The 461373-nt window shown below is 46.4% G+C and carries 372 protein-coding genes, 9 tRNA genes, 3 rRNA genes and 4 pseudogenes (2 of these 388 running past the window's edge); 145 read left to right on the top strand and 243 right to left on the bottom strand.

All coding sequences use genetic code 11. The features are described 5' to 3' along the window. The 5 genes from CA267_RS12685 to CA267_RS12665 all read left to right on the top strand — a co-directional run. A protein-coding gene (locus CA267_RS12685) for a type 2 periplasmic-binding domain-containing protein (RefSeq protein ID WP_232367545.1) crosses the window boundary here: on the top strand, positions 1–420 show its 3' portion. Its footprint begins 447 nt before the window's first position; only the last 420 of its 867 coding nucleotides appear in the window; its start codon lies beyond the left edge, outside the window; it ends in the stop codon at positions 418–420. Then, positions 404–1366, top strand: a complete 963-nt coding sequence (locus tag CA267_RS12680; RefSeq protein ID WP_075610396.1) for a hypothetical protein — start codon at positions 404–406, stop codon at positions 1364–1366. The genes CA267_RS12685 and CA267_RS12680 overlap by 17 nt, the downstream gene beginning before the upstream one ends. Before the next feature lie 112 nt (positions 1367–1478). Further along, positions 1479–2102, top strand: coding sequence for a uridine kinase (gene udk, locus CA267_RS12675; protein ID WP_075610395.1), 624 nt, complete (start codon positions 1479–1481; stop codon positions 2100–2102). A 12-nt stretch (positions 2103–2114) separates the two neighbouring features. Continuing rightward, positions 2115–3326 (top strand): NupC/NupG family nucleoside CNT transporter, encoded by a 1212-nt coding sequence (locus tag CA267_RS12670; RefSeq protein WP_075610394.1) that lies wholly within the window; start codon positions 2115–2117, stop codon positions 3324–3326. A gap of 146 nt (positions 3327–3472) precedes the next feature. Beyond that, the gene (locus tag CA267_RS12665; RefSeq protein ID WP_075610393.1) at positions 3473–4312 is read left to right on the top strand and encodes an isopenicillin N synthase family dioxygenase; all 840 of its coding nucleotides are present in this window, start codon (positions 3473–3475) and stop codon (positions 4310–4312) included. Between the two features lie 102 nt (positions 4313–4414). On the opposite strand, the gene CA267_RS12660 is transcribed toward CA267_RS12665, so the two are convergent. Then, a complete protein-coding gene (locus tag CA267_RS12660; RefSeq protein WP_075610392.1) occupies positions 4415–5572 on the bottom strand; it encodes a tetratricopeptide repeat protein in 1158 nt (385 codons plus the stop codon). Positions 5573–5804: 232 nt separating this feature from the next. Between CA267_RS12660 and CA267_RS12655 the strand changes: the two genes are divergently transcribed. The 3 genes from CA267_RS12655 (at position 5805) to CA267_RS12645 (ending at position 8199) form a co-directional block, all read left to right on the top strand. Beyond that, on the top strand, positions 5805–6629 hold the full coding sequence (locus CA267_RS12655; RefSeq protein ID WP_075610391.1) for a ParA family protein: 825 nt from the start codon (positions 5805–5807) through the stop codon (positions 6627–6629). A gap of 238 nt (positions 6630–6867) precedes the next feature. After that, positions 6868–7524, top strand: coding sequence for a glutaredoxin 2 (grxB, locus tag CA267_RS12650; RefSeq protein ID WP_075610390.1), 657 nt, complete (start codon positions 6868–6870; stop codon positions 7522–7524). A gap of 258 nt (positions 7525–7782) precedes the next feature. Further along, complete coding sequence (locus CA267_RS12645; RefSeq protein ID WP_075610389.1) at positions 7783–8199, top strand: MAPEG family protein; 417 nt, start codon at positions 7783–7785, stop codon at positions 8197–8199. Positions 8200–8256: 57 nt separating this feature from the next. On the opposite strand, the gene CA267_RS12640 is transcribed toward CA267_RS12645, so the two are convergent. From CA267_RS12640 to CA267_RS12615, 6 genes are all read right to left on the bottom strand, one after another. Next, the gene (locus CA267_RS12640; protein WP_075610388.1) at positions 8257–8994 is read right to left on the bottom strand and encodes a hypothetical protein; all 738 of its coding nucleotides are present in this window, start codon (positions 8992–8994) and stop codon (positions 8257–8259) included. A 280-nt stretch (positions 8995–9274) separates the two neighbouring features. Further along, positions 9275–9361, bottom strand: a tRNA-Leu gene (locus tag CA267_RS12635). Between the two features lie 79 nt (positions 9362–9440). Beyond that, on the bottom strand, positions 9441–10145 hold the full coding sequence (locus tag CA267_RS12630) for a 3'-5' exonuclease (RefSeq protein WP_083638576.1): 705 nt from the start codon (positions 10143–10145) through the stop codon (positions 9441–9443). Then, a complete protein-coding gene (locus CA267_RS12625; protein ID WP_075610386.1) occupies positions 10142–11974 on the bottom strand; it encodes a DUF294 nucleotidyltransferase-like domain-containing protein in 1833 nt (610 codons plus the stop codon). Before CA267_RS12625 ends, CA267_RS12630 begins: the two co-directional genes overlap by 4 nt. A 75-nt stretch (positions 11975–12049) precedes the next feature. After that, the gene (locus CA267_RS12620) at positions 12050–13756 is read right to left on the bottom strand and encodes a sodium:solute symporter family protein (RefSeq protein ID WP_075610385.1); all 1707 of its coding nucleotides are present in this window, start codon (positions 13754–13756) and stop codon (positions 12050–12052) included. 4 nt (positions 13757–13760) lie between these two features. Further along, the gene (locus CA267_RS12615) at positions 13761–14027 is read right to left on the bottom strand and encodes a DUF4212 domain-containing protein (protein WP_075610384.1); all 267 of its coding nucleotides are present in this window, start codon (positions 14025–14027) and stop codon (positions 13761–13763) included. Positions 14028–14280: 253 nt separating this feature from the next. Here CA267_RS12615 and CA267_RS12610 point away from each other — a divergent pair, with 253 nt between their 5' ends. Next, positions 14281–17733 (top strand): PAS domain-containing hybrid sensor histidine kinase/response regulator, encoded by a 3453-nt coding sequence (locus CA267_RS12610; protein WP_075610383.1) that lies wholly within the window; start codon positions 14281–14283, stop codon positions 17731–17733. A 19-nt stretch (positions 17734–17752) separates the two neighbouring features. Here CA267_RS12610 and CA267_RS12605 read toward each other — a convergent pair whose 3' ends face one another. Next, the gene (locus CA267_RS12605; RefSeq protein ID WP_075610382.1) at positions 17753–18343 is read right to left on the bottom strand and encodes a mechanosensitive ion channel family protein; all 591 of its coding nucleotides are present in this window, start codon (positions 18341–18343) and stop codon (positions 17753–17755) included. A 198-nt stretch (positions 18344–18541) separates the two neighbouring features. Between CA267_RS12605 and rimK the strand changes: the two genes are divergently transcribed. The 4 genes from rimK to CA267_RS12585 are packed head-to-tail and all read left to right on the top strand — an operon-like array spanning position 18542 to position 21959. After that, positions 18542–19447, top strand: a complete 906-nt coding sequence (gene rimK / locus CA267_RS12600) for a 30S ribosomal protein S6--L-glutamate ligase (protein WP_075610381.1) — start codon at positions 18542–18544, stop codon at positions 19445–19447. After that, positions 19447–20481, top strand: a complete 1035-nt coding sequence (locus CA267_RS12595) for a succinylglutamate desuccinylase/aspartoacylase family protein (RefSeq protein ID WP_075610380.1) — start codon at positions 19447–19449, stop codon at positions 20479–20481. The genes rimK and CA267_RS12595 overlap by 1 nt, the downstream gene beginning before the upstream one ends. 13 nt (positions 20482–20494) lie before the next feature. Then, complete coding sequence (locus CA267_RS12590; protein WP_075610379.1) at positions 20495–20947, top strand: ATP-dependent zinc protease family protein; 453 nt, start codon at positions 20495–20497, stop codon at positions 20945–20947. Positions 20948–20996: 49 nt separating this feature from the next. Next, positions 20997–21959: a type 2 periplasmic-binding domain-containing protein gene (locus CA267_RS12585; protein WP_075610378.1), complete on the top strand. Its 963-nt coding sequence runs from the start codon at positions 20997–20999 to the stop codon at positions 21957–21959. On the opposite strand, the gene CA267_RS12580 is transcribed toward CA267_RS12585, so the two are convergent. Continuing rightward, entirely contained in the window at positions 21913–22563 is a 651-nt protein-coding gene (locus CA267_RS12580) for a response regulator transcription factor (RefSeq protein ID WP_075610377.1), read from the bottom strand. The two genes, CA267_RS12585 and CA267_RS12580, sit on opposite strands and share 47 nt — an antisense overlap. Positions 22564–22576: 13 nt before the next feature. Then, complete coding sequence (gene acs, locus CA267_RS12575; protein WP_075610376.1) at positions 22577–24523, bottom strand: acetate--CoA ligase; 1947 nt, start codon at positions 24521–24523, stop codon at positions 22577–22579. 222 nt (positions 24524–24745) lie between these two features. Here acs and CA267_RS12570 point away from each other — a divergent pair, with 222 nt between their 5' ends. Both CA267_RS12570 and CA267_RS12565 read left to right on the top strand, forming a co-directional pair. Then, on the top strand, positions 24746–25933 hold the full coding sequence (locus tag CA267_RS12570; protein WP_321174041.1) for a DcaP family trimeric outer membrane transporter: 1188 nt from the start codon (positions 24746–24748) through the stop codon (positions 25931–25933). Positions 25934–26172: 239 nt separating this feature from the next. Beyond that, a complete protein-coding gene (locus tag CA267_RS12565; protein ID WP_075610374.1) occupies positions 26173–28173 on the top strand; it encodes an alpha-amylase in 2001 nt (666 codons plus the stop codon). A 67-nt stretch (positions 28174–28240) separates the two neighbouring features. Here the strand turns inward: CA267_RS12565 and CA267_RS12560 are convergent, their stop codons facing one another. From CA267_RS12560 to CA267_RS12500, 13 genes are all read right to left on the bottom strand, one after another. Further along, positions 28241–29293, bottom strand: coding sequence for an aldo/keto reductase (locus CA267_RS12560; protein WP_075610373.1), 1053 nt, complete (start codon positions 29291–29293; stop codon positions 28241–28243). Positions 29294–29445: 152 nt separating this feature from the next. Further along, the gene (locus tag CA267_RS12555) at positions 29446–30567 is read right to left on the bottom strand and encodes an ISAs1 family transposase (RefSeq protein ID WP_170669057.1); all 1122 of its coding nucleotides are present in this window, start codon (positions 30565–30567) and stop codon (positions 29446–29448) included. Between the two features lie 126 nt (positions 30568–30693). Further along, positions 30694–31770, bottom strand: coding sequence for a chemotaxis protein (locus CA267_RS12550; RefSeq protein WP_075610372.1), 1077 nt, complete (start codon positions 31768–31770; stop codon positions 30694–30696). A gap of 224 nt (positions 31771–31994) precedes the next feature. Continuing rightward, on the bottom strand, positions 31995–33179 hold the full coding sequence (gene tuf / locus CA267_RS12545) for an elongation factor Tu (protein WP_075610371.1): 1185 nt from the start codon (positions 33177–33179) through the stop codon (positions 31995–31997). Between the two features lie 69 nt (positions 33180–33248). Next, positions 33249–33324: transfer RNA gene (locus CA267_RS12540), tRNA-Thr, on the bottom strand. Between the two features lie 6 nt (positions 33325–33330). After that, positions 33331–33405 (bottom strand) — tRNA-Gly (locus tag CA267_RS12535). 31 nt (positions 33406–33436) lie between these two features. Continuing rightward, a tRNA-Tyr gene (locus CA267_RS12530) sits at positions 33437–33521 on the bottom strand. Between the two features lie 9 nt (positions 33522–33530). Next, positions 33531–33606, bottom strand: a tRNA-Thr gene (locus CA267_RS12525). Positions 33607–33718: 112 nt separating this feature from the next. Next, positions 33719–34459 carry a type III pantothenate kinase gene (locus tag CA267_RS12520; protein WP_075610370.1) on the bottom strand — a complete coding sequence of 247 codons (741 nt, stop codon included), beginning with the start codon at positions 34457–34459 and terminating at the stop codon, positions 33719–33721. After that, on the bottom strand, positions 34449–35435 hold the full coding sequence (gene birA / locus CA267_RS12515; protein WP_075610369.1) for a bifunctional biotin--[acetyl-CoA-carboxylase] ligase/biotin operon repressor BirA: 987 nt from the start codon (positions 35433–35435) through the stop codon (positions 34449–34451). Before birA ends, CA267_RS12520 begins: the two co-directional genes overlap by 11 nt. After that, on the bottom strand, positions 35432–36424 hold the full coding sequence (murB, locus tag CA267_RS12510) for a UDP-N-acetylmuramate dehydrogenase (RefSeq protein WP_075610368.1): 993 nt from the start codon (positions 36422–36424) through the stop codon (positions 35432–35434). Before murB ends, birA begins: the two co-directional genes overlap by 4 nt. Positions 36425–36558: 134 nt before the next feature. Next, complete coding sequence (locus tag CA267_RS12505; protein WP_075610367.1) at positions 36559–37167, bottom strand: sugar transferase; 609 nt, start codon at positions 37165–37167, stop codon at positions 36559–36561. Positions 37168–37210: 43 nt separating this feature from the next. Further along, positions 37211–38380, bottom strand: a complete 1170-nt coding sequence (locus CA267_RS12500; RefSeq protein ID WP_075610452.1) for a glycosyltransferase family 4 protein — start codon at positions 38378–38380, stop codon at positions 37211–37213. Between the two features lie 229 nt (positions 38381–38609). Between CA267_RS12500 and CA267_RS12495 the strand changes: the two are divergent. After that, positions 38610–39639 (top strand): annotated as a pseudogene (locus CA267_RS12495) (IS630 family transposase). A 140-nt stretch (positions 39640–39779) separates the two neighbouring features. On the opposite strand, the gene rrf reads toward CA267_RS12495, so the two are convergent. The 5 genes from rrf to CA267_RS12470 all read right to left on the bottom strand — a co-directional run bounded on the left by rrf (position 39780) and on the right by CA267_RS12470 (position 45829). Further along, positions 39780–39895, bottom strand: a 5S ribosomal RNA gene (gene rrf, locus CA267_RS12490). Between the two features lie 221 nt (positions 39896–40116). Next, a 23S ribosomal RNA gene (locus tag CA267_RS12485) occupies positions 40117–43001 on the bottom strand. A 796-nt stretch (positions 43002–43797) separates the two neighbouring features. After that, positions 43798–43874, bottom strand: a tRNA-Ile gene (locus CA267_RS12480). 235 nt (positions 43875–44109) lie between these two features. Continuing rightward, a tRNA-Ala gene (locus tag CA267_RS12475) sits at positions 44110–44185 on the bottom strand. A gap of 81 nt (positions 44186–44266) precedes the next feature. Then, positions 44267–45829, bottom strand: a 16S ribosomal RNA gene (locus CA267_RS12470). Together the 16S, 23S and 5S rRNA genes with 2 tRNA genes alongside form the textbook arrangement of a ribosomal RNA operon. 718 nt (positions 45830–46547) lie before the next feature. On the opposite strand from CA267_RS12470, the gene CA267_RS12465 reads away from it, so the two are divergent. Further along, a complete protein-coding gene (locus CA267_RS12465) occupies positions 46548–47309 on the top strand; it encodes a hypothetical protein (RefSeq protein ID WP_075607282.1) in 762 nt (253 codons plus the stop codon). Positions 47310–47371: 62 nt separating this feature from the next. Here the strand turns inward: CA267_RS12465 and CA267_RS12460 are convergent, their stop codons facing one another. From CA267_RS12460 to CA267_RS12440, 5 genes are all read right to left on the bottom strand, one after another. Beyond that, on the bottom strand, positions 47372–49078 hold the full coding sequence (locus CA267_RS12460; protein WP_075607281.1) for a glycosyltransferase family 2 protein: 1707 nt from the start codon (positions 49076–49078) through the stop codon (positions 47372–47374). 15 nt (positions 49079–49093) lie between these two features. Then, complete coding sequence (locus CA267_RS12455; RefSeq protein ID WP_075607280.1) at positions 49094–50167, bottom strand: hypothetical protein; 1074 nt, start codon at positions 50165–50167, stop codon at positions 49094–49096. Positions 50168–50203: 36 nt separating this feature from the next. Next, the gene (locus CA267_RS12450) at positions 50204–53230 is read right to left on the bottom strand and encodes a glycosyltransferase (RefSeq protein WP_075607279.1); all 3027 of its coding nucleotides are present in this window, start codon (positions 53228–53230) and stop codon (positions 50204–50206) included. 25 nt (positions 53231–53255) lie between these two features. Further along, on the bottom strand, positions 53256–55256 hold the full coding sequence (locus CA267_RS12445; RefSeq protein ID WP_075607278.1) for a glycosyltransferase family 2 protein: 2001 nt from the start codon (positions 55254–55256) through the stop codon (positions 53256–53258). A gap of 91 nt (positions 55257–55347) precedes the next feature. Further along, on the bottom strand, positions 55348–56253 hold the full coding sequence (locus CA267_RS12440; protein ID WP_075607277.1) for a glycosyltransferase: 906 nt from the start codon (positions 56251–56253) through the stop codon (positions 55348–55350). A 288-nt stretch (positions 56254–56541) separates the two neighbouring features. On the opposite strand from CA267_RS12440, the gene CA267_RS12435 reads away from it, so the two are divergent. Beyond that, positions 56542–58032 carry an adenine nucleotide alpha hydrolase family protein gene (locus CA267_RS12435; RefSeq protein WP_075607276.1) on the top strand — a complete coding sequence of 497 codons (1491 nt, stop codon included), beginning with the start codon at positions 56542–56544 and terminating at the stop codon, positions 58030–58032. Positions 58033–58184: 152 nt separating this feature from the next. Further along, a pseudogene (locus CA267_RS12430) lies at positions 58185–58379 on the top strand (IS3 family transposase); the annotation flags it as partial. Between the two features lie 220 nt (positions 58380–58599). On the opposite strand, the gene CA267_RS12425 reads toward CA267_RS12430, so the two are convergent. The 30 genes and pseudogenes from CA267_RS12425 to CA267_RS12280 all read right to left on the bottom strand — a co-directional run bounded on the left by CA267_RS12425 (position 58600) and on the right by CA267_RS12280 (position 83810). Continuing rightward, positions 58600–59886, bottom strand: coding sequence for a hypothetical protein (locus tag CA267_RS12425; RefSeq protein ID WP_075607275.1), 1287 nt, complete (start codon positions 59884–59886; stop codon positions 58600–58602). A gap of 322 nt (positions 59887–60208) precedes the next feature. Beyond that, positions 60209–61150 (bottom strand): annotated as a pseudogene (locus CA267_RS12420) (IS30 family transposase). 88 nt (positions 61151–61238) lie between these two features. Then, positions 61239–62030 carry a class I SAM-dependent methyltransferase gene (locus tag CA267_RS12415; RefSeq protein ID WP_083638177.1) on the bottom strand — a complete coding sequence of 264 codons (792 nt, stop codon included), beginning with the start codon at positions 62028–62030 and terminating at the stop codon, positions 61239–61241. Continuing rightward, on the bottom strand, positions 62031–63947 hold the full coding sequence (locus CA267_RS12410; RefSeq protein ID WP_075607274.1) for a glycosyltransferase: 1917 nt from the start codon (positions 63945–63947) through the stop codon (positions 62031–62033). Between the two features lie 24 nt (positions 63948–63971). Continuing rightward, complete coding sequence (locus tag CA267_RS12405; RefSeq protein WP_075607273.1) at positions 63972–65240, bottom strand: nucleotide sugar dehydrogenase; 1269 nt, start codon at positions 65238–65240, stop codon at positions 63972–63974. A 2-nt stretch (positions 65241–65242) separates the two neighbouring features. Next, positions 65243–65824 carry a hypothetical protein gene (locus tag CA267_RS12400; RefSeq protein ID WP_075607272.1) on the bottom strand — a complete coding sequence of 194 codons (582 nt, stop codon included), beginning with the start codon at positions 65822–65824 and terminating at the stop codon, positions 65243–65245. Positions 65825–65940: 116 nt separating this feature from the next. Next, positions 65941–66339, bottom strand: coding sequence for a 50S ribosomal protein L17 (gene rplQ, locus CA267_RS12395; protein ID WP_075607271.1), 399 nt, complete (start codon positions 66337–66339; stop codon positions 65941–65943). Positions 66340–66380: 41 nt separating this feature from the next. After that, a complete protein-coding gene (locus CA267_RS12390; RefSeq protein WP_075607270.1) occupies positions 66381–67370 on the bottom strand; it encodes a DNA-directed RNA polymerase subunit alpha in 990 nt (329 codons plus the stop codon). A gap of 19 nt (positions 67371–67389) precedes the next feature. Continuing rightward, positions 67390–68010 carry a 30S ribosomal protein S4 gene (gene rpsD / locus CA267_RS12385; protein ID WP_075607269.1) on the bottom strand — a complete coding sequence of 207 codons (621 nt, stop codon included), beginning with the start codon at positions 68008–68010 and terminating at the stop codon, positions 67390–67392. A gap of 24 nt (positions 68011–68034) precedes the next feature. Continuing rightward, positions 68035–68427 (bottom strand): 30S ribosomal protein S11, encoded by a 393-nt coding sequence (gene rpsK, locus CA267_RS12380; RefSeq protein WP_075607268.1) that lies wholly within the window; start codon positions 68425–68427, stop codon positions 68035–68037. Positions 68428–68443: 16 nt separating this feature from the next. After that, a complete protein-coding gene (gene rpsM, locus CA267_RS12375; protein ID WP_075607267.1) occupies positions 68444–68800 on the bottom strand; it encodes a 30S ribosomal protein S13 in 357 nt (118 codons plus the stop codon). A gap of 162 nt (positions 68801–68962) precedes the next feature. Further along, positions 68963–69076, bottom strand: coding sequence for a 50S ribosomal protein L36 (rpmJ, locus tag CA267_RS12370; RefSeq protein WP_075607266.1), 114 nt, complete (start codon positions 69074–69076; stop codon positions 68963–68965). Between the two features lie 25 nt (positions 69077–69101). After that, the gene (secY, locus tag CA267_RS12365) at positions 69102–70421 is read right to left on the bottom strand and encodes a preprotein translocase subunit SecY (RefSeq protein ID WP_075607265.1); all 1320 of its coding nucleotides are present in this window, start codon (positions 70419–70421) and stop codon (positions 69102–69104) included. A gap of 5 nt (positions 70422–70426) precedes the next feature. Beyond that, positions 70427–70861, bottom strand: a complete 435-nt coding sequence (rplO, locus tag CA267_RS12360; RefSeq protein ID WP_075607264.1) for a 50S ribosomal protein L15 — start codon at positions 70859–70861, stop codon at positions 70427–70429. A gap of 3 nt (positions 70862–70864) precedes the next feature. After that, positions 70865–71044 (bottom strand): 50S ribosomal protein L30, encoded by a 180-nt coding sequence (gene rpmD / locus CA267_RS12355; protein ID WP_075607263.1) that lies wholly within the window; start codon positions 71042–71044, stop codon positions 70865–70867. A gap of 6 nt (positions 71045–71050) precedes the next feature. Beyond that, the gene (gene rpsE, locus CA267_RS12350; RefSeq protein ID WP_075607262.1) at positions 71051–71551 is read right to left on the bottom strand and encodes a 30S ribosomal protein S5; all 501 of its coding nucleotides are present in this window, start codon (positions 71549–71551) and stop codon (positions 71051–71053) included. A 9-nt stretch (positions 71552–71560) separates the two neighbouring features. Continuing rightward, positions 71561–71914, bottom strand: coding sequence for a 50S ribosomal protein L18 (gene rplR / locus CA267_RS12345; RefSeq protein WP_075607289.1), 354 nt, complete (start codon positions 71912–71914; stop codon positions 71561–71563). Between the two features lie 12 nt (positions 71915–71926). Further along, a complete protein-coding gene (rplF, locus tag CA267_RS12340) occupies positions 71927–72460 on the bottom strand; it encodes a 50S ribosomal protein L6 (protein WP_075607261.1) in 534 nt (177 codons plus the stop codon). Positions 72461–72473: 13 nt separating this feature from the next. Continuing rightward, positions 72474–72866 (bottom strand): 30S ribosomal protein S8, encoded by a 393-nt coding sequence (gene rpsH / locus CA267_RS12335; protein ID WP_075607260.1) that lies wholly within the window; start codon positions 72864–72866, stop codon positions 72474–72476. Positions 72867–72878: 12 nt separating this feature from the next. Further along, positions 72879–73184: a 30S ribosomal protein S14 gene (rpsN, locus tag CA267_RS12330; protein WP_075607259.1), complete on the bottom strand. Its 306-nt coding sequence runs from the start codon at positions 73182–73184 to the stop codon at positions 72879–72881. Between the two features lie 10 nt (positions 73185–73194). After that, positions 73195–73734 carry a 50S ribosomal protein L5 gene (rplE, locus tag CA267_RS12325; protein ID WP_075607258.1) on the bottom strand — a complete coding sequence of 180 codons (540 nt, stop codon included), beginning with the start codon at positions 73732–73734 and terminating at the stop codon, positions 73195–73197. A 16-nt stretch (positions 73735–73750) separates the two neighbouring features. Next, positions 73751–74065 (bottom strand): 50S ribosomal protein L24, encoded by a 315-nt coding sequence (gene rplX / locus CA267_RS12320; RefSeq protein WP_075607257.1) that lies wholly within the window; start codon positions 74063–74065, stop codon positions 73751–73753. A 12-nt stretch (positions 74066–74077) separates the two neighbouring features. Further along, positions 74078–74446: a 50S ribosomal protein L14 gene (rplN, locus tag CA267_RS12315; RefSeq protein ID WP_075607256.1), complete on the bottom strand. Its 369-nt coding sequence runs from the start codon at positions 74444–74446 to the stop codon at positions 74078–74080. 336 nt (positions 74447–74782) lie between these two features. Further along, positions 74783–76165 (bottom strand): DUF4397 domain-containing protein, encoded by a 1383-nt coding sequence (locus CA267_RS12310; RefSeq protein ID WP_097349094.1) that lies wholly within the window; start codon positions 76163–76165, stop codon positions 74783–74785. Positions 76166–76391: 226 nt separating this feature from the next. Beyond that, entirely contained in the window at positions 76392–78035 is a 1644-nt protein-coding gene (locus tag CA267_RS12305) for a S8 family serine peptidase (protein ID WP_075607254.1), read from the bottom strand. Positions 78036–78614: 579 nt separating this feature from the next. Continuing rightward, positions 78615–79355: a 23S rRNA (guanosine(2251)-2'-O)-methyltransferase RlmB gene (rlmB, locus tag CA267_RS12300; protein ID WP_075607253.1), complete on the bottom strand. Its 741-nt coding sequence runs from the start codon at positions 79353–79355 to the stop codon at positions 78615–78617. Continuing rightward, positions 79356–81713 carry a ribonuclease R gene (rnr, locus tag CA267_RS12295; RefSeq protein ID WP_075607252.1) on the bottom strand — a complete coding sequence of 786 codons (2358 nt, stop codon included), beginning with the start codon at positions 81711–81713 and terminating at the stop codon, positions 79356–79358. It lies immediately after the preceding gene. A gap of 266 nt (positions 81714–81979) precedes the next feature. Then, entirely contained in the window at positions 81980–82600 is a 621-nt protein-coding gene (locus CA267_RS12290) for an FMN-binding negative transcriptional regulator (RefSeq protein ID WP_075607251.1), read from the bottom strand. Positions 82601–82791: 191 nt separating this feature from the next. After that, complete coding sequence (locus tag CA267_RS12285; RefSeq protein ID WP_075607288.1) at positions 82792–83379, bottom strand: tetratricopeptide repeat protein; 588 nt, start codon at positions 83377–83379, stop codon at positions 82792–82794. 185 nt (positions 83380–83564) lie between these two features. After that, positions 83565–83810: a TIGR02647 family protein gene (locus CA267_RS12280; RefSeq protein ID WP_075607250.1), complete on the bottom strand. Its 246-nt coding sequence runs from the start codon at positions 83808–83810 to the stop codon at positions 83565–83567. A gap of 273 nt (positions 83811–84083) precedes the next feature. On the opposite strand from CA267_RS12280, the gene ubiD reads away from it, so the two are divergent. The 7 genes from ubiD (at position 84084) to CA267_RS12245 (ending at position 91978) form a co-directional block, all read left to right on the top strand. Continuing rightward, a complete protein-coding gene (ubiD, locus tag CA267_RS12275) occupies positions 84084–85565 on the top strand; it encodes a 4-hydroxy-3-polyprenylbenzoate decarboxylase (protein ID WP_075607249.1) in 1482 nt (493 codons plus the stop codon). A gap of 26 nt (positions 85566–85591) precedes the next feature. Then, on the top strand, positions 85592–86287 hold the full coding sequence (fre, locus tag CA267_RS12270; RefSeq protein WP_075607248.1) for an NAD(P)H-flavin reductase: 696 nt from the start codon (positions 85592–85594) through the stop codon (positions 86285–86287). Positions 86288–86358: 71 nt separating this feature from the next. Next, a complete protein-coding gene (locus CA267_RS12265) occupies positions 86359–87723 on the top strand; it encodes a M28 family metallopeptidase (protein ID WP_075607247.1) in 1365 nt (454 codons plus the stop codon). Positions 87724–87863: 140 nt separating this feature from the next. Next, on the top strand, positions 87864–88859 hold the full coding sequence (locus CA267_RS12260) for a substrate-binding periplasmic protein (protein WP_075607246.1): 996 nt from the start codon (positions 87864–87866) through the stop codon (positions 88857–88859). Positions 88860–89033: 174 nt separating this feature from the next. Continuing rightward, positions 89034–89591, top strand: a complete 558-nt coding sequence (locus tag CA267_RS12255) for a GbsR/MarR family transcriptional regulator (RefSeq protein WP_075607287.1) — start codon at positions 89034–89036, stop codon at positions 89589–89591. A 9-nt stretch (positions 89592–89600) separates the two neighbouring features. After that, positions 89601–90968 carry a cytochrome ubiquinol oxidase subunit I gene (locus CA267_RS12250; RefSeq protein ID WP_075607245.1) on the top strand — a complete coding sequence of 456 codons (1368 nt, stop codon included), beginning with the start codon at positions 89601–89603 and terminating at the stop codon, positions 90966–90968. Next, a complete protein-coding gene (locus CA267_RS12245) occupies positions 90968–91978 on the top strand; it encodes a cytochrome d ubiquinol oxidase subunit II (RefSeq protein ID WP_075607244.1) in 1011 nt (336 codons plus the stop codon). Before CA267_RS12250 ends, CA267_RS12245 begins: the two co-directional genes overlap by 1 nt. Before the next feature lie 40 nt (positions 91979–92018). On the opposite strand, the gene CA267_RS12240 is transcribed toward CA267_RS12245, so the two are convergent. Together CA267_RS12240 and CA267_RS12235 are read right to left on the bottom strand one after the other, a co-directional pair. Further along, a complete protein-coding gene (locus CA267_RS12240) occupies positions 92019–93203 on the bottom strand; it encodes an acyl-CoA dehydrogenase (protein ID WP_075607243.1) in 1185 nt (394 codons plus the stop codon). A gap of 136 nt (positions 93204–93339) precedes the next feature. Continuing rightward, entirely contained in the window at positions 93340–93813 is a 474-nt protein-coding gene (locus CA267_RS12235; protein WP_170669056.1) for an Lrp/AsnC family transcriptional regulator, read from the bottom strand. Positions 93814–93942: 129 nt separating this feature from the next. On the opposite strand from CA267_RS12235, the gene CA267_RS12230 reads away from it, so the two are divergent. Beyond that, positions 93943–94920 carry a PLP-dependent cysteine synthase family protein gene (locus CA267_RS12230; protein WP_075607242.1) on the top strand — a complete coding sequence of 326 codons (978 nt, stop codon included), beginning with the start codon at positions 93943–93945 and terminating at the stop codon, positions 94918–94920. Between the two features lie 361 nt (positions 94921–95281). Here the strand turns inward: CA267_RS12230 and CA267_RS12225 are convergent, their stop codons facing one another. The 7 genes from CA267_RS12225 to prlC all read right to left on the bottom strand — a co-directional run bounded on the left by CA267_RS12225 (position 95282) and on the right by prlC (position 103106). Continuing rightward, positions 95282–95944: a hypothetical protein gene (locus tag CA267_RS12225; protein WP_075607241.1), complete on the bottom strand. Its 663-nt coding sequence runs from the start codon at positions 95942–95944 to the stop codon at positions 95282–95284. 555 nt (positions 95945–96499) lie between these two features. Beyond that, positions 96500–96709: a transcription antiterminator/RNA stability regulator CspE gene (gene cspE, locus CA267_RS12220; RefSeq protein WP_075607240.1), complete on the bottom strand. Its 210-nt coding sequence runs from the start codon at positions 96707–96709 to the stop codon at positions 96500–96502. 453 nt (positions 96710–97162) lie between these two features. Beyond that, the gene (ubiB, locus tag CA267_RS12215) at positions 97163–98818 is read right to left on the bottom strand and encodes a ubiquinone biosynthesis regulatory protein kinase UbiB (protein WP_075607239.1); all 1656 of its coding nucleotides are present in this window, start codon (positions 98816–98818) and stop codon (positions 97163–97165) included. Positions 98819–98820: 2 nt separating this feature from the next. Further along, positions 98821–99462 (bottom strand): ubiquinone biosynthesis accessory factor UbiJ, encoded by a 642-nt coding sequence (locus CA267_RS12210; RefSeq protein WP_075607238.1) that lies wholly within the window; start codon positions 99460–99462, stop codon positions 98821–98823. Further along, positions 99462–100271: a bifunctional demethylmenaquinone methyltransferase/2-methoxy-6-polyprenyl-1,4-benzoquinol methylase UbiE gene (gene ubiE, locus CA267_RS12205; RefSeq protein ID WP_075607237.1), complete on the bottom strand. Its 810-nt coding sequence runs from the start codon at positions 100269–100271 to the stop codon at positions 99462–99464. The genes CA267_RS12210 and ubiE overlap by 1 nt, the downstream gene beginning before the upstream one ends. Before the next feature lie 112 nt (positions 100272–100383). Then, a complete protein-coding gene (locus CA267_RS12200; RefSeq protein ID WP_075607236.1) occupies positions 100384–101070 on the bottom strand; it encodes a DNA-3-methyladenine glycosylase I in 687 nt (228 codons plus the stop codon). After that, positions 101070–103106, bottom strand: a complete 2037-nt coding sequence (gene prlC, locus CA267_RS12195; RefSeq protein ID WP_075607235.1) for an oligopeptidase A — start codon at positions 103104–103106, stop codon at positions 101070–101072. The genes CA267_RS12200 and prlC overlap by 1 nt, the downstream gene beginning before the upstream one ends. A 207-nt stretch (positions 103107–103313) precedes the next feature. Here prlC and CA267_RS19155 point away from each other — a divergent pair, with 207 nt between their 5' ends. Continuing rightward, complete coding sequence (locus CA267_RS19155; RefSeq protein WP_269748471.1) at positions 103314–103442, top strand: hypothetical protein; 129 nt, start codon at positions 103314–103316, stop codon at positions 103440–103442. 151 nt (positions 103443–103593) lie between these two features. Then, positions 103594–104946: a glutathione-disulfide reductase gene (gorA, locus tag CA267_RS12190; RefSeq protein WP_075607233.1), complete on the top strand. Its 1353-nt coding sequence runs from the start codon at positions 103594–103596 to the stop codon at positions 104944–104946. Between the two features lie 346 nt (positions 104947–105292). On the opposite strand, the gene CA267_RS12185 is transcribed toward gorA, so the two are convergent. After that, positions 105293–106714 (bottom strand): sensor histidine kinase, encoded by a 1422-nt coding sequence (locus CA267_RS12185; protein WP_075607232.1) that lies wholly within the window; start codon positions 106712–106714, stop codon positions 105293–105295. Next, entirely contained in the window at positions 106698–107387 is a 690-nt protein-coding gene (locus tag CA267_RS12180; protein ID WP_075607231.1) for a response regulator transcription factor, read from the bottom strand. Before CA267_RS12180 ends, CA267_RS12185 begins: the two co-directional genes overlap by 17 nt. A 182-nt stretch (positions 107388–107569) precedes the next feature. On the opposite strand from CA267_RS12180, the gene CA267_RS12175 reads away from it, so the two are divergent. From CA267_RS12175 to CA267_RS12155, 5 genes are all read left to right on the top strand, one after another. Further along, complete coding sequence (locus tag CA267_RS12175) at positions 107570–108304, top strand: glycosyltransferase family 2 protein (RefSeq protein ID WP_075607230.1); 735 nt, start codon at positions 107570–107572, stop codon at positions 108302–108304. Continuing rightward, positions 108305–109018 carry a TVP38/TMEM64 family protein gene (locus tag CA267_RS12170; protein WP_075607229.1) on the top strand — a complete coding sequence of 238 codons (714 nt, stop codon included), beginning with the start codon at positions 108305–108307 and terminating at the stop codon, positions 109016–109018. Then, entirely contained in the window at positions 109002–110720 is a 1719-nt protein-coding gene (locus CA267_RS12165; protein WP_075607228.1) for an ArnT family glycosyltransferase, read from the top strand. The genes CA267_RS12170 and CA267_RS12165 overlap by 17 nt, the downstream gene beginning before the upstream one ends. A gap of 136 nt (positions 110721–110856) precedes the next feature. Further along, positions 110857–112464, top strand: coding sequence for a phosphoethanolamine transferase (locus CA267_RS12160; protein WP_075607227.1), 1608 nt, complete (start codon positions 110857–110859; stop codon positions 112462–112464). Beyond that, positions 112452–112916, top strand: coding sequence for a diacylglycerol kinase (locus tag CA267_RS12155; protein ID WP_075607226.1), 465 nt, complete (start codon positions 112452–112454; stop codon positions 112914–112916). Before CA267_RS12160 ends, CA267_RS12155 begins: the two co-directional genes overlap by 13 nt. A 649-nt stretch (positions 112917–113565) precedes the next feature. Here the strand turns inward: CA267_RS12155 and CA267_RS12150 are convergent. Together CA267_RS12150 and CA267_RS12145 are read right to left on the bottom strand one after the other, a co-directional pair. Further along, entirely contained in the window at positions 113566–114018 is a 453-nt protein-coding gene (locus CA267_RS12150; protein WP_075607225.1) for a CBS domain-containing protein, read from the bottom strand. A 183-nt stretch (positions 114019–114201) separates the two neighbouring features. Beyond that, positions 114202–115107: an NAD(P)/FAD-dependent oxidoreductase gene (locus tag CA267_RS12145; RefSeq protein WP_075607224.1), complete on the bottom strand. Its 906-nt coding sequence runs from the start codon at positions 115105–115107 to the stop codon at positions 114202–114204. Between the two features lie 491 nt (positions 115108–115598). Between CA267_RS12145 and CA267_RS12140 the strand changes: the two genes are divergently transcribed. From CA267_RS12140 to CA267_RS12110, 7 genes are all read left to right on the top strand, one after another. Continuing rightward, positions 115599–117155, top strand: coding sequence for a DUF3369 domain-containing protein (locus CA267_RS12140; RefSeq protein ID WP_075607223.1), 1557 nt, complete (start codon positions 115599–115601; stop codon positions 117153–117155). 562 nt (positions 117156–117717) lie between these two features. Then, positions 117718–118581 (top strand): STAS domain-containing protein, encoded by an 864-nt coding sequence (locus tag CA267_RS12135; protein ID WP_075607222.1) that lies wholly within the window; start codon positions 117718–117720, stop codon positions 118579–118581. A gap of 11 nt (positions 118582–118592) precedes the next feature. Beyond that, entirely contained in the window at positions 118593–118952 is a 360-nt protein-coding gene (locus tag CA267_RS12130) for an STAS domain-containing protein (RefSeq protein WP_075607221.1), read from the top strand. A 1-nt stretch (position 118953) separates the two neighbouring features. Beyond that, positions 118954–119364 carry an anti-sigma regulatory factor gene (locus tag CA267_RS12125; protein WP_075607220.1) on the top strand — a complete coding sequence of 137 codons (411 nt, stop codon included), beginning with the start codon at positions 118954–118956 and terminating at the stop codon, positions 119362–119364. Further along, on the top strand, positions 119355–120413 hold the full coding sequence (locus tag CA267_RS12120; protein WP_075607219.1) for an ATP-binding protein: 1059 nt from the start codon (positions 119355–119357) through the stop codon (positions 120411–120413). The genes CA267_RS12125 and CA267_RS12120 overlap by 10 nt, the downstream gene beginning before the upstream one ends. Next, positions 120410–121720, top strand: a complete 1311-nt coding sequence (locus CA267_RS12115) for an ATP-binding protein (RefSeq protein WP_075607218.1) — start codon at positions 120410–120412, stop codon at positions 121718–121720. The genes CA267_RS12120 and CA267_RS12115 overlap by 4 nt, the downstream gene beginning before the upstream one ends. 343 nt (positions 121721–122063) lie before the next feature. Next, on the top strand, positions 122064–125405 hold the full coding sequence (locus tag CA267_RS12110) for an amidohydrolase family protein (protein ID WP_075607217.1): 3342 nt from the start codon (positions 122064–122066) through the stop codon (positions 125403–125405). A gap of 387 nt (positions 125406–125792) precedes the next feature. On the opposite strand, the gene CA267_RS12105 is transcribed toward CA267_RS12110, so the two are convergent. Continuing rightward, positions 125793–125972, bottom strand: coding sequence for a hypothetical protein (locus CA267_RS12105; RefSeq protein ID WP_139316200.1), 180 nt, complete (start codon positions 125970–125972; stop codon positions 125793–125795). A gap of 126 nt (positions 125973–126098) precedes the next feature. Between CA267_RS12105 and CA267_RS12100 the strand changes: the two genes are divergently transcribed. The 6 genes from CA267_RS12100 (at position 126099) to CA267_RS12075 (ending at position 131404) form a co-directional block, all read left to right on the top strand. Continuing rightward, on the top strand, positions 126099–127352 hold the full coding sequence (locus tag CA267_RS12100; RefSeq protein WP_075607216.1) for an HlyD family secretion protein: 1254 nt from the start codon (positions 126099–126101) through the stop codon (positions 127350–127352). After that, positions 127352–129553 (top strand): peptidase domain-containing ABC transporter, encoded by a 2202-nt coding sequence (locus tag CA267_RS12095; RefSeq protein WP_075607215.1) that lies wholly within the window; start codon positions 127352–127354, stop codon positions 129551–129553. The genes CA267_RS12100 and CA267_RS12095 overlap by 1 nt, the downstream gene beginning before the upstream one ends. Next, a complete protein-coding gene (locus CA267_RS12090; RefSeq protein ID WP_075607214.1) occupies positions 129546–129794 on the top strand; it encodes a helix-turn-helix domain-containing protein in 249 nt (82 codons plus the stop codon). The genes CA267_RS12095 and CA267_RS12090 overlap by 8 nt, the downstream gene beginning before the upstream one ends. A gap of 62 nt (positions 129795–129856) precedes the next feature. Continuing rightward, the gene (locus CA267_RS12085) at positions 129857–130162 is read left to right on the top strand and encodes a hypothetical protein (RefSeq protein WP_075607213.1); all 306 of its coding nucleotides are present in this window, start codon (positions 129857–129859) and stop codon (positions 130160–130162) included. 55 nt (positions 130163–130217) lie between these two features. Then, the gene (locus tag CA267_RS12080) at positions 130218–130412 is read left to right on the top strand and encodes a hypothetical protein (RefSeq protein WP_075607212.1); all 195 of its coding nucleotides are present in this window, start codon (positions 130218–130220) and stop codon (positions 130410–130412) included. Positions 130413–130489: 77 nt separating this feature from the next. Continuing rightward, positions 130490–131404: an ATP-grasp domain-containing protein gene (locus tag CA267_RS12075; RefSeq protein WP_075607211.1), complete on the top strand. Its 915-nt coding sequence runs from the start codon at positions 130490–130492 to the stop codon at positions 131402–131404. A 146-nt stretch (positions 131405–131550) separates the two neighbouring features. On the opposite strand, the gene hslU is transcribed toward CA267_RS12075, so the two are convergent. The 4 genes from hslU to priA form a co-directional block, all read right to left on the bottom strand. Beyond that, positions 131551–132879 carry an HslU--HslV peptidase ATPase subunit gene (hslU, locus tag CA267_RS12070; RefSeq protein ID WP_075607210.1) on the bottom strand — a complete coding sequence of 443 codons (1329 nt, stop codon included), beginning with the start codon at positions 132877–132879 and terminating at the stop codon, positions 131551–131553. A 58-nt stretch (positions 132880–132937) separates the two neighbouring features. Beyond that, positions 132938–133462: an ATP-dependent protease subunit HslV gene (gene hslV, locus CA267_RS12065; RefSeq protein ID WP_075607209.1), complete on the bottom strand. Its 525-nt coding sequence runs from the start codon at positions 133460–133462 to the stop codon at positions 132938–132940. A 171-nt stretch (positions 133463–133633) separates the two neighbouring features. Then, the gene (locus CA267_RS12060; protein WP_075607208.1) at positions 133634–134200 is read right to left on the bottom strand and encodes an SPOR domain-containing protein; all 567 of its coding nucleotides are present in this window, start codon (positions 134198–134200) and stop codon (positions 133634–133636) included. 195 nt (positions 134201–134395) lie between these two features. After that, entirely contained in the window at positions 134396–136570 is a 2175-nt protein-coding gene (gene priA / locus CA267_RS12055) for a primosomal protein N' (RefSeq protein ID WP_075607207.1), read from the bottom strand. Positions 136571–136822: 252 nt separating this feature from the next. Here priA and rpmE point away from each other — a divergent pair, with 252 nt between their 5' ends. Both rpmE and CA267_RS12045 read left to right on the top strand, forming a co-directional pair. Continuing rightward, positions 136823–137035, top strand: a complete 213-nt coding sequence (gene rpmE, locus CA267_RS12050) for a 50S ribosomal protein L31 (RefSeq protein ID WP_075607206.1) — start codon at positions 136823–136825, stop codon at positions 137033–137035. A 386-nt stretch (positions 137036–137421) separates the two neighbouring features. Then, a complete protein-coding gene (locus CA267_RS12045; protein WP_075607205.1) occupies positions 137422–138666 on the top strand; it encodes a malic enzyme-like NAD(P)-binding protein in 1245 nt (414 codons plus the stop codon). A gap of 151 nt (positions 138667–138817) precedes the next feature. On the opposite strand, the gene metJ is transcribed toward CA267_RS12045, so the two are convergent. Next, positions 138818–139138: a met regulon transcriptional regulator MetJ gene (metJ, locus tag CA267_RS12040; RefSeq protein ID WP_075607204.1), complete on the bottom strand. Its 321-nt coding sequence runs from the start codon at positions 139136–139138 to the stop codon at positions 138818–138820. Positions 139139–139286: 148 nt separating this feature from the next. Between metJ and metF the strand changes: the two genes are divergently transcribed. Both metF and CA267_RS12030 read left to right on the top strand, forming a co-directional pair. Then, positions 139287–140177: a methylenetetrahydrofolate reductase gene (gene metF / locus CA267_RS12035; protein WP_075607203.1), complete on the top strand. Its 891-nt coding sequence runs from the start codon at positions 139287–139289 to the stop codon at positions 140175–140177. A 104-nt stretch (positions 140178–140281) separates the two neighbouring features. After that, positions 140282–141151 carry a virulence factor BrkB family protein gene (locus tag CA267_RS12030; RefSeq protein WP_097349107.1) on the top strand — a complete coding sequence of 290 codons (870 nt, stop codon included), beginning with the start codon at positions 140282–140284 and terminating at the stop codon, positions 141149–141151. Positions 141152–141350: 199 nt separating this feature from the next. On the opposite strand, the gene CA267_RS12025 is transcribed toward CA267_RS12030, so the two are convergent. Both CA267_RS12025 and CA267_RS12020 read right to left on the bottom strand, forming a co-directional pair. Beyond that, the gene (locus CA267_RS12025) at positions 141351–142001 is read right to left on the bottom strand and encodes a DUF2959 domain-containing protein (protein WP_075607201.1); all 651 of its coding nucleotides are present in this window, start codon (positions 141999–142001) and stop codon (positions 141351–141353) included. Continuing rightward, entirely contained in the window at positions 141998–142243 is a 246-nt protein-coding gene (locus CA267_RS12020; protein ID WP_075607200.1) for a hypothetical protein, read from the bottom strand. The genes CA267_RS12025 and CA267_RS12020 overlap by 4 nt, the downstream gene beginning before the upstream one ends. Before the next feature lie 86 nt (positions 142244–142329). Between CA267_RS12020 and pip the strand changes: the two genes are divergently transcribed. From pip to purT, 4 genes are all read left to right on the top strand, one after another. Beyond that, the gene (gene pip, locus CA267_RS12015) at positions 142330–143307 is read left to right on the top strand and encodes a prolyl aminopeptidase (RefSeq protein ID WP_075607199.1); all 978 of its coding nucleotides are present in this window, start codon (positions 142330–142332) and stop codon (positions 143305–143307) included. Beyond that, a complete protein-coding gene (gene dtd, locus CA267_RS12010; protein WP_075607198.1) occupies positions 143304–143741 on the top strand; it encodes a D-aminoacyl-tRNA deacylase in 438 nt (145 codons plus the stop codon). Before pip ends, dtd begins: the two co-directional genes overlap by 4 nt. Before the next feature lie 106 nt (positions 143742–143847). After that, the gene (locus tag CA267_RS12005; RefSeq protein WP_075607197.1) at positions 143848–144762 is read left to right on the top strand and encodes a bifunctional GNAT family N-acetyltransferase/hotdog fold thioesterase; all 915 of its coding nucleotides are present in this window, start codon (positions 143848–143850) and stop codon (positions 144760–144762) included. Further along, entirely contained in the window at positions 144762–145949 is a 1188-nt protein-coding gene (purT, locus tag CA267_RS12000; protein ID WP_075607196.1) for a formate-dependent phosphoribosylglycinamide formyltransferase, read from the top strand. Before CA267_RS12005 ends, purT begins: the two co-directional genes overlap by 1 nt. A 135-nt stretch (positions 145950–146084) precedes the next feature. On the opposite strand, the gene rpoH is transcribed toward purT, so the two are convergent. Beyond that, positions 146085–146936 carry an RNA polymerase sigma factor RpoH gene (rpoH, locus tag CA267_RS11995; RefSeq protein ID WP_075607195.1) on the bottom strand — a complete coding sequence of 284 codons (852 nt, stop codon included), beginning with the start codon at positions 146934–146936 and terminating at the stop codon, positions 146085–146087. A gap of 399 nt (positions 146937–147335) precedes the next feature. Between rpoH and CA267_RS11990 the strand changes: the two genes are divergently transcribed. Both CA267_RS11990 and CA267_RS11985 read left to right on the top strand, forming a co-directional pair. Next, positions 147336–148562, top strand: coding sequence for an EAL and HDOD domain-containing protein (locus CA267_RS11990; protein ID WP_075607194.1), 1227 nt, complete (start codon positions 147336–147338; stop codon positions 148560–148562). Between the two features lie 168 nt (positions 148563–148730). Next, positions 148731–149969 (top strand): EAL and HDOD domain-containing protein, encoded by a 1239-nt coding sequence (locus tag CA267_RS11985; RefSeq protein WP_075607193.1) that lies wholly within the window; start codon positions 148731–148733, stop codon positions 149967–149969. A 35-nt stretch (positions 149970–150004) separates the two neighbouring features. On the opposite strand, the gene ftsX is transcribed toward CA267_RS11985, so the two are convergent. From ftsX to ftsY, 3 genes are read right to left on the bottom strand one after another with little or no spacing between them, the layout of a single operon-like run. After that, on the bottom strand, positions 150005–150985 hold the full coding sequence (ftsX, locus tag CA267_RS11980) for a permease-like cell division protein FtsX (protein WP_075607192.1): 981 nt from the start codon (positions 150983–150985) through the stop codon (positions 150005–150007). Next, entirely contained in the window at positions 150982–151671 is a 690-nt protein-coding gene (gene ftsE, locus CA267_RS11975; protein ID WP_075607191.1) for a cell division ATP-binding protein FtsE, read from the bottom strand. Before ftsE ends, ftsX begins: the two co-directional genes overlap by 4 nt. 40 nt (positions 151672–151711) lie before the next feature. Then, complete coding sequence (gene ftsY, locus CA267_RS11970) at positions 151712–153130, bottom strand: signal recognition particle-docking protein FtsY (protein ID WP_075607190.1); 1419 nt, start codon at positions 153128–153130, stop codon at positions 151712–151714. Between the two features lie 66 nt (positions 153131–153196). Between ftsY and rsmD the strand changes: the two genes are divergently transcribed. Further along, positions 153197–153847 (top strand): 16S rRNA (guanine(966)-N(2))-methyltransferase RsmD, encoded by a 651-nt coding sequence (gene rsmD / locus CA267_RS11965; protein WP_083638174.1) that lies wholly within the window; start codon positions 153197–153199, stop codon positions 153845–153847. Here rsmD and CA267_RS11960 read toward each other — a convergent pair. Together CA267_RS11960 and CA267_RS11955 are read right to left on the bottom strand one after the other, a co-directional pair. After that, a complete protein-coding gene (locus tag CA267_RS11960) occupies positions 153844–154434 on the bottom strand; it encodes a YjaG family protein (protein WP_075607188.1) in 591 nt (196 codons plus the stop codon). The genes rsmD and CA267_RS11960 overlap by 4 nt on opposite strands. Continuing rightward, on the bottom strand, positions 154435–155037 hold the full coding sequence (locus tag CA267_RS11955) for a YhgN family NAAT transporter (RefSeq protein WP_075607187.1): 603 nt from the start codon (positions 155035–155037) through the stop codon (positions 154435–154437). Positions 155038–155381: 344 nt separating this feature from the next. Here CA267_RS11955 and CA267_RS11950 point away from each other — a divergent pair, with 344 nt between their 5' ends. Then, complete coding sequence (locus tag CA267_RS11950) at positions 155382–155564, top strand: helix-turn-helix domain-containing protein (protein ID WP_075607186.1); 183 nt, start codon at positions 155382–155384, stop codon at positions 155562–155564. Between the two features lie 45 nt (positions 155565–155609). On the opposite strand, the gene pepB is transcribed toward CA267_RS11950, so the two are convergent. Further along, on the bottom strand, positions 155610–156896 hold the full coding sequence (gene pepB, locus CA267_RS11945; RefSeq protein WP_075607185.1) for an aminopeptidase PepB: 1287 nt from the start codon (positions 156894–156896) through the stop codon (positions 155610–155612). Between the two features lie 57 nt (positions 156897–156953). Here pepB and sfsA point away from each other — a divergent pair, with 57 nt between their 5' ends. The 7 genes from sfsA (at position 156954) to panC (ending at position 162926) form a co-directional block, all read left to right on the top strand. Further along, positions 156954–157655 (top strand): DNA/RNA nuclease SfsA, encoded by a 702-nt coding sequence (sfsA, locus tag CA267_RS11940; protein ID WP_075607184.1) that lies wholly within the window; start codon positions 156954–156956, stop codon positions 157653–157655. 212 nt (positions 157656–157867) lie between these two features. Next, positions 157868–158317 (top strand): RNA polymerase-binding protein DksA, encoded by a 450-nt coding sequence (gene dksA, locus CA267_RS11935; RefSeq protein ID WP_075607285.1) that lies wholly within the window; start codon positions 157868–157870, stop codon positions 158315–158317. Between the two features lie 84 nt (positions 158318–158401). Beyond that, positions 158402–159325: a tRNA glutamyl-Q(34) synthetase GluQRS gene (gene gluQRS, locus CA267_RS11930; protein WP_075607183.1), complete on the top strand. Its 924-nt coding sequence runs from the start codon at positions 158402–158404 to the stop codon at positions 159323–159325. Between the two features lie 49 nt (positions 159326–159374). Further along, complete coding sequence (gene pcnB, locus CA267_RS11925) at positions 159375–160727, top strand: polynucleotide adenylyltransferase PcnB (RefSeq protein WP_232367647.1); 1353 nt, start codon at positions 159375–159377, stop codon at positions 160725–160727. Then, positions 160724–161230, top strand: a complete 507-nt coding sequence (gene folK / locus CA267_RS11920) for a 2-amino-4-hydroxy-6-hydroxymethyldihydropteridine diphosphokinase (RefSeq protein ID WP_075607182.1) — start codon at positions 160724–160726, stop codon at positions 161228–161230. The genes pcnB and folK overlap by 4 nt, the downstream gene beginning before the upstream one ends. A 46-nt stretch (positions 161231–161276) precedes the next feature. Then, positions 161277–162071, top strand: a complete 795-nt coding sequence (panB, locus tag CA267_RS11915) for a 3-methyl-2-oxobutanoate hydroxymethyltransferase (protein ID WP_075607181.1) — start codon at positions 161277–161279, stop codon at positions 162069–162071. Between the two features lie 3 nt (positions 162072–162074). After that, the gene (panC, locus tag CA267_RS11910) at positions 162075–162926 is read left to right on the top strand and encodes a pantoate--beta-alanine ligase (RefSeq protein WP_075607180.1); all 852 of its coding nucleotides are present in this window, start codon (positions 162075–162077) and stop codon (positions 162924–162926) included. Between the two features lie 28 nt (positions 162927–162954). Here panC and panP read toward each other — a convergent pair whose 3' ends face one another. Continuing rightward, positions 162955–164580: a pyridoxal-dependent aspartate 1-decarboxylase PanP gene (gene panP / locus CA267_RS11905; RefSeq protein WP_075607179.1), complete on the bottom strand. Its 1626-nt coding sequence runs from the start codon at positions 164578–164580 to the stop codon at positions 162955–162957. A gap of 324 nt (positions 164581–164904) precedes the next feature. Here panP and CA267_RS11900 point away from each other — a divergent pair, with 324 nt between their 5' ends. Continuing rightward, positions 164905–165624 carry an EAL domain-containing protein gene (locus CA267_RS11900; RefSeq protein ID WP_075607178.1) on the top strand — a complete coding sequence of 240 codons (720 nt, stop codon included), beginning with the start codon at positions 164905–164907 and terminating at the stop codon, positions 165622–165624. 13 nt (positions 165625–165637) lie between these two features. Here CA267_RS11900 and trmB (CA267_RS11895) read toward each other — a convergent pair whose 3' ends face one another. The 4 genes from trmB (CA267_RS11895) to pdsO all read right to left on the bottom strand — a co-directional run bounded on the left by trmB (CA267_RS11895) (position 165638) and on the right by pdsO (position 169091). Continuing rightward, positions 165638–166318 (bottom strand): tRNA (guanine(46)-N(7))-methyltransferase TrmB, encoded by a 681-nt coding sequence (gene trmB, locus CA267_RS11895; RefSeq protein WP_075607177.1) that lies wholly within the window; start codon positions 166316–166318, stop codon positions 165638–165640. A gap of 1 nt (position 166319) precedes the next feature. Beyond that, on the bottom strand, positions 166320–167093 hold the full coding sequence (locus CA267_RS11890) for an ABC transporter permease (protein WP_075607176.1): 774 nt from the start codon (positions 167091–167093) through the stop codon (positions 166320–166322). A 3-nt stretch (positions 167094–167096) separates the two neighbouring features. Continuing rightward, positions 167097–168026 carry an ABC transporter ATP-binding protein gene (locus CA267_RS11885; RefSeq protein ID WP_075607175.1) on the bottom strand — a complete coding sequence of 310 codons (930 nt, stop codon included), beginning with the start codon at positions 168024–168026 and terminating at the stop codon, positions 167097–167099. Between the two features lie 330 nt (positions 168027–168356). Further along, entirely contained in the window at positions 168357–169091 is a 735-nt protein-coding gene (gene pdsO / locus CA267_RS11880) for a sortase-associated OmpA-like protein PdsO (RefSeq protein WP_075607174.1), read from the bottom strand. 359 nt (positions 169092–169450) lie between these two features. Here pdsO and pdsR point away from each other — a divergent pair, with 359 nt between their 5' ends. Next, positions 169451–170140, top strand: a complete 690-nt coding sequence (gene pdsR / locus CA267_RS11875) for a proteobacterial dedicated sortase system response regulator (RefSeq protein WP_075607173.1) — start codon at positions 169451–169453, stop codon at positions 170138–170140. A gap of 2 nt (positions 170141–170142) precedes the next feature. Then, a complete protein-coding gene (pdsS, locus tag CA267_RS11870) occupies positions 170143–172326 on the top strand; it encodes a proteobacterial dedicated sortase system histidine kinase (RefSeq protein WP_075607172.1) in 2184 nt (727 codons plus the stop codon). A gap of 126 nt (positions 172327–172452) precedes the next feature. On the opposite strand, the gene CA267_RS11865 is transcribed toward pdsS, so the two are convergent. Both CA267_RS11865 and CA267_RS11860 read right to left on the bottom strand, forming a co-directional pair. After that, positions 172453–173538 carry a CNNM domain-containing protein gene (locus CA267_RS11865; RefSeq protein ID WP_075607171.1) on the bottom strand — a complete coding sequence of 362 codons (1086 nt, stop codon included), beginning with the start codon at positions 173536–173538 and terminating at the stop codon, positions 172453–172455. A gap of 277 nt (positions 173539–173815) precedes the next feature. Further along, positions 173816–175492 (bottom strand): carbon starvation CstA family protein, encoded by a 1677-nt coding sequence (locus tag CA267_RS11860; RefSeq protein ID WP_075607170.1) that lies wholly within the window; start codon positions 175490–175492, stop codon positions 173816–173818. A 370-nt stretch (positions 175493–175862) separates the two neighbouring features. Here CA267_RS11860 and CA267_RS11855 point away from each other — a divergent pair, with 370 nt between their 5' ends. Continuing rightward, on the top strand, positions 175863–176165 hold the full coding sequence (locus CA267_RS11855; RefSeq protein ID WP_075607169.1) for a rhamnogalacturonan endolyase family protein: 303 nt from the start codon (positions 175863–175865) through the stop codon (positions 176163–176165). Positions 176166–176591: 426 nt separating this feature from the next. Then, the gene (locus CA267_RS11850) at positions 176592–176870 is read left to right on the top strand and encodes a hypothetical protein (protein ID WP_075607168.1); all 279 of its coding nucleotides are present in this window, start codon (positions 176592–176594) and stop codon (positions 176868–176870) included. A gap of 702 nt (positions 176871–177572) precedes the next feature. On the opposite strand, the gene tuf (CA267_RS11845) is transcribed toward CA267_RS11850, so the two are convergent. The 14 genes from tuf (CA267_RS11845) to CA267_RS11780 all read right to left on the bottom strand — a co-directional run bounded on the left by tuf (CA267_RS11845) (position 177573) and on the right by CA267_RS11780 (position 196563). Then, entirely contained in the window at positions 177573–178757 is a 1185-nt protein-coding gene (gene tuf / locus CA267_RS11845) for an elongation factor Tu (RefSeq protein WP_075610371.1), read from the bottom strand. Between the two features lie 63 nt (positions 178758–178820). Continuing rightward, positions 178821–180923, bottom strand: a complete 2103-nt coding sequence (gene fusA / locus CA267_RS11840) for an elongation factor G (RefSeq protein ID WP_075607291.1) — start codon at positions 180921–180923, stop codon at positions 178821–178823. A gap of 37 nt (positions 180924–180960) precedes the next feature. Beyond that, positions 180961–181431: a 30S ribosomal protein S7 gene (gene rpsG / locus CA267_RS11835; RefSeq protein WP_075607292.1), complete on the bottom strand. Its 471-nt coding sequence runs from the start codon at positions 181429–181431 to the stop codon at positions 180961–180963. A gap of 73 nt (positions 181432–181504) precedes the next feature. Next, complete coding sequence (rpsL, locus tag CA267_RS11830) at positions 181505–181879, bottom strand: 30S ribosomal protein S12 (RefSeq protein WP_032097755.1); 375 nt, start codon at positions 181877–181879, stop codon at positions 181505–181507. Between the two features lie 296 nt (positions 181880–182175). Then, positions 182176–186354, bottom strand: a complete 4179-nt coding sequence (gene rpoC, locus CA267_RS11825; protein WP_075607293.1) for a DNA-directed RNA polymerase subunit beta' — start codon at positions 186352–186354, stop codon at positions 182176–182178. An 81-nt stretch (positions 186355–186435) separates the two neighbouring features. Next, positions 186436–190464: a DNA-directed RNA polymerase subunit beta gene (gene rpoB, locus CA267_RS11820; RefSeq protein WP_075609872.1), complete on the bottom strand. Its 4029-nt coding sequence runs from the start codon at positions 190462–190464 to the stop codon at positions 186436–186438. A 282-nt stretch (positions 190465–190746) separates the two neighbouring features. Continuing rightward, a complete protein-coding gene (gene rplL, locus CA267_RS11815) occupies positions 190747–191124 on the bottom strand; it encodes a 50S ribosomal protein L7/L12 (RefSeq protein WP_075607294.1) in 378 nt (125 codons plus the stop codon). Positions 191125–191180: 56 nt separating this feature from the next. Continuing rightward, positions 191181–191699, bottom strand: coding sequence for a 50S ribosomal protein L10 (rplJ, locus tag CA267_RS11810; RefSeq protein WP_075609873.1), 519 nt, complete (start codon positions 191697–191699; stop codon positions 191181–191183). Between the two features lie 311 nt (positions 191700–192010). After that, positions 192011–192706, bottom strand: a complete 696-nt coding sequence (gene rplA / locus CA267_RS11805; RefSeq protein WP_075607295.1) for a 50S ribosomal protein L1 — start codon at positions 192704–192706, stop codon at positions 192011–192013. Positions 192707–192710: 4 nt separating this feature from the next. After that, positions 192711–193139, bottom strand: coding sequence for a 50S ribosomal protein L11 (rplK, locus tag CA267_RS11800; protein WP_075607296.1), 429 nt, complete (start codon positions 193137–193139; stop codon positions 192711–192713). A 267-nt stretch (positions 193140–193406) separates the two neighbouring features. Beyond that, positions 193407–193952, bottom strand: coding sequence for a transcription termination/antitermination protein NusG (nusG, locus tag CA267_RS11795; RefSeq protein ID WP_075607297.1), 546 nt, complete (start codon positions 193950–193952; stop codon positions 193407–193409). 3 nt (positions 193953–193955) lie between these two features. Then, a complete protein-coding gene (secE, locus tag CA267_RS11790; protein WP_075607298.1) occupies positions 193956–194333 on the bottom strand; it encodes a preprotein translocase subunit SecE in 378 nt (125 codons plus the stop codon). A gap of 60 nt (positions 194334–194393) precedes the next feature. Continuing rightward, positions 194394–194470, bottom strand: a tRNA-Trp gene (locus tag CA267_RS11785). A gap of 251 nt (positions 194471–194721) precedes the next feature. After that, positions 194722–196563 (bottom strand): ABC transporter ATP-binding protein, encoded by a 1842-nt coding sequence (locus CA267_RS11780; RefSeq protein WP_075607299.1) that lies wholly within the window; start codon positions 196561–196563, stop codon positions 194722–194724. A gap of 421 nt (positions 196564–196984) precedes the next feature. On the opposite strand from CA267_RS11780, the gene CA267_RS11775 reads away from it, so the two are divergent. Continuing rightward, positions 196985–199057 (top strand): M13 family metallopeptidase, encoded by a 2073-nt coding sequence (locus CA267_RS11775; RefSeq protein ID WP_075607300.1) that lies wholly within the window; start codon positions 196985–196987, stop codon positions 199055–199057. A 99-nt stretch (positions 199058–199156) separates the two neighbouring features. On the opposite strand, the gene CA267_RS11770 is transcribed toward CA267_RS11775, so the two are convergent. From CA267_RS11770 to CA267_RS11745, 6 genes are all read right to left on the bottom strand, one after another. Beyond that, positions 199157–199564 carry an ACT domain-containing protein gene (locus tag CA267_RS11770; protein WP_075609874.1) on the bottom strand — a complete coding sequence of 136 codons (408 nt, stop codon included), beginning with the start codon at positions 199562–199564 and terminating at the stop codon, positions 199157–199159. 37 nt (positions 199565–199601) lie between these two features. Beyond that, on the bottom strand, positions 199602–200981 hold the full coding sequence (dbpA, locus tag CA267_RS11765; RefSeq protein ID WP_075607301.1) for an ATP-dependent RNA helicase DbpA: 1380 nt from the start codon (positions 200979–200981) through the stop codon (positions 199602–199604). A gap of 3 nt (positions 200982–200984) precedes the next feature. Next, a complete protein-coding gene (locus CA267_RS11760) occupies positions 200985–202508 on the bottom strand; it encodes a substrate-binding periplasmic protein (protein ID WP_170669055.1) in 1524 nt (507 codons plus the stop codon). A 32-nt stretch (positions 202509–202540) separates the two neighbouring features. Beyond that, positions 202541–203584: a dihydroorotase gene (gene pyrC / locus CA267_RS11755; protein WP_075607303.1), complete on the bottom strand. Its 1044-nt coding sequence runs from the start codon at positions 203582–203584 to the stop codon at positions 202541–202543. 119 nt (positions 203585–203703) lie between these two features. After that, complete coding sequence (locus tag CA267_RS11750) at positions 203704–204267, bottom strand: PhnA domain-containing protein (RefSeq protein ID WP_217358030.1); 564 nt, start codon at positions 204265–204267, stop codon at positions 203704–203706. Positions 204268–204315: 48 nt separating this feature from the next. After that, the gene (locus CA267_RS11745) at positions 204316–204882 is read right to left on the bottom strand and encodes a lipocalin family protein (RefSeq protein WP_321174003.1); all 567 of its coding nucleotides are present in this window, start codon (positions 204880–204882) and stop codon (positions 204316–204318) included. Positions 204883–205079: 197 nt separating this feature from the next. Here CA267_RS11745 and CA267_RS11740 point away from each other — a divergent pair, with 197 nt between their 5' ends. Further along, positions 205080–206033 carry an aldo/keto reductase gene (locus tag CA267_RS11740; protein ID WP_075607304.1) on the top strand — a complete coding sequence of 318 codons (954 nt, stop codon included), beginning with the start codon at positions 205080–205082 and terminating at the stop codon, positions 206031–206033. Between the two features lie 9 nt (positions 206034–206042). Further along, positions 206043–206444: an SMU1112c/YaeR family gloxylase I-like metalloprotein gene (gene gloA2 / locus CA267_RS11735; RefSeq protein ID WP_075607305.1), complete on the top strand. Its 402-nt coding sequence runs from the start codon at positions 206043–206045 to the stop codon at positions 206442–206444. Between the two features lie 31 nt (positions 206445–206475). Here gloA2 and CA267_RS11730 read toward each other — a convergent pair whose 3' ends face one another. Continuing rightward, a complete protein-coding gene (locus tag CA267_RS11730; RefSeq protein ID WP_075607306.1) occupies positions 206476–207369 on the bottom strand; it encodes an ROK family protein in 894 nt (297 codons plus the stop codon). A gap of 640 nt (positions 207370–208009) precedes the next feature. On the opposite strand from CA267_RS11730, the gene CA267_RS11725 reads away from it, so the two are divergent. Next, positions 208010–208219 carry a hypothetical protein gene (locus CA267_RS11725; protein ID WP_075607308.1) on the top strand — a complete coding sequence of 70 codons (210 nt, stop codon included), beginning with the start codon at positions 208010–208012 and terminating at the stop codon, positions 208217–208219. Positions 208220–208283: 64 nt separating this feature from the next. Here CA267_RS11725 and folE read toward each other — a convergent pair whose 3' ends face one another. After that, positions 208284–208970 (bottom strand): GTP cyclohydrolase I FolE, encoded by a 687-nt coding sequence (gene folE / locus CA267_RS11720; RefSeq protein ID WP_075607309.1) that lies wholly within the window; start codon positions 208968–208970, stop codon positions 208284–208286. A gap of 561 nt (positions 208971–209531) precedes the next feature. On the opposite strand from folE, the gene CA267_RS11715 reads away from it, so the two are divergent. Both CA267_RS11715 and CA267_RS11710 read left to right on the top strand, forming a co-directional pair. Next, positions 209532–210611, top strand: coding sequence for an agmatine deiminase family protein (locus CA267_RS11715; protein ID WP_075609877.1), 1080 nt, complete (start codon positions 209532–209534; stop codon positions 210609–210611). Beyond that, entirely contained in the window at positions 210592–211485 is an 894-nt protein-coding gene (locus CA267_RS11710) for a carbon-nitrogen hydrolase (RefSeq protein WP_075607310.1), read from the top strand. Before CA267_RS11715 ends, CA267_RS11710 begins: the two co-directional genes overlap by 20 nt. A gap of 599 nt (positions 211486–212084) precedes the next feature. Here the strand turns inward: CA267_RS11710 and pdeM are convergent. After that, complete coding sequence (pdeM, locus tag CA267_RS11705) at positions 212085–212798, bottom strand: ligase-associated DNA damage response endonuclease PdeM (protein WP_075607312.1); 714 nt, start codon at positions 212796–212798, stop codon at positions 212085–212087. A gap of 21 nt (positions 212799–212819) precedes the next feature. Beyond that, on the bottom strand, positions 212820–215258 hold the full coding sequence (locus CA267_RS11700; RefSeq protein ID WP_269748483.1) for a ligase-associated DNA damage response DEXH box helicase: 2439 nt from the start codon (positions 215256–215258) through the stop codon (positions 212820–212822). A gap of 366 nt (positions 215259–215624) precedes the next feature. Between CA267_RS11700 and CA267_RS11695 the strand changes: the two genes are divergently transcribed. From CA267_RS11695 to CA267_RS11685, 3 genes are read left to right on the top strand one after another with little or no spacing between them, the layout of a single operon-like run. After that, positions 215625–216632, top strand: coding sequence for a ligase-associated DNA damage response exonuclease (locus tag CA267_RS11695; protein WP_083638180.1), 1008 nt, complete (start codon positions 215625–215627; stop codon positions 216630–216632). Then, a complete protein-coding gene (locus CA267_RS11690) occupies positions 216632–218224 on the top strand; it encodes a cisplatin damage response ATP-dependent DNA ligase (protein ID WP_075607315.1) in 1593 nt (530 codons plus the stop codon). Before CA267_RS11695 ends, CA267_RS11690 begins: the two co-directional genes overlap by 1 nt. Positions 218225–218264: 40 nt before the next feature. Then, positions 218265–218621, top strand: coding sequence for a DUF2237 family protein (locus CA267_RS11685; protein WP_075607316.1), 357 nt, complete (start codon positions 218265–218267; stop codon positions 218619–218621). A 9-nt stretch (positions 218622–218630) separates the two neighbouring features. On the opposite strand, the gene CA267_RS11680 is transcribed toward CA267_RS11685, so the two are convergent. The 14 genes from CA267_RS11680 to CA267_RS11615 form a co-directional block, all read right to left on the bottom strand. Further along, positions 218631–220058, bottom strand: a complete 1428-nt coding sequence (locus CA267_RS11680) for an aldehyde dehydrogenase family protein (RefSeq protein ID WP_075607317.1) — start codon at positions 220056–220058, stop codon at positions 218631–218633. Between the two features lie 9 nt (positions 220059–220067). Next, positions 220068–221708, bottom strand: a complete 1641-nt coding sequence (locus tag CA267_RS11675) for an acetolactate synthase large subunit (protein ID WP_075607318.1) — start codon at positions 221706–221708, stop codon at positions 220068–220070. A 174-nt stretch (positions 221709–221882) separates the two neighbouring features. Beyond that, positions 221883–222311, bottom strand: a complete 429-nt coding sequence (locus CA267_RS11670) for a DUF4112 domain-containing protein (protein WP_075607319.1) — start codon at positions 222309–222311, stop codon at positions 221883–221885. Continuing rightward, on the bottom strand, positions 222308–223387 hold the full coding sequence (hemH, locus tag CA267_RS11665; protein WP_075607320.1) for a ferrochelatase: 1080 nt from the start codon (positions 223385–223387) through the stop codon (positions 222308–222310). The genes CA267_RS11670 and hemH overlap by 4 nt, the downstream gene beginning before the upstream one ends. Positions 223388–223566: 179 nt before the next feature. Then, on the bottom strand, positions 223567–225159 hold the full coding sequence (locus CA267_RS11660) for an AbgT family transporter (protein ID WP_075607321.1): 1593 nt from the start codon (positions 225157–225159) through the stop codon (positions 223567–223569). 805 nt (positions 225160–225964) lie between these two features. Beyond that, on the bottom strand, positions 225965–226852 hold the full coding sequence (gene hflC / locus CA267_RS11655) for a protease modulator HflC (protein ID WP_075607322.1): 888 nt from the start codon (positions 226850–226852) through the stop codon (positions 225965–225967). A gap of 3 nt (positions 226853–226855) precedes the next feature. Continuing rightward, the gene (gene hflK, locus CA267_RS11650; protein ID WP_075607323.1) at positions 226856–228004 is read right to left on the bottom strand and encodes an FtsH protease activity modulator HflK; all 1149 of its coding nucleotides are present in this window, start codon (positions 228002–228004) and stop codon (positions 226856–226858) included. Between the two features lie 66 nt (positions 228005–228070). Further along, positions 228071–229360, bottom strand: a complete 1290-nt coding sequence (hflX, locus tag CA267_RS11645; protein WP_075607324.1) for a ribosome rescue GTPase HflX — start codon at positions 229358–229360, stop codon at positions 228071–228073. 17 nt (positions 229361–229377) lie between these two features. Next, positions 229378–229629, bottom strand: coding sequence for an RNA chaperone Hfq (gene hfq, locus CA267_RS11640; RefSeq protein ID WP_075607325.1), 252 nt, complete (start codon positions 229627–229629; stop codon positions 229378–229380). 84 nt (positions 229630–229713) lie between these two features. Next, positions 229714–230649, bottom strand: a complete 936-nt coding sequence (miaA, locus tag CA267_RS11635) for a tRNA (adenosine(37)-N6)-dimethylallyltransferase MiaA (protein ID WP_075607326.1) — start codon at positions 230647–230649, stop codon at positions 229714–229716. Positions 230650–230653: 4 nt separating this feature from the next. Next, a complete protein-coding gene (gene mutL, locus CA267_RS11630) occupies positions 230654–232369 on the bottom strand; it encodes a DNA mismatch repair endonuclease MutL (RefSeq protein WP_075607327.1) in 1716 nt (571 codons plus the stop codon). 41 nt (positions 232370–232410) lie between these two features. Continuing rightward, positions 232411–233745, bottom strand: a complete 1335-nt coding sequence (locus CA267_RS11625) for an N-acetylmuramoyl-L-alanine amidase (RefSeq protein WP_075607328.1) — start codon at positions 233743–233745, stop codon at positions 232411–232413. Positions 233746–233807: 62 nt separating this feature from the next. Beyond that, entirely contained in the window at positions 233808–234290 is a 483-nt protein-coding gene (gene tsaE, locus CA267_RS11620; protein WP_075607329.1) for a tRNA (adenosine(37)-N6)-threonylcarbamoyltransferase complex ATPase subunit type 1 TsaE, read from the bottom strand. 37 nt (positions 234291–234327) lie between these two features. Next, positions 234328–235827: a bifunctional ADP-dependent NAD(P)H-hydrate dehydratase/NAD(P)H-hydrate epimerase gene (locus tag CA267_RS11615; protein WP_075607330.1), complete on the bottom strand. Its 1500-nt coding sequence runs from the start codon at positions 235825–235827 to the stop codon at positions 234328–234330. 6 nt (positions 235828–235833) lie between these two features. Between CA267_RS11615 and queG the strand changes: the two genes are divergently transcribed. Then, positions 235834–236979 (top strand): tRNA epoxyqueuosine(34) reductase QueG, encoded by a 1146-nt coding sequence (queG, locus tag CA267_RS11610; protein WP_075607331.1) that lies wholly within the window; start codon positions 235834–235836, stop codon positions 236977–236979. On the opposite strand, the gene CA267_RS11605 is transcribed toward queG, so the two are convergent. The 3 genes from CA267_RS11605 to nudC form a co-directional block, all read right to left on the bottom strand. After that, positions 236962–237657 carry a hypothetical protein gene (locus CA267_RS11605; RefSeq protein ID WP_075607332.1) on the bottom strand — a complete coding sequence of 232 codons (696 nt, stop codon included), beginning with the start codon at positions 237655–237657 and terminating at the stop codon, positions 236962–236964. The genes queG and CA267_RS11605 overlap by 18 nt on opposite strands. 16 nt (positions 237658–237673) lie before the next feature. After that, complete coding sequence (gene hemE / locus CA267_RS11600) at positions 237674–238765, bottom strand: uroporphyrinogen decarboxylase (protein WP_075607333.1); 1092 nt, start codon at positions 238763–238765, stop codon at positions 237674–237676. A 244-nt stretch (positions 238766–239009) separates the two neighbouring features. Continuing rightward, positions 239010–239837: an NAD(+) diphosphatase gene (gene nudC, locus CA267_RS11595; protein WP_075607334.1), complete on the bottom strand. Its 828-nt coding sequence runs from the start codon at positions 239835–239837 to the stop codon at positions 239010–239012. 235 nt (positions 239838–240072) lie between these two features. On the opposite strand from nudC, the gene CA267_RS11590 reads away from it, so the two are divergent. From CA267_RS11590 to CA267_RS11570, 5 genes are all read left to right on the top strand, one after another. Then, positions 240073–240552, top strand: coding sequence for an Rsd/AlgQ family anti-sigma factor (locus CA267_RS11590; protein ID WP_075607335.1), 480 nt, complete (start codon positions 240073–240075; stop codon positions 240550–240552). 64 nt (positions 240553–240616) lie between these two features. Further along, a complete protein-coding gene (locus tag CA267_RS11585) occupies positions 240617–241090 on the top strand; it encodes a transcriptional repressor (RefSeq protein ID WP_075607336.1) in 474 nt (157 codons plus the stop codon). Next, on the top strand, positions 241080–241544 hold the full coding sequence (locus CA267_RS11580; RefSeq protein WP_075607337.1) for a chemotaxis protein CheX: 465 nt from the start codon (positions 241080–241082) through the stop codon (positions 241542–241544). The genes CA267_RS11585 and CA267_RS11580 overlap by 11 nt, the downstream gene beginning before the upstream one ends. Beyond that, on the top strand, positions 241534–241980 hold the full coding sequence (locus tag CA267_RS11575; protein ID WP_232367543.1) for a secondary thiamine-phosphate synthase enzyme YjbQ: 447 nt from the start codon (positions 241534–241536) through the stop codon (positions 241978–241980). The genes CA267_RS11580 and CA267_RS11575 overlap by 11 nt, the downstream gene beginning before the upstream one ends. Positions 241981–242070: 90 nt before the next feature. After that, positions 242071–243264, top strand: coding sequence for an OmpA family protein (locus CA267_RS11570; protein ID WP_075607338.1), 1194 nt, complete (start codon positions 242071–242073; stop codon positions 243262–243264). A gap of 142 nt (positions 243265–243406) precedes the next feature. Here CA267_RS11570 and dnaB read toward each other — a convergent pair whose 3' ends face one another. Beyond that, on the bottom strand, positions 243407–244801 hold the full coding sequence (gene dnaB / locus CA267_RS11565; protein ID WP_170669054.1) for a replicative DNA helicase: 1395 nt from the start codon (positions 244799–244801) through the stop codon (positions 243407–243409). A 224-nt stretch (positions 244802–245025) separates the two neighbouring features. Here dnaB and CA267_RS11560 point away from each other — a divergent pair, with 224 nt between their 5' ends. Further along, a complete protein-coding gene (locus CA267_RS11560; protein WP_075607339.1) occupies positions 245026–246867 on the top strand; it encodes a tetratricopeptide repeat-containing diguanylate cyclase in 1842 nt (613 codons plus the stop codon). 21 nt (positions 246868–246888) lie between these two features. Here CA267_RS11560 and CA267_RS11555 read toward each other — a convergent pair whose 3' ends face one another. Beyond that, positions 246889–247371 carry a hypothetical protein gene (locus CA267_RS11555; RefSeq protein ID WP_075607340.1) on the bottom strand — a complete coding sequence of 161 codons (483 nt, stop codon included), beginning with the start codon at positions 247369–247371 and terminating at the stop codon, positions 246889–246891. Positions 247372–247871: 500 nt separating this feature from the next. After that, entirely contained in the window at positions 247872–249020 is a 1149-nt protein-coding gene (locus CA267_RS11550; protein WP_075607341.1) for an AraC family transcriptional regulator, read from the bottom strand. Between the two features lie 322 nt (positions 249021–249342). Here CA267_RS11550 and CA267_RS11545 point away from each other — a divergent pair, with 322 nt between their 5' ends. From CA267_RS11545 to CA267_RS11515, 7 genes are all read left to right on the top strand, one after another. Continuing rightward, positions 249343–251907, top strand: a complete 2565-nt coding sequence (locus CA267_RS11545; RefSeq protein ID WP_075607342.1) for a glycoside hydrolase family 3 protein — start codon at positions 249343–249345, stop codon at positions 251905–251907. 662 nt (positions 251908–252569) lie between these two features. Next, complete coding sequence (locus CA267_RS11540; protein ID WP_075607343.1) at positions 252570–255551, top strand: TonB-dependent receptor; 2982 nt, start codon at positions 252570–252572, stop codon at positions 255549–255551. Positions 255552–255628: 77 nt separating this feature from the next. After that, positions 255629–256360 carry a SapC family protein gene (locus CA267_RS11535; protein WP_075607344.1) on the top strand — a complete coding sequence of 244 codons (732 nt, stop codon included), beginning with the start codon at positions 255629–255631 and terminating at the stop codon, positions 256358–256360. Continuing rightward, entirely contained in the window at positions 256361–257374 is a 1014-nt protein-coding gene (locus CA267_RS11530) for a cupin-like domain-containing protein (RefSeq protein ID WP_075607345.1), read from the top strand. Between the two features lie 219 nt (positions 257375–257593). Next, the gene (locus tag CA267_RS11525) at positions 257594–260149 is read left to right on the top strand and encodes a carbohydrate-binding protein (RefSeq protein WP_097349095.1); all 2556 of its coding nucleotides are present in this window, start codon (positions 257594–257596) and stop codon (positions 260147–260149) included. A 76-nt stretch (positions 260150–260225) separates the two neighbouring features. Continuing rightward, complete coding sequence (locus tag CA267_RS11520; protein ID WP_075607346.1) at positions 260226–261767, top strand: glycoside hydrolase family 30 protein; 1542 nt, start codon at positions 260226–260228, stop codon at positions 261765–261767. Then, positions 261767–262504, top strand: coding sequence for a DUF6445 family protein (locus CA267_RS11515; RefSeq protein ID WP_075607347.1), 738 nt, complete (start codon positions 261767–261769; stop codon positions 262502–262504). Before CA267_RS11520 ends, CA267_RS11515 begins: the two co-directional genes overlap by 1 nt. A 48-nt stretch (positions 262505–262552) precedes the next feature. On the opposite strand, the gene CA267_RS11510 is transcribed toward CA267_RS11515, so the two are convergent. Genes CA267_RS11510 through CA267_RS11500 form a run of 3 tightly spaced genes read right to left on the bottom strand, consistent with a single transcriptional unit; the run spans position 262553 to position 264633 of the window. Beyond that, on the bottom strand, positions 262553–263542 hold the full coding sequence (locus tag CA267_RS11510) for a DUF4097 family beta strand repeat-containing protein (protein WP_075607348.1): 990 nt from the start codon (positions 263540–263542) through the stop codon (positions 262553–262555). A gap of 16 nt (positions 263543–263558) precedes the next feature. Continuing rightward, entirely contained in the window at positions 263559–264071 is a 513-nt protein-coding gene (locus CA267_RS11505; protein ID WP_075607349.1) for a hypothetical protein, read from the bottom strand. Continuing rightward, positions 264058–264633 (bottom strand): RNA polymerase sigma factor, encoded by a 576-nt coding sequence (locus CA267_RS11500; RefSeq protein ID WP_075607350.1) that lies wholly within the window; start codon positions 264631–264633, stop codon positions 264058–264060. The genes CA267_RS11505 and CA267_RS11500 overlap by 14 nt, the downstream gene beginning before the upstream one ends. A gap of 148 nt (positions 264634–264781) precedes the next feature. On the opposite strand from CA267_RS11500, the gene CA267_RS11495 reads away from it, so the two are divergent. Further along, positions 264782–265414, top strand: coding sequence for an MOSC domain-containing protein (locus CA267_RS11495; protein ID WP_075607351.1), 633 nt, complete (start codon positions 264782–264784; stop codon positions 265412–265414). An 82-nt stretch (positions 265415–265496) separates the two neighbouring features. Here the strand turns inward: CA267_RS11495 and rplI are convergent, their stop codons facing one another. The 11 genes from rplI to CA267_RS11440 form a co-directional block, all read right to left on the bottom strand. Continuing rightward, complete coding sequence (gene rplI, locus CA267_RS11490) at positions 265497–265949, bottom strand: 50S ribosomal protein L9 (protein WP_075607352.1); 453 nt, start codon at positions 265947–265949, stop codon at positions 265497–265499. Between the two features lie 26 nt (positions 265950–265975). Beyond that, the gene (gene rpsR, locus CA267_RS11485; RefSeq protein WP_073316739.1) at positions 265976–266203 is read right to left on the bottom strand and encodes a 30S ribosomal protein S18; all 228 of its coding nucleotides are present in this window, start codon (positions 266201–266203) and stop codon (positions 265976–265978) included. An 11-nt stretch (positions 266204–266214) separates the two neighbouring features. Continuing rightward, on the bottom strand, positions 266215–266631 hold the full coding sequence (gene rpsF / locus CA267_RS11480) for a 30S ribosomal protein S6 (RefSeq protein ID WP_075607353.1): 417 nt from the start codon (positions 266629–266631) through the stop codon (positions 266215–266217). 193 nt (positions 266632–266824) lie between these two features. Continuing rightward, entirely contained in the window at positions 266825–267718 is an 894-nt protein-coding gene (locus tag CA267_RS11475; protein ID WP_075607354.1) for a DMT family transporter, read from the bottom strand. 113 nt (positions 267719–267831) lie between these two features. Further along, positions 267832–268602 (bottom strand): 3-keto-disaccharide hydrolase, encoded by a 771-nt coding sequence (locus tag CA267_RS11470; RefSeq protein WP_075609881.1) that lies wholly within the window; start codon positions 268600–268602, stop codon positions 267832–267834. Between the two features lie 48 nt (positions 268603–268650). After that, the gene (locus tag CA267_RS11465) at positions 268651–269268 is read right to left on the bottom strand and encodes a gluconate 2-dehydrogenase subunit 3 family protein (RefSeq protein ID WP_075607355.1); all 618 of its coding nucleotides are present in this window, start codon (positions 269266–269268) and stop codon (positions 268651–268653) included. A gap of 2 nt (positions 269269–269270) precedes the next feature. Continuing rightward, a complete protein-coding gene (locus CA267_RS11460) occupies positions 269271–270953 on the bottom strand; it encodes a GMC oxidoreductase (protein WP_075607356.1) in 1683 nt (560 codons plus the stop codon). A 52-nt stretch (positions 270954–271005) separates the two neighbouring features. Then, a complete protein-coding gene (locus CA267_RS11455) occupies positions 271006–271893 on the bottom strand; it encodes a hydroxypyruvate isomerase family protein (RefSeq protein ID WP_075607357.1) in 888 nt (295 codons plus the stop codon). After that, entirely contained in the window at positions 271886–273106 is a 1221-nt protein-coding gene (locus tag CA267_RS11450) for a nucleoside permease (RefSeq protein WP_075607358.1), read from the bottom strand. Before CA267_RS11450 ends, CA267_RS11455 begins: the two co-directional genes overlap by 8 nt. Positions 273107–273157: 51 nt before the next feature. Next, positions 273158–274216: a sugar phosphate isomerase/epimerase family protein gene (locus CA267_RS11445; RefSeq protein ID WP_075607359.1), complete on the bottom strand. Its 1059-nt coding sequence runs from the start codon at positions 274214–274216 to the stop codon at positions 273158–273160. A 54-nt stretch (positions 274217–274270) separates the two neighbouring features. After that, positions 274271–275419, bottom strand: a complete 1149-nt coding sequence (locus CA267_RS11440) for a Gfo/Idh/MocA family protein (RefSeq protein ID WP_170669101.1) — start codon at positions 275417–275419, stop codon at positions 274271–274273. Between the two features lie 286 nt (positions 275420–275705). Here CA267_RS11440 and CA267_RS11435 point away from each other — a divergent pair, with 286 nt between their 5' ends. The 3 genes from CA267_RS11435 to CA267_RS11425 all read left to right on the top strand — a co-directional run bounded on the left by CA267_RS11435 (position 275706) and on the right by CA267_RS11425 (position 278214). Further along, positions 275706–276716, top strand: a complete 1011-nt coding sequence (locus CA267_RS11435; RefSeq protein ID WP_075607361.1) for a LacI family DNA-binding transcriptional regulator — start codon at positions 275706–275708, stop codon at positions 276714–276716. Between the two features lie 68 nt (positions 276717–276784). Next, a complete protein-coding gene (locus CA267_RS11430; protein WP_075607362.1) occupies positions 276785–277666 on the top strand; it encodes a sugar phosphate isomerase/epimerase family protein in 882 nt (293 codons plus the stop codon). Positions 277667–277890: 224 nt separating this feature from the next. After that, positions 277891–278214: a DUF3392 family protein gene (locus CA267_RS11425; RefSeq protein ID WP_075607363.1), complete on the top strand. Its 324-nt coding sequence runs from the start codon at positions 277891–277893 to the stop codon at positions 278212–278214. Positions 278215–278463: 249 nt separating this feature from the next. Here CA267_RS11425 and acnA read toward each other — a convergent pair whose 3' ends face one another. From acnA to CA267_RS11405, 4 genes are all read right to left on the bottom strand, one after another. Further along, entirely contained in the window at positions 278464–281181 is a 2718-nt protein-coding gene (acnA, locus tag CA267_RS11420) for an aconitate hydratase AcnA (RefSeq protein WP_075607364.1), read from the bottom strand. A gap of 509 nt (positions 281182–281690) precedes the next feature. Next, on the bottom strand, positions 281691–283220 hold the full coding sequence (treF, locus tag CA267_RS11415; RefSeq protein WP_075607365.1) for an alpha,alpha-trehalase TreF: 1530 nt from the start codon (positions 283218–283220) through the stop codon (positions 281691–281693). 9 nt (positions 283221–283229) lie between these two features. Next, positions 283230–284468, bottom strand: coding sequence for an MFS transporter (locus CA267_RS11410; protein ID WP_075607366.1), 1239 nt, complete (start codon positions 284466–284468; stop codon positions 283230–283232). A gap of 74 nt (positions 284469–284542) precedes the next feature. Beyond that, complete coding sequence (locus tag CA267_RS11405; protein ID WP_075607367.1) at positions 284543–285568, bottom strand: LacI family DNA-binding transcriptional regulator; 1026 nt, start codon at positions 285566–285568, stop codon at positions 284543–284545. A gap of 288 nt (positions 285569–285856) precedes the next feature. On the opposite strand from CA267_RS11405, the gene CA267_RS11400 reads away from it, so the two are divergent. The 3 genes from CA267_RS11400 to CA267_RS11390 all read left to right on the top strand — a co-directional run bounded on the left by CA267_RS11400 (position 285857) and on the right by CA267_RS11390 (position 289657). Then, on the top strand, positions 285857–288121 hold the full coding sequence (locus CA267_RS11400) for a TonB-dependent receptor (RefSeq protein ID WP_075607368.1): 2265 nt from the start codon (positions 285857–285859) through the stop codon (positions 288119–288121). A 171-nt stretch (positions 288122–288292) separates the two neighbouring features. Continuing rightward, positions 288293–288844, top strand: a complete 552-nt coding sequence (locus CA267_RS11395; protein ID WP_075607369.1) for an outer membrane protein — start codon at positions 288293–288295, stop codon at positions 288842–288844. Positions 288845–288970: 126 nt separating this feature from the next. Further along, entirely contained in the window at positions 288971–289657 is a 687-nt protein-coding gene (locus CA267_RS11390) for a haloacid dehalogenase type II (RefSeq protein WP_075607370.1), read from the top strand. Between the two features lie 17 nt (positions 289658–289674). Here CA267_RS11390 and manD read toward each other — a convergent pair whose 3' ends face one another. The 6 genes from manD to CA267_RS11360 form a co-directional block, all read right to left on the bottom strand. After that, on the bottom strand, positions 289675–290883 hold the full coding sequence (gene manD, locus CA267_RS11385; protein ID WP_075607371.1) for a D-mannonate dehydratase ManD: 1209 nt from the start codon (positions 290881–290883) through the stop codon (positions 289675–289677). A 23-nt stretch (positions 290884–290906) separates the two neighbouring features. After that, entirely contained in the window at positions 290907–292184 is a 1278-nt protein-coding gene (locus tag CA267_RS11380; RefSeq protein WP_075607372.1) for a TRAP transporter large permease, read from the bottom strand. After that, positions 292181–292648 carry a TRAP transporter small permease gene (locus CA267_RS11375; RefSeq protein ID WP_075607373.1) on the bottom strand — a complete coding sequence of 156 codons (468 nt, stop codon included), beginning with the start codon at positions 292646–292648 and terminating at the stop codon, positions 292181–292183. The genes CA267_RS11380 and CA267_RS11375 overlap by 4 nt, the downstream gene beginning before the upstream one ends. Then, positions 292645–293601 (bottom strand): C4-dicarboxylate TRAP transporter substrate-binding protein, encoded by a 957-nt coding sequence (locus tag CA267_RS11370; protein WP_075607374.1) that lies wholly within the window; start codon positions 293599–293601, stop codon positions 292645–292647. The genes CA267_RS11375 and CA267_RS11370 overlap by 4 nt, the downstream gene beginning before the upstream one ends. Before the next feature lie 84 nt (positions 293602–293685). Then, entirely contained in the window at positions 293686–295845 is a 2160-nt protein-coding gene (locus tag CA267_RS11365) for an alpha-glucuronidase family glycosyl hydrolase (protein WP_075607375.1), read from the bottom strand. Positions 295846–295904: 59 nt separating this feature from the next. Continuing rightward, a complete protein-coding gene (locus tag CA267_RS11360) occupies positions 295905–298817 on the bottom strand; it encodes a TonB-dependent receptor (RefSeq protein WP_232367542.1) in 2913 nt (970 codons plus the stop codon). A 475-nt stretch (positions 298818–299292) separates the two neighbouring features. Here CA267_RS11360 and CA267_RS11355 point away from each other — a divergent pair, with 475 nt between their 5' ends. Beyond that, positions 299293–299988, top strand: a complete 696-nt coding sequence (locus tag CA267_RS11355) for a GntR family transcriptional regulator (RefSeq protein WP_075607376.1) — start codon at positions 299293–299295, stop codon at positions 299986–299988. Positions 299989–300056: 68 nt separating this feature from the next. On the opposite strand, the gene CA267_RS11350 is transcribed toward CA267_RS11355, so the two are convergent. The 9 genes from CA267_RS11350 to CA267_RS11310 form a co-directional block, all read right to left on the bottom strand. Beyond that, a complete protein-coding gene (locus tag CA267_RS11350; RefSeq protein ID WP_075607377.1) occupies positions 300057–301193 on the bottom strand; it encodes an RNA polymerase sigma factor in 1137 nt (378 codons plus the stop codon). Positions 301194–301198: 5 nt separating this feature from the next. Next, on the bottom strand, positions 301199–302098 hold the full coding sequence (locus CA267_RS11345) for an alpha/beta fold hydrolase (protein WP_075607378.1): 900 nt from the start codon (positions 302096–302098) through the stop codon (positions 301199–301201). A 106-nt stretch (positions 302099–302204) separates the two neighbouring features. Further along, positions 302205–302672 carry a hypothetical protein gene (locus CA267_RS11340; protein ID WP_075607379.1) on the bottom strand — a complete coding sequence of 156 codons (468 nt, stop codon included), beginning with the start codon at positions 302670–302672 and terminating at the stop codon, positions 302205–302207. 171 nt (positions 302673–302843) lie between these two features. Further along, positions 302844–305615: a beta-galactosidase GalB gene (gene galB / locus CA267_RS11335; RefSeq protein ID WP_232367541.1), complete on the bottom strand. Its 2772-nt coding sequence runs from the start codon at positions 305613–305615 to the stop codon at positions 302844–302846. A gap of 157 nt (positions 305616–305772) precedes the next feature. After that, positions 305773–307206, bottom strand: a complete 1434-nt coding sequence (locus tag CA267_RS11330; protein WP_075607380.1) for a sugar porter family MFS transporter — start codon at positions 307204–307206, stop codon at positions 305773–305775. Positions 307207–307209: 3 nt separating this feature from the next. After that, positions 307210–308217: a glycoside hydrolase family 43 protein gene (locus CA267_RS11325; protein ID WP_232367645.1), complete on the bottom strand. Its 1008-nt coding sequence runs from the start codon at positions 308215–308217 to the stop codon at positions 307210–307212. A gap of 340 nt (positions 308218–308557) precedes the next feature. Next, positions 308558–311434 (bottom strand): glycosyl hydrolase 115 family protein, encoded by a 2877-nt coding sequence (locus CA267_RS11320; RefSeq protein WP_232367540.1) that lies wholly within the window; start codon positions 311432–311434, stop codon positions 308558–308560. After that, positions 311431–313089 (bottom strand): glycoside hydrolase family 43 protein, encoded by a 1659-nt coding sequence (locus CA267_RS11315; protein WP_075607381.1) that lies wholly within the window; start codon positions 313087–313089, stop codon positions 311431–311433. The genes CA267_RS11320 and CA267_RS11315 overlap by 4 nt, the downstream gene beginning before the upstream one ends. 233 nt (positions 313090–313322) lie before the next feature. After that, on the bottom strand, positions 313323–314531 hold the full coding sequence (locus tag CA267_RS11310; RefSeq protein WP_075607382.1) for a XylR family transcriptional regulator: 1209 nt from the start codon (positions 314529–314531) through the stop codon (positions 313323–313325). Positions 314532–314711: 180 nt separating this feature from the next. Here CA267_RS11310 and xylB point away from each other — a divergent pair, with 180 nt between their 5' ends. The 4 genes from xylB (at position 314712) to CA267_RS11290 (ending at position 321416) form a co-directional block, all read left to right on the top strand. Beyond that, complete coding sequence (gene xylB, locus CA267_RS11305; RefSeq protein ID WP_075607383.1) at positions 314712–316172, top strand: xylulokinase; 1461 nt, start codon at positions 314712–314714, stop codon at positions 316170–316172. A gap of 114 nt (positions 316173–316286) precedes the next feature. Further along, entirely contained in the window at positions 316287–317606 is a 1320-nt protein-coding gene (gene xylA, locus CA267_RS11300; protein ID WP_075607384.1) for a xylose isomerase, read from the top strand. A gap of 68 nt (positions 317607–317674) precedes the next feature. After that, positions 317675–319597, top strand: coding sequence for a sialate O-acetylesterase (locus CA267_RS11295; protein ID WP_075607385.1), 1923 nt, complete (start codon positions 317675–317677; stop codon positions 319595–319597). Positions 319598–319706: 109 nt separating this feature from the next. After that, positions 319707–321416, top strand: a complete 1710-nt coding sequence (locus CA267_RS11290; RefSeq protein WP_075607386.1) for a glycoside hydrolase family 9 protein — start codon at positions 319707–319709, stop codon at positions 321414–321416. Between the two features lie 693 nt (positions 321417–322109). Here CA267_RS11290 and CA267_RS11285 read toward each other — a convergent pair. The 13 genes from CA267_RS11285 to CA267_RS11225 all read right to left on the bottom strand — a co-directional run bounded on the left by CA267_RS11285 (position 322110) and on the right by CA267_RS11225 (position 343618). Further along, complete coding sequence (locus tag CA267_RS11285) at positions 322110–322823, bottom strand: DUF6445 family protein (RefSeq protein WP_083638184.1); 714 nt, start codon at positions 322821–322823, stop codon at positions 322110–322112. Positions 322824–322826: 3 nt separating this feature from the next. Further along, positions 322827–324314, bottom strand: a complete 1488-nt coding sequence (locus CA267_RS11280) for a tryptophan halogenase family protein (RefSeq protein ID WP_217358066.1) — start codon at positions 324312–324314, stop codon at positions 322827–322829. A gap of 38 nt (positions 324315–324352) precedes the next feature. Next, positions 324353–325387: a cupin-like domain-containing protein gene (locus CA267_RS11275; RefSeq protein ID WP_075607387.1), complete on the bottom strand. Its 1035-nt coding sequence runs from the start codon at positions 325385–325387 to the stop codon at positions 324353–324355. 22 nt (positions 325388–325409) lie between these two features. Next, complete coding sequence (locus tag CA267_RS11270) at positions 325410–326147, bottom strand: SapC family protein (protein WP_075607388.1); 738 nt, start codon at positions 326145–326147, stop codon at positions 325410–325412. A 180-nt stretch (positions 326148–326327) separates the two neighbouring features. After that, complete coding sequence (locus tag CA267_RS11265; RefSeq protein WP_075607389.1) at positions 326328–329372, bottom strand: TonB-dependent receptor; 3045 nt, start codon at positions 329370–329372, stop codon at positions 326328–326330. A gap of 881 nt (positions 329373–330253) precedes the next feature. Beyond that, the gene (locus tag CA267_RS11260) at positions 330254–331249 is read right to left on the bottom strand and encodes an aldo/keto reductase (protein WP_075607390.1); all 996 of its coding nucleotides are present in this window, start codon (positions 331247–331249) and stop codon (positions 330254–330256) included. Positions 331250–331434: 185 nt separating this feature from the next. After that, entirely contained in the window at positions 331435–334602 is a 3168-nt protein-coding gene (locus CA267_RS11255) for an endo-1,4-beta-xylanase (protein WP_075607391.1), read from the bottom strand. Position 334603: 1 nt separating this feature from the next. Further along, complete coding sequence (locus CA267_RS11250; protein ID WP_075609887.1) at positions 334604–335302, bottom strand: hypothetical protein; 699 nt, start codon at positions 335300–335302, stop codon at positions 334604–334606. A gap of 161 nt (positions 335303–335463) precedes the next feature. Next, entirely contained in the window at positions 335464–338625 is a 3162-nt protein-coding gene (locus CA267_RS11245; RefSeq protein ID WP_075607392.1) for an efflux RND transporter permease subunit, read from the bottom strand. Beyond that, positions 338622–340397, bottom strand: coding sequence for an efflux RND transporter periplasmic adaptor subunit (locus CA267_RS11240; RefSeq protein ID WP_075607393.1), 1776 nt, complete (start codon positions 340395–340397; stop codon positions 338622–338624). Before CA267_RS11240 ends, CA267_RS11245 begins: the two co-directional genes overlap by 4 nt. Beyond that, the gene (locus tag CA267_RS11235) at positions 340397–341755 is read right to left on the bottom strand and encodes a TolC family protein (protein WP_075607394.1); all 1359 of its coding nucleotides are present in this window, start codon (positions 341753–341755) and stop codon (positions 340397–340399) included. Before CA267_RS11235 ends, CA267_RS11240 begins: the two co-directional genes overlap by 1 nt. A gap of 89 nt (positions 341756–341844) precedes the next feature. Then, positions 341845–342222 carry a hypothetical protein gene (locus CA267_RS11230; RefSeq protein ID WP_075607395.1) on the bottom strand — a complete coding sequence of 126 codons (378 nt, stop codon included), beginning with the start codon at positions 342220–342222 and terminating at the stop codon, positions 341845–341847. A 118-nt stretch (positions 342223–342340) separates the two neighbouring features. Next, entirely contained in the window at positions 342341–343618 is a 1278-nt protein-coding gene (locus CA267_RS11225) for a PQQ-dependent sugar dehydrogenase (RefSeq protein ID WP_075607396.1), read from the bottom strand. 337 nt (positions 343619–343955) lie between these two features. Between CA267_RS11225 and CA267_RS11220 the strand changes: the two genes are divergently transcribed. Continuing rightward, complete coding sequence (locus CA267_RS11220) at positions 343956–345455, top strand: Hsp70 family protein (RefSeq protein ID WP_075607397.1); 1500 nt, start codon at positions 343956–343958, stop codon at positions 345453–345455. A gap of 146 nt (positions 345456–345601) precedes the next feature. On the opposite strand, the gene CA267_RS19150 is transcribed toward CA267_RS11220, so the two are convergent. Both CA267_RS19150 and CA267_RS11215 read right to left on the bottom strand, forming a co-directional pair. Continuing rightward, the gene (locus tag CA267_RS19150) at positions 345602–345727 is read right to left on the bottom strand and encodes a hypothetical protein (RefSeq protein WP_269748470.1); all 126 of its coding nucleotides are present in this window, start codon (positions 345725–345727) and stop codon (positions 345602–345604) included. Between the two features lie 181 nt (positions 345728–345908). After that, positions 345909–346655, bottom strand: a complete 747-nt coding sequence (locus CA267_RS11215) for a CPBP family intramembrane glutamic endopeptidase (RefSeq protein WP_139316203.1) — start codon at positions 346653–346655, stop codon at positions 345909–345911. 1066 nt (positions 346656–347721) lie between these two features. Between CA267_RS11215 and CA267_RS11205 the strand changes: the two genes are divergently transcribed. The 3 genes from CA267_RS11205 to CA267_RS11195 all read left to right on the top strand — a co-directional run bounded on the left by CA267_RS11205 (position 347722) and on the right by CA267_RS11195 (position 348526). Then, positions 347722–347901: a hypothetical protein gene (locus CA267_RS11205; RefSeq protein ID WP_083638187.1), complete on the top strand. Its 180-nt coding sequence runs from the start codon at positions 347722–347724 to the stop codon at positions 347899–347901. Then, complete coding sequence (gene tnpB / locus CA267_RS19240) at positions 347898–348122, top strand: IS66 family insertion sequence element accessory protein TnpB (protein ID WP_408609392.1); 225 nt, start codon at positions 347898–347900, stop codon at positions 348120–348122. Before CA267_RS11205 ends, tnpB begins: the two co-directional genes overlap by 4 nt. A gap of 185 nt (positions 348123–348307) precedes the next feature. After that, positions 348308–348526, top strand: a complete 219-nt coding sequence (locus tag CA267_RS11195) for a hypothetical protein (protein ID WP_075607399.1) — start codon at positions 348308–348310, stop codon at positions 348524–348526. A gap of 89 nt (positions 348527–348615) precedes the next feature. On the opposite strand, the gene CA267_RS11190 is transcribed toward CA267_RS11195, so the two are convergent. The 3 genes from CA267_RS11190 to mutY all read right to left on the bottom strand — a co-directional run bounded on the left by CA267_RS11190 (position 348616) and on the right by mutY (position 350176). Continuing rightward, positions 348616–348691: transfer RNA gene (locus CA267_RS11190), tRNA-Phe, on the bottom strand. A 141-nt stretch (positions 348692–348832) separates the two neighbouring features. After that, positions 348833–349105 carry an oxidative damage protection protein gene (locus CA267_RS11185; protein ID WP_075607400.1) on the bottom strand — a complete coding sequence of 91 codons (273 nt, stop codon included), beginning with the start codon at positions 349103–349105 and terminating at the stop codon, positions 348833–348835. A gap of 30 nt (positions 349106–349135) precedes the next feature. Continuing rightward, complete coding sequence (gene mutY / locus CA267_RS11180; RefSeq protein WP_170669053.1) at positions 349136–350176, bottom strand: A/G-specific adenine glycosylase; 1041 nt, start codon at positions 350174–350176, stop codon at positions 349136–349138. Between the two features lie 93 nt (positions 350177–350269). Between mutY and CA267_RS11175 the strand changes: the two genes are divergently transcribed. The 6 genes from CA267_RS11175 to arcA all read left to right on the top strand — a co-directional run bounded on the left by CA267_RS11175 (position 350270) and on the right by arcA (position 357066). Then, entirely contained in the window at positions 350270–350968 is a 699-nt protein-coding gene (locus CA267_RS11175; RefSeq protein WP_075607402.1) for an alpha/beta fold hydrolase, read from the top strand. 96 nt (positions 350969–351064) lie between these two features. Then, positions 351065–351784, top strand: coding sequence for a tRNA (guanosine(46)-N7)-methyltransferase TrmB (gene trmB / locus CA267_RS11170; protein ID WP_075607403.1), 720 nt, complete (start codon positions 351065–351067; stop codon positions 351782–351784). Beyond that, entirely contained in the window at positions 351781–352869 is a 1089-nt protein-coding gene (locus CA267_RS11165) for a methyltransferase (RefSeq protein WP_083638188.1), read from the top strand. Before trmB (CA267_RS11170) ends, CA267_RS11165 begins: the two co-directional genes overlap by 4 nt. A gap of 112 nt (positions 352870–352981) precedes the next feature. Beyond that, positions 352982–354412 (top strand): glycogen synthase GlgA, encoded by a 1431-nt coding sequence (gene glgA, locus CA267_RS11160; protein ID WP_075609889.1) that lies wholly within the window; start codon positions 352982–352984, stop codon positions 354410–354412. A gap of 164 nt (positions 354413–354576) precedes the next feature. After that, on the top strand, positions 354577–356208 hold the full coding sequence (locus tag CA267_RS11155) for an ATP-binding protein (RefSeq protein ID WP_075607404.1): 1632 nt from the start codon (positions 354577–354579) through the stop codon (positions 356206–356208). A gap of 150 nt (positions 356209–356358) precedes the next feature. Beyond that, a complete protein-coding gene (gene arcA, locus CA267_RS11150) occupies positions 356359–357066 on the top strand; it encodes a two-component system response regulator ArcA (protein WP_075607405.1) in 708 nt (235 codons plus the stop codon). Between the two features lie 182 nt (positions 357067–357248). On the opposite strand, the gene pmbA is transcribed toward arcA, so the two are convergent. After that, positions 357249–358580 (bottom strand): metalloprotease PmbA, encoded by a 1332-nt coding sequence (pmbA, locus tag CA267_RS11145; protein WP_075607406.1) that lies wholly within the window; start codon positions 358578–358580, stop codon positions 357249–357251. A gap of 71 nt (positions 358581–358651) precedes the next feature. Here pmbA and yjgA point away from each other — a divergent pair, with 71 nt between their 5' ends. Further along, positions 358652–359212 carry a ribosome biogenesis factor YjgA gene (yjgA, locus tag CA267_RS11140; protein ID WP_075607407.1) on the top strand — a complete coding sequence of 187 codons (561 nt, stop codon included), beginning with the start codon at positions 358652–358654 and terminating at the stop codon, positions 359210–359212. 78 nt (positions 359213–359290) lie between these two features. On the opposite strand, the gene tldD is transcribed toward yjgA, so the two are convergent. The 11 genes from tldD to CA267_RS11085 all read right to left on the bottom strand — a co-directional run bounded on the left by tldD (position 359291) and on the right by CA267_RS11085 (position 372178). Next, positions 359291–360733 (bottom strand): metalloprotease TldD, encoded by a 1443-nt coding sequence (gene tldD, locus CA267_RS11135; RefSeq protein WP_075607408.1) that lies wholly within the window; start codon positions 360731–360733, stop codon positions 359291–359293. Next, the gene (locus tag CA267_RS11130; protein WP_075607409.1) at positions 360723–361544 is read right to left on the bottom strand and encodes a carbon-nitrogen hydrolase family protein; all 822 of its coding nucleotides are present in this window, start codon (positions 361542–361544) and stop codon (positions 360723–360725) included. The genes tldD and CA267_RS11130 overlap by 11 nt, the downstream gene beginning before the upstream one ends. Next, on the bottom strand, positions 361537–365406 hold the full coding sequence (locus CA267_RS11125; RefSeq protein WP_083638190.1) for a YhdP family protein: 3870 nt from the start codon (positions 365404–365406) through the stop codon (positions 361537–361539). Before CA267_RS11125 ends, CA267_RS11130 begins: the two co-directional genes overlap by 8 nt. 78 nt (positions 365407–365484) lie before the next feature. After that, a complete protein-coding gene (gene rng, locus CA267_RS11120; protein WP_075607411.1) occupies positions 365485–366951 on the bottom strand; it encodes a ribonuclease G in 1467 nt (488 codons plus the stop codon). Further along, positions 366948–367532: a Maf family protein gene (locus CA267_RS11115; protein ID WP_075607412.1), complete on the bottom strand. Its 585-nt coding sequence runs from the start codon at positions 367530–367532 to the stop codon at positions 366948–366950. The genes rng and CA267_RS11115 overlap by 4 nt, the downstream gene beginning before the upstream one ends. A gap of 22 nt (positions 367533–367554) precedes the next feature. Beyond that, positions 367555–368037 (bottom strand): rod shape-determining protein MreD, encoded by a 483-nt coding sequence (mreD, locus tag CA267_RS11110; protein ID WP_075607413.1) that lies wholly within the window; start codon positions 368035–368037, stop codon positions 367555–367557. Then, positions 368037–368918, bottom strand: coding sequence for a rod shape-determining protein MreC (mreC, locus tag CA267_RS11105; protein WP_075607414.1), 882 nt, complete (start codon positions 368916–368918; stop codon positions 368037–368039). The genes mreD and mreC overlap by 1 nt, the downstream gene beginning before the upstream one ends. Before the next feature lie 38 nt (positions 368919–368956). Then, entirely contained in the window at positions 368957–370000 is a 1044-nt protein-coding gene (locus tag CA267_RS11100) for a rod shape-determining protein (protein ID WP_075607415.1), read from the bottom strand. A gap of 246 nt (positions 370001–370246) precedes the next feature. After that, positions 370247–370525 carry a hypothetical protein gene (locus CA267_RS19280; RefSeq protein WP_075607416.1) on the bottom strand — a complete coding sequence of 93 codons (279 nt, stop codon included), beginning with the start codon at positions 370523–370525 and terminating at the stop codon, positions 370247–370249. Positions 370526–370660: 135 nt separating this feature from the next. Next, positions 370661–371170 carry a hypothetical protein gene (locus CA267_RS11090; protein ID WP_075607417.1) on the bottom strand — a complete coding sequence of 170 codons (510 nt, stop codon included), beginning with the start codon at positions 371168–371170 and terminating at the stop codon, positions 370661–370663. A 441-nt stretch (positions 371171–371611) separates the two neighbouring features. After that, a complete protein-coding gene (locus CA267_RS11085; protein WP_075607418.1) occupies positions 371612–372178 on the bottom strand; it encodes a histidine phosphatase family protein in 567 nt (188 codons plus the stop codon). A 70-nt stretch (positions 372179–372248) separates the two neighbouring features. Between CA267_RS11085 and CA267_RS11080 the strand changes: the two genes are divergently transcribed. Further along, positions 372249–372797, top strand: a complete 549-nt coding sequence (locus tag CA267_RS11080; protein WP_075607419.1) for a DapH/DapD/GlmU-related protein — start codon at positions 372249–372251, stop codon at positions 372795–372797. Between the two features lie 22 nt (positions 372798–372819). Here CA267_RS11080 and CA267_RS11075 read toward each other — a convergent pair whose 3' ends face one another. Both CA267_RS11075 and CA267_RS11070 read right to left on the bottom strand, forming a co-directional pair. Next, positions 372820–374328, bottom strand: a complete 1509-nt coding sequence (locus tag CA267_RS11075; protein WP_083638192.1) for a glycoside hydrolase family 43 protein — start codon at positions 374326–374328, stop codon at positions 372820–372822. A 273-nt stretch (positions 374329–374601) separates the two neighbouring features. Then, on the bottom strand, positions 374602–376524 hold the full coding sequence (locus CA267_RS11070) for an acyltransferase family protein (RefSeq protein WP_075607421.1): 1923 nt from the start codon (positions 376522–376524) through the stop codon (positions 374602–374604). Positions 376525–376766: 242 nt separating this feature from the next. Between CA267_RS11070 and CA267_RS11065 the strand changes: the two genes are divergently transcribed. From CA267_RS11065 to CA267_RS11050, 4 genes are all read left to right on the top strand, one after another. Beyond that, positions 376767–377576, top strand: coding sequence for a helix-turn-helix transcriptional regulator (locus tag CA267_RS11065; protein ID WP_075607422.1), 810 nt, complete (start codon positions 376767–376769; stop codon positions 377574–377576). Between the two features lie 42 nt (positions 377577–377618). Next, on the top strand, positions 377619–378086 hold the full coding sequence (locus CA267_RS11060) for a carboxymuconolactone decarboxylase family protein (RefSeq protein ID WP_321174005.1): 468 nt from the start codon (positions 377619–377621) through the stop codon (positions 378084–378086). Positions 378087–378102: 16 nt separating this feature from the next. Beyond that, positions 378103–378318 carry a YrhK family protein gene (locus CA267_RS11055; protein WP_075607424.1) on the top strand — a complete coding sequence of 72 codons (216 nt, stop codon included), beginning with the start codon at positions 378103–378105 and terminating at the stop codon, positions 378316–378318. A 310-nt stretch (positions 378319–378628) separates the two neighbouring features. Beyond that, positions 378629–379888 (top strand): cytochrome P450, encoded by a 1260-nt coding sequence (locus CA267_RS11050; protein WP_075607425.1) that lies wholly within the window; start codon positions 378629–378631, stop codon positions 379886–379888. Positions 379889–379959: 71 nt separating this feature from the next. Here the strand turns inward: CA267_RS11050 and CA267_RS11045 are convergent, their stop codons facing one another. The 10 genes from CA267_RS11045 to CA267_RS11000 all read right to left on the bottom strand — a co-directional run bounded on the left by CA267_RS11045 (position 379960) and on the right by CA267_RS11000 (position 400913). Further along, on the bottom strand, positions 379960–380520 hold the full coding sequence (locus tag CA267_RS11045; protein ID WP_075607426.1) for a single-stranded DNA-binding protein: 561 nt from the start codon (positions 380518–380520) through the stop codon (positions 379960–379962). A 284-nt stretch (positions 380521–380804) separates the two neighbouring features. After that, positions 380805–383930 (bottom strand): glycoside hydrolase family 2 TIM barrel-domain containing protein, encoded by a 3126-nt coding sequence (locus tag CA267_RS11040; RefSeq protein WP_083638195.1) that lies wholly within the window; start codon positions 383928–383930, stop codon positions 380805–380807. Positions 383931–384017: 87 nt separating this feature from the next. Further along, positions 384018–386810: a TonB-dependent receptor gene (locus tag CA267_RS11035; protein ID WP_075607427.1), complete on the bottom strand. Its 2793-nt coding sequence runs from the start codon at positions 386808–386810 to the stop codon at positions 384018–384020. Between the two features lie 718 nt (positions 386811–387528). Further along, positions 387529–390318, bottom strand: coding sequence for a glycoside hydrolase family 2 (locus CA267_RS11030; RefSeq protein WP_075607429.1), 2790 nt, complete (start codon positions 390316–390318; stop codon positions 387529–387531). 75 nt (positions 390319–390393) lie between these two features. After that, positions 390394–392400 carry a hypothetical protein gene (locus tag CA267_RS11025; protein ID WP_075607430.1) on the bottom strand — a complete coding sequence of 669 codons (2007 nt, stop codon included), beginning with the start codon at positions 392398–392400 and terminating at the stop codon, positions 390394–390396. 75 nt (positions 392401–392475) lie between these two features. Continuing rightward, entirely contained in the window at positions 392476–395121 is a 2646-nt protein-coding gene (locus CA267_RS11020) for a TonB-dependent receptor (RefSeq protein ID WP_139316205.1), read from the bottom strand. Positions 395122–395785: 664 nt separating this feature from the next. Further along, on the bottom strand, positions 395786–397348 hold the full coding sequence (locus CA267_RS11015) for a sodium/sugar symporter (protein ID WP_075607433.1): 1563 nt from the start codon (positions 397346–397348) through the stop codon (positions 395786–395788). Between the two features lie 52 nt (positions 397349–397400). Further along, the gene (gene galK, locus CA267_RS11010; RefSeq protein ID WP_075609891.1) at positions 397401–398543 is read right to left on the bottom strand and encodes a galactokinase; all 1143 of its coding nucleotides are present in this window, start codon (positions 398541–398543) and stop codon (positions 397401–397403) included. Then, positions 398536–399588, bottom strand: coding sequence for a UDP-glucose--hexose-1-phosphate uridylyltransferase (locus CA267_RS11005; protein ID WP_075607434.1), 1053 nt, complete (start codon positions 399586–399588; stop codon positions 398536–398538). The genes galK and CA267_RS11005 overlap by 8 nt, the downstream gene beginning before the upstream one ends. Before the next feature lie 155 nt (positions 399589–399743). Next, positions 399744–400913: an aldose epimerase family protein gene (locus tag CA267_RS11000; RefSeq protein WP_083638199.1), complete on the bottom strand. Its 1170-nt coding sequence runs from the start codon at positions 400911–400913 to the stop codon at positions 399744–399746. A 263-nt stretch (positions 400914–401176) separates the two neighbouring features. On the opposite strand from CA267_RS11000, the gene CA267_RS10995 reads away from it, so the two are divergent. Beyond that, positions 401177–402178: a LacI family DNA-binding transcriptional regulator gene (locus CA267_RS10995; RefSeq protein ID WP_075607435.1), complete on the top strand. Its 1002-nt coding sequence runs from the start codon at positions 401177–401179 to the stop codon at positions 402176–402178. Here CA267_RS10995 and CA267_RS10990 read toward each other — a convergent pair. The 4 genes from CA267_RS10990 to CA267_RS10975 all read right to left on the bottom strand — a co-directional run bounded on the left by CA267_RS10990 (position 402173) and on the right by CA267_RS10975 (position 405629). Further along, entirely contained in the window at positions 402173–403045 is an 873-nt protein-coding gene (locus CA267_RS10990; protein WP_075607436.1) for an SMP-30/gluconolactonase/LRE family protein, read from the bottom strand. The two genes, CA267_RS10995 and CA267_RS10990, sit on opposite strands and share 6 nt — an antisense overlap. Positions 403046–403199: 154 nt before the next feature. Further along, entirely contained in the window at positions 403200–403907 is a 708-nt protein-coding gene (locus CA267_RS10985; RefSeq protein WP_075609893.1) for a sulfite exporter TauE/SafE family protein, read from the bottom strand. Positions 403908–404064: 157 nt separating this feature from the next. Further along, the gene (locus tag CA267_RS10980) at positions 404065–404844 is read right to left on the bottom strand and encodes an SDR family NAD(P)-dependent oxidoreductase (protein WP_075607437.1); all 780 of its coding nucleotides are present in this window, start codon (positions 404842–404844) and stop codon (positions 404065–404067) included. 53 nt (positions 404845–404897) lie between these two features. Continuing rightward, positions 404898–405629: a FadR/GntR family transcriptional regulator gene (locus tag CA267_RS10975; protein ID WP_075607438.1), complete on the bottom strand. Its 732-nt coding sequence runs from the start codon at positions 405627–405629 to the stop codon at positions 404898–404900. 277 nt (positions 405630–405906) lie between these two features. On the opposite strand from CA267_RS10975, the gene CA267_RS10970 reads away from it, so the two are divergent. Further along, positions 405907–407535 carry a sodium:solute symporter gene (locus CA267_RS10970; RefSeq protein WP_075607439.1) on the top strand — a complete coding sequence of 543 codons (1629 nt, stop codon included), beginning with the start codon at positions 405907–405909 and terminating at the stop codon, positions 407533–407535. 806 nt (positions 407536–408341) lie between these two features. On the opposite strand, the gene CA267_RS10965 is transcribed toward CA267_RS10970, so the two are convergent. After that, positions 408342–409376, bottom strand: coding sequence for a glycoside hydrolase family 43 protein (locus tag CA267_RS10965; RefSeq protein ID WP_232367539.1), 1035 nt, complete (start codon positions 409374–409376; stop codon positions 408342–408344). A gap of 112 nt (positions 409377–409488) precedes the next feature. Here CA267_RS10965 and CA267_RS10960 point away from each other — a divergent pair, with 112 nt between their 5' ends. After that, positions 409489–410538 (top strand): arabinan endo-1,5-alpha-L-arabinosidase, encoded by a 1050-nt coding sequence (locus CA267_RS10960; protein WP_075607440.1) that lies wholly within the window; start codon positions 409489–409491, stop codon positions 410536–410538. 40 nt (positions 410539–410578) lie between these two features. On the opposite strand, the gene CA267_RS10955 is transcribed toward CA267_RS10960, so the two are convergent. Beyond that, positions 410579–410947, bottom strand: a complete 369-nt coding sequence (locus CA267_RS10955; RefSeq protein ID WP_075607441.1) for a DUF805 domain-containing protein — start codon at positions 410945–410947, stop codon at positions 410579–410581. 189 nt (positions 410948–411136) lie between these two features. On the opposite strand from CA267_RS10955, the gene CA267_RS10950 reads away from it, so the two are divergent. After that, a complete protein-coding gene (locus tag CA267_RS10950) occupies positions 411137–412537 on the top strand; it encodes a M28 family peptidase (protein WP_075607442.1) in 1401 nt (466 codons plus the stop codon). Positions 412538–412664: 127 nt separating this feature from the next. Here CA267_RS10950 and CA267_RS10945 read toward each other — a convergent pair whose 3' ends face one another. The 7 genes from CA267_RS10945 to CA267_RS10915 all read right to left on the bottom strand — a co-directional run bounded on the left by CA267_RS10945 (position 412665) and on the right by CA267_RS10915 (position 427980). Next, positions 412665–413105 carry an FKBP-type peptidyl-prolyl cis-trans isomerase gene (locus CA267_RS10945; protein ID WP_075607443.1) on the bottom strand — a complete coding sequence of 147 codons (441 nt, stop codon included), beginning with the start codon at positions 413103–413105 and terminating at the stop codon, positions 412665–412667. A gap of 69 nt (positions 413106–413174) precedes the next feature. Continuing rightward, the gene (locus CA267_RS10940; RefSeq protein ID WP_075607444.1) at positions 413175–415649 is read right to left on the bottom strand and encodes a glycoside hydrolase family 127 protein; all 2475 of its coding nucleotides are present in this window, start codon (positions 415647–415649) and stop codon (positions 413175–413177) included. A gap of 17 nt (positions 415650–415666) precedes the next feature. Continuing rightward, positions 415667–416608: a glycoside hydrolase family 43 protein gene (locus tag CA267_RS10935; RefSeq protein WP_097349110.1), complete on the bottom strand. Its 942-nt coding sequence runs from the start codon at positions 416606–416608 to the stop codon at positions 415667–415669. A 5-nt stretch (positions 416609–416613) separates the two neighbouring features. Next, positions 416614–418017: an MFS transporter gene (locus CA267_RS10930; protein ID WP_075607446.1), complete on the bottom strand. Its 1404-nt coding sequence runs from the start codon at positions 418015–418017 to the stop codon at positions 416614–416616. Between the two features lie 344 nt (positions 418018–418361). Further along, positions 418362–421181, bottom strand: a complete 2820-nt coding sequence (locus tag CA267_RS10925) for a TonB-dependent receptor (RefSeq protein ID WP_075607447.1) — start codon at positions 421179–421181, stop codon at positions 418362–418364. 346 nt (positions 421182–421527) lie between these two features. Continuing rightward, on the bottom strand, positions 421528–424443 hold the full coding sequence (locus tag CA267_RS10920; protein WP_075607448.1) for a TonB-dependent receptor: 2916 nt from the start codon (positions 424441–424443) through the stop codon (positions 421528–421530). A gap of 102 nt (positions 424444–424545) precedes the next feature. Further along, the gene (locus CA267_RS10915; protein ID WP_075607449.1) at positions 424546–427980 is read right to left on the bottom strand and encodes a LamG-like jellyroll fold domain-containing protein; all 3435 of its coding nucleotides are present in this window, start codon (positions 427978–427980) and stop codon (positions 424546–424548) included. A gap of 288 nt (positions 427981–428268) precedes the next feature. Between CA267_RS10915 and CA267_RS10910 the strand changes: the two genes are divergently transcribed. The 4 genes from CA267_RS10910 (at position 428269) to CA267_RS10895 (ending at position 431704) form a co-directional block, all read left to right on the top strand. Then, positions 428269–429225 (top strand): glycoside hydrolase family 43 protein, encoded by a 957-nt coding sequence (locus CA267_RS10910; RefSeq protein ID WP_075607450.1) that lies wholly within the window; start codon positions 428269–428271, stop codon positions 429223–429225. A gap of 9 nt (positions 429226–429234) precedes the next feature. Beyond that, complete coding sequence (locus tag CA267_RS10905; RefSeq protein WP_075607451.1) at positions 429235–430773, top strand: alpha-N-arabinofuranosidase; 1539 nt, start codon at positions 429235–429237, stop codon at positions 430771–430773. A gap of 126 nt (positions 430774–430899) precedes the next feature. Continuing rightward, positions 430900–431136 carry a hypothetical protein gene (locus CA267_RS10900; RefSeq protein ID WP_075607452.1) on the top strand — a complete coding sequence of 79 codons (237 nt, stop codon included), beginning with the start codon at positions 430900–430902 and terminating at the stop codon, positions 431134–431136. A gap of 70 nt (positions 431137–431206) precedes the next feature. Further along, a complete protein-coding gene (locus tag CA267_RS10895; protein WP_075607453.1) occupies positions 431207–431704 on the top strand; it encodes a GNAT family N-acetyltransferase in 498 nt (165 codons plus the stop codon). Positions 431705–431813: 109 nt separating this feature from the next. On the opposite strand, the gene CA267_RS10890 is transcribed toward CA267_RS10895, so the two are convergent. Continuing rightward, positions 431814–432671, bottom strand: coding sequence for an alpha/beta hydrolase (locus tag CA267_RS10890; RefSeq protein ID WP_075607454.1), 858 nt, complete (start codon positions 432669–432671; stop codon positions 431814–431816). Positions 432672–433364: 693 nt separating this feature from the next. On the opposite strand from CA267_RS10890, the gene CA267_RS10885 reads away from it, so the two are divergent. The 6 genes from CA267_RS10885 (at position 433365) to CA267_RS10860 (ending at position 437160) form a co-directional block, all read left to right on the top strand. Continuing rightward, positions 433365–433886: a hypothetical protein gene (locus tag CA267_RS10885; RefSeq protein ID WP_075607456.1), complete on the top strand. Its 522-nt coding sequence runs from the start codon at positions 433365–433367 to the stop codon at positions 433884–433886. Between the two features lie 216 nt (positions 433887–434102). Next, on the top strand, positions 434103–434471 hold the full coding sequence (locus CA267_RS10880) for a hypothetical protein (RefSeq protein ID WP_075607457.1): 369 nt from the start codon (positions 434103–434105) through the stop codon (positions 434469–434471). A gap of 168 nt (positions 434472–434639) precedes the next feature. Next, positions 434640–435047, top strand: a complete 408-nt coding sequence (locus CA267_RS10875) for a hypothetical protein (protein WP_139316206.1) — start codon at positions 434640–434642, stop codon at positions 435045–435047. Position 435048: 1 nt separating this feature from the next. Next, on the top strand, positions 435049–435564 hold the full coding sequence (locus tag CA267_RS10870) for a hypothetical protein (RefSeq protein ID WP_075607459.1): 516 nt from the start codon (positions 435049–435051) through the stop codon (positions 435562–435564). 158 nt (positions 435565–435722) lie between these two features. After that, entirely contained in the window at positions 435723–436172 is a 450-nt protein-coding gene (locus CA267_RS10865; RefSeq protein WP_139316207.1) for a hypothetical protein, read from the top strand. 469 nt (positions 436173–436641) lie between these two features. Next, positions 436642–437160, top strand: a complete 519-nt coding sequence (locus CA267_RS10860; protein WP_075607461.1) for a hypothetical protein — start codon at positions 436642–436644, stop codon at positions 437158–437160. A 71-nt stretch (positions 437161–437231) separates the two neighbouring features. Here CA267_RS10860 and CA267_RS10855 read toward each other — a convergent pair. Then, positions 437232–438434, bottom strand: a pseudogene (locus CA267_RS10855) (IS3 family transposase). Positions 438435–438638: 204 nt separating this feature from the next. Between CA267_RS10855 and CA267_RS10850 the strand changes: the two are divergent. Beyond that, the gene (locus CA267_RS10850; protein ID WP_075607463.1) at positions 438639–439211 is read left to right on the top strand and encodes a hypothetical protein; all 573 of its coding nucleotides are present in this window, start codon (positions 438639–438641) and stop codon (positions 439209–439211) included. 138 nt (positions 439212–439349) lie between these two features. Here CA267_RS10850 and CA267_RS10845 read toward each other — a convergent pair whose 3' ends face one another. The 6 genes from CA267_RS10845 to CA267_RS10820 form a co-directional block, all read right to left on the bottom strand. Further along, the gene (locus CA267_RS10845) at positions 439350–441314 is read right to left on the bottom strand and encodes an RICIN domain-containing protein (protein WP_075607464.1); all 1965 of its coding nucleotides are present in this window, start codon (positions 441312–441314) and stop codon (positions 439350–439352) included. 139 nt (positions 441315–441453) lie between these two features. After that, positions 441454–442662 (bottom strand): aldose epimerase family protein, encoded by a 1209-nt coding sequence (locus tag CA267_RS10840; RefSeq protein WP_097349096.1) that lies wholly within the window; start codon positions 442660–442662, stop codon positions 441454–441456. Between the two features lie 78 nt (positions 442663–442740). Then, positions 442741–443325: an HAD family hydrolase gene (locus CA267_RS10835; protein ID WP_075607465.1), complete on the bottom strand. Its 585-nt coding sequence runs from the start codon at positions 443323–443325 to the stop codon at positions 442741–442743. A gap of 112 nt (positions 443326–443437) precedes the next feature. Further along, positions 443438–444937: an L-arabinose isomerase gene (gene araA / locus CA267_RS10830; RefSeq protein WP_075607466.1), complete on the bottom strand. Its 1500-nt coding sequence runs from the start codon at positions 444935–444937 to the stop codon at positions 443438–443440. 33 nt (positions 444938–444970) lie between these two features. Further along, positions 444971–445666, bottom strand: coding sequence for an L-ribulose-5-phosphate 4-epimerase (locus CA267_RS10825; RefSeq protein WP_075607467.1), 696 nt, complete (start codon positions 445664–445666; stop codon positions 444971–444973). After that, complete coding sequence (locus tag CA267_RS10820; protein WP_075607468.1) at positions 445663–447321, bottom strand: ribulokinase; 1659 nt, start codon at positions 447319–447321, stop codon at positions 445663–445665. Before CA267_RS10820 ends, CA267_RS10825 begins: the two co-directional genes overlap by 4 nt. 228 nt (positions 447322–447549) lie before the next feature. On the opposite strand from CA267_RS10820, the gene tal reads away from it, so the two are divergent. Continuing rightward, positions 447550–448500: a transaldolase gene (gene tal / locus CA267_RS10815; RefSeq protein WP_075607469.1), complete on the top strand. Its 951-nt coding sequence runs from the start codon at positions 447550–447552 to the stop codon at positions 448498–448500. A 149-nt stretch (positions 448501–448649) separates the two neighbouring features. Here tal and tkt read toward each other — a convergent pair whose 3' ends face one another. Both tkt and CA267_RS10805 read right to left on the bottom strand, forming a co-directional pair. Further along, positions 448650–450647 (bottom strand): transketolase, encoded by a 1998-nt coding sequence (tkt, locus tag CA267_RS10810; protein WP_075607470.1) that lies wholly within the window; start codon positions 450645–450647, stop codon positions 448650–448652. A 91-nt stretch (positions 450648–450738) separates the two neighbouring features. Continuing rightward, a complete protein-coding gene (locus CA267_RS10805) occupies positions 450739–452097 on the bottom strand; it encodes an MFS transporter (RefSeq protein WP_075607471.1) in 1359 nt (452 codons plus the stop codon). 174 nt (positions 452098–452271) lie between these two features. On the opposite strand from CA267_RS10805, the gene uvrA reads away from it, so the two are divergent. From uvrA to CA267_RS10775, 6 genes are all read left to right on the top strand, one after another. Further along, a complete protein-coding gene (uvrA, locus tag CA267_RS10800; RefSeq protein WP_075607472.1) occupies positions 452272–455100 on the top strand; it encodes an excinuclease ABC subunit UvrA in 2829 nt (942 codons plus the stop codon). Between the two features lie 110 nt (positions 455101–455210). After that, a complete protein-coding gene (locus tag CA267_RS10795) occupies positions 455211–455630 on the top strand; it encodes an acyl-CoA thioesterase (RefSeq protein ID WP_075607473.1) in 420 nt (139 codons plus the stop codon). After that, complete coding sequence (locus CA267_RS10790) at positions 455623–456336, top strand: 2OG-Fe(II) oxygenase (protein ID WP_075607474.1); 714 nt, start codon at positions 455623–455625, stop codon at positions 456334–456336. The genes CA267_RS10795 and CA267_RS10790 overlap by 8 nt, the downstream gene beginning before the upstream one ends. 284 nt (positions 456337–456620) lie before the next feature. Then, positions 456621–456830 (top strand): cold-shock protein, encoded by a 210-nt coding sequence (locus tag CA267_RS10785; protein WP_075607475.1) that lies wholly within the window; start codon positions 456621–456623, stop codon positions 456828–456830. 174 nt (positions 456831–457004) lie between these two features. Beyond that, positions 457005–457430, top strand: coding sequence for a GNAT family N-acetyltransferase (locus CA267_RS10780; protein WP_075607476.1), 426 nt, complete (start codon positions 457005–457007; stop codon positions 457428–457430). Between the two features lie 64 nt (positions 457431–457494). Then, complete coding sequence (locus CA267_RS10775; protein ID WP_075607477.1) at positions 457495–457713, top strand: VF530 family protein; 219 nt, start codon at positions 457495–457497, stop codon at positions 457711–457713. Positions 457714–457724: 11 nt separating this feature from the next. Here the strand turns inward: CA267_RS10775 and CA267_RS10770 are convergent, their stop codons facing one another. From CA267_RS10770 to CA267_RS10760, 3 genes are all read right to left on the bottom strand, one after another. Then, positions 457725–458204, bottom strand: coding sequence for a DUF3299 domain-containing protein (locus CA267_RS10770; RefSeq protein ID WP_075607478.1), 480 nt, complete (start codon positions 458202–458204; stop codon positions 457725–457727). Between the two features lie 73 nt (positions 458205–458277). Beyond that, positions 458278–458811, bottom strand: coding sequence for an inorganic diphosphatase (gene ppa / locus CA267_RS10765; RefSeq protein WP_075607479.1), 534 nt, complete (start codon positions 458809–458811; stop codon positions 458278–458280). A gap of 171 nt (positions 458812–458982) precedes the next feature. Then, a complete protein-coding gene (locus tag CA267_RS10760; RefSeq protein WP_075607480.1) occupies positions 458983–459960 on the bottom strand; it encodes a class 1 fructose-bisphosphatase in 978 nt (325 codons plus the stop codon). 337 nt (positions 459961–460297) lie between these two features. Between CA267_RS10760 and mpl the strand changes: the two genes are divergently transcribed. Next, a protein-coding gene (gene mpl, locus CA267_RS10755) for a UDP-N-acetylmuramate:L-alanyl-gamma-D-glutamyl-meso-diaminopimelate ligase (protein ID WP_075607481.1) crosses the window boundary here: on the top strand, positions 460298–461373 show its 5' portion. The gene runs 274 nt beyond the window's last position; 1076 of the gene's 1350 nt are visible here — the first part of the coding sequence; its start codon is at positions 460298–460300; its stop codon lies beyond the right edge, outside the window.

Below are 461373 nucleotides of genomic sequence, written 5' to 3'. Positions count from 1 at the left end.
GAACTGACGAAGGAATATCTGTTTGGCAAACGGATTGGCATTTTAGCGTATCCTAGCAGCCGTTCAGGACACATTGTCCCGAAGACAGTATTGAAATCTCTCGGGTTACAGGAAGATAACGTTGCCCTTCAATATTACAACTCTCACAAGGAGCTTCGGCGTGCGCTTTTGGCGGGGGAAGTGGATATTATTTCTTCCTATTGGGGCAAAGGTGACGATAATGTGCTTTCAAGAAATTATATTACTGCGATAGAAAATCCGGTTAGTGGCATGCGCTGGTATTTAAAAATGCAAACGCGCAACACCGACTTACGCTGCGAAATGCAAAAGTTGATTCAGGAGATCGCTGATAATCATCCCAAAAACTACTATCAGAACGTTGTAATTATTGATAGGTGTGAAAATGCAACAATTGAGTGAAATTTCGCCTCGCGAGTGGATTAAAGGCGCTCTCGTCGTCGTCGCGCTTTTTTTACTTTTACAGTTCGCCACCAGCGTAGGGCAAATTTCTTCTGCTTTATGGGTTAATCATCAAACCTTAGATGAAATTGAAAGTCGGGTCAGTTTGGACACGGCGTACCTGGATGTAGGCAATCAAACGCTGAACACGTTCGTAAACGAATCTGCAGTTCATCGATATATTAAAAGAATCAACAGCAAGCTTTCCAGCCTTTCACTTCCGGCGCGAATTCTTTCTATACAGGATGTGGCTCTAGCCGATGATGTTCCCTCAGGCTTTACTTCAAAGCATGAAATTCACCTAACCACCTCTGAGCAGTCAATTAAATTAGTACTTGCCGTTGAGCCTTGGTGGGCGGGGTTTTCGCTAAGTCCAGTTTCCATTCTTGGTGCTTTAATTATTGCGCCGCTACTGATTCGATTTCGTCTGAAAAAGAAAAAGCGACTTCTGGCCACAGCGGAGCCTGAACTGCCGCCTGTACCAAAACTTATTATTAATTTGGTGCATAAAACGCTGGGGAACGGCGTGAACACTAAAACAGCAACCATGCAGAACAAGCCATTCTGTTTTTACGTAGCACTAGTGCAATATGGCATTGAAAATCCAACTATTCCGCTATTACACAACAAAGATGCTCCCCCCGAACTTACTGCAATTGCCAATAAAATATTCTCCCGATTGATTGAGTTAGGTCATACGAAGCGTAAACGACCTGACTTCAACGCCAATCTGGACAAGACCCTTAGTGAGGTACGCGCGACTCTGGACGATGTATTTGAAGGTTACCCGGTGGAAAAAGAGCGTTACTACCCTCCCCGGGCGCAAGGTGAAGGCTCCCGCTCCAAACAACATTCGTTTGCGCTGACCAGTTTGACCGCAGAAGATGTAGAAATTATAGGCAGCTAATCGTCTATCTTAATGGCGAGAAAGCATCTTGGGCGATTTTAGCCTAACTTAAGATTGATTCATCAGAGTCAATTGCGTATCTTTGCAAGAGGAAAAATAGCCCTCAGAAGATATGCAGTCGCCATTAATTATTGCCATATCCGGAGCATCAGGCTCTGGAAAATCATCATTTACCGAAAATTTGTTCAGCGCATTTTGTGCCCAAGGGCGCCCTGTGCAGGTGTTGCGTGAAGATCATTATTATCGCGCGCAAGACCATCTACCAATGGAAGCCAGAGAAAAAAATAATTACGATCATCCCAACGCATTTGAACACGAACTCCTAAAGGCGCACCTACAGGCGCTACGCAACGGTGAGCCTATTGATTACCCTCATTATTGCTTTAAAACGCACACGCGGCTGCCAGAGACTGAACGTTTAAACCCTGCGCCGGTAATTATTCTTGAAGGCATTATGTTGCTCGCCCGTCCGGAACTGTTACCGCACTACGATGTGAAAATTTTTATTGATACGCCGTTAGACATTTGTCTTATGCGCCGTATGATACGTGATGTTAAAGAACGCGGAAGAACTCTAGAATCTGTTGCTAAGCAATATGAATCCACCGTAAAGCCGATGTATCACCAATTTATCGAACCCAGCCGCTTTACTGCTGACGTTGTTGTTACGCAAGGCGGTCATAATCAAATTGCTCTGGATGTTATTAAGTCGCACATTCAGCAAGCATTACAATAAGGGACTAGTTCTATGGTAAGTTTACTGGGCATTTTGCTTTTGCTCGGCATCGCATTTGCGTTGTCTTCCGCTAGAAGTGCAATAAACTGGCGTACCGTCGGCGGAGCGTTTGCTATTCAAGCGCTCATCGGCGCGTTTGTCCTCTACTTCGAACCGGGCATAAAATTATTGCTCAGTATGACTAAGTTCGTAGGCAATATTATCGATTACAGCCAGCAAGGGATTGATTTTGTTTTTGGTCCCTTAGGCAACAAATCAATGGGGTTTATTTTTGCGTTCAATGTTCTTCCCGTTATTATTTTCTTTTCCTCATTAATAGCAGTTCTTTACCATCTTGGTGTCATGAACTGGATTATTCGCCTAATTGGGGGATTCCTTCAAAAGGTGCTTAAAACCAGCCGGCCGGAATCTATGTCGGCCGCTGCGAATATTTTTGTCGGGCAGACCGAAGCACCGTTGGTCGTGCGTCCATTTATTCCACATATGACCCGTTCCGAACTTTTTGCCATTATGGTAGGCGGTCTGGCATCCATTGCCGGTTCAGTGATGGCGGGTTATGCCGGGTTAGGCGTAGAGCTAAAATATTTACTTGCCGCCAGTTTCATGGCTGCGCCAGGTGGTTTACTTATGGCGAAGATCATTTTGCCGGAAACCGAAACAGCTAAAGACGAACTCAAAGAGCTGGATGCTGAAGACAGCAGCTATGCTAATGTTTTTGATGCCGCAGCGAGTGGTGCTGCTTCTGGCTTACAGCTTGCTTTAAATGTTGGCGCCATGTTGTTAGCATTTGTGGCTTTAATCGCCATGCTCAATGGTATCATCGGTTGGGCTGGCGGCTTAGCGGGATATGAAAATGTAACCTTTCAAGGCATTCTGGGTTACCTTCTTCAGCCCTTGGCTTGGGCCATTGGCGTGCCCTGGAGTGAAGCGCAGTTAGCTGGCAGCTTTATCGGCCAGAAAATCGTGGTAAATGAATTTGTTGCCTACCTGGATTTTCTCAAGCATATGCCTGAACTGTCGCCTCTGTCTCAGGCCATTGTTACCTTCTCTTTGTGCGGCTTTGCTAATTTTTCCTCCATCGCTATTCTTATGGGAGGCATCGGCGCTATGGCACCTACCCGGCGTAAAGAAATAGCCACATTGGGTTTAAAGGCTGTGTTTGCTGCTACGCTGTCAAATCTTTTAAGCGCCGCGCTTGCAGGCTTTTATTTGTCTTTGGGGTGAGGGAGACAATATAAAAGTGGACTATCCGGTCAAGCTTATATAAATTAACGCCCAAAATAGCGGTTATTGATTCTTCAATAACCGTTTCGTTTTAAGGCCCAGCTACGCGTCAGAACGCTGTGGTGAACAAGATACAGGATACCTTTATGCAACTAGTCGCTGTCGATTATCAAGCTGAAAATGCTGAGCAGGAATTTGTAGAGTCACTTCGCGAGACAGGCTTTGGCGTACTTAAAAATCATCCTATTCAACAGTCGATGGTAACAGGCATTTATGAAGCCTGGCAGACATTTTTTAATAGTCAGGAAAAGCATAAATATTTGTATAATAAAGGCTCCCAGGACGGCTTCTTTCCACAAAGTGTATCTGAAGTGGCTAAAGGTTTTACCAAAAAAGATATTAAAGAGTATTATCATTTTTATCCGTGGGGCCAGTGTCCAGTCGAGCTGCGGCCGCAGTTAGCAGCTTATTATCAAAAAGCCAGTGAATTGGCGATGGAATTACTGGCGTGGGTGGAAAAGCATTCCCCTGCCGAGGTAAGCGTGAAATACAGTCAGCCCCTTTCCAGTATGATTAAAGACAGTGATCAAACACTACTACGCGTTTTGCACTACCCTCCTTTGAAGGGTGATGAAGAGCCTGATGCGATCCGTGCCGCCGCCCATGAGGACATAAATCTTCTCACCATACTGCCAGCATCCAACGAGCCTGGCCTCCAAGTGAAGGCAAAAGATGGGAGCTGGCTGGATGTTCCCTGCGACTTTGGTAACTTGATTGTTAATATCGGCGATATGTTACAAGAGGCGTCGGGTGGTTATTTTCCTTCAACCACGCACAGGGTTGTAAATCCGCAAAACGCTGACATGACCAGATCACGTATTTCTCTCCCGTTATTTTTACACCCCCGCCCAGATGTGGTGTTATCAGAGCGGCACACGGCGAAATCTTATTTGCAGGAGCGGTTGAGAGAACTTGGAGTTATATAGCGGCAAACATGCTTAGCCAAAGAGTATGGCGGATTAGGATAAGGTAAGGCGCGGGTAAATGATTAACGCGCCTCTTTCGGTTTCCCGGTCCCGTTAGCTTTTTTATCTGGCAGATTGAAGTGCTGACAGTTTCCCGCGATAGCGGTTTTCATCCTGCAAATTAGGCGCATACCTGGCAGCCAGTTCCAGATATTTTTTTGCTAGCGTGACATCCCCAAGTTCGTAATAAGTTTTTCCTAAGCCAAATAACACCTCATGCTGACTTCTGTTTAGCTGCATGGCTCTGCGATAGTGAGTCAAGGCTTGTTCATATTTTTCCTCCTCCAGCGCCTGCTCACCTAAAATATAATGATAAAAAGGATTACTCTCGCGCTTTTTCTCTACACTGGCAGTGATGGCTTCAGCTTCGTCTATTTGCCCGGTGTGCCTGTATAGAATCGCAAGATTTTCCCACGCCGTAAGATTATCGGCCTCCAGCGCAAGCGCTTGGCGGTAGCTTTTTTCAGCCGCATCGGGAGCATCATTCATTCGGTAGAGCACACCAAGATTTACCCATACCTGACCGAAGTCCGGCTGCAACAGAGCCGCTTGGCGAAAATAGGCGTAGGCTTTTGTGTAGCTGTGATCCAGCAGTGCGTCGGCACCTTTGTTGTTGTAAAACATTGCGACTACCTCGCGCTTGCTGATAGCCTGGCGAGGAAAATGGCTCCGTAATGCCTGAGGATCAAAATCAACATCCACATAGTTATCCGCAGAGATTATATTAACGGCAGGATCGTTAGCGGAAATTCTCATGTTTATGTGCCCGTTAAGCAAATTATAGCCTTCCCTTCGCGTCCAATATTCAGGAATTTCCACCTGATAAAACTGGGCATCCAGCCCCGCATACTCAGCCATGGCATAAGTCATAATGGATAACGACAAGCAGTTTGCTGCTTGCTCTTCAAACGTCTTCCAGGCTACCGAATTGGCATTGCCTCTGTAGAGCAAGCCTTTTTCGGAGTGGTCAAAAATCTGCTTGACCAACGTCCGCATGTTTTCTCTGTCTCCGTCTTTGGGTTTTATTACACTGTTAACAAACTGCTGCGCATTTTCGTCTAAATAAAAAATATCAGCTTCAGACTCCACGGCGAATATCGTGTAACTGGGAAACAATGAATCTTGCAGAACGGGATGAGCGACGACAGCAGGTTGTTGGGAGGATGCACAAGCAGCTAGCTGCAATAGCAGTATACTGAGAAAAACCAAACGGACAGCCATACAATAGCCTCGGCAATAATAAGCCCTTGCCTAACTATAGCACAATTTACATTTTATTCACATTCATTCCCACTTAGGGGGTATTTCGTGAAGCAGACGATATAGCGTCAGGCAAACAACATCACTGTTACCAATCGATGAAATTTCTCTATATCCCTTTACATTTCTTGCTGGTTCTGTGCATATTTTATACTGCAAATTATCGATAGCATTCCACCAGCTAAGGACAACTATGAAACGTGTTGTTTTCAATCAAAAAGGGGGCGTGGGAAAATCGACAATTAGCGCAAATCTGGCAGCTCAAAGCGCAAAACAGGGTTACAGAACTCTTCTGGTCGATTTAGACGCGCAAGGCAACAGCACTCATTACGTGGGCGTAGATATTGTTGAAGATACGCTTACGGTAGCCGATATGTTCAAGCAGATCGTGGGTTGGTTTTCCAAACCCATGCCACCGGAGGCTTTCGTTCAACCCACGGCTATAGAAAATCTCTCTGTGCTCCCGGCGCACCCCAGTCTGGCTGATATTGAACGAGAACTGGAATCACGCTACAAAATGTTTAAACTGAAAGAGACGCTGGGCGCAATGGAAGGACGTTTTGATCGGGTTTACATTGATACGCCTCCCAATTTTAATTTTTATTCCAAGGCTGCTTTAATAGCGGCAGATTCTTTTATCATTCCCTTTGATTGCGACGGCTTTTCAGTGCAGGCAATAGAGCGTTTATTGGAAAATGTGATGGAACTTAAAACCGATCACAATCCCGAACTCGCGCTGGAAGGTATTGTCATTAATCAGTTTAATCCGCAGGCAAACTTACCCTTCCAACTTATTGCTGAATTAGAGGCGAAAAGCCTGCCCGTGTTTACCAACCGTCTTAGCGCTACAGTAAAAGTGAAAGAATCTCACTCTCACCGTCTGCCACTGCCTTATTACGCGCCAAGTCATAAAATCAGCAAGCAGTTTGCCGCACTTTTAAATGAAATAGAAAAATTGCCGCAGCACAATTCTGAGGCTACAGATACCGCTTCTGAAATTACCGCCAGCTGGCAATGAGGAACGCTAGTAGTCGTTGAAGCGAAAGTTAAGCGATAATCGATTACGTTACTTTCTATCCCATAGCCCATGTTGAGCGGAACTTCGGTTTTGGGCGTACCAAGGGTTGACATCACTGCCAAAATGGCTTTAAAGGCTGTCTTCGCCCCAACGGCAGTGTTATATCAGTCTACGATGATAAATCGTCAACAGGGATTGATATTAATTGGAAAATCTAACAGAGAATAAGGAGAGCGTAATGCTTACACTTTATCAATATCTTCATTGCCCTTACTGCGTACGTGCCGACATGGTGGCCAATTATATGGATGTAGAACACAAAAAGGTTTATCTGCTAAATGATGATGAGGAAACCTGCTTCCGCTTGATAGACGCCAAAATGGTTCCAATTCTTGAATTCGACGATGGTTCAGCAATGGGCGAAAGCCTGGATATCGCGAAGAAATTTGAGGAGCTTGGGGCTGCCGGAAAGAAGATGTTGCCGGCTAACGAGTATGAAAGATATACGTCAGCGTTAGATGCTGTGTACGATGATATAAGCGCACTACTTTATCCTCGCAATATCATGATTGAGCAGCCCGAATTTAATACGCAAAGTGCTAAGGATTATTTCCAGAAGAAAAAGGAAAAATCGTTAGGTATGAGCTTTGAAGACGCGATGAACAACACAGACAAGCATCGGAAGGCGGTCGAAGAAGCCTTGGGGTCCATGCCGGTGCCACCGCTGCCAAGACAGCAAATGAATCAACTAGGCTGGAACGATGTGCATTTGTTTCCCACGCTTCGAAACCTGACAATGGTAAAAGATTTAGCGATTCCCTCAGAGCTTGAACAATACATTGGGAATGTGGCCTCTCTTACCAAGGTAAAACTGTATACCGATGTAGCGGTTTAATATTTGCCGCATTTTCGCCGGCGCTAAAGCATCTAACGGCGTAGTAACCTGACCTGAATTTTAGGATAACAACTGCTGAGTAAATGTGAGTAGTTAGGCGCCATAGCGGGTAAGCATTACCGAAGCCAGGCGCATGGATTGCGTTATAAAAGCGGCTGCTTCTGCCCGATACTGCCTTCATGATTAAAGTTTAATGAAAGCTGATCTTTCCTGGATTTAATCACGAAATGATTAGGACTATAATTTGAGGAAAGCTCTATGTTTCTGACCTACAACTTATCTATCTGGGGCCTGTGGCTGATATTACTTACGGTATTTGCTCAGGGTTTTGTTGCAGCTCTTGCACATCGTAAGCAGGCAAACCCGGTGCCAGGGAAAATGGATGAAAGTCTAGGCCACGAATCTTTTATTTTCAGAAGTTATCGTACCCAGCAAAATTCGCTGGAAAATCTTGCGGTGTTCGTTATTCCAGCACTATTGGCAATGTTTATCGGCGTAGCGCCTGATACACTGGCAATAGTCGTATGGGTCTATGCTATTGCACGCTTATTTCACATGGCCCTTTATTATGCTATTGCAACCAATAAGAACCCAAGCGCCCGCAGCTATTTTTACCTTATCGGCTGGTTAGCCAATCTGGCATTGTTTGTTATTGTGGCGCTGCAGTTACTTTAAACGCAGAAGCCTCACCCTACTGCTTGCGGTGAGGCACTATTAGCAAGATTCTATCTTTTATAGTTGTTCTATCAGCGTAAGTGAAGAGGCCTTTTCTGCAGTTTTTGGTTCGATATTAAACACGATAAAAAGCAGGAATGTGCTGTACATCCCACCGAAAAGTACAATCAAGGCAGTTAAGTCGACAGAAAATACAACAGCGATAGGTACCAGTTGCGCAATGGGTACAAATGCCGCGAAGGTGCGTAAGTTTGTAATCAATGCCCACCAGATATTTTCGCCTTGTCCTTTTGATATATCAAGACCATGGCAAAACAGTGCCAAAACAAAGGGCATCACTTGTGCTACGCAGATTAACGCGGCAGCAATAACAGCCGCTAATAGTGTGGTACTGTATAAAGGCTCAGCTTGCGAGGCTTGGATAGCACTTTGCGCTGCAACGGTATTTTCGTTTAAAAGGCTAACAATGAACTCAGCAACCATAAAGCCCAACCAACTCAAGCTAGCGACAGCAACGATCGCAGGCAAGTAAATGCGCTGCTGGAATTGCAGCTCTTGTATTAAGGTTTCCAACGAACCGGTACGGTAGTGAGTCGTTACCAAACAGACCATCAGCGCAACCAAAGCAGCGAATCCGGCCATTTTCACTGGAAACATGGCAAAGGGAATAGTGGTTACCAGGAAACAGGACATCAACGCAAAAGCCATAATTACTGGCCGCTTTACCACGAAAGCAAACATATTCTTGTAGGCGTTGATATAGTCCTGCTTTTCAAGCTTTGTATTAATGTGCATGGGACTACCTCATTGGAAGAGCTGCACACTATATAGTCAACACACAAAAAATGAAGCGCTTAGCGCCCAGCTTCGGTATGCAAATTATTTGCACGGTATTTCATTTAATACTAAAGGGGAAAAAATGGTACTACAACACCGACAGCAACCTTCTTTACAAGCACTGCTTCGTGCGCAGGCGAACGACGAAAATCTGCGATTTTCGGCTGAATTAGCCCGCCAAGTTTATCAAGCTTAAAATATATGGAATAAATGCAGACTGGATTCAGCCTTATAAGAATGGTGCCCAGGGGCGGACTTGAACCGCCACGCCCTTGCGAGCACTAGCACCTGAAGCTAGCGTGTCTACCAATTTCACCACCTGGGCATTACAACGCAAAAAAATTCAGCTTAAAGCCCATTGCGTTGTGGGAGCGCAATTTACGCTGAGCACAAAGATTTGTCAATTACCCATCGGGAATTTTTCCCAAATTTTCTGTCGACAATCCCCCCGTATGGACTAAATCCTTCATTTTCGTGTTTTGACCGCTACTTAGCTGGTGAAGTTGCGCAAACCACAGTTGTAATGTAGCCATTGCGTCGTCCAGTGCATTGTGAGCTGGCGCGTCTGGTAAACCTAAGCGCTCTCGGCAAACGGGTAATGTGGCACTTTGCAATGGCAGCACTTCGTGATGCTTTTTAAGCTGATATATAGCAAATTTCATTGTATCCAGAATCACCACGTCAGCAGCAAAACAGTTCTGCTTTTGCATCAACCTGTGCAGCACTGCCATATCCAGTTTCGCGTTATGGCAAACTATTATGTGGGAATTAAGCAGCGGCACCAGGACGTCAAGTACTTGTTTCACTGGCACACCGTTCGAGATATCGGCTTGAATAAGCCCATGAATTACCGGACTTTGCGCCAGGCCGCCGTCGCTACGTACAACTTCATAATACGCAGAATCCAACGCTATACTTCCCCCCTTACCTGCAACCCATCCCACTGAAGTAATATTGGCTTCATTGACATCTAGCGACGTCAGTTCAAAATCAAGCGCCAACAGGGGAACCTCTGCCATTGCCCGTTGCTGCCATGAAGCAGGCAACAGAAATGCTGCAGGTGAAATTGTCCACAATAGCTTTTGCCACAATACCCGCGGATTTCTCACTGGCTCATACCACCAGCGAAATTCATAACAGCAGCCTGTTGAGCGCGATCTATTGCTTTGAACGCCGCCTTTAACTGGTGTCTTTCAATTGAAGATAGTTCGCTCACGGCAACAAGATTGTCGGTGACATTCTTGGCTAATTGGTGCCGCCAGCGTAAACGGTTCAAAAAGAGCCAAATATCTCTTAGATTCTCGCCATCTCTGGTAGAAAGTCCTGAACCGGCGGGTAAACTAGCCAGCCTCGCGAGGGTTGAAGGCAACGAGACGCCGTTAGCCAGTGCGTAAATTCTGACTACATTATTAATTAATGCAATTGCGCGAACTTTCAGGTCGATAACCTCTTCCCTGCTCCCCTTTTCATAAACAAATTTTTGGAACATAGATAGCGGAACTGATATTTCGTTATTGTGCCTGGCGAGGGCGGCCAGAAACATTTTCTGTTGCAACAAAGGCGCGCGGGCTTGCTGTAATGAACGAAACAGATCGGCATCGCCAGCGGCACAACGGGCATCTAAAAATATATTAAAGTGTAAAATCGCCGCTCTGGTAGGCTGGTTTATCCAGCGTTGCGCTTCTTGGATCGCCTGAGTAAGCGACAGTCGAAGTTCAGGATTAGACGCCATAATGTTACCGGCGCACAACTTTATGCCACACTTGGCCAGCCCATTACATACATACTCTGCCATTGCGGCAAAATAGGTTGCTTCTTCGGCATCCGGTTCTCGGGCAAGGAGTAACCCGTTGTCTTGATCTGACCCCATGGTTTGATCTTCCCGAGCTTGCGAGCCATACACGACCCAGGCATACGCCATGGGCGCTCTGCCCTGCTCACGCTGAAAAAAGTCGATCAGCTTGCGAGTCATAATGTCCGTAGCCTGAGACAGCACCTTACCGGCGATGTCAAAATCCCCCGGTCTTTTAGCGTGAGTCGCTAAATAGTGTGGAATTTGCCAGGAAAGGCGTGTCAGCTCATATAAATTGCCTGCTTTGGCCAATTCTCCAATAATGAACAACACATTGCCGCGCTGATGGCGAATGACATCGGAGGTGGTGATCATTCCCACGGGCTGGCGGGTAGAGCGGTCAATTACCGGGAGATGATGAATATTACGTTCGCTCATTAGCGCTATTGCGTCAAACAGCGTTCGGCCTTGGCTAATCATCGCCGGCTTTTCTGTCATGATGTCACTTACCGGACATTCCGAACCCACCCCTGCTGCCAATACGCGGCTACGCAAATCGCGGTCTGTCACAATCCCCACAACTTTTTCTGCGGCAGTTATCAGCAACGAAGACACGTTTTTCTCGGTCATTAATAAGGCGGCGTCACGAATACTTGTGGCTTTGTCAGCCCAAACGGGCGCTGACGCCATCACTTCGTTTAGCGGCTTGTACAGCCACATGGAGTTTGACTCGACGACAGCCTGATTTTGTAGCATATCAGCACGGGTGCCGCGGAAAAAGTCAGCCACAAACCCATAATGCAAAGTGCGTTTAAATGCTTCAGGTGGAAAACAATAGACTAGCCCGGGCTTGTCAACATTAACCTCCAGCGGATAGCTCACGTTATCCAGAGTAGCGGCGTAATTAAAATAATCGCCTTCGCTAACGTGCCTGACAGGCCGATCAGAATCTTTAACTGAGAACTGGCCGCTTTGAATCAGGAACAGGCACTGCCGGTTGTCTTTTAGCAGTTGCTGTTTTTGCTCACCAGCCAGATATATTAAATTGGCGTGGCTGGCTAATGCTTTTAAGCCATCAATATCCATTTGATCAAAGGGCGCCGACGATTTTAGAAAATCGGTGACCTGCTGTGGAATTGCGCTCATGCGTTTTCTTTACCTCAAAAGAAAAGGCCCACTGCCATAGTGAGCCTTGCTCATGATTTTAATTATTCACAGTGCCTAATGAGAGGATGCTTCTCCTGCCCCTTTAGGAAAACGAATACTTTCAACCAGTTCCTGAATATCTTGTGGCGCTTCGTCTGTCATCTTGAATACTGCGTAGGCGACAACAAAATTAACTATCATGCCCATAGTACCAATACCTTCTGGCGAGACACCTAACAACCAGTTTTCCGGCACGTTGGCCGCAGGATTAATAAACTTAAAGTAGATAATGTACACCGCAGTGAACGCAATACCGCATATCATTCCAGCCACTGCACCTTTGTCATTCATGCGTTTGCTGAAGATACCCATGATGATAGCAGGAAAGAAGCTGGACGCCGCAAGGCCGAAGGCAAAGGCGACCACCTGCGCCACAAAGCCCGGCGGATTAATACCGAAATAACCTGCGATGACAATGGCGACACCCGCCGCTAGTCGAGCATAAAATAATTCTGCCTTATCCGTGATATTCGGCGCAAAATTCCGTTTTAACAAATCATGTGAGACTGACGTAGAAATAACCAGCAGCAGTCCTGCAGAAGTCGATAACGCCGCCGCAACACCCCCGGCAGCAACTAACGCAATCACCCAGGCTGGCAAGTTAGCAATTTCAGGATTGGCCAGAACCATAATATCCCGGTCAACCTGCATCTCATTACGTTCGTCTCCGGAATAAAACATTTTGCCATCGTTATTCTTGTCTTCCCACGCTATCAAACCGGTTTTTTCCCAGTTTTTTATCCATGAAGGCGCCTGCGCATAACTGGTTCCTGTCATTTCTGAACCGTTGATGGTTTCAATCATATTGGTGCGGGCGAATGCAGCTAACGACGGTGCAGTAGTATATAAAATAGCAATAAATGCCAATGCCCACCCTGCACTTTTACGCGCATCGTGCACTTTGGGAACGGTGAAAAACCGAACAATAACATGAGGTAACCCGGCAGTACCTACCATTAGGGCGCAGGTAATAAAAAATACATCTATGGTACTTTTTGTGCCCGATGTGTATTCATTAAAGCCTAGGTCCGTCGAGAGCGCATCAAGCTTTTCGAGCATGTAGACCCCGGAGCCATCGGCAATGGTAGCACCAAAACCGGTTTGCGGAAGGATGTGCCCGGTAACCATAATTGAGATGAACACGGCTGGAACGATATAAGCGAAAATCATTACGCAAAACTGTGCAACTTGTGTGTAGGTAATGCCCTTCATTCCGCCCAGTACAGTATAGAAGAACACAATTGCCATGCCGATGAGAACACCGGTTACAATATCCACTTCGAGAAAGCGGCTAAATACCACGCCGACACCGCGCATCTGCCCTGCTACATAAGTAAAACAGACGAAAATGGCACACACCACCGCCACCGTTCGTGCAGTCTGTGAATAGTAGCGGTCGCCGATGAAATCCGGTACAGTGAACTTGCCGAATTTACGCAGGTAAGGAGCAAGACACAAGGCTAACAGTACATAGCCGCCCGTCCAGCCCATAAGGTAAACGGCACCATCGTATCCCATAAAAGAAATTAAACCGGCCATGGAAATAAATGAGGCCGCCGACATCCAGTCTGCAGCGGTTGCCATACCGTTCATTACCGGATGTACGCCACCGCCAGCAACATAAAAGTCGTTAGTGGTGCCTGCGCGAGCCCATACTGCGATGGCGATATATAGAACAAATGTTGCACCTACTATGAGAAACGTTAGTGTTTGAATATCCATATAATTACTCCTCGTCTACGCCATATTTTTTATCTAATGTTTTCATTCTTGCCACATAGACAAAAATGAGAATAACAAAGACATAAATGGAACCTTGTTGTGCAAACCAGAAGCCAAGCTTGAAGCCAAAAAACTGGATTTGATCAAGAGCATCTACAAATAAAATGCCGGCCCCGAAAGACACGACAAACCAAACGACTAACAGCTTGAAAAGGAGCGCGAGGTTTTCTTTCCAATATGCAATTTTGTCGTCATCATTTTTAAAAGCCATCTTTCCATCCTTCTATCAGGTTAAGCAGATGTTTTATTTTTACATTTCCCTAACGGCACAGTTTTCACTCTTACTTCATCGATTTTCGCTTTCGATTGCTTTCTGTAATTTATTTAAAAACCGCAGCCACTTTAGCACTGGCTATACTCTAGACCTGCCATGGCGTTCAAGAAATGCGACGATGGTCGTAGGTGCAATAAATATCTAGTGCGTATAATGCCACCATTATTGTTAAGGGATTGTTGCATATAATATGACTTTCGGATGGGTTTTATTAGCGTTACTGTATTTGCTGCTGCTTTTTTATATCGCCAGCTGGGGAGACAAAAATTCCCCCGCGGCCAGACGACTTACTTCCCATCCCATAGTTTATTCCATGGCGTTAGCTATTTACTGTACTGCCTGGACATTTTTTGGGGCAGTAGGGCAAGCCAGTCGGGATACCTGGATTTATTTGCCCATCATGCTTGGGCCAATACTGGTTTACCTGTTGGGCTATAAGTTTATTTACAAGCTCACACTGGTAAGTAAAAAGCAGCATATCAATACCATTTCTGACTTCATTGCTTCGCGCTATGGCAAACGTCAGGCGGTGGCACTGCTGGTTACCGTAATTGCACTACTGGCGACAATTCCTTACATCGCTCTGCAACTAAAAGCCATTGGTGCCACATTTCAACTGCTTACCCAGCAACCCGACAGCAATGCTATTGTCATTGTCGCTACCGCTTTTATCGCCATATTCGCCATCTTTTTCGGCACCAAGCAAACCGACGTTACTGAATATCGCCGGGGTTTAATGCTGGCGATTGCGTTTGAATCCAGCATTAAACTGCTGGCATTGGTGCTGGTTGCCGTGGTGGGTTACAGTGCCTGGTATAAGGCTGAGAGTACGCCAATTTTTACCACGTTTTTTAATGAACAATCGCTGTCGCAATTCGGTTCGTTCAGCTTTATTGCCCAAACCATCATGGCTGCTGCCGCAGTGGTATGTCTGCCTCGCCAGTTTCATGTCGCCATTATTGATAATCTTAGTCTGGGCCATCTGAAAACGGCGCGCTGGCTTTTTCCTGCCTACCTTGCGGTTATTGCCACGGTAATCCCCGTCATTGCTATTGCCGGGAACAATATTTTTGCCGGCGGTGATGTTGAGCCAGACACCTACGTGCTGTCCATGGCAATATATTCTGAATCGTTGCTGTTGCAGATAATTGTGTTCATTGGCGGGTTATCCGCTGCCACAGCAATGATCATTGTTGCGACACTGACGTTAAGCACGATGCTCACAAATGATGTTATTTTACCCCGCCTGTTTGCCATCGGGAACCACAGCCCCCGCCAGCGGGATTACGGCAAGCGCATTCGCTTAATTCGACGCTTAGTCATCGGTTTCATCCTGCTATTGTCATTTTTGTACCACCAGCAAATGACCAATAGTCGCTCCTTACATTCCATCGGGCTGATCGCTTTTTCGCTGGTTATTCAGTTGCTGCCTGCGGTGGTGGGAGGGCTTTACTGGAAACGTGCGCATGCTCATGGCGTCTACGCCGGACTACTGGTGGGGCTTATAACCTGGCTGTTATGGCTGGTGCTTCCGCTAGTCAACAATGGCGCCACTCATGTTGAACAGAACGAGATGTTAAGCGTCGGTGCCTTGCTGAGTCTGGTGACAAACATTGCCGCATATATTGGCTTTTCCTGGTTCGCTCCCGCGCGGTTGATAGACAGGATTCAGGCTGAAGCGTTCGTCTCGCCAGCCGATGTCCGAAACGGACCGGGGAAAAAGCATCATACTGATGTCACCATATCCGATTTGATCACTCTACTTTCTACCTTCATGGGTAGCGGTCGCTGCGAACAGCTGGTGGAAGAATATCAGCAGCTCAACCGTCGCAATATCGACCGCAAAGATCATCCCGATCAGGCATTTTTGGCGTTTTGCGAAAGAGCGCTTGGCGGAGTGATAGGTGCTTCAAGTGCAAAAGCATTGATAGACAGCATTTTGCGCGGCAAAAAGCTCGATTTTACGGAAGTGATTAACTTTTTTGATGATACGACGCAGGCGATGCAATTTAACATGACCGCCCTGCTCACGTCGTTAGAGAATATGGATCAAGGTATCAGCGTTATTGATAAACACTTAAACCTTGTGGCGTGGAATAAGCGCTACGCCACCCTGTACCATTACCCTGATGATTTGCTCACGGTGGGCACGCCGGTAGAAAAACTGATGCGGTACAACGCGCAAAAAGGAGAGTTTGGCGGTGGCGCTGTAGAAGATCATGTGGAAAAACGACTGGAGCATTTACGTACCGGTACGCCCCACCGATTTACGCGTTTACGCAGTGATGGCCGGGTAATAGAAATGGTTGGGAATCCTCTTCCCGGCGGCGGCTTTGTTACCAGCTTTAACGATATAACCGGTCATATCGAAATTCAGCAGGCACTGGAGGAATCCAATACCACACTTGAAGCCAGAGTTAAAAAGCGCACTGAGGAAGTACATTCCATTAATGCAGAACTGCGTCTTGAAATTGAACGTCGCTCAGAAGCAGAAAAGGAGCTGATCCGAGCACGCAAAGCCGCCGAAGATGCTAACGCCAGCAAAACCCGGTTTTTAGCATTGGCAAGCCACGACGTGCTTCAACCTTTGAACGCCGCCAAGCTTTATGTCACAGCGCTTCAGGAAGCTAATCTGCCGGAGAACGTAAAGGATATCATCAATAAGCTCAATCACAGCGTCACCTCAAGTGAAGCACTGATTGGGACACTGCTGGATATTGCCCGACTTGATCAGGGCGAATTGAAGCCGACAATTGAAGCGGTCAATTTACGAACGCTGCTCACGCCGCTACTTGAAGAAATGACCATGAGCGCCGATGAAAAGGGATTACAGTTAAAAGAGCGCATGCATGATTGCTGGGCACTGGCAGATAAAACCTTTTTGTATCGGATAGTGCAGAATCTGCTATCCAATGCGGTGAAATATACTGTAAGTGGAAAAGTGCTGTTAACCGTAAGGCCTCAGGGAACCGCGGTATATGTTGAGGTGCGGGACACAGGGATCGGAATATCCGAAGCTCAGTTAGGCATGATATTCTCAGATTTTTATCGCACCCATGATAGCCTGGAACACGGTGTCGGCCTTGGGCTGGGGGTTGTTCGCAGACTAAGCAATCAAATGCAAAGCAAAATTAAAGTTGACTCTGTTCCCGGTAAAGGCAGCTGCTTTTCGCTGGCGCTATCGAAAACCACACCGTGCAAACATGCGACAAGCGTTGCCTCCCCCTCTGCCACTACCTTTAAGGGCCTGCGAGTGCTGTGTGTAGATGATCAGCAGGAAAACTTAGATGCCATGCAAACGTTATTAGAAAAGTGGGGCGTGACTGTGGTCCTGGCGAATAGCTGGCATGACGCTATCCGCCAGGCCGATATTTTTTCACCCCAAATTCTGCTGATGGATTATCAATTGAGCGCCGGCCCGGAAAACCAGCAACACAATGGGCTGGAATTAATTGATGCCATTCGTCAACATCTAAATATCGCGTTACCCGCTTCGCTCATTACCGCAACCCAAGAAGATGCGTTAGTAGCCAAATGCAAAGAGCAAGGCGTGAACTATCTTACCAAACCTATTAAACCCGCCAGACTACGGGCGTTATTACAAAGTATGACCCGTTCTATTAAAGAGGCGCATAGCAGCTAGCGTCTATAAACTTTTAACGCTAAGCCTTCTCGTCATTTTTGGTCACTTGTGGCGGAGGGGTGACTTTACCCATCGACCCCCACTGCGCCTTCGGATTTACCATGATAGGGCGGGTGAGAATAAGATTGTTAGGGTACAACACCGTTTCCCGATCCTGCGTAACCAAACGCGTATTAAAAAGATTGATATCGGCGATGTAACCTTCGATAAAATTATCGCCATCGAGAACACGTAGATAATTCCCGCGCCGATAAGCTACGTTCGTCAGCAGGATAAAATAAGCGGTTATATTGCTGATTAACGACCAGCTGGCAAATAAGGCCACGCCGGTAAGGGTAAGAATAGAGGTAGAAAGTACCAACAAACCAGAGAAATCGAAGCCCCAGGCAGCAAAAATGAATGCCAGCGTCACCGTAGCAGCAAGAATGCGCGCAGCATACAGCCCTTTAATCGCACTGGAAGACTTAAGTTTGCTACTCTCGATATTTCTTTCTAATCGGGGAATGACAAAACGGGTAACCGCGACGTAGAATAACAGCATTACGCCGGTCCAGATTAAATTGCTCTGATAGGACGTGATCCACTGTGATATCTCCTCTAACCACAACATGTTAGGTATTTCCTCAAAAACATTAAATCAAGCTAACTACCGATAGCGTAAGAAAATTTTAACAACATAGCCATAATATCATCTATAGTTAGATGACGTATATTTTAAATTTTTAGTCTGTTCAGGCGATCGAATTCACTGTGCAGCCGTAAATTTGCGAATGACATAAAAATAACCCCGACAGGAAACCGTATTTCCATGCGTATTGCCATACTTTCTCGCAATTCAAATCTTTATTCTACAAAACGTCTGATTGAAGCAGGTGTAAACCGCGGCCATGATGTCGATGTGATAGACACCATGCATTGTTACATGGACATTACCAGTAGCAGGCCGTCAGTACGTTATAAGGGAAGAAAGTTACCTTATTATGATGCCATTATTCCGCGAATCGGCGCATCAGTGAGTTTTTACGGTACTTCGGTGGTCAGGCAATTCGAGATGATGGGAACCTATAGCATCAATGAATCTGTCGCCATCAGTCGCTCGCGGGATAAATTACGCTCGTTACAGTTGCTCTCGCGTAAAGGTATTGGCATGCCGCGAACGGGCTTTGCCCATCATCCCGACCGTATTGATGATCTTATAAAGAATGTAGGCGGTGCGCCGGTAGTTATCAAGTTACTTGAAGGGACGCAAGGTATCGGCGTGGTACTGGCTGATACACAAAAGGCCGCTGAATCCATTATCGAAGCATTTATGGGACTAAATGCCAGCATTTTGGTGCAGGAATACATAAAAGAAGCAGGTGGTGCGGATATCCGGTGCTTTGTAGTGGGCGGCAAAGTGGTAGCGGCTATGAAACGCCAGGCCGCGCCAGGCGAATTTCGGTCTAATCTGCACCGCGGTGGCTCTGCCAGTCTGGTAAGATTATCGCCGGATGAACGTAAAACCGCAGTGGACGCCGCAAAAACCATGGGCTTGAACTGTTGTGGTGTGGATATTTTGCGTTCTAATCACGGCCCTGTTGTTATGGAAGTTAACTCATCTCCCGGGCTGGAAGGTATTGAAAAAGCCACCAGCAAAGATGTAGCTGGAATGATAATCGAATTTATTGAAAGATCAGCGAAGCCTAACAGTACAAAAACCAAAGGGAAGGGATAGTGAGTTTTACCGAACTGGAGATTGGTGGGGTAGTAGTACAGCCGGGAGAAACGGCAAAAATCGAACTGGAAATGCCTCCTTTGTATACAGCAACGAACATGAGTATTCCCATTTATGTAAAACGGGGAAAGCGCCCGGGCCCTACGCTGTTTGTATCAGCAGCCTTGCACGGCGATGAGCTCAACGGTATTGAAATTGTGGGACGGCTAATAAAGTCTAAAGCCATTGCTAAACTTCGTGGTACGTTGATAGCCGTGCCTATGGTGAATGTTTACGGCGTATTAAACCAGTCCCGTTATCTGCCCGACAGACGGGATTTAAACCGAAGTTTCCCTGGCAGTAAAAAAGGTTCAATGGCTGGACGTTTAGCTAATCTTTTCTTTAAAGAAGTGGTAAGCAAATGCGATGCTGGCATCGATCTCCATACCGGCGCTATCCATCGTAGCAATCTGCCCCAGATCCGCGCCGATCTGGATGATCCGGAAGTGCTGGAAATGGCCAAAGCTTTTGGCGTGCCGGTTTTACTTAACGCAGATATTCGGGACGGTTCCTTACGACAAGCGGCTAGCGAGTCAGGTGTTAAAATATTACTTTACGAAGCTGGCCAGGCTTTACGGTACGATGAGTTTTCCATTAGAGCTGGCGTCCGTGGCATAATTAATACGATGCGTCATTTAAACATGCTTAACAAAAGCCACAGTAAAGGCCATGATATCCAGCGGTTTATCGCCAGAGAAAGCGGCTGGGTACGTGCACCTGAAAGCGGTTTTGTGACTCATCTGGCTCAGTTAGGTGATCATGTTAACAAAGGTGATAAACTGGCTTCAGTTGCAGATCCGTACGGTGCGTATCTGGCGGCCATTACCAGTCCGGCTGAAGGGGTAATAATAGGTAAGCAGAATATTCCATTGGCACAGGAAGGCGAAGCCATTTACCACATTGCCTATTTTAAACAACCCGACTCGGTGGCTGAGCACGTTGAGCTGTTGCAGGATAATCTTGTGCTGGGCGATCAACCTCTTGTCGAAGAATAAGCGAGAGTAACTGATGAAAACAACCAAAAGAGTAATCGGCGCATTGGAGCTATGTGACCTGCCCGACCTGGCGATTTCCGGTTTAAACGTGAGAGTAGACACCGGAGCCACCACATCATCTTTACATGTCGACAATCTGGAAGAGTTCGAAAAAGATGACGAACTGTGGGTTAGCTTCGATATTCACCCCGACATTCACAACGTAGATAGAATTGTACGCAGACAGGCAAAAGTTCTGGGGAAAAAAAGAGTAAAAAGCTCTACCGCTACTCGTGAAAAACGTTACGTTATCAGCACCCCCATTGTTATGGCAGGCGAAGAATGGATCATTCAGATCACGTTGACAGACCGCTCAGAAATGACGTATTTAATGTTATTTGGTCGTGAAGCCATGAACGGCCGTTTTATTGTCGATCCTGAATATGATTATGTTCTTACTGAAAAGCCAGATGCAGTAGAAGCCTAGCTGTACTGCCATTCCTGAAATTGAGGAAACATGGAGCGATGCGAAAACCATGAAGTGTTATCGCTGTTGTATCATAGCGTTTTTCAGTTTTTTGACTGTTGCGGCTCCAAAAGCTCAAGCTGATGTTATTGCCGTAAACGACAAGGTTTCTGTTCAGCCACTTCACATCCCTCGCGTACATGCCGGCACTAGCCCGTTCTACAACTATGTGGTTGAGTTGCTACAAATGACGATGGATGTTACCAGCGACCAATATGGCAAGGCTGTTCTGGTTGCCAATGCAGAACCCACCGTTCAGGAGCGTCAACTACGTAATCTGCAAGATAAGTACTTGGACGTTACCTGGAGTGTCACCAGCTTCGAAAGAGAACGATACTCTCAGGCTGTGTATGTGCCCATCGCGGCTGGTCTCTTCGGCAAACGACTCGCTATTATTCGTAAAAATGATCTTCGATTTAACTCCCCTCTCCCATTAAATAAGCTTCAGAAGCTAATAGCTGTTCAGGAAGAAAGCTGGCCCGATACGACAATTTTGAGAAGCAGCGGATTCAATGTCATTGGTGCTCCTTATCTGCCTGCATTTAAGATGCTTAAAAAGAAATTTGTAGATTATTATCCGCGCGGCGTACTGGAAATAGGTTATGAGTTAGAAAATCCTCTTCATACAGCGTTAACTCTGGAACCTCATTTAGTTATTGTCTACCCCAGTGCCATGTTTTTCTTTGTATCTAAAAACAACATATTGCTTGCTGAACGACTAGAAAAGGGGCTAAATCTTCTAATAGAAAACGGAAAATTACAGCACTTGTTGCATAGCCAGGAATTTTATCAGCATGCTCAGGAGCAGTTAAAAAGCAGAGTGCAGTACATAATCCCGAACCCTTTACTTAGCGATGCTGCGCAACAAGCTTATCAACATTATATTCCGCTTATTTCAAAGCAAAATTACTTAAAAAGGGAGCCAATTAATGATGACTTACAGGAGGCTCCAGCTCTAGTTGGGAAGCAATAAGTACCGCTTGGGTTCGGTTATTGATATTAAGTTTTTTAAAAATAGCGGTAACATGCGCTTTAACTGTGGCCTCAGCTATCTCTAGATTATAGCCTATTTGCTTATTCAGCAATCCGTCTCGCATATAGCAAAGCACTTTGTACTGTGATGGTGTTAAGCTAGCGACTTTATCAGCAAGCGCCGAAAACACTTCATCAACCTGTTCAATTTTTTCACTCACCGAAGCCGGTAACCATATATCACCGTTTAAAATAACCTGAACAGCACTGGCAATATCATCCGACCCAGCGGTTTTGGGAATAAAACCAAGTGCGCCAACCCCTACAATTTTTGAAATAATAGACGCATCTTCAGTGCCGGATACCACCGCAACCGGAAGACCAGGATAGAGCTTTCGTATATGTAAAAGCCCAAATAAGTCATTGCTACCAGGCATATGAAGATCCAGTAGCAACAGGTCAATATCTTCTTTTTCAAGTATATCGACTGTTGCTGTCAGATCCCCCGCTTCCAGCAGCTGAAGGTCGGGAAGAGACAAAGATAACGCCCCTCGTAGTGCATCACGATATAACGGGTGATCATCAGCAATTAGCAGCGTTATCATTTTCTTTCCGTGATTATTTGTTTAAGCGCTCCTCAACGAGTGTATCAACAACCGAGGGATCCGCCAATGTTGATGTATCGCCAAGTTGATCATGCTCGTTAGCTGCGATCTTCCTTAAAATACGGCGCATTATTTTACCAGAGCGTGTTTTCGGAAGCCCCCTTGACCACTGGATTTTGTCCGGCGTGGCAATTGGGCTGAGTTCAGCTCGCACCCATGCCTTCAGCTCTTTCGCCAGCTCTTCATCCGGAGACACACCTTCGATAGGCGTAACATAAACATAAATACCTTGCCCTTTAATATCGTGCGGGTATCCAACCACCGCCGCCTCCGCCACTTTAGGATGCGCTACCAGTGCACTCTCAATTTCTGCGGTTCCTAAACGGTGACCCGATACGTTTAACACATCATCTACACGACCTGTAATCCAGTAGTAGCCGTCTTCGTCACGACGAGCGCCATCGCCGGTAAAATACGCCCCTTTGTACGCGCTGAAATAGGTACTTTTAAAACGCTCATGATCGCCATACACTGTGCGAGCCTGACCTGGCCAGCTATCTTTGATAACAAGGTTACCTTCAGCAGCACCATCAAGCTCCTTCCCTTCAGGATCAAATAAAGCCGGCTGTATTCCGAAAAAAGGCCTCGATGCTGAGCCGGGTTTTAACTCCGTAGCGCCGGGTAGCGGTGTGATCATTATGCCACCTGTCTCTGTTTGCCACCATGTATCCACAATCGGACAACGCCCTTCTCCAAGTACACGGTGATACCATTCCCATGCCTCTGGATTAATAGGCTCTCCGACTGAGCCGAGTATCCGCAAAGACGATAAGTTACACCCTTCTGCTGGCTTATCGCCATGGGCCATTAAGGCGCGAATAGCAGTGGGTGCAGTGTACAGGCTGTTCACCTTATACTTTTCAACCACCTGCGCTATCCTACGGACATCTGGATAGGTGGGGACGCCTTCAAAAAATACCTGCGACGCACCATTTACAAGTGGCCCGTAAACCATGTAGCTATGTCCGGTCACCCAGCCGACATCAGCCGTACACCAGTAGATATCGTCCTGACGATAATCAAAGGTATATTTAAATGTCATGGAAGCATACAACAAATAGCCTCCTGTGGTATGCACCACACCCTTAGGTGTGCCAGTCGATCCAGATGTGTATAAAATAAACAGAGGATCTTCGGCGTTCATGACCTCAGGTTCACACTGCCCCGAACAATCTTCTACCAAATCTTCCCACGTTACGTCGACTTCCTCGTTCCAGGTAACGTCACCGCCAGTTAACTTATGTACAATGACATTGGTAATCGACGGACAAGCGCCATTGGAAAGCGCTTTATCCACATTTTTCTTCAGCGGAACGGCACGTCCGGCACGGCGTCCTTCATCACAGGTAATGATAACTTTGGTCGCGCTGTCATTAACACGATCGGCAATGGCATTAGGCGAAAACCCGCCAAAAATAACAGAATGCACGGCTCCAATCCTGGCACAAGCGAGCATAGCGTACGCAGCTTGCGGAACCATAGGCATGTATATCGCTACACGATCACCTTTACCAACACCGAGATTTTTCAATCCATTAGCCAGTTTGCACACTTCATAATGAAGTTGCTGGTAAGTAATTTCTTCGCTATTTTCAGGAGAGTCGCCCTCCCAATATAAGGCGGTTTTTTTTGCTTTTGTTGCAAGATGCCGATCGATGCAATTGTAGCTGGCATTGAGTTCGCCATCTTCAAACCATTTAATGGAAACTGTATCCGGACCAAAATCTGTATTCTTTATTTTTGTTGGTTTGGCATACCATTCCAGTGTCGCCGCACTCTCTTGCCAAAAAGCAGCGGGATTTTCTACCGACTGCTTATACATCTGACTATACTGCGCGTCGGTCAAATGCGTGTTTCGTTTTATTTCCTCTGGGACAGGATACGTTTTACTGGCAGTCATAAACTAATGCCTCCGATTATAAAATTCAAATGCTACAATTAACTAAAACAATGTAGCTTTTCTTGTTTAAAGCAAAATGAGACTTTGGTCTTAGCAGAATTGCCATCTTCAACAACCCGGTAAGACTTTCGTCTAATAGACCATCTGCTTATTTGCAAATTCGCGAATGTCGGCCAAATTATTCAGGGTTAACTCTATTTTTACACATTTTTACCTGGAAACATGAGACGGAATATAAATATGAAAAACACACTCCAAAAAACCACCCTCGCCGTTGCGCTTTCTGTTGCGGGCTGGTCCGGCGTTTCTATGGCTCAAACTGACATGCTGGCAGGCACCAACGTTAGTTTCTCCGGTTATATTAAAGCAGATGCAATGGTGAGTAACTACTCGGACGGCACCATTGCTTCGGGCAGCGTTGGGCGCGACTTTTATATTCCATCACTCACGCCAGTGGGAGGAAACGATGAGGGGTCGCAGTTTGATGCGCACACCCGTCAATCCCGCTTCCGATTCGCCACCACCACACCTACTGAAGAAGGTGACACTATCACCGGCGTTCTGGAGTTAGACTTTATTGTTACTAATGACGGGGATGAACGGGTCAGTAACTCCTACAATCCTCGTATTCGTCACGCATATTTGCAGTATAAAAACTGGCTGATTGGGCAAACCTGGACCACGTTTATGGATGTGGCCACGCTACCCGAGTCGCTGGATTTCATTGGCGTAACAGACGGTACCATTTTTGGACGCCAGACGCTGGTAAGATACACAAATGGCGGTCTGCAACTCGCTTTGGAAAACCCTGAGACCACAGTCACCCCCTTTCAAGGCGGAAGTCGCATAGTGGCAGACGATAATGCAGTTCCGGATGTTGTTGCGGCGTATACATTTAAACAAAACTGGGGACACGTAAAAATAGCAGGATTAGTTCGTCAGTTGTCCTATGATGACGGCGTAGATGTTGATGCAGATGAAACCAGTTACGGGCTGGCAATTTCCAGCAAATACAATCTAGCTAACGGTGACGATATTCGCGTACTCTTTAATGCAGGTTCAGGTATAGGCCGATATACTGCTTTAAATGCGATCAATAGCGCTGTGATTACCGCGGACGGGGATCTGGAAGCGATTGATTCTTACGGTTATACGCTGGCGTATCGTCATCTGTGGAACGAAAAGATGCGCAGTAACTTTATGTTTGCCGCCTTAGAAGCTGATAACGATACTGAACTGACAGGTTTAACGGCGACTGAGAGCACCCTTAGTGCACGAGCTAATTTGCTCTATTCCCCTACAAAATCGCTTACTTTTGGAGGCGAGTACGCGTTTGCAAAACGAGAAATTGAAGCTGGCATAGAAGGCGATATGAACCGCTTTCAGTTCTCCGCTACATATGTATTTTAAAAACACTTAGAAGCCGCCTACCAAAGCCCTGTTGATAGACGGGGCTTTTTTCTGCAATTAGTAAAATTTCTTACATACGTATTCATTTTGTTAATTTTACGTTAACCACCTAGTGTTACCTCCAGTCGGGTTCTTTCCATTTTCAGTTCGCGTTTACACCCTGAGATGAATGAACAACAGTTGCTGGCGATGGTGAAATCTGAGCCTGACATTTCAGTTACCACTCACGGAGAGACACTATGCTTTTTCGACACCACCTTACTGTTGCTTCTGCTGTTGCTTTGGCGGCCGTTAACCTCAACTCTGCTGCCGTTGCTGCGCCCACTACCTTCGTTCATTTATTTGAATGGAACTGGCAAGATGTAGCAACAGAATGTGAAACTTACTTAGGACCAAAGGGTTACGCTGCCGTTCAGGTATCGCCTCCTAATGAACACCTGAATGTTCCCCAATGGTGGGCTCGCTATCAGCCGGTCAGCTATGTATTAAATAGCCGCGGCGGCAATCGGGCTCAATTCGTTGATATGGTTGAGCGTTGCGACGCTGCCGGCGTCGATATCTATGTTGATGCCGTAGTTAATCACATGGCGGCTGGCAGCGGCACCGGTACGTCAGGCAATACTTTTGCCAATAAACAGTATCCTATTTATTCGCCCCAGGACTTTCATTCTACCTGCGAGGTTGTAGATTATACAAATCGTTGGGAGGTACAAAATTGCGAGCTGGTGGGTCTGGCTGATTTAAATACGGCGAGCGAATATGTTCAAAGCACTATAGCAAACTATCTGAACGATCTCGTGAATATCGGGGTGGCGGGATTCCGCTTAGATGCCTCTAAACACATGGCTGCATCTGACATCGCTGGCATTTTAGATAAAGTGAACGGCGATCCGCTTGTTTTTCAGGAAGTCATTGATCAAGGCGGTGAAGCCATCGGCGCCGCAGAATATTTCGGCAATGGCTTAGTAACTGAATTTAAATATTCTGTAGAGCTGGGAAACACTTTTCGGAATGGTTCCTTAGCGTGGCTAAGCAACTTTGGTGAGGCCTGGGGATTTATGCCCAGCTATCAGGCTGTGGTCTTTGTAGACAATCACGACAACCAACGGGGTCACGGTGGCGCGGGTAACGTAATTACCTTTGAAGATGGTCGGCTGTACGATTTAGCTAATGTCTTTATGCTGGCATATCCGTATGGGTATCCCAAGGTAATGTCGAGCTATGACTTTTACGGTGATACCGATGCGGGCGCGCCTTCTGTTCCGGTCCATAACAATGGCGTATTGGAATGCTTTGCTGAAAACTGGAAGTGCGAACACCGCTGGTCTTATATTGCTGGCGCAATGGATTTTCGCAACCAGACTGCAGATGTATTCTCAGTCACCAACTGGTGGTCCAATGGGGGGAATCAAATTGCTTTTGGCCGCGGTGACAGAGGTTTCGTCGCTATTAACAAAGAAGATTATGCCCTCTCTGCGGCGCTGGACAGTGATATGGCACCCGGTGTGTACTGTAACGTGTTAAGCGGTGAATTGAGTAGTGACGGCAATTCTTGTTCTGGCAGCACTGTTACGGTTGACCAGAACGGCTCGGTAAATGTCAGTATTGGCGCCTGGGAAGCAGTCGCGATTCATCATAATGCCCGAATCGGCAGCCAGCCCAGCACCGATGGCGACTGGCAACGTACGGTAGTCTTTGTGCAGGCGCAAACACAGTCAGGTCAGAATATGTTTGTACGTGGCGGCATTGACCATGCTTATGCGGCCGCGAACCTGGGGCGCACCTGCACACAGAGCAATATGAGCTGCGCGATTCCAATTCGTCACAATAATTTTAAAAATACTACCACATCTCCCTGGAAAGCTAACGACACTTTTTTAGACTGGTACGGTGTTGAAGCTAATCAAAGCGGTGATGCTGAAGGTAGCGCGCTTGATTGGACTACCGACGTATGGCCAGCAGATTGGGGCGGCGAAAAAACGGTGGCCGCCGACGGTTATGGTGTTACCCCATTAAATACCTGGGGAGCGCATTACTGGATGCTGGATGTAGACATGGACTGCAGCAAAACGGCCAACGGCTGGTTTGAAATAAAAGCGTACATTCAAAACGGCCAAGGCTGGGAAGCTGATGTAAGTCAATCAGATACTCCCTATCAAACTGCCAACCATTTTGCCCATTGTGGCAAAGTTAACACCTTTGTTTTCGGGCAAGGAGCAGCCCAAATAGCCGATTTATAGTAGTAGCCAACCATTTGCGCCTGTTAGTACTGCGGGCGCAAATGGCTCTATATGCAAAGCGAGGGATTTAAAAGCCCAGCGGGTAGAGCTGTAGCACTTCTTCAATCTGACGTAATACAGGTTCATCAAGGGTAATTTCAAAACCCGCAATATTTTCTTTTAGCTGATCCAGCGTTGTTGCTCCAATAATTGTTGATGTCACACCCGGTACTTGCTGACACCATGCCAGCGCGAGTTGCGAAGGTGTTATTCCTGCGCGTTTGGCGATTTCCATATAACGTCGTGTTGCTTCGTGTCCCTGAGGTTTGTTGCGAAACAAGCCCTGACGTTGAACATATGTCCAGCGGGACTCTTTGGGGCGCGCGTCATTCAGATATTTTCCGGAAAGCATGCCTGTGGCCAGCGGCGACCACGGCAGATAGGCGATATCTTCGAAATGGCACATTTCAATAAGATAAGGCCAGTCTTTTGCGTGCAGTAAACTGAATTCGTTCTGAATAGATACGGGCTTTGGCACTCCCAATTCCTTACATAACGAAAGGAATGTATGAATTCCCCAAGGCGTATCGTCGGAAAGTCCCCAGTGGCGAATTTTCCCGTCTTTAATAGCTTTTCCCAGCGCTGAGGCAATATCGCGCATTCCCTCAACTTCCTCGGCAACATTGACTTTTGTGGGATCAGTTTTACCTGGCCAGTGTTTGCCAAAATGAGGAGAGGTACGGTTAGGCCAATGCAATTGGTACACATCAAGATAATCCGTCTGCAATCGCTCAAGAGAGGCATCCAAAGCAACATCAATTGTGGCAGCAGAAATAGCACTGCCGTTGCGAATATGTTGAATACCGCCGCCAGCAATCTTACTCATCAGCACAATATCCTGACGTTTTTCAGGATACCGGCCCAGCCAGTTGCCAATAAAACGTTCGGTATCTGCATAAGTTTGCGCATTCGGGGGAATCGGATACATTTCCGCGGTGTCAATAAAGTTAACGCCGACATCCAGTGCGTAAGCAAGCTGCTCATCGGCATCCTGTTGGGTATTTTGAATTCCCCATGTCATGGTTCCCAGACAAACCTGCGACACCTGTAAACCACTACTACCTAACGTGGTAAATTGCATATTTTTCACCTGTATAAGCGTTTGAGCCTTGTGCATATTTTGCACGAAGAGACATAAATTTTTTTGTTATACCAATTCATATTGATGTGTGATCAGCTCAGAGATAGAGGAATCCATCTCTCTACGGCGAATCAGGGCAAGAGCATGAATGCTTAAATATCACCCAATGTGGTCAAGCCCGCTGCTAACACCTGTTCCAGATAATCAGTGCTGCCATGCGCCCGCTTTTGCTTACGCGGAATACTAACTTTTCTGCTCGTTTCTGCGCGCAGCATGTTCAATGCAATCTTCCTCGCCCCAGACAATACCTCAGCGGCATTTCCTCGATATATCCGGCATTGGTCTTCCTTCATTGACACATCAAGAACCCAGTGGAGGCTATTTTCAACAGCCCAGTGACTGCGTACCTCCTTGGCAAAGCGGGCTTTCGTTAACGTGGCTGAGCTGATGTAGTATCGATACTCAAGCGACTCTTTACCACTTTTCGTCTGCCGATAGCCCAGCGCAACGCCAATACTTTTCAGACCTTTCCATTCAGGGAAAGTATCCGCTAACGTAGCGGCTTCCATAACATGATAAGCTCTGGCTTCTTTGCGGCCGTGACTCTTTTCTAAGCAAATCACTTCCTCATTAACAACACCGGTAAGTGCATAGCGTACGGCATCATGAAGCTCTTTTTGATTCCCTTTTAGCGCCAGCAAATAATCACCACCGCTATCGATAATCTGTCCTGCAATGTCGGTTTGACAGCCCATTGCATCAATCGATATCAAACAACCTCCTATGTCCAGCAGGCTAAGTAAAGCCGGAATAGCTGTTATTTCATTCGATTTACTCTGCGTTTTTATCTGTCCCAACACCATGTTATTTTCTGATGCAAAGGCATTCACCATGTGAATCGCTGATTGCCTCTCGTCACGGTTGTAAGACCCGCAAAGACGTTTACCATCAATAGCAATTAGCTGTCCCTCGGATAGCTCTGCCACTGACGGCATCCAGCCAATAAAGCAACGCTGGAACTGCTCACTATCTATTCGCGATACCACACGAGCGATGGTGTCATGGACTGGCAAGCCATTCTTGAATAATCCTTTGCCTGTGAACCAATTAAAATGCAAGTCACCAAAGTCTTCGATATCTTCCCATCCCTTGGCTCCGGCAATGGATGCGCATACCACCAGGAATAAAATATCAGTAAATAAATGCGCTACCTTGGCCGACTGGCGAGGGTCTTCTAATTCCCCAAAAAACTGCTCAAATGCACCTGTTTCCATGACTCTCTCCGCAAAAGAGAGTATAAGATCACAGACACTATAACTCGTCCAGTTATAATTTTATCTGCTAAATCAGCTGGTTAATTTATGTTCGTGATCTTGCCCTGTACGGCGAATTAGTATTAATCACTGTGTAGGATTAACGTGAGTAGATTCTTCCAGCCTGGCTTCCGCGGTGGCTAATTTTCTTTCGATATCCCGGCGGGATTCCACCATGTCATTAGCCAGCTCTGCCAGCGATTTAAACTCCGCGAACCCCAGTTGTCGAGGATCGATTTTTTGATACTGCCGTTTACAACGGTAAAAGAACATTACAAAGTTAGCAAATGCACGATGAAAGGTCGCGAAACTTTTGATTAAAAGCAGGATTAGCGTGACAGATGTCAGTCCTGCAATAGAGATACTGTAAGTCCTGACCTGGTTTTCCTGTAACTCAATCATCGGCTGAAGATCTTGATCCAACTGGTTAAGTTGCGCCTCAACTAGATGGGCCTGGCGGCGAAAATCGCCGGTCAGCCCTTGCTGGTGCGTGATACCCATTGCAGTAGTCGCATCCGCCAGTTTTGCAAAGGTTTGCCGGTAATTTTCTAATGCCTTTGCTGCCGAAGAGGACGTATCACTCAGCGGCATTTTTGCTTGATTAACGGCATCATCAAATTGTTGCTGATAATAAGCATCTTTGGTTAGCAGAAAGTTGCGGATGGATAACTGCGCTATCACAAACTGCTGATACAGTTGTGTTCCATAAGCAAAGGCAGATTCACGACTCAGCATGGCTTCAACCGAAGCAAGTTCCCCCTGTAACCCATGAGCGGTATTAAGGCCAATTTGTAACTGTAAATGCACGACTTTCTGAAACAGCTTCTGATAATCGTGCACGCCTTGCGCTAACTCCCCGGCTCGTTTATCTGGTAAGGAAAATTCCTTAAATAATGGCACCAGCGCTTTTAGGTGGTTGTTAAAAATATCTGCACGCTCATTAAACCGATTGAAATAGTCGATTTGATGGCGTAGTAAAAAATCTTTCTCGTGCCTGCGCATTTGCAGTAAATCTTGTCCCAGCCTCAGGAGAAGATCACGTTGCTCGTGCAAGCTCACCAATCGTTGGGTGAAAAAGTGCTGACTGGCTACCAGCAGGCTCATGCCCAAAACACAAATGAGGGTCATTAATAATAAACGCGACTTTATCGAATTGAATTTCATAGCTTTTACACGTTTTTGTGACGTAGGTACTTCTACAATAAACGGTGAATATGAATTTGATGTGTCAACAGAAGCCGGTGGGCCTGGCGATGCACTAAATCGATCCGCAGTGATGATCGGTCATTGAGGATTTGTATAATACTAAGAGGGACTTCAAAGATTAAGACATTAAAAAAGGCCGCTTACGCGACCTTTTTTTTCGATACTTGAGTTAAGCGAGTTGATTACTCAACGATTTTCGCTACAACACCAGCACCTACAGTACGACCACCTTCACGGATTGCAAAGCGCAGACCTTCGTCCATCGCGATAGGTGCAATCAGTTCGACAACGAACTTCAGGTTGTCACCAGGCATTACCATTTCTACGCCTTCAGGCAATTCTACAGCACCGGTTACGTCAGTAGTACGGAAGTAAAACTGAGGACGGTAGCCTTTAAAGAATGGTGTATGACGGCCACCTTCGTCTTTAGACAGAACATAAACTTCTGCTTCAAACTTAGTGTGCGGCTTGATAGAGCCAGGTTTACAAAGAACCTGTCCACGCTCTACGTCATCACGCTTAGTACCACGTAACAACACACCTACGTTCTCGCCTGCACGACCTTCGTCAAGCAGCTTACGGAACATTTCAACGCCGGTACAGGTAGTAGTTTGTGTTTCGCGGATACCGACGATTTCTACTGTCTCACCAACTTTCACAATACCTTGCTCAACACGACCGGTTACAACAGTACCACGGCCAGAAATTGAGAATACGTCTTCAATTGGCAAAATGAACGGCTTGTCGATTGCACGCTCTGGCTCAGGAATATAAGAATCCAGTGCTTCACCTAATTCGATGATTTTGGCTTCCCACTTCTCTTCGCCTTCCAGTGCTTTTAACGCAGAACCTTGAATAACTGGTAAGTCGTCGCCTGGGAATTCATATTCGCTTAACAGTTCGCGAACTTCCATTTCTACCAGCTCAAGCAGTTCTTCATCATCTACCATGTCGCATTTGTTCATGAATACGATGATAAAAGGAACACCTACCTGACGACCTAACAAGATGTGCTCACGTGTCTGTGGCATAGGACCATCAGTCGCAGCAACCACAAGAATCGCACCATCCATCTGTGCCGCACCGGTAATCATGTTTTTAACATAATCAGCGTGTCCAGGGCAGTCAACGTGGGCATAGTGACGAGTGGGAGTATCGTATTCTACGTGTGACGTAGAAATCGTGATACCACGGGCTTTTTCTTCAGGCGCGTTATCGATTTGGTCAAATGCGCGTGCAGAACCACCATAAGTCTTTGAAAGGACAGTAGTGATTGCTGCAGTCAGAGTGGTTTTACCGTGGTCAACGTGGCCGATTGTACCCACGTTCACATGGGGCTTTTTACGTTCAAACTTTTCTTTTGCCATTTCTATTATCCCAGCAAAGTTACTTTAAAAATTTAAATGATTCTAAACAAACATGAGCTGGGGAGAAAGTGGTGCTGATAGGCAGATTCGAACTGCCGACCTCACCCTTACCAAGGGTGCGCTCTACCAACTGAGCCATATCAGCACGAAATGGAGCGGACAGCGGGAATCGAACCCGCATCATCAGCTTGGAAGGCTGAGGTAATAGCCTTTATACGATGTCCGCATTCCTAATTCTCTGGCCACCTCATAGAAAGTGGTGGAGGGGGCAGGATTCGAACCTGCGAAGGCTGAGCCGGCAGATTTACAGTCTGCTCCCGTTGACCGCTTGGGTACCCCTCCTGAGATTGATGGTGCCGACTGCCGGAGTCGAACTGGCGACCTACTGATTACAAGTCAGTTGCTCTACCAACTGAGCTAAGTCGGCACTACATCAAGTGGGTGCGCATTCTAGAGCAATGTTCCGCTCTGTGCAATAGTCTTTTTCGCTTTTTTCAATTTTTTCCAAAGGGTTAAACATTCACCACCTGGAAGATATCTTACGCAAAAAGTTCACTTCTTGCGTAGCGGGCTAGACCATGCACCACCAAATTCGCGACGTGGATGCTACCAGCGTGCTGGCTAAATGCAAGCATATTTTTGTCCCCGCCCCCAATAATTATAGAAAAATCGGTTCGTTTGCTCGACAAATAATCAATTGCGCTAAAATAGACGCCCTGAACTGCAGCAAGACAGCCGAAAGCGACGCAAGCTTCGGTATCTTGACCCACCATAATTTGTTCAGGTTTTGTGTTGTTTGCTGTCACTTTTACCGTATTTGTAATAAGCGCATCTCGCATTATAGTAAATCCGGGCGCAATCCATCCGCCTAAATGTTGACCACCATCAACAAAATCACAGGTTATTGCCGTACCAATATCAATAACGGCAAATGGCTTATCGGTCATTTCTTGAGCAGCAATCATGGCTAGCCACCGATCGACTCCCATTTTTTTTTCATTAGCGTAACTATTAATAAGACCAAACTGCGTTTTTTCTGTTTCAATAACTCGCAGGTCGATACTTTGCGCGGTGCAGAAATTGCTCAAAGCGTCGTTTAAATTAGAGTTTCCGACATTTGCTAAATAGATATAGCGAATTTCTCTCTTCTTTATAAGCTGGCTTATCAGATCCTCAACGCTTGACACAGTTGCGAGTTCGGCCGCAACTGTGTCAAGGCGGCAATATTTTATGCGCGTGTTTCCTCCATCTATCAAAAGAACCTGCTTCTCATCCACCACGTAAACTCACCTCACCACCATGGAATCGGGTAATGCCTTCTTGAGTTTCCACTAACAATGCTCCACTCTCGTCAATTCCTCGCTCAATACCACTAAAGCGCTTATCCCCCATTTGCAGTACCACGGTCTTATCGGCAAAGAGATCCAGAGACTGCCAGGTGCCGACAAAACGGCCAAACCCTTCCATGGTAAAGATGGGTAGCAGTTCGCGAAGTGAGTCTATCATTGATGCTGCCAATGCGTTGCGATCCGGCACCTGACCGAGAAAGGAAGTAAGATCTGTATGCGGCTGTCCAACGTTATACTGCTCATCCGGTACGCACACATTAAGACCGATACCTATAACGCTGTGTGCTGTCGCTCCTATTTGTCCTTCAACTTCAATCAAAACCCCGGCCAGCTTTTTTCCATGCAGATAAACGTCGTTTGGCCATTTCAACTGCACGTCCTCTACGCCAAATTTCTGCAGTGCATTACAAACGGCCACGCCAACAAGTAGCGATAAGCCGGCCATACTTTGATATCCATCAGGAAACGACCAATACATAGAAAACGTTAAGCTTCCACCTACAGGCGCCAGCCATTGCTTACCATGGCGGCCGCGCCCCGCGGTTTGAATTTCTGCCAACATGACATCGCCGTCAGCCAGATTATGACGGGCATTTACAATGCGTTTTTTTAACTCGGTGTTGGTAGATGCAAGGACTGGCTCAACCTGTACCAACGATAAGCTGGGGCATTTTAGCTGTCTATTTATCAGATCGGCGTTAAGCAGAGCAAATTGTCGGTTTAGCTTGTAACCTTTACCTTTTACTTTAAAGACATCCAGCCCCCATTCCGTTAACTGGGCAATGTGTCCAGCCACCGCTGTACGAGACAAACCGACTTCTTGCGCGATAGTTTCACCGGAATGAAACTGCCCGTCAGCCAGTAAAGCCAGGATGTGCTGCCGAATCATCTTTGACGCGTGCCTCATAGCGTGACCAATCCTGTTTTTCCCACTAGCCTGACTTCAGGCTCTAAAGGAATTCCAAACGTTTGGTGTACTGCGGTAATAATATCTGATGCAAGAGTAACGACATCTTCACCTTTAGCTGATCCCAGGTTCGTAAGGACAAGCGGCTGTGTGGGGTGACAACGCACCCCCTGCCACTGCTTTCCCTTATAACCGAGTGTGTCTATTAGCCAGGCCGCTGGAATTTTTTTATGCTCTGCATCAATATCGTACGCAGGTACGTTAGGATATTGCGCTTGAATTCGTTGGTATAATGCTATCTCGACCACCGGATTTTTAAAAAAGCTGCCAGCGTTGCCAAGTATCGCCGGATCCGGCAGCTTTGCCTTGCGGATGGTGATAACAGCATCAAAAATATCTTTCGCGGTGGGATTTTCCAGCGCAGCCAGTTCGCCGTACGTGGTAATTCGCTCACTGTTTTTAGGAAGCGTAAAGTTAACGTAAGTAATCAGTACCTTTCCCGCTAGTGCGTGTTTGAATACGCTATCCCGATAGCCAAACAAACAATCTTTTGCATCAATGACTGCTTTTTCCCCGCTTTGAATATAAATCACCTCTACCGAGGAGATAAACTGACCGACTTCAATACCGTAAGCACCAATATTTTGGATGGGACACGCCCCAACAGAACCTGGAATTAACGCGAGATTTTCCATCCCCCACCAACCGTTTTCCATGGTTTTTACCACTAGCTGGTGCCAATTTTCTCCACCACCGACGCGTAAGTGATGAGCATCCGTCGTTTCATGATGAGTGATACCAGCAATGCGATTAACTAGTACCTGCCCATCAAAATCCTCCAGAAACAGCGTATTACTGCCTTCCCCAAGCAAATAGTTATGCGAGGCTGATGACAGAGCGTCGAGAAACTCGTCTGCGGTATTAAAGAAGGTTAACTGCTGGCATTGCGAGGGCAAGCCGAACGTGTGATAAGACTGCAATGATGGCACTGGGTATGTCGTCTATATTTCAGATGGTCGGGCAATGGTAGGCTAAGGTGAAGAAGAATAAAAGTATCTATGCCGCAATGGCTGTAAACAGATGGCTTTCCTTTGTTGATAAATGATTTAACAGCAACAGCTTTTTAGTTTTTCTTATTTACGGTCGCTTGCGTTTCAGAGGATGCCTTACTGTTATTGTGCTTACGCACATTCTCTCGCCGCACAACCTTTAGTATGGTCAGCAGCAAAATCTTGCAGTCCAGCCAAAAGCTCTGATTTGCCACATACCACTTATCCAATTCAAATTTCTTATCTTCAGTTATATTGTCGCGTCCGTTTATCTGCGCCCAACCCGTCATGCCGGGACGCACTTGCTGACGGACCTTCTCTAAGTAATCCTTTTGATCCCCATCTTCCTCTAATAAAGGTCTTGGCCCCACGAGGCTCATTTCACCACGCAATACGTTCCACAGTTCAGGTAGCTCGTCCAGACTTGTACGGCGAAGAAATCGGCCAAATTTTGTCTGCCTTTGATCATCGGTAAGCGGTTCTCCGGCATCCGTACGAGCGTTAATCTGCGTACGAAACTTTATCAGCTCGAAGGGTTTACCGTTTAGGCCCGGACGCCACTGCCTAAACAGGATTGGCGAACCAAGTTTGATCCACACCAGTATTGCCAGTCCCCCCAGCAGCCAAGACAACAAAAATAAAGCAACTCCACTTCCCACTATGTCCATCACACGCTTCACCATAATAAGGCGCTTCCTTTGATAAAAATCACCATACCGCTAATACTCATCTGGCATTGCGTAGCTGTGCAAACATGGCTAAACGCCGCGCTTGAAGAAGATCGTAATGAAAATCCTGCGCTCTCTGGAAGTTTTGCTTTGCTTCGTCGAGGCGCTGTTTTTCAGACATTCTTAGGCATGTCTGAATAGCTTCACTGAGCGCTTGGGCACTGCCGCGCTCAACAATCCGCTCTTCGTTAAGCAGTTCATTGACTCCTGCCACACTACTGGCTATGCAGATAACGCTACGGGCCATCGCTCCCAAAAGTGCATGGGGTAACTTCTCTTTCTTTGAAGGCATTATAAAAATATCGGCAGCATCCATCGCATCACGGATCTTTTTCTCGCAAGAAACATTTCCAACGAAGTCGGCTACAGTATGAAGGCCTAAAGTCACTGCGGCGCCTTGCATCCGATTTACCTGTTGTCCTCCTCCAATCCATGTGAGATGACACGTTACTCCCGCGTCAATGAGTTGACGTAGCGCAGCCAGCATGACGTCACAGCCTTTATAGGAATGGGACAGGCTGCTGATACACAGCACCCGTACTGGCTTATGAAGCGGATACTGAGTGCGCTGATGGTACTCATCGTTGTTAAGGAAAATGGAAGAGTAGTGAGTATGAAACGCTTCTGCCGCAGGGGGATAGCGTTCTTGTAGCGCATGCTCAGTGGCATAAGAAATGGCACAGACCTGACGGCATTGCTGACGCAGCAACCCTTCATGCAGCTTTCGCAGAAACGGATGCCACACGCCCACACTGTTATCTTTTGCATAAACATCGACGGGATCATGAGTAACTTCTGCACCACATTGATGCAGGGCAGGCTTTACCATTTCCTGGTACAACCACGATAGAAAACCCGGCAAGCGGAAAATAACTTTGTCAGCGATCCCTTTGCGTTGACGTAGTATCTTACATGTCTTTACCAGTCTCATAGCGAAGGCTTCCAGTCCCTCACCTGCGGGGACAGCTGTGATAGATACTTTTTCGCCCGTTACCTCAAGCCAGCCTGGTCTAGTGCACTTAACGTTGTATACAGGGGCGACAATATTGACCTGGTTGAAGACGCTCAAATAGCCACACCAAAAGCCGTAAGGAAAAGCTTCATCAGTCCAGATCGATCCTTCTGCGCAACGATAAAAGTGCTTGTCTGTAACCACATCTAACAGCATATCAAATCCTAAAATCGCCATAGTCTTTTTAATAATGCAGTAGCGTTTCTGCAACAGGCGTGAAAAAGTCTCTTTATCCTTCCATTGTATTCAAATGGTGTCGAAAGGCCATGTGACACAGAAAAAAATGAGCAATACCGATTAAGCAAATAGTCCGGATAACGGCAATAATACCATTCGTCATAAATATGTGATCTAATGGTGTGTCACTTAAATTCATTCAATGCCTATGCTTCACGATGCAGATTTTGTACAACTTGCACGACGCGAATCGCGCGCGAGAAAAAGGATCCGGCTTTTAGCGCTTGCCCACTTTAAAGAGGGTAAAAGTAGGACTGCCATTGCCAATACATTAAAAGTCAGTCGAGGCAGCGTGAACAAGTGGGTCGCCACTTTTCTGCAACACGGTATTGAAGGTCCCAATGACAAATATTCTCCCGGCCGACCTCCCACCCTTTCACAGGCCCAACATCGACAATTATCAGATTTCGTTGAAGCTCACAGCCTGTCTGAACAGGGAGGTCGTTTGACCGGCGCTGATATCAATCGCTACATCCAGTGTGAATTTGGCGTCGTTTATGAACCGTCTCATATTTATCGGATTTTGAAGCAGCTGGGGTTGTCGTGGATCTCTAGCCGTTCCCGCCATCCACAACAATCACAAGCTGTTCAAAACGAGTTTAAAAAAACTACAGATTGAAACGAGCAAACGGATCCCAGACCATATTCCGTTAGAAAAGGTTGATATCTAGTTTCAGGATGAAGCACGTTTCGGTCAGCAAAATACCACCAAACGAGTTTGGGCAAAGAAAGGCAGCCGACCAAGAGCCGTTAAGCAACAACAATTCGAGTACGCCTATTTGTTCGGTGCAGTATTCCCGGCAACAGGAGATACCAAAGCACTGATCGCCCCGTGGGTTAATAAAGACATCGTGAAGCAACATCTGAGATTAATAGCGGCTCGCACGTTGCCCGGGCATCATGCGGTGGTGATTATGGATGGCGCGGGTTGGCATACAGTTGACATTGCAAATGATATCGACAACCTAAGTATCATCAAGCTTCCTCCCTATTCACCTGAACTCAATCCCGTCGAACAAGTATGGAGTTGGCTTCGTCAACATCACTTAGCCAATCGCTGTTTTAAAGGCTACACAGATATTGTTGATGCCTGCACAAACGCATGGAACTACTTTATTGTATATACACAAAGACTGAGCGCTATGTGCAAAAGGGACTGGATTAATATGGTCAAATAATTATGCCGATTGGTATTAGTGTGGCTGTTGCGCAAGCAGGACACACAGTACGTCCGGTGGTTGCCGATGGCGCGCCTGCCGAGAACTTATCAACATAAAAAAAGGGCTACCCTTGCGGATAGCCCTTTCTTCGAATGGGAGCCTGGCGATGTGCTACTCTCACATGGGGAGACCCCACACTACCATCGCCGCTAACGTGTTTCACTTCTGAGTTCGAAATGGATTCAGGTGGTGCCACGTCGCTATTGTCGCCAGGCAAAAACTCGTTGCAATAAGGCGTTGTCTTATTGCGTAAGGAAGATTTCACTACTCTTTCAAGTATGAGCATCACCCTTACATAAATTCTTAATTGGTCTTAACAATGCTGGAAAGCATAATATTAGTGTCTAAGTCAGAGTCTTCGCTACTCTTTTGACTTGATTAGGTTTGTCATTCACACACAACACCGGTCTTCTCTCGAAGCCATTTAGGCGTTGTATGGTTAAGCCTCTCGGGCAATTAGTACAGGTTAGCTTAATGCCTTACAACACTTCCACATCCTGCCTATCAACGTCATAGTCTATAACAACCCTTCCAGACCTTAAAGGTCAGGGATGACTCATCTTGGGGCTCGCTTCCCGCTTAGATGCTTTCAGCGGTTATCGATTCCGAACGTAGCTACCGGGCAATGCCATTGGCATGACAACCCGAACACCAGCGGTTCGTCCACTCCGGTCCTCTCGTACTAGGAGCAGCTCCCCTCAATCATCCAACGCCCACACCAGATAGGGACCGAACTGTCTCACGACGTTCTAAACCCAGCTCGCGTACCACTTTAAATGGCGAACAGCCATACCCTTGGGACCGACTTCAGCCCCAGGATGTGATGAGCCGACATCGAGGTGCCAAACACCGCCGTCGATATGAACTCTTGGGCGGTATCAGCCTGTTATCCCCGGAGTACCTTTTATCCGTTGAGCGATGGCCCTTCCATACAGAACCACCGGATCACTATGACCTACTTTCGTACCTGCTCGACGTGTCTGTCTCGCAGTTAAGCTAGCTTATGCCATTGCACTAACCTCACGATGTCCGACCGTGATTAGCTAACCTTCGTGCTCCTCCGTTACGATTTGGGAGGAGACCGCCCCAGTCAAACTACCCACCAGACACTGTCCATAATCCCGATTAGGGACCTATGTTAGAACATCAAACATACAAGGGTGGTATTTCAAGGATGGCTCCACATCATCTGGCGACAATGCTTCAAAGCCTCCCACCTATCCTACACATGTAGGTTCAATGTTCAGTGCCAAGCTATAGTAAAGGTTCACGGGGTCTTTCCGTCTAGGTGCGGGTACACAGCATCTTCACTGCGATTTCAATTTCACTGAGTCTCGGGTGGAGACAGCGTGGCCATGGTTACACCATTCGTGCAGGTCGGAACTTACCCGACAAGGAATTTCGCTACCTTAGGACCGTTATAGTTACGGCCGCCGTTTACCGGGGCTTCGATCAAGAGCTTCTCTAAAAGATAACCCCATCAATTAACCTTCCGGCACCGGGCAGGTGTCACACCGTATACGTCATCTTTCGATTTTGCACAGTGCTGTGTTTTTAATAAACAGTCCCAGCCACCTGGTCACTGCGGCCTCCATTCGCTTAAGGAGCAAGTCCTATCACCAACAGAGGCGTACCTTCTCCCGAAGTTACGGTACAATTTTGCCGAGTTCCTTCACCCGAGTTCTCTCAAGCGCCTTAGTATTCTCTACCTGACCACCTGTGTCGGTTTGGGGTACGGTTCGCATAATCATAAGCTTAGAGACTTTTCCTGGAAGCAGGGCATCAACAACTTCACCACCGTAGTGGCTCGTCTCGTGTCTCGGCCTTAAGTGTCCGGATTTACCTAAACACTCAGCCTACGCACTTTCACCTGGACTACCAACGCCAGGCTTGCCTAGCCTTCTCCGTCCTCCCATCACTGATTATACAAGTACGGAAATATTAATCCGTTTCCCATCGACTACGCATTTCTGCCTCGCCTTAGGGGCCGACTTACCCTGCCCTGATTAGCATGGGACAGGAAACCTTGGTCTTCCGGCGTGGGGGTTTTTCACCCCCATTATCGTTACTCATGTCAGCATTCGCACTTGTGATATGTCCACCCAACTTCTCAATTGAGCTTCAACCACTTACACAACGCTCCCCTACCACTTGAACCTAAGTTCAAATCCGCAGCTTCGGTATATTGCTTAGCCCCGTTACATCTTCCGCGCAGGCCGACTCGACTAGTGAGCTATTACGCTTTCTTTAAAGGGTGGCTGCTTCTAAGCCAACCTCCTAGCTGTCTTAGCCTTCCCACATCGTTTCCCACTTAGCAATATTTTGGGACCTTAGCTGGCGGTCTGGGTTGTTTCCCTCTTCACGACGGACGTTAGCACCCGCCGTGTGTCTCCCGGATAGCACTCATCGGTATTCGGAGTTTGCAAAGGGTTGGTAAGTCGGGATGACCCCCTAGCCTTAACAGTGCTCTACCCCCAATGGTGTTCGTCCGAGGCTCTACCTAAATAGATTTCGGGGAGAACCAGCTATCTCCCGGTTTGATTGGCCTTTCACCCCCAGCCACAAGTCATCCCCTAACTTTTCAACGTTAGTGGGTTCGGTCCTCCAGTTGATGTTACTCAACCTTCAACCTGCCCATGGCTAGATCACCGGGTTTCGGGTCTATACCTAGCAACTCAACGCGCAGTTAACACTCGCTTTCGCTACGGCTCCGTTATTCACTTAACCTTGCTACTAAATATAAGTCGCTGACCCATTATACAAAAGGTACGCAGTCACCCCCCATAAAGAGAGGCTCCCACTGCTTGTACGTATACGGTTTCAGGTTCTGTTTCACTCCCCTCACAGGGGTTCTTTTCGCCTTTCCCTCACGGTACTGGTTCACTATCGGTCAGTTAGGAGTATTTAGCCTTGGAGGATGGTCCCCCCATATTCAGTCAGGATAACACGTGTCCCGACCTACTCGTTTTCACTATAATGGCATTGTCATGTACGGGACTATCACCCAGTATCGTGGCACTTTCCAGAGCCTTCCACTAACACCAATATAGCTTAAGGGCTACTCCCCGTTCGCTCGCCGCTACTAAGGGAATCTCGGTTGATTTCTTTTCCTATAGGTACTTAGATGTTTCAGTTCCCTACGTTCGCCTCATTAACCTATGTATTCAGTTAATGATACACATAAATGTGTGGGTTTCCCCATTCGGACATCTGTGGCTCAAATGCTTTTTGTCAGCTCACCACAGCTTTTCGCAGACTTACACGTCCTTCATCGCCTCTAACTGCCAAGGCATCCACCGTATACGCTTTGTCACTTAACCATACAACCCTAAATAGCTTCGTCAATACTTCCCATACTTCACCTCTACTCCTCACTCACTCAGTCATGTACTAAATGTACACTCCTTCGCTCCTTCGTCGCTCGGTTCGTCTGAAAACTATTGACTCGCCATTTTCGTTTATCAGCCCCTCAATAATAAAATATTGAAGCGTGATATGAAAATGACACTTTACTGTTACCACTTTTGAACAGCTAATGTTCGTGAAAGGGTGGCAACAGCGGCCTTGACCCGCCTTTTTATCCGGGCTCAGGTGAGAATTGAATCTCTGTTGTATGCATGACAAGTCTAATCAATTTCGTGCCAAATAAGGATGCAAAGCATCGTTACTTTTGCGCAAGGAGGACCATCATTACACTCAGTTGTGTAAAATGACCCACTTGCTGCACGTTTTCAGTCAGATAGAGTAGCTTGAGTGCAAAATCATCCAGAGGATGACTTTTGCGCAAGGAGGACTCACAGTACGCTCAGTTGCATACTATTTATCTCTCTTAGTTACTCTTTCTTAGATTGATTACTAATATCAGCTTTCCAAATTGTTAAAGAACGTTTCTTGCAATCGAACTTGCCGATTGCAACACAAGGTAGATATTTGCAAAGCAAACACCTTCTTGCCTTAGAGTAAAAAACCCTAATCAATACTCGCTTTACCCGCGGTTATTCATTAGGATTCTGCTTTGCCGACCATATTAGCGTATTTCTTTCGTAGATAAGGAAGAGGAAATCGTGGTGTGCGCGTAGCACATGAGATTTTCTCTGACGCCGTATACGGAAGAAATGGTAGGCTTGGGCAGACTTGAACTGCCGACCTCACCCTTATCAGGGGTGCGCTCTAACCAGCTGAGCTACAAGCCTGTTCTTGCTTCTGTCTGGGCTCGTATTGCTGCTCTTTATTTCCTCGCTCCTCAGTCACATACTATATGTATGCTCCTTCGTCGCTCGTCAAGTCGAACACCACTACAAACCAAGCCATCGCAATAACTTTCTACCCGACCTGCTTTCTTTAGTAAGCAGACATTAGGTCAGCAGGGTTTCCCTGCGATTAAACCGCGTGTCGCGCTCACTTGCGAAGCAAGTGCCTGTAGGCAGATGGTGGAGCTAAGCAGGATCGAACTGCTGACCTCCTGCGTGCAAGGCAGGCGCTCTCCCAGCTGAGCTATAGCCCCATAGGTCTATCTCGTTCTTTATCTTCTATAACAAAACAATCTGTGTAGGCACTGCATCAAAAATGTCGCGTCGACTTTTGGTAAGGAGGTGATCCAACCCCAGGTTCCCCTAGGGTTACCTTGTTACGACTTCACCCCAGTCATGAAACACAAAGTGGTAATCGTCCTCCCTCATCGTGAAACGACGAAGGTTAGACTAACTACTTCTTTTGCATCCCACTCCCATGGTGTGACGGGCGGTGTGTACAAGGCCCGGGAACGTATTCACCGCAACATTCTGATTTGCGATTACTAGCGATTCCGACTTCATGGAGTCGAGTTGCAGACTCCAATCCGGACTACGACAAGCTTTAAGGGGTCCGCTCCACATCACTGTCTCGCTTCCCTCTGTACTTGCCATTGTAGCACGTGTGTAGCCCTACACGTAAGGGCCATGATGACTTGACGTCGTCCCCACCTTCCTCCGGTTTGTCACCGGCAGTCTCCTTAGAGTGCCCAACCAAATGCTGGCAACTAAGGACAAGGGTTGCGCTCGTTGCGGGACTTAACCCAACATCTCACGACACGAGCTGACGACAGCCATGCAGCACCTGTGTCTGAGTTCCCGAAGGCACCAATCCATCTCTGGAAAGTTCTCAGCATGTCAAGTGTAGGTAAGGTTCTTCGCGTTGCATCGAATTAAACCACATGCTCCACCGCTTGTGCGGGCCCCCGTCAATTCATTTGAGTTTTAACCTTGCGGCCGTACTCCCCAGGCGGTCTACTTATCGCGTTAGCTTCGCTACTTACAAATTAAATTCACAAACAGCTAGTAGACAGCGTTTACGGTGTGGACTACCAGGGTATCTAATCCTGTTCGCTACCCACACTTTCGCACATGAGCGTCAGTCTTTGGCCAGGGAGTCGCCTTCGCCACTGATGTTCCTCCAGATATCTACGCATTTCACCGCTACACCTGGAATTCCACTCCCCTCTCCAAGACTCTAGTCTGCCAGTTCTAAATGACCGTCCCAGGTTGAGCCCGGGGCTTTCACATCTAGCTTAACAAACCGCCTGCGTGCGCTTTACGCCCAGTAATTCCGATTAACGCTCGCACCCTCCGTATTACCGCGGCTGCTGGCACGGAGTTAGCCGGTGCTTCTTCTGTTGCTAACGTCAATGCTGATGGGTATTAACCATCAACCCTTCCTCACAACTGAAAGTGCTTTACAACCCGAAGGCCTTCTTCACACACGCGGCATGGCTGCATCAGGGTTGCCCCCATTGTGCAATATTCCCCACTGCTGCCTCCCGTAGGAGTCTGGGCCGTGTCTCAGTCCCAGTGTGGCTGATCTTCCTCTCAGAACAGCTAGAGATCGTCGCCTAGGTGAGCTCTTACCTCACCTACTAGCTAATCTCACTTGGGCCTCTCTTTTGGTAAGAGCGCAAGCGCCCCCTTTGGTCCCTTCTTTTTACAGATGGACATTATGCGGTATTAGCAGTCGTTTCCAACTGTTATCCCCCTCCAAAAGGCAAGTTCCCAAGCATTACTCACCCGTCCGCCACTCGTCAGCGATGTGCAAGCACATCCTGCTACCGTTCGACTTGCATGTGTTAGGCCTGCCGCCAGCGTTCAATCTGAGCCATGATCAAACTCTTCAATTAAATATATCGAAATATGAATTGTCGTTGTGACACTCTTAACGAGTGCCCACACAGATTGTCTTGTTATAAATTGTTAAAGAACATTTCTACTGCGCCTTTGCTTCGTATTGATGCGCTTGGCTTCTTCGCTTCTCAGTCACATGCATCAGCATACTCCTTCGTCACTCATCAAGTCGCACAACACTACGAATCAAATGCTGTGTAGAAAGCAGTTAATGACTAATCATTTCAACCGCTTGCTTCAGGTTATTCCCTGAAGCGGGAGGCGCATTCTACGCCTTTCGTTTTCCGTGTCAACACATTTTGAAATTTTTTATTTCCAAGAGCGTGTCACTCAAAACGGCTTCAGCGGTGTGTCTTACAACCCCCTGAAGCGAGGCGCGTATTCTACGCTTTTCGTTTCTGGCGTCAACCTTTTTTTGAAATTTCTTTCATCAGTGGTTGCAGCTGAAACCCGCATCAGCACTGGCTTTACCAGCTACCAGGGCCGTCGGTGTTTTGACTTTCCTGCCGAAGCGGATGCGCATTCTAGAGATTTCTAAATAAAGGTCAACAGCAATTGCGAAAAAAGTTGAGAAATTAATACTAAATGGTTAGTTTTCACGCTAAGCTGACAAAATATAGACAATTTGAACTATTTATGCGTAGTATCGTTTTAATTGTAGGTTAAGTTATAGTCATGCTAAATGGCTTTTGAGTTACCACAGAGGGTTTAATGATGCGGAAGTTTGGTCTATTTGTTGTTACGGCCACATTGAGTTGTTCAGTACTTGCCAATGCTTATCCCGAATTAGATAGAGAGCCGGTTGATCCGTTTCATACTGCATTTTTGAAACGACAGGTCGATCAGAATATGTCAGTGGGTCGTGCAATCCGTTCTATCGGGAGTCATTATCCTCAGGAAATGGTAGCTATAGTAGATGTGGCGCTTGATACCTATCCGGAAAGTTATAGAGAAATCATTCATGCAGCCATTTCCTCGCAACCTGCTTCAACAGAAGATATTGTAAAGTTAGCAATTGATAAAGGTGTAGCGTCGTGCACGGCCATTGTTGAAATGGCAATTAATGCCGAGCCCAGCTATGTGGACTTTGTTGTGCAAGCGGCTGCAAATAGTACGCCTGAAGATTTGGATGAAATTGTACGTATTGCGGTACTGACCGAACCGGATTCCGCTGACAGCATTGTGCAAACGCTATCAAGAGGTCATCCCAACAAAATTATAGAGATTCTGACAACTGCACTTAACGCCGTCCCTTATGTTGGGGAGTATGTGGTTGATTCTTTGTTAGCGGTGTTTCCAGAGCAAGCCGATGAAGTAGTAGGTACTGCTGTTATGCAATCTTCCGGACAAAGGGAGCAAGTGCTGCGCATTTTAGAGACGGCGCAAAACGCAGGTATGAGCGAAGATAAATTACGAGAGTATGCAGCTCAAGCTGGCGTTACCAGCGAAGAGATAGCTGCTGTTATAAGCGATTAAAAACTATAGTGAATGAAATACCATGGAAAAGACGCGCTCTACTTCAACTCACACGTCTTTTCTTATCTATATTCTCTGGGTCCTTTAATAGCGAAATTTTCTCGCTTTAGCGTCAGGTTAGGATTATAAGCAGGATCGTGGTCAATATACTTTTTCCACTTGCTCTGCAGGTAGGTAAGCTCCCGATTGAAACGCGCAGCTTTCTCCACTGTTATATCTAATCCGCGGCTAACCGATTCGTGGTGGTACAATTCAGCTTCGGCGCAATATAAGTTCCTCACTCCCGTTTCCAACACCCTCAGACAAAAATCCACGTCATTAAACGCGACTTCCAGATTTTCTTCGTCAAGGCCGCCAACGCCTTCATATATTGATTTCTTTACCAATAAACAAGCTGCAGTTACTGCACTATAATTTTGTGTTGCAATAAGACGGTTCATGTACCCGGGGTGGTAACGAGGAAAGTACTTATGTGCGTGCCCTGCTCCGCCGCCGTATCCAAGAACAACGCCAGCGTGTTGAATGCGGTCATCCGGGTATAAAAGCTTGGCACCTACACAACCGATATCTTCGCGTATAGCGTGCCCTACCATATACTCAAGCCACTCAGGCGTAATTACTTCAATATCGTTGTTGATCAGGCCTATTACTTCGCCTTGTGCATGTTTAACGGCAAAGTTGTTAATTGCTGAATAGTTGAATGGGTGAGGATAGCGAAGCAGTCGTATCTTTGGGTGAAGCTCTAGCTCGCTAAAATACGCCAAGGCTTCGGGATCATCGGAATTATTATCAATCAACAAGATTTCGTAGTTTAGGTAGGTCGTCTTTTGCAAAATAGACTCTATACACATCTTTACCAAATCTTTGCCATTGAAGGTAGGAATAATTAAAGACACCAGAGGTTGATTTTTAATTGGCCACTGAACTTTCAACAAACCTGGTGTGACATTCACTATCGTAGTGTTCCCGGATAACTCTTGGGATAAGCGATTCATATCACTTAGTGCTAAGGATTTTCTAACTGAAAGAACGAATGGCTGATGCGTTATGTTTAATTGAGTGGAATGAAGATAAATATAAGCCATCGTTGCTGCAATGCCATGGGTAACAAACCTATCTATGAACTGTAAGCTCATGGGCGTGTTTAGCAAAACAGCCTCATTTATATAAGCAGACGAAATTTGCAAATCAGGATTCCAATCAGGTAAAAAGCGGTATTCGCTTAGCCTCTCCTTATCATTCACACTAATACTGTCGAAGTAACAGAGATCACCACGAGCTGGGAGCATTAAGATCGGCAATGCTAACTGCTGGTGCAATTGAATGCCCGCCTCAATAACCAAAGTCTTTGTGGTGAACCTAGCGTCATCTTCGTAGTACGCCCGCACCACAAAATCGTCTCGTGAATCGCAATCGCCTGGCACACAATGTTTATCGACCCACACGGTATTAATAACTGGGTCTATACACTGTAGCGACTTTAAAGTGGCAGCAACATTTCCGTCTCCAACAATTAACACATTAATTTTTGCACTATATTGATCAAGTACTGCTTCTTTTCGACAAAGAAATTCCTTTTGGTTTAGGAGATTATCTGTAAGAAGCTTTCGGATTTTTCGTAAGCTCGGGACTTCATAGGCCAAACTGGAACGACGGAGACGTTCCCCGTACCATGCTTTAAGGCCATACTGTTTTCTTAGTTGATTCTTCAGCCTTTCTGGTAGAAGGCTAAAAGATGCTTTTAGAACCCTTACTGGGAAGTTTTTCATAGCGGCATAACAATCTTAAACTTCATTTGATGAAAAGCACCTACGTCGCAATTTTTCAACTATCACTACCCATATTGGCAGTATTTTCTTTAAAACTGCTACGCGTTCTGGTTGCTCCAGTTGTTCCTTTCTTTCTAATGCAATCTGATACGTCTTGTATAGCGTTAACAAAGAAATTTTCTTTTGTCGGACAAGTGTACGCAATATCTTTTCAAACTGTGAAAGTGACAACTCTTGTTCACGGCTAGGTAAGTTTTGCAACGTTCTACACTCAGCGTAAAATTCCTCACTCTTCGCTACTGTATGTGCATTAAGAAAGCGCTTTAGCTGGTTAAGGTACATCGATTTAAACGCTTCAAACTTGTCGTCCGAAAATAATGAAATTTTTTCCCGTTTCCCGTAGCTTTGTAAAGCAAGATCAAGCTGAACTTGTAATGCTTCTGATTCCAATTGGTTAAACCAGCGTTTAACTTCAATACTTTCGAGAGAATAAGAGGAATTTACATTCCCAACAGTTGTATTAACGTGGGCATTGTCAATATGTAACGCTTCAAGAAAATCAGCTATCAAACTGTTGTTTTTAAATATGGCCGTGGAATAGGGTCGCAAAATGAAACGACTTTCACCGACAGCTTGAATTTTTATGCTAAGAGTATTAAGCGTAGAATTGCTACCCGAGTTTGGTGAGAATTTGGTTGTCTTACCATGACGCTTCACTGCTTGATTGTAAGAAGACTGAAGGATCTCTAGTCCGAATCGGATATAACCGATGAACGTAGCTTCAGGAACCGTATCTGCAATCATTTCAATATTTTTAAAAAAAAATTCTGAAGAAAATAACAATGTATGGCAGTCTGCTTTGCGCGCTCGCGCGACTTCTGATTCGTACAGCGCTTTTGAAAAATGGAAGCTTCCTTTTTCTCCTTCAAAAACTTTTCGTAAGTTCCCAGAGCTAACGCCATTTACATCAACTGCGTGCTGAGGATAATAGACCCCTTGGTTTTTTAACCATTCGTGATTTAATGAGCACCACTTTTGTATAGCAGAGGTACCGGTCTTTGGAGGACCAAAGTGGAAAATAATTTTCATGTAATTAACATCTAATCTCAGAAATTGATTTTTCAGCTAATGCTGAAGCACAGCTTGATACAGGCACCTAATATTCTCACTGCCACTCAGATAAGAAAACTTCTGTTCAGCAGACCTTCTTGCAGCCTCACTTACTGTAGCCACGATGGAAGGATTCAGTGCCAACTGTTTAAGACTCTCAACGATGGATTGATAATCCTGAAAAGGAACTAAATAGCCATTTTTTCCTGACTCAATGAGTTCGTTTAAAGCGCCGCGATTGTACCCGATTGCAACACGGCCAGCAGCCTGTGCTTCGGCAACTGTTCTGCCAAATGATTCGTTGAAATGCGAAAGACTTAGTACCACATCTAAGTGCTGAAGTGCATCACAAGGATCGGCAACATAACCCTGGTATGCCAAATTCGTTAGTTTAAACGTTGAGAGACAGGTGGAAAGTTCACTGGTAAGCGGGCCGTAAACGTTAAAACGAATATTTTTTGATTCTAATGAACGCTTTGCCACTTCAAAGAAATCGTAAATTCCTTTTTTCCCCACATTGCTACTGATAATGCCCACTTCGAGCTGTTGATGCTGGTTTAAAGGGATCTGCTTTAGTTTTTCTACATCAATAGCGTTGTAAATCACCGTAATGTCCGCCGTGCAATCGTGGGGCAAAGCGCTGTTGAAACTCTGTTTAAGATAATGGGAATTGCAGATAATTTTACCACCGCTATTTGCAATTCTTGTATGCACAGCCGCAGGAGTGGAAAGTAAGGCATTTTGTAGCGCAGGATCGGTAGGCAGGTCCTCCCGAACATGCACAATAAATGGGAGCCCAGCTTCTTGTGCCGCAATGACGGGCTCATCAACAACTAGCGTGTTAATGTGAAACGCAGCTATATCTCGATACTTCGCATAAGCTTTAATTGCATCTACAGTGATTCTGCACGGAGATTTACTCTCGAACCACCACCCGTAAGGGATAAATTTTACTTCTACACACTGCACTGCAAGATCGTTGACATAATCCTGATTGTACGCCTCTGGCATCAGTGCATAAACATTGTAACCAGCAAGGTTAAGCATCGTAGCAAGATCGATAAAACTGCGTTCCGCGCCGTACACAGTATGTGCAGCCTGGTGAGCCACAAGCAATATATTCGCTGCGCGTTCAACTGCTCGCTGCCCTGGGATTACAGGATGAATTGGTGCTGAAGTACCTTGTAATTGCGAAAATATGGAAATGTCGTCGCCCTTTTTACCTGACAGGCGGTATCCAGTCAGGCTGAATTCAGGGCCTGGATCTTTGCCCTCATCAAACCCTTTTACTAAGTAATGTTCAAGAGGATCGATGCCGCCGGCGTGTAGTTCAGCATACCGCTGTACGTACCAGGCAGCATCCCAGAAGCCACTTGCCAGAAACGCACTTTTTACGTCGACCACCTCCTGCTCTTGCTCATGAGACAACAGCGTTGCTGGGCAGAAGAACGGGCGCTTTTTCATGGCCGCAGGTATAAATAAATCAGGAGAGAATTGTTCATGCCATGCAAACGCCGCATCAAGATACCACTTTCGTGGCCCTTCAAATTGTGTAAGCATATGAGTATGTGTGGACTGAGTTAGCGAGCCTTCCCTTACCAGCTGCAGCGATAATGGAACGTCTGGCAGTGCATGAGCAATAGATTGCTTTCCAAAAACTTTTAATACACGATAAAAATACTCTGTATCGGCTCCAGCCTTTATTTCATCCCAAAAGCCAAGCTTCTCAAAGGCAGGCCGGTGGAGCATCAATGAACTTACATTGCGAAAAATCCACCTTTCTTCTATTCGCCAACAGTAAAAAGACAGATCTGGCAATGTTCTTATCATTGAACTGACACTGCCTGCGGCGCTCTCTTTTACTATTGCGTGTACTTGCTTCTCGATTTTCTGCGAATGCGCCCAGTCATCAGCATCATTAACCGTAAGAAATTCACCCTTAGCCGCCGCCATTCCTTTATTTCTCGCAGCGTAAGCTCCGCCGTTTTGATCAGCCTTCAGCAGTATCCACTTTCTCCCTTTCCTACCGCTATGCTGCTCTATCCACTGCTGTACCAAGTGAGTGGAATTATCAGTGCTTCTGTCATCACTAATGATAATTTCCAGATTGGGCCAGGTTTGCTGGTTCAGGCAGTTAAGTACATATCCGATTGTCTCGCTAGCGTTGTACATGGGTACGATTACTGAGACTAACGCCGTTTCCCCAGCCAAAACAGTTGATTGGCATTGTAATGATGCCATGCTCAACACTGTATCTGTCATTGTAACTGGATCAAGTTGCTGTAAAGCGAGTACTGCATTAAATTCATCAAGCCACTGCTGAGAAGTTAATTTGCCTTGCACCTGCAACAAATTTACTTTAGCGCAATTTTTTTCGGGTAGCGATGGAGTGAGTTCTGAAATTATGGCTAACACTGCCTCAGCTTCGGCAATTTTTGAAGCCTTTATGGCACAGTCGATAATAAGAAGTAAAAAGCGCGGATAGTACGCACGCTCCCACTTTTCTTTTTCTTTAACAAGAGCAGACGCAAACTGATACGCTTCTTCAACGTCGCCTACGTAGTTATACCAGCGGGCGAGGTACCACAACGCAAGATGCCTTTCCCGTAAGCTGGTTTCCGGCTCGCTAAGAAGCAGTGTTAGTTTGCGCAATGCAAGATTATCCGCCCCCATCCACAAAATTTCGTCTAACCGTGCGGCTCTATTAGGCGCTGGAAGCCTTCCTTCAAGCCGGCCACTCTTTAGATAATGTAGAAACGGATGAACATTTGAATTGGCTACATCCTGATAGTAGCTTTTATACCAGGCAGCATCGAAGTCTGGACCGGGTGAAACTAAATAGTTCTCACGCAAAAACAGATACTTTGATATCTTCCAGTAGCTGAAAACTTTCCAGCTTGAAGCAGAGGCAGGCGACACCTCCGTTTCTGGAGAAAACATTTCCGATTGATAAACTAACCGTACTTCGCTTTTATTCGGTGTAGTAAAGGCCTGAGCAAACTTCGTCAGTACCTTAAGCCAATCTCGCAAGGTCTCTTTCATCGAATTTTTATACTTCGTTTACTCATCACAGGGTTTTCAGCGTTATTCGTAGGTTTTCCTGCTCAGACTCAATCAAAGGTTCCCCTTCTAACATCCGCACTAACTTAGCGATAATGACCGGGCGCATTTCAAGCATCGGTGCCATTAAATCTCGGGACTGCACTACTGCTTCTTCACATTCAACCTGCATACCGAAAACAACCACATCGCAGTTGTCGTTTAACAGTAACTGGAAAAAATCTGCTGCCAGCTCTTCTTTTTCAGAGCCGTAAGCGGGCCAATGTAACAGGCCCACACGTAGCCCCTCATCTAGCGCTTGTCGCGCGGCTAAAATCGCATTTTCTGAATCCTGGGATACACCAAACTCTGCGATAATGAGTTTGTCGCACCTTAAATTGACATCGCCACGTTTAAGCATTGCTTTGGGTGCAGGGAAACGTCGTTGATTGACTGATACCGACAAATCGGATGCGTGAGTATGCCACCATTGAGCAGCGCTTCTGTAAATATGTCGAAGCCCATTATGAATGGTTTTAACATGAGTGGCTTTTGTGCGGGTAAGCGAGCCTTCATCATCCAAAGCAAATGAGAAAGGAATATTGGGTTTATACTTTACCACCGAACCGTTGCCATAGTGCGCCTGAACCCGCCAAATAAACTCGGTATCGCCCCCCACTATGACTGAATCCCACGGTCCCAAATCATCTATAACGCGTTTACGAAATAAAAATGACGAGTGATTCCAATGAACAAGTCTGGCGTTCAAATTCCAGTTATGTGTAAATGTGAGATTATCTAGAGCGCGAGTCCAGTGCAAACAGACTCCCATTACCGTTTCTTTACGCTGTAACAGTTCAACCTGGGTTGCAATTTTATCCGGATGCGACCAGTCGTCAGCATCATGAGTAGTAATATAATCGCCCGAGGCTTCTTTCAACCCACGGTTGCGGGCCAAGTACGCGCCACCATTTTTTTCTTGTTGGAAGGCTTTAACTCTTGGTTGCGCCTCTGCTATTTTTTTAACAACGGTAAATGTGTTATCGGTACTTCTATCGTCCACAACGATAATTTCAAGATTCTTATAGGATTGCTCCAGTAAGCTTCTAATGGCAGCCTCAATTTTGTCTTCTGCATTGAAGATAGGCATAATGACAGAAACTCTCTCATCACCATTGATCGGCGCAGCGGCAGCAGTGATGTTATCGAATGACAACGGCAGGGTTTTATCACGTTTTTCTACTATGGCTAAGTCCCGAGGCGCATATACGCGATTGGTGATGGCTAACTTATCCTCATCGTTACCAACTGTGTTGGCCAGGGTAAGCAGCATATCCGTATCGCCAGGAACTCTCAGTAGAAAATTTTCAGCCACTTCTTTTGCTTTGCTTGTCTCACCGAGCGCTAACCATGAATGGGCAAACATCATTGCTGTGGCTTTATCGTCGCGATAGTGTGGGTCTAAGTTCACAATCAATTCAGCAAGCTCAAGCGTCTTTTTATAATTGCCGACATAAAAATACCAGCGGCCAGCATGCCACGCGGCAAAAAATCTTACATCACTGGGTTCATCTTTGTTCCCGTAGATAGCTGCAAGATCTGCCAAAGCAGGTTTTGAATACCCTCCCCACAAGTGATTCACTACCGTGTGACGCAGAAGTTCTCTGCGGTCACGCGTTGCATGATCATAACGGTTTCCGTTCGGTCTCCGCCCTTCCTGGCGGCCATGTAACGCGTAATGAAGTAGCGGGTTCATTCCAGATTCCGCTACGTCTTCATTGTTTTCAATGTACCACTGAGTATCGAAGTCTTTGGAGGGCTTGCGATTTTCTTGAGTGCCAAAGGTAAGGTAGTGCAACACAGGGTTTTTTGACCAAAAAGCATCTGCGCGAACATCCATATACATGCTGATATAGAATCTTTGGTCAAACAATTCACTGGCAGTAATAATTTGAATATCTCGCGCATGTTTTCTACGCAAACGTAAGCGTTTCAGTTGAAGCGCCGTTCCCAGTTTTTTTAGTAGCATTTTACACCTAACACTCGCGATTATCGGTGCGGGATAATACCAACACAAAACCTAAAACGCGACTGATGGTCAACTTTATTTGATATAAATCTTATTGAGAATTATGCGGCTTTACAAGGTTGTGGAGTTCTGGAAACCGGTTGAATATTTCATCTGCTTCCACAATGGCACAATCCCTTCGCTTGATTCTGGCAAATATGCCTTTAGCGCCTGTATCCTGTTCGTTATAGCTCATTCGTAAAAACATAGCCCTTGAGTGATCTATTATTAACGTAAAGTTTTCGTGAACAAGGGTATGATCTCCTGCGCCATACACGTTTCCGATCTTCCCCATTAATTTATTATCCGCTTTATTATAAAAATTGATGTGGCTTAGTCCTAGCGCTATCTTAGGTGAACTAATTTTGATGTTCGGCGACAGCTGCAGTGTTTCAATATCAAGATAAGATTCGTAGCCACGGGAAAAACTAATGATATGATCACAAAATCCCGGATGGATGTATTTCTTTATCTTTGGAATAAATTGCTCTGCTAATAAATCATCGTCATCTAATCTGGTGGTGGCAAAAGCAACATTCGACGAAGCTTTATCTAAGTGGCTTCTGATTAAGCTGTCTATAGATGGTGTTATGGCTGCGCTCTCATCAATGTAACTTATAGAAATAAAAGAACAACCATTCACAATTTCATTCAACTGCGCTTTGTAGGAATCTGGTAAGTGCGTAGAAGACAAAACTATAACCTGTAAATCAACATCTTCTGCGAGCGCATTTATTCTTCTCAAATTGGGAACAACCAGCTCTCGAAATAAAAGCAATTTCGCTTCCATTCGTTCCTTCGCAAACAAAGCTTCTTTGTAAATATCAAAATTGTCTTTGCGGGATATAGCCCAGTTTTTTGAAGAGGTCAATACCGAAAAACGGATTGGAATAAAAAGCTTTTGCAGATACGAGTCTGGGTTACAATTAGTGGAATTTCTCCCCCACCATTTAAGCATTCTTTAGCGCCTTCATATATGAGTTTCCCTTTCACCCACTTGTGATACCTGAAACCGTTTGTCATCAATCGCTCTATTATGCACAAAACCCTCTCCAGGTTCACTTGTATCTTAATGAGAATATTATTACAAAGTGACTTCGCACTCGGCTCTACAGAACATGACAATATCCGATGACTCAGGTAAAAATGTTACTTTGGCTTCAGATTTCGTTACACTGCAGCATTAGCCAGTGTGTGCTGGAAAACATGCACCAGCGGCAACAACTTGAATCTGATGGGAATATCTATGAAGCATAAACTTGCTGATTATCCGTTTGCGCAGGAAAGTGACGATGTAGACATTGTGAAACGACAGTACCGTTTTGGCTATATCGCCAATATCGGCATGCGACCTAAGTTTAGCGGGTCACTTAGCTCAAGCCTTGGCCACTGGGTAGAACTTCAAGTAAACACCCTTTCCCTCCTGGTGCATCCTGAAAGCCCTGTTTACAAAGTGAAGAGCTCTCCCACTCATGTTGTTCTGGTAGGCCATATCTTCGATGCCCTGAATAAAGAGTTCGACAGTCAGAAGATTGCCGAAAAGCTAGCTGCTTACAACTCAGCGACCAAAGAATTTCTCGGTAGTTTAGATAGCCTTGCAGGTCGCTATGTCATATTTATAAATTTTGGTCGCGGCTGGGAAGTATATCCAGACGCTTTCGGTTCGAAAATGCGCTACTTTTCACCTTCCCATCCCGGTTTAGTTGCTTCTCACAGCAGTTTACTAGCGAACGCCTGCGGCGCCCAGTTAGATTTCGATATGTTTGCTTTTATATCCAGCGAGTCATACAGAAAGCGAGATGTAAAAAATCTTCCAGGTCTGGCGACTGAATATGAAGACGTTTATGTAGCGCCCGCTAACCATATGTTGGAATTAACCCAGATGAATCTCGAACGCTTTTGGCCCCGTCATAACGTTCGCCATAACGATATGGAACTAGCAGCCGCTACGTTTATCCAGTATTTAGATGGCTATTCAGATTACATCGCTAAGACATTTGACAAAGAAATTTTTGGCCTTACAGGAGGTATGGATAGCCGCACTATGCTTGCTCCGTTATTAGCGAAAGGAGTAGAGGTAGAATCTTTTACGTTACTACGTGGTGGAGCGGATAATCGTCAAGATTTGGAAACTGCAAAGCAACTTGCCATTTCATTCGGCTTTGCACATACCGTAGTAAATGTTTCCACAGAAGCTTCAAGAATCCAGGGGTATTTTGCAGATGTGAGAAAAGCGCTCAGAATGACGGGAGGGCCACAACGGCTTAATACTATTCATTCTAACGACACCTTCTATCGAGCGTTTAAAGACAAAGCAAGTGTAAACAGCAATTTCTCTCGAGGTTTTGGCGGTGAAATAATTCGCGGCTTTTTTCAGAAGCAAGGCAAACCGTTAAAAAAAGCCACCGCAGAGAAGTTTGCCGGAATAATGGGAATTAACGGCCAGGAAGAAATCACTAAGCACTACTTCCAACATTTTATAGATAACCTTAGCTACGACAAATGCTACGACGCGGATCTATTTGATATCTACTATATGGAGCATCGAATGAGCAAGTGGGGCGCAAACGCATTAACAGAAAGTGACCTTACCGCGCATAGTATGGTAGGAATGTCGTGTCGTAAGTTATATGAAGTAAACATGGGGCTACCGCTGGACGTGCGAGGTACTCGCGAAGTTTTTAAGAGAACGGTGCAATATTTTGCGCCGGAACTGCTAAACATTGAGGTATGCTAATCAGCACCTATTTTATAGCGGGTGACCTCTCCCCCAAATTTAACACAGCAATGATCTGTGATTCGGTAAAGCTGGATTTTATCATTGTCATCTCCAGCGTTTGTCATTGCAGAAAACTCCAATTAAGTCTGTCTCAGTTTAGGGGAAGTGGACATCAGGTTACGTTCCGCAAGAAACTCTATGATTCACTGGAAATGTTGCAGGAAGATCTGGACGAATGGTTAAATTACTACAACAATGAACGGACTCATCAGGGAAAAATGTGCTGTGGCAGAATGCCAGTGGAAACATTAACTGATGGAAAACGGATCTGGGCTGAAAAAAAATTCAGCTCAAATCTAATCTGACCCTGGCACCAGAATACTGGGTAACTGTCAGATCAGGTCTGAGCTAGTACAGTTTAAGCCATTCGAGAGAATATGCGGTAGCATACTTTCTGGTATTTCTATGTCATCCAAAACTCGTTACTTTTAGCTTGAAAAATCAATGCTTATCCTAAATATTATTGCGGATAATAACGGCTATGACATCTCACTTTCATTTTCGTTAATTACGGATAAACATTGCCTATGATTCAATGAAAGAGATAATTTCCTCAATGGTATCTTGTTTGTTCAAAGGAACGTGTCCCCCCTTCGTAAGGTGCCACCGTGAATAAGTATGAAGGGTTAACTCACCCACTTGACTCTGCTCTAACTTATGTGCGATTTCAGACCATCTATGAATGAAGTAGTTGAACTGTAAAACATGTGCGCTATCCTTCGTATTATGAAGGTATTTTATCTTTGGAACAAAACTCTGTTTTTCAAACCGCTTTGTGACATCAACTCTATAGCACATATCATCATCGACTACAGTATCATTAATATCAAATGCAGCGTTAAATAGCTTTAGAACTTCAGTGCGAGCGTGGTATGTCTGAAGATCTATCTGTGGAATATCAACAATGGCTTGAGCGTCTTTGCCATAACATGCTGCAAGCATGAGTGACGCAAAACCACCAGCAGAAGCTCCAAAAAAAGTAACTCGGGTGTCTAGCTTGAACCAATGAACAATTTTCTTAATGATATCTACCTGAGTTTGAGCATAATCTTCAGTTTCATTTCCCACGAACCAGCCACCGTTAAGCTCCTCGTTAACATAAAGCGTTGGGTCGTTTAGTATAATTACAGAGTATGGTAAGTCGGCCGCCCAGCTCCATCGAAAGAAAACCGGTAAATCTATCTTACTCCGATTAATGGCATCTTGACCGAATATTAATAACTTATTGGATTTAGATTTCAATGCCATAAACATTTGGAAATGAGTATCCACATTTAAGATATAGCTTTCATCAAATTTGATATCCACTTTTTCCAAATTATCTGTATTAACTATTTTTTTAGGATACACCGCTTTACTAGGTTTTAAGGTCGAACCTTTCGGTTGATTAGACAAAAGTATTTCCATATGTCGTGCAACTTTTTTAGAAAATTCTAGCTCTGTATTACATGGAACATGTTGAACAGTAGTTGTTGCGCTGCTAGGAACCCCGGCATTGTTAGAAAAAATAACCAAATGGTGGAATTTGCTGCTGAAACTCCTGTCAGCCCATTCAGCTGTAGTTTTAATCTCAGCAACATCACGATCATAAGCATTCAACAATATAAGTAATCTTTTCTCGCTAATATCCGACATTTCATTATCAATAAAACTAAAAAAACTGATTATCGACTTATTAATATCCGATGAAGCCTTAAATTGCCCACTAACGTCGAAACCCTCAATATCAACTGTTTGAAACACCTTGAACAAGCAGTCGCTACTATCAACACGCGCAAATAAATCCCAAACTTGTTCTTTAAAACTAAACATATAACTAGCTACCGATACAATTGAAAATTAAAAGGACCAAAATCTTTAGGCGTTATAGCTCATATTCATTGTTATAGAATATTAACAACCACAATGAGCGAAAACTCAGGTTAATTAAAAAGATTTTAAATTTAGCGATAGTTCTGTGAGCTCGGGTGGTAAGCTCAACTCAATTTCTTTAAAGCAACACTCCAACGACATTAGCGGAAAATGAGGTTTCAGGTCGTCAAAATTAGTATGGATGATTTAAGACGTCAAGCGTCATTAACTTTGCTAACTTTAAAAGGCGCGAATTCAACTCCGAAGTACACCACTCGCTAAATTAAGCCGCTCCTCGTAACTGCTCGAACACGACGGCAGGCTGTGTAAACCCTAACCACTCCCTTGATCTTGCATTTACGGCACGCTCAACATCAGCAATTTACTTATCGGTAACTTCCGTAAGTCTGTGCCTTTACGGATGTATTGGCGCAGTAACCCGTAAAAGCTCTCGTTTAGCCCACCCTCCCAGGACGAATATGAGTTAGCGAAATTAACGGCCGTTTTCAGCTTATCCGCAACCACCTCGTGAGCGCAGAACTCTGCGCCGTTGGCCGCGGTAATCGTGCGGACATGGCAAAGGTACGCCACAACATACCAACCATTGTTCGCCCTACATCACCGGCGGTTTTCGCTGGCACTTTGCGTATCAGGTACAGTTTACTTTTTTGCTCAACCAGACTTACGATACCACCTGTGCCGTTCTTGCCTAATACGGTGTCGGCTTCCCAGTCACCAAACCGTTTTTTCTTATCAACGATGGCAGGAAGGCGTCCAGTGCCAACCATATTCGGTATAATAATTCGCTTCGCGCGGCTGCCTTTGCGGTATTTCCGGTGGCCATGTCGCAACTGCTTGTACAGCATGCCGCCACGCAGTTTATCGCGTAGAACGTAGCCGTAAATCCACTCATGGCTTACCAAATGACAAATAATTTTGCCTACCCCTGCAATCTACTCAGGAATCCACTTTTTGCTTCAACCCGAATTCAACAAACGTGATGGTCAGTTCAAGTACACAATATTTGGTTGCCTGACATCGTCGTTTTACCGTCTTGGCTTGCGCCACTTCAGGCAGGTTGTGGTTATCCCTAATTCCATTTCGTCGGACTTCGCGACTAATGGTGCTGTGAAAAACAATTCTCAATCACCCGCTGGCTGAGAACCTCGCGTAAGCCGGCTTCGATCTGGTATCGTTGCTCTTCAATCAACTGCTTATAACTCATGGTAATACTCGTTTTGTTTGGCGACTAAAGAGTATCATCAACAGGTACTTGATCTCTTCTCACCGTTTAACCATGAGTGGTGCAGTTATTATCTGAATTCGGGGCTCTCTCGTCTTCTGAAGATAGCTAAACCTTTTTCCAATTTTAATTGTTCGCAATTAAGACTGTATTTGTCTGTCCAACTTTCAATAATAGCTTGCTCATCGCTTCTATCTGAATCGTCGAGCCAAACTTGAAAATTTAAAGAAAGTTTGTCATTTGAAAATACCATAGCAGGATATCGACTAAACTTACATTTAATTCCCGGAGGACCGTCAATAAAAAGAAAATCTATATCATCAGGAACTAAATCTTTTCGCAAAGAATACCAAAAATTAGTATTTTCGACATCCAGATGTTCTCCATTCCATTCCTCTAGAGGAGAAACGATAAAATCTACGTACTGACCTAATCCGACTGATTCGATATTGCTTTTACATTCATCAGAATACTTTTTAAGATGATCGACGGATGTAAGTTTCCCAAATCCATTCTTTTTCATCGCCTCAGCGATGATAAAAGAAGATGCGCCACTACCGAATTCCAAAACGTTTTTGGGTTTACTCTGTAAAACGAAATTATATAATCTCAAAGCTACATCGGGCGATATCGCCCACCCTCTAAGCGGGGGTAATTTTTGGAAATTTGAAAGTAGAGAACTCAATTTTGTAAAAGCTTCTATTTGCCTGTAACATATATAATCGTGTCTTTTTATGAGAGAAGTTAAATCGTTCCTTACCTTATTGGTATGATAAACCGCACTACCGCCAGGAGTTTTCACAGAGTTTTCTATTCTTTCTAAACGCTTTATCAATTCTTCTAATTGTGTTGAGATATTCATTTAGTTTCCTGAGCGATTCAAGCATTTCCTAATAGATAAGTCTAGCGCAGCAGTTATATTCTCAATCCTAAAAAATTCATAAGATCCTGAACCAGCTTTACTTAACCTATTCCAGATGTTTTCATTTTCATAGATTCTCTGGCAGACCTCTCCTAATTCTTTTGGAGAATTGATTTCAATAGAAACAGGTGAAAGATACTCGCTTAAAGATTGAGGCATTCTCCTGTGCAGTACAGGCGTACCAGACAATAAAGCTTCTAAAGGAACCATTTCAAAGGTAGCTCCAGGAGTAAGATTTATACAAAGGCGATAATTGCCTAATACATTTTCTATATTCTTCGTGTAAGGAATGACTTTGATATTTTTGGGATAGTCGAGATCAGTATGATAATGTTTAATAGCATAGAGGTTTACATGAGGCAGTCGCTTACTCAACTCCTCAATCCACGGAAGAAGGTTTCCGTGAGTCAACTTTTCGTCCAATAGTTTAGCCAAATCCCCTAAAAATATTCCTTCGCGTTCACTATACCTTAATCTTTCTTTACCTTTTAAGTTTAGAGATATTGTTTTCGGAAAAGGAACGATCATAGAACTAATATCTTCGCTAAACAAAGCTGAAGTGCTATTCGAAAAACTAGCGAAAAAACATCGTGGATAACTAAATGGCGAATTAAGTTCAGTAAGCTTACGTTCGATCCATCTTGTTCTATTTTCATTCAGATTAAATGAGAAATTCACAGCACATACCACACCCAACCTGATCATTAATTGAACTTTGTCGATACAATTTGAAAAGTCTGGCCTCTCGGGGTCCGGTGCATAGATGATAGAGAAATCAAATTTTTTTGAGGAGAAATCAAACTCATCGATTTGAGACAAGCAACATGTACTAACACGATGCCCAAGCTGTGTTAATCCTTCAACCAACAACCGTGAGCTTTTGAAAATCCCACCCTTTTCATTTATCAGAAATCGTCCGACAATGAGAATATCTAAAGAATTCTTTAAATAATTGACGTTCCAATCAATAGATGAAACCACTTCGTTTTGTGTCGTTTTAGTGTTATGTTCAGTATCCTTGTTCGAATGACTATGCTGATAAATTGAAACCTCTCTGGTATCGGGTACTTCTTGAATTTCTTCTTTTTCATGTTTAATTACTATAAAGGGGACTTTCTGCTCTTGACCAAGCTTCGCAAAATATACATCAGCCATGTTGGGAGTTGGAAAATCGCAAAAATTAACATTGAAAGAACTCGTATGAAAGCCAACACATCCAGTTCCCAATATATGTACAGGTGTGTCCTCTGGACGAGCAGAGCCAAATGTAAATACTCTTCTTGAATTCTTATTATAGTAATTCTTAAAGGGACATAAAATTAAGCTTCCATGCCAACCAACCACTACAGGTTCACGTTTGCTGATAATCTTTTGTTTAATTCTTGCTACATAATCATTAGGATAAATTAAATCATCATCACAAGTAAAATAAAAACCTTTATGTTCATCTACCCAGAAAAATTTACCTGCATCGCCAACTTTTCTATCGAAGTCTTGGGACCTTTTGATCAAAATCTTCTTATTGTCTTTTAGGAAATCCGGAATCTCAGAATATCCATCTAGAAAAATTCCTATTTTATCAACTTGTTTTACTAATGATTTTACTGTCTCAAGTAACGCATACTCTCTAGACGGTATAGAAGCTATTCCGACAAAAGTCGGTTCTTCAAAAGATAAGTGAACAGAGAATGATTTGTGGTTACCATTATTAAGTAACTTTTTATTTATTAGCTTAAGATTGAACTCTATTTGCTCGCGTATAGTTGGACTAGAACTTTTATAAATCTTATTATATATTTTTTTTGCTTCTAATAACTTATCTTGACGAACTAACGAATTTGCTTCTTTTAAACTCACGGAAAAACCTCTTTTTTCTTAAACTTACAGTCTTACCTGACCTAGCCCGCGCTCTTCAATTATATTTTTCATATCGTACAATGTGCCACCATCAACAAGATATTTCATTATATTCTTATAATTGTCACGATACTTTTTATGAGCAACTGCTATTATCACAGCATCATAAGATCTATTTTCAATAGTATTTTCATTAATTAAACAAAAATTTCCCTGAATTATCCTTGGATCGACCCAGTAGTCGCATGCATCGACTTTCATACCGTATGAAGATAAGTTATCAATTAGAGCAAAAACTTTAGAGTTTCTAATATCAGGACAGTTCTCTTTAAAGCTAAGACCCATGACTAGAACTCTAGCGTTTTTTATCCTTTGCTCTCTATTGATCATATTTTTAACTAACTGCGAAGATATATATTCAGACATTCCATTATTTATTTCCCTTGCAGTTCTTATCATGTCAGGCACATAGCCTACACTTACTGATTTATGCAAAAGGTAATATGGATCAACGCCGATGCAATGCCCCCCTACGAGGCCAGGTTGAAGCTTAATAAAATTCCACTTAGTAGCAGCTGCATCTATTACATCCGCCGTATCTATCCCAAGGTGAGAAAAAATAATTGCTAATTCGTTTATGAGGGCGATATTGACATCTCTTTGAGTATTTTCTATTACTTTTGCAGCTTCAGCTACTTTTATACTAGCTGCTTTAAACGTTCCTGCTTCGATAACACTATCGTATAGCTTATCTATATAGTCAGCAATCTCTGGAGTTGAGCCCGATGTGACCTTTAAAATTTTGTGAATCGGACGCTCTTTGTCTCCCGGATTGATACGCTCAGGACTATAACCGACAAAAAAATCTCTATTAAATGTAAGAGAAGAACCCTGCTCTAAAATAGGAACGCATACCTCTTCTGTAGCTCCAGGATAAACTGTCGATTCATAAATTATAATATCACCTTTATCTATAACCTGAGCTATAGCTGATGAAGAACTTATAAGTGGGTTAAGGTCGGGCTGGTGATTTTCATCAATAGGTGTAGGCACAGTCACAATGTAAATATTTGCTTCTTTTAATTCAGACAAATCAGAAGTAAATTTTACATTTTTAGTTTTCAGATCTTTTTCAGTTACCTCTAAAGTCGTATCTACTCCGTCATTAAGTTCATAAACTCTATTCTCATTTATATCGTAGCCGATAACAGAGTATTTCCCAGCAAAAGCTAACGCTAACGGTAGACCAACATAACCTAAACCTATAACGGCAATGTATACTTTTTCCTGCAATTTTAGTCGCCTTTCTTGTTGATTCTACGCTCTTCAGCTTCACCGAATTTAAGAAAATGGATTATCGGCTGAACACCAGACTGAGCTATGTCGGCATGAGCATGTATATAATAAAGAGTTTCAAATTTATCCGATGGCTTTCTCCCCTCATAGGCACCGTGTAATAAATAGTGTTCTTCCGGCGATAACTTCGAAAACTTTATATCAGGATAAGAGGAGATATAAAACTCACGGTCAAAAGTTTTTCTTTCAGAAATTAATTGTACATCTTTTTTAATTTTTCTCCTAAAGCTCCAGCTTCTTTTCCAAAGAAGTTCGTGAGCAAATCGAACAACAGTTCTAAGCCATGTTAATTCATTTAGAAGACATTTTTCTTTCTGCTTATATTTCGTTAGCCTACGTTCAAGATCTGTAATCTTATAGACGGTATCATTTTCCTTTTTTACTCGATATTCTAATTCTTCCTGCGCCGAATGTAGCTGAGATAATAGAAGAGTATTTAGCTCCCTTTCTCGCTGAATATTTTCTTGAGCTTCACTATACTTTTCCTCTAGTTCAGCAAAATTAAATTTTTTGCTATCCATAAAATCTACTCGGGTTACTTGCAAATAATTTTCTACTTAGAGCAACGATTATTGTCTAGTTTAACTTAACACAAAAAACCCCGCCTTAGCGGGGTTTTCCTTCAAGCTAAACAAGCTTACTCTTCAGTTGCTTCAGCTTCTTCAGAAACTTCAACTTCTGGACGGTCTACCAATTCAACGAATGCCATAGGGGCGTTGTCGCCGGCGCGGAAGCCGCACTTCATAATGCGAGTGTAACCACCTGGGCGGGCTTCGTAACGAGGCCCTAATTCATTAAACAGTTTACCTACAACTTCTTTATCACCTGTGCGGGCGAAAGCTAAACGGCGGTTTGATACGCTGTCTTGCTTAGCCATAGTGATAAGAGGCTCGATCACGCGACGTAATTCTTTCGCTTTTGGTAACGTCGTTTTGATCACTTCGTGCTTGACCAATGAGCCAGCCATGTTACGAAACATAGCTTGACGATGGCTGCTGTTGCGATTCAACTGACGACCACTCTTACGATGGCGCATAGTTTTATCCTTCTCTACAAATCAGTTTGATATAAACCTGATTAATCTTTTTCAGCGATGCTCTCTGGAGGCCAGTTTTCTAGGCGCATGCCCAGAGAAAGACCGCGAGAGGCTAACACGTCTTTGATTTCAGTTAGCGATTTCTTACCTAGGTTAGGCGTTTTAAGAAGCTCAACCTCTGTACGCTGAACCAGGTCACCAATGTACTGGATAGCTTCGGCTTTCAAACAGTTTGCAGAACGTACTGTTAACTCTAAATCATCAACTGGACGTAACAGAATGGGATCAAATTCCGGCTTCTCTTCTTTCTGAACAGGTTCAGAAACGTCGCGCAGGTCAACAAAGGCTTCAAGCTGTTCAGCCAAAATTGTGGCTGCACGGCGGATCGCTTCTTCAGGATCTAAAGTGCCATTGGTTTCCATATCGATGATCAGTTTGTCTAAGTCTGTGCGTTGTTCAACACGAGCAGATTCGACGCTATAAGCAATACGTTCAACTGGACTATATGAAGCATCAACTAACAAACGACCAATTGGGCGATCATCTTCTTCTGAGGAGCGACGTGTAGCAGCAGGAACATAACCACGGCCCATTTCTACCTTAACGCGCATGCTGATTTCAGCGTCGCCAGTCAAAGTACAAATAACATGATCCGGGTTAACGATTTCTACGTCACCGTCATGCTGAATATCACCAGCAACAACAGGGCCAGCGCCAGATTTCACTAGAGTCAGGGTTGCCTCATCTTTACCTTCAAGGCGAACCGCTAAACCTTTTAGATTGAGCAGGATCTCGATTACATCTTCCTGCACACCTTCTTTGGTGCTGTACTCGTGTAACACGCCGTCAATTTCAACCTCAGTTACCGCACATCCAGGCATGGATGACAGTAAAATACGGCGCAGGGCGTTACCCAGAGTGTGGCCAAAGCCGCGCTCCAGGGGTTCCAAAGTTACTTTGGCACGAGTAGGAGAAACGTTTTCGATCTCAACTAATCTCGGTTTTAGGAATTCAGTCACAGAACCCACAATGCTTCCTCTTTAGTTAGCTTTACTTAGAGTAAAGTTCGACGATCAACTGTTCGTTAATTTCAGCAGACAAATCAGTTCTTTCTGGAACACGTTTGAACGTGCCTTCCATTTTTGTGCTGTCTACTTCAATCCACGTTGGCTTTTCACGTTGGTCAGCCAATTCTAAAGCAGCCACGATGCGTGATTGCTTTTTAGCTTTTTCACGAACAGAAACCACGTCTTCGGCAGAAACGTTAAAAGATGGAATGTTCACAACACGACCGTTTACAACAATCGCCTTGTGGCTAACCAGCTGGCGTGCTTCAGCACGAGTACTGGCAAATCCCATCCGGTAAACTACGTTATCCAGACGCTGTTCGAGAAGCTGCAACAGGTTTTCACCGGTATTGCCCTTCAGACGTGCAGCTTCTTTATAGTAGTTGCGGAATTGCTTTTCCAATACGCCATACATACGACGTACTTTTTGTTTTTCACGCAGCTGAACACCGTAATCAGACAAACGACCACGACGGGCCCCATGTTGACCAGGCGCCGTATCGATTTTACATTTAGAATCGATTGCGCGAACGCCGCTTTTCAGGAACAGGTCAGTCCCTTCGCGACGGCTAAGTTTGAGTTTTGGACCCAAATATCTTGCCATGTTCTTTCTCCAACTGTCCGTCGATTAAACGCGACGTTTTTTCGGTGGACGACAACCGTTGTGAGGAATAGGAGTCACATCGGTAATGTTTGTGATCTTATACCCAGTAGCGTTAAGTGCACGAATCGCAGATTCACGACCTGGACCTGGACCTTTAACGAAAACTTCTAGGTTTTTCAGACCGTAATCTTGTGCGGCTACGCCAGCACGCTCAGCAGCAACCTGTGCAGCAAAAGGGGTAGATTTACGTGAACCACGGAAACCAGAACCACCTGAAGTTGCCCAAGCAAGTGCATTGCCTTGACGGTCAGTGATAGTCACAATTGTGTTGTTGAAAGACGCATGGATATGAGCCATTCCGTCTGCGACCTGACGTTTTGCGCGTTTACGCGTACTACGAGTAGGTGCTTTAGCCATAACTTATACTCCCCGCTTACTTTTTAATTGGCTTACGAGGACCTTTACGGGTACGCGCATTAGTTTTAGTGCGCTGACCACGTAGAGGCAAGCTACGACGGTGGCGAATACCACGGAAGCAACCCAGGTCCATCAAACGTTTGATGCTCATTGATACTTCACGGCGTAAGTCACCTTCAACGGTAACCTTAGCCACTTCTTCACGAAGTTTCTCTACAGTCGCTTCGTCTAGCTCTTTAATTTTTGTAGATTCTGCAACACCAGCGCCTGCACAGATGCTTTTCGCACGTGAAGGACCAACACCATAGATTGCTTGAAGCGCAATCACGGCGTGCTTGTGTTCAGGAATGTTAATGCCAGCGATACGGGCCATTAACAGCACTCCTCTAATTTATTGTCGACGACCTAAAAAGCCCGATAGGATACTTATCCGCCGACTAAATTGCAAATTTAGCTTCATAATACTGCAACATATAGAGCAGAACCTGATGTCAGGTTCTGCTTACATATTACTCTGCATTAATCGCCGCTATGATTAACCTTGCCTTTGCTTATGCTTCGGCTCAACACAAATCACTCGCACAACACCGTTGCGCTTGATGATTTTGCAGTTACGGCAAATCTTTTTAACTGATGCACGAACTTTCATTACATCACTCCGTAGTGCACTAATCTTAGCGACCGTAGCCTTTTAGATTAGCTTTCTTCAGAACAGACTCATACTGAGTTGACATCAGATGTGTCTGCACCTGTGCCATAAAGTCCATGATGACTACCACGATAATCAGAAGCGACGTACCACCGAAGTAGAACGGCACATTCCAGGCAATCAGCATAAATTCAGGCACTAAACAAATAAAGGTTATGTAAAGTGCGCCAGCCAGAGTCAGACGAGTCATTACCTTATCGATATAACGTGACGTTTGCTCACCTGGGCGAATACCCGGAATGAACGCACCAGATTTCTTCAAATTATCAGCTGTATCACGCGGATTGAAAACCAGCGCAGTATAGAAGAAGCAGAAGAAGATAATCGCTGCTGCATATAACATCACGTACAGCGGTTGTCCAGGAGAAAGCATTAAAGCGACATCCTGTAACCACGCTGTGGATTCATTCTGACCAAACCATCCTGCGATGGTTCCGGGGAACAGAATAATGCTGGAAGCAAAGATTGGCGGTATAACACCAGCCATATTTACTTTAAGCGGTAAATGCGTGCTCTGCGCTGCAAAAACCTTACGGCCTTGCTGACGCTTCGCGTAGTTTACCACAATTCGGCGTTGTGCGCGTTCAACGAACACTACCAGGTAAATAAGACCAATTACGATCACACCAATTAATAACAGGAACAACAGATTAATATCACCCTGTCTCGCTTGTTCCGCAGTCTGACCTATCGCTGTTGGCAGACCGGCAACAATACCAGCAAATATCAATATAGAAATACCGTTACCGATACCTCTTTCGGTAATTTGCTCACCCAACCACATCAGGAACATGGTTCCTGTGACTAAGCTTACCACCGCTGTAAAGTAGAATCCGAAGCCAGGACTTATCACCAATCCATTAATCAGGTTTGGCAGATTCGTCGCGATACCAATAGATTGGAAAGTTGCCAGCACCAACGTCAAATAGCGCGTGTACTGACTGATCTTACGACGACCTGCTTCCCCTTCTTTTTTAAGCTCCATCATCGGCGGATGAACCACCGTGAGCAACTGCATAATAATGGATGCAGTAATGTATGGCATAATGCCCAAAGCCAGAACGGACGCACGCTCAAGCGCACCACCGGAGAACATGTTGAACATTTCTACGATAGTACCTTTTTGTTGCTCAAATAAGTCTGCAAGTACCGCAGCGTCAATGCCAGGAAGAGGCACATAGGAGCCTAGTCTGAATACTACAATAGCACCAAATACGAACAACAATCTTGCCTTGAGCTCACTCAAGCCACTTTTAGCGCCTGAATCCAATCCTGGTTTAGCCATCTAGCTTATTCCTCTACTTTACCGCCGGCAGCTTCAATCGCTTCGCGCGCGCCTTTTGTCACCTTTAACCCGCTAACAGTTACAGCGCGTGAAACTTCACCGCTCTTAACCACTTTAACGAACTGGATATCTTTTTTGATAAGACCAGCTGCTTTCAGGGTTTCAAGTGATGCTGTATCACCGGCTACCTTTGCGATTTCAGCCAAGGTAACTTCGTCAGTAACAAAGCTCTTGCGTGATGTGAAACCGAACTTAGGCAGACGACGCTGAATTGGCATCTGACCACCTTCAAATCCTGGCTTAACAGTACCGCCAGAACGTGAAGTTTGACCTTTGTGACCACGGCCGCCTGTTTTACCAAGACCTGAACCGATACCACGGCCAACGCGCTTAGCACTATTTTTAGCTCCGGGTGCAGGAGCAATCGTATTTAATCGCATATCTTACTCCTCCACTACTTCAACCATGTAGTGAACACGGTTGATCATGCCACGTACAGATGGGGTGTCTTCCAACTCACGGACATGGTTGATTTTACGAAGACCTAAGCCTTTAAGCGTTGCTTTGTGCTTTGGCAATCTGCCAATCGCACTTTTCGTTTGCTTTACTTTAATCGTTGCCATGTCTGATTACCCCAAAATCTCTTCTACAGACAATCCACGCTTCGCTGCAACACCCGCTGGAGAGTTCATCTCAGTCAGCGCGTTAATTGTTGCACGAACAACGTTGATTGGGTTTGTAGAGCCGTAACATTTTGAAAGTACGTTCTGCACACCAGCTACTTCAAGTACTGCACGCATCGCACCGCCGGCAATAATACCGGTACCTTCAGATGCTTGTTGCATGTAAACTTTTGAACCGGAATGACGACCCTTAATTGGGTGCTGTAACGTATGGCCATTTAAGTCGACGCTAACCATGTTGCGACGCGCTTTTTCCATTGCTTTTTGAATAGCAGCTGGCACTTCACGTGCTTTACCGTAACCAAAACCAACACGACCGTTACCATCACCCACTACTGTCAATGCAGTGAAACTGAAGATACGACCACCTTTAACCACTTTAGATACGCGGTTAACGGCAATCAATTTCTCTAACAGTTCACCGTTTTGAGTTTCTTGTTTAGCCATTATTAACTCCTAGAACTGAAGACCAGCTTCACGAGCTGCATCAGCTAATGCTTTAACGCGGCCGTGGTATTTAAAACCGCTGCGATCAAAAGCGACATTCTTGATGCCTTTTTCGATTGCACGTTCCGCGATAGCTTTACCAACTGCTGCCGCCGCTTCAACATTACCAGTCGACTTCAGATCTTTAGACAGATCTTTTTCAACGGTAGAAGCTGCCGCCAATACTTCAGAACCGCTAGGCGCGATTAACTGAGCGTAAATATGGCGAGGTGTACGGTTTATCACCAAGCGATGCGCGGCCAGTTCACGAATTTTTGCGCGTGCGCGGGTAGCGCGACGCAAGCGAGCTGTTTTCTTATCCATCGTATCACCCACCTACTTTTTCTTAGCTTCTTTACGACGTACAACTTCATCTGAATAACGTACACCTTTACCTTTGTAAGGCTCTGGTGGACGGTAACCACGGATGTTAGCTGCGACCTGTCCAACTACCTGCTTATCCGCGCCTTTGACGAGAATTTCAGTTTGAGTTGGAGTTTCTACCGTAATGCCTTCAGGCATTTCGTATACGACGGGATGTGAAAAACCTAAAGTCAGGTTAAGCTTGCTACCTTGTGCTTGCGCACGGTAACCAACACCATTCAACTGAAGCTTTTTCTGGAAACCATCGGTTACACCAACGATCATTGCATTTAACAGCGCGCGTGCAGTACCAGCCTGAGCCCAACCGTCTGCAAAACCTTCACGAGGAAGGGCTTTCAGTTGATTCTCTTCCTGGACAACTTCAACAGCGTCATTAAATACACGTGTCAGTGTGCCATTTTTGCCTTTTACGCTAACTTCTTGACCAGAAATAGAAATTTCTACGCCTGATGCGATGTTAACTGGGGCCTTTGCTACTCGTGACATTTCAACTCCTCCGTTACGCTACATAACCGATGATTTCACCACCCATGCCCGCTCTACGCGCTGCACGGTCAGTCATAACACCTTTAGAAGTCGACACGATAGCGATGCCCAGACCACCCATAACCTTTGGAAGCTCATCTTTTTTCTTATAGATGCGCAGACCAGGGCGGCTAACCCGTTCAATTGTGTCAATTACGTGCTTACCTTCGAAGTACTTAAGAGTAACTTCAAGGGCAGGCTTAACGTCACCAGAAACAGCGAATTCAGAAATATAACCTTCTGCTTTCAACACTTCTGCGATAGCTACACGCAGTTTTGAAGAAGGCATGGTTACAGTTACTTTCTGCGCCATTTGGCCGTTACGGATGCGGGTAAACATATCCGCGATAGGATCTTGCATGCTCATTTACGCTACTCCTTACCAGCTGGCTTTTTTAAGGCCAGGGACTTCACCGCGCATCGCAGCTTCACGAAGCTTGATACGGCTAAGACCGAATTTGCGAAGGAAACCATGTGGACGGCCAGTAATACGGCAGCGGTTTTGCTGACGAGATTTACTTGAGTCACGTGGCAATTGTTGTAGCTTCAAAACAGCATCCCAACGCTCTTCTTCAGAAGCGTTAACATCGCTGACAGTTGCTTTAAGTGCGGCACGTTTTTCAGCATATTTAGCAACTAGCTTTGCACGCTTGACTTCACGAGCCTTCATTGATTCTTTTGCCATAACCCTACCCTTATTTTCTGAATGGGAAGTTGAACGCGGTCAACAGAGCACGCGCTTCATCATCAGAGCCCGCTGAGGTAGTGATAGTAATATCCATACCACGAACTTTATCCACTTTATCGAAATCGATTTCAGGGAAGATGATTTGCTCACGAACACCCATGCTGTAGTTACCACGACCATCAAATGACTTCGGGTTTAAACCGCGAAAGTCACGAACACGTGGAATCGCAATTGAAATTAAGCGTTCCAGGAATTCCCACATACGCTCACCGCGTAGGGTTACTTTACAGCCAATCGGATAACCGTCACGGATTTTAAAGCCCGCAACTGATTTTCTTGCAACTGTGACAATCGGTTTCTGACCAGCGATAGCCGCCATGTCAGCTTGAGCATGCTCAAGGATCTTTTTGTCAGCAACTGCTTCACCTAAACCCATGTTTAGAGTGATTTTTTCAATCCGAGGGACTTGCATGACGCTTTTGTATCCGAACTGCTTAGCAAGTTCAGCTACTACTGTTTCTTTATAGAAATCATGCAGTTTCGCCATCGTACTCTCCAATTAATTAAACAAGTTCGCCGTTAGATTTGAAGAAACGAACTTTCTTCTCATCTTCAATACGGAAACCAACGCGATCCGCTTTGCCCGTTGCCGGGTTAACAATCGCAACATTAGAAACGTGAATAGAAGCTTCTTTCTCAATAATCCCACCTGGCTCACCCAACTGTGGGTTAGGCTTGGTGTGCTTCTTGATAAGGTTAATACCTTCTACAACTAAACGGTCATCAGCTACCAGCACTTTCAGCACTTTGCCTGTTTTGCCTTTGTCTTTACCCGCTAATACGACTACTTCATCATCACGACGAATTTTTCTAGCCATTATCGTGACTCCTTATAGTACCTCTGGGGCCAATGAGATGATCTTCATGAAGTTATCACTTCGAAGCTCACGTGTGACCGGGCCAAAGATACGCGTACCAATTGGTTGCTTGTTGTTGTTTAACAACACAGCCGCGTTGCTGTCAAAACGGATGGTAGAACCATCTGCACGACGCACGCCTTTTCTAGTACGCACCACCACTGCGTTCAGAACGTCACCTTTTTTTACCTTACCGCGAGGAATTGCTTCCTTGACGGTAACTTTGATGATGTCACCGATACCTGCATAACGGCGATGCGAGCCACCAAGAACCTTAATACACTGAACCCTGCGAGCGCCGCTGTTATCGGCTACATCCAGGTTAGTTTGCATTTGGATCATGTTAGTGCTCCGCTATTAATGTAAGACTCTCTCGAGTCGTTTCAGCTGTAAAAAACAACAAATGCGTTATTTTTTAACCATACCCCGTTAAAAAGGGCGCGAAATAATAACAGATAAGATTAGGAAGCGATAGGTTAAAAGTGAATTATTTTTAAGCGATACTTGGGCGGGAGATACACCTTCTGATAAGAGTATCACAGTGCTTAAAAAGTCGGTAATAGTAATTAAAATGGTGCGAAAGACACATAGCAGATCGCGATGCCATTTCCGCTGAAAGCGTAACGAAAAACGGCGGAGCGTGCCGCCGTTTTTTTTTAAAAGTGACTACTACAATGACTAATAAAGGACATTTACCTCATAGCCTGTGGCATTGTCGGCAGGCTCAACCGTGATAATGTAATTTTCGTCCTCGGTAAGACCGGTTAACGCAGTGCGGTCAAGCAGAACCTGCTCTTCGTTATCATCTTCATATACTGCGATGACTTCGTAATAATCCGCTGGCAATACTACCACACTGTTTTCGCCAAACTCCATGTTGAGTGCATAATAGAGAGCTGTATCGATAGTTTCATCTTTACGCACCAGATAGAAATCAATGTTATCGAAATCACTGACTAAATTGATAAAGTTTACTGTTTTATCGTAGGCCTGAGGAAGACCACTTTCAATAAAGGACGCGGCGCCTAAGGCATTATTGTTGTTGTAAATCATAATGGCTTTGCTTTCGCCCTGATTTAGCGTCATAAGCTTGTTACTCAAAGGTGTGACGCTACCGTCTCCCGCACTCACAGAAACACGGTAATCACCATAGCGGATCTCAGTAAAGTCACTCATCTCGCCGCTGGACAAGGTGTAAGTAATATCTTCTTCCCCATCATTTCCGCCGAAGGTAACGGTGAGTGGCTGATCCAGCTCGGTGCTGTTATATATGCGATATTGCGATTCAGCGTCCACATCAGTGATATTGGTAACATAGGACGAGTTTAAGATGGCATCGACACTAAGACCTGTCTGAATGGCGCCGCTCACATCACGCAACGTCAACACATATTCGGTATCGTAAGCGAAATCTATAGTTTGCGATTCAAACACAACCTCGGTTTCACCGGGTTTTGTGAGGTAAATAGTATATTTTCCAGAGTCGAAATCGTCGCTGTCGCTATCGCCGGCCCAGAACGTCATTTCAGATAGTGTTTGATAGGAAATGGTGCCCAAGAAATTTGCCGCTTCGAAAGGGTCACCTTCTTCGCTGAGATAAAAATCATACTCACTGCCATCCACCAGCAGACCGGCTACAAATAAACGAAAGTGATCTTCAAGGGTTTCACGCTCAAACTGATACTCAAGGAGCTCAGGCGCAGAAAAATCACCGCTTAATACGATAAGCTTTTTTTGGCCTTGTTCCATGTTTACTGTCATTGTATCTATTAATACTTCCTGATCATCAGAATCAGTGCGGATAAACTCTAATTCCAACTCACCGGTGTCGGTAGAAATTAAAGACGTAGAATCGCCAAATTGCGCTGATCCCAGCGCGTCTCCGTCGACTTCGCGCATAATAACGGTAGCGCCATTAGGTGAAGCATTATAAAACTGCAAATAGGCGTAGGTATAAGTGGAGTCGCTATCGCCACTTGAGCCGCCGCAAGCAGTCAGTCCAGTGACAAGAGCGAGCAGACTTAACAATTTAAACATTGAAGCCAGAATACGAGGTTGCATAAAAACGTACATCCTTAAAAAGTGTATTGTGTTGCGTTTTGAGGGAGCTTTTGAGTAAGCTTATTTTGTCGTTATATTACGCAGCTATGGCCTCAGAATCCGCTGGCTGTTCCCGTCTTTACAAAACCTTTGCATTATTGACATTTTGCTGAAGAAAAAATGAATACTTTTCTGTTGCGGAAAAAAAAGGCCAACATCAGTCGGCCTTGTTCTATCTTACGATCTATTACTCATAAGAGTAACTTAGGGTAACACCGTTATAGGCACTATAAGCGCGTAAGCCGATGTGCCAGGTTCCCGAGGCTGGATTGTTAAAGGTACATACTTCGCCATTACCTTCCAGGTAAGGCCTGCAGTCGTAACTGTTGGTTTCGGGTTGCGAACCGAGTTTGACATACAAGTCGACATCGCCGGTGCCACCGGATGTTTGAATTGTCATAGAAGATACACCGGCAGGAATATCCCATGTATAGCGTTTCCATGAACTACGCGCACCAGACAAATCCGTCACTTGACCAGACACAGGTTCGACATCAGGATCGGTAGGATTTTCGCCACCACTACCACCGCCATCACAGCCGTTTGTATTCAGATAATCCACCGCATTTGATGCTTTGACAATACCGAATCCGTACTGATTATCACGCCCTGCCGCTCCGCGATCCTTTGCAGTCGCCGTTAATGCAGAGCGAATTTCAGTGTTGGTACACTGCGGGAAGAAACTCCATACCAGAGCTGCTGCACCAACGACATGAGGTGTCGCCATAGAGGTACCGCTGAGCGATGCATAGGTATTGGTAGGATAGGTAGAGTAAACCGACGATCCAGGCGCGGCAATTTCTACTTTAGAATTGTACTGAGAGTAACTCGCATGATTTTCGTTGGAATCCACGGCTGCTACTGACATGACAGCATCATAGGAAGCAGGGTAAGACATAGTGCTGTTACCGTCGTTGCCGGCAGCAGCAACTAATAAAATGCCATCATCTTCAAAATTTTCCATAGCCGTTTGCTCAGCAGAAGATGAACTGCCTCCACCCAAACTCATATTTACCACGTTTGCACCGGCATCCTGACACTGGTTGATTGCAGCTATTAGGTCAGAGGCATAAGTCCAGTCGCCGTTATCATCGAATATTTTAACAATATGCAGATTAACGCCAGGGTAGACGCCTATTACACCTTCATTGTTATCATAGGCACTGATGGTGCCGGCCACGTGGGTACCGTGACCATTGCCGTCGTTATACCAGTTTCCAACTCCGCTGTTATTGCCAATGCCGGTTACGCCGTTGTTGCTGTCGGGTAAATCGGGATGACCAAGGTTATAGCCAGTGTCAATGACACACACTTTCCGGGCAGAGGTATCGCTTTGCGCAAGCTGATTGGCCTGAACCATATTGTATCCATAGGGTGTGGTTTGTGCCATTAGCGAGCGTTTTGGATCCGGCGATATACTTTCGATATTGCTGTTTTTACGCAGCTTGTTCAGCTGCCCTTTCGTCATTGATGCCGCGACCATTCCTTGTTTGTTCAACACCTTGTGGGTTTTGCCGCCTACACGTTCAATTAATGCTTTTGCGGCAGCTTTATCAAACCGCTGCTTGCCGTCATCAGCTTGGGTAACAGTTGCCTTGCCTTTCGCTACAGAGGTAGCCGTGTTTTTAAACTTTACAATATAACGCTGCTCTTCTGCGGCAGGTGCAATACGATTATTTAAGCGCTCTTGAAGCAGTGTACGCAAGTCTACTTTCTCACCTGGAACTTCTACAGGCGCATTCTGAGTTACTGCGGCATTTACAGACGCGCTAAGCAGAGTCAATGTTGTTGCAATAAGAAGTTTTCTGTTCAATGTGTGTTGTTTTAACATTTTAATTTCCTGTCCTATTTACCCCCCCGTTTTCTCTTTGAAACGTTTGCCTGGGGTTGGTATCGAGCTTATATACCGGCACCCTGTTGAGCTGAACCCGAAAAAGAACGCTTTCCCGCGCACTTTCGCAGCAACAAAAAAAGGCGGCGATGTATAAACGTGGCTATCGCGGCTTGAGCAGCGACATTCTTGCTCCATAGTAGTAACACAGGCGTAGAATGCTTAGGCTACGCCGGTTACAGCTTAAGTTCGCATACGCACAGGCATGCCTGCTTTAAAAAAGCTATTCGAAAGAAGAGGACATTGGGGAAATTGGATTTCGCATTCCCTTGCGGCATGTCGTTCCTTGGCATAATCCTGTTTATTTAACTACTGAGATAATACTGTTGTGACAATTGCCGTCCGAGAATCTTTAGTTGGAATCCTCAACTACAACGGCAATGACAGCGATCAGCATTGTGCGAACTACCTGATAACTCTAGTGCAGCTTTTACAAAAATGCCGAATTGGAAGAAAAACTTGGGGAGGAAAAAGCGTCAACTTATGTTAACAGCATGTAAATGACGCTTTGGAAAGCTACTAGGCTTGGCGCTGTCGAACGATTTCGTAAAGACAAATACCGGTTGCTACCGAGACGTTTAAGCTAGATACAGACCCGGCCATCGGCAATTTCACCAGTTGATCGCAATGTTCACGGGTAAGCCGGCGCATGCCCTTACCTTCTGCACCCATGACCAACGCTGTCGGCCCAGTGAGTTTGCATTGATAAAGAGTTAGTTCAGCTTCACCGGCGGTACCGGTAATCCAAAGGCCCTGCTGTTGTAGATGCTTAAGCGTACGGGCCAGGTTGGTGACTTGTATCAACGGAATTACTTCCGCGGCACCGCATGCCACTTTACGTACCGTGGAGGTCAATCCAGCTGAGTTGTCTTTCGGCACCACCACTGCATGTACACCCGCAGCATCCGCGGTGCGCAAGCAGGCGCCAAGATTGTGTGGATCGGTCACGCCATCCAACACCAACAGGAAGGGTTCTGCGTTGGCTGCCAGAAGTTTATCCAAGTCAGCCTCATCCAACATTCTGGCTGGTTTGGCTTTGGCAACCACACCCTGGTGCTGCTCTCCTTGCACCTTTTCGTCCAGCACCTTGCGGTGACAAAACTGTACACTAATACCAAAACGGCGCGCCAGATTGATGACGTGGGACAGTCGGTCGTCATCCCTGCCTTTCAGCACCATAACTTCAATTACACGCTCAGGTTCCTTTTCAAGTACCGAAGCGACAGCGTGCAAACCATATAACCACTCTTGCTGAGCCATTTAATCCTTTCTGCCTTTTACTGTTTTATTTTTTGATGTTTTTCGCGCAGTCGACGTAGACTTTCCTTTTGCGCTGCCTTTGTCCGAGCGGCCGTCGCGCTCTTTCTTCGCCCTGCCTTTTCCACTTCCGCTTTTTTTACTCGCACTGCGAACCGACACTTTTTTGCCGCTGGGCGTACGCAACATTGCCTGATCAAGGGTAAGATCTATCTTTCTCTCATCCAGATTTACCGCAGCAACCTTCACGACTAACGCATCGCCAAGGCGAAATTGGTTAGCACCGCTGTCTCCAACCAAGGTTTGCTTCACATCGTCGTAACGATAGTAATCATTATCCAGAGAGGTGATATGTACCAAACCGTCGATATGGTACTCAGTTAAACGCACAAATAAGCCAAAATTGGTTACCGAGGCCACCACGCCTTCGAAACTTTCGCCGACATGATCCAGCATGAACTCACACTTGAGCCAGTCTGCTACATCGCGCGTGGCGTCGTCTGCCCTGCGCTCAGTGGTGGAACATTGTTCTCCCAACTGTTCAATTTCTTCATGGGTATAGGCTTTCGCGCCACTGACCGCCTGTTTGCCCTTTTGTTTGGCAATAATGCTTTTCAATGCACGATGCACCACAAGATCGGGATACCGACGAATGGGGGAAGTAAAATGCGCGTAGGCATCCAGGGCCAGACCAAAGTGGCCAATGTTCTCGCCGTCATATACTGCCTGCTTCATTGACCGCAGCAGCATTGTCTGGATGAGTTCCTGATCCGGTCGGTGCTTGGTTTTATCTACCACATCAGTAAAATCAGCTGGAGTCGCATCTTCGTTGATTCGGTGAGACACGCCAATTTCGCTTAAATAAGCAGTAAAAGCCGTTAAGCGATCGGCATCAGGTTTATCGTGGACGCGGTACAACGCAGGCGCTTTATGCTTTTCAAGCCATTTGGCTGCGCTGACGTTCGCCATAATCATGCATTCTTCAATTAGCTTGTGCGCGTCATTTCTGATTAAAGGCACGATATTTTCGATTTTGCGCTGAGCGTTGAAAACGAATTTAACCTCCTGGGTTTCAAATTCGATGGCACCCCGCTGCAGACGCGATTTTTTCAACGCGCGGTATAACGCGTAAAGGTTCTTTAGATGCGGCACATGCGCTTCGTAACGCTGGTGAAGATCCTTATCGCCTTGCAAAATCTGCCATACTTTGGAGTATGTGAGGCGAGCGTGAGAATTCATTACGGCTTCGTAAAACTGGTATCCTTCAAGCTTACCTTGATCGGAGATTGTCATCTCGCACACCATACACAACCGATCCACTTCCGGGTTTAACGAACAGAGTCCGTTTGACAGCACTTCAGGTAACATCGGGATTACCTGCTCAGGAAAATACACTGAATTTCCGCGATTCTGCGCTTCATCATCAAGAGCCGTTCCAGTGCGTACGTAATAGCTCACATCGGCAATTGCCACCCAAAGCTGCCAGCCACCATCGTCCAATGGTTCGCAGAATACCGCATCGTCGAAATCCCGGGCGTCTTCACCATCAATAGTAACCAAGGGTAACTGGCGTAAATCGATTCGCCCTGCTTTGGCGTCTTCCGGCACTTCGGTGCCTAGATTCTCTGTTTGCTTTGTTACGCCATTTGGCCATACGTGGGGAATATCAAACGTGCGCAGCGCCATTTCGATTTCCATGCCCGGTGCCATATGCTCACCCAACACTTCAATTATTTTTCCCACCGGACTAACCCGACGACGGGGCCGCTGGGTGATTTCTACCACGACGACCTGCCCCATTCGAGCGCCGTTTACATGCTCCTGAGGAATCAGAATTTCGTAGTTAAGACGGCTGTCATCCGGGATCACTACAGCCATTCCATGCTCGGTAAAAAAACGGCCGACGATAGGTTCAGCACGAGGAGTGATGACTTGCGTGATAAAGGCTTCTTTGCGGCCACGTCGATCGGTGCCGTTTTCTCTGGCCTCGACGATGTCATCGTGCATAAACAACTGCATTTGCCCGGGGCTGATAAATAAGTCGCCGCTTTTATCTGTCGGCCGTAAAAAGCCAAAACCGTCGCGGTGGCCAATAACCCGGCCCTGAATCAGCTCTTCCTGCTTTTGCAGAACGTATTTTTTTTGCTTGGTGAACTGAACCTGCCCTTCACGCTCCATGGCTCTCAACCGGCGCTGAATGCCAATTCGACTTTCCTCACTCGACGCGTTGACTGCTGCACAGATATCCAGGAAAGACAGAGGCTTGTCCTCTTCCTTCATTAGCGCCATGAGGTGTTCTCTGCTGGCTACTGGATTTTCGTATTTTGCTTTTTCGCGCTGGAAATGGGGATCATCACTCATGAATTCGTCTTTTCAAAGGTTCAGCCTGTGCTGTTGTTAGTTAATTGCCGCAAGTATAACAGTTATGCATAAAAAGGTGGTGATTCTCTATTGCTTAAGTGTTTTTTTACTTGCAAATTCTTCGTCATGGGTTTTCGCCCTTTGTACAAATGGATAGTGCGAGAAGGCGGCTCTGGATCGGTAAAATGTAGACATTACTGTGAAATTAAATGAAATTCATGTTGCCAACATTGTGGCGAATGAATCTGTTGCTCAAACCTTTAACCTTACTTCAGGACGTACTTTTTTATAGCCTGCACAATATTCCCATGTCCGTGTACAGGAGACTGCGCGGCAAGAGTTTCTACCAGATGCTGTAACTCCTCTTTGCTGCCTTGTTGCGCCAAACGTAACTGCGCTTCGCAACGGGTAACCTTAAGATGAAAGCCCTTGATCCCGCTTACCAGCTTTTGTTTGTAATCTTCTACCTGATCGATATCCCAGCCGCTGGTTTGAGGTTCCAGATGACGACTGAGAGTAGTGACAACATCGCTTGCGCCTTCCGGTTCATCCAGAAACGTCACCTTTCCTTCAATATGCAAGGTGGTAAAAATCCAGGTGGGAACCCGGGGGCTGGTTAAATATTGCGAAGGCGAAATATAACTGTTTGGCCCCCAGAAAATGACCTTCACGTCAGAATGTTTTCGCAACACCTCTCCCAACGGGTTACGCCGGTCAAAATGGCTTTCCAGAATAAACTGGCCGTTGTCTCGTTTCAGAACCTGAAAAGGCAGAGGGCTTGCTGTCATTTCTTTATCGCGAGCAACCAGCGTGCCCATGACAATATCGTTAATCAGCTCGACGGCAATATTTTCATCGTTAGTATAGTAGGGAACTGGTGCGTACATAATTTCCTTTCCAGGTGGATCGATAAGCATATTAATGACAATGACCCGTGTTCAGTGTCGGGCTCATCTGATGAATACTGTTAAGGCAGGTTAATTGGTTTAGTCGATTATGTACGCCGCGGACGAATGAAATTAACCCAATGCAAAGCAAGGCTTCCACCCCATGATCAGCAGCGCTGTCTGTGGTTACCTTAAGAGCGTTGTGCTTGCCGAATAGCTTTTGGACTCATTAACTTTTCCAATTGGGTGAGGTAACCGGCAATTTCCTTACGGACCATCTTATCTTCCGTTACTGCGTTATACAGCCACCGATAAGCATTTTCATAATCATAAGGGCTTCCGTACCCTTCCACAAACAGGTTCGCTAGCTGCAACTGGGCTTTCAGATTTCCCAGTGCCGACGCCTCACGCAGATAGATAATAGCTTGCTCTATGTCAGTCTGCACCAACGTACCTTTAGCATAGTAGCGGCCTAGCTGCTCCAAAGCGCCAGGCAATCCTTGTTCCGCCGCTGCCTGCATGAATTTAATACCACGTTCCGGTTCAGCATCCACACAGATGCCCCACGCCAGCATGTCGCCCCATAAAAATTGATAAGCCGGTTCTTTTAACACCTGAGCATGAGCCTGAATGTCCTGTACCAACTGACAGCGATCGGCTACCACTCTGTCGAGATGGGTATTTTTATCAATCAGACGGAGGAGTTCGTCCTGGCTGTAAATTTGCACAGCTTTTAGTTCCTGAGCCGCTGCCATCGGAATGAATCCAGTTGCTACCATAGCCACGCTTAGAATAATGTTGACCGCTTTGCGCACCGGCATAAAAAAACGTAATAGTTTGTGCTTGTTCATAGCGTTTACTAAAGTTATTGAATTAGAAATACAGTCACAGTATCGGCCATACTTCCTATTTCTGTAATGGCGCCAATCTATTTAAAACCTGACGGCGTGACGCCTGCGATCTTCTAATTGAAAGTTAAAGACAACGCTGCTTGAATGCGCCTTGCCTGATCAGCAATATCAATACCTAGATCGGTGAGATAACCGCCATCAGGTTGCGTAATAATGCCTTTGGCATACAGCCTTTCAGCGGCATTTACTACTGTTTGGCTGGCGTCATGATGAATTTTAAGCCCCTGCATTAAACTTTCGGTGGGAAACTTAAGCAGTAAATTCAGTTCTGCGGTCATATCCTGATCAAATTCTGTCATGTAAAACTCTCCCCGAGGCAATATAGATTAAGTCTTTGCACCTGTGTGCTTGCACAGTGTGATTATAAGCGTTTGTACACAGATTATGCATTGTATAACACTACCATTTTGCCACCCTGTCCAGTTCTTTTCTGCGTAGATATAATGAATCCACCAGATAAAGCCGGCTGAGTTTTTCGCCCCACCGTTTGGCTTATTAAGTGACTGCTCAGTCGCCAATATAAAATGATATACTCATGACAAGAGCGTAGACAGCAAGGCAAATCTATTCAAATGAAGTACAAAGATTTACGTGATTTCATACAGCAACTGGAAGCTAAAGGCGAGCTTAAGCGTATTCGTCAGCCCATTGATACCGACTTAGAAATGACGGAAATAGCTGATCGCACACTACGTGCGAAAGGTCCGGCACTGTTGTTTGAAAATCCGAAAAACAGTGATATTCCTGTGTTGGCGAACCTTTTTGGTACGCCAGAGCGTGTTGCCATGGGAATGGGTCAGCCTTCTGTTGAAGCCTTGCGGGAAGTAGGAAAGTTACTTGCTTACCTGAAAGAACCTGAACCACCTAAAGGCCTTAGAGACCTGTGGGATAAATTACCGGTATTTAAACAGGTTCTAAATATGCCGGTTAAAGAAGTGAAAAAGGCACCTTGTCAGGAAGTGGTAATAACCGCTGAAGAAGTTGACCTGTCCATGTTGCCTGTACAACGCTGCTGGCCGGGGGATGTTGCTCCGCTTATTACCTGGGGCCTGACAGTTACCAAAGGTCCACACAAAAAGCGTCAGAATCTGGGTATTTATCGTCAGCAGGTCATCGGCAAAAATAAGCTGATAATGCGCTGGCTTTCGCACCGCGGTGGCGCACTGGACTTTAGAGAATGGTGCCAGGCTCACCCTGGTGAACCCTACCCGGTCTCCGTGGCTTTAGGCGCAGATCCCGCCACCATTTTAGGTGCTGTCACACCGGTACCAGATTCTTTGTCGGAATACGCTTTTGCGGGTTTGTTACGCGGCGATAAAACCGAAGTGGTGAAATCAATCAGTAACGATTTACAAGTGCCGGCCACCGCTGAAATTGTGCTGGAAGGTTATATTGCGCAAGATGAAACCGCGCCGGAAGGCCCTTATGGCGATCACACCGGGTACTATAATGAAGTCGATACTTTTCCGGTATTTACCGTTACCCACATCACCCATCGTAAAAATCCGATTTATCATTCAACTTACACCGGCCGTCCGCCGGATGAGCCCGCCATTTTGGGCGTGGCGCTGAACGAAGTGTTTGTGCCTATTTTGCAAAAGCAATTTCCGGAAATCGTTGATTTTTATTTACCGCCAGAAGGTTGCTCGTATCGCATGGCGGTAGTGACAATGAAAAAGCAATATCCCGGCCACGCCAAGCGTGTCATGATGGGTGTGTGGTCGTTTCTGCGTCAGTTCATGTATACCAAGTTTATTATTGTCTGTGATGATGATGTGAATGCGCGGGACTGGAACGATGTTATCTGGGCCATTACCACCCGCATGGACCCGTCCCGCGATACCGTGCTCATTGATAACACCCCCATCGATTATCTTGATTTCGCCTCGCCAGTGTCCGGGCTCGGATCCAAAATGGGTATGGATGCTACCAACAAGATGCCCGGCGAAACAGACCGTGAGTGGGGTACGCCTATTATTATGGACGAAGCCGTTAAACGTCGGGTGGATGACATCTGGAATGAGCTTGGTATCATGGAAGCGCCTGCGGGCTAACATTCAGTATTTAAAGAAGAGAATTCATGTCGCAAATTCAGTGTCGGGTGGGGGAAATTTCTCCCTTGACCCAAGTGGTATATAAAGTCGAGCTAATTCCTGCAGAACCAATGTCGTTTCGGGCGGGCCAGTACATTCTTGTACACATGGGTGAGAACGACAAACGTCCGTTTTCCATTGCCAATGCCGGGTTTGATGACCAGCGCATAGAGCTGCATATCGGCGCCGACGAAAAAAATGCCTACGCAACAGAAGTCTTAACGCGCATGCGGGAGACAGGCGAAATTTCTATTAGTGGCGGCCACGGCGAAGCTTTTTTACAATCGAATGGCTTACCCATAATTCTGATTGCAGGTGGCACTGGCTTTTCGTATACCTACTCTATTTTACAACAAGCATTGCATGACCACCCGCATACCCCGGTCGCGTTATACTGGGGAGGACGACATCAGGACGATCTCTATTTATTCGACGAATTAACGGCATTAGCGGCCAGGCACCAGAATTTTTCGTTTATTCCGGTTGTAGAATTTGCTCACGACGACTGGACCGGTCGCACAGGCTGGGTGCATCACGCAGTATTAGCAGATTATCCGACGCTGGCTGACAATCAGGTTTATATAGCAGGTCGATTTGAAATGGCAAAAGCTGCGCGGGATGATTTTAACGCTCGCGGCATTGCACCGGAGAATCTTTTCGGTGATGCCTACGCATTTATTTAACCTTATGGTTATTCGAATCGCGCCGCCATTATATTGATAACAAGGCGTGGTCAACACACAAAGGAAACTCTATGTTACTACGCCTTAGTTTAAGCACCACCTTATTGTTTCCCACCCTTGTCTTTGCTGCCCCGGATTATCAGGACCAGGCAAAGCTTCATGATATTGCCGGTGCAGTATCTGCCGAGCACATTAAACAAGATATCACCACGCTGGTAAATTTTGGTACACGGCATACTCTGTCGGAAACAAAATCAGATACCAGAGGGATCGGTGCCGCCCGCCGCTGGATTAAAAAAGAATTTGAAGAAATCTCCAGCGATTGTGGTGGTTGTCTGGAGGTTTATTTTTTAGGCGATACCATTAGTGGCGAGAAACGCATTCCCAATGCCACGGAAGTGGTCAATGTTATAGCTATACAACGTGGTCAAACTGACCCAGATCGCTATGTGCTGATGTCGGGTGATATTGATTCCCGCGTATCTGATGTTATGGATGCTACCTCGGATTCCCCCGGCGCAAATGACAATGCATCCGGCATAGCCGGAACACTGGAAGCGGCTCGGGTACTTTCCAGATATAAGTTTAATGGAAGTATTGTTTACGCGGCCCTTTCTGGCGAAGAGCAAGGCTTGTTCGGCGGTAAAATTCTGGCAGCGAAAGCAAAAGAGGAAGGTTGGCGCCTCAAAGCGGTATTAAATAACGACATGATCGGCAACATTGAAGGCGTCAATGGTGTTATCGATAATGGTACTGCACGATTGTTTGCTGAAGGCACACGCGTTACAGAAACTGAAGAAGAAGCCCGCGCACGCCGTTTCACAGGCGGCGAAGTAGATTCACCCAGCCGTAATCTGGCGCGGTATATTGATTTGTTGGCAGACCGATATATTGAAAACCTCGATACCATGGTGGTATATCGGCTCGATAGATTTGGCCGCGGCGGCCACCACCGGCCCTTTAATGATTTGGGATACCCCGGTATTCGCATTATGGAAACTAACGAGAACTACACCCGCCAGCATCAGGATTTACGCACCGAAAATGGAATTGAATACGGCGATGTGCTGGAAGGCGTTAATTTTGATTACGCGGCTAAGCTAACCGCATTAAATGCTGTAAGCCTGGCGAGTATGGCATGGGCGCCAAGTCCACCAGCGCAAGTAGAAATTGAAGGTGCCGTTCAACCCTCGACAACGTTACGCTGGAAAGCGTTAGATCCTAAGCAGAACCCGCAACTGGCTGGTTATAAAATTTACTGGCGACTAACTGATGCACCGCAATGGGAACACAGCCGCTTTGTCGGCAATGTTACTGAAGCAACTTTAGAAAATATCGTTATTGATAACTATTTCTTCGGTGTTGCCAGTGTGAGTAAAGACGGGTTTGAAAGCCCGGTAGAGTATCCGGGCCCTGCCGGTAGCTTTGGAAATTAGTTACAAGTCTTGCCAGGGCGCACCAGCCGGTGCGCTTATTTGTTGCTTTTATTCGGCTCGGCTTTGCATTTACGCTACACTCACAGAATAAAAGATGATGTACATGTCGCCATTCATCTATTTGTATAAAAGGATATCGAGTGAAAGTTGTTGTAAGCCGCACAGTATTAACCCTGTTTACCTGTCTAAGCGTTGCCTTTCCCGCTATTGCAGAACTCACTTTCGGGGCTGCACCCTTTCCTACTTACATTGATGATGAAGGTGAACCAGCTCGGTTAAACGCCATTGTAATGGAAGCTTTTAAAAGAGCCGACATTGACGTGACATTGCAGGTTCTGCGTCCGGCTTTTCTTGGCAGCGGTTTACGTTCAGGTAGATTAGATGGTGAATATGGTTTTATCGGGCTCGACGATAAAAAGGATGATCGACTTTATTCCACAGGCTATTTGCCGGTAAATTTGTATGTGGCGGGTAAACGACGACATGTTTTGGACATCCAGTTGCTCCCGCATTTACAAAATGAGCGTGTCGCCATAGAAAATCGCTTCGCCAATTCATCTGCTTTACGCTTAATAAAAGACGTCAAATGGGCGCGGAATCCTTCTACTTTTGACGCCTTTCGACAGTTGGCTGATGATAGAGCTCCCTATTTAATGACTACTGGTTTGTTAATTGACGAGTTTAACAGGCTTCTGCGAGCGGACGACGAGGAACTGCTCTTTTTGTCCCCCACTCCACTGTTTAAAAGCCACTTTTATCTATCACTGAGTAAGACAACCGCCGAGGCAGATGCAAAGGTAAACGCCTTTAATACCGCTATCGCAGGCATGCAAAAAGACGGTAGCTTTAATAAATTATTAGGCTTAAGCTGGCTCTCAAAAGACATTGATCAGGATGGAGTTGGCGACTTTATTTCTTCAGCATCGGTTGCTCATGCTCGAATAGCACCTGAATTACTAAAGCTCGCCTTCGCACTGGATGATGTGCCCACAGGCGAAAAATCAGCGTTTTATATTGATGATAATCGCTACTCAACCTGGGAAGAGGCGGCGAAAGCTTTGGCAAACGCTCCTATTGCGTTGCGTCCAAGCTTTTTAGATGAAGAAGTATACTCGCAGATAATACGTCGTTGGTAAGTATCCGGTAAGTTATATCACTCAAGCCCCGCAAAAAAGCAGTTTAAAAGTCATCCCGCAACGTCGTTCTTCCGTAGCAACTCAAGAAGTTGACTTCTCTATTTGGTTATTTATTGATCTAGCGCAAAGAGAGGTATAAACTTTCAGTAATTTCTGAAAGTTTAATTATTGATTATGAAAATGACTCCCCTAATTACTTCTGCTGTCATGCATTTCGGCGAAATGGGCAGCCGATGGGGCTTTAATCGCACGGTAGGACAAATTCTAGCGCTGATTGTTTTAAGCGATAAACCTCTTGCAGCGCAAGAAATAGCGGATGCACTTAGCATTTCCCGAGGCAACACAAGCATGGGGCTGAAAGAGTTGCAGTCGTGGCAACTCATCAAACAGCATTTGATTCCGGGGGAGCGTAAAGAGTTTTTTGTTCCCGCAGGTACGATCTGGGTTTTGGCTAACCGCGTTTTTGAAGAACGCCGTAAGCGCGAAATTGATCCCACGTTAAGCTTATTACGGGATTTACTACTGGATAAACCGGCCAACGATGTTGAAGTTAATGCCCAGGAAAAACTGAACGAAATTCATGATTTACTTGAATCTGTGACGGCGTGGTCTGCTGAGTTGCAGCATTTAGGGCCGGATAAGCTGAACACGCTAATGAAGTTAGGTTCTGGCGTAGGCCGAATACTGGATTTAAAAGATAAACTTTTGCCCGGCAAAGGCACCGTTAACTAAGGAGCTGTTTTGGACGCGCTTATACTCTCTCGGTTTCAGTTCGCACTGAACATGAGCTTTCACATTCTTTTTCCTACCATCACCATTGCGCTGGGCTGGTTTTTATTTTATTTCAAACTCCGTTCTAACATCAGCAAACATCCCGTATGGATGCGAATTTACCGCTTCTGGGTTCGGGTCTATGCCCTGTCCTTTGCTCTTGGCGTGGTGAGCGGCGTCACCATGTCTTTCCAGTTTGGTACCAACTGGCCGGGCTTTATGGAGAAAGCGGGAAATGTGGCCGGTCCGCTGCTGGGGTATGAAGTATTAACCGCGTTTTTCCTTGAGGCCACCTTCTTAGGCATTATGCTGTTTGGGATCCGTAAAGTACCTAACTGGCTGCACACTACGGCAACGCTTATAGTGGCAATTGGCACCACTGTCTCTGCTTTCTGGATACTGGCGCTCGACAGCTGGATGCAAACCCCTCAGGGGCATGAGGTTGTTGATGGCATTGTATACGCCAGGAATTGGTTTGAAATTATTTTCAGTCCCTCCTTTCCCTATCGATTTACGCACATGCTTTTGGCTTCAGGGCTAACCGCGAGCTTCCTGATAGCGGGCTTGTCTGCTTATCGAATTTACAAGGGTGATTCAAAAATGGCACCCAAAATTGCTCTTAAGACTGCCACTTACACTGCAGCAGTGCTTATTCCGCTACAAATTTTAGCCGGAGATATGCACGGGCTTAACACGTTGGAGCATCAACCGCAGAAGATAGCAGCAATGGAAGGACTCTGGGAAACCAGCAACCGTGTACCCTTGTTGTTCTTTGCTTATCCTAATGAGAATGATCGCGAGAATCGCTACGAAATATCTATTCCTCTTGCTGCCAGCCTCATTCTGACGCACAGCGCAGAGGGCGAGATAAAGGGTCTGAATGAATTTGAGGAACATCCGCCAGTGGCGCCTGTGTTCTACAGCTTCAGGGTAATGGTTAGTGTTGGCTTGCTCATGTTGTTTACCGCATGGCAAGGTGCGTATTTCCTGATGCGTTACGGCAAGCTACCGCCGTGGCTACTTAAGGTTTTCATGGGAATGAGTTTTAGCGGCTGGGTTGCCACACTGGCTGGATGGTATGTTACTGAAATAGGTCGCCAGCCTTACATTGTCACCGGCGTTCTGCGAACAGAGGACGCAGTAACCGGTCTTCCCGCTGGTAATGTGGTTCTTTCTTTCACCCTATATGCACTACTGTATGCAGTGCTGTTAGTCGCTTACATGAGAACGCTAACCTTAATGTGTCGCCGGTCTATCGAAATTGAAGAAATTACTACTGAAGAGCGTGAAATGGCTAAAGCCAGTAAAATGTCCCGCGCCAATATAAGGAGTAACTGATGCCCTTTGAAAGTTTATCTGCCCAAACGCTCGGTGATATCTATATCGGTTTACTCGGTTTAGCGGTCTTACTTTATGCCATTCTTGATGGGTACGATCTCGGTGTAGGTGTGTTGCTTCCGCCCAGAGAGGAAAAATTTCGTGACGACATGATAGCTTCAATTGGCCCTTATTGGGACGCCAATGAAACTTGGTTGGTGTTGGCTGTTGGGTTATTACTTTTTGCATTTCCTCAAGCGCACAGTCAGGTTTTACAGACGTTATATATACCTGCCACCTTTATGTTGCTCGGCCTTATTTTACGCGGCGTCTCTTTTGATTTCAGAGCCAAAGTAGCGCAGGTGAAAAAACGCCGATGGGACTTATCGTTCAAGTATGGCTCTTTGCTTACGTGCCTGGCCCAAGGTTACATGCTTGGCATTTACGTTACCGGGCTGCGAACTGATTTGTGGGCTCAATGTTTTGCGCTTCTTGCAGCGCTAGGAGTAACCGCAGCGTACGTATTTATCGGATCCTGCTGGCTAATTCTTAAAGCAGAAAATCAACTGCAGGAAAAGGCGTTTTACTGGGCGCGCCGCGGTCTCATCGCACTAGCGGTGGGTATTATTGCGGTAAGCATTGCTAATCTGACGTTGCACGATACGGTTCGGGCGTTATGGCTAAGCCAGCCGTGGGGATATTTCCTGATGGCAATTCCCATCGCAAGTTTTACACTACTTATATTATGCGGCATAGCCCTAAAACGTTTGCCGGAGGCCGGCGGAAAATGGGAATGGCTACCTTTTACCATCGCAATAATGGTCTTCGTGCTGAGCTTTAGCGCGTTGGGCATCAGCTACTATCCCTTCGTTATTCCAGGAAAGTTAACCATAATGGCGGCACTTAGCGACGGGAATTCGCTACGTTTCTTACTGGTAGGCACGGCAGTAGTGGTGCCGTTGATCCTCGCCTACACCTTTATGGTGTACCGCATCTTTGCCGGGAAGTCTGAAAAGCTTAGCTATTACTAATGAAGACAAAGGGCCTGCACAGGCCCTTTCTTCTGCTTCATCAAAAGAATGCCTGCAGCCCGGTTTGCGCTCTCCCCAAAATTAACCCATGCACATCATACGTTCCTTCGTAGGTATTCACCGTTTCCAGGTTAATCATATGCCGCATTATGTGAAACTCGTCTGAGATACCGTTACCGCCATGCATATCTCTGGACATGCGGGCAATATCCAGTGCTTTTCCACAGTTGTTACGCTTTACCAGCGAAATCATCATGGGATCTAATTTGCCAGCGTCAATAAGCCTACCCACCCTTAGGGAACCCTGTAAGCCTAATGCAATTTCCGTTTGCATATTGGCAAGTTTGGTCTGAAATAACTGGGTTTGCGCCAGAGGCCGGCCAAACTGCTTCCGATCTAATCCGTATTGCCGAGCCGCATGCCAGCAAAATTCAGCGGCCCCCATAGCGCCCCATGAGATACCGTAGCGAGCCATATTCAAACAGCTAAATGGTCCCTTTAATCCTCGAATTTGTGGAAACATATTAGTTTCAGGCACTATCACACCATCCATGACGATTTCGCCGGTTATCGATGCCTTCAAAGAAAGTTTCCCATCAATAGGCGGTGCGCTTAACCCAGCCATACCTTTTTCTAGCACAAAGCCACATATCTCACCGTCTTCTGCCATGTTTTTTGCCCAAACCACAAATACATCAGCAATGGGTGAATTGGTGATCCACATTTTGCTACCAGTTAGCCGATATCCGTCTGCTACTTTTTCAGCTCGGGTTTTCATTCCTGCGGGATCAGACCCGGCGTCAGGCTCAGTTAAGCCGAAGCATCCTATCCACTCTCCGCTCGCCAGGCGCGGCAGATACTTTTCTTTCTGTTCTGGTGTACCAAAGGTATTTATCGGATGCATAACCAAAGACGACTGCACGCTCATTGCGCTTCTGTAACCACTGTCCACCCGCTCCACCTCTCGGGCAACCAGGCCATAGGTAACATAGTTGACTCCGGCACATCCATAACCCTCAATGGTAGCGCCTAATAACCCCATTTCGCCGAACTGACACATTATTGATGGATCAAAATATTCCTTCCGATTAGCGTTCAGAATGTTCGGCATCAGCGCTTCCTGACAAAACTCATAAGCAGCATCACGAACCATGCGCTCGTCTTCAGACAATTGGTCATTCAGCAACAAAATGTCGTCCCAGTTATTGGCAGCACGTGCAGTCACAGGTATTTCCTCAATGTTGGCGTTCTACTTCCGAGCCTATCATAAGCTTGCCGTCTCGCCACCGTACTTATTAAAGGCAAAAATCATATGACTATTTGTGTGCAGAAGTAGGGTTAATATAAAGATACTACCGTTTTTACAGATGATTTAACGGTAACGCGGTGGCATATTTAATTTGCTCCATTGCAAAGCTTGAGGTGACATCCTTTACATCAATGCCATTAACAAACCGCTTGTAAAAGTAGTCAAAGCTAGCCATGTCAGTTACCAGCACTTTTAGCAAATAATCGTACTCCCCTGACATACGATAAAATTCCACTACTTCATCAAACGCCGATGCATATTGTGCGAATTTATCCAGCCATTTCCCATCGTGTCTCCCCGCTTTTATTTGTACAAAAACGGTCATTGTCAGTCCTAACTTTTGTGCACTCAATAAGGCAACTTTTTTGGAGATTACACCTTGCTTCTGCAAGCGCTGAATACGCCTCCAACAAGGTGTGGTGGTAAGGCCGACCTGCTCCGCGATATCGGCCACTGGGATTTCGACATTTTCCTGCAAAAAGGACAAAATTGCTTTATCGGTAGAATCAATAGAAATATTTTTCATATCAGTATGAGTGTTAGCATTTATCTTGCGTTAAATTGTAAAACATCAAAGATATTTAGCAATTTTATTCAGTTCGAACTGGCAAACTGATACTTCATAGAAAATTTATTATGTTGGAGGGAAGCGAATATGTTTGATGCGCCAATAAGCAACGCAGGTAATTCATCCTTTAGTAGAGGGATAATTGACGATATTACCTGCACGATTGGGAATACCCCTTTGGTCAGGCTGAAGCGGTTAAAGGCGGCGAAAGGTTTTCATGCGGACATACTTGCCAAAGTGGAGTTCTTTAACCCTGCAGGTTCGATAAAGGATCGTCCTGCACTGGCGATGATGAAAGCGTTGATGGCATCAGAAACATTTTCGCCCACTACCGAAATTATTGAAGCGTCGTCTGGAAACAATGGTGTTGCCTGCGCGTGGTTGGGTGCTATTTTTAGGATTCCCGTCACTATTGTTATTCCAGAACATATGTCAGTGGAGCGACAGCAGTTAATTCGTCATTATGGCGGCAAGGTAATTACCACACCAAAGCAAAAAGGCACAAAAGGCGCCATTGATGAAGCCAGTCGTTTGGTAGCCGCAAATCCTGATGCGGTCTCGCTGGATCAGTTTGCTAATCAGGCGAATCCTGACGCACATGCCGCAACAACAGCTGAAGAAATTTGGCGCGACACCGGCGGAGAAGTGGATGTTATAGTCGCTGGTGTGGGTACGGGAGGAACCATTACAGGACTGGCGAAAACGCTGCGAGCGTATCAACCGTCGCTAGAAATTATTGCAGTGGAGCCGGCACGTTGCCCCGTGCTAAGTAAGGGTCATGGCGGAGTTCATAATATTCAGGGTTTAAGTTCTGGTCATGTGCCCGATGTGCTTGATACCGCATGCTACAACAGGGTAATGGCTATCGATGATGACATAGCAGTAGCGCATGCAAGAGAACTGGCGCGGTGTGAAGGATTAGCGGTAGGTATTTCGTCAGGCGCAGCCATGGCTGGAGCAACGGAATTGGCATTAAGACCAGAATATGCAGGGAAAAATATTGTGGTTATTCTGGCTGACGGCGCAGAACGATATTTTTCTACCGCGTTGTTTGAAAACGTATAACCCTTGGAATAGCAGCGCTCAACTAACAATAGCGGGCGCGGTGTAGTGCTTAACCAGTTATCCTTAACGGAAATGGGCCGCAGCACACCTAAATGCTCAGCTACGGGCTAGCGACCGCAGAGCTTAATAATAATCTGCATTAGTGCGTGCTCGCTCAGCGCGAGAATTTTCGACTTCTGATAAGCCAATTTCGTGAAGGTTTAGTGGGGCTAAATCGAATGCAATTGGCGCAGCTCAAAAGCGGAAAAAAACCGCGCCTTGCTGGCCGCACCTTGCTGGCCGCGCCTAGCCGGCCGCGCCCAAAGGGAGATAGCGGAAGGTGTAGCCTACCCGCACTTATCCTCAGAATTAGGCCGAACCATCATTCAGTCAGCCACCAAGGGTCTGAAAAATCGACTTGATCTGCACTCAGTTGAAAGGAAAATGGCGGTTCGAAAGCTTCCCAAAACACAGCACTGTATCGGTCATTAAGAATTTCGAATTTGCCTTCCTTCTGATAGCGCTTTAATAAGGTTTCATAGGCTTGTACGGGAAATTGAGGGTCGCTTTGTTGGAAAATAACGGTGCCGCCGAAGTTTTCGTATAATGCTTTATTTACCTGCCAGTGACGAACCTGCTCTGTGGCAATGTCATCAATAGATTTTTGCGGAACCTTTTCCCCAACATTCTCCTTTCTCTCGTCAGACTCTTTTCGGGACGCTGCTAACTCCGGTCCAAACTTCTCTTTAAACTTTTCTACTAATTCACTATCTATCTCTAAATTCTGTTTACTCGCGTAGTCTTCAGTTATCTTTTTAAGAATGGTTTCAGCTAAGCGGCCGTGACGAAACTGGGCAAGTGCCATATCTTTACTGGCTGAATTCATCTTAGCCATTTCGTTAAGCTGGGCATCGCTGGGGCTGATATCCGATAATCGAATGTCCTCGCCGAAAAGCGTAGCAACAAGCGTATCTTGTGCGTGTGTAGGCATTGACAATAACAGAATAAAAAACGCCACCATAAAACGTGATAAATATCGGATCATAAACCTGCTCCTATTGTTGGGGAGTTTGACCTGCTAGCTTTCCCACATACAGGTATCATACCTTCCCCAAGTGTAGAAAAATACCGCTCTATGAAGACGTTACATTTTGTAACTACCTGCCCTATTACTAAAAGCTTTATTTATAATGAGGCAGATAACAAGCCTGAACTGGTCCTGCAAAATAATACCTGTCCGCATTAAGGTAAGATCAGGAATAGGTATTGAATAACAAGTGGATATTTATTTCTACGTCGATGGGTTTTACTCACTCATGCTCTCGCTCTGCGCTCCGCATGATTAAAATTTTTCTAACTGCGGATTCATGGCAAGAACAACTTATACCGATCTGCGAAGATAAGTGATCAGAGAAATCATTACTTAAACTAACGTGCACTTAGCGCGGGAATTTATCAACTTTTGACATGCCAGGTTTGTGAAGGGGTAGTGGGGCTAAATCGAAAGCAATTGCCGCAGCTCAAAAGTTGAAAAGCCGCGCCCGGCGCACGAAATAAAAAAGGCAACCACATGGTTGCCTTTTTCGACTTTAATACGTTATTAAAGTGCGTGTACGTTTGCCGCTTGCAGACCTTTCTGACCTTGCTCAACTTCAAATTCAACACGTTGACCTTCGTTCAACGATTTGTAGCCCTCAGAAACGATTGCGCGAAAATGTACAAATACATCTTTGTCGCCGCTATCCTGAGTCAGAAAACCATAACCTTTATCAGCGTTAAACCATTTAACGGTGCCTGTAACTTTAGACATGTAGACCTCAAATATCACATAAAAATTGCGCAATCAGCGCCTTGCTTTGGCTTTAAGTAGAACGATCTTGGATCTTACTTGGAATGGGCAAACGACTTACAGCAAATCACGGGAGTAACTTGAGCAGTTTAACATCAAGGTAGAAACACAAAAATCACGTCTATTTAAAGACCTGTTGGCTCGAAAGCCTCACCCACTATAACAGTAATTAAAAAAATAGAAACTAAAATGAAGCAGATCTGACCAAAAATAATAAAAACTTCATCTTTGGATTATACTAATCCGTCTTAATGTGTGCTCGCTCAGCGCAAGAATTTTCAACTTTTGCCACGCCACTTTAGTAAAGGTTTAGCGGGGCTAAATCGAACGCAACTGGCGCAGACCAAAAGCTGAAAAAGCCGCGCCTTGCTGGCCGCGCCCCAAGGCAGACAGAGGCGGATTAGTATTAGAGGGTTAGAACACTTTTTCCTGCAATCCTGAACTGTGACTTTTTCGCCACGATGAAATCCAGCATCCTAAACCGATAATGCCGCTTGTTGCGGGAAAAGCCCAATGCATCTGATAAAGCGGCAGAATCGCAGCTAAAAGAATAAATGTAGCGCCCACAATACCGTAATGCGTGGCTTTCATACCCTGACTTTGCAGCTCTACCATCTGCTGATGTGCGACCAAATGCTGTAAAGGCATGCGTTTTACCTGCTGCAAGCCATCGTGCAACAAGTCAGGCATATCCGGAAGCTTCTCTGACCAAAATGGTAGATTTTGGCGAATTTTTCCAACCATCGCGCGTACGCCAATTTGCTCATCCATCCATTTTTCAAGGAAGGGTTTAGCGGTTTGCCATAAATCAAGCTGAGGATAAAGAAGACGTCCGAGCCCTTCAATGTAAAGTAAGGTTTTTTGCAGCAATACTAATTGTGGCTGCACTACCATATTGAATCGACGCGCAGTGTTAAACAGCTGAAGCAAAACGTTTCCAAAAGAGATTTCTGCCAGTGGCTTTTGAAATATGGGTTCGCAAACAGTTCGAATAGCCATTTCAAAATCGTCTATATTGGTATCGCCGGGCACCCATCCGGAATCGGCGTGAAGCTGAGCCACTTTGCGATAATCGCGATTGAAAAAAGCAATAAAATTTTCTGCCAAATAGCGCTTATCTTCTTTGTTTAATGTGCCGACAATACCAAAGTCAATGGCAATATACTGCGGATTGTCAGGGTGTTCAGTGGAAACGAAAATATTGCCAGGATGCATATCAGCATGAAAAAAGCTGTCGCGGAAAACTTGAGTAAAGAAAACTTCAACCCCTCTTTCCGCCAACGTTTTCATGTTGGTATTTTGGGCCATTAGTGCATCAATGTTACTAATAGGAATGCCATATATGCGTTCCATAATCATGACATTGTGGCGGCAATAATCGCTATAAATCTGTGGAATATACAGCGCTTCAGAGCCTTCGAAATTTCGTTTTAACTGCATCCCATTGGCGGACTCCCGCATTAGATCCAGTTCGTCGACGAGGGTTCGCTGATATTCGATAACGACTTCAACGGGTCGTAAGCGTTTACCATCCGGCAACCATTTGTGCAGTAAGGTAGCCAGTGTAAAGAGCAATTCCATATCTGCATCAATGGTTTTGCGAATATCCGGCCGCAGAACTTTTACCACAACATCCTGATCGCCTTGATGAAGGCGAGCCGCATGAACCTGCGCAATAGAAGCGCTGGCTAAAGGTTCAGGATGAAACTCGCTGAACAGTTCGCTAAGCTCAGTTAACCCCAAGGATTGTTTGATAATCTGCTGAGCCTGCTCACTGGGAAACGGGGCGACTTTATCCTGAAGTTTCGCCAGTTCATTGGCAATTTCAGGCGGAAGCAAGTCGCGGCGGGTCGACAGCATCTGTCCGAATTTGATAAATACCGGCCCAAGTGACTGTAGCGCCAGTGTAATCCGCTCACCCGCAGCTTTATTTTTGTGTTTGTTCTGGATCCAGAAAATTGTTTTACGCATAAAACGCGCGGACCAGGGTAGCCACCGGTCGGGAACGAGCTCATCCAACCCGTGCTGTAGCAACACTTTATTTATCTGATACAGCCTGACAATGCGCATGATTAACTCTGTTTATATTGCTCTTCTAAGCGGCGTATCCTGGCTTCCGCCCGCTCTACGTCATCTCTCAGAGCGTCGACTTCATCAGAAAAATGCACTACCGCCAAACGATGTGCAGCCAGATTCTTTTCTTCCACAATGGCATTTCCCACTGTGTCTTGAGCACGACTCAGCCACTGCGTAACGGAAGATTTAAAATGATTGATAGTTGCGAATGCTTGATTGGCAAAAACATCGCCGGTGTAAGCAGCCAGTTGCTCTTCCCAGTCAATGTCCAGTTGCTGAAATAAAGCACTAACGTGCTGCGCAATAGATAAGTCGCCTTCCACAGACAACTTACCTTGCTGAATCAGCCCCGTCAGTTTAGCGGGTTGAGTCAGTTCATTCAGGGCCTCAAGACGCGTTTGAATACAGCATTGTGCAGGTGACAAGTTAGCAACACAACTTTCGTAGCTGCGGGTTTCTACCAGTACATCGACCTTACGGGAAAACGCTAACGTAAGCGCCCAGGGTAATACATCAACAAATACGGTAAGCTGTTTTCCGTTTAACGCAGCCAAACGAGGTTTGCTATCAGGATCAAAAGATAGAAGCTGATTTATGCTGAACTCGATAGCAGCGGTAATAAGCGCCGATGCAGGCATTAAAATTTGAATCCGCGATGCAGTGCCACAATACCGCCGGTCATATTGTGGTAAGTGCATTGTTCAAACCCTGCTTGTTCAAACATCTCTTTGAGGGTTTCCTGATCGGGATGCATGCGAATACTTTCCGCTAAATATTTATAGCTTTGCGCATCATTTGCCACCAGTTGTCCCATTCGCGGCAAAATGTGAAAAGAATATAAATCATAGGCTTTACTTAAGTGCTCAGACTGCGGCTTGGAAAATTCTAAGACTAAAAGACGCCCGCCTGGCTTGAGCACTCGATAAATGGAATTCAATGCATTTTGTTTTTCAGTGACATTCCGTAATCCAAACGCCATGGTGACAACATCAAAATGATTATCAGGGAAAGGGAGTGCTTCAGCATCAGCCTGCACATAATCAATGTTTTCTACCAATCCTTTGTCGCGCAACTTATCGCGCCCCACTTTCAGCATAGAAAGATTGATATCGGCTAGGGTCACTGAGCCAGTGGGTCCGACCAAACGAGAAAATTTAGCTGTCAGATCGCCGGTACCGCCCGCCAGATCCAATACTTTATGGCCCGCTCGCACGCCCGAACTATCGATAGTGTAGCGTTTCCAGAGTCGGTGGACGCCCATCGACATCAGGTCATTCATCACATCATATTTAGCCGCCACAGAATCAAAAACGTTAGCAACCAGCGAAGCCTTCTGCGATTTTTGCACTTGGGAAAAGCCGAAATGGGTTTGTTCACTCTCTGCCAGTTCAGGCGTAGCTGTCTTAGCATGGTCTGCGGCTTGATTAGGAACCAGATTGTCGCTCATGACTGTCCTGCCATTTATTTGCTATCTCAATATCAGAAGTGTAACGAAATAAGGCGGCTAGCAACAGTGCTTTACCGCCTGAACCTGGAATTATAAACCTGTCGCTGCTGAATCAGCGGCGCCGGTTGGCTCCCCAGCTATAGGAAATAATCTGGCCAATTTGCGTCAGCGATCTGCCGCTTTCCTGTTGCCACGAAACGAACTGAGCATTTATTGCTGCTAAACTACGCTTGCTGGACACGCCCCCGTCAAAAACGTCATGCTTACGCAGATAATCTTCCACATCTGCCGTAAGCAAAAAAGTATCAACACCTAATGCACGCAACATATATGGGCCGGAGTTGCCACCTAGTCTGGCGCCATGGCGTTTTAAATATTGCCAGAGTTCAGTAACACGCTCTGCTTCAAACTGCGCCACAAACGCGCCGAAGCTGCCATACTTCATTGCAACATCTTTTATCATGAGCGCATTTTCGCGCACCGTCATCACTTTTTTATAGTTACGGACAATACGTTTATCGGAGGCTTTTTGCTCAAGCATTTCGTCCGGCATCAACAGCACTTTTTCAATATCAAAATTGAAAAAAGCGGCCTCGAAGTTAGGCCACTTTTGTTCTATAACTCGCCAAACAAAGCCTGACTGAAATACCTGTTTAGTCATAGCAGCTAAAAACCGGTCGTTAGGAATATTGGCGACCGCTTCGTCAGGCAACGGTGTGGAAAGCATCGCTTCCAGTGCCTCGCTTCCCCCCTTACGCTCGCAAGCACGCTGATAAATCGTGCTGAAAGCTTCTGCCATTATTGATGGATCCCGCTATGGCGAAGCAACGCATCCACCTGTGGCTCGCGTCCCCGAAATGCGATAAATAATTCCATAGGGTCGCGGCTACCGCCCATTTCCAGAATATTCTCCATAAACGCGGTACCGGTTTCACGATTAAAGATGCCGTCTTCTTCGAATTTACTAAACGCATCGGCAGACAACACTTCTGCCCACTTATAGCTATAGTAACCGGCAGCGTAGCCGCCAGCGAAAATATGACCAAAACTATTCTGGAAACGATTGAATTCCGGCGGAATGATCACCGCTACCTCTTCCCGCACGTTATCCAGAACCTTCTGTACGTCAACATTTTCGCCGTCTTGCTGATGCAACAGAAAATCAAATAAACTAAATTCCAGTTGCCTTACCATCTGCATGGCGGCCTGAAAATCTCTTGCGGCCAGCATCTTATCCAACAATTCATCGGGTAGCGTATCTTCGGTTTTATAATGGCCGGAAATAAAACTTAAAGCTTCTTCTTCCCAGCACCAGTTTTCTAAAAACTGGCTTGGCAGTTCTACCGCATCCCATGGCACGCCATTGATCCCCGATACGCCAGCCACAGACATTTTTGTTAACATGTGATGGATACCGTGGCCAAATTCATGGAACAGCGTTAATACTTCGTCGTGAGTAAACAACGCCGGCTTGTCGCCGACTGGCGCGTTAAAGTTGCACGTCAGGTAAGCTACCGGTAATTGAAGTCCGCCATCAGGTAACTGCCGACGAACACGACATTCGTCCATCCATGCCCCACCACGCTTTTTGGCACGCGCATATAGATCAAGATAAAAACTCCCGCGCAACTCATCAGCGGCATCGGTGATAGTGAAATAGCGTACATCTTTATGCCAGCTATCAATACCCGGCTGCTCTATAATTTTTAATCCGTACAAACGGTGCACTACTTCAAAAAGTCCGGACAATACCTTATTTTCTGGAAAATAGGGGCGCAACATTTCATCGGAAATCGTGAATCTTTCCTGCTTTAACTTTTCACTGTAGTAAGGAATATCCCACGCTTCCATAGCGGTGACGTTGTGACGCTCACTGGCGTAAATTTTCAGCTCTTCCAGTTCTTTTTGAGCCTGCGGGCGTGAGCGTTCGGCCAGATCTTTTAAGAAGCTCACCACTTGCTCAGTGGAACCGGCCATTTTCGTGGCAATAGAACGTTCAGCATAATTATTAAAGCCGAGTAATTTCGCCAGCTCGCCGCGTAGCGCCAGCGTTTCCTGGATTACCGCTGTGTTATCCCATTTCCCAGCGTTTGGCCCCTGTTCCGACGCGCGTGTCGCGTAGGCGCGGTACATTTCCTCTCGCAATTCGCGATTATCAGCGTAGAGCATTACGGGCAGATAGGACGGAATATCCAGCGTAAAAAGCCAGCCTTGTAAGTCTTGCTGATGTGCAGCCTGGGCCGCTGCATCTAAGGCAGATTCAGGCATACCGCTGAGCATTTCCTTGTCGGTGATGTGTTTGCTCCAGCCCATGGTAGCGTCCATTACGTTATTGCTGAAGGTGGAAGAGAGCTCGCTCAGCCGCGCCTGAATTTCAGCGTAACGCTTTTTCTTTTCTGCAGATAAAGCCACACCCGAGAGGGTAAAGTCGCGAATAGTGTTTTCCACCAGCTTCTGGTGCTGCTCTTCCACATGTGCAAATTCATCGCTCTGACTGAGCTGAAGATAAGCATTATAAAGCCCTTCGTGCTGCCCGACCCAAGTGCCATATTCTGATAACAAAGGCAGACACTCATCATGTGCTTCCCGTAAAGCATCACTGCTGACCACTGAATTCATATGGGAGACCGGAGACCACATCTTCCCCAGTCTATCGTCAGCATCTTCTATACGCGCAACCACATTAGCGAAACTATGATCTTTTGATACCACAACATCTTCAATAGTATCTTTGCAATGAGCTATTGCTTTCTCTATCGCCGGTTTAATTTGGTCAGGCGTGATACCGGAAAAAATAGGGAGTCCGTCTACAATCTCAATTGCTGGTGTGGTCATTCGTTTCTCACTTTAACTGTGTACTTGAAGTTGAATGTAAGGATAAGCTTACCCAAAAACAAGAGTGGTGGTTTAGTATAAGTACGTTTATTGACGTCCTTTACGGATAAAATTACCGTTTGATAACAATGAAAGCGGCGAGTTATTACTGAGGTCGAAAGCTTGAGTGAGTAAAAAATCACCGACAGTAGAAATAAGGGAAAATCTATGGCCCGAAGCGCCGTAAAATCATCCATGATGGCTCTGCTGGAGCATTTCTGCCCCAGAAGTTCTGGCAAAGAAGTATTCACCTATTGTTCAATAATTATGGGGGAACTTACCTTGGGTATTTTCTAACGCCCACGGTAACGACGTGATATGGTCGAGGTAATTAGCGACTTGTAAAAATTTATCAAAAGGGAGGGTAAAACAGGCTCTGCCTGTTCACTTTTGAAAGCGCTTCTTATTCATGTAAAAATGATGACCTTCAAAGGAAACCGAATTTAATATGAAAAAATTTGATTATATTTGCATCGGCGGCGGTAGTGGCGGCATTGCCTCAGCAAATCGTGCTGCAAAACACGGTAAAAAAGTCGCCCTTATTGAAGGTGGCGAAATTGGTGGCACATGCGTAAATGTGGGTTGTGTACCTAAAAAGGCAATGTGGTTTGGCGCTACAGTAGCCGAAGCGATCCACAAATATAGCCCCGAGTACGGTTTCGATGTCACGGTTAATCATTTTAGCTGGGAAATACTTGTAGCTAATCGCCAAGCCTACATTGAACGGGTACATGCCTCCTACGATCGAATTCTGGCCACCAATGACATCACTTGGGTGAAAGGCTTTGCCAGGTTTGTTGATAATCATACCGTTGAAGTCAATGGTGACACCTACACTGCTGAACATATTACCATTGCTACTGGCGGCCGGCCTCGTCTCCCTGATGTACCTGGAGCTGAATATGGAATTGATTCCGATGGTTTCTTTGCTCTGCGAACTCAGCCCAAACGGGCTTTAGTGGTCGGCGCGGGTTATATTGCTGTAGAACTGGCTGGCCTTTTACACAGCCTAGGCACCGACACGCACCTTGCGGTGCGCCAGCATGCTCCGCTTCGCCATTTCGACCCAATTATTGTTGAAACCTTGGTTGAACTAATTGATAGTGAAGGCCCTACTTTACACAAACATACCGAGGTGGAAAAAGTTGAAAAGCAGGACGATGGCGAGCTACATGTTCACTTTTCAACCGGTGAATTGTTAAAGACCGACTGTTTAATATGGGCGATTGGCCGCACTCCTTCAACCCACAATATCGGCTTAGAAAATACTGATATTACGCTGCAGGAAAAAGATTACATAAAAGTCGATTCATATCAAAATACTTCGGTAGATGGCGTTTATGCGCTTGGCGATGTTACCGGACATGTAGAACTCACTCCGGTTGCAATTAAAGCGGGAAGGCTTCTTAGCGAGCGCCTGTTTAACGGGCAGGATAAAGCGCATCTGGATTACTCACTCATTCCCACTGTTGTATTTAGTCACCCACCAATTGGAACAATAGGTCTCACGGAATCTGAAGCCAAATCTCAGTATGGCGACGACAATATCAAAGTTTATGCAACCTCGTTTTCGGCCATGTACACCGCGGTCACTCGCCATCGTCAGGTCACCCGAATGAAGCTGGTTTGTGTGGGCAAGGAAGAAAAAGTTGTGGGGTTACACGGCATCGGCCATGGAATGGATGAGATTCTGCAAGGCTTTGCCGTTGCGGTAAAAATGGGAGCAACTAAAGCCGATTTTGATGCTTGCGTTGCGATTCACCCAACCAGCGCAGAAGAGTTTGTTACTATGACAGGCTAGAAAAAACTAGCTGTAGATTTTTATAGTCCGAAAAATGCACTACCCTCGTTAAAAAAGTCATTTTTAGTGGGGGTCTTAAATGGTTTATGTTGTCGAATCATCAGCAATTGAATTGCCTTTGATCTACCCATCAAATTCAAAGCAATACAAGTGGTCAAATAATATTAGCCACAGGTTTATAGCTATTTCAGTAACGTTTCTCAGACCAACATACAGATCAGGAATGATTGTTTATTGACCAGTGCGAGAGAGGCTGATTCGATATTCTACTGTTTTTCTCTACATACGTCAGACACGCCTCATCAAATGCGCTGACATTGGTGGCATTGTCGTGCACTATGGCACTTCAAGCTTGATTCGCAAATGTAACCACAAATTCTATTCTATCCTCATGAAGGGCAGCCGATACATTGGCCGAAATCGCGTTAGCAAGGGTTCTGACAATTGACAGGCCAAGTCCAAAGTTGTCTTGCGAACTTCTCGCACTGTCTTTTTGCCATAGCGGCTCAAACATGTGGCTAATATCGCTTTCCTGTACATTAGCTTTAACGACATTGCGTACTCGAAGTTGAGCTTCACCAAGCTTAGTGCTGCCTATATACACATTTATTTCGTTATCACCTTTACTATGCTGAACAGCATTATTAAGTAAATTACTGATAATTGACTCTACCGCGAATAGATTACTTCTTACTATTGGAGCCTGACTCCCACCTTTAACGATGACAATTCGGGTGTACTGCTTAGCACTGACGACTTTACCTAACAAAGTTTGTAAGTTGATTTCCTCATTCTGATCTATTTTTTGGTATGCATATTTTTGAATCGTCATCAGCCCCGATATGATGTTTTTCATTCTCGTACCAATCTCAAGAACATTCGGCTTGAAATCTTTCTCAAGCCTTTCCTCTCCTGGGAACCTGAGAGCAACTTCTGTCATATTGATTAATTCTGTAACCGGTGTTTTAAGTTCATGTGCTATATCAGATGTCAGCCTTTTTTCTCTGACATATAGTGCGTAGTTTTCTTCAATGAAGTGATTGAGACTTTCCGTGATAGGAGCAAGCTCTTCAACCTCGTTCTCGAAAACCACACGTGTTTGAGTCTCACTAAAGCGTGAATCTTTTATTCTGTTATTCAACGCATCCAAAGGAGCCAATGCATACGACACGGTATTTTTAACAGCAAATCTCACTGCCAGAGGCACGAAGATAAGCGTTAAAACGAACGCGGCATCGATGAACCATAGAGTGAAATTCAAACTCTCTGTAGAAGTCGCATAGGCAATTAACATTGTATGATTTTCTATGTTGCTATTGCTTTGGTAAGAAGCCTGGATGTTTTGAGGTGCAGTCTGAGGGATAAACCTCGAATAGATAATTCGTCCTGTACGCCCATCCGGCAACGTTATCTCTTCAATAAGAAATTTATTTAGTTCAACAGACTTATAGGGAAAATCTTTGGCTGAATGCAGGTTTAACGTCTCCGATTTTTCGAATACATGCTCGTTATTCCAAAGCTGGAAATACTCTGGCGAAGTCGTCCCTTTAAATTCAGGCAAATATTCTCCGGCAGATTCAAATTCAACTCTGTCATTGTTTTGAGAAGCCAACGTTTGCAGCACGCCGACCTTAGCTTTCATAGCATGGTTGAATTCGCTCTCTACCCAATTATCTACCCCAATATCAGCACCTAATAGCACTGTTATAACTAACAGCGATATGATGATAGAAAGTCTTCGGGTAAGGGTTTTACGAATCGATTTCATCTGACTCCACTATCACGTAACCAAAGCCTCGTTTGCTCTTGATCGGCAAAGTTGCACCGAATTTTCTAACTTTTTTTCTGGCTGAGGACAGGTGTGCTTCAATAGCGTTTTTCGACACGTAATCGTAACTGCCAGAAATGAACTCGCTGAGCTTTTCCGATGACACCACTTTGCCGCGATTCAAAAACATGCACTCCGTAACCTTATATTCATTAGGAGTAAGATCGATAGGACTGCCTTGAAAGGCTAAGTTTTTCGATTGCACGTCCAGAGTAAAATCGCCAATTACCACTTTATCATCGGTATATGTGGCCGCTCCTCGTCTCATCAAACTGACCAAACGTGCACACAACTCATCAAAAGAAAAAGGCTTGGTAAGATAATCATCTGCCCCCGATAAAATGCCGCTGACTTTATCGTCTGCATCAGAGCGCGCAGAAAGAATAAGCACTCTTACATCTACATTTTTCTTTCTTAGTGACTTTAATATAGTCATGCCGTCGATTTCCGGCAGCATCATGTCCAGGATCAAAATGTCATAGCTTCCCATCAAGGCCATACTAAGTCCTTCAGCTCCATCAGCCGACACGTCTACCGAATAACCCAGCTTCTCAAGACCGAGACTGAGACTGTTTCTCAGCGAGGTAGAGTCTTCTATAAACAATATTCTCATTTCATAAGGCCAGGCAAATACTATATGAATGAGTATACCCCTGGTTTCTTAAGATTTACTGTGGGTGATACTTTTTGACGTAAAAAAGCCATTCACCATCAGTTAATCTTAAGTTTCGTTTGGTACTGTCCAATTGTCCGTTTACGTTGAAATTGAATATTCATTAGACAGTCGGGGGTTAAGTGAAAATTTCGGTTGTAATACCTGCAAAAAATGAGGAAGGAAATTTAAAGCCTCTTGTCGATGAAATTTATCGCACTTTTGACGATGACTCTAGTTATGAGATTATCTACGTCGACGATGGAAGCACTGATAATACGTATCAAAAATTGCTTTATCTTCATGCAAACGGCTATCAACGTCTCAAAGTGCTAAAACATAGATGTTCTGTAGGCCAAAGTGGCGCGATCTGGACCGGCGTGAGTTACGCAAAAGGCGAACTTATTGTAACCCTTGATGCTGATGGACAAAACGATCCAGCGGATATTCCGTCACTGCTTGCAGAAGCATACCAACTTCCCGTAGGAAGTAATTTCTGTGTTGCTGGCTACCGAAAAAATAGAAAAGACACCACTTGGAAATGTCTGCAATCAAAACTGGCAAATGCAGTAAGAAGCAGAATCCTTGGCGACGATACCCCCGATACCGGATGCGGATTAAAAGTCTTTCCGAGAACCACATTTTTGTCATTGCCTTACTTCGACCATATGCACCGTTTCTTGCCCGCGCTAATAAGACGCCAGGGTGGATTGATAAAAGTTGTCAGCGTTAATCATCGGGAACGGCAATTTGGGAAGTCGAAGTACAATATGTTGGGGCGACTGGGTGTAGGGCTTGTTGATATGGCCGGTGTTCTATGGCTGCAAAAACGGAACAAACGTATTACCGCCATTCCAGATAACGAAAACTTACGCTAAATGAAAAAAACAATAATTCAGCTGCTCATTCTGATGGTGTGTATTTTGCTCATCAGTCAGATCGTTTCGTTACTACCCTCTTTTGATTCATTTAATCAAAAGTGGGTAGACAGCTATACGCGAAATAACAGTATGAACGGAATATTAAATTTTATATTACTCTCCGTGCTGCTCGTGTCGCTAGGCTTTCCCAGACAACTGTCAGCATTTATAGGTGGATACACTTTCGGCTTTGCTGAGGGACTTCTCTATTCTACTTTAGCGGTCACTGTAAGCTGTGGAACGGTGTTTTTCATCTCCCGATACTTTGCCAGACCTCTCGTCACCCGTTACTTTAATCCTAAGATAATAATATTGGACAAGTTTCTAAATTCCGAACCATTTATAAAATCCATTATTGTTCGTTTACTTCCTTTAGGGAATAACTTGCTTACCAACCTTATAGCCGGTGTCTCCAGAATTAGACCCATCCCCTTTATTAGTGGCTCAGCCATCGGCTTTACCCCTCAAATGGCCGTCTTTGCGCTGATGGGAAAAGGAATAATGATTAACTCCGAAATAAAAATCATCATTAGTACATTACTGTTTACTCTGTCTGGCGCATTGAGTGGATACCTTGTGAAGAAATATCGAGATCAATCTACAAACAACTGCCAACTGGAATGTTCACGGAGCCATTTATCAAAGCACAAATCTAATGAATATATTCGATAATAAAAAGCAGCTGTATGACGTCTATACAATATCGCTTTTTACTCTTGCTATTGGGCTTATTTTTTTAGGGTTGGGACTTCGTGATCCATGGCCTGCAGACGAACCCCGCTTTGCACAAATTGCAAAAGAGATGGTAGAAACGGGTAATTGGTTCTTTCCGACAAGGGCTGGAGAATATTACCCGGACAAACCTCCGGTTTTTATGTGGGCAATCGCCTTCTTCTTCGTTTTGACAGGCTCAATAAAAATGGCTTTCTTGTTGCCATCCGCATTAAGCGCTTTACTAACTTTGTTTCTAGTTTACGATCTGGGCAAGAGGTTTTGGGGGCGAAAGGAAGCACTAGTCGCAACTGCCACGCTACTGTTTTGCTTGCAATTTTTGCTACAGGCTAAGTCTGCACAAATTGATGCTATGGTTACCTGCTGGATTACCATCAGTTGCTACGGATTATTACGGTTTCTTTTACTTGAGCGACGTTGGTGCTGGTATTATCTGGCATTTTTCTTTATGGGGATTGGCGTTATCACTAAAGGCGTTGGGTTTCTTCCCGTATTTATGCTGATCCCTTATTATTTCTATCAAAAAATACACCTTCAAACCGGTAATCAGGAAAAGGAAAGTTACGTCGTAGTTCGCTGGCTGGCTGGACCGATTATTATGCTTGTCGCTATTGCTTTATGGTTTTTACCCATGCTTCTGATGGTTCATTACAGTCAGGATGTGGCACTTATTCACTATCGCGACAATATCCTATTTAAACAGACCGTTACCCGATATGCCGATTCATGGCACCATATCAAACCATTCTGGTACTACATCGTTGAAGTGATCCCTGTATTTTGGCTACCAGTTAGTCTGGCGTTACCCTGGCTAATTCCGTACTGGTACAGAGCTATAAAGGAAAGGGACGGGCGAATCATTCTCCCATTGGCATGGATTGTCTTACTGGTGTTTTTTTTCAGCCTCAGTCCAGGGAAACGCGGAGTGTATGTGTTTCCTGCGTTACCCATGCTGGCACTCATTTGCGCTCCTTATTTCATCACATTAGCTCGCAGACGCCACTTTACATGGCTGCTGTGGAGCTTAGTATTTATTTTATCTTCTGCACTGCTTTTTCTCGGCGTGGCGGGTATTGCTAAAGCCGATTTTGCAATGAAGCTTGGCAATAAATTCACTATCTCTCCATGGCTGTTGTTTTTCACCATCGGCATGCTCGGAGTCATCATTACCACTTTTACAATTCGACAGCGACGCTGGCTAGTCTGGCCACTATTTATATCTATGCTTTGGGGAGGTTATAGTATCTGGGGATATACTCTTCTCAACGAGATAAAAACACCTAAAACTATCTTCCAGAAGATTGACGCTGTTGTCGGAGAGCAGGAAGCAACCATTGCGCTGGTAGATTTCTCGGAACAATTTGTTTTATTTTCACCGTACCCAGTGGTTCATTTTGGCTATCACACCGCAAGTGATAGTCAGATTCGCGCAGCCTATGCGTGGTTGAAAGATGTAAGCACCGACCGATACGTGCTTATTGATGAAAGTCATCTCACAGACATATGTTTCGATCAGAGCAAGGTAATTCAGGTCGGATACGCACACCGAACAAACTGGGTGCTGCTATCGGGAAAGGCGATGAAAGCCGTTTGCCCTTTGCCGGATAAGGATATAGAGACTTTCATGTACAGATCGCACTGATACAGGAAGATAAATCGCTACGAAATACTTTGATTTCTAATATTTCTCTGGCATAGCAACCCCTAAGTTAATCTTAAGGGTAATCTAAGTTTAGAACGTTACCTTGTGCATAAAGTAGTATTAAGGGTAACTTACATTGCAATTAAAACGTTCAGTCAATCTTACGCCGTCTTCAGCTCAGTTCATCGTTCTGACATCGGTACTCATCACGGTCATATTTAATTATCCTTTTATTTCAGCAGCATACGAAAGCGTGTCTCCACTAACCTTTTGGGATTGGATTTTCTTACTGACCGTTCCTTTACTACTTACACTCATTAACATCATATTCCTGAGCCTCTTTGGCGCGCTCTTGTTCCCGCGCTTAACGGTAGCGATCACTTTCCTGGTTAGTTCACCATTACTCTATGCCTCACTGGTTTACGGAGTGGTTTTTGATAGCAGCATGATCCAGAACGTCATGGAGACAAATTCGGGGGAGGCATTTTCTTATCTGAATTTGAGCTTTCTGTTGTTTCTTCTTTTACTGGGCTTAGTTCCTGTATTTGCCATTCTTAATCAGGATATCCAGAACTGCTTTACTTCTCACTTAGCAAAAATGCTCTTTGTTAACCTGCTTGCTTTATTAGGACTGACCGTTATTGGTGTCCTTTTTTATAAAGATTACGCTTCTGTAGGAAGAAACAACAAGGCTTTAGTAAAACAGATAATTCCTTATGCATTTTATGATGCGGGTTACAAGTACTTGCGCAACATCTACTTTAATCCTCCGCTCCCTTACAGAATATTAGATCAAAAACCCTACCTGATTGAGAGCAGCCAATCGTCTTTTAAAACGGTTGTTATGGTGGTGGGAGAAACGGCCAGAGCGGATAAATTCGGAGTTAACGGATACATACGAAATACTACACCCCAAATTACTGAAAAAGGAGCGATAAGCTTTGCGAATGTGACGTCTTGCGGTACGGCAACTGCGGTGTCTGTCCCCTGCATGTTTTCTAGACTGGGAAGAGAGCAATACGAATCGAGGGTTGCTGAAAGTCAGGATAATGTTCTGGATATCATCAACCGGGCAGGCACTAAAGTCACGTGGATTGATAATAATAGTAGCTGCAAAGGCGCGTGTAACAGAATAGAAACGATAGAATTTGATCCTGGAAGAGATCCGACGCTATGCGACGGCGACTTTTGCTATGATGAAATTCTCGTTAACCTTCTGCGCTTATCTCTCAGCAAGCCACCAAATTTAAATCAATTAATCGTTCTGCATATGATTGGTTCGCATGGACCGACCTACTATCGTCGGTATCCGAAAAAATTCGCAAGATTTACACCCGATTGCCAAAGAAGCGACATTCAAAATTGTAAAGAAGAAGAGCTGATTAATACTTACGATAATACAATCGCTTACACGGACTATGTACTCGGCAATATCATAGAAGCGCTAAAGACAGTTCCCAATTCGTCAATGCTGTATCTGTCTGATCATGGGGAGTCGCTAGGAGAGAAAGGGCTGTATTTACATGGATTTCCTTATAATCTTGCGCCGAAAGAACAAACCCATATACCAATGATTTATTGGGACTCAACGTTTACCGACAGAGCATACAAGTCGTGCATCGACCAACTGGCTCATAACTCATTTTCTCACGATAATCTTTATGACACGCTAATAGGCTTAACCAATGTCAGCAGCGTGACCTATCAACCAACAATGGATATGTTTAAGCTATGCAAAAGATGACCAAAAAAACGTCTGCATTAACCTTTGACCCCACCTGTAAACCGAAAGGTATGAAGCGTCTTGTTCTTGCATGGCAAAATTCATTGAAAGCTTTGTTATGGGTTGTCCGGAATGAAGCGGCATTCAGACAAGAATTGGTCGTATTGTTCGCTTCGCTAATTGTGCTATCCGTCTGGCGCATACCTTTGCTAGAAAAAGCTTTGCTGTTATCGTCTGTACTCTTCGTGCTATTCGCAGAAATTATTAACACCGCACTTGAAGTGACAATTGACAGGATTGGTAGGGAGGTTCACCCCTTATCAGGACTTGCCAAAGACCTTGGATCCGCAGGCGTTTTACTTGCAATGGTAGTCGCAAGTGTGCTTTGGCTGACAATAATCGTAAGCACTACAGGCTCTGAGGAATTTCAAGAGTACAACTTATTAAAAGAAACTTCAGATAGAGATAAATGATACACATTGGACATTCATGTTAAAGCGGCAAAGCTTACCACTGAAAGAAGCTATTACGTCTCTCTGGCGTAGCGAAAAGTAGACGCCCGCTTTCTAGAGGAAATAATTGCGGTATATCCCAAGCGTTTGAAGAACAAAAGTCTACGGTGCTCGAGGAAACAGTTAAGCCTTTTACTGCCAAAATAGTTCTACAAAATAGTGCTTGATGAAGCCTGGAATTTATTTTCCAGACTATAGGCAGTATGAGTTTCCACAAATTTCCCAAACTCTAAGTAAATACTAAAATATTTACTAAATAGATGTGACCAATCAATTCTTATTATGGGCATAGCCGTGCAAATTGCACCATACACCATGGCTATTCCCGCAATAAATTTTGATTGGAGAGCAGCCTGTCGAGGCGCCTAATGTTATGTTTTTCACTTACATTGAAGTTAATTCTCAGCCGATATAACGGGCTGAAGCGGCATTCCCGTTAGCAAGGCTTTGCACACTATCAAGCGTGAATTTATGTCGGATGGCAGGCTAAGCCATCAGTATCCATTGCGCTTCATCTTTTTGTTTAGCTACTAATTTTCTGAGGATACCTCAGGATCTGCCCCTAATTTTAGTGGCCAGTGTTACTGGCCACTAAATATAGCGTCGACGATTACTGCGGAGAAATAGGGTCACTGGCAGGAAAAGTTTCTTCCAGCGCCTCATCTACAGCTTCTTCACGATGCTGCACGCCGCCTGCATCCTTCTGGTACGGGCTTAAATCTGCAATCCCTACCAAACCTCCCTGATCATCAACCACCGCCACATGGGTCTGGCTTTGGCTCGAGGCCTGTCTGGCCAGGTCCTCAATATCGTCGTTAAGAGAGCAGGTAATTCCCACGGGCTTTACGAGTTCGCCAATCCCTCGATCCGGGGCGCCGGCGGGAGCTCCTGCGCTTGCCTCTGCCATCTCCCGTTTGGTTACCAGGCCAAGCAAGGTGCCGTCATGGTTGATTACAGGCAATGCAGTTTTTCCTTCATGTTCCAGCAATTTTGCCACGTCAGACATTTTGTTATCAGGGCTAAGATGGTGGTTAACAGTCTGTACAATCGATTCGATTTTCATATACCTTTCCTAATCAAGTAAGTTACTTCTTTAAACGGACTGTATATATATAAGTTTAAAAAAAACCGCTTTAAATTTTAATATTCGGTATGCCTTCTTCATGCCGGATCACTTTCCCGTCGGCAACCAACGTTCCCGTCATACTACTTGCTAACTAAGTTGGACTCCTATCTGGCTCATCGCTTAGCGCAAGTTACGCGGCAGCATGTTATGGATAGCGGTGGCTGCAACGGCCGCATGCCCTGCCGCTACCGAAAGCTGGCTCAGAGCACTGACCACGTCGCCGATAGCGAACAGACCATCAATTGAGGTCATCTGGTCCGTATTTACCACCAGTTTTTTTTCCTTGTCCACGTGTGCGCCCAGCTCGATGGCTAATGCCGCTTGCGATCGACTGCCCAGCATCACATAGATGGTGTCGAAGTCGCGACGCGTACCGCTTTCGTCAATAAAACCACAGCGCGAGCCATCAAAAAGCAAGTTACGGGGCTTTTTCATCAGGGTTATGCCCCACTTTTCTGCACTTTGGCACAGCTGAGCATCTACCTGCTCGGTATCACTCTGTACAAGCGTAACACTCGCCGAATAGGTGCGCATAAACCTGGCATGGTCGAACACCGAACGCAATGGCCCATACACTGCGATATTGTCATCACTTGCCTCAAAGCCATCGCAGATAGCGCACAAGCGCAACGCCCCGCAGCCTACGGCCTTTGCAACCCAGGGGTCTGGCGGCAAAATATCCTCAGCACCGGTTGCAAGCAGTACCGTACGGCCAAGGTATTGCCCGCCACGGGTGTCGCTCACGCTGAAACCCCCTTCCACACGCTGAATTTGCGACGCTGTCTCAGGGATTACCCTGGTGCCGTAATTTTCTGCCTGCAAGCGCATGCGTTCCAGCAGTTCATCGCCGCTTAATCCATCTGGAAATCCGGGGCAGTTGTGGGTTTTTGGGATCCAGCGCGCGCGGCTGCAGCCAGCGTCGAGCACAGTTATCTCGCGGTAAAACCTGTTGAGGTAGAGCGCTGCCGTCATGCCGGCAGGGCCGGCTCCTATAATAATGCAGCACTTGAACTCAGGATTTTGCACTGTTTGTCTCCGCCGCTAAGTGGCACGAACACACCAGCGAATTCATTCAACGTAACGTACTTACGTAAGCGTGGCAGAAAACGACTAAAGTCCAAGTGACGCTAATATGCTATTGATACCAAAACGGCCGCGTTGCCCGGGCACCAAAGAGTGGGGCGCACATGCAGAGGACAAAGCCGTTTTTCGTGAGTCGGGGGAGAAACCATTAGAAAAGTAAATAAATCTGTAAACTGTGGAAAAAGCATGTAAGCCAGTCTAATACTGCTTTTCAAGATATCTCCAGAGCAGTAACTAAAAAGTAGCTATGCACCATGATAGGTTAGAAAAAGGTATCTATTCAGCATCGGTTTGCGGTTTAGTGAAACACTGCTTTGCACGCCCCAGCGTCAAAGCCCGGCTGACCGGATTAGCCTCACAAAAATGCAAACATTCTGCAAAATTATAAAACCTATTCTATAGTGAGATCATCGCTCCCCTATCTCTCATAAACCATGCTTGATGACGAATTAGTCTTCGCTAGTGATGAAATTACCGACAGTGTATTGGCGCCAGATGCTTACTGGCGTCTACTAGTGGTGGACGACGAAGTAGAAGTCCACCATGTTACGCGTTTAGTTTTGCAGGATTTTATCTTCGATGGTCGGGCGCTCGCGATTGAGTTTGCCAGCTCGGCTCATGAAGCCCGTGAAATATTGGCCAAAGATACTGAGCAGGAAATTGCGGTGGCGATGATAGATGTCGTAATGGAAAGTGCTCATGCCGGCCTGGATCTCATTCGCTGGACGCGGGATGAGCTCAAAAATCACACTATCAGGATTATTTTGAGAACCGGTCAGCCAGGGGAAGCCCCTGAAGAAAACGTCATTCGCGATTACGACATCAACGACTATAAAAATAAAACCGAGCTTACCGCGCTACGTTTAAAAACGACTGTCTTTGCGGCACTGCGCGGGTATCGGGATATCAGGCTTATTCAGCGTCATCAGATTGGTCTGGAAAAAATAATCGGTGCTACCTCCCAGTTTATTGAATGCGATTCGTTAACTGAATTTGCCTCTACCATTCTCAAACATATTTCCGTTATTTTAAATATAAAATCCAGCCATATTATTTGCTGTGCCGTTGCCAAAGAGGTTGGCAAAAACAAACCTACCCGTATAAAAGTGTTAGCGGAAACGTCCAACGTGGATAATAGTACCGATAGACGAAGTAATCCTTTGACTCGTGCCATTGAGCAGCGTATTGCGGTCGCGCTTGAGCAAAAAAGTACTATTCATGAAAAAGATTATTTTGTTGGTTACTTCACCACCAAACGGGGCACGGAAAATATTTTATATGTAGAAGACGGTAAGCCGCTAGATGCTGTTCAGCATCACCTGCTTGACTTTTTCGCTAATAATATCGCGGTGGCCCACGAAAACCTGAAGCTCCGCGTAGAAATCAAGGAATCTCAAAAGGAGCTATCTTATCTTATCGGCGAAGCGGTAGAAATGCGTTCCAAGGAAACAGGTAGCCATGTTAAACGCGTGGCTTACCTTTCTTACTGCCTTGCCAAACTCTACGGTTTGAGTGAGGAAGAGGCGGAATTAATTAAACTCGCATCACCACTGCACGACGTCGGAAAGGTTGGCATTCCCGATCACATCTTAAATAAGCCGGGAAAACACGACGAAGAAGAAAGAAACGCCATGCAGACACATGCTCGCATCGGCTTTGATATGTTAGCTAAATCTGACAATCCCATTCTGAAGTTGGGGGCGCATATCGCTCATGAACATCACGAGAACTGGGATGGCAGTGGTTATCCCAGAGGACTAGCTGGCTACGATATTCACGTAGCAGGCCGTATATCAGCTGTCGCAGATGTGTTTGACGCACTTGGCAGCAAACGTTGTTATAAGAACTCGTGGGAAGAAGCAGATATCTTAGCGTATTTTGAGCAAGAAAAAGGTAAGAAATTTGAGCCCAAGCTGGTGGAACTGTTATTAGACAATCTTGAGGAATTTTTAATTGTGAGAAGGCGGTATCCTGATCCTGTCTGCGAATAAGCTCCGATTGAGCGATTGATTAAAGTGTTGAGGAACACTTATGGCGGTTGGTGGCCTGTTAGCCGCCAACGCTAACAAAGCAGAAGACGCTCTGTTCATCTGCATAATCACAGTCTGGCATTTATCACCAGCACCTGCTGAGGCATGAGATTCAAATACCATCACATCCACACCAAACGGTCTGACTGCTCGTTGTCTAAAGCTCTCCTGCAATAAACGGCGAGATATATAAATGAAATGCTAAAAAAATCAGTGTTGCATTTGCTGGTCGATACATTATGTGTTTCGTGTCATCCGGGGCGGATATCAGATACTGCAATTGTTAAAGCACCACTACAATGGATTAAAATCGGAAAAAGCGAGAGCGATTTCGTTTTCGTTTATCTTCAAAATATAGGATACTAGCCGTTCAAATGCCGCCTATAGATATAAATAGTTTTCCCACAAAATACCTTACGCATTTCAGTTTATTGCGCTGAAGTAATAGCAGGTAAAATTGAAATCTTTTTGATTTTTGCAGCATTTATTAAACCCGAAAAAATGCGTTTAACAGGAACATAAAATGTCAGACCAAGTAAAAACAAAGATCCCTGAAATTATTGCTCAGAACGAGCAACAAATTCTTGAGGAATGGATCCAGGAACAACTTACCACTGCGACTTTGCGTCCTGATTTGATCAGAGAAGAAGAGCTTCGTGAGCAAAGCGATACATTCCTTAAGCTCCTTCAAAATGGACTTAAAAACAACAATTTTATTGATATCAATAGTTCAGAGTGGGCCCCATTGCGGGAGCTTCTTGCGTCTATATGCCGTTCTCGCACCACTCAGGGTTTTACGCCAACGGAAACAGCAACGTTTGTTTTTTCATTTAAACAACCTCTATTTAACCAGCTGCGGAAAAGCTACGACGATGCTGATAGTCTTGCTGATGATCTATGGAATGCCACCACGTTAATAGATAAGCTGGGCTTGTTTATTACCGAAGTTCACCTTAAGACCCGTGAAGAAGTTATCGCGCGGCAGCAGGAAGAAATGTTTGAATTATCCAGCCCAGTAGTAGAATTGTGGGATGGCGTGCTTGGGCTTCCCGTCATTGGCACGCTAGACTCTAAGCGCACGCAACTGGTTATGGAATCGCTGCTTCAGCGTTTAGCAGCGTCACAATCAGAAATAGCAATTATTGACATAACTGGCGTTCCTACGGTGGATACCCTTACCGCTCAACACCTCTTAAAAACAGTTAATGCCGCTCAGTTGATGGGTGCGGAATGCGTTATCTGTGGAATACGTCCTCAAATTGCACAAACCATGGTCCATTTAGGAATCAACCTAGGTAACGTCATTACCAAGTCAACAATGGCGGGAGCTCTGGCTCATGCGTTCAAAAGACAAGGGCTTACGATAACGTCCGACGAGACTAAGTAGGAGAATATTCTTTGGAAAGCATTCCAATTCTGCACATGGGTGATTTTCTTCTAGTCACAATTCAGATAGATATACATGACCTGGTAGCGCTAAATCTACAGGATAATTTAACCCAGCGTATCGCCGAAACAGGTGCACGCGGTGTTCTTATCGATATCTCCGGATTGGATATGGTCGACTCTTACATTGCAAGGGTAATTGGCAACATCGCTTTGATGTCGCGAGTGCTTGATGCGGAGACGGTATTGGTAGGAATGCAGCCATACGTTGCTATTACCTTGGTGGAAATGGGAGTAACTTTAGCTGGAGTGCGTACCGCGCTAAACGCAGACAAAGGAATGACCATGTTACGCAATATGGCGATCAACTAGCATGCACCCTACTGCCTTAAGGAACGAAGTAGCGCCTATTCAGCAGGAATCTGACATGCTGTGGTTACGCCAGCTAGTACGTCGGTATGCGGTCGAACTTGGGTTTAACGTGCTCAATCAAACCAAAATAGTGACGGCTGCGAGTGAACTAGGCCGCAATACTCTCATACATGGGCTAGGCGGTCATCTTCGAATAGAGATAAGACAGAAAGGGAGTCAGCAAGGCCTTTGTCTGACTTTTGAAGACCGCGGACCGGGTATTAAAGATATAGAAAAAGCATTAACGGATGGTTTCACGACGGGCAAAGGTATGGGCCTTGGGCTAGGCGGGGCAAAGCGTTTGATGAATGAATTTGATATTTCTCCACGAGAAGGTGGGGGTACAATTATCACGGTGACTCGATGGGTGTAACATCGTTCCCACATCATGTTTGTTTATCTGTTTCCATTGAAGATATGAGTTCTGTGGGTGAGGCTCGCAGAACAGCGTGCGCAATGGCTAAAGAGCAGGGATTAGACGAAACGCAAACCGGCAACGTTGCCATTGCTGTTACTGAAGCCTGCAGCAATATCGTCCAACATGCCACTCATGGCGAGTTGCTGCTGCGTCCGTGGAGTGGCAGCTGTGGAGAGGGTATCGAATTCCTGGCGCTGGATAAAGGTCCGGGAATGGCAAATGTTGCTACCTGTCTTCGAGACGGCTATTCTACTGGCGGTTCCCGAGGAGTAGGTTTAGGTGCGATTGCGCGCTTATCATACGATTTAGACGTCTTTTCAGCCCCTGACAAAGGCACTGTTCTACGTATGGTTATCGGACAGCAAAGCCAAGTAAAACAAAGCGATAACGCTCTGGATTGGGGAGTGGTGTGTGTCGCGAAATCCGGCGAAGCTGTGTGTGGTGACGCATGGAACATTAGACCATACCAAGATATTAATACTGTTTTAGTACTAGATGGCTTAGGGCATGGCTTACCCGCTTACGAAGCCTCAATAGAGGCAATGCGTCACTTTGTCGCACTTGGTGAAATTAAGCCTGCGGAGACGTTAGCTTTTCTTGATAAAAATATGCGCATCACCCGAGGGGCTGTTGCCGCCATTGCCACTATAGATCTGCGCGACAACAAGCTTTGTTTCGCCGGTGTAGGAAACATTACGGCAAGCCTGCTGTCGGCCAGTACCCGCATCGCGGGATTAGTGTCCCACAATGGTACTCTTGGCCACTCTGCCCCCACCTTTCGAGAGCACTCCCACCCTTGGCCGAGTCAGGGGGTATTGATTTTGCACTCCGACGGCCTAAAATCCTCGTGGGACTTAAGTTCTTACCCCGGATTAAGTCAGAAAAAGCCCAGTGTCATTGCGGGTGTACTTTATCGTGACTTTGCCAACCGCCGTGACGATGCGGTGGTAATGGTCGGCAAAGCTCATCAATCCCCTATTTGCTGGGGAGAGATTAATCCGTGAAAGTAGCGTTACTTACCGTTGACATTGAAACCGAAGCGGATGTGGTATTAGTGCGTCAGCGTTCCCGTCAGATCAGCGCGCTCCTCGAATTCGATAAGCACGATCAGACTCGCATATCCACCGCTGTCTCTGAAATCGCCCGAAATGCGTTTATGTTCGCGAAGGGCGGAAAAGCGAGATTTTCTTTAGAAGGTAATTTGCCGACTTACCTTACTATAAGCATCGCCGATTCGGGACCGGGAATAACAGATTTACCCGGTATACTGAGAGGCGTAGGAGGCTCAAAAGGTAAGTCTACTTTCGGCCTCAAAGGCTGTAAACGAGTGATGGACCAGTTTTCTGTGGAAACAGGACCAAATAGCGGTACTACCGTATACCTGAAAAAGGCGCTACCGATTACGGCACCCTTGGTTACTAAAGCCGGCATCGACTTACTTAACAAACAACTAGCCAAGATTGCTCCTCCGAGCCCTTTGGATATCATACGACAGCAAAATCAGGAACTTCTACACACCTTAGATGAACTGAAAGAACGTCAGTATGCGCTGGAAAAAGCAAAGGCAGCCGAAAGCGCAGCGCGTGCTGAAGCAGAAGCAGCCGTGAAGGCCCGAGACGAAATTATGGCAATTGTCTCTCACGACCTGCGCAATCCACTTAATACAATTTCCAGTACCGCTCTTGTGCTTGAACAACTTATTGAAACGGGGAAAATTTCAAGCCAGGTCGGTAAATTTTCAGACATGATCGCTCGTTCTGCTGCTCGAATGGAGCGACTTATCAGCGATATGTTTGACTTGGCAAGTATCGAAGCTGGCCAGCTAGCAGTAGAATGTCATCAATACAACGCAAAATCGCTGGTTAACGAGAGCATTGACCATCTATCTACGCTGACGATGCCGAAGCTGCAGCAATTAATCGGCGACACTGAACCGAACTTGGAAGTTCACTGCGACAAAGACCGCGTACACCAGATTTTGTCTAACCTGATTGGTAACGCTACCAAATTTACGCCCGAAGGCGGTACTATTAGCGTGCAGGTACAAAAGCGTAACACAGAGGCGCGTTTTTGTGTGAAAGATACCGGGTGTGGAATATCTGCCGATGAACTGCCTCACACCTTTGACCGTTTTTGGCAGGCAAAGCATACGCGGAAAAATGGTATGGGATTAGGATTAAGCATCGTAAAAGGATTAGTTGAAGCACAAAACGGGCAAGTATGGGTTGAAAGTGAGTTAGGGCAAGGAACTAGCTTCTACTTTACGCTTCCGCTTAGCCAGAGCGCTCAAGCTGAGGAATGTCATAGTTAAACAGTACACCACGATTGAATAATAGGACTTTCCCATACCGTCGGTCATTCGGCTGCGCTTTAATTCTTTTTATTATTCGACTAATTAACCCAACAGACGTGCCACCAGGCATTCAGCCCCAGGGTCATAGCATGATTGAAAAAATCCACCAGTTGCGAAACTCAGCGCGTTCTCTGCGATCAACAACTGCTCAATTCACCCGCTATAAAAATACAGCTGACCTAATCCTGTTCGAAGCCCTTGCGAAGAGTTAAAGGTCTACCTTTGGGTTCTCATTTCTTTGCAAACTAACACAGAAGCCATTAACTTAGAGCTTCACTCAATTCGGTTTGGACAAGTATAAATGATAAAAACCTCACGACAGGCAATTGCCGCAACAGCTTTGGGGCTGTTGCTAGGCTTTGTTCCAGCATTACCTGGTTTTGCTCAAGATACCAAGAATGAAGCAAAGCCGGATACGGAGAAATGGGATGTTTTGAATCCGCCTTTTGACCTTAACGAAGTTAAAATAAAAACCAACGAAACCACCTGGTCGAGCCTGGATATTTCTCCAGATGGTAAATATATGGTTTTTGATATGCTCGGCGATCTGTACAAAGTCGACATCAAAGGCGGTAAAGCTACTGCGCTTACACAAGACTTTGCGTGGAACATCGAACCCACTATTTCTCCGGATGGCAGCCAGATAGCCTTTATTTCGGATCGGGGAGGCTTATCAAATATATGGGTAATGGACAGTGATGGCAAAAATCTCCATCAGGTAAGTCAGGAAAAAAATAATCTTATCCATTCACCAAAGTGGAGCCCTGATGGCAACTATTTAGTGGCAACTAAGGGTATTATGTCCAGCCGCAGCATTCCAGCCGGTGAAATATGGATGTTTCATAAAGCAGGGAGTGATGGCCTGCAGATAAAAGCCCGCGAGCATGGCCCAAGCGATCAGCAAAATATAGCCGATCCGGTTTTCTCTGCGGATGGCCGGTATATTTATTACACCAAGAACACATTGCCAGGAGCGGGATTCGACTACAACCGCAACCCACTTGAAGGAATTTTTGCTGTTGCCCGTTTTGATCGCCAAACCGGTGAAGAAACCAACGTCATTAGCGGAACCGGTGGCGCTATCGTTCCTACGCCTTCTCCAGACGGAAAATACATCGCTTTTATCCGCCGGGTGAAAAACAAAACCGGGCTATTTCTCAAAGAACTGGAAACCGGTTTAGAAACGCCTCTTACGCTGACATTAGAACGTGACATGCAAGAAGGTTTTGGCTCTGAAGGATATTATGCTTACTTTGATTGGATGCCAGATTCTTCCGCAATTATTTATTGGACAGGCGGAAAGTTTCACAAGATAGATGTTAGCAGCAAAGGAATTGCTGATATCGATGTGGAAGTAGAAGCGACTGTAAAGTACGCCGATGCGCTGCGTTTTGATGTAGATGTCGCCCCCGACGAATTTGATGTAAAAATGACTCGCTGGTCGCAAAAGTCTCCCGACGGCAAATCGATATTGTTTCAGGCTTTGGGAAAGCTTTATGTGCGTGATGTGCAATCGGGCAAAATTAAGCGCCTAACGAAGCAAAATGAGCACGATGAATATTTTCCTCGCTATTCCAATGATGGCAAAAATATCGTCTATACAACCTGGAATGACCAGGAGTTAGGTGACGTTAGAGTTGTTGCGGCAAAAGGCGGTAAGGGAAAAGTCATCACCAGGCAGCCAGGTCATTACATTGAGCCAAGCTTTTCAACCGATGGCAAACTGATCGTTTTCCGTAAATTTGATGGCGGCTACCTACTTGATCCAAAATATTCGGTGGAACCCGGGCTTTATGTTGCTAATCTTGATAAAGGAACAGAAACAAAAATATCGGAAAGCGGTTCTGAGCCCCACTTTGCTGGCAACAGTGATCGCGTTTATTTTACTGAATCGGTAAGTGGAACGCCGTATCCGGAAACTCAGCTCAGCAGTGTAAATTTACAAGGAAACGATAAGCGCGTTCACCTGTATGGCGCAGACAAAGTCAGCGAATATCGCCTCTCTCACGACAAGAAGTGGGTGGCATTCGTGTATCAGTTTAAAACGTACTTAACGCCCTTCGTTGATAATGGCAAAAAAATTACCATTGCGCCCGATATGACTTCACTGCCCGTTAAACAACTTTCTGCCCGAGCCGGGGAATATTTAACGTGGAGCCCTGATAATTCGTCCGTGGGATGGTTTCACGGCCCTCACTACTACGAACGTGATATCAAAGATGCGTTCGAGTTTGTTAGCGGGAACGGTGATAACGGGACCCTACCTGAGCCGGAAAAAGCTGGCGTAGACCTTTCATTTAAAGAAAAGGCAGATAAACCTACCGGCTATAAAGCATTGGTTGGCGGCACTGTGGTGACTATGCGAAATGCAGACAATACCCAGGAAGTCATTGAAAACGGTGTTGTGCTTATGAAAGACAATCGTATTGAAGCGGTGGGCAAAATGGGAGAGGTTCGTATTCCTGATGAAGCCATGCAAATTGATACCACCGGCAAAACTGTGATCCCAGGCATGGTTGATGCTCATGCTCACGGCGCCCAAGGTCGCAACGAGATTATTCCGCAGCAGAACTGGGGGCAGTACTCCAACGTAGCTTTCGGCGTAACCACCATTCACGACCCTTCAAACGACACCACAGAAATTTTCGCTGCCGCCGAGCTTCAGCGTAAAGGAAAAATTGTCGCCCCCCGAATTTACTCTACAGGTGCCATTCTGTATGGCGCAGAAGCGTTAGGTTATAAAGCTATTATCAATAACTATGATGACGCTTATTTTCATGTTCAGCGGTTAAAGGATGCTGGCGCTATTTCGGTAAAAAGCTATAACCAGCCCGCTCGCTCACAACGTCAGGAAATTCTTTGGGCGGCGCGCAAACAGGAAATGATGGTCGTTCCGGAAGGCGGCGGTAAGCTACAGCAAAATATTACCATGGTGGTAGATGGTCATACTAGCCTCGAACACAGCTTGCCTATTCCAAGGGGCTACAGTGATTTAACTCAGTTATGGAGTGCCACCCAATCTGGCTACACACCAACGTTCGTAGTGTCTTACGGGGGAATGATGGGAGAAGAATACATGTATGATCGCACGGAAGTGTGGAAAAACCCCCGTTTGTTACGTTACACACCTTCTTATCTGCTGGATGCGAGAGCCATTCGACGTCCCACGGCTCCTGACAATCAGTATAACCATGTTTACGTCGCAAAATACGCCAAGGAATTGCGTGAAAACGGTGTAAGCATTCATATCGGCGCTCACGGTCAGCGCGAAGGATTGGCGGCGCATTGGGAACTATGGCTAATGAATCAGGGCGGATTCACCCCTTGGGAAGCTTTGCGTGCGGCGACTATTGATGGCGCTACTCATTTGGGAATGGGTAAAGACATTGGCAGTATAGAAAAAGGTAAGTTAGCTGACATGGCGATTATTGACGGCGACGTGCTCAAAAATATACATCGTAGCGAGTACGTAGAATACACCGTACTCAATGGTCGCATATTTGAAGCGGCTACGATGAATGAAGTAGGTAGCAAAGCCCGTCGTAAACCGTTTTTCTTCGAGCAGGATAATCAGGCGTTTATGCCTGAAGGTACTGCTAATGAAATAGAAGCGAAAGCGCATAAGTATCACTGGCATCACTAACGTATCATAAGGGCCTGGTATTAAGAATCCGTAATCGCTGCAAAATTGCCTAGATCAATCAGGCCCAGGTTTATGCCGCTCACTTGGAGCGGCTTTTTTTTAAAAAATATTGGCGACAGCCATTTACCATTCTTTCGTTCTTTCAATTCGCTCGGTTTACACCAATCATCATTGATAATGCCACCTTCCCTTTGAGGGAATTTTTAAAGCCGCTTCTTTACATTGCCCGCTTCGAAGCAGCACCATTCTTTTTTTTCAGTAACGCTGAAGTGTCTTTCAACTCTCGCTGAATGATCAATTATTCCTATGGATTAATATAGTTTTGCTGCCTCGCGTATCGCACCATGTCTTCGGTTTCCGTACTCCTCTGCGCCTAAAAAAGCGCTATCAATAAAGAGACATCATTGTAAATAATCGGCCAGTATCGCCGCTCAGCGCCATTCTGGCGCGCATTGTCCTTTCAACATTAGCCAGCGCTCCCGGAGTTTGCGTAAAGTTGACTTCGTCAGCACGGATGACTGACACATGTTCGATGAGTACCTGGTTTAGCAAAAAAGGAGGCGTCACGGATTATGATGCCAAGGATTTTTAGTTTCAGCATGGATGTGACTGGTCAGGTACTTCATCGAACCCTTTACAACGCTAAAGTGACAGAGAGCTTCTGGGACTTCGATAGCAGGAAAAAAAGGTGTTATGAGAAAAGGACTTTTCAGGCAACAGGCATTGGCCTTTCAAAATAGTCGGCTACAAGGCGACATATTGCTAATCCCAAAGCTCTCAATGCAGGTAATCGTTAGTTTATTATTAGCTTGGTTAGCGGTGGTGACCTGGTACCTGTTTTCAAGTCATTATAGTCGTCAGACCACGGTTACAGGATGGCTGGAGCCGCCTCAGGGCGTTATCCGGCTGTATGCTGATGCCAACAGCGGAAACGTTCAGCGTCTACTGGTGAAGGATGGTCAGCGGGTAGAGAAAGGCCAACCCTTGATGATTATTGATAGCGCCTCCCAAATGGCTAGTGGCGGCAGTCTTGAGAACACCTTGCTGGATGAATACCAGAAGCAAATAGCTTTGCTTTCGTCTCAAATAGCGCGTATCAAGACCATAAATAAGCGAAAATTCGCGCAACTTAAAAATACCATTGCTTCTCTTGAACAGGATTTAACGCAACTTAAAGACCTTAAACTATTAACGCAAGAGCGCTTAAATATTGCAAAAGAACAGCAGGAAGCCATCAGTAAACTAGCTTCTCATCAAAATGTGGCGCAACAGGAATCCCGCTCTGCCAGAGCCAGTTACCTGAGTATCTTGCAAGAGCTAAAACAACTGGAGCGTGAATATCTCAGTAACGCCCAAGCCTTGGAAGAAAAGCAGCTTTTATTGGTGCAGTTTCCAGCAGAATCGGCAAACACGCTGGCCGGTTTACAGAGCTCTCTAAGCGATATTAATCAGCGGGTTGCGCAAATTAGCAGCCAAAGCCGCCATGTCATTAAAGCAAGTATGTCCGGCATTGTTTCCAACTTACAAGTCAATGAAGGTCAGTACGTCGGTAACAACCTGCCATTGCTAACCTTGCTGCCATTCGATTTGAAAATTGAAGCGCGAATGCTGATCCCCGTCAGAGCTGCAGGCTTTGTGCAGCAGGGTCAACCCATCGATCTTCGTTATGACGCCTTTCCTTATCAAAAGTTTGGCCTACACAAAGGCAAAGTGACGGCTATGTCAAATACGGTCATTCTTCCCGGCGAGCTGACAAATTCTCCGGTGGCCGTAAACGAGCCTGTATATCTGGTGCGGGCTCAACTGGAAGACCAGCAAGTTACCGCCTTTGGCAATCAAGTGCCGTTGAAATCGGGAATGACCTTCTCAGCGGATATCACCCTTGCTGAACGTACGTTGGTAGAGTGGTTATTTGAACCCCTGCTAAGCCTCACGGGGAGACTATAATGACTGCAATCCCTCTTAATTTGCCCCCGCTGTCTCTGTCAATCATTCGCCGGCGCGCAGTGCCTATGGTATTTCAATCGGAAGCGGCAGAATGTGGCTTGGCCTGCCTGTGCATGATTGCTCGTTACTTCAAAGATGGTAGCGATATGACAGAGCTACGTCAGAAATATGGTGTCTCGCTGCGTGGCGCCACACTCAAAAGTATTATGGACATGGCTGCGGATATGGGCCTCAGTGCCCGCGCACTAAAACTGGAAACTGAGCACGTAAAGCAATTGACGCTTCCATGTATCCTTCATTGGGATTTACAGCATTTTGTAGTACTGACTAAAGTGTCTCAGCGGGGCGTAGTTATCCATGACCCCGCCTTAGGTGAGCGTGCGCTAAACTGGGACGATGTCGGCAATCATTTTACCGGAATCGCTCTTGAAATTACCCCAACGTCAGAATTCAAGCCAGCCAGACAAGCACCGACGTTAACACTACGGCATTTTTGGCAGCGGATTGTTGGACTCAAACGGCATTTACTGATCCTGTTTGCTCTTTCCGCTTTAATTCAGCTTTTTGCCATTGCCAGCCCTTACTATATGCAAACAGTCATTGATGATGTTTTGCTTCGCCAACAGCGAGACCTGCTGCTAGTGCTGGCACTCGGTTTTGGTATGCTGCTACTGATAGAGTCAGCCACGTCGGTACTACGTAGAATGGCAATTCTCGCCCTATCTTCTCGCTTACATCAGCAGATGTCAGCCAATGTTTTTCACCACCTGATTCGGCTGCCTGTCAGCTACTTCTCAAAGCGGCATATGGGCGACGTAGTTTCACGCTTCGGCTCCTTATCCCAAGTTCGGGAGCTGCTAACGGTAGGGGTTGTCACTGCTGTACTGGATGGCTTATTGGCCCTGGTGACCTTAGCAGTAATGATGGTGTATTCAGTGACATTAAGTGGCATTGTTGCAGTGGTAGTACTGATTTACCTCGCTGCGCGTATTGCCCTGATCAGCACAATGAAGCGGCTTAACGCGGAGCGCATTTCGATTGCTGCCAAAGAGCAAAGCCATTTTATGGAGTCGATAAGAGCCATTCAGACGGTAAAGCAATTTGGCCAGGAGATGAATCGCCAAAGTCAGTGGCAGAACAAGCTGGCCGATACTATCAACACGGACATTCGCTTGGGGAAATGGGATATCAGCGTTTCTTGCCTGAATCAGCTGTTATTTGGTTTTGAAAATATATTAATTATTTATTTTGCTGCCACTGAAGTGATGGATAACGCGATGACGGTAGGAATGCTCTACGCTTTTATCGCCTATAAAACCCGTTTTATTACTGCAATTGATGGCCTGATCAACAAAGCGATAGAGTTTAAAATGGTTGCTGTTCATTTTGAACGTCTGGCGGATATTGTCTTTACTAAGCAAGAGTCGTTTTTACAAACCGCGCCGTCACTGCCTCAGCTTAGCGACAACATTATTGACGCTCCAACCCGTCCCCTTGTAATAAAAGATTTATGCTATCGCTACAGCCCGGCAGACGCGCCTGTATTTGAAAACATAAACCTTACAATAGAAGCAGGTTCCACTGTCGCGATTGTGGGTCCAAGTGGAGCCGGCAAAACTACGCTTCTGAAATGTTTAATGGGATTGTTACCGCCAAGCCAAGGTGACGTGCTGTATGGCGGCGATTCAGTGTTCAGTGCAGGTGTATTTCGTCAACTGACATCATCGGTCCTGCAAGATGATAACTGCTTAAGCGGCAGTATCATGGACAACATTACCTGCTTTACCGACTCACCGGATTTTGAACGGATGGTACAAGCCGCCCTTAAAGCGTGCATCCATGAAGAAATAATGGCAATGCCCATGCAATATCAGACGCTAGTGGGCGATATGGGAAGCACATTAAGTGGCGGCCAGTTGCAAAGATTATTGCTAGCCAGGGCCTTGTATCGTCAACCGAAAATACTGTTTCTTGATGAGGCGAGCAGCCATCTCGACCTCAACAACGAAGCTGCGATTAATCAACATCTCAAGGCCTTGGCGATCACTCGCGTTGTCGTCGCTCACCGATCGGAAACCATCGCTATGGCAGATCGCATCTATTTGTTACGAAACGGTACGCTGTGTGAAGTGCCCCACTCCGCAGTATTGTCGTCCCCCTCACCCACAAGTAAAAATCCACCAGGAGAAAATTATGACTAGAGATACCTCAAAATCCAGTGTCGAGGAGCGCCTGGCGCTATTATCGAAAAGAGAGCTACAAGTTGCCCATAAAATTATGGAAGGTTTGCCGAACAAAACCATCGCGTCTCAGCTGTTCATTAGCGAACGGACGGTTAAATTCCATTGTGCAAACATCTATCGCAAACTCGACATCCGTAATCGCGCTTCGCTTATGGCATCCTTTTTCCGGCAACTATATCAGCCCGTTCAACATGGCTGATAAAACAACCTGTAGTTGCATCAGAAGAGTCCGGCATCTTCAGTTTAAAGGGAAGTATCTTTATGCGCTTTAATAAAACGGTTGAGTTTGAAGCCGAGCTGTTTGTTATCAGTGCACTGATGCCGATGCTGGCAGCCTCAGTATGCTGCTTCATTTATTATCTTATGACCCGCAATGTTCCGAATATGTGGGTAGTGGGAGTGACGTTCAACGTGTGCTGGATAATCAGCTTACGTGAATGCATGTTGTCCTGCTACTTGCAGGGACAATCCGATGCTGTTTCGCAATCTCCATACCTGAAGCCACACATCAGAAACGAGATCCCGTCTTCCGGACAGGCGACGGAGACACAAAAAACAGTACTATAACGTTATCTGCAATGGATGCAGATAAACCATAATTTTAACCTCAAGGAGCGAGACTATGAGTCATCCATTTTTTAGTGAAAACCATCTTACCGACGCCGATACTGCCGCTGTTGCGGGAGGAAATATCTCTAGACATAAACTGATTGATGCATCGTTGAATCCGGTAATTCGTCCCGTTGAACCACCTTATTACATAACTTTGGCTATTGGGGAAGATGGAGGCAAACTGCCCGATCTCGAAACTTTTTAAGTCTTTGTGGCTGACCAGCATCATAGAGAAAACAATGGTGCTGGTTCTCTTTTGTTTCCAGGACGATACATTTTGCCATGAATATTCTTTTACTCGGCCAGCATGATGACTACCAGATACTGCACGTTGCCGCAGCGCTTGAGGCTCAACGACATACTCCGATCATTCTGGATACACGGTTGTATCCATCAGCAATAGCTTTGAGTTGGGAACCTACAAACGCAAATGGCACGTTAGCAATAGCGGACAAAAACATAAGATTTAATGAAATAGCCGCAGCGTATTGGCATAAGTTTAATCCTGTATCAGCGAATACTCAGTTGACGAGTTCACAGCAAGCTATTGCGTCTCAGGATGCTGCGAGTGCGCTGAACACTCTATTTTATTGCCCGTCTATTCGCTGGGTAAATGGTGTCGGTGCCATACGTTACCATCAAAGCAAACCGCTGCAGCTTAATCATGTTTATCGCTTAGGTATACCCATTCCCGCTACTTACATCGGCAACTCACCACTACAATCGATGAGCTTCTTTAATGAACATGATGAAGTCATCATTAAACCTGTGCACGGCGGTGCCACCGCTCAGCTTGCTTCACGAAAGCACCAGTCCCACGCTTATTTAGTGAAGGCGCTGGCATTATCTCCAGTGACTTTACAGGCTTACGTGTCTGGCGCCGATATCCGCACTTATGTATTTGGCGATGTCACCTACAGCGTAGAAATCTACAGCCAATATACCGATTATCGCGACGACCCCAAGGTGACAGCAGTAATTCACGAAACGCCGCGCCATGTTTGTGCGCAGGCAGTGGCCGTATGTAAAGCGTTAGGAATGGTGTGGTGTGCAATCGACTGGCGACGAGATAGTAACGGGTGTTACTATTTCTTAGAGGCCAACCCCTGCCCTTATTTTGTTTATATTGAGCGTACCACCGGCTTCCCGCTTACAGAAAACCTGGTGAGGCTACTTACCGCAACCGAAGAAGCCTAGCGGAATAGACACTACAGTTGTTGCAACGATAACCAAGCTAAATAAAAACAAAAGCCGCGGTTAAGAGGTGACTCTGCAATTGAATAGTCCAACTATAGAATTACGTCCTATCGCGGCTTTTTTGTAACGTCTCAACCTACAAGAATCTACAGGATGAAACGGCTTAGGTCTTCGTTATCTACTAAAGATTCAAGATGTGAATTCACGTACTCAGCATCAATTGAAAAGGACTGACCGTGTTTTTCTGAAGCATCAAATGAGATATCTTCCATTAGCCGTTCCAGAACCGTGTGCAAACGTCGGGCACCAATGTTTTCCGTGCGCTCATTGACCCGCCACGCTGCTTCTGCAATGCGCTGGATGCCCGACTCGGTAAACTCCACCGTCACACCTTCAGTGGCCATTAACGCTCGATACTGTTCCGTCAAAGACGCATTGGGTTCAGTTAGTATACGGACGAAATCGCCTACTTCCAGCGCTGTCAGTTCAACACGAATGGGCAAACGACCCTGTAGTTCAGGAATTAGATCCGAGGGTTTACTCATTTGGAAAGCGCCGGAGGCAATAAACAATATATGATCGGTTTTTACCATACCATGTTTGGTGGACACCGTTGAGCCTTCCACCAGCGGCAGTAAATCCCGCTGTACGCCTTCCCGAGAAACGTCGCCTGAGGTATTGCCTTCGCGCTTACAGATTTTGTCAATCTCATCCACAAAAACAATGCCGTGCTGCTCCACGGCTTCAATAGCTTTTTCTTTTAAATCTTCCTGATTGACCAGACGCGCAGCCTCTTCTTCAATCAACAGCTTAAACGCCTCTTTGATCTTCAGCGTTTTCTTTTTTTTCTGCGAACCCGAAAGATTTTGAAACATGCTTTGCAACTGGTTAGTCATATCTTCCATACCAGGAGGCGCCATAATTTCTACGCCCATCTGCGGCAATGCAATATCGATTTCAATCTCTTTGTCGTCCAGTTCGCCCTGCCGTAACTTCTTACGAAAGTTTTGCCTGGTGCCGCGATCTTCCTGCTTATCTTTTTGTCCCCAGGCATTTTCCGGTGGAGGTAACAGCACATCCAGAATGCGATCTTCAGCCGCTTCTTCAGCACGATATTTTACCTTGGCCATTTCCTGTTCTTTGGTCATTTTAACTGCGATATCGGCCAGATCACGGATAATGGACTCGACTTCCTTGCCCACATACCCAACTTCTGTGAACTTGGTTGCTTCAACTTTAATGAACGGAGCATTCGCCAATTTTGCCAAGCGGCGGGCAATTTCAGTTTTTCCCACGCCAGTGGGGCCTATCATTAATATATTTTTCGGCGTCACTTCCTGACGCAATTCGTCAGGTAACTGCATACGCCGCCAGCGATTGCGAAGTGCAATAGAAACTGCGCGTTTGGCATCCTGCTGGCCGATAATATGACGGTCCAGCTCGTGAACTATTTCTCTAGGTGTCATTTCAGACATGCAAAACCCTTATCTACTCTTGTTGGCCGATAACCGGCATACCCATGCTGCCTGCTAATTAATAATCCAGCACTTCTATGGTTTGACTATGGTTGGTAAACACACAAATGTCACCGGCGATATTTAAACTTTTTTCAGCAATATCTTTTGCGCTGAGTTGTGAGTTCTCCAGCAAGGCGGTAGCCGCAGCCTGCGCAAAGGGACCGCCCGATCCAATAGCAATCAGATCGTTTTCGGGCTGCACTACATCGCCGTTGCCGGTAATAATAAATGAGGCTGTTTCGTCGGCCACTGCCAACAGCGCTTCCAAGCGGCGTAAGGCACGGTCGGTCCGCCAATCTTTAGCCAGTTCTACAGCCGCCCGCGTTAAATGCCCCTGATGTGCTTCCAGCTTAGCCTCAAAGCGCTCAAAGAGTGTGAAAGCATCGGCGGTACCACCTGCAAAACCGGCCAGAATTTTATTATGATAAAGGCGACGCACCTTACGGGCGTTCCCTTTCATGACTGTATTTCCCAGCGACACCTGACCGTCGCCAGCCATTACAACCTGATTGTCTCGTCTTACTGATACTATCGTTGTCACTTGTTTTCCCCGTCTTGGGTTATGCTCGGATAAATGAAACGCCAGAGCTAATCTCTAATTCGATGAAAACTAAGTGGGGCGCAGGCGGGGTTTTTCAAGGCTAATTTAATTTTTGCGGGTGACAGAAGGTTCTGGCAGGTGGATCACCAGAACCCTGAGTAGACAAGAAGTTTAGAGATTCCAGTACAGAATCATACAGGTAGTAATATTTATTTTACGTAAGGTGTGCTTAGCCGCCTCTGCGTCACGTTTACTCTGCAGTGGGCCAAGGATCACGCGAAACCAGTCGCCATTACTCCCTGAACTGGGTCGAATTTGTGCTTCCAGTCCTTGAAAAGCGATATTAGCTTTCATTTCTTCAGCCTGAGAGCGAGTACGAAACGATCCACACTGTAGCAAATAGAGCTTATCGGATTTCTCTCTCTCGGCGACTTCCACCTCTACTTCATAGCCGGGCAAAGTTTTTATATATTCCCACTCTTCTTCAGGCAACTCAGGAAGTTCTTCTTTGGGCGTGGGTGTGGGAAGCACCGAAACCGGGCCGTCGGCTTGCGGCTCAGCATTATCTTTGATCGACCATAAAAAAACACCAAAGCCGATAAGCAATGCAAACACAATGACAACTTTTACCCACGGCACAGAAGGTGGCCCGGCGTCTCTCTTGTTAGGGGGTTTCTTTTTTCTATTTTTATTGTTTTGTGGTGCTCGACCACGAGAAACATAATCACGTTGAGCCATAAATGGCACTCATTCCTACTTAATGAAAATTTATATGCAGTAGCCATTGTCTCATTTTGCCGCTCGTGCGACAGCGCGTAAACGTTAATGACTAAGCAAAGAGACAAGATTCACTGATAACCGCGGCTCCAGTGTAACCGTTATAAGCGTAAAATGCTGCCCGGATATTACGCAAAAACTCTATGCCACTGCAAACTATGTAAAATCTGTAGGATCGACATCCAGCGCCCAGCGTACTCGACTGGCTAACGGCTGAGCAGCTATTGCCGGAAGTGCCAGCCGAACCACATTGTGAAGCGGCTTTCGATGCGCGGCCTGGGCAACTAAAATGAACCGATATCGGCCTTGGCGTTTTTCCATCAAACTGGGCATGGGCCCCATTACTTGCAATTGCGCATCTTCCAGATACTGTCTTGCCTGCTGCAAAAATGTAAACGCCTGCTCGGCTTGAACTGCCTCTGCGCGCAACAAGATCTGAGACTGAAACGGTGGCAGCAGCGCCATTTTTCTTTCTAACAAAGCGTGCCTCGCAAAATGGTGATAGCCGTTTTGCACCAAGTCCTGTAACAGCGGGTGAGCCGGATTATGGCTTTGTAACCACATTTCACCTGGCTTAGTGGCTCGCCCCGCACGCCCGGCAAGCTGGGTGATCAACTGTGCCAGCTTTTCGGCCGCCCGAAAATCTGCGCTAAATAACGCACCATCGCAATCAAGTACCACTACCAGCGTAACGTGAGGAAAATGATGTCCTTTAGACAGGATTTGCGTGCCTATCAGTAACTGGTATTTTTGCTGATTAATATCCTGCAATATTTGCTGCAACTTATCTTTTCCCCGTACCGAATCGCTGTCGATTCGCACCTGCGACGCATTAGGAAACAACTGCGTTAAACCTTGCTCAAGTTGCTCAGTTCCCACCCCTTCGGTTACTAAATCCGGGCTGTGGCAATGAGAGCAGGATGAAGGTATTGGTCTGGTGGCACCACAGTGATGGCACTGTAAGCGGCGATGACCACGATGCACGGTAAAGGGTCGCTCACAACGATGACATTGTTCTACCTCGCCGCAATGATGGCACAGAATTGCAGGCGCAAATCCCCGCCGATTAATAAACACCAGCACCTGATTCCCCTGCTCAAGATGTTGGCGAATAATCTTTAACATTCCCTCAGCAATACCAAAACGCACGGGTTGATCTTTTATATCCAGAATATGCTGGCGAGTGACTTGCGCGCCACCGGCTCTACGCGTGAGCTGAAGGTGACCATACCGTTTTCCCAGCGCATTCTGTAATGTTTCCAGCGATGGCGTGGCGGTACCCATTACCAGCGGCATCTGCGATTCCTGCGCACGCATGACTGCAAGATCCCGCGCGTGATAACGCAGCCCATCCTGCTGCTTAAATGATTCGTCATGTTCTTCATCAACAATTAACATGCCGGGATATTTAAGTGGGGTAAAAATAGCTGAACGAGTGCCAATAATAATTCCCAGCTCGCCATCACGCGCTTGCTGCCACACTCTTAGTCTGGCGCTGTCATTGAGCTGCGAGTGCAAAACCCCTACTTCTATGCCAAAGCGTTGACGAAAGCGATCCACCGTTTGGGGCGTTAACCCAATCTCCGGCACCAGAATTAACACCTGTTTACCCGCCTGAAGTACTGGCTCAATGGCTTGTAGATAAACTTCGGTTTTTCCGCTACCTGTTACGCCTTCAAGCAGAAATGGCGCAAACTTTCCGGTTTGCTGATTAATCGCCGTGACAGCAATGGCCTGTTCGGGATCGGGCACCGGTCTTTCAGCTATCTTCAGCTTTCCCAACCATGATTTATCTTCGATACTGGCTGGCTTTTCAAAGGTTTCGATTAGGCCTTTTTCTTTGACTGCGTTAATTATTGAGGCGGAATACTGCTCCCGTAGCAATGACAGCTCTAACGGGCTTTCCTGCAACGCCATTATCAAGGCGTACTGCTTCTTCGCGCGTTTCAAGGTGTGCAATGTTTCGACATCTACGCTGTTGGCAACTTTGTAAAACTGCATGGGTTGCGGTTGCGCAGATTCCCCTTTGCGCAGTAGCACCGGCAGCATCGTATGAGCTACTTCACCAACCGGATGGTGGTAGTATTGTGACAGCCAGTGGCAGAGTGAGAGGAGCAATCCATCAAGCACAGGTTGCTCATCATAAATTTTTTTAATGGGCTTTATTTTTTCTGGTGAAGCCGGTCTGGGGGCGTCTTTTATTACTACCCCAATAAGCTCGCGATTGCCGAATGGCACCAACACCCGTAAACCTGGCACAAGTGTCCTATCTGAAAAGTAAGTGAAAGTTTGCCTCAGAGGTACTGGTACTGCGACCTCGATAAATGCCATATTGCCGCTCACTCCCCTTGAAAACCAGCACAGCCGGCACTATTTAGTTAACTATACCCAATCCTGTGCGGGGGGAATAGCGATTAGATTTTCATCAACTTAATTGCAAAATCCCTTGATCGGGAAGGCGCCATACATTAATATGCGCCGCTCTTTACGGCAAGGCTGTTTCAAGTCTTGTATTTAATATAAGTTGCGTATGGTGTTCAGCTTCGGGCTGGATTGCGATACGGCCTGATTCTGAGGTAACCCATGAAACAAGATATTCATCCTACATACGAAAAAATGACTGCAACTTGTTCTTGCGGTAACGTTATTGAAGTTCGTTCTACTTTAGGTAAAGATTTAAACTTGGACGTATGTTCAAACTGTCACCCGTTCTATACTGGTAAACAACGTAACGTTGATACCGGTGGTCGTGTAGACCGCTTTAAAAAGCGTTTCGGTGCTTTGGCCAAAAAATAAGCCTCAATCCGTTTCAAAGAAAAGCGCCTTATGGCGCTTTTTTTATCTCTGTTGTTTTTTCCAATCAGCGTTAGGCAATATCTTCCTCCTCGCGCCCCCGCACCAGACGAAATAATTATCCTACACTCCATGTATAGCAATATCGGCTGCAAGCTTGCCACCTGCTTACATCACTCAGCGAGAATTGAAAGGAAACATCCTCATCAGATATGTGCTATGAATAGTGCTGTGGTACAGTTGCTCGAAAAACAACGTGCTGGGCGTTCTATATATGGCGTAACGCGTGTTGGCTTATTCTAAACACGGAACCAAAGCCGCCCTCAAGCTGCTGAAAACTGTGACGGATTGGCGAAACCTCAAACCCTCATTAAAGGACACTGGAAATAATGTCAGATTTTAGACAACGCGCTCTCGATTATCATGCTTATCCTACCCCAGGCAAAATTCGGGTTGAGTTATCAAAGCCCGCAGATAGTGTTGATGATCTTGCTTTGGCTTATAGTCCGGGCGTGGCTGAGCCAGTTAAAGAAATTGCGGAAGATCCAGAAGCTGCATATCGCTATACCGCGAAAGGAAATATGGTCGCCGTTATCACCAACGGCACCGCGATTCTTGGGCTTGGCAATCTTGGTCCTCTCGCATCAAAACCGGTAATGGAAGGTAAAGCATTACTGTTCAAGCGCTTCGCAGGCCTTGATGCCATTGACATAGAAGTCAAACATCGCACCACTGAAGAATTTATCAACACGGTGGCAAATATCGCCGACACATTCGGCGGTATTAATCTAGAAGACATTAAAGCGCCCGAATGTTTTGAAATTGAGCAAGAGCTAATCAAACGCTGTAAAATTCCCGTTTTTCATGACGACCAACATGGCACCGCCATTGTGACTGCTGCTGGAATGTTGAATGCGCTGGAAATTCAAGGGAAGAATATTCAGGACGTAAAAATTGTGTGCATGGGCGCCGGCGCTGCAGCTGTAGCATGCATGGAGCTACTGATAAAATGCGGTGCCCAGCGGGAGCGAATTTATATGCTCGACCGTAAAGGGGTTATCCACACTCGCCGCGAGGGCCTGACTGAGCATAAGGCCCTGTTCGCGAACAATACCGATAAGCGTACGCTGGAAGATGTAATGGACGGCGCGGATATTTTTGTGGGCGTGTCAGGACCTGACGTATTACCGCCAGAAACGCTGGCGCTTATGGCCGCTAATCCAATTGTATTTGCGTGCTCCAATCCGGATCCGGAAATTAAGCCAGAATTAGCCCATGCAGTACGTTCTGATTTAATTATGGCTACGGGCCGTTCCGATTACCCCAATCAGGTAAACAACGTGCTGTGTTTTCCGTTTATATTCCGGGGCGCGCTGGATGTGCGAGCCTCAGCCATTAATGACGAAATGAAAGTAGCAGCAGTAGAAGCCATTCGTGCCATTACAAAAGAGCCTGTTCCAGAAGAAGTATTGAAAGCCAGCCGCTCCAAAACATTATCCTTCGGTAAAGAATACATTATTCCCAAGCCAATGGACCCAAGACTGTGTTCGCAAATTGCCACAGCCGTGGCAAACGCCGCAATTAGATCAGGTGTTGCCCGTGTCGAATCTTTAACCGAAAACTACATGAAATAACCGGACAATATAAACGGCGCATAGACGCCACCTTGAGCAAGGTGGCGCAAAATCTACCACTGTTATTGCATTAAGATCATCCGCAGCGCTTCCCGCAAAACATTACAATAATGTGAGCACAACCATGCCGTTTGTCTGCATGTAAAATTCGCTATTCTTCATCATCCACCGCAGGGTCAATACCCATTTCTTCCATCATTTGGCGGGCTACCGAAGGAATACGGTTCGGGTTGTCTTTGCGCAGATCATCATCATTCGGCAAAGGCTGGCCGGTGAAAGCATGTAGAAACGCTTCACACAGCAATTCGGAGTTGGTGGCATGCCGCAGATTATTAATTTGTCTGCGGGTGCGCTCATCAGTTAATTCCTTTAATACCTTAATGGGTATTGATACCGTGACCTTTTTCACTTGTTCACTTTTCTTCCCATGCTCTGCGTAGGGATGAATATATTTACCGTTCCATTCTGCCATTCGAGTTCTCAGACTACTATTTCTTATATTATGAGCTGAAATTCTAAACAATGTAGCGAAAAGGTCAATTCAGCAGTGTAAACAGCTTGACGTCTAGACATTTATTCCGTAGTTTAGACGTCTAAACGTCTATTAGAGTGCATGTATTATGGTTTCCTATGCTCAAGGGATTGATGCCCTGAACCAATCGCTATCTGAATTACGCGATATAGAAGTGTCGTTTGAGTTTTTTCCGCCTAATTCGGAGAAAATGGAGCAGACATTATGGAAATCGGTTGAACGCCTGGCTCCGCTGAAGCCCGCTTATATGTCGGTCACGTATGGCGCAAACAGCGGTGAAAGAGATCGCACTCATGACGTGGTAAAGCGTATACATCAGCAGACCGGTGTCACTGCGGCGCCACACCTTACTTGTGTCGACGCTACCCGTGATGAGCTTAAACAAATTGCGAAAGACTACTGGGACTCCGGCATTCGTCGCATCGTCGCCTTGCGAGGCGATTTACCACCAGGGCTCAGCAAAACCGAAATGTATGCGTCAGATCTTGTCACGTTGCTCAAAGATGTTGCCGATTTCGATATCTCTGTGGCCGCGTATCCAGAAAAGCATCCTGAAGCCCCCAATGCGCAATTTGATTTACTTAATTTAAAACGTAAAGCGGAAGCGGGTGCATCAGAAGCCATTACGCAGTTTTTTTTCGACACCAGCGTCTTTCTGCGATATCGCGACCGTGCTGCTGCTGCAGGCATCGACATTGATTTGGTGCCGGGTATCTTACCTGTAACTAATTATCAGACCCTAATCAAGTTTGCCGGTTTTACCAATGTTCATGTTCCGGGCTGGCTACATAAAATGTATGAAGGCCTGGATGAAGACGATCAGGCGACGCGCAATTTACTTGGTGCCAATATTGCTATGGAAATGGTGAAAGTAATGGCGAAAGAAGGCGTGAAGCATTTCCATTTTTACACCCTGAACCGCAGCGAGCTCAGTTACGCGATTTGCCATATGCTAGGTTTGCGGCGGCAAAAAAATTAAAAAGCAAAGGAAAAGCGTTTGCCCTAACCTCACCAGCCGTTACACTGTGCTGGGCAATTTCTGCAATGTTTCAGGAGCGAATGGTGAGTGATAATCGTCTGTCAATGATATGGCACAAAACCAAGCCGCACATAGGGAATTTTGGAAAAATATTCTATAAGCGGTGCATGCATGACAATATCACCATTTCCGCCGGGCACCTCGCCTATGTGACTTTATTGTCACTGGTACCTTTTGTAATGGTAACCTTTACCATTATGTCTGCATTTCCTGCATTTGCCTCAGTTCGCAGTAAGATGGAACAATTCATTTTTTCGAATTTTGTGCCCACTGCCAGTGATGTCGTCCATAAGTATCTTACAGACTTCGTAGGTAATGCTTCAGAAATGGGCGCTATCGGAATTTTGTCGTTGTTAGTGGTAGCGTTGTTACTAATATCGAACGTCGATAAAACCCTAAACCGTATTTGGCGCACTAAGACAGAACGCCCTATTGTTTATACCTTTGCCATCTATTGGATGGTTATTACGCTAGGCCCTATGTTAATTGGCTCAAGTGTAATAATAAGTTCTTATTTAGCAGGGTTTGCCTCATTTGCCGATGAGTACTCGCCCGGTTTTAGTACCTTCTTTTTAAAACTTGTGCCCAGTCTTGCCACTTTTCTCACGTTTGTGATCCTTTACATGCTGGTTCCTAATCGTCGGGTAAAGCCAAGTTTAGCCTTAACCGGTGCGGTATTGGCAACCGTCTGCTTTGAAATTACCAAGAAAGGATTTGCCATTTATGTCACGAGTTTTGCCGGTTATCAGGTAATTTATGGAGCCTTGGCTGTGGTTCCCATACTATTTCTATGGGTTTATATTTCGTGGATTGTAGTATTGCTAGGCGCGGAATTCACCTGCAGCCTGGCTGATGTGTACGGTGGAAAGAAAAGCGATACAACAGAGGAACCCGACGAGCTAGTACCAAAGTAGTACATCGTTAGGTACCCTATTTGAGGACCTTTTGCTCTTTGTGGTTTTCAGTGCTTGCACGCAAGCACTGCCCGAAAGGTTCTTCATAACTCTGTCTTGCTAATTGTTGCTCACAATATGCCTGACTGAATAAGTATCTTAGTATTCGCCGCGATTAGTTAGAACAACATTCGGGCAGCAAAGGTCAGTCCAATCTCGGTTAATTCTGCATTTCCTTAATAAACGCATCGGATTCAGCAATGGCAGAATTCATATCTTCAATCAAGCTTTGAACGTTACGCTCAATGGTAGTAAGTTCACCCTGCAAAGCGCCAATTGCGGTGGCATTTAAGTTGTGTTTTAGATAAAGAACATTATCCTGAAGCGCCGTTAATACAGGCTCCATTTTACTTTCAGCCTGGCGCATTGCCGCAATCATGGAACTGTAACGTCGCCGAGTATCGCGTAACTTTTCAGAACTCGAACGTTTTAACGATTCGCTTTCATATTTTTCCAGTTCATCTTCCCACTCGCTGAACAACGCGCCTGCTACGCCTTCTACTTTGTCTATGCGGGCAGTCACTTCTGACGCTGCGGCCTGGCTATCCTGAAACTCGCCGTTAAGCGTATTGTATACATCTTCAAGTTCGCCGCCGTCGAAGTTAACTAAAGAGCTAAACTCTTCTAAGGCATCGGCAAATTGTTCCTGCGCATCTTCCTGTGACTCTTTTGCGCTCTCCACTCTGTCTACCAGAATATCGCGCTTTTCTACACCCAGTTTTTCCCATGCTGAATAGTAGGCCGACTGACAGCCACTCAACATTAAAATAGTCACTGCCGATAATAGCGATGCTTTAATAATCGTTTTCATAATCTTACCTCAGACCCCCGATAGCGCGCAGCGCTGATAATTGACCAGATGTGGAAAATAAGACCCAGCGGGGCAAACAGAATCCACAACACAACAGTAGCCGCCAATGCATAACATGCACCTACCACAATAAAGAAAAATAATGCCCCTAAAATTCGCCCTTGCACTAAATGACCCAGTCCAGGGATGAAGAAATTACCTATTGCGGCGATGACATTACCACCAGATCCTTGACCTGCCATATAAACCTCCTCGAATATAGGGTTAGAATGTGTTTAAGTAGTAAAACTAAACTAAAAAATAGTCTTGAACAACGAGCTGCAACAAAATGAAACGACTTTATCCTGACATAGGAAGTTATGCGAGCGGATACCTGGAGACAGACGAGGAACATTCTCTCTATTATGAGGAGAGCGGGAACCCGGCGGGTCTGCCGATTCTCTACCTCCATGGGGGTCCCGGCGCCGGCTTGTCGCCTAACTACAGACGTTTCTTTGATGCTAACCATTATCGTATTGTTGCTTTCGAACAGCGCGGTTGCGGCCGCTCCCGACCATTCGGCAGCCTGAAGAACAACACCACAGCCGATACGTTGCGTGACATTCAACGTTTGCGCCAGCATCTGCAAATTGATTCCTGGGTGGTATTCGGTGGCTCTTGGGGCGCAACTTTAGCGCTGCTATCGGCAATGGATAAGCCTGAGGCAGTAAAAGGGATCATCTTGCGCGGGGTTTTTCTGGGCCGCGAGGAAGACAGAGACTGGTTTCTTTCACCCAAAGGAGGCGGAGCCACACTGTTTCCTGAACACTATGATATCTTCATTGACGGTATTCCCCCGCCCTTGTCTACCGACGTAATCTGTCAGTGGTATAGCCAACAATTTGATCAGCCTGATGAAGTTCGTCGTTTGTCCGCGCTTAAACGCTGGTACGTGTGGGAAGAGCGTCTTTCGCGTTTGGCTCTGCCTCCAGGAACAGGAGACATTACCGCGCATTATCCGGTGTCGCTGATGACCAGCCTCGCCAAACTAGAGTGTCATTATCTAACCCATCACTGCTTTGTTCCTGAAGATTACATTCTTAGTAATATTGATAAGATAAGCCATATTCCCGGCACTATCGTACATGGCAGGTATGATGTAATTTGCAAAACAGAAGCAGCATATTCCCTGCATAAACTTTGGGGGAATAGCGAGCTTCAGATTGTTCCAGATGCTGGACATAGCACGTCTGAACCTGGCATTGGGCTGGCCCTTTGCCGTGCAAGCAGAGACATGAATCGGTTTTTACAGGAGAAAAAAACATGATTGGACTGATTCAACGGGTATCACGAGCAGACGTCACTGTTGACGGACAACCCATTGCAGAAATTAATCAGGGAATATTATTGTTGCTGGGCGTCGAACGTGCAGATGGTCTGGAGCAAGTGGAAAAAATGGCTCAGAAAGTAAGCCAGTATCGCATTTTCAGTGACGAAAACGGTAAAATGAATCTGAATGTTCAGCAAGTTGGCGGCAAAGTTCTGGTGGTATCACAGTTCACGCTTGTCGCCGATACTCGCAAAGGTAACCGCCCGGGTTTTTCAAAAGGCGCAACACCGGAAATAGGCGAACAACGCTATTTACAGCTTATAGATTCCTTAAGAGGTAAAGGCGTTGCGGTAGAAACCGGAAGGTTTGGAGCTGACATGCAGGTGTCTTTGGTGAACGACGGCCCGGTTACTTTTTATTTTCAGGTGTAAAAGTGGCTCCTTAAGGCTTTATCTGCAAAGCTGAATAACACTTGTTACTCTTTGCGCCTTAGGTTTTAATGACTTCACAATTCATACAATAAAGAGCCTGTTTCACGTGTTCAGAATAGTGAAGCCTAAAACAGAAGAAGATTTCGACAGGTACTTTTCCTTTCGTTGGCAGTATCTTCGCCAACCGTGGAATTTCCCACCCGGATCAGAAAAAGACGAGTATGAACAAGTTGCTGAGCACCGCATGATTGTAAACGGTGCCGGTGAAATCGTTGCCACCGGTCGCGTGCATTTAAATACCGCAGAAGAGGCGCAAATCCGTCATATTGCCGTTCATGCTGATTTTCAGCGGCGGGGGCTGGGACAAATGATTCTGGGTGCTCTTGAAGGTGTGGCTCGTGATATGGGCGCGACGCGCGCAGTGACTAATAGCCGCGAGATCTCTATCGAGTTTTTCTCCGCCTGCGGATTTTCTATAGAACGAGAAGCGCCAAACGAACTCGGCATGCTTAAGCGCCAGCAAATGGTAAAAAAACTGACGGATTTAAGTACACTGGTGCTTCATCCTAAATGGTGTAAAGAACTTCAGGATACGTGGACAGACACCATTCCCATCACTGAGCATATGGGAATTAAGCTTTATCAATACACTGGCCGAACATTAGAAACCCGGGCTTCGCTTAACAAAAATATCAATATCCACGGCACTATGTTCGCCGGCAGCATATTTTCTCTCGCCACCCTCACTGGCTGGGGGATGATTTATCTGTTACTGAAAGAAAAGCAGTTGATGGGTAATATTGTACTTGGCGATGGTGATATTCATTACCATAAACCTATTACCATGAAACCCAGAGCCATTTGTAACATTGAAACCGTTAACGGCAAGTTTACGCTGCTGGAGAAAAGGAAAAAATGCAAGATTGTGTTGCAGGTAGACATCCTTGATGATGAAAATGCAGTTGCCGAGTTTCGTGGTGAGTTCTGGGTGCTCCCGCAAACCCCAAAGGAAGAAAAGTAATGGTATCTATAGGAACGCCGTTTACCGCCTCAGCAACGAAAGTTCTTCTATTAGGTAGTGGTGAACTGGGAAAGGAACTGGCTATAGAGTGCCTGCGATTAGGTTGCGAAGTCATCGCCTGCGATAGTTATGCAAACGCCCCTGCTATGCAGGTAGCTCAGCGCAGTCACGTTTTTTCCATGCTTGATGGCGAGGCTATTCGCCGCACTATTGAAGCTGAAAAGCCTGATTTCATTGTGCCAGAAGTTGAAGCGATAGCCACTGCCACCTTGGTTGAACTGGAAGAAGAAGGTTTCACTGTCGTGCCCAGCGCTAAGGCGGTACATCTAACCATGAATCGTGAAGGTATCCGCACCTTAGCAGCGCGAACATTAGGTTTACCTACTTCCGAATATCACTTTGCAGATAATTACCAAACATTTTGTGATGCAGCTAGCAGCCTGGGTTATCCCTGTTTTGTTAAGCCTATTATGAGTTCTTCGGGTAAAGGGCAAAGCAAAATCGATAGCCCGGAGCAGCTTGAAGCCGCCTGGAAATATGCGCAGGAAGGCGGCCGCGCCGGCGCGGGGAAAGTCATTGTTGAAGGTATGGTCGATTTCGATTTTGAGATCACGCTGCTCACGCTTCGCACCCGCCAGGGTACAGATTTTTGTGCACCTATCGGGCATGTGCAAAAAGACGGTGACTACCAGCAGTCGTGGCAGCCCCAACCGCTTTCAGATACCGCTCTCGCCGTAGCAAAACAAATAGCAGCAACGATTACTGAATCCTTAGGCGGATACGGCCTTTTCGGCGTTGAACTGTTTATTAAAGGTAATGACGTTATCTTTAGTGAGGTTTCTCCTCGCCCTCATGATACCGGTATGGTGACACTCATTTCGCAGAACCTTTCCGAGTTCGCGTTACACGCTCGAGCCATACTTGGATTGCCTGTTCCCACCATTACCTGCGATAGCCCCAGCGCATCAGCAGTACTGCTGGTAGAGGGTACTGGTACCCATATTAACTACAGCGATTTAGACAGCGCGCTGTTGCAGCCTTATACGGATCTGCGGTTGTTTGGTAAGCCCAAAGTGAACGGTAAACGGCGCATGGGCGTGGCTCTGGCAAAAGCAATGACGTTGGAAGATGCAGTAAAAAAAGCCAAAGCCGTAATCGCGGCAGTGAAAGTGTCGGTGGAAGAATAACAACCGATGCTTACACGCTTTATATGATTATCCAGAAAAATGCTGACAAGCTATTTGGAGATTTAAAAACACGAGCCACAAAAAAGCGCCTTTCGGCGCTTTTTATAAACTCTGGTAGTAGAAACCCTTAACGGCCTATACCATTGCGGCCTGCAGTTTCTTCATCGCGTTCTTTTCAATCTGACGAACACGTTCTGCTGACACTTGGTATTTGTCAGCTAAATCTTGCAACGTAATCTTATTATCGGCTAACCAGCGGGTTTCAATAATGTCCTGACTACGCTCGTCCAGCGTTTTAATTGCTGAGTGCAGACGCTTAGTAGCATTGGAATCCCAATCGTTGTTGATGACATCCATCTCAACATCAGTACTTTTATCTTCTAAGAACTGTACTGGCGCAAAGCTACCGCTTTCGTCATCGTCAGCACTTAAATCAAAGGCCTGATCCTGACTACTCATACGGGCTTCCATTTGCAGCACTTCTTTCGTACTTACACCCAGCTCGTTTGCCACTGTTTGCACTTCTTCATGGGTGAACCAGCCTAAACGCTTTTTCGCCTTACGAAGATTAAAGAACAACTTACGTTGTGCTTTCGTAGTCGCGACTTTCACTATCCGCCAGTTCTTCAGCACGAATTCGTGAATCTCAGCTTTAATCCAATGAACCGCAAAAGAAACCAAGCGAACGCCCACGGTAGGATCAAAGCGTTTAACGGCTTTCATCAAGCCGATATTGCCTTCCTGAATTAGATCTGCCTGCGGAAGACCATAGCCAGAATACGACTTAGCAATATGGACTACAAAGCGTAAGTGAGACATAACCAGCTTTCTGGCGGACTCCAGATCCTCTTCCTCACGTAGCTTTGTCGCCAATGCGCGCTCTTCCTCAGCCGTTAGCATGTCAATAGTGCTCACCGCCTGGATGTAACCTTCAATGTTGCCGCTGTGGGGCACAGATAGGGCCATAGATTGCATTTTATTGGTCATATTCACCTCAGTTATTCAAGCGCTACATGATATCAAATCTGCCAACGCCTTTCGAGTCCTTTACTGTCACTGGAAAGTGACCAGGTCAGGATATGGTATCAAACTCACAACTATCAAGACTGCAATACTAACAAAAAGTTCCATTTTTTGGATCTTCGACCTAGGATTAAACCTAAGCAATCCAAGTCTAAACCCTCTTCTGTAGATACGCAGGTTATTGGTCGCAGAATAAGGGAATTTAGCGCAATATTCTAGCGCAATCATGCTGAAAATGCGCTTATGCTCTTAAAAACGCCATAAGAGGCGTCGGTACTCAGTGCAAACTAGAGTTGGAATTTCTCTCACATCGTTGTCGATCTTTCCATGGACGGCACTTGAAACCTGACGAGGTTAATTGATATGTTTGCCTACGTAGCACGACAGCCGATTTTTAACGTTGCCAGAGAAACTTATGCCTATGAAATTCTGTTCAGAAATAGTGAACAGAACTGCTTTCCTGACATCTCCCCCGATGAAGCGACATCTCGCATTCTAACGGCTACCCATTTAAGCTTCGGCCTGGAGGAAATCACGGGCGATAAACTGGCGTATATTAACTTTCATCGCGATACATTAATTAATCATTTTCCTACGTCTCTCGATCCTACCAAGGTAGTTATTGAAATTGTAGAAACCGTAGAAGTCGATGATGCATTGGTAAATGCGTGTAAACACATTTGCAGTTTAGGCTATTCCCTGGCCCTTGATGATTATAACGCAGATAAAAAATGGCAGGCGTTAATGCCTTTCATCAGTATCATTAAATTTGACGTCAGAGAAATGAAGCAAGAGCGCATCAGCGAGCTGGTGCCCGAATTAAAAAGAAGTAATATACGGCTGGTTGCGGAAAAAGTAGAAACCTACGAAGAATTCAAAAGATTTCGCGATATGGGGTTTGACTACTTTCAAGGCTATTTTCTCGCCCGCCCTGAAATTTTCCGGCACCGCCAGCTACAAGCATCGAAACTTGCTATGTTGGAACTGCTGACGGCCAGTGCCGAAATGGAACTGGATTTTGATAAAGTCGAAGGTATTATTGAGCGCGATACTTCCCTCACTTATTTACTGTTACGTTTCATAAACAACCCGCTTTTTAATAAGCGCAACCGTATTACGTCTCTGCGACACGCCCTCAATTATATGGGTGAAGTGGAAGTGAAAAAATTTATCGCATTGCTGGCGCTGTCCAATCTTAGTGAAGGTCAACCTGACGAACTCTTACAGATGTCTCAGGTGCGGGCAAAATATTGCGAGCTAATTTCACTTGCACTCAGAGAACATGACAACCCGCCTACGGGCTTCCTCACAGGATTGCTGTCACTGCTTGATGCAATGATGGAGCAACCAATGGAAGATCTGCTGGAAAAAATTCCTGTGGACGAAAAAGTGAAAGCCGCCTTGTGCGGAGAGCAGAATCTGCTGAAAGATTGTTTGCAACTCGTTACCTTTTTTGAAGCCGCTCACTGGGTTGGCATTAAGTCTTTTGCGCTGAAATACAACCTTAAGCAAAAGCTACTACATCGGTATTATATCGAATCGTTGAAGTGGGCTTGTGCCATGCATGCAAGTGCGCGTAGTAAAAGCTAACTTACCGGGAAACTTATTGAGGCTACGGTTTGTGGTGGATTATAAATTAACCGTAAGGTAAAGTGGGTTTACAAAATTGTGTTTTTGCTGATAAACCTTATACATTGTTCTGGCACGGTAAAAACGCACATAACAATGTCGTCTAGTTTGAGGGATTAACCCGGTCGTATGTTTGCGTTTATAGCTCGCCAACCTATTCTTGATCGCGAAAAGGAAGTTTTCGCCTATGAGCTGCTTTTCAGAGATGGTAAAGGTGGCACTTATCCGGACCCGGAGCAGGAGAAAACACGCGCTATCAATCAGCGTTTTCATCCCCTTGGATTAGACGATATTTCCGGCGACAAAACCGCCTTCATTAACTTTAGTACCGAGACGCTGATTTCGCGCTTCCCTACTACGTTAAATCCAGATACTGTGGTTGTTGAGCTGGCGGAGAACCCTGCAGGCCAAATTGGGCTGCTACAAGCCTGTGAACATATTAAGCAGCTTGGCTTTAGACTGGCCATTGATGATCCTATGATGCTTAGCGGCCAGCATGAAATTTTCCCGCTCATTGATATTATCAAAGTGGATGTCTCCAAAGGACGCTTTGAGCAAATAGAAAAACAGATTCCGCGCTTTTTGGATTCCAATATCCAACTTGTTGCAGAGCAGGTTGACACTCCGGAAGACTTTAATATTTGCCGCGGCTTAGGTTTTGACTTCTTTCAAGGGTATTTTTTTGCCCAACCTGAGGCTGGGATCCATCGTCATTTACCTGCATCGAAAATGAATCTGGTAGATTTGATGGGAGAAAGCTCCTATTCAAATTTTGATCTCCCCAGAATCAACCAAATTATTGAACGAGATGCTGCATTAAGCTACTTATTGCTGAAATTTATCAATAATCCTCTGGTAAACAAACGCTACAAAATTACCTCTTTAAAACACGCCCTGACTTACATGGGGGAAGTGGAAATCAAAAAATTTATCGCCGTATTGTCTCTTGCCAACTTAGGAGATGATAAACCGCTGGAGCTGATCCACATGTCTCTGGTGCGGGCTAAATTTTTTGATTTGCTGTCTCAGGAGCGCCGGCTAAATACCGACCCTCCTATAGGATTTTTGGTTGGGTTATTCTCGTTGCTTGACGCGTTGCTCGATCAGGACATGCCAAATATTTTGAAGCAGTTACCCTTAGTAGATAGTGTAAACGACGCGCTGCTAGGTAAATCGGCAGAATTCAATCACTACCTGACATTAGCCAGAGCATTTGAAGGTGCGCTGTGGCTAAATGTGATTAAACAGTCGCGAGAACTCGCTATTGATCAGAAACAATTACATAGTTTGTATAATCAGGCGATTATGTGGGGCAACGGCGTGCGCAACGTCATTTCCACATACTTTCCTAAACCAGTGTTAGGATAACCTTCGGGTCCGAATTAACTCACCCCGGGTTGCGGTTAACTTGGCTCAATTTCCCGCACGTGCCGCTGCACGGAAATTAGCGATCCCACCAGTCCAAGCATTATCGACAGCCCTAGCATGGTGAAAAGCGCTGTGCCGGTTAACCCGGTAATATTAAAATCTTTCTGATACAAACTCGCAAAAGCCTGGATGCTACTGTCCATCCACCATAAGATAATGATAACTGCAAACCACGCTATTAATCCGCCGAGAAGACCGTACCAGAACCCGGTATACAGGAAGGGGCGATGAATGAACGCATCGGTGGCCCCTACCAGTTTCATCACTAAAATTTCATCTCGCTTGTTTAGGATATTTAGGCGAATGGTGTTGCCTATAATCAAGACAACAGCGACAAACAGTAAACTACCAATGAGCGTGACCAGCTCTCTCGCAATATCAAGCAAAGCATAAAGCCGTTCCAGCCATTCAATATCCAGCTTGCCAATGTCGACTTCGCGCTGTTCTTTAAGCTTTTCCAGCAGCGCGCGGGCCGCCGTAGGGCCGGCATTTTTTTCCGTGGGTGTCACCAGCACAACATTCGGCAAGGGATTAGACTCAAGATAAGCAATGGCATCACCCAGACCAGACAAATGCTGAAATTCCTGAAGTGCATCATCAGCAGAAATGAAGGTGACGGTGTCAATCTCCGGCCAGGTGGATATTCGGGTAAGCAATTGTTGCGCGTTACCCGAGTTTGTATCTGACTTTAAGAACAGTGAGATTTCTGAAGCCTGTTCCCAACCGGCACTAATTTTTTCTGTATTTTTCACCAGGATATATAACGTACTTGGAAGCGTGATACTCAATCCCAAAACTGCCACTGTCATAATCGATGCCGCGGGCTGGCGCCAAAGTTCACCCAAACTGCTAAGAGCCTGACGCACATGGCTGACAAAAAACATTGAGAGAACCTGCACAATACCGATGCGCGAGTCACTGGCTCCCTGTGCCCGCCCTTTAAACAGCAAACTCATGACCATTCCCCGGAGGTGTCGTCATTAAGACCGTCGGTAATCATCTGCCCATTTTTTAAGGTCAGCGTGCGGTATTTCATTCGCGCAATAAGGCCTAAATCGTGGGTAGCAATGAAAACAGAGACCCCAGCCTGATTAAAATCCTCAAACAGCCGTACGATTTCCATTGATAATTTGGGATCAAGGTTACCGGTCGGTTCGTCAGCCAGCAGCAGAGGCGGCTTGTTTACCACCGCCCGCGCAATACCGACGCGCTGTTGCTCACCGCCGGAAAGCATAATGGGAAGATTTTTCGCTTTATCCCGCAACCCCACCATTTCCAACGCTGCATGTACCCGTTTGCTCGTTTCCCTATGCGTGAAGCCTTCGATCACAAGCGGCAGAGCTACGTTGTCGAAAACAGATTTATCCATTAGCAACTGGTGGCTTTGGAAAATCATCCCGATATCACGTCGGATGTAGGCTATCTGCCGACGTTTTATGACACTCAGATCATGACCATTAATCAACACACGCCCCACTGTAGGACGTTCCATCAAACTTATCAATTTGAGAATAGTGCTTTTCCCGGCTCCGGAATGGCCGGTAAGAAAAGCCATTTCACCGGGCTCAACATGAAAATTTACTTTGCTTAACGCCCGTTGGCCGCCGGGATAGGTTTTACTTACCTGCTCAAATTTTATCATTCTCAGGTCCTGCTGAATTCATTACTCGCCCTGTCAGTGGTCAGGATACCCGATTTTCGGTTTCGCTGAACAGCGCATCAATGAACTCATCTGCATTGAAAGTACGTAAATCGTCGATTCCTTCACCCACGCCAATATAGCGGATAGGAATCGCAAACTGATCGGCAATAGAGAAAATGACTCCACCTTTTGCAGTACCATCCAGTTTGGTTAAGGTGATACCGGTAAGCCCCACCGCTTCGTTAAATAGCTTTGCCTGGCTTATTGCGTTCTGACCGGTACCCGCATCAAGAGTAAGCATCACTTCATGAGGGGCAGTCGGCGATATCTTTTTCATCACCCGCAACACTTTCTTTAACTCTTCCATCAGGTTGTTTTTGTTCTGTAAGCGTCCGGCAGTATCGGCAATAAGTACATCAATTTTTCGCGATTTAGCCGCTTCCAACGCGTCAAATAATACCGAAGCACTGTCTGAGCCTGTCGGTTGAGCAATAACTGGAATTAAATTTCGTTCACCCCACACCTGTAACTGCTCTACCGCTGCAGCCCGAAAGGTATCACCGGCAGCCAACATCACCTTCTTTCCATCTTGCTGAAGCTGTTTGGCCAGTTTACCTATCGTCGTTGTTTTGCCAACCCCATTTACACCTACCATTAGAATTACGTAGGGACCATTGGCAGCATCATGGTTGGCGATTTCACCGGGAAGCGGCTTATCAACTTGATTGAGCATCTCACGCATTTGCTCTTTTAAAATATCCAGCAGTGCCTCTGCATCTTTCAGTTGTGAGCGTTTAGCACTTTCGGTCAGCCGCGTGATGATCTTTTGCGTAGTGTTCATGCCCACATCGGCAACGAGGAGTTGCGTTTCCAGTTCCTCGTACAAATCATCATCGATAGCTTTACCGCGAAACAGGCTAACAAAGCCACTACCCAGGTTCATGCGGGTACGGGATAGACTCGCTTTTAAACGACTAAACAAGGACCGTTTTTCCGTTACGGGCGCTTTTACAGGCGCAGTAACCGCGTGGCCTGCCTGTTTTTCGGCCGGCGGGATTACTTCGTCAGCGTCGTCTTCATTGTGACGTGGTGCGATTTCCTCAACAACGGCTTCAGCTTCTACTGCAGGCGCGTTTGTATCTGGTAAATCAGGCTTTTCATCTTGTTCAAACGCAATAGCAGCATCCGTTTGCGTTTTTATTTCCACTGTAGAAGCCGTCGCCAGCTCTGCAGTTTCTGCAACTTTTTTCTCAGGCTCCGCCGTTTCATTGGGGGGAGTGATAACCGGCTGCGAATTCTCAGCAGGTGCATCAACTTCCTCCACCTGCTTGAGATCGCTTGGCACGGGCTCTGGTTGTTGAGACCGACTCTCCTCTTTTGGAACAGGCGTTTGTGATTGTTTACCTTTTTCTTTATCAGAATGCTTGTTTTTACTGAACCAGCCAAATAGTTTCGACATTGTGCGGATAAACCCTTATAAATTCTGAACAAATTCGGCTAAACTAGCCGACTATTGTATGCAGCCATGATAGCATTGTCAGCCACTATGAAGCGAGTGTCTAAAGCCCCACAATCTTCCCGAAATACATCCCGCCGCGATTTTGCGTCCGGCAAAAAAACCGGGACGGTACGAATTATCGGGGGCCAGTGGCGCGGACGAAAACTTCCTGTTGCCAATGTTGAAGGGTTACGTCCAACCACCGATCGCAACAAAGAAACTGTTTTTAACTGGCTGATGCATGACACTCAAAACGCTATCTGTCTGGATGTATTTGCAGGTTCCGGCGGCCTCGGACTCGAAGCCTTATCCCGTTATGCTGCACAATGCATTTTTATTGAGAAAGACAGTGCGGCAGCGGCAAACCTGAAAACCAACCTGAATACGTTGCAAGCTAATGCCAAAGTTCATTGTGGCGACGCTTTGACCGTGCTATCGCAACTAGAACAGCAGTTTGATATTGTTTTCATTGACCCACCCTTCTACCACAATCTGGTAATGCCTACTCTCCAACAGCTGATATCAGCGAAATTGTTGAAAGCGGGTTCACTGTTGTACATTGAACAGGAAATTGACGCAGCGGCATTAACACTTTCTTCCGGGTGGGAAATAGTAAAACACAAGCGCACCAGCCAGCTTGAATATATGGTGGTGCGTTGCGCAGGCCTGGAAAATTAAGAAGCCGTACCTAGCTCGATGCCGATATTGGATATGCCCTCTTCCAGCGCGATCTTCTTCAGGGCTTTTGCTGTTAGCCCCGGATCAGTTCCTTGTTCAACGCATTCCAGTAATTCTTGCTGTATTGCCACTTCGAATTCCATTAACGGGTGCTGTTTAACGGTCTCATCGTCTGCCTCTCCGGAGGAAAGTAAATACGCCTCGACGCTGCCTTGCGACAACTTACTTACCACCACCGCTCCTTGCAAATCCTGCGTTAACAAAAGGCCTAGTAATGCAGCTAAACCTACTGCGGCATCTATGGCTGGATATACACCATAAGTATCGTACGCTGCTGTATCTGGCGTTGCTTCTTCCACTTTTTCCAATTGCAAAGAGAAGTTGATTTTGCTTTTCGGCGCAGTAATCGACTCCCAAATCAGATCAAGGCAGGTACGGCAGACTTGCGGGTCATAAAAATCCGTCACTTCGCAAAAAAGTGAATAATTGGGCAACATTCTTTCAAGCAACGCTGCACTGAAAGAGGCCGCTTTCCATCCTGAAAGTTCACGCACTCGCGCAAACGTATTTAATTTGTTTTGACCCATTTAAAGCACTCCGGAAGTATGGGTAAAGTATTGACCAATCCCATCCAAGAACATTTGTATTGCAATCATCACCAGAATCATTCCCATTAATCTTTCCATAGCCGTTAATCCGCGTTCCCCTAACAGGCGATGGAACAGGCCCGAAAAAAGCAGAATCACCGAACTTGCCAACCAGGCAGCACCAAGGGCAACAGTCCAATCGAGCATCCGCTCAGGGTTCTGATTGGAAAGCAGAATTAAGGCGGCTAACGTTGAAGGTCCGGCGATCATGGGGATCGCTAAAGGAACTAAAAATGGTTCTTCACCTACCGCCAGTCCCAGTGGATTTCCAGCTTGAGGAAATATCATTTTTAGCGCGATTAAAAACAGGATGATACCACCAGCTATGCTTACCGTTTCCTGTTTTACATTTAAAAAGTCTAAAACTGCCTGCCCGCTGAATAAAAACACTGCCAGGATCAACAACGCAAACAGCAACTCTCGAATAAGAATAACTCGGCGTCGCTTAGGCTCAATCATTTTTAATACAGACATAAATACCGGTAAATTACCCAGCGGGTCCATAATTAGAAAAAGCATGACTGCAGCAGACCATGTGTCCATGACAGTAGTTCTCCAGTTCAGATAGGCAGTCTTCCTTTGGGAAGCCGCTGTGGCAAAAGTTTACTGTGTTTTAGAAAGCAATGAAGGCAGAAACAAACATAAATAGCCAAAAACTCATCAGCTGTATTTCTTATCGACCTTAAAATGTCCTCGATGGCTTTACCAGGCCCTTTATGCCCCGGAAGATCGGCGAAGAAATCTCCGCGTCGTATTTACAACTATTTTGGTTCTCGCCTGGACAATAAAACCTCTGTCCTGGCTTTTCTTCGAAATTCAAAACATTAGCTAGTAAATTGTCGCATTTACGCTTAAATTTTACTATCGACAATAAACAGGAATTTATTATGATTTTGATGACGGTTGAAGAAGTCGCCGCGTATCTGGCTATTCAGGAAATTCGCGTAGAGCGTTTAGAACGCGAAAGCCTGTTGATTGCTAAAGAGACTGATGCGCAGGGCAAGCCGCTATTTGAAAAATCTGACGTTGAACGTTATAAGCAGTTAGCCGAACGGTTAGGCGGGCTTTGAAAAGGTGAGATAACGCCCACAACGCAGCGGGCGTTATACAGCGTACTACGCGTAGTCGTGCAGTAATCGAGCTATTGAACGGATACCCGCAGCTGTCGCGCCTACAGGCATTTCTGGCGTGCTACTGCCATGGTAAGCTGCGGCTAAATCCAGATGGATCCAGCCTTTTCCATCCGCTTTCACAAACCGGGATAAAAAACCAGCTGCATTGGACGCACCGCCAGCGCCACCACCTTTTTGCGCTCGGCTATTAGCCGTATCAGCAAACGCGGAAGGACAGCGATCCTGGTGCCAGGCTTCCAAGGGCAACGGCCAAAATTTTTCCCCTTCATTTTTCGCGCTTTGCAGCATCGCTTCGCGGGCATCGTCATCCATACTGAAAACTGCATGATAATCGTGGCCCAGGGCAACCGTTGCGGCCCCCGTCAAAGTCGCGGCATCAATGATAAGAGGTGCGCCTGTTGCGGTTGCGGCTAACAAACCATCGGCAAGAACCAAGCGGCCTTCCGCATCAGTGTTAACAATTTCTACGGTCTGACCATTCTTATAAGTCAGCACATCGCCTAGTTTATAAGCATGACCACTAATCAGATTTTCTGCACAGCAAAGTAACAGTTTAACCCGCTTGTTTAATCCCTGAGATATTGCCAGTCCTAAAGAACCTGTAACTGTGGCGGCACCACCCATGTCACATTTCATATCCAGCATTCCTTCACTGGATTTAATGCTGTAGCCACCGCTGTCAAAGGTGATCCCTTTTCCTACAAGTACAGCGCTCACAGGGGCATCTGAATTTCCGGTAGGGTTGTAATCTACTTCCAGTAACACCGGCGGACGCTCACTGCCGCGACCCACATTATAAATGCCTACCCATCCCGCGTCTTTCAGTGCTTCACCTACAGTCTGAGTGACAGTCACATGATCGCCGCCTACTTCCTTTAGCCACTCTGCTGCGCGGTTGGCCAGGTTTTCCGGTGACAAGTCTTCCGGCGTATCATTAACTAACTTACGGGTGAAAAGTAACGCCCTGTATTTCTGCGCCAGGTCCGTCTTATCTGCATTTTCGCACCAGCGGATTTCACCCGGATTTCGAGCTCGAGTATAGCTTATTGCAAACGCCCATTGCTGAGCGGCGGTCCATTCTCCAGTCAATGTAACACCGGGAATGTTGAGTCCGTCCAATCGCCTTGCAGCTTGTTGAATCACGCGAAGATTATCGCCTTCATCCGGCAAATGAATGTGGGCGCCATTATCCGTTATACTGAAGCGAGCATTTTCACCCCAAGTTGTTGGCGCTTGTTCAGTCGTTAGCGACACAGAAAAATCAGTCATATCAATTCCTTCTTAGCTTGGTACACTTAATCGGTTTTTATCTACACGGCGCTTTCTATGCAGTTTATTACGCCTCTCGTTCGTGGCCAGCTTATTCGCCGCTACAAACGTTTTCTCGCTGATGTAAAGCTGGAATCCGGTGAAACAATCATCGCGCATTGCCCTAACACAGGAGCGATGACAAATTGCGCAGAACCAGGCTTTACCGTTTATTTAAGCGAATCAGCCAGCCCCAAAAGGAAACTTAAATACACCTGGGAACTGGCACAGAATTTTGATGGGCACTTTATAGGCATCAATACGCACAATGCTAATAAACTGGTAGCAGAGGCGCTAAATAACAAGTCCCTTCCTCTATTTAATTGTGTAAGTCACTGGAAAGCTGAAGTCACACCACCAGGAGCAGACAGCCGCTTCGACTTTATGCTGCAGGAAGATTCCACCATTGGTTACATGGAAGTGAAGTCGGTGACGCTGGCGCAAAGCGGTATTGGCTATTTTCCCGATGCAAAAACCAGTCGAGGCCTTAAACATTGCAATGAACTGGCGCGGCTGGCGAAACAAGGCGTATCGACGAAATTATTGTTCTGTGTACAACACACCGGTATTCAGGAAGTAAGGATTGCTGAATTAATTGATCCAGAATACGCTACCGCCGTATCTCATGCGCGGCGACAAGGCGTAGAGATCTGCGCGGTGGGATGTTCGATTACTAAAGAAAAAATCGCAGTAAATCAAACACTCCCGGTTATTACGTAAAAAATCAGTTGATTTTTTAATAACTATCTCCATATTTGCGCCTTGTTTTCACCTTTTGATGCCCTTAATGGCATCATCTTCGCGGTGTGTTTTTGCTTTTAACACACAAGTGGGAAGGTTACTTTGACACTTTACATTGCCCGCAGGAATTCATTCTGCTATAGATGGTTTCAGGGACATTATTGGGTGTCGTAGTGTAGGAGATGTGGCATATGCCAACAGGAAAAGAGACGAAATCCATAGGACTATTAGCCTTAGCAGGACTTGAGCCGTACCAGGCGAAACCTGATGAGGAATACATGAGCGATGCGCAAATGGAGCATTTCCGTTTGTTGCTTAAAGCTTGGCGTGATCAGTTACGTCAGGAAGTTGATCGTACCGTTACGCATATGAAAGATGAAGCTGCAAACTTTCCTGACCCGGTTGACCGGGCTGCTCAGGAAGAAGAGTTCAGTCTGGAGCTACGTACCCGGGACCGCGAGCGTAAGTTGATCAAGAAAATTGAGAAAACTATGCGCCGCATTGAAGATGACGATTTTGGCTTTTGCGATCAGTGCGGCATCGAAATTGGTATCCGTCGTCTTGAAGCTCGCCCTACAGCAGATCTATGCATCGACTGTAAGACCATGGCTGAAATTAAAGAAAAGCAATTACAAGGGTAAGTATTTACTTGTAAACGCAGCGCTCGGCAATGACATTGTGCCATTGCCGTAGATTGCTGTTTGCCCTTAATGACTGTCATTACCATGACAACCGCTGATAAATTTCCCTCTTATATTGGTCGTTTCGCACCATCTCCTTCCGGTCCACTTCATTTTGGCTCGCTGATTGCTGCTGTAGCCAGTTATCTTGATGCCAGGGCGCATCAGGGAAAATGGCTGCTTCGTATTGAAGATATTGACACTCCCCGCTGTATTGCAGGGGCCGACAAGGCAATATGCGAAGCGCTTGTTGCTCACGAGCTGCTATGGGACGGCGACATTTTATATCAGTCCCAACGTCTCGCCGAGTACCAGAGCGTGGTTGACCACTTACTGCAATTACAGCAGGCGTATTACTGCACATGCACCCGTAAAGAGATAAAAGCACAGGGCGGCGTTTATCCTGGCACCTGTCGCTTAGCTAAGCGTGACAGCGAGGGGGCGGCGATAAGAGTAAAACTGGATAATCCCGTCACTACGTTTAATGATCGCATTCGTGGGCGCGAAACTATTACCGAAGCCCATGCTTTAGAAGATACGATCATCAAACGACGTGACGGGCTTTTTGCTTATAATCTGGTAGTGGTGCTGGACGATATTTATCAGCAGGTAACCCATGTTGTCAGGGGCAGCGATATCTTGCCTACCACAGCCACTCATCTAAGCCTCTATGCTATACTGGGTAAACCCGCTCCTCAATACGCTCACATACCTGTTGCGGCTGTTGAAAAGGGGCGCAAACTAAGTAAACAAAACCGGGCAGCGCCGCTTAACTTAGCCACACCATCGCAGAACCTGATGCAGGCGTTGGCGTTTTTAAATATTATAGTGCCAGATTATTTAAGGACAGCGAATTGTCAGGAAATCCTGCATTGGGCTGTGGCACAATGGAATTGCAACAAATTGCCGCCCCAGAGCGAAATTATTGTCGGCGGTTGCAAATCCACTTATCATAGCGGCGCTCAATAACATCGGAGAGTTCATCATTATTACGCGCGTGTTTAAAACCGTAAAGCGAGTGTTTGGTAAAGACAACGGATCAGCCAGCCCTATTCAAGGGTATGTTTTACCTAGAGCTGAGCACGGCATTTCCCGGGAAGATATCAGCGACAATGCGTTAAAAGTTCTGTATCGGTTAAACAACGCCGGTTACCAGTCTTATCTGGTAGGAGGTTGCGTACGCGACTTGATGCTGGGGCTAAAACCCAAAGATTTTGACGTTGCAACTAATGCTACCCCTGAGCAGATCAAAAGCTTGTTCAGAAACTGTCGCTTAATTGGCCGCCGCTTCCGTCTGGCGCATATTGTATTTGGACGGGAAGTCATTGAAGTTGCGACTTTTCGCGGCCATCACGCAGAAGGTGAAGATGACGATGGTGCGTTGCTTGGCAAACAAGACGCCCACGGTCAGCTTGTGCGAGATAACGTGTTTGGCACTATCGAAGAAGACGCAGAACGCCGCGACTTTACGTTCAACGCCATGTATTACAATGTCGCCGACTTTACCGTTACCGATTTTGCCAATGGCCGAGACGCGATAGCAAAAGGCGAAGTGGCACTTATCGGCGATCCGCAAAATCGCTACCGCGAAGATCCAGTGAGAATGTTGCGAGCTGCGCGGTTTGCCGCGAAGTTGAATATGAGAATCAATCCTGCCACGGCTGCACCTATTCCGGAGCTGGCTCATCTGCTTGCAAATATTCCTCCAGCCCGGCTTTTCGAAGAAACGTTAAAAATGTTTTTGTCTGGTAAAGGCGTTGATACGTTTAGAATGTTGCGGGAGTACGACTTACTGACGCCGCTGTTTCCAATGCTTTCAGACGCAATCAAAGATGAAAGCAGTCGTGAATGCCAGTTCCTAATTAAAGTACTGGAAAACACAGATATCCGCATCAACAGTAACCAACGGGTGACGCCGGCGTTTTTATATGCGGCGCTGCTGTGGTATCCGCTGGAAGAGCATACCAATAAGTTAAAGGCGGAATCGGGGCTTAGTGATCACGATGCCTTTAATATTGCTTCCGGAGAGGTGTTACACCGCCAGATTCAACGGATTATGATACCTAAGCGCTTTTCTACCGTCATTCGTGATATCTGGTTGTTGCAGCAACGCCTGCCCAGACGCTTTGGTCGCAGAGCGTATCAAACATTAAGTCATCCTAAATTTCGTGCAGGCTATGATTTTCTGTTAATGCGCGGACAGGTTGAAGGTGGTGATACGCTTGAGCTGGCAGACTGGTGGACACAATTCCAGTACGCCGAACCAGGCCTGCAAAAAACAATGCTGACCAATCTTCGGCAAACTGAAGGCGCCAGCAAGCCGCCGCGCCGTCGCCGCCGTAAGCCCAAGCAGGCTAAGGGCGCTGAATGAGCCAGAAAGAACATGTGTATATAGGCTTAGGCAGTAATCTGGGGCAATCTACTGATCTACTGAATTCAGCCGTAGATGCCATCGGCAATCTTGCAGATACTCGAGTCCTTAAAAAATCTTCGCTGTATATAAGCGCCCCTATGGGGCCTCAAGACCAGCCTGATTTCATCAACAGCGTTTGTTTAATTGAAACCGCGCTCTCACCCCACCCTCTGTTAGCGCAGTTACAACAAATCGAAAACAGCTACGGGCGCGAACGCAAAGGCAAACGGTGGGGACCGCGAACATTGGATTTAGATGTGTTGCTGTACGGGAATCAAGAAGTGAACACCGACGATCTTACTATTCCTCATTACGGTATGGCGGAACGCGAATTTGTACTGGTTCCTCTTTTTGAAATTGCACCTAATATGATTATGCCAGACGGCAATCCTCTTTCGCAGTGGGTGGCGAAATGTTCATTAGAAGGCTTAAAACGTATACGCGCTTCCAATCAGCAATAAAATCCGTATAGTTCGACAATTATTACTTCACTTAGCGATGGTCACTATGAAAAAAGTCACTATCTCCAGCCTTCAGGCGCAAAAGCAGTCAGCTGAAAAAATTGCAGCGCTCACCGCTTATGATGCCAGTTTCGCCAAACTTTTTGATGAGCAAAATATTGATGTTTTGCTTATCGGTGATTCGCTAGGCATGGTTTTACAAGGGCAGGATGATACCCTCGCCGTCACCATAGACGATATTGCCTATCATACGCGAGCCGTTCGCCGAGGAACGCAACGGGCATTTGTTATCGCCGATCTGCCTTTTATGAGCTACGCCACCCCCAACCAGACTTATTCGAATGCGGCAAAAATAATGGCTGCCGGGGCGAGTATGGTTAAACTGGAAGGCGGGCAATGGCTGTGTGAGACGATAACCGGCCTGGTCCAACGTGGCGTACCAGTATGTGCGCATATGGGCCTGACTCCCCAGTCTGTACATGTTTTTGGTGGCTTTAAAGTTCAGGGACGCCATCAGGAAAAAGCGGAGCAGATGGTAGAGGAAGCAATTGCCGTACAGAACGCCGGAGCCCAGTTATTGGTGCTAGAGTGCGTTCCTTCTTCGTTAGGTAAACGTATCAGTGAAGAACTCACTATTCCGGTAATTGGCATTGGGGCAGGTAAAGACACCGATGGCCAGATTCTGGTGATGCATGACATGTTTGGCATCAGCGCGAATTATATGCCTAAGTTTTCGAAAAACTATCTAGTAGAGACTGGCGATTTGCGCAAAGCGGTAAAAAAATATATTAGTGACGTTCGAAGCGGAGCCTTCCCTTCAACCGCACATAGCTTCGAGTAAAATATGGAAAGTATCAGCGACATTCATGTTCTGCGTGAGACACGCCGCGATTGGCAAATGCAAAATAAAGTCATTGGATTCGTTCCTACCATGGGAAATTTGCATAACGGCCATTTGCAACTTGTTCGAGAAGCAAAGGCGCAATGCGATATCGTGGTGGTCTCCATTTTTGTTAATCCGATGCAATTTGGTGCGAATGAAGATTTAGACGCTTATCCCCGGACTTTAGAAGCTGATAAGGAAAAGCTTGCCACTTTAAACGTAGATGTAGTTTTTACACCAACGATTTCTCAAATGTATCCGCGGGGTCTTGAACAGCAAACTTTTGTTGAAGTACCTGGTATTTCTTCAATGATATGCGGCGCAAGTCGCCCTGGACATTTTCGCGGTGTCGCCACCATTGTCTGTAAACTGTTTAATATGGTGCAGCCCAATAAAGCGTTCTTCGGCCAAAAAGACTTTCAGCAACTTCGGGTAATCAAGTTAATGGTTCAGGATTTATCGATGAATCTTGAAGTTTACGGCGTTCCTACTGAAAGAGAAGTTGATGGCTTGGCGATGAGTTCTCGCAATGGCTATCTAAACGCGGAACAGCGTTGCCTGGCGCCTCAGTTATATAAGGTGATGACGGCCTTAAAAAAAGAAATTGAAGAAGGCCGCCGGCAAGATTATCCAGCGCTCAGCCAGGAGTATTGCAGCAAGCTGGATGCAGCGGGCTTTAAAACAGATTATGTGGAAATTCGTAATGCATCAACGCTGCAGCAGCCATCAGTGGAAGACTCTGAGCTGGTAATTCTTATTGCTGCATTTGTGGGTAAAACCCGCTTAATTGACAACATTCAGGTTCAACGCTAAAAGGAGCATTCAGCTCCTTTTAAAGCTTCTAGTGAGAAAGTGAATACTTACCTTCTTCCAGGTCCTGCCAGGTTTTAGTGCCCGTAGCAATCTGATGTTGTTCTGCAAGAATTGCCGTAAGATCGTTCTGAGTAGTGAGAGGATTTGCTAACACCACGCGAAAGACGGTAACTGAACGATCTGGATAATCCGGGCTTTCCAAACGCGTACGCGATACAAACGATTTACCCGCCTCTCGCTGTAGCTTTTGCACATTTACCACAAGCCGATCAATTTTTTGATTCATGCTTCTTCGGGTTTTAACATTGGCCGTCTGCAGCTTTTTCTGCACACTGGCAGGGCAAACGCGGTAAGTCAGCAAGGACAACGTTGGGGCAGTAATTAACTCAAAATCAGGATGTTTCTCTATCATTTGAGCGAAGGCTTTGGCCTTTTCTATACTCTGGTCGATAAGCAATTCGTACCCGCGCCGGCCAAAAATATGCAATGACGCATACACCATCATCGCCATGCCGTTACGGGAACCTTCCAGTGTCGTCGCCCCTAAATCTTTGGAGCCTTCCCGCAAAATATACTGGGCATGATGTCTGACGGTATTGGCATCTTCCGGATTTTTAAATAACGCCATACCCGCACCCATTGGTACGTACATTTGTTTGTGGGCGTCAATGGTCACTGAATCCGCTTTATGGATCCCTTTAAGCCGGTCCCGGTATTGGTTTGAAAACAATGTAGCTCCGCCCCAGGCAGCATCGACGTGAAACCAACAGCCCAGCTCTTTAGCAACGTCAGCCAACTCATCTAACGGATCTACATGGCCGGTTTCTGTGGTTCCGCCAATGCCAACAATTGCGAGCAGTTTGTTTCCTTCTTCCTGATACCGCTTCCCTTCCGTTAACGCTGTTTGCGGATCTAAGGTTTGATCGGGACAAGGAATGGTTAATAGTTGCTGCCGTCCTATTCCCAACGCATCCACCGCTTTAGAGAGAGAATAATGTCCACGTTTAGAGCACATGACTCCCAGGTTGCTAATGTTGTAAAAACGATATGCAGCCGCAAGACCTTCCTTAGCAACGCCGGAAAAACCTTTTGTAGGTCCGAGTGTTTTGTTTCTGGCTACCCACAGCGCAGTAATATTGGCGATGGTACCGCCTGAACAAAAGGCGCCAAGAGCATGACGGGCGCTATGAAGATACTGATGATAGAACGCGTCGTCTTCACCATAAATAAGATTATGCATCATCCCCAGCACTTGCCGCTCAAGTGGCGTAAAAGCTTTGGATGTTTCAATTTTTACCAGATTCTGGTTCAGCCCCACCAGCAGCTTGGCCAACGGAAGATGAAAATAAGGTAACGCAGAGGTCATATGACCGATAAACGTGGGCGAATAGGTGTTCACTGAATGGGCAACAAGCTTTTCCAGCAGCGCCTCAGCATGCGTAGAAACAAACTCAGGGGATTCAGGCACAATGGCGTCAGAAAAATCTTGTTCGATTTCCTCAAGAGAGGTTTTCTTAGTCACCACATGCTGTGACAGAAAATCGAGAATGTTGTCTGATAAGTGCTGTTCAATTTGAGCTAATTTTGAGTCTTTGTGTTCAGGCTTGGTAAAAACCCGAAACAAGTGTTTTAGACTAACTTGCGCTTCACCCACTAAACACACCTCTACTTTTCGCGATGGGATGGCTGCCAACTGACAAATGTCAGAGTACCAGTTTCAGTAACCCGTGGCTCACTCAGAGCCTTGCGACTTATCACGACAAGTGAAAATTTAGCACGGTAGTTACAAAGTGGCGAACTTTACCCCAGAATCAGCCCGCCGCCAAGGTAATACAAGGTATATTGCCAATAGATATTCCTGATGTTACCGGTAAAATCTTTATATACCGCCCCTCTGGCCGTTCACCTTCACTTTTAAGGATTGGTATTTTGTTCGGCTCTGCTATATTGACTATATGGGATAACAGGGAAATGGAATATGCCAATTCGAGAAGTCACTGACAGTTTTCAGCTAGAAAGTATTGTCCCCTATTTTCAGCCAATTGTCGATTTAGAGAACGCCAGAGTCTGGCGCTATGAATGCCTTGCGCGGTTAGTTACCCCTAGTGAAAAAACATTCTTACCGAACGAGTTTTTGTCTCTTATTGAGCGCAATAATTACGCTCAGCAACTTACCGAAACCATATTCTGCCAAAGCGCAAAATATTTCGAAAACATGAATATTCCGTGGAATATCAACTTAAATGCTGCAGATCTGGTTAATCTGGAATTAACCAACACACTTATTGCGCATTTGGCTAATTATCCTAACCCTTCACGGGTGAGTGTCGAAGTCAGTGCAAAAACAGCAATGCAAGACAGCAACCAACTCAATGCGTTCATCGAACGCAGTTTGCATAGCGGCTTGGGCGTTTTTATTGATAACGTAGGCAAAACACCGGGCAATATCAAAAACCTTATGTCTTTACCCATCAGAGGCGTCAAGTTGGCGGGAGGGATGATCAAACAGCTTGATTCCCATCCTGAGGTCAAAGAATTTGTGCTGCATGTTTGCGAACTGGCGCAGGCACGCAGTATCAGTGTTGTTGCAGAACATATAGAGGATGAAGCAACTTTGGATAAGGTAAGGCAATTACCAATTCGTTATGCACAAGGATTTGTGTTCAGCAAGCCTCGTCCTGCGCCCACGCCTCACTAGCGCCGACCAAAGCTTATTCCTGCGCTTCCTCTGGCTCACACGCCAGTTGCCAACATACCTGCCCACTGGCGCGATACTTCCGTTCAAAGGGAGTGATGGGTTGTGCGGTAGTGACTTCGGTTAAATGGGTAATCAGGCCGTAATGTTTTGCAGCTTGCGCGAATTCAAGCAGATAAATTAGCCAGTTACTTCTCACTTCGATATGGGGCGTCAGCGCCATCATATCCACCATTGCAGCGCTGGCGTGCCATCGCTTTTGCACCTGAGCACTTTTGGGATAAGGGTTTGGATATAGCAAATAGTGCTTTTTTATCGGCCACTGCGCCTTCGAAGCGAGCCGCCAAAAATCATTTACATCGGCGCGGATGACCCGGTAATTGTCTGTTGCTTTGCGATAATGTTCGTGTTTATCGACTCTGGCTGCAGATTTGTCTAATCCAATCACCTTACATTCTGGATACTGCCTGGCAATGGTGGCTGTGCTTTCTCCGACGCCACAACAGGAGTCAAGAATAATATCTCCGGTCCAGTCTCCCAGCCATGCTACCGCATCATTAAAGGCAGAAAGCGTATGCTCACTTACCGGGCGTTGGTTTTTATTTTGCTGATAACGCGCGACTAAGGCATCCAGTTTTTCATGAACGCCAGTTTGATTGGTAGACACATCCCGCGAATTGCCCGTTGCTTCTTTCATACTAGCTGCGTATCCCTCTTCCTGCCTTTAACAGCATGTGAGCAACAAGGTACAGCGCCACATTAAACGCAATCAACAAGCTCACGGATACCGTCACGTTGACATCTGAGACGCCCAAGAAGCCATAGCGAAATCCGTTTACCATATACACAATGGGGTTCGCTTTACTTACGATCTGCCAAAACTCCGGTAACAATGTTAGCGAATAAAATACGCCACCCAAGTAGGTTAGCGGTGTTAGCACAAAGGTAGGCACCAGACTGATATCATCAAACGTCTTTGCAAATATCGCATTAACCAGGCCTGCAGTGGCAAATAAACTGGATGTCAGCAGCAACGTAATAATAATGACGCCCAGATTGTGAATTTTAATATCAACAAAGAACATTGAAACCGCGGTAACAATAATACCGATAAGAATCGCTCTGGCTACTCCGCCACCCACGTACCCGGCAATAATAACGGAGGTGGGCACCGGCGCCACCAGCAGCTCTTCCACATTCCGTTGAAACTTGGCACTAAAAAATGAAGAGGAGACATTGGAGTAAGAATTCGTGATCACTGACATCATGATAAGGCCGGGCACTATGAATTCCATGTAGGTAAAGCCGCCCATTTGTCCAATACGATCGCCGATAAGGCTGCCGAAAATGACAAAATATAAACTCATGGTTATGGCTGGCGGCACCAAGGTTTGCACCCAAATTCGCAAAAAGCGAGTGCATTCTTTAATCCAGATAGTATTAAGCGCAATCCAGTTATTTTTATTATGCATTTTCTATGCGTCCTTTTGCTGCTGTCTGCCGGATTCTACCAGATTAACAAACAGTTCTTCTAAACGATTCGACTTATTGCGCATGCTCAGCACCTGCACCCCCTGTTCGCTAAGCTGGGCAAACACCGGATTTAATCCTTCTGCTTTTTCAACATCCACTTCCAGCGTATGGGGATCTGTCATGCGATGCGTAAAACCTGCTAACGTGGGAGTAGGAGAATTATCGGCAAGATCCAGAATAAAGGTTTCGATATTCAATTTTGACAACAGCGCTTTCATACTGGTGTTTTCAACGATGATGCCTTTGTCGATAATTGCGATATTGCGGCACAACATTTCTGCTTCTTCCAAATAATGCGTGGTCAAAATTATCGTGATCCCCTGAGCGTTAATTTCTTTTAAGAATGTCCACATAGAGCGGCGGATTTCGATATCCACGCCAGCGGTAGGCTCGTCCAAAATCAAAAGTTTAGGCTCATGCATTAACGCTCGCGCTATCATCAGCCGGCGCTTCATACCGCCAGATAATTCTCTGGCCGCAGCATCACGCTTTTCCCAAAGATCTAGTTGGCTTAAATATTTTTTAGCCCTTTCTTTTGCCAAACCGCGCGGCACTCCATAGTACCCGGCTTGGTTAAGCACAATTTGTAATACCGTTTCAAACTGATTGAAATTGAATTCCTGTGGCACCAAGCCAATGCAGGATTTAGCCGCTTCCTTTTCTGCATCAAGATCGTGGTCAAACACTTTGACCGTCCCCTCAGTCTGATTGACCAAAGAGCTAATGATGCCAATGGTCGTGGATTTGCCTGCTCCATTGGGGCCGAGTAAGGCAAAAAAATCGCCTTCTTCAACTTGAAGATTCAGGCCGCGCAACGCCTGCGTACCGCTTTTATATATTTTTGTTAGTCCGGAAATATTCAACGCATTCATGCTTATGCCTGTCATCATTGAGAGTAAATGGAATTGATTAGTATATACATCAGAGCGATTTAAATACGCTTAGGAACCGGTAAGGAGACTGCTAAACTCGTGACGTACTTTATCTGAAGTTAAAGTGTTGCCAATTTCTTTTATTTCAACCCCCGCGGGTGGGAATCGGGTTTAATGCTTCTGATACAGAGATAAATAACTTACCGATCCGGAACATATTCGGGAGCTTGGGAAAAGGCGGCGGAGAAATTGAAGAGACATGTTACCTGAAGTTAATAAAATGCCGCAGAGCGCACCTTGAAGCCAATGCGGCAATGTTTCATCAAAAAGTTACCGATTGGCCGTTAATACCGCTTCGCCATCGGCTATTTGCATTACCACTTTACGGTCGAAAAATGCCTTTTCCATTGAGTCGCCTGCGCTTTCTTTTTCCCCTACAGCAACGGTGAGAATTTGCTCATTATTTACGCCCTTCTCAATTAAATAGTTCTGAACCTGCAACGCTCGTTGCATTGACAGCGCCTGATTGAACTGGGAAGCACCCCGGTTATCGGCATGACCAATTAAGCGAACTTGCAGTTGTTTGTGAAGCTTTAATGCTTCTGCCACCAAATCCAGTTGATCAAAGTAGGTTTGTTCGATTGTCGCTGAACCGGTGGTGAATTGAATGTTGCTTTCAACCGCCATGACTTCCCGGTTTGTGTCCTGGATAAAAGCCACATTGGTAGCTTTCGCCTCTTGTTCCATCGCTTGCAGCGCATCGCGCATGGCAAAGAGTTCCTGTTGAGTAGCTGAAAGCGCCTGCTCATTGGCAGATAACGCCAGCGTTTTTCCTTTGAGCTGGTCTTTTTGGGCGGTGTCGTTACCCATCATTGCACCTAAAATTCCACCGACCGCCGCACCAATAGGACCTGCAATAACAGCGCCGACTGCCGCACCAGAGCCCAAACCTATAGCTACCGCTTTATCCTGCTCTGAGTTTTTAGCAAATGCCCAGGAAGGCGTAAGGGTCAAAACTATGGCCGCGGGCAATGCAATTATTGTAGAACGTTGAGTTGCTTTCATTTTGTATCTCCTAAAGAAGTTTAGTTATCGTGTAGCAGAAAATATCTGTTGTAACGTAACGCTATTAAACAAAATGACAATGGCAAAACAGTAAGAGAACTAGGGCAATTTAACGATGGAATACGACAAAAGATGACCTGGAGCTGGCAAGATATCCCAATTATAATACCCATCCGCATTTTGAAGGAGTCAATGATCAGCGCCTGTCCCGCATGAGCTTGCACTGGGTATTTTTGTTTCCTTCAAAGCAGATGCAAATGTGGCAAAATAGTGGCTAAATCAGGGATTTTTTGTCCAACTCAGGCATAGTTTCCTGGTCTCAAGTATAGTGCTGACAGCTAATAACAATAAGGTAAAACATGCCAAGAACAATTGCACTGGTAGAAGACGACGCTGCCATTCGGGATAACTACACAGTCGCGCTTAGAGCTCAGGGATATCAGGTAAACGCTTACGCAAGCAGACCTTTGGCGACAGCCGCATTTGCCCAGTCACTACCGGATTTGGCCATCATAGATATAGGACTGAACGATGAAATGGAAGGTGGCTTTATGCTGTGTCAGCAGTTGCGCCAACGTTCACAGTCATTGCCCATTATCTTTTTTACCGCCAGAGATAACGATGTAGACACCATCAGCGGGTTACGCATGGGCGCTGATGATTATCTGACAAAAGATATCAGCATGGCCCATCTCCTTGCTCGAATAGCTGCACTTTTCCGACGTACCGACTTGTTGGCTGTGCCCAAACAGCAAAGCGAACAAATTCGGTTAGGGCATCTTGCCGTAGATGTGAATCGTATGACGGTTAGCTGGAAAGAAAGCCCCGTTGCCCTGACAGTGACAGAATTTTGGATGCTCCACGCGCTGATTAAACGCCCTGGCCACGTAAAAAGTCGCCAACAGTTGATGGACGAGTCACGCATGGTAGTGGATGACACCACCATAACGTCGCATATAAAACGCATGCGTAAAAAATTTATTCAGCTTGACGACACCTTCGACCACATCGATACCGTTTACGGTATGGGCTATCGCTGGCAGGTGTGAATTTGTTTCGTTTACGCTTGTCGCTTCGCCTGCAGCTACTGTTTTTGTCGCTGTTTTTGTTTACCATTCCGTGGTTGGGTTATAAATACGTTTGGGAACTTGAACAGTATTTGCGAATTGGGCAGGAGCAAACCATGATTGGTACGGCTCGCGCCGTTGCCACTGCGCTGCATGAGCGCCCTGCACTGTTTGATAACCAATCCTCTTATCTAAAGGATGTCAGGCCTGGCACCGATTTATATGCGCCTTTTATGACTTCTCCTATTCAGTTAGATGGAAAACTTAAGGATTGGAATTCGGTTCAGCATCTCGCCCGCGAATACGATGATGAACAGGTAGTAACCTGGTTCGGCAACACGTTTCCCCGGCCTCTTGTCACATTATCGTTTACTCATATGGTAGGACGCTATGATCAGTATCTTTATGCGATGTTTAATGTCACTGATGATCGCGTTGTCTGGCGGCGGCCAAATAGCTTAAGTATCGACCAGAGTGATCACCTGCTTATTGGTCTTCAGCCAGACTCGGGTGAGTTGGAGCGCTATGTTATTGCCCCGTATCAACCCGGATGGGTAAACGCGTATCGCTTATCCAGCGATGCCACCGAATACCGAGCATTAGAAAACGAGCTGAGAATTCAAGGTCGCTGGACACTCACCCCCGAAGGCTACAATATTGAGTTGCGCTTTCCGCTGGCTATGACATCAGGCTCATTAGCATTTGCGATAGCGGATGTTGATGACGCTACTTTGCGAACTAAGCAATATGCAGTAGGCACAGCGAATCCAAATCGTACAGATGGCCTGGGTACGGTGGTCACGCCATCACCGGAAATAGAGCAAATTCTTGCTGGACTAAAGTACGCGGATTCCCGGGTTTGGGTGGTAGACAAACATAAAAGGGTACTAGCCAAAGCGGGCGATATTCGGTCTGCCTCAGGTCTGCGTTCTCGACAGCAGGAAAATTCATCAAATTCCTATTGGCGCTGGATAGAAACCCGCTGGCTGTTGCCTCTGTATTACCACATACTCACTCGTCCTCCCGCAGAATTTGTGGATGAAATGGAGAACGCTTATGCCCTCGGCGGGCTGGATATTTCTTCCGCGTTAAACGGCAATCCGGATTCTCTATGGCGCCTTACTTCAGATAATAAAGCAGTAATTTTGTCTGCAGCATACCCCATTTATATTGATAAACAAGTAATGGGCGCGGTAGTAGTTGAACAAACCACCAACGGCATTAGAACTTTGCGTAACCAGGCTTTAGAACAACTGTTTCATGTCATATTGGCGGTGATGCTACTGGGTACTGCAGCGCTATTGCTTTTTGCTCACCGAATTTCATCCCGCATTCGCAAATTGCGCGATGACACCGAAGCCATAATTGACGACAACGGCAAAATAGTGGCGGCAATTCCGCTGGCCAGGCAGCGGGATGAAATCGGCGACTTATCGCGTTCTTTCAGCGAGGTGCTCGGGCGATTACAACAGTATAATTCCTACCTGGAAAATATGGCCTCACGACTTTCTCACGAACTACGTACTCCTATTGCAGTGGTGCGATCATCGCTGGATATGATCAAGCAAACGGACAGTGCTGAGCAACAGGAGGTATTTGTGGAACGAGCGCAAGCTGGTATTAGTCGTCTGAGCACGATTTTAAATAGTATGAGTGAAGCCACCCGTCTTGAACATGCCATTGCCCAGGAAGAAGTCGAACTGTTCGATGCTATCGCCGTAGTAACTGGCTGTGTGGGAGGATACGAATACGCTTATCCAGCACGCCAGTTTCAGTTAAAGGTATCGGCGGAAAGGTTGCAAGTAAATGGCTCACCAGAACTTTTTGCGCAAATGCTGGATAAAATAATTGCCAATGCCGTTGAATTCAGCGAAGAAAACGACGAAATCTCGCTGCACCTCTGGCGCGATGCCAAGAGTTTCAAAGTAAGCGTGACCAATCCGGGCCCCTTGTTACCGGAAGGAATGAAGACGCAGCTTCTGCAGTCCATGGTGTCAATTCGGCCCAATCAAAACCGCCACCAAAATGCTGCGCATCCCCATCTGGGCTTAGGGTTGTTTATTGCCAATATGATTGCTGTTTTTCACAAAGGGAGCATTCATCTTTCCAATTTGCCAGATAATACCGGTGTCTGCGTGGTCATATCTATGCCGTATGCCAATAAATAACCCCAACTCGGGATAATCCGCGCCGCTCAATAACGATCTTTTTGCGCCTGGCATCGTTGCGCTTTCTAGTCATAGTCAGCTATGACGTACGAAATTCCGGGCTGGGGTTAAACAGAGAGCTTATGATTACTTTGATCCTGACTTTTTGGAATGAAGCGTCGCATCCGGTACGTTTTTCCCTAACATCCTGGCCTTTCGTCGAGCGACCATTCTGCCTAATCGCTTCATACTAACAGTGGCATCTTTTTCGTCTAAGATATCCACACCGAGAAGCTTTTCCAGTAGATCTTCCAGCGTAATGATGCCTTCCAAACCACCGTATTCATCTACTACCAGCAGAATATGAACTTCCTTCTGAATAAAATGATCGAAAGTGCTGGAAAGGGGCATCGAGCCCAGCAGCGTTACCATAGGTTTCCGGAATTCCCAGAGTGATTTATCGCTATCGCCCCGCGCTTGAGCAACAAGCAACTCTGAACGCATAGCATAACCGGTGATATTCTCGCGCTGGTCCTTTTCATAGATCGGGATTCGTGAGTATTCAATATGGGCATGATTGTGGAAGAAAGTTTCCACCGTAATATCCTCAGACACTGAGAAAATTGATGTTCGATGAGTCATCGCATCTTTAACTTTAAATTCATGCAGGTGCAGAAGGCTCAATAAAAAGGCTGCCTCTTGTTGCGCTAGTTGACCTTCCTGATCGGAAAGCTCAACCATCGCCTGCAGTTCACTGCGGTTGAAACCTCGAACGGGCTTTTCTTTTCTAAAGCCAGCGGTGAGCTTTTCCAGAATCTTTATCACTGGATAGAGGAGCAAGGTGAGGTATTTCAGAAAATATGCGGTTATCGGTGCAAGTGTTCGCCAATACTCAGCGCCCAACGTTTTTGGAATGATTTCAGAAAACACAAGAATCAACAAAGTAAGGATGGCTGAAATTAAACCTAAATAGGCATCACCGAAAATCATAGCCGCTTGCGCACCGGCGCCGGCTGCGCCCATTGTATGAGCAATAGTGTTGAGTGTGAGAATTGCGGAAAGCGGTTTATTTATATCGTCAACGAGAGTCCGGAGGATCTTACCGCTCGGATGGCCTTCTTTTTCCATCACGGCGATGGACGCGGGAGACACACTTAAAATTACAGCCTCGGCAATTGAGCACAGGAAGGAAAAGCCAAGTGCGGCAATGACGTATCCAAAAAGTAAAACCATTTACCTCTACCAGAAATATGCTGTTAAGTTGCTTGTCTATTATGAAGCGATGAAAACAGACTACAAGACAGATTATCAAAGCTTACTCTCACGTCTTACTTTTTGTATCTGATTGTCGTTATGTTGCGGTTCAATAGAGAGGCGTCTACTAACGCTTCTCGAGTAGATACGATTTTCTATAAATTCACCGCCTTTTACCGTGAGCAATTATCACTAAGCAAGGGCAGTAAGCACCGCCAATCTTGGGCAGTGCTTATCATTCAAGCTAACAGTAGGATTACACACTGGCCTTCTGTTCACGTCTAAAGCGTGAGATTACAGACCAAGCCTCTAACATCACCATTACGCTGACAATCAGTACCACCGCATCCAGAAAAACCAGAAGATAATTCTCTGCCAGAAAATACTCTTTCAATTTAATGATACCGGCAAAAAACGCCATCACCAGTACAAATGTCATTGGTATAAGCGTGTAGATGGCTGGGCGGTTCATCTTAATCAGCATCACGGAAATGACTAACAGTGTCATACTGGCTAGTATTTGATTAGTGGACCCGAACAACGGCCAAATTATCATACCACCGCCACCGGAAGACCCTCCGGCACCGAAAGCCAATAGCAGACAGGTTGCGACTGCTACAAGCGTAGCGATAACGCCGCTCTTAAGAATATTAAGATTATAGATTTCGCCCCATTCCTGAATAATGTAACGTTGCAAGCGGACGCCCGAATCCATTGTAGTGCCAGCAAATAGCACCACCATCACTGCAAGTATGGTAGAAGAAAATTCTACGGGTAATCCCCATCCGGCCTGAATAAGGTTTGCGCCTCCGGTAATAAATGCATTTACGCTACCGGCGCCAAGATGGCTGTAAACTTCGTGCCATTCTTCAGGCGACGCCGCCAGCGCGACTCCACTTACCGCAACAATAGTTATCAGCGCCAAACAACCTTCACCTACTGCACCGAGGTAGCCAACAAAACGCGCGTCAGTTTCTTTGTTTAGCTGCTTAGAACTTGTACCCGAGGCGACAATCCCGTGAAAACCCGATACCGCGCCACAGGCAATAGTAACGAACAGCAAAGGAATAAGACTCGGGGTGTCTACCGCCGTCTGGGTATTAAACGCAGGGGCCGTGATGTCCGGCATAGCGAAGAACACGGCGCCGTACAGTAGAAAGAGCCCCACCAATAGCTGCATGCCGTTGATAAAGTCCCTGGGTTGCAACAGCATCCAGACAGGTAATAAAGATGCAATCGCAGCATAAATAAAGAGAATAATGATCCAATTGGCTTTATCAGTAAGCCCAAACATCGTCTCCGGTAAGCTAAGAGGAATATAACTCCCCGCGTATACCGAGGCGTAAAGCACTATTATTCCCACAATACACATGGGAATGAGACTAAACTGTCGCTTAATTAGCTGCCCGATCACCAGCGCAACCGCTATCGCTGTCCATGCTGGAAATACCGCGTTAGGCTGTGCCACAAAAGAGTTAGCAATGACAACACCAAACACCGCATTAACCATTAGCAACACAAGGAATATTACTACCATAAACAAAGATCGAGAGCGCTTACCAATGACACTTGCAGATAACGCACCCATTGACTGACCTTTGTGCCGGGCACTGGCCCAGAGTGCGCCCATGTCATGCACGCCGGCGAAGAAGATGGTACCAAATACAACCCATAGCACTGCAGGAACCCAGCCCCAATAAACCGCAATTGCTGGGCCGACAATAGGTGCTGCGCCGGCAACTGAAGTAAAGTGGTGTCCCCAAAGAACAATTTTGTTAGTGGGTACATAGTCTGTACCATCATTCAGTTCATGGGCTGGAGTTACGAATTTATCGTTTAAACTAAAGATTTTGGCGGCAATAAATTTGGAATAGAAAAACCATCCCAAAAGCATCCCTACTATACCTAGTAATACAATGGTTACCGACTGCATAAATATTCCTGTTTTGTGAACGTTGCGACAATTGGTGCTAATGCAAACTTGAGCTGACCACACAGTGACGACCCAACTCCACTTACCATTATTAATAGCATCGTTATTAATATAGTGCAGACTGCCCATGATAGAAGGGTTTTGTATATTTAATTTGCTTTAGCTAAAGACCTCCTGCTTCCCTCTGTAGATTTTTAGAAGTCTCCACCGTAGCTGAAAACAATTATTAAAAATTATAAATGTTCAGTTCTGAACTTATTGCACGTTTTTAGTGGCAGTGAAAATTGGAAAAGCTACATTAAAACCACATCGCGTGAGCCAGCCTCGCGTAGCTAAAATGCCAATACTACCCGTCAAAGAGGACATATAGATGAACGGAAACTCTCTCTTTTTCAGCATCGTCAGTTGTAGGGCTTATATCATATCAACGCGTTTGGGAGCGGCTTTTGTCGCGGTAATTGCTTTAACTGGTTGCAATCGTGATCTGGAGCGACTGGATCAAGGGTTAATTGTTGTTCCTGCAGAACAAGGCAACCCAGTGAGCTGCCGATCCTCGGTTGATGATGCACCTAAAACCACTTTCAACGTCTATCGAAACGGGAGCAATTTAAATGGTAACCCCATTAACTCCACTACCTTCTACACGGACACTGAGGGCGAAAAAGGAAGATAAATATAGTCCGCACAGTATCAGGCCAGCGTGAACGCCAAACCTCTGCTGAGGTAAGCGCACTACAGCAACCTTACTTGCAAATCCCACTCGATAAAACTCGTGACAACTTTGTTAATGGCCAACGGTGGGCGCGGTAATGTGATGGGCGACGATGTGGTAGTTAACAGCGATGAAGGCCCGGCGACGTTTAGCTGACTAATTGACTACATTGATATCGTACAGATTAATATTTTTCGCCAGTCCGCGCGGACGAATGAACTCACCCCCTACGTCGACCTTAGACAGCTTATTGACAGCCCTGGCATTGCCGATACTAGCTGGACAGATACCTCTGTACAGCCGGGCGAGAGCTACTATTACTGGATTGAGTTTGTTGATGCTGTAGGTGATGCTTTTGGCCCCGAGCCCACGTGGGTAAGTTATGTATTGCCGATCACTAATCTTACCACCATATTTGCTGACGGGGTGGTAAACATATTCTGGGATCTGCAGAACTTTCCTCCCATTCAGGGCATTCAGTTTTATCGTAATACCGCAAATCAACTCAGCGGCAGAGGCCGGCTAAGCCCGCGAGTTAGCAACTCCGACAGCTTTTCCGATGCTACTGTGCAAAGCAACAATACGTACTGGTTCATGTTTAAAATCACATTGGAAGACGGCTCTACATTAAATACAGAGCCAGAAGGAGAAATCTGTATTCCTTAGAAACGCTTCCTGACGGGTTGGATGATCAGCAGCCTTTGATAAGGGCTGCGGAAGTAACGTCTTTTCGCTGAGCGAATAGCAGGGAGAGACCGCGAATGATTTTTAAGCGATAAGTGAAGGCTTCTTAGCCGAACTTCTGGAGCATGGATGCTCCAGCAGAGCCATCAGGGATAATTTTACGGCATTTCGGATGAGAAATTTTGCTTAGTCCTTGAGACTGCTGAATTTTTATTCATTCATGCTCTTGCTCTGGAGCGAATAGCAGTGTCATGCTATTACGCATTAATGTGTGCTCACTCAGCGCGAGAAGTTTTCAACTTTTGACAAGCCAGTTTCATGAAGGTTTAGTGGGACTAAATCGAACACTATTGGCGCAGCCCAAAAGCTGAAAACGCCGCTCCTTGCCGGCAGCGTCCAAAGGGAGGTAGAGGAATCCATCTACTCTGCATAACATGGTATGAAAGGCCGGTGCATTCCTTCACCAATGTTCCTTGATTAGAGAGATCCTCTATGTCTGAGCTGATCACACATCAATGCGAATTAGTATTACAGGTCGATGAGGTATATTAAGGTAAGGGGATTGTGGAGGGCTCGCGCTTATGAGCGAAAACTTCTCCTTTGCTCAATAAGATAATAACTTCTGACATTAAAAAAGGCCGCTTACGCGACCTTTTTTTTCGATACTTGAGTTAAGCGAGTTGATTACTCAACGATTTTCGCTACAACACCAGCACCTACAGTACGACCACCTTCACGGATTGCAAAGCGCAGACCTTCGTCCATCGCGATAGGTGCAATCAGTTCGACAACGAACTTCAGGTTGTCACCAGGCATTACCATTTCTACGCCTTCAGGCAATTCTACAGCACCGGTTACGTCAGTAGTACGGAAGTAAAACTGAGGACGGTAGCCTTTAAAGAATGGAGTATGACGGCCACCTTCGTCTTTAGACAGAACATAAACTTCTGCTTCAAACTTAGTGTGCGGCTTGATAGAGCCAGGCTTACAAAGAACCTGTCCACGCTCTACGTCATCACGCTTAGTACCACGTAACAACACACCAACGTTTTCACCGGCACGACCTTCGTCAAGCAGTTTACGGAACATTTCAACGCCGGTACAGGTAGTAGTTTGGGTTTCGCGGATACCGACGATTTCTACTGTCTCACCAACTTTAACAATACCTTGCTCAACACGACCGGTTACAACAGTACCACGGCCAGAAATTGAGAATACGTCTTCGATTGGCAAAATGAACGGCTTGTCGATTGCACGCTCTGGCTCAGGAATATAAGAATCCAGTGCTTCACCTAATTCGATGATTTTGGCTTCCCACTTCTCTTCACCTTCCAGTGCTTTTAACGCAGAACCCTGAATAACTGGCAAGTCGTCGCCTGGGAATTCATATTCGCTTAGCAGTTCGCGAACTTCCATTTCTACCAGCTCAAGCAGTTCTTCATCATCTACCATGTCGCATTTGTTCATGAATACGATGATAAAAGGAACACCTACCTGACGACCTAACAAGATATGCTCACGTGTCTGTGGCATAGGACCATCAGTCGCAGCAACCACCAGAATAGCACCATCCATCTGTGCCGCACCGGTAATCATGTTTTTAACATAATCAGCGTGTCCAGGGCAGTCAACGTGGGCATAGTGACGAGTGGGAGTATCATATTCTACGTGTGACGTAGAAATTGTGATACCACGGGCTTTTTCTTCAGGCGCGTTATCGATTTGGTCAAATGCGCGTGCAGAACCACCATAAGTCTTTGAAAGGACAGTAGTGATTGCTGCAGTCAGAGTGGTTTTACCGTGGTCAACGTGGCCGATTGTACCCACGTTCACATGGGGCTTTTTACGTTCAAACTTTTCTTTTGCCATTTTTCTCGTTTCCTAAGTTAAAAGTCCGATCCAATATAGACCGGACCGAACCTTCATTTAGATTTAAATTCTAGCTTCAATAATTGCACGTGCAACGTTGCTAGGCGCTTCAGAATAATTGAAGAACTCCATAGAATATGAGGCTCTGCCCTGCGTAGCTGAACGCAAGTCAGTAGCATATCCAAACATTTCAGAAAGCGGTACTTTAGCTCGAACGATTTTAACGCCAGCTATGCCTTCTTCCATACCTTCGATCATGCCACGGCGACGGTTGAGATCTCCAACCACATCACCCATCCAGTCTTCCGGAGTTGTCACTTCAACTTTCATCATGGGTTCAAGCAATACCGGATTCGCTTCTGCGGCGCCCTTTTTGAATCCCATAGAACCGGCGATCTTAAACGCCATTTCAGAAGAGTCAACATCATGATAGGAGCCGTCAAACAACGTCACTTTTACATCAAGGACCGGATAACCAGCGACCACACCATTTTGCAATTGCTCCTGAATTCCCTTATCAACCGCAGGAATGAATTCCTTAGGTACCACACCACCTACTATCGCGTTAACGAATTCGTAGCCTGCACCTTCTTCCTGTGGCTCGATACGTAACCAGACATGACCAAATTGCCCTCGGCCACCTGATTGACGAACAAACTTACCTTCAACTTCAACTTTCTTACGGATAGTCTCACGATAGGCAACCTGAGGCTTACCTACTTTACATTCGACTTTAAATTCCCGCTTCATACGGTCGACAATGATATCCAGGTGCAGTTCACCCATACCTGAAATAATCGTCTGACCGGTTTCATCGTCGGTTTTCACTTTAAAAGACGGATCTTCTGCGGCAAGTTTAGATAACGCAATGCCCATCTTTTCTTGATCAGCCTGAGACTTCGGCTCTACCGCTATGGAAATTACCGGTTCAGGAAATTCCATGCGTTCAAGGGTGATTATGTGATTAGGATCGCATAACGTATCACCCGTGGTCACATCTTTCAGTCCGATTGCTGCTGCAATATCTCCAGCACGAACTTCCTTAATTTCTTCACGATCTTTAGAGTGCATTTGCACGATACGACCAAAGCGCTCGCGTTTACCTTTCACCGGGTTATACACAGTGTCTCCGGTGTTAACCACACCCGAATAGCAACGGAAAAATGTAAGTGTACCCACGAACGGGTCTGTGGCTATTTTAAATGCCAGTGCAGAAAACGGCTCGCTGTCGTCAGCGTGACGTTCTGCAGGTGTCTCATCTTTATCGTCCAACACACCGTCAATGGCTGGCACGTCAACAGGAGACGGCAAAAATTGAACAACAGCATCCAGCACGGCCTGTACACCTTTATTTTTAAAAGCGCTGCCACAGGTGGCCAAGACAATTTCGTTATTCAACGTACGAATTCGCAGGCCCTGACGAATTTCCTCTTCAGAGAGTTCTTCTCCTTCGAGATATTTTTCCATCAACGCTTCAGAAGCTTCTGCTGCCGCTTCAACCATTTGGATTCGGTACTTTTCTGCTTTGCTTTGTAATTCAGCCGGAATATCTTGATAGGTAAATGTCATACCCATATCTTCCATATTCCAGTCGATGGCCTTCATCTTAATTAAATCGATGACACCACGGAATTCTTCTTCGGCACCAATATTCAGTTGAATCGGAATACAGGTTGCGCCTAAACGTTTGCGAATTTGCGCAATGACGCGTTCAAAATCCGCACCCGCACGGTCCATTTTATTTACAAAGACCATGCGGGGTACGTGATATTTATCAGCCTGTCGCCAGACTGTTTCTGATTGAGGCTCAACCCCGCTCGACCCACAAAATACCACCACTGCACCATCTAATACCCGTAGCGATCGCTCAACTTCAATTGTGAAGTCTACGTGCCCCGGAGTATCAATAATGTTGACACGGTGTTGTTCAAATTGCTGCTCCATACCCGACCAAAAACAGGTAGTGGCCGCGGAAGTAATAGTAATTCCGCGCTCCTGCTCCTGTTCCATCCAGTCCATAGTAGCCGCACCATCATGAACTTCACCAATCTTGTGTGATAATCCTGTGTAAAATAGAACTCGCTCCGTAGTCGTGGTTTTACCCGCGTCTACGTGCGCTACAATACCAATATTACGATAACGTTCGATTGGGGTCTTACGAGGCATACGTCTCTCTCAGGTTATAGCGTTGATTGACAACAAATTACCAGCGGTAATGAGCGAAAGCTTTGTTCGCTTCAGCCATACGGTGAACGTCTTCACGCTTCTTAACCGCAGAACCTTTGTTATCAGCTGCATCTAACATTTCAGCTGCGAGGCGTTGAGCCATGGATTTCTCGCCACGTTTACGGGCCGCATCAACCATCCAACGCATACCTAGAGCATTACGACGAACCGGGCGAACTTCTACTGGAACCTGATAAGTGGAACCACCTACACGACGAGATTTAACCTCGACAGTAGGACGAATGTTGTCCAGTGCATCTTCAAATACATCTATGTGTGCTTTGCCGGTTTTTTCAGCAACAATATCAAGCGCACCGTAAACGATCTTTTCAGCAACTGATTTCTTGCCGTCGAGCATTACGACATTCATAAATTTTGCAAGCAGCGTAGAACCAAATTTTGGCTCTGGTAGGATTTTACGTTGACCTACAACTCTTCTTCTTGGCATCTTAATTCTCCGTGGAATTCAGGGATAACCCAAAACTCTAATACTTCAGTTTGGCCTTACTAACGGAGAACCGTTAAGATTTAGGCCGCTTTGCACCGTACTTAGAACGGGCTTGTCTACGATCGTTTACACCTGCGCAGTCAAGAGTACCGCGAACTGTGTGATAACGAACACCTGGTAAGTCTTTAACACGACCACCACGAATAAGTACAACACTGTGCTCTTGCAGGTTGTGACCTTCACCACCGATGTATGAAGAAACTTCAAAACCGTTAGTTAAGCGAACACGACATACTTTACGTAGTGCTGAGTTTGGTTTCTTTGGCGTAGTAGTATATACGCGAGTACATACACCACGTCTTTGCGGACACGCCTGCAGGGCAGCAACGTTGCTTTTCTCAACGGGCTTTCTGCGTGGCTTGCGCACTAACTGGTTAACTGTTGCCATTAACTAGCTCCTGATTAAAAACTACAAAAACCCGATACCATGGTTCGGGTCGATTCATTGCGACTTTATGTATTGTCGCGTAATTCTGTGCTCGTCAGAATTAAGACTGCTTTAATACAAAAAACCGCGCCCTCGTTTTGCTGTCTTTTAAGACTGTCCAAAAATCGGGTCGCGGAATTCTAATGATCAAAGCGCTCACTGTCAAGGTGTACAAAGGATAACCACTTGAATAACAGGTTCTCCTTTATCCTCGCAGCTGAGTTTTAGCAGGTTGTTGCTACAACCTGCTAAAGAGGTTACTCGTCAGAAGACGACTCACCACTTACTTCAGCGTTCAGTGCTTCGGTAAGCGCCTGCTCTGCTTCGGCGGCAGATACAGACATTTCTTCAATCGCTTCAAGGCGCTTCTGCATACGACGTTCATGATACGCAAATCCAGTACCGGCAGGAATCAGACGACCAACAATAACGTTCTCTTTCAAGCCGCGTAAATCGTCTTCTTTGCCCTGTACAGCGGCTTCGGTAAGAACCCGTGTTGTTTCCTGGAACGAGGCTGCTGAAATGAACGACTCTGTAGACAGCGACGCTTTGGTGATCCCCAATAACTGAGTTTCATAGCCTGCGCCCAATTTACCAGCCTTCTCAAGCTCTCGGTTTGCAATTTTCACTGCAGACACTTCAACCTGCTCCCCTTCAAGGAACTGACTGTCGCCTGGATAGGTGATCAAACACTTACGCAACATCTGGCGGATAACCACTTCGATGTGCTTATCGTTAATTTTTACACCTTGTAGACGGTAAACTTCCTGTACTTCATTCACAATATAGTTAGATACTGCGCTGATCCCACGCAGACGTAAAATATCGTGTGGAGATTCAGGACCATCTGCAATAACTTCACCTTTTTCAACGTACTCACCTTCGAACACGTTAAGCTGACGCCATTTAGGAATCATCTCTTCGTAAGCATCACCTTCTTTAGGCGTGATCACCAGACGCTTCTTACCTTTGGTTTCTTTACCAAAGCCAATGCTACCGGAAATCTCTGCCAATATTGCAGGTTCTTTAGGCTTACGCGCTTCGAACAGGTCAGCAACACGTGGCAGACCACCGGTGATATCCCGCGTCTTCGAGCTTTCCTGTGGAATACGTGCCAGTACATCACCTTCGCTTACCTGCTTACCGTCAGCAGCTTCGATGGTGGTGTAGCTAGGTAAACGAATTTCCTGAAGGCCAAACTCTTCGCTTTCTAGGATCAGTTTAGGCTCTTTAGCATTAACCTTAGACAAGTCTTTAACCACAATACGGGTTAAGCCAGTCAATTCGTCCTGCTGCATTTCTGTATTGGAATCATCAACATCAGAGAAGCTAAGTTTCGCTGCACGTTCGGTGATGATCGGGTGACTATGCGGATCCCAGTTGGCAACGATATCACCAGCATTGACTTCTGCACCATCATCCACAGATAGAATTGCGCCGTAAGGCACTTTGTAGCGCTCTTTCTCACGGCCATGGCTATCAATCATCGTCAGTTCAGTTGAACGCGATACGATAACAACCTTGTTATCTACATTGCGAACAAACTTTGCATTATGCAGTTTTAAGCTACCTGAGGTCTTAACCTGTACGCTGTTTTCTGCCGATGCCCGCGATGCCGCACCACCAATGTGGAACGTACGCATGGTAAGCTGTGTACCTGGTTCACCGATTGACTGTGCAGCGATAACACCCACAGACTCACCTTTAGCAACCATGTGTCCACGAGCGAGGTCACGACCATAACAGTTAGCACAAACACCAAAGTCGTTGTCACAGGTGATCACTGAACGAACCATAATTTGATCAATAGAATTCGCTTCCAGCTCATCTACCAATGCTTCGTCCAGCAGAACGTTACGTGCAATCAGAACTTCAGTGCTACCGGGTTTCAGTACATCTTCTGCAACCACACGACCCAGCACTCGCTCACGCAACGGTTCTACAACATCGCCACCTTCAATCAGCGGAGACATTTTAACACCTTCAAAGGTGCCACAGTCGCTGTTAGTGATAACCAGATCCTGCGCAACATCTACCAGACGACGAGTCAGATAGCCGGAGTTAGCTGTCTTCAATGCAGTATCGGCCAAACCTTTTCGCGCACCGTGAGTAGAAATAAAGTACTGAAGTACGTTTAGACCTTCACGGAAGTTAGCGGTAATTGGCGTTTCGATAATCGAACCATCTGGTTTCGCCATCAGACCTCGCATACCTGCTAGCTGACGAATCTGGGCAGCACTACCACGAGCACCGGAGTCGGCCATCATATAAACAGAGTTAAATGAGGACTGCTCTTCTTCTTCGCCTTTCGCATTAATAACAATGTCTGTTTTCAAGTTATCCATCATGGCCTTGGCAACTTTTTCGTTGGCATTTGACCAGATATCAATAACTTTATTATAACGCTCACCAGCTGTAACCAAACCGCTTTGGAACTGTTCCTGAATTTCGATAACTTCAGCTTCAGCTGCGTCGATAATTTCTTTCTTCGCTTCAGGAATAACCATGTCGTCAATACCAACTGATGCACCTGCGATCATCGCATAGTGAAAACCGGTATACATGATTTGGTCAGCCGCAATAACAGTGTCTTTTAGACCCAACGTACGGTAACAGGCGTTTAGCAGTCTTGAGATCTGCTTCTTACCCATCGCCTGGTTAATGATGGAGAACGGCAGACCCTTAGGCAGTATCAAAGAAAAGATTGCACGACCAACTGTAGTTTCTGTCAGTGTGACCCGTTCTGTTTTAGTGCCATCTTCTGCAACATCATATTCAGCAATTCGTACTTTTACGCGAGCATGCAGTTCTGCGTTATCAGTACGATAAGCTTTTTCAGCTTCGTGCGGGCTGGTAAAAACCATCCCTTCACCTTTACCGTTTACTTTATCGCGCGTCAGGTAATACAAGCCCAAAACAACGTCCTGTGAAGGTACGATGATAGGTTCACCATTCGCTGGTGACAAAATGTTGTTCGTTGACATCATTAATGCACGAGCTTCAAGCTGTGCTTCAATAGTCAATGGCACGTGAACAGCCATCTGGTCGCCGTCGAAGTCAGCGTTATACGCAGCACACACCAATGGGTGTAACTGAATCGCTTTACCTTCGATTAGGGTAGGTTCGAAGGCCTGAATACCCAATCTGTGCAGAGTCGGTGCCCGGTTCAGTAAGACCGGATGTTCGCGAATAACTTCGTCCAGAACGTCCCATACTTCCGGTGCTTCACGTTCAACTAACTTTTTAGCTGCTTTGATGGTCGTCGCAAGACCACGGCCTTCCAATTTGCCGTAAATAAATGGCTTAAATAACTCAAGCGCCATTTTCTTCGGCAAACCGCATTGGTGTAAACGCAATGTAGGACCAACAGTAATAACCGAACGGCCGGAGTAATCAACACGCTTACCAAGCAGGTTCTGACGGAATCGTCCTTGCTTACCTTTGATCATATCGGCCAAAGATTTAAGCGGGCGCTTGTTAGAGCCTGTAATGGCACGGCCACGACGACCGTTGTCTAATAATGCGTCTACTGCTTCCTGTAGCATACGTTTTTCGTTACGCACGATAATATCAGGCGCTGCCAAATCCAGAAGACGTTTCAGTCGGTTGTTACGGTTGATAACCCGACGGTACAAATCGTTAAGATCTGAAGTCGCAAAACGGCCGCCATCAAGTGGTACCAATGGACGTAAGTCTGGTGGTAACACAGGCAGCACTGTTAAGATCATCCATTCTGGCTTGTTACCAGATTGTTGGAATGATTCCAGCAACTTCAAACGCTTGGTAATTTTCTTACGCTTAGTCTCAGAGTTTATAGACGGTAACTCTTCGCGCATAGCAGCGACATCAGCTTCTACATCAAGGGCTTTCAGCAAGTCAAAAACTGCTTCAGCACCCATTTTTGCTTCAAACTCATCACCGTTTTCTTCCAACGCATCCAGATATTCTTCTTCAGTCAATAACTGGCTACGCTCAAGCGTGGTCATTCCTGGCTCTGTAACTACAAACGACTCGAAATATAATACCCGTTCGATATCGCGCAGTGTCATATCCAGCATCAAACCAATGCGAGATGGCAATGATTTAAGGAACCAGATATGTGCTACTGGACTTGCCAGCTCAATGTGACCCATACGCTCACGACGAACTTTCGTCAGCGTTACTTCAACGCCGCACTTCTCACAGATTACACCACGGTGCTTCAAGCGCTTGTACTTACCGCACAAGCACTCGTAGTCTTTCACCGGGCCGAAGATACGCGCACAGAATAACCCATCACGCTCTGGCTTGAAGGTACGGTAGTTAATTGTTTCTGGCTTTTTCACCTCACCAAAAGACCACGAACGAATCATGTCTGGTGAAGCAAGACCAATTCGAATGTTATCGAACTCTTCAGTCTTGTTTTGTTGCTTTAGAAACTTTAATAAGTCTTTCACATTACTCTCCCAGCGGAGTCAGTCTCTAGAACCCGGCATGACGCCGGGTCATCTATATCAATATATGGCAATAAACGCGTTTTACTTTTCTTCCAACTCGATGTTGATACCCAACGAGCGAATTTCTTTAAGTAATACGTTGAAGGACTCTGGCATCCCAGGTTCCATTCTGTGATCGCCATCAACGATGTTTTTATACATCTTCGTACGGCCGTTCACGTCATCTGATTTCACTGTCAGCATTTCCTGCAGTGTATACGCAGCGCCGTATGCTTCCAGTGCCCACACTTCCATCTCACCGAAGCGTTGACCACCAAACTGAGCTTTACCGCCCAGAGGCTGCTGAGTAACCAGACTATATGAACCTGTAGAACGAGCATGCATTTTGTCGTCTACCAAGTGGTTCAGTTTTAGCATATACATATAGCCAACTGTAACCGGACGTTCAAAAGCACGGCCTGTTCGACCGTCGAACAAGGTGATTTGACCGCTTTCCGGTAAATCAGCCAGTTTCAACATCGCTTTAATTTCTTCTTCACGGGCACCGTCAAATACAGGAGTTGCCACCGGAACACCTTTGCGCAGGTTTTCTGCCAGACGTTTGACCTCATCGTCTGTAAAGGTATCCAGATCCACTTCCTGATGGTTCTCCCCCAAGGTGTAGACTTCTTGAAGGAAGCTGCGAAGTTTCGCCATTTCTTCCTGCTCTTTGATCATGCGATCAATCTTGACACCGAGTCCGTGAGCAGCCATGCCCAGGTGAGTTTCAAGGATCTGACCGATGTTCATCCGCGAAGGTACACCCAAGGGATTCAGTACGATATCGACTGGTGTGCCGTTTTCGTCGTACGGCATATCTTCAACGGGCTGAATGGTGGAAATAACACCTTTGTTCCCGTGACGACCGGCCATTTTATCACCCGGCTGGATATGACGTTTAACTGCCAGATAAACCTTAACAATTTTAAGGACACCTGGAGCCAGATCATCACCTTGAGTAATTTTACGACGCTTGACTTCGAATTTTTTATCGAAGGCTTCTTTAATTTCCGTGTACTGCTCGGCGATTTGATCCAGTTCGTTTTGTACGTCTTCATCTTTCAACGTCAATTCAAACCATTTTTCGCGCGGTGTACTGTCTAATTTGGCTTCTTCAACACCGGCACGCAACAATACGTTACGAGCGCGAGAGAAAGTACCATCGGCAAGAATGCTAAACTCATCAGACAAATCTTTCTTAACCTGACGAAGTTGCATATCTTCGATTTCAAGTGCACGTTTATCTTTCTCAACGCCATCACGAGTGAAGACCTGAACGTCGATAACAGTACCGTGAACACTATTTGGTACACGTAAAGACGTATCTTTTACGTCTGACGCTTTTTCACCAAATATGGCTCTTAACAGTTTTTCTTCTGGCGTAAGCTGGGTTTCACCTTTAGGTGTCACTTTACCTACGAGAATATCGCCGCCTTTTACTTCTGCGCCAATATAAACAACACCAGATTCATCCAGTTTGCTAAGTGCCGATTCACCGACATTAGGAATATCAGAACTGATTTCTTCTGGACCTAACTTAGTGTCACGAGCAATACAGCTCAGTTCCTGGATATGAATGGTAGTAAAGCGGTCTTCTTGAACAACACGTTCTGAAATCAGAATCGAGTCTTCGAAGTTATAACCATTCCAAGGCATGAACGCGATACGCATGTTCTGACCTAGCGCTAATTCGCCTAAATCAGTGGATGGTCCGTCTGCCAACACATCACCCGCAACGATTGGATCGCCAACGTTACAAGTAGGACGCTGATTAATACAAGTGTTCTGGTTTGAACGCGTGTATTTGGTCAGGTTATAAATATCGATACCGGCTTCACCAGGCAGCATTTCATCTTCATCAACCTTGATAACGATTCGGCTGGCGTCAACGTAATCAACCGTACCACCACGTTTTGCAACAACAGTAACACCAGAGTCAACCGCGACGGTTTTCTCCATGCCTGTTCCAACGAGTGGTTTGTCAGCACGTAACGTAGGAACCGCCTGACGTTGCATGTTCGAGCCCATCAGAGCCCGGTTAGCATCATCGTGCTCAAGGAATGGAATGATGCTCGCAGCAATCGAAACGATTTGCTGAGGCGACACATCCATATATTTGATATCTTCTTTAGGCATTAGCGTGGTCTCGCCACGGTGACGCGAAGGTATCAAGTCGTCAACTAACGCACCGTTTTCGTCCAAAGCAATATTTGCCTGGGCGATAACGAACTGGCCTTCTTCAATTGCCGAAAGATAGTCGATTTCGTCGGTAACTACACCATCGACAATGCGACGGAACGGCGTTTCAAGGAAACCGAAATCATTGGTACGAGCGAAACTCGCTAACGAGTTGATCAAACCAATGTTTGGACCTTCAGGTGTTTCAATAGGACATAAGCGACCATAGTGAGTCGGATGTACGTCCCGGACTTCAAAACCTGCGCGTTCACGAGTCAGACCGCCTGGACCTAAAGCAGAAATACGACGTTTGTGCGTCACTTCTGACAAAGGGTTGTTCTGGTCCATAAACTGTGACAACTGTGAAGAGCCAAAGAACTCTTTAACAGCAGCGGAAATCGGCTTAGCGTTAATCAGATCCTGCGGCATGATATTGTCTAGATCACCGAGACTCAAACGCTCTTTTACTGCACGCTCAACACGTACCAGTCCTACACGGAACTGATTTTCTGCCATTTCACCCACAGAACGGATACGACGGTTACCTAAGTGATCGATATCATCCACTTCATCCTTACCATCACGGATAAGAATCAAACGCTTCATTACAGCGATGATATCTTCTTTACTCAGTGTACCTGAACCTGTCAACTCTTCACGGCCAAGACGGCGGTTGAACTTCATACGTCCAACAGAAGACAGATCGTAACGCTCTTCAGCAAAGAAAAGGTTTTCAAACAACGTTTCCGCTGCGTCTTTAGTCGGTGGCTCGCCAGGGCGCATCATACGGTAGATTTCTACCAGCGCTTCCAGACGATTTGAGCTGCTATCAATACGTAAGGTATCGGATATATAGGAACCGTGATCCAGTTCGTTAATATATAACGTCTCAAACTCTTTAATGCCTGCTTTACTTAGTTCAGCTAACATTTCGAGAGTGAGTTCGTCATTAGCATTAACAATGACTTCGCCGGTTTCTTCGTTCACATAGGAGCGCGCGAACACACGGCCAATGAGATATTCAGCTGGAACTTCCAATTCAGTGATATTGGCTTTTTCCAATGCGCGAGTATGACGCGCAGAAATACGACGGCCGGTTTCTACCAGCACGTTGCCTTCGCCATCTAAAATCTCAAACTGGGCAGTTTCACCACGTAGACGATCGGGAACGATTTCCATCATCAGTCGATCATCAGCAATACGCACTTGAACTTTCTCAAAGAAGACATCAAGAACTTCTTCGGTAGTCATTTCCAGCGCACGCAAAATAATAGTAGCGGGCAGCTTACGACGACGGTCAATACGTACAAACAGGTTATCTTTTGGATCAAACTCAAAGTCTAACCAAGAACCACGGTAGGGAATGACCCGCGCGTTGTACAACACCTTACCCGATGAGTGCGTTTTACCTTTATCGTGATCGTAGAATACACCAGGTGAACGGTGCAACTGTGACACGATAACGCGCTCTGTACCATTAATGACGAACGTTCCGTTCTCGGTCATCAATGGTATTTCACCCATGTACACTTCTTGTTCTTTTATATCTTTTACGGTACCTGGGGCGGCTTCTTTATCGAATAAGACTAAACGCAGCTTTACTCTTAACGGAGCAGAATAAGTGACGCCACGGATTTGACACTCTTTGACGTCAAAAACGGGCTCACCCAGACGGTAGCTTACGTATTGAAGCTCTGAGTTGCCTGAGTAACTTTTAATCGGAAATACGGAACGAAATGCTGCTTCCAAACCATATTGACCATCGGCATCGATCTCAATAAATTTTTTGAAAGAATCTAGCTGAATTGAAAGGAGGTATGGAATTTCCAGTACCTGTGGGCGTTTGCCAAAATCCTTACGGATACGTTTCTTTTCGCTATAAGAGTAAACCATGGGTTCCTCAGCCTGCTGATTTATGACCCAACCTGCTGTCCGAAAAAATCCAGACAACAAACTTCCGCGACCCTTTTTTCGGGCAAGTTCACCAGCATACAACAAAATTTAACCAATTATTAGTTAACTTGTTGCTTTTCTGCTTTTTAATGGTGACCCGAATTGCGCCTGACGACTTACAGTAAAGGGCTAGAAACTGTATTCCCTACAGCGCAAAAAGGCTGGTGGTTAATATTAACCACCAGCCTTGCCGTTTCAGGCAGGTAATCTAATCAAACTAGATTACTTAACTTCAACTGCTGCACCAGCTTCTTCAAGCTCTTTCTTCAGTGCTTCAGCTTCTTCTTTAGCTACGCCTTCTTTGATAGCTTTAGGTGCAGATTCAACCAGTTCTTTGGCTTCTTTCAAGCCAAGACCTGTAGCAGCACGTACTGCTTTGATAACTGCAACTTTGTTAGCGCCGAAAGAAGTCATTACAACGTCAAATTCAGTTTGTTCTTCAACTGCAGCAGCTTCGCCGCCAGCAGCTGGGCCTGCAACTGCAACAGCAGCGGCAGCAGAAACATTGAATTTTTCTTCAGCAGCTTCGATCAGCTCAACCAGTTCCATAACTGGCATTTCAGCGATCGCGTTCAAGATATCTTCTTTGGATAGAGCCATTTCTCTAAACTCCCGGGGTTAAAATATTAAAAAAATCAAAATGCCAAAAACGCCAATTATTTGGTGTCTTTGATCGCCGCCAATACGCGCACAAATTTGGAAGGCACTTCGTTGATAGTTTGAACGAATTTGCCAACCGGTGCTTTGAAGGTTGCAAGTAGTCTTGCAAGGGCTTCGTCGCGAGTCGGAAGTGAGGCAACCGCATCCAGTTTTTCTGGACCCAGCAAGCCGCTACCTATTGAAAGCGCTGTTACCTTTAGCTTATTGTTCTGCTTTCCATAGTCTTTAAAAAGACGTGCTGCACCACCCGGTGCATCAATAGAAAAGCCGTAGATAAGCGGACCAGTTAAGGCACTATCCAAGTCTGCAAATTTGCTGTCTGCCAATGCGCGTTTAGCCAGAGTGTTACGTATTACCTTTAGGTAAACGCCTTGCTCACGAGCTTTTATACGCAGGTCAGTCAGTTCTGCAACTTCCATCCCACGGTATTCAGCGACGGCAATGGATAGAGCGCGAGACGCAACGTCAGAAACTTCTGCTACGATCTCTTTTTTAGCTGCTAAACCTAGTGCCACTGAGTTCACCTCTTTGTATCTGATTTCATTACCAATGACAGTAATTCCATCAGGGTTCACAGATTGATACAGCCAGCATCATACTGGTCGTACCGCTCTACGGTGTTCGTTACCCCAGAGAGTCTGAGTCGAAAGCACCGTCTGCGCAGGTTGTCTTATTAAGCAATACATTGAATGTAAAAGGTCTCTTACTTCTTTTACTGTATCGCACCTGCGGTCTTGGACGGGAGCTGATAATCAGCAAATACTGTTTACAGCTCCAACCCATAACCTTTAAGAGAAAATCAGTATTTTTACTGACTTAAAAAGCCTTACTGGCCAACACTTGCTTTATCAAGAGCAACACCAGCACCCATTGTAGTGCTCAGGCTGACTTTCTTGATATAAGTGCCTTTTGCTGAAGAAGGCTTAGCTTTCTTCAACGCTTCCAGCAAAGATTCCAGATTTTCTTTAATTTTGTCTGCTTCGAAAGCAATCTTACCAATGCTGGCGTGAATGATACCGTTCTTATCGTTACGGTATCTCACCTGACCGGCTTTAGCATTTTTAACCGCAGTAGCTACGTCAGGCGTAACAGTACCGGTTTTAGGGTTAGGCATAAGACCACGAGGACCTAAAATCTGACCTAATTGACCAACCACACGCATTGCGTCAGGGCTGGCAACAACTACGTCAAAGTTCATTTCGCCTTTCTTAACTTGCTCAGCTAAGTCTTCCATACCGACGATGTCAGCACCGGCTGCTTTCGCTGCTTCTGCATTCGCACCTTGAGTGAACACAGCTACACGAACGTCTTTACCAGTACCGTTAGGCAGTACAGTTGCACCACGTACGTTTTGGTCAGATTTTTTAGCATCAATACCTAGATTGATAGCAACGTCTACGCTTTCAGCGAACTTAGCGGTAGCTAATTCTTTTAAAAGCGCAACCGCTTCAGAAATTTCGTACTCTTTAGTCGCGTCAACTTTTTCGCGAATAGTACGCATACGTTTAGTCAGTTTAGCCATTCGATTAACCCTCTACGTTCAAGCCCATGCTGCGAGCAGAACCCGCAATTGTACGAACAGCAGCGTCAAGATCAGCTGCAGTCAGATCCGGCTCTTTAGTCTTGGCAATTTCTTCCAATTGAGCACGGGTAACAGTACCCACTTTATCAGTGTTAGGACGGCCTGAACCACTCTTGATACCGGCTGCTTTTTTCAGCAAATAAGAAGCAGGTGGAGTTTTTGTTTCGAATGTGAAAGAGCGATCTTCGTAAACAGTAATTTCAACTGGTACTGGAGCGCCTTTTTCAAGACTTTCAGTTCTTGCATTGAAAGCCTTACAGAATTCCATGATATTCACACCATGCTGACCCAATGCTGGACCAACCGGAGGACTAGGGTTTGCAGCACCAGCTGCAACCTGAAGCTTTATTAAGCCACTTACTTTTTTAGCCATTTTAATGCTCTCTGTTGTGGGTCTAACGCCTCGCAAATACTGAGAATATTTGCTCTAACGGCTTCCCGTTCCATTTAAAAGGGCGCGTAATGTACAACAAATAATCGTTTAGGGCAACCCTTTGGTAGAAGTTTGTTCTTATTTATCGCAGATAACGATTTATTCTCTGAAGGCATGAAGGCTTAGTTTAACGCAAAAAAAAAGCGACTTGGAGGCCGCTTCTTTGTGGAACACGGTACGTCAGCACTCGACATGCTGGTAAAGAAACTACCCTTTTTCGACCTGTCCAAACTCCAGATCTACCGGCGTAGAGCGGCCAAAAATCAGAACCGAGACTTTTACACGGCTCTTTTCGTAATCTACTTCTTCTACAACACCGTTGAAATCGGCAAAAGGACCATCGGTAACACGAATAACTTCGCCTGGTTCGAACAACGTTTTTGGCTTCGGCTTATCGACCGACTCTTCCAGACGATTAAGGATAGCATCTGCTTCCTTCTGAGAAATCGGCATGGGGCGATCAGAGGTGCCACCAATGAAGCCAAGCACACGCGGAACGCTTTTAACCAAGTGCCATGAATCTTCATTCATCGCCATTTCGACTAATACATAGCCTGGAAAAAACTTTCGCTCGGATTTGCGTTTCTGCCCCGCTCGCATTTCGACCACTTCTTCTGTAGGTACCAATACCTGACCAAAGTGTTCTTCCATGTTGTGCATCTTGATGTATTCAAGCAAGGTCTTTTTGACACGTGACTCATACTGAGAATAAGCCTGAACGATATACCATCTTTTCTTAATTTCTTCAGACATACGTTATGCTCCTATTCCAGTGATAAAACTTACCAGGCGAACAATAATTCCGTCCAGACCCCAAAGAATGAGTGCCATAACCAAAGTAGCGGCCATAACAATTAATGTAGTTTGGTTGGTTTCCTGACGTGATGGCCAGATAACCTTGCGCACTTCCATACGGGATTCTTTGGCAAAACTCAGAAAAGCGCTACCTTTAGTCGTTGTCGCGGCAATAAGACCGGCGATGACGACCACCGCTACAGCTACCAGTGCGCGGTAAAGCACAGAGATTTCGCCGAACATATGATTAGCAGTAATCAGTCCTGCCAATAAGGCTATCACTACCAGCCACTTAAACATGTCCAACGGGTTGGACGAACTTTCTGTCTTTTCGCTCATGTCACGATCCTAGCAATACTGCGTCGTTTATCCCTACGCACACAACCGTAGAGTAATATCTGGCAGGGGTGGAGGGACTCGAACCCCCAACCATCGGTTTTGGAGACCGCTGTTCTACCAATTCGAACTACACCCCTGAGGTGTCAAAACTGACAAATTTCATCTACACCACCCTTAGCAAATTAGCGGCTTTTCTTGAGGAAAGTGCGGAATAGCAAGGGAGGGAGGCGTATTATACTCATCCGTCAAGCAGATACAAGCGCTTTGTCTTTATGCCCTCACGAGGAACGCTGTTGGCGCCAACCGTTCAACAAAACGCTCTTCTTCCGACAATGAAAAATGTTAGCATCTGCCTCTTTTCATCCCTTACTACATGCTTTTACACTTTTCATTCCACGCCAATAAAGCCACCTGTTTGGTGCGCCCACAGCTTAGCATATATGCCATTCTTTGATACCAGCTCAGCGTGGGTTCCTTGCTCGACAATGTTTCCTTTATCCAACACTAGTAGCCGATCCATTTGTGCAATAGTGGAAAGACGGTGTGCAATTGCCAATACAGTTTTCTTTTCCATTACCGAATTCAGACAATCCTGAATCGCCGCCTCTACTTCAGAATCCAATGCTGATGTCGCTTCATCGAGGATTAAAATGGGTGCATCTTTTAGCAGTACTCTTGCAATTGCAATTCGCTGGCGCTGCCCTCCTGATAGCTTAACTCCCCGCTCTCCCACGTGAGCATCGTAACCGGTGCGGCCCTCATTATCAGACAACGACAAAATGAAATCATGGGCTTCGGCCTGTTTCGCTGCCGCTATCATTTCTTCTTCAGAGGCATTGGTCCGGCCGTAAATAATGTTGTCTCTCACTGAACGGTGCATGAGCGACGTATCTTGCGTCACCATACTGATCATCGAACGCAACTGCTCCTGAGGCACACTGCGGATATCCTGACCATCAATGCGAATGTGACCACTGTTGGTATCGTAAAAGCGCATGAGCAGGTTAACTAATGTAGATTTTCCAGCCCCTGATCTGCCCACCAGACCAACCTTTTCGCCCGGTCGAATATCAACAGTTAAATTATTAAATACATTGATGGGAAAATTATCGTGCCCCATATAAGAAAAACGGACATCGTCGAAATGAATTCTCCCGCCTTTAACTTCCAGCGCTTCAGGTTTGTCTCGATCTTCCACTTCCACGGGCTGGGCCAAGGTATTGATACCATCTTGTACTGTTCCAAGATTTTCAAATAATGCTGATACTTCCCACATAATCCAGTGAGACATACCGTTGAGGCGCAAGCACAAGCTTATTGCCACGGCGATATCGCCAGGCGAAACAATATTGTGCAACCAAAGATAAACGGATAATGCCCCCACTGAGAATATTAAAAGCGCATTCGCCATTTCTACGCATATTTCTAATATTGTCACCAGACGCATTTGCGGGTAAACCGTTCGCAAGAAGCCGTCCATACTTTCCTTTGCGTAGTCCGCTTCACGTTGGCTATGAGAGAAGAGCTTCACCGTGGTAATGTTGGTATAGCTATCAACAATACGCCCCGTCATCATGGAACGAGCATCAGCCTGACGCTGGGACACATTTTTTAACTTTGGCACCAGCACCCGCAAAATCAGAATATAAACGACAAACCACACAAGCAACGGCACCGCCAGCCGCCAGTCTGTGCTAAATAACAGGACTATCATCGAGATAAAGTACACGCTGATGTATACCATTAAATCGAGCATTTTCATCACCGTCTCGCGTACCGACAGTGCCGTTTGCATTACCTTTGTCGCCACCCGACCGGCAAACTCATTTTGGAAGAAGCTTAAACTTTGCCCTAGTAAATAGCGGTGAGCCTGCCACCGTATTCGCATAGGATAATTTCCCATTAGCGACTGACGATTAAATAGCGAGCGCAGAAAAATAGCACCGGGAATAAGCACCACGACCACCAGCCCCATCCCCAGCAGCGTCCATTTTTCTTCTGCGAGAAACGTTGCTCTGTCGTGATTGGAGAACCAATCGACCATTTGGCCCAAAAATCCAAACAGCGCCACTTCCAGAATAGCGACCACAGCACTTAGCAGCGACACCACCGCAATGATGCCCCACATTCCCTGGCTGTAATAACGACAAAAGGCCACCAGGCCCTTGGGGGGCTGGGTAGGTAATTCTTGCGGAAACGGCTTGGTAAGCCGTTCAAAAAATGAAAACATAGTTATTGCTCATCGTTTAATAACAGTTAGCCGCGTGCCACAGCAGGTTTGTTTAGAACCCGATGGCGTAGATAGACAACGAGTATTCTGGCTGACTACCAATGAGGTAAGGGGCGAGATCTTCGGGCGTCGCCTGCTCTTTTCGTAGTCAGGCTTTAACTTCATTTCTCTGCCGTAATGATATCACCCAGATGCATACGGGCGCCACCGCATTGCCGCGCCTTGGAAGTTAACGTAGCTAACTGGCGTACCACTAACTCCTGTTGCACGGCAGAAGAGGAAGTTGTTACAACTTATGTATTTTTTATATAAATAGTTTTGTTAGCGGCAAACCCGTGATATTAAAAAAAGACGACCTGCCTGAATCAGGCACCTCTATCCCGAAGATGCGTAGCCTAAACGCACATACACAGGAATCAGTATGCAAAAATCTTTACTTAGCATTAGCGTAATTCTGGCGCTAACGGCTTGTAGTCCCCAAACAGCAGAAAACACACAAAGTGAATCGCAGACATCAGCAATTACTCAACAGCAACAAAAGCAGCTTAAATCTGGGATCATAAAAGAAAATATGGATTTGTCGGTTCGTCCTGGTGACGATTTCTTCCGCTACGTAAACGGCGGATGGATGGATAAAATAGAAATTCCTGCCGATAAGTCTAGCTACGGCGGCTTCGTTATTCTTAACGACGAGGCCCAGGCCGATGTCATGGCCATTGTTAAATCTTCCGCAGAAGGCGATTTCAAAGATGGCAGCGATGAGCAGAAGGTTGGGGATTTTTATCAGTCGTATATGGATACGGAAAAACGTGATGCCTTAGGTATTGCGCCGCTGAAGTCTGAGCTTGCTATGATTGATGCCATTGCGGATTATTCAGAACTTGCCTCTTATTTTGCTTATGCCAATCGTTACGGTTTTGGCTCGCCCATTCAAATCGGACAATATGCCGATTTTAAGTCTCCTGAAACCTATATGATTTTTGCCTGGCAATCGGGATTGGGTTTACCTGACAAAGAATACTACTTTAAAGATGGTAAGACCTCCCAAGAGATTCGCGACGCCTATCTTAAGCATATAGAAAAAATGTTTACTTTAGCCGGTTTCGAAAAGCCTCAGGAAAGTGCCAATACGTTAATGACGTTAGAAACCGATATCGCCAAGCTTCATATGAAAAAAGAAGATACGCGCGATTGGGCGTCAAATTATAACAATGTACCGCTTGATGAACTTGATACCATTATGCCGGACTTTGATTGGTCTGCTTTTATGGCACAAGCAGAGCTGACAGATCTTGACGGCTTGGTGTTGATGCAAACCGACTATCTTAAGCAACTGGACGGCTTGATCACAGAAATGCCTCTTGAGAAATGGAAGCTGTTTCTTAAATGGAACCTGCTGAATGCAACTGCCACTCGCCTGACTTCCGAACTCGATGAAGCGAACTTTGAGTTTTACAGCAAAGTGTTGCAAGGGGTAAAAGAACAGAAGCCGCAGTGGCGCCGCGCTGTTAGCCTGCTTAATGATCATGTTGGCGAGATAATTGGCAAAGTGTATGTGAAAAAGCATTTTCCGCCTGAAGCCAAAGCTCGAATGTTGGAAATGGTAAATAACCTTCTCCTCGCCTATAAAGACAGCATCGAAGACCTGGACTGGATGACCGATGAAACACGGGCTCAGGCATTAGATAAGCTGTCAAAATTTACGGTGAAAATCGGTTATCCCGATGAGTGGAAAGACTATACCGCAATGACAGTGGATGATGATGATTTGTTCGGCAACATGAAACGCTCTGCCGATGTAGCGTATGAGGAAATGTTGAAAAAGCAAGGGGGTCCAGTTTGGGATCATGAGTGGGGTATGACGCCACAAACAGTGAATGCTTATTATAGTCCTGCGCATAACGAAATTGTCTTCCCTGCGGCAATACTGCAACCGCCATTTTTTGACATGGAAGCTGAGGATGCCGTCAACTATGGCGGTATTGGTGCGGTAATTGGACATGAAATTGGTCATGGTTTTGACGACTCTGGCGCTACCTTTGATGGTGATGGCATGTTGCGTAACTGGTGGACAGAAGCGGATAAAAAAGAGTTTGAAGCAAGAACCGGTAAACTAGTTAAGCAATATGATGAATTTGAAGCGCTGCCCGAGCTATTTGTGAACGGCGAATACACCCTGGGCGAAAATATTGGTGATCTTGGCGGGATCAGCATTGCCCTGAAGGCTTACCACATGTCACTAGAAGGCAAAGATTCTCCGGTCATGGATGGCTTTACGGGGGACCAGCGCGTATTTATTGGTTTTGGCCAGGTGTGGGCGAATAAATATCGGGATGAGTCACTGCGCACCTTGGTGCAGACCAACCCTCATTCTCCTTCCCATTTCCGCGCCAATGGCGCTGTGCGCAACGTGCCGGAATTTTACCAAGCGTTCGAGGTTAAACCCGAAGATAAACTCTATCTTCCGCCAGAAGATCGGGTAAAAATCTGGTAGTGTAGATAATCCGCAACCCTCTGCACGTGCAGGGGGCTGTGGAACTAAGTAGCAGATAACATTCAGAACGGAAAAAAAGTTTCAGTAAAGTATAAGTGTCTATGGTTGGCCTGCAGAAACGCTTTGCATTGCTTTTACCGCTTGTTCAGCCTTTTCCATAGGAACAAAAATATGATCGTGAAAATAGGCTGCAACAACGTTGGCGCTTATCTCTCGGCGAGCTAAAGCCGCAGAAATTGCTGCGGTCATACCTACAGCGTTAAGGCTGGAGTGAACATGGCAGGTAATGCACTGAAATACTCCTGCGTACTGCCAGTTATTACTCTCCGCAAAATGTTGCTCGCAAATTAGCGTTATACCCTCAGACTCACGAAACCACCCTCGCACTTCAGGAACCCCAAAGGCTGAAAAAGCCGAATCTTCTACACTGACAAAAACGTAATGCTTCGGGTCCAGCTTTGGGTTTAGCTGGTTAAGCAACGTAATTAATTCAGTCTCGCCTTGCATGGACATAGCCTTCCTTAAATTTCAGCGACTAACGTTTCTATTCAACTTTACGGGCCTTTACACGTTTTCCTTTGATTTTTCCTTCCCTGAAATGGCGCATAGCCCGCTTCACGCTTCGCAATTTTATTGCAATGTAACTTTGAGCGCTCTGTACCGTAATTTTACCTATATCATCACCCGGAATTTGTGCATCTTGCGTCAACGATCCTAAAAAGTCCCCCGGGCGCAGTTTCTGCTTTTTGCCAGCCCCCGCAGCAATACATACATACTCAGGTTCGACTATGCGATTCGCATGAAAACGTAAACTTTGAGCTCCTACACTGTTAATATCCTTGCCCATTAGAAGCTGAATTTTTAGCAAAAAAGACTGCTCTTCTTCGCTACACAACGTAAATGCTTTGCCAGAAGCACCAGCGCGTGCCGTGCGGCCAATTCGGTGGATATGAACTTCCGGCTCTTCGCTTACCGCAAAGTTAATTACACAATCCACATCGGCAATATCCAACCCCCGCGCTGCCACATCGGTAGCTACCAGCACGGGCAAGGCGTCACTGGCAAACTGAACCAGCACCTCAGTGCGTTGAGGCTGCGTCATTTCGCCTTGAAGCATGCCCGCAGTAAATCCTGACGCTTGTAAGTCCTGCACAGCTTCGTTCACCTGAAGGCGAGTGTTACAAAACACAATTGCCTTCTTCGGCTGATAGTGAGTCAACACCGCCTTCAGCGCCAGCTTACGCGTACCCGGCGTCACCCGATAAACCATTTGTTCAATATCAGGCTGGGTTTCCGCCCGCGCTTCCTGCTTATACACCACCGGATTGGAAAGATAGGTTTTCGCTAAAGCTTCAATCTCGGATGTATAGGTGGCGGAGAACAACAACGTTTGGGCGTTTTTATCAGTTTGGCCGAAGAGCGCGGCAACATCATCAGCGAATCCCATATCCAGCATGCGATCTGCTTCATCCAGCACGCGCCATTTTACGGAGGATAAAGCTAACCGCCGTTTACCTAAGTGATCCATCAACCGTCCGGGGGTACCGACAATAACATGACAACCAAACTGTAATGACTTGATCTGAGGGCCAATAGACTGGCCGCCGCACAATGCCACCACTTTAAGGTTTGGCATCTGCCGCCCTACCCGCCGGATCTGCTCTGCAACCTGGTCTGCCAGTTCTCTTGTAGGGCAAAGAATTAAAACCTGTGGCTCCAGCCGGGTAAGATCGATTTTATTGAGCGCTGCCACTGCAAAAGCGACTGTCTTGCCGCTTCCTGTTTGCGCTTGCGCCAGAATATCTTTGCCAGCCAGAGAGTCTGGCAATGTTGCACACTGAACAGGCGTCATCATGGTTAAAGATTGCTGATCAAGCGAAGAAAGAATAGCGCTGTTGATACTTAATGTTGAAAATGCTGTCATGGTTTACTCTGTAGATTTCCATAATTTAACGACACCATTTTCAATATGAAGTGGAACCGCAAATTCGTTGTTCATGTCACGGCTCCATACCGATGACCACTGTTTATATGAGTCGGAATGCTTAACCTTTACCGCAGCTTGACGTAATTTTTCCACTAATAACGGATTAGTTCCTTGCTTGGACACTACGAGATAAGTAGTGATTCGTTTAAAATCCATTACCAGTTGAATACTGGCACAAAAGATTGCCATTTGTTGGCAGCTAAATTGTACTGCGCCATCGGAAGCAAAAATATAATCCACCGCCCCTTTTAGCACAGCATCTGTGGCTGCATTCCAGCTTTCAAACTCTTGTCGCTTCAGCCATGCTTCCTGTACCAGCTTGCTGCGATAATCCTGCTTTAGGACAGCAATCAGTTTTTCTTTAGGAATTTCAGACAACCGCTTATACCGAATATTTTCCTGCCCATAAAGGCCGTGCATGTTTTGAGTTAACGGCGTTATCCAGTGAAAGAGGTTTTCTCTTTCCGCTGTTCGAGCCACGGCGAAAGCCAATACGTTTGGTTTATTTTTAGATTCACGCAAAATTCTTTCCCAGGGCGCGGCAAGCAACTCCTGCTGGAGATCCGCTTCAGCCAGTATTTCGCGTACCAATCTAGCGGCGTAACCTTCTATTTCACCACGACTATTCAGTTCCGCAAAATACGGGGCTAAGTCGGCAATTACCCATAAGTCTTCACTCTTAAGTACCTGATAACGTCCTATAATTTCAAGCACGCCATCACGTTCAGATACTTCCAGACCAAAACGCTTTAGCTGGAGCAATGCCCCGGCAACAAGTTTCTGAAAACCGGTAGACAGCTTGTATTGTGCAGCGGCTTCAATTAAGCGCGTCGCTAACGCTTGATTTTCCGCAGTCTTTGGAAGCGCCAGATAGCTCAGTGACGCCTTCTGCACATTCACCGGCACCAGAGATTGGCAGTTAAGATGGCTTCTCTCACAAACTAACGCCAGCCCCATTTGTGAGAAAAATAGACCTTCTACCCTTTCTTTTAATACTGCTTCAACACCCTGCTTCCAGGTGCTAACGCGCATAATGCTCTCAACGCGGTTTTCTTTTAAAATATCTTCTCGAAAGTCGTCGCGCACCACCGCCACAGTTTTTATATCGCTTAGCGCCATTTCCTTATGACTGTTTAAAGATGACGATGCTTTGATAAAAAGTGTGGCTGGATTAGCGGTAATTGCCGTTATCCAGTAAAATTTGTCTTCTCGTTCCGGTGTCCGCGCGATGGCTGTCGCTAGCGTGGCGGGATGTTTCTGCATCCGCAACAACACGCGAGCCAAAGGCATCGCACGAAATTCTCCGCGCAGGCCCGCCTGCTGCAAAATCGCGCGGGCCAGCTCCACCGAATAGCCGGTCAACTGGCCGTTACTGTTCACTTCAGCAAAAACAGGTAGCGGCGAACTCACTACGTCAATTGTATCTTCTACAGCCTGGCCTTTGCCAGAAAATGCTTCTAACATGCAAAAAAGCATCAAGGCCGTTAGGAAGCGCATTAGCTGAGCACGCTTTCCAATTTCCAGCGCAACGTTTTTCCTGCATAAAAAGGCACCATTTCCGTACCATCTGCCAGTGTTACCAGTTCAGGAACCTGCCAAGGTTGCTCCACTAACGTAATGGTTCCTTCATTTTTAGGTAGACCGTAAAAGTTCGCTCCGAAGTCACTTGCGAAACCTTCCAGTCTGTCAAGTATACCCAGTTGATCGAAGACTTCGGCATATAATTCGATTGCGCTCCAGGCGCTATAGCAACCTGCGCACCCGCACGCGTTTTCTTTTTTATGTCTTGCATGTGGGGCAGAATCCGTCCCCAGGAAAAATTTTGGCGATGCGCTCGCCACGACTTCTCGTAACGCCTGTTGATGAGAATTGCGCTTAAGTACAGGTAAGCAATAATTATGCGGACGCACGCCCCCGACCAGTAAATCGTTACGATTGAGAAGTAAATGTTGCGGCGTAATAGTGGCGGCGACATTTGCAGAAGCAGCATTAACAAAATCAGCTGCCTCAGCTGTGGTGATATGCTCAAACACCACTTTGAGATCAGGGAACGCTTCTGTAATTGGGCCTAAATGAGTATCGATGAAAATCTTTTCTCGATCGAAAATGTCCACATGGCTTTCTGTCACTTCCCCGTGCACCAACAATAACATGCCGACTTCCTGCATGGTTTCAAACACCGGGTAAAGCGATTCTATACCGGTAACCGCAGCCGCAGAATTCGTGGTAGCGCCAGCTGGATACAGCTTGCACGCAACCACACCGGCTTGTTTGGCTTCGCGAACCATATCAGGAGAAGTCTGATTCGTCAGATACAGTGTCATAAGCGGTTCAAAGGTGCTGTTAACAGGTCGAGCTGCAAGAATTCGAGCTTTATATTCCATCGCCAGCGAAGCTGTGGTTACAGGCGGTACCAGATTCGGCATGACAATAGCGCGAGCAAAGCACCGCGCAGTTGCGGGCACTGTTTCTGCGAGCATGTCATCATCTCTGAAATGCAGATGCCAATCGTCTGGAGTACGCAGTGTGATTTTTTGCATGAATATTCGCCCTTTCGCTTGCGTTGAAAACGGCGTTATTATGCCTCAAATCGAAAGACCCCGCACTAAACATGGGAGGTCTTCTGTCCTTTTCAGCTTTGTCCTGTTGAGGCAACGCGTCAGGATTTCTTGGTATACGCAGCAATAATAACGATGCGGGTACCGTTTACTTTTCCTTCAATGTGCGCCGGATTATCACTCAAGCTGATGTTTCGCACCACCGTTCCGCGCTTTGCGGTAAAGTTGGCACCTTTAACATTGAGATCTTTAATCAGATGTACGTTATCTCCTGGCATGAGTGATGTTCCATTAACGTCCAGCGTCGGCTCACAGTCCAGATTAGCAGTTCCCGCTTCCGCCCACTGTCTGGTGGCGTCGTCAAGATACATCATATCCAGCAAATCCTGTGCCCAGGTTTCACCACTTAGTTTGTGCAGCATTCGCCAGGATACAACCTGCACTGCCGGGACTTGAGACCACATAGCATCGTTTAAACACCGCCAATGGTTCATGTCAATTTCAGTTTCATTATTTAACTGGCTTCGACAGTCACCACAAGCCAGAATGGCAGTATCTGAATCCTCGGAGGGTGAGGAAGGCACCAGATAAACAGCTAAATCATTAGCACTGCCACACAGTTCACACGCCCCACCCGCACGCGCCATGACTCTTTCTTCTAACACAATTCATCCTGTCATCTCATTATCAGAAGAATAAATTGTATCACGGGTTTAGGCGTTAGGTTTATCTTGCATAGCGGACGGCATTGCAGATTGGTCCACATAGATTATTTTGCCTAAGTCATAGCCAAGGCTTTGAGCCTTTTTCAACAGTTTATCTACAATCTTTTCATCCAGTTCAGGCGTACGGGAAAGCACCCATAGATATTCCTTATCGGGGCCCGTTACCAAGGCATATTGATAATCCGCTTGATCAAGCGCAACGATAATATAGCTGGCATAAAAAGGGCCAAAAAAGGAAACCTTTAAATAACCGGTGTTTTCATCTTCGACAAAGTACGCTTCACCCTTTGCTTCTTCCCACTTTTGGGCATCATCGTTAAAGCCCTTGTTTAGTACATCAATGCCACCATCTTTTCGCACTGAATAGGTGGCGGTAACATGGCTTAAGCCTTCTTCAAAACTATGGGGAAATCGAGCAATTTCATACCATTTCCCCAGATACTTTTTGATATTAAACGGGCTGACCGGTGTAACTTGTTCTGGCTTTCCCGTACAAGAGAGCATGATAAGGCAACAAACAGCAATAAACACACTTACAAACGGAAAACTTTTCACAACTGACTCCTTCGCACATTTTTAAATATTAAGATTCTGCTGGTGAATCTCAGCCACCATAAGTCGTTTGCTCTCGGTGCACCCAATAGTAGAAATGCGAGACTCTTGTTTAAAACTGTTAGAAATACTGCAGAAAATTTTAGGTCCATGATAGGCTTGGATTTTGTTTTATATTTAGTTTCAGGTTAAATACTCGTATGTTAAATAAATACTTTCCTCACGCCAGCCGGTTAATCTATGGTTGCATGGGGCTCGGCGGAAAATGGGACCAAAACCCTGTTACACAAGCAGAGATAAAGCAAGCCCAAGCCATAATCGAGAAGGCGCTGGGTTTGGGTATCAATGTTTTCGATCATGCAGATATTTATACGTTCAATAAGGCTGAAACGGCGTTTGGGAAGGTATTAGCAGATGCTCCCTCCCTACGCGATAAGATGATCATCCAGTCTAAATGTGCAATACGCTTTGAAGATGAGAAAGGACCAAAGCGCTACGATTTCTCAGCTGACTGGATACAACAAAGTGTCGAAGGAAGTCTTTCGCGTCTTAATATTGAATGTCTGGATATACTTTTACTTCATCGACCGGATCCGTTAATGGAGCTGGAAGAAGTTGCCGATGTGCTGATGTCACTGATTCAAGCCGGCAAAATTAAGCACGTTGGTGTTTCGAATATGCACAGCCAGCAAATCCAATTTTTGCAAAGCGCGTTGAATACTCCTATTGTTGCTAATCAACTCGAAATGAGCTTAGGGTTTCGTGACTGGGTGGAAGACGGCATCACCACTGGCAGTGTGTACAATCGCGATAGTGGCTATGCGCCTGGTACTCTTGAATATTGTATGCAGCATGGCGTGCAACTTCAGGCTTGGGGAAGTCTGGCGCAAGGCAAGTACACTGGTGCGGCGACAGAAGATGAAGCAGCCAACGCCACTGCCGCTTTGGTGAGCAAGCTGGCCGCAGATTATGGTGTTTCTAAGGAAGCTATTGTACTGGGTTGGTTGACTCGCCATCCTGCTGGCATTCAACCCGTTATTGGAACAACTAATGTGAAACGTATAGAAGCCTGCGCACAAGTTAAAGATCTTATCCTCGAACGAGGGCACTGGTATGCGCTGCTGGAAACCGCCAGAGGCCAGGAATTACCTTAGGAGAATTGCATGCTTGAAGGCATTCACCATGTCGCAATAATTTGCAAAGATTACCCTCAGTCAAAGCACTTTTATACCGAAATACTGGGTTTCCAGCTTATTGCTGAAAATTACCGGGAAGCGCGGGAATCCTTTAAGTGCGACCTTGGCTTACCCGATGGAACGCAAATCGAATTATTTTCGTTTCCCGGCAGTCCTCCTCGTTTATCCCGTCCCGAAGCTCAAGGCTTACGCCATTTGGCGTTTCGGGTAAGGAATATTGAGAGTGTCATAGAAAGGTTAAAGTCGCACCGGGTGGAATGTGAAGCCGTTCGCATAGATCCTTACACTGGCAAAAAATTTACCTTTTTTGCCGATCCTGATGGATTGCCGCTGGAGCTTTACGAGATGCACCAAACGCATCCAGCGTAAATGGAGAGTTAACCGTCAATTTGGTCGCGCGTTAAGCCGATTGATGATCTATCAACGCTAACGCGCCTAACAAACCGGAATATGTTCCCAGACCTGGCGCGCAAATTATATTGGCTAACGATAAATTATCTGGAAACATTATGTATTCGTGCAGTGAACGCTCGCATTTCACTATAATTTTTTCGATCAGCCCAGTTCTTTGCATAACCCCGCCGCCGATTATGATTTTTTGCGCGCTGTAGCATACCATCAGGTTATGGCACATCTGTGCCATAACATCTGCCAGACTCCCCCACCCCTCATGATCATCTGGCAAGGTGTCGGAAGGCTGCCCCCAGATTTTTTCCAATGCCGGCCCCGAAGCCAGTCCCTCAACACAGTCTTGATGAAACGGACAGATTCCTTTTTGTCCTGCTGGAGCAACGACAAGCATATGCCCAATTTCGGGGTGAACCACACCGTGAAGCGGCTTCCCGTCAATAACCACACCGCCGCCTACGCCGGTTCCCACAGTGATATATATTGCTACTGACGCTCCCTGCGCCGCTCCCCACTTATATTCAGCCAGTGCCGCGGCATTTACATCTGTATCAACGGCTACCTGACAGGCCAACGCCTGGCTCAGACGTCTTGCCAGGGGTGTATTAATCCAGCTCGATTTCGGCGTTTTTGTAATACTGCCGAAAGTGGCAGACGTTCGGTTTAAGTCCAACGGCCCAAAACTGGCAATACCCAATCGCTTGAAGATATAACCAGCAGCGATATGCGTCTGGAAGAAATCAATAACCCGTGCCAGCGTTTCATCAGGTGACGTAGTGGCAATTCTGACTTGAGCATGAATATTTCTGTCTTTATCTATAATGGCGCAGATAAATTTAGTGCCACCAGCTTCTACCACAGCGTAATAATCATCCGTTAACGCCATATATACCAACCTTGAAAGCTACCAGCAGGAGCAAAATTAGTTTTAGCAAACATGTGTTATCAACTCTAAGAGGTTCATAATTACAGAACTGACATTTGTCCGCAGCCACTATATTGAGAATAGGAGAATACTGCCACGCACTTTCTTTATGGACAAGACTTGTCCATATTATCATGGCTGCTTTGCAGTAATAGTAATCCATCTTAAATGTGCTCTCTCAGCGCGAGAATTTTCCAACTTTTGGTAAGCCAGTTTCGTAAAGGTTTAGTGGGCAAAATCGAACGCAATTGGCGCAGCTCAAACGACTAAAAAAGTCGCGCCCGAAGAAAGGTTAGGATAACTCGTAGCTTAACCTTATTCGCGTCCTCTCCTAAAAATCTTTCCTTGGTAGGTTTCGGACTAAATCGTCCGACTTCTCCAAACTTTTTCTTCCTGTAACCGTATAACGTTAGCTAAATAGTTTTTATAAGAAACTCATTTTTCGAAACTCGGCTATAGTTATTAGGTCGGACCGAGACACAGGCGTTATCCATAGCTCGTTAGAAGCTTTCTGTGTGAGGGAAATGGCAATATTGGATTGATCGCGTTAGTAGATTACAAGGGATTGGTAATAGCGATCACGTTAACCATAGGAAACATCATGAATGCGAATGAGCAACATGAATACATGTGCCCGCATTGCAATCATATAAATGAAATTGAACATGACTGCATTCGGAATATGTATAAAGAGCAATACACAAAATGTAGTGAATGTGGGGCCAATCTGGAAATCGTGCCCGCAGATGGGATTGGAGATCAGATTAATCTGGTTGTTTCTGTTGCTGCGCCAGATAACGCAATAAGTTAACCGGCGCGCATCTTTTCTATCCGATACTTATGGGTGAAACAGCACACGAAATACGCTTTTGCTGTTATCGCATAAAAAACTCTCTTCTTAAATCGGCATCGGTGGTAAATTTCCCACCTAATGCTGACGTTCTGGTGTAGGAATGGGTATCTCTTATCCCGCGCGCTTTCACGCAATAATGAGTGGCATTAATACTCACTGCTACATCATCGCTTCCCGTTAACGTTTGAATAGCTACCATCACCTGCTGAGTCAGTCTCTCCTGCACCTGTGGCCGTTGCGCAAAAAAACCTACCAGGCGATTAATTTTCGATAAGCCTAGAACCGTATGTTTGGGGATATAGGAAACAGAGGCAGTTCCGTCAATAGTCACAAAATGATGTTCGCAGGTACTGACAAGACTGATATCTGACACCTGCACAGGCTGATCTAACTGCATTTTATTTTCGATCTGGGTGATTTTAGGGAATTTCCGATAATCTAATCCAGAGAAAATTTCGTCCACATACATTTTCGCAATACGTTTAGGCGTGTCAGACAGACTATCGTCACGTCTATCCAGCCCCAACGTGTCCATGATGTCGCTCATTGCCGCTTCAATGCGAGAACGCTTATCTTCATCAGACAAGCCTGTATTAATCATTGGCGTTTCTAAGCCTTTAGCTTCCAGAGCATGCCTGACCAGTAACGCTTCTTTAGAAATAGCAGGATCAAGTGCGCCACGCACAACAACGGCTTCTTTTGCTAACATTAACCTATTCCGACACTACATCATGGTACAGCTCTAGGGCATTTTTACGCAGAAGGTCCAGCCTTACACTCACCATGAAAAATTAATTAAATTATCTATCAGCACAAACAGAGGTATTACAAACTCTGCTGCGAAGGAGACTCGTATAGACACTCCTTAGTCTTACCGCAGGCGAGTGTAGTGGAAATATCGCTCTTGACTTCCCCACTCACGCTGCCCCCTGATTATAACATATCCAATTTGGAAACGTGCAGTTGAGCAATTAATAAACGCTGGCGCTTCCACTTCAAAAGCGGATTTTATCATTATCTTTCAGTTCCGGCGACTCATTGACGACGGGTTACGCATTGAATTCAGCTTGCTCTGCCTTTTTGTTTATCTATCGGCTTTCTGCAGGGATAGCGATATCTTGTGCATGTCACTTTGTGCGCCTGACTGGTAATCTTAAAATGAACAAACCAGGAACAAAAATAAGAATTAATGAAATGAGTGTTCGCAAGCGATTGGAGAGTCTGGCAGAGGTCGCTATAATTGCTGTCAACCCTGTTTTTGAGTAACGCTATGAATTCAACGCGACCCCTGATCCCCGAATGGGAAGAAATTGATGCCGTAATGCTGGCATGGCCCCACGCCAAGACTGACTGGGCGCCTTGGCTGGAGAAGGCACGCGCTACGTATCTGCAAATCGTGAATGCTGTTAATCAGTTTAATGCAGGAGTGATAATGCTTTGTCATCCTGATGATATCGATGAGCTAAAACAGCAGCTTCCTGCTGATGCGGCAATCATGCTTATTCCCGCTACCTACAATGACACCTGGATGCGTGACTACGGGTTTCTTACCTGCCGCGGCGATAACCACGGCGAACCCTTGGGACAACCCGTTGAATTTCGCTTTAACGGGTGGGGTGAGAAGTTTGACGCCACGGAGGATAATCGGGTAAATCAGCGTTATCTGGCTCAGCTGTGTACCGCTCCCATGCGCACCAGCCCTGTGGTGGCGGAAGGCGGTGCCTTGGAAATAAATGGCGAGGGCCATCTTATTACCACCGCACAATGCCTGCTGAACCCGAAACGAAACGGTGATAAGACGCTGGAGCAATACACTGAAACATTCAAAGATGTGCTTGGGTGTCAGCAAGTTACCGTGTTTCATCAAGGGCATCTTGAGGGCGATGATACAGACGGCCATGTTGATACTCTGGTGCGTTTTACGCCTGATAAAGGCCTGGTAATTCAGACGGCGGATAACCGTCCTGATGATAGTCATTATGCTGGCTTATCTGCACTTTGCGAGGAGTGTGAAAAGGCGTTTCCTGATCACGAACAGTTTCGTTTGCCGCTACCCGAACTGTTTAACGATGATGGTGAAAGATTACCTGCATCATACGCCAACTTTCTGATCTGTAATCGGGCTGTACTGTTGCCGGTATATGAACAACCTGAAGATGGTGAGGCCATTGCCATTGTTCAACGGGCATTTCCTCATCACAGTGTGGTGCCAATAAATTGCGCTACCTTAGTAAAACAGTTCGGTAGTTTGCATTGTATTTCCATGCAGGTGCCACAACATACGTTAAAAGAAAGTGTGTTAGCACAACTGAAAAAAGGAGTGTCTATTTATGCGACCGAAAACCCTTAAAGTTGGTGTTGTCCAGCAATCCGTCGCCAATAATGATAAAGCGACAAACTGGAATAAAAGTGCCAAACAAATTGCGAAGCTAGCTGAAGAGGGTTGCGAATGTATCTTGTTACAAGAGCTTCACAGCACGCTGTATTTTTGTCAGCAGGAAGACACTAATGCCTTCGACCTTGCAGAGCCCATTCCCGGTGATGCCACTGCTTTTTTTGGTGAAGTTGCAGAAAAGCACAATATCGTTCTGGTAACGTCACTCTTTGAGAAACGCGGCTCAGGCCTTTACCATAATACCGCGGTGGTGTTTGATCGTAGCCGGGAAATTGCGGGTAAATACCGGAAAATGCATATTCCTGATGATCCCGGATTTTACGAAAAATTCTATTTTACACCGGGAGATACCGGCTTTACGCCCATTGATACCAGCGTAGGGAAGTTGGGCGTGCTGGTGTGCTGGGATCAGTGGTACCCGGAAGCAGCAAGACTTATGGCAATGGCTGGCGCCGATTTGTTATTTTATCCAACCGCTATTGGCTGGGATTTAACTGATACCGAATCAGAGCGCGACCGCCAGTTTAATGCGTGGCAAACTATTCAGCGTTCTCATGCAGTCGCTAATTCGGTACCAGTGATAGTGGCTAACCGTACGGGGTTTGAAGCATCGCCAATTGAGGGAGACGCGGGGATCCAGTTTTGGGGTCAAAGCTTTATTACTGGTCCTCAAGGTGAAATTTTAGCTCAGGCGACCGATTCGGAAGAACAAACTCTGTCAGTCGAATTGGATTTAACCAGAACGGAAAAAGTTAAAAGGATATGGCCGTATTTCCGCGACCGTCGCATCGACGCATACGACGACCTCACTAAGCGCTGGCGCGACTAGCTCTCTGTCCCAGTTGCTCTTCCTGTTTGATCTGAATCGGGAATAACTGACCTCTCTAAATTCTGATCAGTTAGGTTACAAGCGCCAACTTCTAAAGGTGGCGCTTGTTTAACTTTCTGAAAAGTGTAATGCCTCGGTAATGGGTCATTGGCAGAAATGATTGTCTGAAAACTATTGTTCTCACTTTCTGCCCGGGCTTTTCCCCTTCCATCTTCTACTACACCAGCCCGGTTCCCCGCTTAGCCTTAGCAAGGGGCATCCAGCGAACAGCTAAAATGTCTCGCCCCGTAATTAGTGTAATCATCAAGAAAAACAGGCCTGAACCTAAGACGTAAAAACGTAGTTCAAAACAAAGATAACATGTTGCGCTTATCGCAAAACAAAGGGCAAACAGCCAACCTGCGTGTACTTGAATCGCGTTACCGCAACCTTTGCAACGTGCAGATTTGTCGTTTGCTAACGCGCGCATGCATATACTTGCCCCTTCGCAAATTGGGCACTTTCTTTCCGTAAGCATTAAGATTAAAGGTTGCTCTACAATGAGACCAGACTACCGGTTGTAGTTGCCCTCGACTACTGTGTCTTAGTACAGGTTTTAGTTATCCTCCACCCGCATAAACGGCGCCTTCAAATACCATGAAGCACTCACGCTCTTTCTTCGGTACCAATTCCAGCAGCGCCTCATGATTTACATTCAGGCCGCCTGTATATTGTCCAAATGCGGGTAAGACAAGATAGCGAGAAGATTTTAGAAAACACCGGCCCTGGTACCGCTGCCGATTAACAGCAATTTTGCATTTTGGGTGGAAGTGTCCGAGCAACTGCGGTTTGGGTGACGGTTTGGCTAAAGGTTCATGGCACAGCCGCAGGTTCGGCCAGATTATTTCCGCTACGCGTTCCCCGGGAATCGTATCGGGAATATGAGGATCATGATTTCCCAGTACCCAGTTCCAGCAAGGACTGTTGTTCACAAGATCAAGCAAAATTGTTATGTCCGCACTGCTCATACGGTTAACGCTGAGCTTATCGTGAAAGCTGTCGCCGAGGCAGATTACGGCTGTGGGCTGGTAATCATCAAGGAGCGACGCTAGCCGCGTAAGAGTGGCACGGGTATCTAAACGGGGTAAAGGGTGGGCAAAACTGCTGAGAAAACTGCCTTTTTCCAGATGCAAATCAGACACCACGAGGGTTCGTTTAGCCGGATGATATAAAGCGCAGCGCCCGTCCATTAACCATGTTTCGCCCGCGAAAGCCAGCGGCAGTACCGCTCGGGCTTTTAACTTCGCCGCCAGCCAACTCTCATTTACTGCCATGTTAACCTCCTTACAACCAGGTTAAGACGCCACATTTCCTGCCAGTATGGCCCTGACATCATCCATTAAAGATTCCGCTTCAGCATACAAATCTGCTTGTTCCATCAACGCATGTGCGCCGGCTCCTTTAATTTGTTCACTACGCACATCCAGCACAATAGGAATAGCCATTGGAGAGACTTTCGGTAAATCTATCAGCACGGTATTATTTGCAAATCGAATTAGCATATCGGCCAAACGCTTCAGGTCCAGTAACTCCCGCTCCGCATCGGCTCGCGTTACCGCCAGCAGAATATGGTCAGGGTCGTATTCGCGTAAGGTGTCGTAAATGAGGTCCGTTGAAAACGTCACCTGCTTCATGGTTTTGTGGGTGCTGTGGTAGTTTTGTTCAGCCAGTCCACTTACCACCGCCACCTGACGGAATGACCGCTTTAACATTGGTGCATGGAGCATCCAGTTTTCCAGTTCGTCTCCAAGAATATCGGGTTGAAAGAGTTCATCTAATTGCGTAACGCTGATTTTTTCCACACTACAAATCGATAGCCCGTAATCTGTTACACTGAAACTCAGAGGCTTCAGATGCAGTTTTTCCATCCGTCTCGTTAACAACATGCCCAACGTTTGATTGGCTTTTCGCCCCTCAAAAGTGTAATACAACGTATAGTTCATTTTGCGATAGGGAAACTGTTCGATAAGCACATGCTTCTTATCGGGTAAGCGAGAAAATGCAGACTGCAATGTCAGCCACTCCAGTACCTGCGCAGGCAGGGAATCCCAGTTTTCAGGTGTATCCAATATATGCCTTACCCCTTCTGCCAGAAATGTGGATAGAGGCATCTGGCCGCCAGCATAGCTGGGGATTTTTGGCTCCCCGCCCTTTGAAGGTCGCGCATGTAGCTGCATGTCTCGAATAGCTTCAAACTTCAGTACTTCACCGGCGAAAAAAAAGGTATCGCCCTGAACAAGTTGTTGGGCGAAATGCTCTTCAACTTCACCGATAATCTTACCCTGATTGCCTCTGCGGATGCGCTTAACTTTTAGTCGCCCCGCTTCTACAATAGTTCCTATATTCTGGCGATGCCGCTGGATTATTCTTTTCGAGGCAGGATAAAAAGCGCCCTCTTCATTTTTTACCAATCGCCGGTATCGTTCATAGGCACGCAAGGCGTAGCCTCCATCGACGGTAAATTGCCAAAGCTTGTCAAACTCTTGCCGAGAAATCCCTTGATAGGGCGGCGCATCAAGTACCTGGGCATAAATTTCATCAGGCATGGCAGGAGCACTGCATGCACAATTAACGATAAATTGCGGCAAAATGTCCATGGCGCCAGCGATTGGCGCTTCACCATCCAACAGGCCTTGTGCGATGGCGTCCATGGCCGCTTGACACTCCAGCGCTTCAAACCGATTAGCGGGGACAAGTAAAGCCTGGCTGGGCTCATCAAGCCGGTGATTGGCGCGGCCAATCCTTTGCAGTAGTCGGCTCACTCCTTTCGGGGCCCCAATTTGAATAACCAGATCCACATCCCCCCAGTCGATTCCCAGCTCCAGCGCAGAAGTACAGACCACCGCGCGCAGCTTACCCGCACTCATGAAACTTTCGGTGCGGCGGCGTTGCTCCTTGCTAAGAGAACCGTGATATAGCGCTATAGGTAATGCAGCTCGGTTCTCTTCCCATAACATTTGAAACACCAGCTCTGCCTGAGCGCGCGTATTTACAAAAACTAATGTGGTACGGGATTTTTCAACTGCTGCATAGACTTCAGGAATCGCATAACGTGCCATAAATCCCCCGAACGGCATGCGCGCTTCACTTTTGAGCATGGTTACGGCAGGCGCTACGGGAGCATCCACTTTTATTATACTGGCGGGTTCGCCGGTCTTGCCTAACCACGCAGCCAGCGCCTCTGGCTGGGCAACGGTGGCGGAAAGTCCAATACGATTGGCATTGGGTGAAAGGGCATGTAAGCGGGATAATGCCAGGGTGGTGAAATCACCGCGCTTATTTGCCACCAAGCTATGCACTTCATCAATAATTATCGTTTGCAGGTGACCAAAAATCTCAGGCGCATCAGCATAAGAGAGCAAAAGCATTAATGACTCAGGCGTAGTAAGAAGAATATTGGGCGGCTTCTTGCGCTGGCGCTGACGCTTGTAGGAAGGGGTATCGCCGGTACGGGTTTCAATAGTAACCGGTAAGTTCATATCCGCGACAGGAACTTCTAAGTTGCGATGTATATCCTGCGTAAGCGCTTTAAGCGGGGAGATATACAAGGTGTGCAAACCTTGCCTGGGAGAGTTAAACAGTGATACCAGTGATGGCAAAAAACCGGATAAGGTTTTACCTGCGCCGGTAGGCGCAATAAGCAGCGTAGCGGCGTGATTCGGTGCGTGCTTCAACATTTTTAACTGATAATCGCGAAGCTGCCAGCCTTTGTCATTGAACCATCGGGAAAATATTTGTGGAAGAATAACCTAATCCGTTCTCTGTTTTACCAATATTACGTGGCTTCCTGTTGTCCAGATTACCGTACCGCAAAGGAAGTTGAGAATATTCTGCTTGGCATCAACTTCAAAAGTCGCTCAGTTCGCAGAGGTTAATTAGGAATTTAATCCGTGGCTACCGCCGCACTTACTGCCGCCAAGCAACCAAAATCTGATAAATCCCGTATAGGACTGATAACCACTTTTCTGAACAGGCGCAATTATTTGGTTTGCCCAAGCCAAGAAAGAGCCCGCGATGTATTGTATGTTGAAAGTCTTACCTGCACTGCGCAGCCGACTTTATAATTGTCTTGGAGAGCGCTTTTGCACCCAAAACTCTGGATGACGGTAGAGCCTGAAGGCTTGTACTGCAAACCGGCGGATATTTATATCGACCCTATGCAGCCAGTACAAAATGCAGTTATTACTCATGGACATGCCGATCACGCGAGAGCGGGACATACTCACGTTTTTGCAAGTTCACCTACGCTGGATATTATGCGCACCAGATACGGCGAGGATATGGCGCAATCCACAAAGGCTGTAGCGTTGTATGAGCCGATAATGTTAGGCAAAAGTGATGATCCGGTTAGTATGACGCTCTTTCCCGCCGGACATATTCTCGGATCGTGTCAGGTAAGACTGGAATACCGCGGCAGCACGTTAGTGGTGTCTGGCGATTACAAACGACGCCATGATCCCACCTGCCTACCGTTTGAAGTTGTGCCATGCGATGTCTTTATTACAGAAGCCACGTTTGGCTTACCAGTATTTACCCACCCTCCTATTACTCATGAGATCGATAAACTGCTGGCTTCGCTATCAGTTTTTCCCGATCGTTGCCACTTAGTGGGTACATATGCATTGGGAAAATGCCAACGCGTGATTCTGGGTTTAAGACAAGCGGGTTACCATAAGCCAATTTACCTCCACGGCGCGTTAATTAAACTTTGCGAGCTCTACCAGCGGTACGACCTTGATTTAGGAGAGCTTATCGCGGTAAGTGATGTCGAGGATAAATCTTCTCTGGCAGGAGAAATTGTTCTGGCCCCACCTTCAGCACTTGCTGATCGTTGGTCTCGTTCGCTTCCCCAGGTACGCACTGTTATGGCCTCTGGCTGGATGCAGGTCCGCGCGCGGGCACGTCAGCGTCAGGCGGAACTGCCGTTAATCATTTCCGATCACTGCGACTGGCCTGAACTGGTACGCACACTAGAGGAAGTGGCACCATCTGAAGTCTGGGTAACTCACGGGCGTGAAGATGCGCTGGTGCACCAAGCTACCAAAATGGGATTTGCTGCAAAAGCGTTATCTTTGCTTGGGTACGATGATGAGGAAGAAACGGGGTAATGGAAGCATTCAGTAATTTACTGGAACAACTCTATTTTACTAGCAGTCACAACGCCAAAGTGGCGCTGGTGTTAGATTACTTAAATAACACTCCTGATCCAGATCGAGGTTGGGCAATTGCCGCCATCGCGGGCACGTTACGGTTTGATTTTTTCAAACGCAATGCAGTAAAGCAGCTTATGCTGGAACGTATTGATCCAGTTCTTTTTGAACTGAGTTACGATTATGTTGGGGAGATGAGCGAGACTGTCGCGCATTTGTGGCCCGCCAGCGAACAAGCTGCCAAAACGCCGCTACCGGCTCTTTCAGAAATCGTGTCGCAATTTCAGCATGCGCAACGACATGAAGTGAAGCCTCTGTTAACGCACTATCTCAACATTATGACCGCGCAACAACGCTGGGCGTTAATCAAACTGGGCACCCGCGGTCTGCGTATAGGTATGTCAGCGCGCAGTATCAAGCAAGTGTTGGCGACCTTTGGCAACGTCAATGTTACTGAAATAGAAGCCTTGTGGCATGGTGTTGAACCGCCGTACCTTCCTTTGCTCAACTGGCTTGAAGGAAAAGCCGATAAGCCGGATATGACCGAGCAGGTAACGTTTCATCCGGTCATGCTATCGCATCCTGTTGAGGATAGCCTTCTCAACACACTTAAGCCTGACGAATGGCAGGTAGAATATAAGTATGATGGTATAAGGGTTCAGCTAGTCAGTACACCTCACGGAAAGGCCCTGTTTAGTCGCACCGGTGACGATATCAGCTCGTCCTTTCCAGACTTACTCGACACTATCGATGGTCACGTAGTGCTAGATGGCGAGCTTTTGGTAATGCACGGCGATCAGGTGGATACCTTTAATGCCTTACAGCAACGCCTCAATAAGAAAAAGCCGAGCCGAAAGCTGATGACATCATTACCGGCCGGTTTAATCGCTTATGATATTCTACAGGTCGGAAAAGACTCGCTACTCTCCGAGCCGTTAACGCAAAGATACGCTCATCTTCGTCAATGGTTGGAAGCCGGTCATTCAGAAAGAGTGCATATATCTGAAACCTTATCGGTAGAAAATCAGGAAGCGCTACTGGCTTTACATCAGCATGCTTCTGAAAATACGTCGGTAGAGGGCTTGATGCTAAAGCGCAAGGACAGCGCTTATGTACCAGGAAGGCCAAAAGGGTTGTGGTTTAAGTGGAAGCGCGATCCTAAACATATTGACGCAGTTATTATGTATGCCCAGCGTGGGCACGGGAAAAGGTCGAGCTACTATTCGGATTTTACCTTCGGCGCTTGGCAGGAAGATACGCTATTGCCGGTAGGTAAAGCGTACTCTGGCTTTACCGATGAAGAGCTTAAAAAGCTCGACAATTGGGTTCGTCGGCACAGCATCGGTAGGTTCGGTCCAGTACGTGAAGTAGAAAAGCAGCTTGTGGTGGAAATTGCGTTTGATGCTGTACATCCCTCAACCCGGCATAAGTCAGGCGTCGCAATGCGCTTCCCTCGGTTTTATCGAATTCGTTGGGATAAACCGGCAAATGAAGCCGATTCCCTGGCAACATTGCAGGCCATGATTGAAGAGCAAGCCCACGAAGAGTGAGTTAGTATAAACCCTTCAGGAATATTAGCAGGAGCACAGAATGGCAAATGCAAAGAATGTCTACGGTAAACCGCTACAGTTATGTTGCGGCAATTCCGGTTTTACACGGGAAGGTTTTTGTTATGTTCCCGCTTCTGATGTCGGCAACCACAGTGTGTGCGCGATTGTTGATGAACCATTTTTGGATTTTTCTATCAATCAGGGAAATGATTTAATAACGCCGCGGCCGGACTTGTCTTTCGCCGGGCTCAAACCCGGAGATAAATGGTGCCTGTGCGCAGCCCGCTGGCTACAAGCCTACGAAGCTGGCGCCGCGCCAAGAGTCAATCTGGCTGCGACGCACGAAAAGGCTCTTGATGTAATTCCGCTTGCAGTCCTTGAACTTTATGCCAAATAAAGTTAGTTACTATGGCGTACGAATCACCAACAGCCGTGTTTCAGTCATATCTTCGATAGCATAGCGGATCCCTTCACGACCTAGGCCGGAATCTTTCACGCCGCCGTAAGGCATATTGTCGACCCGCCAACTCGGTACATCGCCAATGATGACCCCGCCGACTTCCAGTACATCCCAAGCTTTTTGAGCTTTATAAAGATCCCGCGTAAATACGCCAGCTTGTAAGCCGTACCGACTATTATTCGCTTCTACCAGCGCAGTATCGTAGTCGTCAAATGAGGACAATACCGATACCGGTCCGAACGCCTCTTCAGCATTCACATCGGCATCTGCAGGCACATTTTCCAATACTGTGGCTTCCAGCATCGCTCCTTTACGTTTTCCTCCGCATAACAGATTAGCCCCCGCTTTCACTGCCGCCTGAATCCAGTTGTCCAGCCTCTCTGCTTCAGACTCTGCAATCATGGGCCCGATGAAAGTATCTTCCTTCAGTGGATCGCCAGATACCAGTTCAGCAACCCGTTTGACATATTGCTGCTTGAAATCATCATAAATATTTTTGTGAACCAGTAAACGCTGCACGCTGATGCAGCTTTGTCCGGACTGATAATAGGCACCCACGATGATGCGGTCGATAGCATCTTTAAGATCGGCGTCTTCATCTACAATACAGGCTGCGTTACCGCCTAGCTCAAGTACCACTGGCTTTTTACCGGCTTTTGCTTTTAACGCCCAACCTACATCCGGCGATCCGGTAAAACTTAATAGCTTTAACCGCTCATCGGTAGTAAACAAATCTGCGCCATCGCGGCTACAGGGAAGAATGGAAAATGCGCCTTTTGGCAAATCGGTTTCCGCCAGTACTTCACCAATAATGAGCGCCCCAATGGGCGTGCGGGAAGCCGGTTTAAGCACAAAAGTACAGCCTGCGGCTATAGCAGGAGCGACCTTGTGCGCGGCCAAGTTTAATGGAAAGTTAAACGGAGAAATGAACGAGCAAGGGCCGATGGGAACCTTCTTGGTCATTCCCTGATAGCCGTCTGTTCGCTCAGATATTCTCAGGTTAATGACCTCACCATTAATTCTTACGCTTTCTTCGGAGGCAATTCGAAAGGTATCAATTAACCGCCCTACTTCGCCTTTCGCATCTTTTATCGGTTTACCTGCTTCTATGCATAATGCTTTTGCCAGCTCGTCAGCACGTTCAGTAAAGCGTTTTACGCAATGATCCAGCACCGCTTTACGCTGATATGGCGCCATCGCGGTCATTGCTTTTTGCGCATTTTCAGCAGCGGCTATCGCTTTATCGATGGTAGCGGCGTCGGCTTTGGCTACTCTCGTCGCGACCTCGCCAGAATATTTATTGGTAACTTCCAGATCCTGATTGGCGAAAACAGGTTCATTCGCCAGATAATAGGGATAACTTTCCTTCAACATAGGAGCTCCTTAGAGTCTATTGCTTAATTCGCGTATGGTCCGATTCAACGTTTCGTCGTTCATGCTGTAATCAACCGGACAGTCAATAACATGGACTCCCGGTGTCTGCAGACAATTTTCCAAACAAGGAATTAATCCATTGGTTTGATCAATTCGCCATCCTTTTGCACCGTAGCTTTCGGCATATTTCACAAAATCGGGATTACCATAATCCAACCCAAAGTCGTCCATTTGCATGTGCGCCTGCTTCCATTTAATCATGCCGTAAGCGTCGTCCCGTAATATCACCACTACTATATCCAGCTTTAGCCGGACAGCAGTTTCCAGTTCCTGGCTGTTCATCATGAACCCGCCGTCCCCACACACACTCAGAACAGGCTTATCAGGATGTACCAGCTTTGCCGCCATCGCCGACGGCAACCCAGCCCCCATTGTCGCCAGCGCATTGTCCAACAAAATGGTGTTGGGCGCATAAGCGGGATAATTACGTGCGAACCAAATCTTGTACACGCCGTTATCTAAAGTAACAATGCCGTCTTCTGGCATAACTTTACGTACATCTTTTACAAAACGTTCGGGCAGTATGGGAAAGCGATCGTCATTTTCAGCTTCATCGCGATGAGATACGTAAGCTTCATGTACGTCTTTATAAAAATCGAGTTTCCAACCGGATTGTGGGTCAACGCCTTCTTTTATCTGCCAGATACTATTGGCAATATCGCCTACCACTTCTAACTGGGGAAAATAGACCGGATCCACCGCTGCGGGTTCAAAGTTAATATGAATCACTTTTTTGCCATCGTGATGCATGAAAAACGGCGGCTTTTCTACCACGTCGTGCCCGACGTTAATGATAAGATCTGCTCGAGCTATTGCGCGGTGGACGAAATCACCATCTGACAGCGCGGTATTTCCCGCAAACAGTGGGTCGCTTTCATTAAGCACGCCTTTGCCCATTTGCGTAGTAATAAACGGTATACGTGTTTCATCCACAAACTCCCGCAGCATTTTCGCCGTTAATTTGCGATTTGCGCCAGCACCAATCAGTAATATGGGAGAGGTGGCCTTTTCAATCATATCCACGGCCGCGTTAATGGCCTTATATTCGGCTATAGGGCGGCGCGATAAGCTGGGCTTGAGCAAGGGCATCGTCGTTTCTTCGTCGGCAATATCTTCAGGAAGCTCAATATGCACTGCGCCAGGACGTTCTTCATGGGCAATGCGAAAGGCTTCGCGCACAATTGAAGGAATGCGGTCGCCGCTCACCACCTGCGTTGTGTATTTGGTGATTGGCCGCATCATATCGACTACATCAATAACCTGAAAGCGGCCTTGCTTGCTGGTTTTAATGGGCTTTTGGCCTGTGATCATCATCATCGGCATAGCCCCAAGCTGTGCGTATGCCGCAGGAGTGACAAGATTAGTGGCACCGGGACCCAAGGTCGATAAACACACACCCACTTTTCCCGTAAGCCGACCATAAGTAGCGGCCATAAAACCTGCGCCCTGTTCGTGCCGGGTCAGAATAAGCTTGATAGAGGACGAGCGTAAGGATTCCAATAAATCTAAATTTTCTTCACCCGGAATACCAAAGATATATTCGACACCCTCAGCTTCCAGCGCTTTTACAAACAGATCAGAGGCTTTCATCCTGAGTGCTGCTCCTTTGTTGGGGTGCATAGCGTCGGGAAAAACGTGGCCCAGCTTAACACCTGAAAATTGTTGTAATAGGCTACGGGAAAACGCAGTAAAACGATTAGTTGAAAAAGAAGGGTAGATGGGCTAAGAGTAAATGGCAAAGAACAGCGAAAGAAATCGGCCTGTTTAGGCGTCAGACAATCCCGCTTCCCAGGCTTTGAGCTTTCCCTGAGTAGCGCTATCCACAGAATTTTTATTCTGGGCTACCCACCATTTTTCCATCGTCCGCACATTTGCGCGATTAGCTTTATAGAAAAAGTCGGCAATGTCCCCCACAAAAGGAACAAAGCCAATGCCGAAGTCAATCATGGACTTTCGCACCATGCTGGTCACCAGCGCCTTCGGCATACCCATCTTCTTACCTAGCCAGACAATTCGAAGTGACGCAAGTAACATAACCGCATCGCCTAAACCGGGAACGAGACCAACGATAGAATCCATACCTACACGAAAGGGAATGAAGGGTAGTTTGAATGCAGAATCTAATGTGTTCGCCCAACGCTGCGCCTGTAGCAGCTCCTTAGGCGCATTGGCTTGAGACGAGGTTGATGTCACTCAGTGGCTCCCAGTGCTTGCGCCAGTCTCTGGCGCGTTATCATATTCTTTTCTATACGCCAGCCACTAAGATTTTGCTCAACTAAATTAAACATTACTTCAATATGCTCAGGATCGCTGTTTAACGCTTCAATATACTCGTAGCGCTCCCCGCCTGCCGCCATAAAATATTCTCTGTTTTCCTCGCCAATTTCTTCAATGGTTTCCAGACAATCTGCAGAAAACCCCGGACACACCACCTGCACTGATTTCACTCCCTTACCGGGAAGTGCTTTCATCGTAAAATCGGTGTAAGGCTGTAACCACTCTTCGCGACCAAACCGTGACTGGAAAGTTGTCATGTATTGAGTTTCCTGCAAACCAAGTGCCTCGGCTAACAAGCGCGAGGTTTTATGACATTCGCAATGGTAAGGGTCCCCGTTGAGCAGATATCGTTTGGGAATGCCATGGTACGACATTACTAACATGTCAGCTTTGCCGCGTTCATCCCAATGTGCACGTACTTTGTTAGCCAGCGCTTGGATATACCCGGGATCATCATGATAATGGGTAACAAAGCGTAATTCGGGAATCCAGCGTCGTTTGGTGAAGTCGGCTGCCACAGCATCGAATGTGGAGGCCGTGGTTGAAGCGCAATACTGAGGATACAATGGCAGCACAATAAGCTTTCTCACACCTTTTGCCAGCATGCGTTCTATAACATCATCCACCGCCGGATTTCCGTAACGCATCGCAAAATCAACCACCACATCATCACCGTAAGTTTGGGCACAACGCGCAGCCAGGGCCTGACATTGCGCTTTGGTGATGTGCATGAGAGGAGAACCGTCGTCGGTCCAGACTGACGCATAAGCTTTAGCTGATCGCTTAGGACGAATATTAAGGATCACCAGATTCAATATTCCCCACCAGATAAATTTAGGAACTTCGACCACGCGAGGGTCTGAAAGAAACTGTTTTAGATATGGCCTCAGCGCCCCTGAGGTGGGGCTTTCCGGCGTGCCCAGGTTGGTAATCAGCACACCCAGTTTATCCGACTGTGAGTGTGAAAATCCGGCGTTGCTTTTGTACTTCATATTAACCCAACCTTTCGCTAATTATTTGTTTTTGTTGCTGGGATTATAGCAAGCTCATGAACCAATGCACTGGCTAGTGCAGTGGAATCGCTTACTTAATCAAGATTACCTCAATTGAAAAATTGAATTGGAAAGTCACGCTGGTGCGGAGACGGTGCGCATGCACCGCTGTACTGGTATTAGGGCTGGTAGTAAGTTGCAGCTCCGGGACCCACTGGCATACCAAAGAAGAACACCCATACATAAAAAAGGACTGTCCATCCCACCATAAACACTAAGGAGTAAGGTAGCATGGTCGCGATTAACGTCCCCATTCCAATGTTCTTCTGATAACGAGCTGCCATCGCCAGAATCAAACCGAAATAGCTCATCATAGGAGAAATTACATTGGTGACAGAATCGCCGATTCTGTATGCAGCCTGAATCACTTCCGGGGCAAATCCGATAAGCATCAACATAGGCACGAAAATTGGCGCTGTTACCGCCCACTGCGCTGACGCACTTCCTAATGAAAGATTGACTATGCCGCACATTAAAATAAAGATAATGAACACTTCAGGGCCGTCTAGTCCCATCGCTTTCAGCAGAGTGGCACCTTTTACAGCAAGTACGGTACCCAAATTTGTCCAATTAAAAAACGCCACGAACTGAGCAGCGAAGAACACCAGGGTGATATACAACCCCATCGCTCCCATACTTTTAGACATTGCGTCAATGACGTCACGGTCATTTTTCATGGTGCCGGCTAATTTCCCATACACAAACCCGGGCACAGCAAATGTGATAAATATAAACGCGACAATCCCTTTTAAGAAAGGCGAACCCGCCACTTCTCCTGTTTCTGGATTACGTAATATACCGTTTTCAGGCACGACGGTTAACGCCAATAACGCGCACACCGCAGCGAAAGCAACGCCAGCCCAAAGCAGCGCTCGCTTTTCATTTGCTGAAGGCGGTTGCATTGATTGCTTTTCCAATGTGGTTGATGCACCTGATTCATCGTATTTGCCGAGTCTGGGCTCAACGACTTTTTCAGTCACCATAGCGCCCATAATGGCAATAACAAATGTGCTGATGAACATGAAATACCAGTTTACCTCTGGTCCTACCGAGTACTCCGGATCAACCATGTGAGCAGCGGCTTCAGTAATGCCTGAGAGCAAAGGGTCCACAGTCCCTAGCAGGAGATTGGCGCTATAGCCGGCGGATACGCCAGCGAATGCTGCAGCAAGACCCGCTAACGGATGACGACCCAGAGAATGAAATATCATTGCTGCTAAAGGAATCAATACCACATAGCCTAGTTCAGAAGCGGTATTCGAAATAATTCCCGCAAAAACGATGGTAAACGTCACAGATCTTTTAGATGCGTTCATTACCAGCGCTCGCATTGCGGTGGAAAGCAACCCTGAATGTTCCGCAACAGACACACCGAGTAGAGCAACCAATACCGTGCCTAAAGGGGCAAATCCTGTAAAGTTGGTGACCAGACCGGTAACGATGCGTTGCAGACCCTCCGCACTCATCAGTGAGATTACCTCAATCCATCCATCTGCCGCGCGCCCTTTAGCGCCTTCCGGTCTTGGATCCGCTACTGCCACGTCGAAGTAGCCGAGCACACCGCTTAGCAACACGATAAAAAGCGAAAGCAATGCGAATAAGGTGACGGGGTGAGGCAATAAGTTACCCAGCCATTCTACGGTGGCCAGAAATCGCGAGAATAAGCCACCGTTTCCGCTTTGTGAAGCAGAATCCTGATTGTTGTGAGACACGTTTTGTTCCTCTGTCGTTTTATGACTTTCTTGCCACGGCTTCGCTCTGATGACGAAGATTCATTTTTTTCTCGTTGCAGAAAGTTTTCTGTATATTCGTTAGTGCCAGCGCAGTTTACCTGAAAATTTGTCCTGTTGGCACCTTATGGAGCAGGATCGCCCATTAACTCTAGATAATCTAAGTAAATGGCTGCCATGGGTGGAATTTATCTGTTTCTCAATAGAGCTTTACTTAAATGCCTTGTCCAATAAGGCTTTGCAATTCGAAATAAATAAGCAGTTTTATAAAACATTCACTTTTTACACCTAAGCGATTTTGCGCCAGCAGTTACATTGTAGATGAAGACAAATTCGGCGCTAAGGGCCGAGATGAGTAAGCGGAAATGAGTAATGTAAATCGTTTAATATCAGTTACTTATTCTCAGTCATCTGCCACAATACTACAGCGCTCTTTATCGCATTTCTGCTTTCAGGAAGTTATCTGTACCTGACAGCAGGAATACTAATCCGCAGCGAAAATAGATTAACGAACGAGTGCTGAAGGCCGTATGTAAATCCAAACAAATGTGTGATCAGCTCAGAGATAGAGAAATCCTCTTAATTAATGCGGATTAGTTGTTATCAGAGATTCAATGACGTCCTAATGGCGCAGCTTCGAACTCGCCCCACGTAAACTAATAACGTTCTGTACATAAAAAATCCGATGCTCGTATGAACATCGGATTTTTGTGCTTTGCGCGACCGCAATTAACTACAGCGCCGGCGTTGCTTATCTCTTCGTATTAATACGAAAGTGGCTACACGACTAATTGCCTTTGCCGTTCTGTCCATTCATAAAGCGGAAGAACTCTGTTTCCGGAGACACCACAAGCACATCTTGCTTATTGTTAAAGCTAGCTCTGTAGGCATCCATACTGCGAAGGAAACTAAAGAAATCTGGACTCTTAGAATAAGTGTCAGCATATATCTCGGCAGCAATTGCATCACCTTCACCACGTACCTGACGTGCGTTGCGTTCAGCATCGGCAAGCATTACGGTAACTTTTGCATCAATGTCTGCACGTAGCACTTCGGCTTGTTCCTTACCTTCTGAGCGATGCTCTCTCGCCACACCTGCGCGTTCTGCACGCATACGTTGGAAAATAGAGTTGCTCACCTCCGTTGGCAAGTTTATCTGCTTAACACGCACGTCGACAATTTCTATACCCAATTCACTGGAAGAAGTAGAAGCTTGCTCCATAGCTTGGCTCATTAATGCCGAACGTTCGCCAGAAACAATCTGATTAATTGTGCGATTACCGAATTCAGACCTTAGCCCGTTGTTTACCTTCTGCTTAAGTAGCGCTTCAGCTTGCAGTCTATTACCGCCAGTAGACAGATAATAACGTGCAAAGTCATTAATTTTCCATTTTACATAGGAATCAACGATAAGGTCTTTCTTCTCGGTGGTAACGAATCTGTCAGGCGCATCATCTAAAGTTTGGATGCGGGCATCAAAATGTTTAACCGAATCAATGAATGGTAATTTAAAATGCAAACCTGGATCAAAAACCCGTGTCTCACCTGATTCATCGTCTCGCTGTACTTTACCGAACTGAATGACGATTGCTCGCTCGCCTTCCCGAACAACAAACAGCGATCCTGTAGCCAATAATGCAAGCACAACAATTACAGCAATTATTAGATTTTTCATGGCTTACCTCCTACCGTCACGAAAGCTATCATTGCGTAATCCCGGACTATTGGTTGTGGAATTCGGGCTTTCAATTTCTATCGGATTTTGCAGACCTTCAAGTGTACTTCTTGAGCGCACTGGCGCTGTACTATTTTGTTTGTCCATCATCTTATCGAGAGGCAAATACATCATGTTATTACCGTTTTTGGTGTCGACCAGTATTTTGCTGGTGCGCGAGAAGATGCTTTCCATCGTTTCCAGATAAATACGATCACGGGTAACTTGAGGGGCTTTATTATATTGCGGTAATAACTCTTCAAATCGGGCTACTTCACCCTGAGCTTCCAAAATTATCTGCTCTTTATAAGCCTGTGCTTCTTCGTTCATTCGGTTTGCCTGTCCACGGGCGCGAGGTTCAATTTCTCGGGCATAGGCTTCAGCTTCACGAATAAAACGTTGCTCATCCTCCTGCGCGGCAATCGCGTCGTCAAAAGCATCTTTTACCTCTTCCGGCGGACGGGCATCACGAAAGTTCATATCAATGATAGACACACCTAAATCATAAGGTTCTAAAATTGCCTGCAACTCTTCCCATACACGCTGGCGCGTCGCTTCACGACCATCGGTAAGCACGTTATCCATGGTAGAGTGACCAACGACGTAACGAATAGCGCTATCAAGCGCTTGGCTCAAGCTGGTTTGTGGATCCGCTACCGCGTAAGTCCAACGGTAAGGATCTACGACTCGGTACTGCATTTCCATCTGCACTCTTACTACGTTTTCGTCTTCAGTTAACATAGAGCCAGAAGATGCCTGATCGCGAATAGATTGCACATCCACCGGAATAACCGAATCAATAAATGTTGGCTTCCAGCGCAAGCCCGGTTCGACTTGCTGGTAATACTCACCAAAACGTAATACCACACCACGCTCAGCTTCACGAATAGTATAGAAACCACTTATGATCCAGATAACTACCAGTAAACCGATAACCAAGAGAATACCAAACTTGCCAACGCTTTTGCCTGAGCCGCCTTTACCGCCGCCCATTTTGCCAAATTTGCCGAATAAATTCTTGAACACATCGTCCAAATCTGGGGGCCCCTGATCGCGACCGCCCCGGTTCTTCCAGGGGTCATTATTTTTGCCACCCGGCTCATTCCAAGCCATGCTGTTACTCCATAAGTGGTTATTGATGAGTAAATTACCGTTGTCGTCGCATTAAATGCGCGTTGACTAATGATTTATAATATAGCCAGACAGCCCTTCATCTAGCCTTTTTTCCAGACGGTTCCAATCTGCGGTGGGCATTTTCACATCCACCACCCAGTCTCCGTCTGCATCATACATTTCATTGGCAATACAGTTTAATTCGTATAAAACTCCACGCAATCGGCTTTGTGCAGGCGGTATGCGTAAAGTATAACTGACCATGCTCTTTGCCAGACAATCTGTTAACGCCTGCGTAAGCAGATCAGTACCTTCACCAGTCTGAGCTGAAAGCCATACTCGTATAGGAGTACCTTCTTCATCTCTATCTATACGTGACTCGACTTCTTCGAGTTTATCAATCTTGTTACAGATAATGAGTTGCTGAATATCGTCAGCCTCGATTTCTTCCAAAACCGTATTAACTTCATCCATGGTGGCAAGATAATTTGCATCCGCCACATCTACTACGTGAAGCAACAAATCCGCTTCCTGAGTTTCTTGCAATGTAGCTTTAAATGCGGCTACCAAATCATGAGGCAAATGGCGGATAAAACCTACAGTATCTGCCAGTATTGCTGGCCCAACATCTTGCAAATCAAGCTTTCGCAATGTTGGATCCAATGTAGCAAAAAGCTGGTCCGCAGCATACACATGAGCATTGGTAATTTGATTAAACAGTGTCGACTTACCTGCGTTGGTGTACCCGACTAATGATACAGTCGGAATTTCTGCGCGCTTACGGGATCTACGCCCTTGCTCCCGTTGTTTTTGTACTTTTTCCAGACGGCGAAGGATAGACTTAATCCGGCCCCGGAGCAAACGGCGGTCGGTTTCAAGCTGGGTTTCGCCAGGCCCCCGCAGACCAATTCCACCTTTTTGTCTTTCAAGGTGAGTCCATCCGCGGATTAATCGAGTTGAAATGTGACGCAACTGCGCAAGCTCTACCTGAAGCTTACCTTCGTGTGTACGTGCACGTTGCGCAAAGATGTCTAGGATAAGACCGGTGCGGTCTAGAACCCTACATTTGCAAATAGCTTCTAAATTTCGCTCCTGAGAAGGCGAAAGCGCATGATTAAAGATAACTACATTGGCATCATGCGCCTTAACAGAGGCTGCGATTTCTTCAGCTTTACCGGAACCAACAAAATATTTAGCATGGGGAGCACTGCGCGATGTCGTAAGCACATCTACCGCATTCACACCTGCAGAAGAAACTAATAGTTCCAGTTCGGCCAGATCTTCTTTGCTGCTCTCGTCAGCAAAATTCACATGAACAAGGACAGCCTGTTCACCGGCTTCGTAACGGTCAAACAAACGCGATACCTTTGATATTATTCACCTTTATTATTTTCAGCGTCCCCTTGGGTGGTGGGCATTGTGATTGCACGCGACGGTACGACCGTCGAGATAGCATGTTTGTAAACCATTTGGCTTACCGTGTTTTTTAACAAAATGACAAACTGGTCGAAAGATTCAACCTGCCCTTGTAACTTAATGCCATTGACGAGATAAATGGACACAGGTATACGTTCCTTGCGTAACGCATTAAGAAATGGGTCTTGTAGTGATTGCCCTTTAGCCATTTGATATCCTTAGTTTTTATTATTTCCCATGACAAACCCGAACCAGGATGCCACCGCGCCTTAATGTATACCACACTCGAACCTTCAAAGTGTGACTTTTGCTAATACTTTAGTCAAATTATCTTTAGCAAAGGTCTCTAGCCAGCACAGAGACTGCCAACCCCGTAACCACGTTAACTGCCGCTTGGCCAATTGACGGGTTGCTATAATACCTTTCTCTCGCATCTGTGCATAGCTCAACTGGTCATCCAGATACTGCCACGCTTGTCTGTAGCCTACAGAACGTATAGAAGGTAAATCTTCATGAAGATCACCACGACGATAAAGTTTTTTTACTTCGTCAATAAATCCCGCTTCCAGCATTAGATCGAAGCGCGTGGCAATACGTTTATGTAATACCGCCCGATCCTCTGGTGCAATGGCAAATTGCGTGATTTCAAAGGGACATACTGTGTTTTGCTGCGATTGCCAGTGAGTCAGTGTTTTTCCAGAGCTGCGGTACACTTCCAGTGCTCGTAGCAATCTTTGCGGATCATTCGGATGGATTCGCGCAGCACTGATGGGATCAATCCGACCCAGTTCCTGGTGAAGCGCTGTCCATCCTTTCTCGCCAGCTTCCCGACTTATCTGCTCTCTAACGACTTCGTCTGACTTAGGTAAGGGCGAAATGCCATTTATCAAGGCATTAAAGTACATCATTGTGCCCCCTACGAGCACCGGCACTTTATTGCGCGCCTGAATGTCGGCAATAAGCCTAATTGCATCAGTACAAAATTGCGCTACTGAATAACTCTCTGCCGGGTCAATAATATCAACGAGCCAGTGCCTCACCGCAGACATTTCCTCTGATGTAGGCTTAGCCGTACCAATGTTTAAACCGCGGTATACCAAAGCAGAATCTACGCTGATAATTTCACAATCAATGTGCTGCGCCAGTGACAGAGCCAAACCGGTTTTTCCCGACGCGGTAGGGCCCATTAAGGCTATTACAGGTAACGTATCTTTGCCTTCAGGTGTCATAACCTCACCACCAGTCAACCAGTTCTTGGAGAGAGCGGGTTTTGCCTGTTTTTTTAACCCACTCCCAGCGTTGCTCTGCCGATTGTGTCTCTAACCACTCCCATACCGTAGCTTTTACGCCTTCAGGCCAGGTGACATGAGTGGCTTCAAGATGCTGACAAAGAGCAGCAACACTATCTACTTCAGCATTTAACATTGCAGGAAATAATGTCATCCAGGGTAAGTGACGGCATCCTGCTGGCACTTGCTGTAGGCGATACTTACCGGCTACCTTACCAACTTCAAAATGTGCTTGTTGTAAAGTACTCAATGTGGCTTCGCAGACATTTTCAGCCTTTACGGCTACCGGCATCAGTAAAGGCTGAGAAGTACTCGCCGCACTTAGAATGTTTATTAGCCACTGTGTCAGTATAGGCGCTATGCTAATCAGCCAGCAATCAACTTTATCATGATAAATTCGCCAATCTGCAGAAAGCTGTAGCGCGTTGGCACTTTCTATTTCTGGTTGAGCGATGTCGGAATTCGCCGACATCAACGACAGATAATTTTGTTGGTATTGTTTTTCATTTCTCGTTGCAGGCGATGCACTGGTAGTCTTAAATGTTCCTTCTGCACGATACGCGCTCTGCCTGTCGGCGATTTTCTCCTCAACAGGCCGAACGGATTGCAGAGGTCGAATATAATCATGCTGAGGCGCCGGCCTGGCTTTTTCGGCAAAATCGGAATGTTCAGGAGCCAACGCATCACAAACAGCCTTACAAATAAAATCGTGCACAAGACGGCTTTGCTGGAAGCGAACTTCATGCTTGGCGGGATGCACATTTACATCCACTTCGTAGGGGTCAATGTCAAAATAGAAAACGAAAGAAGGTTGCTCCAGCACCCCTAAAACGCTCTCATATGCCTGTCGAATAGCATGCAGAATTAATTTATCCCGCATTCCTCTGCCATTGACAAAACTAAATTGACAATCAGTGCTGCTGCGCATGGCATTTTCATTGCCAAGCCAAGCCTGGATTTTCATCCCCTGATGCTCAATCGCAATATACACTGCGTTATCGATAAACCGCTGACCCACAACAGCAGCAATACGCTGCGGGTAATTATCCTGACTGACGCCGGGAAACCGCTTTACAGGCTTACCGTTATGACGCAAAACGCAGGTAACGTGAGGATGGCTAAGCGCTATGCGCTTGACGACATCTTCTATATGCTGAAATTCAGTTTTTTCCGTACGAAGAAATTTTCGTCTTGCCGGGGTATTGTAAAATAAGTCAGCCACATCAATAGTGGTGCCATCAGGATGGGCTGCTGGACTTACAACCACAGACATTTCCCGGCCTTCGCAGCACGCCTGCCAGGCTTGCTCCTGGGCAACGGGCTTTGAGGTTAATACCAGCCGGCTGACTGAACTGATACTGGCGAGGGCTTCGCCCCGGAAACCCAGCGAGAGAATGCGGTCAAGATCATTTAATGTTGCTATTTTACTGGTGGCATGGCGACTAAGCGCAAGTTCAAGCTCATCTTTAACAATACCCGCGCCGTTGTCTCGCAGACGGATACGTTTGTGACCGCCTTTCTCTATATCCAGCTCAATTTTTGTTGCCCCGGCGTCTAAACTATTCTCAAGAAGTTCTTTGACTACAGAGGCTGGGCGTTCGACAACTTCACCAGCAGCTATCTGGTTCGCCAGTCGCGGCGGCAAGAGTTGTATGGCCAAAGCAGAATCCTGTAATTGGTGATGGGACCTGGAATTCGTGGTCAGGTACTGGGTATTGTCAGCACCTGGCCGATTCTCACCACATCAGTACGCAGATTATTCGCTTCTTTAATGCTGCTGACTTTTACATTATAACGCTGTGCCAGCAATGACAACGATTCCCCACTGCGCACTCTGTGGGTGCGATTTCGCTCTTTAAGCGAGGCCCACAGTGTACCATCCGGAGGGACTTGCATGAAGTAGCTTTTGGCGGCATTAAACATTGCTCTGGCCAGACGCTGGCGGTGGGTGCTCCAGTTTAAATTTTTCTCTTCCTGCGGATTGGAGATAAAACCGACTTCGACGAGAATCGACGGAATATCCGGCGCAGTGAGTACGGCAAAGCTGGCCGCCTGAGGCGCACGTTTGTGCAGAGGCGTAACGGTACGCATTTCTGAGAGTACATTCTGGCTGAGCGCGTAACTGGCGGACATAGAATGATCCATTGAAAGTCCTAAAATGGTTTCAGCGAGATAGCGCTCGCTGGCATTATCGGAAATTACTTCAGCCGCACCACCTAAAAGTTCTGAGTGCCGCTCAGTCTTTTCCAGCCAGCGACCAAGTTCAGAATCCGCCCGTCGCATAGATAAAACCCAGACGGAGCCGCCTCGGGGCTCCGGCTGGCTAAACGCGTCAGCATGAATGGAAATGAGCAGGTCTGCTTTCTTTTGCCGCGCAATTTCGGGGCGCTTGGTTGGATAAATATAATAATCACCTGAGCGAATCATGACCGCTCGCATACCCTTTTCAGCGTTTACCAACGCTTCCAGCTCTTTTGCGATACTTAACGTAATTCGCTTTTCATAGGTACCTGCAGGGCCAATCGATCCAGGATCATTGCCGCCATGACCAGCATCTATGGCTATAATAATGTCCCGGTCTCGTTTATTATTTACGCTATCAATCAATACGCCAGAGCTGGATTCTGAAGAACCTGAGGGGCTTGAATCCGCGAGATCAACGACCAGCCGATGACCATAAGGCCCATCGGGAGGAATAGCGAAAATATTTGGCTTAGCGTCTCTGGTTAAATCAATAACCAGTCTCGCTGACTGACTATTTTTGGGCGTGGAATACCGTATTCGCCGCACAAGTTTACCGGTGTCATCATCGGTACTGAGATCGGCGCTATCATCAGTAGCGGCAAGATCGATGACAAGACGGTGGGGATTAGTCAGGGAAAAGTAGGTAAATTCAGGCGCCTGCGCTAAATCCAGCACAATTCGTGTATTATCTGCTGATGGCGAAATCCGTAACCCACCAATATGATTTTGTGCGGCAAACGCACTGACTGCAAAAAGCCACAAACAAACTGTGGAGATGGTATAGCGCAACATACTTCGCCTTTATGGATTGCGTCGTGTAATTTTTTATTTTAATAATTCAGTTTTATTTGACGTTAAACCCGCTTACACAACTGAAGTAACTTCGTGCCCTTTGTACTCAAGGCCTCTATAGTAAACCGACGTCCTTCTCGCATTGAACTTATACTAATCACTAAATCTGCTTTTGCCAAGCTCTGCCCCCCCTTTTCTGGCCATTCGACCAGGCATATGGCGTTATCTCGAAAATAATCTCTTACCCCCATATATTCCAGTTCTTCCGGATCAGAGAGACGATAAAGATCAAAATGATAAACTACGACCCCTTCTAATTCGTAAGGTTCAACCAGTGTATAAGTAGGGCTTTTCACGTTGCCGGTGTGGCCCAGCGACTGAATAAAATAACGGCTGAAGGTAGTTTTACCTGCGCCCAGTTCGCCTTCCAAAAAAATTACTACGCCTGCCGGGAGTAGCTGAGTTAACGCCGAAGACAAATCTTCGGCCAGGCGCGCAGTATCTTCCGGCGATGCTGCAAAAAAAGAACTTTGGGGATAAGACATAATCGTATAATTCCGCTGACAATACTTTCAACCAGCGTTACTGATTGATGAGTACACGAACTGAGTCAAATAAGTCGCTGGCAATCATACCACGTTGTCCATGAAGGCGAGCGACTTCGTCACCGGCTTTACCATGTAGCGTGACGCCGTAGGTAGAAGCTGTGTCTTTATCCAGCCCCTGGGCCAACAGCGCTCCCAGAATACCGCTCAACACATCGCCACTGCCCGCCGTTGCCATACCCGGATTGCCGTGTCGGCATACCCAGGTTTTGCTTTCATTATCAATGATAGTACCGGCTCCTTTCAGTACGCAGGTGGCGTGGTAACGCTGAGAACATTGGCGGGCATAATTGAACCTTTCTGATTCCACATCTTCCACTGAAACCCCTAGTAACCGCGCTGCCTCTCCCGCATGTGGCGTGAGAATACAATCGTTAATTGTGTACGCAGTTGATTGCTTCCCCAGCAAATTCAAAGCATCGGCATCAATAACCATAGGTTTGGGATGCGCCTGACAATGTTTCATTACGGTGGTGAACACCTGCTCCCCCCACTCATCCTGCCCCAGACCCGGCCCTATCACCACACAGGTTGCCCATTTAAGCGCCTCTTCCAGTTTTTCGTCCGTTACCATTAATTCTGGTCGCCCTGCGCTCACCTGTACGGTAGAACCTTCATGAACAAACACTCTTACCATTCCAGCACCACTGCGTAACGCCGCTTCGCTGCTCAACCGAATCGCCCCTGCAGTCCCCTTGTTTCCCCCAACGCATAACAGACGTCCATACGTTCCTTTATGGCTATGCACGTCTCTTGGACCCATGCTCCTGAATTGCTCGATATCCAGTAGTGTCGCGCTGGAGCGGGCCAGCTCACTGAAGGCTCTACCAATTCCTAAATCTTCATAGACCAGTGTACCGCAGGATTGTTTGCCTGCCCCTGTGGTCAGTCCCGGTTTGATTCCCACAAAAGTCACCGTCACACTGGCTTCTACGCAACGCCCCAGAGACTGCCCGGTGTTGGCGTCCAATCCTGACGGCACATCAACACTGACCACCGGTTTCTCAGCTGCATTGACGGCATCAATGATGTCTGCAAATTCATTGCGAATACTGCTGCTGATTCCGGTACCTAATAATGCATCGATCACCAGGCTGGCATCTTCCAGTACAGCGGCGCTGAACGCTTCCACCTGACCACCGCCCTCGCGCCAGCGCTTTTGTGCTTCGCCAGCATCGCCTTCTAACTTACGCTGTGGTTCGACAGCACAGACATGCACCTGTTTACCCGCCTTCTTAGCCTGCAGTGCGGCAATGTAGCCGTCGCCAGCGTTATTACCATGCCCCACCAGCACGAGATAGCGTTCAGCATGAGGCAACAACAACTGGCACTGACGAAACACTGCCTCACCAGCTCGCAGCATCAGCGTAAACATATTGCAGCCACTTTTCTCTGCAGCCAGACGTTCATTTTCCCGAACCTGATCGGCGCGAAACAGTTTGTATGATAAACTTGTGGTGAGTTGAGTATCCAGCATCTGAGCATGTCCAAGATTAGTTCATTAGATTTAATACGATTAGTAGACGATATCAAGGCTTGGGGCAAGGCGCTAGGCTTTCAGCAAGTTGGTATCAGCGATATTGATCTCAGTAAGCATGAAGTGTATCTGAATCAATGGCTGGAGAACGGCTTTCACGGCGATATGCATTTTATGGCGGCACATGGTACTAAGCGTGCGCGTCCCGCCGAACTCGTTCCCGGTACTTTGCGAGTGATTAGTGTAAGCATGGATTACCTTCCGCCCGACGCCTCTTTTGCCCGCCATCTGGGAAATGATAGCATTGCCTATATCAGTCGCTATGCATTGGGGCGTGATTATCACAAAGTGCTGCGCAAAAAACTAAAACAACTTGGCGACAAAATCACCTCAGCCCTCAGCACTACAGAGTTTCGCCCCTTCGTCGATTCTGCTCCGGTTCTGGAACATGCTATTGCTGAAAAAGCCGGGCTGGGCTGGACCGGTAAGCATTCACTGACTCTGAATCGCCAAAGCGGTTCGTGGTTTTTCTTAGGGGAACTGTTTATTAATTTGCCGTTACCGGTAGATAGTCCCGTTGAAGAAGGTTGCGGAAGCTGCACGGCTTGTATGACTATTTGCCCTACTCAGGCCATTGTTGCGCCTTACACCGTGGACGCCAGAAAATGCATTTCCTATCTGACCATAGAACACGATGGGGAAATTCCGGAAAAATTGCGGCCATTGATGGGCAACCGTATTTATGGCTGTGACGACTGCCAGCTGGTTTGCCCCTGGAATCGGTTTGCCAGCATTACGGAGCAAGAGGATTTTCATCCGCGCGAAATGCTTCACGGACAATCACTTGTTACCTTAATGGAGTGGGATGAAGAAACTTTTCTTCGCAATACTGAAGGCTCTCCCATACGGCGTATCGGGTGGGCCAAATGGCAGCGGAACATTGCTGTGGCTATGGGAAACGCGTCGTATGATGAACAGATAATTGCCTCGTTGAAAAAAGCGGCAGTTAAGGCAAATGAAATTGTACGTCTACATATTGAATGGGCACTAACGCAGCAACATCAAAAACAAGCCACGAATAAACAAACGACGAGCCGGCAAACCTTGCGCCTGACCCGCGTTATCGAAAAAGGACTACCCAGAGACGCCTAACCCAGCTTGTTGCCCTTCGCCGGTAAGATGCAGGATAAAATGTGTAATCGCACCATCACTAGTGGTATTACTGGAAATGCCACTATACTTCCACCAGTCACTCGTCTTCATTTCAACGACAATAGCATCAAAATCTTCATGATTTCCTTCAAATTGCCCGATTAGCTGACATTCGCTACCGTCACACTGTACAGAGTGTAAATAAAGCTTCTCACCTTTCGGGTGTAACTCAAAGAAATCAGTAATCTGCGTAGCTGCTACCAAATCAAGTTGGCTCTCGTCAAAAGTATCTGCAAAGGCTTTGCGGGAAAGCCTTTGCTCACGCTCAGCCTTGGCAGCTTCGTGTAATACTTCAACCGATTTAATTAAAGAAGGTTGTTCGGCTACCGCCGCATTTGCAAGAGGATCGGCGGTAATATGCTCGCCAGTTGAGTCGGTAGATAACGTCGTGTTCACTGTGGGTGGAGCTGGGGCAACGGTATCCATATCTTGTGGCAGTTCCGCCGCCTGCAACGGCGCTTGAACGACGTTCATAAAGCTCGCTTCGCCCTTTTCCATAACTTCTGAAATGCGCAATTTGTCCACATCGCTGTTTTCCAGCTTTGCCCGGTAATAACCAAACTGATAACCGGCAACAGCAATAAAAACAACAAGCGGGATCAATACCCAGGATTTCATCTTAAGCAGCTCTCAATTATTTGTGATATGGCTGGCTGAGTCGGTGAACTGCGTCGACAAATACACCGGCGTGTTCCGGCGGAACATCCAGATGTATGCCATGACCTAAATTGAATACGTGTCCGCTCCCCTGGCCGTAACCTTGCAGGATGGTTGCGACTTCTTGTTCTATTCTAGCGCGAGAAGCATATAACATTGACGGATCCATGTTGCCTTGTAAAGCAACTTTATCTCCTATTCTCTTTCTTGCTTCGGCAATATCAATAGTCCAGTCGAGTCCCACTGCGTCACAGCCAGTATCGGCAATTGCTTCGAGCCACATGCCGCCATTTTTGGTAAACAAAGTTACTGGCACTTTGCGACCTTCATTTTCCCGCGTCAACCCATCAACGATACGCGCCATATATTGCAGCGAAAAGTCTTTGTAGTCTCGCGGTGACAGCACGCCGCCCCAGGTGTCGAAAATCATCACAGACTGTGCGCCCGCAGCGATCTGGGCGTTCAAGTAGGATGTTACAGAATCAGCCAGAACGGATAGCAGCGCATGCAAGGTTTTGGGCTCAGCAAATGCCATTTTCTTTATTTTAGTAAACGCTTTACTGGAACCCCCTTCCACCATATAAGTCGCCAGCGTCCATGGACTGCCGGAGAAACCGATGAGCGGAACTTCACCTTTAAGTTCCCTTCGAATAGTTCTGACGGCGTTCATGACATATTGAAGCTCACCTTCAGGATCCGGCGCCCCCAGTTTATCTACATCAGCTTTGCAGCTAATCGGATTTTTGAACCTGGGACCTTCCCCGGTCTCAAAATAAAGACCTAATCCCATCGCATCGGGAATCGTCAAAATATCTGAAAACAAAATAGCAGCGTCAAGGGGAAAACGGCGCAAGGGCTGTAGCGTTACTTCACAGGCCAGTTCAGCATTTTTACATAGCGACATGAAGTCGCCAGCTTCGGCGCGCGTAGCCTTATATTCTGGCAGATAACGACCTGCCTGGCGCATCATCCACACCGGGGTGATATCTACTGGTTGTTTTAACAACGCACGTAAATAGCGATCGTTTTTTAGTATAGCCTGACTGGCACCGACAGAATTTTCAGACATAGATCCTCTACAGCAAATTATATGGCTTTTAATACGTCAGCGAGTATATCAATTATTTTTCTGTCACGGGCTCTTATTCACCTAGTTTTGCTGGATTATTTTGGAATCGCTTACAATTTATGAGTCGATTGATAAATGAACGCTTGTTATGTGTGTAAGTGTTTGCTACAAATAGACCTGCAAATTAAAAGAAACTCGTTAAAGAGACCGAAGAACTGATTATACCCTCCTTCGGCAGGGTCTTTTATTTTCGCTTTATAACAGCTTCTATTAATTGTCCGGCGATTGATAAAGTCGGCGGTGTTGGCGGCAGGTCGCTCAGCTTAAACCATTTTGCATCAATAATTTCATTATCATCAATAACGATATCGCCGCTTTCGTACTCTGCTAAGTAGCCCGCCATCAGCGAGTGAGGAAATGGCCAGGGCTGACTGCCAAAATAGGAAAGATTTTTTATCTTTACTCCGACCTCTTCCATGACTTCACGATGCACAGCATGTTCTAACGTTTCACCGCTTTCCACAAAGCCGGCTAAGGTCGAATACAGATTTACATTCTTATGACGCACGCTTTTTGCCAGTAAAATACTGTCCTGGTGATATATCGCTACAATGATACAGGGCGATATACGGGGATAACTGCGATGGTGGCAATCGTGACAGTGCACCGCCATTTCCCAGTCTACCTGTTCTGTCACTGCGCCACATTGACCGCAAAAGCGATGAGTGCGTAGAAAATGGATATACTGCCACGCCCTGCCTGCGATACTGAATGCATCATCAGAACCGGCCATCAGTATTGTGCGTAGAGGAACCGCTTCCCATTTTGGCTGTTCAATATTTTCAGCACCTATATCTATCAGATAAACCGGTAAGGCAGCACCTTGCGTCGTTGCAACCAAGGGAGGCAAAACTCGAACTTCCGAAGCATAATGATGCAGAAAATCCAGCTCCTGCCATGGTTTGTGGGGAATAGATGTGGTACCGGCTTCCACCAACACTTTATCTTTGGCAAAGATAAGCCATTGACCGGCGGCCCCCGCCAGTTGTGAGGGCGTTATATTTTTCATCATTGTTGTTGCTTACGTGACTGCTTTTGCAGCCATATATTAGAAGGAAAATGAGGTTTTACACAACTTTACATAGAAAAAGGTTTCCTTTGCCTATGTGCAAGGTTAGTTTGTGAAGAGATTATGCAGTGTTATACTAGGACCTATTGGCCCTTGCTGTTCAGTTGCGCAGCAGTTGCAGGTCCTAAGTAACCTCACGAACATACTTTAAACTGCCATTGTGCAGGGGATGCCAAAAATGTTGAACCAGCTGGAAAAAGTGATAAACAGATGGGGCGGGAGATCAGCCACCATTGATAACTGGTTGCAAGCCCGTCAGAACCTGCTAATTAAATATTGTCAGCTGGCCGGACTGAACGTTCCTACTAACTTAGCCTTACCTGAAGCTAACAAAATCAGTGAGTTTTGTAATGACCTTATGGATTACTTGTCAGCAGGACACTTTGAGGTTTATGAGATGCTGGTAAGTGATGATGAATCCGGTTCAGCATTGAAAAAGCGGATATATCCGAAATTGGCGGAAACCACCGACCGGGCGTTGTCCTTTAGTGATAAAAATGCGGAAGCGGTTACGCCAAAACAGGCAAGTGAATTTGACGCGGATCTCACTAAATTAGGCGAGACACTCGAAGAACGCTTTCTTCTTGAAGATGAACTGATTAATCATATGTATCACACTGAGAGCTTAACATTATCTGCAAGGCAAACGGTAGAATAAAGCAGTACGTGACATCTCTGTTGCAAAGCAATGAAAATATTACAGACGTAATGGTTAAAAACGAATGAACAATTTAACGTTAATCGGCAAAGCGCGAGCATATTGCGAACAACGTGGGGCCCGATTTACTCCGCTCCGAGAAAAGGTTTATGAAATCTTGCTGGGCAAACATGGTCCTATGGGGGCTTATGAGTTGCTCGATAGTTTAAAAGAAACAGAATCCGGCGCAAAACCCGCTACTGTGTATAGAGCACTGGATTTTCTGCTTGAATTCGGATTTATTCATCGACTGGAATCTACCAACGCATTTGTCGCTTGTCATCACTTTGGAAGCCATCACCCAGTACAGTTCCTCATTTGCGACAGTTGCGGTGATGTGGCCGAAATACAATCGGCTGGGCTGAAAGATACATTAGACAAGCAAGCGAAACAGCATGGTTTTCGGGTGTCAAAGCAAACCATTGAGGCCCATGGCCTTTGTGCCGACTGTCAGTTAGCAGAATCTTCTGAGTCGAAGGAGCATATACATGAATGCTGATTTCGTTAATCCTTTCATAGGTGGATTTCTCAACGTCCTGGAGACGATGGCGCAAACATCGCTAAAACCGGGCAAGCCGAAACGCAAACAAGACGATATCGCCAAAGGTGACATATCAGGTTTAATTGGAATGGTGGGCCCAACTGTTAAGGGCTCTCTCTCAATAACGTTTGATGAGTCTCTAGCCCTGACCATAATGGAGCGCATGGTCGGTGAGAGGCCAGAAAAGATAGACGCTGAAGTTGGTGATATGGTGGGAGAAATCACCAATATGATATGCGGTAACGCCAAACGCGACTTATCTGAAAAAGGTTATGAGTTTGGAATGGCAACGCCCATCGTCGTATCTGGAAAACAACATACTATTAGCCATCAGGTAGATGGCCCGAAGCTTATTTTACCTTTTATGTGTGATGCAGGTCTGGCGCATCTGGAAATCTGTTTTGACAAATAGCTTCTGGTATTCAGAAAAAATTACCCTTGCGCCCTTTCCTCGCGGCTTTCATTTGATTACTGATGTCATTGTGAGAGAACTTCCGCAAATTCGAAAGCTTGAAGTAGGGACATTGCACTTGTGGTTGCAGCACACCAGCGCGAGTTTAACTATCAACGAAAATGCTGATCCTTCCGTCAAAACTGATCTGGAATCCTGGTTTAACCATACTGTTAGAGAGGATTCATCCTACTTTACGCATACCTATGAGGGAAGTGATGATATGCCTGCGCATATTAAGTCCAGCCTTTTAGGTTGTGAAGTGACTATTCCTATTCACCAGGGAAAATTGCAGCTTGGTACCTGGCAAGGCATTGTTTTAGGCGAACATCGCAATCAAGGTGGCAGTCGGCGCATTGTCGCGACTATCCAAGGATTAGAAGGTAAAACCGATTAACTTTGGTAGCATATACTTTATTTCGGCATAGTATTTGCTTCAATCGGTTATCATATATTGATCAATCACTCAACGATACAGGACGTGACTATGAAAAAAACTTTTAAATACGCAGCCCTTGCGCTTGCGGTAATGTCTTCAAATGCATTTGCTCAGGAAAGCACGACCAAGGATAAGTGGATAGGGTTTAACGGTATTTATTACAATACCGAAGAAACCAAACCTTCCTCTGAAGGCATTTTTGATGATGGTGCGGGTGTTGGTGCAGAGATGGGGTGGCGCTTTGATGATAACTGGGCCCTTCGTGGTGAACTTTCTTTCCTTGAATTAGATTATCAACAGACAGATAGCAGCGGCTCAACCATTATGTTTGGCGCGGACGCCATGTATTTTCTGCCAAATGACGTAATGTATATGTTTGGTGGTATTAAACGTCAAATCGTCGATCAAAATTACAACCTAGGTAACATTGGTCTGGGTAAACACTGGAACATCAGTGAAAACGTGAAATTGGTGACTGAAATCGCGGCTTACCATGACTTTGGCGAAGATTACAACGATTACAGCGTGAAATTGGGTGTGGCTATTCCGTTTGGTGCTTCGTCTAGTAGCAGCTCGGTTTCTCAGGACAGCGATGGCGATGGCGTAATCGATGCGCGTGATCAGTGTGCTAATACTCCTGCTGGTATGACTGTAGACGCAAATGGTTGTAATAATGACACAGATGGTGACGGCGTAATGAACAGCGTTGATCAGTGTCCTGACACACCTGCCGGCACTCAAGTTAATGCGCAAGGTTGTCCTGTGACTAAAGACAGCGACAGTGATGGCGTTAACGATGAAAAAGATATGTGTCCGAACACGCCTCAAAACGATAAAGTAGACGGAGACGGTTGTACTGTTTTCGATCAAAAAGAAGTGACTCATACTCTTCGCGTTTTATTCGCTAGTGAAAGCGCAGAAGTCACTGATCCTCGTTCTGAAGAAATTCAAGATTTTGTGCAATTCTTTAAGCGTTATGGCAAAACTCAGGCGGTAATTGAGGGCCATGCCTCTGCGCCGGGTACTGAAGAGTACAACATGGATTTGTCAAAGCGTCGTGCTGAAGCATTCAAAGATGTATTGGTAGATATGTATGACATCGATCCTTCACGTCTTGAAACCGAAGGTTTCGGTGAGTCACAATTACTGGATACTTCTGGTAGTGCCCAAGCTCACCGGGTTAACCGTCGTATAATGATTCGCGTAACAGCGATTGTTGAAGTTCCGGAAGAACGCAACTAAGATTCGTCCTAACCAAATAGAAAAGGCGCCGCATTGATGTGGCGCCTTTTTTGTTGGTTGTTTAAATAACCTTCACGAAATTGGCTTGTCAAAAGTTGGAAAGTTTTCGCGCTGAGTGAGCATACGTCAAGGTGGATTAGTATTAGTAGTCATCAGACATTGCTGGCCCAGCATAGTTGTCAAAGCGTGAAAACTGTCCTTGAAAGGTTAACCGCGACGTACCTATTGGACCATTCCGTTGCTTACCAATAATGATTTCTGCAACTCCCTTATCCTCACTATTCTCGTGATATACCTCATCGCGATAAATAAACATGATCAAGTCCGCATCCTGCTCAATCGAGCCAGATTCCCGCAAATCAGAGTTTATCGGCCGTTTATCAGCGCGTTGTTCCAACCCCCGATTTAACTGTGACAACGCGACAACAGGCACCTCTAATTCTTTTGCTAATGCCTTCAAGGAACGGGAGATTTCGGCAATTTCCAAAGTGCGGTTGTCGCTTAGCGATGGCACGCGCATCAACTGTAGATAATCCACCATGATAAGGCTAATTCCGCCTTTGTCTCGAGCCAGCTTTCTTGCCCGGCTTCGAACATCCATCGGCGTTAATCCGGAAGAATCGTCGATAAACAAATTGTCTTTGGTCTTCAGCATTGCCATAGTATTGGAAATTCGGGCCCAATCTTCATCCCCTAGTTGAGCGGTACGAATTTTGGTCTGATCCACACGACTTAGCGAGGCCAACATCCGCATCATGATCTGCTCAGAGGGCATTTCAAGACTAAACACCAATACGGGTTTGTCTTCTGCCATCATAGCGTTTTCACACAAGTTCATGGCAAAAGTCGTTTTTCCCATGGAAGGACGTGCAGCCACAATAATTAAATCGGAAGGTTGCAAGCCACTGGTTTTCTTGTCCAGGTCGGTAAAACCTGTTGTAACACCAGTGACTTCTTTATTGGTTTTTATTAATGCTTCGAGCCGATCAATGGTTTTACCCAGCACGGCATCGACATTGCGCGGTCCTTCATTTTCACCGGTTCGTTTTTCAGCAATTTCAAATACTTTACTTTCGGCTAAATCGAGAATATCTGCGCTATTGCGCCCTTCCGGGTTATAGCCCACTTCTGCAATTTCGTGAGCAACACCGATTAGCTCTCGAGTAATAGCGCGTTCACTGATTATACGAGCATAGGACGAGACGTTAGCGGAACTGGGGGTATTCTTTGCAAGCTCACCTAAATAGGCAAAGCCACCAGCTTCATCAAGTTCATTATGGTTTTCGAGCTCTTCAGAAACAGTAATAAGATCGATGGGCAGGTTTTTGCTAAGCAAACGCAGGATCGACCGGAAAATAATCTGATGCGAGCGATTATAAAAATCAGAATCTGTTACCAGCTCGGCGACTTTATCCCAACTGTCAGGATCGATAAGCATGCTACCGAGCACAGACTGTTCCGCCTCAATGCTGTGAGGCGGAACCTTCAATTTTTCGACATTTTTATCTTTTGTAGAAGAAACAACTTTCACCGACATAAAAACCCGTCCTCTTAAGAGCCGCCTATTATGCGCTATTTCCCTCTAACATGAAATTCACTGCGCCCTAAATTCGACGAGCATCAGTTGGATGTCGAAATTGCTGCTTTTTTGGCTGCAATTAAACCTTTTTCCGTAAGACAAATGGGGGTATATTCCAGCTTTTCACGTTATTAAACACATAACTATAGCTAAAGGATCGGCTAAAGTCGTCAGTGATCCCTATGCGTAATCTTCTCTTAACATCGCTGTTTTCCATCCTTTTGAGCGCCCCCGTCTGCGCTGGCGTCGTCGACGAATATCAAATAGAACGTTCGCGGCTGTTACGTCTGGATTATCCTGCTCGACATGACGCTCTCCTGCAATCCGCTGTTTTCGATACCACTACGGCTTTAGGAAAATATTTCTTCAATACCGTTTTATCCAATACTGGTGAAGACGGCAATTTATATATTCTACAAGATGCTGAGGTCGCAAAATTAAAGCAGAATTTTCCGCAAATTTATTACGAAAAAGCTATTTTTGATAGCTGGCACAGCAACAAATCTGCTGCCGTTAAACTTGAAGAACTGGCGGCCTATCGAGCCGTAGCCAAAGAGAATAACTGGTCCCGCATTGAACGTTGGGCCACTTCAGCGACAGTTTCGACCCAGATAGACAATGGATATTATTACACTGCCGTTCTAACAATGCAGGGCGTAGAAAATCCGCCTCATATCGTGCAGATGGAAACCATGTACGATTACCCGCTTATCGCGATTTATCTCGATATGGCCAATGCCTTCTATTTCGCTGGCGACTACCACAAATCTGTCGTTTTTTGTCAGCGATACAAAAACTACTTGCCTGACAATATCGATTTACGAATAGAAGGCGACCTATGTCAGGTACGAAGTGAAATTAAGCTTGGGCAGTTTGATAAATCGCTAAAAAACACCAGCAAAATTATTTCACTGGCACGAGAAAATAATCGCATACCTTCTATTCTCGCTGGGCTATCATTTACCGCAAAAGTGTATCTTGATAAAGCGGACTATCAGCAGGCAAAGTCTTATGCGTTAGAGGTAATCGAATATTTAAATCGAACGGACCACCAATTTCCGGGATGCTTATACACTGCTTATTACCTGCTTGCCCAAGCGACCATAGCGTTAAATCAGACTGATGAAGCCAGGGGTGCTTTTCAGTCGATGCTTGCTGCGCGTGGCTCGTTTGAGAAAGGCGCACGCTATGAAAAGCAGGTGCTGGAAGTTGAAGCCGGTCTGGCAGAACTCGAAGGTCATCAAGATAAAGCCTTAGCGATATTTAAGAAGCTTGTTAAGCTGAATGAGACACCCGATGCCAGCATTGTCGCGTGGAAGGAATTCTCAGCTATCACGAAAGAGCTCGATGATCAGCAGCTCTCCTTTCTAAAAATTAAATCTGGGTTAGATAAGGCGCAATCCCATAACATGACCATACTTGCGCTTTTCACTTCAGTTTTTGCTGTTGTCGCCTCTATTTCTTTCTGGCGCTTGTTTATGCAAAAGAAGAAGATAGAAAGCTTCTCCCGGCTGGATAATCTGACCAGTGTAAACAATCGCTGGCATGCGTGTGAAATGATTCGACGCCGGCTAAACAGCATGAACAGGCAAAACGATTCGGCCTGCGTAGCGATCATTGATATTGATAACTTTAAGAAAATTAACGAATTGTATGGTCATGATGCTGGAGATAAAGCGTTAATCTTTATCGCCAAACATATCAAGTACCAGCTTCGTCAAGACGATGTTTTCGGGCGCTTTGGCGGCGAAAAATTTATCCTGATGCTGGACGACGCGGTTTTGGAAGAAGCCGAAGCTAAAATTAATGATGTCCGCCGATATCTTGCCAGCCAGGAAATAGATGGGCTTTCCGCGACCTATTCGTTAGGCTTTTGTTGTGGCTTGGTCGAAATTACCCGTCGAACGGATGTCATGCAAGTGAGTCAGCAATGCGAAAGCCTGCTCAAAGAGGCAAAGAAAAAGGGTCGTAATCAAAATGCCACCGCAAAGCTCATTGACAGGGGCTTTTTGAAGTCAGCCTAACGCTGCGCGTCACTGGAAGCATTAAGGTTTAACGGTTTCAGCTTTTTCCATTTTGAAAAATACACCGTCCCACACAGTGAACGCTTCCTTTTCTGAGCTCATTAGAACCAGCTGCCCCGGCAATGGTACATCTGTGTCACAACTTACTTTATAGGCTGCGACTTCATCATCTGCGATCCCGAGTTTCTGCAGCGGCACTCGATATTGCTGCAAAAATACATCATCAGACATATGCATTTTCTGATAACTGGCTTTACCACATTCGATTTGATCCAGTACCACGTTATCACTGCCATACTGGTAGGATTGTCCAAACCATTTTATGGCGTCTTCTTTAGATAATGCACTTACCCCAGGAAAGACAGCGTCAGTAATTATCCATGTCCCTTCTACTTGAGAGGGCTCTTTTATTGCACAACTAAACAGTAGCGAGCCCATCATTAAACTACCCGCTACTATGGCAAACAATCGCCTGATTTTTGCTGTTATAAAAATTTTTTTCATTCTGTGATACTCCTTTAATTCCTTTGTTCCTTCGGGTAGCTGTCGATTCTTATTCGTGTGCCCCCGTTTTGTTAGGGCCTGTTCCTGAAAGCTGTAATGCGGTGGAAATATAATACAGCAGTAACCTTTTCATCTTTCTGTTGGAAAACAATACGCGAATTAGGTTCCCTCAGAACCTCGGAACTTTCTGCTATAACTTCCTATTGTTAGGTCCCGGTACCTTCGTACTTCAATGGGAAAACCTCGCCTTCAGCCCCACGGGGAGCGAGTTCAGATGACCATCACAGACAGCGAAGAGCATGTTTAGAATGGAAGCAACATTTGGAACATTACAGTGGAAAGCCTGAAATAAAAGCAATACAACGATCACTGCAGTAGTAAAGATATAGGAACATTTCCGCTAAAATCAATGGCTATAGGATTAAAGTGACATGAGCAACTGCCGTCGGTTTGTGTCACAAACAGTGGTGTGTGTAACCCCGACCTCTCCATATGCTCTGTCAACTTACCGCGTCGGAATGCAGCTGACGGCTGGCAAATTGTTTTCTATATTGGCTGGGAGTGAGGCTGAATTTCTTTTTGAACAGCGTGTTATATACAGATTTACTGTTAAAGCCGGCGTCGTAAAAAATATCGGTAATACTTCGGTGGCTTTGGGTCGGATCTTCAAGTAAACGGCGAGCTTCCTGAATCCGATACCCGTTTAAATATTCGTAAAAATTCACGTTGTAATGGCGATTGATGGTGTGGGAAAGGTCTTTCACTGGAATATCCAGATTTTCAGCCAATCGCTCAAAGGACAGGTTCTGGTTTAAATACAACTTTTCTACGGCCATGCTACGCTCCAGCTTTTCTACATAACTTAGGTTCACTGGCTCCTTATCCACAGGCTTCGGCTGCTCCTTTTTTATTAAGCTTGAAGCAGACCAAAATAGAATAAGATTGAGTAGCAAAAACAACAGGTAGTAATCAGTAAGCCCGACAATTTCTACAATGTCGTAGTTAGGTAAGGTAAACAACGCATGGTATAGCTTGATCCCACTCAACATAAGCTCCCATACCAAAACTACAGCGAAGGCACTCGCCGCTTTACCTAACCATTCAGGTGCATGAATTCTGTGTAAAGCGGGAAAGGAATGTAGAATTAAACGGATTGCTAAGCCGACGAAAATCAAGCGGTACAGCTTCATGGCAAAATCCATCGCCGTATAATTAAGATCGGCGAAAGAATAAGTACGTACCTGAATGATACGTTCGTCTATACTCAGCGAATAAAAGTGTGTGTACAAAAAACCAGCCATAATTAAAGCCGGAATGAGGTGTAGCGCATGTACGGGTTTAAGGCGGAAAACCGGGTTTACCAGAGAGCATATAAACAAATATAGTAAGGGCGTATCCAGCACGTAGAAACTATTAAGCAGAAAGAAAATATTCGGCGAAAAATCTAATACCCAGTAGCGGAAGGTATGACCCCAAAGAATAAGCTCGTGCAACGCAATAAATGTATGAATGACGAAAAAAGCCACAAGAAGCAGGCTGTTTTGCCGTTTTAGCGGCTTATTAAATCCGATGTAAATAGCAGCCACAGCGCATTCAAATGCTATCAATAGCAGCGTGAAATCGTGGAAATTGAATAGCGTCTTGTCCATTTTCAACTCTGCAAGGCTTTTATGTACTGATCGTTAACGAGTCGTTAAGATGGTAAACGATAGCCCCGTCATAAATCAACGGCCTTTTAGTCACCTTTCCACTATTTTTCCGATCGCTTTAAAGTGAAGAGCCCTTCGCCCATTGTCCCCCATCTGACCTATCCCATTAGATAAAAAGCGTTTTAAGGTTCTATTCCTTATTAGAACGTTCGAATTAGCTCTTCTGCAGTACCTATAGACGACACGTACAAAGGAGTTGAGTAAACTTTCCCCCTCGGTTTTCCTAACATAAAAATAACAGGATCTACATTTGAACCAAAGAATGCTCAGGCTTTCGGTGAGCTTAAGTGCGGTGGCTACCATCTTTCTTGCTGGTTGCAACGATACTTTTCATTCTGAAGCCTCTTCATCTAAAAATTCCAGCGCCTTAAGTGCGAAAGTTTATCCGGAAAAGTGGCCAACTCTCACGTCTCCACTCGCCCGGGATGACGCTATGGAAGTACGTATTGCCGAGATAGTAAGCGGAATGAGCGTAGAGCAGAAAGTCGCGCAGATGATTCAACCGGAAATTCGCGACTTCACTGTAGAAGATATGCGCAAATATGGCTTTGGATCTTTTTTAAATGGCGGCGGCGCTTTTCCTAATAATGATAAATTTGCCCAAATAGAAGATTGGGTAGCGCTGGCTGATAAAATGTATCAGGCTTCTGTTGACGATTCGCTCGACGGCTCGACTATTCCCACCATGTGGGGAACAGATGCTGTCCACGGGCACAACAACGTCATCGGCGCGACTATATTTCCGCACAATATTGGATTAGGGGCAATGAACGACCCTGAACTGATGCAAAAAATTGGAGCCGCTACCGCTAACGCCGTGAAGGCAACAGGTATCGACTGGTTGTTTGCGCCGACTGTTGCAGTAGTACGGGATGATCGCTGGGGCCGGACTTACGAAGGGTATTCTGAAGACCCTGCTATTGTGAAAGCCTATGCCAAAGCAATGGTAACGGGAATCCAAGGTTCACCTGACAAAAATTTCTTTACCGACGGCAAGGCCATCGCCACAGCAAAGCATTTTCTGGGAGATGGTGGCACAGAAGCCGGTATCGATCAGGGAAATAACCAGGCTTCTGAACAAGAGTTGATCAATATTCATGCGCAGGGATACGTGAGTGCTTTGGATGCAGGCGTGCAAACAATTATGGCCTCATTTAACAGTTGGCACGGACAAAAGATGCATGGAAACCAACAATTACTGACTGATGTTCTTAAACATCGCATGGGGTTCGACGGTTTGGTGGTAGGCGATTGGGATGGGCACGGGCAAGTGAAAGGCTGCAGTAACAGCAACTGCGCAGCAGCCATTAATGCCGGTGTTGACATTGTTATGGTGCCGACTAACTGGAAGGCAATGTTTAACAACACCGTTGCCCAGGTGGAAAAAGGCATTATTGCCCAAGAGCGAATTGATGATGCCGTTACTCGGATCCTGCGGGTAAAAATGCGTGCTCATCTGTTTTCAGCGCCTAAGCCCTCAGCGCGCGCCATAGTAGGTGACAACAATATTATTGGCAGCAACAAGCACCGAAATATTGCCAGAAGCGCGGTACGAAAATCTCTTGTGTTACTAAAAAATCAAGAGCACTTGCTGCCGCTAAATCCACAACAAAAGATTCTGGTTGCAGGCAGCGCTGCTGACAGCATTGGCCGCCAAACCGGTGGCTGGACCCTTTCCTGGCAAGGCACGGGCAATTTAAATAAAGATTTCCCGGTGGGGACGTCTATTTATCAGGGAATCGCCGATGCTGTTAGCGCAGCCGGTGGAAGTACTCAGCTTAGCGTCGATGGCAGTTACAGCGATAAACCTGACGTCGCTGTTGTAGTATTCGGTGAAACACCTTATGCAGAAGGTGCCGGTGATATAAAAGGTATTGAATTTCAACAAGGAAATAAACGTGATTTAGCCTTGCTGAGTAAACTGAAGAGCCAGGGGATTCCGGTAGTTTCTGTGTTTCTAACAGGCCGCCCGCTTTGGATTAACCCGGAACTAAATGCGTCAGATGCCTTTGTTGTGGCGTGGTTACCGGGCACTGAAGGCGCGGGAATTGCTGATGTTATTCTCGCTGAGGTTGATGGCACGCCACGCTATGACTTCACCGGAAAGTTAGCCTATTCCTGGCCAAAATCCGACGCGCAAGTGGTGCTGAACAAAGGCGATAGCGACTACGACCCGCTTTTTCCCTATGGCTACGGGTTAACGTACCAATCTGATGACTCCCTACGGGATAATCTTAATGAGGTTCCCACTCTACAATGGACGCGAGATGAAAACGCAGTTTATCCTCTTTTTGATGGTGTTCCCGTTTCTGGTTTGGCGTTCTTTCTTGGTGACGAAGCCAGTTGGGCTGTCCCCGTTGCCACCAGCATGGTTTCTACACAGGGCAGCGATAACCTGCAATTACGCACCGAAAACAAAAATGTGCAGGAAGACGCACGCAAACTCACCTGGAAAGGTTACAGCAAAGCCGTCGCATACTTGGGTTGGAACGAACCGCAGAATCTTTCTCCCTACCTGAACTCTGAAACCTCTCTGCGCTTTTCAGTAAAAGTTGAGCAGCCTCCTTCTGCCATAATGCATGTAGGGATGCGGTGTGGAGAAAACTGTAAAGGTGCTGTTCAGTTGGGCGACATCATCAGGCGCCTGCCTCTGGAAAAATGGCAAACTGTCACTATCGACTTACAGTGTCTTGCGGATGATGGTTTAGCGTTAGCCAATGTGTCGGCTCCCTTCGTACTCTCTACCAGTGGAAGCGCCAGTATTTCTGTTGCTGATATTTCGCTGGCTCCTGACACTGCAGATAGCGCTACTATTTCCTGTCAATAGCACAATGACCTTGCTTGCTACTCTGGCAAGCAAGGTCATACTAATCCGAATTGATATGTGCTCATGCAGCGCGAGAATTATTCCACTTTTAACAAGCCAGTTTCGTGAAGGTTGGATGGGCCTAAATCGAACGCAATTTGCGCAGCTATAAAGCTGAAAAAGCCGTGCCCTGCTGGCCGCGCCCTTGCTGGCCGCGCCCGAAGGGAGAAGAATAAGCTAAGGGCGTTTCAAACTAGCCCACAGAAAATATCTGCCGATGAATACGCAGCGTTATCGCTGGCTCACAGGAAAACGCGCTTCCTATATTGCGGCATCTTGTTCATTAGGCTCTGGATGAATTCTGAATAAAAACCACTCTTCTCGCATTGCCTTTCGCTAATTTTAGTGCTGGTTTGGCTAGCTAAACAGATGTGTTTACGCTTGACCCAGCATAATTAATAGCAGAACGATTTATCCAGTATACTTGGTATGTTCCTGATTTATTGGACCTTCTACACAGACAAAACGTTCTTATCCGTGATTCGAACGTTCTAATCACGGATTTTGATTAGATAAAAACGATTTATCGTAACTTCCGGCGTAGGCTTCATCAACCTTTTCAAAATTGTTAATGAAAAGTGTAAAAAATGCATTTATTACTGGACACAAGGGAGAGCACAATAATGAGAACCCCACCATTTTTTAAAAATCAGCTCGCCATAAGCGTATCGCTGATTTTAGGTACGACCCTATTTACCCCCGCGTACGCGCAGGATTCCACAAGCGCAGATAAAGAACTTGAAGTCATACAAGTACAGGGAATTCGTGGCAGTATGATTAAAGCCATGGACATTAAGCGCAGTAGTGATGGCGTAGTTGAGGCAATATCTGCAGAAGACATTGGCAAATTTCCAGACACTAACTTAGCAGAGTCGCTACAGCGTATTACCGGCGTTTCCATAGACCGCTCTGATGGTGAAGGAAGCCGGGTTACCATTCGTGGTTTTGGCTCTGATAATAACCTGGTGTTGCTGAACGGTCGGCAGATGCCAACCCCTACACGTTCATTTGATTTCGCCGATTTGGCTTCTGAGGGAGTAAGCGCTGTAGAAGTTTATAAAACCGGCCGCGCTTCCATTGCTACCGGCGGATTAGGCGGAACTATTAACATTATTACACCTCGGCCGTTAGCTAATCCTGGCGAACAGGCCAGTCTTGGCGTAAAGGCAGTGCATGATCGTTCCAACCAAAAAGGTGACGCGTGGACACCGGAACTCTCCGGGCTGTACTCCAATACATTTTTGGATGATCGCTTAGGAATCTCCCTAACCGGAAGCTATCAAAAACGTGACAGCGGTAACAGTAATGCTACAGTCGGTTCAGGCTGGCGCGCATTTGTTTCTGGTGAGGATGAAGGTGGCTGGGGCGCACTTCCCGCCGAAGATCCGGATGGTTCTTACTTAAATAAGCCGGCCGAAGGCGTTACATATGCCGTTCCGCAGAACCTGGTTTATCAGTTCAATGAAGCCTCCAGGACCCGTAAGAACGGGCAATTAACCCTGGAATATCAGGCTACTGATAAACTCAAAGCGCGAGTGGATTATACCTACTCTGAAAATCGCATTCAGCGAGAACTGACCGACATGTCGACGTGGTTCTCCTTTGATTATCGCAATGCCACTATGGTCTGGTCTGATCCGAACAGCGAAAACGTCGCCTATCCTATTCAGTACCAGGATACCGATAACTACAGCGCAGATGCCGAGCGCGGTTCAGGAATAGGAATAAACTCCGGACGTGGATATTCCGCCACTAAGAACACCAATAACTCCCTGGGTCTGAATCTGGAATATCAGGTTAACGACAATCTTAATCTCACGCTGGATTATCATGACGCCAGCGCGAAGCACGAACCCAACAGCCCTTATGGCTCATGGGGAAGCCTGGCGATGATTTCTGAAAACCGCATTCGTAGCACGGTGGATTTCTCGCAAGTGTTGCCCGTGCTTAGCATCGGGTATCCTGAAGGCGTAGAAGGCTTTGAACCAGAAGATATGATTGGCGCGGGTAGTAACTTTGGTAACAACTATGAGCGTTCGGAAATTGAGCAGGCTCAAATTGATGGCACCTGGGTTTTTGACTCCGGCGTTATTGAAAGCATCGATTTTGGTCTTTCGCAAACAGAAGTTAAAAATAATTCCCGCTACGCCAGTGCAACTCGTGGTACGTGGAGCGGTGTGGGTGAACCTGATGACTGGGAAGATTCCTGGTTTACACAGACGGATTTGCCCGCCATGTTCGACAACCTTCCCGGCCATGCTGACCCGGATATGGAACCGTACTATATCGATTGGGATTTTGACACCATCGCCCAGTTTACCGCTGAGAACTTTTACACCGGCAACGAGGTTGAGTGGCCTTGCGGGCAAGTATTCTGTGGTGGAACTAATTATTCTACTAACCGGATCACCGAAGAAAAGATGCAAGCGGCGTACGTTCAAGTTAACTGGCAGTTCGATATCGGTAATATGCCTGCTAATCTAACCACTGGCGTCCGCTACGAGAAGACCGAAACTCAAGCTTCTGCGCTTGTTCCTAATTACGACGGAATTTCCTGGAGCAGTACCAATGAACTGGTTTTGCAACCTACAGGAGATTCCGTCTTTACTGATGAAAGCGGTGACTACAACAATGTGCTGCCAAGTATCGACTTTCGTATCGAGTTAACTGAGGATCTGGTTGCCAGAGCGTCTTACAGTAAAACGATATCGCGCCCCAGTTATACCGATATGCAGGGAGGAAAAACCTTAGGCGGACAAATTACTGCCATTCAGGGCAATGGCTCGCGGGGGGATCCAGGGCTTTTACCGCTGGAATCTGACAACTATGATTTGTCGCTGGAATGGTACTATGATGAGGCAAGCTATGCGGCAGTGGGATGGTTCAATAAAGACGTAGACAATTTTATTGGCCGGCGCACAGTGATGGAAACGGCGTTTGACTTACGCAACCCGGCGCAAGGCCCACGCGCTGACGCCGCCCGCGCAGCAGGTGCACAAGGTAACGATGAAATAAGACAGTACATTCTGGAAAACTATCTTGACTCCGATCCTAACGTTTACCTGAATGATAACGGCGATGTAGTCATTGACGCTACAGCAGAAGATGAGCTGGCGAATTTTGAAATTACCATTCCTTACAACCAGCGTGAAGCGTCAGTACATGGCTGGGAGCTTACAGTGCAGCACATGTTCTGGGATACGGGCTTTGGTGTGAATGTTAACGGAACCATTGTAGACGGCGATCTGTACTATGATAATGCCTCGCTGGAGCCGCAGTTTGCGCTTTACGGCTTAAGCGATTCCGCTAACTTTATCGCCTTTTACGAAGATGATCGCTATTCTATTCGTGTAGCCTACAATTGGCGTGACGAATTCCTTGCTTATATCGGCGATGGTAGTGGTGATAACCCTGTCTACACCGAAGCCTATGGCCAGTGGGATATTAACATGAGCTACAACGTAACAGAGAATCTGACGGTCTTTGCAGAAGGAATTAATCTCACCAACGAGTATCAGCGTCAGCACGGGCGTCATGAGCAAATGCTGATTAACCTGCGCCAAACGGCGCCTCGCTATAATGTAGGTGTACGTTATCAGTTTTAACCGTTAACGTAGAAAAACTGCTCTGTACCGATACCTTGGTACAGAGCAATTTTCTTTTCATTCAGGCAGGAGTCACAGTGGCAAATCCAGAATTGCTTAACAACGTCACCCATAAAGATTTAAGAGTTATCCGTGAGCACAACGCACAGCTAAACGAACACACCATGATGGCGTTAGTGTTTCCTTTTGAATTTAAAAGTCTGCAGCATGAATACCCCATTGTTTTTCGTAAAGATCCGCAAACGTCAGAGTTTTCTGCCGTAGCCTTGTTGGGTCTCGAAGACAATGAAAACCTGTACCTTCAGAACGATAGCTGGGATGCCAGCTATATTCCGCTAATGATAGAACGTCAACCGTTTATGATTGGGATGAAGTCGCTGGAAGTCGACGGTGAAATTAGACCTGAACCCGTTATTCTTATTGATCTTGATAGCCCTAAGGTAAGCAAAACGCAGGGCGAGCCACTATTTCTGCCTCACGGCGGCACCTCAGATTATCTGGAACATATCTCTTCGTTGCTCAGTACCCTTCGCGAACGCGAAACCGAAACCCGCATATTCATAGATGCTTTAGTCAAACACGATTTGCTTGAATCTTTCTTTTTAGATATTGAGATGCCAAATCAGCAAACGCAGCGTCTCGCCGGATTCTATACCATCAATGAAGATAACCTTGCGCAACTGACAGCCAATGCTGTTTCGGATCTTCACCAGAAAGGCATACTTCAGCCTATCTATATGACCGTGGCCAGCATGGTAAATTTTGCAGATTTAATTACCCGGAAGATAAAGCGGGAAAGTGGAACCTAAATGACACGCCCTGTTTCCTGTGAGGAATGGACGGTTTCCTCGCCAGGCAAAATTCCACCCGATGTTTTTAACCGCCATACGCCGTTAGTACTGCGTGGGCTGGTATCGCACTGGCCTGCAGTACAGAAAACCCAAGGTTCTATTGCTCAATCGGCAGCGTACTTATTGCAGTATTACCAAGGCACGCCTTTAGGATTATTCTTTGGGCCACCAGAAATTCGCGGACGGTTTTTCTATAACAGCGATTTTACCGGCTTCAACTTTGAAAAAGTCGCCGCCCAACTGGATATCATTTTAAAAAAAATTGATGATGTTGCGCAGCAAGCCGCGCCGCCCGCTATTTTTGTAGGCGGAACACAGTTGGAATCCTGTTTGCCCGGCTTCACCGATGATAATGCTCCCCTGGCATTACCCAAACCGAACCCACTCAACGGCTTATGGATTGGGAATCAAACGCGCGTGGCACCTCACAACGATTTGCCTTCAAATATTGCTTGTTGTGTAGCCGGCAGACGCCGGTTTACGCTGTTTCCTCCAGAGCAGTTGGAAAACCTGTACGTCGGCCCGTTAGATTTTACGCTTTCTGGACAGGCCATCAGCCTGGTTGATATCAATGAACCGAATATAGAAAAATTTCCGCGCTACGCTGAGGCGCAAAAAAAAGCCATTGTCGCCGAACTTTCGCCAGGTGACGCCATTTTTGTTCCTACCCTCTGGTGGCATCAAGTCGAAGCGTTAAGCACCTTCAACATACTGGTCAATTATTGGTGGCGGGAAAGTCCGGATTATGTCGACTCACCACTAAAAGCGCTAAAATATGCCCTAATGACAGTGGGCCAGCTCAACACTGAGGAAAAGCGGCATTGGCAACACATTTTCCATCATTACCTGTTTGCCGATAAAGCAACCTCAAGCGCTCATATTCCCGCTCATGCGAGAGGAAGTCTAGACAAAATAGATGCTTTGCTAATGCGGGAGCTGCGGGCATCTCTGCTGGAAGGGCTAAAGCGATAGCGTCGGGAAGACTCTCATCGACAAAACGATTATAGGAATCTCTGCTCTGGTTTTCGCGCTAATCCCCCAGTATTCCACGTTCTTATCGCTATTCGAACGTTCGAATTGAGTCTTTTTGCTTAATCCGGCACTTCTTTATGAGAAAATTTTGGTTAACTAAATGTTGCAATTGTATTGCCACAGGACTGTATAGCCTGGTTACTTTTTTGGAGATTTCCGGTGAAAATCAAAACAAATATAACGACCATAAAGAATGGAAAGCTTAGCCAGCTGCTGCTGGCAAGCTGTCTCGCTGTTACCATCACAGGATGTTCTTTAGATGAAGACAGTGATGCTGATAAACATAATGGTGAGACAGTTTACGACTTTGCCCCTCCCACACCTAAAGCGGGAGAAGAGCAGTACAGTCTGCTTCATCAGGACAAAGAACACTGGGTGAATGCCGAAGGCGAAGTGGTGTCACTTCGCGGTGTGAATTTAGGCAACTGGCTGATGATGGAAATGTGGATGCTGGATAACAGCGACAATCCAGTGGGTGAAGGCATTGTTGATCAATGCACATTGGAAGCCACGCTTACCGAACGCTTTGGTGAAGCGGAAAAAGAGCGTCTGTTGGATGTCTATCGCGACAATTATATTACCGATCGCGACTGGGACATCATGGCTGACGCCGGATTTAATCTCATCCGCGTCCCCTTCCCTTACGATATGCTTGAAGACGAAAATAACCCCATGACCCTACGCGAAGACGCTTGGCACTATCTCGACTATGCCGTTGAACAAGCCAGCGCCCGCAACATGTGGGTAGTGCTGGATTTGCATGGCGCCGCAGGCCGTCAAGGCTGGGAACATCACAGTGGTTGCGCGGGGCTGAACCAGTACTGGGATGGCGACGAGGTTGAAGCTAATCAGGAACGTACTCGCTGGTTATGGCAGCAAATTGCTGATCATTATCAAGGCAATCCTGCCATTGCAGGATATGGCGTACTGAATGAACCCTGGGGAACCGACGCAGAAACTCTCGCTGCCAATGTAAAAACACTGTACGACGCCATCCGTGAAGTCGACCAAGAGCACATTGTTATTTTACCTGGTCACAATAGCGGAATTGATGCTTATGGCGATCCGCAAGATAACGGCATGCAGAATGTCGCCTTTGAAATGCACTTTTACCCGGGCATATTTGGTTGGGGAGAGATTGGTTATAACGTACATCGGGATTGGCTGACCTGTGGTCAGACAGGTACTACCGGTGTGTGTGAATGGCGCGACAGAATCAATGCGTTGAATACGCCTTTTTTGATTGGTGAAATGCAGCCATGGACGGGCCTTGGCGAACTTGGCGGCCCTGTCACCCGTGCTACCTTTGACACCTATAACGAGCTAGGCTGGGCAGTAACGGCGTGGTCTTACAAAGTATTAACCACCAATGGCGGACAAGGGAATGGCACCTGGGGTTACGTTACCAATAAGGGCGAGCGTCTGCTGGCAAAAGCCAGCACCTGGACATGCGATGGCTGGAATACGACGTTGGATAACGCTTGTGAAACCCCTGCCACAATAGTAACGCCAACAGATGAAGATGCCGCTTACTATCTTATTGTGAAAACGGGCACGTTAGACGAAGGATTGGAAGTTACCTTTGATAACCTGGCATTGACTGCATTAGACAGTGAAGAAAATATCCTGGCTAACGGTGGCTTTGATACCCCAGGCGACTGGATCGAATGGAGCGCGACCAGTTCTTCTCCTGAAGATGATTCGCTCAATGTAGAAGTTGGTGTAGCGGTTGAGGAGGAAAATATTCTGCGGATTAGCGCTCCGGCTGGCGGTCTCGCCAATGGCGGGGTTTATCAAAAAGTAGAATTAACCGGTGGCACCAGCTACCGGCTGAGCGGAACGTTTACCGACATCAATTCCACTAATGCCTGGGCGGAAATTTATCTACTTCCAGCGCCACCGATTAACGGCGAAGAGGTGAGTGCCGCTGCAATGGCACAAATTGACCTAAACACTGCCAGTAAAGAAGAAATTGAAGCTTACTTTTCATCTATGGGTACGGTGGATTACGAAGTTAATGAATGGGTAAAATCTGCACTCACCAGTGCCGAAGACGCCGATATATTTCAATTTCCGAGTGCGCCTGAACAACTGTCCATTGATGTCACCGATGAAGGTGTAAGCCTGGTGTGGTTACCCGTTGATGACGCTACCTACAACGTGTATCGCACAACATCTTCTGGTACGGACTACATGTTGCTGACAAAAGATCTCGATGCAGAAATGTACCTGGATAGTACCACTGCTGAAGGTGTAACTTATTATTATGTCGTGTCGGCAGATAACGGCGAAGAAAGCTACTTTTCTAATGAAGTAGCAACAGAAGTTTTCCTCGCGGAAATTCCTGGCCGCATCGAAGCAGAACACTTCAGCGCCCAGACTGGCTTTCAAGTTGAAGATACCTTAGATGAAGGTGGTGGTCAAAACGTGGGTTACACTGACGCTGGCGATACCCTTACCTATAATGTCGATGTGAAACAGGAAGGCGAATATGTTGTCTCCTTTAGAGTCTCAAGCTCTGGCGGTACAGAAGGATTTGCGGTTCTGCTGGGCGGCGTACAGATTGCCACTGTTGCCGTTGCCGACACTGGCGACTGGCAAAACTGGAAAACGATAACTGCAACGATGACGCTTGCTGCCGGAGAAAATACCCTGACGCTAAAAGCTATCGGCGGCGCCTGGAACTTCAATTGGATGGAATTTGCTGCTAATTAATGGCAGTACCTATTAGGGTACGCCTCAGCGCGTACCCTCTCTTTAAAAGTATAAATGTGGTAAGGAACAAGCGGCTATGGTTTACCGAAGACTAAAAATCGCGTCTTTTATTTCCGTGTTGTGTGCATCTGCCAGTGCAGTCGGCAATTCACCAGCCTCAGTATGGATAAGCAGTGAATATCAGCCCAATGCAGCGCAATGGTTTACTGATCCCTGGTCTGATAAAGAGATCCCTTATCAACTTAGCGAACAACCTGCGCTGGAATGGCAAAAAGGCGCCAGCCAAGAGCCCGACTATGGGGTTACTGTTGATGCGGCACAAACTTACCAAACCGTTTTGGGCGTTGGTTCCTCACTGGAACATGCGACTGTTTACAATATTCGAAAGAACAAGACGCCGCAGGAGCAATATGAAGTGCTGCGCGCGCTCATCCATCCTACAGATGGTATCGGCATGAACCTTTTTCGTATCACTATTGGCACTTCTGATTTTTCTAACGGCACAATGGCGTCACCCAAACCCGCGCCTGCTGATGGCTGGTATAGCTTTCAGGATACGCCGCAAAGTAAGGTAAGTCTTGAGCGGCATGAATCTCTGGGCATCATTGATACTTTGAAAATGGCTATCAAAGTAGGTGAAGACAGTAATAACCCTGTACGCTTTGTGGCCAGCCCCTGGAGCCCGCCTGCCTGGATGCGTGAAGGAAATTCAATGGTGCGCGGCGGCGCGATAAAAGAATCTGCACTTGATGCCTGGGCAGACTACATGCGTAAAACCGTGGAAGCGTACCAACAAGCTGGCATTCCCATCTATGCCCTCACTTTGCAAAATGAGCGCGCTTTTGAACCCGAAGCATACCCGGGTATGAAAATCAGCGGGGCGCTTGAGCGCAAGATGCTGGAAAAGCTATATGAAAACTTTCATAACATCGGCGGAAAATTTGGCGAGGAAATAAGCATTAAACTTTGGACGCTGGATCATAACTTTGTTTACGCTGACGAAGCCATCGCTCAAATAGATGCGTTAAAAAAAGCAGGTAAATCAAATTATCTTGATGGCGTGGCGTTTCATCACTACGATGGCGATTCTTCAGCCATGGCAAAAGTTCACCACGCTCACCCAGACAAAGATGTCATCTTTACCGAAGGAAGTGTATGGGGAATCGGTGGGGGTAATCCCAACCGTGGCTTGCAGTCAGTGATTCGACACTTTCAGCATTGGTCTACGGCTTATATCGGCTGGGTAACCATGTTAAATCAGGATGTTGAACTGGCAAACAACAGCCCGTATGACGCGCTGGGAAAAGTTGGGCCGACGCTGTTGATTCAAGAAAAAGGTACCAGCAAACAGTGGTATCGAACCCCCGAGTATTACCTGATTGGGCAGTTAAGCCGGTTTATCAAACGCGGCGCTGTGCGTATCGGCTCGCAGGCCGATGCATTGGACGGTGTTTATCAGGTAGCGTTTAAAAATCCAGATAAGAGTATTGTTGTTATACTAAGTAATGCCAATAACGCGCCGGTCTCTGCTGGCGTCAATGCAAACGGCCAGTCTGTCACAACAGATATTCCAGCGAATTCGCTGATCACGCTGCGCTGGCAACCGGATGCAATGTAATGGGTAGTTCTATGCCTGAAAGAAACGCGCAACCGGCATTACCCTTTATAAATTCTGCTGCCCTCTGGCATGTGATGAAAATCGGTCAGGAGCGCACGCGGGTGATATTGGTTGATGATTTTTTGACTGACTTAACTGCTCTTCAACACGAAGCCTACACCGCTCAATACGATGGTGAAGGTGGTACTTATTATCCCGGTATACGCGCGGCCATGCCCACAGAGACGACCAAAGCCATAATGCAAGCTTGTGCCGGCGCAATTTCGCAAACTTATCAACGCCCGCCTACTTCTCATTATCATGTTTATAATGGCTTTTATAGCGTCGCCACAACCGCCCCCGCTGCGCTTACACCGTTGCAGCGCATTCCTCATTTTGATTCGGTGAAAGATGGAGACTTTGCCGTCATGCTTTATGTAAACACCGGGGAATTCAGCGGCACCGGCTTTTATCGCCACAGTTCCGGCTTTGAAAATATCAGTGAAGCCCGATGGCCTCACTTTCGGGAAGCCAGAAAGCAGGATGCAACTCAGGCGGGGGAGGCAAAAACCGGTTACTTTACCGGGTCCGACAACGCCTACACATTGATGGGAAGTATTGCATACCGAGCTAATCGTCTGGTGATATACCCGGCATCACTGCTTCACTCTGGCTTAGTAAAAGGGCGTGGAGACCTCGCCGCAAGCCCTTCAAGTGGCCGCCTAACGGCTAATTTATTTGTCAGTGTCGGCGGCTGAAGGGCTAACAGTACCAATCCGTAGAGATAGTGATCACCATGGTTTGGTTTAATAAACGCTTAAATCAACTTTTCCATGCACAGTGGAAATTTCCACCCGTCCCGCGCCGCCATGTTGCGTAAATTCCAGCCATTTGTTCGGTCCGTATTTAGCTGAACGCATTTTATCCGAACTAATGCGATTGATAATTTCGCCGCCAGCATGAGCTTCCACATCAAAACGTGCAGAGACATTTTTTTGAAACGACAGTTGTAAACCACCACCTACTGACGTTGCACTCACGTCGCCGTTTTCTGCCAGTTCCAGCTTGACATTTACCTCGCCATTTACCGTAACAATATCAAGCTCGCGAACCTTCGCCAGTGTGATATCCATGTTGCCGTTGACACTTTCTACGCGCACTTCAGGGCTATTGGTGTTGATCCTGATATCGCCATTGACCGTCACCAACCGAGCATCTTTATTACCTTGGTGGTTTCCTTCAATATCACCGTTTACACTCTCTACTACCAGCACCCCTTGAATATCGGTTAACGATACATCACCGTTCACTGTCTCCAGCTTCACGCGTCCCGACAGTGTATTTGCCTTAATGTCACCATTAATCAATTCAACACGAGTGTCGTTATTAATTTCGCTAATCTCCAGGTCGGCATGCACTGCGGTATAGCTTACGCGGCTGGCGACAGGAAGATAAATGGTAAGCCGGTCACCTTTATCAATACTGCTATTTTTCCAGTCATCTTGGAAACGCTTTACATCCACTTTAATGAGAACATCATTGCCATCTTTGGAAAAAGTAAAATCTTCCGTGTTATCTCCCAGTTCTCCAGTGATCTTAATTTCCTGTTTATCCCAACCTTTAATGATGGCAGTGCCGTTAACATGTTCTATTTCCACGTTGGGAGAGTTTTCGGTGACCATGGTTTCATCAACCGCTTGTTTTGCTAACGCGGAGAAGCTCAGCGCGTTTACACTCAGCACCAGAAGCCAGCAACAAGCCAGTTGGCGGGACAATCTTCGTTTACTTAATATCATAGTTATCACCTTTTGCTTATATCTGCTGCCATTTAGGCGCATGGACTCGCTCAATCAGCAAGATTTGTTGTTGATAAACGTTCTGCAACATTTGCAGCAACGCCGTGTTGTCCGGGTCCTGTTTCAACGCTGCTTTAATAGCACCAGCGGCCTCATCCAGTTCAGTCAACTGCTGCTGCCAGTTTTGGGTAAACGCTTCATGGCCTTCAAACTTTACTAGCAGCGCCTGTTTCTGATCCTCATGCTGCTGGCTTAACGCTTGCACCAAAGCTTCACCGCTAATTACCTTATCGCTTTGGTGCGGAGCATTTTCTTGCAGTCCAAACCAGCCGACTAAAACAACCAGAGCGAAACTTGCGGCAATACCTATCCATTTGAACGAACTCCCCGAGCTGCGTCTGGCAGCTGCATGATGGGGCGCTTCCAACCCTAACTCCACGCCTTTCCACAAATCACGTTGTGGTGGCTTTTCTTTAGGTAACGACTCAAGCTGCTTTTGCAATTCGGTTTCAAAATTATTGGTTTTCATAACCCATCCACGATTTCATTAATTGCTTTGCCCGATGAAATTGCGCCTTACTGGAGCCCACTGCCATATTTAACATTTGCGCGATATCTTCATGTCGATATCCTTCAATGGCGTGCAGCACAAATACCATTCGCGCTCGTTCTGGCAGGCGTAAAATAAGGCTTTCCAGATCCACGGAATCCGACGAGGCTGACGTTTCTTCGTGCTCGACAGGGTTGTCGTCAATACTGAATATGCGCTTAAACCACCCTTTCTGCCGGCGCATATAGCTGATAGTGACGTTCGCCGTCACGCTATGCAGCCAGGTAGTAAACTTGCTTTGTTGATTATAATTATCGAGCTTACGCCACAACTGAATAAACACTTCCTGAGTCGCATCTTCTGCCAGGCTTCGATCGCCGGTCAGGCGATAGCAAAGGGCGTACACCCTTCCAACATATTGTTCGTACAACGAACGGTAAGCGTGCTTATCCCCTAGCTGCGCAGCCTGTATAAGCGTCATTTCACGAGCATGATTAAATGCTTCCCTGGCATCTACCACGGCGTTTTGCGCTGTCTCCATCTTTCGTTTCTGCCTGCTGACCCTGTGGGCTTTGTCTCGGTTATCAAATTAGTCGTAGCGTATTCAATGAAGGTTTAAATAAAGAAAAACTTTTTTTATTTAATCTGTTGATGGCATCATACCCGCTCTTCTTTAGCCGGAGCTTAGCATGAAAGTCAACGCCCTGTTTGCAGGAAAACCTCAACCTTTCGGTCCTCGCGGAGCCCCTAGCAGCATCGTTAAGCAACCGATAGATGCCATCACAGTTAAAGCGGATTGCACAGAAGAAGATGAGCAGGGAAATAAGAAATTGCATGGCGGCCCGGAAAAAGTACTTCATCAATATGGGCGCGCGGGTTACGAGACCCTCAGCGCAGCGTACCCTGAAACTCGCTTCGAGCCAGGCACTATTGGCGAGAACATTTTCGTTGAAGGTATGAATGATGACACTGTCTTTATCGGTGACATCTATCAGTTTGGAGAGGTAGTTTTACAAGTCAGCGCCCCCCGCGCGCCTTGTAATAAAATATCCCACCGTTTCGGAATAAAGAATCTTGATAGATTTGTTGGCATAAACGGTGCTACCGGTTGGTATTATCGGGTGCTTACGGCAGGTGTAATTCATATCAACGATGCGGTATCACTGTTGAAACGACAAGACAAAACGGTATCAGTGCAAAGCCTGGTACAGTGTATATATAACGAAGACAGCGTCAGACAAGCTGCTTTAATAGCAGAGCTTACGGTACTGGATGACGAGTGGCGGCAAAAGTGTCAGCGAAAAGCGCAGTTTGCAGGATAAAGCAATCAGTTTGTGTTATCGGTGGAAAACAAAAAAGCCGCTGCAGAATTCTGTAGCGGCTTTCTTTTGAACCTAAAGATTCTTACGCTTCTGCGATAATGACAACTTTAACCGATGTCATTACGTCAGAATGGAACTGCAGGTCGATGTCGTATTCGCCTGTTTCACGCAACGTACCGGTAGGCAATTTAACTTCTGCTTTGGTGACTTCAACGCCAGCTGCAGTGATTGCATCAGCGATATCGCGAGTACCAACAGAACCAAATAACTTACCTTCTTCACCTGCAGGTGCAGCGATAGTCACTTCACCTAATTCGTTGATTTTGTCAGCGCGCGCTTGAGCTGCATTTAACTGATCAGAAATTTTCTGTTCAAGTTCAGCACGACGCTGTTCAAATTTTTCAACGTTTTCTTTAGTTGCAGGAACCGCTTTTCCTTGTGGGAAAAGGAAGTTACGCGCGAAACCAGACTTAACATTAACCTGGTCACCTAAACCGCCAAGATTAGCGACTTTATCTAGTAAGATGATATTCATCTAAGCTACCCCTTCTCTCTGGCCAGTTACTTGTGTGAATCAGTGTACGGAAGCAATGCAAGAAAACGTGCACGCTTAATAGCACTAGACAGCTGACGCTGATATTTAGCACTGGTACCAGTAATACGGCTAGGGACAATTTTACCGCTTTCAGTTATATAGTTTTTTAACGTAGCGATATCTTTATAATCAATTTCAGTCACACCTTCTGCAGAAAAACGGCAGAACTTACGACGTCTGAAAAAACGAGCCATGATGGTTCTCCTTACGCGTTATCTTCAGTGGTTTCAGAATTTCTTTCGGTACGTTCTGTACGATCGCTACGCTCGGTGCGAGGTGCAGAATCTTCACGACGTTCACGACGCTCTTCTTTAGTCATAGGAGAAGCTTCGGTAACAGCGCCTTTCGTACGCATAACCAGATTACGCAGGATAACATCGTTAAAGCGGAAAGCAGTTTCCAGCTCTTCAACAGCTTCAGCAGTCGCTTCAGTGTTGATAAGAACGTAATGGGCTTTGTGAAGCTTTTCAATTGGGTAAGCCAGTTGACGACGACCCCAGTCTTCTAAACGATGAATTTGACCACCGTCTTGCTTCAAAATTGTGGTATAACGCTCGATCATACCTGGTACTTGTTCACTCTGATCAGGGTGAACCATAAAAACGATTTCGTAATGACGCATTAAACGCTCCTTACGGTTGTAGCCTCGACAGTACAGCCAGACTGTATAGAGACAAGGAACTAAAGTTAGGTTGGCTGTAAGGGCGCGCATTATATAGGGGGATGCCCAATTGCACAAGCAAAATACTAATCCGCATTGATGCGTGCTCGCTCAGCTGATCACATCAGTGAGGATTAGTATAATCAGCTACATCTCAGACAGCGGGTGAAAATTCACCTGCAGCCATCAGTATTCCAACTCCAACCAATGCGAATAGCGACCAGATAACAGTTTTAACATTAAGTTTTTCTCGCAATACCCAGGCCACTAGCAGTGACATTACGGCACTGGTGGCGATAAGTGTTTGCACCACCCCGGCTTTTGCGTTGGCAAAAGCTACCATCTGTAAATACAATGCTGCTGCGGTTCCCAGTAATGTGGCTAACGCGAACAGACGCCATAACTTCAGCGGCTTGTCCGACGTCGGTACCCATTTCTGGCGCAACACCAGCATCAGCAGCACGATGATGCCCAGGCCACCTAACAGCCGGATTTGGCTGGCATTAAAAGCATCAATGGAATAACGGGTAAGGATATCGCGGCTAATTACAGCGCCAACAGCCTGACAAATAGCCGCCGCTGCCGCATAAAGATAACCGGATATGGCAAACAGATGCAGTTCGGTACGGCGGCGCACTTTCACCACCATATCTACCGAAAATAGCACCACAGCAATGCCAATCCACTGTTGCCAGGAAAGCCATTCTCCTATCCACGCCATGGCCAGTAAGGCAGTAAAGATAGGCGCAAGGGTTTCGGTAACCAACACCGACTGTGTATCGCCTATTTTATTTAATGCCTGAAAGAAGCAGGTATCACCAATGCCGATGCCAATAACGCCACTAAAAAGTAACCAGTAGATGGCCTCGTTGGGAAGAGAAACGGCTGGCAAAAACCATTGAGTTATTGCCATTAGGAAGGCTATTGCCACCATGCCCTTCCATAAGTTTAACGCCAGTGGCGAAAAGGTACGGCCCAGTTCGCGGAACATTCTGGCTGCTATTGCCCAGCATAACGCCACAGTGAGAGCAGCAATTTCTCCTGTCATACACGAAAATTCACAGTAAAGGTGAAAAGGCCGCCAGCCTATCAGAATTGATGCTTTCCACAAAACATAAAAAAGGGCCTGAACAGGCCCTTAAAAACACTAACGGGAGAAAGCTAGTCTAATGGTTTAATTTCCCGAACCCAAATATTGCGGAAACTGACTTTATTGCCATGATCCTGCAATTGCAGTGGTGCACAGCCGTGAGCTTCATAAGAAGGTTTGCCAATCCATTCTGTTTTACCCTGAATTTCAGTATGATTTTGCACTAACACACCATTGTGCAGTACGGTGACATAGCCGGGGGTCTGCAATTTCTTACCTTCAAACCGAGGCGCATTATAAATAATGTCGTAAGTCTGCCATTCCCCCGGCGGATGAGAAGCGTTTACCAGCGGTATCGTTTGCTTGTAGACGCTGCCAGCCTGACCATTGGGATAGGTTTTATTATTGTAGGAATCCAATACCTGAATTTCATAGCGTTGCTGCAAAAAGATGCCGCTGTTGTTGCGCTGCTGACTTTCCAGTCCTTCAACATCCGTCGGCGTTTTCCATTCCACATGCAACTGAATGTCGCAAAAAGACTGCTTGGATTTAATATCACCTGTGCCTGGCTCTACCGTAAAGGAATCGCCATTCACTTTCCATTGAGCCTTTCCGCCTTCAAGGGCTTCCCAGGCGGAAAGATCTTTACCATCAAATAATATCACGGCATCCGAAGGCGCCTGCCCTTCTGGTGCCTTCACCATTGCTGGCACTGGCTCCCACACTTCAGTTTTGGCCGCCTGTTGTTCGGGGGTAAGTTTATCGTCTGCCATGGCAGAGCAGGTCATTGTTGATGCTGCCAAACCCAGCATCAATGCTGTGAAAGGCCTGTTTAATTTCATAATCACGACAGTTCCTCATTAATTAGTCCGTGAGTGCAATGGCAACGATTAGGACGTTGCCCAGGCTTTATCACCTTTTTTATATTCCATATCACCGTTGTAGCGTCCGGGCACGGCCTCATAACGCATCACTTTTGTGGCGCCAACTGAAGAAGTAAAGAAGCTAAACAGTACGAGTTGTTTCATCAGCGAAAAGTAGTGCGGTACCGGATCTTTAGATTCAGGACCGCGGCTGCTGGGTAATCCAGTGCCAACGCCGTACAGTTCACGTTCAATATTGTATTCGCGAGCTTCTTTATCCAGCGCAGTTAGTAGCTCCAGGCGCTGCTCTTTGGACAGCAACAGAAAATCCTTTCCGTATTTATCCTGTGACTTTGCTTTCAGCGACTTCATTCCTTTACGAAACACTTCTTGCTGGTCTTTGGTGTAGCAATCAGCCACCAGTACCGCCATCATGCTACCCACTTGCGCGTCTTTTGCTCCCGGAGTATCCGTCTTGGGAATAATGGTTTCACCAATCTCGTTAAAAAACGCGACATCGTCCTTATTGAAACCAGTGTCTGAAAGTTCCATTTTCGGCAAAATGTCATAGGCTAACGCGTTGCTGCTGACAAACGCCACGCCTGTGGCGGCGGTGATGAGCTTTAACAGTTCACGACGATTCATGGTTAAATGTTTCCTTTTTTCAGTTCTTTCACCGCGAAATCTGCAGCGCGCGCAGTCATCGCCATGTAAGTCAGAGACGGATTTACACAAGATGCTGATGTCATAAATGCCCCGTCAGTCACAAATACATTGGGAGCATCCCATACCTGATTGTGCTTATTTAGCACAGAGGTTTTCGGATCTCGACCCATACGTGCCGTTCCCATTTCGTGAATACCCATACCAGGTCTATACTCGCCGTCATAACCCTGAACATTTTTCAGACCTGCAGCTTCGAACATATCAATGGCATCCTGCTTCATGTCTTTACGCATGCGCATTTCGTTTTCACGGATTGTTACATCCATAGCAAGAACAGGCAGACCCCATTTGTCTTTGACTTTATGGTTCAGCGAAATCCGGTTTCTGTGATCCGGTAGCATTTCACCGAAAGCAGTCATTCCAATTTGCCAGGTGCCAGGCTCAGACATGGCATCTTTTAAATCCGCCCCCAGTCCCAGCTCGGCGATGTTACGACGCCAACCTTCACGACTGGCTGAGCCTTGATAACCAAAGCCCCGAACATAATCGCGGTTATCGCCGCCCCAGTTACGGAAACGCGGAATATAAAAACCGGCAGGACGACGTCCAGAATAATACTTGTCGTCGAATCCTTCGACAATTGCAGATGCACCCACGCGGAAATGGTGGTCCATAACGTTATGGCCAAGCTCGCCACTACTGCTACCTAAACCGCCATCCCAGACATCAGTGGCAGAGTTCATCAATACCCACGCAGAATTCAGTGCAGACGCATTTACAAACACAATTTTGCTCTTAAATTCGTAGGTCTGATTGGTTTCGGCATCGATGATTTCTACGCCTGTAGCACGCTTTTTGTCTTTATCGTAGAGCACCTGTGTCACAATCGAAAACGGCCGCACAGTCAGATTTCCGGTCTTCACTGCAGCTGGTAACGTAGAAGACTGGGTACTAAAATATCCGCCAAACGGGCAGCCAAGCCAACACTTGTTTCTAAACTGACACCCAACGCGAATGTCATTCATTGGCTGAGTAATATTAGCCGCGCGAGAATGAATTAAATGGCGGCTTCCTTTAAATGCTTTTTTAATTCGCGCCGAAACATCCTTTTCTACCACGTTCAATGGTATCGGTGGCATAAAGTGACCATCAGGTAACACGTCAAGTCCGTCGCGTGAACCAGAAATGCCAGCGAACTTTTCAACATAATCGTACCAAGGCGCAACGTCCTCGTAACGCACAGGCCAGTCTACAGCAATGCCTTCTTTCTCGTTCGCCATGAAATCTTCTGGATTCAGGCGGTAGCTCTGGCGCCCCCACAGTAATGAACGTCCTCCGACATGATAGCCACGGAACCAGTTAAACGGTTTTTCTTCAACGTACGGCGACTCTTTTTCATTAGCCCACATTCCAAACGTTGATTCGTTTAATGGATAATCCCGCGACAGCACCGGATAATCCTCTTTCATTTCTTGCGTGGCTAAATCGCGGTGTGGATAGTCCCAGGCTTCTTTGTGCGCATTGACGTAATCTTTCACGTGCTCGATATCTCGACCACGTTCCAGCATCAGTACCTTAAGGCCCTTTTCAGTTAGCTCTTTGGCAGCCCAGCCGCCGCTAATGCCAGAGCCGATAACAATCGCGTCGTAAGTATTATTTGCCATGTTTAGTCCCCTTCAACACTTCTTAGGCAAAGCGTTTTCTATTCTTTTATGGTCAGACATCACAGATGGCGATCGCATTACGAAGCGATTGCGCTCTGCCTGTTTTGTTTTCTGGTGTCGGAATGAATTCCTGGGCCAGATACCCCGTAAATCCGGTATCCCTGATAGCTTTGGCAATCGCGGGATAATACAGTTCTTGTGAATTATCAATTTCATGACGCCCCGGCACACCGCCAGTGTGATAGTGGCCGAAATATTGATGGTTTTCGCGAATAGTGCGAATGATATCACCTTCGTCAATTTGCATATGATAGATGTCGTACAACAACTTAAAGTTGTCTGTCTTTAATCGCTTGCACAACTCAACGCCCCAGGAAGAAATGTCGGCCATGTAATCAGGATGATCTACCCGACTGTTAAGCAATTCCATCTGTAAAATTACGCCTCGTTTTTCCGCATGGGGAATTACTTGGCCCAAGCCTTCAACCGCATTTTCAAGCCCTTCTTCCCGCGACATGCCTCTCTTGCTTCCACTAAAGCAAATAAGGTTGCGATACCCGGCATCAGCTACCAAATCAATATGTTTAAGATACCGCTCGGTAAGCTTTTGATGAAAGCGCTTGTCACACCATCCATCTTCCAGATTCAACTCAGCGCCGTTACACATTGACGAGTCGATATTGTAACGTTTCAGCACGGGCCAATCTTCAGGCCCGACAAGGTCAATAGCAGAAAAACCAATGCGCTTGACCAACTTACACAACGCTTCGATAGATAAATCACCGAAGGTCCAGCGGGCCACTGAATGATTTATGTTCCCTTTTATTTTCAACGGGCCTTTACTCGCGTCAGCTTGTGCCAGTGCGGTGCCACCAAAAGCCGCCAGCCCCACCCCAGAGTATGCTAAACCTTTTAAGAGGTTCCTACGAGAATTAACCATCGGTTGATACCTTCTCATCTTTAAATAGCAGCGCGAATATAACCAGCACCACTAAAGCGAAAGCGGCAGGGAATAACCATACATTAGTCCAGATATGACCACTCTCGGTAGAGTACGCTTCAGTAATCTGACCTGCTACCCAGAAACCAATCAACATACCTACACCATAGGTTGCCAGGGTAATGAGCCCCTGCGCGGCGCTCTTTATTTTTGCTCCGGCTTTGGCATCGGTATAAATTTGCCCGGAAACGAAGAAGAAATCGTAGCACACGCCATGTAATGCAATGCCGATAAGAAGCAATACTATGCCGCTGTCAGCATTACCGTAGGCAAAAAAGACATATCGCAACACCCACGCCAGCATCCCCAGCAACAGCGTTTTCTTAATGCCGAATCGATTTAAAAATACCGGAAGCGCCAGCATAAATAAAACTTCTGACACCTGTCCCAGCGTCATTTTACCCGTTGCGTTTTCCACACCAATTTCGGTTAAAAACGGGTTAGCGTTCTGGTAATAAAATGCCAGAGGAATACAAATGAGTACCGAGGAAAGAAAGAAGATCAGAAAGTTACGGCTTTTTAGCAGTGCCAGTGCGTCTATTCCCAGAACTTCCCGTAATCCGGTGCCTGCGCCCGCACCTTTAGGAGGCGTTTTAGGTAACGTAAAGCTGAAGATTCCCAGAGCAAGCGAAGCAATGGCACAAAGCATAAAGGTGTTACGCAACATTCCTTCCTGGATGGCTTGTTGTGCATCCCAAGAGAACACATAGCTGATCATCAACCCCGCGACAATCCAACCGATGGTACCCCACACTCTGATTTTCCCGAACTGCTTGGACGGGTTAGTCAACTGCTCGAACGACACCGAATTAACCAGCGCCAGTGTCGGCATAAAGACAATCATATAACCTAAAACATAAGGATAAAATGCATCAAAATCAGTCGCCTGGTACATGCAGTACATAAGCACAGCACCTATCAGGTGCAATACACCTAAAATACGTTCTGCGTTAAAAAATCTGTCCGCAATTAAACCGACAATGAAAGGCGCGATAATTGCCCCCCAGGATTGGGTAGAAAATGCCATACCAATCTGACCGCCAGTAGCTGATAGATTGCTTCCAAGGTACGTACCCAAAGTAACAAACCAGCCTCCCCAAATAAAAAACTGGAGAAACATCATTACGCTTAGGCGCAGAGTTATTGTATTCATTGTTATCCTCCTTGCTTGGCGGCAATCTCTTGGCATTGCCGCCGCACCTACCTACTTATCCAATCCCAGAATTCGGCGATTGCGTGTTTCACTGCTATTGGCTCCAGCAAAATCATCGAACGTTGTTGTAGCTCGTTGGATGATATGCTCGGCGATAAAGGGCGCGCCTTCAGCGGCGCCTTGTGCTGAATCTTTTATACAACATTCCCACTCCAGTACCGCCCAGCCATTAAACCCATACTGGGTTAGCTTACTGAATATGCTTTTAAAATCGACCTGGCCATCGCCTAATGAGCGAAAACGCCCTGGCCGATCGATCCAGTCCATGTAACCGCCATAGACGCCGGAACGGCCGTTCGCATTAAATTCTGCGTCTTTAACGTGAAACATCTTGATACGGTCGTGATATCTGTCAATAAAATCCAGATAATCCATTTGCTGTAAAACGAAATGACTTGGGTCAAACAACAGATTAGCGCGCGGATGATTATCCACCGCGGCTAGAAAACGCTCGAAAGAGGCGCCGTCATGTAAATCTTCGCCAGCATGAATTTCGTAGCAAAGATCAACGCCAGCCTCATCGAACACATCCAGTATCGGCTTCCAACGCTTGGCTAATTCAGCGAAACCCTGCTCTACCAGCCCAGCCGGACGCTGCGGCCATGGATAAACCAAATGCCACATCAACGCGCCTGAAAACGTAGCATGAGCGGTTAAACCCAGGCGCTGGCTCGCCTTTGCTGCTAGCTTCAGTTGGTTAACAGCCCATTCTGTACGAGCTTTTGCATCACCGTGCAAATGCGCAGGTGCGAAGTTATCGAACAGTTCATCGTAGGCAGGATGCACCGCCACAAGCTGACCCTGCAGGTGAGTTGAAAGCTCGGTGATCTGTACACCAGCTTCTGCACACATGGCCTTGATGTCATCACAATACTGCTGGCTTTGCGCCGCTTTTTCCAAATCAAAAATTGCGGGATCGTTGGTAGGAACCTGAAGCCCTTTGTAGCCCAGAGAACTTGCCCATTTTGCCATACCTTCAAGGCTATTGAATGGGGCAGAATCGCCAGCAAACTGCGCGAGAAAAATAGCTGGGCCCTTTATTGCTGTCATGTTGTTTCTCCTAAAATCTGTGGTGAAAAAGATGGCTTATTAATTGTTCCTGAATCACTCAGTGTCCGGAATAGCTTGCCATTTCGTTTCACTTTTGCTGCTACTCAGCATTGCATCAATAAACGCCATACCCCGTATACCTGAGGTTAAGCCCGGCACACCTTCTGCCGTTCCTGTCTGTTTTGCACGCACTGCCTTAGCAAAAGCAGTGTAAAGATTAGCCATGGCTTCCAGATAACCTTCAGGATGACCGCCTGGCGTTCGGCAACGTGCTGCAGCTTCATCATAAAGTCCTGGCTGACCGCCCCCTGCACGATAAACCCGATAAGGCTCGCCAAGCGGGCGATAAATGACAGAGTTTGGCTCCATCTGTTGCCACTCAAGCCCGCCTTTGTCTCCATAAACCCGGATTTTCAACGCGTTTTCTTCGCCCGCGCAAACCTGGCTGGCTATCAGTACGCCACTCGCCCCTTTCTCTGTGCGTATCAGAGCAGCACCGTCATCATCAAGCCTGCGACCTTCCACCACAGTATTGAGATCCGCGCATAAGTGCGTGACTTTTTGTGAAAGAATAAATTCCAGCAGACCAAACGCGTGGGTGCCAATATCACCCATACAGCCACTACCGCCTGATTGCGAGGGATCGGTGCGCCAGGAGGCCTGCTTATTTGAGGTTTCTTCGCTAGCAGTCAGCCAGCCCTGAGGATATTCCACGTAAACTTTTCGAACGTTGCCCAACTGGCCATTCAACACCATCTGCCGAGCCTGCCAAACCATCGGATAGCCGATGTAAGTATGCGCCAGACCATACAGCACATTATTGTTATCCAGGTGAGATTTCAGGCTTTTTGCTTCGGCCAGATTCAGCGCTGCCGGTTTTTCGCAGAAAACGTGAAAACCAGCTTCCATTGCAGCAATGGAGATAGGAACATGAAGATGGTTAGGGGTGACAATAACCAGCACTTCCATGCGCTCTTGTTCAGGTAACTTCAATTCCTTTTCCAGAAGCGTTTCCCATGATGCATACACACGCGCAGCATCCAACGACAAGCTGTCACCAGTACGTTGGTTATTTCCAGCGTCTCGGCTAAAGGCGCCACAAACCAGCTCGTATTGGCCATCTAACGCCGCTGCGTGCCGATGAACAGCGCCGATAAATGCGCCTTCACCGCCACCTACCATGCCGATGCGTATTTTTTCCATTCTTGCCATTCTATTCTCCCGCCTGCTGGCAATATAATCCGCAATGTTATAAATATGTAAGTTCTGTAAAAATGTAACGGATTACATTTAACTGTGTCAATTAGTTTCGTCTCTAATGCAGGTAAACTATCGTAAATGTAATAAAACCTGAAATACATTGTTGTTTATTTGTGTAATTTTCTATTTTACCACTGGATTTTTCTAATTAAATAGGTAATTCTTTCGTAATACAATGTTATCGGTTACATGAAATTAATAATGAAGAGTTTTTTGTTTGAGGCAGCGGGTGCCTAATATCAGGGAAGTAGCGGGTTTAGCGGGTGTATCAGTTGCAACAGTTTCACGAACACTGCAGCAGCCCGAACGGGTGTCACCAAAAACGCGTAGCCGCGTGATGTCTGCAATTAGTGAAGTGGGCTATAAACCTAACTTGATGGCCGTAAAGTTTCGCTCTGGCAAAACTCAAAACCTCGTTGTATTGGTGCCTACGGTCGCCAATGTTTTTTTCGCCAGAGTGATTAGCGGCATGCAGGAAGCTGCTGCCGAGCGCGGATACTCCCTTTTGCTGGGCAACACCCTGGGAAATGAAGAAATTGAAGCTGGCTATGCCAAAATGGTGCAAACCTCGCAGGCCGATGGTCTCATACAGCTGCGCGCTCACAACCCTTTCGATAGTTCAATGCTCAAAGATCGTGAGCTGCTGCCGATGGTAAATGCCTGCGAAGTGCTTGATACCAGCTTGTGCCCCGTGGTCACGCTGGATAATCGCACTGCTGCCCGGGCTATGACGCGACATCTCATTAGTCTGGGCCATAAATGCATCGCCTTAATTAAAGGTCCGAAATCGAGCCCCCTTACCCAGGAAAGGCTTGCAGGTTATCGTGATGCACTGGCTGAGGCAGGCATTGCTTTTGATGATGCTCTACTGTTTGCGGGCGACTTTACGTTGCAGTCTGGTCATGAAGCAGCTAAGCATATACTGGCACATAATACGCGGCCCACTGCCGTTTTCTGCGAAAATGATGAAACTGCTATAGGCGCCATGCAAGGATTTAAGCAAGCCGGTTTAAAAATACCTGACGATATCTCAGTGGCCGGTTTCGATGACATAGCCTTTTCAGCGTTTAGCGATCCGCCGTTGACAACTATTGCCCAGCCGGCAGAGGAATTTGGTCATACCGCGGTTAACTTATTAATTGATGTGCTTGATGGCAAAATAAAACGAGCACCCAAAGTGATTATGCCTTATGAGCTAATAGCGCGAGCCAGCACTGGCCCTGCGCCAAGGGCTATCTGAAGGTGTAGCAACAGCATGCTGGCTTACAGGGTATGACAGCGAGCGAAACTAACGAACGGAGAAAAACAATGACTGGCAGTTTCAACAAAACATCCGCTAAGGCAACTGCAGGATGCAACCGAAGACAATTTATAAAAGTGGGCGCTGCGGGGCTTAGCCTGTTAGCTTTACCTTCATCCATTGCATTTGCGGCGCAATCATCTGCAAAAGTTGGTCTCCAGCTATACACGCTGCGGGATATGATGGGTGTAAGCGTGCCTGCCACCCTTAAGCTGGTTTCTGCTGTAGGTTATAAAGAGCTGGAATTTGCCGGTTATTTTAACCATTCCCCCAAAGAGATCCGTAAGCTGGTGGAAGGCGAAGGGATGAGCGCACCTTCAGCTCATATTCCTCTGGACACCTTCCGTCAAGATGGTGTGAACAAAGTCATTGATACTGCTCTTGAGGTAGGCCACAAGTATGTCGTCATTCCTTATTTAACAGAAGAGCAACGCGGCAATTCCATTGATGTTTACAAGAAGCTGGCGCAAGACTGCAACAAATGGGGCGAAGCGTGTAAGAAGCAAGGTTTGACACTGGCCTATCATAACCACGATTTTGAATTCAAAAAGACTGACGGGCAGCTTCCCTATGACGTTTTATTAAATGACGTCCAGGCCGATTTAATGGCAATGGAGATGGATATTTTCTGGGTTGTTAAAGCTAAACAAGATCCTTTAGCCTATTTCAAACAGTACCCCGGCCGCTTTAAACTTTGGCATGTAAAAGATATGGACAAAGCTGGAAATTTCGCCGATGTAGGAACAGGTACAATTGATTTTGCGCCTATTTTTGCTCAGTCAAAGCAGGCGGGCGTTGAACACCGTTTTGTCGAGCGGGATGTCACCAACGACAAACTGGAAACGCTTAAGCAGGGTTATAAAGCCACTTCAGCATTGATTGCCGGGTAATCTTCCGAGTATACCTTATCGCCAGTCATACGTGGCTGGCGATAAACATGCGCATTTCCTACTGACGCCTCAATCATAACGTTTTAAAATTGCCTCGCAGAATTTAAATATAAATTACCATGTTCTATGGTGATAATACCGCTCCGTATCAATCGATAACCGCTCAGAAAAAGTGCGCTGAGTGGGTTGTACAGGTGGTGTTACTAGCTGTGAGAGAAGTATAAATGATAGATTTACTCGGTCAGTTAAGCCGCTGGTTATCCGAATACTATACCCCTATGAGTTTAATGCTCATGGCGACCATTTTGGTGGTATACGGCGATATCATTAACAAACATTTCAAATTACTGTTGGCTCCTTGCCATTTTATCATCCGCACTACCTTATTTGTGCTGCTCTGTGCATTTGGCTATGGTGCCCTCACCTTGTACGGCGCGCCATTTGTACTTCACATTATTAAATACTTGCCGTGGTATCTTCAAGGTATCGGGTTTGTCATGGCGTTTATCATTCTGGGAATACTCGCGGAAAGACGTCGGTATATTTGATACTAATTAGCCTGAATTCTGGATAAGCAGTGCACGCCTCAACAGCACTTTGTTTAGGCCTGCATCGTTGCGCTTCCTAGTTCGAGTCAGCTATGACATGCGTACCCGAGCCTTACTATCCCACTCTTGACAAGCCAATTTCGTGAAGGTTTAGTAGGGTTAGCTCGAACACAATTAGCGCAGCTCAAAAGCTAAGAAGCCAGCGGGTGCAAAGCACCGGCTGGCTTTCTCATAATAATCCGCTACGGCCTAGCTGGCTTTTTGCAGGTAGTCACGGATCACATAGTGCAAGATTCCGCCGTGTTCAAAGTAAGTGAATTCGTTAGCGGTATCGATACGCACATCGGCCATAAAGTGTCGGGTTTCACCGTCGTCAGTAGTTACTGTAACCTGTACGTCTTTTTGCCCTCGTCCGACGACTGAAACGGAGAAGCGCTCGTCCCCCTGAATGCCCAAAGAGTCAGCGTTTTCGCCAGGTTTGAATTGCAGCGGTAATATCCCCATTCCAATCAGGTTGGAACGATGAATGCGTTCGTAGCTCTCTGCTATCACTGCCTTTACTCCCAGCAGCGAAGGCCCTTTAGCCGCCCAGTCACGGCTTGAACCCGTCCCGTATTCCTTACCTCCGATCACCACCGCCGATACGCCATCTTTTTTATAACGCATTGCCGCATGGAAAATTGACATCCTGTCACCGCTCGGATAGTGCGTGGTAGCACTGCCTGTGGTGCCAGGCGCCAGCTGGTTTTTTAATCGTACATTAGCAAAAGTGCCTCGCATCATGACTTCGTGATTACCCCGACGAGAACCATAGGAATTAAAATGTGGGGGTTCAATACCATGCTCTTGCAGATATTGTCCTGCCGGGCTATCGGGCGCAATTGCCCCCGCCGGAGAAATATGATCGGTTGTGATTGAATCTCCCACTTTCACCAGGCACCGTGCATTCTCGATAGCGGTTAAGGCTGAAGGCTCCTTCTTCATTTTCTCAAAAAACGGCGGTTGTTTAATGTAAGTGGACTCTGGCCAGTCGTAAACCGACGCAGTCGAAACCTCAAGATTTCTCCAGACGTCATTGCCTTTGAAGATGTCTGCGTATTTCTGTTTAAACAAATCTCCCGATACAAACTGGTTGATTAAGGATTGGATTTCCTCATTCGTCGGCCATATATCTTTTAAATATACAGGCTTGCCGTCTTTATTCTTCGCTAAGGGCTCTTTAGTAATATCTACTTTCATATTACCGGCTAATGCGTATGCCACCACCAGCGGCGGTGAGGCAAGATAATTGGCGGCGACATCGGGATGAATACGCCCTTCAAAGTTGCGGTTGCCCGACAACACTGACGTTACAGTTAGGTTGGCATCGCGAATAGCTTTGCTGACGGCATCAGGCAGTGGTCCGGAGTTACCGATACAAGTTGTGCAACCATACCCAACTAAATTAAACCCAAGTTTCTCCAGCGGTTCCATTAAACCGGCGTCTTCTAAATATTGCGTGACCACCTGAGAACCCGGTGCTAAAGAGGTTTTCACCCATGGCTTCGATACCAATCCAAGCTCGACGGCCTTTTTTGCCACCAAACCTGCGCCAATCAGAACAGAGGGATTCGAGGTATTGGTACAACTGGTAATAGCAGCAATAACAATAGCGCCGTCCTGCAAATTAAACTTGCTGCCTCTAAAGTCGACAAAAGAATTATGCTCTTCATCAACCTCTGCCATGTCTCCACCTTCAGAAACAAAACGCGCCTCACCTTTCGCGTCAGTTGTATCGACTTGTAATTGATGCCAAGCAGTAAATGCAGCCGCCGCCTTGTCTAAGGCAATGCGATCCTGCGGCCGTTTTGGTCCTGCCAGTGATGGCACGACGTCAGATAAATCAAGATCGAGGCTCTCGTGGTATTCCGCGTCCTTTGAGTTAGCATCGTGCCATAACCCAGCGCTCTTCGCGTATGCTTCAACTAAGGCAATCTGCTCGTCGCTGCGCCCGGTTAACGTTAAATAATCCAGCGCCACTGAGTCCAGAGGAAAGATACCGCACGTTGCACCATATTCCGGCGCCATATTCGCTATCGTGGCACGATCAGCTGTTGTTAAATACTTCATGCCGGGACCGTAAAATTCGACGAACTTACCCACCACGCCATGATTTCTTAACTGTTCAGTGATGGTGAGAACCATGTCGGTCGCGGTAATTCCGGGTGATAATTTACCTGACAACCGAAAGCCTACTACTTCAGGTAACAGCATAGTAACTGGCTGCCCCAACATCGCCGCTTCCGCCTCAATGCCGCCAACGCCCCAGCCGAGAACACCGAGCCCATTGATCATCGTAGTATGAGAATCCGTGCCTACCAGCGTATCGGGATATACCAGAAGATCATCCCCTTCTTCTTTCACAAATGCGCAACGCGCCAGATATTCCAGATTTACCTGATGGACGATGCCCCGACCTGGCGGTACCACTTTAAAATTATCGAAAGAGGATTGCCCCCATTTCAGAAATTGGTATCTTTCCCGATTACGCTCTATTTCAATATCGGTATTTTTAGTTAACGCATTTTCTTCAGCGAAATAATCCACCATCACAGAATGATCAATAACTAATTCAACAGGATTAAGCGGATTGATAGACTGAGCATCTCCACCCAAATTGTTTACAGCGTTCCGCATTGCTGCCAAATCTACAATGGCTGGAACACCCGTGAAATCCTGTAAAATAACCCGCGCAGGGACAAATGAAATTTCATGTTGTATTTTTTCACTAGTGTTCCACTTCGCCACCTGTTCAATATCTTCGCCACGCACAAACTCTTCGCCTTCATGACGAAGAAGATTTTCCAGCAAAATCTTGATACAGAAAGGCAAGCGCTCTAAATCATATTGTTCACTGATCTTATCAAAGCCAACAGCCTTATACCGTTTGCTGCCAACATCTAGATTCGTAAATGATTGATATTTCACGCGTTCACCATCCTTAATTTAATCATTGAATCGCGCCGATTTAGCTGCAAGGCCTGACGCTGAATAACATTACTTTTAATAGGTTCATACGTAAGACTCAGGCTAAAAAGTTCACCTGCCGCCATCGTTAAACTGATCTTGAGGCATTGATACCAGAGCCAGGAGAAATGTTACCCGCGCAATAAAAGAAGCGGTATTTGGCGAGGTCGAAACATTGCCTTCAGGCTGAAGCAGTTATTCGGCCTGTCGTATACTAATTTACATTGATGTGTGATCATTCAGCGCGGACTTATACTACCTAATCGATCAATAATTGATTGTGTTCACTCTCGTAGTGCAGGGCGAAACAGGTATGGCCTTTAAACAAGTTTGCGAAACTGCTGGAGCTGCAGTGCGCCAGCAGAGCCATCAGGAAAGATTTTACGGCTCGAATGAGAAAGCATTCTTGTTATTCGCAGTGGACTAATGGTATTCGCTATATGCATACATTGTCTCGCAATGCCTGTTTTTCATCGGCTTCCTGTTAGCAATGAATAGAACATTCTCGTCACACCGTTGGTCCAGCCAAAGCCGAGCTGCACATCGTATTCTCCACCACCGGCGGCCGTTTCGATGTTACACACATTGTATTTCTCCAGCATCACATGATGCGCCGCGAAATAATGTTCAACGCAATTTAGCCATCGCTCCATCACCTCGCGCGCCAACATGTGATAGCCGTAATTGCGTAAGCCCGCTACTGCAAACCATTGTAGCGGTGCCCATCCGTTAGGCGAATCCCACTGTTGGCCGGTTGTGTTCAGCGTGGTAACCAAACCGCCAGCTTTGAGAAATGAAGACTCCAGATGTCCGGCGATGGTTTGCGCCTGCTCTTCACCTGCAATTTCCGCAAACAAAGGTAAGACCGTTGCCAGCGATTTCACTGAGGTCTGGTGCGCTTTTTGCCAGTTGTAATCTTTAAACAAACCGTCTTTTTCACACCACATATAACGGTGTAGCGCGTGAATACGTTGTTCTGCTTTTTGGCTAAACCTGGCAGCCTGACTATCATCGCCAGATTCCTGATAAAGGCGCGCCAGTTGTCGCTCCAGCATTACTAACAGCGAGTTTACATCCACCGGAACAATCTGGGTGGTTTGAATGGTGTTTAAATCAGCCGGGTCTTCAAACCAGCGTGAACTGAAATCCCAACCAGATTCACATGCAGCTCTAAGATCCCGAAAAAACAGGGCTTGCGATTCTTGCTGATGAATTGCCGCAGCTTCAATATCTTCGCGGTACGATTCCGGTCTTGGCGTAGCAACGTCGTCATAATAACGATTTAACACGCTGCCATCAGGCATTTTCACCACGCGACGAAAAGCCGGCTGAACATCCGTCAGCGCCTCGGCACCATCCATCCAGAATTGATATTCCTGATGTAATCCGTGCAGACAGCGCGCTTTCAGGTCGGCAGTAGCATTGTCCTCCAGCACCAGTTGAGCCAGTAGTCCCATCACCGGCGGCTGACTACGGGTATGATAATAGGCGCGATTTCCGTTCGGAATGCAGCCTACCGATTGTTGAACGGTTAGAAAATTGTTGAGCATTGAGGTTATTAATTTTTCGTGCCCGCTTTCTTTTAAACCCAGTGCGGTAAAATACGTGTCCCAGTAATAAATTTCCCGAAAGCGCCCCCCAGGTACAATATAAGGTTCAGCAAGCGGGATCAGGCTACTGTTATTGTCTTCATCAGGCTGGCGGGTCAGGGTGCTCCACATCACTTCAATATATTCGCTTACCGATTCACACCGCACGTCAGATGTCAGACTAATAGGTTCAGGAATGGTAAAAAAACGGAGAATAAATTCCGCCAGCGAAAAATTAGCCTGCGCTGATTCACTAAGATAAGCGTTAATGGCCGATTGCCAACTGAGTTTGGGACTGGCGTCAGCAAAGGTTTTGCTGTCTTTGAATATGCCGCTTAATTGAACATCCCGAAACAGTTTACTCGTGTAGAAAGGCAGGGACGCCTGCCATGCAGATTGTGGTTCAGACATAATAAGCCTTTAATTCGCTGGGCGGGTCATTGAATGCGACGACCGTTTGAAGAAAAAGAGAGTGACCAGAATTAACACAATGGGAATCAACGAAAAATAAAAAGCCGTCTGCCCTCCCAGTGCTTCAAAAACATAACCGGTAATAATTGAGCCCGTGGTACCACCCAAAGCTGAAAATACTACAATTAACCCTGTCATCGGTGCATGTTGCGGACGGGGTAACGAACTTAACATCACCGAATTAATCACCGGATAAATAGGCGCCATCATCAATCCTATCATCGGCACCAGAAATGCTGCCAAAGGTGCATCAAATAGTGATAAAACAGTGCCTTCAGGAACTCTTGTCGCCAGTGGTAAACTCAACAACATAATCAGCGCCATCAGCACAAGACAGCTATTTAAGAACGGGTACCAGTGAACTTTAGTTAAAATAGCGCCGGCACCGAGGCGACCGATAGCCAGAGAAACAGCAAAAATGCTGGTGATCTGAATACTGATATTGACCGGCAACCCCAGAACCTCACGGTTGAAGGTGGGTAGCCAGGAGCCAATGCCCTGCTCTATCAACACATACAAGAATATGGAAAGGACAAAAATTAGCACCAGTGGTTGATAAGCCAATTTAATCATGGCAACAAAATCGCCCAGTGCCTGACCTGGCAACTCTTCTTTCGCGGGCGTAGTTATAGGAGCTGCCATCACCAAGAGCAGCGCGGCGAGAAGCAGCAAGGCGAGAAAATAATAAACGTTCAACCAACTTGCTGAAGCGGTATTCAGAGGATCAATGAACGCACTGAATATCCAATAACCCGACAGCACGCCAAGCATAAAAATGCCTTCAATGGTGTTCATTAATGAAGAGTGGCTTTTTGTCGAGTCTGTGACTTGTCCGATAATGGCGTAGACTGATACTTTCACTAACGCAAAAGCAGTGCCTACACCGGCGAATAGCAACTTGATGACCCAAAAACTGGCTATAGACGGTGTTAGAGCGCAGAGAATTCCCACCATCGCTAAACCAATCAACATAGCGATTTTATAGCCGATTCGAGGGATGAATGAAGCAATAAGAAAAGACACACCGGCAATGGAAAGATCTTTAAATCCTTCCAACACACTGGCTTCGGGCTTGCTGATATCAAAGGTGTTAATGGACTGCAGAATGACGGTACCGACGCTGTTGAGCAAAATAGCAAAGACAAAATAGCTGGCAGCAATAGCAGCAACAATAAGCAAGCGCGGCATGTGTAAACACCCTGTTAAATTAAATCAGGCTGGAGTCTAGCGTGCTGTTTGAAAAAATGCAATCGTTTGCAAAATCAAGAAGTAGGGTGAGAAGAGCGGCGTTCTATTAACGCAATTTCGACCACCTGCGAGCAAGTCTCTTCGCTGTTAAACTGGCAAATCAACTGTTCAACCATTTTTTCCGCAGCCAATTTAGTGTTTTGCCTCACAGTGGTAAGAGAAGGATGCATCAGCTCTGCCAGGGCAATATCATCGTACCCTACAATACTGACATCTGCCGGAATACCCACGTAGCGCTCTTTCAGCGCTTTTAACGCGCCTAACGCCACCATATCACTTACTGCGACGATGCCATCAAATATTAACCCTTTTTCTCGCACCACATGGTTAATGCAGTTGTAGGCGGCAGTACTGGTGATATCGATAGGAAACGTCAGTGCAGCATTGAAGCTAAGTCCTGCTTCTGCGTGCGCTTTCTTGTAACCGGCGTGCCGCTCACTCATTTCCGCGTGCTCCGGGTCGCCCAAAAATACGATGCGACTGCAACCGCCTGCAATAAGATGGCGGGTTGCGACATATCCGCCGAAGCGATTGTCGCCTCCAACAATCGGGTATGAACTTTGGGTTGTGGGGTCGCCCCAGACTACCAGCGGTACACCACTTCTTGCTGCGGCATCTATTTTGTCGGTGCTTTTGCCCTGCCCGACTACAATCAGTCCATCCGCGCGCTGGCTACTAATGAAATAATTTGCCCAGTCATCGGTGGCCATAAAGGAATTGGAAAGCAGCAACTCGTAGCCTTTGGCGTTTAGCGCCTGATTTAACTCCCCCACCACCTTTAACAAAAACGGGTCGGTGATGCTCTGCTCGGTATGCTCGATCAAATTGAGAATGACAGCGATGACGTTGGTTTTCTGCGTACGAAGCCGGCTTGCAGCAGCATTAACACTATAATTGTGCGCTTTTGCCAATGCCTGAATTCTGGCTCTGGTTTCTTTTTTAATCAGCGGATTATCTTTTAACGCTCTTGATGCGGTGGAGGTAGACACACCCGCTAGCTCCGCCAAACCTGCCAACGTCAGCTTAGATTCTTTTCTCAATATTTTTACTACTCTCGTCTCGGCTTTTTACTTAAAAGAAAACCAGTGAACTGGCTACACGCATTATCCCAGTTTTCAGAGGAAATTTCATTCGCCATCATCTATGTTAATTGGAGCATACAACCAATTTACAAACAGATCGATTTTTTGCAATCGTTTGCATTTTCTAGTTGCAATCGATTGCAACCCGATCTATTTTGTCGCATACCGAACGACAGTTAACAATATTTAACCAAAAGTTGCCTCTCGGTTAACAACTTCATTCTTCACTATTCAGGAGCACACACCATGAATACGTTGTTTTCAAAAAGCCTGCTAACTGGCGCTATTGCCCTCGCATTGGGAAGTCAAACCGCCTTTGCACAAGAAAATACCAATAACAAACCCTCTAAAGATAATACTGAAGTCATTGTTGTGAGCGGTACGCCGGGCGGAGCCGGAATTCGTAAGATAGATGCCAGCTTTGCCGTAACCAATATTGATGCCGGCGACATTGAAAAACTGGCGCCAAAATCGACTGCCGATTTATTCAAGGCGATTCCGGGTGTGTGGGTTGAAAGTTCGGGTGGTGAATCTGGCGCAAACGTATTTGTGCGCGGCTTTCCCGGCGGCGGTGATGCGCCATTTTTGACCATTAGTCTTGAAGGTTCGCCTATTTATCCCGCTTCAACGCTCTCGTTCCTGGAAAACTCGCAAATGTTCCGGATTGATGAAACCATTGAAACCGTTGAAGCATTGCGCGGCGGCCCTAACCCGGTTGTGAGTAACGGGCAACCGGGTTTAACAACCAACTTCCGCTTAAAACGTGGCGGAGAAAACACCGAAGCCGTTGCTAAGTACACCACCTCTGACTATGGCTTGAATAGAGTAGACCTGGTGTTAAGCGGTGCGCTCGCTGACGATTTGTACTATATGGTTGGCGGCTATATCAAAAGTTCTCCGGGTATTCGTGATGCTGGATTTAACTCTGAAGAAGGCAATCAGTTTACCATTAACATTACTAAAGAATTTAAAAATGGCGAGTTGAACCTTTACACTCGCCAAACTGACGATCACGGTGCCTGGTACCTGCCAACGCCATTAAATGTTGATGGCATTGATGCTGAATACACGCAAATTGGTCCGTTAAATCGTCAGGCGACGATCACTTATGGCCCCAACGACACCACCGAAAGCTTCGATTTTGGTGATGGTCGTGGCTGGGACGGCAGTGTGAGTGGCGGTAGCCTGAAACTGGATTTAGGCGGTGGCTGGCAATTAGTTGATCGTTTTAACCTGACCAAAGGCAAAGCAAATACGTTAGGTTTTGTTCCAGAAGGTTCGGCTACCACTGTTGGCGCCGTTGCTGATAACGGAACAACTGCAACCGGAGCGGTTACAAACGCCGTTTATGATGCAGATACCGATATCCAGCAAATTGGTCGCTGGGTGGTGCTGAAGGATGTTGAAGCTTTCACTAATGATATCGCTGTATCCAGGCAGTTCGATAATTTCGACGCATCTGTCGGCGTGTATACGGCAACCACTAAAGCCGAAGACTGGTGGAGCATTAATAATCAGGCCTATTATGTGCTTGCGCCAGGCGGCGAAATGCTTGCGGGGATTGCCTGTAACACAGCGCCTGAAGGCTGTGGCGGGAACTATGATATTGATTCCGTAGGTGATGCTTCGACAACTGCTTTTTATGCCACTACCTCCTGGTATGCCACTGATGATCTCACCGTGGATTTAGGTTTGCGTCGTGAAAATCATGAAGTCAATTACAGCGTAGATGAAGGTTTGGATGGCACTATTGATAAAGCAGTAAGCGATGACATGGATAAAACCTCCTGGACAGCCGGGGTAAATTACGCACTTAACGACTTTAGCGGTGTGTTCGCGCGCGTAAACCGTGGCTATAAGATGCCCTATTTTGATGATTTCCGCGATAACTGGGATGCTTTCAACGCAGGCACTGAATTAATTAAAGAGGTAACACAAGGCGAGCTGGGCTATAAGTACATGAATGACAGCATTCAATTCTTTGCCACCGCGTTCGCTAACGAAGTTAAGGGAGATACGTTTGTCCGCCGTCCAGGCGAGCCTGCAGAAATTCTCACCAATGAAGCCTATGGTATAGAATTAGACGGACACTATAGCCACGATTCCGGTTTTTCAGTGAACCTTAACGGTACCATTCAGGAAACCGAGATTACCGCCAGTGCCACTAACGAAGGTAATGAAGCACAGCGTCAGCCCGGCTGGCAAGTACGGGTAACCCCAAGCTATTCCTTCGATGTCAATGGTATGTATGCCACGGTTTATGGCACAGTATCAGCAGTGGATGATCGCTGGGGTAATAACGAAAATACCGTTGTACTGGAAGGATACGAAAAAATTGATTTGGGCGTAACCCTGGAACCCACCGAAAGTATTAAACTACAGTTATCGGTGGATAATCTCACAGATGAACTTGGCATAACCGAAGGTGATCCAAGAAATCCGGAGTCTCCGAATGGCCGTTATATTATGCCGCGTAGCATTAAGTTCAGCGTGGCCTACATGTTGTTCTAATCGATCGTTATCTTAATGCCCCTGGATAAAAAGCCTGCTCTGCAGGCTTTTTATCACCTGATCAATTGACTCCCCCTCCGAATATCGCTAGTTTTCCCTCCAAAATAGAATTTCTGGTTTTGTTTCATCGCCCATAGTGGCGTTATACTAATCCGCATTAATGAGAAAATAATGAAAATATTGAAAGCAATACTCGCCGTGTCGTTTACCGGCTTCTTCTGTAATACCGCCAGCGCCGACTGGAATTTTGGTGTGTCTTATATGAACTTCTCTGACAATAGCAGCACGCCTACTGCAGAAGTCGTTGAGCAAAACGATGAGTTTAGTGTAAAAGCCATGGCGTTAAGCGTTGGCTATCTTTATTCCATCGGTAATTCCGACTTCAGCGTGATGCCTGAAGCGCGTTACGGCTATGGTTTTGGTGACGACACCATCACCGTCGATGATCAGAAAGTTGTCGTTGAGGCAGATCATTTTGCCGCGTTCAGCCTGCGGGGCATTTATCAATTAAGCAAAAACTTTGTCCTGTTTGCTCAGCCTTCTTACGGCAATTTGAAGTTAAAGGCATCTACTGATGACTCTCGGTTTAGCCAGGATGAATGGCAGTTTGGTATGGGCGCAGGCTTAAGTTACAGCAGCACCCGTTCTGTCGCCTTTGAGGTGATGTATGAGAAATTTGACGATATTGATATTATGTCGGCAGGTGTACGTTTTCGATTCTAGACGGCAGTTCTGCTTTCCGCCTCCTATTAACTTAATTACAAAAACTGGGGCCGCTACTTTTTTGTGACCCGAAGCTCGGGTAATCCGGTAAAAATTCAGACGTGTGAAGTTTTTACCGGAGCCCTCATGCCCTTACTAACAGTCCCCTCTGTCGTCTATTTTGATGTAAATGAAACCATGCTGGATATGTCGCAGGTAAAATCTGCCATTGCCGATGCATTAGGAAATAACGAAGATCTGGTACCGGTATGGTTCTCCACTTTATTACACCATTCGCTGGTGGATTGCGCGAGCGGCGGCTTTCACAACTTTACCGAAATTGGAGCAGCTGCTCTGGTAATGGTCGCGCACAGTCAGGGCATTCAACTCTCCATGGAGGAAGCGACAAACAAAATTACCGGCCCGATGACTTCTATTCCCCCTCATGCTGACGTAAAAGAAAGTCTGATTAAGCTGGCTGAAAAAGGTTTTGTTCTGGTGGCGCTTTCCAATTCCTCACAGCACGGGCTTGAACAGCAGCTAGCCAACGCTGGAATTGCTCCTTATTTCAACTCGGTAATGAGTGTTGAACACTTACGCATATACAAACCTTACCCGCAAGTTTACGAAGCCGCATTGAAGAAAATGAAGATTTCGGCCCAGCAAGGTCTAATGGTGGCAGCTCACGGCTGGGATGTGACTGGGGCGAAAGCAGTAGGTATGCAAACCGCATTTGTGGAGCGCCCGGGGAAAATGATGTATCCGCTGGGCCGTGAGCCGGATATTTCGGTAAAAGATTTAAATGAATTAACTGCAACATTGTTAGCAATGTAGTCGGGCTGATTGTGGCACTACCAGTGCCACAAGGTTCCGTCTTCAAGTCGATTAACCGGCAAACTGGCGCGTTTGTAGGGATATTGTGCCGCGAGCTTCTCGTCTATATCGACACCGTGCCCAGGCGCTTCACCCGGCGTAAAAAATCCTTTTTCAAAGTGATAATCAAACTGGAATACCGATTCCATTTCGTCGCTATGGGGCATATGCTCCTGAATGCCAAAGTTGGGCACCCAATAATCAAAATGCAGTGCGCAGCCCATACACACGGGCGATAAGTCCGTAGCACCATGAAAGCCCGTACGCACATTATACAGACTGGCAAAATCAGCAATTCTGCGCATTTGGGTTATGCCACCAGCGTGAACAATGGTCGCGCGAATGTAATCAATATACTGCTTTTGTATTAATTCCCGACAGTCGTGGATAGAGTTAAATACTTCGCCCACCGCTAACGGCGTGGTAGTGTGTTCACGAATAAGCCTGAAGCTCTCTTGATTCTCTGCAGGAACGGCGTCCTCCATCCAAAACAGATGAAAGGGCTCCAGCGATTTCCCCAGTCGGGCCGCTTCAATTGGTGTCAAACGATGATGTACATCGTGCAGTAAATGGATATCATCACCATATTTATCCCGCACAGCCTGAAATAATTTGGGCACAAAATTCAGATACTTTTCAGTGGACCACACAGTTTCAGTGGGTAAATCGGAATCAGCTGGCTCATAGTTATGGCCTTTTTTTGCTACACCGTAAGTGCTGGCGATACCAGGAATGCCAGATTGTACACGCACCGCCTGGTAACCCTCATCTATCGCTTTGCCCACTTCATCCAGCGTAGCGGCGATGTCGCTGCCGTTGGCATGAGTGTAAGTCATTATTTTATCTCTGCTACGCCCGCCTAACACCTGATATAACGGCAATCCCGCGATTTTGCCTTTAATATCCCACAATGCCATATCAACAGCGGCAATGGCGGTCATACCAATGGGACCGCGACGCCAGTACGCCCCCCGATAAAGATACTGCCAAATATCTTCTATTTGCTGCGGGTCCCGGCCTATTAACGCTGGAATAACGTAATCTTCAAGGTAGCTGACAACTGACTTTTCCCGGCCATTTAACGTCGCGTCGCCAATGCCGTACACGCCTTGATCAGTCATCACTTTAAGAGTGACAAAATTACGTCCCGGCGAACAGACGATGACCTTTGCTTGAGTAATTTTCATCAGTTAGCTCCTTAGGAGATGAATTAGTAAAGTAGATGCGGCAGAAACATGACCAGCGGCGGAAATACTGCCATTATTGTAATCGCTATCAGCACTGCAATAAAAAAAGGCCATGCGTCCTTTACATACGAATCCGTGGGGCATTTCATAATGTTACACACGGTGTACATGGCTATTCCCACCGGTGGAGTTGTGCCGCCAAACGTCACCATGATCATCATCAGAATACCGAAATGGACCGGGTCAATGCCCACAGCTTCAATAACTGGCACCAGAATAGGTGTGAGCAACAGTACGGTAACTGTGCCCTCCATTAACATACCGACGAATAATAACAGCAGCAGACAGGTGAACATCACCAGTAAAGGTTGTTCAGTTAGTGCTGTGACGCTCTGGGCCAGGCTTACCGGCAATTGTTCATAAGCCACCACGTAACCCACCACGCCTGAAGCCAGAATAATCAGCATGATCATGCCAATGTCATTTACGCTGTCTTTAAGAGAGGTAACGATCGTTTGCCAATGCAAATCCCGGTAAACAAATAATCCGATAGCGCAGGCGTAAATCACAGCAAAAGCGCCTGCTTCGGAAGGAGTAAATATGCCGAACCGAATGGTAACAATTAGAATCACCGGGAATAGCAGCGCCCATTTACAGTCGTTCATCGAGCGCAGGATTTCTCGCCCCCCGGGGCGTTTTTGACCCGCCGCCTGATTGGGATAATGCCTCTTAACCTGGCGGTACACGGTAAACATCAGTATAAACATAAGCAAGATACCCGGCACAATTCCGGCAATAAACAGCTGCCCAATCGACACATTGCCGACATATCCATAAAGAATAAGACCAATACTCGGCGGAATGCATGCCGTAATTAACGCGCTAACAGCAATAATGGCGGCGCTGAAACCTCTGCTCAATCCCGAGTCCTGCATTGGCTGGCCCAGAATTCTTGCCTGCATGGCAGCATCAGCAATGGCGGAACCCGAGACGCCTCCCATTAACGCGCTAAGAATAATAGTAACGTGGGCCAGCCCACCCGCTATCCAGGCAACCAACAAATTGGAAAAGCGAATAAGCCGCTCGGTAATACCTGAGTGGTTCATAACATGGCCAGCGAGAATAAAAAATGGCACCGCTAACAGAGGAAAGTTTTGTGAACTGGCCACCATACGCTGCACACCCACCATCAACGGCAGGCTATCAGCCATGGCAAAGTAGCTAAAACCGGCGATAAGCAGACAGAAAGCCAGCGGCATTCCCAGTAATAGCAGCAGCAGAAACAACATCAGCATCATCATAAGCCGGACTCTTCGGGTTTATGATGTTTAGGTGCTATTAAGCGCTGGATAAGCGTGGAAATCATCAGTATTGCGCCAACCGGTAAGGCCAGCGTGACATACTGATAGGGAATGTCAGTACTTCCCAGCGTTCGCTTCGGATTTATCGCAAACAAAGTAAAGCCGTAATAAGCCACTACCAGTAATATCGCAATCATGGCCACATCAAAAATTTGCAATAACACTTGTTGGCGAGCAGGCGTTAATCGCCGCATAAGAATATCTACACTGGCGTGCTCAGAGTGGCGGAAAGTTTGGTTTGCCGCCAACATCGCCAGCCAGACAAATAACAGTTGTGCTACTTCAACCGACCATATGACAGGTATTCCCACTGTTCGCATAACTGCGGCCAAAAATACCAGCAGTACAATGGCGGCTAATAAGCAAACACATATCAGCCGTTCAAACTTGTCCAGCCACTTCATCTGCCGGGCTCCTGCAAATACGCCTGCACCTGTTGGTGTAGCTTTGCGTAACCCAGCTTCGGATAAACTGAACGCGTCGCCTGTTCAAAAGCGTTGGTATCAATATCAGTCACCTCCACGCCTTTTTCCTTCAGCTCTAGTACGATAGAAGCTTCCGCGTGTCTGACAAGATCGCTGGCGTGGTCACCAGCCTTTATAGCAGCCTGAGTAACCACTTTTTGCTGTTTTGGAGTAAGCGCGTCAAACCACTTCTTGCTGCCAACCAAACCGGAAAGTAGCTGGATATGGCCAGTTTTCGTAACATGGCTGACAACTTCGTAAAGTCGCGCGCCCCACATTCCAGTGAACTGGGCTTCGGCGGCATCTATCACTTTTTGCTGCAACCCACTGTAAACTTCTGACCAACTTAGCGGCGTAGGAGTTGCGCCCATAGCCCTGATAGTTTCTATCCAGACTGGCATACCAATCGTTCGCATTCGCACACTGTCTAGATCAGCAGGTTCGGTAACTTTCTTTTGCGTTAACAGATGACGGGCGCCCTGCCACCAGTTAAACGAAAAGATATGCAGTTCGTCTTCCCGGGCCAATGTCTCTGCCCAGTTCGCAAATAACGGCGACGTCACCAGCGTTTTTAGCTCGTTAGCATCTCTCACCAGATAAGGCGCGCTTAATATGCCCAACTCATGCTGATAAATAGAAAGCCTACCGGCGTCTGCCAACACCGCTACATTCGCACCAAGCATGGCTTGTTCAAGCATGTCGTCATCATTACCGAGCTGCGACCCCAGAAACAGGCGGATTTCTATTGAGCGCTGGCTGTTCTGCTCCACCAGCCGCTTAAACTCCTCCAGCCCTTTATACATCGGGTCGTTGCTACTCAGCGCGGTAATCACATTCAATTGAGTTACCGCGCTGGCGCTACCGGGGAATAGCAGAAATAAAATGCTCGTCATTAGGAAGCATAGTTTTCCAGCCAAGGGAGTTCGGCTTGCAGGTTTATCTGTTGCGATGCTTCGGCAACGTATCATCGCCAATGATTACCCTTGTCCTGGTGCATGAGGAAAAGAGAGCGACTGATAATATTCCAGCGATTGTTCAGGTTTTTCCAAACCTTCAGGTATAGGAAGCTCGGCAAACTGCTGAAAGTACAGTACACAGGCATTGCGCCACCAGATAGCTTCTTTCTGCTGAATGGTCATAGCCATTTGCACCTGATGGAACTGCCAAGGGTCGATTTTCCCTTCAAGGCTATCCCAGGTATTCGCCATTTCTTTCACCGTATTCGCGCCTTGATAATACCGATGCACAATTTCGCTCCACAGCGTACGGCCGCTGGAAGCTACGTTGTATTCCCACGGCAGATGATGGAACCATAGCAGGTACTTTTCTGGTGTGGTGGCAGGGTTAGCGTATTCTTCTTTTAACGGTGAAAAATATTGTTCGACAGCATTTACTCCGGAAGGCGAGCGGTCAAAGCCAATCCCTTTGCTGTTTGCCTGGTGATAGTAAACCGAATTCCAATCAGCCCGCCCCAAAGAATCTACCCACGGCGCAGGCCCGTAATGGTGTCCTGCTCCCATAATGTGGTGCAGCCCGAGTGGCGTCATATAGTTTACTGTTGCCTCGTGACTTGCCATCATCATATCCTTAACTTTAGTTACCACTTCATTATCGTTGCTGAGTGTCATACGCACCCATTCGTCCGCCACGGTAGCGCTGCTGATTGACGGATTCCAGGCCATACGGCCGAAAACATACCAGTTGGATTGCAACATAATATGCCCTGTCCAGTTGCGATCCGTGCCGATATTGGCAACGCCCGCCATGCCTGTAATCGGGTAATCGTAAAGCTCGCCATCGATGACGCTGGCAACGGTAGATCCTTTCCCTTTGGCAAAAGTATCGGTTTTCAACACCTCTTCATACATCGGCCCTAAATATACGAAGTGAGTACTGAACCCCAGATACTCCATCGTAATCTGAAACTCCATCATCAAAGGAGTTTGAGGAGTCGCACCAAATAGCGCGTTGACAGGTTCACGCGGCTGAAAATCTATCGGACCGTTTTTTACCTGCACCAACACGTTGTCATCAAACTTGCCGTCCAGGGGTTTGAATTCAGAATATGCCTGCTTTGAGCGCTCTTCATTCTTTTCGTTGGCATAAACAAACGCCCGCCACATGACAACGCCACCGTGAGGCGCCAGCGCTTGTGCCAGCATGTTTGCGCCTTGTGCATGAGTACGACCAAAATCGCCGGGCCCAGGCTGGCCTTCAGAATTGGCTTTTACCAGAAAGCCGCCGAAATCGGGAATGGCCTGATAAATTTCATCTGCCTTGTTCTTCCACCACGCTTGCACTTTTTTATCTAGAGGATCTGAAGATTTGAGACCGCCGATTAACTGTGGCGAACTGAACTTCACAGACAGATACACTTTGATGCCGTAAGGACGGAAAATGTCAGCCAGTGCTTTTACCTTATCTAAATATTGCGAAGTGAGAATGAGAGGATCGGCGTTAACATTATTAAGCACAGTACCATTAATACCGACCGACGCATTGGCGCGAGCGTAATCAAAATAGCGCTGATAGCGGTAATCAGGCAGTTTGTGCCAATCCCAGATGGATTGCCCTGCATAGCCGCGTTCGACGTGACGATCTAGATTATCCCAGTGGTTCAATACCCGTAATTGTGTTTTCGGTGCGCTGCGTAGCGCAACATTCTCAAGGTTTTGCTGGGTTTGCATCAATCGCAGTAAATGAAAGGTGCCGTACAATGCTCCCACATCGGTATTCGCCAGCACGACCAATCGCGGCTTATTTTGCCAGCGAACCTGTTGGATCAGGTAGCCTTCATCACCTAAATCTGCAGTTTCAATTTTTAGTTTTTGTCGATATACCGTGGCATTGTCGCCAGCGGCAACAATAAGGCCTGCCGACTCGGCATCTGTCGCGCTCGCTTCACCAAGCAAACCTTTTAATGCGAAATCCAGCTCATCTTTTATCACCTGGGTAGTCGCTGAGTTTCCGGCAACAAACCAGTTGGCGGCGTGCTGTCGATAAGCCTGCTGTACATCCGCGTTATCAATAGGATCGTATTTGAGCCATAAGCGATAGCCATCTTCGCCCTGCATAATAGAGGAAGCTTGCACCGTCAGCGCAAATAGCCACCCTGCGAGTATTAGAACCAGTTTCATACATCTCTCCAACAGTAGCCGAGCCAGCCTCCGTTGACCCGACTGCTGTTATATTGTTATTAAAATGCGCCGCGTAAACCAAGTGTATAAGTCGTCCCCGGATAAAATGCATCAAAGGCAATGCCAGAGTATTCGTGCCAGTTACCTACGGGTTCGTTAGTCAGGTTATACGCATCGAACGTTACCGTCATGTCATAACTTACTGGCAACTGATAACTGGCTGACAAATCTACCTGAGTTCGATCGAAAGAAAAAACTTCCTTGCCCTGGCTGTAATAGCTGGCCGCGCCGTCTTGGTGATACAGGGTTAAGCGGGTTTGAAACGCCTCGTTTTCATAAAAGGCTGTCGCGTTGTAGCTCCATTCAGAAATGCCGGTAATAATGGCCTCTTCGTCGCTGGCGTCCTGTTTAATCGTGGTGGCACTGGCGTTAAAGCCCATGCCTTCCACAATAAAATCCAGCGGCATTACCCATACTGCTTCAAAACCGCTTAATGTTGTTGAGCCGTCAATGTTGTTACGCGTATTCACTACCGTTGTACATTGGCTGGGACCACCGCATTCCAACAATGCCTGCTCCCGGTCTGCGCCAATACTGGTAATATCCATACCGTAAGTAGGCAGCTCGGTAAATGGAACCGTTACACTGTCTGAACGGGTAAACCCTGTGACTTCTTTTTCAAAGTAGGTTAACCCGACATAGCCGAGATCGGAGAAGTACCACTCGCCACCAATATCAAAGTTTGTAGCTTCAAAAGGCGATAAATAAGGATTACCGGCGTTAACCGATTCAATTCCCGATCCGCCCCATGAGGCATTGGGAAACATATCCGAAGGATTGGCGCGTGTGAGGCTGCGCGATGCGCTAGCGCGTAATTTTACATCTTCAGCCACGTCATAGACGACACTGAATGAAGGCAACAGCTTGTCATAGCTGGCGTTGGTTTCGCTTTCTGTGGTTGCCACGTTCTGATCCGTCGACACCCAGCGCACGCCCATGTTCATGCGCAAGTTTCTGTCTGCAATCTCCGTTTCTGCATTGGCTTCAAGATAAAGCCCTAATACTTCTTCAGTGATATCGCCCACCGTCTGGCCAAACTGATCGCCCGCCTGTTCAATAGCATCAAAGTTATTATAGTCTGTCGCTTCTTTTAACCGTGCCCAATCGATCTGTGCAATGCCAGTATACCCGCTGTACCCGCTTATACTGTTGCCCAAATCATTCACCAGTGACGGGCCAAGATAATCGGCAAAGTTGTTATAGGCATCTGAGCCAATCACGTTGTTTTCGGTAAACTCTGCCGTTCCTCCAAAGCTTCGCATATTGCTGGAATTTTCATCCCAGGCGATGCCAAATTTAAAACCGTTATAATCTGGCGCTTCGCCATATTCAAAATCCAGGTGTAAACCTTTTGTCTCAGTTTCGCGATGATTGCGCTGAATGCGGAACATATCGCCAAACTTTTCATCAGCAGCAATTTCACCATCACCGTTTTGGTCATATTCCTGTTGCCATGTCCAACCAATATCAGGACTGGCTGGATCTTCACTGAAATTGAAACTGGGGACTTCGCCGTTTTCAAAGGTCATAGTGCCGCTGGGCGACATGTACAACGCGTAGGGTTCATCGCGGTCAAATTCTGATTTGGTAAAACTGGCAGACGCTTTTACATTTAATAACGACGTAGCTTGCCATTCCACATTAGGCATTACGCTTAGAAAAGAGAGATCTTCCTGGTAATCGTGAGACCCCACCCAGATGTGTGAATTATAGAATGTGCCGGACTGAACGTAGCCGTTACTGTCCACGGTGACATCTTCAGGAATGATAGCGGCGCCTTGATGCAGATAGTTGCGCCGCCCCCACCACATAGCTTCGGTTCTTACAAAGTCTTTAGAAGCATCGGCGTACATGATATCCAACGCCATATCCAGATTATCGCCAGGACGATACTGAAACGATACCAATCCGGAAACGCGATCCCGATCACCATAGGTAAACATGGGCCGGCCCAGGTACGGCAACAACGCGGTATCCAATGTTTCAGCATCCAAGCCGGAGGTGGCTACCGGATCAACCGCATCGCCAACATTTACGCCGGGATGGGCGGCAGCATAGTCTGCTGTGGCTTCAGGGCTCCAGAAAAAGTGATTAAGCCCCTGACTACCGTCCACACAGCTAGAAGCTGAATGCTCGGGATTATCCCACTGCGCGGTACAGCCATCGGTGAACAATGATACCGCTTCATAACCATCAACCCGCGATTTTGTATTGGCACCAGCGACACCTATTAATACCCCAAATTCTTCCCCGGTCTTCTTATACATGAAGGAATAGCGTGGATTAATTTCTTCGCGAAGATCCCCATAAGCCCCTTCTAACGAATACTTAAAGCCATCTTCGCCAGCGTCAAATGGCCTGGCGGTGCGCATATTAACAAAACCTGAAACACCACCTTCCAACTGACTGGCTGTCGCAGTTTTAGATACCGCGAGGCTGCTGAACAATTCGGTAGGGAAAATATCCAAATCGACTTCGCGATTACGGTTTCCCGAACCCAGGCTGCCGTCCGAGGCAATGGCGATGGAATTTCCATTTAAAGCAATTTTGGTAAAACTGGGGCCTAACCCCCGTACGGATATCTGCTGGCCTTCACCCGTCACATCCCGGTTTATTTTTACTCCGGGAATACGGCTTAATGATTCCGCCAGATTCTGGCTGGGCATTTTACCAATATCATCGGCAAAGACTTCGTCCACAAAGCCTTGCGACTCTCGCTTGGCAGCACTGGAATTAAATAAACTGCCGCGGTAACCGCGAACTTCAATAACCTCTGTTTGGGCGGGCGCACGTTCTACCTGCTCGGATTCATCTTCGGCTTGCTCCTGTCCATAAGCGCCCGCTGTTGCTGTGGCAATGGCTAGCATCAACAAGCCTTTTTTGCTCAGCGTAAACTTTCTCTTCGTTGTCATAAATTACCTCTTAACCCAACGCCTGATCCCGTCTACGCATCAAGCGTTTCGCTATGTCGTTAATTGTTCCACTGCAACATGAATACTTGTATACAACCTCAAGCTGCCGCCACTATAACCATGTGAAACACCCCTTTCCATAGCTATTAACAATTTTTTGATGATTTGATAAAAAACATAATCGCGATGTGAATTTAGGCGAAGGTTTAATCGGCCAGGTTGCTGCCTGCCATTTGCACGGCTTATTTACGCAATAGAAGCCACAGGCTTAAAAGCAGGTTCAGCTTTCCTTACTCAACACGCATCGCAAGTCTGACCTGCAGCGTCAGCTCTACTGTTGTCACAACGTGGCGGACGGTAACCGACATAGGCATTTGAACATCCAATCAATTTAATTAACAGGATGTGGAAGGAATCATCTATACTGACGGTTGTATTGATAACTACAGCATTATGTATCCGAAAATTAGCAAACATGGCAATCCAGATCTCTTATACACAATCGACTTCAGAGCAAGTGTTTCAACATCTTCGTGACGAGATTGTGAACATGTCTATCGAACCAGGCTCTGGCATGTCTGAGAATACTCTGGCTATGAAATTTGGAGTCAGCCGCACGCCTATTCGCGAAACCATTGCCAAACTGGTTGCTTTAGGTTTTGCTGAAGTGAGACCGCAACGGGGCACTTTTGTGTCCAAACTCAGTATTTCAAAAATTCTCGAAGCCCGATTTATTCGTGAAGCACTTGAAGTCGCGATTGTGAGTTATTGTGCAGAGTTTGGTAATGAAGAACTGGTAATTGACTGCGAAAGCCTCATCCATAAACAGGAGCTGGCAGCGAATAAGCATGATGCCCTCGCCTTTCAAAAATTAGATGATAATTTTCACCAGTTGCTAGCCGACTACTCGCAGTTCCAACGCGCTGCAAGCTTGATTCAGTACGAGAAAGCGCACATGGATCGAGTCAGAAATTTAAGCTTAAAGGAATTTGGCGGGCAGTACGACAGTGTGTTGTCGCAACATCGGGCTATTGTAAAAGCCATTCGTAACAAAGATATCAATGCGGCTCGTCAAGCTATGACCACGCATTTACACGAAATTCTAAATGTTTTAGATGGCGTAAAACGAATGCATCCTGATTTTTTTGAAGAGGAAGCATTCGTCATTTAACCACCTCGACGGGATTAACTTAAAGATCTGCGGGGGCTTTTGTGCCCCACAGATATAAGCCGCTTTTGCTAAAGAATCATTCTTCCGCTATTTATCAAACCTATAATTACTCCCATCATGCCCGCTAGCAGCCCGCCATAAAGCCCACTGCGGGTGAAAACTTTTTGTGCCCGCACCCCTCGCTTTTTCATAGTTGTGCAGGCGAATTTATCCACCGTGTTTGCAAAGATAATTTGCTGATTTAAACGCGTTAGGTATACCAGCCCGATGGCAAAAAGAGAATAAGCAAAGACTGGTGCCAGCCAGCCGCTGGTAAGTTCATAAGCGGCACCAAGCAGTGCGGCGCTCAATACCAGCCACAAAAGTGTATAATTTCTTACTCGAGTAAGACGCACTTTAGCCTTTTCATCTGTCATAGCAGTTAGTGCCACTCTATAACCTAAACAGATAGCCAGCCCCCCAATTGCCGCCCCAAGTGTTGCGCCACTAAACAGCCATTTTACACTTCCTATCACGCTTACTTTCCCCAAGCTGCCAGCACCGCTGGCAGTTACCGCCGCTTTTGCGGGTGCGCTCACCGAAAGCGATCCCAACGCCATGGATGTAAACGCTATCGTAGGCGTAGTAGTAACAATGACTTTTCCGTATTTCGACAGTAACTGTTCCTTCAATCTGCTTCGCGCGCGGGAGAGCTTTTGCCGCACAGCCGCTTCTGACAACGACAACAGACTTGCCACCTGCACTGTTGATTGCTCCTCGCGGTAGTAAAGCAGCAAAACTTCCCGAGTTTCTTCGGGCAATGTATTCAAGAGCTTGCGAATAATTATTTGCTGCTCTTTCCGCTGATAACTGCATTCAATGTTTGAAGATGCGTCAACAAATTGAGCAAAAAATTCGTCCGCCTCGGCCCTACACGCTTTCTCTTTTGTGCGATTATCCCGTAGATAATTAAGTGCCGCATAGCGGGTCGATTGTCGAAGCCACGGCAGGAAGCTGGCGTTATTTTTTAACGTCGATAAATTCTTCCAGCAACTGATATACACCTGCTGCGTCACTTCTTCACTGGCGTCTAAATCTTTGACAATAGCCAGCGCAATACTACTGATAGTTGCACTTGTGGCAAAAACAAGGCGCTCAAATGCCTTGATATCGCCACCTTTTGCTGCCAAAACATCTACGTCAATGGTGGTTGATATCGCGTCCATTTTTATCAATCCTCAATAAAATGGATAATTTGGCGCGCCAACCAATTGGGCTGATCAAACATAATAAAATGACGGGATTCCCGATTCATGATTAGCGTAGCATTAGGCGCCTTTTCCAGTTGCTGTTGGTACAGCGCCTCAGCAGCGTTCTGCTGCGAAACGTTAGTAAACGCGCCCACTGCACCCAACAGCAGGATTGGTGCAGTAACAGTTTTGAGGTCGTTGCGCAAATCTGTCGTCAGTAGAGTATATATCGCCTCTCCTACAGTTTCCGGGTGGGAGTGCCTGGCCATCGCGAGAACCTTTTGCTGATCCTGCTTTGCCGTGGCCTGTATAGAAATGTTCGCCTGCGCCTGCTGCTCGAGTTGCTCGCCATTGAAATACCGATATTGCTGGCGCAACATGCTGGCCTGGCCTTGCATCATCGCCACTGTTGTTGCTGAACTACGGGTAAAGACCGGCGCTAAATAGGGTAAACCGTCAACGCTGATCACTTTACCAATGCGCTCGCCGTAGTTTACTGCCAGCCAAAAGCCGATAAATCCACCGAGGCTGTGACCGATAATTACCGGCTCATGTAGCTGGTTTTTCTTTATATATTCGCCGATTTCTTGCATGGTATGTTCAAGTGACGGATTTTTCGCCGCCGGTGTACCCGCAAATCCAGCCAGGGAAAGCACATGCACCTCATAGTTTGCCGTCAGCGTTTCCTGTACGCTATTCCAAACAGTGCCATTAGACATAAGACCAGGAATCAGAATAACCGGCCTCCCTTCACCGCTGACCTGCTGGGAAAAATTTTCTTCCGCGGAGGCAGTAAAAGCTGTAACGAGTAGTGCCACTATTAGCCCCCAAAATTTGCATTGACGCGATTGGAGCGTGATGTGCGCTACGAGTTTATTCATAATATTATACTAATCCACCTTTTCCGAAACCATATTAATAAGAAACGGGAGCCGAAATATGTGTGACAAAAAAAGGTGAATTTTTAGCTTGTTGGGAGAACGCCCGCTATTCAAATGTCTCAGATAGCCACCCCAGCTTACGAGCCGCTTCTTCAATTTGTGTTGCAATCTTAACGTCAGAAAACTTTTCTTCATTCTGCTGCAAATCACCATTCACAGCTAATTGCTTGTCCAGCACCTGCACGAGAGTCTCAGCGTAAGGCTTAAGTTCGTCAATACTTTGAAGAGTATTAAACGGCTGCGCCTTGAGCATATTTTTTTGAATCATTGCTTGCAAATAATCAGCGCAGGTTGCACGCTTACTCTGATACGATGCTTTTTGCCATGCCAGTGCTGTTTCACTGTGAAGGCTGCCATGCGCAAACCAGGTGTCAGCAGGTGTTTGGATGTTCTTTGTTGCTATATTAATTGCCAGTTGATCGAGTGAGCTTGAAGTAGGGGAGCAGGCTGCTACTGTTAGCACCATTGCTGCCAGCATAACTCCCACTTTCAGCAATTTACATTTTCTCAGCATTTTTTACCTCCATGCAAAATTCGCAATAACCTACCGGCGAAATGTTTTTCCGTTCCCGCAGCGTTTATAATAGCGCAATAATTAAACCGCTGGCGAACTTTCATTGCCTGCTGAAATGCAAATTATTAGCATGGAAGGCAATAACGCATTCTGCGTTATGCCCTGTTGTGATCACCTGATTTGGATTACCTCGGTACCAGCGGTTAATCCTTCAGCGCTGGCAGTCACTATAATTTCACCACTCTGTCGTTTTTTAGCTTTGATAATAGCCAACACTTTGCCGCTAAACGCTTCGCGCGAAGAAGAAGGAAACGGGGTAAAGTTGGTTGAATCGCCATTATCTGTAGCAACAATTTCAGCGTTATCTGAGACTGAAAAGGAAACCTTATTTCTCGCGGTGGGAACCGTATTACCGTTGTTATCTGTTACCTTCACCGTGACAAACGCCAAATCTTCACCATCCCCAGCAATTTTCGTTCTGTCGGCTTCAACCGACAAGCCAGTGGCCGCGCCAGTAGTGACAACAGTTTCCTGCGCCCATGGCTTACCCGCTTTGTAAGCTACAGCTTTTACCGTGCCAGGTTCATACACCACATTGTCAAACCGTAGTCGGTACTCGTACTGACCTTTTTTCTTTTTGCCTTGGGATTTGCCATTAATAAACAGTTCCACTTCATCGCCAGACGTAAAAATATGAATTGGCGTAACTTTACCGAGCCGCTCCGGCCAGTTCCAATGCGGTAGAATGTGCACCATGGGAAAATTCGGCCGCCACTTACTTTGATACAGATAGAATCTGTCTTTTTTAAACCCCGCCAGATCAATCATTCCAGAATACGAACTTCGTGCAGAGTAATAAGGCGTGGGCTCCCCAAGATAGTCAAAGCCGTTCCAGACAAACTGCCCCGCGACAAAAGGATACATATCCATATATTTAAAAACTTTGTCTGCTGAAGACCCAAAATCTACCGCATGTAATTCGTACGAGCTAACCTGATGAATGCTGGAGTCGCCTCCTCGCCCATCCCGCACAGGGGCGCTAAATTCATCAGTGACCGGAAAAAGATAAATGCCTCGGCTACTAAAAGCCGAAGCAGTTTCACTGGAAAGTATCACTTTGTCTGGGTGGGCTTTATGAAAAGCCGGATAAGAAGGAGGCGTCCGAATTCGCTCGGTGCCTTCAAATTCGGGTAACTGCCGAATGCCTTCGCCTTGATAATTCAGGCTGATAACATCAAGGGCAGCAGGAAAAGGCATGTCTGCTTTCGCCCAGTTCATTGACGCTGTGACCGGGCGAGTAGAGTCTTCTTCCTTTACAATGCGGCTAAGCTCACGCGCGATCTTAGCTCCCTCTTCGTCTGTATACTGCTCGCCTACCTCATTGCCGATAAACCACATGATCACCGATGGATGATTACGATCCCGGCGCACTAACGCTCTAAGATCCTGTTCATGCCAATCTTCAAAAATAAGATGGAAATCCAGCGGCGTTTTCTTCTTATACCAGGAATCAAAAGATTCATCGGTAACCAAAATCCCCATTCTGTCGGTGAGTTCCAGCAACTCCGGCGCCGGCGGATTATGCGCGACACGGATAGTATTCACGCCCATATCACGCAGAATTTCCAGCTGCCTTTCCGCCGCTCGTACATTAAACGCCGCTCCCAACGCACCTAAATCATGGTGCTGGTTAACCCCTTGTAAAGGAATAAGCTCGCCGTTGACGTGGACGCCGCTACTGGGATCGAAACGCAAGCTGCGGATACCAAAATTGGTTTGATAAGAATCTTTTAGCTCTCCATTTTGCCAAACCTTGGTAATAACCGCGTATCGGTTTGGTGTTTGCGTGGGGCGCGGCCCCCATAGTTTAGGTTGTTTTAAGGTTATTTGACTGGCGATGCTAGCGTCAGCGTTTTTGCTGATGCTGACAGTTTGTGGCGCAAAAGAAATGATTTGATGGCCGTTTAATTTGCCCGTTTCGTTAAGCTCGTAAACATCGTTAGTCACTTTCACTTGAACGTTGGCGCTACTGCTGTTCTGCAACTTCACTGCCAGCTTAATATCGGCAGACCCATTGCTGACATTCTCAGTGGTCACCACACTGCCCCAGTGCTTAACATGGACCTGCTCCGTTTTTACCAACCACACATTGCGATAGATTCCACCACCAGGATACCAACGAGAAGAACTAGGCGGATTATCCAAACGAATTGCCAATTGATTATCGCCACCGGCACGAATATATGGCGTCAGATCAAGCCTCCAGGAGCTGTAACCATATGGCCAGCCGCCCACAAGATGCCCGTTTAACCACACCATGGCGTAAGACATCGCACCATCAACATCCAGATAAATCTGTTTATCTTTATCGTCTTCGCTTAAAGAAAACGATTTTCGGTACCAGGCGACGCCATCGCTGGGCAGGCGACCCATGCCACCACCGACTTCAGGATCATCGCCTTCAAAAAACGGCCCTTTGATGCCCCAGTCATGGGGTAGCGTTATCGCTTCCCACTCGCTGTCATCAAAGCTTGCCTGAACAAAAGGAAATTTTGCCCCTGGGTTTCCAGGTGGCCGTACGTGCCGCTTTGCAGGATCAATGATGAAATCATTGCCTGTCGGCATTATCCAGGGTTTTAAGACATTGGCGATTGCGTTAACTTCTACCGCATCTGTAGGTTTACTATCGGCTTCCTTTGTATCGTTAAAGCTTTCCACTTCAGGACGCACATCGTATATCAGACCATCTGCCTGCTTTGAATCAGCATATTTATAAAAACGCCAGCCTTCATTGAAGGAAATACGTTCTCTTGCCGCAAGATCTGTAGCAGCATCGGCTTCATCGTTTCCGGCACAGCCTGCCAATGTCATCAGAAACACAAGCAAGATAAGTAAAGCAAGTCCGCTTCGTCGTGGCGTCATTCCGTATCCTGATAAAGTCATTGATGATAATCCAGCATCTTGTATACAAGTTACCCACTATACACCACCACGTTAAATGTTAAAGAATAGGCAATATTAAGTAACAGGAATACAAAATAACAAAAAGGCGCCGTAGCGCCTTTTAGAGAAAACAATAGTGACTTTATTGCTAATGCCGTTATCCCTGCATATCTTCCAGCTCTCTGCCTTTAGTTTCGTAAATTAATTTCGAAACAAAGACAATCGACAGGAACGCACATAGAGCATAGAAACCGTATGCACCCGCCAGCCCAATACTGGCCAGCATCATTGGGAATGTCCAGGTAATCGCAAAGTTGGTTATCCATTGCACCAGACCACTGACGGCCAGTCCTGAACCGCGAATTTGATTAGGAAACATCTCGCCCAGCATGACCCACATTACCGGGCCCCAAGACATGTTGAAGAAAAATACGTAAAAGTTGGCGCATATTAATGCCACAGGTCCCCAGTCACCGAGTATCAGGCGTCCGCTGGGATCTTGATCAGCATTTACGAAAGCCACTACCAGCATGACTAGAGCAACGGTCATGCCTACCGAGCCCCACTTCAATAGCGGCTTTCTTCCCACTTTATCGATAATCAGTAGCGCCAGAACACACGCGCCGATACTAATTGCCCCGCTGATTACGTTGATTAACAAAGCATCGGATTCTGAGAATCCCACCGCCTGCCAAAGCACCGCACCATAGTAAAAGACTACATTAATACCCACCAACTGTTGAAACGTCGCCAAGCCAACTCCGACCCAGACAATCGGCCGAATTTTGCCACTGGTTTTTTCGATTAAATCGGAGAAGCGCGGTTGATGATCCTCAGCCAACGACGATTTAATTTCGCCAATTTTTTGTTCGCCCACACTGTGACCATACAGACGAACGAGAACATTACGCGCTTTTTCTCCTTTATTTTTTACCATCAGAAAGCGAGGACTTTCAGGAATAAAAAATAACATTGCGAAAAATAAAAATGCAGGGATAAGTTCTATCCAAAACATCCAGCGCCAGGCTTCATAGTTTAACCAAAGCGGATTTGTTGAACCTTCAGCAGAACCCGCTAACAAATAATTACTTAAAAAGGCGCAAAACAAGCCGCTGATAATCGCGATTTGCTGGATAGACGTCAGCATACCGCGATATTTAGCTGGCGAAACTTCAGCAATGTAGGCGGGTGCCATGACTGACGCAGCGCCGACAGCTAAGCCACCGAGGATGCGGTAGATGACAAACTCACCTGATGACTCAGCTATACCTGAGCCCCAGGCGCTGATGATAAACAGCACAGCGGCTATCATTAGTAACGCCCGGCGACCATAGTAATCGGCTAAACGCCCGGCAAAAAAGGCTCCGACAGCACAGCCTAGTAACATACTGGAAACGTTAAATCCCGTTCCTACGCTCTCGGAATTAAAAGCAGCTTGTAAGCCATCAACAGTGCCATTAATTACACCACTATCAAAACCAAATAAAAAACCGCCAATGGTCGCTACAATGCTGATAAACACAATAAAACCTGTGTTATGTGTGGCATCGTTGGCCGGTGTTGTTGCCGAACCCTGTACTACGTTTTCCATGGGTTACTCCTGCTCCATGTATGGGTCTATAGGAATAATAGATCCGTCTTTACGATATTTAAGCTCGGTCATTTTTACACTACGCAAATGTGTTTGCCCACCAGACAGCGAACTATCGTGATAAAACAAATACCACTTGCCGTTAAATTGCACGATAGAATGATGATTGGTCCAGCCTTCTACCGGCTTTAGTATTACACCCTGATAGGTGAAAGGCCCGTAGGGGTTATCGCCCGTGGCGTAGACAATCTTGTGGGTATCGCCGGTAGAATATGAGAAGTAATATTTACCATCATATTTATGTACCCAGGCAGCTTCGAAAAAACGGCGATCGTTATCGCCGGTGAGTAGAGGATCGCCGTTTTCATCCAGCAGTTCAATTTCTCTCACCGGTTCGGCAAACGAAAGCATATCATCACTGAGTTTAGCTACCCGAGGACTCACCGCTGGCGCATCGTCCGCGGGGTAGGTATCTTCCGGCGAATACTCATCACCTTCATACCGCTGTAGCTGACCACCCCATATGCCGCCGAAATACATATAATAACTACCATCATCGTCGGCATAAACGGCAGGATCTATACTGAAGCTGCCTTCTATCGGCTGAGGTTCAGGAGTAAACGGACCAGCCGGATTATCGCTGGTTGCCACGCCGATGCGGAATATGTCTTGTTTGTCTTTTAAAGGAAAATAAAGATAATATTTTCCATCTTTAAAGGCAGCATCTGGCGCCCATAACTGACGCCCCGCCCAGGGAATATCTTTTACTGAAAGCGCCACGCCATGATCTGTAACTTCGCCGCCGACTTCGTCCATCGACAAAATGTGGTAGTCACGCATATCAAAATGATCGCCGTTGTCGTTTTGGGGAATTCCCGCTTCGACATCGTGGGAAGGATAAATATATAGCTTGCCGTCAAACACGTGAGCAGACGGGTCGGCGGTATAAATATCGGTTACCAGAGGCTCTGCTTTTCCAGAGCGCACTTGCTCAGAATTGTTTTTTGCCATAGCTTCTGTTGCTTTGGGTGCAGGCGTCGTTGCGCCTTTATCCTTTGCTGAATCTGACGGTGCCGGCTGACAAGCACAAAGCATGATGGCAGACACGGCCGCTGCAACAACAGACCGATTTACATTCACTTTCGCCACATGATTCTCCTTAATTAAATACAAATATAATCGCGATGAGAGAATAATGCAGATAACTCAGACCAACAGCAACGTTAATCAGTTGCAAAACAAGATAACGCCATAGGTGTGTAGAATAACATAAATTTTACAACAGTCGCACAGTTGCTTTCTCTGCTGTGGCTGAGGCAGAAAGCGGAGAGCAGTTTCTAATAGGCTGATATTACTTGGCTTTCACCACCCAGCGGCTGGGCGGAGGCCCTAAATAGCTGGGTTTAATTTCATCGGTGTGAATAACAATTTTTTGCAGCACCACGCCCATATCCTGCAGGTATATTCGTAGCACATGTTTTCCCGGCCGGGCAACTTTCATGGTCGCTGTTACCTTACGCACATTATCCAGCACCCCTTTGGCCCAATCTTTTTTATCTACTGCTCCTTGTAACGTTACAGCCGCATGATTATCCAGCGCAAAAGCAAAACGCAGGTGATTATCGGGAGTCACGCCAAAGCTGGGGGAGAGGTAAAAATCTACCGTATGCTCACCCGTGGAAAAAAATGTCAGCGGAAATTCCAAGTAGGGACGTGCAGCCTCTGTACCTGATAGTGCTTTATCAGCAGCCTGCCAGGCGCGCATAGCGCTACCGGTTCTTCCCAGTAACTCGATACGCTGCCACTGAGAGGCGTCCGTATTCTGTTTTACGCGACCATCGCTGGCAGGCATAGAGATATAGCCATCAGCTTCGACAAATCCGCCAGCGGATTGAATAGCATTAGTTTCGGGCTTTTCAGCAACGACGTTGACTGTTGCACCGCCCCATCCAGTGCCAGTAATAGAAACTTGAGCCTTGCTGACTCCTGCTGGTAGCGCTGCCCAATCTATTGATACTGCCAGATTCTTGCTATCTGTTACGCTTCCCGTTTGTTCTGATAACTGAACCCACGGCGCGCTAGTCGAGGCACGATAAGTAAACGGCTTGCTCTGACGATTATAAATGGTAATAGAACGGGATGATTCACCAAAAAAGGTAAATCGATCCAGCTGCAACGCTTCATCAGAATATTCGTTGGCTGGCCAATATGTCTGCGCACCTGCTACCGTCACGCCCATATCTGCCACTGCCGGTTGTGCCAGCGCTTTGGTATGCAGTACCGGAGGAATATTGGCAGGTGGATTGCGCCAGTTTACATAACCTATGTGAGGCTGAGACATCATGCCGTTCCAGCGCCCTTCCTTAAGCTGATGATAACGCGCAGTAAGTTCGGCATCACGCTTGAACCAGCCCTGTGTTGCGGTTGCCATATCATTGGTAAGCGCTCTTTGCTGTGCGGCGTAACGCGCGTTGAGCGCCTGATGGCGGTTAAGCTCGAAGACCGCCTGCGAAGCCCACAGCGGATAACCAACCAGTTGAAAGAACGAGCTTTGATACTGCGCCGACAACGACTGCTGAAGTTCTGCGGCAATAGCACTGGCGGCTTGTAGATCGGCGGCAACTCGCGATGCCTCGTTATAGTTATCAATACTGTAAGTGTCAGGTTCCAGCGCTTCTGGTTTGCGCCGCCCATTATGCAAGGTATAGGTATTTAATAAACTGCTGACTGTACTTGCGTTGTCACTACCAAATTGCTGTGCAGCCCATTGTTCAGTGAAGGCTTTTGGAGAGTCGCCATTAAAGCGAGTGGGATTCCAGGCCATGCTTAGAAAAAAGTCGATAGGCAATTCCATGGGCTTTAAGTCGCCGACATTGGTTACCCAGATGGTGCGCGCGCCGTATTCGTAAGCCTGGCTCATCTGCTCGTAAACTTTTCCTAGCGGCACCGTGTTTATCCAGCGATACGAGCGCGGTCCACCCACATAATCAAAATGATAGTAAACCCCCGCGCCGCCTTTACGGCTTCTTTCCTCTTTCGTGGGCAACCGCCGAATATTACCAAAATTGTCATCTGACCATAGCAGCGTGACATCTTCCGGCACTCGCATGCCCCGCTCATAAAATCCTTGCACTTCTTTATATAGTGTCCACACCTGAGGCACGTCAGCCAAAGGTCGATCGGTGAAGGTTTTCGCCAGAATGGCCCGTTGATCAGCGACTACTTTTTCCAGCAGGGCGACATTTTCACCTTCACTCATGGGCGTATCTTCCTGCCCGCGCATTCCCAGAGTAAAAACGCCTTCCCTATGTTGGTAACGTTTCGCGCCCTCTTCCCAAAACGCAGCTAAGTTATCGGGATTGGTAGAATATTCCCACTTTCCTTCACCGTAACGGTTCCATTCTTTATCGGCGCGCATCATCGGTTCGTGATGGGAGGTGCTCATCACAATACCCATCTCGTCTGCCAACACCGCGTTTTGCGGATCGTCATCAGCAAAGGCATTATTCCACATGGCGGGCCAAAGAAAATTGCCCTTTAAACGTAACAGCAACTCAAAGACATGTTCGTAAAATGCAGCATTGTAACCGCCGAATTTCTCCTGACTCCACGATGTCAGAGCCGGAGCTTCGTCGTTAAGGAATATGCCGCGGTATTTTACCCGCGGGAAATCTTCAATCCGCGTATCGGCTGCAAGATACAAGTTGTCCTTTTGTATCACCGGCACATCCGCCCACCAGTACCAGGGCGACACCCCTATGGTCTCGCTAATATCATAACTGCCATATATGGCGCCTCGTTTATCTGCACCGGCGATAATCCACGCCTGTTCAACGCCCTCAAAAGGGTGACGTAAATGTTGAATTAGATAGCCATCCCATTTTTGCGCGATCCCCTCCACGTTCAGTTTACCAGCGGCTATTAATTGAGCCAGCAATTTACTGCGGCCCAGTTCGCCGATAATAACAACCTGTTGCGCATTTTGTGGCAAGGTGCTCTCAATGAGAGGCTGGAGCCCTGTCACGCGCTGGATATCATTTTGCAAATCTGTGACTGCGCGACGTAAACCGGCTGATGCTTCGACATCAATAATGAGTGGCGCCGCTGCACCCTCTTGCGATACAAGTGCAAATGCGCCCTCGCCGGGTGCGGTTAAGTAATTTGAAGCGTTCGCCGAAGCCGAGAAAGCCAGCAATAAAAGTACAACTATGCGAAACGCATTTATCACTCTGCTTGCTCCCGAACATGCAGACCAACCATTGCACCCACAAAACCACCCGCTTTTTCTGTACTTAAAATGCTGGCGTCCTGAGCGTCCCCCACTGGGCTCCACTTGTCTTGATGATCGCCGTCTTGATGAATAAAGAACTGCAAACTACCTTTGTTCCCTTCTACTTTAAGTTGAAGGAGTTCTCCTGCGCTTACATTTAACGCAACTGAAGCGACATTTTGCGCGTTGCCAGCAACCACTTTTTCAACAAAGCCTTGCCAGGATTGCCCCTCTTTACGTACAGCAAAAAAGTAGTTAGCCTGCCGATTTTGTAAGACCAATAATCCCGCCGCAATGCCGTCTTCTGGCACCTGAACCTGCGTAGTGGCGGTAAATGTCTGATGCTGCTGTCGCCGCCCGATAAATGCAGACTGTGCTGGGTCGGTGATTGTGGTGGTGATAGGAGCCATTTGCAGCTTTCCATCTGCGAGCGTCAGCCAATCACGGTTGAACGTGTTCAGCCCCAGCCACTGCGGTTTTAACTTAGTAGTATCGAAATTGTCTCGCCAGGTGCCGTTGCCTGTAAGCGGCCATTGGGTGCCAGCTTGCATGCCGATGGGCCCGGCCAGAGTGACAGGCACGGGCGCCTTTGATTCAAGATAATGTGGCCAGCCATCTTTCCAGGTAACAGGTAGCAGGTAGGTTTCTCGGCCGGTGTTATAAAGGTTTTCCTGGTAAGGCCGGGTTGCCAGAAAAACGCTCCACCAATTGCCGTCGGGCGTTTGAATAAGATCGGCATGCCCGGTTGAGGTAACGCGGGTATTCTTGACGTCTCGTTGAGTAAGAATGGGGTTATTTTTATAGGGCACAAAAGGACTGTCGAGGCTGCGGGTGCGAAACACCACTACGGAATGATTGACGCTGGTTCCGCCTTCTGCGCTGATAAGATAATACCAGCCGTTGATTTTATAAATATGCGGACCTTCAATCCACACCGGTTTTGCCGACAAGTCTACGCCGCCATTTACCAGCAGCTTGCGTGATCCTTTCACCACTTTCATTTCATCAAGGTTCAGCTCCCACATCCACAGTGCGCGATGACCTTCATATAAAGGCGTGCCAGGCGGTTCATCGTTGTGGGTGATATAGGCTTTACCATTGCCGTCGAAAAAGATATCCGGATCGATACCGCCAACTTCAGGCAGCCAGATAGGATCAGACCAGGGTCCTGCCGGGTCTTTAGCTGTAATGATAAAGTTGCCGCCAGCATCTACCGCAGTGGTAATAAGATAAAAGGTTCCTTCATGATAGCGTAGCGTCGGCGCGAAAATGCCTCTGGATAGCCCTAAACCCGCAAACTCTACTTGCGACGGACGGGATAGCGCATGCCCCACCTGCTCCCAATGCACTAAGTCTTTACTATGAAAAATCGGCAATCCTGGGGTATACGCAAAGGAAGAGGTTACCAGATAGTAATCGTCGCCTTTTCTGGTAATACTGGGATCAGGATAAAAACCCGCCAAAATAGGATTGCGAAACCCGTTCTCAGGCAGTTTTTCGGTAAATTGCTTATCATTGCCTTTATACTCAAACCATTCAAATGCCGCCATGCCTTTACTCCACGCCATATTGCTCAACAAGCATATGCCAATAGCGCCGATAAGTTGCTTCATACATTCTTTCCCTAAGTGGTGCTGCGCCTTGATGGATGGCGCGAACAATAGGCGCTTTATGTCACCTGTTGTTAAGTTACTGTTAATCTAACAACAGATTTAACCTGAAAGGCGGCTAATAATTCAAATATCCAGGGTTACGTTTACCGTCTGCCAACTTGCGATTTTTCGTTTATCTTCTGTTTCACTTACAAAAAAGCCCGAGCAAGTCGGGCAGGTAAACGCAGAAGAGGCTATCCTTCCAATAGTAGGTCCAAATCCACTTCGACAGCATTGGGTTTGGCATTTTCTCTATACTCAATGGGTGTTTTGCCATAGTGCTTTTTAAATACCGCATACAGATATTGAAGAGAAGGATAACCGCAAATTTTGGCAATTTGCGCAGTGGTTTCGTCAGTTTCCTTTAACATTTTGCAGGCGCGTTGTAGCTTCTCATTATGAATTTCTGTATGAATGCTGTGACCGCGTTCTTCTTTAAACCGGTTTTCGAGGTTTGAGCGGGATATCCCGACATAATCCAGTACCTGATCTACCTTAATTCCACGGCAGGCGTTTTGACGAATAAAATGCATGGCTTGCATAACGTGGGCGTCGCTAATGGCCTTAAAGTCGGTAGACTGGCGTTCAGCCACCCGCTCCGGTGGTACAAGAATAGGGCGCTTCGGCGCATTCTGGCCTTTTAAAATTTTATGCAATGTTTTTGCGGCCTGAAAACCCATGTCAAAGCAGCCTTGCTTGACGGAACTTAAACTTACCCGACTGAGAAAGCGCGCAATTTCATCGTCATCGATGCCTATTACTGACATCTTGTCGGGAATCAGCATGCCGATATGATCGCACACCTGCAACAGATGACGAGCACGGGCATCAGTAACGGCAATGATACCAATGGGCGTGGGCAAACTTTTCAGCCAATCAGAAAGCCGTTTAATGGTGTATTGCCAGGTTTCAGCGCGTACCGGATGCCCGCGGTACACATAGCATTCATAACCTTCTTTCTCAACGATATCCAAAATGGCATGTTCACGCTCTTCTGCCCAACGCTGGTGTTCATCAACGGGCGCACCATAAAAGGCGAAGCGCTGAATACCTTTCTGACGTAAGTGCTGGAACGCAGCATTTACCAGTTCGTAGTTATCTGTGGCAACGTAAGGCACGTTCGGATAATCACTGGCGTTACGATAGGAGCCACCAATCCCCACAACCGGCACCTTCGCTTTTTGCAGAGCGGCTTGAATCTCAGGATTGTCATAGTCGGCGATGATGCCGTCGCCACTCCATTCGTCTAAATGATCCAGTCTGGCAAGAAAATCCTCTTCCAGATAGAGATCCCAATCAGCTTTGGAAGTTTGCAGATAGCTGCCAATTCCTTCAATGATTTGCCGGTCGTACACCTTGCTCGCGTTGAACAACATAGTAATGCTATGCGTATTATCAAACATAGTCTGTGCCCCAGATTTGAAAACAAAATTAAATAAAGATTATTATGATTTTTACCTTCGACTGGCATACTAGTACATCTTAAAGGAATTAACAAAAAAATTACAAGATTTCATAATTGTTCTTTTGCGTTTAGATAATCAGCATACGGGTACTCTTGATTCTTTAAGTAAATTTACACCATGTACATAGGCATAGATTTAGGTACGTCGGGCGTTAAAGTCATCTTGACAAGCGAAGATGGCACCGTTGTCGCTACGCAAAAAGCCTTGCTCGACGTTTCCATTCCCCGGCCTTTATGGTCTGAACAAAACCCGGAACATTGGTGGCTTGCTACCTGCGAATGCTTGGATGCGCTAAAGCAACAACAGGATCTTTCTAAAGTTAAAGCCATTGGTCTTGCCGGACAAATGCACGGCGCAACCCTGCTTGATGAGCACAATAAAGTGCTAAGACCCGCCATTCTCTGGAACGATGGGCGCTGCGAAAAGCAGTGTAAGGAAATTGAAGATGCCGTGCCTGCGGTACATGACATAAGCGGCAACCTGGTAATGCCCGGCTTCACCGCCCCCAAACTGCTATGGGTAAAAGAGAATGAACCTGACATTTTCGCCAAAGTCGCCAAAGTGCTGCTACCGAAGGACTACCTTCGGTTTCGGTTGTCAGGTGACTTCGCCTCCGATATGTCAGACGCCGCAGGCACTATCTGGCTAAACACCGGCAAACGGGAGTGGAGCCATGAGCTTCTGTCCGTCTGCGGGTTAAGCAAAGAGCACATGCCAGCGCTTTTTGAAGGTAACGAGATTACAGGTTACCTCAAGCCGGAATTGTCTGAGCGCTGGGGAATGAACAAAGTGGCGATGGTTGCTGGCGGCGGTGATAACGCTGCCGGTGCGGTAGGCTGCGGAATTGTAAATCCTGGGCAAGCCATGCTTTCGCTGGGTACATCAGGGGTATATTTTGCCGTCACCCGGGATTTTCGCTCTAAGCCAGAATCGGCCGTTCATAGTTTTTGTCATGCGCTGCCCGACCGTTGGCATTTAATGTCGGTAATGCTAAGTGCCGCAAGTTGTCTACAGTGGTTTGCCAATAACAGCGGCTATAAAGATGTCGCCGAACTATTTATGGATATTGAAGCCAACACAAAAGCCGAAGACCCGGCTACACCTATTTTTCTTCCCTATTTAACCGGTGAGCGCACCCCGCATAATAATCCCAATGCTCAGGCTTCATTTTTCGGGATTACCGCAGCGACCACCCGAGCTCATATGGCGCAGGCGGTAGTGCAAGGTGTATCTATGGCATTATCCGATGGTATAGATGCGGTGCATAGCTGTGGCGTGCAGGTGGAAGGCATAAGCTTGATTGGTGGCGGCGTTAAAAGCGCCTATTGGCGTCAGCTGCTGGCAGATATCAGTGGCATTCCCATGAACTTGCGTATAGGGGGAGACGTCGGCCCGGCATTGGGCGCGGCACGATTGGCGCAACTGGCTATGCACCCGGAGCAAAAGGTGGCGTCTGTCTGTCCAATTCCTACCCTTGAGCACAGCTATCAACCTAACGAAGCGTTAGCCGATTATTACCTGCATCGCCGGCAAAAATTCCGGGAACTGTATTTTGCAGTGGAGCCCCAATTCGTTTAACAAATAAAAAACACAAAAGTTTATCCAATTTACGTAATTGTGCGAGAGACCAACTTTACCGAGTATTAACGCAAATACATTCATGGGCCCAGCGCCCAACCACTGGAGTAATTTATGGCAGATTTTTTTAGCGACATTAGCCCGATCAAATTTGAAGGGGCTGACTCCACTAATCCGCTGGCATTCAAACATTATAATCCGCAGGAAATGATTCTTGGCAAATCGATGGAAGATCATCTGCGCTTCGCCGCCTGTTACTGGCACAACTTCTGCTGGGACGGCGCCGACGTCTTTGGTAGCGGCACCTATGGCCGTCCCTGGCTTCAAGCTGGCGATGCCATGGAGCGTGCAAAACAGAAAGCGGATGTAGCATTTGAATTTTTTGCCAAGCTTGGTGCACCTTTCTACTGCTTCCACGATATCGATGTTGCACCTGAAGGCGATTCCATCAGCAGTTATATCAGTAATTTTGCCCAAATGACTGACGTACTGGCGCAAAAGCAGGAAGAGACCGGCATGAAGCTACTTTGGGGAACGGCTAACGTTTTCAGCCATCCTCGTTATATGTCTGGTGCAGCTACTAACCCTGATCCTGAAGTTTTTGCTCGCGCAGCAACCCAGGTGTTTCATGCAATGAATGCAACGAAGAAACTGGGCGGAGCGAATTATGTGTTATGGGGCGGTCGCGAAGGTTATGAAACGCTGTTAAATACGGACCTGAAACGGGAACGTCAGCAGTTCGGTCGTTTTATGAATATGGTGGTAGAACATAAACACAAAATTGGCTTTGATGGACTGTTGCTTATTGAACCTAAACCACAGGAACCGACTAAGCATCAGTATGACTACGACACCGCGACAGTTTATGGTTTCCTGAAAGAGTTTGGTCTTGAGAAAGAGTTTGGCGTCAATATCGAAGCCAATCACGCAACGCTATCCGGTCACTCTTTCCACCACGAAATTGCCACGGCCTTTGCCCTGGGAATTTTCGGTTCCATTGATGCCAACCGCGGCGACGCGCAACTGGGATGGGACACAGACCAGTTCCCTAACAGCGTTGAAGAGATGACGTTAATTTGTTATGAAATCCTGAAAAACGGCGGTTACACCTCTGGCGGCTTTAATTTCGACACTAAGCTGCGCCGTCAAAGCATCGACCCTGCAGACTTGTTCCACGGTCATATTGGCGGCATGGATACCTGCGCGCTGGGTCTGAAAAAAGCAGCCGCCCTTATTGAAAATGATTTCATTACCAAAGCCAAAGATAAGCGTTACGGCGGCTGGGAAGCTGATTTAGGCAAGAAAATCATTAGTGGTGACTATTCACTGGAAACACTGGCCGGTTTTGCTGCCGACAAAGAACTTGCTCCCAAGCATGTTTCTGGTCAGCAGGAACTGCTGGAAAACCAGGTAAACCAAGCAATCTTCCGCTAAGAATGCCTGATTGTTAATTAAAAAAAGTGCAGACCATCTGCACTTTTTTTATATCTTAAGGAACCCGAATGCGCGCGCCGCTTTTTTGTTTACTGTTATTTACCAGCACCGCTTCACTGGCAGAAGTGCAACTTCATCGGTTGTATTCCGATGGTGTGGTACTGCAGCGTCAGGTAGCTGTTCCCATAAGCGGGCAAGCATCTGATGAGAACGCCGTCACCTTGCTGCTGAATGATAAAACAATCGGCACTGCGCAAGTGAAAGATGGTAAGTGGTCGCTTTCTATTCCTAAGCAAGAAGCTGGGGGGCCGCACACGCTTACCGTTAAAGGAAGCAATACCGGTAACTCGCAAGCGGTTACCATAAAAGAGGTATATTTTGGTGATGTATGGCTGGCTTCCGGCCAATCGAATATGGAACTGACCATGGCGCGGGTGGAGGAAGCCTATCCACAAGATGTGCGCCAGGCAAATTATCCGTTAATTCGGGAATTTACCGTTCCTGATCGTTACAATTTTATTGCTCCGCAAGATGACTACGAAGACGGCAACTGGCAAACCGCCACGGCCAACAATATCCGTTCACTTTCTGCTGTCGCCTACTATTTTGCGCGTCAGATATATCTCAGTGAACAAGTGCCCATTGGAATTATTAATGCTTCACTGGGCGGTTCTCCCATTGAAGCCTGGATGAGTGAAAAGGCACTTTCTGCCTTTCCCGAAGCATTGGCGACCGGAAAGCGGTACGCCGATGATGCGCTGGTAGCGTCAATTGAAAAAAATGATCAAGAAAGACAATCGACCTGGTACACCGCTCTGGCAGATGCCGATACCGGTTACCAGCAGAAATGGCTTTCATCTGACTACAATGACAGTGCCTGGGAAACCATTTCCATGCCATCCTTGCAAACAGGCAAAAATGAGAGCTTTGCGGGTGTCTGGTGGCTTCGCCGCGCAGTCACACTTCCTAAAGCGCCCCGAAACGATTTAACACTGCGGCTGGGGCGCATTGTCGATGCGGATGAAGTTTATGTTAATGGTGTGAAAGTCGGAAATACCACATATCAGTACCCGCCCCGGCGGTATACAGTGCCTGCGTCACTGCTGCATAAAGGCAAAAATCAAATCGCCATTCGGGTGGTGTCGAATAGCGGTGAAACAGGCTTTGTGGCTGATAAATCTTACTATCTGGGAAATGACGACGCGCGTGTGAGCTTAACCGGTGACTGGAAGTTTAAAATAGCCGCCGAGACCAAGCCGTTAGCCCCACAGACATTTGTGCGCTGGCAACCCATGGGACTTTTCAACGGCATGATCGCGCCAGCGTTGGGGTTTCCTATTAAAGGCGCATTGTGGTATCAGGGCGAATCCAACACCAGCGACCCTACCCGTTACAAAGAAAAGCTGGCCACCATGATTGGCGACTGGAGAGCAGGTTGGGATCAGGGTGATTTTCCTTTTCTTGTGGTACAGCTTACCAACTTTATGCAGCGCCGCCCGTTACCCACCGACACGCCCTGGGCGCAGGTCAGAGAGCAGCAGGTAAAAATAGCTGAGGAAGTAGCAAACACGGCAAGCATTGTTACGCTGGATATCGGTGAATGGAATGATATTCACCCTGTGAATAAAGCCACGGTTGGCAAACGATTGGCGCTGGCTGCGGAAAATCTTGCTTATGCCAGAAACATCGATTATCAGGGGCCGGTTCTTTTAAACGTTAGCAGGGATCAGCAGAAGCTGGTGCTACAATTTGCCGAACAACATCCTCCCTTGATACTGACCCGCGATGACAACAGTGGCTTTGCCATTGCCGGTAAAGATAAAGTGTTCAGATGGGCAAAGGTGGCTACTGACAATCTACGCGTTACATTAAGTCATCCCGATGTTCCAGAGCCGAAGTTTGTACGCTACGCCTGGGGAGATAATCCGGTAGTTGGCCTGGCGGATTCCGCTGGCCTTCCTGCAGCACCTTTTGCCGCAGCAGTAGAATAACCAGACAGGAAGAAGAAAAATCGGAACCTCCAGGTCAATTTTAACAACACGACGTTTACAGTATTGTAATAGCATAAGACGTTGAACCTGCGACTAAAAGCGAACAACTATGAAGCAACAACTACGTCAACTAACATTGATAGGCGCTTACCTGACAGCGTTACAAGGCTGCGGCGCCGTAGGGGAAAAGGTATCTTCTTCCGCTACACTGACGAATCAGGCAGTTCAGGAAATTAAAGTCAACCAGTTGGGTTATGCACCTGATCGGTCTAAAGTGGCCATCATACCTGGTTCAGCAGCTGACTTTTCCGTTATTAACACTGCCACCTTGAAGCCCGTTTTCTCAGGCAAATCCACCGGCGCAAAATACTGGAAACTGGCGGATGAAACAGCAAGCATGGCCGATTTCAGCCAGGTTCATCAGCCGGGCGAATATCGCATTCGCTCTGCAAGTGGTCAGTTTTCGCCGCCGTTTTATATTGGTTCTTCATTACTTGAAGATGCACACGACGCCGCTATTAAAGCCTATTATTTTAATCGTGCGAGCACTGCGCTAGACCCTGCCTTTGCCTCTGTCTGGCAGCGCAAAGCAGGTCATCCCGACACCAATGTGATCCCTTTAAACGCCGAAGCAAGAATCAGCCAAAAAGCTTTTTCTTCCAGCAAAGGCTGGTATGACGCCGGTGATTACAATAAGTACGTGGTCAACAGCGGTATTTCCACTTATACCTTAATGCGCACGTATCTGGATTTCCCCCGCTTTTACCAGCAGCGCCAGCTAAATATTCCTGAATCAACCAACGGCGTTCCCGATATTCTGGATGAAGTAAAATGGAATTTGGACTGGTTGCTGACCATGCAAGACACGGACGGCGGCGTAAATCACAAATTAACCACAAAATATTTTGCCGGTGCCGTAATGCCCGCAGAAGCGACAGCGCAACGTGTCGTTACCGGCAAGAGCACCGCAGCTACACTCAATTTTGCTGCGGTTATGGCTGTTGCCAGCCGCCTACCTTACGAAAATCCGCAACAGTATCAACAAGCAGCAAAATTAGCCTGGCAGTGGGCGCAGCAGAACCCGCAGCGCATTTATCACAACGAGTCTGACATTCATACTGGTGAATACGGTGATGACGATGTGAGTGACGAATTCGCCTGGGCCGCTGCCGAGCTTTATCTCACCACAGGACAAGCGCAATATCTGCAGGCATTTTTGGATTATCAAGGCGATCCTGTCACGCCAGGCTGGTCTAATGTGGCGTTGCTGGGAACGATTTCGTTGTTAAAAGACAGTGAGAATCTGGATGCCAATAAGCGCAATCAATTGCAAACTCACTTGCTCTCGCTGGCGAACAAACTGATAGATGAAGCCGACAATTCAGCTTACGGCGTGGCGATGGCAGCGAAGGATTTTGTCTGGGGAAGTAACGGCGTTGCCATGAACAATGCTATGGTGCTTTGGCAAGCATGGCAACTGACACAAGAGGACAAATTTCGCCAAGCAGCCATACGACTGAACGATTATGTGTTGGGCTTAAACCCAACCGGGTACAGCTACGTTACCGGTTTTGGCAGCCGCCAGCCGATGAACATTCATCATCGACAATCTCGCGCCGATGATCAGTTAAACCCTGTTCCCGGATTTTTGGTCGGTGGCCCGCATGCGGGGCAGCAGGACGGTTGCAACTACCCGTCTGCCGTACCGGCACGTTCCTACATAGATGACTGGTGCAGTTACGCCACCAACGAAGTCACCATTAATTGGAACGCGCCACTGGTATATTCCTTAGCCGCGCAAATCACCCAAGACCACTAAGCGTAGCTATACGGTAGTTGCACTTCAAAAGCTGGCAGCGCGGTGGAATAACATTCTTTGACCACGCTGCTAGCACACTCGCTCAATATTATTGTTCATTGCTAAAAATGGCAGTTACCTACACAAAACCGCATGAAATGAAATTCATTGTAAATTTTTCGTTTCGGACATTGGTTTTAACTTTCTGTTATTTCTTACGTTGATCAGTGCAGGTTTCTGAATCACTATCCAGAATTACAACAATCGAAGTACAACCAAAACACGCATTACCGTTCTGGTTTTGCTAACCTCGCTGGCTTCATTGGTGGCTGTTCTTCTGGGTATGATGCTGGTTATCACCAACAAGCATCGGCGCTTTCAGGCAAATAGCGAAAACCGAATCCGTTCTGTCCTTTCACTTTCTTGGCCTAATAGCGTTTGACACAGCATTACGGTTTGCCCTGCATCAATGGAAAAAGACCATTCGCTGGCTGGATGAACTAACCGCTGCGGTTGCCCTGCGAAAGAGTGGATGCTAAATTCGTGGGGCTCCCTCAGGATTTAACAGGTTGAGATAGTCGAGTAATATTCATTTGCGCCTTTGTGTGTCTGTTTTATTTTTCTGTTTTATTTTGGCGACCGAATTTGGTTATGCCATAGGCGCAACCTCAACTTTTTTGTGAATTGACTTCACATAGATCAACCCGTTATTGCTTAAGATCCTGTATCTATGCAATCAATAAAAGCACTAATTGTTAATCTGCCCTGACGCGGGTCGGGATTCGGAACAAAATCGGAGCTGATTGAACCGCTATGCAGACATTGGCGGCGGTAAACAATCAATCGATTAAACATCCCTTGTTCTTCACCAATGCGGGTAAAAAGTGCGGAGTCGCCATTAATATAACCGGATTGAGGAATATTTGTTGTCCCGTTTTCACTTTCAAGTGATTGGTAATAGTCGGTCTGTCTTTTTTCATCAACATATTCAAACCCTGTTTTACGATGACGATAAAAAGACGTGCCGCCTAGATCTTGTTTGAACAAATAATATACTGCCGCAAGTTGGTCTTGCTCAATAGAGTCAAAATGAGGGATACGTTGGAGCAGTTGTAGCTGATCAGCGGGAGTGGTGACAATTGAATAGTGACAAATGGAAAGGCCTAGCTGATTGCCTCGCAATTCGAATACTTGTTTAAAAGTCCGGCCTAACGAACCCAGTAACAGCCGTTGAAAACTTTTGGGTGCCACCGCCCGAATCCCGGGATAGAACTGGGAATTATGTTTAAACGACTGCCGACACGCATGCTCCACCAGTAACTCAGGCTCGGCAAGGAAATTGTCGATGACCAATACCGGCAATTGTTCGTTACCGAAGCGCTGAACATTAACGGCCATATCTTTGTTGAGAGATAATTGCACATCCATAAGTCAGCTCGATGCTTTACAATATTGGTTGATAAAATCCTGATGGGTCGGTAATTTATTCACCACTTCGGTTATTTGATTGCGAATATTGGCTAGATACCCAGTCAGCTCTTGATCTGACATGGTGTTGAATATCTTGTGGTATTGTTCGGGAATTAACCTTTGACCGATCATTACATGTGCCCATGACTCCAACCTGAACATCTCTTTCTCGCCGAGTTGCACAGTGCCATTTTGTCTAAATAGATCCATCCGATGTGACAAGGAATCTGGTACTGACATATTTTTACAATAGCGCCAGAATTCACTGTCTTCACGTTCAGTTGCATGGTAGTGCAAAATAATAAAGTCACGCACATTTTCCAGCTCATCGATAGACTGCTGGTTGTATTCATTCATTAACGGTTCTGTCACACCATCAAACGGGAATAACCGCATCAGACGAATAATACCATTCATAAACAAGTAAATACTGGTTGATTCCAGTGGTTCAACAAAACCGCTGGACAAACCTAGCGCGACACAGTTTTTAGCCCAGAATTGCTGGCGACGTCCGGTTTTATACTTAATTACCCGCGGTTCGGTTAATACTTTGCCTTGAACATTATTCAGCAAGTGCTGTTTGGCTTGGTCATCACTCATAAACTCGCCACAAAACACATTGCCATTACCGACACGGTGTTGCAGAGGAATATGCCATTGCCATCCTGCGTTGTGGGCGGTGCAGGTAACATATGGATTGGCCGGACCAACCGATTCAGTTTGAATCGCAATCGCGCTGTTACAAGGCAACCAGTGTCCCCAGTCTTCAAATGGCACTTTTAAAGTCTTATCAATCAGTAAACCAGCAAATCCGGTGCAGTCGATAAACAAGTCACCTTCAACTAACTCGCCAGATTCCATCTGCAAGGCTTTAATATATCCGTTGGGATGTTGTTGTACCTGCTTGATTTTGCCTTCTATCCGCTTAGTTCCCAGTCGTTCACTGAATTGTCGTAAATACTGGGCATAACGGGTGGCATCGAGGTGGTAGGCAAAATTGATCTTGCCACCTTTATGTACAACAAATTTATTGGCTTTGGCAGCCTGCACTTCCAGACTGTACTCCCCATAGGCTTGGTTGATACCTTTACTCTGTCCGTGTAACCAAAAATGCTGGAAATCGGCCAGGTAACTACCTTGTCCTGTGGTGCCAAAGGGGTGGATATACTCGTCGCCTATTTGCCCCCAGTTTTTAAACAGGATACCTAATTTAAACGTAGCTTCGGTGGCACGCATAAATTCCTGTTCGTCAATACCTAGTAAGGAATGGAATACTCGCATAGGAGGAATAGTGGCTTCTCCTACACCTACGGTGCCGATCTGTTCTGACTCTACCAGTACCACCTCGACTAATTTACCAAGCTGTTTGGATAACCCGGCGGCCGCCACCCACCCTGCGGTACCACCACCAGCAATAACAACTTTTTTTACTTTACTATTTTGCAAAATGATTCTCACTCAACAGGAGGTCCAGCGGGACACCTTTATTATCGATTCAGTTTATTTAATAACATCGCCCGCAGGGCGCGTGACTTGTCGGGATCTAGCTTGCCGAGAAAGCCCTGGGCCTGCTCAGGCAAATGCCTGGCGGCCTGTTCTCCGTCGCCAAAAATGTAATAGTCAAAAATATGCTTCCATGCCTGTTTCTCATGTGGCGGTTTTTCGCGCAAGCTCAACATGGCGTGATAAAGCACATTCATTGCGGCGCCGGTAAAGCGGGGCGATTCACTCCACCAGTAATTGATTAATATATTAAACCGGCTCAACCCCTCCACCTGATGCCACCACATACTGGGCAAGAAAAGGGCATCACCGGCGTCCAGCTCGGCAATCTGGCCATGGGCGATGGCTTTTGCAAAGTTGGGATATTTGTCCAGATCAGGATTAGCAAAATCCACCATACTCAGAGCTTGTCCTCCAGGAGTCAGCTCCAGTGGGCCAGGGTAAAGATTAGCGATTTGATCGGACGGAAACAGGGTAAAGCGGCGTTTACCCACCATGCAACAGGCCAGATTGTCGGAGGCGTCATAATGGCAACAAGCCGTAGTACGATTACCAATCCAGATCCCGGCACGGTTCTGTTCCACCGGAAATTCCGCCGCAGGTCGGGGTATGTCGATATCATTTTCCGCCCTAAGTCGCGGAAAGTGGCTGTCGATCAAATTAGAAGCGATATAATAAGATGGCGGTGCGGAATCATTCAGTGTCGCGACAATCAGATCCAGAAATTCGTCAATTTGGATCTGTTTATTGTCGTAATTTAAGCGGGTGACCTGTTCATCATAAAAAAAGCGTCCTTTAACTTCCGGCCCACCAAAATAGCCAAAGGATGGCCTGCCATTGTAATGGGATTTTAAATAATCAACAGTAGACTGGGTTGACTCAAGACCGAGCTCAACCAGTTTCCAGTGTTTTACCAGGCCTTTAAGGATCACCGGTTCGCTTGCTGTAATCACTTCGACAGGTAGTTGTCCTGGTGTACAGTTATCGATGACTTTGGTTTTAGTGGTAACGGTTGTCATTTTTCAGATGGGCCAATTAAGTTTAACCACGATCACGGCGATTTTTCATTTCAATCAGCTTTCTTATATTGCTCATAGACGCCACGACTGCAAAAGCGAGTTGTAAAAAGCCAGCGTGGTGTAATTTAGCTAACTGCTCAGCATTAAGTGACTGAAGCTTACTATCGTTAATGGTGTAATTACCTACCAAGCGACTCTTTTCGCCATTATCCAGCTCAATTTCTATATTCACTGGCTCAATTAATTCATATTCATTAAATGCGGCAAACATAGCATCATTAGCCGCTATGCCTTGATGCATATTTTTTAATATTGTCGACACATGCTCTAGATAAGGGCTATTGCCGCCATGTTCCAAAAACAGGGCTCTACCTTTCTGTTCGTTAACTTTGGGGTGATCCATATCAATATGTATCACCGGTACCTTTTGTGTTCCACCGTTTTCTTGTTGTGTCTGAAAACCAATTAAGAATGGGCCTCGAGCTAAAGTGGCCGGGATGTAATGCGCCGCCCAACCTGAATCCAGTGACTCATCCAGATAAAGGTTTTCACCTTGTTGAATACCTAATAAGGCCATTGCCTGATATTTTTCAGTTTCGGCATCACGTCGAAACACAATGGGATATTCTTTTTGTAGCTCAACGAATTCGGTAGGGAAGACCATAGCGCCAGCAACATTATCGCCATATTGTGCATGAAATTGGTTAATGACTTTGATGTGCTGATGTTGAGCATTATTAAGTAAAACGTGTTGGGTCATTTGACTTTTCCGTTTTCAAACTGTTGTAGGCTAGAGCCTGTTTATCTTTGTTCATTATTTATGTTGGAAGCTAAGATGAACAGGCTCTAGGTTATCGTAAAAGACCTTGTAAAGAAAAGCCGCTGAAAGCAGCGGCTTAATTACGGGTGTGCTCATCTCTAAATAACAAGTTAAGGTTATTTAGAAAGTATAACGGGCTCCTAGTTGGTAACGAGCACCCAGGTCATACATATCCCACATCATGGCGTAGTTACGACCATGAGAGCGACTGTTTTCACCGGTCACGTTCAAACCTTCAAGTGAGACGGTCAGGGCTTCCGTTATCGCGTAACTGACATTTACGTCGATTTGAGAGTAAGCCTCAATATAACGCGGGTTAGCAAAGCCACCACGGCTGGTTTCGTTTAAGTACTCATCACGCCAGTTATAGGAGATACGCGCTTGTAAACCATTTTTTTCGTACATGGCAATCAAGTTAGCGGTATCACTTAACCCCACCAACGCAAACTGAGATACACTTGGGTCGCCTGCGTTATCAAAGCCCACATCACCGCGCACAATGGTGTAGTTAGCCTGTACGCCGAAGCCGGTCTCACCAAAGAAATGCTGTACGGCAAACTCCATACCGTAAATTTTCGCTTCTCTGCCGTTATTTGGTGTTTCCGTTCTGAACGTATAAGCGGGGTCGCTTGAATTTGACTCCACATCCCAGCCTTCTCGTTCCGCCAAATAAGTATTTGCCTCTGGAGTATAACCGGTGCCATACAATGATACATACTCAGCATCGGCGCTAGCGTTATTCTCGGTGAAAACCAGCATACCATACAAATTATCATCGTTAAGTGGCACACCAAGATCCCCCAGCTCTGCGGCTGCAGCCTGGGCTCTAGGTCCCGCTGTCACATTACGAATATCCAGTAATTCTCTTTCTACCTGCTGAGTTCCGATAAAGTTGATAACATTTTTCTCAAATACCCCACCAGATACATAACTGTACTCGTCATAATACCATTCTAATGACAAATCAAAGTTGGTGGATTCTAACGGCAATAAACCAGGGTTTGATGCATCTGCAGTGGGTACAGCCCCCAACAAGGTTGAACCACTACCGGCACCAAAACCAGAAGCAGATACACCTAAACTGCCCAATCCAGCTCGCGCAATGGTTTTACCAAATGAGAAACGACCAATAAGGTCATCAGAAATGTGTAACGTCAGGTCGAAACTGGGCAGCAAGTTATCATAGCTGGCCTCAGCCGTTGCTAATGAAGAAGGCTGGCTATCATCTACCCGAATAGCCACGTCATTGTTACTTTCCCAAACACTCTTATAAGCCGCAGCCAACGAGCTTGAAGATACATCTGTCGATTCGTAACGTAGACCAGCCAAAATATCAAAAGGCATATCACCCAAGTCGCCATACAAGGCAAATTGGAAGTAAGCCGCCTGGGTTTCTTCATCCACCAGATTGTCAGTGGTTTGGCTCATATCGACTGGTACAATATCGCTATAACGCGGAATATTCTGGGCTGCTTCGTACATATCTACCGCATTGGCAATGAAACCATGACCTGGACGTGGATCCCAGTCATCAAACTCACCCTGGATATCAAACGGTTGAACTAAATCACCAAACTCGCCAGGATAACCACCATTCCAGTTACCTAATGCGACGTTTTGAGCGGCATAGCTAAGGGTGTGAGATTCCATATCACGAGTTTCAATACCAAAATCAAAACGGCCATTATCCAACAGATACGTCCCATCTAACTTAATTTGGGTCACGGTGGATTTCTGATCAGCCTGAAGCAAGTTAAGCATAGTAGAACTCACGTCTCCATTGTCAACCATACCGTTAGTATTAGGTGGGAAACCTGGATTACCGCCCAAGGAATCATTATAGACGTTTGCATAAGTTGGGAATTCTCCCCCAAACCACCATTCTCTTGAAACAACGGTTGGGTTGGCTAACGCCATACGCAATGAACCCGTGCCGTAAGGGCCAGTACCACGACTATGCATTTCAGAATCATGGGCATCTAATTTGAAACTTAGATCATCGTTAACCCGGTACTCTAGATTTGCCCCTAGCGATGTTAAAGTATTGGTTTGATCGCTATCTTGCTGCTCGTGGCCTTCATCAATGCCGTTGGCATAAGATTCTGTGGCATAGACCATGGTGGCGATTTCTGAATCATCAAATTCCACCGCCTTAATATTATCACCCTGTTGCATCCAGTTGCCGCTTTGACCCAGATGGCGCTGGATTTGGTTTTCAGCAAAGGTGTAGTCCACGGTTGCAGTAAGAGCATCAGTAGGGGCAAATTGCAGCGTTAACTGGGCGTTATCACGAGTACGTTGAGTATCGCTGAACTCATAACGTAAATCATAAAAACGAGAATACAACTGACCTTGCTCTGGGGCATTTGTTACCTCGGTATTAACGTTATTCCAAGCTCTATCAGGATCAGCAATATCGTCCCAATAGTAGATACCCCAGTCATTCACTGTTGCGCCAACCGCGCCTGAATCACGTTCCTGATGACTTGCTGTCAGTGAAATCCCCCAAGTCGAGTCATCATTGGTATAACTAAACAGGCCTGACACTTCAGGGGTGACATCGTCACCAGCGCGGTTGGTGGTATCGTGTACCGCTTTGGCCCCGACCGAAGCAACAAAACCCTCAGACTGAAGTGGTTTACCGGTTAAGATATTGATGGTTGCACCAATACCACCAGTGGTAATATTCGCCTTACCTGTTTTGTAAACTTCTACCGAACTGATACCTTCAGACGCCAGATTGGCAAAATCAAAGGCTCTTGAACCACCGCCCTCACCGTTAAAAGTAGATGCGGCTGGCATGGTACGACCATTTAAGGTCACCATATTGTTACCGGCGCCAAAGCCACGTACCGTAACTTGTGACCCTTCACCGTTATCGCGGCTGATGGAAACACCGGTAATACGTTGTAATGATTCGGCCAGATTGGTATCAGGGAATTTACCGATATCTTCAGCCGAAATAGCATCAACTACCCCCATAGAATTACGCTTTACTGCGGTTGAAGCCTGCAAGCTTCCGCGCATACCTTTAACCTCAATAACTTCAACAGCGCCATCTGCGGGAGCATCTTGTGCCACAGCTGGGGCTATGACAGCACCACCTAGCATCAGTGAGATGCTAGTGGAAAGTAACGATCTATTAAACTTTTTATGTGTTTTCATTGTCAGTTGTCCCTCTTGCCTTTTTTTAGTTGATCCAAAACTACAAATCAAAGAACAAGTAACCCAGTATGTAAAATCGCTACCTTGCTCTCGTCATTTTTGGTTGACGTAAACAATTTATGGTGCCAGATACTTTCTGCACTGGAAAAACAGCACTTTCAATTGCTACGAGACAATTTTACTCCCTTTTCAGTTAAATCGATGTTGCGAAAAATCGTTATTGCATCTAAATTTTTAACAAATATGCGACATATCGAAAACCAGAATCGAGTGTGTGGTGGTGGAAAGTAGGTAAAGAAGTTCCCAAAGACTGTTGCTACTCATCGCGCAAAACAGGTCAACCCCCGCATATAAACCCCAAATTCACGTCATTTTGTTAATTTTTTGTTGCGGCAATTGATTTTTTAACTTGTGTTATTTCTCCCTTGCGTGGATCAGCCCCTGGTTCTGAATCACTATCCACACTCACCGCATCGACTACAAACCGAACAAGATGTGGTGAAAAATAAAGCGTATAAAACGACCAAGTTAATTCGCAGCGGAGAACCCCGATGTTCAGGAAGAACAAAAGCAATATCAGAGACATCAATAGTCGGTTTCAAAATCATTTAAAGCGTTATCGTAACTAACTGTAATGCACTCATCTTACGCGCAGCAATCAAATGAAGAAGGTTCGGTTGAGGTCATAGAGGTAAAAGGGAAGTGCCATTATTCGTGGTATGACTCAGACCCGCAGTGAATTTACCGGCCGCGATTCGTTCACCGCCAACAGCGGACGCGGTTTATCCTTTCAGGATGTTTCGACTGAGCTATTGGGCGGTGTAGACGTTTATTAGTAAGTATTGTAAGCGGCCTGCCTGATCGTATCGCTGTGCGGTAAACTAGATTTTGCAGCGGATAGCAGGCTCAATGTCATTAAGGTAAAGTTGGTACAGCTTGTCGTGCAGTGCTGAGTCAAGGCGTTGTGCCTGACCAACTGCTGCATTCTGGCTTACCTGTTTAGGTGAACTTGCGCCTGGAATTATGCTGGACACGGCATCGTGATCTAAGATCCACCGCATAGCAAACCCGGCCATATCCAGATGAGCCGGCTTGTAAGTTTCCAGCTTTTTCACCAGCTCCAGACCTTTATTAAACTCAATGCCACTGAAGGTTTCGCCCACGCTAAATGCCTCACCATCTTTGTTAAAGTTGCGGTGATCGGATTTATCGAAGGATGTATTCTTGTTAAATTTTCCGCTTAACATGCCGCTGGCTAGAGGAAGTCGCACAATAATACCAACGTCTTTTTCCTTTGCCTCGTCAAAAAGGTCCATTAACGGGCGTTGGCGCATTAAGTTGAAGATAATCTGTAATGACGCCAAATCTTCCTGAGCAGTACAGATATGCGCTTCTTCCAGAGTTTCGACACTGGCACCAAAATGCGCAATATGCCCTTGTTGTTGCACTTCCCGAAGCCAATCGAAAATAGCCTCTTTTTCCAGCTCAGCCTGAGAAATACAGTGTAGCTGCAGCAGATCCAGACAGTTTCGTTGCAACCTGTCCTGAGACCGCAGAACAGAATCCCGTAAATTATTAAAGCTGTAGCTGTTGGGATAAGAGCAATCGCCCCGCCCGTATTTGGTGGCAATAACAGCATCAGGCGCAATTTTTGTTAGTGTGTGACCAAGATAACTTTCACTCTGGCCAGCGCCATACACGTCTGCGGTATCAAAAAAGGTAATGCCTTCTTGTACCGCCTGTTCCAGAATTTCTGTTGCAGTATCTTCATTTATCGGGCCGAAGTCGCCGCCTAACTGCCAGCAACCCAAACCGACCTCACTAACTTGTAATTTGGAAGAGCCGAGCTGGCGCGTAGAAATAGAGCCGTTTGGCATGGTTGTTCGCTCCTTGGTTGATAAAAAAACCCCAGCTACGCCGGGGCATATTCATTACGCAATGTCAGAAATACGTAATGTCAGTCAATGTGGACCAGAGATGCTGCTTGTAAGACAACGTCTCTGGATATATTTTCGCTGCTCCATGGTTACCCTTTGGGAACTATAGAGCAGGCTATCAGAATTTACGGAAACTGCACTTCGATAGCTTTTAATTGTACAGTTTCTTCGCCTGTGCCACTGAATTGGCCGTTGATTTGTAAAGCAATTCGCTGAATATTGGCAATGGCACCACTACCATTATCCGCTGGCGTAAACGAGAAGGTAAATTCTCCTGCAAGCGCAGGTACCAGCTCGCCATACAAACGGGTATAGTCCGGCGCTCCAGTTTGAAGATAGCCTTGCAATGTTACTCCCGCATCTACCAGCGCTTGAGATAGCATCACGGAATAATTCAAGGTACTGCCAGAAAAGTCCCTGCTGCTGATTTCCATAATATAATTATGAACGTCGGCAGCACCATTAGGCAGTAGCCGCACCGCAGCACTGCTGACCTCATGTACAACGGTGGCTGCGGTGTCGTAATCTCCCCGTAAACCTTGAACGCCATCGGCGAAATCGAAGTAAATACTACTTACCGGGGGCGCTGAAACCGGAATGGAAATATTCACATTTTCCAGCAGTACATTGTCAGCTAAACCCGCACTTAGCGGCCCGTTTAACTGCAAGCCTACCCGCTCAACAATTTCGATATCCTGATTGCCGTTATCCTGCGGCAAAAATGTGACCGTATTTGAGCCGGTAGTTAAAGGTTGCGCGCTGCCATAAATACGTGAGTAGCTGGGCGCGCCAGTTTGGATAAATGGCTGTATTGTTAAACCACCATCGATTTGCTGCTGGGTCACGCTAAAAGTATAACTCAGCGTTGCGTCAGTGAAATTCGTCAAACTGATCTCTTTGATGTAGACCTGCTCGGCGGCGTTAGCCCCCCAATCTGGCGTAAGTACGGCAGCTTGCTTATCACCATCGTATCCTACTGTGGCCGCGGTACCATAATCACCGCGCCATCCCTGAGCATCATTTAAAAAATCATATTCAATGACAGTAGGCGGTAACTCATCGCCGGGTACCAATATTTGCAGGTTTAGCACCATACTGGTGTATTCGTCTTCCTGCACTTGAATGTACAGATTATGAAGCGCTGGGGTTACGTTGCCCGTTACCCGCAACTCTCCACTTTGCGGATCTAGCGTAAACAGGTTCTGCTCGTTGCCTCCCAGCAGTTTCCAGACAACCTCGTCGTTATTATCATGAACTACATCGTCAGACGAAGTGGAGACTAAATCTGTCACCACAGTTCCTGTGGCTGTACCTGGCTCTACGGTAATTACCCCTGGATTGATGATTTTTGGCGACAGCCCGCGCATATAACTGCGTAACCACACTAACGCTGGTTTTTCGGCGCCGTTTTCATACGCCAGAATAGCCCCCTGATTTTCTCGCCAATGACCCGGCAGGTAGCCCCACACCGTCACCCCTTTTATAGCAGGATGTTCCCAGAACATTGGGAACAAGCGCTGATAATCCAGTAGTTGCGTAAGATCTGTAGGTCCATCAATATCCAGCTCTGTAACATACAAATCCAGCCCTGTCTGAGCGGCTAACTTATCAATGTTCTCTAGCATGGTATCTACTGGTCCGGTGGTAGAAAATGCATGCCCTTGAAAGCCAATGGCATCAATCAGGCCGCGCGCTTGCAACAGGTTCGCTATTTCTATCATTTTGTCGGTACGGGTGGCGGTATTGATGACGCTATATTCGTTGATCATCAGCTTGGTGAAGGTCGGGAATGTATCTCGCGCCATTTGAAACGCGTTGATAATCCAATCATATTCAGCGGCTTTATTCGCCGCCTCTACGGGAGGTAAGCCACTACCTACATACTGTTCGACAAGATCAGCAGTGGTTTGCGGGTTGAACAGCCGAAGGGCGTCGATATATCCCGGTCCGTCATTGGCACTGTTGGGTGGATCATTATCGAATTCGTTTACCACTTCTATAAAATCAATTGCCGGGTAGCGTTCATTGACCGCCTGATACCATTCCTGAATTTCTTCAAGCTGCTCACTTGCAGATAAACCACGAAGCCATTCCGGTTGCTGATTGCCCCAAACCAAGACGTGATGTTTATACACAAAGCCATTATCTTTGGCTAACTGATATGCTTCGTCGAGTTCAGCCCAGTTATAGCTGTCACGAACTGCTTCAACGGAGCCCCACTTGCCTGCGTTTTCTGGCGTCACTTGATTCCAGTAGGCTTCGAAGTTTGGCCGCTGGCGACCACAGCAAACTCCGCCGAGAAATTTCTCCTGGCCCTGGGCAAGCGGTGGCTCTTCTGGTACATAAGGTTCTTCAGGCGGCAATCTTTCCCCGGGCATACCGTTTTCCAGTGCTTCTACGGTAAACACCAGCCCTTTTGGAGCAAACACAAATTTGTCGATATCCAGGCCGTCTTCGCGACCGCCATAGCGAAAGGTGTAAGTGCTGTCGTTTTCATTCACCTGGTAGGTAGTATCGGTAAACCGCATCCATTTAAATACGTTGGTTGCCGATGAACCGCTTCCGGTAACGCGTTCGCCGGGAGTGTAGCCTTCTTCTCCGGGCGCAATATAGCCCGAAATATTATTAACCAGAAGCCAATCGTTTTGCCCGCCAAAGCTGTCAGGCGCATAGAAGCTGTCATCTTCCGCGCCGTCAGAACCCACGCGAACTCGCGCGTATAAATCAAAAGTTCCTGCATCTGAAAACGTGACCGATAGCTCACCAACGCGGTTGTCATCTTCTGGCGGATTTGCCGAGGTGCTATCGATGGATACGTAACCAGGAGTTCCCGGCGTTACTGTAAAGCTGCTACCAAGGAAAGTAAGGGCTGCGGATGCACCACCTTCAGCTTCCGCATACACCCCAACGTTAGGGTTGTCTTGCTGTAAAGACGCATTAAAAGAAAGCTGTTTACGTTGTAGCTCAAAGCTCACTTGAAAAGAAGTGGAATCTCCCGCTGCCAGTTGATCTTTCTTAATGTCGATAAAGGGAATACCTGCGTCGGTGTAACCGGAAGGCTCAAAAACCGGAATGTTGCTGTCGGTAATTAGTACCCGAAGCGGGCCTGCCAGCGCGGTATCATGAGGATTGGTGATGGTGACGACAGAAGTGTAAACGCGGTTAATACGGTCGAAAACAGGCCGGGTAGTCTGAACTTGTGCTTCGTCAGGCACGCTGATCCATGCCGCCGAAGCCTGTTGAGTGGCTGCAAGAAGCGCAGCGGTTAACATTGCTTTGTGTAAAGTTGCCATGCTACACACTCCTGCCATTAAGCAGTACTAACACAGACATACGCCGTTTACGCTGTACTAAAGCTGTTGCGGCTAACAGAAAAAGCCCGTAAGTGGCTGGCGCGGGTACCGAAGCCAGCGTGACATTATCAATTCGCATTGAAGAAACGCCGCCGTCAGACAATCCTTCTGCATCTGCGCCAATGTTTAGCTGAAATTCGAGGAACCAGTCAGACGCTGAGTCAAATACATCAGCCAGGGTGTAGGAAAGTGCCAATGATTCCATACCGTCAATAATGCCGCTAAACAAAAAACCACTATTGCCCTGGGCATCAAAATAATTCCCTGTGCCATCGCTGATTGCAACAACTGCGTAATCGCCCACAAAACCTTGATCACTACTGGTTAAACGGCTTGCCAGCTCTAAATCAAAAGACAGCATCATCGGTTGGCTATCGATAAAGTCCAGACGCTGGTACAGGGTATTGGCAAAAAAGGCTTCTGTGTTTGCGCCATCTACCAAAAGCTCCGCGCTGCACTGTGGGCTGGTGCCGGTAATCTGGAAATCATTAACCGTTGAGATATCACCTAACCCGTCGGTGTCTTTCTGCCAACCTGCAAAGTCACAACTGGCGAAATTTCCATTGGTAATTGCTGCACTGATTGCTACTGGTGATGTCAGACATGTCACCAGAAAACAAAGTAAAAGTCGTTTGTTCATTTGTCCCATCTCTTTAGTAATTGGGCAGATGCCCTGTTATTGGTCAGCGAAAAAACACGGTCTTCTTTGCTGCGAGACCTCAACGTGTGCTTTAACCTATAGAGATGTAGCAACCAACATTAACATTTTAAATACATTTATTTTACTTACGATTGACGTTTTTAGCTTTCTTTGTTCAACGGGCCCGCAGAAAAGAAAGGCGACTTGCTTCCTCCTTGGCGATGCACAATAAGAAAAAGCGCAGGCAGAACCAGCAATGTCAGGAAAACTGCAGAGATCATTCCGCCTACCATAGGCGCGGCAATGCGCTGCATTACCTGCGATCCGGTGCCAGAACCAATCAGAATAGGCAGCAGTCCCACGATAACGGCAGTCGCTGTCATCAATACCGGGCGCACCCGCATGCCTGCACCTGCTAGTATCGCGTTGATTAGTTGATCGTGGGTAAAATGGGCGCCGGATGAGCCTTGCGGTTTTTTGATGGCATCAACTGATTGGTTAAGATATACCAGCATGATCACGCCGATTTCCACCGCTACCCCAGCCAGCGCAATGAAACCCACCCCAACGGCTACGGAAAAGTGAAAGCCGTAAAAATACACTAACCATACGCTGCCAATCATCGCTAACGGCAAAGTGATAACAATCATTGCCACATCGCGTACATTGCGAAAGCTTAAATAAAGCAGCACCACAATGATAGCCAAGGTTAGCGGCACTACCACGTTCAGCCTTGCTTTGGCTCGCTCCATGTATTCGTACTGCCCCGCCCAGCTTATAGAGTATCTTGGCGGTAAGTTGATTTGTTCTGCAACCACCTGCTTAGCCTGCTCAACGTAAGTCCCTATATCCACGTTATCAATATCCACCAGCACCCAGCCGTTCAGGCGAGCGTTTTCGCTTTTGATCCCGGCCGGTCCATCTTCAATACGAATATCAGCAATATCTCCTAACGCGATATTGAGCCCTTCCCTGGTAACAATTGGCAGGTTACGCAAGCGCTCTGGTGAATCCCGATACTCCTGCGGATAACGCACATTCACCGGATAGCGCTCTACACCTTCCACCGACTGAGTGACTGTTGCGCCCCCCACGGCACTGGCTATAATCTGCTGAACGTCGGCGATATTCATGCCTAAGCGCGCCGCTTTATCTCGCTGAATATCAATAGTGAGGTAGCGCCCATCAGCCACTCTTTCAGAATAAACCGAGACGGTTCCCTTAACCTCAGATAATACCGTTTCCAGTTGTTTACCAATTTGTTGAATAACCGTTAGCTCCGGACCGGCCACTTTTATGCCTATTGGTGTTTTGATGCCGGTTGCCAGCATGTCGATTCGGGTTTTTATTGGCATTACCCAGGCATTAGTGAGCCCCGGAATTTTCACCAGCGCATTGAGTTCCTGTCGCAATGATTCCGGCGTAATGCCTGGGCGCCATTGCTCTTGCGGCTTAAATTGAATGAAGGTTTCAATCATGGTGAGTGGTGCAGGATCCGTCGCCGTTTCAGCCCGCCCTACTTTACCGAACACCGTCTTAACTTCAGGAATTGTTTTAATGAGTTTATCAGTTTGTTGTAGGAGCTCTCGGGCTTTGCCAATGCTGATTCCCGGGTACGTGGTAGGCATGTACATCAGGTCGCCTTCGTCCAGCGGCGGCATAAATTCACTGCCGATTTTAGCGGCTGGCCAAAGACCTACTACGGAGACAATCAACGCGGCTCCGAGCGTTAACTTTGGATAGCGCAACACCCCTTTCAACATAGGAAGGTAAAGCGTGGCCAGAAAACGGTTCACCGGGTTTTTATGTTCGGGCAGAACGTTTCCCCGCACAAAGTAACCCATCAAAACCGGCACCAGCGTAACGGCAAGTGCGGCGGCTGCGGCCATAGCATAGGTTTTGGTGTAAGCCAGCGGCGCGAACATCTTTCCTTCCTGGCCCTGCAACGTAAACACCGGCACAAAGGAGACAGTAATAATCAATAAAGAGAAAAACAGCGCAGGACCGACTTCAGTAGCGGAATCCACCACCACTTGCCACCGATTTTCTTTCGTTAACGGTGTACGCTCCATGTGTTTATGCATGTTTTCTATCATTACAATAGCACCATCAATCATGGCACCAATAGCAATGGCAATACCGCCTAAAGACATAATGTTGGCATTGATCCCCTGCAGGTGCATGATGATAAATGCAACCAGAATACCCACAGGCAAACTGATAACCGCCACCAGTGAAGACCGCAGATGAAATAAAAAGGCCACACAAACCAGCACTACCACCAGAAATTCTTCGAATAATTTATGCCAAAGATTTTCCACCGCTCTGTCTATCAGACCCGAGCGATCATAAACGGTAACCAGCTCTACTCCTTCTGGTAATCCGGCCTGCAGTTGCGCCAGTTTGGCTTTTACGTTAGCTATCGTTTGCTGCGCGTTTTCGCCAAAGCGCATCACCACTATGCCGCCAACAGTCTCGCCCTCACCGTTAAGCTCTGCCACTGCGCGACGCATTTGTGGCCCCAGTTGTACCGTGGCGATATCTCCTAATGTAAGCGGCGTTCCTTTAGCGCTTGCTCTTAAGGGAATTTGCCGAATATCGCTCAGGCTGCTGATGTAACCAGTGGTGGTGACCATGTATTCCGCCTCTGCCATTTCGATAACAGAAGCGCCAGCTTCCTGGTTTCCTTGTTTTAGCGCTGACAGCACCGTACTTAGCGGTACCTGATAATCCCGCAGTTTGTTCGGGTCAACCTGCACCTGATACTGCTTCACCATACCGCCTACGGTCGCCACTTCTGCCACGCCCGGCACAGTTTGCAGCTCGTATTTTAAAAACCAGTCCTGAATACTACGCAGTTGGCTAAGATCATGCGCACCGGTGCGATCAACCAGCGCATACAGGTACACCCAGCCAACGCCGGTGGCGTCTGACCCTAACTGTGATTTTGCGGCTTCCGGTAGCGAAGGCGCTACTTGACTTAAGTATTCAAGCACCCGGCTTCGCGCCCAGTACAAGTCAGTAGTTTCATCAAAAATGATATAAACATAGGAATCGCCAAAAAAGGAGAACCCTCTCACCGTACGCGCCCCCGGTACTGCCAACATTGCTGTGGTCAAAGGATACGTCACCTGATCTTCGACAACCTGGGGTGCCTGGCCAGGGTAAGATGTTTTAATGATCACCTGAACATCAGACAAATCGGGGATGGCATCAACCGGCGTACTTTTTACCGAATAAATACCTGCTCCAATCAGAAGCAACGTGGCCAGCAACACCAAAAATCGGTTGTTAACTGACCAGCGTATAATCGCCGCAATCATGGTTTGCGTCCCTCATGACCAGCGTGATCCATGCCTTGATGGTCTTGCTGCGGCGCAATGGCCACGATAACGAAATCGTCGCGTACTTCAAAAGTGAAGGTGACTGCCATGTTTTCGTGCAGTTGATCAATTTCTATGTTGGCGGCAAGCGCAAATTCTACAGTCGCTGGTGGTCTATTCCACTTTTCAATAGCGTCCCGGCTAATGACCAGAATGCGATTTTGCCTGTCAATATTTTCGATAGTACCGTTGACGGTTGCGGTATCCACATCTGGTTCTTGTTCAGTAGCGCCTTCAGTCAGTTCATCTTCTGACATGTCGTGCCCCATCACATGAATAGCCGTAATGGCATATTCTTCGTCCGCACGGCGTGTAATTTCCAGATGTAAACTCAACCCTTCTGCCAATTGAGTGATATCAACCGCATCCGCTACATTAAAGTCCATTGTCATTTCCGGCCACTCCCACTCGGGTATGGCGTCATGGGAAACGGTTACCATTCGATGCGCCGGCATTACCGTCTCAACCACGCCTCTGGTCCAGATGCTTTGGGACTTACTGTCACTTTGCATGCGGATAAAATCAGATGTTTTACTGGATTCTGAATCTAATAAAAATTGGGCAGAAGTCACCACAGTGTCACCTTCGCTAACACCGCTTAATATTTCCACCTCATCCTCGCTTTCCCTGCCCAGCGTAACCTCAATAGATTTAAAACGTCCTTCCTCTAAGGCGACAACAACCCTGTTTTGGCTGCCGGTGCGAATAACGGCCTCCTGAGGCACAACCAACGCCTCGTCCTCTTCTTGCAAATGTACGGTAATGGACGCAAACATATTAGGTTTTAAAACCCGGTCTGGATTTTCCAACCGAACGCGGAAACGCAAAGTGCGGTTTTGTTGGTTAACTGAAGGGTAAATGTAGTCAATGTCGCTCCGCCACTGCTTACCTGGCTGATAATCAAGATTAACGGTAACTGGCAGCCCCTGTTGGATAGCCCCTGCATCACGCGCAAAGACTTCGGCTTCAAGCCACACTTCATCTAACTGACCAATGCTCATCAAGGTATCGCCGGGCTTCACGTAAAAGCCCTCACGAGTGGAAAGCTTATTCACGACGCCGCTTTGCGGCGCGTAGAACGTAATGTTTTGCTGCACAATGCTGGTTTTTTCCAGAGCGCTGATCACTTGTGGCGCAAGCTGTAAGGCTTTCAGGCGTTCTTTTGCAGCGCTGATAAGGCTGGCATTACCGCGCCTCTTGGCAATTAAATATTCCTCCTGTGCATTTACCAATGCAGGAGAATATAAAGTGTAGAGAGGTTCTCCACGGGTGACGGGTTCGCCTGTTGCTTTAATATAAAGTTTATCAATCCACCCTTCTACCCGCGGGTGAATATGCACAAGTTCATCTTCATTGTATTGAACATAGCCCACGGTCTGTATTGCGGATTTCAGCACATTACGCTGCACTTTCGCCGTGCGAACGCCCAGATTATTCACCATTGCCGGTGCTATAGTTACAACGCCGGCACCATAGTCTTCTTCTGACGTGGTATCTTCATATACAGGAACTAAATCCATGCCCATGGGAGATTTCCCCGGCGCATCGCGGCGGTATTCTGGGTCCATGGGTGCAACCCAATATAAAGGTTCCCGAGGGGCAACTGCATCATCCCGCGAACCTTGATTTGACGATAGCAACAACCAGGCTGCCCCCGCCCCGACGACAATACCAGCGACAATCCCGAGCGTGAGTTTTGTTAATGAACGCATTAGTGTTCTCCCTGCCAAATGGCAACGGGCTCTGCCTCAACAAAAAAGTAATTTATGCGGCTGCGGGTTTTTAAAATGTCCACATCAATTCCTGTCGCTATTATTCTGGCATTAAGTTCAGCTATGCGAGCGCGTACAACTTCAGCAAAATCGCCTTCAGAATTGGTGTACGCAGTAAGCGCGGTCTCCGCCTGCTCATGAATCTGAGGTAATAATTGCTCCTGGTACAGCGCCTGGCGTCGGTGCAGCCCCTTAAGCTGCTGATGCAGCGCCTGAAACTGAGCGAGCATACTTTTCAGCATCAGTCGCTTGTCCGTTTTCACCGCCTCGGCACTCGCAATAGCAGATGACACCATTTTATCCTGGCGATTGTCTGTAAACAGAGGAACATCAACCGTTAACCCCACTGAGAAAAAGTCAGCCCGCTCGATCCCCTGAGGAGAATTGTCGCGATAGCCGTAGCTGGCGTTCACGCCCCATTGAGGTTTATATTGTTCCTGCGCCAGGGCAATGTCTGTGGTTGCAGCGGCTATCTGGTTTTCAATGGCTTTGAGTGATGGGTGGTTGTTGAACGTAGCGACTAAAGCCTCAACAGAAGTGTCTTTTTTCTCTGCATTGGAATATCCAAGGGTAATTTCCGGCAGCAGTTCGGGAAGCTGCCAGCTGGATTCTGACGATAATGTCAGCCTGTCTGCCTGATCAACATTTGCTATCCATTCTTCCAGTTTGGCAAGCGCAGTCTGATATTGCTGCCGCGCCAACGTTAATCTATCGTCAAGCTGCACCAGTTCCAGTTGCGAGCGAATCACATCCTGCTGGCGCACATTGCCGGTTACGTTGGCGTACTGGGCATTGGCAATTTCGGCAAGCTGCTCAAACAGAAACTTATCGCGTTCAATTAAAGTAATGGTTTGCTGAGCCAACCATGCATCTAACCAGAATTCCGCCACATTAACTGCAACTTTGGCTTTACGATCCTGCCGTAGATAAGGAAACTGCGCCGCTTCCAGTTGCAGGCCAGCACGCTTTATTTCCAGCGAGCGCCCGCGCGGAAACATTTGTGACACACCCACTTTTACCTGCGTCATGGCTTCCTGATCGAAATCCCAGGTATCCATAGGGAGATTTGCCACACTTAAGGCGACTGTCGGATCTGCCAGTGTTCCAGCTGCAATACTCTGCTGCGCCATTGCCTGCTGACGATAACGACTTCCCGCCAGCCACGGATCGTGCTGATAAGCGAGCTTTATAGCGTCGTTAAGATGTAAGACAGCTGCTGTTGCCGCCGGCGCCAACAGCGAAAATATCAATAACACGCACGCGTAACACGCCCGCGTTTTGCGTAACCCAATACCCATTTTTTAACTCCAGAAATGCTGGAAATTGTTGCAAAAGCAAAAATATATCCCTTGATTGGCGGCCAAAATTCAGGCGCACGTATACCAGGTTAAGCTGCTATGGGTGGTCGGTAACGAGAAGGGGGAAAAGTTAAAGACAATGAAGTTTGTCCAGGTAACGCTGGCTCATCAACATAGCTATCCGCTGGCATAATGAGTTGAGAAGCTAAATACACCGAACCTGAGCAAACTTGCTCTGGACACTGACAGGTATCACCGCAACAACCATCTTCGGCTGTCATAGGTTCATCTTCAGACGACATATTGCAGGGATGCGCATCAGGAGAGGACATCATTGGCGCAGAGGCCATGTGATTTTCGTCGCTCTGTATCTGCGAGAGGGTATCTACAAGCTGGCCGTTTCCCTGCCCCATAAAAATGAGCATCAAAAAAATAACTTTAAGAAGGGAAACAGTTGGAGTTTTCATAACAATAAAGTCGCCAGCAACGGCGGATAAGTTACTGCAAAATTAAGCAGATGTACAGCCCGCATGTAGCGGAATGGGTAGACCGGCTACACGATACAAGCCAGTCTACATTTAACGATTAATCAGAAGAGGAATTTTTTGAAGTGGCCTGAACCGACCAGATTTTATTCCCACTGTCGTCGGATATCAGCAACATGCCTGACGGCGTTTCCCGTACAGCAACTGGGCGACCATAGGCTTCGTCGTTCTTCATGCTTTTAAGAAATCCGCCCATAAATTCTTCAATTTCTCCGGTGGGTTTGCCATCTTTAAAAGGCATAAATATCACGCGGTAGCCGTTATACTTTGCTCTGTTCCATGAACCGTGTTGTGCAGCAAACAAGCCATTGTGATATTTTTCAGGAAATGCCTCACCCTTATAAAATTCCAGATCCATTGTGGCTGTATGATTACCGACCGCGATGTCAGGCACAATCGTCTCTTTTGGCAAGTCTTCTGGCATTCTGTCTTGCCAACGTGGGTCTGCATGTTCACCAAAATATTTATAGGGCCAGCCGTAAAATCCGCCTTTTTTGATGCTGGTGACATAATCCGGTACCAGATTATCACCCAACTCATCGCGTTCGTTCACCGCCGCCCATAGCTCACCCGTTACAGGATTGTAATCCAACCCGTTAGGGTTACGTACGCCAGAGGCATAAACCTCTTCATTATTCCCTTCGAGATCTAACGTAAATATTTTTGCACGACGCGCTTCTTTTTCAATGCCGTATTCCCCCACATTACTGGAAGAGCCCACAGTAAGAAGCAACTTATCGCCACTATCATTCACTTCAATATTCCGCGTCCAGTGGTGATTGTAGCCGCCCGCAGGCAGTTTATGGATGACTTCTCCTTTGGTACCTATTGAGTCTATTCCTTTTTTATAAGGAAAACGCATAATGCTATCGGTATTAGCAACATAAAAGGCATTTTCTTCTATTAATGCCATTCCAAAAGGCTGGTTCAGATTCTCAAGAAACACATGCCTTTCATCTGCTACGCCATCTTTATCTTTATCACGAAACAAGGTAATGCGATTGGCGCTGTTACTGTCGCTGTCATTCGACTCAGCCACTAAAACGTCTTCATTGGGCAGAATATAAATCCATCTTGGATGCTGAAGATCACCTGCAAATTCTTTTACTTCAAAGCCGTCTGGTACTGTGGGTTTTTTGCCCTTGGACCAACCTACGACCTTCGTTTCGCGCCGGGTGGAGTCAGTAGAATAAGGTTCAGGCAAGGGCACTTTTTGTCCTAGTGCATAGCCATTTTCTGGTTTAACGGCGACCTGAGCTTGAGCGGAAAAACTGGCTCCTACTATAGCAAGCGAGAGAAGTGATAATTTACCTATCATCTGGTTTCCTTTTTAAGTGAGTCAGTGACTGAAGCTGCTCGGTAAAGTGACAAATACCGCCCATTAAAAGCGCGCATCGGCACAATCCTGATTAGGCGATTTTATACGCAGCTATCTCATTGATGGATTACCGCAGCATGACTGTTATTTTCTATTCCCTTTATCTTATCTCTGGGCTGGTGTGGATTGTTCTTTCCTACTTTAATTGTTAAAGCGTTCGGGCAGTATTTTCCGGCAGTTCAGTTGGAACAGCCTGTTCAGGCAGAAAATTGAGTGTGAATGTACTTAAACAATACTTTACAATTCGCCTTTCGTTTCAAAAGGAACAGCGGCAGGTATGGCAGCGATAGGAATTGATTACGGCACGTCTAATTCAGAAGTGGTGTATTTTGATGGAAACCAGCACCAGCATATCCAATTAGATCCCCAGATTGAGAACAGTAATAAAATACGCTCTTCAATCTTCATCTATTATGAAGATGAACTGCCGGTTCCGCCTGCCGCCATCGTGGAAGCAAAGGTTAGTCAGCTACAACGCGCTATTACCCGGCAAATCGAAAAAGCCAAGCAAGGCTATTACGATGCTCAGGATCCACGGGAACAACAGATTTACAGTGAGCAGGTCGACGACCTGCGCGGGCAGTTTCATAACCGTCCGGCATTGCAGCGCAGAGCTATTCAGTTACTGCTTAAAAATATGACCGTACAGGAACTGTCATTGCAGCAACTGGTAGAGACTGGCAAATTCGCTTTCGGCGAAGATGGCTTCAGGCGATTTCTGAAAACCCCGGATAAAGGAAGGTTAATTTATTCGCCGAAGAATTTCCTTGGCGCCAACCTTGAAGAAAGCCAGAAGCAGGCTTTTGTCGGTATGATTGCAAGGCAGTTGGAATACTTTAAACAGTGTGCCGAGCAGCAACTTCAGCAGCCAGTCGATACTGCGGTAATTGGTCGCCCAGTGCGGTTTCACGGCACCCGCTTTGAAACGGGAAATGCACAGGCTATCGACATTATGACACAGGCGGCGAATCTGGCCGGCTTCGGTCAAGTTAGCTTTCTTGAAGAACCCATTGCTGCGGCATATGAAATTGAACGTTCGCTGCAAAAGCTTACCACCGCTCTGGTGGTGGATATTGGCGGCGGCACGACTGATATTTGCTGTATTGATCTTGCCCCAGAAAGATATGCCCGGATTGATCGTCAGCAAGATGTTCTGGCAGTAACCGGGAAACGTTTGGGTGGCATGGAATGTGACAAAAGCCTGGTTCTAAAAACGCTTGCGCCGCAGATGGGGCTTGGGTTGCAAATGCACAACGGTCTGCCCGTACCCCCCACCTATTTTTCAGATATGTGTGCCGTTGACGATATCCCAAAACTTACCCGCTTCTTTTCCGATGATTATGGGCTGGAAATTGCCCAGACTCTGTCGATAACCAAAAATCCTGAGTTGCTTAAACGCCTGCTTGTCGTGCAGGAAGAGAAGCTCTCTGCCCGGGTGGTTAACTCGGCCCGAATGGCCAAGGAGCTGCTATCTTCAAAAGACGCCATTACCTTGCCGTTGCATTATATCGAGCCAGATTTTGACGTGCATATCGACAACACCATGCTAAAGCTGTCGATGCAGTCCTGGCTAAGCAAAGTCAAAAGCTTAATAAAAGATTGTCTGGCGCAAAGCAGCAAGGCGCCGGAGGTAGTTATGATTACCGGCGGAATGAGTTTGTCTCCGGTAGTCAGAGAAGCACTTTGCGAGGAGTTATTAGCTGGCTTGCCGCTACTGGAAAATGATGCCTTTAATTCGGTTTGCGAGGGACTGGCGATTCAGGCAGCCAAGCTTTAACCTAAAGCATTTCGTTTACTGCAAGCAGAAAAAATTGCGTGTACCCGGCCCCACAATAAAGCGAAGCCGGCCAGAACAGATTTACGCTTCTGGCAACACAACAGTGACCGGCGGCGGATATTCCGTCGGTTTGTCTGGGATCATTTTTAGAAATACCGCGTATTGCCCGCCACTCCCAGAGCCTCTTCAACAAACTCATCGTCCCGCTGCCAGATGGTCCATCTCGGTGGCCAGTCCAGGCTTTCCTTTGGTAATTGCTGGAGAAGCTGCATCGGTCGCACTTGCTTTGTCAGCAAGCGAGAGAGCTCAAGCTGAATGAGTACTTCATGCTGAACGATATATCAATACAGAATGCCGCGCAGACTACCGTAGGAGGGGATAACTGGTGATTTAACCAATCCAACCCTATCGTTTACAAAATCAAGAACTAAGATATAGTGTCCACACCTCCGCCTAACCAAACCAAAGAGGAGCAAAAATAACGTAACTATTAGAAGTAATATGCGCAATAACCGTATAACTTACATTAGCGGTTTTTAGTCTTAAAACTCCTAAAAGCAAGCTATAAAGTAGAATAAAAATTAACGATATTGCATCTTGGTATTGGAAATGAAATAACGTAAATAAAATACTTGTAACTCCCACTGTAGCCATACTAGACAGCCCCTTATTGATCAAACCTCGAAATAACCAGCCGCGAAATATCATTTCCTCCATTGTTGGAGCAATGACGCAACAAGCCAATATAACTAAAGCTGTATTTTTAAATGAGTTTGCGAAAATTTTCATTTCGAGCGTCAGGAATTCGATTGGAAGATCGTAAATATAAATAGATATATCGCAAAGAAACTCAAATAAAACTGTTGAAATAACTACTAACAGCAACAGGATCAAACTTACTTTTTTAAACCCTAAATATCGTAATAATCCTATGAAGCTCCGAGAACCGACCACATATTTAAGAAGAGGATAAAATAACAATGGAGATAAAATAGATGCTCCCAAAGCTATCATGATTTCGATCTGAGGATTCTTCTCCTCATAAATATTATACCCGTTGATGGCTAGCACTACTGACATGACAAAACTAAAAATTGTTAGAGGAAAAAAACTAAGAGTGAAGCACCATCCCAACATAGACAAGCACGCGTAAGAACTTTTCTCTAAATAGCTGATATTATCATAAGAAAATTGTTTCAACTTTAGACTCTGTTAAAATTTATTAAGATTAAAAATAAGTATTTATTTACGCATTTCAGTAAATCGAGAAATGGATTGATAACTGAAAATACATCTAAAAATAACATATAATGTTTATGTGTTATTCTAATTATTGTAACAAAATAGACGTAGCAACTAAGACCGACCACGTCTATTCTACTAGCTTACTGATTTAATCGTTTTACCGAAATTAAGGTCTCCAGCCATAAGCACCGTAACGATTATTACCGCCACCACTCCAAGCTCCCTCCATAGCAGCCCATCTAAAAAACCTAACCATCCTGCTACCGCCACTGACTTGTTTTATTTCATTCACATTTAGTTCGCGCATACTACTTCACTCCATCTGTTCGACTATTGTGTTATAAAAAATATTGAGTTGTGATTTTCTATCTTAACTGATATTGTTTAATTAAGCTGACTTCAGTTTATTAACGCTACAGTAGACCGAAGACAGCCACTCTTATTTTCTAACGAAGCTTTTTTTGTATTCCCCTGCTAGAAAAATTCTTATATATATCTCTAATTAACTCGTGCTTTTAGACCATAAATTGGCTCTATCAACCATTCAACCAATGTGCGCTGCTCTAACATAATATCGGCCTCAAATAGCATCCCAATTTTTAATTCAAAAGCTCGACCATACGCTTGCACTTTCTGTTTAGCCAATTCTGCGCGTAAGCGCTAAACGAGCTCTTGCAATGTAGTCGACAGTTGCACTTCCTTTGGTGTAATAAGTACACGGTCTATTCTAGTAATTTCACAAGCGTACGGGCAACACATCTTTAGTCCAGTGTTAGATCGGGCATGCTATTGAAATAGCCAATCTAAAACAGAACCTTAATCGTTGGGTATGAAAGTTGATGTAGCGGGTCGGCGAACGTTCAGTCCCCAATGGAAGATGAATATCGTCAACCAAGCCGCCATTTCTTTTCGTTCAGTGTCGCTGATTGCCAGAGAAAATAGCATTAATACTAACCAGGTGTTTCGCTGAAAACGTGAAGTGAAAAAGGGGCAGTCTCGCTGGGTACGCGTTGCAAGGGGCATGCAGTTGTTACTGCACAAAGAGGAGCCCACTGCGTTTTTGCCGGTTATCCCGTCACCACCCAAACAACCTGCTCCAGCTTCCACTACGATTACCGTAGAGCTTACCACGGGGCATCGTCTGACAGTGGCTCATGCCGACGAGCAACTAGTACGTCTATTATTGTCGGCGTTATTATGATTACCTTATCTCACGACCTGCGCATCTGGCTTTGTGCCGGCCACAGCGATACGCGTAAAGGCTTCGATGGTTTATCAGCGTTAGTGCAACATATGTTGAATAAAAATCCGTTTGCAGGCCAAGTGTTTGTATTTCGAGGACGTCGTGGTGACAAGATAAAATTACTCTGGTGGGATGGCCAAGGATTGTGCATGTACTATAAGCGATTGGAGCAAGATTAGTTCGTTTGGCCTGCTGCTCGATCCGGTGCAGTGCATTTAACACACGCCCAATTATCCTTACTACTTGAAGGCGTAGATTGGCGACCGCCTGCCCATCGCAACGCCCCAAAAAACGCAGGGTGAAAGACAACAAAAAACATACTAAATCAGCGTGTTAACCTGTATTTGATGGTACCGTGCTCAGCATGAAAACGACGACGAACACCTTGCCCGACGACCAGCAAACACTCCAACAGATGGTGTTGCAAATGCAGGCGAAACTGGTGCAAAAGGAAACACTTATTCTCACCTTACAGCAGGCGTTGTTGGGGTTGCGTCATCGTCAGTTCGATCGCTCTTCTGAACAAGTAGCAACTATCCGAAACTATAGATTGTTGCCAATTAAGGTAAAATTTTCTAAATAGTTTTTGGAAAAACCGGATTTATGTGGAAACTCGGGACTGGCTGACAGATACAAAAAAGCCCCGCAATTGCTTGCAGGGCTCTTAAGTAATGGTGCCTCGACCCGGGATCGAACCAGGGACACGCGGATTTTCAATCCGCTGCTCTACCAACTGAGCTATCGAGGCAAAACTGTTTAGCACTTTATGATGCGCTAGCACCTGTTGCGCTGTGGGTGCGTATTAAACGGATTTACGTGTCTTAAGTCAACCGTTTTTCTAAGAATTTTTTTCGATTGCGCATACTTTGTTCAAAACGATGATAATCGATTATTTTTTCGGCGGAACATAGCCTTCAATCGACGGTTGCTCACCTTCAAACAAAAACGCAGCCATTTTTTCTTCAAGAAATTTTCTTGCTTCCGGCTCCATCATATTCAGTTTATTTTCGTTTATTAGCATGGTTTGCTTTTTTTGCCAGTCGGCCCATGCTTCTTTAGAAATATTGTCGTAAATACGCTTACCCAGTTCTCCGGGGTACAGCTGAAAATCAAGTCCGTCAGCGTCTTTTTTGAGATGTTGGCAATATACGGTTCTACTCATGAATACTTTTCCTCTGCTTTGTTTTCTAGCTTAAAGCATTTGCTTAATTTCGTTTATAATTTTTTTAGTGGGTGCGGCCAGCCCAACTTCAATAGGGTCGTCGAGAGAAAACCAGCGCTGCTGACTTTCCGCTACTGTTCTTCGCATTGGTGCTTCGACCATTAACAATACAGGTGTAATATCCAGATGAAAATGGCTGAACGTATGGCGAAACGGCGTCAGTTCCTGCAAATGGTAGTCTTGGATATTCAGTGAATCAGCCGCCTGCTCAACAGTATTTGTGGTTTCAGCAAAACCGTACAAACCGCCCCACAAACCTGTGGCCGGACGTTGAGTCAGCATTACCTGGCGTTGATAAAACAGCGCCAACATTGTAGTGGTGCGAACAGGTAATGTCTTTTTTGGTTTTTTGCCGGGGAACTCACTTTGCCGCCCCTGCGCGTAAGCCAAACAGCCTTGCTGAAGCGGGCAGTGGTCACAATCGGGCTTCCCGCGGGTACAAATCATCGCGCCCAGGTCCATCATCGCCTGGGTGTAGCGATGGCAGCGTTCATCCGGAGTGTGCTCAGCGGCAAATTGCCACAGCGTATTTTCTACTGTTTTTTGTCCCGGCCAACCCTCTACAGCATAATATCGGGCAAGCACGCGCTTAACATTGCCATCCAGTATCGGATGGCTTTGACCACAGGCAAGGGACAGCACGGCACCAGCCGTGGAGCGACCGATTCCCGGCAGCGCCATGACGTTTTCAATTTCCACAGGAAACTCGCCGCCAAGTTCTGCGACTACTACTTTTGCCGCTTTATGCAAATTCCTGGCGCGGGCGTAGTAGCCCAAACCCGTCCAATGATGCAGCACCTCGTCCTGAGACGCGGCCGCAAGCGCCCCAACATTCGGAAAGCTTTGCATAAACTTCTGGAAGTAAGGGATCACGGTGCTCACTTGAGTTTGCTGTAACATGATTTCCGACACCCATACGCCATAAGGCGTAATATTCTGTTGCCAGGGAAGGTGTTTACGGCCGTGTTGGTCAAACCATGCCAGCACGCGAGAAGCAAAATTATCTATCATTGTACGATTATCAATACCACGAAAACATCGTTAGCTTTAGGCGGGGTATGATAGCATGCAATCCATAACTATGAGGTGTTTACTGGAGGCGCAATGACGCAGAACCCGGTACTGTTTTTACCCGGCACACTGTGCGACGAGAGAGTGTGGCTGCCTGTATGGCGGCAACTTGCTATTGTTCAGCGTCGTTACGTTCCATTGCAATGGGCAGGAACGCTGGAAGAAATGCTGGCACTGACTGGCGATAGAGTTCTGGATGGCGAAAAAGTGCATCTGATAGGATTTTCCATGGGCGGGTTTATCGCTACGCAGTGGGCTTGCAGCAATGTCGAAAAAGTAGCTTCTCTCACCCTGGTTGCTTACAACCCAAAGGGATTAGATGAGCAAGAACTGGTTAGAAGACGACAGCTTATCACCATGTTAAAGAAAGGTCAGTTTAAGCCAGAAAGCCCAGTCTATGTGAACCGGTTTGTTCATCCTGAACATCAGAAAAATCCTGATGTTACCGGCGTGATACAGGAAATGGGCAAAGACTTAGGCCGAAACACGCTGCTTGCCCAAACCGCAGCCACTACACCGCGCGCGGATTTAACCTCTGCCATTGCAAAAGCGCCGTTCCCTGTGAATATTATTGCCGCTCAGGATGATGAAATTGTGGCCTTTGGCGATGTGCAAAAAGTCGCAGCTTCCCTCCCTGGCGCAACCTTTTTTCCAATTGATCGAGCCGGTCATATGGCGCTTCTGGAAAAGCCCTCCGAAATTGCGGCGATGCTGAAAGAAATGTATGCATAGACACGCGAATTGCGCTACTTTTGTACCAAATCGTTGCATTGTTTAGCATAGACTGGATAATGCCGCTCCAGAAAAAACAGGCTATAGAGCACCGCTATGGGTCAATTTAAAAATCAGGCTGAAGCTGAAGCAGCTGGCGTCTATATCAGTAAAGTGAAAAGCTTCGTTAAACGTGAAGGTCGCTTAACCAATGGCCAAACCAAAGCGCTGGAGGCCTACTGGCCCACAATGGGCGTAGAGTACGCAGACGCGGAGCTGAACTTTGCCGAACTTTACGGGCGTAGCGCGCCTGTCGTGCTGGAAATCGGCTTTGGTATGGGTAAATCTCTCGTTGAAATGGCAGATAGCGACCGCGCGAAAGACTTCTTTGGAATTGAAGTACATCGGCCTGGCGTGGGTGCGTGTCTTGGTGACGCTGGCGAACTTGGTCTTACCAACTTGCGAGCCATGGAACATGATGCAGTGGAAGTGTTGAAAAACATGATCCCGGATGGCAGCTTAGCAAGATTGCAGCTTTATTTTCCTGACCCATGGCATAAGACCCGCCATCATAAGCGACGCATTGTACAGCCCGAATTTGTTCAACTGGTGCGCTCAAAGCTTGCCGTCGGCGGGCATTTCCATATGGCTACTGACTGGGAAGCTTACGCTGAACATATGGCGGAGGTTATGGATCAGGCAGAAGGTTACCGGAATACGGCCGAAGAAGGACATTTTGTGCCTCGTCCTGATTATCGGCCAATTACCAAATTTGAAACCCGAGGCCAGAAATTGGGCCACGGCGTCTGGGATTTAATTTACGAGCGTGTTGCATGATTCTTTCTCCGCAAAGCCAGTTGTTAGAACGGAATATCGAGCTTTTTGAACAAGGCAAGTGGTTACTTATCAACCCTGCCGACGCTTACTTCACCGAACAACTGGCGCATCGCGAACTTGCAGTTATGCATCAATACTTTGATGTATTTTCAGAGAGCGTGCGCGTTATTTCGACAGCGTCGTTTGATAGCCGTGATGTAGTACAGCAAAAAGACGGCTTTTCTGTCACTCAAAAAGTTGGCGAACACTTACATACCTTTGCTCCTTTTCTTTCTGAACATAACGTTTATACAGATGTTATGGTTGTTATGCCCAAGTCTAAAGCACATTTACAGATGCTGTTACAGATGGCCGCCGGCGCAGTGCTTCCCACCGGGCGCATTCACGTGGTAGGAGAAAATAAAGGCGGCATTAAAAGCGCCGGTAAGCTGATGGACAAATACGGGCAGACCAACAAGGTTGATTCTGCTCGTCATTGCAGTCTTATTACATGCTCGGTAAATGAAGACTTCCCTGCTTTTGAAAGCGAAGAATGGCTGGACGAACGGACCTACGAAATAGGCGACGATCAGTGGCAGGTAGTGTCTGTGCCAGGCGTATTTAGCCATGGCGAATTAGATAATGGCACGCAGATCCTGATTGAAAAAGCCTCTTCAACCTTGCGCGGCCACGTGCTCGACTTCGCCTGTGGCGCCGGAGTGGTAGGCAGTTACCTGCTCAAGCAGTACCCACATCTGAAAGTGACCTTTCTTGATGTCAACGCATTGGCGCTGTACGCGACCGCAAAAACCTTAAATGCCAACGGCCAAACGGCGGATCTCATTGCAGCAAACGGTTTACTTGGTGTTGAAGAACTCTTTTCACACATTATAACGAATCCCCCTTTTCACACCGGCGTGAAAACCGATTACAGTGTCACTAAACGATTTATCACCGATGCTAAGCGGCTCCTCAAACCTAAGGGAACACTGCAGATGGTGGCTAACCGCTTTCTGCCTTACCCCGGCTTGCTGTCGGAAACGTTCCCACGAGTGCACACGCTGGCGCAAAATACGCAGTTTACGGTTTATTTGGCGTTATCTTAATAGCGCAGGTACCCAGCGCTATGATAATGTTTAGCTCATTCCTCTACGCAGCAGACAAGGCACTATGCGTTTGTCTGCCGTGGACATGAACGCTCGTATTAAAGGTGATGCTGTGAAAATTGTGTTTGCCATATCAGAAGTGGAAGATCTTGTAAAAACCGGTGGCCTTGCCGATGTAGGAAAGGCGCTGCCGCTGGCACTAAAAGCCGCTGGTCATGAAGTTGTTATTATCATGCCCTATTACAAGGCAATTGCTGAACAATACGCGCTGGCCGATGCCTGTTCGCAGCAAACGGTATTCACAGAAAGCCAGGTTTACCCATTTGCCATTAAGCAGTTAAACTGGAATGGCATTGATGTTTATTTTGTTGATTATCCGGAGTATTTTGCTCGCGATGGCCTTTACAGCAACGCTTATGAAGCATACTCCGACAATGGCGAGCGCTTTAGCTTTTTCGCGGGAGCAGTGCTGACTACGCTGCAGGCTTTAAGTTATCAGGCTGATATTATCCACTGCCACGATTGGCACACTGCTATGTTGCCCTATTTGATGACTTACGAACGCTCTGGCTTTTTCACTGAGACTAAAACGGTTTTTACGCTGCACAACGCTGCTTTCCAAGGTGTGCACAAGCTTGATGACATCCCGTTTTTACGCCACCACCCCGGTATTCTTGCGCAGGTTCATGGCGGCTATATCAATATGCTGCAAACCGGTATCAATTTTGCGAATAAAATTACTACCGTCAGTCCAAACTACGCACAGGAACTCCTTACTGATTTAGGTAGCCACGGTTTACACGAACGACTGGTGTCGCGACAGGGGGATTTAAGCGGTATATTAAACGGCTGTGATTATGGGCAGTGGGATCCTTCTGACGATCCATACCTGCCGGAAAATTTCAGTGTCGATAATATCTATGGGAAAAAGACCTGCAAACGCGTATTGCAAAGCAAAAGTGGCCTGCCTGAACGGGAAAATGTGCCCTTGTTTGGCATGGTTTGCCGCTTAACCGAACAAAAAGGATTTGGTTACCTGTTACCGATTCTGGACGAACTGATGCACCATAATATTCAGATGGTAATCGTGGGTACAGGCGATCCTAAAGTTTGTATGGATTTGGGTGAGTTTGCGCAGAAAAATGCAGAGAAGTTTGCCTTTATTAACGGTTTTAGTACGGAACATGCTCATTTAGTTGAAGCGGGCGCGGATTTTTTCCTGATGCCGTCTCAGTTCGAACCATGTGGGCTTAATCAAATGTATAGTCTCGCTTATGGCACTATTCCTGTCGTTCGTGCTGTAGGTGGACTGAAAGATACGGTTATAGATCAACAGCAAGATCCCGCTAACGCCACAGGCTTTGCCTTTGAACCTCCCTATCCAGCTGCACTGTTATCCTGTGTTCGCCGGGCACTGCTGTTTTATTACGAGCACCCGGAAAACTTCAGAGAGATGCAGGAAAGAGGGATGCGAACCCGTTTTACCTGGGATAGAGCTGCAGAAGAATATAGCGCGTTATATAAACAAGCCATGGATCAATAGAAAAGCTTAATAGTGGCCATTGTGATGTTCGATGGCGTCTTGGCAATATTACCTTTTGCGTAGCGATTGGTTATTGTACATAAAAACAGAGAAAGCTTTTCTTTTGAGCAGGTTTGGGCCACTATTAAGCCAAACCCGCGTTTACAAAATACAAACTAATAATAATGTCAGACTCGGCGGTGCGGTTGTCAATTCGCAGCTTATTTCTATGGGTGGTAATGGCCATCGCTACAATCACGCTGGTGTTTGCCTCCGGCTTATCGCTATATACCCAAATTAAAACCTACCGCAAAGAACTGACTGACGATGTGGCAATGCTTGCCGAGCTGGTCAGTAAAAACGCGGCTGAGGATCTTGCCAATGAAGACGAGCCTGCTGCTAACGCACACCTTGCAAGCCTTAAAGCCGCAAAAATAATCTTAAACGTTCATCTTTATCGTCAAGATGAGCTTAATAACCTGAGTTATTTTTCAAGCTATAATCAGGCGGGACAAACGCCGGTAGAGTCGCGGCCGCAATCTGTTTCCAAGCTTTTACAGCCCCGAATAACCGATGACATAATTGAAGTTGCCCGCCCCATTATTTACCGACAACAAATTGTGGGTTATTTGTATCTTCGTGCATCCGCAGCCAATTTTAATCAATTAGTGGGTAAAGCTATTCTCATCAGTTTAACGGTTATGTTTATCATGATGATAGTGAGCTTCCTGCTGGCTCTGCGCCTGCAACAGGTCATTACCGGGCCTATTGAATATCTGGCAGATTTTCTGCAAAGAACGTCGCGTCAGCGGGATTATTCTTCTCGCGCCGAAGTGTGCAATGTTCGTGAGCTAGGTATTTTGTCAGAAGCTGTAAACGTGATGCTTTCCCGAATCCAGGAATACGTACAAAAGCAACAGGCGGCTGAAGATCAGCACAAGAAACTCAATTCCAGCCTGGAAGACATGGTAAACCAACGTACACTTGCGCTTAAAGATGCCAATCAGGAATTAATTCAGACGCTGGAAAAACTGCACCAGTTTCAGCGTCAGATAGTTCAAAACGAAAAAATGGCGTCGCTGGGCGACATGGTCGCGGGTGTGGCGCATGAAGTGAATACGCCAATTGGGCTGGGTGTCACAGCATCCACAATGATGCTTGATAGATTAAAGGTAATTCAGGATCAATTTGAAAATAAGACGCTGAAAGCCAGCACCATGACCAGGTTTTTATCCGAGAGTCAGGAAAATCTTAACATCATTTATCGGAACTTAAACCGCGCGGCAGAGCTTATTTCCAGTTTTAAACAGGTAGCCGTCGATCAATCAAGTGAAAACAACCGAACTTTTTGCTTTGCACAGCTGGTTAATGAGATACTACTGTCGCTACGCCCTCGATTGAAGAATCTAGACCATAAAATTAACGTCGAGTGCGATCCTACCCTTTCAGTTGAAACGAAAGCCGGGCCGATTAATCAAATTCTCATTAATTTGATTATGAATTCAATTATTCATGGATTCGAAGGTGTTGAAGAAGGCGAGATAACTATTATTGCGGAAATGATGTCGCCTACAAAGCTAAAACTCATTTATCGTGATAATGGTAGAGGCATTCCCGGCGATATTCGTAAGCGTATATTTGATCCGTTCGTTACGACTAAGCGAGGACAGGGAGGATCAGGGCTGGGTATGCATTTAGTGTATAATCTAGTGACGCAGGCCTTAAACGGCACAATTGCGCTTTCCAGCGAAGAAGGAAATGGTGTGGAATTTATTATCGTTTTCCCTGTCGTAAGCTCTATATCAGAGAAAGCGTAAGATTAAACAGGCGTAGACCTTGTAATTTATTTACAAATCCTTATACCGTATAAATGTTTTATTCGTTGATGACTTGCAAACCCCGTCACGGATATTAATATTTAACCAGTAGATTGCTTAAACCGATTGTAAGAAGAGTGTGAAACCACCATGCAGACGCCAAACGTATTAATTGTTGAAGATGAAGTGGTAACCAGAACCACATTAAAAAGTTTATTTGAGGCTGAAGGCTACAGTGTGTTTGAAGCCGAAAATGGCGATCAGATGCATGACTTTTTCCAAAATCACACCATCAATCTGGTCATTATGGACATTAACCTGCCCGGCAAGAATGGGTTGATTTTGGCCAGAGAAGTACGTGATCGTAAAAATGTGGGCCTGATTTTTCTCACTGGCCGTGATAATGATGTAGATCGTATTTTAGGTTTAGAGATTGGTGCAGATGATTATCTGACAAAACCATTCAACCCGCGTGAACTGACGATTCGTGCGCGTAATCTGTTAGCGCGGACCAACAGCACTGCCGAAGATGATGATTTACCTAGCCGCGTAAGCTTTAATGGCTGGATATTAGACGGCGACAGTCGCTCTTTAATTTCTCCAAGCCAAAAAGAATTTCGTTTGCCGCGCAGCGAATTTCGCGCTTTGCACCTGTTTTTGAGTAATCCGGGTAAAATTCTCACTCGTGAACAGCTTATTATGGAAATGACAGGCCGCGAACTTCGTCCGAACGACCGTACTGTGGATGTAACCATTCGCCGTATTCGTAAGCATTTTGAATCTGAAGTTAGCGATGAAGAATTAATTGTGACGATTCACGGTGAAGGTTATCGCTTCTGCGGCTCGGTAGATAATTAAATTAATCTACAGAGTTTACAGACAAAAAACGCAGTCAATCGACTGCGTTTTTTATGTTGTAGCGCCAGCTAATACTACCCCTCAATGATGTTTGGTCAACTCAGAACGAACTCATCGAACCGCGGACCGTAACCGACAGCCTTTCGACGCTCGCTGAACAGTCAACTACGCTATGACTGCTGTTAACTACCGGCAATTCGCATATTATCAATGACCACAGAACCTGTTTGTACACCACCGCGTAAGTCACGCTCTGCACCAATAGCCTGAATGTTGGCAAACATATCTTTTAAGTTACCCGCAATTGTCACTTCATGTACAGGGTACTGAATAACGCCGTTTTCAACCCAATAGCCGGCCGCACCGCGAGAATAATCGCCGGTGACAATATTTACCCCCTGCCCCATTAGTTCAGTGACCAATAATCCTGTTCCCATGGCTTGAAGTAGTTCGGCGTCACTGTGCCCCGTGTCACCTATAATCCAGTTATGAATACCGCCAGCGTGCCCGTTGGATACAGTGCCCAGCTTGCGCGCTGAATAGGTTGTGTAAAGGTAATGGCTTAGCCGTCCTTCATCGACTATGGTCATATCACGTGTGGCTACACCTTCGCTGTCAAAGCTGGAACTTGCCAGCCCACCTTTTAGGAAAGGCTTTTCTTCAATCGTTAACCATTTTGGGAAAATTTGATGATCGAGCTTGTTCAGCAGAAAGCTGGATCGGCGATAAAGGCTTCCGCCGCTGATTGCGCCCACATAGTGGCCGAAGAGGCTTGAAGCAACATCTTTATGAAGCATCACCGGTACATTTGCGGTTTTAATTTTACGTGCACCAAGGCGGGAAACGGTTTCTTTTGCCGCTTCAATTCCCACTTCCCTTGCAGATTTCAGTAAATCGGCCTTACGACTAACGCTGTAAGCATAATCGCGCTGCATATCACCTTCCTGCGCAGCGATCATCATGCAGCTCAAGCTATAACGGCTACTGGGGTAGCCTGCGTTAATGCCGTGTGTATTGCCGTAAACGCGCATTCCCAGATTCGCGTTATATGAGGCTCCATCGGAGTTAACAATGCGATCATCATATTCCAGTGCGGCAGATTCTGTTTCCACAGCAATTTTTATGGCTTGCTCGGTGTCCAGTTCCACCGGGTGATAAAGCTCTAAATCGGGAAATTCTGTCGCAATCAGTTCTTTGTCGGCTAACCCGGTACAAGGATCTTCGCTGGTATAGCGAGCGATATCTACTGCTTTTTCTACGGTAAGGGCTAAAGCTTCTTTACTCAAATCGGCGGTAGATGCGCTGCCTTTATGTTTACCCACATAAACACTGATCCCCAGTCCGCCGTCGTTGGTAAATTCCACATTTTCAACTTCACGCATCCGCGAGGACACGGCAATGCCCTGAACTTTCGACATACTGGCTTCAGCTTGCGTGGCGCCTTTTCGCAGCGCCATCTTCAGTACATCATCTACAACGGTTTGAATCTCGGCTATTTGCTGATCAATTTGCATAGTAAGTTTCGCTATCCAAGTCTGTATGTCACAATTACAATTAATTGCAGTGTAACACTTATGAGTTTGAAATGAGCGACCAGAAGCATCATTCAGAAGAAGAATCCTATTTTGACGACGTTGAGCCATTGGAAAATGACGATACGGTCAGCAAAACCGAACTTAAGCGTCAGGCGGCACAATTTCAGAAGCTGGGGCTGGAGTTAGTTAATCTTTCTCCGGCTAACCTGGCAACGATATCGCTAGATACTGAACTTGAAGACGCTGTCACCCTTGCCCGCAATATCAATCGCAAGAAGGACGGCTACCGTCGCCAACTACAGTTTATCGGCAAATTGCTGCGTCAGCGCGATACCGATAATATTGAGCAGTCACTGGCAAAGCTTAAACATCAGCATCACGAATCGAACGTGGCCTTTCATGCGCTTGAAAAGGCGCGAGAGTCGGTAATCAATGAAGGTGATGATGGTATTCAGCGGCTTGTGGAAGAGCATCCGGCGCTAGACAGACAGAAATTGCGCCAGTTTCACCGTCAGATAAAAAAGGAACGTGAAAAGAATGCTCCGCCGAAAGCTTTTCGAGAATTGTTTCAATATTTAAAAGAGGCAATACCCTTTCGCGGTGATAATTGACCTGACCAATTTTTAAAGGAAATAAAAAAAGCGCCGTAATCGTCGGCGCTTTTTTTTGCTTTCATGCAACGCAAGCTATCAGGCGGTGCCGCCTACCGTTAACTCATCAATTTTAAGTGTTGGCTGACCTACGCCTACAGGAACACTTTGCCCGTCTTTACCGCATACGCCCACGCCCCGATCAAGTGTCATGTCATTACCAATCATAGACACTTTTTGCATCACCTCAGGGCCATTTCCAATTAACGTTGCGCCTTTTACAGGGGCCGTAATTTTACCATCTTCTATGAGATACGCTTCGGCGCTGGAAAATACAAATTTTCCGGACGTAATATCTACCTGTCCGCCAGCAAAGTTAGGGGCGTAAATTCCTCTTTTAATGGAGCCGATAATCTCCTTGGGATCGTACTGCCCCGCCAGCATATAAGTGTTGGTCATTCGCGGCATAGGAAGATGTGCAAAGGATTCACGGCGACCATTGCCGGTAGGCTTTACGCCCATCAATCTGGCGTTCATTTTATCCTGCATGTAACCCGTCAGGATACCATCTTCAATCAGCACATTGTATTGGCTAGGCGTACCCTCGTCATCAACGGATAAGGATCCGCGTCGGTCCTGAAGCGTGCCGTCATCTACAATTGTTACGCCCTTTGAAGCGACTCTTTCACCCATACGGCCACTAAACGTTGAAGCACCTTTTCGGTTAAAGTCTCCTTCCAAGCCGTGCCCAACCGCTTCATGCAACAGTACGCCCGGCCAGCCACTTCCTAACACTACAGGCATTGTGCCCGCGGGCGACGCCACCGCCTGCATATTAATGCGCGCCATGTGTAATGCATCGTCTGCCAGTTGTTCGTAAAGAGGCCGTCCGTTTTCGTCTGACTGGAAAAAGGCATAAGCATAGCGGCCACCAGCTCCAGCACTTCCCCTTTCACGGCGTTCACCGTTTTCCAATAAAACCGAACAGTTCAAGCGCACCAAAGGACGCACATCCGTAGCCAGCGTACCGTCACTCGCCGCAACGAGTATTTCTTCATACACGCCGCTTAAACTAACTACAACTTGATTAATCCCTTGCTCCTGCTTACGGATATAGCTATCTACCGCTTTTAGCAAAGCAATTTTTTCAGCATCCTGCATACCCAAAATTGGGTTGAGAGCATCGTAACGCACCGGAAAGGTTGCAGTAGATAGGCCGGCCACTCGTTGCTTACCGCCTGCAGGCGCTATGGTTCTTGCGGCTGAACAGGCTTTAAGTAACGCTTCCTGACTTATTTCATCAGAATAGGCGAAGCCCGTTTTTTCACCACTGATGGCACGCACACCCACGCCGCGCTCAATGTTATAACTGCCTTCCTTGATAATGCCGTCTTCCAGCACCCAGCTTTCATGCTGGCTGGATTGGAAATACAAATCCGCATAATCTGTATCGTGACTATGAATTTGCCCAAGGGCCTGCTCAAGGATACGGTTATCCAGTCCTGAGTCGGTCAGTAAATGGCTTGCTACGTTATTTGACAAAATGGCTCCTGAATCGGTTATGTTTGCTAAGAGGCATTTTGGTTTCTAATGCCTTTCGCTCCTCAATATCTACGCTTGCCTGCGCCATTCCTGGCTTATCTGCTTGTTCTGCCAACAAGTCGCCCCAGGGCGAATAAATAAGGCTGTGACCATAGGTTTCACGCTGATTTGCATGAACGCCCGTTTGACCTGCACCCACTACAAAGCACTGCTTTTCGATGGCTCTGGCACGTAACAGAGTGTGCCAATGGGCATCTCCAGTATAGCGCGTGAAAGCCGCAGGCAACGCAAGAATATCAATATCGCCCATGGCCTCAAATAAGCCAGGAAAGCGCACATCATAACATACTGCCAGCCCTATTCGCCCTATTGGTGTATCCAGCACTACTACCTCTTGCCCAGCCTGCGTGTGCTTCGATTCTTTATAAGAGCGGGTGCTATCGTTAACTTCAACATCAAACAGATGAATTTTCTGATATTCCCCCAGAATTACGCCCTGCGGATCAATGAGAAGACAAGAAGCCGTGAAGTGCGCATCGTCGTTGCTGTGCAAAGGAAGCGTGCCGGAGACTATATAGCAGCCATATGACTTTGCCATTGACGAAAGCCTGCTTTGAATCTTTCCTTCGTAGCGGGATTCGGCAATATCTAACAATGTTTTTTCGTCAGAACCAAAACAGGCAAAGCACTCAGGCAGCACCACCAGAGTGTCCTCATCGGAAGGTAACGTAGCTAACTGCGCTTCAACCCAATCCAGATTTTCGTTAATGTCAGGGACAGACGTCATTTGTGCTGCAACTAAATTAACCATCTTTTACCTCCAGTTTGAAACGTTTCAAATCCTGCTCGGTCAAGGATCTGTCTTGCTCCTGACCAAGGGGAATGTTTTGAGCTGGCAGCGTAATGTCCTTACTGTCGCGACCAAGCTCATCAAATCGCGGATTATCCAGTGTTCCTGTCACCCGATAGTTAACATTGGAAATAACTTTCGCCGATGTCAACATTTGGTCTAACGCCAACGCTGCCAGTGCAGTAGGCGGCGTAGCTAAAAAGTAAACTAAAAATGGCAGGTTACCTGTGACATTGGGAGTAAAAACTACATTGTAATTCAGTTCCTTGGAAACCAGATCGGTATATCCCTTAATCACAATTTCCCCTGCCCCGCCGTCAATTTCTGTATCGCGTGTTTTGGCGCGCCCATCGGCAATTTGTAGGGTGCCGTGCATATCATCGTAGAAAAAGCCCTTGGCAAATACATCACGAAAATCCAGACTCAACTTTCTTATCAAAGAATTCAGACTAAAAATTGTGAGAATTCTTGAGCCCTTATCACTGAGTTCACTAAGGTAGCCGTCGGTCAGGGACCACTGAATATTTCCTGCCACTGTTTGGAGCGATATATCCATAGGCGATTCCGGCCAGTCCACATTAAATTGTAAAGCGGCGGCAGAATCTTTAATACCTGAGTTTATCCCCCACGTCTGTAACATCATGCCGACGTCCTGACTGGCCAGATTTCCTTCAAGGTGAGTAGTATTTTTCTCGCCCTCAAATAACCAATGTCCGGTGGCATCGAACCTACCGTATTTGCCAGAAGTCTGAAGCTGACGAATGTGCATTCCATCGGGGGCGCGCGCCACATCCAGCGTTACCTCGCCCAAATCTTTATCAAACAGCGTACATTGCAAACAATGGAAGTACACGGGCGGCAACTTATCGGCATTCCATTTGTGATCGGTTGCCGTGCCCGCTGTCTCAAATTTATCGAATCGAATGTAATCAGCTTCAATTTCAATACCCCGCTGTAGCCATTGATCATAAAGGTTGACCGTGGCTCTCGCTTCGGCTGAATTAATCTCCAGCATCCAGTTATTGTTGTTCTGTTTTGTGGTCACATTGACGTTGCTCAGTGTCTGGCCTGCAACCACCAGATTATTGGTGTTTACGAATATACGTTCAGGTACAGAAAATAAGCTTTTCGACGCACTGGCGTCGTTATCGAAACCGCCAAGCATCAATTCAATGGTCTTATACCAGTCGGTGACATTTACCACGGGAAGATCGGCAGAAACGCTAAATCCTATTCCCATTCCCACAAAATCGCTGCTTCCCAACGCGAGATGCGCGCGAGAAAATTGCATTTCCTTGTGCGGCAACACGCCATCAAACCTTATATCCTTGCCTAATGTGGCGCTGATATTGGACGCCTGTGCATTGCCCGAGCCGTTGATCAATAAAGGCATTTCGGTGTTTTCTACCTTATTGAACGGAATCGGTAACATTGAGGCGACATTTTTCAATGAAGATGCAATGGTAGCTTTATAGCTGAATCCTTCCTCTGGCAAGGTCAGTTCGACATCAGCATTCCACCCGGCATTTCCCGTTAGATAATCGTTAAAGGCAGGGTTAAATTGCGCCAGTAAAGGGGCTACGTTCCAATCTCCTTGCAAACCAATGCCGACGCTATAGCCTTTGCCAGTGTTTTTTCCGTCAAGATTGATAGTTACGGGCTGGTTCAGTAGCCTAGTCTGCAGATTGGAACCGGATATTTTTTCGTTAGTAAAGTTAATGGTGCCGCTGGTATCAGCAAATGTCATTCCCACACTACTGATAAACACCTTGTTGTTCTTAAGCACGGCATCGCCCGTCGCAACGACCTGACTTCCCTGCAAAGGAATATGGAGTTTTAGGCGTGAAGAAAGATCCCCTTCAATTTTCACCTGTTCGTCCAGCACTACACCCAATGATGAGGCTATTCCGCTATGTGTCATCAACTCCGTAAGACTGTCGCCAGAGCTTTCTCCTGTCGCATAAATAGTGAGAACGGAAGATGCCTTTAACTGAGGAATGGTGGCAGACAATTCTTTAATATCCACGTTCATCAGTTTTGCAGCCGGACTTTCCATTACCAGCGCATCGTTTTGGAAGTAAAGGTTCAGATCAAGATCAGTAAGCGCTGGCCAATCGTCGGCGAATTTAAAGCTACCTTCTTCAATGGCAAGTTGCGCCTGAAACACGCCGCTGTTATCCGCAAATGGAAAATCTGCTGGCCGCCCGTGCCATAGCACATTGGCATTCTTAATTTCTCCCTGCCCCACAAATGCTTTGCTTAAATACGCTTTTGTCGTTTCACCCATTAGCGGCGCTGGCAGTAATAGCTCAATGTCTTCAACCGGCCTGTCGTCAATCTGGGTTAACAAGCTGAGCGACGCGTCATTTATGCTGTAACGGAAAGCTTGTGATAAGCCAAGTACCGGGCTTTCCAATCGAATATTGTCCGACTGAATAACCCAGCCCGGCGCCGTTTCTTCGCCACCAGCTTGTCGGAACAGATAAACATCCCCCCGCAAGCGATTAAGAGTAAAGTTTTGCGACAGAAGATTATCGATTTCCAGGTTCGCATCGTGGGCAGAAACAGAGATGACTCCCTGGTTTTTATACCAGTAGATATCCATGTCCAGCGCATCCAGGCCAGGTACAAGCTGTTGCTGCTCCCAACTGACATCAATTAACTTCGCCGCAAGCGCCGCACCGTGGTTTTTTACCTGGAGTTGCAGTGTGGCAAGCTGCCCTTTCGGATCAAAATCTTTAACATCATCATCTGCTGTATCGTCGGTAAACAGAGGCAGCAAAACAAGAAACGGATTTACCGGCGCCGGCTTTACCGTATTTACCAGGATATCCCCTCGGGGATCCCAATAGCCCACCAGATCCGTCACCAGACTTTGATCATTTGAATCGAAAACCAGCTGATCGACCCGGAAATTCCAGCCGCCGCCTTTTGGAAGCGCCTGAATACTGCCCCCTCGAATCCCGGTTTGAATGAGAGGATTATCGGCACCGCCCCATGTCAGCTTACTTTCGTGAAATTGTGCATACAACGCGCTGATTTCACTTTCTTCAATCTCTGCCCAGATTTCAAAATTTGCGCGGCTCTCGCTCAGGGATCTTTTGGTCTTGATCCACTTACTCACCCAGGGCGAAATATCTAATTCTTCCGCCCGGGCATAAAACACGCCGTTCAGGTTGTCCTTGTCCCCTTGCAAATCGAGTACAAAAGAGGCCGAATTGTTGGTCAGCTCCTGCATGCGAATAGCGCCCTGCCCTTGATGTCGGTCATTCCGATTAACCCAGCTAAGTGACTCAAGCTCAAAAGACTGCTGCACACCGGCTTGTGTAATCGCAAGCTCTCCTTTTTCCAATGAAAAGCGCTGCAGTTGCTCCAGGAACAGGCGTTTTAATGCATCTACTACGGGAAAATCGCTGTCTCCCGCACTGTCTAATCGATCCGCATCGATATTTAATTTGAGGCCGACCAACGTAAACTGGTTAGACGATATCAATCGCTGAGAAAGAGACTGCCAAAAATCGAGTTCCATATATACCCGATCAATGGTTAGTGCAACGGGCGAGGAGGCGTTTTGCGTCAACGAAACCTGATTAAGCACAATAGTAGGGCCGGCGCTTTGCCAACTGGCCTGCACACTGTCGATTGACAGGTTTACGCCATACTTAGTGTTGACGTAATCCTCCAGCATGTACTTTTTATGATCGATATGAGGCAACGCGTAGCGCAATACGCTCAGCATTACAGCAAAAACGACTAATAAAACTGCTAACAACCACCCCGCTTTTCTCACTAGCCAGGCTGCTGCATTCATGACTTTTGTCACATTATGCCTTTACATCATTCTCTTATATCATTTAGTCACGGCGTTCGTTCTTTTACGTCATTCGCTTACATCATGCCCCTACATCATAACGACGTCATACTTATCTTGATTATATAGTGTTTCTGTTTGCACCTTGATTTGTTTGGTAACAAAGACTTCAAGTTCAGCCAGCATATGAGATTCCTCACCCATTAATGCTTCGGCAACTCGCGGCGATGCGTACACTACGAATTTATCTGCATCATAAGCGCGATTCACGCGCACTATTTCACGCATGATTTCAAAACAAATGGTTTCAATAGTTTTTACTGATCCCCGACCTTTACATACAGGACATTCGCCACAAAGAGTGTGTTCCAGGCTCTCTCGTGTTCGTTTACGAGTCATTTCAATTAAGCCCAGAGAAGTAAAACCATGAATATTAATTTTTGCCCGATCTTTTGCAGTGGCGACTTCCAGACTATGTAAGACACGGCGCTTGTGGTCCGGTTCCGTCATATCGATAAAGTCGATAAGGATCATTCCGCCAAGATTGCGTAGCCGTAACTGCCGAGAGATAGCGAGTGTGGCTTCAATGTTCGTATTGAAAATGGTTTCTTCAAGATTTCGATGACCAACAAACGCGCCGGTGTTGATATCAATGGTGGTCATAGCTTCGGTCTGATCGATAATCAGATAGCCGCCTGATTTTAAATCGACCCGTCGATCCAATGCACGCTGAACCTCGTTTTCCACATCATATAAATCGAAAATTGGTCGCTCACCGGTGTAGTAATCCAGTTTGCTACTTAGCTCTGGGACATATTCTTTGGTGAAGTCGACTAACTCATGATAAGAAAGCTTGGAATCGATTCGAATACGATCCATTTCCGTTCCGACAAAATCCCGTAACACCCGGCGTGCCAGCGGCAAATCTTCGTAAAGTACATTGGATTTTTTTTGCTTCATGCGCTGCTGGATTTTGTTCCAAAGCCTGCGCAGAAAAGCCGCGTCCTGCGACAGCTCATTTTTACTTACGCCTTCAGCGGCAGTACGCAAAATAAAGCCACCTTCTTCATCGCAAAATTCCTGCACCAGCTCTTTCAGCCGTTCACGTTCACCGTCATCTTCAATTCGTTGCGATACCCCCACATGAGTCACACTGGGCATGAACACAAGGTAGCGTGAGGGTATGGTTATATCGGTAGTGAGTCTGGCTCCCTTGGTACCGATTGGGTCTTTAACTACCTGCACAACGATATCCTGTCCGTCTCTTACGAGTTCGCGAATATCCTGTTTCTCAATATGGCTGGAGGTAACTTCGCCCACCACTTCGTTGTGAATAACAATATCTGAAGCATGAAGAAACGCGGCTTTGTCCAGCCCGATATCCACAAAGGCTGCCTGCATTCCCGGCAAAACCCGGCTAACTTTACCGCGATAGATGTTGCCCACCAGCCCACGCTTGGTGTGGCGTTCGACATGTATCTCCTGCAAAATGCCGTTTTCAATGAGCGCCACGCGGGACTCGGAAGGTGTCACATTGATCAATAGTTCTGCACTCACGATACAACCCCGAATGTTTTTAATAGCTGCTTGGTTTCATAAAGGGGCAAACCAATTACGGCACTTACGCTCCCTTCAACCGACTTCACAAATTGCCCGCCAATGCCTTGTATGGCGTAACTTCCTGCTTTATCTGCTGGTTCGCCTGTCTGCCAGTATGCGGCAATATCAGCCTCGCTCAAAGAAGCAAAGCGCACCTTTGTGCATAGGCATTGGGTTTCTTGTCTGCCAGAGCTTTTCACACTGATAGCGGTAAGCACTTCATGTTCATTGCCTGATAGTGCTTTTAGCATACTTCGGCAATCAGCTTCATCTACAGGTTTCCCGAGACTTTTTCCGTTGAAAGCAATTAGCGTGTCAGCAGCAAGTACCACGGCATCACTTTGTTGTGTCTCATCTAAGCACCTGAACGCTTCATTAGCTTTTTGCACCGCCAGGCGGGTGACCTGCGCCTGAGGGGATTCTCCAACGTGGGGGGCTTCATCAATATCAACGGGTAACTGGCGGTGGGGAATCCCTATTTGCTCTAACATGGAAGTTCGGCGGGGCGAAGCAGAAGCAAGAATAAGAAACGGTTGCATAATGTACCCCTTGTTTGAGAGATCAGGTAATACGAAGCTGTCGCCGCGCCTTTCGCAGTAGCCAGAACATCCACGGCCACAACAGCATAGAGGTAATTACCGGCCACAAATATCCAAACTGAAAAGGAATGTCAGTAAGTAAATGCTGCAGCCAGAAAAGCACCAAATGGTACAGCGAGCTAAGAAGGCCAATAATAACCGCCTGCTGCCATACAGAATAGTTGCGCAAGCGCTGATAATTGGCCGCCAGCACATAAACAGATACGCTTAACGCGAAGCTGTGTATACCCAGAGCAGTCCCTAGCAAAATGTCCATTGCCAAACCGGTGATAAATGCTACGCCTACATTTACACGATTGGGCAGCGCCATTGTCCAGTACGCCAGCACTATCAACACCCAATCAGGGCGATATACATCGACCTGAATAGGTAAAGGCATTATCTGCAGCACCAGTGCAATTAGCACGGTGAAGATAATGGCGTAGTGGCGGGTTTTTAAAAACACTAGGGATTCTCTCCCGCTTCGTCTGTATCGGTGACGGGTTCAATTGGCGGCGTATCTGTATTTTGCTGAGGCCACAACAACAGCAAATACTTTAACCGATCGAGTTTAGCCAAAGGTCGGGCGCTGACAACGGCGAAGGGCCGGCTTTCATCGCGGATCACTGTTTTTACTCGTGCTACCGGATATCCTTCGGGAAAGACATTTCCCAGGCCGGAGGAAATCAGTAAATCGCCTTCCTTGATATCAACGCTGTGAGGAACGTGTTCTAAGTAAAGCTCGTCAAGTGATCCGGTACCACTGGCGATATAGCGAATATTGTTGCGAACAGAGCGAACTGGAATAGCATGAGTCACATCAGACACCAGTAAAACCCGGCTGTTGGTTGTTCCCACTTCCATTACCTGGCCAACAATGCCGCGATCATCCAACACCGACTGCGACTGAAATACGCCATCAATGGCACCTTTGTTAATGACAATTTGCTGGCTAAATGGATTGTTATCTACAGCCATTAATTCAGCAACCATCTTGCGCATTCCGTGTTTCACTGGCGCATCAAGTAACGTTCTAAGCTGAGTGTTTTCGGCCTGCATGACGTCGAAGCGCTGCAAACGCTCGCTCATATTCAGCACCTGATTAGTTAACCGCTCGTTTTCTTCTATAAGTTGTTGGCGAGAGGTAAGGCGCTGGGCACTTTCGTTAAGCATCAGACTGGGAAGGTTGGCTAAATACTGCAACGGACTCACTATCGAGTTAAGGTAAACGCGGGTGGACTGAAAGGCATCAAGTTTATGATCGGCAAAGATCAGCAACACCGACAGCACCAGGGCGAGCGTGAGTCGGTTGTTAAGAGAAGGGCCGCGCGTGAATATGGTATCCATAAAAGCAGGAAGGCAACCCTTGGGTTGCCTGTTTCACGCTATTCGTAACTAAACAAGTCGCCACCGTGCAGGTCAATCATATCGAAAGCCTTGCCACCGCCGCGGGCCACACAAGTCAATGGATCATCGGCAATTACCACAGGAATACCCGTTTCTTCCATCAACAGTCTGTCTAAATCTTTTAAAAGAGCGCCACCGCCGGTAAGTACCATCCCACGTTCAGAAATATCTGACGCCAGTTCAGGCGGCGATTGTTCAAGGGCAACCATTACCGCAGAGACAATTCCGGTTAACGGTTCCTGTAGTGCTTCCAGTATTTCATTGGAGTTGAGGTTAAATCCTCTTGGTACACCTTCAGCCAGGTTACGGCCTCGCACCTCAATTTCCCGCACTTCTTCGCCTGGATAGGCCGCGCCAATTTCGTGTTTAATACGCTCTGCCGTTGCTTCGCCAATGAGCGAACCAAAGTTACGACGGACGTAGTTGATGATAGCTTCATCGAACTTGTCACCACCAATTCTTACAGATGACGAATACACCACACCGTTTAACGAAATAATAGCAACTTCTGTAGTACCACCACCGATATCCACCACCATTGAACCTGTTGCTTCGGATACTGGTAAACCTGCACCGATTGCTGCTGCCATAGGTTCGTCGATTAAATAGACTTCACGGGCGCCTGCACCTAACGCTGATTCTTTAATTGCCCGGCGTTCAACTTGCGTGGAACCACAGGGAACGCACACTAACACGCGAGGACTGGGACGCAGAAAATTATTGTCATGCACCTGTTTAATAAAGTGCTGTAGCATTTTTTCAGTTACGTAGAAATCGGCGATAACGCCGTCTTTCATCGGCCGAATCGCGCGAATGTTGCCAGGAGTTCGTCCTAACATGCGTTTAGCTTCGGCACCCACGGCGGCCACGCTTTTCGGGCCACCAGCGCGTTCCTGACGAATTGCAACTACGGAAGGTTCGTTTAACACAATACCCTGATCTTTCACATAGATCAGCGTATTAGCTGTTCCGAGGTCGATGGATAGATCGTTGGAAAACATGCCTCGAAGCTTTTTAAACATGAAATGCTAATTCCTGTAACTTGCCGACGTGTCGCAGACGGATTAAAAATGACACGCAAGCTGAAAGAAGATAACTATCCGCACACTTTAACAATGGGGGCTAATTTGGGCAAGTAAGAAGCCGCGCTAACTCGGTATATTTAGGCGATTTTTTTGTGTTTATGATTTGCCACCCATCTTTGTTGCGGCTGACTGTACAAAAAACAACCTCGCTATTCATTAATGAACTCATACTCAAATTTAGCTTCAGTTAGACTCGCCATTATTGAATTCGTTCACGCCAATGAATTGTTCTGTCATTGCCACGAAATAAGCCGAAGGAGACCCGGCCTGCTGGCGTAACCTAATTGGAGAAAAATCACTCGCCAGAGCGACATCAATCTGGTCGCAAGCGGCAAACCACCGCCTAAAGCGTAGACAGGCAAACCTACGTGCCACGCCTTCAACTGTGGCATCTTTCGCTTCTTCTATTACATCTAATAACAGAGGGACTGCAACTGCGGCTAATAGACCAAGAAATACCAATTACCAGTCTTTTTATGGTAAAGCCCGCTTGATTGTCGCGCTTCAATCGTGTCATTGATGTCATCTTCTCTTCAATGTTTTTACAAACCGGCTTCTATTGCTCCGTACGCATGCTTTATTAAATATTCTCAAAAGCTAGTCTTCCTGCGTCACATCGCCTGTATATATAGCGTAATGAAAATTCTCTCCAGAGCTTAAGCGAAATTGACATTGAGCATTCGTTGGCTCACTATTTTGTCGCGTGCCAGAGTAGTAATCGCTGAACACGTTAAAACCTTCGACTTGCATTGGTACATTCAATAGCATCTGCCATAAGGCGCGACATCCTTCTTCAGAAGCGCCCGCTTTAGGCCAGCCGGTGTAAGTTATTGGCACAGGTCGCCGCCCAGTTTCTCGCCCCTTTTCATCATAGTGCACCAGCATAATCATGTCGGGTCTGCCTTCTGCCTGCCATTGCCAATGCGCCTTTATAGCGCTTTGTTCCATTTGTTTTCCTAACTGACGAAAAATGGCTGGATCAAACCTCGGATTGGCGCGGTCCAGAATCACCATAAAGCTTCCCAATAACGTGGCAAAAATAATGACCACAATAATGCTTATAAAAAGCTTTCGTTGCGCGTTTTTGGCTGCATCTGTTTTATTCATAATTTACTGTCTTCAATTGCGCCCACCATGTTCCGTTATGGCAGAAAATACCTGAGGATCGAAATGAGCAACATTACCGCCATAATCAGCAAAGGCTCTTTTTTGGCGCTCAGCCGTTTCGGGCCGTAATCCACTTCACGTTTGAGAAGTGAGTCGATTCTGCAAGCAGTTCGTCTATTTTTTCCTTCTCCTACGTTTATCATTTACACGCTGTCCTGACTAACTCAGGTAATATTTTCTCCGTTTCATAGACTTTCGCATCTCATTAACGCGTTGTCGTTTACCGCATCTGCTACCAGCTTTAGGGCCGTTGTCAATGACAAGCCAGCGCGTAGCACCATACCGAAACTGCCAACAACAGAACTATTTGAACAAATTGTTATACTTTCACCACTTACAACTGAATTTGGAGCAAATCTCCAGTAGACAGAAACCGACAATTTAATCAGCTTTTTCTTCTAAACGCAGATGGTTAACACCCCAAAATCGATTGTCCTTTTCTACCAGCTGCCAGCCTTTTTGTTGTAGATATATGCGAAGGTAGCGATTTGTCATTCCGTGTCCAAACACGGCAACGCGACCATGCAGTGCTACCCGCTGCTCTAACAATGTAACGGCCTCATTCACCCTGGCTTTAGCTTCTTTAAAACTTTCAAAAGGTCCGTGCTTTCCCGCTAACCATACCGCTCGATTAAGATATACCCACGACCAGGCTTTAAATCTGCCTTTTAGTTTGTAGCGGGGGATGTCCATTTCTCGCAACAAGGCACTGGTTTCACGAACGGCATGAGGTGTATAAAGTTCAGCAGAAAGCCTGGCGCGCTTCAGATCGCTGGACATAATATAAAACGCTTCAAGCTCCCGCGTCGTTTGCGCCCGGCTATTATGATGTATCCCTGCGCGGTTATAGTGTCTTACCCACTTGGCAAAACCTGCAGCGTCCATTTTATCGTTCACTGCCGACGCGGGTTTGCCGTGCCGAATCAAAATAATTTCCTTTGCTTCCATGCTAGCGCGCGCTTTACTGGCCGTAAATGTAGGCGCAATATAACCGCATCACAAGGCAAGGAAAAGGCAAATGACAGAAGATGGGTATGTTCCGTTAGACCTAACGCGCATACAGCAGCGGGACGTCAGCCGGGAAAGTGAAGAAGCTGCGGCATTTTGTGCACAGTACAACCGCCTGCCCCAGAACCAATTTAAAGCTCGCATGACATTGCTAAAAACGCGCCTGAAATTACAGGGGCCTGCACTTATTGAGTCAGAAGTATTCTTTGAATGTGGAAAGAATATGCGGCTGGGCAAGCAGGTTTACGTTAATCACAATGTCACTTTTTTAGATACTGCGCCCATCTGCATTGGTGATCACGCGCTAATTGGCCCTAATGTTATTATCTCCACCCGTCATTTACCGTTGAAAGTAAATCACAAAGCAGTTGTCGAACCACCTGCGGGCGTGACGATTGAAAATGATGTGTGGATTGGCGCCAATACGGTAATTTTGCCCGGTGTGACCATAGGACGTAATACCATCGTGGGCGCAGGCAGCGTAGTCGATACATCACTGCCCGCTAACAGTATTGCCGTAGGAAAACCCTGCAGAGTCATTGGCCCTAACGTAGGTTAACTTAATTACTGCGCGCCTTCGTTTAGGGTTTTATGTTGCTTGGAAAAGGTTGAGGTGACAGCGTCGGCCCCCACACCTGTAATGCATCTGAGCCCTCTTCCTGCGGAACGAACCGAATACGATCTATTGCCATTTTACGGGGATGAGTGTGCTGAAGATCGTAATGTTCGTGATAAACGATAAACCATTCTTTGCCGTCAGGGGAGCGTGTCAGGCTGTGATGCGCCGTGCCATGGGCGTAAGAAGTAGATTGCATGATCGGATTAAACGGGTATTTTTTCCAAGGCCCCAGGGGATGCTCGGCTGTTGCGTAGCCGACAGAATAGTGCGGACTTTCAAAATGGCTGCCTGAGTAAGTCATGTAGTACAGCCCGTTATGCTTAATCACCATGGGGCCTTCTACCACATTAGCCATATGCGTTTCCCAGGCTGCTTGCGGGGCAATAAGATGAGTTATTGAAGACTCGTCCACGCTTGTCATTTCCGGGTTTAGCTTTGCTCCCCAAATGTGGTTGCCATTGTCAAACCCGACGTAGTAAAAATATCTTTGTCCGTCATCATCTGTAAACACATGGGCATCAATTTTAATGCTGTCAGGTTCCATGGGCACTTGCTGTTTTTGAGTAAAGGGGCCAAGTGGATTGTCTGCTGTTGCCACAGCTATGCGTTCATTAACCGCAAAGTACATGTAGAATTTTTCATTAGCAGCAATGACATCTGGCGCCCAGTGCCCTTTAGCGCCCCACGCGTCTTTATTATTTAGCGCAAAGCCTCTGTCTTGCCAGTTAACCAGATCAACTGAAGTAAACAGCCGAATTCCCTCATCGGTCCCCGGTGGGTTGGGAGTATAGGTGCAGTAAGCGTAATAAGTATGTTTATAGTGAAGCAGGCCGGGGTCGGCACAATTCAATTGAACTGGATTAGTATAGGTTTCGCCTGATTTTTCAGGTACGTAATCCTTTACATCTATATTTTCGAAGACAACTTCACCACTTTCCACCGTTACCCCAACAATTCCAGCACTTCTGGTGTTATCAATAGCATCGATGACAGGATAAGCGGTTTCCCATTTGGGCGATTCGCCAAAATAGACGACAACGTGATTGTTTTGGATTCTGACAGATAACCAATACGGCATTTGATGTTTAATCGGCAGCTGACGCTCACTGATAATGACGTCGTTTACTGCTAAATAAATACGTTGATGTTCACCATCAGCAATAATGCGGTAAGCGGAATCTATGTTGTCGCTATCGCGCGGTGCCCGGAGTAGTATTCCCGCCTGAGCCTGTGGACTGTTTAAGCGAAAACGCGCATCTACCTGCACATTGGCTTTATCGTGATTAGTTATGGCCCAGGTTCGGGATTGAGAAGCTCGTTTTTCCGGCAGCGCTATCGTTTGTCCATCAATAACCAGGCTTTTGACCTCAAGCGGAGATGCAGGCGATGCTGTGGCAAAGCCTATACAACATAAGAAGCACCACACGTGTAGGGACTTTATTGCTGTTAATAATATCGATGCTTTGTTCATTTATTTGCGATCTTTCTTCAATAGACCCGTTTTCACTGAAGCACCCGCAGATAACGCACGTTGCTTTTCATCCTATCTAAAGCTTCCAAGGGTAGGAATACGTCACTCCAACAATCCATAACGTTAGGCGCGTTAACCGCAGCATAAGGCTCAACAAGGGTAAACGTTAACACTATGGGTTTAGACAATAGCAGACACATCTTTAAATTCAAGAGAAAACGTTACACCTACACTGGAGATATCGACACCGCTAATTGAAGCGCTTCAAGAGGCTTATTTTGTAGTAGCCTGTGTTCCTGATGTGGCAGGTTGGGCATTATGCAGCGGCAGTAGTTCCACTACCTGCTCTGCCCCATAGACAGAAGGATGGTTGTCATCAAAATACAAGGCCTTGCCCGCTTTTACGGCTAAACATTGCTGATCATCACAATAAGCATCTTGCGGCTTAATTAACTTGACGTTAGCGGGATATTTGCTGTTGTTAAAGTGCTCAATGATGATCCTGTTTTGCTCATTGTAATCCTGCACGCTGCTCCCCAATACCTGCTCAAACTTACTATGTTGTAAATACTCGTTAGAAATTAAAGCGACAACCGGACGTTTAATTTCAGGAAAAGGATAAAGCACGTAAACATTATCTTTTGCTGCAGCCAGTTCCTTTATTACTGCGTCTAACGATTTTTCAACGCGCACCACTTTATTTTGTTCTTTTTCAGTAAGCGTAGAAGGCTCTTTTAACTGGTTTCCGAAAAAACTGTAAGCGTAGCGGTGGTTGACGACTACGTTCTTAATCCTCGTATCCGCAACAATGTCTTCCAACGCTTCTTTGTACCATTTTGTGCAGCGGCCGGAATTTTCTTTCTGCAATAACGATGGTGCGCAGCCAGAGAAGCTATAGTGTTTTACTCCTTGATTAGAGGGCTTTAACTTTTCGGCCAAGGCGTAGGCTAACTCCACTGTATGACTGTCGCCAAATACCGCCCAGGATATGTCATCGCCAAAGTATTCGCAGGACTTGTGCGGTGGCTGATAATCGTCGATATGGCACTGTTCGCGGTAGGGGCTGAAAGACGCAGAATCCAGCATAGCGAGAATCTGCTCATCAAACCGCGAACTCACCCCCCGAGAGTTGACAATCATTAATCCGCCTAACGTAACTACCACCATCATCCATGCAGGCTTTACTTTTATTATATCGCGCGTGTACTTCAGCGAAGGCCACTTCATGCTTTCCACGTATCGGTAACTAATAACCCCAAGTAAAACTGACAACGGAAGCCCGTAAATCCACCAGTGAGAAATATCATAGCGGTAACCCACTACCACCACAGGCCAGTGCCAAAGGTAAATAGAGTACGACCATTTCCCAAGAGCCTGAAACGCCCGGTTGTTCGTAAGCCAGCTTTGTTGTTGGTTAGCCACAATGACTAAATATGCGCCGAGTACCGGTAGTATTGCTGCGTATCCCGGCCAGGGGGTGGCGTTGGTAATAAAGAAATAGGAGCATGCGATACAGAGCAGCCCGGTAACGTTCAATAAATTTTGAGGTCGGGGTTTTAAGGCCCAGGGGTATAGATATGCCACGCCACCGAACATCAGTTCCCAGCTACGCGTAGGCAGAAGATAATAAGACGGATTCGGCCATTTCACCGAGGCATAGGCGCTATAAGCGAATCCTATTACAGTGCCTACCACAACTAATCGCTTTAAGTTATCAAAAGAAAAAAACGGTTTAAGCGCCAGCAGAAGCAAAGGGTATAAGAGGTAAAACTGCCACTCAACCGACAGCGACCAGGTGTGAAGCAACCATTTTTCATGAGAAGCGGCATCAAAGTAACCCGCTTCCTGCCAGTACATAAAGTTAGAGATAAACGTGACACTACTAGCAGCATGTTTGGCTAGTAATGAATATTCAGCAGGCATTAGACAGAACCAGCCAAATACAAGAAGAACAACGCACAAGCAGGCAAGCGCCGGAATAATGCGATTGGCTCGGGCGACATAAAAACGAACGATGCCAAAGCTGTTGTCTTCCAGACCACGGAAGATAATTCCTGTCATCAAAAATCCGGAGATAACAAAGAAAACATCAACACCAGCAAAACCACCCGGCATCCAGCCAGGGTTAAAATGAAATAACACTACCGCAATTACAGCGATGGCGCGAAGGCCATTTATATCATAACGAAAATGCACACTTTACGCCGAAAGAAGGAGCTGCAAATGAGGTGTCTTTTTCAGACACCCGGTAAAATTTTTCTTATTCTGATTCATGTACTACTATAACAGCCAATGGGTTCATAAATCTTTTATCTGTTATCGTGCAATTTCAGCAACGCCGATAAGAACCACGTAATGTGATTTATGACAGTTCTTTTAAAAAGAATGACCATAGCCGCCGTTAAAGAACGCGTTAAAAACACAGAAGCGCGAGGAAGATGACCACAATTATTCCTGCCAGTAGTTTTACTGCACTTCACATTCGCCTTTACGAGCCGCAACGATTATTGAAGCCTTGGGTGCAGTGTATTTGGACACTGGAAGGATGTAGTCATTCCAAGCTGCAAAAAACTGAAAAACTCTATCCAGATGCAGGTTCCAGCTTAACCTTTAAGTATGAGCCCGACGGCATTAAAGCCGTTTTCTTTCACAACAAACATACGCTTTATCATTCTCTTAGTGGTTGTGAACGGCGGATCAGCATTCGTTTCACACCCAGCGGTGCACACTTCCTGTTGGGCCTTGAGGTTCAAGACCTTGCCGGTCAGGACCATTGCCTTGCGGAGCTGTCACCTTTGCTTTGGCGTCAATCACTGGAACAGTTAGTTAATAGACTGGCAATGACTGATTTTGCCCTTCATATGAAAATGATACAGACGTGGCTGATACAGTGTTTAGCAAAATCTGAGAGTCCTGATTTGCGTACAGGCGGCATCATTCACGAAATTCAAAATCTAGCGTCAACACCTTATGATATTGCTGGAAAGATAGGTTTTACCCGTAGAACGCTGGAGCGCAAGCTTAAGCGGGAAGTTGGGGTAACGCCCAATCAAATCGTGAATTTCTCTCGCATTCACAAGGCACGGCAACTGCTTTTACGGACGGAAATGTCCCTCGCCGACGTTGCGCTTCACTGCGGCTATCTCGATCAGGCACATTTTAATAACGCTTTTCGTAAAGCGACATTTGAATCGCCGGGTTATTATCGGCATCGAAAATTGTCGCAAATTTCCAATCCCCCTTTTTAACATCAATTTACGCTATAGCCTTCATTAACACTACGAGAGGCTATGATTATGCTTACGCGTATTAACCAATCATCTTTATACGAACGTTGCCCACGCCTGGTTAAAAATCTGACCGCACTAGGAAACGTAAAAGCAGGTTCCGGTATTGATCCCTCGCTTATCCACTTGGTTAAGCTGCGAGTTTCCCAAATTAATCATTGTTGCTTTTGCCAGCACATGCATTCTGCTGAAGCCCGAAAAGACGGAGAACTTCAGGAAAGACTTGATGTATTACCGGCCTGGCAAGAAGCACCTTGCTTTAGCCAAAAAGAGCGAGCAGCTCTAGCCTGGGCCGAAGCGCTTACTTTAATCAGTAATTCCGTCACCGATGCCATTTATCAGCAGACTGTTGAGGCATTAGGTGAAGAAGGGCTAATTGAACTTACCACGGTGATTCTGGCAATTAACAGCTGGAATCGTGTAGCCGTAAGCCTACAGTTTTCGCCGGATATGCAGTCAGCGCAAGCTTAAAGTAAGCGAGGGACGAATGAAAGATCTGCTTTTTGGTAAACAAAATTTACTAAATGGTATCAACATACTGGCAAGCCTGGCTTTCTTCTTTGGCAGCGCGCTCTTCTTACCGCGGTTTGCCCAATACGCAACTGTGGGTGTCTGGTTGTTTATGACAGGCTCGCTATTGATGTTCGTCGTGTCCGTCTGTGGTTGTATAAGATCGCGCCAGGCATCCCAATCAGGCGGCTAAAGCTAGTTTTCGCCTTTGGGCCGCTTCTCTATATTAAGAAGTTTCGGCGCTCAGTGATCTACAATGAGTTTGGTGAACGTTTTAATAGCGTTAAGCGCAAATTATCAGTGTAAACCCGGATATTCGAAAGCGAACCTGATCAGGTTCGCTTTTTATTTTTGAACCCGTTAACGTCAACCGTACGCTTTTTCTTGTTCAGTTTCCTCGAAGGTTGAAACTTTGCACTGCTGAAAGTTGCTAACAGGATAGTCTTACGCTGAGCTGAGAGAATTCTTATTTCCTGAATATCATAACCGTTGAAGGAGTTTTTATGTCGAACATTCCGAGCACTCGCTGGCCAGATAGCACGCTGGCACTGCTGACCGAGGGTTACGAATTTATCTCTAAACGTTGCCAGCGATACAATACCGATATGTTTAAGACTCGGCTTCTGCTGCAAAAAGTAGTGTGTATGCGGGGCGAAGAGGCGGCTAAAATCTTTTACGATAACCAGCACTTTAAGCGACACGGCGCTATGCCGCAACGCGTTCAAAAAACCCTGTTGGGCCAGGGCGGTGTTCAGGGTTTGGATGGCGAAGCGCATCGTTGCCGAAAAGACATGTTTATGTCTTTAATGTCGCCAGCAAGAATTGATCTTATCGGACAGTTAACGGCAAAGCACTGGCGCGAGGCGCAAAAGAGCTGGCAAACTCAGGAAAAGGTAAACTTATTTGTTGAAGTGAATCTCATTCTCTGTCGAGCCGCTTGCGAATGGGCCGATGTGCCTTTGGTAGAAGCGCAGGTCAAACCGTTCACTGAAGAATTAGTTGCAATGATTGAAGCTCCGGCCGCCTTGGGGTTGCGCCACTGGCAAGGGCGAAAGGCGCGAGATCATGCAGAAGAAAGGCTTGCACGGTTAATCGAAGACATTCGTAGTAACGCTCAGCCCACTGGCGAACAAACCGCTGCCCGCACCATGGCTTTTCATAAAGACGTTAACGGTAATTTATTAGAGCCCAGAATAGCAGCGGTGGAACTGCTTAACATCCTGCGACCCATTGTCGCCATTGGCCGCTTTATTGTGTTTTCTGCACTAGCGCTGCATGAACACCCGCCATATCGCCAAAAGCTGCAAACCGGCGACGAGCAAATGCTCACCCATTTTGTGCAGGAAGTGCGGCGGTATTATCCCTTTTTTCCTACCGTTGCCGGTATAGTAAAACAGGCATTTTCTTGGCAGGGATATAAATTTCCGAAGGGCCGCTGGGTGTTATTAGATCTCTATGGCACCAACCGCGACCCTCGTTTGTGGGAGCGGCCGAATGAGTTTCGTCCTGAGCGATTTGAATCTCGCGATATCAACAGTTTTAACTTGATCCCCCAGGGCGGCGGTGACTACCACCAGCACCATCGTTGCGCAGGGGAATGGGTAACTCTTGAAGTTATGAAGGTAGCACTGCATGCATTGACGCAGGAAATGGAATATACCGTCCCGCCCCAGGATTTAAGCTTCAGCTTGTCCCATATGCCCGCCATTCCGAAAAGCCGATTTATTATTAGCGATGTTCAGGCAAAGCCGGGGAATCTTTAGGCTCTGATAACTAAACTAAAAAAACCACTCGCTTGAGTGGTTCTATGGTTCTGACGCTTATCCGTTTTAAACTAAAACGGAATATCGTCATCAAAGTCAAAATCAGGTTCTGCCATAGGGGGTTTATTCTGGCCGCCCTGATTAGGTTGATTTCCTGGTTTCCCGCCTTGCGGTTGACCACTTCCCCGATTGGAATTTTGTTGATATCCGCCTTGCTGATTATAATCCTGATTACCTTGAGAATTATTCTGCGGACGCTGCTGATAGCCACCACCAGCACTACCGCTGTTTTCCTGGCGGCCGCCTAACATTTGCATTTGATCAACAATAATTTCGGTTGTATAGCGGTCCTGGCCTTGCTGATCCTGCCACTTGCGCGTTTGCAACTTACCTTCAACGTAAATCTGAGAGCCTTTTTTCAGGTACTCACCTGCAATTTCAGCCAGACGACGATACATGGTTAACCGATGCCATTCAGTGCGTTCCTGTACTTGGCCCTGTTGGTCCTTCCAGCTCTCGCTGGTAGCCAGACTCAAGTTAGCTACGGCATTACCATTAGGCATGTATCTCACTTCAGGATCATTACCCAGATTACCTACCAGAATGACCTTATTCACGCCTTTACTTGCCATCGATGTCTCCTGTCTGTCTCTGTCTTTTTTCTACCAGATAGCCACAAAATTCGGCTTGCTGGAGAAGATATTCATAGTAAATATTCAAGTTTGACCTTCAGATAAAACCTCTGCGGTGAAACTTGAACGAAAGTGGGAAGTATACCCTATTTTTTCTTCCGTTAAGGGTTAAATTTCCACTTTAGTTGGGAGTTACCAAAGACACTAGCGTAACAGATTATAGCTGAAGTAAAAGCTGGGCTGCGGGACAGAAAAAGTCCGCCGGTTTAGGCGGACTGATAAGATTATTCTGCTTTCAGAAAGAAGCGATACGAGTAATCCCGCCACGGTAAAGTGTATTTAAACAGCGGCGACGCTCCCCACGATTGCGTGCCACCCACTCCCCGTTGCCGATAGTCGATATTCAAAAAAAGATTTTCTTGTCGCGGAATTTGATAGGGATGTAAACCTTCCTTTTTAAACTGCGCATAATCGAGCAAATCCGTATGGGCGGCGTTAAATCCAAACGCAGGCTCACCTTTTACAGAAACAGTGGGAACCGATGAACCAGAAAAATTGGCTTCAAAAACGTGGCTTCTGTGGCCGTTCTCCTGAGGTCTCACATAATCGTGATTAAGTTCGTCAATGCTCATGTTATACCGGCTTATCAACGCTGAATGGCTGCGGTCCCAATAATTTTCATAAGGGCCTTTACCAAAGTAACTTACCTTGTCAAAACCTTTAACCAGCTCTAAGCGATATCCCAGCCGGGGTAGTTCCGGGTAGCGAGCATGGGGTGCGGCGTAAAAGTTAACGCTTACTTCAGCGCTGCCGTCACCCGCAATTTTATAGCGACTAAAATACCGGCTCTCCACTGGCTTAAGGTAGTGTTCGGTGGAAATAACAATAACGTTGTTTTTATTAGAGATATCAAATTTTTCCAGCTCTGCGTGTTGATGGAGCTGTTGCCACACCTTGGCTTTTTCCGGATATCCCTCGCCAAAATCATTGTCAGTGGGGGCGCGCCAAAACCACGGCAGCATCGGCGATGCCAGCAATGGTTTATTATTAACGTTCCACTGTGTTAACCACCCGCTTTTTTTATCAAAGGTAAAACTGGCGGCTGTCGTAGCAACGGTAGCCGTATCGCCGGTTTCTTTTACGGTGGGCTGGTTTTTCGTTTGCTGTTTCGCTACGTTAGCCTGCTGATTAATCGAATAAGGTAATTGCACATGGGCTGCAAGCTCACCTTCTTCGTAAACATTTCCGTTTGATTTTGGATAAAATTTTAAGGTCAAGTAATAACGATTTCCTGCGCGCTTTACATAATTAGTAGATAGCGTCACTTCCTGACTTGATTGGGGTGCCACAGTAAGAGAGCCCAGCGAACCTGACTCCACAACTTTGCCGTTTTCTTCCAGCTGCCAATGCATCTCCAAATCAGACAGATCGGTAAAAAACCGCCGATTCGTCAGCAAAATTCTGTTTTTATCTTCATTTTCAAACGAGGCGTCAACGTCCTGATAAACGTATTTCACTTCCCATGCATGAGGGTGAGGGGTTCTATCCGATGCCATTATTCCATTGGCGTTGAAATTTCCGTCGTGATACATACCTTCAGGTTCAAAGTCACCGCCATAACCTTTATAGAACTCTCCGGTGTCTGACGTAGTTTCTATCGTCTGGTCGACCCAATCCCAGATAAACCCGCCTTGCAGCGCCGGATATTTTCGAATCATTTGCCAATAATCATAAAGCTCGCCAACAGAGTTACCCATAGCGTGCTCAAACTCACAGAGGATCATAGGTCTGTCGCCGCCCAATAAAGCATAATGTTCCATAAGCGGTATGGGCGCATACATTTGTGCGTACATATCTGTATGAGCTTTTAACTGCGCCTGCTCAGACATTACTGGCTTTTGGGTCCGCGCTTTTAACCAGTAATAAAGCTGAGCCGTATTAGGGCCATCACCGGTCTCGTTGCCAATTGACAAAATAACCACCGAGGCGTGATTTTTACTTGCTTCGTACATATTGCTGACACGATCTATGTAGGCATCTTTCCATTCTGGATCGTTGACAATGTGGGAGTCAGCATCGTAATTGCTTTGTGCAGAACCAAACGCGTGGGATTCAATATTCGCCTCATCCACCACGTACATGCCCAGTTCATCGGCAAGATCGTACCAGTAGGGATTATTGGGGTAATGTGAATTGCGCACGGCATTAACGTTAAACTTTTTCATCAGCAGCATATCCTGGCGCATCCTTTCCCGACTGACGATATGCCCGGTGTCGGGATCATGTTCGTGCCGATTTACGCCTTTAAAAAGCACAGGCTTGCCATTAATAAGAATGTTGCCGTTTTTTAATTCAGAACGTCGAAAACCTACCCGCTGCCAAATATGCTGCAGAGGCTTATTTTGTGCATCTAGTAAGGAAATTCTGATGCTGTAGAGATTTGGGGTTTCGGCTGTCCACGAATCAATTTTATCGAAGCTGGTCGTCAGCGAGCAGCCGTCTTTAAAGTCGTTGCTGTCAGCGCCCCAGACCTCACTACCTTGAGCATCAAACATTGTCGCCGCAACATTGCAGGCGTTAACCTGCTGCTCATTCTCGTCAACAACATTTGCAGAAATGTTCAATTTCCCGACTTGATAGCTGTCGTCCAGGGTTGCTTGTACATCAACATCCTGAATCCGCTGGGCTTTCGGAGTACGGTAAAGATAGACATCGCGCTCTATGCCGGTCAAACGCCACATGTCTTGCAGCTCAAGAAACGTGCCGTCAGACCACTTATAGACTTCCAGAGCAATCAGGTTCTTTCCGGTCTGCAAGTAAGGGGAAATATCAAATTCTGCGGCGGTTTTCGAATCCTGGGAATAGCCTACAAATTCTCCGTTAACCCAAAGCTTAAATGCCGATTTCACTGCGCCAAAATAAGCGATTACTTTGTCGGATTCCCAATCAGCAGGAAGGGTGAAGGTTTTGCGATATAACCCGGTAGGATTAGCTTCTCTGGGGATAATTTTTGATGGCTTTTCGTCACCATAATCCAGCCGGATATTGACGTAATTGGCATAGCCGTGACCGTTCAGCTCCCAATTTCCAGGCACCGGAATGGTGCCCCATTGGCGATTGTCAAAGTCCATCTGTTGGAAGCCGCTTACGGTAGCAAACGGATTTTTAACTAGCTTAAACTCCCAGTCTCCGTTAAGCAGCAGGTAATCGTCACTTTGCCAGGGAGAATTGGTGTAATTGCCGGGGTCGGTAGTAAAAGCATAGAAGTGGGCTCGCGGGTTCAGGCGATTTTTCTGCACAATATGCTGATCTTCCCAAAACTCCTTTTTTTGCGACTGCTCTGACTGAGCGGCTGCCGTACCTGCGAGCACGGCAAAAAGAAAACTTGTTCTAAGGAATGTCTGAAACATAGGGTATCCAGTCGGTTTGTTAAACGATAGCGTGAATGGCAGCCTAAGGAAGGTACGTGCGCATACCTTCCTGGCAACATTGTTCTGTCAGAAACTCGCGCGTACCCCAAAGGTGTAGCGGGCGCCGTCATCAATCAACTGCACAAACTGCTCCTGATATCGGCCGTGACGTCTAAGGGTTTCCCCCGTTACATTAATGCCTTCAAGAAAGACAGTCAGGGTTTCGTTGATATCATAGCTGGCGCTTACATCCAACTGACCATAGGTTTCAGTAAAACGAGGCTCAGTTCCGCCTAACGGACTGACAAGATCCTGCATAAACCCTTCGCGATTGTTATACGCCACCCGAGCCTGTAGCGGGCCTTGTTCATAAAACAGCACCAGGTTTTGGGAATCGCCCAGTCCTTCTAACGCGAAAACCTCACTGGTATCGCTACTATCTAACGTCGCATCACTGTTAACCACCGTAGCATTAGCCTGAATGCCAAAGCCATTGTCGAAAGTGTGTAGCCACGCAATCTCCAATCCGTTTACATCAGCCGTTTCACCATTGCCGGGCAGTCTAACCGTGAAATCGTATGGCCCGCTTTGCAGGTTTAGCGTCTGCGACTCTACCGTTGCGACGATAAAATCTTCGACCTCTTTTGTGAATGCCGCAACTGCAAAATAACTTGTATCTGCGTAATACCATTCAAAAGAAATATCCATATTCGTAGACAGAAACGGTTTTAAATTCGCGTTGCCTGACTCCGCCTGAAGATTACCGGGACGGGTTACAGAGACGTTAAACACAGGTACCAGGTCGCTCATTGTGGGCCGCGTGAGTGTTTCTGAGTAGCCTAATCGCAACATCAAATCTTCGGTCAATTCAAGACGAGCATTAACGTTTGGCAGCAGGTTGGTATAGCTGTTTGATTCAGAAACGGGTACGCCGGTATCCGTGGCATATACTGCATTATAATCTGATGGATCGTTGGGAATGGGCTCAATATCAAGCAGCTCCCGTCCGAAACCACTGACAGAGGTATCGGTTTGACTAAAACGTAGCCCGAAGTTCACATCAACTGGCATATCAGAAAGCATAAAACTGAAATACATTTGCGAGTAGACACTTAACACTTCTTCCTTCACGCCAAATGAATTACTTCCCAAGGAAGGGTTATTAATGCTTTCTTCATCCAAAAGTGCCTGCACTTCCTCGACTGTCTGCCCAGTTGCGCCGGCGATTTGCTGTACGGCCTCGTCAGAAATAGCATAGTCAAAGTAAGCTTCAGGATCGTAGGTTATCCATTGTTGACTGGCTTGAGCAAAGAAGTTCTGCGGAGTAAAAACGCTTAGCAACTCATCGGGTATATCGTATTGATAGCCACAGTAGATACTGCATAAACTTGCCGAAATGCTATTATTTTGTTTTTGTCTGTCTTGATAATAAACGCCAAATTCCATCTTGGAAAATGCATTGTCCGAGTCAGGCAACCAGGTGAAATCGGCGCGATATTCATCAATGGTATCTTCAACATCAAATCCTTCCCGATTGGTGACATGCATCCGCCCTGCGGCTTTATCCACAAGAGCATCGCTGCCGCCATCAATTGTCAGCTCTGGAATATTGCCGGAATAGTCGAGACTGTAGCTATTGTTATAGCCTACCACGTTAAAGTTGTTTGCCCCGCCGCTATTATTTTTAGCCGTTGACGTAGAAACATCAAAGTTTGCGGTAAAGTAATCGTTGATTGCCCAATCGAAATTGATGCCGTAGGCCTGAATATCTACGTCCCGTGAAAAGCTCTGGCGAATAAAATCAGTCGCACCGCCAACACCCTCTACCAAAGTACTGTCGAGGCTTACAAGACTACCGTTTTCGCTAAACTCAAGGTTGTCGAGGTTGCTGTCAGATAACCAGTGCCCTACTCCCGTTGCATTTGAGGCAACTTCAAACTTCGAATACAGCGCATCGAGCTTCAGCATCATGTTATCTTGCGGCGCATACTGAACAACCACATTGCCGCTGGTCCGCTGCCGGTGCGCGAAATCCACGGTTTGATCAAAGTTCTGCGGCACATATACGCCGTTGAACTGCGCACTCTCACTATACGCAGGGTTATCTAATTCAGAACGGTTTGTAAGGCTGATATTCGGACGCCAGTAGCTGGTTTGCAGCATATTGGTTTGCGCTTTACGTTCCTGATAGGAACCTGCAACCAGTACCCCCAATTTGCCATCTAGAAAACGATTACTTACCAGACCCGAAACCTGCGGTGTCACTTCTTCTGAAATTTCCTCGTACATCCCTTTGGCACTGGCTGCGCCTGCAAAACCGTCAAAATCAAAAGGACTGGCTGTAGTGACGTTCACGGTTGCGCCAATTCCTCCCTCTTGTAAAGAGGCTATGGGGCTTTTGTATACATTAGCGCCGCTAATCAATTCTGCCGGTAAGGTATCAAAGCTGAATTCCCGGCCTTGGTTTTCGGTAGCGATTTGACGGCCATTGACCAACACCGTGTTAAACTGGGGGCCAAAGCCACGCACAGTAATAAACTGCCCTTCGCCGCCGCTACGGTCTATCGCCACGCCGGTGATCCGCTGCAGAGATTCAGCCACGTTCTGGTCCGGAAATTTACCCAGGTCCTCAGCCGAAATACCGTCAGATACTACCGCAGACGCTTTTTTGTTTAACATGGATTCTCTTAGGGAGTTTTTGAAACCACGCACTTCAATAACTTCGTAGCCGTTACCTTCAGTTGTATCTGCCGAGCGCTGTTGGGCATGAGCATGGGAAATGTTCATAGCTGCAACGATGGAAAAGCCAATGGCTGAGAGTTTGAAAGAGATTGGCTTATATCGCGATTGTTGACTTAAATTCGTTTTAGTATGTCTCACAGTACTTTCTCCAGTCGTATTGAGTGTTTTACAAATTTTTGGCTTCGGTACCTCACTTCGCCTGCCTTTAAGAAGATAAAAAATTGGCAGAAGACAAGGTAAACGCTTAACCCTTTCCGACGAAAAAAAGCTCCCAGTGCTAAAAATAAGGAACCTTTGCTATCAAAAGGTGATAGATATCGAATGAATTGAAAGTTAATTCTTTGATTTAGAATCAAGTTAGAAGAGCTAAAGATCTTCTATAAGTTTTTATTGTTTTGGTCACAAAAGATTAAACGTTATCTCTTTGACGTTATTTTAGTTATAGGAGAAGGTCTTATATTTGTAAATGCGATGTAATAAAAATAAGACAATATTTTTATCATGCAAAAGCGGAAGATTGAGATTGATAGCGTTTTGCATAGATAAGTGCACAGATAAGAGAACGCAGGGCTTTCAGTTCAAGATCCATTGTTGAAGGAATGCCTTGGGCCTGTCGGCTGGGCTTATCGCTTGGGCCTTTCGCCTGGGCTTATCGCTTGGGCCTTTCGGCTGGGCCTTTCGCCTGGGCCTTTTAAAATAATGCAACGCAGAAATGGGGGGAAAGTAATCGTGGCGCAAAAAGCACTAGCAAAACTCTCTGCAGCAGAAACAGGAGTGACGGGCGCTTAAGCAGATGCGATAGTGCTGGACCTGCCCATCCAGTCTTTATTGGCTGGAAAATTTTCCAGCCGTAACCCTAGTCTATAAGCCCCGCGGCCTGATGCAGTTCACGAAGCTTTTTCGCAGACATTTTTTCTACTTTTCTGTCGTAGGTCAAAATTCCGTTCACTTCTGTTTCTACGTCGGAGGTTTGCGTATAAACCCCAGCCGACACTCCTTGCTTTTTAAGCTTGCCCAAGTTGTTGATGGAGTTTTCATAGCGCTTCCGCCAAGCTTCAATTGACTCAGGCATGTTGCCATAAATCATTTTCTTACGCTTGGGTGCCCATTCGTGCCCCTCTACTACCCAACCATGGCCGCCGAATTCACCCACAACTTTCACATAGCCGTCAAATATAGGATCGTCAAAGAGAAACTTGGGCTCCGGATAATGATGCGCATCGGCAATGTCGCCGATAGGAAAAAAGTTACCGCCACTGGCGATATTTAAATATCGGGTTGGGTCGTACTCCATCACAAATTTGCCCACTTCTTCGGTTTGATGCTGGCCCCAACGCTCGTTAAAAGCTGTCCACACAACAATGCTCGGATGGTTGTACAGCGTGTCCATCATGGTTTCCAATTCAAGCATAAATTGCGCATGAGCCCAGGTTGGCCAGTCGGCTTCCACGTCCCCTTTGGTGCGATCAGGATAGGTTTGGGAAGACTGATGCCACACCGGCCATTCAGACTTATTACCGTCGCTATCGACTCCGCCGGAGACATGATCTTGCCACACCAGCATACCCAGCCGATCCGTATGATAATAGTAGCGGCGATTTTCTACCTTCTTATGCTTGCGGATCATATTAAAGCCCGCGTCTTTAAGAAATTTAATGTCCGACACCATCGCGGCATCACTAGGCGGTGTTAATAGTCCATCCGGCCACCAACCTTGATCCAGTGGCCCCCAGTGAAAAATCGGTTTACCGTTTAACATAAATTGCAGATTGCCATTTTCATCTTTTTGCTGACCAACCGTTCTAAAGCCGGTATAGGATTTGACTTGGTCGACTACCTTGCCTTTGTGCTTCAGTTGCAGTGTGATGTCGTAAAGAGTTGGTGAAGCTGGCGACCACGGCTTAACATCGTCAATTTTCATCGAGAAAACCGGTTGCTGAGAACGAGTACGCGCTATTTCCTTACCATTTAATGAAACCGTAGCGCTAATACTAAGATTGTCGTCGGCTTGGTTAAACCGACTCGCGATATGCAAATCCCCTTCATGATTTGCTGTAATTGCCACATCGTCAATGTAGTTTTCATTTAGCTGTTCCAACCACACTGTCTGCCAGATTCCTGAGACAGGTGTATACCAGATCCCTTCATTATTGCGGGTTTGTTTTCCCCGCAGTTGGTAGCGGTCCGGGGAATCAGTGTCATCAATCACCCGCACGGTGAGCACATTATCACCCTGCATTATGGCTTCGCTGACGTCGAGACTAAAAGGCAGATTACCACCTTGATGGCTACCCACAAACTGGTCGTTAAGCCAGACCTTACAGGCATAATCTACCGCTTCAAAGTGTAGTAAGCTGTGGCTTTTTACCGCTTTCACTGCAAAAGTCCGCTGATACCACAGCGCATCGGTAGTGCCCAAGCGACGCCCGATGCCGGAAAGTGGACTCTCGATCGCAAAAGGCACAAGAATATTTCCCTGCCATTGCTCTGGCTGCCCATGGTGTCTTGGCACCACGGCGTAGCTCCAGCTACCATTTAAGTTTTGCCATTGTTCACGTTGCAGTTGCGGGCGCGGGTATTCCTGCCACGCGTTTTCTGGCGTCACGGCTTCTCCCCACTCGGTCATAAGGGCAGTATCATTATTCAGTGCGTCTGTACCTGAAGGCGCACTGATGCTTTCGCCTTTGTCTAGCGGTTCGCCAAAGTTAGGTGAACCATCTTTATGCCAGGTGAAAGGTTTAATATTGACATCGCGATCCCAGCCTGCACCTTTAAAGCGGGCGGTGTGATAGACAATCCAATTTTCAATGCCATCAGGCGACGTAGTAAAAGACGCGTGACCCGGGCTAAAAACTTCATCTGTACTGCTAAATACCGGCTCAGGATGCTTTTTCCAGGCGGCAGCATTAAGCGGGTCGTCGCCAGTAAGGCGAAGCTGCCCCAGGGCGTAGTGATCTGTCCAGCTGCCACTGGCAGAATAGATAATAAATACGTTGCCGTCCGGATTTTTCAGCACTTGCGGCCCTTCATTGACTAAAGGGTTGCCGTGGGTTTCCCATTCAAATTCCGGTTCAGAGATCAGCACACGTTTGCTACTGATCGTGGTGGGGTCAGACATTTGCGCAATATACAAATTTTGCTGCACATTGGTATCGCCTTCCCAGCCTGACCAAATAAAGTAGAGTTTATCTTTGTACTGTAAAACCGTGCCGTCGATAGCCCATTTGTTGGCTGGCGCCGCCACTTTACCTATTAGGCTGTAGCTGCCCTGAGGATCAGCCGTGTCCGATTTGAGTACGTACATACGATGATTAACATTATCGCCATCGTCAGCAGCAAAGTAGATATACCAGCTGCCTTGCAGATAAAACAGCTCAGGGGCCCAAAGTTCTTTCGCATAGTTCGTGCCCGGCTGTGCCGACCACACCGGTGCGCCTTGATACTGCACTGCATCTACCAGACTTTGGCTTTTGTTTATCCAGATTTTGTCGTCTTGAGAATAAGCGTAATAATACTGCTCGTCTTTTTTTATAACCCACGGATCTTTGCCGTGGGGCGCGACCGGATTGGTGATGTCTTTGGCAATGCTGCCTAGCGGCAACAGCAGCAGTAAAAACAGCCAGAGCGTTCTTTTCATTGCGTGCATAGAATATTCTTTACTGTGATAAATAGGAAAAGCAGGCCGCTGCCAGAGAACGGGTCAGCGACCTGAAGGGACAAGTTACTTAAGATTTTTCCTGGCGCGATCTTCCGACAACATTTCCCATAACGACGCAACCACCCAACCTGGCGCGAAAATATCGTTATAGAAGCCTTTGCCAAAATGGCCATAATCCCAGTTGGTGTGTTGAACCACTTCCGGGTGATAACCCACCTTACCGATGTTGACCATATGATTGGGCCGTGGCAGCAACTGGCTTTTCATCGACGATTCGATAACCTCGGCAAATTTCTGGAGACGAGGATCGTTGCGCTCTTGCGCAAGCCAGCGCAGTACGTCAAGATAGCCGAAAATAAACACGTCTACATGGTTGTTTTCAACCGAAACATTCCCCCAGCCGCGAGTTTTGAAATCCACATCACCCAGCATCATGCCTTTGGCAAAAGGTACATCCCAAAGGTAATACCAGGACACCACAAAGTAGTTAGCTTTTAACGCAAGATCGGTATATTGCTCATGCTTTTCGCCTTCAGTTACCAGCGCCAGGTAATAAAACGCAGTTGCGGTATAAAAAGCAGCTTCTTTGTCTACGCTGTTAGCGTCCAGCGTTGACGAGAAATAATCTGACTGCTTAACAATTTCGTTTTCTAAAAACTTACCTGCTTTTTCTGCTGCCGCCAAATAACTGTTGTTATCAAAGTATTTGTAAGCAAGCACTAGCGCCAACACCGCTGAAGCACTGCTGCCTTCAGATTCATCTTTAACGTTCATGTTGGCGTCGAACTTACGGGGGAAACCACCAGTGGAAGTTTGTAATGCCAACATATTTTTAAGCAGACGCTTAATTTCCTTTTCCCATTTCGGATGTTTACGACCTTGTGCCTTTTCGTAGTTTAGATACAGCAACGTCGCATATACGCCTTCCGACTGACGACGAATCGAATAGGTGTCGGTTTCGGTATTATCTTCAAAGTTAACATCTTCACGCAGAAAGCCCTGAGGGTTAAAGCCGTTTTCTTCATAGCTGTCGAAGACCGCCTTGCCCATTTTTACTAGTTCAGGGTTGCCGTTATCTTTGCCGTATTCCAGCGCGTTAAACGCGTTCAGTAGTACTCGACCAATAAACCCAACTTCCAGAATTGGTCGCACTTCTGCATCGGCGGTAGTAATATGCTGCCCTGAAAAGCCCTTTAATTCATAATCGCCGACGTAACTCTGTAGATAAAACTGTGACAGCACGTCTTTGACTTCAGCGGTGGAAAGTTCCGGCTCCAACGGTGCAGGGGCGAGAGTATCAAAGGCATACTTCCAGGTGTTTTCAACGAAACCAGAAAACTGCTTGGCTTCGCCTTCACGAATTTCGTAATGCAGGCTGATTGATTCGCCTTCTTTTAACGTAGCAAACGCCTGTGACTGTGGAGCCAGTGTCAGCTTGCGCTTATAAGTGTAAGGCGCTTCAAGATACGGATAGCCAAAGCTAAGATACGTTTCGCCCTGTTTTTCACCGAACCCAACGCTTCCCAGATCAGAAGAACCAGAGAGGATCATTTCGCCCTCACCGGGTAATGCAGGTGCGTCTTTTTGGTGATCGTCCATCCGCAAAACGGTTAACGACTTACCTGATTTAGTATCAAACACGCTGGTCATCGGAATGCTGAGTCTGTCTTCCCGCACGCTCCAGTCTGTGCTTTCCTCGGCAGTAGGTGCGCCTTCTGAGGAACGATTATTCTTTTTATACCAAAGGCCGGGCAACAGGAATTCGCTGTTGGCATAGGAAAATTCAGTAGGAAGCACCGTTTGCAGATTAAAGTTTACGGTTTCTTCTGCGGTAAGCGTAAAGGTGAAATCATCATCTTCCTGCTTAACGCTGACTCGCATCTTAATATCCTGAGGCCCAAGCAGCTGCCATTTCTGCTCGCCATCTGCTTGCCACTTCAGGTCATAATGCTGCGCCGGGTTACCTGCTGTTTTCAAATACAGCGATGTCATCATGTCCAAAGGTTGCGCCAGTCCCCAGCAGGAAACCAGACTGCATACCGTACCTATGGCAAAGGGTGTCATCCGCATTATTTGTCCTTTTTCGTCAACTAAACTGTGTAAATATATGAAGTAGGGGAAGGCATTTGCCCTCCCCTAGAGATACTAAAACTGGTAGCTCACGCCCACTGAAACAGTACGGCCTGGATCACGTCTGTCGCGAGAGCGGTCTGACATGCCCCAATAGTTATAGAACTTCTCATTATTCAGGTTGGTGCCGTCCAACGTAATGGTAAGATCTTCTGTCACGTTATACCCGATAGAGGCATCTACCCGTCCTGTGGCACGTACTACACTGGTACCCGGCTCTTGAATACCCGCAGCGGAGAAGGTTTCGATGTACTCGCCGCGGTAGTTATAAGCCACTCGCGCAAACAGATCGCCTGATTCATAAATCAGTACGGCATTACCGTTATTCTTCGACACTTGCGAAAGGTCAGATTTAAACTCTCCGCCAGCCCCGTCAGGTACAGTGGTTTCACCATCGATATAAGTGTAGTTCAGCTGCACACCTAAGCCATCAAACGGTGCCGGCAGTTCTTTAAAGAACTTGGTGTAAGACAGCTCAACACCTTGCAAGTAACCTTCACCAGAACTGTACGGGCGGCTAATGTAGTAGGTTTGCCCGTCAATAATTTCTTCTGTGGATAAGGTTGAAATATAGCCGCTGATATCCCGGTAGAAAATTGCACCGGAAACGATACCACCATCTTCTGGATAATATTCCAGACTCAAATCGTAACTGGTCGATTCAATCGGGTCGAGATCCGGGTTACCGCCACCGCCGTAACCTACCGGCGTTCCTGGCGCGGGAGGTGTATAACTGAGGTTGGGGTTCAGATCGCCAAAGGCTGGCCGCGATACCGTTTTTGATACAGCAGCTCGCAATACTACGTCATCGGTAAAATGAATATTTGCGTTTGCATTGGGCAAAACATCGGTTTTTGATGCGCCTTCGTTATATTCTGTGACAACGCCATCGACAGTGCCGTAAGAACGCATATCACGATCGACCTGACTAACCCGGACACCTACGCGTCCATCCACCCGATAGCCCGCGACCTCGGTATCGTAACTGGCTTGCACATAACCTGCGGTAATATCTTCTTTGGCATAAAAAGAACGGGTTGGATCCATGGCCGGACGTTCTGTGCTAAGGCCGTAGACATCGCGAATTTCGGGTTTGTGATCAAGCATATATTCATAATCTGCTGCTACAAATCCAGGCAGATTTAAGTAAGTAGCACCGCCCATATCTACCGGCGTCAGATAATCAGGCCCGAAAGCCTCAGCAGGATTATTCGGCCCTGGTCCGTCGTTGGTGACAGAATCGGTAGCAATTTGATCCGCATCATGGGTCGCGTACCGTATTCCGCCGGTGATCTTAGTAATAATTCCAGCTTCAAGCTCATATTCCGCGTCAATGGTAAAGGCCGTTTCTTCACCGGTGGTCGAATCCCACGGCTGAAATAATCCACCAGAAACAAAGTTAGCAGGATCCTGCGTACCACCGCCTACAATTTCGAAATTGCTATGACGGTCATCATTGGTCTGATAGGCGACATCTACACCATAAAAATGCCAATCCTGAATGAAGTTTTCAAAATCTCGCTGAGTGTCGGTATAAACCAGTTCAGACTTAATTTTCAGGTTTTGCTGATTGTCCCACTTGACGCCCAGGGCAGTTTGCGAAATGTCTACATCTGAGGTAATTGCATGGGTTCCCGCAAGGAATTGGGAATTGTTTGCTACACCACTGGCGGTATAACAAACAGGATCGGCGGCACCGATATCGGTACATAAATCGTTATTAGGCGCGAAGGTGTAGTCGGTAATCTGGTTGCCGTTTACAAAGCCGATACCAAAGATCGTATGCTGTTGATGATCAAGCCCTGCATACAAGGAATCGAGATAAACTTCTGTGGTATCGTTCGGGCGCCATTGCAATGCCACATTTGCCTGCATCCGCTCCCGCTGACCTTTGTCACTGGTAAGTCCCACTGAAAGCGGTACGCCAATGGTCTCGCCAGTTGGTGTGTTATCTGTGGCCAAGGTTTCCGCCGTGAACGAATTGGTTTGCTGGAAGTTATCTTCCATATAAGACACGTTCACCAGCGCACCAAACTCCTGGCCGTTAACTTTCCAGCGGTCGCTCAATAAGCCACTGACAACTTTATCTTTATCTTCGGCATATTGATCATCGGTAATTCGTCCACTTACCGCACCTTTAAAACCTTCAAAGTCAAAAGGATTACGTAGCTTAATATTAACCAGTCCTGCAATGCCACCAGCAACCTGTTCGGCACTACGGGATTTATAAACTTCTACGCCGGCAAGCGCTTCAGCAGGCAAATCCTGAAATGCAAAGCCTCTGCTTGTCGTTGAAAAAATGCTGCGACCTTCAATAGTCGTCGTCACATTGGGTAACCCGCGTATCACCACACCGTTTGTTTCCCCGGCACCGCGCGCCACCTGAACACCAGGTATACGCTGCAAAGCATCGGATGTGGTTAAATCGGGAAATTTACCGATATCTTCAGCAAGCACCACATCAACAACGTTCTCGTTGAAACGCTTTTCATCCAAAGCTTTAATCAGATTGCTGCTAAAGGTTCCTTTAACGGCAATAACTTCAATATCATCTTTGGCTGGCTCTTGTTCTGTACTTTCTTGTGCCATTGCCAATAATGGAGTTGTAGTCAGTAAAGCGGCCATGACCGATTTACTTAAAATTTTTAACGGTGTTTTCATGGTCTCTCCAGATAACTGAGCGCCCAGCAGCCACACCTTCGCGGATTCCAGCGCTTTTCATTTCGTGTCCTACCTTTTGCGCAACCAGCAAAAGGTAAACGTTACACCCAAACTGCTAAGTTAGTAAATATAAGGTAAACCAGTTGTAATGTAAACGCTCTACCTAAAATTGTTTTAGTTTTTGTTAAGCCCAGTTTACATGTGAGGTAAACGCTTACAAAGATGGGCGAAATTTTCGGAAGTCCAGATATCTCTAAAGGTAAACGTTATACATTTACAATATCTTCAGGTTCAAGGAATCGCCCCTATACTTTTGATATTTGAAGTCTAGGACGACGACACTTTTCTGGTGAGGTTTGTGTTAGGCATTACAGCTACCACGAGCGATACGCCCTTTTTTTTCGTAAAAGACTACATATGAATGAAAAGGCAAAACGAGTACATCATTCAGAACCCGTCGTAGGCGCTGTGCAACAACATAGATGCTGCGGCACAGCGCTCAGGAAAGGGTTTTCAGCGTGTTCTAGTGGCTCAGACTCAGGACAGTTACTTGGGCTTTTATGCCCACAGGGAAGCGAGAAGGCAGTTTTTTTAAAAGCAAAAGAAAAGGCCGCTGAATCGTTAAAACCAGCGGCCTTTTTGTATTTATTGCTAACTTACTCGATTACCACCATGTAATATAAAATGCAGCAACAATCATAAGAACAGCAAGCGAGGCAACGTTGAAGCTCGACTTGGTTTTAAAATCAATTTCACCCAGTTCAATAGCATGCTGATGCTGGCCTTTGCCTTCCATCAGTGAAATTACTACCGCCAAAGCCGTACATAGCAAGAACACCAAGCCGACTCTGTCGATAAATGGCAATGAAGGCCAAAACATCCAGCCCAACAAACTGAACACGAAGGAACCAACGGCGGCAACCAAACCCGCGTTAGCGGTAGTGCGCTTCCAGAACATGCCTAATGCAAACAGGGCTACGATCCCCGGCGTAAAGAAGCCGGTAAATTCCTGAATATACTGAAACGCCTGATCGAAGTTGCCTAAGAGAGGTTTAGCCACAATCATGGCAATGATCAATGACGCGAAACTTACGATTCGACCCACTTTCACATAGTGATGCTGAGTTTCATCAGGCTTGCGATCTTTATAAATATCCATAGTGAAGATAGTAGAAACACTATTGGTCATTGATGCCAGCGAAGAGACAATTGCCGCTACCAATGCAGCAAAAATTACGCCTTTTAGCCCTACCGGCATCAAGTTCATTAACGATGGATAAGCTTCATCGGCGCGGTCCAGCCCTGGCACAATGAGTACTGCAGCGATACCGGGTACCACCACGATCAGCGGCATGAGCAGTTTAAGGAAAGCAGCAAACACTATTCCTTTTTGCGCTTCGCCAAGGCTTTTTGCCGCAAGCGTGCGCTGAATAATGTACTGATTAAAGCCCCAGTAGGATAAATTCATAATCCACATTCCACCAATCAATACAGATATTCCCGGTAAGTCCATATAATTAGGATTATCTTCAGACAATATCATGTCGAATTTTTCTGGCAGCTGATTGGTTAAATCGATAAAACCTTGCACCGGGCCATTTCCATCGCTGATAAGGTTAAGCGCGGTATAGGAGAGAAACAGGCCGCCCAATACTAGCAGGACAACCTGAATAATGTCTGTCATGGCGACGGCTTTTAATCCACCGTAGAGTGAATAGGCTAATGAAAAAGCGCCGAGGAAAATCATCCCGTACACCAGATCAACCCCGGTGATGGTGTTAATGGCAAGAGCGCCCAGCCAAAGCACAGCAGTAAGATTGACAAAGATATATACACCAAGCCAGAAGATAGCCATTACCTTGCGCACTCGATGGTCGTAACGTTGCTCCAAAAACTGCGGCATGGTATAGATTTTATGTTTCAGGAATATCGGCAGAAAGTACTTTCCGACAATAATTAAGGTCAGTGCTGCCATCCATTCGTATGCTGCAATCGCCAAACCTATTTTATAGCCAGAACCTGACATACCAATGATTTGTTCTGCAGAAATATTTGCTGCAATCAGAGACGCTCCGATTGCCCACCAGGGAAGGCTTGATCCAGCAAGAAAGTAATCATTAGTATCTTTTTCATGACCCGTTCTTTCGCGCGAGACCCACCACGCTATCCCTATCAGCGCCACTACGTATGTTACAAATAACGCTATGTCCAACGTCTCAATATTCATATTGCTTCCCAACGCATGCTTGTTGTTTTATTTGGTTTTATATTGGCGGTGTTCAGGCAAATGCCCCCCGCTCTGCCGAACATATGTAAATGGATTGTTTATATCCGGTGCGCGCATGATAGTGCTTATCTACTGCTTTCGTCACCTCTAAAACCATATTTTTTGGTACCAGAGCAACCACGCAACCCCCAAAGCCACCGCCGGTCATTCTTACACCGCCTTTATCTGCCAGCACTTCAGAGATAATTTCTACCAGATAGTCGATAGGCGGCACTGTAATTTCAAAGTCATCCCGCATGGAAATGTGCGATGCGGCCATAGCTTCACTCACTGTTTTAATATCGCCGCTATTTAACGCATCAAACATCTGCAGCGTACGCGCGTTATCCGTAAGAATATGGCGGGCGCGTCGGTAGGCAACCTCTGACATGTTGAGCCGGTGAGATTCCAACATTGCCAAATCCGCTTCCCGAAGACTGTTTAAGTTCATTGCCTGCGCGGCTTCTTCACATTGCTGGCGACGCAAATTATATTCGCTATCCACCAGCCCGCGCTTCACATTGGAATTGATAATTACAATCGCCAGATCATCTGGCAGCGATGTATACTGAAACGCCAGGGAGCGGCAGTCCAATAACATTGCCTGGCCTTCTTTACCCATGGCGGAAACGAGCTGATCCATAATACCGCAGGAACAGCCAACAAAGGTGTTTTCCGCTTTTTGCCCTAGTTGCGCAGCTTCAACACCCTCAAGAGGTAAGTTGTAAAGCGCTTTAAACGCTTTTAGCACCGCAATTTCGAAAGATGCCGATGAACTTAAACCTGCACCTTGCGGCACGTTACCGGTAACCATTAAATCCGCCCCGCCAATTTGCGGATAACTCGCTTTAAGCACTGTGGTTACGCCGCGAACATAATTGGCCCACCCCTGGTTGTTGTCAAAGGCAATATCTGCAAGAGGAAACACGTTCTCCTGATTGTCATAATCCAGCGCAATAACGCGAACATTATTGTCGTCCCGTTTTGACGCGGCGACCCAGGTGCCAAAATCTATTGCAGCGGGAAAAACAAAACCCTCGTTGTAATCTGTATGCTCGCCGATAAGATTAACCCGGCCCGGCGCCTGCACAATGCACTCGGGCACTTTATTGAAACTGGCTTTAAACTGCTGTTGTAGCAAAAGTTTATTATCCATTAACATTCGCTTCCTTATAATGAACATCTGACAAAACCTGCAATTTTGCCGCCGCTTGTTCGGGCGTTAAATCCCGCTGCGCTTCAGCCATCATTTCATAACCCACCATAAACTTGCGTACGCTTGCTGAGCGGAGAAGCGGCGGGAAAAAGTGGGCATGAAGCCCCCATTCGGGATGCAATTCTCCATCATTAGGTGCGCTGTGCCAGCCCATGGAATAAGGAAAGGAGGTGTTAAACAAGTTGTCATAACGTACCGTTAACTGGCCAATAACCGACGCCAGTGAGGCTTGCTGGTCATCATTAAGCTGCGTAAGTGATTGCGCGGCAAACCGTGGTAACAGCAAAGTTTCAAAAGGCCATGCTGCCCAATAGGGCACCACCACCAGCCAATCTTCATTGCTACAAACTACCCGTTCCTTTGCCGCTAATTCGCGTGTTGCGTAATCCAGCAGTAAATTGCTCTTGTACTGCTGGTAATAATTTTTAAAGTGGGTTAATTTTTTTTGTGCCAGCGTGGGTAAGTGATGCTGCGCCCAGATCTGACCATGAGGATGAGGATTAGAACATCCCATCATGGCACCTTTATTTTCAAAAATCTGTACCCAGAGATGGTCCTTGCCCAGTTCTTGCGCCTGCGCTTTCCAGCATTTCACCACTTCAAGACGCTGCACGTCCGAAAGTTCAGGTAAGGTTTTACTGTGATCGGGAGAAAAGCAGATAACGCGGCTACTGCCCTGCTCAGATTCAAAGGTGAACAGAGGATCGTCGCTAGCGGCTTGCGGCGTATCTTCCCGCAACGCAGCAAAATCGTTTTCAAACACATAGGTGCTGGAATAATCAGGATTAATTTCACCGTTAACCCGCGTGTTGCCGGGGCACAAATAGCACTCTGGGTCATAAGACGGTCGAGAGTCTTCTGAAGGCGACTCAGACTGTCCCTGCCAAGGGCGCTTCGCCCGGTGGGGAGAAACCAGAATCCATTCTCCAATCATTGGGTTATAGCGTCGGTGCGGGTGATCTGTCGGATCGAATTCAGATTGCATAAACTCTCTCTTGTCTCAATTAATGCGCCGCCAACCGCAGGAAGCTGACTGCACGCCAAGTCTGTTTGCTCCATAGATTAGGTAAACGATTACCCTTCTAGTGCAAAGAAAAGCCGATAAACCCGCTCTTTCAAGCTTGCCTATCGACTGTAGTCTTACTCGGTAGTGCTAAAGCGATAAACAATTTTAGAAGAATAGGTATCTTCGGGTTGTAATATAGTCGAAGGAAAATCTGGCTGATTAGGCGAATCAGGATAAAATTGCGGCTCCAGCGCTATCGCTGAACGATATTGATACACCTGATCATTTTTGCCTGTCGTCGTTCCATCTAAAAAGTTACCCGAATAAAACTGTACCGCTGGGTTGTCTGTGAGAATTTCCAGCACTCGCCCGCTTGCCGGGTCGGTCACTCTGGCAGTCACTACCATTTCGCCTTGAGGATGATCTTTTAGTACAAAGTTATGGTCGTATCCTTTGCCAAATTTCAATTGCTGATTGTCGGCATCAATATCTCGGCCTATGGGTTTTGCTTGTGTGAAATCAAAGGGCGTACCTTTAACCGGGCGCACTTCGCCAGTGGGTATCAGCGTTTCATTTACGGGGGTAAAGCCCTCGGCATTAAGCATAAGCTCATGATCAAGAATGCTGCCGCCGCCAGCCAGGTTGAAATAACTGTGATTGGTAAGATTTACTGGTGTCGCCTGGTCAGTTTTTGCAGTAAAACGTAAGCTCAGTTCATTTTCATTATTAAGTTCATATACCGCAGAAACTTTAAGATTACCCGGATAACCGCCTGCACCATCTTCGCTGTTTAAGGTAAGTTTGAGGCCGGTGGTGCCGTCCTTAGTGAAGCTTTCTGACTGCCAGACCTGTTTATGAAAACCTTCAGAGCCGCCATGCAGGTGGTTCGGGCCGTCATTGGTTTCCAACGTATACTCTTCGTCGTTCAGAGAAAATTTTCCATCGGCGATACGATTTCCATAACGACCAATCAACGCGCCGAAGAAATTAGTATCAGCGGTATAGTCTTTCAGGTTGCCATAGCCTAATACCACATCATCAAACTTGCCGTTTTTATCCGGCACATCGATAGAGGTGATGATACCGCCGTAATTAGTAATTTTTACCCGCATACCTTTGGCATTCGTTAACGTGTAAAGGTAGACGTCTTTTCCGTTTGCGGTGCCAAATTCGGCTTGGTCGACAGAGGCGCTCTGCGCGCTACAGCCTGCCAGAGACAATATTCCTGCTACGACAACTGCCCCTGTCAAAGATGAATAGAATGATGAGGCGTGGAATTTTTCCTTTACCGTCAAATGCTTCATGTAGATGTATCCTTATTAACGCGCGCCGCAGAATGCGCTTAGAAATAGTTTCGCAAGTTTGACCATACAGATTATTAACAATATCACAACAAGGGTATACGTTTTCCCTTCGTTTGAAAAGACTCTTTTTTCAAAATTTCTATGGTCATAAAGAAGGAAGGTAAAATTTTCCTTATATTTTTACAATATTTTACTTAAGATGTGAAGATACCAAGGGGAAACGGTTACCCGCATTTAGTTACTTAAGGATATTTACCCACTACATGGCTACTATTAAAGACATTGCTAACGCCGCTGGCGTTTCGTTAGCGACAGTGTCGCGCGTAATCAACAATGGTCCTAAGGTGGGCGATGCAACGCGTGAACGTGTAAAAGCAATTATGACTGAAATGGGGTATCGCCCCAACGCTAACGCCAGAGCGTTGGTGACTAAGCGTAGTGCTTCGCTTGGTGTCGTGCTGGCTGAGCTTCTTGATCCGTTTTTCGCCACCCTCGCTCACGGTATTGAATCTGTCACGCGAAAGCACAACGTACAAATTCTTATGAGTGCCGGTTCTATTGAAAAGGCGACGGAATTAAAAGCAATCGAAACCTTACTCGAACACCGGGTTGAAGCGATGGTAGTGCATAGCAAGGCACTGGATGATGAGGTTCTAATCGAATTTGCCCGTCAGGCTCCTGGCTTTGTGTTAATCAATCGTTTCATTCCCGAGATTGGAAATCGTTGCGTGTGGTTAGATAACGTAGCTGGCGGTCGAATTATGGCTGAACACATGCTAAAACAAGGCCATAAAAAACTGGCTGTAATTAGCAGCCGTTATCAGATTGATGATCCTGTGGATAGGATCACCGGTATTCGTCAGGCGTTACAATCTGCCGGTATTGATTTACCCGAAAGCCATATCGAATACAGTACACCTGATCAGGAAGGGGGCGAAAAATGTATTCAAAACCTGCTTGCGAAAGGCGTCGACTTTACCGGAGTACTGGCATATAACGATGCAATGGCATCCGGAGCTATGACTATGCTGCTGGATCATCATATTGACATTCCCAGCCAGGTTTCGGTGATAGGTTACGATGATGTACTACTGGCAAAATACAGCCGCCCGAAGCTTACTACTTTGCGTTACCCCGTGGAAATGATGGCCGCAAAAGCCGCTGAACTGGCACTTAGTTATGCCAGCGGAAAAAAACCTGAAGCCGACATTACGTTTAAATATACGCCCACCATTGTAAAACGGGAATCTGTGCTGCGGCTATAGATTCGCAGGCGTTTCTGCCAGACCTTTGACGCCTGGCTTTAACATAAACACTGCGCCACTGTGGGGATGATCTGCTAATGTTTTATTCGTTAGCCCGATAGTGGCAGAAGTAACCACAAGCGTATCGCGCGCAGGCCCACAAAATGCCACACTTGTAATTTGCGGGGCGGGCAATGCGATACGCGCGACCAATTCTCCTTGCGGCGAAAAACGCATCACCGCATAGCCATCCCATGCCGCTACCCAAAGATGATCCTCTGCATCTACGGTAATGCCATCGGGGTAACCCATATCTTCACTAAACTTTACAAAAACTGCTTTGTCTGATACGCCGTGAGCATGTAAGTTAAAACGGTAAACTGTACGTGTCGCTGAAGCGTTGGAATAGAGGTGGGTATTAGCCGCGTTTACCGCCGGACCGTTGGAAACGGTATAGCCGCGGTCAATTGCAGTTAGCTTTTTTTGGTTTTCTATTACATATAAACTGCCGCTCTGGCTTTGTTCGGTATCATCCATCGTGCCGAAATACACTCTGCCCTCACGATCTGTTTTGCCATCGTTTAACCGGTTTGTCAGGGGCTCACCTTCCATACTTAAATATAATTGGCGGTTGAAGGTTAATGGGTCCAGCTCATAGATGTTCCGTCGAAACCCCGCTAAAAGAGTGCCCCGGTTCGTATCCATCACCCAGCAAATTGGTTCAGGCATCGCAATACGGGTTACCGCCCGGCTTTGCCAATCCATTCGATAAAGCGCATGACCTTTTATATCAACCCACAGTACACTTTCCAGCAGCTCACTATAGTATGCACCCTCGCCCAACAGGCAGTGGCATGAAATGATATCTATATGTAAATCTGCAGGCATACACAGTTCCAGTTTCAGGCTCGAAAAGTGAAGGTATCCAGAGCGTGTTGACCTTTGCTGTTCACTATTTTGTAGATATGGGGGCTACATAGTTCGCGCCGCAATCAATACAGTTTATTTTGAACAGAATTCGGACAGCAAAGGTCAACACGCGCTAATCATGAAAAAATATCAGTGCCAGCCCTGAAAGCGTTGCAGTAAGCAGGATTAGCTGACGAAGGCGTGTTTCATTGATATTTTTGCTGATGAATACGGATAAAATCCAACCCAAGAGAATAGCGGGAACGCACTGAATAAACAATTGTAAATCATGATGCCCAGCCGCGCCGGTAAACCACAACACCAGAATGCCAAAAAGATTGATATAAACGAAGAAAATACTCAGGTTCGCTTTAATTTTTCCCTGCTCTTCGGTTTGATATAAAAGTCCCATCGGCGCTCCGCCGGCGGAAGTTGTTGTACCCATAAAACCTGAAATCATGGCTGCAACTAAATTGGATATAACGGAAAGACGAGGCGTAACGCCTATTAACGATAACGCAACAGCAAATAAAATAGAAAGGCCGAATAACAGCTGATACTGGTGGGAATCGATATAGAGTAAAACGCTACCCGCCACCAACACGCCAGCAGTTCCCCCGAGGATGGAAAAGCCTGTTTGCTTTAGGTCAATTTCGCCATGATGTTTGGCAGATAGCAACGTGGTGAGTAATAATGCGTTTAGGATCATTGGCCCAGGCACCAGCTCAGGCATTAACAGAAAAACCACCGGCGCGCACAGTAAGCCTAGCCCAAAGCCAATCACGCTTTGCAGACAAGAGCCGATTATCAGTACAATATAAACCAATATGAAATCGGTCAAGGTAATATCCACACCCGTTACTACTGTCGGGAGTTAGCTGCCAATGTCACCTACGCCCGTAAATTTTAATATAATATTACTATATATGTCAGTTGAGTCAGGGTTGTGTCAACTTTTATTACGCAATCTTTTAACAATTAGTAAGGGTTGTTGACCTTTAAGTCCAACCTGCATCAACAATTAGAGATTGAGCTGTCATCATTGCACTATCGTCAGAGGCTAAAAAAAGAGCTGCACTAACAATATCTTCCGGTTGCAATGTTTTATGGATGCATTGATCTTTTTGTACCTCGTTCACGATATCCGGGTTAAGCCAGTGAGTCATTTGGCGTTCAGTCATCACCCAACCCGGGATTAACGTGTTAACGCGAATGTTGTCTTGCCCCAGTGTTCCTGCCAGTGAACGAGATAGCCCTTCGATGGCGGCTTTTGCAGTGGTATAGGCAGGCATAACGATTTGTTTGATGCGCCAGCTTACCGACCCCATATTGATGATGCTTCCGCCACCAGCACGCCGCATATGAGGAGCAACGGCCTGAGCGGAAAAGAAACACGGCCGCAGATTCACGGCAAAACGATCATCCCAGTATTCCGGAGAAACCTCTTCAAGCGCGTGTCGGGTATCATCGGCGGCATTGTTAATTAATACCGTGATATCACCCTGCGCTTCCCGCGTTTGCTCAATGGCGCCAGTCAACGCTTCAATATTGCGGATATCACAGTAAATAAAACTGGGGTCGTGACGGTAAAGCCCAACAGCGTTTGCGCGCAGCATTTCACTTTTTTCCTGCGCCATGTCGACAAAGGTGACCTTAGCCCCCTGCTCTGCAAAGCGCGTAACCATTACCTCACCTATGCCAGTACCGCCACCGGTAATAAATACGCTTTTGTCCTGCAAACTAGGATATTGTGCAAGTTTATTTTTCTTAGAGGGCATAACGACCTTATCTGCTGACGGATAGGAAAGAAAATATGCATCGTAGATTGGTATTAGCCAACACTTTTTTTGGCTTCCATACTCGCTATTTCATTTTCAATAAATGTCATTGCTTCGTCGATCAGGTAAGACATCATATTTTTTGCCTGCTCAGCTTCGCCGTTAAGAATAGCGATATAAACTCTGTTATGTTCTTCAGCGATAGTTTTTTTACTACCTTTAGCTGGCGTCGTGTGCTGAATACTTACGTTCAATGCAGTGCGAATAAAATCTCGCAGTTGAAAAAAGAAGCGGTTACCACTGGCCTGTAAAACGGCGGTGTGAAATGCCAGGTCTGCTTCAAGCAGATTCCCTTCTGACTGTATCGCTGCAGCTTGCATAGCTTCGAGAGCCTTTGCTATTTCAGCAATGGCGTTTTGATCGCCCTTTCTGGCGGCAAGTGCTGCGGCCTGAGGTTCTATGGCCTGCCGGACTTGCAAAAACTCCTTCAGAACATGTAACGAAGGGCTGCTTTCCAGCATCCACTTCAATACGCTGGTGTCATAAAGGTTCCAGTTATCCGGCGATTCTACACGTATGCCTTGACGCGGGCGGGAGGAGATCAGTCCTTTGGCTGCCAACATCTTGACAGCTTCACGCACAGCGGTACGGCTGATGCCGTATTCTTCACAGAGTTGAGCTTCCGTTGGCAACCCCATGTTTCCGCTATACGCGCCAGCAATAATAGCCTTACCCAGTTCATTCGTTACGCGCTGCGATAAGTTTAGATTCTCGATACGAGCCATGGTCATTCCTTAAACGATATAGCAGCTATCATACTACCTTATCAGCTGCTCGTCACGATTGGGGTGAACTGGTCTTGACCAGAGAAATAATGTTTAATATTTGGTGAATAGTCGTAAAGAGCAGCGCAATTGGCTTTAGCTGAATTGTTAGCAACCGGGATTTGGTGGCTTGGGGCTTAACCTATTTTTAACAAGCCCCTTCCATCTCACTAATTTATAATATAATATTTTTAATAATCGCTAACTGCCGTTTTTGCGGCTTTTATATGGAATAGTTATGGTAGAACTGAGTACGCTAGATTGGCTGGTACTTGCAGGTTTCTTTGTCCTGCTACTGGCTGTGGTGGGAATGTCCATGCGGCAGAAAGAAGAAGATACCGCTGATTATTTTCTCGCCGGTCGTAACGCCAGTTGGTTAGTTATCGGCGCCTCAATTTTCGCCTCTAACATAGGTTCAGAACATCTCGTCGGATTATCAGGCGCCGGGGCTGAATCGGGTATGGCACTGGCTCATTGGGAATTACAATCCTGGATCATATTACTGCTGGGTTGGGTTTTTGTGCCCTTCTACTATAGCAGCAAGGTTTACACCATGCCCGAGTTCCTTGAGCGGCGTTTCAATTCTTCCTCTCGTACCTTCCTTTCCGTTATTTCCCTGATCAGTTACGTGTTGACGAAAGTTGCAGTAACCGTTTATGCAGGTGGCGTAGCGTTTAAAACCATACTGGGTATTGAAAGCCTTTGGGGCATTGATTTCTTCTGGATTTCAGCATTGGGACTGGTGGTAATTACCGGAATTTATACCGTACTTGGCGGCATGAAAGCCATTATGTGGACATCGGTATTACAAACACCTGTGCTAATTATTGGTTCTGTATTTATTCTGGTAGTGGGCCTGGATCAAGCGGGTGGCTGGGCAGAAGTAGAGCGCATCAACCGCGACAATATGCACCTGATCCGCACCGCATCTGATCCCGCATTCCCGTGGCCGGGCATTATCTTTGGCTCCTTTATTATTGGTTTCTGGTACTGGTGTACCGACCAGTATATCGTGCAGCGGGTACTGTCAGCTAAGGGTATAAAAGAAGCCCGTCGCGGTACCATGTTTGCCGGTTACCTAAAACTGTTACCAATTTTCATTTTCCTGTTCCCGGGAATGATTGCAGTAGCATTGAAAGCCAAAGGGGTTATCTCTTACGATTCCGCAGACCAGGCGTTTCCTACTTTAGTAGCGCAACTACTTCCCTCGGGCGTTAAAGGCATTGTCATAGGTGGATTGGTTGCAGCATTAATGAGCTCTCTGGCGTCTTTGTTCAATTCTTCCGCCACTCTTTTTACTATCGATTTTTATAAACGATTTAAACCGGATTCCAGTGAAAAGCACCTGCTAAAAGTGGGACGCTGGGCCACTGTTGCTATTGTGGTTTTGGGGATGGCATGGATACCGGTAATGAGCATGATTGCGGATGTACTTTATGAATACCTACAAAGTGTTCAGTCGCTCATTGCCCCAGGTATTGCAGCGGTATTCTTACTCGGGCTGATAAGTAAGCGGGTTACGCCAACTGCCGGTTTTGTCGGCCTTGTGGCTGGTTTTGTGCTGGGTATGATTCGTCTGGTATTACTACCGTTCCGCGACAGCCTCACCGGTACCAGCGTCGCCTGGATCACTGACATGAACTGGTTGTACTTCTGTATTCTGCTGTTCGTTGTGGTAGTGGCTATTATTATTGTCACCAGTATGTTCACCGAAAAAGCTTCAGAGGAAAAAATACAAGGCTTAACCTTCTCGAGTCTCGGTAAAGATACGATGAAGGAAGTCGTCGCTGGCCTGGATAAGTGGGATTACATCCATACTGCGGGTATTTTAGGTATTACTGCGTTTATCTATATTCGCTTCTGGTGATTTACGGAAAACGGATATTCTTATAAAGGGGCGCGTCGGCGCCCTTTTTTTGTGTCTGCGACCTGTTGTAATACCTTCGAACGGTAACGCTCACCGAGCCTGCTCAGGAGTTAACGGGCAAAGTTAAAGATTCAGGACAAGAGCATGAATGAATAAAATTCAGCAATCTCAACGAATAAGCAAAATTTCTCATCCGAAACGCCGTAATATTATCCCTGATGGCTCTGCTGGAGCATTCATGCTCCAGAAGTTCGGCTAAGAAATCTTCACTTGTCGCTTAAAATTATTCGCGATCTCTCCTGGTTAAAGACAAAACAAGACATTGTTTTCCATTAAATAGGGACAACAAGGATATAAACAGTTGGAGGAATCTGCCGAGTTTGAAATTTCGCTGATTGAGCACTGCTTTCTGCGCTTTGAGATTAGACTGGTTCTTTGATTTTTCCGACAGGATTGACATATCAACGCCGCCAGATTTTGGTACCCATTCGTTGCAGGAATAATAGAAAGCAGCCGCAAGAACAAGGTAGCTACGCAGGCAAACGCTTTTTGAACATTCAGATGATTGTGTGGACGGCCGAAGAGTGAGCCTGTCCAGAACTTTTTAAGCGCTACATTCCCCTTGCGTTGGTGGCCCACGTTCCGCTGCAGGGTGCGCTGCTTCTTTTACTCGTCCTCTTTACTCATGTTTATTAAATAAAAGCGGTGTGTCCATGATTTTACTGCTAACACTTTTGTTATTAAAGCTCCCATGGAAAACTAGTGCGGTAGCTTCCATGGGAGCTAATTTAACGCGCCATATGTTATTAATCCGCCAATTCAGGCTGTAGAACAGGAAAACCCTCGGCATCCCAATAAACAATTCTGGCTCTAGCGTGGCGATTAGGATCGGTAAGTGGCGTACCTTTTAGCTTTTTATAATCCCTGCTGTGATAAATCATTAAATCTGTTACACCATCTTCGGCTTTAACAAAGCTGTTGTGTCCGGGCCCATAACGCCCCACTTTCTCATTGGTGGTAAAGATAGGTTCTGGCTTTTTATGCCAGCTTTTGGGGTCGAGTAAATCGGCGTTGATATCGGACCAAACCAATCCCATTGCGTATCTATCATCTGTGGCGCTGGCGGAATAGGTGATCATTATCTTACCATGACGCACAATAACCGCCGCGCCTTCATTCACCTTATAGCCCTGAACCTCCCAATCAAGCGTGGGTTCAGTTAATAGCGTTACAGGCTGTTTTATTGAAGTGGGGCTATCCATTTGTGCAATCCACAATGCAGAATTATAGCTTCGTTCGGCGTTCTGCTGCGCCCATACCAGATAACGCTTTCCCTGATGTTCAAAAGTAGTAGCGTCTAACGAAAAGGAATCCAGATGAGTTTGAATCTGCCCCATTTCTTGCCACTGTCCTTGCATGGGATCGTGGCTGGAATTTTTTAACGCATACATTCTTATGCTAAAGGGCTTATCAATATCACCGGCAGCAAAGTAGATATACCAAGCGTTATCTACCCAATGCAATTCAGGAGCCCAGATATTTACACTCATTGGGCCTTTCTCTTTCTTGCGCCAAATGGTTTTTGGCTCTGCCAGTTTTAGATCGTTGAGTCTGCAGGCCTTTCGCAATTCGATTTCATCAAATGCTGGTGAGGTCCCGATAAACGTGTAACAGCCTGTTTCTGCGTCGCGAACTATCCAAGGGTCGGCCCGTTGCAGCACAATCGGATTATCTATAGGAGCCAAACTTTGGCTTTCAAAAGTGCCTGCTCGCAATCCAGCAGACAGACTTATCAGCATGGCAACTATGCTAATATTCATCCAGGGTGAAAGTCTTTTCATCGTTTATCCTTTCAAGTATATGCTAATCAATTATTAATATTGTATTACATATTTAACATGATTCCTGCTAGACTCTGCAACTGAATTTCGAAACTACTATAAGGTGTTGATAATGAAGCGAGAATCCCCCTTATCATTAATTAGCGCACGCTGGGCAGCAAAAGCTGCGGTTGGTGCGGCGCTGTTGGTCGGTTCATTGGCCTGCGCAAATGCGAAGCAGGTAGAAGTACATGACCCGGTAATGGCCAAAGAAGGCGATACCTTTTACGTATTTAGCACCGGCCCGGGTATTACCTATTATGAATCAAAAGATCTAAAAAACTGGTCTTTGACTGGCCGCGTTTTTCCTGATGAGCCAAGCTGGGCCGATCGAGTCGCGCCGGGATTTGACGGCCACCTTTGGGCACCGGATATCTATGAGAAAGATGGCAAATTTTATCTTTATTATTCAGCCAGTGCATTTGGTAAAAATACCTCTGGCATCGGTGTCACAGTAAACAAAACCCTTGATCCTGACTCTGCAGATTATGAGTGGGTAGATCACGGTATTGTTTTACAGTCTGTTCCTAATCGTGACCATTGGAATGCCATAGATCCGGCAATTGTGGAAGATGATGAGGGCACGCCCTGGATGAGCTTTGGCTCGTTTTGGGAAGGGCTAAAACTGGTTAAGTTAGATAAAGATATGGTGCGACTGGCCCAGCCGCAGGAATGGTATTCTATCGCGAAGCGGCCCGGTAAATCCAGTACCGACGCTGACCCGGGCGAAGGGGCAATTGAAGCGCCTTATATCTTTAAAAAGAATGGCTATTACTATCTGTTTGTGTCGTTTGATAAATGCTGTCGCGGCATGGACAGCACCTATAACATCCGCGTCGGCAGAAGCAAAGATGTGAAGGGCCCTTATCTGGACAAATCCGGTACCGCCATGACGCAAGGTGGTGGAACATTGGTTCTAGAAGGTAATAAAGATTGGGTGGCGCTAGGGCACAACGCGGCTTATACCTTCGATGGCAAAGATTATCTGGTGTTTCATGCCTATGAGACTGCCGATAATGGCATGCAGAAATTGCGTATTTTACCTATGCAATGGGAAAATGACTGGCCGGTAGTCAATCCTGAAGATTTAAATAAACGTACTACCGTTTTGAAGAAACCCTAAGCAAATCTGAAAGGTGCGGCAGACGCCGCACCTTTTTCAGTTACACAAATTCTTTGGGATTGGGACCGTATTCATTGGCTCCTGGAGAGCTATCCAATATCGCGAAGATGAACAGCATTATAGTGCCAATAACAGGCAATAACACCAGCAGAAACCACCAGCCACTGCGCCCAGAGTCATGTAATCGTCGAATCATCAGTGTGACAGAGGGAATCAGCACGAAGAGTGAATATACGCCCGAAAGCAATCCCACCTCCCAACTCTCCGAATACAAATTCGTCATTCTATCTACCAGCATTAACACGACGTTAATCAAAAGATTTATCAACACGAACATCCAATATTCCTTGCGGCGTGAACGCCCGGAAACTACCGCATATTTGCTCAGTGCTAACAGGTACCAATTCATGTCATTTCCTTATTGCCATTGTTGTTATTTTTTAATTCAGCTTAACATCATAGGCAAGAATAAAGGCTTTGACTACCACGGGAACTATCTGACTTATCCTGAGAAGGCGTAAACTAACGCAAACCTCTTTACGCCACCTATCCTGCCAGACAAAATAGAGCAAAAGGAACTCAACATTTAGGAAGCATCATGCTCAATTGCTACAAATTAAAAAGCTTGTCCCTGCTGTTAGCAGCATCAGTCTCTTTCCCTATCTACGCCGCTTTACCAGAAAGTCAGGTAGAAACTCTGGATATGCTTAAAACTCAAGCGCTGAATGATGATACTGCCTACCAGATTATCGAATCGCTAACCACAGAAGTCGGTGCTCGCATGGTTGGTACCGAAGGAGAAGCCAGGTCTGTAGAGTGGGCCATGCAAAAAATGAAATCACTTGGGTTTGATAAGGTATGGAAAGAAGAAAGCGAGGTGACATTGTGGTCTCGCGGCAGCTTAAAGTTAGAAATTGCCGCACCGTTTCCGCACCCGGTGGTGGGGCTAACATTAGGTGGCAGTGTTGGCACTAATGGCGAGACATTAACAGCAGAGGTAGTAGAATTTAACACGTTGGAAGCGCTAAAAGCGGCTAAAAAAGGCAGTTTGGAAGGCAAAATCGCTTTTGTTTCCTATCGAATGGAACGTCATGAAGATGGACATGGCTATGGTGAAGCTGTGGGCGCGAGAGTTGCTGGTGCTTCCATTGCTGCCGATAAAGGTGCAGTGGCCTTTCTGCTTCGTTCAGTAGGCACCGATACCAATCGCTTTGCTCACACCGGTGTAATGCATTATGAAGAAAACGTTAAGAAGATTCCTGCTATCGCGCTTTCTAATCCAGACGCCGATTTGCTGGTAAATTCACTACAACGCGGCAAACCGGTAACTTTCTCTATTAATTCTACTGCTAGCGGCCCGACTAATGAAACTGTAACCATTGCCAATGTCATTGGTGAAGTCACAGGAAGCGAACAACCACAAGAAGTTGTTACTCTTGGCGCGCATCTCGATAGCTGGGATGTAGGCACCGGAGCCATTGATGATGGCATCGGGATAGGCATTACCTTAGCAGCCGGACATTACATTGCGCAGTTGCCACAAGCGCCAAAACGTAGCGTCCGCGTAATTTTATTTGCTGCCGAAGAAATTGGACTGGCCGGAGCCAAAGATTATGTTGTAAAACATAAAGAAGAGATGGATCAACACGTGATGGGCGCAGAGTGGGATTTTGGTAATGGCAACATCTACTCAATGGAGCCGGGTGTTGGCCCTGAAGCACTTGCCAGCATTCGTGATTTTGCTGATTATCTAGCCCCAATGGGAATCGCGTATTCCAGTAAAAATAGTGCGAAAGGCCAGTCCGATATGAGCGCGCTAGGGAATGAAGGCCAGCCTGCGGTGAATTTTGACCCGGATGGTAGCGACTACTTCGATTATCATCATACCAAAAACGATACGCTGGATAAGGTGAATCAGGCGGCTTTGAAAAACAACACCGCGGTTTATACTGCCTTTGCCTATTATGCGGCGGATTCTAACGTTAACTTTCGCAAGTAGCCAACGCAAGAACGCGGAAACTATTATAGCTATCAAGAGCGAGAGCATAAATCCTTAACCATCCGCGTTCTCTCCCTGATAAAAGGCCTGACTTAAGGCCTTTTATACTAATCCCCCTTGATGCGGATTAGCATAACTCTTCGAATGACAACAATCTTATATCCACTACCATCAGGACATTCGGACCAATCTTGCCGCCGTTACCTTTTTTGTCCCAGGCAAGTTCAGGAGGAATGACAAATTCATAGCGGGCGCCGGCAGGCATTAACTGTAGCCCTTCCTTAAGCCCGTCGATAGCTTCTTTAAGTGGAAATTCTTCGGGCAACCCTTTGCGGTAGGTGTCATCAATCACTGTACCGTCAGCCAATAAAATACGTTGATGCACCTTCACGACATGGTTCAAGCTCGGGCTCTCACCTGCGCTGTTATCAATGATTCGAAAGAGCAAACCACTCTCGGTCCCGTGGACATCTTCCTTATTTTGATATTTAACTAAGAAATCTGCAGTCAGATTTCTGTTTTGTCCCGCCGATCCCTTGGCGAGCTTTTTCTGCTTTTGCTTTCCCATATGAACACACTCAGCATGAAAAAAGCCGGACAAGCCGGCGTTAAAAGTTAAATTTGTGCAAGATACTGGCTACTTTGATACCAGGCGGATCCCGTAGATACCACCTGCAACCGATCCGGCGTTAGCTTCAAAGCGCAGTCTCAGCGACGTTTGCTCTCGCATATCCGGGGCCAGCGGGTAATCGACGGTATAATATTCACCTTCGCCTTTTTTAGCCGGTAGCGCCACTTCTGCAAGCGTAGTCCCGTTTATGGAAATGGTAAAATAGCGGTCGACATCGCCTTTAGAATAAGTGATTCGTAACATCCGCGCTTTTTGATCTGGGTTTTTCAGGGTGTATTCAAACCAGCCGGTGGCGTCGCGCCAGTGTTTGCCATTGTTAACGCCAGCGCGAGTTCCCTCGCCTTTAAAATCATGCTCAACTTCGGGTTGTTGTTCACCGGGAGTAATGGTGTCCACGGTAACTTTGCGCAGTGCTTCTGCGGCATCAGATTGCGCTTTGGCATCTATGACAAACTGCTCAAAACCTGCTTCGCTTAACTGCGGCCAATAGACTTCGTAACGGCTATCGTGCAGTCGAAAGAAGGGAATCAGTCGGCTTGTGGTTTCGCCGCCGCTATCTTTAGCTATGGCTACATGTTCAGAGGTAGTAAAGGCAAGCTTGTCGCCCTCTTCCCGCTGTAACGATGCCAAAAATTCTTCAGGTTTGCCCAGCATAACAGGTAACGCTTCCGGCGGACAAACTGGCCCCGCAGCAATGTGTCCCATACGACTATCGTCAGCGACGAAGTTTAGCTTTTCGTTTTCAAATGCCTGCACTTTGGTCGCCAACACTACCGGGCCGTACAGTATGGAATAGTAATCCTGACCATCAGGCAGTTGTTCGGTGTGCGGTTTGGCGGGCAGATCAAAGGTAATGGTATCGCCGTCCCGCCACGTATGATCCAATGTTAGATAGCCATTTTCCTCTTTTACCGTTACTGCTTCGTCGTTAACTTTTACATTCATTTCACCCGCCAGCCAGTGAGGCTTACGGATGTGAAGTACCGGGCTTGAGCTATCTGCAGCATTCGCCTTAGACAAAGTTATAGACACTGTGTTTGCATCAGGAAATTGCGTTTGCTGCGAAATCAACCAGCCTTTTTCCATCCAGTTTAAGCGGGTTGGCATAAACAGATTAACCCACAAATTGTTTTCATCGTGGGTATAAACCAGCTCGCCATACTTGCTGTGATTTTCAATGCCCGAACCAACACAACACCACATGGAATCATGCACCGATGAATACATGCGGTAGTGACCCGGCCGCATTGATGTAAAATAGACTAAACCTCCGTGTTCAGGGTGCTGTGAGGATAAAATGTGGTTGTATGTGGCCCGTTCGTAGAAGTCGAGATAGCGGGTATCGCCGGTGTGCAAAAACAACAGTTTGCTGAGTTTTAGCATGTTGTAGGTATTGCAGGTCTCCGGGCCTTCCGCGTCTTCTACCATTGGCGTAAAATCGTCAGCATCATGAAAATGTTCACGTACGCTGTTGCCACCAATGGAAACAGAACGATCTTTGGTTACCGTTTCCCAGAAAAATGTCGCTGCTTTTTCCCATGCTTCATCATCAGTACTTTCAGCAACTTTTAGAATACCAATAATTTTAGGAATCTGCGTATTGGCGTGTAAGCCTGTCAGTTCGTCTTTGTTGTTCAGCAGCGGCTTGAGAATACGTTGATGAGAAAATTTGCGCGCCAGCTGCATGTAGCGTTCATCACCGTTGATAACAGCCATATCAGCAAAGACTTCATTAAGACCACCATGTTCAGAATACAACATTTCCTGTATCTGCGTATCGCTTAAGTTAGCGGTAATATTCAGCATCCACTCACCCTGCGTAAACAACATGGTTTTGGCTTGCTCGCTTTCTCCTATCAGATAGGCATCTCTTAAGCCATGAAAAATTTTATCGATATTATAAAGCGGGACCCAGCGATCATTTAAGCTAAATAGGTCGGCTTTTATTTTGCCCTGCCTGATTTCTTCCCACATGGCTTTGCCATCCGGAATGCCGCCTAAATATCCATCATTGGCTTGCTGAGCTTTCTGCAACTCATCGAGCATATAATCAAGGCGTGATTTTAATTCTGCATCGCCAGTCGCAGCCCAGCCTAAGCTAAGGGCACTCAGATAATGACCACCAATGTGTCCATCTAAGCCGGTATTTTCCCAATTTCCATACGAATCTGCTTTTGTCGCGATACCCGCTTCGCTTAAATATGGGGCAAGTAACTTGTCCGGCTCCATGGCAAGCAGGTATTTCAAATTCGTTTGTTGCGCATGCGCAAACGGACCTTGACTAATATTCACATTACTAAGCTTAAACAACTGCTGTACATTCTCAGCGTGATGCAGGACTTGCCCTGTTGAGTTTTGCTGCACTGGCTGTGAAGTTCGCTCTGTTATTGCTGAAGTATTCGAACAAGCAGATGTAAGAGAAGACACTACGGCGGCGCACACCAAGGTGCGCCAGAAAGAGATTTTTTGATGGTTTTTCATTATTCGTTGTCGCCCTTTTAGGGTTGACCGGGTTTACCAAAAACAGGCATTCCGTTGTCGTCCCACTTGACCAGTTTTACAAAGGTATGGCGATCGGGATTCCAGAGCGGATCACCTTCAATTTCAGTGTACTGGCGGCAGTGATATACCAGCACGTCATCGCCTTCCGGCGTCTGAGTAAAACTGTTGTGGCCAGGTCCAAACATGGTCACTGATTCGTCAGTGGCAAACACAGGTGTATTGAGCTTTGTCCAGTTGGAGGGATCTAATAAATCGGCATTAACGTCAGCATAGATTAGACCCATGCAGTAATTTTCATCGGTCGCACTTGCCGAATAAGTCACAAATATTTTGCCATTGCGGATCAGGACAGCCGGGCCTTCATTTACCCAAAAGCCACGAGTTTCCCAGTCCAGCTCTGGCTTTGTCAGCATCACTGGCTCTCCCTCAATTTCAATGGGAGTCTTCATCGGCGCAATGTATAAATTCGAGTTGCCACGAATACCGGGGCCTTTCTGGGCCCACAAATAATACAGTTGATCATTATGTGTAAAAGTAGTGGCATCAAGACAAAAAGTATCGATGCCGGTTTCTATCTGGCCACAAAATTCCCATTTTCCATCTACCGGGTTGTCATCTTTGCAACTTATGGCATACATGCGATGCTGAAATAAATCGTCTTTAATTTCGCGGCTGGGTGCAGCAGCAAAATACACGTACCAGGCGCCTTGGTTAAAGTGAATTTCTGGTGCCCAGATTAAATCGCTATACGGACCAGCATCTGGCTTTGTCCACACCATTTTTGTTTCAGCATCGGCTAATCCCTCTAAGGTTTTCGCGCGACGTAACTCTATTCCCTCGTAAGAAGGCACTGACGCCGTAAAATAATAATAACCGTCGGTGTGCTTGTGGATAAAAGGATCGGCACGCTGGGGAATTAACGGCGTATTGGTGTTCATCATAATTACACTCCTTTTGTTAGCGGCGTATTACTTTCACTGATTTGCTCTACTACACCCGGGTGCTCTTCAACGGCATCCAGAGTAGAAGCAATACGTTTATATTCTAAGTCAGTGATGTGGTAGCGTTTCATTAGCAGCCCCACAAGGTAATGAAATACGCCAGGAATAATGGTAAGCATCAATGCAATACCGGTTAAGGTGAATTCAGTTTGAACCTGCTCCGGCTCGTAGTTAAAGTAAGCCAGCATCCAGCCAACCATGGCGCCTGCAATGCCCATCCCCGCTTTTTGGCTGAAGGATATACCACCAAAAGATAAACCAGCCACACGCTTGCCCGTTTTGCTGTGACCATAATCAACCGCTTCAGCAATGGCTGACCAAAATACGGGCGCATGTAAATCTACGACAAAGGAGATAACAAAATACGATACGAAAGCGAGAGCAACGTCTTCCTGGCCTACAGTGAAAAACATAATGATAGAAAAGAGTCCGACCAGCATTTGGCTATAGCGAAATAATTTAACTTTACACCAACGTTTGGTGATCCACGTCGACGCGACCATCGCCAGAATAGCTGCAGTGACACCGGTCGCCATGAACGTAGCCTGCATGTCCGCATCGCCACCTAAATAATATTTGGCGTAATAAATTGCAACCGAACCTCGTATAACATAGCCAATGGTACCTAGCACTGACGCCCCACAAAGAATGAGCCACTGGTCATTTTGCATTAGTAATGACATTTGTTCTTTAAGCGGTTTTTCTTCTACCTCGTGCTCAACACGTTCTTTAGTGGTGAAGAAACAGAACAAGAACATCGCTACGGCTAAGACAGCCATTAATCCCATCGCCGCCTGATAACCTGCTGCTATATTTCCTTCCCAATAATCCGCGCCAGCCAGTTGCGGCACAATAATAGTCACCAGAAACGCAGCTATTTTAGCAAAGAACAAACGATAACCATTGGCCGACAGTTTCTCCTTCGGATCAGCCGTCATTACACCAATTAACGAAATATAAGGAATGGTCACCGCAGTAAACATAAGAGTAACGAAAATATAGGTCGAATAAGCCCACATCAGCTTTGCGTTATAATCGACATCGGGTGTGCTGAAGGTCAGAAATACCGATATACCGAAAGGGACAGATAAAAACAGAAAGTACGGCCGGTACCGGCCCCATCGACTGGTATAACGGTCTGTGATGATTCCCATTAGTGGATCACTAATGGCATCTAAGAACCGCACGAGCAGAAACATTAAGGCCAAGTCGGTAGGTTTAAGGCCAAAAATGTCGGTATAGAAGAAGGTGATTATTAGCATCATTGACGAAATAACAACATTTACCGCCATGTCGCCTGCGCCAAAGCCAACTTTTTCGAGGTGTGTTAATTTATGCGAGGTCATACTGCTATGTCCGGTTTGCGAACAGGTGTCTGTGATGCAGACCAGCGTGTTCGATGAAGTGAAAACTGCCGCCACGCAAGTTATAGCGGTAACATCCCTTAAAGGAACGGTTACCGGTTGTTATAAAATCTAACGGCATCCTGTTGCAATATTTATTTGCAAACCAAATGTTAATGGCAAATATACTATTATCATACTAATAATTTAACAACCCTTTTCATGAGATTATTTGTAAGGTGTTGAATGCCGGTTTGTTATAGCTAATCGTAAAGGTCATGGCCAATGACTTTAACAAAAAAACCCCAACATAATGTTGGGGTTCTAAATATCATGCAGAGAGATTGTTAAAAGGTATATCTTACTCCAAGCGCAAAAGTACGGCTGTAGAGAGAACTACCAAAGTTATAAGTATCTGGATACTCATAATAGCTCTGATAAATTTCTTCGGTGATATTAGTAGCATCGAACGTCACTGTCATATCTTCTGTCACATCATAGCTAAGCTGGAAATCCAAGCTCTTCTCTGGACTACGATAAATACCTAATGGACCAGCAAATGAGGCTGCCTCGTAATTGTTGAGGAAATCATCACGCCATACATAAGACAACCGCATTCCGAAGTTTTCTTTCTCGTAAATAAATACCGTACTATAAGAAAGGTCAGAAACCCCAAAAATTGACTGGTTAATGTAATGGGTAAGATCGCCCGTTTCATTAAACTGTGGAATATCCTGACTTGAATCTAAGAATGTGGCGCTGGCTTGTATACCAAAACCATCCAGCATAGCAGGCAGATTCTCAGGGAAATAAACCGCTCCTAATTCCCAACCGTCCAGCTTACCATTTGAAGTATTTGCCGGTTGAGAAACGATGTAAGTTCCAGCTTCAATATCTTCGGAACCTTCAAACTCAATGGCGGTACGAGAACCGTAGACAAGGCCTTCAATGTCGCGCTGGAACCATGTCGCGTAAACTGAACTTCCTTCACCGAAATAATATTCCAGCGTTAGATCAAGGTTCTGCGATTCAACGGGCTCCAGATCAGGATTTCCACCTGTTGCTGTACCATATCCAACACCACTGATGTCTTCCATATAAGTCACGAAAGAATTCAAATCGGTAAAAGTCGGACGGCGGATGGTTTCGGTATAAGCTACCCGTGCCATCAAGTTGTCAGTAAGGTGATAACGGGCTACCAGGCTGGGCAGGAGTTTGCCATTGCTGCTATCGGCTGAACTCATTATTGATGGCGTGACAGTCGTATCAAAAAACGTCATTTCAGTTTCGGCGTGCTCGTAGCGCAACCCAATTTGACCATCCAGGTCTCGGCCGCCCAGGCTAGTCAGAAAATCTGCTTCCACATAAGCTGCGGTAGTCACTTCATCGATATCAAAGTTCTTTTTAAGCGTCAGTGAATTTTCACTAAAGCCATAGATATCACGGAACTCTTCACGATTGCTGTAGAGGTAATTACCGTTAGGCACTATCCATGATGAAGGAAAATTAGCATTTCCATCAAAGAAATTAGTGGTGGTGTAAACTAAACCGTCATCGTACTCATTAAACGGACGGACCACAGAACCATCTGTTGCTCTGCTGCTATCTGTTGCTGAGCGATCATCATAGAACAAACCAAAACCAACGCGCTGTATAAAGCCATCATAAAGGAAGTATTCGCCGTCCAGGGTCCAGGTCAGAGCTTTACCTTCTGATGCAGTGCCACTGTCATACATCTGGTTTGCGGTCCATAGAGCCTGATCGGTTAAGTCAGCTTCATTAATGTCTGTGGCCGGATCGTCCCAGAACGCGAGCCCAGGAATACCGTCGCCGTCGTTAAAATCGACATCAAGCCCATACGCAGTCCGTTCGGTACGCATGGCAACAAAATCAGTGGTGTATTCAGAATCCTGATAATAAATTTCGGATTCCAGGCGGAAATCGTCGGTTATGTCCCACTCACCACTTAGCGCGTACATGTAGGTATCTGTTTCCGCAGTCGATAGATCGCCGCTCATAAAGCCATAAGGAGCATTTACCTGACGCTCTTTGATGATGTTGGTTCCCTCGTACAATACAGGAGCTTCCAGCGCACCCGCGTCGCCCCACCAATCAACAAAAGTGAAGAACAAAGAGTTGAAACTTTCGTTACGGTAGCCGTTATAAAAGGCTTCGAACGTGTAAACAGAACGATCATCAGGCGCCCACTGCAAAGATACATTTACAGCAGGACGTTCCCGCTCACCGGTAAAATCACTGCCGAACACAGCGTCACGAGAAAGATAATATTCTTCTTCTGTACCGTTTAAATTAAGTGTCGAGCCAGGAGCAAAGGGTAATCCGGTATCTAGCCCGGGGGTCCAACACTGAGGAGAACAGTCGGCAGGAAAAATACGCTGAAGTGGCCCGAAAGCGGCGCCGTTTGCAAGAGAAGCACTGGGATTTTCAGTTGCGAAAGGTAACACTGCACCCGCTGTAATACTTTGGTCACGATAATTTGTACGAGTATAAGCGACGTTTATCAATGCGCCAAACTCACCGCCGCCAACTTCCCAGCGATCGCTAGCCAGCAAGCTTAATTGAGGGTCAGTTTTATCTGCCTGCTCCTGATAAATGCCGCGGGCTGCGACTACCACTTTACCTTCATCGAAATTAAAGGGACGCTGAGTAGAGATATCAATTTGCCCAGCTATGCCACTACCAATCTGAGAAGCAGAACGGGTTTTATACACGTTGACGCTTTTCAATAATGCCGCGGGAATATCCGCCAAAGCAACAGCGCGACCAGAAGCGGTAAAAAGATTACGACCGTTGACGGTAGTGGTTACGTCTGTCAAACCACGAATCGTTACTGTATTAACTTCACCGGCTCCACGGTCTGTAACCTGAATACCGGTTACACGTTGTAGGGCTTCAACCACATTGTTATCGGGAAATTTACCAATATCCTGAGCAACGATAGCATCAACAACCTGCATGTTCTGGCGTTTGATACTAAGGGCTTGATTTAAGCTGCTGCGGATACCTGAAACTTCAATAACCTCTACAGCCTGACTTGAATTGTCGGCATTGTTCGAATTAGCGTCGTCTTGAGCTTCTTGTGCGTAGGCCATCTGGCAAGACATTGCTAAAAAGACAGCACTGGCAAGGTGTGTTCGTTTAAACATCGTTTACATTCTCCGGTTTTTTAGTGTCCCGATTAACTTTGCCCTGACGGCTTCATTCTCTACCGGCAAAATCAATCTGATATTCTTTCTCAAGCCCGCTTTTAACAAACCTAAACGCGCTGTAGAACGGCAATATTCGCTGTTAATTTTTTGTTATTTGATTATCATACTATTGTATTACTTATTACCTGTCAACTAGCAAGAAACAATTTATCAACAAACGTCGATAACAAGATTTTTCCTAATTTTCCGCCTATTTATGTGCTCTACAGACGGTTTCCTGTTTTGCAGAGGGCACAAAAAAACCTGGCCCGAAGCCAGGTCTTTTAAAACCGTAAAAATAATTTTACATTTGGTAGCGGACTCCGAGTGCAAAAGTTCGGCTGTAAATACCACTGGAGAAATTATACGTATCGGGATACTGATAGTAGGCGTTGAAAATCTCGTCAGTCAGATTCGTAGCATCAAACGTCAGAACCAAATTCTCATTCACATTGTAGGAGAACTGAAAATCGAGACTTTGCTCCGGCGCGCGATACCTTGCCAGCGGATTGGCGAAAGTGGCGGCTTCATTATCGTAGCGAAACGCATCACGCCAGACGTAAGAAAGCCGGGTGCCGAAGCGTTCTTTTTCGTAGGCCAGTACCACGCTATAGGATTGGTCAGAGACACCAAACATCTCTACCGTATCGTAACCGATTGGGTTGGGGTTGGTAGGATCATCTGCGTCAAATACAGGTAAATCCTGCGAAGAATCGAGGGAAGTGTAACTGGCCTGAATGCCAATTCCCTGCAAAATATCGGGTAGGTTATCCGGAAAGTAAATCAAGCCGAGTTCATAGCCTTCTAACTTACCGTTCGCTGAGTTATTAGGCTGCGTAAGAATGTGCAATAACGGCCCGATTTCCTCACCATTCTGATCAACATCATCTGGATAATCATAGTAAATTTCCGATCGGGAATTGACTACCAACCCTTCGATGTCGCGATTAAACCAGGTTGCGTACAACGCATTACCTTCACCAAAATAATATTCCAGCGAAACATCCAAATTGGTTGAAATAACCGGCTCAAGATCAGGATTTCCTGATGATGCCGTGCCAGTACCAACTGAAGTCACGCCCTGGGTATAGGTGGTGTACGGATTCATGGCGTTAAAATCTGGGCGACGCATGGTTTCGGTGTAGGAAAACCTGAGAATATAATCGTCCATGAAGTTGTAGCGAGCGATGAACGTCGGCAATACCTCGCTACTGTTATTTTCACCACTATCCTGTTCGGCAAGTTGATTGACCGTGTCTACCCGCGTGAATGTATAAGGTGTTTTGGCATCGGTATAGCGAACACCGAAAGTACCATCGAAGATTCCGCCCGGGACAAAATATTCAAAATTAGCTTCAGCGTAGACATCAACAGTGGTTTCATCGGCCGCAAAGGTTTCACGCAGAATCAGCGATGGCCCACCAGTCAGATAATCATCAGCAGGCTCGCCATTTTCATCTGTAAACCCATAAAGGGAGCGGAAATAGTCTTTGTTCTCGACCATATAATCTGTGTTACCAATCAGCCAGCCATCAGGAAACTCGGCGCGTCCATCAAAGAAATCTTCGGTACCGTCGAGGAATTCTTCGGGCATATCAGTCATGGGAATGTCGTACTGATTAACATTTATTGTTGCGCCACGACTCCTGTTGCTTACTTCCCGCTTTTCGTACAGCAATCCAAATTTAATTTCAGTGATGCCTGCAAAATCGGTAAACCAGTTGGCGTCGACATAAAGTGCATCAGACGTGCCTTCATCCTCGGCACCGTTGTCCCACGCCGGTCCCATGGAATAGAGCCTGGGATCATACAAATCTGATTCGTCTATATCTGTGGTGGCCGGGTTGTCGTGATAAGTCAAACCGGCTACACCTTCGCCAGTGTTAAAATCTGCCGTTACCGCATAATAGTCACGTAATAGCCGCACCGCGAAAAAATCTGAGGTAAAGGTGCTTTTTTGTGATACGACTTCTGCGGATAAATGAAAATCGTCCGTCAGTTGCCATTCACCGCCCAGCGCAACCATGTAAGTATCGGTTTTGCGCTCGTCTACGTCTGTGCTGTTGAAATCAGTTTCCCATATACCGTAGCGCGGGTCGCCGTCGTACACAGTGCGCTCTTTAACAATATTTGTACCTTCGTACAAAACGATATCATCGTCGAAATTGATGTTATGCGACGAGTCTGGATAGGCAAAGAACATACTGTTTCTGACGCGCTCGCGGTAGCCGTTGTAAAACGCTTCAAAGATATACTCAGAGGTATCGTTAGGCGCAAACTGTAACGACAGATTAACCGCGGGACGCTCTCGTTTACCAGACAAATCATTGGCAAAGACAGCGTCACGAGACAACAGATATTCATTTTCGAAACCGTTGGTATTAAGCGTTGAACCCGCTGCATTCGGTAATCCCATTTCCATTCCGGGATTCCAATACGCTGAGTTGATGCGCTCAAACGCAGGAAACTCACCGCTGTTGCCGAACCTGTCTAATCCTTGCCCTTCAGGAGACGCGGTAAAATACGGGAAGACAGCGCCAGCCGTAATGGACTGATCTCGCCAATTGGTTTTTGAATAGGCCAGATTCAGTAGGCCGCCAAATTTACCCTTATCGGTTTCCCAGGTATTACTGGCAAGCGCGCTGATATTCGGATCTACCGAGCCTTCCTGATCCGAATAAATACCGCGTCCGGCAAATACAAACTTTTCACCCTCAAAATTAAACGGGCGCTGAGTTATAACATCCACCTGACCTGCGATGCCGCTTGGCACTTTATCCGCTGAACGAGCCTTGTATACGTCAACCCGATTAATTAAGGCTGCTGGCGTATCGGCCATTGTATAAAAGCGCCCGGTGGAGATATACATCTGACGGCCGTTAACCGTGGTGGTGATATCTGTCAGGCCGCGAATAGACAGCGTACCGACTTCGCCGCGATCCCGGTTCGTTACCTGTACACCGGGCACCCGTTGCAGTGCCTCAATAACATTATTGTCGGGAAACTTTCCGATATCTTCGGCAACAATTGAGTCAACTACCTCAATTTTTTCCCTTTTTATATCTATAGCTTTGGCTAAGCTACCGCGAATACCTGAAACTTCAATGACTTCTACACTGTCATTTTCAGTTGTGGATTGTGCTTCCTGCGCAACGATATCTGCACTGATCGTCAATAATGACGCCGTCACAGCCATGCTGATTAAGGAGGGCTTAAACATGTTTGTTCTCCCAGTTTCTACGTCCTTCGATGGGTGTATGTTTTCCGCATCGAGCTATTCTTATTGATGCCGGGGGTAGCGCCCCCCGGCACTCCTTTGTTATTACTGTGCGTTACCTTCAGCGAAAAGCGCTTTAACGTCGTCGCCAGCCAATGGATCGTCATAAATGACCAGCTCATCCATCAAGCCATTGAAGTTGGCGTCCCACGGAAATAGATTCGTCGCTAATGAAAAGCTCGACGCACTGCCCACCGGCGTAAATACATCAGGGAAGTTCTCCATAGTGTTCACCAGCTCGCCGTTCAGATAGGCTGAAAATGTTCCTTCATTAACCACCAGCACAATGTGTGACCACTGCGCATCGGGAACTTGCGAGCCTATGGTGCCGTCAAACCAGACTTCGCCAGACCACAACATTGTCTCACCGGAGCCTGAGCCAAACGGGACAAGGCTGATCCAGCTATTGTTGGCTGCATAACCAAAGAAGGCAGTAGTAAACTGTGTTTTGGCAGTAGGATTGAGCCAGACAGAGATTGAATAGCTATGATCAGTAATTAGCCCATCAGGTAGTTTTACTCCCGGCCCCTGGTCACCTAAAAAGTTAATCGCCCGCCCCACTACACCGTCGGTATAGGTAAGCGCTTTATCAGTAGGTGTGATTAGCGGAATTTCAGCAGTCTTATCGGCCGCTTCACCTGGCGCAAAATTACCTGTGGCATCATCAATATTATCTTCAAAGCTGAAGCGCGCTACCGGCTCAGGTGGAGTATTGGAAATTACTGTCGCCACAAATTCTTTGGTAGTAGTTTGACCTGCAAGAGAAATGGTGGCTGTAAGGGTAACCTGCGCATCTGCTTGCCCTCGCTCCGGACGCGTCACCGCACCGGTAAGGGGATCGATCACTGCGTCATCGCTGGATTGCCAGGAAAGTGCCGAGGCAAAAGGTCCGGTGTGTGGCAGAGCCAAGTCTTCAAGAACATAATCTAGGTTACCTAAATCTAAGTCATTGCGAGCGATATCCAGCAGCTCTTCAGCCGCTAGTCTGTCTACGTCCAACGCTTTAATTTCTGCAGCGGACAGCGCTTCATCGTACACTTTGAACTCATCGAACTGCGCCATAATTGGCACATCCCAATAATTAAGGCCTAAGCTGATCACGCCACCTTCCGGCATACTGGAATAAAGATCCCGCAACCCGGAGGCAGAGCCCATCAGTTGACCGTTGTAATAGATTTGCGCAAAGCCGTTGTTCACAGAAAACGCCACGTGGTGCCATTCGCCGATCGGATAAGGTACATTCGATACACCATCAAACCAATTAGCCACGCCGTTTTCATCAAGCCAGTTCGACCAAAGCATCAGATTGCCGTCCCAGCTTACGGGTAAGAAACTTTGCCATCTGTCGACTGAATGTCCGGCGAAATAAGCGGGGCTAAAAGATAACGCCGCTTGCTGATTCAACCAGAAAGACACGGTGTATTGGTAGCTGTTAATCAAATCGTTGGGTAACAATATGCCGTAAGAACCGTCCAGGTTAAGAGCTTGCCCCACCGGACCTTCGATAAACGCAGTAGATGCGCCGGATTGGCTATTAAGATCTACCACCGCTTCGCCATTGGCAAAGGTGGCTAATGAATCACTAAGATCATTATCAAATGTATAATACGCGGTGCGGTTATAAGTAGAACGCGCTACAACCTTGACATCTTTACTAACCGAGCCGGTTTGACCGTTAAGGGAAACGTTTGCAGTAAGCGTGACAACCTGATCCCCCTCCTCAACGTTAGGACGGGTTACCTTGCCTTCATTTGATATGTAAAGAGGCTGGCTTGAAACCCATTCTATTTGTGCTCCCCGTGCGCCAAGGCTGGAAAAGGCCAAATCGTTTTTCACATTCAGCAGTGCATCCGGCGCGGATTCGTCAGAAAAGGTCGCATTAATAGCAGCGCCAATATCATCGACGACTTCGGCCACAGATTTTTCTGGTAATCTGGTAGCCAGTAGCGATTCACCCGCACCACTCATACCGGAAATCGCCACTTCAAGACGCTCGTCTTCCACGTTCCATTGCCAATGAGCAACGGCTTCGTAAGTAGTATCGTCGTCAATACTTAACCGGATACGGCCAGGTTCGTCAGTAAATAGCTTATAAGTCCCGTTCAGTTCGCCGTTAATTGCGCGTCCCTGATTGGTTAATGTGACATAAGCGGACACATGTTCATCGCCGTTGCTGTCATTGCCTTGCAGTACCAGACGATAATCACCTGCGATATCACCAGCATCTGCTATGTCATCTCCCTCCAAAGGAGCATAGCGATTCGGCGATACCACCAGCCAGTCGTCAGCGTTCAGCCACATTTCGTGAACTCGCACCGCGTGCGCTTCTTGATTCGCGTAACGCCCTTCTTCAACAGGAAAACGGGTGTGAGTAAAAAGCAGGTATTTATTCAGCGCTTCATCATATAGCGCGGAGTTATGGCCGGGGGAGTTATAGCCATACTGAGCCGATGTTTCGCCAAAAGCAGAGGCCCACAAGTGGGAGCCGAGCAACTTGGTACCGAAATTATTCGCTACTGTAGCATCGACCATGTCGTTTCCGGCAGCGTCCAGATAAGGACCGTCTGGCGAACGCGAGCGGGCTACGCGGATGTTGTATCCACCGTCAGCAGCGAAACCGGCATTTGACCAGAACAGATAATAATAATCGCTGTCCGGACTATAAATAACAAAGGCGCCTTCTATAGCGTTAAAATCGCCGCCCATCAGATGTTTGCCAAAACCCTGGCCCGCTTCGGGTTTACCGGTTTGCTCATCCAGCGCTAAAACGTAGATCCCACCGGAATAGGAGCCATACACCAGCCACATGTTTTTGTTTTTATCGTAAAAAGCCGCGGGATCAATAGCATTCGGGTGAACCGCCGGGTCGTATGCTGTCACGCCATCTACAGGATAGGTTTCCAGTTCACCATCTCGCTGGCCAGAGCGAATGAATATTCCCTGATCAACATAAGGTCCTTCCACCGATTCCGCAGTGGCTACACCCAGATAGGAGCGATGCCAGCAAACTTCATCCCGTTCCGCTGTATCAGGATTATCCTGAGCGCAGTGATTGTAGTAAAACCAGAAGTCCCCACCTGGCGACTGAATGACGTCTGACGCCCAACTGCCGGAAAAGTTGTCGGTCCAGGCAATACCTTCAGCGAATTCTGTTGAGTATGTGTTGAACAGCGGAGATTCGTCGACAAGGTTATTCGCTGAAAGCTGCGAGATGTATTCCCACTGCATCAGGTCCGTCGATTTGGCTGCGGCAAGATGAGAGCCAAACAAGTAGTAAGTATCGTCGACCTTCACTATGGAAGGGTCATGTATACCAATGTCCATATATTTTGAGCTGTTTGTAATTGCAGCGGTAGGATCAGGCGAACTTTCATTCGTAGGCAGTGTTGTAGTGGGCGGTGGAGAACTGTCTTCTCCGGAACCACCGCATCCTGAAACTGCTATTATCCCACTCACTATGAGTGCTGTTTTAAGTTTCATTGCTGTTTCCCTCAGATCTTTGTTAAGAGTGATTGAAATTTTCAATCAGTAATTGGTCTTGCAAACAAACTGTTTTCATTGTTTTATTGAAAATCGATTTAGTATTACAATATTACTGTACGATATTTACATCTTTGCAATAAATAACACAAGACTTATATACGATTTTTTTACATAGATTTTTACAACTTGCTAACATTAGACGCAAAGTTCGGATGAGAAGTAGGTGCAGTTTTAACGAATGCTTTTTCCTGAGAGGCATTTAAATTCTCGATACAAGGAATTCACATGAAGAAGTTACTTATAACCTCAGCAGCTTTTATTTTTAGTGCGCAGGCTGCGGCTGATAACCCGCTTTTTACAGATGTTTTCACCGCCGACCCTGCGGCGATGGTGCATAACGATACCGTTTACCTGTATACCGGTCATGATGAGGCACCCAATAACGATGTATTCTTTGAAATGCACGACTGGCTGGCATTTTCCTCAACAGATATGGTTAACTGGAAAAAGCATGGCCCGATTATGCAAGCCACTGATTTCAAATGGGCAAAAGGTGACGCCTGGGCGGCCCATATGATTGAAAAAGACGGCAAGTTTTACTTCTTCACCACAGTGAGACATGACGAAACCAAACCAGGCTTTGCTATTGGTGTGGCGGTGTCTGATTCCCCTACCGGTCCGTTTAAAGATGCTATCGGCCACGCGCTTATCACCGACGACATGACCAAACAAACGCCCAACGACTGGGATGATATCGACCCTGCAGTTTTCATCGATGATGATGGTTCTGCTTACATGTTCTTTGGCAATCTGGTACCAAAATATGTGAAGCTGAAAGATAACCTGACCGAAGTAGACGGCGAAATTCACGTTATCGACGTGCCTAATTATACAGAGGCATCCTGGGTCCATAAGAAAGGCGAAAACTATTATTTATCCTATGCTTGTGAATTTCCGGAAAAGATTTGTTATGCGATGAGTAAGAATATTGAAGGTCCCTGGGAGTATAAAGGGATTTTAAATGAAATTGCTGGCAACACAGAAACCAACCATCAGTCCATTATCGAGTTTAAAGGTAAGGACTACTTTATCTATCATACCGGCGCAGTACCGCCAAAAGGTAAAGAGTCCAGTGGCGGTCGCTTTCGCCGATCAGTTGCCATTGATCCATTGGTTTACAACGAAGATGGCACCTTACAACGTGTCATTATGACTACTGAAGGTATTCAGAACTCTAAATAAGGAAGCATCATGAAATTACGTATTATTGCCGGAACGATTTTATCTTCCGCGCTCATCGTTAGTGCCGCCTGGGCCAAACCTCATGAAGTAGTAATAACCGCCGATTTAAGTAAAACCGGTCCGGTTATCAATAAAGATATTTATGGTCAGTTTGCCGAACATCTTGGCCGTGGCATTTATGAGGGAATTTGGGTAGGCAAAGACTCACCTATTCCCAATACCAAAGGCTTCCGTAATGATGTGCTGGATGCATTAAAGGCTATTCATGTGCCCTTGGTACGCTGGCCTGGTGGCTGCTTCGCTGATGAATACCATTGGCGGGAAGGGGTCGGTCCGCAGGACAAGCGGCCAATCAAAGTCAATACCCACTGGGGCGGAGTGGAAGAAAATAATGCCGTAGGCACTCATGAGTTTTTCGACTTTGTTGAACTACTGGGTGCAGATGCTTATATCAACGGCAACCTTGGTAGCGGCACTGTGCAGGAAATGGCGGAATGGATGGAGTATATGACCTCCGACAAGAATTCCACCCTCGCCAATGAACGTCGTGAAAATGGTCGCGATGAACCCTGGGATATCGCTTATTTTGGAATAGGAAATGAGTCCTGGGGCTGTGGTGGCAATATGCGTCCGCAGTATTACGTTGATCTTTATCGCCAGTACGCAACCTTTATGAAAACGCCTCCAGGGAAAATGCCTAAACTGGTAGCGAGTGGTGGTCATACTGAAGATACGCAATGGACAGATGTACTTAGCGCCAATATTGATAGCAATATGGACGGCATCAGCTACCACTTCTATACCTTACCCACCAGCGAATGGAAGGAAAAAGGCAGTGCCACAGAGTTTGACAATAACATGTGGTTTAAGACCCTTGAACGTACTATGCGAATGGATAAGTACTTAGAAGATAACATCGCCAAACTGGATAAAAACGATCCTGAAGGCAAGTTAGGTTTTTATGTTGACGAATGGGGTACATGGTACGACGCCGAAGAAGGAAAGGAACCGGGTTTTCTTTATCAGCAAAATACTCTTCGCGATGCCGTGGTTGCCGCAGTTAACTTCAATATTTTTCATGATTATGCTGAACGTGTACACATGACTAACATTGCCCAAATGGTGAACGTGCTACAGGCCATGGTGTTAACCGATGGCGAAGATATGCTGCTTACTCCCACCTACTACGCTTACGATCTCTATCAGGTGTTTCAGGATTCCACCTCGATTCCATTCACCATTGAGAGTGATGATTACGTCGTAGACGGTGAAAAGCTGCCAGCAGTAACGGCTTCTCTGGCTAAGGGAAAAGACGGCAAAACCTACCTCGCGTTAGTTAATCTTGATCCCACCGAAGAAGCTAAAGTGACATTAGATCTTAGCGGCAAGAAAGTATCAAAACTGACCGGCAGAATCCTCACCAGTGACGCCATCACTGATAAAAACACTTTTAAACAAAAAAGTGTGGTTGCGCCAAAGCAGTTTACTGCCAAAGCCAATCAAGTTCAGTTGCCAGCAAAATCTGTAGTGGTGGTAGCACTTAATTGATCGCTTAAAAGTACGTTACTTTGAAACGGGCCATGTTAGGCTCGTTTCAGGGTTGTATTGTGTGATTGGTAGTGAAATTAACCGTCAACTTTATTAGGATTGAACAAACATCAAACAAGGAACAGTATGAAAAAACTCGCCAAAAATATTGCGGCTTCAGCCGCCTTTGTTACGGTCATCGCGCTTCAGTTTGCAGTGATGGACAAGCTTAACGACAACAATGAAGCCTTAAGTTTACAAGTCAATCATCTGCAAAACCGTGTGGATAAGGTTAATGTATCCAATGAACGACTGGTTTCCAAAATTGAAAAAATGGAAGAGCAGATGAACCTTAAACCGCGTCAACTTCTTTCAATGCGGTAGTTTTTTGAACCAGTAATTTAGAGTTGTCAAAGTGTCTTCGCCACCTGCTAGGCAGTGGCTGTTGAACCGCATGGAAGCAATACTAGCATCACCTGATAATGCCGAAGCGATTTCTTCGTTCTATAAAGTCAATACAGAACATTTACGTCCGTGGGAACCTCGCAGAAACGAGGACCACCATTTCGTGGAAGCTTGGAAGAAACGTTTAGCATCGAAGAGTGCCTTCTACTTCATTATTGCTAACAACACTGAGGTGCTTGGGATTTGCGCGTTAACCAATATCGTAAGAGGTCCTTTTCAGGCATGTAATATAGGATATGCGGTATCGGCGCCATACGAAGGAAAAGGATTGATGCAAGCACTGTGTAAACAGGCCATCAACTACGCTTTTGACGATTTATGCCTCAATCGAATAATGGCTAATTATATGCCGCAAAACCGGCGTTCGGAGGAACTATTGCGCAAATTAGGTTTTGTAAAAGAGGGCTTTGCGAGAAAATATCTGAAGATAAATGGGCAGTGGGAGGACCATGTTCTTACCTCTTTAGTTAACGGGAAGCACAGATAAATTAAGGACTTCTGCAGGCTCTAAAATTTCTACATAAGCTTCCGGGCGGCGTCACGCTTTCCCGATGAATGGGAATATTCTTCCTTATTCCTGTTTCCTTTAGTTTAAGCTACAGCGTTTCTATAAATGTTTGATAACGAATAACTGCTGCCTCGTTGCGCATCAATTTACCGTGTTTACCGCCCAACACTACATAAATCGATTTATTCGTGCTTGCGGATTGGCGAAACAACTCGCGACTAAAGGAAATGGGCGTCATTTGATCGCGGTCTCCCACCAGCATTAACAAAGGTCCTCTATATCTCGCCAGATATTCGCTGTTATCAATAATTGCCAGTTCAGGCGATATCTTTAAGTTAGTAAAAACTTTTGTCCATTGAGGCACAAGATTTTGAGCCACATCAGAAACCGAGCTAATGGCACTGTCGAGCACTACGCCGTCCACTTCTCTTTTATTGGCAACATAAGTAGCAAATAGGCTTCCCATACTTAACCCGTGAACTATGGTGGGAATGTTTTTTGGAAATACTTCTTTGCCATAATCGAACACTTGTAACGCGTCGGCTTTTAAATTATCTACCAGCACTCTGGGTGCGGCAGCGCTTGCGCCCATACCCTGATAATCAATCCACAATATGTTAGCGGGAATTTTCCCAAATTCATGCAAAATGCCAGAGGCTTTGCTGATGGTCATTCCATTGCCGGCATAAAATACAATGTTTACGACAGGCTTTGGATAAGAAACCGCAACTCCCGTTAATGTCAGGCCTTGCGCGTTAGTCAATTCAACGGTTGTTATAGAAACCGCCGCTTCATCTTTATTTACGGCTTGCAGTAATTCGGTTGTATCTAGAGGGGAAGGCGCACTGGTCTGGTAAATGTAACTGGAAGAACTAACGTCAATTGCACAGCCACCGATCCCACAGCAAAGCCCAAGCAAAAAGCATATTCGGGAAAAAAAGGTCATAGAAACTTCCTATCAATATTGACGTTATTAGAACGAATTCGGGCAGGTAGAGCAAGTATTGAGTGACTTACGCAGCATATAATTATTCCGACAATAATCAGGCGCTAATAGGAAGGAGAATGATTTTTTTGATCTGCCAGGTGGTAAGGCGACAGTGCCCCAGCGTTAATGCTATGTCGATGAAGAGGTTAATTGCAACGTCTACAGTTTCAACTCTGTAGCTCAGACCAGAAATGATTAGGCTCGAAAAGCCAAGGCTTAGTCGACATTGCCTCTCTTCTTTGAATGACGTCATTGGTACTGACGCCCATCCTTTCAACTACCTTACCACATCCCCCCAAAGTCAGCTCCCAACCGCTTCCCAGTCTCCCGGTAGCTGGATCCCTGGACCAAATAAGCTTAGAGCTGGTATCGTTGCCCTTCGCTCAACCGCTTGTAACTCATGGTATATACTTCTATTTGTTCGGCGACTATAGAGTACCACCTACAGGCAATTTATCTCTTTTACCGTTTAATAATGAATGGTGCACTGATTATCCGAATTCGAGGTCAAAAGCAAAAAAACGAATGGGCAGAATTTAGATTAGCGGGGGGTAGTGAGACGAGGACTAGAGGATAGAAGAGCTGACTAAATAGCCCTATTTGAAACAGGGAAACAGGGAAACAGGGAAACAGGGAAACAGGAGTGTACCCATGATCTTTTGGAAAGTTATCGCTTTCACCATATCACTTCAATTTTTTTCTTTGTCAACTTATGCAGAGGAAAAAAGCCGCTATGAAGTAGCGGGAATTGATAATGAATCTGAGTTTGAAGAGTTTTTTTTCTCTATACAGAGAAATATTAAAGAGGAGGATTATGCTGACTTGGCAAGTAAAATTTCATTTCCTATTTCATATGAATATAAGGGCGCTACCTACCAAGTAAATAATGAGGAAGAGTTTGTAGAGAAAGTTGAATTCATAATTTCTAATGATTTCAAAAAGGCGATATTATGTGAGAACATTGAAAATTTAAGAATATCCTCTTATGGTGTTAGAGCTATAAGAGGTAGTATCTGGATGAACCTCATCTATATTGGAGATGAGAAAACGCTTCCGACTTTTGTTTCCGATTTTTCTAATAGGGATAAATGGCAATATAAGATTACTTCACTGAAAGAAACGTTTCTGGTGAGAGAGTTTTTGTCAGAATGTAAAACTGCTAATGGGGAATGATATCCAAAATCGGTATGATAAACCAGTGATGGAGTAGATGGCTATTTATGCACCTTTTTATATTCACTAAAGAGCCAGATTTATGGCCCTTTAGTGAATTAGATAGACGCGGTTTATCATGGAGTGGAGCGATATATTGAATATAATAGTGGGTGTAATAGTAGTACATGCAAAACAACATAAACCTGAAAAATCATATAATCAATGGAAGCCGGAATGTCAATCCCTATCATGAGTTTTGTATTTTCTATTTTTTCAGTATATATATATAGGAAAAAAAGAAGTTCAAATAGTAAACGAACGCTGTATTTTGTTTCTTTTACTGTATTTTATTTTATTCATATTTTTCTGGCGTTTATTTATACACAATACTTAGATTACTCACTATCACTTTATGATTTGAATAATGATGGATTTTTCACTGGCGAAGAGATAACTAGTGAGCAAGAAAGTGCCATGGATGCTGTAACAAATGATGCAGGAAGAAGCTTAGCTTTCATTTTTGGAATATTTTACGCTTCAGCATTTTCTTTCGCTGTGTTAGCTTTCGAACTTATACTACACAACCTAATAAAGCGGCGCTGATCCAAGGCCTGTCGATATGAAATTCCCACGGCAATTCTGCACAATGAGGTGCTTTGCCATTAACTATGTTCTCAGCGATCCCCAATCGTTAACAGACTTACTTGGCCCGTTGCCAAAGGGGGATTAACACCTGAACTGGATGTACCAATACCGATCAATTGTGATGTCGTGTTTGCTTCAGCTATATCAACCTTAAACAAAGCAAATCTATTAATGGGGTATTCGAGGGTACTTCCTTCTGATCAATTTGCTGCTATAAAAGTTAATTCTGATGGAAAAGGAATAAAATCTACGCTTGAGAAATTCGATGCTGAAGAAGAGGCTATTGAATTTGTGGTTAAAAATTGGGATAACAGCTATATACCTATAAATGGCTTAGCGGATGATCAATTAAATAAAATAATGGTCTATGCTGGCGCTGCGAAGGAATTTATTAGTTTTATTGGAGGCAGACGCTTTACATGGTCCTCAGAACAACATGCGCTGTTTGTTATTATGCACGAAATTGGTCATCTCGAAGCTGGGGATCAAGAATTCCAAGCCGATAAATTCGCTCTTGAAAAACTGGGTTGGTAACATGATTAAATACATTTTATTAATACTTCTTTTCGTTACGTTAGAAACTCAAGCAAAAGTTGAGAAAATTGCTTTAGAACCTTTGGTTAGGCATTCAGATTTTACTGGTGTTGTCAAAGTTGTTAACATCGAAAAAAGTGAAATGTGTGGCTATATAGTCACCGCTGAGCCCTTAAAAGTTTTCAAAGGTATCGATGAGGAATTTAAGTTTCGGGTCACAAATGAAGTTGATTTAATGTCGGGTGTTGAAAACTATTTTGCGATATTGTACGAGAAGCCGCAATCAGATACGTGTGGTCAAAATATTCTAAGTACCTTTAAAGACTACCAGACCCTTTTTCCTTTTAAGGACATTGGCGATAAATTCATACTAGCTTCAAGAAAAAGCTTTATGGCAGCTGACGGTGATAGTGGCTACTATCCTTTTAAATATGTAAAGCTGGTTGAAGTTGTCGATAATAAAATATATGCATTTGGAAAGTGGAAGGATATTGAGAAAGATTTATTGAAATTTTGATATAAAAAATTTATTAAAATTCCCCCCCATTTATTAATGGCCGTGGAGAAGAATTCCAGGCTAATACTGATGCATTTTAAGCTTTAGGATTATAAATGAAATACACGATATACATCTTACTTTTTTTTACTTTTAATAGTTACTCAATGAGTTTGAATATGACTCTCGACATTCTAGTTAGATTTTCAGATTATGCTGGCGTGGTAGAAATTTTAGATATTGAACCGAAACAAAGCTGTGGCCATCTTGTCACGGCAAAACCGTTAAAAACTTTCACAGGGAAAGATGATATTTTAAAATTTTGGGTTCCCAATGAGAAGGACTTGCTCATAGACAGTGACAAATATTTTGCTATTTTAAGGGAGAGTCAAAAAGTCACTCAATGTGGTAAAACTTTACTGAGTACCGGCGATAGTAAGCAAACTTTTTTCCCTTTTAAGGATGCCGGAAGGCTATATATATTAGCAAATCGAGAAAGCTTTTTAGCAATTAGTGATTCGGTAAGCTATTTCCCTGGTGAATTCGTAGAAGTGTTACAAGTCATAGATGAACGTATCTATGCGTTTGCAAGGTGGGCGGATATTGAGGAAGCGTTACATGATGAATAATATTCTGGACTTAATATTTAACTAAATGGTTCATTGTTGTGTAATCCAGATATCCTAGAATTAAGTAGGTGAGATACCATCTGAATTAGATGTGCTAATATCCAATAAACACGAATCAGTATTTATTTAGCTGAAGCTAGTTTAAACGATGCGGGGATTTTGTTGGCGCCCATAGTAAATTTGATTCTCAATTCGGCACTGGATACCGAACAGTAAGCTCTAGATTTGTATTATTAAAGATACATTGATGATTATCTATCACTAGGTATAATGGATTATAATGCAAAAAAATAATAACATATGCTCGTGCAAAAATATTTTAAAAAATCCTGATAGAGGATGACAACGTTGACTAGTCTGCAGAAAATTTCGCTAAGTTTTCTATTGTGCGTTAAAAATCTCATCTCGACGGACTTGAGCATGAATTTCAGGCAAATGCCTCCGCTTTCAAAATCTTAGGGATAAAATAATGAAATATTTAATATTTTCGTTACTTCTTATTGCTTTTAACAGTTACTCCTTAACATTGGGTATGACCCTCAGAACTCAATTTAAATATTCAGATTACGTTGGAGTGGTAGAAATCTTAGAGATTGACTCAAGCCAAAGCTGTGGTCAGCTTGTCACAGCAAAACCGTTAAAAACTTTTAAAGGGAAAGATGAAATTTTTCAATTTTGGGTTCTTAATGAGAAGGACTTGCTGCTCATAGACAGTGAGAAATATTTGGCATTTCTATCAGAGAGACAACAAGAGATTCATTGTGATAACGCTGTACTTAGCACTAGCCTTGGTTTTCAAACATTTTTCCCTTTTAGGAGTTATGATGGAAAGATGTATGTGTTAGCGTATAGAGAAAGCTTCATGTCAAGCAATGATACAATAAGTTATTATTCTGTTGGATTCGTAGAAATGCTACAAGTCATCGATCAACGTATCTTTGCGTTGGGAAAGTGGTCGGAGCTTGAGGAAGCGTTACTTGAAGAATAATAGGATGGTCATAATATTCGGTTTGGTCATAGGTTTTCAGCGCATGGTTCGAAAATGACAATGTGTAGTGGTCAAGTCATTTTGGCCACGGGTTTATAGTTATTCCAGTACCGGCTTTCCGACTCATTAGGCGTTAATCCGCCATTGTATGAATGCGGTCTTAATCGACTGTAATAACCAAGAATGTAATCGCTGATCCGTTGCTTGGCTTCTGTAAAACTTCGATAGCCAGTTGTCGGAACCCATTCAGTTTTTAAGCTTCTAAAAAATCTTTCCATTGGGCTGTTATCCCAACAATTTCCACGCCTACTCATGCTTTGAGTCATGCTGTAGCGCCATATCAGTTGCCTGAATTTACGACTGGTATAATGGCAGCCCTGATCACTGTGGTACATGATGTTCTTCGACTTGCCTCGACGTTCAAACGCCATTGCAAGTGCCTGGCAAGCTAAATTGCTGTCGGGCGAATAGCTCATAGCCCAGCCAACTGGCTTTCGGGCAAACAGGTCGATAACTACTGCCAGGTACGCCCAACGGTTGCCTGTCCAGATAAAGCTCACATCACCGCACCAGACTTGATTAGGGGCAGTGACAGCAAGCTGCCTGTCGAGCAAGTTCGGAATTGCTACATGTTCCTGCGTTGCCTTTTTATAATCATGCTTTGGAAGCTGACAACTGACCAAAGCCATGGCTTTCATAAAGCGTCCGGCACGATAACGGGTCAGGGTAATATTGTGCGACTCATCATTCGTAATAATATCAGCAACGGTTCTTGCTCCAGCAGAACCGCTGCTCAGTCGATGCGCTTCACGAACCAGACTCCGCAGCCTGATAGCTTCAGGCGACGGTTTTTTGTCACGCTGCTTCCAGTATTTAAATGTGCTTCGGTGGACATCCAGTACCTCGCACAATTGATTCACAGGATAACGACTGCTCTGACTCAGTCTCTCGATTAATGCGAGTGTTTCATGGAGTCCGACATCAACAGATTACTTCGTAACGAACAGAAGCTTTTTTTAATATATCTTTCTCTTGCTCAAGTCGCTCAACCTGCTTTTTAAGCTCCCTGATTTCACGTTGCTCATCGGTCATGGGGGTTGCCTGAGGCGCTTTACCTGCACGCTCCTCACGCAATTGACTTACCCATTTACCAATAGTGGAGTAACCGACGCCCATTGCTTCGGCGGCTTCTTTATTGGTGTAACCTTGATCAACTACCAACTGCGCTGTTCGAGTCTGAATTCAGGACTGAAGTTCGGGCCTTTCTTTGCCATTTTGTCACCTAACTTTGTTATGCTGCTATCATAGCAGCTCTAATTAGGTGGCCAAATTAACTATGCCACTACAAAATAACTGTTCCCATAGTATGAGTCATGACGAAGTCACTATTCAGAACCGGCTATAAACCCTTCGCAACATCCTTGCTGTTGCACAGCGCCTGCAAAGGGTTCTGAATGATGTACTCGTTGTGCCTTTTCATGTGTAGCGCATTTACGAACAGTTTTTTAGGATTATATTACGAAGCGCTTATTTCTTATTATTTTTATGTTTACAAGCCTAAATGTGTATGCGAGTGCACAAAGTCTGACGTTAAAGCAGAAGCTAAAAATTCCAGAATTTCTAGCTTAGAACGAGTAGATGATTGTGGCTTGCTAGTCACTGCTAAAAGCGTTGAGAACTTTAAAAGTCTAAAAGTTAATGAAAGTATTAAATTTTGGATTAAAAAGGAGTCCGATATATTCCCCGATATTAATAGGTACTTTGTTATATTGTACGATTCAAATAAAGGTAACCTTTGTCACGACACTTCAATTATGGGCGCAAATGGTTATCAGTCCGTATTCCCGATTTACGAAGATCCCGAAAACAATTATATATTAGCGAGTCGGTCAAGTTTTCTGTCAGCTATGGATGGTAGAACTTACGCCAGCAATAATGACATGACCGGAAATGTAAGAAAAATAGAAGTTATTAATAACCGCATCTATGCATTTGGAAAATGGGAAGCAATAAAGTCTTTAATAATAGAAATCGTAAAACATGAAGACTAAGTCGCCTAAAGTGTTGATACTTTTTTAGGTAATTCCGCCCCTCCTATTTCACCGACAAGGTATTCACGAATGGAAGGCAGACAATAAAAGAGCGCCAGCGGCGCTCTAATTAAAACCTGCTGTTATTAAGCCAGTTGATTATTGCGGTTCGCGTAAGTGAAAAATCTGACACTTCGTGCCCATATCAGGCTGTTGCGCAATGTTTGTCCCATCCGCCAAACCGCAGTCAGACACGCCCATAGCCAGCTTGGTGTACCGATTAATCAGCATGACTCCGCCACCTTCCACTGGCGAAATACGCCATTGCGCGGCCTTTTCCTTACAGGCAACCATGCTTACATCAGCGCCAGGCGCTACAGCATTACCCGCCACACCAATACATTGTTTAGCTTTGGGATTATTACGGATACTCAAGTAACCCGTATCGGTAGGAACAAAGTGCCAGCTTTGGGAGTCGCTATAGTTATAGCCCTTCTGCACTACGTGATTGCCAGCAGTCATAGTTTTGTTGATACTGACCGCTTTGCCACTTTGCTGGCTCATAATTGCAACCGGGCCCACTGGTTGTAACTGCCATTGGGTGCAGGCGCTATCTTTATTCTGCTGCAAAACAGCCTGATTCTGTGACGCTGAACATCCGGCAATGGCTAGAGGTTTTCCTGAATAACGGTTAGTTACAGTGACGTTACCGTCAATCCCCGCCTCAACCTTCCACTGCTGACAGAAATTATTCTTCCACGCAGAAGACTGTACGCGTGCATTATCTGCAGTGCTGCACTGTGCAACCTCTAAAAATTTGCTGTCTTCGCGATTTGCTAAACGAATATATCCGTCAGTCGTCGCGTCTAAAATCCACTGACCATTGGTACCACTACATTGACTCTGCACTGCGCGGTTGTCTTGCGGGTCCGCTGAAATATCCAGGCACAGATCGCTGGTGGCATTTAGCAAGTGGTAACGCTGGCCTTGCACGCGGGTTACCAGTGGGCCGTTTTCGCCAGCAGGTGGCGCAACAACTACACCAGGCGTGATAGGCTTACCGAAATCTGGCGTACCATCAGCTTTCCAGTCGAATTTTTGGGCACGTAATGAGCGAGTGGCGCTACAACCATCTTCTACAGAATCGTTACCGTGATAAACCAGCCAATCTTCCGTGCCATCAGGTGAGGTAAAAAAGCCATTGTGTCCCGGGCCAAACACTTCCTCGGTGCGAGTAAATACCGGCTCCTGCGCTTTTTTCCATGCGGTGATCTTCATAGGATCATCACCCACCAACTCAAGCAGACCAAGCTTATAGTCTGGGGTATTACAAAAGCTGGCTGAATAGGTCATAAATGTACGCCCATTATGTTGCAGTATTTCCGCACCTTCAGTCACTTTCCGACCACTAATTTCCCAATCCAGCTCCGGCTTGGTTATTACAGTATGAGGCGTCCCTTCTTTCAGCGTCCAAGGGTTTTCCATTTCAGCAATAATGTTCATCTGCTGATCCCCTCGCCACTGAGAGTAAATAACATATAGCTTATCCTTGTGCTCCAGATAGTTGCCGTCAATATTCCAAACATCCGGCATTAACGCGCCTTTATATTGATATGGCCCCATAGGGTCGTCGCCAACGCTCTCCAGAACATTAAGATGCTGATGATCTAAGGTACCATCCTGCCCCGCCGTGTACATCATGTACCAGCGGTAGCCGTTTGGTCCTTTTAATCGATGGAATTCAAATGCCCAGAAGTTACAGCAACGCTCCGGATCCGTAGCCGACCAGACATTAATTGGCGTAGCATCCGCTAAGCCAGCGAGAGTGGGCGACTTCCGCATTACCAGTTCCGATGTCCAGGTGGTCGTCGTCAGATAGTAGTTTCCATCCCAATACTCTAACCACGGATCTGCGCCATTTGGAAACAAGGGGTTAATAAAAGTACCTGATGCCATCGTTGGCTTTTCCGCTTTAGCCGGTACTGCGGGCGTTTGAACCGATGCATTAGTATCGGTGGCCGATTCAGAGCTATCAGTTTTCGTGCTATTAAGAGACTGGCAGCCGCTTAACGTTAAAGCCAGTAGCGCAGCTGCGCCCAAAGCTTTAAGTTGCCTTACAATCATTGTTATTCTCACTTGCGGTTATTAGTCGTTCCGCTGAACGTGGCCCTAAGCCTGATTCAGTTGGAAAATGTTAGTTCTGGTTACTGCGATTCTCCTGTCCAAACGGTTCTCATGGACAGGAGCTATCGGAAAACTATATTTACTTCGCGCCAAATTCGTACACAATCTGCGTAGAATATATTTCACCGGGCAACAACCTGGTGCTGGCGAAGTTTGGCTGGTTTGGCGAATCCGGATTGTGTTGGGGTTCCAGGCAGAAGGCACTGCGCATGCCATGGTCGCGATATTCCTGCGACGTGCTGCCGTCAAGAAAGTTGCCTGAATAGAACTGTACTGCAGGTTCCACAGTATACACCGTCAGCGTACGTCCGCTCGCGGGGTCGTACACGTTAGCCGCCTCGACGAGTTCGCCGTTCACTTCATCTTTTAAGATATAGTTGTGGTCATAGCCTTTTGCGCGTTCAAGCTGAACATTATCAGCGTTAATTGCTTTTCCAATTGCCTGTGGCTGACGAAAATCAAACGGCGTCCCTTGTACCGGCATGAGTTCACCAGTAGGAATTAAACCGCTGTCTACCGGCGTAATGGCATCAGCATGAATTTGTACCTGATGCTCCAATATATCGCCTTTACCCGCCAGGTTAAAATAAGTGTGTTGAGTCAGGTTGACGATCGTAGGCTTATCGGTTGTCGCGACGAACTGCATGTCTAACGTATTATTGTTCGTCAGCGTGTAGGTCACTTCAGTATTTAACGTACCCGGATACCCTTGATCGCCATCAGGACTTATCAGCGTGAGTTTCACACCAGCACTGTTTGCAGTTGTGAAAGGATGCATCTGCCAGATTTTTTTATCAAAACCCTGAACACCGCCGTGAAGATGGTTATCTCCATCGTTTGTCGCCAGTTGGTACTCGGTGCCGTTTAGTGTAAATTTACCATTGGCGATACGGTTGCCGTACCGGCCAATAATGGCGCCAAAATAGGGATTGGAAGACACATAGTCTTCCAGATTGTCCATGCCCAGAACAATATTTCCTGACTTACCATTCTTATCAGGCGTGACCAGACGGGTAATAATACCGCCGTAGCTAATTACATCAACCTCAACCCCATTAGCGTTCGTGAGGGTAACCTGGTTAACAGGCGTTTGATCGGCGAGCGTGCCGTAGTGGCTCATAGTAGCCGTAGGCGCATGCGTCATTGCGGTTCCTTCTTCAGCAAAAACATTAGATGCAAATACACTTATCGACAGCGACAAAACCGATGTTTTCAGCCAATTGCCGAAGTGTGATGATGAGGGGGCAGAATAGCGACTTTCGAGGCAGAACGAAACACAGTTAGACATGGGTTAACCTTTTCTCAACCAATTTTGTACTTTTATATTACAAATGATATAGAAAAAGCAACCCATTATGTAGGAAGTTTACCGTTGAATTTTTCCCGCTTGTACTAAGATGCAGTCCATGCCCGCGCTTTTAGCCGCTTGCAGACCTATTTCGGTATCTTCAAAAACAACGCAGTCAGCAGGTTCTACACCAATTTTTTGGGCAACAGTAAGAAAAGTTTCCGGGTGCGGCTTACCATGGGTGACATCGGACGCCGTTACAAGTGCGTCTATCTGCGATAACAAGCCGTGGTGATCCAGCAGTTGCTCCGCATGACGCCGTTCAGCTCCTGTACCTATTCCTATTTTTAATGACGGCCGATAATGGTGAAATACGGCAATCGTCTCGGCAATTAACTCAGGAGTATGATCCAGCTTTAACCACGCATTGCGCTTGAACTGAGCCACCTCGTCCGGACTATGGGATACGCCGAATTTTTCATTAAGTATTTTTACGGTATTACGCGTAGGTACGCCACCTAACCCATACATGTAATCGGCATCGAAAGGATAACCGAACGCTTCGCAAGTTGCTTTCCACGCATCGATATGAGCTCCCATCGAATCGATCAATGTGCCATCCATATCAAATACAATGCCCTTATAGGCACTTAAATCCACCATGGTTTCTCCTGAGAGTTGTTGGGTGAGTTAACAGTCAATGGAGGCTGATGAACCAACCTCGCAGTACGCTATTAGAGTGTACTACGAAGCTGGCTCATCAAAGGGACACGATTTATATACCTTGTTTCAACATGTAATAAGCGGCGTTTTGACGAAGCTCTGACTTAAAGGAGCGAATCGTAGTATCGGCATCGATTACTACGGTCTCTACACCGGCCATATCTGCATAATCAGTAATCATATCGGTGGTTACAGCCTGGCTGTACGCAGTATGGTGAGCACCACCGGCATGAATCCACGCAGCTGCTGCCACAGACAGATTCGGCTTCGGTTCCCATAAAGCAGATGCTACTGGCAGATGTGGCAACTCTGCTGGTGGAGCGACAGTGTCCACTTCATTGATTAAGATACGGAAACGGTTACCCATATCAATCGGAGAAACATTAATTGCTGGACCTGGTGTGCCGGTAAATAACAAGCGACCCACATCACAAGTCACACCTATAGTATGGCGGTGAACTTCCAAACGAGGTTTTTCAGCGGCAATAGAAGGACAAATCTCTAACATGTGCGCGCCCAGTACCTGATCGGTGCCGCCCATATTGTAAGTATAATCTTCCATAAACGAACAACCGCCTTTACGCCCTTGCCCCATCACTTTCATGATGCGGACCATGGCAGAGGTCTTCCAGTCACCCTCGCCGCCATAGCCGAAGCCATTCGCCATAAGGCGCTGTGTTGCCAGGCCTGGCAGCCCAGTCAAACCAGACAGATTTTCAAAACAGTTGGTAAAGGCTTTGTAGCCACCATCATCTAAGAAGCGTTGCATGCCCAGTTCAAGGCGCGCTTCATTTTTGATCATGTCAACGTTATAAGATTCTTTCCAGGTTGCATCGGAAATTACATAATCCTGATGGTAAGCGTCCATTTGCGCTGACACATCGGCATCGCTAACCTGATTAACCACTTCGGCCAAATCAGCAACGCTATAGGCGTTAACCTGATAACCAAACTGGATTTGTGCTGCAACTTTATCGCCTTCTGTTACCGCCACCTGACGCATGTTGTCACCAAAGCGAGCCACTTTCAGGCTACGGCTTTCTGCCCAACCCATCGCTGCACGACACCAGTCGTCCAGTTGTGCTTGAACTTCCGCACGTTGCCAGTGGCCGACCACCACTTTACGCTCTTTGCGCATGCGAGTGCCGATAAAGCCAAATTCACGATCGCCATGAGCACTCTGGTGAGTGTTCATGTAATTCATATTAATATCGCCCCACGGCAGACCAGCATTAAACTGGGTATGCAGGTGCAACCAGGGTTTTTGCAGCTCATTTAAACCTGCGATCCACATTTTGGCAGGCGAGAACGTATGCATCCACAATACCAAGCCGATACACTCAGAACTGCTATTTGCCTGCTGGCACACAGCATGAATTTCTTCTGGAGATTTTACCGTGGGCTTCCAAACCAGATTTACCGGTAACTTGCCACTGTCATTCAAGCCTGCAACAATTGCCTGGCTGTCTTTCGCAACCGTTTCCAACACTTTAGGCCCATAAAGATTCTGGGAGCCGGTGACAAACCAAACTTCTTTAGTCATCGTCGTCATAATGAAATTCCTCTTAAGTCAGTCACGGTCGCGTTATTTGCTTTGGCCATAGTAGGCATCTTTACCGTGTTTACGTAAATAATGTTTATCAAGAACAGCTTGCTTTAACGGCGCCGTGTTCGGATCCAATGTACGCGTCAGATAAGCCATTCTAGCAATCTCTTCCAATAATGCTGCGTGATATACAGACTGTGCTGCATCTTTACCCCAGGTAAATGGAGCATGCCCGGCAACGATCACCATAGGTGCCGCTTTTGGATCTCTGTCCACATACGCATCAGTAATTTGTACACCGGTTTCTTCTTCGTAGTCACCGTTAACCTGTTCGTCAGTTAACTCCCGCGTACAGGTTATCTCGCCGTGCACATAATCCGCGTGGGTTGTGCCCAGACAAGGAATGCTTTGCTTAGCCTGCGCCCATGCTGTGGCGTAGGTTGAATGAGTGTGAGTAACACCGCCAATACTCTCGAACGCACGGTATAAATGCGTGTGAGTTTTGGTGTCAGAGGAAGGACGCATAGTGCCTTCCACAATAGTATTATCCAGATCGACGATAACAATATCTTCAGGTTTCATATCATCGTAGGAGACGCCGCTGGGCTTTATCGCCACTACTCCTTTATCGCGATCCACCTGCGATACGTTGCCAAAGGTATAAATCACCAGATTGCGACGTTGAAGCTCCAGGTTGGCTTCAAACACTTCACGTTTTAATTCTTTATAGCTCACAGATTGCCTCCAGATACATAGGCACCAAGGGTTTGATATTTCTGATACAGCTTGTCGTAAGTATTTACGCGCTCAGGGTTTGGCAGATATTGCTTACATACTGGTGAAGCCATCACCTTCTGAGCATCAGCTACAGTGGCATATTCGCCAGCCGCGACAGCGGCCATGATAGCGGCACCCAAGGCACAACTTTGGTCGCTTTCCAGCACATCTATCGGACAATTCCAAACATCAGCGCAAGTTTGCATGACGTAATCAGATTTCTTCGAAATACCACCAATCACCACTACTGAATCAATTGGTACGCCTTCTTCACGAAAACGTTCGGTAATTGCACGAGCACCAAAAGCGGTAGCTTCTACAAGAGACTTAAACAGTTGAGGCGCATCGGTACCCATTTTGATACCGGCAATTGCCATGGATACGCCCTGATCAGCATCAGGAGTACGACGGCCATTTACCCAATCCAGAGCGGTAATATCGGTTTCTTTTACCGGAAGCATGTCGGCAGCATGAGATAAGCGCTGCAGCGTTGACTCTTCAATTTTCTGCACCAACTCTTTCTGGCTTGATTCGGTGAGTTCGCTAAGAAGCTGGCGAGTTGGCCACAATACAACATTTTTGAACCAGGCGTATAAGTCGCCAAAGGCTGACTGACCGGCTTCGAGGCCAATCATCCCGGGAATCACAGAACCGTCTACCTGACCACAAATACCTTTTACGCAGGTTTCCCCCAGCTGATCTTTAGAGGTAACAGTAATATCACAGGTTGACGTACCCATTACTTTGGTTAACACACCAGGACGCACATTGGCAGCAACCGCGCCCATGTGACAATCAAACGCGCCGTACCCGATAACAATGCCTTCTGGCAGACCAAGCTTTTCCGCCCACTCAGCAGTCAGTCTACCCGCGACAGTATCACTCGGTTGTGTGTCAGCGTTAAGGGTACCTACCACGCCATCCAATAACGGATCGATGCTGGTGAAAAAAGAGTTCGGCGGGAAACCACCCCAGCTCTCATTCCACATTAATTTATGACCTGCCGCACAACGCCCCATCTTCAATTGATCAGGGTGAGTGGTTCCGCACATCAGCGCTGTCATCCAGTCGCAGTGTTCAACCCAGGTGTGGGTAGCGGCTTTTACCGCTGCGTCATTACGGAAGATATGTAAGGCTTTAGCCCAATACCATTCAGACGAATAAATTCCACCCATGTGAGATAAATAATTTACCTCATTTTGTGTGGCAGCCTGGGTAATTTCTTTTGCTTCACCAATAGCGGTATGGTCTTTCCACAACACGAACATCGCGTTTGGGTTTTGTGCAAATTCTTCTGTCAGCGCAAGAGGAATACCTTCACTATTCACTGCAACAGGGGTAGAACCGGTGGTGTCGAAGCTTAACCCTATAACATTTTGCGCAGTACCTGCAGGAACTTTATCCCATAGGCCGCGCACCACCGCGACCAAACTGTCAGTATAGTCCAGCGGGTGCTGACGATATTGATCTTTGGCAGGTTCGCAATATTTGCCTTCTGCCCAACGAGGATAATTTACCAGATAACTGGCCAGTTCTGCGCCAGTTTCAACATCAACCAGTAGCGCTCTAACTGAATCAGAGCCGTAATCCAGACCCAACGTATAACGAGACATAAATACCTTTCAATGATTTGATTCTAACGGCGTTAGTCATTGCCTTTATTTGTATGATAATATCAACAATAGTTAATTGTAAAGGTAATATAAAAATAATATTAACGTTAAAAATACGCTGATAACGCTTTAAATCCGCTTACGAATTACTCTGTTTCTTTTATGAATTTTGGCTCTCGTAAAGCTTAGTATTAACAACTTGTTTTGTATGATAAAAATGGAATGTCTATGTCTAATCAGTTAGAACAGTTAAAAGCAATGACCACAGTAGTGGCAGATACCGGCGATTTTGAAGCCATCAAGGTTTATCAACCGCAGGATGCAACCACTAACCCGTCTCTCTTGCTCAAGGCAATGCAAATCGAAAAATATCGTCCATTAGGTTTGGAAGCAGTCGAATGGGCCAAACAACTTAATGGCGATAACAATATCGGCAAAGTTGCCGCTGATAAGCTGGCCGTGTTGATTGGCGGCAAGCTGATGGAGCAAGTGCCTGGATTAGTGTCTACTGAAGTAGATGCGCGCTTGTCGTTTGACACCGAAGCCACTGTAGAAAAGGCGCAAAAGCTTATCTCACTTTATCAGGCCCAAGGCATTGACACCTCGCGGGTGCTAATCAAAATTGCGGCCACGTGGGAAGGCATTCAGGCGGCAAAATTATTGGAAGAGCAAGGGATCCATTGTAACGTCACGTTAGTGTTTTCTTTTGCTCAAGCCCGCGCGTGTGCGGAAGCGGGGGTTTATCTAATCTCTCCTTTCGTTGGCCGCATCCTTGACTGGCACAAAGCTAATGATCCTTCTCAGGATTTTACCGGAGCAAACGATCCAGGCGTAAAATCGGTTAAGCACATTTATGACTATTTTAAAAAGCACGGCTTTGACACGGTAGTCATGGGCGCAAGCTTCCGCAATATCAGTGAAATTCAGCAGTTGGCTGGCTGTGATCGCCTAACCATCAGTCCTGCGCTGCTTGATGAACTCGCTCACAATAATGATGATTTACCCCGCATGTTGACCCCGTACGAAAAACCGGTGACCTCAACAGAAAGGCTGACAGAACAGGCTTTCCGCTGGGACATGAATCAGGACAAGATGGCTAGCGATAAACTTGGCGAAGGTATACGTCAGTTTGCTGTTGATCAGGAAAAGCTGGAAGCTATTTTAAACGACATGGCCTAACGCTTATGCTTCGCCCGTGCTTGAATTTCTACGGGTACGGGTGAAGTAGTAGCATTAAGATTGCTACTGCCCACCGCTAAATAAACTAAAGAAAATAAAAAACCTCGGCCAATTGCTCAGCCGAGGTTTTTTAATTTAGAAAGCAAAGGTTAGCCGAGTAACGCTTTCGCTTTTTCTTCTATGTTTTCAGCAGTAAAGCCAAAGTGCTTCAATAATGCAGCACCGGGCGCTGACTCACCGAATGTTTGCATGCCTACAACGTCTCCATCGAGGCCCACATATTTATACCAAAAATCGGTATGAGCTGCTTCCACTGCCAGTTTAGGAACACCAGCGGGAAGAATAGATGCTTTATATTCTTTTGACTGCGCATCAAACACATTGGTGCTTGGCATAGATACCACGCGTACGTGATGACCTTGTTCCGTTAAGCTATTAGCGGCTTCAAGCGCAATGCCCACTTCAGAGCCTGTAGCAATAAGAATTAACTCAGCAGGTGTAGCACAATCTTTTAGTACATAACCGCCTTTGGCGATCCCTTTAAGTTGTGCTTCACTACGTTCAACCGCTTTGGTGCCCTGACGAGAAAATACCAGTGCGCTTGGCCCATCCTGCTTAATCAGTGCCTGACGCCACGCTTCAGCGGTTTCAGCTGCATCACAAGGACGCCACGTAGTCAGGTTGGGCGTCATACGCAGGTTCGCCAGCTGTTCGATGGGCTGGTGAGTCGGGCCGTCTTCACCCTGACCGATAGAATCGTGGGTATAGACAAAAATGCTCTTGGCTTTCATCAATGCAGCCATACGCACAGCATTGCGAGCGTATTCCATGAACATTAAGAAAGTAGCACCAAAAGGTATAAAGCCGCCGTGCAGGGCAATACCATTCATAATGGCACTCATACCAAATTCGCGCACGCCATAATAAACATAGTTGCCGTCATCAGTGTCCTGCAAGCCTTTAGCTTTAGGCCATAAGGTCAGGTTCGAGCCAGCTAAATCAGCAGAGCCACCCATCAATTCAGGTAGCAAATTGGCAAAAAACGCGATGGCATTCTGAGAGGCTTTACGCGTTGCCACATCTTGCATTTCAGACTGACAAACACGCACAAATTCATCGGCCTTTTCATTAAACGATGCAGGAAGTTCGCGTTTAATTACCCGGCGGTTGAACTCTTTTGCCAGTTGCGGATATTCCGCCGCATAGTCAGCGAATAGTTCTTTCCACTCGCTTTCACGGGCTTGTCCTGCTTCTTTGGCATCCCACTCGCCATAGATGTCGTCAGGGATCACGAAAGCTTCATGTTCCCATTTTAACACCTCACGCATAGCCGTGATTTCATCGACGCCAAGAGCCGCCCCGTGGCTATCGTGGCTGCCTGATTTATTGGGCGAGCCAAATCCGATAATGGTTTTACAGCAAATCAAAGTGGGTTTGTCGGTAACCGACTGAGCTAATTCAATGGCTGCGGCAATATCATTCTGATTGTGACCATCAATGCCACGGATCACGTGCCAACCGTAAGATTCAAAGCGTTTAGGCGTGTCGTCAGTAAACCAGCCTTCTACTTCACCGTCGATGGAAATACCGTTATCGTCCCAAAAACCAATCAGCTTACCCAGCTTCAATGTGCCGGCGAGGGAGCTGACTTCATGAGAAATGCCTTCCATCAAGCAGCCATCACCCATAAAGCAGTAGGTATAGTGGTCAACAATGTTAAAGCCAGGTTTATTATACTGAGCGGCCAGGGTTTTCTCGGCTATTGCCATACCGACTGCATTAGCAATACCCGCTCCTAATGGCCCGGTGGTGGTTTCAACACCAGGGGTATAACCAAACTCAGGATGCCCTGGCGTTTTTGAATGAAGCTGACGGAATTGCTTAAGGTCTTCCGTGCTGACATCGTAGCCACTCAGGTGCAGTAAAGCATATTGCAACATGGAGCCATGTCCATTTGACAATATAAACCGGTCACGGTTGGCCCATTGTGGATTAGTAGGATTATGGCGATAGAACTTTTGCCAAAGAACAGTAGCAATATCGGCCATACCCATTGGAGCGCCCGGATGGCCTGAATTTGCTTTTTGTACAGCATCGGCAGCAAGCATGCGAATAGCATTCGCTGAATTGGAACTGGTATTAAACATACTTCTTCACTTGTTTGTTACTATTATAGTACAATTAATATGACAAAACGCTGGGGAAAAAACAACCCCAAAAGCGCTTCACGCGGTATTTCTAATCTTCATTGTTACGACTGAAACGTTGCAGAATCTCTCTTGCTTTTGCACGTTCAAACCCTTTTGTAACCTTAAGATAAACTGAGCCATCATCTGCAGATAATGTAATTTCCTGAACGCCGGGTACGGTTGCAAGCGCTTGGTGTAAATCGGGCTCGATTGCAGAGGAAAATTCGCCGTGCATCAACAGGCGTTTCACCCGACCGACTTCTTTTAATCCATGTAATATAAACAACCATCCGACAGCTCCCACTGCCCCTATAAAGTAGGCCGTTTCAGCAGTCCAGAAATCGGTGACCACACCAGACAGCACTCCGCCGATAAACGCGCCAAAAAACTGGAAGCTGGCATAGATGCCCATCGCCGTGCCTTTTTCTCCAGCGGGCGCAATACTCGACACCATCGCAGGAAAATTTGCCTCCAGATAATTAAATCCAGTGAAAAAGAAAATGACAGCAGTGACCACTACCCATTTATTATGATCCTGCGCACTTAGCATCGCAAAGGCAATTGTCATAAACACTACCGCAGTAATGATAATACGTTTTGGCGTCGTTCCTCTTCCTGCGCCCATCATCAGCACCAGGCCAACAATGGATATAGCGAGTACCGGTAAATACAGCATCCAATGACTATCCAGCGTCATATCAAAATGTACCAGTGTTACGGGGAGTTGTACAAACAATAAAGTAATCATCATGTGCAGCACCATCACACTGACATTGAGACGCCACAACTGAGAGGAGAAAATGAGCCGTTTAAGTTGTCCGGCTTGAGGTAAGGTGTCGCCGCTGCCAGTAACAATGCCATCAGGCACCACCCACTTTATTAATGGCATGCAACCCACAGCAAATACGCCGGTAATGGCAAAAATTCCGGCCAGCCCCCAGCGTTGCGCTATCATGGGACCAATAAGCACAGCAAGATAAAATGAAAAGCCGATAGCAATGCCGATAATTGCCATGACTTTAGCCCGTTGGGTTTCCCGGCTGACATCGGTCGCCAGTGCCATAATTGCTCCGGCAATAGCGCCGGCTCCCTGCAAAATGCGGCCGACGATCATCCAGCTGAGCGTATCAGCGCTGGCCGCAATAAAGCTTCCGGCGGCAAAAATAGTTAGACCTAAAAGAATAACCGGTTTACGACCCCACCGGTCTGACATCATGCCCATTGGAATCTGTAACGCAGCCTGGGTAAGACCATAGCCTCCCACGGCAAGCCCCACTAAAAGCGGCGAATAATCAGGATAATCCATAGCAGCCACGGCAAGTACCGGCATTACCATAAATAAGCCCAACATGCGCAGTACGTACACCAGTGCCAGTGCAACCGCAGCGCGAACTTCAAGTGCGTTCAAACCTTAAGCCGTCCTCAGTCTGTTATTGGGCGCGAAGTGTAGCACAAAAACACCTTCCGCCCACGGGCTAAATCCCATAACGAGGTGATCTGCTCTGTGGGTGCGGCGTAACAAAAGATTATTTTCTGTGCCCACTGTGGCATACTGATTCTTTATATTTAAACTCAGGTCTCAATGGACAAAATTGAAATTCGCGGTGCCCGTACCCACAATTTAAAAAATGTCGATTTAACAATTCCTCGCGATAAGTTGGTAGTTATTACCGGTTTATCTGGCTCCGGAAAATCCTCGCTGGCATTTGATACATTGTATGCGGAAGGCCAGCGCCGGTATGTGGAATCGTTATCGGCTTACGCACGCCAGTTTTTGTCAATGATGGAAAAACCCGATGTGGATCACATTGAAGGGTTATCGCCAGCCATATCCATTGAACAAAAGTCTACATCACATAATCCCCGGTCCACCGTCGGCACAATAACGGAAATCTACGATTACCTGCGCCTGATGTTCGCGCGGGTGGGTACGCCTCGCTGTCCTGATCATGATGTCCCACTTGACGCCCAAACCGTCAGCCAAATGGTGGACAGAGTGCTCGCGATGCCGGAAGGCGCTAAGCTGATGCTGCTGGCACCGGTAATTCAGGATCGTAAGGGCGAACATCTTAAAGCGTTACAAAACCTGTCAGCGCAAGGGTATATTCGCGCTCGAATCGATGGGGAGGTATGCGATTTATCTGATCCACCCACCTTGGATTTACACAAAAAACATACCATTGAAGTGGTGGTTGACCGCTTTAAAGTACGGGATGATCTGGCATTAAGACTGGCGGAATCCTTTGAAACCGCGCTGGAATTATCTGGCGGCAATGTCAAAATTGCAGATATGGATAATCCGGATACAGAAGAAGTCGTATTTTCCGCAAACTTCGCGTGTCCTCATTGCGGGTATAGCCTAAGCGAGTTGGAGCCGCGATTATTTTCTTTTAATAATCCCGCTGGCGCCTGCCCCACCTGCGATGGTTTAGGCACCCGACAATTTTTTGATCCAGTGCGCGTTGTCAGCAATGACGAGCTGAGTTTATCCGGCGGCGCAATCCGTGGCTGGGACAAGCGCAGTTACTATTATTTCCAGATGCTGCAGGCAGTAGCAGATCACTATAAGTTTGACCTCACCAAGCCGTTCGGCGAACTGGATAGCAAGACCCGCGATATCGTGCTGTATGGCTCAAAGGGCAAGTCGCTGACGTTTCGTTATATCAACGATCGTGGCGACATTATGGAACGCAAGCATCCATTTGAGGGCATTATCCCGAACATGGAGCGTCGTTTCCGGGAAACAGAATCGAACGCTGTGCGCGATGAACTTGCGAAATATCTGAGCCAGCAACCGTGCAGCAGTTGTGGAGGCTCGCGCCTGCGGCTGGAAGCCCGTAGCGTATTTATTCAAGACACCAACCTGCCAAAAATTGCTGATATGTCGATCGCCGACGCATTCGATTTCTTTGACACCCTGAAGTTAGCTGGTCAGAAAGGGCAAATCGCCGAAAAAATCCTTAAAGAAATTATGGATAGGCTAGGATTTTTGGTCAATGTTGGCCTTAACTATTTATCACTGTCTCGCAGTGCCGATACGTTATCAGGTGGCGAAGCACAGCGTATCCGTCTGGCCAGTCAAATTGGCGCCGGGCTTGTGGGCGTAATGTATGTACTGGATGAACCCTCCATTGGTCTGCATCAGCGAGATAACGAGCGCCTGTTAAAAACTCTGCGTCACCTGCGTGACTTAGGGAATACCGTACTGGTGGTAGAACACGATGAGGATGCCATTCGCGAAGCCGATTTCGTTATTGATATTGGCCCCGGCGCTGGGGTTCACGGTGGACAGATAATCGCCCAGGGCACACTCGAAGATATTTTAAAAAGTGAGGATTCACTTACCGGTAAATATCTATCTGGTCGCGAAAAAATTGATATCCCCGCCACGCGCACGCCGGTGGATAAAGACAAGCTGCTGGTGCTAAGCGAAGCCACCGGCAATAACCTTCAATCGGTAACGTTAACGATTCCAGTAGGTTTGATGACCTGCGTTACCGGCGTTTCCGGCTCGGGTAAATCCACATTAATCAACGATACCTTTTACCGTATAGCGCACCGTGAACTTAATAAAGCCACCACTTCTGAAGCTGCGCCTCATAAGTCAATGGTAGGCTTGGAGCAACTGGATAAAGTCGTCGACATTGACCAAAGCCCCATCGGACGCACCCCGCGCTCGAATCCTGCCACTTACGCAGGTATTTTTACGCCCATTCGTGAACTGTTTTCCGGCACCCAGGAAGCTCGCTCTCGCGGCTATAAACCGGGCCGATTTAGTTTTAATGTAAAAGGCGGCCGTTGCGAAGCGTGTCAGGGTGATGGCGTAATTAAAGTTGAAATGCACTTTTTACCAGATGTGTATGTTCCCTGCGATGTCTGTAAAGGCAAACGTTATAACCGCGAAACGTTGGAAGTGCAGTACAAAGGTAAAAATATCAACGAAGTGCTGGAAATGACGGTGGAGGATGCCAGAGAATTCTTCGATCCGATCCCGGCAGTTGCGCGCAAGATGCAAACGCTGATTGATGTAGGTTTATCTTATATTCGTCTCGGCCAAGCCGCCACTACCTTGTCTGGCGGCGAAGCACAGCGGGTAAAGCTGGCTAAGGAGCTATCTAAAAGGGATACCGGCCAAACGCTGTATATTCTTGACGAACCTACCACAGGGCTGCACTTTCACGACATCAAGCAATTGCTGGCAATTCTGCATCGATTAAGAGATCACGGCAATACAGTGGTAGTAATTGAACACAATCTTGATGTGGTAAAAACCGCCGACTGGATTGTGGATTTAGGTCCCGAAGGTGGCTCTGGTGGTGGCCAGATAATAGCCGAAGGCACGCCTGAGCATGTCGCAGAGCAGGAAGGCTCGCATACAGGACGCTTCTTAAAACCGATGCTTAAGCAATAGCTGAAGCCGTTTGCCCTACCCTTGAGTCATGCTACAGTGATACTTACTCAGACGGCGATTGTGCTGTCTGAGTAATTTAACCATGGACACTAAAAGCGACAGAGAGTCTTATGACAAAATCAAATGCTCTGGAAGCCACATTTGATGTGCGTTTTTATGAAACCGATGCCCTCGGCCATGTCAGCAATACAGTACTAGCTGGTTGGCTGGAAGCTGCGCGAGACCCTATCTTCCGCTTATTCACTCCTACTCTGGACATTAAGAACTGGCCGCTTATTCTTGCCAGCTATCAAATCGATTTCCACGCCCAATTATTCTATGGTCAGCCGGTAAATCTAAAAACCTTTATCAGTCGCTTAGGCAACAGTGCGTTCGATGTCTATCAGGAAGTGTGGCAAAACGAGGTAAAGTGCGCCAGCGGCACAACCACTATGGTTCATTTCAATTATCAAGAGCAGCGGTCTGAGCCCATTCCTGATGCAGTACGCGCAGCACTCGATGCCCACATGTGGGAGGGAAAAAATGACTGAACAACCTACGGATTTTATCGAAGTCATAGATGACGTTCTTGATGCTGAACTTTGCCAGAAAATTATCGCTACGTTTGAGCAAAGTCCCCACAAAACGCAGGGCCGCACCGGGGGAGGAGTGGATTTAGACAAAAAACGCAGTCTGGATGTGGCGTTCAGTGAAAATGAAGAGTTTGCTCATTTGTTTAAGCCGGTTATGCATAAAACCGGTGAGCAGATTCTGCAATATATTGAGAAATATTATTTTGCTCTGGTCGGCCCCATTGGATTAACTGTTCGTCATCCAAAAACCGGCGCCCCGATTAAACTCACTGGCGATAACTTTGAGGAAGTGGGAAAGCCAAACCTGTCTAACCTGGTAAATTACCTGTTTCGGGTAGGACAGGTTAACGCCCAGCGTTATACGGCTGCAGAAGGAGGTTACCCCTACTGGCATTCAGAGGTGTATCCGCAACCGCCACATAATGACGCGCTTCACCGCACCCTGCTATTTATGTATTACCTGAACGATGTAGCTGAAGGCGGTGAAACCGATTTTTACTATCAGAACCGGTCTGTCACTCCCAAAGCAGGCCGCATGGTGATCGCACCCGCTTATTTTACCCACACTCATCGCGGGCAGGTTCCCGTAAGTAACGACAAGTACATACTTACATCCTGGGTACTGTTTAACCGCGCCGAGCTAATCTATACTCAGAACAAATAGCTTCAGAGCGCTTCTTATTAGAGGATTTGGATTGAAAGCCACGCATAGATATCAGTGAGCGAGATTCGCCTTTGTTATAGCGTATAGAAATAAAAAGAACTTTTACTAGACATTAGCTAAGAATATCTATAGATTAGTCGGCAGCTAGAAAGAAAGTCTATTACTTCCTACATTTCGCCGTATTATTCGTAATTCTTCGTCCTGCAGATTTTAAGTTTTCAGCCTCCATTTCCAAGCACCACAGTCTTTACAGGCTCATTTTTATTAAATTTCAGGATATTATTATGTCTAATACAGTTAAAGGAACCGTTAAGTGGTTCAACGAATCTAAAGGTTTTGGTTTTATTGAGCAACAGTCTGGTCCAGACGTATTTGCTCACTTCAGCGCGATTGTAAGCCCTGGCTTCAAAACGCTTGCAGAAGGCCAAGCCGTTGAATTTACTCTTAGCCAAGGCCAAAAAGGTCCTCAAGCTGAGAACATCGTAGCGATTTAATTACCGCTTCGATACAAAAAAGGGCAAGCTTTCGGGCTTGCCCTTTTTTTATTGCGTAGTGTTGTATAGTGTTCTGACATGACTAGCTGTAACCAGATCACAGTGATAGTTATCTATTGTTAACTCGCATCCGTATTCCCATTAATGCTACTAATTAATTGAAGAGGCACATTCATGCCATCACCTACCTTCAAAGTCATTCATACTCCGCCTGATAAAGATGATTTTATCGCGCTACGGGTTGCCGTAGGCTGGCAGTCTATTGCTCCGGCTTTAGTCAGGCGTAGCATGGCCAATACGCTCCACTGGTCGATTATTATGCGGGATGAAAAGCTCGTGGCCATGGGCAGAGTCATCGGCGACAGTGCTATGTATTTTTATGTTCAGGACGTTGTTGTACATCCTGACTACCAAGGCCAGAAGTTAGGTCGTCTGATAATGGAAGACATCGAAAAGTATTTGTTGTCTACCTGCTTGCCCGGCGCCACTATCGGTTTAATGGCGGCACCTGGTAAAACAGCCTTCTATGAAAAGTTTGGCTATAGCGCCCGTGATGGGAAGGCGTTTGGCTTTGGCATGTGCAAATTTATTGATGATTGAGCAAAGTAGTTTTACTCGTTCATGAACCCAATTCTTTACTTTTTACCTGAAAGAGCAACCTGTTATGACGACTCAACAGCCCGATAATCCGCTCCATGGCTTAACGCTGGAAAAAATTGTTAATCAGCTTGTTGATTATTATGGCTGGGATGGCCTGGCGCAACGCATCGACATCAATTGCTTCAAAAGCGATCCGTCGGTCAAATCGTCACTTAAGTTTCTACGAAAAACCGACTGGGCCCGCACCAAGGTGGAAAAACTTTATATCAGCACTTTCAGTTAGCTTTGCTTTTATTAAAAAGGTGCGACCGACACCCCTTCCATCGTGTAACCCACTGATGCAATATCGCCAGCCCAGCCGTCTGTTGACAGTTTTCCTGTCACCCAAATAGCGTCATAGAGGTTTTCGATGGGAACACCTTCTTTAAACTTCACATGAACGATTTGATTAGATGGCGGCGGGGGTACATGAATACAGGCCCCGAAATAAGGTACAAGAAGAAATTCTGTTGTCAGTTTTTCATCGCCTTCCAGCGGCACCACAAAACCAGGAACTTTCACATACTGGCCATCATATTTATCAACCACTGGTGCATTGGGTTGTAGCTGGGTCATTTTCCCATCATGAGCAATGGCAGGTGCATCAAGTTCGTTAAACCCTTCTGGTATTAAGTCTTCCCAATACACTTCTTGAGGCTCCTCTGCCTTAGCAGAAAACGCAAAAGCCAAGCTCAATGCGAGAAAAATAATGTGTTGTAACGTCAGTCGTTGCATAAGTTCCCTTAAAAAGAAAAAGGGCCCGACAATGCGACCCTTTTGCAGATTATCTAAAACACTGTACCACTAACTATTCGCTTTTTTCGAAACGCTTTACGCTACTGGTTATTTCATCTTTTGCAGCTGCTGCATCTGACCAGCCGTCGATTTTAACCCATTTACCAGGTTCAAGATCTTTATAGTGCGAAAAGAAATGTTCGATTTGCAGTTTAAGCAACTCAGGCACATCGGCCATTTCTTTTACATCGCGATAGATGGTAGAGAGTTTATCTACAGGCACAGCGAGAATTTTTGCATCTTTTCCAGACTCGTCAGTCATATTCAACACGCCCACGGGACGGCACGCAATAACAGAACCGCTCAACAACGGAAACGGTGTCAAAACCAATACATCTACCGGATCACCATCTTCGGATAACGTATTAGGTACATAACCATAGTTAGTAGGGTAATGCATGCAGGTAGCCATGAAGCGATCAACAAACATGGCACCGGTATCTTTATCGACTTCATATTTAACCGGATCAGCATGGGCTGGGATTTCAATAATGACATTCACTTCATCAGGCAGTTTTTTGCCTGCAGGAACGGCGCTTAAGCTCATCGTAATTCCTTTATTTAAACCATTAACAGAGTATTCATCCAGGAAAAGGCAGTGGTAAACCACATCTTTTCCTGGATAAATCGAGCATAAGTATACGGCGAGTGCGGCAAAATAAAAACTGTTACAACCTCTCAGAACGCAATTAGCCCAATTTTGCCGCCAACTCCGCCACTAGCCAGCTTTGCGATAATAGCTCAGGCAGGTTTCTACTTCTTCTTTTGAACCAATCAGTACCGGCACGCGCTGGTGAATTTCACTTGGCATGACTTCCATAATCCTGCCTTGTCCGGTATCGGCAAGCCCGCCCGCCTGCTCCATCAAAAATGCCATCGGATTGGCTTCATACAACAAGCGTAGCTTTCCAGGCTTGGAAGGATTGCGCTTGTCAAAAGGATACATAAAAATGCCGCCGCGACAAAGTACGCGGTGAATATCGCCCACCATCGCCGCCACCCACCGCATGTTATAATCCTTTTTGCGCGGCCCTTCTTCGCCAGCTAGCAAATCAGCAACGTATTGTTGAATCGGCATCTCCCAGTGGCGCTGATTTGAGGTATTAATAGCAAACTCAGCAGTTCCGTGAGGCACCTGAACATTTGGATGGGTTAACAAAAAGCCGCCGTGGGTTTTATCCAGCGTATAAATGTGAGTACCCCGCCCGGTTGTCATCGCCAGCATGGTAGAAGGGCCGTAAAGTACATATCCCGCGGCCACCATTTGAGTGCCGGGCTGCAGAAAGGCAGAAGGATCATCAGGCTCCATCCATTGCGGCGCGTGGGCAATAGAAAAAATGGTACCAATCAGACTATTAATTTCAGTATTCGATGAGCCATCCAGCGGATCAAAACTCACCAGGTAGTTACCATTGGGATCGCAGGGCACAACAGTATCTTCTTCTTCCGAAGATATTGCTTTTACATAGCCGGAATCTCTTAGGGTATCTTTTAGAATTTGATTAGAGATGACATCCAGCTTTTTTTGCGTTTCGCCCTGCACGTTCTCGCTCAACGTAGAACCTAATACACCGGCTAATGCACCCTGGCTGACTCGAAAGGATATTTCCTTGCAGCCCGCTAACAGCGTGCGAATTAACAGAATCAGTTCAAGTGGGGCGCCATCTTTCTGTAGTTGCGAATTTAATCGTTTCATGGTGTGCTTTTGCCTTTTTTAGTTTGTAGGGTAAAAGGTTTAGGCTGGCACAGCGTGGCTGCCACAGCATGGCTGCCACAGCATCCCGTACTGGCTCATGCCGATAAACCTGAACAATCAGAAAAAGCACCTGCAAATGCAGCATTTGGATAATATTGCAGCCAACAAACAAAGGTATAAAACTCTGTCGCTTTCCCCAAAAAACCTGCACTGAGAGACTTTAAACTCCGATTGTTGCTCAGATTGTAACCGTGAACGCCAGTAAGGGAAATGAGTTATTCGCTCAGCGCCAGGGTTCTGCTAAAGTATCTCCCCTGATAATTAGAGCAGGGTGTTTATGCACGTTCACATTCTCGGCATCTGCGGCAGCTTCATGGGCGGGATCGCAGCGATAGCCAAATCGCTAGGCCATACAGTCACCGGTTCCGACCGGAATGTTTATCCGCCAATGAGTACACAGTTGGAAGCGCTGGGCATTACTCTTACCGAAGGGTACGACCCGAAGCAGTTTGAGCCCAGCCCTGACATGGTGATTATTGGCAATGCGATGTCACGGGGAAACCCGGCGGTGGAATATGTGCTGGACCGCAATCTTCCGTACACCAGTGGCCCCCAATGGTTGTTGGATAATCTGCTCAACAAGCGTTGGGTAATAGGCATTGCCGGCACCCACGGCAAAACCACCACCAGCAGCATGGTCGCATGGATTCTGGAATACGCGGGGCTAAAACCCGGGTTTCTTATTGGCGGTATTCCTGAAAACTTTGGTGTTTCCGCTCGTATCGGCGAAAGCCCCTTTTTCGTTATCGAAGCCGATGAGTACGACAGCGCCTTTTTCGACAAACGTTCAAAGTTTGTACACTACCGTCCCCGCACCTTGATTTTAAATAATCTGGAATTTGATCACGCCGATATTTTTCCTGATTTAGCCGCCATACAAACCCAGTTTCACCACTTGGTGAGGATGGTGCCTGCTAATGGGCTCATTCTGTCGCCACGAGAGGATGCCCCGCTTCAGGATACTTTGAAAAAAGGCTGCTGGAGTGAGCAGCAATATTTGGGCGAGTGCTGGCAAGCCCAGCCAATAAATGCGGATGGCAGTGCTTTTGACGTATTATTCAAAGGTGAAAACGTAGGAACAGTAAATTGGAGTTTGCTAGGCCAGCATAATGTGGATAATGCCATCATGGCTATCGCCGCAGCACATCATGCGGGTGTTACGCTGGATGATGCCGTTGCTGCATTGTCGACGTTTAAGAATGTTAAACGCCGCATGGAAATAAAAGGCGTGGTAAATAACATAACCGTTTACGACGATTTTGCTCACCACCCTACCGCCATAGCCACCACGCTGGCGGGTCTTCGTCATAAAGTCGGGAACAGCCGCATTATTGCCGTGCTTGAACCTCGCTC

This window comes from Alteromonas pelagimontana, assembly GCF_002499975.2.
GTDB lineage: Bacteria > Pseudomonadota > Gammaproteobacteria > Enterobacterales > Alteromonadaceae > Alteromonas > Alteromonas pelagimontana.
The sequence above is the reverse complement of the archived record's forward strand: the minus strand, read 5'-3'. Positions and strand labels throughout refer to the sequence as shown.

Coding starts and splice junctions, on each gene's coding strand:
- CA267_RS12680 (WP_075610396.1), top strand. CDS start 404: ATGCAACAATTGAGTGAAATTTCGCCTCGCGAGTGGATTAAAGGCGCT.
- udk (WP_075610395.1), top strand. CDS start 1,479: ATGCAGTCGCCATTAATTATTGCCATATCCGGAGCATCAGGCTCTGGA.
- CA267_RS12670 (WP_075610394.1), top strand. CDS start 2,115: ATGGTAAGTTTACTGGGCATTTTGCTTTTGCTCGGCATCGCATTTGCG.
- CA267_RS12665 (WP_075610393.1), top strand. CDS start 3,473: ATGCAACTAGTCGCTGTCGATTATCAAGCTGAAAATGCTGAGCAGGAA.
- CA267_RS12660 (WP_075610392.1), bottom strand. CDS start 5,572: ATGGCTGTCCGTTTGGTTTTTCTCAGTATACTGCTATTGCAGCTAGCT.
- CA267_RS12655 (WP_075610391.1), top strand. CDS start 5,805: ATGAAACGTGTTGTTTTCAATCAAAAAGGGGGCGTGGGAAAATCGACA.
- grxB (WP_075610390.1), top strand. CDS start 6,868: ATGCTTACACTTTATCAATATCTTCATTGCCCTTACTGCGTACGTGCC.
- CA267_RS12645 (WP_075610389.1), top strand. CDS start 7,783: ATGTTTCTGACCTACAACTTATCTATCTGGGGCCTGTGGCTGATATTA.
- CA267_RS12640 (WP_075610388.1), bottom strand. CDS start 8,994: ATGCACATTAATACAAAGCTTGAAAAGCAGGACTATATCAACGCCTAC.
- CA267_RS12625 (WP_075610386.1), bottom strand. CDS start 11,974: ATGAGCGCAATTCCACAGCAGGTCACCGATTTTCTAAAATCGTCGGCG.
- CA267_RS12620 (WP_075610385.1), bottom strand. CDS start 13,756: ATGGATATTCAAACACTAACGTTTCTCATAGTAGGTGCAACATTTGTT.
- CA267_RS12615 (WP_075610384.1), bottom strand. CDS start 14,027: ATGGCTTTTAAAAATGATGACGACAAAATTGCATATTGGAAAGAAAAC.
- CA267_RS12610 (WP_075610383.1), top strand. CDS start 14,281: ATGACTTTCGGATGGGTTTTATTAGCGTTACTGTATTTGCTGCTGCTT.
- CA267_RS12605 (WP_075610382.1), bottom strand. CDS start 18,343: ATGTTGTGGTTAGAGGAGATATCACAGTGGATCACGTCCTATCAGAGC.
- rimK (WP_075610381.1), top strand. CDS start 18,542: ATGCGTATTGCCATACTTTCTCGCAATTCAAATCTTTATTCTACAAAA.
- CA267_RS12590 (WP_075610379.1), top strand. CDS start 20,495: ATGAAAACAACCAAAAGAGTAATCGGCGCATTGGAGCTATGTGACCTG.
- CA267_RS12585 (WP_075610378.1), top strand. CDS start 20,997: ATGAAGTGTTATCGCTGTTGTATCATAGCGTTTTTCAGTTTTTTGACT.
- CA267_RS12580 (WP_075610377.1), bottom strand. CDS start 22,563: ATGATAACGCTGCTAATTGCTGATGATCACCCGTTATATCGTGATGCA.
- acs (WP_075610376.1), bottom strand. CDS start 24,523: ATGACTGCCAGTAAAACGTATCCTGTCCCAGAGGAAATAAAACGAAAC.
- CA267_RS12570 (WP_321174041.1), top strand. CDS start 24,746: ATGAGACGGAATATAAATATGAAAAACACACTCCAAAAAACCACCCTC.
- CA267_RS12565 (WP_075610374.1), top strand. CDS start 26,173: ATGCTTTTTCGACACCACCTTACTGTTGCTTCTGCTGTTGCTTTGGCG.
- CA267_RS12560 (WP_075610373.1), bottom strand. CDS start 29,293: ATGCAATTTACCACGTTAGGTAGTAGTGGTTTACAGGTGTCGCAGGTT.
- CA267_RS12555 (WP_170669057.1), bottom strand. CDS start 30,567: ATGGAAACAGGTGCATTTGAGCAGTTTTTTGGGGAATTAGAAGACCCT.
- CA267_RS12550 (WP_075610372.1), bottom strand. CDS start 31,770: ATGAAATTCAATTCGATAAAGTCGCGTTTATTATTAATGACCCTCATT.
- tuf (WP_075610371.1), bottom strand. CDS start 33,179: ATGGCAAAAGAAAAGTTTGAACGTAAAAAGCCCCATGTGAACGTGGGT.
- birA (WP_075610369.1), bottom strand. CDS start 35,435: ATGAGGCACGCGTCAAAGATGATTCGGCAGCACATCCTGGCTTTACTG.
- CA267_RS12505 (WP_075610367.1), bottom strand. CDS start 37,167: ATGGTGAAGCGTGTGATGGACATAGTGGGAAGTGGAGTTGCTTTATTT.
- CA267_RS12500 (WP_075610452.1), bottom strand. CDS start 38,380: ATGCTGTTAGATGTGGTTACAGACAAGCACTTTTATCGTTGCGCAGAA.
- CA267_RS12465 (WP_075607282.1), top strand. CDS start 46,548: ATGCGGAAGTTTGGTCTATTTGTTGTTACGGCCACATTGAGTTGTTCA.
- CA267_RS12460 (WP_075607281.1), bottom strand. CDS start 49,078: ATGAAAAACTTCCCAGTAAGGGTTCTAAAAGCATCTTTTAGCCTTCTA.
- CA267_RS12455 (WP_075607280.1), bottom strand. CDS start 50,167: ATGAAAATTATTTTCCACTTTGGTCCTCCAAAGACCGGTACCTCTGCT.
- CA267_RS12450 (WP_075607279.1), bottom strand. CDS start 53,230: ATGAAAGAGACCTTGCGAGATTGGCTTAAGGTACTGACGAAGTTTGCT.
- CA267_RS12445 (WP_075607278.1), bottom strand. CDS start 55,256: ATGCTACTAAAAAAACTGGGAACGGCGCTTCAACTGAAACGCTTACGT.
- CA267_RS12440 (WP_075607277.1), bottom strand. CDS start 56,253: ATGCTTAAATGGTGGGGGAGAAATTCCACTAATTGTAACCCAGACTCG.
- CA267_RS12435 (WP_075607276.1), top strand. CDS start 56,542: ATGAAGCATAAACTTGCTGATTATCCGTTTGCGCAGGAAAGTGACGAT.
- CA267_RS12425 (WP_075607275.1), bottom strand. CDS start 59,886: ATGTTTAGTTTTAAAGAACAAGTTTGGGATTTATTTGCGCGTGTTGAT.
- CA267_RS12415 (WP_083638177.1), bottom strand. CDS start 62,030: ATGAATATCTCAACACAATTAGAAGAATTGATAAAGCGTTTAGAAAGA.
- CA267_RS12400 (WP_075607272.1), bottom strand. CDS start 65,824: ATGGATAGCAAAAAATTTAATTTTGCTGAACTAGAGGAAAAGTATAGT.
- rplQ (WP_075607271.1), bottom strand. CDS start 66,339: ATGCGCCATCGTAAGAGTGGTCGTCAGTTGAATCGCAACAGCAGCCAT.
- rpsD (WP_075607269.1), bottom strand. CDS start 68,010: ATGGCAAGATATTTGGGTCCAAAACTCAAACTTAGCCGTCGCGAAGGG.
- rpsK (WP_075607268.1), bottom strand. CDS start 68,427: ATGGCTAAAGCACCTACTCGTAGTACGCGTAAACGCGCAAAACGTCAG.
- rpsM (WP_075607267.1), bottom strand. CDS start 68,800: ATGGCCCGTATCGCTGGCATTAACATTCCTGAACACAAGCACGCCGTG.
- rpmJ (WP_075607266.1), bottom strand. CDS start 69,076: ATGAAAGTTCGTGCATCAGTTAAAAAGATTTGCCGTAACTGCAAAATC.
- secY (WP_075607265.1), bottom strand. CDS start 70,421: ATGGCTAAACCAGGATTGGATTCAGGCGCTAAAAGTGGCTTGAGTGAG.
- rplO (WP_075607264.1), bottom strand. CDS start 70,861: ATGCGATTAAATACGATTGCTCCTGCACCCGGAGCTAAAAATAGTGCT.
- rpmD (WP_075607263.1), bottom strand. CDS start 71,044: ATGGCAACGATTAAAGTAAAGCAAACGAAAAGTGCGATTGGCAGATTG.
- rpsE (WP_075607262.1), bottom strand. CDS start 71,551: ATGGCTAAACAAGAAACTCAAAACGGTGAACTGTTAGAGAAATTGATT.
- rplR (WP_075607289.1), bottom strand. CDS start 71,914: ATGGATAAGAAAACAGCTCGCTTGCGTCGCGCTACCCGCGCACGCGCA.
- rplF (WP_075607261.1), bottom strand. CDS start 72,460: ATGTCACGAGTAGCAAAGGCCCCAGTTAACATCGCATCAGGCGTAGAA.
- rpsH (WP_075607260.1), bottom strand. CDS start 72,866: ATGAGCATGCAAGATCCTATCGCGGATATGTTTACCCGCATCCGTAAC.
- rpsN (WP_075607259.1), bottom strand. CDS start 73,184: ATGGCAAAAGAATCAATGAAGGCTCGTGAAGTCAAGCGTGCAAAGCTA.
- rplE (WP_075607258.1), bottom strand. CDS start 73,734: ATGGCGAAACTGCATGATTTCTATAAAGAAACAGTAGTAGCTGAACTT.
- rplX (WP_075607257.1), bottom strand. CDS start 74,065: ATGGCTAGAAAAATTCGTCGTGATGATGAAGTAGTCGTATTAGCGGGT.
- rplN (WP_075607256.1), bottom strand. CDS start 74,446: ATGATCCAAATGCAAACTAACCTGGATGTAGCCGATAACAGCGGCGCT.
- CA267_RS12310 (WP_097349094.1), bottom strand. CDS start 76,165: ATGCAACCTCGTATTCTGGCTTCAATGTTTAAATTGTTAAGTCTGCTC.
- CA267_RS12305 (WP_075607254.1), bottom strand. CDS start 78,035: ATGTTAAAACAACACACATTGAACAGAAAACTTCTTATTGCAACAACA.
- rlmB (WP_075607253.1), bottom strand. CDS start 79,355: ATGGCTCAGCAAGAGTGGTTATATGGTTTGCACGCTGTCGCTTCGGTA.
- rnr (WP_075607252.1), bottom strand. CDS start 81,713: ATGAGTGATGATCCCCATTTCCAGCGCGAAAAAGCAAAATACGAAAAT.
- CA267_RS12290 (WP_075607251.1), bottom strand. CDS start 82,600: ATGTACGCACCAGTTCCCTACTATACTAACGATGAAAATATTGCCGTC.
- CA267_RS12285 (WP_075607288.1), bottom strand. CDS start 83,379: ATGGTAGCAACTGGATTCATTCCGATGGCAGCGGCTCAGGAACTAAAA.
- CA267_RS12280 (WP_075607250.1), bottom strand. CDS start 83,810: ATGACAGAATTTGATCAGGATATGACCGCAGAACTGAATTTACTGCTT.
- ubiD (WP_075607249.1), top strand. CDS start 84,084: ATGAAGTACAAAGATTTACGTGATTTCATACAGCAACTGGAAGCTAAA.
- fre (WP_075607248.1), top strand. CDS start 85,592: ATGTCGCAAATTCAGTGTCGGGTGGGGGAAATTTCTCCCTTGACCCAA.
- CA267_RS12265 (WP_075607247.1), top strand. CDS start 86,359: ATGTTACTACGCCTTAGTTTAAGCACCACCTTATTGTTTCCCACCCTT.
- CA267_RS12255 (WP_075607287.1), top strand. CDS start 89,034: ATGAAAATGACTCCCCTAATTACTTCTGCTGTCATGCATTTCGGCGAA.
- CA267_RS12245 (WP_075607244.1), top strand. CDS start 90,968: ATGCCCTTTGAAAGTTTATCTGCCCAAACGCTCGGTGATATCTATATC.
- CA267_RS12235 (WP_170669056.1), bottom strand. CDS start 93,813: ATGAAAAATATTTCTATTGATTCTACCGATAAAGCAATTTTGTCCTTT.
- CA267_RS12230 (WP_075607242.1), top strand. CDS start 93,943: ATGTTTGATGCGCCAATAAGCAACGCAGGTAATTCATCCTTTAGTAGA.
- CA267_RS12225 (WP_075607241.1), bottom strand. CDS start 95,944: ATGATCCGATATTTATCACGTTTTATGGTGGCGTTTTTTATTCTGTTA.
- cspE (WP_075607240.1), bottom strand. CDS start 96,709: ATGTCTAAAGTTACAGGCACCGTTAAATGGTTTAACGCTGATAAAGGT.
- ubiB (WP_075607239.1), bottom strand. CDS start 98,818: ATGCGCATTGTCAGGCTGTATCAGATAAATAAAGTGTTGCTACAGCAC.
- CA267_RS12210 (WP_075607238.1), bottom strand. CDS start 99,462: ATGCCTGCATCGGCGCTTATTACCGCTGCTATCGAGTTCAGCATAAAT.
- ubiE (WP_075607237.1), bottom strand. CDS start 100,271: ATGAGCGACAATCTGGTTCCTAATCAAGCCGCAGACCATGCTAAGACA.
- CA267_RS12200 (WP_075607236.1), bottom strand. CDS start 101,070: ATGGCAGAAGCTTTCAGCACGATTTATCAGCGTGCTTGCGAGCGTAAG.
- prlC (WP_075607235.1), bottom strand. CDS start 103,106: ATGACCACACCAGCAATTGAGATTGTAGACGGACTCCCTATTTTTTCC.
- CA267_RS19155 (WP_269748471.1), top strand. CDS start 103,314: ATGGCCCGAAGCGCCGTAAAATCATCCATGATGGCTCTGCTGGAGCAT.
- gorA (WP_075607233.1), top strand. CDS start 103,594: ATGAAAAAATTTGATTATATTTGCATCGGCGGCGGTAGTGGCGGCATT.
- CA267_RS12185 (WP_075607232.1), bottom strand. CDS start 106,714: ATGAAATCGATTCGTAAAACCCTTACCCGAAGACTTTCTATCATCATA.
- CA267_RS12180 (WP_075607231.1), bottom strand. CDS start 107,387: ATGAGAATATTGTTTATAGAAGACTCTACCTCGCTGAGAAACAGTCTC.
- CA267_RS12170 (WP_075607229.1), top strand. CDS start 108,305: ATGAAAAAAACAATAATTCAGCTGCTCATTCTGATGGTGTGTATTTTG.
- CA267_RS12165 (WP_075607228.1), top strand. CDS start 109,002: ATGAATATATTCGATAATAAAAAGCAGCTGTATGACGTCTATACAATA.
- CA267_RS12155 (WP_075607226.1), top strand. CDS start 112,452: ATGCAAAAGATGACCAAAAAAACGTCTGCATTAACCTTTGACCCCACC.
- CA267_RS12150 (WP_075607225.1), bottom strand. CDS start 114,018: ATGAAAATCGAATCGATTGTACAGACTGTTAACCACCATCTTAGCCCT.
- CA267_RS12140 (WP_075607223.1), top strand. CDS start 115,599: ATGCTTGATGACGAATTAGTCTTCGCTAGTGATGAAATTACCGACAGT.
- CA267_RS12135 (WP_075607222.1), top strand. CDS start 117,718: ATGTCAGACCAAGTAAAAACAAAGATCCCTGAAATTATTGCTCAGAAC.
- CA267_RS12125 (WP_075607220.1), top strand. CDS start 118,954: ATGCACCCTACTGCCTTAAGGAACGAAGTAGCGCCTATTCAGCAGGAA.
- CA267_RS12120 (WP_075607219.1), top strand. CDS start 119,355: ATGGGTGTAACATCGTTCCCACATCATGTTTGTTTATCTGTTTCCATT.
- CA267_RS12110 (WP_075607217.1), top strand. CDS start 122,064: ATGATAAAAACCTCACGACAGGCAATTGCCGCAACAGCTTTGGGGCTG.
- CA267_RS12100 (WP_075607216.1), top strand. CDS start 126,099: ATGAGAAAAGGACTTTTCAGGCAACAGGCATTGGCCTTTCAAAATAGT.
- CA267_RS12095 (WP_075607215.1), top strand. CDS start 127,352: ATGACTGCAATCCCTCTTAATTTGCCCCCGCTGTCTCTGTCAATCATT.
- CA267_RS12090 (WP_075607214.1), top strand. CDS start 129,546: ATGACTAGAGATACCTCAAAATCCAGTGTCGAGGAGCGCCTGGCGCTA.
- CA267_RS12085 (WP_075607213.1), top strand. CDS start 129,857: ATGCGCTTTAATAAAACGGTTGAGTTTGAAGCCGAGCTGTTTGTTATC.
- CA267_RS12080 (WP_075607212.1), top strand. CDS start 130,218: ATGAGTCATCCATTTTTTAGTGAAAACCATCTTACCGACGCCGATACT.
- CA267_RS12075 (WP_075607211.1), top strand. CDS start 130,490: ATGAATATTCTTTTACTCGGCCAGCATGATGACTACCAGATACTGCAC.
- hslU (WP_075607210.1), bottom strand. CDS start 132,879: ATGTCTGAAATGACACCTAGAGAAATAGTTCACGAGCTGGACCGTCAT.
- CA267_RS12060 (WP_075607208.1), bottom strand. CDS start 134,200: ATGGCTCAACGTGATTATGTTTCTCGTGGTCGAGCACCACAAAACAAT.
- priA (WP_075607207.1), bottom strand. CDS start 136,570: ATGGCATTTATCGAGGTCGCAGTACCAGTACCTCTGAGGCAAACTTTC.
- rpmE (WP_075607206.1), top strand. CDS start 136,823: ATGAAACAAGATATTCATCCTACATACGAAAAAATGACTGCAACTTGT.
- CA267_RS12045 (WP_075607205.1), top strand. CDS start 137,422: ATGTCAGATTTTAGACAACGCGCTCTCGATTATCATGCTTATCCTACC.
- metJ (WP_075607204.1), bottom strand. CDS start 139,138: ATGGCAGAATGGAACGGTAAATATATTCATCCCTACGCAGAGCATGGG.
- metF (WP_075607203.1), top strand. CDS start 139,287: ATGGTTTCCTATGCTCAAGGGATTGATGCCCTGAACCAATCGCTATCT.
- CA267_RS12030 (WP_097349107.1), top strand. CDS start 140,282: ATGATATGGCACAAAACCAAGCCGCACATAGGGAATTTTGGAAAAATA.
- CA267_RS12025 (WP_075607201.1), bottom strand. CDS start 142,001: ATGAAAACGATTATTAAAGCATCGCTATTATCGGCAGTGACTATTTTA.
- CA267_RS12020 (WP_075607200.1), bottom strand. CDS start 142,243: ATGGCAGGTCAAGGATCTGGTGGTAATGTCATCGCCGCAATAGGTAAT.
- pip (WP_075607199.1), top strand. CDS start 142,330: ATGAAACGACTTTATCCTGACATAGGAAGTTATGCGAGCGGATACCTG.
- dtd (WP_075607198.1), top strand. CDS start 143,304: ATGATTGGACTGATTCAACGGGTATCACGAGCAGACGTCACTGTTGAC.
- purT (WP_075607196.1), top strand. CDS start 144,762: ATGGTATCTATAGGAACGCCGTTTACCGCCTCAGCAACGAAAGTTCTT.
- rpoH (WP_075607195.1), bottom strand. CDS start 146,936: ATGACCAATAAAATGCAATCTATGGCCCTATCTGTGCCCCACAGCGGC.
- CA267_RS11990 (WP_075607194.1), top strand. CDS start 147,336: ATGTTTGCCTACGTAGCACGACAGCCGATTTTTAACGTTGCCAGAGAA.
- CA267_RS11985 (WP_075607193.1), top strand. CDS start 148,731: ATGTTTGCGTTTATAGCTCGCCAACCTATTCTTGATCGCGAAAAGGAA.
- ftsX (WP_075607192.1), bottom strand. CDS start 150,985: ATGAGTTTGCTGTTTAAAGGGCGGGCACAGGGAGCCAGTGACTCGCGC.
- ftsE (WP_075607191.1), bottom strand. CDS start 151,671: ATGATAAAATTTGAGCAGGTAAGTAAAACCTATCCCGGCGGCCAACGG.
- ftsY (WP_075607190.1), bottom strand. CDS start 153,130: ATGTCGAAACTATTTGGCTGGTTCAGTAAAAACAAGCATTCTGATAAA.
- rsmD (WP_083638174.1), top strand. CDS start 153,197: ATGATAGCATTGTCAGCCACTATGAAGCGAGTGTCTAAAGCCCCACAA.
- CA267_RS11960 (WP_075607188.1), bottom strand. CDS start 154,434: ATGGGTCAAAACAAATTAAATACGTTTGCGCGAGTGCGTGAACTTTCA.
- CA267_RS11955 (WP_075607187.1), bottom strand. CDS start 155,037: ATGGACACATGGTCTGCTGCAGTCATGCTTTTTCTAATTATGGACCCG.
- CA267_RS11950 (WP_075607186.1), top strand. CDS start 155,382: ATGATTTTGATGACGGTTGAAGAAGTCGCCGCGTATCTGGCTATTCAG.
- pepB (WP_075607185.1), bottom strand. CDS start 156,896: ATGACTGATTTTTCTGTGTCGCTAACGACTGAACAAGCGCCAACAACT.
- sfsA (WP_075607184.1), top strand. CDS start 156,954: ATGCAGTTTATTACGCCTCTCGTTCGTGGCCAGCTTATTCGCCGCTAC.
- dksA (WP_075607285.1), top strand. CDS start 157,868: ATGCCAACAGGAAAAGAGACGAAATCCATAGGACTATTAGCCTTAGCA.
- gluQRS (WP_075607183.1), top strand. CDS start 158,402: ATGACAACCGCTGATAAATTTCCCTCTTATATTGGTCGTTTCGCACCA.
- folK (WP_075607182.1), top strand. CDS start 160,724: ATGAGCCAGAAAGAACATGTGTATATAGGCTTAGGCAGTAATCTGGGG.
- panB (WP_075607181.1), top strand. CDS start 161,277: ATGAAAAAAGTCACTATCTCCAGCCTTCAGGCGCAAAAGCAGTCAGCT.
- panC (WP_075607180.1), top strand. CDS start 162,075: ATGGAAAGTATCAGCGACATTCATGTTCTGCGTGAGACACGCCGCGAT.
- CA267_RS11900 (WP_075607178.1), top strand. CDS start 164,905: ATGCCAATTCGAGAAGTCACTGACAGTTTTCAGCTAGAAAGTATTGTC.
- trmB (WP_075607177.1), bottom strand. CDS start 166,318: ATGAAAGAAGCAACGGGCAATTCGCGGGATGTGTCTACCAATCAAACT.
- CA267_RS11890 (WP_075607176.1), bottom strand. CDS start 167,093: ATGCATAATAAAAATAACTGGATTGCGCTTAATACTATCTGGATTAAA.
- CA267_RS11885 (WP_075607175.1), bottom strand. CDS start 168,026: ATGAATGCGTTGAATATTTCCGGACTAACAAAAATATATAAAAGCGGT.
- pdsO (WP_075607174.1), bottom strand. CDS start 169,091: ATGAAAGCAACTCAACGTTCTACAATAATTGCATTGCCCGCGGCCATA.
- pdsR (WP_075607173.1), top strand. CDS start 169,451: ATGCCAAGAACAATTGCACTGGTAGAAGACGACGCTGCCATTCGGGAT.
- CA267_RS11865 (WP_075607171.1), bottom strand. CDS start 173,538: ATGGTTTTACTTTTTGGATACGTCATTGCCGCACTTGGCTTTTCCTTC.
- CA267_RS11860 (WP_075607170.1), bottom strand. CDS start 175,492: ATGCAGTCGGTAACCATTGTATTACTAGGTATAGTAGGGATGCTTTTG.
- CA267_RS11855 (WP_075607169.1), top strand. CDS start 175,863: ATGAACGGAAACTCTCTCTTTTTCAGCATCGTCAGTTGTAGGGCTTAT.
- tuf (WP_075610371.1), bottom strand. CDS start 178,757: ATGGCAAAAGAAAAGTTTGAACGTAAAAAGCCCCATGTGAACGTGGGT.
- fusA (WP_075607291.1), bottom strand. CDS start 180,923: ATGCCTCGTAAGACCCCAATCGAACGTTATCGTAATATTGGTATTGTA.
- rpsG (WP_075607292.1), bottom strand. CDS start 181,431: ATGCCAAGAAGAAGAGTTGTAGGTCAACGTAAAATCCTACCAGAGCCA.
- rpsL (WP_032097755.1), bottom strand. CDS start 181,879: ATGGCAACAGTTAACCAGTTAGTGCGCAAGCCACGCAGAAAGCCCGTT.
- rpoB (WP_075609872.1), bottom strand. CDS start 190,464: ATGGTTTACTCTTATAGCGAAAAGAAACGTATCCGTAAGGATTTTGGC.
- rplL (WP_075607294.1), bottom strand. CDS start 191,124: ATGGCTCTATCCAAAGAAGATATCTTGAACGCGATCGCTGAAATGCCA.
- rplA (WP_075607295.1), bottom strand. CDS start 192,706: ATGGCTAAACTGACTAAACGTATGCGTACTATTCGCGAAAAAGTTGAC.
- rplK (WP_075607296.1), bottom strand. CDS start 193,139: ATGGCTAAAAAAGTAAGTGGCTTAATAAAGCTTCAGGTTGCAGCTGGT.
- nusG (WP_075607297.1), bottom strand. CDS start 193,952: ATGTCTGAAGAAATTAAGAAAAGATGGTATATCGTTCAGGCTTATTCT.
- secE (WP_075607298.1), bottom strand. CDS start 194,333: ATGAGCGAAAAGACAGAAAGTTCGTCCAACCCGTTGGACATGTTTAAG.
- CA267_RS11780 (WP_075607299.1), bottom strand. CDS start 196,563: ATGTTTTCATTTTTTGAACGGCTTACCAAGCCGTTTCCGCAAGAATTA.
- CA267_RS11775 (WP_075607300.1), top strand. CDS start 196,985: ATGCAAAAATCTTTACTTAGCATTAGCGTAATTCTGGCGCTAACGGCT.
- CA267_RS11770 (WP_075609874.1), bottom strand. CDS start 199,564: ATGCAAGGCGAGACTGAATTAATTACGTTGCTTAACCAGCTAAACCCA.
- dbpA (WP_075607301.1), bottom strand. CDS start 200,981: ATGACAGCATTTTCAACATTAAGTATCAACAGCGCTATTCTTTCTTCG.
- CA267_RS11760 (WP_170669055.1), bottom strand. CDS start 202,508: ATGTTAGAAGCATTTTCTGGCAAAGGCCAGGCTGTAGAAGATACAATT.
- pyrC (WP_075607303.1), bottom strand. CDS start 203,584: ATGCAAAAAATCACACTGCGTACTCCAGACGATTGGCATCTGCATTTC.
- CA267_RS11740 (WP_075607304.1), top strand. CDS start 205,080: ATGTTAAATAAATACTTTCCTCACGCCAGCCGGTTAATCTATGGTTGC.
- gloA2 (WP_075607305.1), top strand. CDS start 206,043: ATGCTTGAAGGCATTCACCATGTCGCAATAATTTGCAAAGATTACCCT.
- CA267_RS11730 (WP_075607306.1), bottom strand. CDS start 207,369: ATGGCGTTAACGGATGATTATTACGCTGTGGTAGAAGCTGGTGGCACT.
- CA267_RS11725 (WP_075607308.1), top strand. CDS start 208,010: ATGAATGCGAATGAGCAACATGAATACATGTGCCCGCATTGCAATCAT.
- folE (WP_075607309.1), bottom strand. CDS start 208,970: ATGTTAGCAAAAGAAGCCGTTGTTGTGCGTGGCGCACTTGATCCTGCT.
- CA267_RS11715 (WP_075609877.1), top strand. CDS start 209,532: ATGAATTCAACGCGACCCCTGATCCCCGAATGGGAAGAAATTGATGCC.
- CA267_RS11710 (WP_075607310.1), top strand. CDS start 210,592: ATGCGACCGAAAACCCTTAAAGTTGGTGTTGTCCAGCAATCCGTCGCC.
- pdeM (WP_075607312.1), bottom strand. CDS start 212,798: ATGGCAGTAAATGAGAGTTGGCTGGCGGCGAAGTTAAAAGCCCGAGCG.
- CA267_RS11695 (WP_083638180.1), top strand. CDS start 215,625: ATGACGGTAGAGCCTGAAGGCTTGTACTGCAAACCGGCGGATATTTAT.
- CA267_RS11690 (WP_075607315.1), top strand. CDS start 216,632: ATGGAAGCATTCAGTAATTTACTGGAACAACTCTATTTTACTAGCAGT.
- CA267_RS11685 (WP_075607316.1), top strand. CDS start 218,265: ATGGCAAATGCAAAGAATGTCTACGGTAAACCGCTACAGTTATGTTGC.
- CA267_RS11680 (WP_075607317.1), bottom strand. CDS start 220,058: ATGTTGAAGGAAAGTTATCCCTATTATCTGGCGAATGAACCTGTTTTC.
- CA267_RS11675 (WP_075607318.1), bottom strand. CDS start 221,708: ATGAAAGCCTCTGATCTGTTTGTAAAAGCGCTGGAAGCTGAGGGTGTC.
- hemH (WP_075607320.1), bottom strand. CDS start 223,387: ATGAAGTACAAAAGCAACGCCGGATTTTCACACTCACAGTCGGATAAA.
- hflC (WP_075607322.1), bottom strand. CDS start 226,852: ATGAAAAATCTAATAATTGCTGTAATTGTTGTGCTTGCATTATTGGCT.
- hflK (WP_075607323.1), bottom strand. CDS start 228,004: ATGGCTTGGAATGAGCCGGGTGGCAAAAATAATGACCCCTGGAAGAAC.
- hfq (WP_075607325.1), bottom strand. CDS start 229,629: ATGGCTAAAGGGCAATCACTACAAGACCCATTTCTTAATGCGTTACGC.
- miaA (WP_075607326.1), bottom strand. CDS start 230,649: ATGACACCTGAAGGCAAAGATACGTTACCTGTAATAGCCTTAATGGGC.
- CA267_RS11625 (WP_075607328.1), bottom strand. CDS start 233,745: ATGTTGCGCTATACCATCTCCACAGTTTGTTTGTGGCTTTTTGCAGTC.
- tsaE (WP_075607329.1), bottom strand. CDS start 234,290: ATGTCTTATCCCCAAAGTTCTTTTTTTGCAGCATCGCCGGAAGATACT.
- CA267_RS11615 (WP_075607330.1), bottom strand. CDS start 235,827: ATGCTGGATACTCAACTCACCACAAGTTTATCATACAAACTGTTTCGC.
- queG (WP_075607331.1), top strand. CDS start 235,834: ATGTCCAAGATTAGTTCATTAGATTTAATACGATTAGTAGACGATATC.
- CA267_RS11605 (WP_075607332.1), bottom strand. CDS start 237,657: ATGAAATCCTGGGTATTGATCCCGCTTGTTGTTTTTATTGCTGTTGCC.
- hemE (WP_075607333.1), bottom strand. CDS start 238,765: ATGTCTGAAAATTCTGTCGGTGCCAGTCAGGCTATACTAAAAAACGAT.
- nudC (WP_075607334.1), bottom strand. CDS start 239,837: ATGATGAAAAATATAACGCCCTCACAACTGGCGGGGGCCGCCGGTCAA.
- CA267_RS11590 (WP_075607335.1), top strand. CDS start 240,073: ATGTTGAACCAGCTGGAAAAAGTGATAAACAGATGGGGCGGGAGATCA.
- CA267_RS11585 (WP_075607336.1), top strand. CDS start 240,617: ATGAACAATTTAACGTTAATCGGCAAAGCGCGAGCATATTGCGAACAA.
- CA267_RS11580 (WP_075607337.1), top strand. CDS start 241,080: ATGAATGCTGATTTCGTTAATCCTTTCATAGGTGGATTTCTCAACGTC.
- CA267_RS11570 (WP_075607338.1), top strand. CDS start 242,071: ATGAAAAAAACTTTTAAATACGCAGCCCTTGCGCTTGCGGTAATGTCT.
- dnaB (WP_170669054.1), bottom strand. CDS start 244,801: ATGTCGGTGAAAGTTGTTTCTTCTACAAAAGATAAAAATGTCGAAAAA.
- CA267_RS11560 (WP_075607339.1), top strand. CDS start 245,026: ATGCGTAATCTTCTCTTAACATCGCTGTTTTCCATCCTTTTGAGCGCC.
- CA267_RS11555 (WP_075607340.1), bottom strand. CDS start 247,371: ATGAAAAAAATTTTTATAACAGCAAAAATCAGGCGATTGTTTGCCATA.
- CA267_RS11550 (WP_075607341.1), bottom strand. CDS start 249,020: ATGGACAAGACGCTATTCAATTTCCACGATTTCACGCTGCTATTGATA.
- CA267_RS11545 (WP_075607342.1), top strand. CDS start 249,343: ATGCTCAGGCTTTCGGTGAGCTTAAGTGCGGTGGCTACCATCTTTCTT.
- CA267_RS11540 (WP_075607343.1), top strand. CDS start 252,570: ATGAGAACCCCACCATTTTTTAAAAATCAGCTCGCCATAAGCGTATCG.
- CA267_RS11530 (WP_075607345.1), top strand. CDS start 256,361: ATGACACGCCCTGTTTCCTGTGAGGAATGGACGGTTTCCTCGCCAGGC.
- CA267_RS11520 (WP_075607346.1), top strand. CDS start 260,226: ATGGTTTACCGAAGACTAAAAATCGCGTCTTTTATTTCCGTGTTGTGT.
- CA267_RS11515 (WP_075607347.1), top strand. CDS start 261,767: ATGGGTAGTTCTATGCCTGAAAGAAACGCGCAACCGGCATTACCCTTT.
- CA267_RS11510 (WP_075607348.1), bottom strand. CDS start 263,542: ATGATATTAAGTAAACGAAGATTGTCCCGCCAACTGGCTTGTTGCTGG.
- CA267_RS11505 (WP_075607349.1), bottom strand. CDS start 264,071: ATGAAAACCAATAATTTTGAAACCGAATTGCAAAAGCAGCTTGAGTCG.
- CA267_RS11500 (WP_075607350.1), bottom strand. CDS start 264,633: ATGGAGACAGCGCAAAACGCCGTGGTAGATGCCAGGGAAGCATTTAAT.
- CA267_RS11495 (WP_075607351.1), top strand. CDS start 264,782: ATGAAAGTCAACGCCCTGTTTGCAGGAAAACCTCAACCTTTCGGTCCT.
- rplI (WP_075607352.1), bottom strand. CDS start 265,949: ATGAATATCATCTTACTAGATAAAGTCGCTAATCTTGGCGGTTTAGGT.
- rpsR (WP_073316739.1), bottom strand. CDS start 266,203: ATGGCTCGTTTTTTCAGACGTCGTAAGTTCTGCCGTTTTTCTGCAGAA.
- rpsF (WP_075607353.1), bottom strand. CDS start 266,631: ATGCGTCATTACGAAATCGTTTTTATGGTTCACCCTGATCAGAGTGAA.
- CA267_RS11475 (WP_075607354.1), bottom strand. CDS start 267,718: ATGACAGGAGAAATTGCTGCTCTCACTGTGGCGTTATGCTGGGCAATA.
- CA267_RS11470 (WP_075609881.1), bottom strand. CDS start 268,602: ATGAAATTAAACAGGCCTTTCACAGCATTGATGCTGGGTTTGGCAGCA.
- CA267_RS11465 (WP_075607355.1), bottom strand. CDS start 269,268: ATGAATCGTCGTGAACTGTTAAAGCTCATCACCGCCGCCACAGGCGTG.
- CA267_RS11460 (WP_075607356.1), bottom strand. CDS start 270,953: ATGGCAAATAATACTTACGACGCGATTGTTATCGGCTCTGGCATTAGC.
- CA267_RS11455 (WP_075607357.1), bottom strand. CDS start 271,893: ATGGTTAATTCTCGTAGGAACCTCTTAAAAGGTTTAGCATACTCTGGG.
- CA267_RS11450 (WP_075607358.1), bottom strand. CDS start 273,106: ATGAATACAATAACTCTGCGCCTAAGCGTAATGATGTTTCTCCAGTTT.
- CA267_RS11445 (WP_075607359.1), bottom strand. CDS start 274,216: ATGACAGCAATAAAGGGCCCAGCTATTTTTCTCGCGCAGTTTGCTGGC.
- CA267_RS11440 (WP_170669101.1), bottom strand. CDS start 275,419: ATGGAAAAAATACGCATCGGCATGGTAGGTGGCGGTGAAGGCGCATTT.
- CA267_RS11430 (WP_075607362.1), top strand. CDS start 276,785: ATGACTGGCAGTTTCAACAAAACATCCGCTAAGGCAACTGCAGGATGC.
- CA267_RS11425 (WP_075607363.1), top strand. CDS start 277,891: ATGATAGATTTACTCGGTCAGTTAAGCCGCTGGTTATCCGAATACTAT.
- treF (WP_075607365.1), bottom strand. CDS start 283,220: ATGTCTGAACCACAATCTGCATGGCAGGCGTCCCTGCCTTTCTACACG.
- CA267_RS11410 (WP_075607366.1), bottom strand. CDS start 284,468: ATGCCGCGCTTGCTTATTGTTGCTGCTATTGCTGCCAGCTATTTTGTC.
- CA267_RS11400 (WP_075607368.1), top strand. CDS start 285,857: ATGAATACGTTGTTTTCAAAAAGCCTGCTAACTGGCGCTATTGCCCTC.
- CA267_RS11395 (WP_075607369.1), top strand. CDS start 288,293: ATGAAAATATTGAAAGCAATACTCGCCGTGTCGTTTACCGGCTTCTTC.
- CA267_RS11390 (WP_075607370.1), top strand. CDS start 288,971: ATGCCCTTACTAACAGTCCCCTCTGTCGTCTATTTTGATGTAAATGAA.
- manD (WP_075607371.1), bottom strand. CDS start 290,883: ATGAAAATTACTCAAGCAAAGGTCATCGTCTGTTCGCCGGGACGTAAT.
- CA267_RS11380 (WP_075607372.1), bottom strand. CDS start 292,184: ATGATGATGCTGATGTTGTTTCTGCTGCTGCTATTACTGGGAATGCCG.
- CA267_RS11375 (WP_075607373.1), bottom strand. CDS start 292,648: ATGAAGTGGCTGGACAAGTTTGAACGGCTGATATGTGTTTGCTTATTA.
- CA267_RS11370 (WP_075607374.1), bottom strand. CDS start 293,601: ATGACGAGCATTTTATTTCTGCTATTCCCCGGTAGCGCCAGCGCGGTA.
- CA267_RS11365 (WP_075607375.1), bottom strand. CDS start 295,845: ATGAAACTGGTTCTAATACTCGCAGGGTGGCTATTTGCGCTGACGGTG.
- CA267_RS11360 (WP_232367542.1), bottom strand. CDS start 298,817: ATGACAACGAAGAGAAAGTTTACGCTGAGCAAAAAAGGCTTGTTGATG.
- CA267_RS11355 (WP_075607376.1), top strand. CDS start 299,293: ATGGCAATCCAGATCTCTTATACACAATCGACTTCAGAGCAAGTGTTT.
- CA267_RS11350 (WP_075607377.1), bottom strand. CDS start 301,193: ATGGACGCGATATCAACCACCATTGACGTAGATGTTTTGGCAGCAAAA.
- CA267_RS11345 (WP_075607378.1), bottom strand. CDS start 302,098: ATGAATAAACTCGTAGCGCACATCACGCTCCAATCGCGTCAATGCAAA.
- CA267_RS11340 (WP_075607379.1), bottom strand. CDS start 302,672: ATGCTGAGAAAATGTAAATTGCTGAAAGTGGGAGTTATGCTGGCAGCA.
- galB (WP_232367541.1), bottom strand. CDS start 305,615: ATGACTTTATCAGGATACGGAATGACGCCACGACGAAGCGGACTTGCT.
- CA267_RS11330 (WP_075607380.1), bottom strand. CDS start 307,206: ATGGAAAACGTAGTACAGGGTTCGGCAACAACACCGGCCAACGATGCC.
- CA267_RS11325 (WP_232367645.1), bottom strand. CDS start 308,217: ATGGCAAAAAACAATTCTGAGCAAGTGCGCTCTGGAAAAGCAGAGCCT.
- CA267_RS11315 (WP_075607381.1), bottom strand. CDS start 313,089: ATGAAGCAACTTATCGGCGCTATTGGCATATGCTTGTTGAGCAATATG.
- CA267_RS11310 (WP_075607382.1), bottom strand. CDS start 314,531: ATGTTTGATAATACGCATAGCATTACTATGTTGTTCAACGCGAGCAAG.
- xylB (WP_075607383.1), top strand. CDS start 314,712: ATGTACATAGGCATAGATTTAGGTACGTCGGGCGTTAAAGTCATCTTG.
- xylA (WP_075607384.1), top strand. CDS start 316,287: ATGGCAGATTTTTTTAGCGACATTAGCCCGATCAAATTTGAAGGGGCT.
- CA267_RS11295 (WP_075607385.1), top strand. CDS start 317,675: ATGCGCGCGCCGCTTTTTTGTTTACTGTTATTTACCAGCACCGCTTCA.
- CA267_RS11290 (WP_075607386.1), top strand. CDS start 319,707: ATGAAGCAACAACTACGTCAACTAACATTGATAGGCGCTTACCTGACA.
- CA267_RS11285 (WP_083638184.1), bottom strand. CDS start 322,823: ATGGATGTGCAATTATCTCTCAACAAAGATATGGCCGTTAATGTTCAG.
- CA267_RS11275 (WP_075607387.1), bottom strand. CDS start 325,387: ATGACAACCGTTACCACTAAAACCAAAGTCATCGATAACTGTACACCA.
- CA267_RS11270 (WP_075607388.1), bottom strand. CDS start 326,147: ATGACCCAACACGTTTTACTTAATAATGCTCAACATCAGCACATCAAA.
- CA267_RS11265 (WP_075607389.1), bottom strand. CDS start 329,372: ATGAAAACACATAAAAAGTTTAATAGATCGTTACTTTCCACTAGCATC.
- CA267_RS11260 (WP_075607390.1), bottom strand. CDS start 331,249: ATGCCAAACGGCTCTATTTCTACGCGCCAGCTCGGCTCTTCCAAATTA.
- CA267_RS11255 (WP_075607391.1), bottom strand. CDS start 334,602: ATGGCAACTTTACACAAAGCAATGTTAACCGCTGCGCTTCTTGCAGCC.
- CA267_RS11250 (WP_075609887.1), bottom strand. CDS start 335,302: ATGAACAAACGACTTTTACTTTGTTTTCTGGTGACATGTCTGACATCA.
- CA267_RS11245 (WP_075607392.1), bottom strand. CDS start 338,625: ATGATTGCGGCGATTATACGCTGGTCAGTTAACAACCGATTTTTGGTG.
- CA267_RS11240 (WP_075607393.1), bottom strand. CDS start 340,397: ATGCGTTCATTAACAAAACTCACGCTCGGGATTGTCGCTGGTATTGTC.
- CA267_RS11235 (WP_075607394.1), bottom strand. CDS start 341,755: ATGGGTATTGGGTTACGCAAAACGCGGGCGTGTTACGCGTGCGTGTTA.
- CA267_RS11230 (WP_075607395.1), bottom strand. CDS start 342,222: ATGAAAACTCCAACTGTTTCCCTTCTTAAAGTTATTTTTTTGATGCTC.
- CA267_RS11225 (WP_075607396.1), bottom strand. CDS start 343,618: ATGATAGGTAAATTATCACTTCTCTCGCTTGCTATAGTAGGAGCCAGT.
- CA267_RS11220 (WP_075607397.1), top strand. CDS start 343,956: ATGGCAGCGATAGGAATTGATTACGGCACGTCTAATTCAGAAGTGGTG.
- CA267_RS19150 (WP_269748470.1), bottom strand. CDS start 345,727: ATGCAGCTTCTCCAGCAATTACCAAAGGAAAGCCTGGACTGGCCACCG.
- CA267_RS11205 (WP_083638187.1), top strand. CDS start 347,722: ATGCAGTTGTTACTGCACAAAGAGGAGCCCACTGCGTTTTTGCCGGTT.
- tnpB (WP_408609392.1), top strand. CDS start 347,898: ATGATTACCTTATCTCACGACCTGCGCATCTGGCTTTGTGCCGGCCAC.
- CA267_RS11195 (WP_075607399.1), top strand. CDS start 348,308: ATGAAAACGACGACGAACACCTTGCCCGACGACCAGCAAACACTCCAA.
- CA267_RS11185 (WP_075607400.1), bottom strand. CDS start 349,105: ATGAGTAGAACCGTATATTGCCAACATCTCAAAAAAGACGCTGACGGA.
- mutY (WP_170669053.1), bottom strand. CDS start 350,176: ATGATAGATAATTTTGCTTCTCGCGTGCTGGCATGGTTTGACCAACAC.
- CA267_RS11175 (WP_075607402.1), top strand. CDS start 350,270: ATGACGCAGAACCCGGTACTGTTTTTACCCGGCACACTGTGCGACGAG.
- trmB (WP_075607403.1), top strand. CDS start 351,065: ATGGGTCAATTTAAAAATCAGGCTGAAGCTGAAGCAGCTGGCGTCTAT.
- CA267_RS11165 (WP_083638188.1), top strand. CDS start 351,781: ATGATTCTTTCTCCGCAAAGCCAGTTGTTAGAACGGAATATCGAGCTT.
- CA267_RS11155 (WP_075607404.1), top strand. CDS start 354,577: ATGTCAGACTCGGCGGTGCGGTTGTCAATTCGCAGCTTATTTCTATGG.
- arcA (WP_075607405.1), top strand. CDS start 356,359: ATGCAGACGCCAAACGTATTAATTGTTGAAGATGAAGTGGTAACCAGA.
- pmbA (WP_075607406.1), bottom strand. CDS start 358,580: ATGCAAATTGATCAGCAAATAGCCGAGATTCAAACCGTTGTAGATGAT.
- yjgA (WP_075607407.1), top strand. CDS start 358,652: ATGAGCGACCAGAAGCATCATTCAGAAGAAGAATCCTATTTTGACGAC.
- CA267_RS11130 (WP_075607409.1), bottom strand. CDS start 361,544: ATGGTTAATTTAGTTGCAGCACAAATGACGTCTGTCCCTGACATTAAC.
- CA267_RS11115 (WP_075607412.1), bottom strand. CDS start 367,532: ATGCAACCGTTTCTTATTCTTGCTTCTGCTTCGCCCCGCCGAACTTCC.
- mreC (WP_075607414.1), bottom strand. CDS start 368,918: ATGGATACCATATTCACGCGCGGCCCTTCTCTTAACAACCGACTCACG.
- CA267_RS11100 (WP_075607415.1), bottom strand. CDS start 370,000: ATGTTTAAAAAGCTTCGAGGCATGTTTTCCAACGATCTATCCATCGAC.
- CA267_RS11090 (WP_075607417.1), bottom strand. CDS start 371,170: ATGAATAAAACAGATGCAGCCAAAAACGCGCAACGAAAGCTTTTTATA.
- CA267_RS11085 (WP_075607418.1), bottom strand. CDS start 372,178: ATGGAAGCAAAGGAAATTATTTTGATTCGGCACGGCAAACCCGCGTCG.
- CA267_RS11080 (WP_075607419.1), top strand. CDS start 372,249: ATGACAGAAGATGGGTATGTTCCGTTAGACCTAACGCGCATACAGCAG.
- CA267_RS11075 (WP_083638192.1), bottom strand. CDS start 374,328: ATGAACAAAGCATCGATATTATTAACAGCAATAAAGTCCCTACACGTG.
- CA267_RS11065 (WP_075607422.1), top strand. CDS start 376,767: ATGACCACAATTATTCCTGCCAGTAGTTTTACTGCACTTCACATTCGC.
- CA267_RS11060 (WP_321174005.1), top strand. CDS start 377,619: ATGATTATGCTTACGCGTATTAACCAATCATCTTTATACGAACGTTGC.
- CA267_RS11055 (WP_075607424.1), top strand. CDS start 378,103: ATGAAAGATCTGCTTTTTGGTAAACAAAATTTACTAAATGGTATCAAC.
- CA267_RS11050 (WP_075607425.1), top strand. CDS start 378,629: ATGTCGAACATTCCGAGCACTCGCTGGCCAGATAGCACGCTGGCACTG.
- CA267_RS11045 (WP_075607426.1), bottom strand. CDS start 380,520: ATGGCAAGTAAAGGCGTGAATAAGGTCATTCTGGTAGGTAATCTGGGT.
- CA267_RS11040 (WP_083638195.1), bottom strand. CDS start 383,930: ATGTTTCAGACATTCCTTAGAACAAGTTTTCTTTTTGCCGTGCTCGCA.
- CA267_RS11030 (WP_075607429.1), bottom strand. CDS start 390,318: ATGCACGCAATGAAAAGAACGCTCTGGCTGTTTTTACTGCTGCTGTTG.
- CA267_RS11025 (WP_075607430.1), bottom strand. CDS start 392,400: ATGCGGATGACACCCTTTGCCATAGGTACGGTATGCAGTCTGGTTTCC.
- CA267_RS11020 (WP_139316205.1), bottom strand. CDS start 395,121: ATGAAAACACCGTTAAAAATTTTAAGTAAATCGGTCATGGCCGCTTTA.
- CA267_RS11015 (WP_075607433.1), bottom strand. CDS start 397,348: ATGAATATTGAGACGTTGGACATAGCGTTATTTGTAACATACGTAGTG.
- galK (WP_075609891.1), bottom strand. CDS start 398,543: ATGGATAATAAACTTTTGCTACAACAGCAGTTTAAAGCCAGTTTCAAT.
- CA267_RS11005 (WP_075607434.1), bottom strand. CDS start 399,588: ATGCAATCTGAATTCGATCCGACAGATCACCCGCACCGACGCTATAAC.
- CA267_RS11000 (WP_083638199.1), bottom strand. CDS start 400,913: ATGAAGCATTTGACGGTAAAGGAAAAATTCCACGCCTCATCATTCTAT.
- CA267_RS10995 (WP_075607435.1), top strand. CDS start 401,177: ATGGCTACTATTAAAGACATTGCTAACGCCGCTGGCGTTTCGTTAGCG.
- CA267_RS10990 (WP_075607436.1), bottom strand. CDS start 403,045: ATGCCTGCAGATTTACATATAGATATCATTTCATGCCACTGCCTGTTG.
- CA267_RS10980 (WP_075607437.1), bottom strand. CDS start 404,844: ATGCCCTCTAAGAAAAATAAACTTGCACAATATCCTAGTTTGCAGGAC.
- CA267_RS10975 (WP_075607438.1), bottom strand. CDS start 405,629: ATGGCTCGTATCGAGAATCTAAACTTATCGCAGCGCGTAACGAATGAA.
- CA267_RS10970 (WP_075607439.1), top strand. CDS start 405,907: ATGGTAGAACTGAGTACGCTAGATTGGCTGGTACTTGCAGGTTTCTTT.
- CA267_RS10965 (WP_232367539.1), bottom strand. CDS start 409,376: ATGAAAAGACTTTCACCCTGGATGAATATTAGCATAGTTGCCATGCTG.
- CA267_RS10960 (WP_075607440.1), top strand. CDS start 409,489: ATGAAGCGAGAATCCCCCTTATCATTAATTAGCGCACGCTGGGCAGCA.
- CA267_RS10955 (WP_075607441.1), bottom strand. CDS start 410,947: ATGAATTGGTACCTGTTAGCACTGAGCAAATATGCGGTAGTTTCCGGG.
- CA267_RS10950 (WP_075607442.1), top strand. CDS start 411,137: ATGCTCAATTGCTACAAATTAAAAAGCTTGTCCCTGCTGTTAGCAGCA.
- CA267_RS10945 (WP_075607443.1), bottom strand. CDS start 413,105: ATGGGAAAGCAAAAGCAGAAAAAGCTCGCCAAGGGATCGGCGGGACAA.
- CA267_RS10940 (WP_075607444.1), bottom strand. CDS start 415,649: ATGAAAAACCATCAAAAAATCTCTTTCTGGCGCACCTTGGTGTGCGCC.
- CA267_RS10935 (WP_097349110.1), bottom strand. CDS start 416,608: ATGAACACCAATACGCCGTTAATTCCCCAGCGTGCCGATCCTTTTATC.
- CA267_RS10930 (WP_075607446.1), bottom strand. CDS start 418,017: ATGACCTCGCATAAATTAACACACCTCGAAAAAGTTGGCTTTGGCGCA.
- CA267_RS10925 (WP_075607447.1), bottom strand. CDS start 421,181: ATGTTTAAACGAACACACCTTGCCAGTGCTGTCTTTTTAGCAATGTCT.
- CA267_RS10920 (WP_075607448.1), bottom strand. CDS start 424,443: ATGTTTAAGCCCTCCTTAATCAGCATGGCTGTGACGGCGTCATTATTG.
- CA267_RS10915 (WP_075607449.1), bottom strand. CDS start 427,980: ATGAAACTTAAAACAGCACTCATAGTGAGTGGGATAATAGCAGTTTCA.
- CA267_RS10910 (WP_075607450.1), top strand. CDS start 428,269: ATGAAGAAGTTACTTATAACCTCAGCAGCTTTTATTTTTAGTGCGCAG.
- CA267_RS10905 (WP_075607451.1), top strand. CDS start 429,235: ATGAAATTACGTATTATTGCCGGAACGATTTTATCTTCCGCGCTCATC.
- CA267_RS10900 (WP_075607452.1), top strand. CDS start 430,900: ATGAAAAAACTCGCCAAAAATATTGCGGCTTCAGCCGCCTTTGTTACG.
- CA267_RS10895 (WP_075607453.1), top strand. CDS start 431,207: ATGGAAGCAATACTAGCATCACCTGATAATGCCGAAGCGATTTCTTCG.
- CA267_RS10890 (WP_075607454.1), bottom strand. CDS start 432,671: ATGACCTTTTTTTCCCGAATATGCTTTTTGCTTGGGCTTTGCTGTGGG.
- CA267_RS10885 (WP_075607456.1), top strand. CDS start 433,365: ATGATCTTTTGGAAAGTTATCGCTTTCACCATATCACTTCAATTTTTT.
- CA267_RS10880 (WP_075607457.1), top strand. CDS start 434,103: ATGTCAATCCCTATCATGAGTTTTGTATTTTCTATTTTTTCAGTATAT.
- CA267_RS10870 (WP_075607459.1), top strand. CDS start 435,049: ATGATTAAATACATTTTATTAATACTTCTTTTCGTTACGTTAGAAACT.
- CA267_RS10865 (WP_139316207.1), top strand. CDS start 435,723: ATGACTCTCGACATTCTAGTTAGATTTTCAGATTATGCTGGCGTGGTA.
- CA267_RS10860 (WP_075607461.1), top strand. CDS start 436,642: ATGAAATATTTAATATTTTCGTTACTTCTTATTGCTTTTAACAGTTAC.
- CA267_RS10850 (WP_075607463.1), top strand. CDS start 438,639: ATGTGTAGCGCATTTACGAACAGTTTTTTAGGATTATATTACGAAGCG.
- CA267_RS10845 (WP_075607464.1), bottom strand. CDS start 441,314: ATGATTGTAAGGCAACTTAAAGCTTTGGGCGCAGCTGCGCTACTGGCT.
- CA267_RS10840 (WP_097349096.1), bottom strand. CDS start 442,662: ATGTCTAACTGTGTTTCGTTCTGCCTCGAAAGTCGCTATTCTGCCCCC.
- CA267_RS10835 (WP_075607465.1), bottom strand. CDS start 443,325: ATGGTGGATTTAAGTGCCTATAAGGGCATTGTATTTGATATGGATGGC.
- araA (WP_075607466.1), bottom strand. CDS start 444,937: ATGACGACGATGACTAAAGAAGTTTGGTTTGTCACCGGCTCCCAGAAT.
- CA267_RS10820 (WP_075607468.1), bottom strand. CDS start 447,321: ATGTCTCGTTATACGTTGGGTCTGGATTACGGCTCTGATTCAGTTAGA.
- tal (WP_075607469.1), top strand. CDS start 447,550: ATGTCTAATCAGTTAGAACAGTTAAAAGCAATGACCACAGTAGTGGCA.
- tkt (WP_075607470.1), bottom strand. CDS start 450,647: ATGTTTAATACCAGTTCCAATTCAGCGAATGCTATTCGCATGCTTGCT.
- uvrA (WP_075607472.1), top strand. CDS start 452,272: ATGGACAAAATTGAAATTCGCGGTGCCCGTACCCACAATTTAAAAAAT.
- CA267_RS10795 (WP_075607473.1), top strand. CDS start 455,211: ATGACAAAATCAAATGCTCTGGAAGCCACATTTGATGTGCGTTTTTAT.
- CA267_RS10790 (WP_075607474.1), top strand. CDS start 455,623: ATGACTGAACAACCTACGGATTTTATCGAAGTCATAGATGACGTTCTT.
- CA267_RS10785 (WP_075607475.1), top strand. CDS start 456,621: ATGTCTAATACAGTTAAAGGAACCGTTAAGTGGTTCAACGAATCTAAA.
- CA267_RS10780 (WP_075607476.1), top strand. CDS start 457,005: ATGCCATCACCTACCTTCAAAGTCATTCATACTCCGCCTGATAAAGAT.
- CA267_RS10775 (WP_075607477.1), top strand. CDS start 457,495: ATGACGACTCAACAGCCCGATAATCCGCTCCATGGCTTAACGCTGGAA.
- CA267_RS10770 (WP_075607478.1), bottom strand. CDS start 458,204: ATGCAACGACTGACGTTACAACACATTATTTTTCTCGCATTGAGCTTG.
- ppa (WP_075607479.1), bottom strand. CDS start 458,811: ATGAGCTTAAGCGCCGTTCCTGCAGGCAAAAAACTGCCTGATGAAGTG.
- CA267_RS10760 (WP_075607480.1), bottom strand. CDS start 459,960: ATGAAACGATTAAATTCGCAACTACAGAAAGATGGCGCCCCACTTGAA.